The sequence below is a fragment of the Paenibacillus sp. FSL K6-2859 genome, from assembly GCF_038008265.1.
Classification (GTDB): Bacteria; Bacillota; Bacilli; order Paenibacillales; family Paenibacillaceae; genus Paenibacillus_AQ; species Paenibacillus_AQ nitricinens.
The window spans coordinates 2,936,630-3,398,002 of sequence record NZ_JBBOYU010000001.1 but is presented as its reverse complement, the minus strand read 5'-3'; the positions used below and the strand labels follow the sequence as shown (position 1 = coordinate 3,398,002).

The following is a 461,373-nucleotide window of genomic DNA, read 5'->3' as shown; positions in this document are numbered from 1 at the left end:
GATGAGACATTTTCGTAGCACCAATAATTGGAGCAGTTACCGGTTCTTTTTGAAGCAACCATGCAAGAGCAATACGAATCCGCGGAACACCATGCTTTTCGGCAATTGCAGCTACCCGCTCCACAACTAAACGATCAGCATCTGCAGTTCCATCATATTTGGATTTTTGTATTTGATCGGTCTCTGAACGATGTGTTGATACTGTCCAGTCGCGAGTTAATCTACCGGAGGCCAACGGACTATATGGAATAACACCAATTTTTTCTTCCTTACAAAGTGGTAACATCTCGCGCTCTTCTTCACGGTAGATAAGGTTGAGGTGATTCTGCATGGATACAAACCGGGTCCAGCCATTCTTCTCCGCTACATATAAAGCTTTCTGAAATTGCCAAGCATACATTGCAGAAGCACCAATATATCTTGCCTTTCCCGCCTTAACCACATCATGAAGTGCCTCCATCGTTTCCTCGATAGGTGTGTGATAATCCCAGCGATGAATCTGGTACAAATCCACATAGTCTGTTCCCAATCTTTTTAGACTCTTATCGATTTCACTCATAATTGCTTTTCGGGAAAGTCCGGCACCATTGGGTCCTTCATGCATACGATTATAAACTTTAGTGGCGAGGACAATTTCATCTCGATTAGCATAATCCTTGAGTGCCCGTCCAAGAATCTCCTCACTCGTTCCGTCAGAATACACATTAGCCGTATCAAAAAAGTTAATTCCGAGCTCTAGAGCTTTTTTTATGATCAGCCGACTCTGCTCCTCATCAAGCACCCACTGATGGATCCAGCGTTCTGCTACCCCAAAGCTCATACAGCCAAGACACAGCCGGGATACTTCTAAGCCAGTATTGCCAAGTTTCACATAGTCCATTTACAATGACTCCTCTCTTTCAATAGAAGGTAAGGTTCACTAGCAGTTATCTGTTATTATTTCACTTGGAGTTCACTCCAAGTCAAGCTATTTATAAAGTTGACTGCTTTTAACGCTGTTCACTCGCCCTTTTCCGAAGGAATTGTGTCGTTAAGTTCTTTGTTCCATAGAATAGCTTAATGATGTTTCTAGAGTTCTACTTGGCCAAAAGAGGTGAAACGATGAGTTTTTCTGTGAACGGGGGAACGCCCTCTGGATATTACCGGAGCATCTTGGAACTTGAAGCAGAATGGGGACAAAAAAGAACTATCCATGAAGCTGGACAGGTTATTCCCTTTGATTTCGGTAGGGCTGCCCATTTCATTGCTCCTAAAAGCACTGAATCGAGCATTCATCCTGCACTGACACCTTATTGTTTACAGCCTATTGGCGGATACGTAGCCACTATCTCGAGTGGAAGGGTATGGGGAGAATCTGGTGCTGTTCTATCTCCGGAAGGAAAGCTGATCTTTGATCTGTCACAGGAATATGACGCCATGCAAAATAGAATGCTAGAAGCAGAGGAACACCCTGTATTCCACCGGTGGAATGATCCAAAACTTCAATATTTAGAAGGAACTGTGGCTGTGTTGACGTTTTGCGGAAGCTATAACTATTTCCACTGGTTGTATGATGTGCTCCCTAGGTTGGCGATGCTCAAAATGAGTGGAATTCCTTATACCTCCATCCTGATGAATCCAAATCCATATGGACCATTTGTGGAACAAACCTGGGCTATGCTCGGGATATCAGAGTCTTCAGTAATCCGGACAAATCCTGAAGCTTTCTTTGAAGCTGATCAGCTACTTATCCCTTCTTTGATGATGAATTCCCACTATCCCCCGTGGACCACGGATACGCTACGTAAATTATTACTACCTCATAGGGAATCAACACTCGCTACACCTGAGCGCATTTATATTTCTCGAAACAAAGCAAGCACCAGGCGCTTGGTCAATGAAGAGGAAGTTATACGCTGCCTTGAAGAATATAGCATTCAACCTATTCACCTTGAGGATTGGACGGTTGCACAGCAAATCCAGTTATTCGCTTCGGCTAAGCTAATCTTGGGAGCGCATGGCGCTGGACTGGCCAATTTGGCGTTTTGTCAACCTGGAACACAAGTTATCGAAATTGTTCATAAACAGCATGTCGTTCCAACGTATTGGATGATCAGCAACCATAACGCTCTTGATTATTACATGATGTATGGTCAAGGCTGGCCAGATCCTGCTATTCGTTTTCCGGGATTCGAAGATATCTATGTGGATATGGATCGTCTGAAGCAGATTTTGCATTTGGCAGGATCGGTTACAGGAATTTATAGCTCCATTATCGGAAAACCGATAGATCCACAAAGCACCGCCTGATAAATTCTTCAGGCGGTGCTTCGCTTTTATTTTTCCGCAGAACGGTTCTTATTTCCGGTAATTTTTCGTTCTTGCATCCTCTATAACACCATTCCAATTCATTCCAAAGGCAAAATCATATACATGTCCTTCTGAATCCACATGACATTCCATGTCTCGCGCCACATCTTCCAGCTGCTCTTCTACCGTTTGCATACCTGATGGCATTTGTACTGGAAGCAATCCAGAAGGCTCCTCCGCACCCGTTAAAACCTCCATAAGTGCTTGATCCTGCAACCCAAAGTTAACAAGGATAACATCAGCCTCTCCCTCAAATTCTGCAACAACCGAAGGATTGGACAGCAACATTGACACAATTACCGGTTTGTCTTTCATCAGCTTGCGAGCTTCCAGGACATGATCCAGATCGCTCTCATTATGCGTAACAACGGTTTTTCCTTTATAAGAACGGTTAAGTACATCGTTATCCCGCGCATCTCCAGCTAAGCTCTGCTCCCGAGCATGTTCCGCAGTGTACGGTCTATACTGCAAGCTGATTGGCACGTAGCCGTTACCGCCTTGATCAGAATCTTCCTGACTAAAGCCTACTCCTGATTTGGGACTGCTTATGATGACGAGAGCAAAATCTGCTTTATCCGGCTGATCTGTCACATGATAATATTTAGACACAACCTCCAGGTTCACCGGATATTCTGTCTTTTCGGGCGTTGGGTTGCCGAACCAATCCTTTCCTGCTGGAGTATAACGCTTCGGAATAAATACGGTTTGTTTCGCTACCAACGGCAATACCCGATTTTTGTTCTTCAGCAGCACGATCGACTTCAGCTGTGCATCATAGCCTGATTGCATAAACGCCGGATTCCCAACAATCTGAGCGCTCGCCTCAGGCTTTAAATACGGGTTCTCGAAGAGACCCAGACGGAAAATATTAAGTAGAAGCCGAACAGCTGACCGCTCAAAGCGATTCCGCATCCATACCTCTCCATGCTCAGCTACTCCCATTCGGTATGCTTCAAGGACTGGCTCCATCTCATTATTGCCGCCGAATTGGTCAACGCCTGCCATCAAGAGCTTGTAATGCCGTTCTGCGACGGATATACCCTCCACTCCCCAAGGTTTACCACTGAGAAAGGAATCCTTACTATCTGATTCGTCTGCTGTAATGAGCCAATCTGTGCACACAACACCATCGTAACCGTATTTTTCCCGAAGCAGATCGGTAATAAGATAGGAATTATAAGAATTTCCGACATTCTCCCCGTTCAACTGATCTTGATCTGTAGAAATTGTGTAATATGGCATGACAGCTGAAGACTGCTTGGTTGGGCCATCCAGCTTAAAAGCTCCTTCTGTAAAAGGAATAAGATGTTCTTCAAAGTTACCGCCCGGATAGACGGCATACTTGCCGCAAGCATAATGCGCATCCCTTCCGCCTTCCCCGGAACCACCGCCAGGCCAATGTTTTACCATAGCGTTCACACTATCATATCCCCAGCCTTCGTGAATCTCCCGGTCATCTTCCGAGCTCTGGAAGCCGTCGACATAGGCTCTTGCCATGTCAGCAGACAACTTAGAATCTTCACCAAATGTGCCGTTAAAGCGAAACCATCGCGGATCTGTAGCTATATCTATTTGCGGCGATAGCGCCGTACCTAGACCCAGTGCGCGATACTCACGCGAGGCAACTTGCCCGAACTGATAAGTGATCTTCGGATCGAAGGTAGCCGCAAGACCCAGCGTCTCCGGCCACATGGAGATTTGTCCACCAGCTCCAGCATTAAACTCCGAGCTAGAATCTGAGCCATGGCGAGGATCGGAGCTGTTGTTGGCTGGAATCCCTAGACCGCTTCCTTCTGCAAATGCTTGTACCTGGTTGTTCCACAGGGCGGCAATTTCCGGAGTTTCCACGGTGGTCACCAGAATATGTCTTAGATGGTCCTGTGCCAGAAATGCCAGCTGTTCATCGGTAAGCTCCCATGGCTTGGCTCCGCTCTCCTCATAGGATTTACCGTTATACGTTCCTGAGAACCAGCTGCTGCTAACTGCTGGGATGGATTGATGACGACTATACAGCATGAGTCCAGCAATTTGTTCAATACTCATCTGTGAAGCCAAATCTTCAGCCCGCTCTTGTGGCGTCAATCGCCAGTCCTCATATTTATCCAGCTTGCCATTACGATTTAAATCTTTGAAGAACAGTCCGTCCTGCTGGAGAATCTGCACTCCAGATTCAGGGGAATAACCCAAGGTTGGACCGCCCTTATTGCTTACGTAAGAAATGGTATGATGGCTTTTAGTTTTAATAGTCTCTCTCTGATTCATTTGGTTTCCCTCCACTGTTTTCTTGTTTGTTTTTTCTTAGACCAAATTGGCTTTTTGTGATTGTGTTTCGACAGCCGTCAGTTCAGCAGTTTGAGCTCTTTTCTCTGTTCCCACTTCTGGAAGTGGCTTCACTGCCAGCATACCGAATATGGTGCAGACGGCAAGGAAGATATAAAAGAAGGTCCAGCTGCCAATGCCTAACAGCACGGGAGCAATTGCTGGAACAATGGACTGAGGCAACGCATTAGCTACGTTCATAATCCCAAAGTCTTTGGCTGAATCCTCTTTACTTGGAAGAATCCGTGCAACGAGTGCCATATCTACGGCTGAGAAGCAGCCAAAGCCCAATCCGATCACTGCAGCTCCGGCAATGTAGGCCGGATAACTTGGCACAAAGGCAAACAACAGAACCCCAATAGCAATGATGAACCCTGAAACGATCAGGAATGGTTTTTGCTTACCAAATTTATCTGACAACACCCCACCGAAGATACTTGTAATTGCAACACCCACTAGCATAACGATATTAATCGTAGCAACCTTTGCGGTAGCCAGCTCTTCCGTAAGTCCCATCCGGTTTACCAGCATGACTGTGAGGTATAAAGTGCTACAATATCCCATCATGATCAGGAACTTGGATACGAAAGCCCAAGAGAATTCCGGGAATTTACGTGGACTAGGAAAAATCGTACTCAGCTTCTTACCCAGCGATATTTGATTATTTGTCTTGGGAACAAGTTCTACTTTACCTTCTTTAATAATCAACGTACTGAGGAGTGGACCTATGATGCCGATTACTCCGAGCAAAAGCCACTTAATTTCTGAAGAAACTGAGGTCATCACTGTCATCATGATCATCCCTACCGTCATAGCGATTGGAATAGTGAGACCGATTAATCCGGAGATTGTCCCTTGTTTTTCCTGAGATACATGGTCTGGAATAAGCGCTGTATAGGCTGCCATCCCTACATTGAAGAAAAATTGTGCGACTGCCCAGCTAATCATGATCTGCCAAGGCTCGTTGGCGAAACCAGTACATACCAGCGCTGTACAGCCAACTAGTGGACCAAGGATAATCCACGTGCGCCGCCGTCCGAACGAAAGATGGGTTCGGTCACTGAGTGCACCGCCAATCGGATTTCCGATAAGTGCAAAGATTGCGCCAATTCCTGCAACCAGTCCATAGGAAGAGGTGTAACCATTCGGATCCACTTCAATCATTTTAAAGGTCAGCAGCAAGGTGGCAGGTGTCATCAGTGCCAGCATCATCATGCCGTAACCAAGCAGAATACCAAAGGTCAATCTACGAAAAGGGGTGAGAACCTGCCCTTTAATCGATGCTCCAGTCATTGTAATTCCTCCTCATCCTTTTAGAAAACGTTTACAATTCGATTATAAAATAAACCACCTCTTACAGGAGAGGTAGTCAATTACACACTTTTAGGTTCATTTTTAATCTAAATGAAAGCGTTTCAAAAATCTTTATCAAGATGAAGCTTAAAAATTGACTCATTTTCTCAAAACAATGGAGTCAGCTCAATGAGTTCTACGCTATGAGGTTCCATTCTAATGACAACAGAAAGCTCTTCACCTACTTCAAGAAGCTGAATCTGTCTGCCTGGAATAGAGGCAGCTTTTAGATAAGCAGTGTCCTCTGCAGTCAGAACGGTTGGAGCCCCCATCTCTACCCACTTGTCAAAACTGCTGCCATGTGCCCTGCTGATCGTATGGTTTACTTGCTTATATCTGCCAGATGGTAATCCAGTTAATGTGAGCTCAACTTTAAGAAGCCTCTCGTTTTTGAAGCCACTATAACGGCTAGTAGGTGTAATGAATGAAGTATCACCAAGCGCGTACAAATCATCAAAGTGACAGTAATTATAAGCCAGAATCTGATAACCGCCTCTACCAGCCGTCACGATATAACCCTCTTCGTGTGCGACTAGCCGATTCCCCAGCTTAGCGAGCATTTCATAGGCATGCATAGCTGCTTTCGGAATTCCATACTGAGCCATAAGTCCAAGCCCACCATGAAACATCCGGGATGAAGCCGCTGTTTCTTCAATATTGTCACTCAGTACCCAATATCCGAACCCACTGATGCTGTCGAGATTTTCGATGATATTCTTTACGATATATGCAGCTTTATATAATGTGTCATTGGTCAATTCGCGATGAAATGCTGTTGAATTCCATTCGGTTAAATATAGCTCTTGTCCGCTAAGTCCTAACTCAGCGAGCAGCCCGATTTCACGCTCCAGTGATTCCTTCAAATAGTCAGGGTTTGGGGACACTTTGTTGAACCCCTCAACTGTCAGGGGAGACATTTCTTTTTCACTTGATAGTTCTTTTTGCCCCCAATTGTTACTAAGCAGATCATCCATGTCCTCATGCGGATAAAAATGTAACGGGATAAAATCAGGAAGACAACCCCGTTCTTTGCAGAATGTGAAAAACTGTTCACAAAACGCATTGGCGTTCAGCGTAATAATTCTACCAGGAGCGCCAATCTGTAGGTTCAGAGAGATGGCTTTGAGGGTGTCGAACGTTCGGGCATACAATTCGTTGTACGCTTCTTCCGTCGCAGGCCAGAACAATCCATATTCCGGTTCATTCCAGAATTCAAACCTCCAGCTTTCCACCTCTTCTAGACCGTACCGACTGAGACAATGGCGAATAAAGCGATCAACCAATTCACACCAACGGTCCATGGATTTAGGTGGACTCACGTAACTCTTTTCATAAAATACATGTTTACTGCTGTCTACTGCGAGATCAAAAGGCATAAAGCCCAGTTCTATAAAAGGTTTCAAGCCGATCGATAACAGAAAATCAAACAACTGATCTACAAAGCGAAAATTATAATGTGCCTGCCCTTCGTGATCCTCCCGGTACACCATCATTGAATCATCAAAAATTCCATGAAAACGTAAATAGCGAAACGGACACCGCTCTTGTACATATTTCAAATGAGCTTGTACATCACTTTGAAGTCCTTCATTTGCTTTACTGATTGTAATAATATTTTTCCAGCTATGCTGAATTTGCCGCTGAATCCTGTCTAACGAAATGCTCGCAGACAGCTGAACAACCGGATGCACGGGTTCAAGCTGGTGCGACTGACTACGCCGGAGGAATTGCCGAATAATGCCCAGTGCGCTGGATTGATTAAACGCTAAGTATCCGGAAGTAGAACCTTCCTGTTTCGAGTGAGTTTGCGGCCGATATTTTTTGCGATATTCATGTGGTGTGATATGATATCGGCTTTTGAATGCAGTGTAAAAAGATTTCGCGTTTGGAAAGCCCTGCTCAAGTGCCAGTTCAGCAAGGGAATGCTCTTGATCTCTTAAAAGGGCTTCTACGGTATTTTTTAAACGAATGCTGGTTAAGTACGTCTGGAAGTTGACCCCAATATTCTCGCTAAAAAATTTGGATAAATACGGCACCGACAAATACTCTCGTTCCGCGATTATCTGCAGCGACACCGGGTCTTTATAATGTTCATCTATATAAGTGATGATGCTCATCATTCGTTCCATATATTTTATATTCATCGCTTCGCCGGAATTTGGCAGCTTGAACTGTTTGACCAAAACAGAGAAAAACCCAAGCATACGTGCTTCCATCCCCAGTTCATAGGCTTCCCCACCTTTGTATTTCAGCTGTACCATTTCAGCCATGAGCTGACGCATGTTATCTAAGCCATTTTGCTTCTCAGGACCGGCTTCTGCAGAATAACATTCAAAGCTGATCTTTTCCACATTGTGGATGTGCTGCTTAAGATAGGTTGTAGGGATTTGAAAGGTAGCGATGATATTCTCATCTAATCCGATAACTTCATGCACGTAACACTGGTTAATGAGTAGCATATCCCCTTCTTTAAGCCTATATTGACGGTTTCCGGTCGAAACCTCTAGATTACCAGACAGCACAAAAATCAGCTCCACACTCGTATGCCAATGATTCGGCACAAAGCTGACGCTATGTAAAGAAACATCAAACGGTAGTTTGCCTTCTGTCTCAAGCTGCTCATAGCTGGAATGGCTCACATAATCACTTCCTTGTTTACATTATCTTGTTGTAGCATACAATGTCGCGTTTCGGCGGTCAATTCGATGGTCTGTGGTCACCTCTCTAACAAAAAAACACTGATCCAAGTCAGTGTTTTTTCAACAGCCATATAATTATTTCTTTAAATCGCTCGTTTGAACTGGGTATTGTATAACTCGTAATAGGCGCCCTGCATTGCAAGAAGCTCCTCATGATTTCCTTGCTCAGCAATTCCTCCACCCTGGATCACGAGTATACGATCTGCGTCCTGAATCGTACTAAGCCTGTGGGCAATTACAAAGCTTGTTCGACCCTTCATCAAATTCTTCATTGCCTGTTGAATGTGCATTTCCGTACGTGTGTCTACGCTACTGGTTGCTTCATCAAGAATTAATATGGCAGGATCAGCTAAAATTGCGCGAGCGATTGTTAACAGTTGGCGCTGTCCATGACTAAGATTACTACCTTCTGCATTAAGAAGGGTCTCGTAATCATGCGGCAATCTTTTGATAAAAGCATCCGCATTGGCTAGCCGCGCAGCTTGCTCAATCTCTTGATCGGTCGCATCAAGTCGGCCAAACCGAATATTCTCACGAATGGTTCCCGAGAATACATGCGCATCTTGCAGCACCATCCCTAGCTGACTACGAAGTGAATTTTTATCTACCTCTTGGATGTCACGGCCATCAATCCGGATGGCACCTCCGTTCAAATCATAGAAACGACTCAGCAGGTTAACAATAGTTGTTTTACCTGCTCCTGTTGGGCCAACAAGCGCAATTTTCTCCCCAGGTTTGGCTTCAAACGTAACTCCAGACAGAATCGGTGTATCCAATTTGTAAGCAAAGGAAACGTCCTGGAAAACAACCTCCCCTTTTAGCCTTGGCAGATTCTCACTTTCTTCATCCCCATATTCGGACGGCATCTCCAAAACTTCAAACACACGCTCCGCTCCGGCAATTGCAGATTGGATTAAATTGTACTGGTTAGCAAGATCAGAAATGGGTCTACCGAACTGTTTGGAATAGGTAAGGAAGCTAACGATTATACCTACTGTAGCCATGTTATGGAAGGCCATCCAGCCCCCAACCCCGGCTATGATCGCAAATCCAAGATTATTAATCATGTTCATCACGGGTCCCACTAGTCCAGATACGATTTGTGCCTTAATGCTGACCTTGTTCAGCTCTCCGCTGATTTTGCGGAATCGCTTAACTTCCGCTTCTTCTCTATTGTATTGTTTGACCACTTTTTGTCCGCTGATGGTTTCTTCGATAAACCCGCCCAGTTCACCTAAATGCCGCTGCTGATTTCGAAAATAAGTTCGGCTTAAACCTATAATTTTACGACTAGCCAGTAGTACGAGCGGAATTGTGATTAGTGAAACTACGGTCAAAGGAACGTTCAGCATGAACATTATAACGAGCGAACCGCTTAGCGTAATCAAACTATTTAACAACTGGGTTACACTCTGATTGAGTGTGCTGGATACGCTCTCTATATCGTTCGTTGCCCGGCTCATCAGCTCTCCATTAGCTCGTGTGTCAAAAAACTTAATAGGTAGCTGCTGATACTTGCTGAACAGATCACGACGCAGCTCAAATACGGTATTCTGTGAAACAGATGTCATGACGTATGCTTGCACCCAAGCAACTACACTACCTAACCCATAAATGCCAATAAGGAGAATACAAAACCGCACAAGACCATGATAATCATGCGGAATAACCGCAGTATCAATCGCTTTACCGATGAGATACGGTCCGATCAATGAAAGAAGTGCATTCAACACCGTAAATACATACACAATAATTAACCCGAACCGTTGGCGATTCAAGTAAGTCCAGATGCGTTTAAGCGTACTTGCTTGATTCTTGGCGCGGACGATTGGTACAGCGCCGCCGCGTCCGGGGCCTGATCCCGGTCCTGGGCCGAATCCGCCTGGTCGATTGAAAGGAGTGGTGTTCATGCCGTTATTAGACTTTGACATAAGGCATCTCCTCCCCCTTTATCTGCGACTTCCAGATATCTCTGTATATTTCACTGCTGCTCATAAGTCCATCATGTGTACCTTGTATAGCGATTCGACCGTTTTCTAGAATTAATATGCGGTCCGCATCAATCACAGAAGTGACACGTTGAGCTATTAAAATATTTGTACTGCTATGTAGCCGTGTTTTTAACATTTGTCGAATTCGCGACTCTGTCGCCGCATCAAGGGCGCTAGTACTGTCGTCCATGATTAGGATTGTTGGCTGTATTAACAAAGCCCTTGCAATCGAAAGCCGCTGCTTCTGCCCACCAGACAAGTTAATCCCTCTTTGACCAAGCACTGTATCATAGCCTTCTGGAAGTTCTATAATAAAAAGATGCGCTTCAGCGGCAATTGCTGCTTGTTCCACTTCTTCATCTGTAGCCTCCGGTCTGCCATAGCGGATATTATCCCGGACTGTTCCACTGAACAGAATAGCCTGCTGCATAACATAACCGATCCTGCGACGCAATTGTTCCAAAGAAATTTGCCGAGTGTCGGAACCATCAATCGTAATAGATCCAGAGGATACATCATAAAGACGAGGAATGAGGCTAACCAAGGTTGATTTACCAGCACCAGTGGCTCCAAGGATGGCTACGGTTTCACCTGGCTCAGCAGTGAAATTGATGCCATCTAACACAAGGTTCTCATCCGCAGGATCATAGGCAAAGGAAACGTTGTCAAATACAATTCGACCGTTAGATATAGCATCTTTCTTAGCATCGGTTACTTCTGTAATCTCGCTGATTGTGGACAACACTTCATTCTCCCGATCTGCGGAGACTTTTGCACGCGAGAAGAATATGAGCATATTACTCAGCATTAACATGGACATCAATAGTTGGGTGATGTAGTTAATAAAGGCGATCAACTGACCTACCGGAAGCGTGCCATTCCAGCTCTGCGCCCCTCCAAACCAAAGGACAGCTACAATACTTGCATTGAGCACTAGCATCATGAGCGGCATATTTAATGACATTAGGCGTACCGCTTTTATCGCAGTCTCTGTGTAATCCTTGTTGGCTGTATTAAACCGTTTCTCTTCATGTTTGCCACGAACAAATGCTTTGACTACACGGATGCCCGATAAATTCTCCTGCAATACGGTATTGACTCCGTCTAATTTAGTTTGCATTTTCTCGAACAAAGGAAAAGAAAGTCGAATTAACCCATACAATATGGCAACCAGCAATGGCACGGCAACGACAAGAATGAGCGTCAACGTAGGACTAATCCGGATGGCCATCACCAAACTACCAATCAATAGCAATGGAGATCGGATATTCCGCAAAATCATCTGGACAAAGGTTTGTAGCTGCACCACATCATTTGTTAAACGAGTAATTAACGAACCTGTCTTCAATTGATCCAGATTCTTATTTGAGAATTTCTGAATATGTTCAAACAGATTGATCCGTAAATCATTACCAAAATTTTGAGAGGCGATACTTGAAAAAACGGTACAGCCCACCCCACCCAATAGACCGATCAATGCCACTCCAAGCATGATCAATCCAGTCGAATATATATGTGATACATCCTTCGTCATAATCCCATGATCCACAATGCTCGCCATTAATGTAGGTTGAAGCAAATCCATAGACACTTCGATCATCATCATAAGTGGTGCTAACACAGACCACACCCAATATGGCCTTAAGTAACTCTTAAGTTTCCACATTCCATCACCTTTTAAGATAAATATGTGATTTTTGATTTCATCGGTGTTCTTGGCTTAGCATTTGGAACTTCCTCTGGATATCCAATACCAAATAGTCCAATCACATCGTAATCTTGCGGAACACCTAGAATTTCACGATTATGAGGCAAAGCACCTAAAGAAGCCCAATAGGCACCAACCCCCACTTCATGTGCTGCTAATAAAAAGTTCTGTGCGAAACAAGCGGCAGCCATAACATTCTCGTCACGTTCAAACGCTGTTGCACCAGGTTTAGATAAGATAGCAAGAACGACAGGAGCGCTTCCAAAATTCGTCTTATGCTTTAATTTAGCTCTCGTATCAGGCCCGATAAATAGGAGTTCCCAAGGTTCATTCATACGATGGTTTGGAGCATAACTAGCTGCTTCCAGCCATTTCAATAAATCATCCTCATGAATGGAATCTGCCTTAAATTGCTTAATACTTCTACGCGTTTTAATAAGATCAATGGTTTTCATTTTCAGGATCAATCTCCTCTTTTTTAGTATCACAAACCGTCTTCTCTTCAGTTGTTACTTCGTGAATCTGAAAAATATGAATAAACTCTTCAATGATCGCTTCTGTTGCCTTCAGTTCACCGCTAATCACTTGCTTGATCGAATCCAGCTCCGGTGTTTGCAGCTGCCGCTGTAAAGTGGCTCGATTCACATTAAGCTTTTCCAAAAATGCTAGAGCTCTGCCGCGACGAAAAGTTTGAGCACTTTTTGGGGGACCATCCATAGAATCCATCCCATGTCTGCCCATATGCTCACGATCTCTATGCTCACCACGGTCTTTTTGTTCCCCATGTTCTCGATGGCCGCGTTTTCCGAAATGTCCATCACGCATATTAACCCCTCCTTTGTTGTATACATATGTATACGAGTCGCTTATGTATACAAATGTATACGCGCAAATGAAATCTGTCAAGTTATTTTGGAACACCATACTTACTTTTTATGTTTGTCTTTGATCAGATCAATAGAAATTAATTTTTTCATAATCAATCATATAGATGAGTTTCTCAATGGATTGAAGTCGATCTGGGCTTAACCTCTGCATATATTCAATGAAGTGCTTCTTCCATTCCTCTTCGCTTCCGGCATGTTCTGATACCATTGCTTGAAAACTCAAAAATCCGGTCCGCAGATCTTCGTAAAAAACAATCTTAGCCAAGATTGTCAACTCCATGCCGCCGAAAAGTACGAATAACGCTTCATATTCATCTCCGTAAAGACTATCCGATTCAAAAACATCCAAATAATCGTGAAGAGAATTCAGATTGGATTTGATGAGCTGGGCTTTTCTATCTTTCTTATCAATTTGCGTGACGTCAACCAACAATTTTCGTAGTTTAATATCACTCAAGCGATCTTTTAGGTTTAAAGAAAATTCAACAGGTTTAATTCTCTCTTCTTGCTGGGTAATAATGAGTCCCTGCAAACTGCAGGAATTAGCTGCATTGACGATCCGCTGCACCATCTGGTTCCTGTGTAAATTCATGTAATCTTTCATTCTCGAATCGCTGATATTCAGATCATTCAGAAGACTTCTGATTGCTTCGCCAACAATGATATCCACTCGATCTGGAGTCACTTGAGTTAATAACCGTTCTATTTGCTCAAATTGATAAGCCGAAATCTTAACCTGACCTGTATTCCCACCTGATAAAACGGAAAAAACAGCACTATTCAACATCAATTCATAAATATTAAACAATTCGATCCGGTAATCAAATTTATACATTCTTCCAAAACTCTCCAACGTATTGAGAAGATCACCTTGGCTGAACAACTGACAAAATTTCGTTTCCATATACAGACGTTCTAAATATTGTTTAATGTAAAAGACGCCCTGAAGACGCATATCATCGATCGCAAGCGGATAATCAATACTTGCCATAGTATTATGAGCATCAAAGATAATTCTGTATTTCTTCATAAAAATAGGCAAGGATTCATTAATGGTCATATTATAGGCGTCAACCGGAACATTCAGCTTATCTTCTTTGACTAGTTTATAAATTTGTTTCGATTCTTCAAAACATGTACTTACAGTCTCGATTCCTTTTTCATAGCTACTTTGTATATCAACCGTTTTTAGAGAAGTCATTGCCTTCTCTGGAGTTCCCAAGCTAAGGAAATAGGCATCAATTGCGTATAACATGGAAGTTAGAAGACTTTCTGCCGTTTCCGTGGGAACTGAAGAACTCTCTCCTTTAGTGTAGCGTTTGATCAGATTCTGTAGGACGAGCATGAGCCTATTTTGGATGTTGTAAATTTCCTGACGGTTCAGCAATCCATTACGAAATCCTTCGTTTAATAAGGACACCGTATACTGATTTTGTTTGAGATTCTTTCTTTCAATGATTCCTCGCTCAACTAATGTTTGAAAATCGTTGTAATTCATCGATCCCATTAGTCATCATCCCCTTCAAGAGCCTCATATAGCTGTATCTCACTTCTGAAGACCTCTGCGTACTCCTCAAGCTTACTTTTCAGTAAATTCAGAGAACCTCCGCAATCTCCGTCAAAAAGCTTTCTCATCATCTCGATCATCCTACAGTCACCGATCTTCTCTTCGGTTTCATTTTTTATATAGTAAAAAATTTCGTGAAGCTCATTTAATGTGAAAAGATAGTCGTCTTCATTGATATAGGGAGAAGCGGAAAATAACTCAATGATCTCCTTGGTGACCTCTATACTTAGTTCCACGCGTCCATAGTTGTTAAGCACCTGGTTTCTGGTATTCATCATTTGCCGTACTTCATCAGGTGTTAAAATAAGTCCATATTCTTTTGTTTTCTCATTTAGTTCAAGGATCTGAACCACCGCTAGTTCCTCTATAGAAGAATTTAAGGAATTGAATATTCGCGATAAAAACATAATTTCCCTCCCCCCACCACTTTTGCTGAATATCCTTGAGAAAACAGTTAAATGCTCCGAAAATAGTAGTTGACAACATATTATTATTGTGTTATAATATATAAATTATTTTCGCATATATAATATATTGTTAATTCCTTATTTTGTCAACAAAAACATCACAAAAGAAGACCTCTGAATGTATCAGAAGTCTTCTTTTTTAATGAATTACGCAGCCCATCTTAATAACAGTTAGAAAATTTCCAACAAATTATAGATCACTTGAGCTGCCTCCGCACGAGTCGTAATGCCTTTCGGATCAAAATTGCCTGAATCACGCCCTTGAATCAATCGCAGTGATACAGCCGCCTTTACATCATCGGCAGCCCATGCTGCAATTTGCGCTGCATCTGTAAACAAACGGCTTGAACCTTCGGCCTTGCTCCCTTTAACCGCATCATACGCACGTATGATCATGACAACCATTTCCTCACGCGTTATCTGAGCCGTTGGATCAAATCTGGAAGTACCTTTACCTTTTACAATGCCCTCTGCTACTGCGACCGCGATCGCTTTCGCATACCAATCGGTTGCTTTGATATCTGTAAAGGTTGGTTCACTTGCATCATTTGTTCCCTTCAGCTGGAGCGCTCTGACAATCAGTGCAGTAAATTCAGCACGGGTCACACTGCGCTGTGGCTGGAAGCTAGTCAATGAGGTACCCGTAATAATTTGCTTCGCCGCCAATTCTTTAATGATGCTAGCAGCCCAGTGTGTAGAAGGTACATCAGCAAATTTCTTTGTCAGCTCAAGAGCGATATACTTACCAGATTGATTAATCTCGCTAACAATGTTGTTATCAGCGCTTACCCCACCAATATATTCCAGTAATCCATTATTCCCAATCAAGTAAATACCCGTTAATGGCGAAAGGATCGAAGGGTCCAAATGGAACCGAATTGTGATGCGCGGATCGAATTTATCCAGCGTTGTTATGACTCCAGCTTTGCCGATCAGCGCCAGACTCACATCATATCCTTGCCCGGCTGAACGGATATCTGCATTCATCGTATTTTTGCCTGCAGCCATCGCTCCATTCACTTCAGATTGTGTAAGTGACGTCAGCTTTAAAGATATGCTGCTGTTTTGCAGATCCGTTGCACTAAGCTCGCCGCTTAGCTGCTTAAACAGTTTGGCAGGAATAACGATCGTGAAGTTATCCAGCTTCACTTCCAGCTTGCTATCGCCTAGTAGGTTAAAGGTATCGGAAGGAAGTATTAATTCTTTAGTCCCAGCTGGCATCTCGAGAGTTGCAGTTCCGTTGATGGGGACAATTTGTGCCGGCTTAATTGTCACCTCACCTACCTTACCCTTTTCTTCAGTAGGAGGTGTTGTTGTAGATGTATTCCCTCCCGGACTAGGGCTCGAAGGATTTGGATTGGACGGTTCCGGGTTTGAAGGACTGGATTGAACCGTAAAGTTTACTTTATAAAAGAACTTCGTACTGCCGTCTTCTGCAGTTACTTCGATCACCGAAGTTCCCGGCAGGCGATCCGTGGCCGTCACATTCACTGTTGCCTTCGAATCCGTCGGATTCGCGGTTAACGTAGGTACGTTTACTGTACCCGCAGGCAGAACAACTTCATACGTATCCACGCTGCTATCGAATCCTGCCAAGGCTGTACCGTCGATCATAATGCCGCTTAACGTGGCGTCACTGTTTTTCGTTGGCTCCGGTTCTTGCTCCTGGACCGTAAAGTTAATTCTGTAGCTAAGCTTTGTGATGCCGTCTTCCGCTGTTACCTCAATCGTTGTCGTGCCCGGTAAATGATCCGCAGCAGTCACAATCATCGTCGCATTGGGATCATATGTTGTAGCTGTTACCGTAGGAACGATTTCTGTACCGGCTGGTAAGATAATATCATAGGTATCCTTGTTGCTGTCGAACTCTTGTAAACCTGTTCCATCCATTGAGATCCCGCTGAGCCTAGCATCTGTTCCATAAGGTACATCTGCTAAATGATAAATCCGAATATCGTCGACGTACCCTCGGAAATCACCGGTATGTCCTGTGGCATTAAATGAAATGAGGATTTTGTCGGCAACTTTACCTGCGGCAACCTCTCCGATCTTAGCAGATACGGTATTCCAGGTATCCAGCTTTAATACCTCACCCTGAGCCAGTGGATTCAGAGGGGTTCCATTCTGATCCACTGCGTTTAGATCATGCAGATAAGTTCCATCATCAAACAAGATGTCCATCGAAATATAGGCACTTAGCTCTCTTTTATGCTCAAGCTGTGTAATGGCATCAGGTCCTTCAGGATGAATTCTGTATGTGAGCACCGTGGAGGGCTCAATCACAAATCCAGCTTCGAATACCGGATTATAAGAATAACTAGCTTCGGTAACCGTTACGTTGCCTGAATACAATAAAGCAGAATTCGTTATTCCTTGTTCTTGATCGATATCCACGCTGCCGGCTTTTGATTCCATCCCACCGATATTGCAGCACCATCCATTAACATTGTGTGTTTCTAGCCTGAAGTTGTTCCATGCCGGTAGAATATCTCCTGTTTCCAGTCCTGTTGTGAAGTCCTCTTCATGGGGTAGATCATTTCTGCTCCATGCCTTTACAACAACATCAAAGGTCTTGGTCTGACTAACAGCTCCCTTGCTTATTATCACTGTTAAGGTGACTGTTCGATCTGGTTGACCGACATCCGGACGCTTTACGACTTCACCCTTATCGCTTAATACCGAAGTGTCAGTGCTGCTCCAGGTAAGTGTCGTTCCCTGCATACCAAATTTCGGAAGCTCAATTCCTGTTGTGATATGACTTACATCCCCGAGCTGTAATGAGGTCATTGCGATAGCAACCGCGTTCTCATCACTCACATCATTGCCTAAAAGCTCGATTTCGGCCAATGCTGTACTAGTTCCACCGTTCGTTTCTGTAATCTCTAACTGGTAGCGAGAGTACTCTGCTTCACCAGTGATTGCAAAAGCACGCGTATATTGGCGCCACTGGAAGCTTTCATCCTTTCTAGCATCAAGGGTGTCCCAAGTGACCCCATCGTTTGAACCTTTGAGCACCCAGCTCTTGGGATCGCTCTTTTCGCTTCCGAGGCCGGAAGAAGTCAAGGTATACATACTAATCTTCTCTGGACCTGCGGTAAATTGATATTGAATAGTAGGATTTGTGCTATTAATCGATACCGTGCTGGCTGAATTATTGTCAAACAAATTCTTCAGAGAAACCGTAGAGGTTCCAGCATTATCCGTGACCTTCCCTAAACCTTGGGAAATCAACTTATCAGTACGATCACGTATAGGACGTGGTACGTCAGTGCCAGTGGTGAGTGATGGTGAAGCATTATCATCTCCACTCCCCCACTTCGAAGGCGTTGCACCCATATCGAAATCAAGTGTTGCACCATTTAATAGGTCGGAATGGAGCAGATAGTTTTTGCTGTAATCCACTCCGTTGAGCTTTAAGCTCTGCACATATTTATGGGTATTACTATTGTTTGGAGCATTAATAACGATTTGTTTACCATTTTCCAGATTGATCGTTGCTTTTTTAAATAAAGGTGCTCCAATCGCATATTCTGGACTTCCCATCTTCAACGGATAGAAGCCCATCGCACTGAAAATATACCATGCCGACATTTCACCGTTATCTTCATCTCCAGCATAACCTTGACCGATCTCACTGCCGATATATAACCGGTCAAGCACTTCTCGAACCTTCTCCTGTGTCTTCCATGGCTCCCCGGCATCGTTGTACATATAAGGAATATGATGGGATGGTTGATTACTATGTCCGTACTGCCCCATCCTTACATCTCTTGCTTCTCTCATTTCATGTATTAAACCGCCGTATGTTCCCGGGTATTTCGCCGTTTCTGGAGTGCTGAAGAATTCATCCAGCTTGTTGCTTAGTTCTTCTTTACCACCATATAAATTGGCTAGTCCCTGCCCATCTTGGGGCACATGAAAGGCCATATTCCAGCCATTCGTTTCGGTGTAGTCTCCTGAGCCTCCGCCCCAAGCTTCTGGATTGAAACTAGCTGCCGTATCTCTCCATTCCCCATTACTAGAACGTCCATTAAAAAAGCCCAGATTAGGATTAAACATATTGACATAGTTTTGAGCACGATTGATGTAATATTGATAATCGTCTTTGTAATGAGCGTTATAGGGATCAGAGGTATCATTTTTCTCGGCTAACGCTTTAGCCAGATTAGCAATCCCGAAATCATTGATATATCCGTCCATCGCCCAAGACATGGCTTCTCCCAGATTGTTATAACTCGTATATCCATTAAATACAGAGGTATTCATCCCTTTGCGTCCTACATTAGCGTTAGGAGCGTTGGTAGCCGCATCCCTAAGCGCAGCCTGATAGAAGCTCTGCACGTCAAAATCTGTAGCCCCTTTCAAATACGAATCAGCAAAAGCAACATCCGCACTGGTGCCCACCATAATGTTCGCATAACCCGGAGAGGACCATCTGGAGATCCAGCCACCGTCTTTATATTGCTGAACGAATCCATCGATTAGTTCGCTATCCTTAGATGGGGTCAGCAATGCGTAAGCTGGCCAAGTTGTGCGGTAAGTATCCCAGAAGCCATTATTCACAAAAGCTTTCCCTTCAACTATCGGAGCACAGGTTTCCGTCTCAGTACTTCCACTACAAGTTCCCGTTGCAGATTGGTTAGCATGCTTGTATATTGGATTCCCAGCACTGCCAACGTTCTCATATGCAGAGTTCGGCCATAAGTAGAGTCGATATAGATTGGAGTATAAAGTTACTAACTGATCCTCCGTTGCTCCTTCAACCTGAATGATTCCAAGCAGCTGATCCCACTGCGTTTGTGCTTTCTCTTTAATCTTGTCAAAGGAGTCTTGAGCTGTAATCTCTTGATTTAAGTTGTTTTTTGCTTGTTCTACGCTAAGTAGTGAAGAGGCGATTCTCATCTCCACAACCTTATCGGTTGTAGTATCAAATTTATAGTAACGAGATACGTTAGCTCCTCCACCGTTTGCGGTAGGATTTCCTTTGGCTACTACAGGCTTATCGAATGTTGCATAATAAAACATACGTGTAGCGCCATTAGAATTGCCACTCTTTTGATCTGAATAACCTTGAATCGATCCATCCGCATTTAGAGTCATTCCACCACTATTGCTTTGATTATCAAATATCAGGTTGGAGCTGTTGCCTGTAAAAGTAAACCGGAACATCGCAGCGTGATCTGTAGGTGTAAACTCCGTTTTGATACCGTTTTCAAAAGTAACTCCGTAATAATATGGTTTCGCTGTTTCATTAGCATGTTTAAATTCCAGTTGCCGTGTTGTACGATTCGCGCTAGGTGTACCTGCCGTATCGGATGGCATGACCTGGAAGGTCTGACGATCACCCATCCAAGGACTTGGCTCATGGCTCATCGCAAAGGCTTGAATAACAGGTAGATTGTTGGCACTATTATTCAGGTTATAGGCATAAGCCCAATCTGATCCGGCATCTGTTTTTGGAATCCAAAAGTTAAAGCCATGCGGGACAGCAACAGCCGGAATATTATTGCCTCTAGAGAAGGAGCCGTTCGATTGTGTCCCTCTAAGAATATTTACATATTCTGAAAGTCGTGAGTGAGAGCTCTCAACGGGATTCCCTTCAATTTTAATATCGTCAATCGTTCCTTTAAACCCTGTTCCTTTTTCAGCAGCGGGATTATCGTAAGCGATCAGTATCCGTTGGATGGTTTTTCCGGCAGCTACATCGCCGATCTTAGCGCTTTTGAAATTCCACTGGTTATTATATAACGTTTTAGACTTCCCTTGATCTTGAGGATTGAGTTTGATTCCATGCTGGTCTACCGCACCTAGCTCATGCAAATAGGTCCCGTCTGCGAAGAATAAATCTACCGATGTATAGGTGCTCGTATATAACGTCTGATCTTTATCTGTAAACTCCGGCGCAATATAATAGGAGAGTTCTGTAGAAGGAGTTACTAGGATATCTGTATCGTAAATTTTATTGTACGCATATGCTCTTCCGTTCACGGTATTCGTACCAGAGATTGTGATAGCTTTTAAACCCGTCCAACCCGTACTTGTTTTAGAGGTATATAGGCTTGTCGGGCCGTTAGTAACAGAAGCTTTCATGTCTACGGAGACTGGCTCTGGCTGGTCTATTCCATTAGATAAAGCTATTTCCGCTAGCTGCAACAAGCTTTCCCCATTATTTTTGGTAATATCGAACTTATAATATAAATATGGAGTAATTTGATTTGGAATATCATAGATTTGACGTTGGTAACGGTTCGGAAAACTCACATCCGTTCGCGTATCTAATAATGTCCATGTCGCATCATCATTAGAGCCATAGAGTTTCCAATCTTTCGGGTCTCTCCCATTCGCATCATTAGCTGAGGTTAAGGCATATTTGGTTATGGTATCTGCTGCCTGCAATTTGAACTTTATCCAACCGGTTGAGGTTCTGGTCAGCCACTTGGTTGTTTCTGTACCATCTATCAATTTATCTTTCGTTTCGTTGGGAGGATTTTCACCGTTAACCTGAACATCCACTATATTTTTTGTAATATCCCCTTGAATTCCTGTAAAAGGTAGATTTCCATCCACACCAAAAGTCATTTTTTCCTTATTTGCGTTTAGTTCTGTGGTATTCTCAATGGGCTTCACGTCACTGGATTCAAAAGAACTGAAGAAATTCGTAGCATCAACAGTGGGCGCAGCATTGGCTATTTCGATCGGTGAAATGGGAATACTCCCTATCAGTAAAGAGACTGTAGAAGCAATAGTGAACAAAACCCTAAATCGGCGTTTATTCATGTACACAACCCTCCAATGAAGAAATATCAGCCTTTAATTGAACCCGCAAGCAATCCCTTAATAAAGTATCTTCCTAGGAAAATATAAACCAGCAACGTCGGCAACGCGGCAAGTAACGCACCTGCCATCTGCACATTCCACTCCACAATCTGGCTTCCGGACAAGTTTTGTAGAGCCACCATGATGGGTTGCTGCTTCTGCGATGTGAGCGTGACCGCGAACAAAAACTCGTTCCATACACTCGTAAACTGCCATATTCCCACCACCACGAAACCGGAAATCGACAGCGGGAAGATTACATTTTTATAGATTCCGAAAAAGCCATTGCCATCAATTTGCGCTGCTTCCAACAATTCGTTAGGAATGCCTACGTAGAAATTGCGGAACATCAATGTACAAATCGGCAACCCGTATACCACATGCACAAGAATCAAACCCGGAATTGTATTATAGAGCTCAATCGATTGCAGAAACTGAATTAATGGAATGAGAATACTTTGATAGGGAATAAACATACCGAATAACATTAATGCGAAGAGAACATCTGAGCCTTTAAAACGCCACTTAGAAAGCACATAACCATTCATTGAACCCAATAAAGAGGAGATTAATGTTGCGGGAATGGCCAAATAAAAGCTGTTGATCAGATTCGGAATGAGCTTATTGTAAGCTTCACGATAACCCGAGAAATTTAGTGCAGAAGGCAACTTCCACATTTGATCCAATGTAATTTCATTCAAGCTTTTGATACTCGTAACCAGCATGACATAAACGGGAACCAGAAAGACCGCAGCAAGCACAGTTAATAGGATATATTTCATGGTTCGATTGAACCGTGACTTGGCCATGGTTAAGGTCTCTCCTTTCTGAAACCGGAAATTAAATAAGGGACAATGAAGAGAGAGACAAACAGCAGCATAATAATCGCGATTCCTGCACCCTGAGCGTAATGATTCCCTCTGAAGGTGGTCTCGAACATATACATACCGGGAACATCGGTAACGAACATAGCTCCTGGGCCTGTCATCGCATAGATTAAGTCAAATATTTTCAGAGAGATATGTGCCAAGATAATAATCAAGCTCATAGAGATGGGTTTCAACTGAGGAATAATCACTTTGCGGAAAATTTGCCCTTCTGTGGCGCCATCCACCCGTGCCGCTTCGCGCAAGTCATCAGAGATCGCCCGTAAGCCAGCCAAATACATCGCCATGGCAAATCCCGTCATTTGCCAGACGGCAGCGATCACAACAGCGATTACTGCGATCGGCAATCCAAATTGAATTTGTCCTAGATGTAAAGAAGGAATGATGGTTGTACTTACATACCAGTTGGGTACATCTTTAAGCCCTAACCCACTAAGGATCAGATTGACTCCGGTTTTAGGAGAAAGGATCCACTGCCAGACCACGCCTGTAACGATAAAAGATAATGACATTGGAAAAATAAATACATTTCGGAAAAAGGCTTCCCCATGAATTTTCGAATCTACCATTCTAGCAAGAAAAAGACCCGTGAACATGGATAAGGCAATAAATAGTACTGTAAATGCCAACGTATTCCGTAAATCAGACTGAAAACGGAAATCCTGAAACAAAAAACGATAATTATCAAGGCCAATAAAATGATTAGTCTTCACCAATGTATTCCAGTCGGTCAGAGATACAAAAGCCGTTCTGCCGATAAATCCGTATACAAAGATACCAATAACAATCAATGAGGGCAAAATCATTAGAATAGGAAGACTTTTCGTGAGATTCCAGCCTCTACGAGGCTTGGGGGAAGGCTGAATAGGAAGCTCGGCAGTTGTTATTTCACTCATATCTTCACTCCTAAGAAGGAGGGCCAGGAACGCAAGCAGAACGTCCTGACCCTTACTGTTCTACTTGATTTCTGTGCTTTGCGCCTGCTTCAGAGCTTTTAAGGCCTGATCGACATCTCCATTCGTTACGAAAATATTAACGACCTGATTAGCTTGTGTGGTGAAGCCTTCTGGCGCAGCAGAACCGTGCGCCATACTAGGAGCTAGTTTACTAACTTTGAAATCCTCGATCGTCTGTTGCCCATAAACATCATATTTGTTTTTGTCAGCATCGATCCGTGCAGGTATGGAGCCCTTCAGCGGATTAAACACATCCTGGCCTTCGACAGAACCTAGAACTTTTAACCACTCTTTCGCCGACGCTTCATTCTTAGCACCCTTAGGGATCGCGAATGTGTCAGTGATGACCATAAACATGCCTGATGTATTAGGCGTTGGCGTCCAGCCAAAATCTTTGTTTGCTGTTAGTTGAAGATCTGTGGTGAAGTAACCTTTCGCCCAGTCCCCCATAATGTTCATGGCAGCATCCCCTTTAGCAACCAATTGGGCGGCATCCTGCCAGTTCCGTGCAGCGTGATCGTTGTTGATATAGGTCATCATTTTCTTAAATGTCTCTAAAGAGCTCTTAACCTTAGCGTCGTCAAAAGAAAGTTCTCCCGTCCATAGTTGCTTGTAGCCGTCTGCCCCGAGTTCTCCAAGCAGGATATTCTCGAACACCATTGTTGCTGTCCACGGTTCTTTATCCCCTAGAGCAAGCGGCACAATTCCTTTTGCTTTAAGCGCATCCGCAACTGCAAAGAATTCATCAAAGGTGGTTGGAGCTTTCAAATTGTTGTCGTCAAATATTTTTTTGTTATAGAACACTACATTTCCCCGATGGATATTAACGGGCACCGAGTAGATATTCCCATCCTGACTGACAAGATCAATCAGATCTTTCGGGAACTTATCCATCCAGCCTTCTGACGCGTACAAATCGTTAAGAGGAATTACTTTGTCGGCTGCTACCCAACCGGAGTTTAGCTCCGAGCCGCCATGAACCTGGAAGGCATCCGGTGGATCTCCGCCTTGCATTCGACTGGCGAGCACTGCTTTGGCATTCGTTCCTGCTCCACCAGATACCGCTGAGTTAAGCACTTCAATATCCGGCTGCTTACCTTGAAACTCTTTGATCAGACCTTTAAGACCCGCTTCTTCCCCTGCTCCGGTCCACCAGCTGAAAATTTCAACCTGCTTTTTTTCTTCAGGTTTAGCCGGTGCAGGAGTGGATTCCACTTTAGATGAGGTTGATTCTGGAGATGGAGATGGCGAAGCGGAAGATGATTGATTCGAATTGCCGCCACCACAACCCGACAGCAGCATACCGCCCATGGCTACAGTTGTAAGCATTAGACCCAGTTTGCGTTTCACTTGATTACCCCTTTCAATCCACCGTATTGTAAACGCTTTACACTACTCATATTAATGGATTGAAAGGATTGAAATAATGTGGTGATTCTATCTTTTCTTCCGCTTTTTCACCCTAAGTCCCCCCGGCTCTATGCATTTCTTTTTCTGTAATCTCCTGGTGACATGCCTGCATTCTTCTGAAACCATTCACTGAAGTAACGTGGATTGGGATAACCAACGGCTTCTCCAATCTGATAAATTTTCAAATTGCTGTCGACCAGCATTGCATATGCTTTGTCCATTCTAATTCGGGATAAATAGTCGCTGAACACTTGCCCGCTCTCTTGACGAAATAAGCGACTGAGATAATTGGGAGTCACGAACAGCTCCCCCGCTATATGTGACAATGAAATATCTTCCGCATAATGTACTTGGATAAATTGCAGGGCTTTTTTGATTAGATAAGAGCTTGGTTCCTCTACCGGTTCAACTGTCGTAAGCGCAGATGATTCCTCGCCATCCTGCTTGCACAAGGCTTTAGCCTTCATAAGAGCGATTTCAATTTCTTCCACATCCGCGGGCTTAAGCAGGTAATCCACAGCTCCCAGTCGCAAGGCCTCCTGAGCATATTTAAAATCTCCATAACCACTGAGGAAAATAACCTTAATCTGTGATAATTTACTGGAGGGATCATTCCTCGCCTTCTCGCGTAACCGAGCTACCAGCTCAAGACCTGTCATATTGGGCATACGAATATCGGACAGAAGGATATCGGTCGAATCTTTTTCCAGATAATCTAGCGCTTCATTTCCATCTTGAAAAACTTTGACCAACTCAATACCAAGCTTCTCCCATTCGATATGCTCACTTAATCCTTCACGAATCCAAGCCTCATCATCGATAATCATTGCCCGACATGTTGTATTAGTCATTTATGCTCCACCTCTAATTATTTATTGGCACGTGCGCCCAATCGACGCAATTCAATCGCTGCCTCCCGAAAAGCATCCTTTGGCTCCTCATAAAGTGTTACGATTTTGGCCAAAGCCCTTTCCACGGTATCCACCATAGCTGGATAATAGGTAATCGATGGTTCATTCTTGGCCCATTTCATCGAATCTAGAATTAATGCGAAATCTGGACGTTTCTCTTGAAGATTAGGATCACTGAGCAGTGAACGTCTGGCAGGTACACCCCCGGCAAGCGTATAAATTCGTCCACCCCGTTTACCCGTAGAATAATCGATAAACTTCCACGCCAAATCCTTATTGTTGGAACTGGAATTCATCGCCATGGTCCAGCCATGCTGGAATGGGATATGTTTTACTACTCCCTGCTCATCTCTCATTCCAGGAAGCAAAGCAACTTTAATGACATCTTTATAACGACTATCGCTCGACTTGATCATTGGGTAAGACGAATTCCAATATGGAGCAGCCATCGCAACTTCTCCAGATAACAGCGCATCTCTTGTTTTAACGAAATCCCAAGATAACAAATCGTCAGGAATAATTTTCTCGCGAATAAGACGTGCCAGATAATCACCAGCTTGGATCGAAGATTTCGAATCCAGCAGCACTTCTCCGCTATCCTCATCCAGAAAGTCACCACCAAATGACCACAACAGGGAGGCGAAAATTTTCGACCTCTCCTCCGGCACAATGGCCGGCATGACTAACCCCCACTTTGTCGGCGATTGTTGATTCTCAAGCTGCGAGAAGTTCCTTGCAAGCTCATATACTTCATCCCAAGTTTCAGGGGGATTAGGGATCAAATCACTGCGGTAATATAAAAAATGTGTACTGATATCCGTAGGCAGCGCATAGATAGAATCCTGATATTTATAGACAGCCAAAAAATCATTCAGGTCCATTCCTTCTGGATCTGTTCTCTGTGCTTGATAGATGTAATTATCCAGCGGTACGATCGCTTTAGCTGACGCGAACTGTGCGATTGAAGTATTGGGCACGAATACGATATCGAAATCGTCCGAGCCCGCTAGCAATTGGGTTCCTACAAACGTGAAATAACCCTCTCGCCCCAATTCAACAAAATCAACCTTTATGCCCGTTTCTTTCTCAAACGGTGTGAGGAGCTGGCGTAATGCTGCGGACTCAGTGCCCGTACGGATCAACACTTTGATTCTTTTGGAGGGTTCCTGAAGTACTGCTGTAACATCCGTGTCCAAGTCCAGAAGAATCAATCCACTAAACGCCCATACAAGCAACAGTATAAAAGAAATAATAATTAACCTATTAAATTTCCAGCGGCTCACGTTTCCAACTCCTCTGTATCCGAATTAATGATATTCTTCGAAAGGAATACATATGGTCACCACTGTTCCTTCAACCTCGTCTGCTTCGATTTGTAATCCGAATTCCGGGCCAAATGCTAAAGAGATGCGTTTCTGTACGTTCCGCAGCCCTAAATGTTCACTGTTGGCATGATCAAATTGCAGCTTCACATGCTCCATATCGATTTTCTCACCTGTGTTGTGTATCGCAATATAGACGCGGTTCTCCTGCTTGAATGTCCTGATCGTTACTTTTCCACCTCCGCCAATCTTGGATATGCCATGTTCAAGCGCATTCTCAACAATTGGCTGTAAAATTAACGGCATAATCCGGCTATTCAAAGTCTCAGGATCTAAAGTGATCTCGTACTGCAGCTTGTCACGGTAACGGAAGGACTGGATCAACAAATAATTTTCAATATGATCCATCTCCTTCTGCACTGTTGTCCATTCTGACTCCGCATTTAATGTGAACCGGAAAAATCGACCCAGTGCGGTGACAAGCTTGCTGATGGAATCGGCTTTATACTTTTTAGACATCCAATAAATGGTATCCAAAGTATTGTACAGAAAGTGGGGTTGAATCTGCATCTGTAGTGCTTGAAGTAGAGCCTCGCGTTTTTCCTTCTCCTGCTGCTCATTCTCTTGAATAAGTTGTTGAATCCGAAGCATTAACCGATTAAAATTTCGCTGCAGAATGCTGATTTCCTGAATGGAGCCCTGAATCTCTTCTACATGCAATTGATCAAAGGAAAGAAACGGCATCAGCTTGGCCAGCTTAATTACAGGCCTTGAGATCGCAGTGGCCATTAGAATTGAAATAATAGTGAAAATAAGCGCTCCAAGCCCACCCATGACCAGCAAATATTGTAGAATTTTAAGATTGGGTCGCATCAGCTCTTCAAGTGGAACCACTGCAGTCATCTTCCATCCACTAACGGTTGACGTATCGTAGGCCATCAGCCATTTTTGAGAAAACTTCACGACTCCCGTCCCTTGCAAGGAAGAAGAATTTACAGCTTCAGCAATATCAGGCTCATCAAGCAAAGGTGAACGCTGCTGATAGATCTCATCTCCATTTGCATCGGATACGATTAAAGTCCCTGTTGAGCCAATCTGGATATTATCCAAATTCTCCTCAATAAAACGATCGTTTAATTGTATAAAAAGGTATCCCCGCACTTCGGATGTATTACTGTCGATTATCTGTCGCGCTGCAGTAACTGAGTTTCGTACCGGCGTATCGAAGCCATTTTTGCCCCTGTAGATAGCCCATTCATCACTGTACCAGCTCATTTGCAAGGGATGCTTTTGAACTTCCTCTACGATATGTTGATAGTTATCGATATTGACTTGTGAGTAATTTTGAAAGGCGCTGTCAGATGAAAATACGGTTTTGTTAGGGGTAATCAAATATACGGCGCGAATAAGATCCAATCGACCTCTGAACAGGTCGGAATAGACCAGTTCTTTGAACTTCTGATTCGCTTCCATAAGAAGATAAGGGGTATTGTATGAGGCATCCAGAAAATCGAGCGAATGTTGATAAAGCAGCGGCCAGGTAAGTCTATCAATTTCCGTAAGATCCGACTCAAGCACCCGCTGGGTCTGACTGACCGTTTGCAGTAAGTATTGACTAACTTGCTTCTGATAGATTTCATTTTCTTTCTCGTAGATGATATAGGTGATTACAACCAAAGGAAACAACATAAGGAGCAAAAAAACAGTAAGCAACATCGTTCGGATAGAAATAGGCCTATTAAGTAAAAAGATCGTCGCTCCCTCCATTTTATCCAGCTAAAATGTAATCGCTTCCAATAGTACAACTTTTAAATAGTTTTCTCAACACAGGATTTTGTCGGATATTGACTTGTTTTCATATATGCAAAAAAAACCCCTTATCTTCAATGCTGAGATAAAGGATCTTCCTTAAAGTTCATAAGATCGTGCAAGACGAAATCCAAGATCATCTACGCTAAATGTTGGATGGCTGCGACGACGACATGTAGCTCCACAACCCCTGGCTTCCTCAGCCCAGCTCCCTCCTCGAAAAATGCGATAGGAGCCATACACTTGTTCATCATATAAATCCCAGCACCACTCCCAAACATTCCCTAGCATATCGTAAAGTCCCCATGCATTCGCTTCTTTCGTCCCTACTGTATGGCGTTCGCCCTCTGAATTATCTTGATACCAAGCAATCTTATCAAGCTCTCCGTATTGATAACTAGTTGTGCCTGCTTTACATGCATATTGCCACTCTGCTTCTGTTGGAAGTCGATAGCCATCAGATGCCTTATCCCAAATAATATGTTCTCCATCATCGCTACTAACATAAGCTTCTTTCAAACCAGCCCTGCGAGAGAATTGATTACAAAAGTAAATGGCATCATGCCAAGAAATATTGACAATGGGCTTTAGCTCTCCGGTTACAGCGTTGTTAGTTATAACATTATACAGATCCATAGTTACAGGAAAAGGCGCTAGAAGAAACGGCTTTATCTCTGCTCTCCAGCTACTTTTAACTCGATCGTCCCTTAGTTCTACTTCTCCTGCTGGAATTCTAGCCATGGGATAATCCAAGTCACTATTCATATCAGCCGACACTTTATCTACCTCCAATAAAATAATAAAGTATTGACAGGGTGTAAAGAATAGAACTATAATCTAAACAATTCCTAGAAAAATACTATGAATTAAACAATATTCCAAGGATCTACTCATAATTGGTTTCCCAGAAGAAGGAGTGTAGACAAATGCCAAATGTTCAAACTTTCAAAGCAACTGCACATTTACAAGATGGGGTTAGGGTCATTACTAAAGCAAGACAATTCGAGCTTGTCATCGACGAACCACAAAATCTTGGGGGCACCGATACAGGCATGAATCCTGTTGAAGCTTTGCTTGCTTCTTTAGGGGCCTGCCAATCCATTGTGGCGCGAGTTTATGCCTCTAAATTTGAGGTAGAGCTTGAAGATTTCAGAGTAGATGTTGAAGGTGATTTGGATCTCGATGGATTCTTCAACCGTTCTGATGTTCGCCCTGGCTATTCCGATATTCGCTATACATTCTACATAAAGACCCCATCCCCTGCCGAGAAGGTCGAACAATTTGTACAATTTCTAGAGAGCAAATGCCCTGTAGGTGACACCATTGCTGCTCCGGTGAATCTCAAGCTGAATCGAATCGTGATTGAAAATTAATCAAACCATTGATAAGCTATCATAATTTATAGGACTGTGAGGTTGCATAAGCAACTTTACAGTCCTTTTTCATTTCACTCTCTCTTCCATCATATAATACTAAAAATGAAGGACTGCGGAGGTACCTAAGGAATGAATCCTATGCTGAGCACAGTAGATAATGAGATCGAGCGTTTAACAGCATTCCTGATTGATCAACAGCAGCAAGATGGATCTTGGCATTTTTGTTTTGAGAATGGGATCGTTATCGATGCGTATATCATCATCCTCTTTCGGATATTGAATGTGCAGAATGAAGATCTGATCCGACAGCTACATGATCGTATTCTTGCGGAGCAACAGTCCGCTGGATTCTGGCAATTGTATAGAGATGAAGAAGATGGAAACTTATCCACCTCGGTTGAAGCCTACTATGCCCTTCTCTACTCTGGGTACAGCAAGGTAACAGATGCGCCGATATTGCGTGCTAAGCATTATATTCAATCCAAAGGTGGGATTGGAAAAGTTACTAGCATCCTAACTAGAGTCATTCTCGCAGCTACAGGACAGAGCAAATGGCCTTTATCAATCTCTTCGATACCGTTGGAGGTACTGTTATTCCCAACTTATTTTCCTATTAACTATTTCGAGTTCTCCGGCTATTCAAGAGTACATCTCACGCCAATGCTGATTATGGCCGATCGGCGTTTCTCGATCTCAACTGCTAATGCTCCTGATCTGTCTAATCTCATTGACACTCGTATTGAAGAAGATGAACCAGCTCCTCGGGGATATGAGGAAATGAATGACGTTATTCAATCTGGACTAAGCCGACTTCTTGGAAGTCCCCGTTACATTCACGAAGCCGCCCGTGCCAAAGCAGAACAGTTCATGCTCCAGCGAATTGAATCTGACGGAACCTTTTATAGTTATGCAACCAGTACAATTCTTATGGTGTTTGCATTGCTGGCTCTGGACTATGATCAGCAGCATCCTCTGATTACGAATGCTATTCATGGACTTACCTCAATGCAGTGCCGTTCTGACGCTAAAACAACGATACAAAACTCTCCGTCCACAGTGTGGGATACGGCTCTAATTTCCTATGTTTTACAGGAGGCTGAAATACCCGATATTCATGTCGCTATTAGACAGGCTGCTTCGTATCTACTGTCCAGACAGCAGTATAAAACTGCCGATTGGAGCATCCATAATCCGGATACGATTCCTGGAGGATGGGGATTTTCCGAGTCCAATACGATCAATCCAGATGTAGATGACACGACTGCAGCGTTGCGGGCCATCCGAAGCTTAGCAGTTACCCAAACAACTTATCAGGAATCTTGGAATCGCGGACTGAATTGGGCCCTATCCATGCAGAATAATGACGGTGGCTGGCCAGCATTCGAAAAAAACACCAATAAAGAAATGCTTACTTGGCTCGCAATCGATGGCGCTAAATCTGCTGCTATTGATCCCTCAGAAGCGGATCTTACCGGGCGTACCTTGGAGTATTTTGGAAACTTCGCCGAACTAGATATGCGACACAAATTCATTAAACGAGGTGCCAAATGGCTGACCCAACATCAGGAGAAGGATGGCTCATGGTATGGAAGATGGGGCGTTTGTTATATCTATGGGACTTGGGCTGCAGTAACAGGTTTACAAGCAGTTGGTATGCCAACAGATCATGATACATTGCAAAAAGGAGCGAATTGGCTCCTTAGCATCCAAAACTCGGATGGGGGCTGGGGGGAATCTTGTCACAGTGATCGGTTATTGCGATATGTACCATTGGGTGAAAGCACCCCTTCTCAAACGGCTTGGGCGCTTGACGCACTCATCGCTGTTCAGCCAGAACCAACACCTGCAGTAAATCGAGGCATTAAAAAGCTTATCGCATCTATACGCGAAGACGATTGGAAAAGCTCTTATCCGACAGGAGCCGGTCTTCCCGGTAATTTTTATTCCAATTATCACAGTTACCGTTATATCTGGCCTTTACTCACACTGAGTCACTACAGAACGAAATACGGTCAAGAATAACACAGAGTTCTATAAGTAGTGTTGATCTGCTCCACTTCTTAACTGTCTTATTAAAGCTTGAATCGCCCCCATGTGCAGCCCTTCATGCAAAATCGTTCTTATCAGTACCTGTTCAATAGTATGCATCCCCATTTCAGTAGGAGCGAACTCTTCCTCTAGGCGATCTTGATACAGCTGCTGAATGACATGTGGCTGTTGCCGCAAAAGCGGAATGAGTTGAGTGATAGTGTTGACCCGTACCCTCACGTTCTCCAGGCGGCATGAGCCCTATGCTCTCATAATATCGAATCGTTCGTGAAGTTAATCAGCTCGTTTGGTTAGTTCTCCAATTCTCATACGAGTATTCAAATTATTCACCTCTATAAACATGACGTTTACGTTACATTCAGAGTAGAGATTCCATGTATGGAGGTGTCAATAGATCTAACTTTAGATAGTAAAAAGACAATCTGGTAGTGTTCTGGTTGCGTTCTTCAGTACTAGAGAATCTCTGCCTGATGTTTCGATTTGCGGCGGCTTTCTGGAGTGTATGCAGCAAGTACTATTTGACTGTAGCTAGGCTCTGAATAGTTGATGAACCCGGGCAAGTAACTGTATTCTGTACAACTATTCCGTATGCAAGTAGACAACTTCGGACTTTAACTGTATTTTATACAACTAAAATCGAGTGAATCCACCTATTTGGCTGTAAATCAGGAAATCAGGAGAATAGATGTATGAAGTACACTTATATCCATTCGTTGAGCGATTTAAAGGATTATAGTTGTACTAAATACAGCTAAACGTCTCGCTCATCTCACTTTCACCCTCTGCTCCCGTCAGCTCACCAAAACGTTTCATAGAAACGTTGAGCTTCTCTTATTTCATCGCCTTAGTCAGCTAATGGACCCATCTGCTGTTTGGAAAGCAGCATTCCAGCCAAGTAGATCAGTGATAAAACACAGTGACACGGCGGTACCCCGAGCCCATCTTTTATAAGCACTGGTGTAAGTCGTCAGATTTAATGGGTTGTGAAGGGTTACTTGGGTAGTGAACTTTTCTGGCATTTGGCTGAACGATGGTATCAACCAGTGGTGTGCTGTCACATGCATTCTTTTATCGCCTGAAGCGAATTTGCCATCTGCATATTCATTCATTCATCAGCAGCATTACTCGATTTACATTGGCGCGCGAACCCGAAACTACTCTCATTCAAGAAACAGGAGTAATCGTTGGAGGCTTCGCTGTTCTTTCCCAAGCATGGGTGACTTGCAATGTTGCTGCGTAGGTGATCAACGAAACGAATAGCGCTCCGGATAGTTCAAGGAACTGCCCCAGAGCCATTCGTTCCAGAATACCGTGAGCCGTCAACCCGCAGATCGTCATGACAATCCCTCCTGCACCCACCTTGAATACAATGCGAAAATCAAAATAAAATCCGATCGTTCCTGCCACAGACAAAAAATTCAACAGTGTCAGCAGCATGAGTCCCAGTCCGAACCCTATAGCAACCCCTTGGATTCCAATATTAGAACCGAGAACAAAGATCGTAATCACTTCAAAAACATTCGTAAGAATATGGTTCCACATGACGGTTGAGGCTTTCCCCAAACCAAGCAGAATCGCTTGCAATGGCGCTCCAAAATAATAAAGTAAAAACAAGGGTGCAATCAGCCTTAGCAGCTCACCCGCTTCTGGCGAATGATAGATCATAGTAGTTAATGGTACAGCCCATAAGTACAGGATGATTGTACATGGGAGACCTACAATAAGCGCCGATCGCATAGCCATATCCATCCGACTATGCATAAGCTTACTATTATTGCTCACACTCGCTTCGCTTATTGCCGGTATTAATGCAGTGGACAACGATTGTGTGAAGAAGCTGGGAAGAAACAACATCGGGAGAGCATATCCCGCCAGAAGTCCGAATTGCTTGGTCGCCATCTCAACACCTACACCAAACAGGACTAGACTTTTCGTAATCAGCAGTGGGAGAAACGCATGATAGATGGAATGAATAAAACCGCTGCCTGTCATCGGTAAGCCGATGCGCAGCAGATCTCTCAACGTACTGTCTCCCTTGGGTGAAAGACTTGATGGAGGCGGTGGGGAGGTTTTGATCTTCCCTCGATTTGCCCATTTGAAGACAGAAAACAAATAGAGCAAACCAAAACCTTCGCCGATCACGGAAGCCGCCATAGCGCCCGCAGCTGCATAGACAATCCCATAAGGCAGCAAAACGTTGACAACACCGATAATGACAATGATTTGCGCCAAATTCTCAATAATATCCGAAAAGGCCAGCGGGTTCATGTTCTGTTTCCCACGAAAATAACCTTTCAGTACAGCTGACATCGCAATAATTGGAATGATCGGCGTTATAGCGACCATAGCATAATACGCCCGCTGATCGGCTAGAAAAACCGACGCGATCCATTTGGAACCAAATAGAGCCACCAAAGTTAGTATAATGCTCAACGTACCCGTAATACTTAAGGATACTGTGAGAATACGCTTCACTCGCGCTTCATCCTGCTTAACCTCAGCTTCTGAGACAAGCTTTGAAATCGCAACAGGTAGCCCCAGCTCTGTCAGCGTAATAAACAAGGGAAGCAGTGGATGAGCAATCATAAGCAGCCCTACCCCCTCGGCTCCCAAGAAACGTGCCAGCAAGACGCCATTCAAAAATCCGAGCCCTTTTGTAAAAAATGCCGACACGGTTAAAATGAACGTTCCACGAATAAAGCTTTGTTTACGCATCGCCATTTCTACGCATCTCCACCTATGGTTTGTCCTGTCCTACTTTCTAACTTATTCGAATAAACGCTAGGACATGCAGACAAGTATTTGTAAAGTATATAATCTGCAAAAAGCCCGACACACCATAGTTGGTGTATCGGGCTTTTCCTCATATTTTAGTATCCGAGCAGACTCTTTGTTTTGTTGAAAATTTCATTAGCCATTTCTGCGTAACGTGAACTTCCATTAGCTTCTGTAGCTGAAACATAGGCATCCCATTTCGATAGGCTCTCCTGACCTGTTATGAATTTCAAGGTCATCGTACTAACATAGTCCATTAAAGGGGTTGAAATCAGGTTCATTTCCTCACTCTCGTCAGACGTACCCATGATAGGTGGTGCGATAGCACGTGGCTCACGAGTGGCAAAAATCCGGTCATTATAGTCTTTTTCTCCTGGTGTCATTTTGGATAACTTCAATTTGGAGGAACCTCCATAAGCGAATACCCCGCCGCCAAATCCGAAATCAACATTCAGTTTCTTCGTTGCGGTATCGTCATTTAATCCATTATACGAAACATCCGGATTCAGCTTGATGGTGCCATCAGCATTTTTGGTATAAGTCTCTCCTTCAACCCCCCATAAGCTGAGCGTCTGCCCTTCATCGGAGTACCATAACCAATCTACAAAACGAAGCATTTTAATAAAATTCTCTTCGCCAAGATCCTTTAAAGCGTTCTGACTGATCATAACGCCGTTTTCTAGTCGGGAGGTTTCGATTTGCAGCTGCCCTTTTGGTCCACCTGGTTGAACAATCATATACAGATCACTGTTCGGGTCCTGCATTTTGGTTTTAAAATCAGCCAGCAGCTGGTAATTGCCGTTAATCACAAAGCTGTCGCCTTTAAAAAACTTAGAGCGGGCAGTATCATCTTCTTGTGTAAAGGACTCTGGATCCATAAGCCCCTCATTAATCAGTTTATTAAAATAGGTCAAATAATCTTTAAACTCATTCGTGGAGTTGGCAAAATAAAATTCCTTTTTAGCCTCATCAAACTTCATTCCGTTCGCAAGTCCCCAGCCGCCAGTTACACCATATGGAACAGCAGCAATATTCAGCGTAGATTTCCCTTGGAATTGATCAGAGAATACATAGTCCTTACCTGTATACGCTTTCACTTTCTTCAGTGCTTCATAGAAATCTTCATATGTCCATTTGCCTTCTTCTGCTTCTACATCTACCCCTGCTGCTTTAAAAATATCTTTACGAATGATGTAGGAATAACCACCACCAGCTACTTCCCAAAGACCAGGCAATACATAATATTTTCCGTCCGCTTGCAATTTGACTTTCAGATCTTCTTCGAGATTCCACTGCTTAACAGCCTTCATGTAATTAGGCATATACTGTACCCAATCACTTATGGCTACAATTTGCCCACTAGGAATAAAGGCAGCTTCCTCATAAGTTTTCGGGATAATATAAGGGGCGTCTCCACTATTGACTAACAGTGACTTTTGATTTTCATATTCAGAACGGGCGGTTATAGATAAGTCGAAGCTTACGTTTGTTTTTTCCTTGATCGCACTCCATAGCCTCCAATCTTCTTTATACGGATAACCTTCATTGTCACTAAACATCATTGAGTAGGTCACAGGTTCATTAGAATTAAATGTTTGATCCTCTCCAAATTTGTAATCCAGTGTCGCTTCTTTATCAGGAGTATTCTCTGCTGTATTATTTGCCGATGCTGAAGGAGGTGGAGATGCATTGTTTTTCTCATTACTTGAGCACCCCGTCATACCAAATGCTAACACTAGCGCCATAGTGACCCCTAAAAATTTACTGCTTCTTGTTTTATTCATCCCTAACCTCCTAAAAAATTTGTGAACGAGAGCTTACTTGGTAAACTTGGACTCTATCTTTGATCTATATCCAGGAAGTAAATCCCCGTTACCCTTTTACAGAACCGATCATCATCCCTTGTACGAAGTACTTTTGCACAAACGGATAGATACAAAGGATCGGCAATGAGGTGAGAACCATAGCTGCTGACTTCACAGTTGCTGCAATCTGATTGGCGGTTTCGGAGGTTGCTCCGACCTCGGTTGGACTGATGGCGTTCTCAATAATTTGCCGTAAATATAATGCCACTGGCCATTTATCCTTTGATTGCAGGTACAGTGAAGGACCGAACCAGTTATTCCAAATGCCTACCATCACAAACAGCACCATCGTTGCTATAATCGGCTTGGACAAAGGCAATGTTATTTTCATAAAAATTCCGTAAATATCCAGACCATCCACTTTAGCCGCTTCTTCCAGCTCATTAGGCAAACTTGCGAAAAAGGTCTTCATCAAAATGACATTAAAAGCGCTGATCGCTCCAGGAATTACAATTGCCCAGATGGAATCCCTCATGCCTAAGGTTTTGGCAATCAAAATGTAGTTAGGGATCAGACCCCCTCCGAAATACATCGTAAAGAGCACAAAGGGAATGAAGAACTTATTCATGCGCAATTTATCCTTGGAGAGTGGATAGGCTAAAATAGCGGTAGCCGTCACTGAAATCAATGTCCCAACAACCGAATACAGAATGGTATTGCCGTAATACTTAAAAAAGTCAGGCTTACTCAAAATGATCTCATACGTTTTGGTTGTGAAGCCTATCGGATAGAAGCTAACCTTACCCGCATATACGGCGGCTTCCGAGCTAAACGACTGAGCTATCAAATAGACAAATGGATATAGGGTGAAAAATACAACAATCGCCATTATGAATCCGTTTACAATAGTAAATGTACGAGAGGATATGGACATCTTCACGCCAAGCTCTCCTTTCTACCACAAACTCGAGTTTGTAGTTTTTTTCGAAATTTGGTTTGCGATTGTAACCAGGATCAAGCCGATAACGCCTTCAAATAACCCGACGGCTGTAGCAAAACTGAAATTACCACCGGTAATCCCCATTCGATATACATAAGTAGAAATAACATCTGCTGTTTCATAGGTCAGCGGATTGTACAATAGCAAGATTTTCTCGAAATTGGAACCTAAGATCCCGCCAATATCCAGAATAAGTAGCGTCATAATGGTTGGTAGAATACCGGGAATCGTTACATGAAGCGCCAGCCGAAAACGGCTTGCTCCATCGATTTTAGCCGCTTCGTACAGTTCGGTATTAATGCTGGTCATAGCTGCTAAATAAAGAATCGTCCCCCACCCTAACCCCTGCCAAATCCCTGATGTGACGTAGATCGTCGGAAACCATTGCGGCAACGAGATAAAGGCTATTTTACTAAAGCCCAGATTAGCCAGCAGCGCGTTGATTGGTCCATTTAAAGACACCATTTCCTTGATCATGCCTGCCACAATAACCATCGAAATAAAATGCGGTAGATAGGATATGGTCTGCACGAGTTTCTTCACCCGCATGCGCACCAGCTCATTTAGAAGCAGAGCGAAGATGAGAGTTAACGGAAATCTGAAAGATAAATAAGTGACACTCAATACCAAGTCATTCTTAAATGCTCTCCAAAAGGTAGGATCATTCATGAATTTGCGGAAATAGGATAACCCTACCCATTCCGAGCCAAATAAATTGGGTCCCCCTCTGTATTTTCGAAAGGCAATTACATTCCCCAGCATCGGCGCATATTTGAAGATGAGAAAATAGAGTACGGGTATAACCAGAAACGAATACAGCTTCCATTCCTTTCTGACGTGCATCCAAAGTGAGCTTGTGTGCACTGCCTTGTTTCCGACTGCCATGACATCGCCACTTTCCTTTTTATAATGTATATTCGTTGTTAGCTGAACTGAGTGTTCAGTTAGCCGATTCTCAGCTACATAACAGGATGCCAATCCTTCAAAATCAATAAGGTCGGTCATCATTAGTTCTGTTGTTGTATAAATCTCATCCTCCTCATTAAAGAAATATTATGAAATAAATAGATAATTTACCAATAACGTGTTATTATTTTGAATGCGGTTTCAATGGCTTTATTATATCGGCTTTATTTTTACTGTTCTTCGTGAATTTTGCTTTTGACTGATCAAATATTGCTAAAATACACAATCCGTTATGAATGTCTTTTACGAAATCTTTGATTTGATTAGAATCTATCAAATGATTTGAACAACGAAAGGACGGGATACTGATGATCGAAACGCTGCATGGAGCGATGGAAACAGTCTCCTATAACGAGCATTTCGGAATTCGTATTTATTTAAATCAAGAAGCTGAGAATTACCCCATCCATTGGCATACCGCGGCTGAGGTCATCATGCCCCTCGAAAATACTTATACCGCCGTCATCGACAGCACCGAGTATAAGCTTAATTCGGGTGATATTCTCATCATTCCCTCGGGGCAGCTACATCAGCTCTATGCACCTGAGTCCGGTAAACGGCTCATCATGCAGTTTGATTGCTCCATACTTTTCAACCTAAATGGCTTAGACTCTACTTTTCATTTGCTTCGCCCATGCTTAGTTATTACAGCGGAACAGAATAAGGAGCTACATGGTTCACTCAAACCCCTGCTGTTGAATCTGATGAATGAGTATTTTAGCCAATATCTGCTTAAGGAAGCTGCGGCATATTCCATACTGGTTCATTTTTTTGTCGTTTTAGGACGAAATTTCATGGGTAAGGAGCGTCACTTTTATCATGTAAAACAGCAAAATCAGCATAAATACATTGATAGGCTTCTACAAGTCTGCAATTTTATTAATGAGCACTGTACGGAGAACATTCAGGTGGAAGAACTCGCAGAGATTGCTGGGTTTAGCAAATATCACTTTATGCGTTTATTCAAACAATTCATGGGAATGTCCTATTACAGCTATATCAACCAGCATCGCATCATGCATGCAGAGAAGCTGCTTATCGATCCGAATTTATCTATTATGGAAATTGCCATGAATTCCGGATTTGAGAGTCTTCCCACCTTTAACCGCGTGTTCAAAAATTACAAAAAATGCACGCCAACAGAATACAAAGGTCTTTACGGAAATCATTCACAGCATTAATGACGTGACCTACTCCCATCAGAAGTGGTTACTAGCGGTTCCATGCAACAATAGGTACAACAAAAAAACCGCGAAAAATATCGCGGTTTTTAGAAATAAACGGTATTAACGATCTATCTAATAATAAAACACGTGATACCTAGTCGACTTTATTGAATTCAATCCAATCGATCTGCAAACCTGGTTTGATGAACTCTAATGTCATATCATAAAGACCTGCTTCAAGCTCAACTTTCACAAGCTTTTGTCTAATCCATTGACCTTCAGTACCATTCGTTTGAATGGTTGTCATCAATTGATCATTCACAGACACATTGCATGCACTTTGAGCCAGTTCAGGTTCGGTTGACATGATATGCACCAGGATACGGTATTGACCAGCCTGTTCTACTTTAAAGCTAGTCGATCCTTCTACGACAGGTTTAACCTGTGGATTTTGAGATAACGATTGAGCTTGTTGTTCAGAAAGTGAAGGATTAGCTTTGAAGGACTCCACTGTTTCTACGATTTCCTGTTTTCTCGAGAATACAGGTGCATTCATGATAAACTCACAAATGTTTTTAGCAGAACGTTGCAGCTCTCCACGGGTTAACGTACCATTTTCCAAGGACTCAATGGTGTTATCATTCCATCCGTTAATTTCCGCACCATAGTTAGGTACAACCATATAGAGGTCGTTTTGTGCACGAATCATCCAGTTTGTAAATTTACGATCTGCTGGTCCGCCATTAACGACATCATTCATGATCGCCCACCAGTCTGTCATTACAATCCCTTTAAAGCCCCACTCCCCGCGAAGGATTGTGGTGTTCAAATCATAATTAGAAGCCGCCCAATGTCCGTTAACTGGATTATAGGAAGTCATGATAGAATTCGAACCGCCCTGCTTCACCGCGATTTCAAAACCTTTTAAATAAATCTCACGAAGCGCACGTTCAGACACTACGGCGTTTACCTTACTGCGGTGCTTCTCCTGATTATTACAAGCGAAATGCTTCATCGTAGCGGTAGAGCCGCCTTTCAGAATACCGCGAGTACATGCAGCAGCAAACACTCCAGAGATCAACGGATCTTCTGAAAAATACTCAAAGTTACGCCCATTAAGCGGACTGCGTCGGATATTAAGGCCAGGTCCAAGCAAGGAATCAACGTTATTTCTTAACAATTCTTGTCCTTCCAGAACATAAAGTTCTTCGACCAAATCCGCATTCCATGTAGCTGCAAGAAGTGTTCCGATGGCAACTTGAGTCGCCTTAGCACCGCTATCCATACGAATCCCTGAAGGACCATCAGCTGTAGCTGCAACCGGAATTCCGAGATTAAATAAACTGTCACTTACGCCTCCAAATGCAGAGGCCGTTCCCGGTGTAACTAAAGGACTGCTCATGCCTTCGCCCCGTACAATTGCAGCCAAATCCTCATCGCTGAGCTGGGCAATAAAGGCTTCCATACTAACCTTCTGTTCATATACGTCTCTTAATTTATATCCTTTATTACCTGTTTGTGAGATCGTCTCTGGAAGATTAGTTTCAATTCGCTCAGCTAACGAAATCTTACGTTTAGGAACTTCAACATAAACAATCTCGTACGAACCGTCCGACTTCTGAGTGCCTGGCATCATTCTCGTGAAGCTTTCTGTAGGCGCAAGAGCTTCTTGCAGTTGCTCCACAACTTGAAGAGTTTCTACAACGTAGCCATCTTTACCCTCAACTCCGACTGCTACCACTTGTTTAACACTAGTTCCCACATACAAGCGGTATGTACCTTCTTCGAGAACATAGGCAGAAGCATGCCCTGTCACGCCTGCGTCATCATAAGATGCCATCGACTGAGCTGAGAAACTCACGGTAAGGCGCTGAGCTTCACCTGGTTCAAGGACTTTTGTCTTACCGAATGACACCAGAGCTTTAACTGGTTTACCGAGCTTACCTTGCGGAGCTTCATAATAGACCTGAACAACCTCTTTACCAGCAAAGGTAGTTCCTGTATTGGTAACGGTTACGCCGATTTCAATGTAAGACTCGCCTTCTTTGGTCATCAATTTAGCTTCTTCTGGCTCGATACTAAAAGTTGTATAAGATAAACCATAACCAAATTCAAATTGAACCTTATCTGGGCAAAATGTCTCGAAGTAACGATATCCTACATAGATATCTTCCTGATACAAGTTCATAAATTCGTTTCCGTAATTCTGTGTTGAAGGGTAATCATTGATGGAATATGCGATTGTATCCGTCAGTTTACCACTAGGAGTTACCTCTCCAGACAGCACATCTGCAATCGCATTTCCGCCTTCCATACCACCCTGCCATGAATAAATCACAGTTGAAATCGGATATTTATAGCTTTCATCGTTCATCCAGTTCATATCAATAATGTTGGAAACATTCAGAACAACGATCGTTTGCTCAAAATATGTAGTTACTTGCTTCAGCATTGCCTTTTCATCATTCGTTAGTTGATAACTACCCGGAGCGTCGGCATTATCCTGATCTTCTCCTGCTGTACGTCCGATTACAATGACAGCCTTGTTGGATTTGTTTCTAGCCTCGGATACCAATACATCGTTCAAAGACATTTCCTTCTGATGCCAAGGTTCTGCAGCCCATGCGCCTCCACCGTTGTCAAATGGATTCTGCTCAATCCACTTTTCATAAACCGCTGCCAGTTCTTCGTTAACTGTAAAGTTCTTCTTAGTGCGAAGACCATCCAATAAATTGGTCGTATAAGTAACATGGACACTACCGCCGGAACCTGTACCACTTCGATAATAATTCACTTGGGATCTGCCAAAAATCGCAACATTATCGCCTGCGCCAAGCGGTAAAACCTGATTGTCATTCTTCAGCAGCACTGCACCTTCTGAGGCTACTGTCCGGCTAAATTCTGCAAAACCTTCTAATGGAATTCCCACATTCTGTGTGCTCAACTTATTTCCTCCTGTTGTTCAATTCTATAGGTTGTTTCTTGAAATCTTCATTCCTTTAATAACATGCTAACAATGCATCTATATCATTATAGTACATTGGAAAACTGGAATATATATAATAATTAACTTTATTAATATAATAATTTTAGTTTAGACCATTCACTAATTTAATAACGAGTAATTCACAAAGCAAAAATTAGTTGACTATATATCTCAAAGTCCAAAATCCGTAAAAGGTTTAGCTAAAAATACGCAAATGACGGTTGCTAATGTTTCGCAGCATTTACAGACACTACACTACACAACGCAAAGCTAGTAAGTTTCAAGAAGCAAGGAAATTTTGTTTTTTATGAATTAGCTGACTCTTCGATAATTGATTTCATACGCACGTTGCATAGTTTATCTGAGAAACAATTAGTTCAAGTACAACTAATTCAAAAGAATTTCAAAACAAGCATTTTCAGATGGATGGATTGTTTTTGATCGAATTGAAAAACCGTATGGATAATGGTGAAGTTTTGCTGCTGGATGTAAGACCGAAGGAAGAATATGATGAGGAACATATTCCAGGGGCTATATCTATTCCTATTGAAGAATTAAAAGAGAAGCTTGTATCCTTACCTTCAAATTGTGATGCAGTCGCTTATTGTAGAGGACCTTACTGTTTAATATCCGTGGAGGCAATCGAATTATTAACAACAAAAGGGGGTTAATGCTTTTCGCTTGGAACAAAGGTCCAAGATTAGAACGAATTCATACAGCTTCTATCAATAAAAAGAGCGTTATTATTAGAGCCACTGTAATGGTCTTAACACAAATTATTATGATCGCAATTATGACAATGACTGGTGGTGGCCTCCTTGCTTTATTCCTGATTCCGGTCGTTCTGTCATCCCGAACTTTAAAATAATAACAAAGGGTGATCTCAAGCACGCTATGAGATTATCCTTTGTTATTTAGCGGTCCTGTTTTTAGAATAGCATTCGTTTTATCCTAAGAGTGGGCTAACTGTAATTTGATTAAGACTAATTTCGCCATGGCCACCACTAATTTTGAGCGTATTGATAGCACCCGGCAATAAATTCACTGTAATATTCGTATTTCTACTAAATTCCTGAGAACCACCTGTGGATAGGGCATTCAGGAGGGAATAATCCTTATCATTGACGTATAATCTCACTTTTGCCAGGCGTTCACGCGTAGCATATTGAAGTTCTATAGACGCTCTTCCCCCTTCACCTCCATCTACATTATTGATGAGAACGTAAGAACCTTCTGTTTGTAAGTGGCTCACCACCTGCTGACCCGATGCCAGTGTCTGTATTTCTGCTCCTCCAAAAACGATTCCCTCGGCTGCAGGATACGTCTTAAGATAAGGATTCGCTTCCGGTGCAGCTCCAAGCGAAGAGACGCCCTCTTTGGTCTGGATAACCGTCTTGATCGTACCGTCTTCGTTAAATTCTAGGTAATCGATACACACACTGCGCAGATTGCCTTCTCCAGAAATGGCTTGATTATGATAGAACAAATACCATTGCCCCTTGAACTCCACCACAGATCCATGCGTTGTTGAACAACCGGTCGGCTCCAGAAAGATTCCTCTGTACGTCCACGGACCTAACGGATTCTCACTGGTTGCGTATCTCATTCGATTATTGTCTTCTAAGTTATCGGCATAGGTGAGGTAGTACAGATTCTTTCTTTTAAATACCCAGGCTGCTTCATGAAAATCTTCTAGTCCTTCCATTTCGGTCATTCCATTCTTCAGAGACAACATATCCTCACTCAATTCCCCACCTAGACATACACTGCCCCCGCCGTAATACATATAGGCGCTATCCTCTTCGTCCACTAATACACATGGATCAATCAAGGCGAACCCGCCAAGCCCCGGAATATATCCCTGATCCTTAAAATCACTGGCTGGCTTCTTGCTGGTCGCTACCCCAATTTTCCACGAATCATTCCAATTTGAACCACTTGGATGAGGATAATAGAAATAGTAGGTTCCGTTCTTGTACGCACAGTCTGGAGCCCACATGAAACCGCCTTCAGGTCTGCCCCAAGAGACATCATCCGAACTAAGAATTTCGCCTTCATCCAACCAATTAACCATGTCCTGAGAGGAGAAAACATGATATCTGTCCATAAGATCACAACCTCTGGCCGGGTCCATATCATGAGATGCGTAAATATAAATCTTGCCATCCTTCCAGACATGGGCTGATGGATCTGCTGTATAGATAGACGTAATTACAGGGTTCAAGGATGTTTTCTGATTCGTTTCGACATATAGTTCTTGCTTGTTGTAAGTCACGCCAAATACCTCCTGAAATTTGTTTTTTGATTGGATGTTACTCTAACTCTGTATTAGACCATGAGTATTTTGGTTGCCAAGACAGGAGCTGTTTAGCTAAAGCATTACTAACGATAGCCTCTCTATCTAGGAATGGCTTACGCAAATCTACGACTTCAGGGTAGAAGCTCTTCAGCAGCTCTTCCGTTGTCCGGTCACTTAATGTATCATCTCCAGTGATATTCAGATGAATGGCTCCATTAAGCTTCGCATCTAAAGCGGCCATACAAGCGCTAACTGCATCGCGAATATCAATATAACTCCATAAAATATGTTTAAATGTCTCCGGTTTGGCTATCGCTAAATGTCGATAATCTCCTGGGCCAGTGATCATTGAGAATCGGAGTGAGGTCACCTGCATACCATTTCTCCGGTGAAACATTTCGGAGGTCAGTTCGTTGACAACCTTGGAGAGACCATAACATTCCTGCGGGAGCTGGGGATGATCTTCATCTACCGGAAAATAGTGCGGAGAGAATGGTTGTGGAGCCCAGGCAAACCCGTAAGAGGACTCACTAGAGCCCATAACTACTTTTCGAATACCCAAGAGTGAAGCCGCTTCCAGCACATGATATCCAGCCACCGTATTATTCGCATAAATATAAGCGTGTGGATAATGAATCGGAGCAGGTATAGCTGCCAAATGAACGATAGCGTCGACGCCTTCTAGCGATCCCACCACTTGCCCGAAATCATTTAGATCGACTTTAACCTGCTTACAACGGATTCGATCTGACAGATGATTATCTAATGACACGACATTATAATGCTGCTCTTGGAGCATCCCGATCACTTGAGAGCCGAGTTTGCCCCCTCCACCCGTAACTGCAATAGTGTTCATTTCAATATACCTCCTTTATCAGCTTTTTTTCTCTGAATCTAAGGGCGAACCAACGTTCCGTCCGCTTTGCGGTCCAGAGGATAAGGCCGATGATATGAACTAGAATTCCATTGTTCTCTGAGAAGAGATTTAGCCATCACTTCATCGATATCAATACCGAGTCCCGGTTTGTCAGAGGGGTACAGATACCCACGATGTCTGATGATATGACCTGGAAAAGCCTCTAACTCCTTCTCCTTGAAATGATTGATTTCCTGAATGCCGAAATTCCAGACTGCCATATCCAGATGCACTGCAGCGGCCTGGTTCACCGGATCATTCTCGCCACCTTCTTGCCAGGCTGTACGGACGCCGTAGATTTCACCCAGTGCAGCTATTTTACGACATGCGCTGATGCCACCTGCCTTGGAGACTCGTACCCGAATAAAATCAATCAGCTTCTCTTGCATAAGTCCTGTCCATTCCTGCGGATTCACGAACAACTCCCCTACCGCCTGCGGTGTGGCGCTCTGTTGTCGAAGCTGACGGTACCAGCCCATCTGCTCGGGTGCAAGTGCATCCTCTAAATAGAAAAGACTATATGGCTCTAAACGTTTTGAAAGTTGGATCGCATGGATAGGTGAAAGATGCTCATGAACATCATGCGTAAACTGAACCCCTGAACCAAATTCCACACGGAGCTTCTCGAACATGTCAGGAATGGTAGTCAGATAAGCATGCTCGTCAAATACAGGACCACTGCTCCAAGGATAGACTGGGAGGTTCGCTTCCTTTCCGCTAACAAAACCACCGCCTCCGTATCCTCCCATCTGGACGCGGATCACGGTGTATCCTTCTTCTATAAATTTATGAACCTCTTCCTTAAGCTCTGTGATATCGGCACCACCCGCATGGCCATAACAAGGCACCGCCGAACGACAGGCACCGCCCAGTAACTGATAGACTGGCAGCTTCGCTTCCTTGCCTTTGATATCCCACAAGGCCATATCAATGCCACCGATAGCCGTGTTCATAATCGCACCATTTCTCCAATAGCCGCTCATATGCATGAGATGCCAAAGATCTTCAATATTTGCCGGGTCACGACCCACAAGTAGTGGTGCAAGCAGTTGTTCAACCACTTGAACTACAGCCTCGGGATTGTACAAATCTGATGCGGATCCAACTCCGTACAAACCGTCCTGATCCGTCGTTACTTTCACAATAGTCCAGCTTCCATCGTGTCTGGTGCGGATGCATTTTATTCCTGTTATTTTTGCCATGATTTCACCATCCCCTTATGTGTCGCTTCTATTTTAATGCAATCATCGACACTTCCAAACGGGGCGTTATTAAACTTTCCATCCCATTTCTATCCTCTTATTTAATTGTAGAATGGCAGAAAGCAAAAAGCGTCCCAGACTGTCGTTAAACAACAGCTCAGGACGCCTTTTTAATTATCAGAAGCTTTATAATTACTCGGCTTCCTTTGCTATGGCAAATACTGACTTTACTTTAAGTTATAAATCCGATACAGAAGGACTGCGGTTTCCGCACGGGTTAGCTTACCTGAAGGATTCAGATGACTACCACTTCCTTGTAACAAACCTGCCTCTACTAACATGTTCATACTGGTATGCGCGTAACCGGAAATGTGACTCTCATCTTTAAAGCTGCTCAGTTTGACTTCCCCTAGTGGTGTCAGGAGTAACTCTTTGAGTTTCAAAGCTCGAACAATGAAGACGGCTGCATCTTCCCGACTAATGATCGCATCTGGCATAAATCTTCCGGTACCGACTCCGGTTGCAATACCCAGCGCTTTAGCCGTTTCAACTGCCTCGGCATAGTAAGCACTTGGGTCCACATCACTGAACGGTGTTGCTTCTGAGACGCTTAGACCCAATGTATCCACAAGCAGCTTCACAAAGTCGGCCCGTTTTATAGGTGCTGCCGGTTGAAAGGCTGTGTTTGAAACCCCTTGTATAATCCCTTTAGCTGCTAATTGCTCTATAGCATCCTGTGCCCACGGTACATTCTCTAAATCTGTGTAGGATAGAACATTGAACGATACCACATATTGCCCCAGATCCTGCACCTTAAAGACTACAGCACCCTCTTTATATTTTGCACCGGGTACAACCTTTGTCTTCATATCCTGAAGAATTTGTAAGATGCCTAGACTGGAAGATTTATTGACCTCGCTCGCTGAGAGGTTATAGGGAATCGCCAATGTAAGCAAAGAATTCTTATCACTCCAAGAAACGATTTTGCCACCTGAAACAATAGTCAGTTCTACCGCTGGAAGTTTACTCAGCTTATCCTGAATCTCTTTACTCCATTTCATACGATCTGCATTTCGCAGATAGAAAGTAACCGTCGAATCGAGATCTTTACGGATAGATGCCAGTAAGTTGCCCGGCAGGTAAAGAGTACCTGTTGGCAGTACAAGCTCGAGTGTTTGCTCTGCAGTACCACTCGCTACGAATGTTGATGGCAATTCAATACCATATCCTACAGCCCCATTAACTGCTGTTACCTGAACGGATACCTGCTTTAATCCGTTTTTATCAGTTCTTGCTTGTGCGAATGCTCTGGCAAGCTCTTCCGCTGTGACTACAGCGTTAGCACTTTTCGATAAGGGATCAAGAACTGGTAAGATCTTCACTTCAACAATACCATCGGCTCGTAGAGTGATTGACACGTTATTACTAGGCTTAGGGGCAGCGGATGGAACTGGTGCTGGCGTTTCTGTGCCAGGTCCTGGTGTTGGCTTCACGGGATCTGGATCAGGTTTACTAGGCACTCCGATTGCTGCCAATCTGGCAATCAAAGCCGTCTTCACCATTCCTGCAGGTAGCAGGCTTACAAAATTAGCAGCCGAATCTTGTCGTGTGGTATCCTTGTGAATCTCCGCTTGAGCAACCTGTGCCGTAGCAGATTGGATAAGTAAATCTGAATAATCACGATTCAACAGGATCAGTTCTCCATACAACGCAGCATCCTTACTAGAGCCAATCCCCTGATTGTACTCCATGAACCCTGAACGCCCTGCCCCATCGTTTTCATTGATCAATACCGTAAAACCAATTACATCTGAGGGTGAGAACGTATAACCAGCTTTGTGTAGTTCACTAAACGGAAGCGTCAGTTTATAAGTCGTCTGATGATTCGCCTCGTCGCGAGTGATATCGGCCTGAACGTTATTCAGAGCTCCAGTCTGTACGCCCTCTGGTGCTCTCCATCTCCATTTGCTGACATTACCTTGGTTGTTCAAGGCAAAGCCTAATTCACTCACATTTTTACTGGATGAACCGTCCTTCTTGGACAGGTCTATACCAAGCTGTAAACTATCACCTTGCCAAATATCTCCGCCATTCCAGGTCTGTGCATGCACATCATCCTGAACCACAATGGTGGTGTACAAATTCTGTGCATCCCAATTTACATTGGCTTGTGCGCTGAGATCGTCTGTACCCTTCCATTGCCCGCCGACACTGGAATATTGGTCGATGCTCGACAATGTTATGGTCGGAGCAACCGCCGATTCCACTCCATGATGCTCGGCAAATGATTGCGCCAATCGGACAGAGGTTGTGTAAGTATAGCCATCATCCAGTGTAACGCGGTATTTCAGCGTATCACTCGACAAGTAAGGGAGCTCCATTTCCAAAGACTGCCCTAAAGCAATTTCTTTGAAGCGGACAGGTTTGAACCTGCCGGCATAAACGAAAGGCTGTAGCAACTCAATGCGCCCACTCAGCGCCTGTTCACTGGTCACATTAGTCACAGTTAGCACGCTGTTCGCTTTTTCCGGTTCGTCAGCATGAAATGGAGTTCTCTTAAGACTTAGTGCAACCGGAACCAGATTGGTGCCAAACACTTTATTTACGGCTTCGTTAACAAATTGCATGCCACCCTTAAAAATATTGTTCGTAATTACAAGTTTATCAATATCAGGTCCAGCATAAACATGCGTAGTACGTGGCTGCTGGAAGTAAGAATTATACAGCGTAGTATCACCACCTAGAGCATTAATCCCCCGCTCTCCGACAGTCGTGAAGTTCGCTTGTTGAATTCGAACCTTTCCAGCATGAACATCGATCGAACGAGTGGTGTCTCCCCACATAGAGGTGTTGAATAACGTCACTTTGGAATCGAAATCTTCGCCGATTACCACATAAACTTTATCAGAGGTGCTCATGGATACGAGCTCAGTATTGATTAGAGACAGTCCCGCAGGCCCAGCACTGTCAATCACCGCCCCTTTTTTACTTCCATCCGTTCCGTGACCGATAACAATCGCTTCAGGACCAAAGCCATTCTGCTCCTCGAAATGAATACCATACATAGAGCCGTACACAAATGTGTTAAAGATGGTTTCCTGCTTCACATGTCCGACGCGAAATGCATCCAGATTATCCTTCTGAAAGTTCCAGACTTTGTTGAAGTCAGCATCATTGGCCGGGTGATTCGGGTAATTGTTTCTTCCGTAATAATGCGGGTTGAATTGGACATTGCGAACCATGCCCCCCTCTGCTCCACCACCGATGTATATCCCTTCTTTTAGAGGAGAACCGGCAACATAATCAATATAATGTCCACTCGTATCATAGCTGCCAAAGTCGATGCCTTGATAGGAGTTGATCAAGGTAGTATTGATGGCGTACACGCCATGACCTTTCCCTTGGATCGTCCAAGAATAAGGCTTTACAGTGTTCCAATCCTGCTGGTCATAATATACTGACAAGCCTCTGACCCCGGAGGAAGCCTCCAATGTGATCAGTGGTGCTCCTTGCGGATCATTCTCCCCATAATTGGTGAACAGTACCGTTCCGCCACCAATCGTGTGGTGAGGCACATCCCAAGAACCCCGCAGCTCCACTCCACTTGGTATCGTAATTGCCGAATTCACGCGATAGATCCCAGCCGGTAAGTAAACTGTACCTCCTCCAGCTAGTTTCGCATCATTTAAAGCTTGCTGCAGAATCGACGAGACATCGCTTTGTCCGCTTTTATCTGCCCCATAAGGCTGATCTGTTATATTGTATAATTCCACAGTTGTAGGTTTCGGTTGTTGAGCCAAATCGAGAGAGGCTACTTCAGGCAACGTCTCCAGATTGTATTTCTCATCCCAATGAATATTCAATTGCGCGGCGTCGCTCTCATTTTGCACCTGCAGCTTACCTTGATACCCAGAATTGATTGCATTCAGTTCTGCTGCAGTTCCTTGTAACAAAACATGATGTGTTGGTTTGGCAAAAGTAGATTGGCCAAGGATAAGTGAACCGGCCTTTGCTGTAATCGCGTATCCACCAGATTGGTCATCCCAATTCTCAAAACTGCTGTTCTCGAAAGAAAGTACACCTGTTCCATCGTTAAGAACTGCTTGATGGGGATTACCACCTACGGTTACTTTATTGAATTGAACGATAGATCGAAAGCCGGTTGTAGCGTGAATTGCTACCGGGTTCTCTCCCGCATCCGCCTTGAAGCTGCTATCAGAGATCAACAAGCCATAATCATTGACACCTTCAATTTTGAGTGCGGTCTCACTGTTCTCAATATTGATTTTGTAAAGCTGCGCATTTGCAGTTTCTAGACTGTCGGTTCGAGTTGTCATGCGCAGACCTGTCTTGAAGCCGGACAAGAATACATCAGACATATATTCCCAGTCGGAGCGTCCCATAACAATCCCTTCGGCATGAGTAACAAGATATTCTGTTAACGTATTCTTTTGAGGCGATCCCGCCAGTCCTGAACCAGACCAATAATCTGGAGCTAGACGAAGATGTTCTATGCGTCCGATATCCGTTGTGAAATCAAGGAAAACCCCTGTATTTAAAACAGTGCCATATACATTTTTAATATAATGAAGCTCATTCCAGATCGGTCCGATCTTGATACCCTTATAAGCGTTAACTAAGGTCACGTTCTGAATCGTTGCACTATCGCCCGAAAGCTGCTCAATAGTCCATGGATATCCTGACGGATGTATAGCTGATTGTTCCGGGTACCAAACCGATAGATTAGTTACTCCACTGGAAGGAGAAAGCTGAATGAAGCTAGGTGCTTCCTCTTCTCCCTTGCCGCCATAGACATCCAGAATGGTCCCCTTCACTTCCTTGTTAACATCATCGGGGCTTATCCAATCCCCGCGGAGCGTAACTCCAGTAGGAATGATTAGACTCCCATTCATCCTGTAATGTCCTTCCGGTGCAAAAACAACGCCGCCTCCACGATTGCCTGCTGCATTCAGTGCATCTTGAAAGGCCTGCGTATCATCTTTTATCCCATCCCCTTTAGCGCCAAAATCCTTCACATTACTATCAGCAATAACGACATCCTGTGTTGTATAATTAGTAGAATATACTTTAGTCTGCGCATCTATTGCTGTTCTCAATGTTTTATTGACTGTCACTGAGGAGAGATAGAGCTCAGGATTATTGGCTGGAGCCCCTGCTCCACTTACACCAATTCGAAAGTCTGCACCATTCGTGCCATTCGCAAAGTACGCATCGTTTAACTTAAACGTATAGCTTTTCCAGCTATTCGTATTCTTGTAAGTGTACAATGGAGCATCTTTGAATGGGGCTGATTCCGCGTCATACTGCAGCACCATGCTTCCATTGCCGCGATCATAATAATCTACGGTAACGAATACATCTTGCGTTTTGTTCTGAAATAAATAGTCGTCATTTACATTGAAATAGAAATAGAGAATATTTTGCCCCGGATCACTGGCACTCACGGACTGGTTGGTCTGCCAATAGTCTTTACCATCCAGAATTCCCGTTTGTAATCCCGAAGCAGGCCCATCACCGGGTAATGCCGCAATTCCGTCGGATACCACTTGATTTCCCAGCTTGATGCTAACGCCATTTCGTGAATCCGCTTTCAGCTTCTTTGTAACTGTGACCGCAGCAACCTTTAAATCTCGGTTTGAGGCTGCATCTATCCCTCCACCTTCAACACTAAGCCGCATATCCGTACCGTTAGTTCCATTTGCGAACCGGATATCTTTTAAGGTAAACGTTTTGCTCTTCCAGGTCTTGGAGTCGCCATACTGAAATACTTCTCCATCCTTGAACGCCGCAGTCTGCGCATCGTACTGCAGTAGGAACTTTCCATTACCTTCATCATAATAATCAACGATAACATCTACATCATAATCATCACTGTTGTACAAGAATTCATCAGCTACATCTAGATAGATGTAGCTAGTTGCCAGATCTTTTCCTGTCTCCCAATAAGTGACCCCTGAAACTGTTCCGGTCTTCAGACCAGCTGGCGAGTCCCCAGCTCTAGCAGTAATACCATTCTCCATAGGTATTTCTCCTAAGCTGATATGCACGAATTCGGATTCGGCCTTCGCTGAGTTTAGCGGAAATTGAATACAGGACACAAAGAGCAGAATCGCTAATATTCGGGATAGCTGTACGCTGAGCTTTGACCGGGATTGATGTATACGCAAGTAACGCACCTCCAAGGATTATTAGTTGTTCATTTCAAAAAAAGAGGAAGCCCGCCAATGAAGGCGGCTTCCCCTTTGCCCTAAACCTTATTTTTTGGCAGCAAGATAAGCGTCTATTTGTTTCTGAGTTTCGGTAATAATTTTATCTAGTCCGTTTTTCTTTTGAGTCTCCACATAATCAGCTACAGCTTTATTAACGTCTTTCACCATCCCGTATTCAATCGGTCTGCTGAGCTCATCGGTGGCTTGATCGCGTTTAGCTATTTCATTCTTCATAGCGTCTTCGGCAATAAACAATCCATCGATAGGCGAATTCACATTGTTAGGCTGATTAGCAAAATCGGCTTCCTTTACCCAGAAATCTTTAGCATAGGTTGTAGTTGGGCGCATGAATTGTGGTTTCCAGAATGCCCATTGTCCACCCCACTCCATGTAATTGCTCGTAGAAGACTGCATGCCTTCTGGATAATCCGCTGCTTCACCGTTCAGCTCATAGGTTTTTCCTTCGATACCATATTGTAACAAATCATACAGCGTCTGATCGGTCTCCACCATATCGAGGAAACGCAGAACCCGGTCTGGGTGTTTGGAGTTTACATTGATGGCAACAACATTAGCGAGCGCTGTTCGGTTAACATATTTCTTGTCTGGATACATAAGTGACATTCCTTGTTTATAGTTGGCATCGGAAAAGCCTGGATCTGCGTAAGCCCATTCATGAGAGGTTACCGTAAAGAGCAGTTTACCATTTCTCCATTGGTCCTCCGCACCTTCTTTATCGATCATAGCGTCTCTGTTGATCAGTTTGTCGTCATACCATTTTTTCGCCAAAAGTGAAACTTCGAGGAAGAACGGCTGTTGTTCAACAGATTGAATAGTAATTTTCGGATCACTCAGATAGAAGCCTAACCCATGGAAGTTGAGATCAACCCATTCATCGCGGATATAATACAAAGATAGTGGTGTAGTACGGGAAAGCTTCTCGTTCGGGTAAGCCTTTTTCAGCTCACGAAGCAGATTGTCGACATCTTCAATCGTTTGAATCGAATCCGGAGCGATGTTAATGCCAGCTTTTTCAGCCAGATCTGAACGCCAGCCGGCAAATTTACGTTCATTCATTTTCATTGTCCATGGAAGTCCTACGATTTGTCCGTTAACCGTTGCAGCTCCTAATGTTCCTTGTTCTACATATTTCTTCTCAAGATTAGGCGCATATTTCGGGAGCAGATCATTTAAGGCCATGTAGGAGCCTTTCGCCGCCATTTGCTTATAGGAGAGCCAATCTCCATCAAAGTTCATATCCCAGTTGTCCCCGGATGCGGCCATGACTAGCATTTTTTCCTTAAAGTCTCCAAACGGAATGAAATTCACAGAGAACTTTACGTTTAGACCTTTGGATTTCACATAATCGCTGATCTTGGACCAAACCTCGTCTGTGGCTGCTTTTTTATCCCCACCAAAATAGAATTTGAGTGTAACCTCATCTTCACCTTTCGCGGTTTCTGTGTTAGTGCTAGTGTTGTTGTCTTTACTTTGATTTCCATCATTGGACGACGTATTTCCACCACTTGAGCTACATGCGGACATAATCAGTCCTAGCAATAGCGTTGCTATCAGGACGATCTGAAATCTACCCATGCGTTTGCGCATCCTAATCTCCCCTTATACCTTTAATTTATACTATACGACATTCGTCGACATAGTTAACCTTTAACTGCTCCAACCATAAGTCCTTTAACAAAATAACGCTGCAGAAATGGATACAAGAAAATGATAGGTCCGATAGTTATGACCGTCAGCGCCATTTTGATAGACTCGGAAGGAATCTGAGCAGAAATTCGCTGCATCGCAGCCGCATTTCCGGAGTTCTTCAAGAAATCGACATTGGAGATCAGTGTGCGTAGCAGCAATTGTAGTGGCTGAAGTTCCTGTTTATCTACGAACATTAACCCGAGGAACCAGTCGTTCCAATATCCGAGAGCTACGAACAGCCCAACGGTCGCTAGAACGGGTAGAGCAAGTGGCATGATCAGCCTGGAGTAGATTCGGAATTCACCCGCACCGTCCATTTTTGCCGATTCATGCAAATCCTCAGGAATGGAGAGCATAAAGTTTCGAATAAGAAACATGTTGAAGGCATTGCCCAGCGAAGGAAGAATAAGTGCCCATATCGTATCTTTCAAATGCAGATATCTGACAATGACGATATACCAAGGCACTAATCCCCCACTAAAGAGCATGGTGATGATGACAAAGATGGAGAGAATATTCCTATATTTAAAAGAACGTCTTGCCATTACGTAAGCACCCATGCTAGTCAAGAAGAGTGACAAAGCAGTTCCGACAACAGTGACGAATGTGCTGACTCCGTACGCCTCAAAAATCCGATTGGAGCCAAGAAGCAAAATACGATAGGAATCAAACGTTATCGTCTTGGGCCAAATAGAATAGCCGTACTGCATAATATCTTTTTCTGTGCTCAGTGAGCCTGCGATGACCATGAGGAACGGAAACAGGCAGGCCAGACTGAATAGACCGATTACCAGAGCAATTAAAAACTGGCTGAGTGAAAATTTTCTGGCTAACATTGTGTCGGATGACCTCCTTAGAATTGAATGTATCTATACTTCGGGACAACTGACCTTTAGAATATCGCTGAGTCTTTGTCGATCTTCCGTGCGGCATAGTTACTGCTAAGTACGAGGAAGAAAGCAACAAAGGACTGTAGGAAGCCCGCAGCGGAAGCCATCCCAATATCACCCGATTTCCGTAAGCTCCGATAGACGAAGGTGTCAATAACATCTGTGGTTGGGAAGAGCAGCGAAGCGTCTCCTACCATGGCATAGAACATCCCGAAATCTGCATTCATAATTCTTCCAACCGCCAGTAATGTCAGGATAATAATTGTTGGTCGCAGCATCGGAATACTAATGTATCTAATTTGCTGCCATCTCGACGCTCCATCAATGGAAGCAGCTTCATAATAGGAACTGTCAATAGAGGTTAGCGCGGCCAAATAGATAATTGTGCCATAACCAGTGATTTTCCAGCGGGCAGCAATGGTTAAGATCGCCGGCCATAATTCATCCCGACTATAGAAGTCAATCGGTTGTAGATGTAGGTACTCCAGGAAGCGATTAATTGCTCCAGTCTCATAATTCATCAGATTATAAGCGAATACACCTACGACAATCCATGAGATAAAGAAAGGTAAAAAGGTTAAGGATTGCGTAATTCTTTTGAAATACTTATTGCGCATTTCATTCAGCAGTAGTGCAAACCCTACTTCAAATACGAGCCCTACTACTATGAAAAGTGCATTCAGGAGAATCGTGTTTCGAATGGCTCGAAAAGCCACCGGAGAAGAGAATACATAGTCAAAGTTGCTGAATAGCGGGTCCATCCAATCACTTCCGAAAATTCCTTTGGAGAAATCAAAATTTTTGAAGGCGATTACAAGACCAGCCAGCGGCAGATAGTTAAAGAGCAAGAACAGTACCCCGACGGGTAAGAACATGAGCAGCAAGGTGCGATTTTTGTACAGTTCCTTGAACACTCCGTTTAGTTTCATATCGATTTCCCTTTCGCTGTTTGGATAATTTAATTGTAAAAGAGTGGATATGCACTTACTATGAGTCAATCTTGCACTTTGTTGATTCATTTTTATCCTGATCACCGAGATACGTGATCAACAGTCTAAAAATAAAAGTAGCGATTCTCCGAGAAGGGAGAATCGCTACTATATAAGATTTTAACGATTTAATAGGTCTAACAGCTCGATTAATGGGTATCATCTGTTTTGGACAGTTCTTCGCCTACCTTCATGGGATGGCGCAACAAAATACGGGTTCCCCCTTCTGTACCGATCTGAATCTGGAGCTTATACTCAGACCCAAAATACAGCTTCAAACGGTCATTCACATTTCTTAACCCTACACCTCGACGAGTTGTTGTATACATTTCCTCCTCCGCATCATCATGATCCAATTCATCAATGATACTCTGTGGAATGCCCTTTCCGTTATCTGCAATCTCGATGATCATATCTTCCTCTTCACGCCTAGCAGACACAATGATCTTCCCCTTCTCAAAGTCACTCCGCACACTATGTTGGATCGCATTTTCTACAAGTGGTTGTAGCAGCAAGCGAAGGAATGGGAAATCTAGCAAATCTTCATCTAAGGAATATAATATACGGATCGTTTTGCCCATACGGCCCTGCTCGATGAGCACATAAGCTTTCACTTGCTCTATCTCACGCCGCAGTGTAGTGATCTCCTTCCCTTGATTCAAACTCAACCGCAGGAGATTCCCAAGTGCAGATACCATTTCACTAATATCGCTGCGCCCGTGGTTCTCCGCCTTCCAGCGAATTGATTCAAGTGTATTATAGAGAAAATGTGGGTTGATCTGATGGCTCAGAACCTGAAACTCCAGTGCCTTTTTCTTTCGCTCGGAACGCCAAGCTTCTTGGATCAATACATCAATTCGTTGAACAAGGCTGCCAACCCCTCGATATAACCAGCCTACTTCATCTCTTCTTGGCGAAGTTAACGCTTCTGTTTGGAAATTCCCCTCCTCCATTCTCCGCATCAGCCTTACCAGACGTGCGATAGGTTGAGTGAAATACACTGTAATGTAGAAGACAACGGCAAAACAGCAGATGAGATAAATAATCAAGAAGATGATCAGCAAACGAGTCATTTCGTCACTTGATCCAGACAGTTCTTTCAATAACGTCAGACTGACAATCGCCCAAGGCTCACTGTCCAAGCTGACATAAGTAGTAAGATACTTGTGCCCGTCAATCTTAAGCGTCTGTGAGCCCTGCGAGTTCTGTTGAAGATGGGAGACGAATGAATTCGAAGGGAATTGCTTGCCTGCCCATTCATTGGAGGAGGAGTCATAATAAATGGTGCCATCCCGATTCATCAGCAGCAGCTTCTGATTTTTCAATTGCTCGGTGGGTGAGAAATAACGCTTCAAATGATCCTCTGAAATTTCTGTCACGACCATACCTCTGGGCTTCCGATCAAAGAGACCTGTAAAGCGCTTGATATACCCTAATAAAGGACGACCATATTTGCCTTGCTGTGGCATAAATAATTCCCACATTGGACCTACAGTTCCTTGTGACCGTTTAAACCATTCCTCTGACGTAATATTCGCCGCTTCTCCCAATGTATTCATATAAGAAGGATAAAGCGAAGGATTTATCGGATAGACCCGCACTCGGAAGGCATCGATTTGTGGAGTAGCCTGATAGAGTACAGTAAGCAGATTAACAGTGAAGTCCTCTTCTTCAGCAGGATTTGCTGGTGGATCAATCAGTAGATCTTGTACTCGTTTGTTGCCGATTAGAGTATTGACCTGATCATTAAGTGTATTCAGATAAATCTCAAAATTGTTGGTTGCTTGCTGGAGATAGCTCAGTGAAATCTTCGTATTCGTGTTTGTGATACCCTCAATAGACTTGATATGTGCAAAGTAAGCGAAAATAAGAAACGGCACAATAATGATCATTAAAAATACCAATATTATACGGTTCCTTAACGATGCGCCCAAACGCAGAGTGAACCGATTCATAACATTTCCTCCTTCCAGGCATATCGACAATAATCCCCGCGAAAATTTGCAATTCACTCATTGTGGTAAAAAATGCATTTACTATAATTAGGCTGTAGCGTTCATCATCTAATGGAAAAGAGGAAACGTATTGACTGGAGCTAGCAAAACCGTTGTACATGTCATTTCTCACACTCACTGGGATAGGGAATGGTATATGCCCTATGAAGCCCATCACGTTAAGCTTATTAAAACTATAGATTCCTTGATCGACACATTTGAATCCGACCCGGATTTTAAAAGCTTCTATTTAGATGGACAAACCATTGTAGTGGAGGATTATTTGCAGGTTTATCCGGAGAAGCGTGAAATGATCCAAAAACTGTGCGATGATGGCAAGCTCTCCCTCGGGCCATGGTACATTCTTCAAGACGAATTCCTAACGAGCGGTGAAGCGAATGTTCGCAACCTGCAAATCGGACATCGTGATGCAAGGACATTCGGTCCCATCTCTAAGATCGGCTACTTCCCGGATTCTTTTGGCAATATGGGTCAAGCTGCGCAGATTCTTCAGCAAGCTGGTATCGATACGGCCGTCTTCGGCAGAGGGGTAAAAGCCACGGGTTTCAACAATCGTGTGGAAGAAACCTCTGACCAAGAATCTCCTTACTCTGAGCTGATCTGGCAATCCCCTGATGGCTCCAAAGTGCTTGGTATTCTCTTTGCGAATTGGTACAACAACGGCATGGAAATTCCTGTAGATCCTGACACAGCTAAAAGCTACTGGGATCATCGTCTTGCACGTGCCAGACAATACGCCTCCACCCGGCACTTACTGCTCATGAACGGCTGTGATCACCAGCCCATCCAAACCGATCTTTCTGAAGCTTTACGGGTTGCGCGTGATTTATATCCAGACTGCGAATTCATTCATTCTAATTATGATGATTATGTAAAAGCCATTAAAGAGGAGCTTCCCGATGACTTAACCCTAACTACAGGAGAGCTTCGCGGGCAACATACAGATGGCTGGTACTCCCTAGTGAATACTGCTTCAGCGAGGATATACATCAAGCAGCTTAACCAACAGAACCAGACGTTGCTTGAAAAAATAGCTGAGCCACTAGCCGCACTCGCACACGGATTAGGCAAACCTTATCCCCATGGTCTACTGCAATATGCCTGGAAGACTCTCATGCAGAACCATCCGCATGACAGCATTTGCGGCTGCAGCGTAGATGAGGTCTACCATGAGATGAAGACTCGGTTTGCAAAAAGCATGGAGGTCGGTTCAGCTCTCATAACTGACAGCGCCAGATTCATTAGTGCTAAGGTCGACACCTCTATCTTCGCATCATTTGGAGAAGACGCCATTCCGTTCGTAGTTTATAATACTAGCGGCTATTCTAGCAGCAGCGTAGTGACCTTGGAAATTGAGTGGTCTCACCGTTTCTTCAATCAAAGTGAAGACCCAAGTGCCATATTCAAGCAAGTCTCGGACAGAACGCATGGCGAGGGCTACCTGGTCAACTCCCAAGGTGATCGATTAGACTGCACTGTTGAAGATCTGGGGGTACGCTTCGGTTACGAGCTGCCAAACGATAAATTCAGACAGCCTTATATGGCCCGTGCTTTACGGCTAACCTTTGAGACAAAATCGCTTCCTGCCCTAGGACTGGCAACTTTTTCTTGGATTCCCACAAAGGATTCAGCGATACCAAAGACTTTATCAGGCACTATGATCACCGAAGACTTCACTATAGAGAATGAATATCTTCGAATCCGCATGGCAGAAGATGGAAGCTTCTCTATGTTCGATAAAACCAGTGAACAGCTATACAGCGGTCTGGGTGTATACGAGGATGTCGGTGACATAGGCAATGAATACATTTTCAAACAACCCGAAGGTGATGTAGCCATAACTACACGCGGCATCCCTGCGGAGATTCACCTAACGGAAAATACCCCTTACAGAGCTGCTTTTGAAATCAGACATACCCTTGAAGTTCCGGTCTCAGCCGATGAACAGCTTCAGCAGGAAGTAGAAACCATGGTTGAGTTCCGGCAGCGGAAGTCAGTCCGGTCACAGCAGCTTGTCACTCTGAATATTGTGACCTGCATCAGTCTGCAGCGTGAAGGTCATTCCTTGCAAGTGCATACTCGTATCGACAATACTGCAAAGGATCATCGTCTCCGTGTTCTGCTACCATCTGGGGTTAAGGCAGCGCACCATTATGCCGATTCTGTCTTTGAAGTCGCCGAGCGCGAGACTGTACCTGCACCTGAATGGGAGAACCCAAGCAACTGCCAGCATATGCAGTCGTTTGTGGATGTACATGCTAATGAACGCGGCTTGACTGCATCTGGTAAAGGTCTGAACGAGTATGAGGTGTTGCAGGATGAAGAAGGTACTATTGCCCTAACACTCCTTCGTTCGATAGGTGAACTTGGCGACTGGGGCGTCTTCCATACCCCTGACGCTCAGTGCCTTGGCGTTAATGTAGCAGAGTGGAGCCTTATCCCGCATAGCGGAGGTGACAACCGCTTCGCGGCCTACCGTGAAGCCTACCGTTTTGCTGTTCCCGTCACTACTGTTCAGACAGGGATTCATGAAGGAACACTTCCTCCTGTGCACAGTTTTCTGGCATGGGAAGGTAAAGAAATAGCTTTTTCCAGCTTAAAAATCAATGAAGATAATGGAGATCTAATGGCACGCTGGTACAATCTCGCTGACACACCCACCGATCTAAGTATTCATTCCCATGTGAATGCCAATCTGTACCTCAGCAACATTCTGGAGGAGAAAACATCCGTCGTTCAGTCACAACCACTTCCGGTAAGTAAGGCAGGGATTGTAACCATAGGGATCACGAATTCTTAAGTCTTAACACTCGTAAATATCCAGGCAACCCGATTCTACTGAACCGAGTCGCCTGGATTCTTTATTCTTCAGCAATTCCAAGCTGTCTTCTGAAATCCTTAGGTGTGCAGCCTACCTGTTTCTTGAAAAGCTTTGAGAAATGCACCGGGTCTTTGTAGCCGACCTGATAGGAAATTTGATAAATTTTAAACTGCACATCGTATAGCATTTCTTTTGCCTTTTTAATACGAATATCTGTTAAGTATTCGAGAAAGGTCATATGCAGTTCTTTCTTAAATAACTTACTAAGCCAAACCGGAGTTACGTGAACCGCAGAAGCTACAATTTGCAGCGTTAGGCTTTCAGCATAATCACGGTGTAAAATCTTCTCAGCTTCGCTAACAATTTGGCTGGGTGTATGCGAAAGCTTTCGAAAGTCGGCAGCAATCTCATGCAGAAAGATCTCTGTTTGTTCACGAAGCGCCTGCAGAGTATCGTATTGCTCCAACAGCTCCCAAACTGCGATAGGATTATTTTTCCAACTCTTAAGAACGGTTCCCTCCGCTCCCCGCCGGAACACTTCGAACAGCCATTCGAAAATTTTCTGCTGGATATCCCTTAGTTGTGTAAGATGCCAAGACTGTATCATCTCTATGAAGTTATCCATCGCTTTTGTTATATCATCATCCGAACCATATCGAACCAAATCAAGCATTTCTTCCGGGTTCTGAAGTGACAAGTTATCACTCTCACCGTCGTAAAATAGTCCTTGCTCAGTGAATAATCTGTTACCCCCATAAACCGCCTTTTGCTCCATTACACTTACAGCCTCAATATACATATGGTGCAAGTTTCTTGTATTGCCCGGTTTAGTCAGCATTCCTGCACTAGCAGTGATTTTGACAAAATCATTGATTCTTTGAATGAAGAGCTGTGCCATGCCCTGTGCGATATCCGAATGCTCCTGCGAAAGGCTCCCCAGCACAATAATCCAGCGGTTATAACGGTCCTTATAGAGAGCAGAAGGATGGGCGTATTCCTCTTCAAGCGTCTGATGTAACACATTACTAATCCCGAATAGAATCAGTTCCTTCTCATGCGGATTTTTATTCTCTATCGCTTTTAAATTATCAGCCTCAACGACAATCAACATCGTGGGCTCCTTTAGCATCCATTCAAGCTCCAATGTTTGAAGACGGTGGTATCTACGCATTTCAAGATTAGGGTCATAAACCTGCTCAATCATTTCCTTTAATAATTCCTCGCGCATTGTGGAGATGGCGAAGACCGCCTGATTCTTAAGCATTTGCCGGTTCCGATGATCCATCTCCTTTTTATTGATGTTCTCTATCGATTTATCTACCATTTTACCTAGTTCATCCAAATTAATTGGTTTCAAAATATAATCGCATACCCCTATTTTCATGGCCTGCTTGACCAGTTCAAAATCATCATAACCACTTACAATAATCTTCTCAGGCTTATACTCCTCTTCGGCAGATAAGGCGCTAAGGAATTCCAGACCAGACATGCGGTTCATCTTGATATCTGTAATAATCAGAGCGGGCCTGATCTCAAGTGCCGTACGTTAAGCCACATCACCATCATCCGCAACAAGAACCTCTGTAATATTGTAATTCTCCCAATGAAAGCGATTCCGTAATCCTTCGCGAATCTCATATTCATCATCCACTATAAGTACACTAAGCATCTGATCTCCCTCCTGACTCACTTGGATGTACAACAATTTCTTTTGGAAATTATAGTCTTTAGTTTCATAGTACTCGACACGAGTTAGGATTGCACGGAGGTAATCCATAACTTTTATAGGGGGATATTAACTTGCTTTTTTAAATGCGCAGCGTTTGTAAAATAATACAAAAAAGCCGACAGATAAACTCTGTCGACTTCCCCTTCATTTCTTCATTTGTATTAAAGTTCAACGATCTTCGTAGCAACATTGTTGCAAAATTCCCGATCATGCTCCACAAAAACAAGAGTCGGCGTGTATTCAAGCAACAGTTCTTCAATTTGCATCCGTGAAATGACATCAATAAAATTAAGCGGTTCATCCCAAATGTACAAATGAGCTTTCTCACTAAGACTTTTGGCAATCAGTACTTTTTTCTTTTGACCACCGCTGTAAGTGGATATGTCTTTATCAAATTGGATTCTAGAAAAATCAAGCTTTCGTAGAATAGATTTAAACAGACTTTCATCGATTCCATTCTCTCTGGCATAATCCGTTAAATCCCCCTGAAGATTAGAAGTGTCTTGGGATACGTAAGAAATGGTAAGCTGATTATCCTTTATGAGAGTGCCTGTGAAATCTATATCCTCGTCACACATCAATTTGATGATACTTGATTTTCCTGAGCCGTTTTTACCCGAAAGCGCAATCCGCTCACCCTGCTCGATAGTGAAGCTTACATCTGAACATACCCTTTTTCCACCGTAAAAAATCGAAATATGGTCTAGCTCAGCAAGTTGACGTTTATGATAGGCAAGCTGTGTAATCTCTAAATTCTCAGAATTTTCGATATTTTTAAGAAGCTTAGACTTTTCATTGATCGCAGAATTTTGTCTTTGCTCAATGGCTTTAGAGCGTTTCATCATTTTAGCGGCCTTGTGTCCAATGTAGCCTTTATCTACCTTTGAGCCGGAATTTCTCGTTCCGTTTTTTGTTTTTTCCACTTCATGTGACCAGTTGCCTGTCCGTTTAGAAGAAGCAGACAAGCGTTTAATATCTCTTCTGAGTTTCTCGTCCTCTGCTAGCTCAAAGTTATCTTGTCTGACTTTATTATCCCACCAGCTTGAAAAATTTCCTTTTTGGATCTCAATATTAGTCTTATTTATGGACAAAATATGGTCTACACAATTATCAAGAAAAGATCTGTCGTGAGAGACCAGAATATATCCACTTTTCGTATTGAGATAATCACTGACCAGTTTTCTAGCCGTCATATCTAAATGATTGGTAGGTTCATCGATCAACAGGAAGCTATTTTCTTTAATGAAGAGAGTGGCTAACAGCACTTTCGTCTGCTCTCCGTTAGACAATGAGTCAAAGGGCCGATATAACACATCTTCAGACACCTTTAATAATGAAAGTTCACGCAGTAATTTCCAATGAACATATTCCGGGAAAATCCCGCAGATCACATCCAGAGTATTAAGCTCCTTGTTATCCACTTGAAAAGGGAAATATTCAAAACTGACATGCGCAGAGATATTTCCGCTGTATTCATATTTTCCTAGTAATAAACTCAAAAAGGTGGTCTTTCCTCTACCGTTTCTTCCGGTAAATCCTAATTTCCAATCCGTATCGATTTGAAAGTTAACATTCTCAAAGATGTTATCGTAGCTGCCTTCATAGGCAAAGGTTAGATTGGTAACATTTATTAATGACATATAAGTATCCTCCTGTATAAAAAAATAAAAGCCACAAGAAAGTTACTTTCTTGTGACTCAAATAAATACAGCAAATCTAGCCCCTAATGGAGTTAGATAAGGATATATTGTTCGAGTGAAAAGAAGTAGTAACTTTCTTGCATACAAAAAATAAAACAAACGAAATAAACCGTTTTTGTTGTTTTATTCATCATGTGTCGCAAGAATAATTACTACACTATACTTTTCAACTCCGATCATTAATTTGTATCCATGTTATCATGCCGATTTGTTTTTTTCAACTTTCCGATCCTTAACGCATTAAGAAATTCATTCGTTAGGCGTTCGCTAATTCATCTGCCGAGGGGCCGTAAAGGCCCGGAACTGGTATATTTAGAAGTCGGAAATATACCCCAAGCTGTGCCCGGTGGTGAATCATGTGATTCAATCCGATGGTACGAAGCGCGACTGCCCGTGTCTGACGGCGGATAACCGCTGTGCCATTACGCAGTGTCCACTCCTCACCAAGTGTCTCTACATTGCTATCAGCTATTAATTTTTCGATCTCGTGAGCTCTCATGTCGAACTCTTGCAGAACTGCGGCTGGGCTCTCCAGCGCTTCTCGACGATATGATACAGATGCTAAATCAAACTCCGAGTGAAGAAGAATGGCTGATTGCCAGTTTAGCAGATTGACGAGATGTGTGGATAGCCCACCGAGACTCATTGACTTTTCGTGTGGTTTCCATGTCATATGCTCCTGCGTCAGCTTCTCCAGCATACGACGCGTACCCGCTAACTCCTGCAAGACATCCCCAATGATCAGATCTTTATCCATTCCTCTATCTCCTCTCAAAAATGAAGTACCCACTAAGTTTATCATAGAGCATCACCCTTGAGTTTTTCGATGATACCCTTCTTCAAGGATTTCTCGTAAGCCTTGAGTTCTTTTTTGAATGAATGTATTCCAAAATACTTTACCTTTTTCAGCTAGTTCTTCGTTAGTATAATTTCCTTCTTCAAACTTTCCCCAACAACCATCCTGTGTTAACTTTTCCCATCCTAAATAATCTGCATACATCCGGTTTTCTGAAGGGATATCTGAGCCCATTGAATTGATCTTAACCAACTCAGGACAGAGCCACATAGCAGTACAAACGGATAATAATCCTCCATGCATCTCATTTAAATTTTCTAAGCCTGCCGCTTCAACGGCCTCTTCCCATGCATTATGATTATTATGATTTGCGGTAATTAAAATAATCTGAGGGTACTTATAGTTGATTTGTTTAACAAATGCTCCCTCCCAATAGGATCCACCATGTCCTGTACATACCAAGAACTTTCTAAATCCTTGTCTTATTAAATTACAAATAATTTCTTCTAACATGGTTGTTAAAATAATTGGACTTACTGTAACCGTTCCTTTGAAATTCGCATGTTCTTCAGAGGTATTGAACGGTAAAGTAGGTAACACGTAAGCATTTAATTCTCTCCCGTAAGCATCTGCATATAACTCTGCAATAAGCGTATCCAAATGCATAGGTAAACTGGGTCCAAATTGCTCCGTTGCCCCTACTGATAGAACAACTGTATCAATCCCACTATTAGATAATTCCAATGTTGTATTCTTAAAACTAAGCATAATAGCACTCCCTATAAAAGCTCGAATCTTGATATCCATCAGATTATACCATTTCCAAGACGTGGAAAATAACTATAAATAAACTATACCTGAAAACCTATATATTCTTGCAGAAGCATAAAAAAAACTCCCATAAATTGAACCTATTAGATCAAGGTTTCATGAAATGGAAGGATTATAAATGGCAGGCCTGATATGGAATTTTTAGAGAAAGTAGCGACTTCGCTGTCTCTGGTGCTTAGATACTCTCTACTAATTGCATGGTCGTTACACATGTATTATCACTCTTAAAAGTGGAAAGTGCGGCTTTCGCTTTTACCCCATCCTGTTCAATCGTTACATTATATTTCTTATCGCGAGGTAACCAAAGATCAATGAAGCCGTTAGATTGAGACTGTATAGTTTGATCCACAATCACGTTGCCCTCAGTGTCCTCGACATATACATTAAACGCTTGTTCTGTTAATTCCCCTTGGCATCCGGTCAAGCTATGTGTTGCACACGGGTGTGTATTCTTAACATATGGTGCGATGGAAACAAAAAACTCATCTTTGGGCAAGTCATATTTGGTTGATTTATTGTTGCTGTCGGTCACAATGAGCTGCTCTGAAGTGATGGAAGCAGAGAGGTCTTTCATGCTGCTTGAGCTATATTGCTGCACCAATTGCTTAACGTTAGCTGTATCGGTTGCTGCAGGAGATTTATTATCGTTTCCCCCCATAAATAAAACTGCCCCTAAAACAACTACAACTACTGCACCAGAAGCCATCCAGATTTTTGTTCTCATTAATATTCAACCCCTTCTCTTCGATTCAATCATTCTCATAACACCAATAGTTCACATATGTTTCCTATTATATCATTATTACATTAACATGAGATCTGACAGAAGCCACGTTATAATAGTGAATTTTCACGAAACCTTTATCATTGATATTAACGATGCACAAAAAAGGCCTCTTCTGGTTATTCACCAAGAAGAGGCCTTTAATCTTGATATATTATTTAAGCTTGCAGACTATTTACTAAATCACGAATGACATCCGCTAACGGAGTGACAGGACGACTCAATACTTTCTCCAGATCGTCACTTACAATATCCAGCCATCCTTCACGAATACCACGCTGAATCGCAACAACAATTGGCAGTGCAGCTTCTGGTACACCGACCTCAGCCATAATTTTCGCATAAGCTTCGTCATCAACTTGCATCATTTTGATTTCTTTACCGATTACGTCACATATAATCTTTGTCAACTCATCTTGTGTTAAAGGCTTGCCAGACAATTCATAGACCGTATTCTCATGTCCTTCCCCTGTCAGAACATTTGCGGCAGCTTCTGCATAATCGCCTCGTGCAGCCCAGCCAACCTTACCACTCCCAGCAGAAGTTACCCATGGAGCACCTGCTACTGCACCTTGAATCGATCCAACCTCATTTTCCATATACCAGTTGTTACGAAGGAAACTGAAAGGAATTCCTGTAGCTCGAATGGTTTCTTCAGTTACACGATGTACTTCAGCAAGGAACAGCTCGCTCTTCTCTGCATCTCCTACGCTTGTGTAGGCAATAAACCCAACCCCGGCTTTAACAGCTGCATCAACAGCTGCTTTATGTTGGCGAATCCGAGTCTCGTTATCCCCATCTGCAGAAACTATTAACAATCGATCCACACCGGCAAATGCTGTAGCCAGCGTCTCCGGCTGATCAAAGTCACCATGACGGACTTCCACTCCACGCGTTTTAAGATCACTTGCTTTATCTGGATTCCGAACACTAACTACAAGATCTCCTGCGGGTACAGTTTTAAGTAGAGATTCTATTACTAAGGATCCGAATTGACCTGTTGCTCCTGTTATAGCTATTTTCATTTAAATTTCCTCCTCAAATATGAATGATATGATTCCTCTTAATAAACGCTAACCTGTAACTATTGTAGTTACATTCTAAAAGGATGTCAACTCCTTTATATTCCTGAACTTATCTCAACCTAATAAATACAAATAACCCTCGCGGTTTCCGGTTGGAATACAGCGAGGGCTTGAATGGAGAGATCAGCTCCATATTAACTTAATAACCGTTCCTTTACCTACATGACTCTCTACAGCAATCTGACCACCCATGCATTCGATCAATCCTTTGGAGATTGCCATACCGAGTCCAGAGCCGTTGGAGGTAGATGCTGTATCCGTTCCTCGATAATATCGCTCAAATAGCCGAATCATTGTTTCTTCATCCATTCCATCGCCGTCGTCAGCAAATTGAATGATAAATCCGCTGCCCGTCTGATGATGAATAAGCGAGACGGTTAACTTCGTATCCGGCGGGTTATGGAGCAACGCATTCGCAGTTAAATTGTTGACAACTCTTTCCAGCCAAGGTGTGTACAATTGAGCTTTGACTTCGGTTTGTGCAGGCAGAAATACAATTCGCTGTTTCCCATAGGCAGGATTAGCAGCAGCTTGTTCTAGAGCTTGTTGCATCCAAGTATTCAATTCAACTCCCATGGTCTCCGGTGGTTTAATTCCTGTCTTTAAACGATAGGTCATCGCAAGATCACTGATCAACATGTCCATATGGGCTGATTTATCTAACATCGTTGTTGTAAACTTATGAACTTCCTCTTTTGACCAATCATATGACGGTTCGGCCAGTAAATGAGCATATCCTGTGATAGAGGATAATGGAGTTTTCAAATCATGGGTAACACCCGCGATCCATTCCTCTCGTAAGCTTTCCGTCTCCTCACGCAACACTTGATCTCTCTTCAAGGTTGCTGATAATTTCTCAATGGAATCCATCACATCAGCAAAAACACGATATCTTCGCCTCCATTTACCGATGGGTGTTCGACTGCGACGAAGGCCTTTACGATCCGTTGGTTCTGTATAAATGGCATTTCCAATGGAATCGAGCCATACGAGCATATGCAGCATTGGCGCACCAAAACGATGGGCTTGCCATAACGAGAGTAGTATAAACGCGATTAATAAAGCGATAAGCATAGCAACCGAGCCGATGATCACGACCTTAACCTCTTCTGGAACCCGCATTGTTTTTCCTGAATCTGCTCCCTTGATATTAGGTTCTCCGATGATCCAAGTACGACCTGACTCCTTATCAAAAGAAGATAGAACATGGTAGCCATATCGATCACTGTACATGGTTCTAAGCGCAAGCTCTTGAACGGAATACTCCGTGGGAATCATATTAGGTCTGTTATACGAAAGTAATTCCTTGCCTGATGAATCTATAAGCTGGACATAAGCTTGAGCAGATTTAATCTCTTTTTTTAGATCATCAGGAATTTCCGGCAACTCTTTCGCATCGACGGATGAATCTTCCTTTATTTTCTTTAATAAAGGATCTAATACATTAGGTGCACCATATACCAGTGTGTACTGTTTACCATTCTTTTCTTGAATCCATAAAGCGAGCTGATAAGGAAATGGCTGAGCCCCCATCCAGTAAGAAACTATTTCACCAGGACCATAATGTGTAGGTACATCTTTGGGTGTATTATAGGCACTTTCAACCTGCCCATCTTCATTAAGACTTTGAAGCCAGCCTTTATTTTTCTTCACTTGCTCCAGTAAGCTTGGGGAAAATTGAATACCGTTCTCATCAATCTTAGAAGATTCAACCAATTGCTCTAGACCCACATTAGCAAAATCACGCGTCAGACTGATATCAAGAAACCGCAGCAAGATCCAAGTTAGCGTCACAGCAGATATAGCGAGAACCACCACGCCAGTAATTGCAAGCTGAAGTACAAATTTTAACGTTAGTCGGCGTTTGATATTCATGGCATAGACAACCCTTGGCGTTCCGCTTTAACCAGCTTGTAGCCAAGGCCTCTAACATTAACGATAAATTTCGGGTCAGACGGGTCTGCTTCTATACGTTCTCTAATGCGGTGAATATGCACCATGACCGTGTTATCGTCACTTAACGCTTCTTCCCCCCAAACCCTTTCATATAATTCGCTTTTGCTGAAGATTTGATTGGGATGTTTACATAAGAACAAAAGCAGTTGAAATACAAGTGCCGGACAAGAGACCGACTCCCCCTCAACGAGTAGCTCTCCTGCTGTCTCATCGAGTTTAAACCTCCCATAATCGTAAACGGTCGCAGATTTATTGTGAACGGTCTCTGCTTTCTTTTCAGCACTGAAATGGGCGGGCGAGCTTAAATATCTCCGCAGTTGTGCTCTAATGCGAGCTACCACTTCAAGTGGATTAAAGGGTTTGGTGATATAATCATCGCCACCTATAGCAAATCCAGTCAGCTTATCAAAATCAGAGGTTCGAGCTGTAAGAAATAGGATGGGTGCGTCCGTCGTCTGCCGGATAAATGGACAGATTTCGATTCCGCTGCGTCCTGGCAACATCACATCCAATACAATCAAATCATATTTATGGGCTTCGCAGGCACTCAAAGCCTCTTCACCCGTCACCGCTGTATCAATATTCAGAAAACCTTCCTTGCGCAGCACTGTCTCCATAATCTCCAAAAGCGATTGCTCATCATCCACAAGTAAAATCGAAGCTTCATTCATTGTGTAATTCCCTTTCCAAATAACCGATGTTTTTATCATCATAGCATGATTTTTCTCGCGATCAATCGCACTTTCCTTAACGGAAGCTTAATTCGTGTTCGTAGATTTCCAAAAAAGTTAAGAACGAATTCATACAAAGTTTCAGAAGCGCTAAGACTGGGTTGCTACAATTTCACTATGGGAGGCGATAAACATAGATAAAAGCGCTAAGAAAATTACAAATAAACCTGGGGTGTCAGCAAAAACAATCATGGCGATAGGATCACTTACCTTACTATTAACAGCATGTGGAGGAGGAAAAGGGGATATTAATAATGCAAAAATGGAGCAAACATCCAGTTCAGCCGTAACATCAAACGAAACCGTATTCCTGCCAGATGATCTTCCTAAGTTACTGCTTAAAGGGAACTATAAAGAAATGTACGCTCAATTTAGCCAGTCTTTGAAAGATGAGGTAAGTGAAACGGAATTAGCTGAGACTGCTAAGGAATTTACTAAGGATATCCAGTCACTGAATCAAGCTTCTGACATGCAGCTTAATGGATTTGATCGTCGCACATGGGTGAGCGATGCAGGCAATAAGGGACTTATCGGAATGTTTGATCCGGATGGAACCATTTCATTAATCCAGATTCAAGAGCTTACATCCTCCCCTGAAACCGATACAAAGCTTAGTAAGCATGAATACGCATTGCCCTTCCAAGGTGACTGGTATGTATTTTGGGGTGGAGAGAATGTCCTCGTAAATTATCATTATGAAGTAGAGATCCAGCGTTACGCCTATGATTTCATCCAAGCCAAGGATCACTATTCTTATAAAGGGGACCCGCTGAAAAACAAAAGCTATTATGCCTTTGGAAAAAATATTGTTGCACCAGCGGATGGTACAGTTGTGTCGGTAGTGAATGATATTAAAGATAATGAACCCGTCGGTGTCATGAACCCTAATCAGGCAACCGGAAATAACGTGGTCATCGATCACGGTGGCGAATACAGCCATTTAGCCCATCTTAAGAAAGGATCGATTACAGTAAAGCCAGGCGATAAAGTCAAAAAAGGTGATGTCATTGGGCTAACAGGTAACTCAGGCAACACTAGTGAGCCCCATTTGCATTTTCAAATCTCTGACGGAGTGAATTTGTTCACCTCTCATTCTATCCCTGTTAGGTGGGAGAACGGATTGAAACCAATACAAGGTGAGACGATTGCCGCTACTGAATAGCGATCTTTCGTATAAGCCAATCGCTTCTGCGGCTTCTTGCACAGTTCTCATGCTTTCAGGCAGCTCAATAACTTGGTTAGCATGAACCAATAGAGACAACATTGCGGAGCCATTAAATTATAAAACCTCGTCAGCATTTTCCCTGACGAGGCATATTTTCACCAAGCTTATTATTCGGCCAACTTCTTTTTGATTTTTCTCCAGAAGCCGTCATTTCTCTGATTAACATGTTTCTCATTATAGATCAGCAGACTATAAGAGGACCACAGTGTAGATGTTCGAATAATTACATATGCGCCCATAGCGATCAAAATGACGCAAATTGGATAATAAGGGACTAAAACGCCTTCAGAGATCCCCTTTTTCTCCAGCAAAAAGCCCATTCCGCCTACCGCTAACATACCAGCGCCCACAATGCTCATAGTTACATACCTACTCTTTAATCTATTCAAACGTTCCGTCAATTGTTTCAAATAACCTTGATCCAACATCAGCGCCTCTTTATCCAGCACATGGTACCTTTCGTCATTCTTCAATATGGCGGACACAAGAATAACAATACCCCCTGCCGCCAACAAAATGATAATAAGAAAGGAATAAATGACGGGTTCCTTTCTAAGCATGAAATACGGTAAAAAAGCCATAATTAATAGGCACACGCCTGTCGCAATGCGATTGGATGACTTTTGCTGATGAATCAAATACCCTTCCGCCATCTCTTGACTGACATAATACCCACGCTCTTCAACACCGCCCTTCACCTCGCCCTCCTTTAGCAAATAATCGATGGACACATCGAATAAGTTACCAATCATAAGCAGCTTTTCGGTTTCAGGGAACCCTTGTCCGTTTTCCCACTTGCTGACTGCCTGTCTAGACGTGCACAGCTTTTCAGCCAGCATTTCCTGGGAATAACCTTTTTCTTTTCTAAGTTGCAACACTTTTTCGCTAAAAGACATTGGATTACTCTCCTTTGCTAAATATTACCTTTATTATAGAAAAACAATGGAGTAAAGGCTATATGATTGAGGTTGCGTTTGCGCCACTTGCAGTTGCAATTGCGTAATTAGCTACAATACATAACATTAGGGCATTTTACAAATATTAATAGATATATAATGACATCAATTAATGACTAAAATCAATCTACTTCTCTAAAGAAAGGAAGGTTTAAATCTGATGTCTTTACTCCTTGGGTCACATGTATCCATGACTGGACCAAAGATGCTCCTTCGGGCTAGCGAAGAGGCAGCATCTTATGGAGCGACCACCTTCCTGATATATACCGGAGCACCTCATAATACACGTCGCAAACCCATTGAAGCCTTGAATATTGAAGCTGGCCAAGCTCACATGTGCGCTAACGGCATTTCAAATATTGTGGTACATGCTCCGTTTATTGTGAACTTAGGGAATACGATATCGTCTCAGGTCTTCGAGCACAGTATAGAGTTTCTTCAATCCGAAATTATAAGAACGGAAGCTTTAGGCTCTACGCAAATTGTCCTACATCCCGGTTCCCATGTTGGTGCGGGTTCAGAGGCTGGAATCTCGCGGATCATAGAAGGCTTGAATGAAGTGTTAGCCGATAAACGAAATGTTCAGGTTTCATTAGAGACGATGGCGGGAAAAGGCAGCGAGTGCGGAGTTACTTTTGAGGAACTTGCAGCTATTATTGATGGAGTGACTCACAATGAGCGATTATCGATTTGTTTGGATACTTGCCATATCCACGACGCTGGTTATAATGTGAAGGAGGATTTTGATGGCATCTTAGATCAATTTGATCGCGTAATTGGAATAGAGCGCCTGAAGGTCATTCACGTAAATGATTCCAAGAATATTATGGGCTCGCGAAAAGACAGGCACGAAAATATTGGACACGGATATATTGGCCTTCGGGCATTACGATATGTAGTCCACCATCCTCAACTATCGACCATTCCCAAGCTTCTAGAGACCCCCTCCATCGGTGAAAAGAAGTATGTCAACGCACCCTATAAGCATGAAATCTCATTGTTAAGAGGGGAGACTGATGAGCCGATAAAAAAATAAAAACCGCATACAAAATGCAGTTTTTATATCCTTATTTATTCTTCTATAGAATTATTCACAACAGATGTGGTTTCGTTCGCTTGAACCTTTTTTAGAGAGTTTTTCTTAGCGGTTAACTCTTTTGAAAGATCAGATTGTGTACGGTTTAAGTTCTTTACCTCATCGTTCAACTTTTTGATTCGCGACATTTTACTGCTCAAATCCGTGTGAGACTTACTAAATTTCATATCCTGTTCTAATTGATTAATTTTGAATTTTGATTTTTCTTTTTTGTTCTGCGTGTTTTTGATCTTGCTTTCAAGCTCCGTAATTTCTTGCTGTAATTTAGTGATCATTGGTTTATTAAAATTAATTGCCATTCTTACACCTCATATCATATTGTGTTGCTGAGAGATTATTCTACTATAAAAAGAACAAAAAAGCACACTCCTTAGAGTATGCTTCAAAGGTTCGTGCCCTTTTAAAAATAATCAGAGAAATATGGATGCTCTGGTCTAATCAGTCCTTCAAGCAAATGGATCGTGACTTCATCCGTCTGAATACGGCCGATTCGAGCCAGGTAGGTTGGCCGCTTATAGCCCATTAACATGGTTGTTAAGGTAGGAATATCAAGCATAAGCGAAGGATTTAACCCTCCTTCTTGCAGGCTCCCCTTCCCTTCTCTATCTACGGATAACGTAAATGTCCCTCGATTCCATTCAAGCATCGGATCACTCAGATTAAAAACAAGCTCACAGTCCTTATCCTGTCGTTTAAAAGGATACTGTTCAATAAATAAACGAACATCCACAATTCGCGCCATAAAATAGGGAGCAATCGTCTCCTTGATATCCCCATCATCTAATAGGAATGACAACGGTTCACCTTTATAAATATCCCCTTTAACCAGCTTAATCATCGAAAAATGCGCACTAATAAAATTCCACAAACCCGTTCGAGCCTCTTCAACAATGTATACCATCTCTTTGATATAAAATATTTCTTCGGCGACCCAATATAACAAGTACCCCATGGGTTCATCGTTGTTATTGTAATAAATACCAACCGTCATATCATCCAAATCCCACCGCAGATATTCTTCCCATGCTAGCTCATTACGAATCATCGCCCCATGATGCTGTACGGCAAACTGATCATAAATCACTTTGATGTCTGGATGCTCAATGGTTACGCGTTCCACATTTCCTGGGACGTTCCTCATTTTTGGCAACTGGGTATCCGGTACTTCAAATGAGATTTTATCGGTAATGATTTCCCAGCCTTTTCTTCTATAATAAGGGATTGAATACGGAAAAAGATAAGATATCGATTGTTTACGATCCCGCATTTTAGTTAAAGCATGAAGCATTAGCTTATTCATTAGACCCAAATTGGCATATTCGGGATAGGTTCCAACACCCGTTAGCCCACCCATCTCATAGATATGCCCAAAAATATTCACCTGAAATGGGTATACAGCTAACTGAGAAATGAGCTTGTCTCCATCAAACCAACCTACAACATCAGCATACTTAAGAACTGGCAACTTTGCCTGAGTGATTTCACGGTTCTCCCAGCCAAAGATTTGCAGATCGCGATTGGTCACCTGAAATACATAACGTAGTAGATTATTAAATTGCTCTGCGTGCTTGGTTTCGACATTGGCTAATCTGATTCGATCTTGTAACTTACTGCGACTCACTGTTATTACCTCCGATAAATAGTCCACTTTTTCAGCTTAGAACACTAGCTTGATCACATTGACTCAACGCATAGTATTCTTTATATACGTTGAATCAATGCATATGGTGTCCATTATCTTGAGATTTCTTTATCCACACCCAGTGAGTTCTTTTGCAGTTTAGGGATCAAAGCATAAGCAAATGTGATGAATGGACTTAACCATAAGAAGGTTGCATAAGGTGCATATTCTATAACAGGTACACCCAGAGTCACTGCGAAGAAGGCGCCACTAACACCCCATGGAATCAATGGATTAACTAATGTTCCACAATCCTCTAGCGTCCGGGACAGTGTTCTCGCTGGAATGCCTCGGCGATTATATTCATCTTTGAACATTTGCCCCGGCAATAGGATCGAAAGATACTGTTCACCCGTCATGCCGTTTACCGCAATGGAGGATGCTCCGCTCATAAGAACAATGCTGCTTTTACGCTTAAGGGGTTGAATGAGTTTACGGAAAAAAGCCTCGATCACACCGCAATGCTGAATCAAACCACCTAAAGATAAGGCAATTAAGATTAAGGATACAGACCACATCATCGATTGCATCCCTCCGCGATTGACAATGGAAGCAACCATTTCATTCCCGATATTACTGTTATATCCGTTCTGCATCACACTAAACCAGACATCGATTTCTGTCTGCTGCTGAACGAAAGCCGTCACAAGAAGACCACTTATTATTCCGACAATTAACGTAGGCAGGATCGGCACCCGCTTGATCGAACAAGCAATGACAGCTATAGGAGATAGCAGCGTTAACCAATGAATATGGAAACCATCTTGTAAAGCAAGTTTAATGTCCGTAATCGAGGTTAAGTCGATTGAGTTGCCCTTTGGTGCGAACAAGAAAAAGATTGTAGTTATAACAAGCGCTGGTAACGTTGTGTAGACCATGTTACGAATATGTGTAAATAAAGGGATGCCGGCTACTGCGGGAGCAAAATTCGTGGTATCGGAAAGTGGCGACATTTTATCACCAAAACAAGCCCCACTGATAATCGCTCCAGCAGCCAAAGTTGGGGAAATCCCCGTAGTTACTGCAATACCCATTAAAGCAACACCGATCGTGCTTACTGTCGTAAATGAGCTTCCAGTGAACATCGAGACGATGATCGTGACATATAATGCGCTCACCGCAAAATAATTCGGATTAATATAATCCATACCATAATATAAAAGCGAAGGCACTGTCCCGCTCATCATCCATACCGCAATCAGAATTCCGATCAGCATGAGGATTAGAATTGGCATGATGGCCGTTTGTATCCCTTGAATAATGGCAGATTCGATCTTTTTCCAAGAGAACCCAAACATCCCTAATAAGACGGCCGTGCCTATTGTAGTTACGAGAAGCGGCAGATGCGGCTCCGCTTTCAATAGAAAGATGGATACAAATAGAAGTGCGAGAATAAAAATGATGATGATCATGCTTTTTGAGAAACTAAGCTGACGTTCCATGACAATAATGCTCCTTAACATTGTATTGGGATAATAATAATGATTAATCGCTTCCTCACTTTCAAGCTTTTTTGCTTTTTGGCATTGAAGCGCAGAGGTAATCTTAACGAAAAGAATGAGGACAGTCAATGTAAAGAACATACATTGAAGGAATTTCCATAAAAAGTTCATAAAAATATAAAAAAGTGCTGGCTATTATGCCAACACTTTTGACTTTTTTCTTAACCCAGCTTCCCACAATTTTAATTGCCTGAGCTACCATTACTATTAGAGTTTTTCGGTTCTGCTGAAATGTAAGTTAACGGATAGGACTGACCCCCTAGTAACATCCTATGACCCTGGAATTCATCATATAGATTGATACGAATGCTTCCTCCCCTTAATATTTTGTGGAAGTTACTATTAAATGAGGCTAAGTATGATTTATTCTTACCCATTGGCAAATCTGCCCCCAGTTCCAAAGTCTTTTCCATGGATTGTCCGTAAGGGTCAATGAGTTCTAAGACTAACTTATGTTCATAGTGACCTGCTTCAAAATCTTCTTTCTCGGATAAGCTATAGTTTACAACTACATCTAATGTGCCTTTCTCTTCAGTAATCGTCCCCGCTGCATTGGCAACCGATAAGTTGTAAGGGAATAGATCGACACTTGTTAGATTATTGTGTGGGATTACTGTTACTGTATTAGGAGTAAGTGCTAATTTAACACTATTAATAAATCCAGTGGATGTCCCCCCTAAATCTGTAAGCTTGCCGTCAGCAATCCCTTCCCCAATATAAAGCATAAGATCGGATGTACTCACTCCTTGCGGAAGTTTACTCCAGATAGTAACCAAATTTTTACCATTTGGGCTTGTTGGAGTTATCGATTGGCTAACCACCGCCTTGAAAAATTGGTTATCAGGTGTCTTGTAATAAGCCACAAGCTGTGCCTGTTTCGACTGGCGCGGCTCTTCGTTAATCATTTCCAGTTCCGTATAGATCAAGTTAGAACTATTTTCATTATAAGTGGTTGTCCGGCGCTCGCTAACTTTTGCTTTTTTGCTTAACGAGTTCATTTGATGAGTTTCACCTACAGAAATTGTATGAATTACATTATTTAGCGAACTTGTATTCATAGAGAGAAACTTCGTAACTTCATCTCCTGAGGTGGCCTGCAGTACAATCTTTAGCTGATTGAAACTATAAGTATATGGAACTTTCGCTATCACATAGATCTCTGTTGCTTCATTAGGAGCAAGCGACGTTTGCGTATTTGTGGTCACGATCTGGGCTGAGCTGCTCTGATCACTCATTCCTGCTTTGACTATAGCTTTGAGAGAAGGTAACTGTACTGAGGTTAAGCCGGTGTTACGGATGCTTATATTAGTTACGATTTGATCCGTATCATCCCATGGTAACCGCTGATAGGAGACCAGCTTCACCATAAATTTTCCGTACCTGTTCTGGACCGTATACTCTTGACCCATCAGATTATTGTTCTCCAGAGAATAAGGGATGTTAAACTGCGCAGTTGGAAAAATAACCTTGTCATCAACAGAGGGCTCCGTCCATTGCAACTGCAGCTTACCTTGATTAAGTTCTAATGGCACGTCCGCATTAAGATTGATAATTTTCTCTTCAAGCGGTTTCAATGTTACATTTTCAAGTGCTTTTGAATCTACCGGAATACTAAATCCTTCAGCAGCTTTAACCGTAAGCTCGTATGCAGGTAGCGTGATAGCTTTATTTCCAAAATTCTTAAGACGGAACTCAAGATTCCATTTCGCGGAATCATTTTCCGAATATACAGAAGCACTCTTCAATTGCATTTCAACGGTGTTATTCTTAATAGAAATCTTCTTAACAGCATAATTAGCCACAGCCAAGTCAGAAGTTGTTACTGCAGGAAGCTTGAAAGATTTAACTGGAAGCATTATTTTCAAAGTTTCATCTTCTTGCTCGAATTGCAATATCATTTGTTCAGTCTTCATATAAGAAGGAACTTCCGTTAAATAGTAAACCGTCTTCTTCTCTTGAGACTGTACATTGAAACTGCCACTGACGTTCTCCAGCTTAAGATCGAACACCGAACCACCGGCCGATTTCAGGTATGCTTTATAAACGGTGTCGCTGAGCACTTTTTTACCCAAATTCGTAAAGCTAACGCCTACTCTCATATAGATTTTTCCATTCGTCTTAAGCCTTTGCAGACTTTCTGCTTTGATGGTTACTAGCAGATTATCCATAGTGATTTCCTTGCTCTGACCTTGAGGAACGACAGCTGAATAACTAGCTGGAATGGTAAATACACCTAGCTTTTTCTGATAATCCTGGCTACTGAAATCCCAAGTAAATAGGGTTACTTTAGTACCGTTTAATCGTGTGGACTTTCCAATATTCACGTAATACGTGACGATTTGGCTACTATTAGGAGGTATGATTTTTTTGGTGACCTCTCTCGTGATAGGTTTGCCTTGAATGACTGATCCACCATTTGTAGTAACCCTAGAGAAATAATCAACGTGAGCTACACTATTGCTGCTACCATTGCTATAACTAAGTGTATATATAAGTATATTACCGCTCGGTTGCTCTAAAATATCCATATCTATCAGCTTCACGTTGACATTACTTTTCAAAGCTATTGAACCAAGTTTGTCAAAAATGAATACCGCTGCGTCTGAAACTCCTGTCGATGCTGCGTATGTGCCGTTTGCAAGAGATTGGCTAAACATCATTGCACTGAGCAGAACTACAGCATATGACTTTAATCGTTTGTACATGAGTTCCCCCTCCCTTAAACCGTTACTCGTTCAAATACGTCGTCGCCCGGTTTTGAATCAGCTTGGCGACCTCATCGGCTGACTTCTGACCGCTGAAGAAGGCGGGCGATTCATCTCCGATCATTCGCACGACTTTTCCGTCAATCCGCGTGAAATACCCCGCAGACCGCATGAACTGTTCGTACTGGGCGAACTGCTCAGCGGAAACTTGCGGCTTTTTTCCGCTTGGAAGCTTATAGGTACCAGCGTTCACCTGCTTCTGAACGTCCCTCAGTTCGTTCTCGTTTACCGAGTCCAACATCGAGAATCCGTAATCTTCCCTTTCCTTCATCGATTGCACTTCCTCAGACAACAGGAATGAGATGAATTTCCAAGCCTCATCCTTCACCGGAGAATTGTCCCTAATCGCAAGCTGAACGCTAGGGGCGAGCCTCGTACCCACCGTTCCGGCTTGCGGCTTCCCGATCAGCTTCGGATTCGCGAAATAATAGTGAATTTCATCGATCAAATTGCCTGGTGAACTCAACACGGTAGAGTAAAACAACTGGCGGCCGACTTCGGCCGGCTCGGCGGTCGCGATGCCGTCGTCGTACATCTTCTTGACCTGCTGCATGGCAGCGACGAATTTTGGGGAGTCGAAGGAAGCTTTTTTCCCCGAGACGTCCACAAAATTGGCATAGCCGTCGACGACGATTTCCCACAGTATCAAATCCGGCGGTTCGTTAGCCAAAGCGTAGCGCCGGTCCATGCCGCTTTCGCTCTCTTTACACATCAAGCCCTTCGCGACCTCGGCGAATTCGGCCCACGTCCACCGGCTGTCGTCGATACTCTCGTCGGCCAGTAGATTTCCGTCGCCAATAAACCCTCTCATGAAGTACCCGAGCGGTATGGCATATAAGTCACCGTCCGTCTTGAATACTTCGAGCTTCGCTTGCAGGTCGACACCACTCAGCGACGTGTCTTGTTTCAACAACTCGTTCATATTTGCGATAAGCTTTTTGCTTGCATATGATTCGAACGGCAGCTCTGCCACTTCGAGAATGTCCGCTCCCTTGCCCGATAACAGCTCCGTATTCGTCGTTTTCGTATACTTCTCGTAATCTCCGGGCTTCCAGTCTTCTTCCGCTTTTTTCACGGCTTGAATTTGCAGGTCGATGTCCGGGTATTTCTCTTCGAATCTTTTTTCCGCCGCTTCAAAGAAGGAACTCGACTCCCGTACCGAAAAATTCACGACGGTTTTTCCTTCTGCCGAGACGGGTTTTCCCTGATCGTTCGTCCCGGACTCGCTTCCCGAATTACTACAGGCGGCCGTCGCAAGCATAGCCATCCCCATCGCCAACATCCCCAGCTTGTTACTCTTCATTTTGATCATTTGAATTTTTCCTCCTATTTTCTCGATTATATGATTTCTTATTGCAGTCGAACTCGGTTCCCGTCTTCAAGAGGTTCACTACTTTCCAGAATAATTGAATCCTCCACATAGAGGACATCCGATTGAATCATCGTTTCTTTCTCGTTCTTTTCACTGGAATGAATACGAACTTTCTTAGCGACAAAAACATTGCCTAATGCCCCCCGCTGCTCGTCAACTTTATAGACAAACAAACCTTCGCGATCCTCATGAATAGCTTCTTTGGATAGGAGTAATCCCTCTTGGAGTGATCGTTTCTCGAATTTGACCCGAGCCTGTTCACCCCCTTTAAGTTCTAGATCAACGACTTTGATTCTCAAAGCCTTTTGAGGAATGGTTTGTGTCTTCCCCGAATCATTACTAGAAGAGCTATCAATACGTGACTCTGAATTCACAATTTCTTCGATGGAGCCACTTATGGTCTGGGCTTCTTGTCCATGGCTCATATCGACATCGACCTCTACCTTTTCTCCAGCAGAAATCCCTAAACTAGATAAATGTGCAGAATCCATAATAATATCTAATCTGTAACCCTGACTGCTGTTCGATACAATAACTTCCGGTTCTCCCAATGAAGTTAATCCTTCAACGGCATTCAGTTTTGAAATTAATCCATCAAACGGAGAAAATAGTTGTTTTTCGCTTGTTAGACGATTTTTTAATCCGCTAATCTTATTTTCCTGGGCTAAGATATCTAACTTACCTTTTTCGATATCACGTCTTGCATTTCGAATTTTGAATTCATCCTCTTCCAGCGCGGACTGAATATACTGATCTTGCCTATTCTGTTGATCAATTTTCAGCTTTTCCAAATTAGTTATTTCATCTTTCAATTCTTGCTCAGCCGTTTTGCTCTCATAGATAATAAGCTTTTGTCCCTTTTCTACACGCTGACCTTCTTTCACAAGAATTTGTTGCACCTTCAGTCCGGTTGTATTCGAAAGCTTAGCTTCAGCGAGTGGATGCAATATCCCACTAGCTTCAATCGTAAGTAACAGATTACCCTTTGTTGGTTTTTCAGTTCTCACTTTCGGCAACGTCAAAGACTGTATGGTGTTACTGAATACTGTGAAAAACAATAACAAACCCATAAAAACCATGAAGACGACTTGAATATTTCGTTTACGTCTACGATCAGTCGGCTCTATACCTAACTCCATATCCCGTCATTCTCCTCCAATCAACCTTTGATACCAGACAATTGAATGCCTTCAATAAAATACGATTCCGCATACAAAAATAGCATCACCATTGGAGCCATGTATAGTATGGATGCAGCAAAAGCAATGCCCCGCTCTTCTTCATTGATCCTCGATAAAAACACTGACAAGGGCTGCTTAAACGGATCTTCTAGAAAGATTAGCGGCTGCTCCACCATATTCCAATAATCAACGAACAATAATATAACGAGTGCTGCCAGACCTGGCTTAATCATCGGAATAATAATCTTGTAAAAAATCAAAAAATGTCCTGCACCATCCATTTTGCTCGCTTCGATATACGCGTAAGGTATATCCAGCATGAATTGTCTGAGCATAAAAACACCAAACGCTGCGAAAATTCCTGGTAATATAATCGCATATGAACTATCTAATATGCCTAGCTTATCTGCCATAATATAGTTCGGTACCAGCGTCACTTGGAAAGGCATAAGCATCGTTAGGACATAGATAAGAAACAAAGGATCTCGCCCCCGGAATTTCAGCTTAGAGAAAGCATAGGCAGCGAGTGCTGCTACCAATGTTTGTCCTGCAATGATGGGTACAACCAAGAATACTGAGTTCCAGAACATCGTCAGATATTTAGGGTTGTCTAGGAAAACCTTAGCATACTGCTCCAAGGACACTTGATCCGGCAGTAATTTTAAATTCACAAAGATAGCTTCTCTCCCTTCAATTACTTCGTTCATCTGCCCGATAGATCCATAATTGATCTCAATTTCTTTCTCTGTCATAAGCGAATTTGTGAATGTGATCACAATCGGGAATAATAATATGATAGCAATAACAGCCATGACGAGTGTTAATGCCCCTTTTCGTAACACTTTGACAACTGGCACAACCTTTTCACCCCTATTCCATGAATTGTCGATGCCTCCGCTCAATTGCAAACAATCCCAACACGATCAATAAAATACAACCAAACATTAAGGTCGCCGCGGCAGTCAGCTTCTGTACATCGAGTGTCATGAACATATTGTTCATATAATGCTGCAGTATGTAAATGCTGTCATGCGGATAATCACCTGCGATCAAATACGTTTCACGAAACACTTTAAATGAATTAATGATCGACATGATGACCACAAAAAACATCGAAGAGGTTAGATAGACCAGTGTAATACTGCGAAACTGGCGTAAGGGTCCAGCACCTTCAATTTGAGCCGTTTCATAATAATCCTTAGGAATTTGCTGCAATCCCGCTAAGAATAGAATCACGTTATAGCCTATGTTCTTCCATAAATAAACAACAATGATTACATTTCTAGCTGCATCCGTCTTCATCCAATCCACACGTTCGATACCGAAGTTGTTCAGCCAGGCGTTAAGCGAGCCATTCCAATCGAAAAGTATCTGCCAGATCAGAATGATAGAGACGACAGGTACGACAAGCGGCAACACGTATCCAGTCCTAAGCCAATTCCGAAAATATGTATTTTTATTCAATAACATCGCTAATCCTAACGAGAGTACAAGAATTAGCGGAACACTTATCGCGCTAAAATAAAATGTATTGGACGCTGCTTTACGGAAGGAATCGCTCTTTAATAACTCTCGGTAATTATCAAACCCTACAAAATGGCCCTCTATCGTGCTGTCCATAAAAGAATAGAATACGCCCATTACAAACGGTATAAGGTAAAACATCGCAAATCCGATACCGCTTGGTGCAAGGAACATCATTGCCGCTGAGATATCCTTACGGAGCCATTTCTTTATACTTGGGTTTATCATCCTTTCAGTAACCTCCTTCATGCACTTAGAATAAGAAAAACTTCTTAAAAACAAGTACGGTATATATTAAGTATTTCTTAAATTTCAAAGTGTGAAGTCTCTGCAATCACAAAAAAACCGTTGATAGATTTATCAACGGATGATTCATTGCTTCCTAATTCTTCGAGTATAACTCCACAGCCTGCGTATCCTTAATTGGATTTGAATATTTCTCTAACGTTATCGTTAATGGCTGAGGATAGTTCTTCGCTTCCGCGCCAAAATTATATCCAAACTCGTTCACGGCTGACCCATCCTTAGAAGTCGTATAGCTGCTGAAGCTGTTTGTGGAAGGTTCTCTATGATGTACCTTCCCTTTTGCGTCAGTAAAAGTCTCAGCAAGTCTAGTAGAGCGTTCTAAATATTGAGCATTCTCAATATTACGTCTTAGGAGGATTTCTCCTTCCTCTACGTTATTCTCTGGAGTTGGCGTGACTAACTCAAGTCCAGTTCCGGGCGCTTGAATAAGCTGATACTTGTTTAGATCCACGACAATTTTCATCTGGTCCTTTTCGACTGCCGAAATCCCAAAAGTCTTCAACGACACTGAATCTGGCTGACTACCCTTACTATGTTTGAACACTAACGTGAACTTGGAGTTGTCCGAATAGATTTCGGAATTGTCAGCGTTGATGGTATCCGGGTAATACAACTTATCAGTGGTGTCCCCTTTTTTACTAATCAGCACAGGATTAATCAATTGGAAAATCTGTTTATCATTATTCTGATCATACTCCAGATCTACATAGGTGCTTAGCGGAGAATACTGAACTCCAGTGATTTTAATCTTTTGTCCATCCACGGTCAGCGTTCCTTCTGTATTCAGAATCCGTTCTTGTGCTTTGAGCATGTCAGGATCAAGCTCGAAAGCAACATCAAGGCTAGTCCGATACTTATTACTACTGGATAGGAGTGCCTTATCTGAAGTTTCGGTAAGAATTATATTATAGTTTACTTTCTTAGGATATTTAATTGCTGGTGAAAGATTAGTGGAGTATATAAAATCCATAGACTGTCCAGGTTGAATTCGGCTTTCACTAGCGAGCATACTTAATGATGCACCTTTGTGAAGTGACGACTCCTTTATCCCTTCAAATTGAAGTCCAAAATCAGCGTGTATAACTACTTCGTCTGTATTGTTCTGAACACTGTATAGGACATACACCTTCCGTCCATCGGTAACTGCACCTGTCACATCTATTCGGTATCCCTTGTTTACCGCACTCTGACCTACAGGCATCACGAGATTCTGTTCAAGAGCACTGGCAAGTGCAGAATCTAATCTGGAGAATGTGCGATAAGCTTTGAAATCATTCGTAAGCTTAGTGCTAGCCGATTGTACTGAAGGTTGCAGCATTTCCTTATCCGGTAATCCGATTGTTGAATATGTAAATAGAAATGCAACTGCTGCAGCTGCAATCACGCCCATTCCTGTAGTATAGATCCGTCGCTTTTCTCGTTTTTTCCCCTCCGTAATTCCCTTTCTCATAGCGTTGTAGATTTTCATCTCCTGCATCGTTTCGACATTCTGTTGTACTTCATCAATGTTCTTACGAAGCATCCATTCTTCTTTTTCTGTCATTCCGTTCACCTCCAATATTACTATAGATAGCTCCGAAGCTGTTTGAGTCCCTCTCGCAGCCAAGTCTTAATGGTACCTTCTGGTCGTTTTAGCACTTTGGCAATTTCGATAGTGGTCATGTCATGGTAATATTTAAGCGTTACGACATGCCGATACTTAGGCTTTATCCGATTCATCGCACGCTCTAGATCAATTCGATCATTACTTTTCATTTCCCGATCCGCTTTCTCAATTATCTTTTCCGTAGGCACCACACGTTTTTTACGCCGAAGCTCATCCATACAGCAATTGATCGTTATTCGAATAAGCCAAGGTGTGAAGGACTGCTCATCCTTTAATTTTTTGCGTTTCATCCATGCTCTGCATGACGCTTCTTGGATCACTTCCAGCGTATCAGCCTCTGTTCGCAGATAACTATAGGCTATGGCATACATTTTTCGATGCTCCACATATAAACGACTAAAAAAAGCCTCTTCATCCATTTGCGCAAAATCTACCATTCTGATCTCATCCATTGTGTTTTCCACCTTCCACCACCCCCTCTGTCTTTATTCAGGAAGGAACATCCCCCTCATATCATATAAGTAAGACGGAGTTGACCGTAAAAACGATTGATTTTTTTCAAATTTATTTGTTATGTTGTAAAATAGTAACGTTATGTATATCCTTGAAAGCATTTTTGTGAAAGAAGGTGAATCGGTGCTAAAAGCTGACAGACAGGCATACATCCTGAAAAAAGTAGAGACGGAAGGCCGCGTTGTTGTCCAAGAATTAACACAAGAATTAAATGTAACCGAAGATACCATTCGAAAAGACTTACAAAGCCTGTCGAAGATGGGACTTCTCAAGCGAATTCATGGGGGAGCCCATAGCCTTATCAGCGACATGAAGGATTTCAATTCACGTGTAGAATTAAATAGCCAGACCAAAACGGAGTTAGCGAAACGAGCTTGCACTCTTATTGAGAATTCTAAGGTTATCTTTATTGATGGCGGATCTACGAATCTAAAAGTAGCTGAGAACATCCCAGAGTTTTTTGATGGAAGAATTATTACCAATTCCCCTTTGATTGCGTTATCGCTGTGCCGGTTGTCAAAAGCAAGTGTAACCTTGTTAGGTGGCGATCTTGATAAAAAGAACCAAGTTTTATTCGGAGCCTCAACACTTAGAGCGATTCAGCAAATTCATTTGGATTTAACCATCCTTGGCGTATCCACGCTGGATTCCAAAGTGGGCATAACCGTTCCCTCTTATGAAGAATCCATTATTAAGAATCAACTTTTTGAACAGTCCTCTATGGTTATCGCTATAGCTACGAAAGAGAAGCTGGAGAAAATATCAACTTTTTTTGTAGCCAATGTATCCTCATTAGACTATTTAATCACTGAAAATACAGTAGATCATAAGATTATTGATACCTATCAAAGACTTGGCGTTAACGTGGTTACAGTATAGACTATTCCTAATAATGCACAAAAAAAAGATGAACACCATTGAAGATTGTGCTCATCTTTTACAAATAACCAGAAACGTCACTCAGGTAAATTGTATTACCAGTCTTAACCGATTCTTCAACCGCCAGCATCGCTCGCAGGGTAGCCAACCCATCCTCAATCGTCGCCCCTACACCGGGCTTATGATGCAAAACAGAATCTGCGAAACCTTCAATCTGTAATCTATAAAAATGACCATCTGCTCCGAGCAGTCTGTGATAGCTGTTATCACTAGCTTTAAAAATTTCTACATCACTTGATTTTAGAGTCCAAGGATTATAAGTCTTGCCCATTACAGATCCAAACTCCCCATAAATTTGAAATCCTTCATGCCAATCCATCCGAACCGCAATGGTCAAATCCAATTGGGCTACAAAGCCACTTTCGAACTCCGCTGTAATAAACCAGCAATAAGCACCGAACTTTTGTGTATTCCACGCCTTAACACTTACAATATTCCCACCTAGATATCTTGCGGTATCAAACAAATGGCTTCCATGACCTAACATATAATAACGTTCCTTATTCGCTTTTGGATCTCCAGCCGGTCTCTTCATTTTGTTACCGGAGATGATTACTGGCTGAACATTCTCGGTGACCGTATATCGATAGGTGGAATCACAATACCAAGCTTTTAGGCCAATAATCTCACCCATTTCATGATCAACAAATTCTTTTGCAGCCACTATACCAGGGTCAAATCTCTTCATATTTCCCACTTGCACTCTGAGATCCGTATGATCCACAAGTTCTTTTAATTCCTCCGCTTCTTCGATCGATACACCCAAAGGTTTTTCTACCAAGACATGTTTCCCTGCTCGTACGGCTTGTTTTGCAGCCTCCACATGAAATTGATCCGCTATTCCGATAACTACAGCATCAACGTTAGGGTCTGCCAGCATTTGCTCATAGTCCGTATAAACCTTATCCGGTTCATAGATAGCATTCATTCTTTGGAGTAAATATTCATCCACATCACAGATCGCATATAGATTAGCATTACGTGATCTTTTAATGGAATCAAAATGAGCCGCCTGAGAAATCTGACCACAGCCTAGCACCCCAATATTCAACAATTTGTTGTTAAGGTACTTCAAAGCATACGTTACGTCATCTTCCTCTAACCCATGCATAATAACGGGTCCATCATAAGTTTTACTTAATTCATTCAGATATTCCTTTAAGGGTAAGTTCCCTTTACCAACAGATACAAAAGTGATCTTCTCTTCGGTTACAAAAGCATCTTTGCAATGGGCAATGGCAATGTAATCCTTCAGCGCTGTTAATGTTTTTTTGATTTTGCCAAGGAGGTCTTTATGATCCTTTGGAGTTACAAGATTTGCTGCATCGTACAGAAGCTTAAGATAAGGTGTGTCCAGATCTCTCAGTAGTCTTAAAGCATCCTCTGCCGTACTCACCACATTGGCTTGTTCAGGTTCAAATACTAAAGTCACTTGATTGGCTTCGGCAATTTCAAGCATCCAGGCAAGACTATCATGCAATAGCGACCATGCTCTCTCTGTATGATTCTCAGGATGAGGACTCCAAAAATCTTCTTGATTCAAACTTCCTGTAGAAATAGAAACAAACGGCACCGCTAATGCTGCTGCAGCTTCAACTACATTGTTAAAACATTGCTGGTTCTCGGATTTCTTCCCTTCATTCAGCTCCAGCGCATTAAAAGTTCCTGAGATCACAGCAATGCTAACCCCACTGTTCATGGTTGCTTCTTTGATTTGATGGATGATTTCCTGAGTAATTTCTTTAGGTAAGCTCGCCAACCCTACGTTAGCAAAATTGAATTGAACGGTACTCATCCCTTGGGCTTTGATTTTGTGCAAGGCGGTCTCCAGATCATCGTTCAAATATATTTTCGAGAAAATTCCCAGCTTCACAAGGTACACCTCCTTTACCCCTTCTTCAATCCATCATACACTTAGAAACGATTATAAACAATAAAATTCAATTAGTTTTATAATGTGAAAAACATAAGAAACCAATTAATAAAGTGCTGGCAATTATGCCAACACTTCATAATCAATTATCGATTTCGATTAATCATATAATTCAATAAATGCTTCAGAAAAGCAACATTACGAGGAATCTCCTTCAATGCTTCCATGGCGAGACAGTAGTGTTCCCACATCTCTTTTCGCGCACCATCGGCCCCAAGGATCGATACAAATGTCGAATTGTTATTCTCCACATCCTGACCGATCGGCTTGCCTAATAAATGATGATCCCCTTCCAAATCAAGCAAATCATCTTTAATCTGAAAAGCAATTCCCGCATGGTAGGCAAATTTTTTCAGAGACTGAATTTCTGACCCCTGCACCTGAGCAAGAATGGCTGGCATCACTAGTGAAGCTTCAAAGGCAATTCCAGTCTTATAGAAACAAATCATATTTAATTGCTCTAGTGTCAGCGTTTGTCCCTTAGAATTCAAATCCATCGCCTGCCCCATACAAGTATCTCCTGCTTTTTGGGCTGAATATTGCATTAAGGCAAGCACAGCTTTAGCATCAAAAGAATGAAGTGACGCCTGTTCCTCGATCGACTTCTGAATCAAAAACAGACCGGTTAATTCCGCCGTGGAGCTATTGTACACTTCGTGCAGCGTTGCACGACCTCTTCGGGTTGAGGCATTATCCTGGGACGGAAGATCATCGAAGATTAGGGAAGCCGTATGCATATATTCCAAAGATCGAAGAAGCGGTACAATTGCCGATTCATCAAGACCATATTCGTTAACGCCCATGACCCATGTTAATATAGGCCTTATGCGCTTGCCATCTCCTTCTAGACTATAGTTAGCCGCATCAATAAGCAGTTCTTTCATGGCTGGTGTCTCGTCTGGCTTGAATATCAGCAATTGGTTATTGACTTGATCACGGACCTTTTGAATCGTTTCTCGAAACTCCACTTTTTCCTTCTTACTGTTTTTTAAATTCAAAAGCAACTGGTCCCGAAGTAGTTTATCGAAAAAATCCACATCGTCCGCTTTCTGCACCAACTGCTGTACAAGTCGATTAAATTCTGGTTGACCCGAAGCGAAGATCTCCATGATCTCTTTATACTTTTCAATACCTACACGTTCTTTACAGCGCTTGAGACCATTGATGGCTCGATCTAATATGACCTCACGGGTTTTAGGATCAGATTGATACACCGTGTGTATTAAATGGGAGATGACCGTCCAGTATAGTTCAAAAGGGTTGATCAGATCTGAACGTTGACCACGGTATTTTAAATAATATGTATAGGGAGTTACCGCTCCCATTTCCATATCATCAAACATATCCGCAAAATCATCCGCGAGCTGATTGTAAAGCCCATAGAAGAAAGTACGTTGATCAAATCCGTCATCGGTTGGAGCACTAATTACGGATCGGACAATTAAACGGGAAGAAGAGGATTTTAAAATGATGGGTATAAAAAGTTCTTCATTACTGTATTCAGGGTTAGATAGATTCTTCATACGATCCAACTCCTGGGAATGAAAAAACACAAAGGACTGCTCGAAGAATGTATTCTGCATTTCTGGCCGCTGATATCCCCTAATATACTCAAAAGCCTCCTTGAGCTCCGAATGTACAAATCGAAGGAACGGTATATTCTCTCCGGACCATTCACCCAATTCCGGCACAACTCTATTAAGGATCGCCATGCGTATCATTTGAGAATATTGTTCTTTCTCAGGGTCGGTTAAGACACTGGAATCAAGAAGATCATCAATAAATGGATAAGTTAAGCCATACGAATAACCAAGCCTAATTGCTTCACCAATTCTTGCGGCACGCTCCACAGGCGATACTTTATCATCCATCTCTTCCATCACATGAAGAATTACTCCTATGATGATCTTTATCAATTTGCGCTGCGCTTGCTCAGGATTCATTTCCTTCGGAAGATGTGCTGACACCTGCTTAAGTTTGTCTATCACCCAAATCGTAGCAGTTTCAACGCCTTCCTTCTGAGCCCAACGATAAATCCCCGTAAAACTCATAAAATCTGACTGATCCCCCGAATTGGACGAACCCGGATGAATCATCTGATTTCTAATGTCGGCAACCATACGCTTAATTCGGATTTGTGTGTTCGGTGCATCCAAAGCTTGCCCCAGATCTCTCATATAAAGATAAGAAACGCTTCGATCCAAATAATCTTCCAATTTACCGGTTTGATTCAGCCATCCTAGATATCTATGGTAATCCTTTGAATCAGGTTTCCTTTTTCCTCTAGATAAAAAGGACAACCATGAACGACGATGAATGTGATTCTTCTTCCACAACCGAAAATCTTCAGTTAAGGTAGTCACGTAAGTTTTTTCTTTGAACTGTTCACGAAGAGATGTAAAATACTGAGCTGCCTTCCGCTCAGCGCTCGGGTATGCTGTATCCGCGTGATCTGTAAATTCTTCATTCATAGGTGATGACCTCAACTTCTCTTTTTGTTAACATGACCCATTAGGAAATCAGAATTTCTTCCTGAATGAAATGTTCATCAGTTAATACGGTCAAAACGCTCTTCGGTTACGAAAAAGAAGCCTGACTCATCAAGCTTCTTTCAATTTTTCTATACACAAATTATTCTATTTTGATTTATCTGTATTATGCTCCTTTACTTGGATGTCCAGCGATAGAGCTGCTCCTAATTCCTTTTGAACATAAGCTAGATCTGTGATCTGCTCAATATGATATATACCTCCCGGAAATGGTGAATCATACAGTAGCTTTGAGACTGCTGCAGTCACTTTTGCCGTAACGATGGATTGATTTTTCCCTTGCAGCAAAAGATCAGCAAACATGGGCTTCCCCTCACGATTTGTTCCACGAGCCTCAACCTTGATCGCGAACCGGTCACTACCTAAATGGAACCTCTCCATGGCGCGAACAATTGACCTATTCACCCCGCCTGTCTTCAGTAAACGAACGGCTTTTGTTATTTTAACTAATGCCAGTATTTTGGTAACAACGGCCGAATCTAGACAGAAACGTGTGGAGATGGACGATGCTTTGAGCGTTCGGGCAAGTGTCTGTTGATCTGAGAAGGGGAAACGATACGCATAATGGCTCTTTAAATTATCGCCAAAATGATACGATTTGCGGTCAGTGAAACTCTCCACCTCTACTAGACGATTATCCTGCTTCACTTCGAACGTTTCTCCTAAACTATTCACCGTCCATTCGATCGCTGCCTTCCCATGAGAATCACCAAGTCCGAGCATAATTGCGATTTCGATTTCTTCCGTTTGTTCTATCTGTCTTTCAGCTTCAAGTGCCATAAGATTGGTAATACCGGGTGCAAGCCCTACACTAAGAACAGCACTAGACCCATGTTGTGCAGCCAGCTCACGATATGCCTCAATTTGAGATAAAAACGGACCGCTCGCAGATACATCTACATAATGCGTTCCACTGCGAAAGCAAGCTTTTACAAAATCCGTATTCGTTTGATCCAAACACATAATAACTAGTTTCACTCGATCTAGTAAATGTGCAGGTAACGGCTTATTGATATCTAACTGCAACGGCTTAACTTTACCGTGTGTTGATTGACTGAACTGCTCTGCTTTTTCAAGACTTCTCCCGGCAGCAAATACTTTACCTGGGTACTTCTTCTCTAATATTTCACATATCGTACGCCCTACATGTCCATAACCACCAACGACAACAATATCTTCTTTATCCTGCATTTTATCACCGCATCCTATATAATAGAGTTAATTAATAATCATTCTCAATTATACGGATTTCGCTTTTGTTCACTATCCCACAAATGTGGGGGTTCGTTATACTACATTCATGACTAGAGGTCTACCCAATGAACACTAATAAACATTTCAGTCAAATAAAGAAACAAATCATTAAGCTAGGAATGGTTACTGATTCATCACATCACTACCGTACTTCCTTGTTGTCTCTTTTACGTGAAGCTGTTCCTTTTGATGCTGCTTGCTGTACTCATGTTGATCCACAGACATTGCTTTCTACGGGTGCAGTTACTGAAGATCATGTGGAGTCCATTCATCCCTACTTGTTCCAGAATGAATATGGGGAGGAGGATGTGAACAGCTATGAGCAGTTGGTTCATAGTAGAATTCTTGTCGCTACATTATACGAAGCAACCGAGCAGCAACCCGAGCGAAGCGCTAGATATCGAAAGGTTTTGAATCCAGCAGGTTTGGGGGATGAACTACGTGCAGTGCTAATTCTTGGAGGCGCATGTTGGGGTTATTTGACGTTGTACAGGAAAGCGGAGCAATCAAAATTCTTACCAGAAGAATATGATTGGATCGCCTCGCTCATCCCTCTCATTGCCACCAGAATACGTGCTTTCAGTCTTGAGCTTCCTGAGCGAGATGAGACTTGGCTTGATAATCATTATGGTTCCGGCATTGCTGTTCTATCTGATCAATTTGCTCTTCTCTCCTCCAATCCCACAGCGGATCGCTGGTTAGATAAACTTCGATCATTGGAAAAGATCGATGCTCATATCCTGCCACGGCCAATCCGTGCGGTTAGCACGCAAGCGCTCAACAGCCCCTCCGAATCAACGGGTCCTGCTAAGGTATGTATCCGTATGAATGAGGGTCCGTATTTAGTCATTCGGGCAAGCCGTCTTCACGCTTCCGACGGTCAGTTCCAGTGTGCTATTTCATTCGAACCCGCACGTCCAGCTGACATGCTTCCAATCATTTCTGAAGCATATCGTTTGACGGAACGCGAGCAGCAGCTATTACACGGTGTAATTCGCGGATTATCCACTAAAGAATTGGCTTCTGCTCTACATATTTCCGCATACACCGTTCAGGATCATTTAAAGTCTATTTTCAACAAGTCAGGAGTTAGTAGCCGTAGAGAACTTATTTGGTATTTGCATTCACGCTACAATATTATAGAAGCCTAGGCTGCTAAACTTTAGTCCTATGGCTGACTGACAAGCATATGATATAAACCATAGATACTACAGCTATTTAACACTTGAGATGAACATTATTTTTCAGAGAGCAAAATAAAAAAGTACCCTCTCTATCCGTTTAGATGAACGACCGGAGTGGGAACTTTTAAATGAAAACCTTATGCTCTGATCAAGTTACATAACGTTATTACTTCGTATCTATAGATATAGATAACGTCCCATTAGATTCAACTAAAGAAATTTTGGCGTTATCCGTCTGCCATACCTTACGAAAGTTTGTATCTTCGCCATCTTTTTCCGTATCTGTGGTGTTCTCTTCACTGTTAGTGGCAGGCTCTCCAAGCTGTTGCGTAATCTCTTCTGTTAATTCTTCCCTGCTAGCTTGTTCAAAATGAATAGTCTCTCCAATCACTTTTCCAGAGTCATCGTAGGAGACCTGAAGAGTTGCCTCGTGATTCACAATCTTCTCATCATATTCCCGTGATATAAGGGTAGCCTTCGTACCTTCATTATTAGGTGCTCCTTCGCCGAGTAATTGGACAACTTCAGCATCCTCTTTTCCAATCAGTGTGGCTAATGAGTCAAGCATATAGCTGCTCTCAGCTCCACTTGGTGCAGTAGTTGGAGGTGGAAGCTGAGATTTATCTGGTACTGGTTTTGAGCATGCACTAAGGGCAAAGGCCATAAGCAGTAACAAACAAGTTTGCTTTAATTTCTTCATGGGTTTCATTCCCTTCCTTGCTAGCTATTGATGTATTTTTCACAATTTATTCAACGATTATGTATGGATGGAGCAAATTCCACACAAAAAAAGACGATATCCCATGAAGTCAACTGACTTTGAGACACCGTCCTACATCATGAAACTATTCATTAAAGAGAAACTGAGGCTTGGCCGACCCAATTCACTAATTGAGCCATGTCCACGGTATCCCCTTTACGCAGTTTCAGTGTTTTTCTCTCCTGGGGGCCTTCAAATATCCCTTCTGGAAACACGAGCTCATTCGTATTAAAAATAACAAAGCTTACCGCATCTTTCGAAGTTGAAATAGCTGCTGCGTACTTACCATTTTTCAAAAAATGAGGCTTCTTATACTGAATTCGTTCCTGTACATCTGGGATTGCTTGGTGAACAACCTCTCGAAGATTAGTAGATAACTCCACCTGCCATGGTTCTTTTAACCCTTCAATAAAATCGATGACTTCCTGATTCATTATTCATCTCTCCTTTATGTACATAACAGTTAAAATTTTAGCATGTTTTCTACTACCATTTATTTCTTGCTCATTAAGTCAAAACCCTTCTGCGTGATTGTTAATTTCCACTAGCTACAAAATAAGAAAAAAAGGGAAAAGTTCCGAAGAACTCTTCCCTCAGGCTATCGTTAATGGATCGTTAGATTAAAACCACTCTGAATATAATTCAGGTTCGGGTTAGCAATATTCGTTGTTGTTAGGTTGTTAAACGTTGCTGAACCATTCCCTGTGTAGGTGTAGATGGCCGAACCCTGATGTGGCCCGGAAAAACGTGAAGTGGTAATTCCATCCAAGCCGGTACCATTAATATTGATGTTGTTGAATACGATATTCTCAAATCCACCACCATAACCGAACTGGATCGCATCGCGTTGTGTATTGATGATATCGATGTTGGTGAAGGTCACGTTCTTGATGGCATCATTTGAAGCTTCCAAATCAATAGCTCCACGCTCTCCACCATACAGATCTTTACTTGTACCACTTGTAATAATCGTAGTATCGGAGAAAACAATGCCCGCATTATTCTGGAAATGGTAGCCAGGGAACACGGTGTTCATCCGTATACCAGAACCACCTACAGTGTCAATGATGTAGTTGTGATCAGCCTTATGACCACCGCCTCCAAAGAATGCTATAGCTGCTGCACGCCAGTTATTCTCAATAGTGTTATACGAGAACGTATTATTCACACCTGCCGGAGCACCATTCGTATTACTGGTCCATACTGCAAGACCATCGTCACCATTATTACGTACATTGGTGTTTCGAACAATGGAATTGCTAGTGCCTTGGGAGTAGTTGATGCCATCGGCTAGATTGTTCCGAATCCGGCTGTTTTCAACCACAAGCCCACTGGCATAGATAGCAGGTGTATGTGCATAGTCGCCTACCCACATACCACATTCAAAGTGTTCTACCCAGACATCATGGATGATTGAATTGGTTCCGAAGTTATCCATAAATCCTTTGTAAATCGCATTTTGCCCATACCGGGATCGCAAATTCGAATTCATATACACATTACTAAAATCTAGCTTGCCGCTAATACGGAGTGAAATACCGCCACCTGCCGCATTAGGGTTGGTAAACTGGATGTTCGTATGCCAGATACCAGCACCCGTAACCGTAAAGTTGTTGATCATATTGCTGGCAGAACCGATTTCCCACATGCTGCTAAGATTGAATGTTCCGGCAGGAATATACATGCTCTTCCCGCTAGCAACTGCTGCATTCACCGTTGCTTTAAAGGCTGCAAGATCGTCTTGACCATCATTAGGTACTGCACCATAATCTGTCACCGACACGGAGTTAGCCGGACGAGCGACTGCCGTAGGAACGGGTTCGATTTCGAGGAAATCAACACCATATTCCAGGCTATCACCATTGTTCTTCTGTATCCGTATGTTATCTCCAGGTTGCAGAGGGGTATCTAATTTCCAGTGTACTTCATCAAATCGGAAGAGTGGACGCCCAGCACTAGGAGCATCACCAGGCATATCGCCTGAGAAATACTGCCAGCTGTAATAGGATGTTAACGATACCGTTTTGACTTTTACTCCATTAACATATACGTCAAGTGAACCATTCAATCCCATACCATCCGATGAGTCAGGCATCGTAAATCTCATAGTCACACCCGCGCCGCCTTGCCCCTGTCTGACCGTCCATCCTATGTTCGATCCATTCGAAGGAAGGGCTACATAACGCTGACCAGACGCTTCTGAAGCAGTTAGGGCTTGATCAAACGTAGGTGCAGTTTTTAGTATAGCCCCCCCGCCGAGAGTAGCATCTTCAGTATCATACCGACTATAAGGCATGCTTGCACCACGTAAAGCATACACAACCAGATTAGTCGTGCTTACATTGTTTGCTTGCTTAGCTGTTACTTCATTCGCATCCACTTCCAAGGTAGTGGTTACAGTGTAATTGCCGTTGACAGCTGTCCATGTCCCTGGAATCGTGACGTTAATGGAAGCACCTGAAGCTAGGGTCCCGGTATAAGATCCATTAAAGGTTTGGATCGTGGAGCCTGCTGAGTTCTTAAGGGCTACTGTAATACCATGAGCACCGCTTGCAGATGCAATGGTCCCTTGATTCTTAAGATTTACATTAAAAGCTACTGTACTATTAGCAACTGGATTACTTGGGGTCCATGAAACTACACCCACTAAGTCAGAGCTGGATACTGGTGCGATAACAAGCGATGTGGGATTCGAATAGCTGTTATTCCCTTCGTTCTGCTCGAAAATCAAATTGCTCTCATCTACTTTAGCGCTCAGAGCATAGGTCGCTGCGGCTTTGGCTCCAGCATTTAATGTCATTGAGGCTGTTGTCGAAGCGCCTGCAGCTAGTAAACCTACTGGAGCAGAACCGACTAGCTCATTGTTTAAGTAGAAATTTACAGTTGTTGCTCCGGAGCTAGCATTTCCATTATTCTTAACCACTGCATTTAAAGTAATTGCACTTGTCTCGACCGGAGATGCAGGTGACCAAGACATTCCCGTTATCATTAGATCAGGATTTGCCCCAGGTGATCCGAATACTTGAAACTCCGCAATTTGCCCCGCTGGAGCGCCAGAGTTCGAAGTAATATTCAACTGCAGACGTTTAACCGTTGCCGTAACCGGTATAGTTACTGTATTGCCTGAAGCTGGATTAAATGTATACGATTGAGCCGATACCAAATTACCGAAGGTAGTCGTGTCTTGATTGTGACCGAGTACTTGAATCGTTTGCGTGCGAGTGCTCCAAGCAGAAGATGGATTCAGCTTCAATACGATTGACGTAATGTTGTGGTTCGCGCCTAAGTCGAGCGTAAGCGAGCTTGGATTGCTGCCACCTTCCCAGTACGTACTTGTGTCGTTATCATTCGCATTTGTTGCTACGAACGTTTGTGTACTGGAAGAAGCGTTAATCGTCTTGCCGACAGCAATATTACTCCCAGGAGCAGGTGTCGGTGTGACCGCCGGTGTTGGTGTCGGCGTTGCTGTTGGTGTCGGCGTTGCTGTTGGTGTGACTGTTGGCGTTGGTGTTGGCGTTGGCGTTGGTGTTGGCGTTGGTGTTGCCGACGGTGTTGGTGTGGCTGTCGGTGTCGGAGTAGGTGTTGCAGGAGGTGTTGTTGTCGTCGACGCTACTGTGATTTGGTCAAGATTAACGTTACCAGAATCACCAGCATCATATTTATATGCGATGGTGTTGTTACCCGCATTCAGATTAAGAACTTCCACTTTAGTGCTCCATGAATCCCAATTTGCCAGGTTAGATAGGGAGGTCTGACTAGTTTTGGTACCATTGACATAAATGCTGATTGTCTTTGCACTGCCACTTGCATTAGCGTATTTCAATGTCACCTCACGACTACCTGCTGCTGGCACGTTAACCGTGAATGTCGTTGTTGCACCTTGTGTCAAATATCCATCCACGAAGCCCGTACCGGAGTATCCGGCATGATCTGTGTTCACTTTAGCTCCTCCAGATAGTGAAGCAGATTCAGCTTCATAAGTGCCGGAAGGCGTTGGAGTTGGAGTAGGACCACTAGTGCCGTAAATCTCGAATTCGGACAGCTGCGCTGCCGGCCAGACGGTGTTGTTCGTTACATTCAGACGAACGTAACGCGTACTGGTTGAGGCAAAGTCGATTGTAACACTGTTACCTGCCACTGAGGGGTTAAATTCATAACTCGCAGACCCTATAATGTTAGTAAACGTTGAACCGTTGGTGCTACCTTGAACGGCCAGTGTTTGCGTCCGTGTCTCCCAACCCGCAGGGAGCTTAAGAACGATTTGATCAATATTCGTATTTGTCCCTAAATCGACCTGAATCCATTGCGGAAATGCATTATTTGTACTTTCCCAATACGTGCTTTGATTACTGTCTTTAACATTATCAGGACTATACGTTTGAGATTGACCGCTCGCTGTTACATTTTTGCCGAGTGCCAGGTTTGGTCCTCCGGAGGCAGAAACAAAATTAAACGGACCCGCAGCCAAGAATACACTTGAAATCAGCATGGATACTACTAGGGACCATACAACATACTTGTTACGCATTTTAATGTTAATCCTCCTCAAATATGTTAGATTCTCAGTAATACACGAACCTATCAGAGTGCCCGAATGATAGCGTTTACAAATAAAGCCATCTCAGAGCACATTAAACAGAACCACACCCTCCCTTCGCTTTCAGACACTTTCATTATAGAGAAGTGAGCCTACAGCTATAAGATGTAATTCTACGGAAAAGGTAAGTGATACCATTATCACAAAACTATGCGATTTACGGAATCTATGACATCCGCAATTGGTTTCTTGATTCACTCAAAATCAAGAATGCGATATGTAAAAAATACTTATACTTAGGGCTACGAAAATCTGCCTTCGTCTACCGTATCGTCATAGAATTGGCTCTTTGTTTTACTATTCTTTTTAAACTTTCGGAAATGATAACCACATGAGCCGATTTCATTTTGTTTTTTCGTGAAAGATTCGCCAACTACATTAAAATCCTCAACATTACAGACGTTGTCATGATAGTAATCGCCTGCCCCTTTTTCAAAAAGTCTGAACCCGCTTTTTTGAGCGGTTCTGAATGAAGCTGGATTATCAAGCGCTACACTTGCGGTAATGTATTCCAGTGATAATGCTTCAAGTAAATAATCTGACGCTGCCGCGCCCGCTTCCGATGCATATCACATTTTGGTGTATAGACTTTTCATATACCACCCCATATGCACTTCATAGGAGATCTTTGATGGGTGAACTGAGATGACACCGATTACGTCGCCAGAATATTTTAAGCATATAGCAAATAAATTGCCACGTTCAGGATGTTGATCATCGATAATAAGGCCTTTGTCTTTCACACTTTGAAAGAATGCTAACATTATTTTAATAAAATCAATCGATACGTCACCTTGAAAAAATGGGTGTTTCATGACCTGCTCGTCGTTTTTCATTTCAAATAGCGCCTCTGTATCTTGTTCTATAAGGTCGCGGAGAATCAGTCTTTTGGTTTCAATGTACATTTCATCACCTTTATTCATCATTATTCTGTATATAAATTTTCATCATGAACATCCGATTAATGCAAGTTAAATCATACTTAAAACAAAAATTAAACTAAATAAAAAGACTATCGACAAGTAGAATGTCGACAGCCTGAGCGCCTGTTTTATCAGGCTGCTTCTTTTTTTGCAGAAGGTGCATTTAATAAAACTACCCCTCCTACGATTAAAACGATTCCGGCAAACATAAGAATACCAAATGAATCTCCCCACACGACAATGCCCACAATCGCAGTTAGAACAGTACCTACACCCGACCAAATCGCATAAGCTAAGCTTAACGGTAATTCTCTAAGACTTATGGACAAACTATAAAAAGCTATGACAAAGCCAATAATAACCCCGATAGAAGGCAGTAATTGCGTGAAGCCTTCAGACAGTTTCAACATAGTTGTCCCTACGACTTCGCTAGCAATTGCTATACTTAGAGCTATATATCCTACATTTTTTTTCATGCTGCACCCTCCAAATTCTAATGAGCCCCACCAGAGAGCTTCATAACAATTACGCCACCAATGATGAGTAGTAAACCTAATAATTTCTTACGGTTAAAGCTCTCTTTATAAATGAGTACGCCAATTAAGGCTGTCAAAGCTGTACCTACCCCTGACCAAATCGCATAAGCTGTCCCTAATGGAATGGTTTTAAGCGCTAAAGAAAGACTATAAAAAGCGAAACCCATTCCAAGGATGACTCCAATGGAAGGAAGTACCTTTTTAAATCCGTTAGATACTTTTAGCATGGAGCTACCAAATACCTCAAAGATGATCGCTGCTGCAAGTAATACATATGAATTCAAAGATAACCTCTCCTTACTCTGTCATATTTATTAATTTTCGAATGACTTTCTCGCGTAATTCATCATCCAACGCCCCTAATCCGAACATTTCAGAATACCATAAGCCATCTGCTGCCAACCTAACAATAGTAGAAACTACAGGATCAATGCCGTCGTTCTCTATGTTTTGTTGCCATTTGGCATATTGATTTTGAAATTTCTGAAGGATATCCGGATTTGTAAAAAGAGCAGCTGTAAGCGCTGTGCTTATCTCTCCGCCTTCCATACTATCTTCACTCATTACCTCCGTAAATGCTCGGCTCCACTTCCCTTTTTCAACCGTTGCATTCATAGCCCTGTCTTGCAGAGTGGTAAAAAAATCATTTGTTAACTCTTCCACCATCCCTGTTATCAAAGCTTCTTTATTGGGAAAATGGTGCAGTAATCCGCCTTTACTGACTCCAGCTTCTTTAGCCACAGCTTCAAGCGTAAGCTTCTCCACTCCGTTATTTTTCACAATCGTGGATGCAGCGATTAAAATAGTTTTACGTTTAGAATTACTGTTCACGTTGATCACCTCTGTTATTTACTATACCGTCTGGACGGTTTAGTGTCAAATTAAAAATAGCCTGATCATTCAGGCTTATTTCACAAGTATTAGATTAAATCTTTAATATACCAAGCATCACAGGCGAAATGCTCCGAGCCTGCTAAGGGGGCGGGTAAAAGCTTGAATCCATTTTTCGTATAAAAACGGTTAGCTCCATGCATGTTCTGTAATGTCTCTAAATAACATTTGCTATAATGAAGCTTAGCAAAATCCAGAGCCGTATGTAAGAGTTCGGAAGATATCCCACTACCTCTAACGGACTGAGATAGGTACATTTTTTGCAACTCACATATGTTCCCCTCATTCCCGAAAGGTGCAATTCCGCAGCCTCCTAATACTTCCCCGTCCTTTTCAACAATCCAATAAGCCCGATTCTCGCTTTGATTGTAATATTCATATAAATGACTTAAGCTGTCATCTTCCCACGCAAGCCCTGCTCTGTTCCCGCCAAACTCAATCAGGCAGTTCCTAATGATCTGTTCAATTGTGCGATTATCGTTCATATGTATGCGTCTGATGTTCATCTTTAAATTTCCTCCAAGCCGTTCTGATTCATTCGTGATTATACATTATTCTGATTCTAACACATTTAAAAGAAGACCCAATAATTCTGATGTTTGGACACCTTCCACATTGCTAAGTATAATAACTGCTGTTCCCTTAGAAATATCCCTATAGATAAACGATGAAAATCCATTGATCGCTCCGCCATGTGCGTAAATCAAGCCTTCTGCATCATTTATTCCCCATCCCAATCCATAGCCATTTTTCTCCGAGGTACGCATTGCCCTCCATGAACCAGCATTAATAACTTTTCCTTCTTCAAGCCCTTGGATCCATTTATACAAATCATTCGTTGTAGAATAGATTCCCCCTGCTGCATAAGGTACTGTCATGTCAATATCCATTGCCGGGTACCTTTCGGTAGCTTCCCAATATCCTGAGGCAATATCATCTGTAATTCTATCTTTTTTTAAGTATCCAGATCTCCCCATCCCTAATGGCGACATGATATGATCCTCTATAAACTGTCTATAAGATTGGCTACTTACATTTTCAATAACAGCCCCAAGTAGTATATATCCTGAATTACTATAAGCGAATTGGCTTCCGGGTTCGAATTCCAATGGTTTATTTAAGAATTTAGCGATATTCTCTGAGACACTTACCGGGATATCCATCGTGCTTATGAAATCTGGAAATGCTGTTAAGTTCGGAATTCCTGCGGTATGGGTTAATAATTGGTAGAGCGTAACATTTTCATAAGGATAATCTTCAATATATTTTTGAACAGAATCATTAATATTAAGTTTACCCATTTCTTGTAATTGCATGATCGCTGCAGCTGTAAATGCTTTTGTCAAAGAGCCGATTTGGAATACTGTATCTGATCCGTTTAATTGCATGGTCTCTGAGTTGGCCATATTATATCCTTTTGCAATCTTAACCTTGTTATCCTCGACGAGTAATATAGAACCTGAGAACATATTTTCTTCCATAATTTTATCAACTTTTTGTTCAAAGCTTAAAGTCTTCACCACAGGTTCTTCTTGAATCACTACCATATTTTCATCTGGATGAGAATCTACATTACTTATAGTTGAAGAAGAACATGACGAGAGTACAAAAATCAGACAGACGAATAGTAACTTCAATGAGAACCGATTCATAAATAACACACCCTTCATCCCAAATAAAATAATGGTCCAAGCTCTTAATAAGATTGTAAGCTTAAAACACTTCTTATAATAGGCTTTCTATTTCGGTTTTAGTGTTATTATTTTCGGATATGTGAAGTTATGTTTTTTACATGCCTCTCAACAAACTAAAGACCAATGGTAAAAATAACGTGAGACCGGCTAGAATCGCCGCTCCAACCGCACCTCGGTAGTTTTTTTGCTTCCACAGTGTGGGGGTTAGGCTGCCAATGTAAATGCTTCCCCACAAAGAAATGATCCAGAGTATAACGATCTTCATGACTTGAATAATCATTTTACCATTTCATCTCCTTCCACAGCGGGGACCCACTTGGTCACCATGTTTTGTCATCGTAAAGTCGATATCAACTTTGTATTTGGTATCCTTGATATGATCACGCCATTTATATCCATACCATTCCTGTAGTGTCGGAAAAGTTGCCCTTAATCGGTTACCAATATGAAAACAATCAACATTCCATTCATACAATGTTTTATCTAGAAGCTTTGAAGCCTGCTGGATTAGCTGCTCTTCCACTGCTTCCTCCAAAATTATTGTGTTTTTGGGTGTAGTGTAATCAACATTTGACATAGAACCTGATAACTCCCCCTCCATATGAGCAATAAATGTAACGTTAATCTGATTGTCTTTCCGCTTTAATTTAAGCTTCGTTTTTTTCTCCGCATTCATATTAAGGGTTACATTGTATTTAGAATCTAATGGATCGTGAAATTCCATGACTGTTTTTTCGAAATCACCACGTAGAATGTTAAGCAATTTCGTTTCCTGAGCGGTGAGATAACCTATCATTTTTTGACCTTTATACACGGCACTGCCAAAAAAATCGATAGGTGTTTCTCCAGTTCTATGAAGATCACCTGCATATATATCGCTAGCAATCGTTTGACGGTCTTTCGACTCTGATGATGCCTCACCCATCTCATGGTTATTGGTATTTTTATCAACACTAGGATGTACTGCGGACAAAATCGTTGTGCCTCCAGTTCCTGGTTGCTCGATATCCATAATAAAATCGTGAAACCGTGAGTTCTTAGGTGTAATTGCTCCAATATTATGGGGGTCCATTTCTAACTCAAACCATAAATCAATATCGTTTTCCATCTTAGGTTTAATATTATTAATGTAAGTTTCTGCGCTCCCTCTTGCCGTAATTACATTGACGGTTCTGCGGAATTCTTCATTTCTTACTACCTCACCTAAAATGGGCATGATCCCTTGCCGAGTGACTCCATCTCCCAGAATAAAAGCTTTAGAATGAATCAAGGTTAATCTTCGCGCTATAAAACTTTGGCTAGTAAGGAGGGCTGCGGAAAGACTAGCACCCTCTTCTGAAAAAATACTAACGATACGATTCTGCCCCGAAGGGCTGTTATCTCCACTATTCATGCCACCGTTCGATTTGGGCATCGCGAGTGCAAACGTATAGATGTAATCATTGTTAGGACCTGGATCAACGCCTATAGCCATAATAAAAGCCATGTTTTCGGGATCGAGTCTATCCCAGCAGCCTGATAACATAGGAACAACTAGCAAAAGAAGAACGTACCTGTTTATGATCCGTTTAAATCCTCTCATGTCTTTTGTCTCCCCATTTTAGTTCTGACTAGACCGACAAACCAAGTGAGCAATGGTAAACCTATGGATAAGATTGAACCATACGTTCGCAAAATTTCACCGTCCCAAGCTACGGCAGCCATCTCGCTTCTAGGTAGTAAAGCAAAAGTATATACAAGGATAGCCAAAGGAAAAATTAATGGTTTAACCTTTGTCAATCGCAATATTTGAGACATTGTTGCTGCAGCACAATATAACCCTATGGCCAATTTAATGACCGCACAAATCAACCAAGCGATAAGAAATACACTTTCTAATCGTTGAATCCACCGACCAAAAATGATCAGACGGCTTACTTCATACATAGGAACGTTAAGTCTAATGGCCGTTGGGTACGGAAACACAAAGAGGTACACGACTGTGGTGCTGAAAAGTATGATCGAGGAGATTGCAATACACCACCAAGCTGCTTTACTACAATCCTTAGCTTTTCGCATTCTGGGGAGCAAAAAACCGAATACAAGCATTTCTGAAAACAAAGAGCTTTTTATGATGCCTAACTTTAGCACATGTGAACGCCCTGTTCCCCAGAAGGGAGACAACGCGTTTACTTCTGAATGCGTAAATAACCCACCTAATAGGATAAGCAGAACACTTCCGATGATTAACCCAATCGTGATCCAGCATAAACGTCCAACAGCCTCAATCCCGGAATGCGCAATGAAAGCAATGGGAATGAGCAATGAGATTTGAATAATGTTCATTGGCGTGCGAGGTAAAATATCAGAGGCCAATAGCTCCGAGAACTCACGCAGGACCAAAAACGTGATCATAAAGAAAAAGCAAAAATATATAAAATTCAAAAAAGTACCGATCCACGCGCCCCAAATCTCTTCCGTTGCTTCAATTAAGGTGGCACCTTGAGAAGCATTGTTAAGCACACCTTTGATGGCCCACCAAGTCAGAGGACAAAGCGCTGAAGCAATGAGAACAATAATCCAGGCAGCAGTACCCCCAAGTTCAGCAAGTGATCTTTGAAAGGGTAAGAATATTTTTGTAATTATAAAAATGATCCCAATGGAAGCAGCTTCTTGAATCCCTATATGATTTTTTTTCATGAGTAAGCACCATCACCCTCTTGATCAGGTGTAGTGGGAACGTCCGTATTTTGAGCATCTGGTTGTTTAAGTCTCTTGCGAGGTCGCACTGATATCGGTCGCTTATTTTGTTTGTACATAGGACTACGTAATAGTGAATTTTCACCAGGATGATGAGGCGTAATCGGAGCAAAACTAGGCACACCAAAATGATTGGATGAAATCCAATCCGTCCACAAAATCATCGACAATAAAACAATCCCAATTAAGCCCATAAACGAAGCGCAGGCCAAAAAAACAAACCGGAGAATACGGGTTGTGAATTGCATGTTATAGTTAGGAATCGTATAGGATGCTAGAGCTGTAGCAGATGTAATGATTACCATGATGGGACTAACGATATTAGCTTGCACCGCCGCTTGTCCCAATATTAAGGCACCCACTATCCCGATCGTTGGACCAATAACGCTGGGAATCCGGACACCAGCTTCGCGAATCAATTCAAACATCGATTCTAACAGGAATGCTTCTGCTGCTACGGGAAGTGGGACAGATTCTCTTGTACTTGCAATCGCCAGAACTAGAGTTGTCGGAATCATCTCCTGATGATAATTTGCAACTGCAACAAATAGAGCAGGCAAATACATGGATAAAAAGAAACCCACCGTCCGAATAATTCTAAGAAAAGAACTATATTGCCAACGAAGATAACTGTCTTCAGCTGTCTGTAAGAACAAGGGAAACTGGCTGGGAACAATTAAAGCGAACGGTGAATTATTCACCATAATACACACATAACCATCTACAATTTGCGTAGTTGCCCGATCCGGCCGCTCTGTACTGAGCAGTCCTGGATAAATGGAGTTAGGTCGATCGTCGATCAGCTGTTCAATCATTCCACTATCACCGATATAATCGATTTTTATAGCAGCGATTCGTCTACGCACCTCGTTTACAAGCTCCGAGTTAGCAATTGATTTCAGATAAATAACCGAAATTTCTGTTCGTGAAATCGTCCCAACAACTCCTGTTTCGACCATTAGATCAGGAGTGTTAAGACGTCTTCGTATCAACGACAGATTTGTTTGCAGATTTTCCGTGAAGCCTACTTGCGACCCAAGGATTACGTTTTCTGTTTTAGGGCTTTCCAAGCCCCTTTCTTCCCTACCCTTAACGTCAATCGTTACCGCTTCATTTAAACCATCAACCATTAGGACTGCTGCACCGTACAGTATCTCCTGAACAATATCCTCCAGGGTTGAGGTTGAACTGATTTGACCATTCCTAAGAATTTCATCCTTGAACATATCAGATTTAAGGGGGAGATCCTCTGGAAACTTGGCCGTTAACAATGGATTAATGACAGTTTCGTATAATAAAAGGGAGTCTACTTGACCATCCATATAAACAACAGTACCCTTTGTTAGATTGGGACCTAGCACAATGGAGCGTATAATCAGCCCCTTACTCTTAGGATAGGAGAATTTTGTTTTCAGCCAATTCATATTCTCCTCCATATCACAAGACATGTTTAGGAGATTATTTGCTCCCTTAACAGACCTAGCTTGAGGCAAATTCACCTGAGTCTCATTCGTTGACTTATTGTCAATGTTTGTTGTCTCATCTATTTCCCAATGGCCAAGTGAAAAAGAATCACGGGAGTGAGTATCCTGCGATATATCCGCTAGCACGTATTTTTTTAATTTACTCCAGCCATTCATCAATCTCATCTCCTACAACGAATCTTCGATATGGATGAAAGTAGTATTTCTTCCAACCTGTTTAATTATGCGGTTTGAAATGCTGCCGGCAGCTAATTTACATTGTTTATCCATAAAAAAAAGCGATTCATTCATCCATAAAAATCCCGATGAGAATCGCTTTTAACCTTACCTATATGCCTTCAACGTGCTGCATTCTTCTGCCATTTCACGTTGAATATTAATAATTTGTTCCAGCCGGGCAACTCGATCCTGAAGCTTTAAGTAATCAGAGTCAGCACACAGCTGAGTGGATAATGAAAAGTATTGTGGTACTTCCCAGACACTACGTAAAGCAGTGCTTAAACAATAACCATATCTTGCAAGGGATTCGTCCCCCTGCCATCCGCTTGCCTTTAATCCCTTGATATACGAATGGAATAAAGACTCTTTGAATTCCTCGTAACGATCGATAGGAATCACACCAAGACTCATATTTACGCCAAACATTTTACCAAGATCTTCACCTAAACCTGATAAGCTCATAAATTGCCAGTCTATCAAGACTAACTCTCCGTTTTGAGTTAGCAGCATATTCATTTGACTAAGATCCTGATGAGCTAATACTCGCGGCAAGCGATGGAGAGCATTCAAATTATTGTCTATCCGCTTCATGAAGCCTTGGAACCAAGCCCAAAGACTTTGGTCGTTGTCTCTATATAAATGATGAATATATTCTTCAGGGTTAGGTGCATACATAATACTCGAAGTAGTCCAGGATCTAAGCCAACTTCTACATATCCATTGGTCATTAGGAGTGTTCTTTCCTGAAAGATAAGCTCCATTAAACCGGCCTAACCGTTCAGCGATAATATCAAACTGCTCCTTCGTATGTGGAAATTGCCCTTCAATTCGTTCCATCCATAACCATACAGTACCATCTACTTGCTCCTCAACAAGATAACACTTAGGAGCTTGGATTGAGCCCGGAAGCTCATCCAGAATCTTAGATTCAAAGACTAAGGCTTCTCGTCGCCAGTAATTGTGATGTGCTGGATCCTCTTTTTCTGCACTATCAGACTTAATGATTTTTAATATGATTGACCATGGAAGCTGCTCGTGATTAATTAATGCGATACCCTGAAGATGAAAGATACCCGCTGTTGTAAAGTTAGGTGTTTTATAATCTAAATCCTCGCATGTGAAATTAACTATTTCTACTTCTTGTTCTCCAAAAATTTGTTGAACACTGATGTTAAGCTGATCCATTTTATTCTCTAACACATAGCCCCTCCCATTATCCATAAAAAAGCCTATAAAGCGTAACTGATTCGTTAACACCTCATAGGCTTGTTCAATAAAGAATTGTCTTATTAGAATACTTTTGTTGTCCAGTCTTCGCAATTCCAGATATCCGTCACAATGTCTTGATAAAAATCCGGTTCGTGAGAGATCATGAGAATGCTTCCCTTATATGCTTTCAGCGCACGTTTCAGTTCATCTTTGGCATCGATATCCAAGTGGTTCGTCGGCTCATCCAATACGAGAATGTTGGTCTCACTGTTAATGAGTTTACATAGACGCACTTTAGCTTTTTCTCCACCACTTAGAACAGCAATCTTACTTTCGATATGTTTCGTGGTCAGTCCACATTTGGCAAGGGCAGCACGTACTTCGAATTGTGACAGGGATGGGAATGTATCCCAAATCTCCTCGATACAAGTCTTGTAATTACCTTCCTTCATCTCTTGCTCAAAATAACCAATCTCCTGATGGTATCCACGTTCTACGGAACCGGATAATGCTTGGATTTCGCCTAAGATGCTGCGTAGCAAGGTGGTTTTACCAATCCCGTTCGCACCGACCAACGCAATCTTTTGTCCACGCTCCATTAATAAATTAAGCGGTCTGGACAACGGGGTGTCATATCCGATAACCAATTCTTTAGCTTCGAAAATCATCTTGCCCGCAGTTTTACCTTCTTTAAAGTTAAACTGTGGTTTTGGCTTCTCTTTTGCAATCTCGATGATCTCCATCTTGTCGAGCTTTTTCTGTCTGGACATTGCCATGTTACGAGTAGCCACGCTGGCTTTGTTACGCGCAACGAAGTCTTTCAGCTCTGCAATTTCTTGTTTCTGGCGGTTATAAGCAGATTCAAGCTGTTGTTTTCTCATTTCGTAGACCTGTTGAAATTGCTCATAATCACCCACATAACGGGTCAGCTTTTGATTTTCCATATGGTAGATCAGGTTGATAACGCTGTTCAAGAATGGCATATCATGTGAAATCAGAATAAATGCATTATCATACTCTTGAAGATAACGTCTCAGCCATTCAATATGCTGCTCATCCAGATAGTTCGTAGGCTCATCTAGGAGCAAAATATCTGGTTTTTCAAGCAACAGCTTCGCAAGCAAGATTTTGGTACGCTGACCACCACTAAGATCAGCTACGTCACGATCCAAACCAATATCTGTGATTCCTAGACCGCGCGCGGTTTCTTGTATCTTCGCATCGATCATGTAGAAATCTTGATTTGTAAGCGTATCTTGGATCGTACCAACTTCTTCAAGCAGCTTTTCCAACTCTTCAGGCGACACGTCACCCATTCTACCGTACATATCATTCATCTCTTGCTCAAGATCAAAGAGGTATTGAAAAGCGCCTCTGAGTACATCTTGAATGGTCATGCCTTTGGTCAACACTGCATGCTGATCGAGGTAGCCAACACGCACCCGCTTGGACCATTCAACTTTACCTTCATCCGGTTGCAGCTTTCCTGTAACAATATTCATAAAAGTGGATTTACCTTCGCCGTTAGCGCCGAATAATCCGATATGCTCGCCTTTTAGAAGACGGAATGAAACATCCTTGAAGATCGCACGATCTCCAAAACCATGACTTAATCCTTCTACATTTAATATGCTCATTTATGGACACCTTTTTCTTATTTTTCTCGCTATATTATAAGCAGGATTACACAAAAACTCAATGGAGAAGCAAAAAAATATCATATTTCGGCCTATAATACGAAATATCTCAGGTAGTCTGTTCCTATCTGTGTGATGGAGATATTGCAGTGGCGATGGCTCACTATCTTTTATATGATAGTATGCAGAGATACATTATGGAGTTGAATTGAGGTTCTAAGGAGAGACAATGATGAACAAACTTGTATTTTTTTTAGGGCCAGCTGGGGCAGGCAAAACGACATTAGCTAAAGCGATCGCTTCCCGGCGTAAAGTACCCTTCTTTGATATGGATATCCTCTTAAGACCAGCGGCTGATGCCATCATGACCTTTCACGGATTGGACCCGGCAGACAGAGACTCCGCCGACTACAAAAGATTATGCCGTGATTTAGGCTACCGGATTACGATGGACGCCGCACTAGACAATATTAGCCTAAATGTAGATGCATTTGTAGTTGGACCATTTACCAAAGAAGCTGCCAATCCTGACTGGATCTGCAGTGAGTTATCTCATATCGGACGTTCTCTGCAAGATGTTGAGGTCAAAGTTGTTTTGGTCGAACTAGCTGATGAGGAATTGTACCGGAAGCGGATTCTAGATAGACAATCGCCATTAGATGAATGGAAGTTCCAGCATTGGGATGAATTTCGTAAAGCATTTGGAAACCGTAGTGTGAAGTGGCCGCTTCCAAGTTCCAATGTGAAGGTGGTCGATAATTCTAATCCAGACATAACGAAGACTGTGGCTGTGGTGGAGCATTTTATCTACGACTAGGAATGAATTAGCTCTTCAATAATCATTCGTTTACAAGCAAGCATAAACGGCTTCGGCGTCCTTATAAGGACAGTAGTGTTTAAGCGAGAAATATAAGGATAAATTATAGTGTACACTTATACTTTCTTATATTTGAATAAAGACCGGCAAAGAGAGAACTCTCCAGCCGGTCTTTTATTATTACTGAATATACTTCTGACTTACCAGATCCCCTGCTATGACTTCAGTTGGGATCACGAATTCAACAGAACCCATAGAACCTGGAGCTATATCATATTTATTAAACACAATCACAAGCTTGCCATCATCATTGATATAGAAGCTCTGATCTTTTGAAATAGAAGTAAACATATCAGTTGACACTTCATCCCCGTTCTCCGGGATCCAATACACAATATCGGGGTCAGCCTTCATTTGTGCAATCATCTGCTCTTTAATATTTTGGCTAATCCGCTCAATGTATTGCTCATCCTTAAATAACATTGGTAATGTAATAAGGATTTGGTTCACTTTGTCTATCGTATCAAAAGCAACTTCCTCAGAAGAAGAACCTGACGTTTCTACAACATATCTTCCAATGGAGAAAATACGATCATTGTCTGTTTTGACTTCATAATTCGTGTCCAGACCCAAATGACCTCCGCCCTGCTTCTTCAACTGTTCAATCTCAGATTGGAACTTTTCGTAGAGTGCCTTATTTTCGCTCAAATACTTCTGGTTTAATCCAAGCTCGAGATCCTTGTTCTCCATATTCGTAACGGCAGGAACTTTGATATTGGCATCGTAGTTATCCTCCGCTACTATATATTCTTTAATGGTTAGCACTTTAATGAGTCGATCGACACCTGGAATGGCAGATAATGCACTCGCCACGGTTATACTAGTGTTAATCGCAATCAAAAAGACAATAGCAGCAACACTCACACTGGCAAACCATTTATATTTCAACCGTTTTTTTCTTCTTTCTTTAAGTGATTGCTTCAGAGAGCGATTCACTATTAAATCTAATTGTTCTGGAATAGGAACCTCGCTATATTCCTTATGTAAATCTTTTAAATGGTCTACCATCTTACATAATCTCCTTTGAGGCTTCATCCTTCAGTTTCACCCGCAATAACTGAAGTGCCTGATACAGTCTTGTTTTTATCGTATTGTTGTTCTCGTTTAGAACTTCCGCCACTTCACTAATCTTCATATCTTCAAAGTATCTCAATACGATCACGCTTCGGTATTTCGCCGGCAGATCTTCAAGGGTTCTTTTCAAATCTATATCCGAGTAAACATCCTCTGCACCAGGACAATAGACATCTATCATCTCTGGCTCCATCGTCTGGACCTTTTTATTTCTGCGCAGAAAGTCTAGCGAAGTATTCACGACAATACGGTAAAACCAGCTTTTCACGGCATCAGGATTCTTCAACAACTCAAGATTATCCATCGCTTTATAAATGGAATCCTGAACAATATCAAGAGCATCCTCTTTGTTTTTGACATAGCTGTAGGCGAGTCTGTAGACATTCTCTTTGTTTTCGATGATACAATTGGTTAGTATTTTTTCGGTTTTCCTATTCAACTTCAACATTGTAGATTATCCTTCTCTGTTTGTTATCTAGTGTTGTAATAGGTGTAAGACGTTTAGCGAGTTCAAAAAGTTTGGAGAATTAATTATTTTTATTCACTATCCAAAGCTTTCGCGAGAAGTGAGGCGTAATACTTAGAACCCTCAGGCTTCAGATGCACGCCGTCTTCGTAGAAATAATCGTCTTTCCCTTCACTAGCAGAGTACCAGTCTACTACGGTCGTATTACTATATTCACTGGAAACTTTTGAAATGTTGTGATTCACATTATTTTCCCACTTCCTTGGGACACGTGTATTGACCAAAAGAATCTGCTCAGCATCACTTAGTGAATCCAGGAGATTACGTAACTGCTTTGAACTAAAAGATCCGTTAGTCCCCAGCTCAATGATCACCTTTTTACCTAACCGGCCTTGAGCTTTAAGCTGATCCACTACCTCCTGAGCTTTCGCCATCTGACGACCAATTTCGCCCTCGATGACAATGCCAGGTACTTTCTTTGAGAGGTATGGTGCTACGTCCAAAATGACAGAATCTCCAATGGCCGTAACGTCATTCCCAGCTTGACTCTTCACAGCCACAGGTTTTTTTTCTTCGGGAACAGTTTTGTTCACATCTGATTCAGGCTTAGACACTTCTTTATTAATAGTTCCCACTTTAGGATCAGGTTTGTTCACTTCAGGTTCGGATGTAGCTGTTGTCATGGCTGGTAAGGATGGTTTATCAGTTTCACTCTTGTCTATCGTTTTGCGATCTATGGGATCATCCTTTATTCCCGAATCTTGTTGTTCTTGCTGTTGCAGTTGTTGTTCTTGCTGTTGCAGCTGTTGTTGTTCATACTGCATATCTGCCGATTCGATCGCAGACGTATCCGATCCAGCATTTAACAAATAGCCTTTACATGCAATAGGGATAAGAATCACAGCAATAATAGCCATTAAGAAGCCTGGACGAAGACCACCCCGTCGTTTTACACTGATGTTCTTCCAAGTTTCCTTAAGTGAACCTCGACGAATAGGCTCCTCTACATACTTATATGATAATGCAGCTAGAAGAAAACTTATTGCTACCTGAATGATAATACGAAGTATGCCGCTTTCTTCAGTACTCACATTCGGACTGCTAAGGATAATAACTGGAAAATGCCATATGTACAAGCTATATGATCGCAACCCGATCCAACGCAAAGGTTTACAGCCTACGATCGATCCCAGGCGGCTAGCAGGATGAGCGAGTACAGCAATAACTACTGCAACAATCAAAGAAATCACTAGAAACCCACCACGGTAAAGCAAATCATCAAACTCATTAACCTGATTAAAAAGGACTAACAATAGTATGAGTCCTAATCCCCCAACAATATCAAGCATACGCCGAGCCGGTTCTGAGACCTTATCATTAAGTTTCTGACTTGGCCAAGCAACTGCAAGTGCTGCTCCAATGAGAAGCGCAAATACGCGAGTATCCGTTCCATAATACACTCTACTTGGGTCTGTGCCCGGTACGTAGATCAATGCCATCGCTAAGGCCGAGACTGCAGCGCAAGCCATAATCCATGCAATAAGCTTACCTCGCCGACGAGCGATTTTCATCACGAGGATGAGAGCTATTGGCCATAGAATATAAAACTGCCCTTCAATAGAAAGCGACCATAAATGTCCGATCGGAGATGGTGGGCCAAAGCTTTCAAAATAGGACATATTATGAAATATTAGCCACCAGTTGTTGAAGTAAAATAAGGAAGACATAAAGTCACCCTTGAGCCCAAACAATCTTGATGGTTCTATAATTAAAAGCCATATGGCAACCACAAAAAGCATGACGACCATCGCAGGCAACAGCCTCCGCGCCCTACGAACCCAAAAGTCTAAAAGGTTAAGTCTTCGGTGCCGCTCCCACTGCGTAATGATTTGGTCAGTTATGAGATATCCTGAGATAACAAAAAATATTCCAACGCCGAGAAGTCCACCCTCAGCCCATTTCAGATTCAAATGATATGCGATTACAGCGAGTACTGATAAAGCCCTTAGACCATCAATTCCTGGCACATAACGCCTGCCGCCTACAGATTGTATAGAAGACTGGCTCCTCATATTATTTCTGAAAAGCTTCGTGTTGTCTTTCATTATGTTTCAGTCCTTACCGTCGATTTATCGTTCCATTAGTAAGACGCTGTAAACGCATGAAAAGTTCTGTAAACAAGTGAAAATGTTATTAATTAAAAAAGATATCTGGCAGAGAAATCTGCCAGATATCTTTTCTATTAAATACCCTGCACTTCAATCTGTAGAATATCTGTTACAAATTGGACAGGGACATACGTTTTATTGTCTTGAAGCACTGGAGCAGTGCCTAATGCTTTAGGAGCCATTTTTGCTATAAAATAAGAATCTTTGTTAATAGAAACACTCGTCCACTGTGCTCCCTTCATTAACTCAGATGTTTTGGTAGATTGATTCCACTTCAATTGAAAGTTTAATTGATTGGCTAAATCACGTAATGATAGCATCAGCACACCTTGCTTGTTAGTGAAATTGGGGATTTTTTTCAAATCAAGCTTAGCTGCGTCCGTGGAATTACTATTCAAGCTGAAACGAAACTCTGGTGATCCTACATATCCAGGTGCAATACTATATTTAGGGAAGACAACCACTAATTCACCTTTATCGATATAAAATGACTGCTCGACTGAAGTTCCTTTGTACTCTTCCAAAAAATACTTGTCAGTGTCTTTTTTAATCTCCGCAAGAATATCTGCATCGAGCTTCTCTTTGTAGTTAGCACCGAGCAGATCTGAAAGAGTAACCAGTTGTGCCTCAGCTACATTTCTCACATTATAAGTATCAATCCGCGGCATGCTGGTTCCACCTTCAGAGCCTTCAGTAATAACCGTCAAGGAAATAACACCTGCTGGATTACCTGTTCCATCTGACTTCAGTTCATAAGCGATATTAAGAGTGTAGGGATGGTAGTCTTTATTATCTGCTTGTGCTTTTTTACCCATTTCAGCGGCGTCATGCTCCCATTGTGCCAAATCCTTTTCAGCATGAGACAAAATAATATCATTCAGCTCATCTTGGTATTGCTTGTCCAGCATGCCTGTTAGTTGTGGCACTTTAATATCAGCAATTAGATATTTACTTGTTGTGCTAAGAACTTTTTCTTGGATCTTAACGCCAGTAAGCGCTGGGGTCGTAGATTGCACCATTGAAGAAACACTAGCTGCTACTGATGTGGATGCCATCACATGAACCGGTAAGGAAGCTAAGCTCACCCCCATAATTGCCGCACATCCAACTGCACTCATTTTAAATAGATTTTTTGTTGTTTTGTTCATATCTCGTCATCCTCCATCTCTATTTATAAGTGCCTTCCGATGACACTCATTAGCTAGGACGCAGGGGGACCTCTAAAAAGTTTGCTGATTTTCTAATTTAAATAAAATTTCTTCTACTTCTGTACCCTGAAACTCTACGTAAAAAGGCTGGACAGCATCATTTAGACAATACTCTAGCCGCAGTCTGAGGTTTTTCCATGTGAGCATATTCATTGCTTGTTCTATGGAGAAAAAGCCCACTTCCAAGCTTCGAAATATACTTTGGAGGTGTCATATCGGTTACCTCCGTCATTAAAGCTCTAAACAAGCTTTGTCATTTAAAGCATCGTGGATATTGCGGGCAAGCCACACTCTATTCTCCTCACGTTGTGACTCCGAAAACTCTTGAAATAACAATAGCACTAATTCCAGTCGACGCTTCTCAATAAAGAGCGGGAGCTCTTCTAGCCACTTATTGTCGAGCGCATACTCTCGATTATACCCCTTCATAAAGGACTTCAACATGGCTGCCGCAAGACCAGAAGTTCTACTCTGCTCTACTTCCAGTTTGCTCCAATCCCCAAAGATAGTCGAATAATAAACGGCAATGGCAATATCATGCACCATATAGTCGTATCCGCAATCATCAAAGTCAAACACGGTGATCTGCCCCTCATGCACGAAAAAATTACCCGGATGCAAATCACGGTGACATAGTCCATAACCTTCTCGATGCCGCGGCAACTGGTTAATGTGATCATTTATTTGAAGCAACTTTTCAAAAAGCTGCTGTTCAACAATACCAAAGTTAGCAAAGTCAAACTCTAGCTTACCCTGATGTGGTCTTGCCAGAACACTCTCCGGACGCTCGTATTGCAGAGCTAAAGCATGCATTCTTCCTGTTACCTCACCCCATTGCTCAAAAAGATTTGTTCCCCAATAGGGATCGGAAGCATTAACATGACCACCAGGAGCTTTCTCCATTACACAGATCATAAATCTTTCCCCATCTTTGACTAGCGTTTGTACCAAACTACCATCCTGAAAGGGAATGGGGGGAGCCAGTTGCACTCCATGCTTTGCAAGATGATCCATAAAGTCAAGTTCAGAGATAACCATCTCCTGCTCCTGATGAGAATGATGAGTTACACGTAAAATAAATTCATGAGCATCTTTTGGAAAGCTATAAACAACATTTTCAAACCCACCAATATACTTTATCGTTGTCCAATCTACTTGAATCTGTTGTGCAGCTTGCTTAAGCATCTCTTCATCGAATTTCACCTGCCAGTTAGGCATTTAATCACCCTCCTACCTTCTAAAGAAAATACCATTTAAATGGAATGTTTTACAAAGTTGTGTTTTATAAAGATATTTTAACACTTCACTACCCATAAAAGAACAATCAAAAAGGTAGGAGCAGCCTAGACCTTTAACAAAGTCTATGACTGTTCCTACCTTATTTTTTTCATTACTTATGGACTTAAATTTATTTTGGTTACTTTTTAGCCGAAAGCTCATCTTCCGTTACCCATTTATGATTTTTCACTTTATCTCCACCCGTAGTCGGTGTGTAATCAATCATATATACCGTAGTGTGTTCAGCCGCGTTAATTTGAGCGGTTGCACCTTTCATATCTTTCATATGGTCAGCTTCCATTACAACTTCTGAGCCGGATTCATAGGGTTTGTCGGCTGCTTTTTTGATTTCTTCATGAATAATCCACTTGTGGTTTGTAACTGGCATTCCACCTGTTGTAGGTCTATAAGAAATCATATAGGCTGTAGTATCATATGCTCCAACTATCGTTGCTGTTGCCCCTTTCATACCTTCCATATGATCCGTTTGGATAATCGCTTTACTTCCTATTTCAAAAGCAGGATGCTCTGCCACTTTCAAATTATCGGGTACTTCACTTGAACTAGAGTGTGCGGTATGTTCCATTTTTCTATCGTTTGAAGACATTTTATTGCCATAGCTATTGTCATTACCACATGCGCTTAGAGTAAGTGCAGCTGCGATTATGAATAGAAATATTTGCTTTTTCATATATAAAACCTCCGAAGTTGATGTGCCTCTGATTATTCATTTACCCATTTCATAAGATCACAAACCGAATGAAGTATTTTTAAAAATATAAAGTGATTATTAGATTACCAATAAATGAGTGTTGTCTCAGTTATTGAAGGTTATTTATAATGTTTTCTGAAAGGAGGCTACTACAATGAAGACTAAAATATTCACTTTGTTGCTTCTTTTGGGTCTGGTAAGCATGGCTACGATCGGTACGGCTAGTGCTGCTCCGGTATTAACCGTAGGGAATTCTTCTGGAGATGTGTGGGATCTTCAGTATCGGTTAAAAACTCTGGATTTCTATACTCAGCCTTTAGATGGTGTATATGGATCACAAACGAAGGCTGCCGTTGCTAAATTTCAAAAGGCCTACGGATTAAATGCCGATGGAGTTACTGGTTCAAAAACTTGGAATTCTCTTAAAAAATATACGCTTAATATTGAGGAAATGGATATTCTGGCGAAAGTCATTTACAGTGAATCCCGCGGTGAGCCTTATAAAGGTCAAGTCGCAGTTGGCGCTGTAGTTATGAATCGCATACAATCAAGTCAATTCCCAGACAATATTAAAGACGTTGTATTTCAAAAAGGCGCATTTACAGCCGTATCTGACGGTCAATACTGGCTTACTCCAAACCGGACCGCCTATTTAGCTGCTCTTGATGCTGTCCGAGGTTGGGACCCAACAAACCATTCAATCTATTATTTCAATCCTGATACAGCTACTAGTGCATGGATCTGGACTCGTCCTCAGAACTTAAAAATTGGTAAACATATATTTGCGAGTTAATCCTTCGAATAAATGTAATAGCAGGTCAACCACTACGGTTGACCTGCTATTTTTTACTATAAACGATTTTCTTAATACTATCCTTAGAAAGACAGTATTCACCTGAGAGCTGGTCGACGGTTGCACCAGCAGCAAACCTCAGGCAGATCTCAATATTTCTTGATTTCAAATATTTTCTACTCCCTGACTTCTCGCCCCATTTTATATGTAATTCTTCAGGCTTTGAAACGTAGACCATACCACCGTTTATATATTTCTGTATTTCTTGTAGTAACTCTTTAGGGAAGATTGTATCTGCATTTACATATTTCATAATTAATCTACTCCTTAAACTGTTCAAATTAAGATGAAATAACAAACAACCTGTCTAACCATAATGGTCGGACAGGCTGTTTTTATAGAAAGCTTACTATTAAAGTTAAGATGGCTCGGGACGGGATCGAACCGCCGACACTAGGATTTTCAGTCCTATGCTCTACCGACTGAGCTACCGAGCCTTGCTATTAAAGTTGAGATGGCTCGGGACGGGGTCGAACCGCCGACACTAGGATTTTCAGTCCTATGCTCTACCGACTGAGCTACCGAGCCTTGCTATTAAAGTTGAGATGGCTCGGGACGGGATCGAACCGCCGACACTAGGATTTTCAGTCCTATGCTCTACCGACTGAGCTACCGAGCCTTGCAGGGATACAAATATTTCTTCTAAATGGAAACAAAAAGACCCCTCGTCCAAAAAGGGACGAGGAGCCGCGGTACCACCCTAAATTAGAACTATTCTGTACAAAAAACAGAAATGTTCTCACTTAAATATTTAACGGTTAAAACCGGTACACCTCTACTTGCCAAAAATGGTTTCAAGGGACTGCTCCGGAGTGAACTTCGATCAACCCTTTTCTCTAGAAACGCTCTCAATCTCCGGCGTTTCCTCCCTGTAAAGAGGTATTGAACTACTTTTCTCCATCAAAGCATTTGTTTTGATATGTAATTTTTCTTATTGTAAGCCCTGATCCACTATAAGTCAATAGAAGAAATAATTCCCTCGCTTCGATTTGATTAGCTTTATCCATTACAAAAATTAAAAATCATCTTTAATTCATCATCAAAAGACTTCTTACATGCTTCCTGAAAGCTATTACCAGTATATTCTTTTAGTGTCTTTCTCCAAAAATGCTGGGCTCTCCTATTTGTAGCTGTGGGATTGGTTTGCAGCTCCCATTTTCCAGTATGAAGATTAAAAACTTCCTTAGCCGCAAGTTCAGCGATTCCCTTACCACGGAAGGGCCGTAGGATAAAGAATTCGTTTAAATAAAATTCACAACCTGGTGGTGTATGAGGTGGTGTGGCTACTAATGCAAAGCCAGCAGGAATTCCATCTTCTTTTATTAAATAAGGATATAAAACCCCCGGCTTCTCCCACCATATGTCGAAGACTTTGTTCTGTTCATTCAGCGTCTGTGTTTCATTATCCTCGTATACCCCGTATTGATTAGGAAGGTTCCCCCATATCTCTGATAGATCGTGTAAGTATAGTGGGTAGAGATTGTTAATCATAAACTTCGTTGTGCTGTCAGTTAATGTTACGGTGATCTTCATTTCATTCACTCCTTCCCATCGAATGCTTGGATGTATTTATGGCGATCACTTAAATAACGTTCTGTGTAGTTATCTTTTGTATAATCCTTAAGCACTTTTCGCCAGAAAGCTATGGCAGGTTTATTATTTTCCATTTGAATTGTAGAATTGATAAAGATTAGTCAATGCCTCTTTATCTTCAAACGTTACTGGAACAAGATTAATTTCCATCATACCTCCACGTTTTTTTCTAATTTCACTTCTATACTCAGTATAATTACGACCACACTCCAGTAATATGCCATGTTCAATTAGAATTAAATTTTATATAAAGTCTTTATTTTCTAAAATAAAAAGAGTTCACCTGAGTTTTACACTCAAATGAACTCCAATATCATTAACTGATGGTTAAGTAAGATCTACAATAACCTTGATCGTTTCTTTTGCTGCAATCGCTTTATCGAAGGCGGCTTGAATATCCTCTAATTTATAAGTCTGTGTCACCATAGTAGAGATATTCGTTTTCTTGTCGTTAATATGTTCAATTACCTTTACAATATCTTCATGTGTGTATCCACTAGCTCCAACTATGTTAACTTCTTTACTCATCACTTGAGCAAGGCTTATAGGTACTTCATTTTTATAAACGGCAATGATTGCAATTCTTGCTTGTGGCTTTACAATCTGCATCACTTGTTCAAATAATATTGGAGCGCCCGCTGCGTCCACAAAAGCATCTACATTGGGTACACTAACACCGTATACGTTCACTTCGCCGAAGTGTTGGATTAAACCCTCTGCTAATGTTTCAGTCGACGTATTAACTGTTAATGCGCCTAATTCTTTTGCTTTATCCAACCGCCAGTTGTCAATATCCACTACGCAAACATCTTTAATGCCTTCACCAATTAATCCTGCAGCTGCAGATAAGCCAATAGGACCCGCACCTAGAACTACGATTTTTCCACCTAGTTTGGGCAGTACGCTAAAAGCGCCATGGAAGCCTACGCTCATGGGTTCCATTAATACAGCCTCTGTTGCCGAAACGGAATCATCAAATTCATAAAGATTATAATTTAGTGCTGCATCTTCAATTAAGACATATTGTGAAAAGGCTCCTACCTCCAACGAATAACGGCGACCTGCACGTTTTGCAGTAATTGGATTCACACCTACACGCATGCCAACTTTCAAATCGCTTTCCGCATCAGAACCTAACAGGGCGATTTCACCAAACATTTCATGTCCAAACTCTGAGCCGAAACGAATACCCATTTCAGAGCCTGCTTTCACTATATTAATATCTGTACCACAAATTCCACCCGCTAAAATACGAATCAACGCATCTTTTGCTCCAACTTGAGGTATTGGACGCTCTTCTATCCCCACACTATTTTGACCGTGATAAATGCCGACTTTCATCATTCATTAACACTCCTTATTACTATCTATTACTTTCAGTACTTTCATGGTAGTAGTTATTAAGGAGTTAAGCAATCTACAAAAATACTGAAAGCGTTAATAAAGCAACAGTTGATAAATATGTGTTGATTAAAATTTGAATAAATACTATCCTACACCCAATTTCAAACAGATGTACTTGCCACAATTCAGTTGTCAGATGAGTAGCTCTGCGTAGCAAAAATATCTGGATAAATTGTTAATCCAACCCTTATAGTCATTAAAATCGTTTATAATTAAATTTATGTTCAAGTTGATTACCTATCCTAAGTTAATAGGATAGTCATACGAAAAAAGGCATAGTGATGAATCGCCTATGCTATAAGGGTTATAGAGTTTTCAAATACACACTTATGTATAAGAGGAGGCGAATGATATGACGATAATGCCTGTTATAGTAATGATCTTTGTATTTGTACCTGCCATTGTACTCATGGTAAGCATGCCTTATTTATCAAGAGAGACGATTAGTTTTGGGGTCACCGTCAGCGCTGTACAATTCCAAAGTGAGCCTCTGCGCCAGATGCGGAAGTCATATGCTTGGATTAGTGCTACCTTGCATACCATCCTATTCATTGTTTGTATCATCTGTCTAATGTACGGTGATGAACATTCCAAGCAACAAAGTTGGATCACTGTCACTTATTCACTCGCCATGATCGTAATCTCCCTAGTCATAAACATAAGCTATCGTTTCAAAATGAAAAGTTTACTACCTATGCTGCCTGTTGCTCCGGAACCATCGATCATGGCAGTGGACACTGGATTTCGGAAAAGAAACATTGGCTTGTCTAGTATTTGGTTCCTCATACATGTTTTAATTATTGTTGTTAGTATTGTAACTGTGCTACGCAACTACGATCTGATTCCTGATCAGATTCCGATCCATTACAACAGTAGTTGGAACGTAGACGGCTATGCAGCTAAATCTTATAGTACTGTATTTATGCCTACGATAATGCAAGTGTTGATCACACTTTTGTTCATATTTGAGAATTGGAGTATTCGCAGAGTGAAGCAGCAGGTTCAACCCACTGATCCTAATCGATCCATCAGACAAGACGTAACTTACCGCCGTACTTGGTCATATTTTATGATTACAGCAAGCTTCTTAATAGTTATCCTGTTTTCCGTCGTGCAACTAAACATGATATCTCTGCTTAATATGAATTTCGCTATCCCTATTATCCTAATCATAATAGCCCTTATCATCCTATACGCCTTCGCCTTAACGTTCTGGGCTGGTCAGGGCGAAAGCCGCTTGGAGCGATCTGCCGATCACTCCAATGTCAGACCTGTCCATGATGATGATAAATGGCGATTAGGTATGATTTATTTCAATCGCAAAGATCCAAACCTAATCGTCAAGAAAAGGCTCGGAGTCGGCTGGGGATTAAATTTCGGTCACCCAGTAAGCTGGCTGTTTTGGCTCGGAATTATTGTACTGTTAGTTGTGGTGCGGTAACAAGGCTTGGAGGTTAATATTCACCGGAGTATTCTAGCTTTCAACAAATAAATATTTTCGCTTCCAAATTAGACGCCATCCACATTAAACAAGCAGATTCTGTATACAGCCTTTCATTTTCTTTTTAGCTCGTTGAATTCTTTTTGAGAAGAAACGCTTTATAGCAAAACTTAAGAGGAATCAGGAATATTATGGAATACAAGATTACTTCGAGTGACTACTAAATCAAATGATAAGGATGATTGCTAATGAAAAGGTTTAGTCAATGTTTTATACTTTGTACTATGGTTTTTGCTTTATTAATGCCATCCACTGTGTTTGCTGCTGATAAGAAATTACTCAATGAGGCAAATATTACTTTGTCTAGCGATGTTATTCCTGTGGGTGAAACTACAAAAATAAAAGTTCGCTTACTAGCTGAAATGACCAGTCTTACATATGCAAAATTGACACCAGAAGCTTCTGATGAATCCATACTTACCGTTGAATCGGATGGATATTCCGAGGTTGGACTGAAGAAAGATATCCAATTACCGTTCTATCCAAGGTTGCTTACGAACAAAAGATGAAAACACCTCAAGAAGTGTTAGATTTCACAACCTATTCTAATCAGATAGGAGCTTTTACAGCAGCAAATAAAAAAATGGATGAAGGCGTGAAATATGAAGGACATTTTGTAGACGGGATCGATAAATATCGGAAAAAGTATGGTATTTAAGATTGAATGATAATTAAATCCTAAAAATCCACGTCAGAGCTTCCTCTAACGTGGATTTTTAGGATTACAGCTATTTTTTTGTGTAAACAATCTTCTTAATACTGTCCCTTGATAGGCAATATTCATCCGAAAGCTGGTCAACCGTTGCTCCAACGGCAAACCTTAAACAAATCTCAATATTTCTAGATCTTAAGTATTTTCTGCTCCCTGACTTCTCGCCCCATTTTACATGTGCTTCTTCAGGCTTAGGGATATATACCAAACCACCGTTAATATACTTCTGAATTTCCTCTAATAATTCCTTTGGAAAAATCGTATCTGCATTTACATATTTCATAGTCACTCTGCTCCTTAAACTTTTTTTGAGTTTGAAGGTAGCAAAGTCTATTCTAAAAACAACCCTGCACAGTGCACTGGCGGTAAATCAATTTTTATTCGCTCTATACAAACAACCGCCGTTGTTTATAGTCTAGACTTTGCATAGAGCTTATCGCTAATTTTAATTTTCTCACTATTGTCCGCCCTCCTTTGTTTAATGTGTAATTACTTGTTCCAAAATACGTTCCGCTGTCTTCTCTCCATTTGCAATACAATCGGGAATACCCACACCATAATAAGAACATCCAGCAAGGATTACATTCGGATAATGATCTGCAATCTTCTTCTCTAAGGATACTACAATCTCATGATGGCGTTTGTGGTAATTTGGCATAACATCATGCCATTTGGTCACATCGTGGGTAACTGGTTGTCCAGTAATTCCAAGACTGGTCTGTATATCATTCAACGCCACCTTTAATAATTCCTCTTCTGAAAGCTTAATCAAGGACTCATAATGCGGTCCTGAGCTTTTATAAAAGAGTCTGACAAGCAGACGTTGTTGACCAGACGTGTGCTCCCACTTGCGACTTGTCCACGTACAAGCATTACAAAGAACATCGTCACTGTTGGCTGTTATGAACCCTGTACCGTTCGCTGGCAGTTGACTGTCAGGGATATCAAATCCTAGATACACACTAATCATAGAGCTGTTAAACAACTGTTTGAAATCTTCATTCAGCGCTTCGTCTTGAAGTAATGCTTGTGCAGTAGAATGCATCGTTCCTAGTACGGCAAAATCGCTGTCCAAGATTCGCCCATCGGCCAGTGTTACTCGGTACTGTTCTCCATCCTTTGCAATGCGCTCGGCCCGAATCCCTTTGATGATCTCTACATCGGACAGCTGTTCTTCCATAGCATCAATCAGAGCAGACACACCACCCTTAAAAGACATAAACTTCTTATCGCCGTTCCCCTGGAATTTAGCCTTATTCGCGGACAATCCCTGAATAATACTTCCATATTCATTTTTATAATCAATCAAATAGGGAAGGGTCGAGGCAATGGTAAGTTCACTCAATTTCCCGGAATATACACCTGATAGGACAGGTGATATCTGCTTCTCGACAAGTTCTTTTCCAAAGAAAGCTTCCAGAAAATCACCTACAGAATCGTTTTTCGTAAAACGATCATTCGGAGTATAGAAATCTTTAAGTGCTTCAACTTTACCTTCAGCAGAGATCAAATCTGTAGTAGCAAGCGATTCAATACTGAGAGGGATGCCAAAGACTGCATCTTTAGGTATTTGCTTCAGCTTACCTTCTGTGTAGATGTATGATATTCCTGTCGCGTTATATACAACCTCATCCTGAATACCTAATTCTTCAACCAATGGGGCTACATTTGTCTTGCGAGTGACAATTGAATCAGCTCCAGATTCCATGATGAAGTCCTCATGCTGAAGTGTTCTGATTTTTCCGCCTAGTCTATCGCTGGCTTCAACCAAAATGATTTTTACATCCAACTTATTATACTGTATAGATTTCTGTAGATAGTAAGCGGTAGACAATCCAGTAATCCCCCCGCCAATCACGACGACCGTTCTCAAGCGTTGACACCTGCCTCTAAAGTTATAATCTGTTAAATTCAATTGAATACATTATATCATAGGGATTTATATGTAATAACATACTGTTCGTGTCATATATGACACAAAATACCCCCAAAAATATATACCTTCAAATAAGTCTAAAAAAGCCGCGATGATCGCGGCTAAACTTTATATATTCTCCTGTTTTAAAGCATCAATAATATTTTCCTTCTTCACTTTTGAACTGGAGTACAGCATAGCTGAGCTAACGATGATAAATACAGCGACTATGACATACAAGATACTCATCCACGGAAGTTCGAATCCATAGGAGAAACTACTCATCATGGATCTATAGATCAAGTACATCACGACTATGCTAATCGGAAGCCCGTAAAGTAGTGATTTTATCCCATAGAAGATACTTTCATAATTAATCATTTTATTAAAACCGTTTGGCGTCATCCCTACAGACTTCAACATCGCAAACTCTCTTTTACGAAGTGATATGCTGGTTGATATCGTATTGAAAATATTCGCAATCGATATTAAGGTAATCAAAGCAATAAAACCATAGGTAAAAATAGACATTAACATGATCATCTGCTCACTATTTTGTCTATTTTGAAACACATTTTGAACATAGATATTCCGCTCTTTCATTTCCTCAATGGCCTGTTGTGTCGCTAACGGATCAGAGCTGTTCAGGTTTAGTCGGCTCTGTATATCGTTACTCATCGTATCATTTGTTAATTGATCGAAGACTTGGTCAGAGACAATGATGTTTAATCCACCAACTAGTGCTGAATGAACACCCATAGGACGTTTATCAGTTAATGCGACAATTTCTACTGGTGGTAATTTCGTCTCTTTCTCTGTGTTCCAATCCGTATAAATTAAATCAAGCTTCTGACCGATTTCCGAATGAAGAGCTTTGGTCTCAATAATCTTTTTGACGTTCTCATCCTCAAAGGTGACGGTATCATTCACAATAGCTGCCATCTGATTGAGATTCGTTAATTGTTCATAACTTACACCGACGGATTCTGCATAGGTTCTCAAACTCTGTTCATTTAGGGCATGGATCTGAATGTAGTAAGGATATTTCCCATTCTTTAAAATACTGCTATCCTTCTCCACGATCTCTTGCAATTCTTTTGCCATATCTTTTTCATCAATCCATGAACTCAAGCTTAGTTCCCTGACCACATTATATTCCGTTATATTGGGTAAGGCAGATATCGATTTCGTCAGCCGATCTACTTTTTGAGCGTCCTCTGTCCCCATATAAACTTGAATATCATAGTTCAAACCATCCTGTGAGAGTTCTACCGACTTTTTCATATTTGTAGTGAATGATGATACGGTTAAAAATAGAACAATACTAATGACAAGGGAGAACACAGTTGCTTGATACCTGCGTTTATTTCTCTTTAAATTCTTCAAACCAATTTCCGCTTCAATTCCAAATAACTTGCGAACGAACTTAGATGTTTTCACCGCTTTACCAGAGAGCTTAACATCGGTTGTTTGTCTGATTGCATCAATCGCCGAAATCTTTGAAGCTTTTCTAGCTGGAAGAAAGGTGGATATAAAAATCGTCAGTATCGATACTATACAAGCGGTGAATAGGGACAGAGGGGTAACAACCATTGTTAATTTTTCAGTTATCCCTAGTACATCTTGAATCATCGTATTGATGAACATAAAAGTGATCCCGATTCCTGCAATTCCGCAAAGGATCCCAATAGGGATACTAATTAAACCGATGATCATTCCTTCAAAAAACACCGAATTCTTCTTCTGCCTCTTTGTAGCACCTACGCTGGAGAGCATTCCTAAATGACGTGCACGTTCCGAGACAGAAATCGCGAATGCATTATAGATTAAAGAAACAGAGCCAATGATAATCACAGTCATAACGATGACCGACAATGAAAGAAGTGCATTACGTAAGCCATCGTTATTCGTCACACCATAATAGCGCAGCAGACTATTATTATAAGAAATCGACTCTATTTTGTTTTCTTTTGCCAATTCCTCTGCATGTTTGTATATGGAGCTATCCACCTTGTTTAATACAACTGTCGCTGTAGCTTTTTCGGCTGCTCCAATCAAACTTTCATCCACATAACTTAGGGCAGTATAACCCGGAGACCATGTTGGTTCCCAAGTGGGTCGCTTTATCACTCCCACAATCGTGTAGTTCATTGGTTTTTTATGAATGATCTCTTCATTCAGAGTATCCTCTTCAGTCCGTAATCGTTCGTTCTGAGATAAGGGCTGACCACTATTTTTATCATCCCTAGTGACTCGCTCTCCGACATCGAGCGTTAAAGTTTCACCAATCTTGTAGGTTAATTTAGCATTTTTTGCAATTTCTTCAGAAATGACTACTTCATAGTTAGTTTTCGGGAGTCTTCCTTCCAGAAGTTCAATCGGAAATTGTTTAAAACCAGCTGCATTATATTCCTTGATATACCAATAGGGCTTGTTCTCATTCTGTCCCCCCACTAAAGGGGCATAGCCACGATCATTTGAGATGACAAGTGTTTTCGTTGCATCATCATCTTCTATCGCTTTGAGCTGAGCTTTAGTAATATTTCTATATTGGACATGCCATTCTCCATTAGTCGAGATACTCTGCTTCCTCATTAATTCCATAAATGAAAAACCAAGCGTTGCCACAGCCGTCACCATAGCCACAGAAATGATGACTCCAATGATGGTAACCATGGTTCTTCGCTTATTCTGCTTCAAATGTCTAAGTGTTAATTTATTTACGATATTCACGGACGAATCACCTCATCTTTAGCGATCCTTCCATCTTCAATGGTAATGACTCGATCTGCTTGCAGTGCAATCCGTTCATCATGAGTAATGACAATCAGCGTTTGATTATAGGTTTTATTAAACATTTTTAATAAATCTATAATTTCACCACTGTTCTTACTATCCAGATTACCGGTTGGCTCATCTGCCAGCATGATTGCGGGATTACTAATTAACGCTCTACCAATAGAGACCCGCTGTTGTTGCCCGCCTGAGAGCTGATTCGGAAGATGGTTTAAGCGATTTTCCAAATTCAACGCCTTTACAGTATCCGCAAATTGTTTCTTATCTACCTTGTGCTGATCAAGAAGTAAAGGGAGAGTGATGTTCTCTTCGACCGTTAGGACTGGTATAAGATTATAGAATTGATAAATCAGCCCAATTTGTCTGCGTCTAAAGATCGCCAGCTGTGTTTCATTCAATTCATATATATCCGTGTTATCTACGAATACTTTGCCGCTTGTCGGTCTATCCACTCCGCCTAATAAGTGCAGAATGGTCGATTTCCCGGAGCCAGATGGCCCGATAATCGCTACGAATTCCCCTTTTTTAATCGAAAAAGATACATCATCCAATGCCTTTACCGCTGTTTCGCCTTTTCCATATGTTTTAGACAGATGTTCAATCTTTAAAATGTCCATTGTTAGACCTCCATTTGTTGATGAGATCAGTATATCTGTCTACAATGACTATCCAGTGACTCTAAAGTGACATTCTAGTCACTAAGCCATATGTGCTAAAAGACTTGTTTATAAAATTTGATCTGAAATTGTGAACCCTTCCCCACTTCACTCTTCACATCGATCGTTCCGGTTTGTCCTGTGATAATGCTTTGTGCCAAAGCAAGTCCAATCCCTACACTATCTTCGCTTGCATTCTTACCTTTATAGAATCGTTTGAAGATATAGGGGATCTCTGCCTTTGGGATTCCTTTGCCGTTATCTGTAATGATAATTTCCGTAAACAGTGTATTTTCTGCAAAAGAAATCGAAATCTCTCCCCCAGCAGGTGTGTGCTCTACACAGTTTTTCAGAATATTAATGATCGCCTCAGTTGTCCAATTGAGATCGCCCGCAAATGTGGTGCTCTCTTCTCCATCAATCAAGATGCGTTGTTCTTTAATATCCATTGGAATTAACATGGGCTCCAACGATTTTTGAACAAGCTTGGTCACCGCAACAAGATCTTTTTTAAAATGAATGGTTCCAGCATCGATCTTGGAGAACTTTAATAAAGAGGAGACTAGCCAACCAATTCGTTCGAGTTGGATCGTAATTTTCCGGGTAAACTCCATTCTCTTCTCAGTGTGCAGCTCAGGATCACTTAATAAATCTGCCATCACGGTCATGGAAGTAAGCGGGGTTTTGAGCTGATGAGAGATATCTGAAATCGCATTGGTGAGCTTCATTTTATCTTCTTGTAATTGCGCACTCTGCTCGGATAACATCAGCGTCACTTTATAAATGTCATTCTTCAGGATACTAAGCTCACCTTCCTGATTATCACGAACATCGAGCGAATAATTCCCACTGCTGATTTGACGTAGATATCCTGAGAGCTTTTCAATTTCACCATATCTCCAGCGGGTAAACAATACACTACAAGCTATAAGCAAAGCTGAAGTCCCAGCTGTGAGCCCTACCGCCTCTAACGATATAAATGTCGCCACCGCTGTAGCCACAAGACTGATCAAGCACATCGTAAACAATAACCATCTAAATTCTCTATTACGAAGCATCCTATTCACCTACCTTGTAACCCAACCCTCGAACTGTTTTGAACAGTGTTGGTTCTTGGGGGTTATCTTCTAACTTTTCCCTAAGTCTTTTTATGTAAACCGATAATGTATTGTCGTTCACGAATTCACCTGCCACATCCCAAATCCGTTCTAACAATTGATTTCTTGAGAGAACCTGACCAACATGGTTAGCAAAGATCAGTAATAATCGATATTCTAATGCGGTCAATAGCACTTCTTCGCCGTTCTTATATACCTTTCCTTCAAGCGTGTTAATCCGAATATTCTCTAATTCGATAGTGGATTGGGTCTGAGCCTGCTTGTTATATCTCCTTAAGACGGATTTAATCCGCGATAGTAGCTCCCGAATCCGAAAAGGCTTAGTTATGTAATCATCTGCCCCCATATCGAGTCCCATCACCACATTGACCTCATCATCAATCGCCGTTAAAAAAATTACCGGTATATCACTTTGCGCTTTCACGATCTTGCACAATTCATAACCGCTGCCATCCGGAAGTGAGAGGTCAAAGATGCATAAGGTGAGCTCTGATAACTGCTCTGATAACACCGCCTTGGCTGAGGAGGCGTCATAACATAGAAGGGTTTCAAAATGATCCTGCTGTAATGAATATTCAAGTCCTGATGCTATCGTTCTATCGTCCTCGACAAGAAAAATTTTCATGGATGATCATCCTAACCTTATAATATATTCAATCGTTCCATTCGTTCCGATGATCATTCTCTCATAATTATAGAGTTATACCAAATTACTATTCATATTAAAGTATTTACAACTCCACGGTAAATATAATAAAAACGTCTACTCCATGGAATAGACGTCTCTAAAAGGATTATATTGCAAAAGCACCACACTTATATTGATGTATCTGTTGAAACCCTAGCCGTAGTGCCAATTTTTTCGAAGCTTCATTATCAGTAGAACAATCCCAGTAAGGAATAAAGCCATTGGCAAGCACATCTTCAACTACTAGCGTTGCTAAATGTGCTCCTACTCCTTGTTTCTGATATTTAGGAAGGGTTTCAATTCCGATTGCGTGTGTATCCTGTGTAACAAAACTAGAATAACACACACCCATAACCTCAGATCCCTCAACAGCAGCATATCCGTAGCCTTTTTCGGCAAAGTCTTCTTTCGATGACCAGAATAAATCAATATTTTCATGTACAAATTCTATATTCTTTAGATCTGAGTTCTCCCAATCCAGCATTTTAAGATTTATAGTTCTAATCCCATTAGTCTGCGTCGCAGGCGGCTTGTGAAGTAACTTGAACACCATCTGTTCAAAAGGATATAGCTTCCTAGAAGGAAACATCAATTCCAGATTCCATTCATCATGTTGACCAGAAACTTCGAAATGTTCCATCCCCAGTTCCTTCATTCTAGGTACAATATGATCTGTTACATAACTGTCCAGTGCATGGATAAAGGCTTGATTGGTGTGATTACCGATAAGATAAAACCCTTCAATTCCCTGACTCCACACTAACGCACTCTTTGGTGCTGTAAGTTGATCGACAAAGATCCAACCTGGATTATTGCCTTCAATTAAAGAGAGAATTTCGGGATGGATATGCTCTCCTTGAAGTAGTGGCTTCACTTTATAATAATCCTCATGAGGTATTTCATGCATACAAACACTCCCCTTAATTTCCTTGCAGATGCTGTATACATAAGTATAAAGTAATCGTCCTTAATCGGTTGGTAAAATTCATTCATAACTGAAAATTACTGTCCATGCATAACTGTTTTCCTAGCCTTAATTAATATGAATGAAGGTCTCCTTCTTTCATTTATTAATTTGGGCATCTTCTCAAGACCCTCAAGGTTGGATTCAGGTTCAACAATTTCTTCAATAGCGAGTCCATTTTGGATCAAAGTATTAAGTAATGTTGAAAGCTTTCTATGGTATTTAATAACTCCATCGATTCCCCAAAACTGTGATCTGAGACCTTCTTCGCCATAATTATCAATAGGCCAATGAAGAATATTTTGATCGGGATCTTTAACCCACCCACTTTGGCTCTTATTCGATAGAACAACCGGATGCTCTGTTGAAAATACCAGGTGCCCATTGGGTTTAATCCAATCTGAAATCCTACTAATGAGGGTTTTATAATCCTCGACATAATGAAAAGCTAACGAACTTACTACCAAATCAAATTCATTGCTATTAAAATCGATTTCCGCCATAGAGCCCTGTACATAACGGATCTGAGATCGTTTCCCTGCCATAGCTAACATTTTCTCTGATATATCTACTCCTGTTACGTGTGAAGCATTGTTATCAATCATATAGTTTGCCATTTCACCAAAACCACAACCCAGGTCGAGAACATTCAAATCTTGTAGAGTTGGAAGCAAACCTCTTATTGCAGGTTGTTCAATAAAGTCATTGTATGTAATTCTTGATTCCCTTAAGTTCTTATACATTTGAAAAAACTCAGAGTTGTCATAAATGTTCTGTTGCATGATCCACCTCCACGATATTATTGATGATGTTTACGAAGCCGGTTGTAATATAGCCAAGTTCGACTAACATATGAGCCAAACATTAGAATTAAGATGGCGTACAAGATCAAATTCATGAGCTGCAATCGATCCAAATTCGAGTAAGTCGATAATTTTATATTTAATATTATGATATACACATATAAAATAGTGAGGGGTAAGAACATGGCTGTATACGTTAAAGCTATACGTCTAGCCAGTTTCAATTGATTTAACTTATCGCTATAAATTCGAGGTTTTACTTCGCCTGGCACATATTCTTGGCCCCATAAGACCCATTTCTGACTCCATGAACTCGAATGATACAGACATACCCAGCCAGAATCCGTGTGAATGTTGAAATAATTGGTATCAGCAGTATTTTGTAAGTCCGCACATTAACAGATCTTACGAGGCTTCCCTTTTTTAAAATAAAACGCAGTTCCTGTTTTGCCAACTCTGTACAGATTATATCCCTTTTCTTCCATTTCCTCTAGCCACGCCTCAAGACGATCCGGCGCATACATCCATCCAAGCTTCCACTTCATAACAAGTTGACCTGAACTTTTCAGACGTTTCTCTTCATTCTTACTTAACCTGTCTTTCAGAAAGGATGTCCCTTGGCCATTTTTCTTGTTTGGTTGTATGAATTCCCCTGTTAATCTCTTGTTAGTCTTGTTTAATGTGATCAGCGAATATACGGTGAAAATACATAAGATCACGCTAAGTCCTAATGCAGTAGCAGGAATAAAACCATACGGTCCGTTAAAGACATTAAAATGGCCAAACTCGGAAACACTCATGGCTATTGCACTTATCAAAATTACATTGAGGAATGCAACCATTAAATAAATCAATATCCCCATAAAAATATACATGATCTTCTTGTTATGCTTTACGATCCCTTCTCGATCAGGAAATGTTCTTATTTGTTCTAAAGGCAGCCTGTTCATCGTCACAACCCATTTGCCGCTCTGTAACACCTTCGTCCATCCAAAATTTGATAATCCTTTTGAAAGGGACTGATTTGGAACTTTATCAAATACGATCTGATAGGTAACTGCTTTCGGTTCGCCCTGCTCAAAGTAAAAATATCTAGTTAAACGGTTGAGTCGGATAAGTGCAAAGCCTTTTTCCGCCATAGAAGCTAACCAGTCTTCGGTTTTCTGAACATCATAAGTCCAAAAGGGTCTACATACTTTGATGATCATCTACGTCACCTCCATATTTTATAGCATTCTCGTGTAGCTCTTTAAGTCTATTAATCTCCGTAGCAAGAATTAGCATCCCTATGTCTGTTCTTTCGTAAACCGTTTTTCTCTCTTCATCCGCAAAAACAGTAATCATCCCATCTTTTTGCATCTTCGTTAACGTGCCATATACTGTACCAGAGCCTAACAAAAGACGGGCTTTCGTAATTTTCTCCACATGCTTCACTATTCCATATCCATGTCGTGGCTCATCTAAGGATAAAAGAATATAGAATGCCGTTTCGGTCATGGGTACATATTTCTTCAATACTTTCTCAGGGTTCAACATGCCCAGCTCCCTTTATGAATACGTCGCATTTAAATATGTCTTAACGTGACTATATCACGACGTGACATAGTCTGCAATATTATTTCTCGAAAACATAAAAAAAGTGTGTAGAATCGCTTCATCAGCTATTCTACACACTCTACATTCAACTGCTCCAACCTGCCTAACGAATATCTTTTACACGAATATTACTTCCTAACAAACTCGAATCACTACTTAATCGGAATGACGGGTAATTCTCATCTGCTTCAAGTCGCATCTGTTCATCAAATAAAGACTCCTGTTGCCGGTCAACCAAAAAAGTAAAAGGCTCTTTCTGCACTTCGATATCTGTGTGATGAGGTTCACTAATGATTTGAATTACGATTACGCCATTACAACCACAGCCCTCTGTATCGAAGAATAATTTAAAATATCCTGGTCGTTCATCAAGGCCTTTTTCTAACTTTTCAATAGTTTTGGGGTTCAATTGTATGAACATAGGATGATCTACTCCTTATTTATAATTGAGCTATTACTTTCCCAAGTATAATTTCATTTGCTTCCATCCTCGTGTGACTGCCATCACTTCTATTTTGACAGACATGCGACTGAGGGGAAGACTAAGCCGCCTTCTGCGTTTCCCGTTCGCCACCTAGCTTAAACACGAGAATACCTCCAACAATAACAATCACTCCGACCAACTGCTTCCAAGTAAAAGGAACCTTTTCAAGCCCTAACCAGCCTAGTGAATCCCAGAGCAGTGCAAACCCAAGCTGAGAGATTAATACGATCGAAATCGCATACGTTGGGCCGAGCCGTTTTGTACCTTGCACAAGGCATATTACTACCCCAACCCCGATCAAACCACTGATCCAATACCAAGGCTCCATATTTCTCAAAGTAAATATGCGGTTTCCTTCAACGATAAGACTCATGATAAATGAAGCTAGGAATCCCATCCCTAACACTAAAGTTGTCGTGGCCCAAGATCCAACCTTTTCATTAACTTTTGTATTAAATATATTTTGCAGACTCACGAATGATCCCGCGATAAGTGCTAATATCAAACCAATAATCATAACTTAACTCCTCCATTTATCGAGTTTGCACAAGGCCATTAGAATTTCAGTATCACTACGCCAACGATCATCACCCCGATGCCGATGAATTGCGGCAGTCTCATTTTTCTCTTTTCCATTCCAAACCAGCCTTTAATATCGATTAAGAACGTCAGACATAGTTGAGCAATCAATAACGAGGATATTGTAAACGTAACACCGATTTGCTGAATAGCCGTTACTTCACTGAAAATAATTACAGCTGCAAAAGCGCCGCCGATCAAATATAAGGGTTTTACTTGCTTAAATCCTCCCCATTTCCCATCTCTAACGAACAAAAGAATTAGGAAGGACATGATGAACCCTGTTAACTGTGTAATTGTCGCTGCCTGCCAAGTCCCGATATCCTGGCTAATTCGAGCATTTGATACGCCCTGTAGTGTAATACAAGCCCCCGCTAAAAACGCAAATATAATTCCTCTCATTTCTCTCTCTCCTCAACTTCGATCTCTTACATATTAAATAGCAATTCAAGGGTTTAAAAAAGGACATCTGTCCTTAATGAGAAGAAACGTTGCTATGGTCCAACGAACGAGCGTTACACGTAGAAATAAAAAGACCGTCTCAAGCCAACTTGCTGGCTTAAAACGGACTTCAAATACTATATATGGTTGATTATGAGAGCAAATTCTTCTCATGCAATTGATCAAAAATAATTTGGGTAACAACAGACACACGATCCCGATCCTTATAGCTTAACCAAGATAATTCCTCGATTTCGGACGCTGGCTTTAATGTCCCTTCATAATCCGCAATATAACAGGTCATTTTAACTATAACACCTTCTGCTTTACCATGAGCTTCTGCCTCAAACGTGCCAAAATAAGAGACCGTCTCTGTCTTGATCTGAACAGAAATCTCTTCCTCGATTTCGCGCACGAGTGTCTCTTCGTCTGTTTCTCCCGCTTCTCTTTTTCCTCCAGGTAAATAATACATATCTTTCCCTTTGGAACGCGCACATAAGACTTGTCCATTCTCGATATGAATCCAGGCGATTTTATCAATGATTGTAGTCATATTGTTCTCCCCATGCTTTTTTTTCAACAATTATATCATACAGCTGAACGTATACATTTATGCAACGTCAGCTTTAGATTTTTGAACGCGAAGCTTAGATTGAGGTAGGTGATGAAGCAAATAGTATACAGCAACTGAGATAAGCGTCACGAACCCTGCAACTTCGTACATCATACGGTAATCTGTATAAGAAGCAACTACACCCATAATATAAGAACCCGCTCCATACCCCAAATCAAATAACAAGAAAAAGGTTCCATTTGCGCTTCCTCTACGTTCTTTATCGGCTAATTTTAGTGCAAGCGTCTGAAAGCATGGCATAAGTGCGCCATACCCAACCCCCATAATGATGCCTGAGAACATCAGCATGAATCCGGATTTAGCTTGACTTAAGCTAAGCAGACCTACAGCAAAGATCAGAATTCCGGGATAAATGAGAATATGTTCATTATATTTATCGAATACTTTACCGATTAGCGGTCGAAACAGCACAATCATAATCGCAAAGGCCACAAAAAAATAACCGGTAAGCTGTGATTGGTTAATTTCTTTTGTAAAAGAAGCGATAAAACCAGATAAAGAACTATAGGAGAACGCAAGCGTAAATCCGACAAGCGAGATGGGCAGTGCTTTGGGTTCAATGACATCACTCCAGCGAAGACCCTTTCGCATCTTCACAGGTTCCCTAATGGCCTCTTTAACCGTATCCTTCGCTTCTTTGGGCATACGAACGCCTAATGTGAATAACAGCGAAAGCGCAGCAATCACACATACACCTAACAGCAATACATGAATGTTCTCATCTTTCCATAGAAAAAGACCCAAAGCTGGTCCAATGACCATCGCAATGCTCATAAACATACTAAAATAACCGATGCCTTCACCCTGGCGTGAGTACGGGATTAGTGTGGAAGCTATTGTACTTGTCGCTGTCGAAGCAACCGCATAACTCATACCGTGAATGAAACGAATCACCAGAAACAATACAATTCCATTAGCTCCGAAGTATCCTATACAGGCGAGTAGGAATAAGACCAGCCCAATAACCGCCATTTTCTTTTTACCGAATTTATCAACCCATTGTCCTGAAAAAGGACGGATCAATACACCTCCGAGGACATAGATGGTAATGGCTAACCCCATTTGCTGCTGATTCCCGTGCAAGCTTTCCTTCACGTATAACGGGAATGCAGTCGCCAGAATGTAAAAGGTCAGAAACATAAAAAAACTACTCAAACAAACAACAATAAAATTCCGGGTCCAAATTTTCTCTCTAATCACAGCAGACTCTCTCCATCCTACCTATATCTTTTTATATGTTACAATAGTATAGGACCGAAAATTAATTAAGTAAAATACATATTATATGATGGATATATCACATTAGAGTTATGAATAAAGAGAGGTCAATGTTATGGAATTCCTTCAGCTTCAATATTTCCGTGTAGTTGCTCGTCTTGAGCACATGACTAATGCCGCCAAAGAATTAAATGTATCTCAACCCTCACTTAGCAATTCCATCCAACGTTTGGAGAAAAGCTTAGGTGTTCCCTTATTTGAACGCCAAGGCAGAAATTTAAAATTGAACGAATTCGGAAAAACATATCTTCGTCGTGTGGAGCAAGCATTTCTGGAACTGGATGAAGGTCAGCATCAGCTCACGGATATGGCCGGACTTGAACATGGAGTAATATCTATAGCAGTAACACTACCGTATGTATTGCCCACTTTACTAAAAGAGTTTCTTACCCTTCACCCGCACGTTCGGATCATTCAGCGTCAGCTTGGCTCAGCATTAGAAATGAGAAACGATCTGGAGAGTGCAGTGATTGATTTTTGTATATCTTCGACACCTGTTACCGGACCAGACATCGAATGGTTTACCTTAGCAGAAGAGGAATTATGTTTAAGTGTGCCGAAGAATCATCGTTTTGCCAATCGCGAAAGTATTTCTTTGATTGAAGCTGCCGGTGAGAATTTCATTTCTTTGTCTTCTAGATCTAATTTCCGTGAAATTACAGATGCATTTTGCCGTCAAGCTGGATTCGAACCACTAATTGCTTTCGAGCTCGAAGAAGTAAGTGCCGTTCAAACCTTAGTTGAGATGGGGCTGGGTATCACCTTTACTCTCCCTTTAGCCTTAAGCAGGAGAAGTAAAAACACAGAAATCATTCAATTGAAAATAACCGATCCGTTTTGTCAGCGCACTTTTGGCATCGCCTGGAGCAGAAAACACTTTTTATCACAAGCGGCTATACAATTCCAGAAATTTGTTGTGGATTTTTTTAGTAAACCTCATGAGTATAGTTAAGGAGAATATGCCATCTTATATCAACCGCAATCACATCTAATAAGCTACTTATACCAAGAGGATTGTAAAGCGTACATGTTTGCATAAATCCCATTGTGATGTACTAAGTCTTGATGATCTCCTACTTCAGCAATTTCTCCATGATACATAACATAGATCGTATCAGCATTCTTCGCCCAACCCAAGCGATGTGAAATAAAAATAGCTGCTTTATCTTGGCAGATTTCTAATAATTTCGTATAGATCTCTATCTCGGCATTCGGGTCAATCGCAGAAGTAGGTTCATCGAATACTATAAGCTCCGCATCATTGTATAACGCGCGGGCAATCGCCAGCTTTTGCCATTGTCCACCTGATAGCTGCCTGCTTCCTTCTACTAATTGCCCCAAATTCACATCTAATCCGCCTAATTCATGGAGCAAATCTATCAGCTCACATTGTTCTAGAACCCTTAGTATTTTAGCATCATCTGAAGGTGTATTCGCATCGCCCAATAGGATATTTTCTCTTAGTGTCAGTTCAAACTTTACAGCATTCTGGAATACGACGGACACCTTTCCGTGAGGTTCTAAATGACCCTTCCAGTTAATCGTTCCGGAGCTTGGTCTATATTGAGCTAACAACATTTTAATCAACGTAGATTTCCCTGCTCCATTTTCACCGACGATGGCTATTTTCTCACCCGGCTTTAGGGTCATATTGATGTTAGATAAGACATTCTTGTTCGATTTGACGTATTTAAAATAGACATTTGAAACGCTAATTGGGAGCATAGCATCAGTTGAATTATTGATGTTATTTTTGCGAAAATCCCTGTTCTTATATGTAAGTACTTCATTTAAGTCATATAATTTGCTACTGCTGATGTAAAGCTTGCTTAATGGCCAGGTCAAACTCATAATCTTACCACCACTGGATAACAGCGCTAGAAATAACACCGAAATTGTTCCAATTGTAACTGTATTAGACTCCCCCATTTTATTTAACAGATACACTAGAACAACAAAGATAGCACTTGTCTGAACCATAGCCACAACCATCCCTGTTTTGATCTCGAATTTTCTGGCGCTAAATCTTTTATTATGCTGCTTCTTCATAATCATTGCCCAGAGATTTGTAAAATAAGAGATGGAGTTATACATTCGCATTTCTCTAATCGCATTAGGGTCTTCCAAAGTGTTAGCAAGATAGTCCCCCATTCTTCCATCAAAGGTGAGCTCTCTTCCTGTTCTTCTCACTTTAATTTCCGTAAATAATCGAATGGATAAGGCAGTCACGATCATTAGTGTTACTACGAATGTGACCAAGAAATAACCACTTGTCGCCGACAACCAGATGATGCTTATTAATCCTGAGATAATTCCTACACTAGATACCAAAAAACCTGTAATCCCCTCTAAATCTTCTCCAACTACCTTTTTAGCTCTTTGCAGTTTATTTCCAAACTCTTCATCATCAAAATCCTCAAAATCAACCCGGTTTGCAATATCTATCAATTCGGATTGAAAAGCTAGGGTTAGTTCCGCATTCATTCGATTCTTCATCATGTTGGTTATGCTTAATGAACAAGCTTGTACGCCATGAATCACAACAAACCATAGAATAGGGAGCAGGGTCATAACACCGCGAGCCACACCGTTAATGATATTCACTTGGACAGCGTAAGAATAAAAAGTTAATAATCCACTGATTATAGGGACTATGATAGTGATCGTTGAGGTCATCGGACTTTTTTTAACCATTCTCACGAGTATTATTACAAAATTAGATATGTCAGACTTCAGCATGAATCGCTCCTTTCTCATACATATAAAGAGGACTGGCGATTAAACATCTTTTTGTATTTACCATCCACCCTCATTAATTCATCATGTGTTCCACTTTCCACGATTTCTCCATGCTCAAACAGAAAAATTCTATCGACGAATTTGGACATATACAGCCGGTGAGTCACAATTATGGAAGTCTGCTGTTCTCCTAATTTCATAAAAGTATCAAACGCCTGTTGTTCTGCATAAGGATCCAAGGCAGCAGTCGGCTCATCAAAAATCATTAGAGCACCGTCATTGAGATAGGCTCGCGCAATTGCAAGTCTTTGCCACTGCCCCCCAGATAAATCTATCCCTCCAAACTGAGGACCTACTAAGGAGTCCAACGCAACACCATAATGATCAGCCTCTGCTGTTCTCATCGCGGATAATAGTCTTGAATCGTCATGAATAGTAGCCATATTACCTAACGCAATGTTTTCTCTAATTGGTCTTTGTAACTTAATGAAATCCTGAAAAACAACTCTGGTATCCTGTGTCACATTATGCGCTAAGACTTCATGCGCACCTTTAAACCACTGGATGTTTCCAGCTGTTGCAGGATACAACCCTAAGATCAACTTAACAAGCGTAGATTTACCCGAGCCATTCTCACCTACAAAAGCAATTCGTTCACCTGGATGAATAGTCATGTTTATATTACTAAGGGTGTTATTGGCGTTGGTCGGATATCTAAAAAACAACTGGTGAACTTGGACCTTCATCGGATCCGTGTTTCTATTTGAGTTCACCTCCTGATCTCTAAGTACCTGCTCTTCCAAATCTAAATAAGACGTATAATCCTCGTACCGTAAACGACTCTTCACCAAATCAGCGTAAACTCTTGTGAATGCAGGAATAACGATGAATAATTGACTGGATATCTGAAGTAATAACACAAACAGTCCAGCGCTCTGTCCGCTACTTCCAATCGTGATCGCCAAAATGGCAATCGTTGTCCCATTTAATAAGATCATGATTAAGCTTTGGGAGAAGTTGAGGCTTTCAGAATAAATAACCTTACGGTGCATTTGTTTGAAGTTACTCTTAAAGCTCTCTTTCATTGAGGAAAACAAATAGGAGGACATTCTATACATTCTTACTTCTGGAATCGTATTTCTATTAACTAACAAATCAACTAAATAGTTGATCATACGTATAGAGGAGGTTTGATCCGCTGAAATGGACTCTACTTTCTGTGACATTCGCTTCATAAGATAAAGCTGTAGAATCTGCACCCCTAAAATAATCAAAGCCAGAATATAGAAGCCATAAACAGATAAGACAACCATTAACGCAACTAATGTTATTAGGTGAACTGTTACGCTCGTCCATTGGTCTAACAGATCAATCAAAGAAAGTCGTTTCGCTTTTTCTCTTTTAGTTTTTGTAGTGGGGTCTTCCAAAAGTGCCGTAGATAATTTAGAAGTCTTTTCCAAAATACTATGTTCCAGTTCATAGATACAAGTGGATGTTAAATTGGTGATAGAAATGGCTCGAAGAGAACTATTAAAGCCCGCGAGATATAACATTAGGATAAGCAAACTCACTAATAACAAAATATGTTGGTAGGCGTTAGGATTGAAGTTCTGAATGAGGTCGATCACATATTTCGTTGTGAACAATTCTGCAAAAAGGATTGGGGCACTCAGTAAGTTAGTGATAAAATATAAAAGTGAGTTTCTTCTGTCTTTCACATATAATAGTTTTACAACATAGAGAAAGTCAGGCAGGCAGCATCTCTCCTTATAAGTGTATTCCATTCTGTAAACACTTTCATTGTTTAGATGTGGAAACCGATTATAACGTTTAATGTTTATAATTGGAAGAGGTAATTTTCGAAATAACCAAATGAACAGGAGTGTACATTCATGAAACTTCAATTTAACTTATTCCCGGGCGGATTGCCCAAGGCACTCACCATGAGCTATGATGACGGACAGAAACACGATATTCGCTTGGCGGAGATTTTTGATCAATATGGGATTAAAGGAACTTTCCATTTAAATAGCGCTATGATAAACGCACCCGGGTTCTTATCTTCTGCTGATGTTAAACATTCGCTCAAAAACCATGAAGTATCTGCCCATTCCGTTACCCATCCACATCTAGAGCGTCTACCTTTACCTATGGTAATCGATGAGCTGTTCGAAGATCGTAAGCGACTGGAGAAACTAGTAGATTATCCGGTACGAGGCATGTCCTATCCCTACGGTACATATTCTCAGGAAATCATTGCTCCTCTACAGTCTGTTGGGATTGAATATAGCCGAACTGTCCATTCTACCAAACAGTTTGATATGCCTTTGAATTTCATGGAGTGGCATCCAACATGTCATCATATAGAAGATCTGCATCACGTATGGGAGCGATTTACAATGGAAGGGCCATCCCAGAAATTGAGACTCTGTTATGTTTGGGGTCATAGTTATGAATTTGCACAGCAAAACAATTGGGAGCTTATCGAATCCTTTTGCCAACAAGCAGGTGGACATTCGGATATTTGGTACGCTACCAATATAGAGATTTTTGATTACGTTGCTGCGCTATATTCACTGAAAATGAGTGCTGACAAAACGGTCATCCGGAACAACTCGGCTATAGATGTCTGGGTATCCGTAAATGATCAACCTGTTCAGATTAAGGGTGGAAGTACGATGATGATGAAATAATCCAAAATACAAAAAAGAGCGATTTTAAACATCGCTCTCTTTTTGCTTATTACATAAAAGTGATTGAAATTAATTTGTTTGAAGTGTAAATGTCACTGTTTTTGCTTTTTCCTCAAGGATTGGAGTATAGGTGAATGTCATTACATTCCCTTTGCGACTCTTCAACACTAACATTCTGGTCAATACATATGGATCTCTGCCATCATTTACTCTATCCCATTCTTTACGATCCTCACTGGTAATGAGTTGTTCGCTGAGATTGATGATTTTCCCACTGCTGCTATAAACCAAATATAAGTGTGTCGTATCTAATAAACGTATGAGCGCCACATCTTCCGCAGCATACTCCACTATGAAATCTCCAGTTGCTCCTGTTAACTTTTCCATCTCAAATAACTTGCCCAAACCGCCATCCTTAGAAATATATTGCACATTCTTCCCATCGGTCATATACACCTGAGTGGAAGGCACTTGTGGTGCATGGATATAAGCCGAGTTGTTGTAATGATAGTCCATTTGCTTGAGAATAGTGCCCGCTTTGACCAATACTTGATAACTGCTATTGAAATCCGTGAACATGGCATAATGATTGTCCATCAACTGGAGTAGGTCCGTACCATTGGCCATTTTTTTAATCTCAAAAGCGTAGTTGTACGCAGATTCCTTAAAAGGTAGTTGCCCAATAATTACTGGTTTTCCAGCTGACGTAGCACGGTAATACAAATTTCCGTTTTTCTGAGATATCCAATAGGATCTTCCATCTACAGAAGCAGAAACCAATTTAGCTTCATCTACAATTTGGATAACGCCATCCGTTTTATTAAGCCCCGCTTTACCTCCAAGTACACTGACCGCTGAGACCAATGGCACATACACCGTGCCTTTTATAATACGCGGGGATTTTGTTAAGGTCATTACCGCCCCGTTCACTTTTGACTTTACAGTACCGGCTGTGAAGATAACCTCACGTTCAGGACAAACAAGCTTGGCCGTTTGGGATGATTGATCCCAAGATAATGTATACCCCATAGCATCTGCGAGTGATTTCAGGGGCACAAAAGTTGTATTCTCCGTGATCACCTGTTTACTGCTGATTCCGATTTCTTTATAGTTGAATTGAATTTGCTTTTCTGCTTGGGCTGATACCGATCCATACCCCGTACTTAAAATCAAAACAGTCAAGATTCCTAACGTTACCTTCCATTTATTCATTTCTTTTCGTCTCCCTCGGCTCTATAATTATATGTAATTAGACGGTATATTTTGGAAAAAGTTTCTTGTTTTCGCTTTAGGCATAAAAAAGACCTGATCCACAGTATTTTACCGCAGTCAGGTCTTCTGTCTTTTATAAAGCAATCTTAACTCCTAGCAAACTCATAAAACGCCAAAGCATCTCCCCATGTCGGGAATCCAGCTTGTGCTAATTTATCACTGCCTCCACCTTTTCCACTGTAGGTACTGAGATGCTTTTTGAAAAAGGCTCCACAGGAGACCTCCGCGCTGCCATTCTGTGCAAATACAACTTTATTCTCTGCAGAAGTAGCCAACAATACCGGAACATCACTTTTGGCAGTCAGCTTATTCGCTAAGTTTTGTAAATCTTTCAGCGATTTATCCTCGAACACTTTAGCGATCTGCTTTCCTTCTTGTTGTGTTAAAAGTTCCAGTACGACATAATCATCATTTTTCTCTTTAAGAAGGTTATTTTCAGCCTGCAGCTGCTTTTGTTCATTCTCCCATTTTTCAATGCGATCGATGATTTCATCTTTTCCCGTCTTCAATTTGGAAGATAATGTTCCTAGAATGTGCTGTGTGTTATTAAATTCCGCTAGAGCACGGTATCCACATTTAAAATAAATCCGTGTATTCCCTTTTATTTTCTCTGTTTTCAGTAGCTTAATCATACCAATCTCACCTGTTGCAGATACATGTGTACCACCGCAAGCGTTATATTCAACATCTTTGATCTCTACAATCCGGATATTCTCCGTCACCGTTGGCTGTTTGACCAGTTTAAGCTGTGAAGCCTCATCCCCTGTTACAAAATAGCTAAGGATGTTATGGTTCTGGTAAATCTGCCGATTAACCTCCCACTCTATGGAATGAAGTTGTTTAGGCGACAGTTCTGGCGCTTCAATATCAATAGTGCAATAATCCTCACCCAAATGAAAGCTTAGAGTCATAAACTGGTACAAGTCGAGACAGGTGGCTGAGAGCAAGTGTTGTCCACTATGCTGCTGCATATGGTCAAATCTTCTCTTCCAATCGATTTGACAAGTGACGGATAAATCATCAGGCAGACGTTCCAGCTTATGCAGGACAAGATCTTCCTCACTGATTACATCAAGTACCGGGATATCCCCAATAGTCCCTAAATCACAAGGTTGCCCGCCACCATGCGGATAAAAAGCCGTCTCCTCCAAAATAACATAGAGTCCATCTTCTCGTTCTATGGTTTCAGCGATACAGGTCTCCCAATCAGTAAGGTATGTAGAATTGTAGTATAGCTTGTTGGTCATATATGTATCCCTCTCTTTTATACGTTTTCAGCACATTAAGCTTATAGTATCATATCGGATTTCAAAGACAAACTGCACAATGAAAAACGCCTTGCGGCGCTTTTGGAAGGAATTCACTCTTTTGTTCTACTTTCAGTTGTCTTCTACCTTGTACATCAGTAATCCTGATCTCTCATCCAAGAATTCCGCTATCATACTCTAGAACCATTACCCTTGTTCAAGGAAAATAATGCCCTAGACTGCTGCATATTTATTGAAGTATCGTTTTTCGTCAGCTCAAAGACTTGTCTGAGATCGGAATAAAATGCTGCCAACGACGACACAAACTTCAAAATAGGTGGACTCCGCCTCTATTGGAAATTTTCTACACACTCTTGCAGAAAAGCATTTAGCGTACGGGCTCTCTGCCGAGCAAGCGCTTCACAGTGTCATTTGGACTTTCTGGCACCACTGTAGACATGGTTTGAATTTCCACAACGTGGTTCGCGAGCCAATGACCCACCTGTGGGGGTATGGTTGGTTTAGTGCGAATGATATTGAACTGCTCTTATTAATCAGGACAAGTGGGATCAATTATGGAATAGTGATGATTATCTATGAAAGCAGTTCATCAATCAAGAGGGCTTATCATCCATTCATTCTCAATAGGTTTTCCAGTTTTCCGAATGGAATTAGATCTTCATCGTTCGCGGCCTGCCATTTCAGTAATTGAAAGGGCAAATCTCTCCAATTCAGAAGTTATTAATCTCTTTTCGATGAATCGTGCTTCATGACTGCTTCTTGAGCTTTAAGGACAATATCATCTACTTCGGAAAGCTGATGCTCAATAGAGGCTAGAGCCTTTAGTAAAAACGGAGAACTGATATTTTAAAGCGATTAATCCAGATCTCTAGCCCAGCTAACTAACTCTTCATCGTCAAAATTATATGGATATTCGTAAATATTAGAGTAATAGTACTCCGATTCTAATAAATCTCTAATTACATTGAAAACCTTATTGGTGGCATGAAATCCATTCCTGATGGGCGCGGTGAAAGCAAGCGAGCCATTATGAAATCCATCTAAAGAACCGGAAAGCTCTCGTTTGACTATAGATTCCGCTGTCTCTATCTTTTCTTTAACAAGCTCCTCTTTGTAAATTTGAATGCAGAAGTTTCCACCATGTTTTATTAATTCAAACTCTCCATTGGGATGGAGTTTTATTGTATCTCCTTTCGCAAGCCCTAGGGCCAGCCCAGGAGATGCACATAATTTGAATATTTTATCGCTTATGCATTCTGCAGGAAGCTCTTCAAAGACTGCTTCCTCTGAATTTATGCCGGCAAAAACATTAATTAAGGTTAATTTATGTTCCATACGAATACTCCTCAAAACTGTCTCTTTTAATGTATGAGATTTGAGATTACATCCTCCATGTATCCGCTATCGCTTGTAATTCAACGGGTCGATAATAAAGGAGGTACCTCTTTTTTTGAAAGGGATGACTTCAGGTATTCAAGAAATCATAGCAGGTACTAAAACGCCTCGTCAAGTGTTAGAAGCGGTAGACAAGAAAGCAGTTGAGCTGCTTGAGAAATCTAAATAGGTCGTATAAATTACAAGGGGCAAGGCGATTTGTCTCTTGTACATTCTATAAGCTAAAGGTTGTTGCGCGTGAACAAACCAAACATTTTCAAACGAGAAATCAATTATGTTCTGCTTCTTCTTCCTGCCTTATTTATTGTACCTTTTTCATATAACCGACGCTAAAGAGATTGAGAATCACCAAGGATTGTGCAAGTAATTCAACAAAAGAAAAGTTCAAGTGGTATCTCTGCTTGAACTTTAAATGGTTATATTGAGGTGAATCTGGCGTTAAATCAATTCTTTCTCACTATCAACACACAGCTTTACCGCATATATGCTTATATATAGTTTAATTCTTCCTGTGTTATTCGTAACTCTACTTTCCGCTGTACCAAACAATATACGCTATACGCATTTTACCAATAAAGCGAACGAACAAAATGCTTATTTTCGGATCGAGGCATTATATCGGTGAGTGTATACTAACCATGTTATGCTTGCTGTTAATAATGCCGACGAAATCAGAGCTGTAAGAATACTATATGTTTGCCAAATAAGTATCGTTGGCCAATCTAATACACAGCACATTATACATAGGGCAATCGTAGCAATCAGCAAAATAGCTGTTACGATTATTCGCTTTTTTGTCATTGGCTGCCGCTCATTCGTTTTCCTTCTATGTAATCCTAAGAGAAAGAACAGAACGGCCAATAAGCAAAGAATAATTGTGGTAGACGATAAAATGATGTCCAAAAGCTGTATGCCGCTTATTTCATATGACTGCGTTAGATTGCCGTCTAATATATCTTTAACTTTTAGTACCATGCTTCTATTGATATTTGCGCCGTTGGTCAGCAAGCAGACGGCTGTTCGTTCATTTGGCAGTATGATCACTTCGGTTCCAAAATTGGGATTGCCCCCTGGGTGCTCTATAATCGTTTGGTTGGCGTTTACCGACCAGCCCGCCGCATAATACATTTCGTTTACAGCCGGAACAGACATATCCCCCTGATGTGACTTTTCGATAACCGTATGGAATATTTCGGGTATGTCCTGCACAATACCCAACTGTATGCCCATCCAACGCGCCATATCTTTTGTACAAGAAATGATGTAGCCTGCGGGTTTATTCCCGGAATAATCCGGCGCGTTATATGGAGTTGTCATAAAAAAGGAAGAACGGTAGCCCTGTGCCAACTGTCCGGTGGCTTGAGCATCTTCTTTATAAACATACGTCTGGTGAAGACCTAACGGCTGAAATACCTGTTCCCTCATAAAGTCTTCATATCTTTGTCCCGACACAATCTCAATAACCAAACCCAATACGTCATAATTAACGGTCCCATAGCTATACTGTTCACCGGGAGGGAACGCCAACTCAGCATCTACCAGCATTTCCACAGTCTTTTGCAGCAAATCTGGTGTATTGCCTTGTGGAATATTTTGAGAATGACTACCATTTGTTAGGCCGCTAGTATGGTGAAGAAAGTTATTGAGTGTAAGGCTTTGCATATCAACAGGTTCCCCTTGATACTTTAACGTAAACCAAGGTAAATATTTTTGGACAGTGTCAGTCATTGACAGTAGCCCTTGTTCCTCCAACAGCAGAATACCCATGCCGGTAAAGGCTTTACTGACCGAGGCCAACTCATATAGTGTATTTTCACTTGCAGACACCCCACTTTCACGGTCTGCATACCCGGAAGAAAAGTAGAACACTTCATCATCAGCAAGTATAGAAATTGACATTCCCGGCACACCTGATATACGACTGGCATCATCCAGCAACGCTTGTATTGTCCCAGATTGCGTATCTGACAACGACGCATAACTTTGTGCTGCGAATCCTGAGAATAATATAAGTATCGTTAATACAAAAACAATAGACTTTTTCATAAACTCTCCATTTCGAAAAAATTATGCGAGGATAATATAAACAACCCGCAGTACGCCTTATCTGCCTAATTCGTCGTTCCATTATACTTAATGCTAGACGTTCAATGATTAGTTTACTATTGTAAACTTCACAGACCCATGTATATATTTCTTGTTTCGCAAAAAAGGCCCCTCTGTCCCATCTTCCATATCCTTTATAGTATTTTATTAGGTATAGGGGGCTAAGCCCTATTTATGATACGTTTTCCCGCGTTTGAACTTCAACTATCCTGCCCGTTTGCTGAATAAAGGCAGCCGATCACATTGACTGACCGGCTGCCTTATCGTGTTTATTGAGCTATCGTTACCCGTCAGATCAATAAGAAAGAAAAACAGTATCCTCCTAATGTGACAAGAAAAAGCTTTACTTTGATCGTTGATACAAGGATCAGAAGGTTCAGAAGTTCAACGAATTAACAAGCACAAGTAACGTCTTTTAAATTTCTTATAGCTATAGCATTCAGTCGAAGCGCTTCTACGATTGAATCTCTTACTGCTAATAATTCAAATCTTTCACGACTACCCATAGGTAATCTGCAAAGCAATGCTTCAATTCTTTTAAGACTTTCCTTCAGAACCACTCTTTGCTTACGCAAAGCATTCAAAGCTCTTTGAATTCTTCTCTTCTCTGCTGCAGTCATATACTACCACCTCTTTTCGATTGTGATAGTATAAGAGATGCGACAGAGCTTCTATCTGCTTGTACAATCCGGAAGGTAAATAATTGATTTCACTGCTTTTTGCTAGCTTCCATGATAGGAACGGACCAGTCTACATTGGTATACAACCGGTTGACTATTGTGCGTATTAATTGAAGCTGATCAGGAATTTGTGTAAGGCCTTCAGCACGGAATTGGAAATATTTCTTTTGATTATTTGACTGAGACTCGATAAATTCAATATAACCATCTTTCCATCCTACCCCTTTAGTAGTAAGAGCTCCTTGTTCAGTGAGTTTGTACTCCTTGCCATCAAATGTCTTAAATATCCATTCACTATTTATAAACTCATTTCTCAATCTTCCTCTAAAATGTAATACACCTTCCTTCGCTGATACATTGTTATCGGGAGATGACTCCACTGTAAAATCATTTAACATCAGTTCATCCCCGTCAAATACAAAGGGAATCGGCTGTTCTTTCAACTTGGCAGGCTCAAATTGCACACTAGAACCATCCTTCTCTGGGATAAAGTATCCATCCAATACGAAAGTATAAGGCGTATCCTGCGGTAAATATTTAAATGTATAGCTCCAGTGCATAAGTCCCTTTGTTTCCCCTGGTACATTAGAGTTGGACATAACGCTATCCCTATTAGGAAACTTTCTAGCATTAACACTGTGAATCTCTTCTCCTGTTGTATCCTCAAAGTGGAATTTCAAGCCCTGTTGCTTCCATAGTTCGCCGGGAGAACGAGTCAACGCTTCTTCACTCAATTGAGTATCGAACTCAAAACGGACACCTTGTACCATATGAGTTAATCTTTTCAAGGTCAATGTCAAACCATCCGGAGAAGTGTAGCTACCTGATAGTGGCATAGAGGACGTTTGTTTATTGGCTTCTGTCATATCCATTGAAAAATTGAAGTTCCAATCTCCTTTAAGAAGAGGGATGTTATTTCGTACATTTCCCAATTCAGTAATATGACCATCGACCGTAATTCGATCGGTTTGCAAAGGTTCAGAAAAATTAACAATCAAATAGTAAAAGTCATTGGTAAATCCAATATCAGATAACTTCCCTAAAATCTTCCCTTGATCATCTTTAATCGCAATACTGTTTCCTTCATTTAGGACTAACCTCTTTTTCTCATGCTTCCCATCAGGTCCGAACAACTGTAGAGCAACAATTACCCGCGTAGGATCTGCCACTGCTTCATCTATTTTGACCGTATAGCCTTTATCCTTCACCTTAATATTAGGATGTTCTACCAACCCAAATTCTTGTGCTCGTAAAAGGCCAATGTCCACATTATCTTTTACAAAAAGAGAACGTAACGTATCTGCCAGTGTGGGTACAGAATATAAAATCGCGGCACTTAGTACAACCAGTAATAAAGCCGCACCCATGGTTAATCTCAGTAACCTCTTAAGCTTCGGGTTCTTTCGCTTCCTGTCAGGAACCTTTACTTTCTCTAGTTCAACAAATTCTATTGAAGCCATAACTTGAGCCGTAAAGGAATCTGGTAACTTCTCCTCAAACAAAGCTTGCGACCACTCCCCTTGTTCTTCCAATAGCGTATGATAGATTAAATTGCAATGCGCACAAGCAGCAACGTGGTCAGTGACCTCCAAAGACCGTAAGGTGGGTGTATTTAGGATGTAATATTGCTCGATCTCAAATGGACTTAAGCACTTCATCGCTCTTCACCTCCTGGTGTGTCATGATTTGCTTCAATCGCTGTTTTGCACGATAAAGATCATTTTGGATCTTACTTAAAGGAACCTCTAAGAGCGTACACATTTCTTCATAGCTTAAATCATTGGTGTAACGAAGCAGCAAAGTCGTACGATAATTAGGCGGTAGCTTCTGCATTAACTGATGCAGCTCTGTGCGATGCTCCGATCGAATGAATTCTTCTTCTGGATTATCTGAAAGAGATAGTTCAGCAAGATCGTCTGGTAAGCTCGCTATAGGACGAGTTTTTTTCCACAAATCCTTCAGTAAATTAGTCGCGATCGTATACAGCCAAGCCGCAAAGTTTTTATCCAGATCATGTGAGGCTAGCTTACGATAAGCTTTTATAAAAGTTTCCTGAGTGATGTCTTGCGCGTCTTGATGATCGGCCCCCATTCCTCTCAAAAGGCCATAAATTTTATTCTTATATCGATTCACAAGGTACGAATAGTCTTCCTTTTGCCCATCCAGAACGTTTAGGATACATTGCCTTTCTTCCTCTTTTCCAACTTTTGGTACATGTCCTTTCACCTTAAAGCCTCCTTGAAGCACGATACTGTATAGACGATTCCTATCAGAAAAACTCTCACTTTTATCCAAAAAAAGTAGATCTTCAATTATATTGAAGACCTACCCTGTTATTTAACCATATCGTTTAAGTACTAACTATACGAATTGATCACCGCAGTACCTGTAAATTTTTCTGGTTTCATCTCCTATGTTAAGCACACCATCAACCCACCCCTGGTAAAACTGTTCTTCATGAGAAACAAGAATCACAGATCCTCCAAATTGGATTAGAGCTTTCTGTAAAGCTTCTTTTGTTTCAGCATCTAAGTGATTGGTCGGCTCATCCATAATTAGAAAGTTATATTCTGAAAGCAGTAATAGGCACAACTTAACTTTAGATTGCTCCCCGCCGCTGAGTGTACGTATTGACTGTATTACAAGGTTATCTTTAACAACACACTGTGCTAGATAGCGACGTATCTCCTTTACAGTCAGTTTGGGATCATAAGCTGAAATCACCTGAATAGGGGTCATTTTATCGTCTTCCCAAGTTAAATCTTGTTCAAAATAACCCACTTTAATTTGTTCTGCGAACTGAAACCTACCGCTAATCCCTTGGATCTCTCCAACCAACGTCTTTAGCAATGTTGATTTCCCGATTCCGTTGAACCCGGTAATCACGAGCTTTTGTCCACCGCGAATGGAGAACTTCAATTTAGGCAACAAAGGCTTATCGTAACCTACGACTAAGTGATCCACTTTAAGCGCCACTTGTGACATGCATGGAAGCTCCTTAAAGCGAATAGACGCTTTGGAGACAAATGTCGGAGCAGCGATTCGTTCCACCCTATCGAGCTGTTTCTGGCGGCCACGGGCAATTTTGGAATTAACACCTGCACCGTTTTTTCGAATGAATTGCTCAGTGGTTTCTATTTTTTTCTGCTGTGTATGATATTGCCGGATATGACTCTCTCGTAAATGTTCCTTCTGCTTCACAAAATCTGAGTATTTCCCGTGGTATTTTTTAATCGTTTCACCCTCAATGTCGCAAATACTAGTGGATATTTTATCGAGAAAGGCATAGTTATGAGATACCACAATGAACGCTTGATTGAATGCAATCAGATACTCAGCGAGCCAGTTAACATGTTCCTTATCCAGATAATTGGTTGGTTCATCGAGCAATAGCACATCAGGTTGTTGAAGTAAAAGCTTGGCCAGTATAACTTTCGTCCGTTGCCCCCCACTTAATTGCTCGATGGGACGGTCAATTCCAATTGCGTTAATCCCAAGACCCGTAACCAGCTTACTGATGTTGCTCTCCATCGAATAATAGTCTAGCGCTTCTAAGCGTTCCTGGTAGTCTGCTGCCTTTTGTAATAACGTTTCGTCGCCAGTTACAGCGCACGTTTCATAAAGCTCATTCATTTTTCGTTCTAGCTCATATAATTCTGAGAAAGCCTGTCTTAAATAATTATGAACCGTACGGTTTCCGTCCATGACAGCGTATTGATCGAGATGACCGATTGTAATATTGGGCTGCCACTTTATCATTCCATCATCCGGGATCACTTCGCCCGTCAAAATGCTAATTAACGTACTCTTCCCCGTTCCGTTCTGCCCAACAACGCCTACATGCTCACCCTTGTACAGTTCCATAGAAACATTCTTGTATAGAACCTTATCTCCAAAGGCATGTGATAAATTAGAAACCTCAAGTAAACTCATTTTCTATTCCTCTTTTCTGGAATTCATTAAGAACGCAAAAAAGCAGAAGACACTGCACCTTTAGGTGCAAGCCTTCTGCTTGTCAGTACACGATTGAACGGCACAAACATACAAATGTCAGTGTAGAAACTGAGCACTATAACACAAAAGGCTGTAGACGAAAATTGTCTACAGCCTCTTAATCATTAACACCGAAAGATAGCATAACCAAATAAGCATGAAATTTCACACTAAATTGGACCACTATCCTTCGATGATATAAAAGCATTACGCTTTTGATTAAGCTCCGGACAACGTTTCATCGTTTGTATCCGTTTGTTCGGAGCAGCCTCTTGTACATAACTTTTCAGTTTCTACATGAATCATGTTAAACCATCCCTTCGTTTGGTAACAGTTTAAAACGCATGCCGTTACTTGTCAACTTAGCGCGGGAAATCATACATGATTTTGGTCTCTAACAGTTGAATAACTTCTTTTGCTTTATCTATCGCTTCTTCTAGAGAATAAATTAAACGATCCGTTACTGTGACAATATCTTCGAACTCTCCAGGCGTATCTAATATTTCTTTGATGCTTTGTTCCTTTGAGTGTTCAGCTGTATTTATTAGTCGAAGAATAGCATTCATTGAATAGTGCGCTGCTCGCAATGTACGAATAATCTTCATTCTGTTTAATTCTCGTTCAGTATAAATGCGATACCCATTCGGTAGTCTAGGAACCGTTAATAAACCATTTCTTTCCCAGTTGCGTAGGATCTCAGGCGATAAATTCAATAACTGAGTGACTTCACTCCGAGTATAGGTTTGATTAGACGATGATTCCTTGCCACTGAGCCACTGTTCAACCAATTGAATCGCTTCTAAAGCTAATTGATATTCTTGTTTAAGATGAGCCAAATAGACATGAGCAAGTTTAAAAGCCAGCTTGAAATCGCTTTTACCACTGGCTTCTGCAATTGCACGTGCTTTTGCTCGACTATGACCTTGAATAATCTCACAATGAAAAGCTGTTCTTGCTACTTGAAGCTGAAATAAATGGAGCTATGAAAATACTCGATATCCATTCTCTGCACGAGGAACTGGAGAAATATACTTCCACTCTTCATAAATGCGAACGGTATTCGGATGTACGTTAACAAGATTCGCGATTTCTTTGGTGCTATACATCCGTATCCCACCTTCACTTCCATTTAAAGAATTTGATAGCGCCGCCTATACCAATCAATATACATAAACCAAGAATTATAATGCTAATGAATAAGTGCTGAATAGGTTCTCCAATTGAAACTTGTTTTAGTAAATGAATGCCATGTGAAAGTGGTAAAATATCCATTACCCATTGAAAAAATCGTGGCATAATCTCATACGGAATCGTCGCACCCGAAAATAGAAGCATTGTGAAGTAGGCAACTGAGCTCCATAAATTTGCAGACTTTTGATCAGGAACGACACTGCCGATAAGAATCCCAATACTGTACATCGCACACACTACAAATGCATATGTGAGGAGAAAGACTGTCCATGAACCGCCCATTTTATAATCAAATAATAAAGTATATACAACAGTTACGCCAATAAACGAAACAAGTGCTGAAGATAACTGGATAACGACTTGTGCAAATAATATGTGTAAAGGGGACACGGGTGTTACTTGGAATCTTTTTAAAATCCCCCGGTGGCGATAGTCAGCAATAGTAAGGGGTACACCCATCACTCCTGTTGCAAGTACCCCTATACAAATGACAGCAGGGTAGGAGATTTCAAACATGGATGTTCCGCTGACTGGCACTTCTTTACTCATGACATATCCAAAAAGAGTCGCCAATATGATCGGGAGTATGATCCCGAATATAAGTATATCCATGCCTTTCCAAACAAGCTTACCCTCTATTTTTAGTAGTGTCCAAAATAATTTCATTCCCATTCCTCCTCACCTGAAAAATATAAATAAGCATCCTCTAACGTTGCTTGTCCACTAAGCTTTATAATTTCTTGAACAGAACCAGACGTGACTGTTTTCCCATCTCTTAAAATGATTAAATGATCGCAGAGAGCTTCTACTTCGTCCATGTAATGAGAGGTGAGTACAATCGATAGTCCTTTTTCTTTCATAGTTAAAAGCTGTTTCCACAGCATTTTACGCGCCTTAGTATCAAGACCCGTTGTTAATTCATCTAAAAAGACGAGCTGAGGATTGGGCAAGAGGGCCAACAAAACGGCTAACCGCTGCTTTTCACCACCAGAAAGTGATTTCACAACCTGCTTTTTCTTTTCATGTAATCCAAAGGTATGGAGTAAGGGATCGATAGCTTGTGGTTTTTTGTACAAAGCACGCCATTGAATACAAGCTTCTTCTAGGGTTAGGCGATCTTGAAAATTCGTATCTTGAAATTGCACACCAACTTTTTGAAATACTTCCTTTCGTTCTGTGATCGGTGATTTCCGAAGTAATACAAGCTCTTGGAATTCGCTTTTTTCAATGCCTAGAATTGCAGCAATACTCGAAGACTTCCCAGCACCATTTGCACCTAATAAACCAATTACTTCTCCTTCACCTAAATGAAAGCTTAAATCCTGGACAGCCAATTTATCTCCGTATCGTACAGAGAGATCTTTTACGGATAAAACCATATTCCCACCTCATTTCAGATATTAGGTTTACACTATATCAAATGAAGTAAAGGCTGGTGTTATATTGGAGGGTTTGTTTTTTGAAACAAAAAAAGGAGGAGGTCAGCTCGTATTACGAACTAACCATCCTCTGTCAGGTGCTTATATTTTCAAAAATCCAACAAATTTATTTTCTTTTTTTAACATTACTTATTCTAGTCCCTTGAGGAACTGAAATGAACTGGCTCTTCGATACACCAATAAGCTGTGAAGTATAAATACTACTATGTCCGGAGAATAAATAACTCACCACACAAGCGATGAACATGTATACAGCACCCTCTGAACCAAATAGCTCAATACCCATTAAAAAGCAAGCGATAGGCGTACTGGTAGCTCCACAGAAGACAGCAATGAATCCGAGAGCAGCCAGAAACGGTCCATATACATGTAAAATTCCAGCCAAAGCATTGCCTAAAGTGGCTCCAATCGCAAATAGCGGAGTAACCTCACCACCCTGAAATCCTGTTCCTAAGGTAAAAGCGGTAAAGAGCAGCTTCCATAAAAAAGCAAACGGCGAGACATCTCCCTCAAAAGAATCCTTGATTAATGGAATTCCAAGGCCTAAGTAATCACGGGACCCTATAAGGAAAACTAAGGCAATGATAATCAAACCACCCAGTGCACCCTTTATCATTGGATTGCTTATCATGGCGGTAAAGGTTCTTTTTAGAAAATGAGTCAGTTCACTGAAAAGCATACTCACGAGACCAAAAATCACAGAGGCCAATACCACTTTTAGAATAATCAATAAATTTAAGGCTGGAAATTCATTCACTACATAGTGAGTATGATGAACGCCCCACAATCGAGTGGTGACCAGATCACCAACAAAGCTAGCCACAAAACATGGAAGTAATGCCTGTTGGCTAATAAGTCCAATGGTTACTACCTCTAGACCAAATAAGGTTCCAGCCAGCGGTGTTCCGAAAATAGAACCAAAGCCTCCGCTAATCCCGCACATTAACAGTATTTTACGATCCAACGGGCTGATTTTGATTAATTTTCCAAACCACTCCGCGAGGCTTCCTCCCATTTGTACAGCTGTTCCCTCACGTCCGGCAGATCCACCAAACAAGTGAGTGACCAGTGTTCCTAACAATACTAAGGGTGCCATGCGTAAAGGAATGGTCTCTGTCCCATCCTGAATTTGTTCTATAATAAGGTTATTTCCTTTAGCGCTGTTTTTTCCGTAACGCATATATAAGAAACTAACAAATACTCCCCCAAGAGGCAGCAAATAAAGTAGCCACGGATGCTCTAAACGTACATCTGTTACATAGTCTAAGCTTTTCAGAAAGAAAGCCGAGGCAGTTCCTGATAAGAGTCCAACCACACTTCCGAGTACAATCCATTTGATAAATGTACTCCAAAGTGCAAAATGACTCCTTTTCTTCACGAATTCATGCCATGGTGCAGACCATTGATTCATAACAGCAACTCCTAAAGTCAGTATAAATGAGTCTCTACAACAAAACAGACTCCTACCAGTGAAGCACACTCTGGTAGGAGTCATTAGTCTGAAGAGACGGTTGTGGCGAACTCCATCGCCTTGTTATATGTTATTCTTAGTCCTCAGAATCTACGTTATGATACACCTGTTGAACATCTTCTAAATCTTCTAAGGCATCAATCAATTTCTCGAATTGAGCTTGTGCATCTTCAGGAAGTGTTACATAGTTCTGTGGTAGCATGTTAAGCTCAGCAACAGTAAACTCAGTGATTCCTGCATTTCTGAATACTTCTTGTACAGCATGGAACTGATCAGGTTCAGCATACACGATAACCGCTTCATCTTCTTCTAGAACATCACGTACATCAAGTTCTGCATCGAACATCATCTCAATCACTTCATCGGCAGTTTTACCTTCTACACCGATAACAGCCGTTGAATCAAACATGTAGGCTACAGATCCGCTGACACCCATATTCCCGCCATTCTTACTGAATGTAGAACGGATCAAAGGCGCTGTACGGTTAACGTTATTCGTAAGTGCATCGACGATGATCATCGAACCGTTAGGTCCAAATCCTTCGTAACGAAGCTCCTCATAGTTCTCATCACCGCTGCCTTTGGCTTTATCCATCGCGCGGTCAATAATGGCTTTTGGTACATTGTAAGTTTTTGCACGTTCTAAAACAACCTTTAAGGCCCGGTTTGCTTCTGGATCGGGTTCACCTTTCTTGGCTGCTACATAAATCTCAACACCAAACTTTGCATAGACGCGACTTGTGTTGGCGTCTTTGGAGGCTTTCTTTTCCTTAATATTATTCCACTTACGACCCATATTGTTCCCGCTCTCTTTCAACATGAATTAAAAACAATTGTTACTTATTATACCCTTGATTAATAGCTCTAGTAAAGTGCGCTGGTAGGTTAATCCTCTAAGCTGACACAATACACGCATAAAAAAGGCCCCTAAATCAAACAGGAGCCTTCTAAAAACTTATTTTATTTATAACCAAACCTCTTGGGCTGTTTCAATTACGAGACGTATTTTATCCCACTGTTCTTCTTCGGTTAGGATATTTCCTTCCTCGGTGGAAGCAAACCCACATTGAGGACTTAAGCAAAGCTTCTCAATATCTACATATTGTGCCGCTTCTTCAATACGTGCTTTGAGCTGCTCTTTGCTCTCAAGACCACCATGTTTCGTAGTTACTAGTCCCAATACCACAAATTGATCTTTAATAAAACGCAAGGGTTCAAAATCGCCCGCCCGCTCATTATCATACTCCAAGAAGAAAGCATCCACTTTAGTATTCGAAAAAAGCTCTTCGGCCACAGGCTCATAACCACCAGCTGCGAACCATGTGGAGCGGAAATTACCTCGGCATACGTGAAGCGCGATCGTCATATCATCTGGACAAGTGGCAATGCTCTCGTTAATCAGCCTAACGTAATCCTTAGCCAATTGATCTGGATCTGTACCTCTACTTCGTAAATGGGCCCTATGTCTGCCACTACACAGCGTTCCCCAAGTTGTATCGTCTAACTGGAGGTAACGGCAGCCAGCATCATAGAACGCTTGGATTGCAGTTCGGTAAACAGCAATAATATCTTGGAATAGGGTTTCTTGATCCGGATAAACTTCATTCCCGTTAAAATCCTCCACAAAGTGAAATAAAGCGGGTGAAGGGATCGTCATTTTCGGAATTCGGTCTCCCGCCATTTGTTTCAAAGCGATAAATTGGTCGATCATTGGATGATCTTCAAAGGCAATTCGGTCCACGATTCGAAAAGATTCCGCGCGCTGAGCGGCTTCCGCTCTTCCTTGATTTAAGTTAATCTTCTCAGTTCCTTTAATCCCTACAAAGAAATCGAGATGCCACCAGGAACGGCGAAATTCCCCGTCTGTGACCGCCAATAAACCCACTTCTTTTTGCAGTTCCAGTAGTTTGGCGATTTCAATATTCTCTATTTCATGAAGCAGACTGCCCGTGATTTCACCATTGTCATATTGGAGGCGGGCCGCTTTAATCTCATCCGTTCGTAAGAAGCTGCCAACGATATCGTATCGAAAGGGTGGAGCATTTCTCTGGGTGCCAATTACGGGTCTAATCATACCGATCCTCCTACTGCTATAGTAAAAAATGATTTAGATCAAAATAACTTCCAGAAACCAGGTCATTCAAAATCTCGATATACTTAGATGCCATTACACTCGGTCTGCGATCTTTATGCGCTATCCAGCCAACCGTAAATACTTCATTGCTCTCAAAAGGAATCGTCTTCAGTCCATCACCATTTAGATCGGATGCCAGAATTCCTGTGCCTACCGTATAGCAATCCGTACCCATTAATAAATTGGTCAGTGTCGCCCGGTCATTCACCTTAATATTCTTCTCAATTTGTGAAAAGCTTAACATTTCCTCTGAGAAGTGCAGTGAATTGTTCTCACCCTGTTCAAAAGTGATATAAGGGAACGGCACAATATCATCCTGAGTAATAACTTCCTTACGAGCCAGCGGATGTCCAGTTCGAACATAAAGATGCGGATCGGTATTAAAAAGTGGTGTGAATTTCAGATTGCCATCACTAAACAGTTTATTCATATGCTTATAGTTACTCTCGTTAATATAAAGAATTCCTAAATCACTGCGCAAGGTACGTACATCTTCGATAATCTCGTAGGTTTGCGTCTCTCTCAAGCTAAAGTTGTATTCTGAGACGTCATTGTGCTTCATGAGATTTACAAAGGCGTCAACCACAAAGGCGTAGTGCTGCGTAGAGATGGAAAAATAGATCGGACTACGCTTTTTCCCCGTATAACGATTCTCCATAAGCTCCGTCTGTTCAATAATTTGGCGGGCATAACCCAAGAATTCCATTCCCTCAACGGAAATACTGATTCCACGGTTAGTCCGCTCAAAAATCGTTATCCCCAGTTCACTTTCTAACTCTTTAATGGCATTGGACAGGCTCGGTTGAGAAACAAAGAGCTTCTTTGCCGCCTCATTCATGGAGCCACTATTTGCAATTTCGATAGCGTAGCGGAGTTGTTGCAACGTCACTCCTATTCCCCCTGTTCCAGACCTGTTAGTTCTGTATTCTGTTCTTGCTAGGTGATATCGTAGCATATTTTCATATGGCAATCCAAGATAATCCTTATCTTATTTACGTATTAAGAGTGCTTTAGCGTGTACGCTTCTTAGCAGCATCAATTTTGGAGGGGTCAAGTCCCTTCCAAATATTCGGCATATCGACTTGCTCAGGGTGCTCAAATACAAGAAAAGCCGTAGGTAAATATCGTTCCCCATATTGAGAAGATGGCTTGTTCATAATCTCGTTGTCTTTTACCAGAACGGTAGAAGAACCTCCATCCAAGTTTGCTGCAATCACAGCCCCATGCTTAAGAAGGATTTGTTGCACATCGTATAGATTTGCCCCAATACTATAAGTAGGTTGTCTTCCATCAATAACAACAAATATAATCGCTCCGTCAGCACGCTGACCCATCGCTGTTCGAGGAGCAATACCCCAGCCTTCTGCCGCGTTCTTAATTAATCCTTTTCCATTGACGATCAGACGAGGGCTAAAAGTAACCGCCTCCTGAACACCCATATTGTTAATCTCATCTAAAGTATAATTTCCAGCAACCATCTTCCCTTGTTTATCAAGACCTACGATTTGCGTGGATTTCTTGCCACCGAGACCGTTGTAATATAACTTACCTTGTGAAATCACAATACCGATAGGTTTAAAGCCGTTACCTTTCCAGTTGGGGTCAGCGAATCCACCACCGTTAACTCCAGCGATAGCACCTGTGCGCTTCACCATACTAGTTACTTTCTCACCTGACCCTACTTTATCCGGAATTCCCAAACGGACTTTAGTAGGATCATTAACGATCATGACATATCCTGAATATCCAGTACCTGAGACATTTTCTATCTCGACCAGTGGTTTCTCTTTTACTTCAGGTTCAGGAGTAATGGTATGTGTATCCTTTTCGACCCCCATCTCTTCAAATTGGGCGCTATATTCAGTCACTCTGTTCTTTAATCCGTCCTCACCAATAATATATTTAGCCATGTAGCGGTGCTGTGTTGTAATCAGTGTATCAGCAATTGAATAGCGCAGATTTTTAGCCGAAGGTGCAAAGTAAAACCAACCGCCTCCAGCAATCAACAAAATTAAGCAGAATAAAAACACTTTGGATAGTGTTCGGAAGAAGCTCCGTTTCTTACGTTTTTTTGTTGGCTTCTTTTTGCGTACGGTGGAACGTTGAGGTAATGATGAAGTGCTCACTTCTTTTTCCTCCCTGACTATTTCGGAATTTGAAAATAAATGTCTAACTTTATCATAGACGATAATTTCCATGAAAAGTTTCTGTTAAGGGAATTACTAGTTATACGTAAGTTTCTGAGCATACACAAAAATATCGCCGCACGATTCTAATCATACGCGATTGTTAGTTTTCTTTTATAATTTCGCCATTATTTGTGGTCTCTTTATTCGCTGCAATACATAACAAATGAAGAATAGATTTATTCCCAGCAAAATAATCATAATCCCCGCTGACCATACTAATGGATGCTTTACACCAAAGGTAACCAGTAAAGAAGGTCCCAACGTCAAGAAGCTTAGTGCTGAAGCAATATGTAATCCTTGTCGTGGATTTTGCATTACCATGGATAATATTCCTGTTATAAAGATCATGAATATGCAAATCAGAAGATTATCAAAGATTAATATACTTTGTGCTGTTGAGAACCAAATGAGGCTGGTTTCATGCATGAAAACATATTGGATGAAGTTTGCGCTGAGCCAAGTAAACAATGACGATATTACCAGCATTACTAGTGAAATCAGGATTGCAATCATACTCTTCCCAATGAACATTGACTCTGTTCGTATTGGCGTTGACAATAAAGATTCAAAGGTCTTATATACTTTTTCTCCTCCAATCGAATATGAGATCATATTTACTGTTATTCGAGGCACACCTAGAGCCATAATGATGATTGGATAATAAAAGTTCAATTTACCAAAATAAATATACGCTAACATCATAAAGATAGCTGGTGCAACGATTATGAAAAGCATGCTAAACCGAAATCGCTTTAAAGCTACGTAATATTTCCATTCATGATGAAGGACACTAGACATTTGTGATTTCATCAGATACACCTACCTTTTTATATGACTCCGCAAAATACGAACGATCTATTTTCTTCACTTTTATAAAGATAAAATAAGAGTTAACCCCCATCAAAACGACTAAAAATACTGCTGATAGTAAATAAGTAGCCACCATCAAATGCTGAGTAAATAAATTAAAAAGAATAACAATATAAATGTAAATCGGATAAAAAACTAAGGTTAGCTTACTATTAGCCGTCCGGATATCATCAGAAGTAATGGATCTATCTACTCCGATTAAAGTGACGGTTAATAAAATATGAATAAATAGAATCAACATACCTACCCATTCCCAAAAATTTATTTGAAAATACTCTTTTGTGAAAATCTTCACTAATAGCATTAGAATGAATATGGATAAATAACAAACTCCACTGCTAACGATGCAATACATACATTTTCCATAAAATAGGCTTCTGCTCTTAATTGGTGAGGATAATATTGTTTCTATCGTTTTCATTTCTTTCTCACCCGCAAAGCTATGGGCTGTCCATTGCTTTAACAGAGTAAGCGGAAATAAGATTGATCCGCTCAACAAGACAATATCATTCAATCGAAATAAAGGAGCAACGATCCCTATGAGAACTACAGCACATAAATGAAAGATCAGGGTGCCTTTATCCTTGAAATACTCTTTTATCTGCATCCTAAAGACGGTTTCTATTTCATTCATTTGGTTTCTCACCATTTTCCACCTGCATATACAGCTTTTCGAGGTCAAATTCCTTAGTTTCAATATTCTTCACATCTATCCCTAATGTGGCTAACACTTTAATCAAATTCGAAATCGCAATATTTTCTGTTAGTTCAACGATAATCGTGTTTTGCTGCACCTTATATTCAATATTTATTTCAAGACTAGACAACGCCTTATGAAGGCGTTCCAAATCAGCGGACAAATCTTGGTTGCAGATAATACGGACTTTACTACTGGCTTGCTCTTTCAATGCTGCCATTGTGTTAGTATATACGTTTTTCCCATGTCTCATTATTGTGATCTTATTACAGATCTTTTTTACTTCTTCTAAATTGTGTGTGGTCAAAATAATGGTGGTCCCATACTTCTGTACTAAATCATGCAGCATTACTCTTAAATGATCGATGCTTACTGGATCTAGTCCATTCGTCGGCTCATCTAATAGAAGGATTTTGGGTTTGTGAAGTAAGGCTCTAGATAAAGCAACCTTCTTCTTCATCCCTGTAGAAAAGCCCTTTACAGGCAAATGCTTCTTATCTAGTATTTCAAAATCACTCAATAACTCGTCTATTCGTTTGTCGTAATCACTACGTTTCATACCATATATTTGAGCAAAATAACTTAAGTTATCATATACACTCAAAGGCTCATATAACCCAACGTCTTCTGATAAAACACCACACATTTTACGAACAGTGTCACCCTCTAGATTGGGATTACAACCAAATACAGATACTTCTCCCTCATCAGGCTCTAAAAGTCCTAATAAGAAACGAAGAGTAGTTGTTTTCCCAGCTCCATTATGTCCCAATAAGGCGTAAACATCTCCCGTCTGAATGGAAAGGCTCAATCCATTGATAGCATTTACACTCCCGAATGTCTTTTTCACATCTTTCAGTTCAATTTTCCGCATCGCATATTCCTCCTTAAGAAACCCAAAATAAGTATAGCAGACTATACATTAATTGTATAGTTAACTATACTTATTTTTGATTGTGATAAAATTTTTTATTGATATAATAAGAAAGTACGACGTTGTCGCATTTGGTTTTCATCAAGAAAGCAATCTTCGATATTAATTATTACACGGGAGTGTGACATGAAAACAAGAATAAGAGAATTACGAAAAGAGCGAAAAATATCTCAAGAGGAATTAGCAAAAGCGGTTCGTGTCACTCGTTTAACCATTATTTCAATTGAGAATGAAAAATACACAGCTTCTTTAATCCTTGCTTATAAAATAGCTAAGTATTTTGGATTAATGATTGAGGGAGTATTTGATTTCTCTGAGGTGGAGGAAAATGATGAATCAAAAATATAAAGCGCGGATTCAAAAACGCCTACGTGCCAAAATAGTTATCGCTGTTATTGGTGGACTTGCTGTAATAGGTACCTATATCATTAAATTGCTTAATACCACGGCAGATTTTGCTTCTATTGATGCGTATATCACAGGATTTTTCTTTGGTATTGAGGGCGTCTGTGTGATGAACATAATACAGCTTAGAAAGCTGCTTAAAGACGAGAATGCGCTTGAAGAAATGGTGATCTATGAAGAAGATGAAAGAAATCAAAGTATCAAATTAAAAAGTTACAACTCCACCATAAATTTTATGATTTGGTTGCTTTCATTTGGAAGTATTATCTCATCTTTCTTCAATCAGGTTATCTTTTTCACATTGGCAAGTGTTCTTGTGGTCTTGTTAGTCATGTCTTCATTATTCAAATGGTTTTATACTAGAAACTGAGTGGGATTCAAAGCTTTTTTCCATTTAAATAGCTGTCTCAGTAGTAGAATTCCTACTTGTGAGACAGCTCCTTTGCACTTCTTTTTAACTGCATGATTGTTTAGTGTCTTCCCGCTCCGCCACCACTGCTGGCGCTACCTCCACCACCTGATGAGCCACCGCCGCCGGAAGAGCCTCCTCCACCTGATGAGCCTCTATCATCATTAGAGTAACTGCTGCTGGAAGAACTTGAAGAATGTCTTCCTGCGCCTCCGCCACTGCTGGAACCTCCTCCACCACGGTTCTCGTTGCTTGAGGAATAACGTCCTGCTCCGCCACCTCTAGTAGATCCGCCTCCACCACTGTTTCCCCAGAAGCTTGACTGTGAGTTATTGGATGGTGTGTTTCTATGATGGTGGTGGTGATTATTATAACGTCTGTGCCAACGTCTACCATAACCGTAATCCGCTTGACCGTACCAATTCCCATACCGACGAATATTTCTTGGGCTATACGGATTAAATGGCAAACCGTACATTTCAATATATTTATTGCGTCGTGAAACACCATATCCGAACAGTATGAGCGGAGCAAATATCAATAAGTAAATTAGAAGACCTTTGCCTACACTAACACTAGTCTCCTTTGATGAAGTGGTTGTTGAGGAAGAATTGGCGGCTGTAGTACCTCCACTATTTCCCGTCGCTCCAACGGATTGATCCGCTCTAGCCAATAAGAAGCTGTACAAAGCATTAGAAGTTGCCGTAGCTCCCGTTCCGTAATCTTTTTTCACAAATTGGGGCTCAAGTACAGTATCCAAAATATTGCTGATTGCATCATTAGTTAGAACCTTGTCGATGTCCTTCCCTTGCAGAACATGATAGTTGTCTCCACCTATGTCTAGCACGAGCATAACATCCTTAGGGCCAGCAGCAACGGAGGCAAACTTCATGTAGGTATAATCCTGAAGTGTTTTATCTCCTGCATTCTTTACAGTAACCACATAAATTCCGCTGCCAGTTGTAGTTTTATATCTGTTGCTAGATTCGTTCAAATAATCCTTTGTTACTTTTTTGAGTACACCGGCATTATCGGATACATAGTTTTTGGTGCCGACATTCTCCACCCAGGTCCCACCCATGGCTTGGATAAAGGCGCCATAAGTTTTACGTGCACCGTTACTATAAGTTTTAGCTGCAAAATCCGGTTCAAGATATTGAGAGAGAATATCTTTAATCTTACTGTTAGGCAACGTGTCCTCAATACCCTTACCTTGTACCGCCCAGTAGTCATCATCTTTTATAGAAAGCAGTAGCAAAAGCCCGTTATTCTTATCCGCAGAGCCTACGCCCCAGCTATTGAATAGCGAAGTTGCATACTCTTCCATCGAAACTCCATTTGTAGAATCGACTGTCACCACTACGACTTGAGCGCCCGTATCCTGATGTAATCGAATCCCATAGTTCACCATGTAATTCTCAGCTTTCTCGTCGATCACATTTGCAAAATCATTCACATAAAATGACCCGGTATGCTTAGGTACAGCTGTCTTGGCTGAAGTTAAAAGCGGAAGAAGCAAAACACTTAACATCAGGGTGGCAAGTATGGTAAAAAGCATTTTTCTGAAAATTCTGTAGTTCATATGTACCTCCTGCTCTATCATAATCTCTTTTATTTATCGGTTACGCTCAGTTTACACAATAGTTCCATTTTGTTCTATTCGATAAACCACACAGTAATATGTTATATTAAGCCCCGGCCTCCTGATTCACATAAAAAAATTAGCGCTTTCAGATTTAGATATAGCTATAATAATAAAAATAATAATCATCAGGTTAATCAATATGCTTATGAAAAACTCTGATAATTTATTTTGATCTCTACGAAAAACTAATCGATTTAACTGAAACCCTAATGATATTCCCTCACCTATTAAGTTGATTGGTAAATCTATAAACGAATAAAGCGCTATTACAAATAGTAATTCCCAAAGCAAATGCCCAGCAAAAAAAGAGAAGATTACAATACCAATATGTATCAACGGCCACATTAAAATGATTGTACTGAACACGGATTTCCCTTCTATTAAAAACCCAAGCATCATTCCAACACTAATCAACAAACAAATAAAACTCAAAGAGGACCCTAAGGGTACAGCCGCGTGGCTCAATAACTTTCCATAGAATTGATCAAATACTTCAGTACCATATATAATTTACTTCTCAATTCAGCTAAACGATATGTACTTATTTCACTATCATGAAATCTTTCTCTCCCTCATGAATAGGCAGATCGCTCATCGTCACTTTTTTTACTGATGCCCGTTTCAATGATTGCATGCAATCAACTAAAAAAGAGATTTGCTGCTCTTCTCCTTGTACCTCTACCTCTACACTTCCGTCGTTTAAATTTTTCACCCTACCCGTTAATCTCATTCTTACTGCAATCGTATATATTTCTAACCGAAATCCCACATTTTGAACTCTACCCGAGAAAACCACTTTCTTTCTAACGATAGGGCTTGAAGGAAAATCCAGTAACTGAATACGATTGGCATGCCAAATCACATAATTATTTCTAACTTTTTTGAACACATTCACACGTTTCATACTCCTTTTTTAGAACTTCTACGATTTATGCTATATTGTACCATAGCCGTTGGTAAAATAAGGGGATAAAATGATCACTCTTCAATCACTAAATACACAAAAAGACTCAGCTTTCCGCTGAGCCTCCAATTTCGTATTAACTTCAAGTCAAAGGTTAGTTCAATCTATTCGTTAATATCAAACAGAGTAGTTGTTAAGTAACGTTCACCCGTATCCGGCAGAATCACCACAATCGTCTTCCCTTTATTTTCTGGACGTTTAGCAATTTCTGTGGCTGTATATACCGCGGCACCCGACGAGATCCCTACAAGCAATCCCTCGGTTTTGGCAATTTCACGCGCTACATTAAATGCGTCTTTATTCTTCACCTGAAAAATCTCATCAACAACCTCTTTATTGTAAATCTCCGGAATGAAGTTAGCACCAATTCCCTGAATCCCATGCGCACTAGGCTTGCCCCCAGATAGGACTGGTGAATCAAATGGCTCGATTGCGACAATATGCACCGAAGGATTCTTAGCCTTCAAAGCTTCCCCAACCCCAGATACGGTGCCGCCAGAACCAACACCCGCAATAAAAATATCAACATTCCCATCCGTATCCCGCCATATTTCCTCTGCAGTTGTTGTTCTATGAATTTCAGGGTTAGCTGGATTGCTGAATTGTTGTGGAATGTATGCATGTGGGGTTTCAGCAGCCAATTCCTCCGCCTTTCTCAAAGCACCGCTCATCCCTTCAGCTCCAGGTGTTAATACAAGCTTAGCACCAAGTGCAGCCATTACCTTACGGCGTTCAATACTAAACGTATCCGGAAGAACGATAATCAGCGAGTAGCCAAGACTGGTCGCAGCCATGGCAAGGCCGATGCCGGTATTGCCACTTGTTGGCTCAATAATTACAGAATCTTTATGAATTAAACCTTTATCTTCAGCATCTTTGATCATCGCATAACCTATACGATCCTTAACGCTACCTCCAGGATTAAAAGACTCTAGCTTGGCAAGAATTTTTGCATCGACATTCTGAGATTTACTATATTTCGAAATTTCCAATAACGGTGTGTTGCCAATCAAATCAGTTATGCTTTTGTATATATTAGCCATAATATTCTCCTCATTTCTTATTACCCCATCAGCTTACTTTGTATTAAGTCTAACAGGGTTTAGAGTATATTATCAACTTGTTGTATTCCGTCTAACAGAAACGCTGGACTCTCGCACGATTAAACGCGGATCAAGCTGCACCCTCTGATACTCTCCAGTAATATTATCCTGTATCCGTTGTAAAAGAAGCTGCGTAGCTAATCGAGCCACTTCATTCCCCATGATAGAAACGGAACTAATTTGAGGCGTTGTGATGGTTGTCCAAGAGTTATTATCTACCCCAACCACAGCTACATCTTCTGGAACACACACACCCAGTTCTTTAAAACGGTTTACAATCCCTATAGCGACCATATCATTTACAGCATATATTGCATCTGGCATATGGGTCAGGCTGTAGAAATAATCTGCGGCTTGTACCCCCGTTTGAAGGGAGAAATCCTCTCCAAAATAAACCAAAGAAACGTCCACTTGATTTAAAGCCTGCTGATAGGCAAGATATCGATCCTCAATGAGATCTTTCTGAGCACCTGCATAAGCAATTCTAGTTCGACCAATACTATTTAGATGCTCCATGATTAGCTGACCTTCAAAACGCGACAGGCTAACGATATCCGCTTTCACATTCTCTGACATTCGCTTCCCGTAGTTAATGATGGAGACAGGAACACTCGATTTATTGATTAGCTCTACCATTGTCTTTGGATAAGCAAGAGGCATGATAATAAGTCCATCAACATGTAATTTCTTGATCTCACGAATCGTTTCGAGCTCTGTCCGCGGATTTCCGGAAGTATTAATCTGAATGACACGATAACCGTCCTGTTTAGCGGCTTGCTCCACGGACCAGGCGATATCTGGAATGATGGCATTTCGAATATCTGGAACGGCCAAGGCAATTTGCTTCGTTTGGCGAATCTTCAGGCTTTGGGCAGAGGTGTTTGGGGTAAAACCCATCTCCTCAATCACTTGAAGAACTAACGCCTTCGTCTTGGAGCTGATTCCCTCGGCATTATTTATAGCTCTGGAGACAGTAGCAATCCCTACTCCCGCTTTTTTTGCTACATCCTCTATGGTTACTTTGTTTTTATTAGCCAAGTTGATAGTCCCCTCATTTTCGGAATCGTTTCCTTTATCATTGCTATTATTAAATCTGCCCGTCTCCTTCAAGCCGTTTTTCCAATATATTTATTATAACATACAAGTGCTTATAAAAGCACTTGTAGCAAGTACACACAGTCTATATATGCCTGATATCGCTGAGTTTAGGTGAAAATTTTCACTAATTTTCGATATTAATATTTTAGTATTTAAATTTGACAATATGAAAATTGTGTGACATATTTGATTCGGAAACGTTTCCTCTTTTCCGGAATAAACACACTATTTATTATCAATTTATGAATCTAGGAGATGAATGATATGCAAGCATTAAGATGGCATAACGTCAAAGATCTACGTTTAGAAACGATTGATGAACCCGCTGCGCTTGAAGGAAAAGTGAAAATTAAAGTGGAATGGTGCGGAATTTGTGGCAGTGATCTTCACGAATATGTTGCCGGTCCAATTTTCATTCCTGAAGGCACTCCTCATCCCCTCACAGGCGAAAAAGCTCCAATCGTGATGGGCCATGAATTTTCCGGACAAATCGTTGAAGTAGGCCAAGGGGTTAGCAAGTTTAATGTTGGTGATCGAGTCGTCGTCGAACCTGTATATGCATGTGGAGAATGTGTGGCGTGCAGACAAGGCAAATACAATCTTTGCGAGAAAATGGGCTTCCTAGGTCTCGCCGGTGGTGGCGGTGGATTCTCAGAATACGTTGCAGCTGACCAACATATGGTCCACAAAATTCCTGACAGCTTATCCTATGAGCAAGGCGCTCTGGTAGAACCTTCTGCAGTGGCTCTGCATGCTGTTCGTTCCAGTCAATTGAAGGTTGGAGATAAAGCTGTAGTATTCGGTGCGGGTCCAATCGGTTTGCTTGTAATTGAAGCTTTGAAAGCATCTGGCGCGGCTGAAATCTATGTTGTAGAGCTTTCTGAGGAACGTAAGAGTAAGGCTAGGGAGCTTGGGGGTATCGTAATCGATCCTAAGCAATATGATGTGGTTGAGGAAATTCAAAAACGTACAGATGGTGGCGTTGATGTTGCTTTTGAAGTCACAGGTGTCCCTCCCGTTCTAACACAAGCTATCAATTCCACTAAATTAAGTGGTCAAATTATGATCGTTAGTATTTTCGAGAAAGATGCTACGATTACACCTAACAACATCGTACTTAAAGAACGTAATTTAACGGGTATTATCGGATACCGTGATGTATTCCCAGCAGTAATTAGCCTGATGGAACAAGGTTACTTCCCTGCGGACAAATTAGTGACTAAAAGAATTAAATTGAACGAAGTAATTGAACATGGGTTCGAGGCGCTTTTAAAAGAAAAAAATCAAGTGAAGATTCTTGTTAGCCCTAAACAATAACCATAAGCAGCCAAGTGGCTGATCTATAGAAGAAGAGTCCTTCTCAATATGAGAGGGACTCTTTGCTTCTTTTATCAAATCACGCGTACTTCTCATTTAATAAATAGTGCAGATTCTCTTTGACCGATGGCCATTCTTTATCCAAAATACTAAAGACAACATTATCATGAATCGAACCGTCAGATCTGATTCTATGTTGGCGCAGAACCCCTTCTCTTACAGCCCCTAATCGTTCTACTGCTCTTTGCGACCTCAAGTTAGTCTTCACCACTGTAAATTCTACACGTATGAGCCTTAGGTCTTCAAAGCAATAGTGAAGCAGTAATGACTTAGCCTCGGTGTTCACACTAGTTCTCCAATATTCAGGCGAGATCCAAGTACATCCGATTTCAGCATTACGATGAACTAAATCCGGATGCATGATTCGAGTGGTACCGACGATTTGTCCAGTAGCTTTATCAATGATAACGAATGGAATTTGCGATTCATTGTTTTGATTTGCGAATGCGGTTGTGATTAAATCCTGCACCTGCTCGTCCGACGTTATTTTTCGCCAGGTAAATTCCCAGATGTTTGGATTTCTTAATACTCTCGCTAGCCCTTCTACATGGCTGTCATCCATTGGAACCAGCTTGACTGTGTTGCCCTCCAAAATTGAATTACGAGGTTGGATCATTTCGCACACCGCTCTCTTAATGATATATGTTGGATGATAGCCGCAATTTCTTCTACTCGATAAGCGATATGATCTGCTCCAGCATGCTCTAGTTCTCCTTTAGGACCGTAGCCAAACGTCACACCGATAGATTCTACTCCACAACCAATAGCTCCGAAGATATCATGTTCGCGGTCTCCAATCATCACAGCTTCTTCTGGAAGAATGACATTCTGATCGAGGACGTACTGTATCACATCTTTCTTTTTAGAACGGGTGCCGTCTAGATTACTACCACCAATATGATCAAAATAATGATCTAGTTTGTAATGCTCAAGAATTTGTTCTGCAAAAACAGTAGGCTTAGAGGTAGCTACATACAACGAATATCCGTTATTCTTAAGACCTTCCAGCAATTGCGGTATACCATCAATCACCCTATTCTCATACAGTCCAACGACGCTGTAACGCTCACGGTAGAAGATAACCGCTTGACGCGCTTGTTCCTCTGAGAACTGATGTAGCTCAATAAAAGAATCGTAAAGAGGTGGGCCTATATAAGGAAGAAGCATATCTAAATGCTCGATTTGAATATCAAATTTGTTTAATGCGTATTCGACGCTTTTTGTAATCCCTTCTTTAGGGTCCGTTAATGTCCCATCCAAATCAAATAAAATACTTCGTAGTCCTCTTCCCACGCTGTCTTGCTCCCCTCGATTGTAATTAATGGATGTATTTATAATACATTCGTTTCTACATACTTTCCACATACTTCTTTAATACGATCAGTGCGAAAGTTATTTTTATATATCGGAGGAGTATTTTATGAATATGACCCATTATATGTCTTTGCTTGCAGATAATCAGCCTTGGAACTTGATTTTATTCATGGCGATCCCTGTGATTTTTGCTGAGACGATCACCATCACAGAGTTTATTATCTTGTTCACCAAAAATCTAAAGAGCTCTTTACGGACCTTTAACAAAATCTGTAGCATTCTGGCTGGGTTGTACTTCACAGGCGTATTCCTCTACTTGTTTCCTACCGCATTCATCCCTTTGACAGTGAATGGTGAGTGGCACACATGGGTTGACGTAGTAGCCGTAGGCTTCTATTTGAGCGGAGTGCTTTTCTTATTACCGCTAGCTTTGTTAGATCTTGGTCTGATCGCTCGTAAACGAACAGATGAACAGAAAATGAAGCTTCATTTTATATTCATCAGTGGATTCTTGGTTGTAGCGCATATCGCGATGATATTCGGGATGATCAATCCGGAAATTGTGGGCAGCATGGGTGGAATGGGCGACATGATGCACTAACTAAGGGTATAAAACATAAAAAAGCAGATCAAGGTTTAGCCCTTGGTCTGCTTTTCTAATGTGAAGCGAAGGTTATCCCGCACTCTGAACAGAAATCACACTACGCTTCTTGCGCAATAAAAACATAAGTGGTAATCCAAGCAACACGATGATTGAGCCGACTACGAATACATCATTCACACCCATGGTAAACGATAATAATCTTATCGTATCTGCATTACCTGCACCTGAATTGATCAATTCTTTAGAGTGCAGTATGGATCTTGTGGACAAAATAGAAGTGAACACCGCAATCCCAAGTGAGCTTAACACATTCCGAACCCAGTTGTTGATCGATGTGGCATGACCTGACCATTCGACTGGAATTTCCTCCATAGACGCTGTGCTGCTCGGGACGTTAGCTAATCCAATCCCTAAATTGCGAACGACCATCGCCCACATCACGAAGCTGTAAGAAACGTTCGTATGCAGCCGGCTCATCATGAATAAACCGATGAAAATAAATAAAATACCAGCAGAAATTAACTTCACAGGTCCGAACTTCGGATACAGCTTACCCACAATTGGGCTTAACAATGCAAGGAGGATCGAAGATGGTAATAAGATAAGCCCGGTCTTTAGTGTTGTTGCTCCTTCTACCGTCTGTAAGAACAATGGTGTTAAATAGGTTCCAGCATACATCGCTATCGTCACCAGACTATAGATACTTAGCATGGCAGTAAAGCGGCGATTTCGGAAGACACGTAAATTCAGCAACGGTACTTCCGTCTTGAGCTCGTGCAAGACAAAGTAAACTAGAAGAGCTATCCCCACAAGTATTAATAAAATAGTCTTCCATGAACCCCATCCCCAGCTGTTACCTTGGCTAAATGCGGTTAGCAATGATAAACTCCCCAGTACAACGGTAAGGAATCCGGGAATATCAAATGACTTCGGAACATTCATTCGATAGTAAGGAATTAACGTTACGGTCAGAATAATAGCAATGATCCCAATGGGAATGTTAATTAAAAATAACCAGTGCCAGCTTGCATACTGAAGTAACCATCCGCTAAATGTCGGCCCTATAGCTGGGGCAACCATCGCGGACAGCGACCACAAGCTCACGGCAAAAGGTCTGCGTTCAGCTGGAATCACTTGGAATATAATCGTCATCGTACAGGCCATAATCAGCCCGCTGCAAGAGCCTTGAAGCATCCGAAATACAATCAAAGTTGTAGGATTCCAGGCTATTGCACAGAGTAAGGAGAATATGGTGAATCCCGTCAAGGCGAATAAATAAAGTCGCTTATAGCTGAATCTGCCTCCAAGATAACCGGCAAGCGGTGCAGTTACACCCGTAGCTAGCATAAAACCTGTGACCATCCATTGCATAGTGTTCAGGCTCGAATGGAAATGATTCATTAAAAGAGGAACAGCAATGTTGATAGTTGTTGTACTTAAAACAGAGACGAAATTTCCGAAGAATATGGCAATCATTATAGGCCAAAAGAGAATTTTACTTTCTTGTTTAACGTCCACGCTAACCCTCCTATATCTTTTCATATGTCTACTTTTACATATATCAATTAACTTAAATAATGTTATAATTGTATGGATAATATGTCAATCTTGACATATCCCCAAAATTCACAATATAAACGGATTTATAATAACTGGAGGGTATCAGAGTAATGAATACACTGTCTTACGGACTTCTAGCTTTACTTACTGCTAACCCGTTGTCTGGATATGAATTAACTCAGAATATCAAACCGTTATGGCGGGCCGGACATAGTCAAATCTACCCTCTTCTAATGAGCATGGAGCAGCAGGGATATATTTCATATCAGCTTATTGAGCAATCCGATAAGCCGGATAAGAAGGAGTACTCCATTACAGAGGCAGGACTAGAGCAATTACGTAATTGGGTGGAAACCCCAGCTGAACCTCCAGTTCTACGGGACGAGCTACATTTTAAGCTGTATAGTTTATGGCTCTCCAAACCAGAGGAAGCAAAGGCCCTTCTGCAGCAACGTGCGGCGTTTTGTAAAAGCGAGCTAGAACGTTACAAGATCTTGCTGAGAGCCAACGATGTCTTACGTGATGAACGAAGGGAGACTCGTGAGTTAAAAGCTTCGACTTTTGGACGTTATTTACTCATCCGTAAACGAGTGCTTGATATGGAGAGTTCTATACAATTTTGTGAGTGGGCACTTGAAGAGCTTGAGCCAGCAAAATAGTTTAGTAGATTGCACATAAAAAGAGACTTCGCGTAAATACGCGAAGTCTTTTTCGGCTCTTACTTTTCGACGAATGGTAATCTAGGCAGCTGCACCTCGCAACGAGTTCCAATGCCAGGCTGACTTGTAATTCGAATCTTACCGCCGTGTAATTCCACAAGCTTTTTAACAATGGATAGTCCAAGTCCTGTTCCACCATATTGCCTGGATCGTGATTTCTCAACTCTGTAGAATCGTTCAAAGACATAGGGTAGTTCTACCTCAGGAATACCTATACCGGTATCTTCCACAATAAATAAAACGGAGTCCCCATCGACATCCTCATCTACATGGACAGTAATTTCACCTGCATCCGTATAGCGGATTGCATTCTCCAGAAGATTCATCATAATCTGTTCCATACGCTTTTCATCTCCACGAACCCTACACGAATCTCCATGATACGTAATATTCAGCAGAAGTCCCTTTTCTTTAGCCTTCAATTCCACTCTTCGTACCGCTTGTTCTGTCATGTACTTAAGATCTATCCAGTCCAGCGTAAGTGTGATTTTACCTTCTTCCATCTTTGCCAGTTCAAATAAATCTTCTACCAGATGCTCAAGCCGATGCGCTTCCTCGTGGATAATATCCAAATACAGATCTCGTTCCCCTTCGGTCTCATAAAGTCCATCCTTTACAACCTTGGTATACCCCTTCAAATAAGTGATGGGTGTTCGTAGTTCATGAGAAATGTTGGCTAAGAATTCCTGACGCGTATCCCTGTATCTTTGCAGATCTACAGCAAGGTCGTTAATAGCTCCTGCCAAAAACCCGATTTCATCGTTACTCCGTATGGAAAGTCTCGTTTCCAATTCACCGGCAGCAATTTTTCTAGTCGCCTTCTGCATCTTGATCAGCGGCCTGGATAACAATAAACTAATGATTCCCGTGATCCCTAGTGCCAATATAAAGGCCCCAATTCCTGCGAGCAACAGCAGATTACGGATAGAAGCCAAGGATTGCTTCATGTTCTCTGTAGAGGACATTACATATAGTGCAGACTGGATGGTTTGACCATTTGAAATTGGTTTTCCAGTGATGAAATATCTGTGTCCGGTAGGATCTGTATACTCAAAATTCACACTTTTTCCGGCAAATATCCGAGTAATATCCGAAGCATTGATGAATGAACGATCTGCGCGGTCATGAACACCCGAATGGAGAATGACACTACCGTCTTTTGAAATATTAAATATACTCACGTCCGAAAATTCTGCAAAAGCACTCATCATCTGCTCGTTTGAACTATCCGGTGATTCAGCCATTCCGATAAAATGCGAGGTTAACTCCTCAGTTTCTTTTTGCATCTCGTTATAATAAAAGCTGGTAAACATTCGGTCTATCGTTATCCCAAGAATTAGCAAAACAACTAAAAAAACAGACATAATAACTGACCCGAGCTTCAGTCCGATCATATTATTCTTCATAGATGATTACCTGGGATCTCAAATTTATAACCTAACCCCCATACCGTTTGAACAGGATTATAAGAGAGACCCGCCTTATGTAATTTCTCGCGGATATTCTTAATATGCGTGTCGATGACACGGTTCTCACCCTCATAATCGTTGCCCCATAAACGCTCCACTAGTTCTTCTCTCGTAAAGACACGGTGCGTATTTTGCGCCAAGGCCGTTAGCAGATCAAATTCCTTGAGTGTAAATTCAACCGCTGTATCCAGAATATACACCTCACGAGCATCCGGGTAAATCGCTAGCTCAGGGTAGCTCAGAACCTTTTTCTGAGGTTGTTGGGTCGATGTAAGCATTGAACGCCGTACCAAAGAATAAATTCTTGCCACTAATTCCTCTGACTCGAACGGTTTGGTGAGATAATCATCCGCTCCTATGCCGAGACCACGAACCTTGTCCTTAGTTTCCGAACGAGCTGTCAGCATTAGAACGGGGACAGAGCTTACCTCTCTAACGGTTTTACAGACTTGCCAGCCATCCATATCTGGCATCATCACATCCAGCAGGATTAGATCAAAGTTATGTTGTTTCAGCAAAGTGAGTGCCTCATGCCCCGTTGACGCTTCTCTAGTCGTTATTCCTTCTTTGGTTAAATAAATCCGAATTAAATTTCGCATATTCCATTCATCATCAACGATCAGTACCTGGAGCTTATTCAAGTCATTCACCCTCTTCATTGCCTAGTTCTAATTCTTCTTATTATACAAAATAAAAACAGAACAAGCCGACATCATTGCTAATGATGCCAGCCTGTCATACCCTTAGTGACCGGAATGGGAATTGCCGCCTGCAGCCGGAGAGATTTCCAGCATATCATCGATTTCGCTTTGGGCACTCTCTTTGATGGTATTGATGTCCCCTGTTAACCAAGCATGGTTATAAGGACCTTCTGCTGGCGAATCTTGAAATTTAGGTTGAAGGGTCATCATATATTCCATCACGGAATCTGGCAACCCGTCTTTTTCAGTAAAGATAAGCGGTGCATGTTTCCCTAAATGAGAAAAAGGTGCAGCGGCGATCGCCAGCATCGTTGAGTCGGTAGTCAACAAAGACAAATTATGGCCAGGCGTCGTTATGCCCCAGCCGAAACCGTTGCTGGCGTCCTTAAAAGTAGCAAAAGCAATGGCATTCTCATAAATGTCTTTTCCAGCTATACGGGTTACTGTGCCGAATTCCTGTAATTGCTTTTCTACTGCTGTAGATACAACTTTTTCAGGTCCTAAGATATAAATCGTAGCCGAACCTCCACGCTCTTTCAAAGCATTAACCGTAGGGCCTGGAATTTCATCTTTTGTTACATAGAGAAGCGGCTCTGGCATATGGGCGATCCAATTCACTGCAGGCAGTGTGTACTCAGGACTATCCATAGAACCTACAATGACTGCCTTTGGAAGTTCACCGGAAGCTTTTGCATAATAAGTATCAATGGCTTGTGCTATAGCTGCCGGCTCGTCTCCTTCAATTCGGTCTACTTTCAGATCCAGTGTCTTTAATTGTTCTTCGACATTGGAAGCCATGGGTCCGACGAGCACTACTTGTACACCATTATTACCTTCTGCGCCTAAAGGATTCAATCGCTTAAGCTCTGCTATCGTTGCCTCAGGAACACCCTCTTTAGTTGTAAAAAGAATAGGGCCATTATTCGGATGATGGATCAAATCCGCACTAACTGCGGCAATCTGCCAATGGCTTACATCCGTTAATACTACACTTGAAGGTCTGTTGTTCTTCGTCTGTGCAGTCCAAAGGGTTTGTGAAACAATAACTGCTGCCTCAGTAGGGTCAGAAGTATTTATACGAGTTGTGTTTTTTGTTGCGATCCACGGTTGATCCACTGACGATATAGAAGCTTTCTTATCTGATCCAGATGGGGCGTTATTGCTCGATTGACAGCCAGCTAACACTGCACTTAAAAGCAATGTAACAGCAACTATGGGTATGATTATTTTCATCCTAAACCCTCCATTTTGAATTTCTCGCTTGATTTAGAGTAGTTTAGTCTATAAATGTGTAGAAAGTATGTAGAATTTAAAATATATAAAATTTGTATATGATGCAAAAAGAGCACCTGTAAGCCACGAAAGACTTAGGATGCTCCATGCTCTTTTTCTTTAGAAATTCCGTTTCTACGATTACCAGTGTTTAGCGATAAAGGTATCCCGTCCGGATTGCTCACGATCCTCTTTATAATGCTTGGGATTCTTGTGATGATAGTCCTGATGATATTCTTCCGCCCGATAAAAGGTTGGCGCTGGAAGGATTTCCGTCACGACAGGACCTGAGAATCTGCCACTCACAGCAACCTGCTCCTTCATGGCAAGGGCTGCTAAACGTTGTTCTTCATTATAGTAAAAGATGGCTGTCCGGTATTGTGTTCCTCTATCCTGAAATTGTCCACCGTCATCCGTGGGATCAATCTGAGGCCAATATAATTCAAGCAGCTTCTCGTATGAAAAAAGCGCTGGATCAAACGTAATTTGTACCACCTCGTAATGTCCTGTTGTTCCTGTTTTGACTTCTTCGTACGTTGGGTTCTCGGTTAGTCCTCCAGCATATCCCGATACAATCCCTTGGATACCTGGTAACTCCTCGAACGGTGTAACCATGCACCAAAAGCAACCACCTGCAAACATTGCTTGTTCCATATGTTCAAGTCTCTCCCTATCCATCATCATCTAGTAAATAACATATGCTATGACGATAATGCTTCTAGGTTATAATGTCAAAGGAAATCATTCTTTTACATTCGAATTCGATGCTATAAGGCGTTATAATATAACAAACAACGGAATTAGAAAGGAACACCCTATGAATAAAAATCGCTTGGGCCAGTCAGATTTATATGTAAGTGAAGTAGGTCTCGGATGCATGTCCTTAGGTACGGATGAGGCAAAAGCCACTTCCATCGTCCATGAAGCACTTGATCAAGGCATTAACTTTTTAGATACAGCTGATCTGTATGATGAGGGTCGTAATGAAGAGATCATTGGTAAGGCGATTCGCCACCGCCGCGGTGAGGTGATATTGAGCACAAAAGTGGGTAACCGCATAATTCCAGGTCAAGAAGGCTGGAGCTGGGACCCATCGAAATCCTATATTAAATCCGCAGTCAAAGACAGCCTGAGACGCCTCCAAACGGATTATATCGATCTGTATCAGCTGCATGGCGGAACGATCGATGATCCGATGGATGAGACTATTGAAGCCTTTGAAGAACTTAAGCAAGAGGGGCTAATCCGATATTATGGGATCTCTTCTATTCGACCTAATGTGATTAGAGAATATGTAAAAAAATCAAATATAGTCAGTGTAATGAGTCAATACAGCATTTTAGATCGACGTCCTGAGGAAGAAATTCTCCCTCTGCTGGCCGAGCATGGGATCAGTCTTATTGCCCGGGGTCCTTTGGCGGGTGGCATCCTTTCGGAGAATGGCCGCAGCAAGGCAGTGAAGAAGTACTTAGATTACAGTAGTGAGGAGCTTCTGAAGTTGCATAATCAGCTTGTGCAGGAAACGAGTCACTCACGCCCCCTAGCACAAACGGCGCTTCATTATCCGCTTGGTCATCCGTCTGTGGCGGTTATTATCCCTGGAGCGAGTAGTATGGAGCAGTTGAAGAATAATGTAACGGCTGCTAAGTCAGCCCCACTGTCTTCAGAGGAAATCGAAATGATCCGCGGGTTGAGTAAAGCGAACCGCTACACACTACATCTGTAAGGTAATCAGTCATTTATAAAATTTAGAGCGCCAGTTAAGAAACTGACGCTCTTTTTTATTTTCTTTTACCGATGTATAACAAGTGTGATGAGATGCCCAAGATTGAAGGATCATTTGCTTTGGATATGAGAAAGTTAATCAAGCTCTCTTCCCCCTCTTGGTGAGTCCAATACTGTTGCTGCTCTGCAGATAACATGGCTGCAATGCTTGATGAACCAATTAAATCTATCGACTCAAATCCATTCCTTTCCATGAAAGGCTGAATCTCATCAATGTTAAAATAATAAGCACCTGTAAACCGGCCCTTGTCACTATGATTAAAGATTCCACTCTCATAGAATTCATTGATGGTGTTCATATTATCGTTCGGTTTCCATTGCTGCGGGGATTGTAACGAATTAATGGTCATTCTCATTCGACTTTGAAAAGCCACAAATACTAAGCCATCTTGCTTGGTCACGCGATGCAACTCTTTTACTGCTAAAATTCGTTCCTCTTCCTTCTGCAAATGATACAAAGGACCAAGCATCAATGAAACATCATAATTCTCATTAGGTATTCCTTCTAAATCTATAGCATTTAAGTTATAAAACCCGTCAAATTGCTCAGTTAATTCTAGTTCAGCTGCCTTTTTCGTTGCTACTTCAACTAATTTAGGTGTGATATCTGAAAGGGTTACTGTATATCCGAGCTTAGCCAGTTCCATCGCGTATTTACCGGGTCCTGCGCCATTATCCAGCACCTTCCCAGCTGATGGCATATATTTCTTGATATAATGGAGATTAATTATGAACTCTAAGGGTTCTCTATCCAGCCTGCCCCACTCGTCAAAGCTAGAGTAATAATCAATAATATTGCTCATCTACATAACACCTGCTTTCTTTTGAGATATATTATCTTCGATACGTCCAAATTTTTCTATAGTTCTTTCTTACATTTTATCATTAAAAAGTTTATCGACGGTTTATTGATCATGTCCTTGTGGGGCTCGTCAATTTCAGAGAACTCAACTAGTCCATAGGTTTCAAACTCTTGTGTAATGGATTCAGCCTCATAAAAAAATATTTTTACGCCATAATCTGTCTCGTAATAATTTTTATCCAATAGAGTACCTTTTCCAAACATAGGCGCTTTTTTCGAAACTGTTGTAAAAATCATATAACCACCTGGCTTTAACTGGTTGTAGCAATCCTTAATGAACTTTTCTCTTTCATTTTTATTCAACAAATGAATAAGGCCATGGCAAAATATTCCTTCATAGAGGTTATTATCATAAGGCATGTCATTCACTGAACCATGAAAAATGCTAATATCAAGTCCATTTTCTCTCGCCAAATCAATCGCTGTTTGAGAAATCTCAATACCCGTTACATTTATCCCACTCTCAATAAAAACCTTTGCATTTCTGCCATATCCAATCCCTGGTACCAATATGTCTTTAACATTCCTCTCAAGGAAAAAGTCCTTAGTGGCGATCGCAGAGTCTGTAGGTTCAAATCCCCACATTGTTTGTTTTTCTATAAAGCTTGATTCCCAGAATTCCGTCATATTTCAATCCCCTTTATATTAAAGTCATTACGGATTTATATTATCTTTAATTGTTTCCAAAAAAGAACGGATCTTTACTCCGTCTTCATTGTTTTCGCCAAATCTGCAATTTTCTTGTTCTCCAAGTACTGCTCCATCTGTCTTTCAGCGTCAATCACAACCTGTTGAATCAAGCACTCGCTACCGTGATCCAAGCTACATTCGAACAAAGATGCAGTCCCTTCGATCGCATGGATAATATCCAGAAAAGAGATCTCTTCGGACTTCCGTCGGAGACGATACCCACCGTTTGCACCGGGTGCAGATTGAATCAATCCAGCCTTGACTAGCTTGGTCATCATTTTGGACAGATAGGTTTGCGAAACACCCAGCTTCTCAGCAAGTAATTGAACGCCTACAGGCTTATCGGACGCCGCCGTCACCAGATAAAGCATTGCATGAAGCGCATAGTCTGTCGCTTGGGAATATTTCATTCAGCACCTCCATTAACGACTTTGAAAATCCATAATAACTCTAATCGTTAAAAAAGACAAGCATATCAACGTGCACCATCGGCTTTTTAAGCTGCATTTGAAAGATATTCAAATCTATTTCATTTCCTTTACAACTGGTTCCGATGTTGAAATAACATCAATGACATGGTCAATACAACAGATCCCATAGTGCTTATATGGTTTTGGAAAATCCTTTGATGCGAATATTCTATTAGAAATAAAATCAAGATACCTTGATTTCTTATAAATCCTAAATGTATTTCCGTCAAATTCCTCGTAATCATCCCAAGAAGTAAAGAATTCATTTTTAATCGAATATGCAATATAGGAGTGAAAATCAACTTGTATTATGGGAGAGTTTTTCTCACCATCCATAAGTGGCTCAGCTATATCACTAACTTTACTTTTACAAAAAGATAACCTTAGTTGATTTACCTCTGGCTCTATTAGACCAAAGAAAAATACATCCTGCAATTCTTTCAAATCTGTATATTCCATCTCATCTCCTCCTCAACACTAATTTGTTCTTACTCCATGTACTACTATTTCCTTTGAAGCCAATACTTTACTCTTTCGCTTTACGGTTAGCTTTAACATGTTTAAGCTGAGCAACTATAATGACACTAATAATGACCAGAAGGAACCATGAACTGATCTTACTAACACTAACCACATGCCATACCTGATTCTGATCAGGATATTTCCAAGCATTAAAGAATGTAGCGATATTCTCAGCTAACCAGATAAAGAAACCTACTAAGAAAAAAGCCAGTGTCAAGGGCATCCGATAAGTAGTGTTTCGTACCCGATAAATGATCCAAGTTTTCCAAAAAACAATGAGTACAAGCCCCTTTAGCCACCAGCGAAAATCAGGAATGAAGTGATGCGTGAAAAAGTTAAGATAGATAGCTGCTCCGAGCGATCCCGCAGCAGCAAGTCCCGGCCAACCCGTCATATCCATTTTCAGTCTACGCCAAATTTGACACATATAGCTCGCGACGCTCGCATACATAAACCCGCTATACAGTGGCACTCCAAACACCTTGGTTAGCCCGGGTTCAGGGTATGACCATGACCCCATTCTTATCTTATAAATTTCCAGAAGCAAACCTATAATGTGAAATACACAGATGACTTTAATTTCATCTAGCGTCTCTAATCCAGTACGGTACATAAGATATTGAACGATAAGCAATATAATAAGAATGGCATCATATCGGTATATGTAAGGCAGATCTATTAAGTTAGAAAGAGCTAAAGTCCCAAAGATCGCAATAGGAAATATGCAACTCATCGCCTGATGATAGCCAAAATGCAAAAGCTGCGTTATTGATTTCAAATGATTCTCTCTCCTTTCTAGGCAATGCTGATCTTTTTAATCTGCGGAGTCGATTACTCATTACGATTTAAGCATCTTCGTCCATTAGGTATTCTAAAATATCTCCAGGCTGACATTCTAAAGCTTTACAAATCGCATCAAACGTCGATAAACGAATCGCTTTTGCTTTTCCATTTTTCAATATAGAAAGATTGGCCATTGTTATTCCAACCCTTTCTGTAAGCTCTGTAACGCTCATTTTTCTTTTAGCTAACATCACGTCAATATTCACAATAATCGCCATTATCTTCACCTCAGACTGTTAAGTCATTTTCTGATTTTATTTCTATGGCATTTTTCAAGAGCTTTTGAAGAACAGCAGCAAAGACCGCAATCACAATTGGAGCACAAGTCATGACAAGTCCGAGTACAATTAGACCTGGTGCATCAGCTTCCTGTGCCATTTCGTAAATAAGTGGCATACCCGCCGCATATAGGATACTGATGATGATTGCACAGTAAATTATATTTTTTAAAGCCTTAATAGATAGTTCAGAGAACGCTTTGTTCTTGTCAATGTAGCTTAAAAGTCTTAATGCCTGATATAAAGCTACGAAATAGGCTATCACCGTTACATAAACTCCTATAAGAAGGGGATAAACTAAATATACGGGATATTCTCCAGCTGCCTTGTTAGGAATCGTAGGTAACCAAAAAATACACAAAGCAAGAACCGGGAGTCCAATAAGAATTACAACTATCTTCAAAAAGAGTGTTTCTCGTTTCATAAACTGCACCTCACAAAGTTAATAATCTGGATTCAATTTAGCACATAATATATCGTTTTACAATATATTTTGATTGTATTACAATTATTTTTTATCTTTATTATATCACCCCCTTTTATTTCCCACCTCCAATCATTGCACATCAAAAAGGCCCCCTCCTCATAAAGATTGAGAAAAGAGCCCTGCCTCTACCGTTCATTTATTTCTTAAGTCTCCTCGTCACTTTTGTATTCTAAAATATCGCCAGGCTGACAATCCAAAGCCTTGCAGATCGCCTCTAATGTTGATAATCGAACCGCTTTCGCCTTTCCATTTTTCAATATAGACAGGTTAGCCATTGTTATTCCAACCCGCTCCGAAAGCTCGGTCACGCTCATTTTTCTTTTAGCCAGCATCACGTCAATATTAATAATAATCGCCATTGTTTTCTCCTCAGACTGTTAAGTCATTTTCTGATTTTATATCAATAGCTTCCTTCAAAAGCTTTTGGAGCACTGCAGCAAACACTGCAATCACCATGGAAGCAAAAATCACAACCATCCCAATGACAAAGAACCCCGGGGTATCATCTCTCTCCGCGACGAGATAGAAAAGCGGCAATCCTACTACATAAATTCCACTGATTGAGATTGCACAGTTCCTGATGTTTTTTAAAACCTTTACAGATAATTCTGAGAAAGCGTTGTTATTGTCAATATACCCTAACAGTTTGATCGCTTGATACAATGCAAAATAAAAAGGTATCGCCGATGCATACAAAACAATATACAAGAGATATTTAATATAGGTTTGATCGGGATATAATTCTGCCGCATAATTCGAAATCGCAGGCACAAAAATTATACACAAGGCAAGAACTGGAAGCCCAATAAGAACAACAGCGATCCTTAAAAAAAGCGTTGATCCAAGTTTCATAAAACACACCTCACAAAGTTATTTTCAAAATTGAATCTAACATATAGTTTATCGTTTTACAATATATTTTAATCGAAATATAGTGTTTAATGACTGTTTTATATTTCACGACTAAAAGGCCGAGGAAAATGACTATTAGAAGTCATTAGCTCGGCCTTTGTCCTTTTTATATCTCTTTTTGTTTCTTTATGTCTCTTTATATCTAATTTTCTATTCTAAAAATTATGCTAGAACTGACCGAGATCGATAAAATTCAAATCCATGTTAGCTTCATCTTCAGCCTGATTTGCGGCCTCTGTTGATATTGCTTTTCCTTCGTACTCAAGGTTACCGCTTGTCAAATTAAATACATATAGACGATTACCTTTGAAATTCTTATAACCCATAATATAGAGATGGTCTTGTTTAAAAGCATAGGTAATGTTTTCACTTAAATCTATATTTGTATTCTTCAGAGTAGTCTCATATTCTTTACTCACAAGATCGTAAGAAATAACTGTGAATCCTATATTTTCCTTACTCGATACAGCTTTTTGCAGGAAATAAATTTTCTGTCCATAGGCATTCATAATATTATTCAATAACATTTCATGCCCTTGGAATGCGAGCGGCGAGATTTGTCCTGTCTTAACATCCACTTGATATACCTTTCTATGATTATCTCTACTAATCCTTAAAATCCATTGCTCAGTGTGCTCCAGATTTTGATTGGCTAACCATGCGTATTGAGTATCCCCGTCTGCTGCTACAGATTTACCGCCTGGTAACGCGAGCGGCTCATTCTTAATCTCTTTTGTTGTTAGATTGACACGGAGGATCTGCGGTTCAGATACATAGCCTTTGGCACTGTGATTCATAAACACCATAGCAACAAGCTGCTGATCAACAAGCTGTACATTTTGAACATAAATATCTGAAACATCATAATCTACATTGATATCGGATGTGATTTCAAACGTATTGTTCTTCTGCTTGTTGAGTACAGAAATACTAAGCTTTGCATTTCTCTTCGCTGATGAATCATTTGATCGCTTCGTATCTACTGTCGCATTAACATAAGCAAGCATTTCCTCATTCTCATAGAAACCAGATGTGTTTGTCTTACCGCGCATGAACTGACGATGCACTTCAATCCACTGATCCATTTGCGTTTTCATTGGTCTTTGATTTAAGCTTTGGCTTGTCGCAGACTTTTCATCTGGATAATCTGTACCTTTTGTAGTGATATAAGCTCGTTTGATACCAAAAACATTATCCTTACTCATGTAATTTCCGTATACTGCTATACCTTCAACGAGGGAAGCATCCCCTTGAACCGTCGTCAGCTTATAAATAGGTGGTGTCTCTTGTGAAGCCTGTACATAATACGTCCCGATTGTAACAACCGTGAACACTACAAGAACAGCGGTAAGCATATATTTTCTCATTCCTTAACCTCCATACCCCTTCTATTATACCGATATTTTCTTACGCAATAGATACAAGCTGTACCAAAGCGAACCTCCAACAATGATCACTATTAGTCCGAGACAAACGCCTATAATTTCTCTTGGATAGAAGTAGCTATCGTATCTGCTATAACCCATGCGATAGGGTATTGAGGCCAATCCAGCCAGAATCGCTAAGTATAGTACGATAAAGCCCATCCCTTTCAGTCTGTAGCTTCGCTCCATTAGAATCGCTGTGAACAAGACGATCAAGCCCGTAATGCCCAGTCCATAGTATAGTAAAAACTCAGAAAAGTAGGGCGGAACCAGAACTTTAAGTACAGTAGGATACTTCAAATAATCAAATATCGAGATGTTCCGATATAATTCAGCAGGAAGGATCGACTGTGCTATCAAACGCTCCAGTGGAACAAGGATAATTTGCAGGGCGACAAGTCCAAATGCGAATAGCAAGATCGTAACCAGTTTGGCAAAATATAAATTCGCCCGATTGGATGGCAACGTGAGCAGACGATATACTACCGTATTTTTACCTCTCCAGTCACGGTACCAGATGAAGCAGCTATATATTAGCAACACTGTTATGCTCAAAAATATGGGTCCGAAATATAGCAATCCATTATAGCGAGCATACATCATACTGTTTAGCTGAATATATCCTTTCACATTGTGATATTGCTCAAGCGTCCATTGATTCACTCTTATTGTTTCATTGGCAGAATCAAGCCAATGATTAGCACCAATGGTGACGGCTACAAGTTGCAAGGCGACTGTCAGCACCATGAGTCCAATATATATTTTGGCAAATCGGTTCATTTCAAAATTCAATAGCTTCACAAAAGCTCTCATTTCATGTACACCTCTCTCATTACGTCCGTAATGGACTTACCTTCCTGCTCGCGAACTTCTTCACAGTAGAATTCACGTTCTACCTTCCCATACTGTAGTAAGACTACTTTATCAATTAAATGCTCAATATCGTTAATTTCATGAGTTGTGATAATCACACCACGATTCTCTATCAATTCGCTCGTGAATACATCAGTTATTTGCTCGCGGCTGAACATATCAATCCCCGAGAACGGTTCGTCCATTAGGATGTAATCACATTCCAAGGCAAGTCCGAGCAACAAATTTAACTTCGCAGCCATCCCCTTAGACAATGAGGATACGCGATCTGAAGAGCTCAGTTGGAAGAACTTAAGCATTTCCTCTGCACGTTCAGCGTTCCAATTCCGATAAAAGTCAGCCATAAAGCTCAAGCAATCAGCAATTCGCATATTGGAGGGCATCGTTAACGAATCTGGAATGAAGGTGATTTTCTCATACATCGCAGGTGTTAGTGACGCATTATCGATTAAGACTTCACCTTTGTATGGTGTCAGTCCCATGATGGACTTCAGCACCGTTGACTTCCCGGCACCATTGATTCCGATCAGGCAGGTAATCTCTCCCTTGGCAGCTGTGAAGCTAACGCCATTTAGGACCTTCTTGAATCCATAATTCTTCACCATCTGATTCACTTGGATCATCTTGTGTCACCACCCTCTGGAGATAACTTTCGCTCCGATGTATATTTTGTCTTTATGATCTCTACTAGTTCTTCAACTGGAATTTGAATATTCTGAATGGAACCGATGAATATATCCACTGCACTTTCGATTAATTCAGCACGAATCGAGCTTAGGATCTTCTGATCCTGTGTAATTCGGCTCGGGGAATTTCCTTCTGTTACGATCAAACCCTGTTCCTCCATTTCCTTATACGCCTTCTGCGCCGTGTTCGCATTAATCTTCATTACGGATGCCAGTTCACGCCGTGAAGGAATCTTATCTCCTGCTCCGATTTGCCCTGTAGCAATCTGTTCTTTAAAGTAACGGACAACTTGAATATATACCGGCTCTCGAATATTAAAGCTGACACCTGATTTTTGTTCTTTTGTCATACAACCAACTCCATATACTAAGTGTGTGTACTAAGTGGTTCATACATCTTATTTATGTACTATACGTGTAATACACTTTTCTGTCAATCGTTCAGATTTGAGCATAGGCTTCTAAGATTATCGTTCTTAGCCATTGTATTTTGTGCAACAGAACTTATTTAAATCGAGCTGAATGATACTTCTGTTGTATTTTGTACAATCGATCCAATGAAAATTGCCCATTATAGCACATTTCCCGTAGTTTGATTGCACAAAGTACAGTAGATGGTAGTTAATGAGCGAGAATAGTGATTTCTATTGTACAATCTGCAATGGGAACGTAAAGTTGAGTTGTATCCACTAGTTTAAGTATTGATAATTCCATAAACCGCAAAAAAAGCTGCCGTGTGGCAGCTTTTTGCTTAAAAAGCATAGCATCTCAGAAAAGATATCGAGGGTAATAAACAATTATAATTAAACATGCGGGTGATGGCGGACTTTTATCCCCATCTCTCTAATTTTAAAGAACGATAGTTATTTTTTATGTAGTTAAAGCCAGAATAGACAGTTATGATTAATGTAATATAGATTAGGATTTGATCGATAGGTATATTCGTAATAAAAGCGAATGGATGATTGTTTAACATAACAGCTGTAATTGCAATCACTTGAGACACCATTTTAATTTTTCCGTATCGATCAGCTTGCAACACTATTTTCTGAGAGACAGCGACAAGCCTAATCCCTGTAATGATCACTTCCCTTGCTACAATAACTAAAGCAACCCATGCGTATAACATCTGCTGACTTACTAGTAGGATCAACGCTGCAGATATGAGTAACTTATCCGCTAATGGATCAAGTAACTTCCCAAGGTTCGTAACCTGATTATACTTCCTAGCAATATACCCATCTAGTTTGTCAGTAGCTGATGCGAGTAAAAAAACAATAGCTGCATAATAAATCCCCTCTGGCCAATCAGGGTATTTTGTGAAAAGCACTATAAAGATAGGGATTAATAATATTCTGGCGATTGTTACTTTATTTGCAAGATTCATAATTCCCTCCTGAATTCATTTTCAAGAATATAGCCTTCTTTGGAATTTTTTATAACGATATCAAAGTTTCGATGAAAAGGATGCATGAATAACTCATATTGAATTCTACGGTCTTCATGAGATTTTCTTAAATATTTGATGTCTGTTCCTCTTTCAGAGACATCACGTATACTCCTTCTCATCAATTCAGTGTCTCCATCCGTATATAAGTAAACCTTCAGATAAAATAAATTCGGTTCTGCAAAAGCAACGCTCATACCCTCTACAATATTCACTCTGTTTTGTGAAGCTATCATTGTACTCTTTACATAATTCGTATCTATTGTATAAAAATCTAAACCATCACGCATCATTCGGATGTCTCTCTCTAGAGCAAAAATATTATGAGCAGAAGGATGACAAGCTGTCATTTTATTACTATGACGTTCATTGTTATATTCATAATCGATTATAGTGTACTTTCTAAGATGAGAGCCGATAATATAGGGATCAGTATTCATATAATTCACATTCTCATGACCCAGAAGCTTTAAAAGATTATGGGCAAATGTTGTCTTTCCAGATGCACCATGACCCGAAATCCCAATAGTAACTCTTTTTTCCTCACTGCTTATCAAAATGGCTATTTCATTTAATATTTTATCCATAGTTTCCTCCATCTTGTCCTTATATGTATGCTCTTCTATTCTAGAGGCTTGTTATACCAAAAATAATCTTAAACGCGTTATAACTTTTCTTACTTTTTTTAAAACCTTCCTTTAAGTCTAAGATTACTACAGTTTTGCCAATCCAAATCCTGAGATATAACGAACGGAACCTTACCGGTTTCACAATTCCTTTTTCTTCAAATTCACTTCCATCCTCTAACTCCGTTTCAGTTCTAATAAACCATGTATTGCCGAGACCAAATTCAATATATTTCAGAATCTATCTCCCCCCATGAAAGAGTAGGCCTTACGCCCATTCATATTATCATACTAATTAGGATTAATATGGTAAATAACAATATTATCAAACTACCTTATCTGATAAAAGAACAGGCTGCCGAATAATTGTGGCAGCCTGTTGTGATTGTGTTATGATGTTATTTCCCTTAGATAAAACTCATATAATTGATCAATCGATGAACTTGAAAAGATAGATGTAGCTTGTTCGATTTTCTCACGTTTCCAATCGAACCAACGCATTTCCTTTAACTTTTCGATTTCACGATCTGCAAATCGTTTCCTAATCTCTTTAGCAGGGTTGCCACCAACTATTGTATATGGTGCAACATCTTTTACAACAACCGAACCTGCCGCAACAATAGCACCTTCACCTATTTTCACACCTGGCATAATCATTGCATTCATCCCAATCCAAGCATCACTTTCTATGATCGTATCCCCTTTGGGTTCATAAGAGGTTTCAATCTGGTCTAAAAAGGGATACACGGTAATCCATTCAGGATGATGATTGTGATTTCCACCCATTAAAATAATTACACCACTTGCAATACAAACATAATTTCCTATAATCAATTTATCTAAATGCCACCCAAAATCTTCGATCGGGTTAAATAACTTTCTTGACGGTTCATCTCCCCAAAGATATCTGACGCACCCGTCTTCAAAAGGATGACTATCGTAATAACCAGAGTAATACGAGTAATCCCCTACCTCAATCATTGGGTTGGTGACAATATCCTTCAAATACTTCGTTTCTGACCAGTGGTTAAACAATTGCTGTTTCATTCTTTCCCCTCGCTTCTAAGTAATTTATAGCATTTATACTTAGAAGCTTGATACAGTAGCGACATTCTTAAACCGTTTCAAACGACGAACCATCGTCCTCATCCTTTTCCTAATTGATGGGGCCATTGTAACAAACGAATGATTTGTTCGTCAAATCCCCTTATAGGATTCTTTAAAATTGTAATATGACATAAAGTAGTCTAGTTATAAATGCTAGGATATTAAAGAAAGGGGGTAACACAATGTTAAAACAACTACCACAACCTGTTGAAATTTATATGGATTCGTTAAACACTAATGATAATGTGGTCATGGATGTTTGCATGGCAAAAGATGCACACATTCATGATATCGGTGAAAATAATCATTTTCATGGAATTGAGGCTATTAAAGAATGGCGTGGAAAATCTAACGATGAGTTTAAGCTGAAGTCTGAAGTTATAGACGTTGAAAATAAATACGGGATAATAATTGTGACTTCATTAACCAGCGGAATCTTCCCGGGAAGTCCTCAACTGTTTTATTATTTCTTTACTATCGCCGATGACCTAATCACTAATATTGAAATTGTCCCTGGAGCAGAAAACGTTAATCAGTAAGTTCCTTATCCAATCTTCAGATAAAACAAGTTCAACATTTGGATATAACAAAAAGCCCCAGCGAGTGTTGGGGCTTTTTGTTGCTTCCAGATTTATTAACTTCATACGATCTAACAGAACTTTTATTTTTCTACCATACTGACAATCTTGTTCTGAAGTCATTTTCATTCGTAATGTACTGAACATCTTCATATCCATTTGCAATCGCATTATGGTACAGCGCTTCAAGCTTTCCTTGGTCTTTACAATAAACTGTAGCATATTCACAATCAACGACTAAAAGTACAAGCTGACAATCACTATTTAAGAACTCCTCATAGGTCTGAACATCAGTTACGTCCTTCTCTTGCGGAAAAGCCTTGAAGTTCGCAAAGATGATATAGTATTCGTTATTCTCCAAAAGTTCTTTCAGAACTCAACAAAAAACCTATGAATTAAATCCATAGGCTTTCTCGAAGAAAATCTCTGTCAATTATCAGACTTTCGAGCGATTGATCATTTTTTAACTATTCACTCGCTCTTTTCCACCTAGACCCAAAGTAGTTGCCGTTAATGTGTGCACTTCATGCAAAAGCTCTGGATTGTCCAGTAGTGACAGGCCATAAGAAGGAATCATTTCTTTTATTTTCGGTTCCCACTCTTTTATATGCTGAGGGAAACATTTATTAAGTACTTCAAGCATCACGTGAACAGCCGTAGAAGCACCTGGGGAAGCCCCAAGCAATGCTGCAATCGAACCATCTGCGGCGCTAATAACCTCTGTACCGAATTGAAGAATACCTTTGCCGTCCTCTGTATCTTTGATTACCTGCACGCGTTGGCCTGCTACGACTAGATCCCAATCCTCTATTTTGGCATTCGGGATAAACTCTCGTAATTCCTCCATGCGTTTTTCCTTCGATAACAACACTTGCTCGATTAGGTATTTGGTCAAAGACATGTTTTTTGCACCTGCAGACAACATCGTTAGGAGATTATCCGGTTTTACGGAAGTGATCAAATCAAACATTGAACCGGTTTTTAAAAATTTTGGTGAGAAACCAGCAAACGGTCCAAATAGCAACGATTTTTTGTTGTCAATAAATCTAGTGTCCAGATGCGGAACAGACATTGGAGGTGCTCCAACCTTAGCTTTACCGTATACTTTTGCATGATGCTGGGCTATAACTTCTGGTTTATTACACACCATAAATATTCCACTTACCGGGAATCCACCAATATGCTTCCCTTCAGGAATACCTGATTTTTGCAGGATATGCAAGCTTCCTCCCCCGCCACCAACAAAGACAAATTTTGCAGTATGATGTTCAATAGTACCGCTGTCGTTCTTCACTCTCAAGTCCCATGACCCATCGCTTGTACGTTTGATTCCATCCACACAATGTTTATAATGGAGTTCTACATTTTTACTCTTTAAGTGATCAAATAATATACGCGTTAAAGCACCAAAGTTAACATCTGTGCCAGAGTCTATTTTTGTTGCTGCTATAGGTTCATTCGATGGACGATTTTGTATAATAAGCGGTATCCATTCCATTAATTTGCTAGAGTCATCGGAAAATTCCATACCTTGAAACAATGGATTTTTTGAGAGCGCTTCAAATCTTCTCTTCAAAAAAGCTACATTCTTCTCCCCTAGTACCAAACTCATATGGGGCAAGGGCATAATAAAGTCCTGCGGATTATGTATCAGCTTACGATTTACCAAATAAGACCAAAATTGCATTGAAAGTTGAAACTGTTCATTAATTTGGATGGCTTTACTTATATCCACAGTTCCGTCGGATTTTTCGACAGTGTAGTTAAGCTCGCAGAGCGCCGCATGTCCAGTTCCTGCGTTATTCCATTCATTAGAGCTTTCCTCACCTGCATTTTCGAGCTTTTCAAACACTTTAATCTTCCAATCCGGCACTAATTCTTTTAAAAGTGTTCCTAAAGTCGCACTCATGATCCCAGCACCAATTAAAATGACGTCTGTTTCAGTTGCACTTTTGCCCATTATTACCATCCTTATCCCCTGAATTTTGCAGAAAGGATGTGGGCGCTCCTTCTTAGGCGTCACACCTTTTCTGTCTCAATTATACCCTTATCCGAGTGTATTACAATTATTTATAAATTTAATATCTACTATTATATGAAAAAAATAAATTATTTAAAAGCTTGCAAAAAAGAGAGAAATAAGTCCTCTACGGTAAGAAACTTAAGCTACAGCCATAAACCCGCTTCATGCAAGGATTAATAACACCTAAGCATTATTAATAAAATAAATAAACATGCTGCCCGCCGCAGCAAGATCAACGATTGCCCATAAGAAGCTTTTTCGAATTAACATGAGTAAAGCCGCAATTAAGCTAACGAAACAAGCAATGAGCATAATAAAAAAGGTGGTGAATAATCCGCCAGAAAGAAACATCAGTACGTATAATATGACAAAGGTAAAAACAATAGTCTGCACAATGGAAATTAGCTTGGTGTTCGTTCTAATGTTCTGTAATATTTCCTCCATATTGTATGCGCCCTCCAGATATCTTGCTGTATATAACCTATACTTACTTTAGATTATTCCACTAAGGAGAATTAATCAAATCTATCCTCGGCAAGTCGTAGTCTTCTTAGTGTTTAACCCAATGCGGGAAGTCCCTAAACACGAAAAAGCTGCTTCATTTGTAGATAAATCTACATATGAACAGCCTTCGCTATATTTATGACTTATTTGTTCCTCTGCGATGAGCTATAAATATGCTTCACCAGTTCCAGCGCTTTTATCCCCTCAGGACCATCCAGCCAAAACTTTGATCCACTGAAAATGTGGTCATAGAAGTCCTCGATTAGTCTCTTATGCCCAGTCCCCCAATACGATTTGCCTTCCGTAGGACTGAATATAGGCTCACAAACCAAGGTTTCCTTCCCATCTTTCCAAAGATACAAATGCTCTCGACGGAGGTTAAGAGTCCCCTCTTCAAAAACTAGCTCCAACTCCACGGGAGTGTTCTCGAGATAAGTATTTGTGCCATAAAATAGCCCGCGAACATTATTGGCGAAGTCAATACAAGCATGGGCAGTATCTTCTACTTCAATGACGCCATCCAGCACATCTGTGGTAATACTGCCTTTCACGGATTTAATTTCACCCCCATACCACTGAAGTAAATCCAAGGTATGAATGGTCTGATTAATTAGAACACCTCCGCCTTCCGTGGACCATCGTCCCCTCCAATTGCTATCTTTGTAGTAACTTTCATTTCGATGCCAGGTTACGACACCTTTCATACAAAGCAGTTTCCCTAATGCGCCAGAATCAATCGTCTTTTTCATATAAATGGAAGCATCATTATAACGGTTCTGGAACACCACACCAAGCTGGCCGGAGCTCTCTTCCGCTGCTTCCAGCATACGCTTGGCTGAAGGAAGATCGACGGCGATTGGCTTTTCTGTTAACACATGCTTCCCTGCACGTAATAGCTCTACAGCCATTTCTGCATGCAGATAATGAGGTGTACAGAGATGTACAACATCAATACGATTATCATTTAGTATTTCTCTATAATCATCTGTGGCATCGCAGGCATATTCTTTTCCTGCTCGTGTAGCTTTATCAGCATCAATATCTACAACTGTAAGTAGGTTCACCTCTTTTATAGCTGATATTACTTTAGCATGGAGAGGAGATATCGCCCCGCAGCCAATAATCGCTACTCCAAGTTTGTTCACCTCTACCACCTCCATTCATTATTCCATTCGCTATTTAAGTTGATTAGGGGTTAGATTCATCGCCTGGGCTTGAGCCTTCAAACATAGTTCAGCAGCTTTGAAGACATGTGCTTGAGTCATGGCCAGCTCCGTCCGGTTCAGACAATCGAGGATAAGCTCACCAAAGAACGGAAATCCAACCTTTCCAGCTACATGCTCGTAATGCTCCCCTTCCCCGTTTACCCAGTACACATGATCCGGTGTATTTGAACGACCAATATCAGTATATTTGCGCAGTTCAATGTAGCCTTCCGTTCCCATAATCATGGTGCGCCCATCTCCCCAGGTTCCGAGCCCGTCAGGCGTAAACCAATCTACACGGAAGTATTGGGTTGAACCATTGTCCCCAACAAGCGTAACATCACCAAAATCCTCCAATTCAGGGTAGGATGGATGATTATAATTTGCTACCTTACTGTGAACAACTGTAGCATCCTGACACTCTGTATAATACAAAAATTGTTCTATTTGATGACTGCCGATATCACACAGGATGCCGCCATATTTCTCCCGCTCAAAGAACCATTCCGGCCGACTAGAAGCATTTAATCGATGCGGACCTAATCCAATGACTTGAAGAACACGACCAATAGCCCCTTGACGGATCAACCGGCCTGCATAGATTGCGCTTTCAACATGAAGACGCTCACTATAGTAAACCATGTACTTCCGATTGGTTGCTGCGACCAAAGCTCTAGCAGCATCCAGCTGTTCTAGTGTTGTAAAAGGGGTTTTATCCGTAAAATAATCCTTTCCATGAACCATAACCTTATTTCCTAAGGGGCCTCGTTCTGAAGGAATAGCTGCCGCTGCAACTAAGCGAACCTCTGGATCTTCCAATATATCATCCATAGTCTCAGCAGCCCTAACTCCAGGATATTTGGCTATGAATGCTCTAACTTTCTCTTCATCCGGATCATATACCCATTTCAGCTCAGCACCCGCCTCAACGAGACCATTACACATCCCATAAATATGACCGTGATCTAGGGCAATAGCTGCGATGATGAATTCACCCGGCTTCACTACGGGTTTAGCTTCATATGTGGGTGCATAGGTCATCCCATCTATTCTATTCATCAGAATCCTCCTAATGGCGTTTTATCGATTCTATAATAGGCTAATAAGATAGCGCAGACTCACCTCTAAGCTCTCAAAAGGATCACGTCTACAAACATCCTGCTCCACAACGTACCATTCAACACCCGTCTCACGACAAGTAGTAATGATTTCTGCATAGTTCATGTTTCCTTCGCCTATTTCAGCAAAAACCTGTTTCCTATCAACTATCGCCATATCCTTTAAATGCACGACTTGCATTCTGCCTTTAACTTTACGTATCCATTCCACCGGGCTCGCACCACCAGCCTGCAACCAATATAGATCAAGTATGAAACCAACTGCAGGATCAGTCTCATTAAGCAGTACTTCCATTCCAGTAAAACCTTCAAAGCATTCAAATTCAAAATCATGGTTATGATAAACAAATTGCAGATCATGTTGTTCTTTTAGAGTTATTGCAATTTCAGATATCAATTTCGCGAATTCCCGGTAGCTTTCAAGCCCCGTACGAAATTCTTCCGGTAAACTTCCAAGTCCAATATATTTGCAATTCCACAGCTTATGCTCTGCGGCTAGCGCATCCAGATCATTCAATAATCGATCCCAGGACACATGGGTCGCACATATCGTCAGCCCTGATTCATCCGCATATTGTTTAACAAGCTTCGGATCGATTGGTCCAATTGCTGAAATCTGAATGCTCTCATAACCCATTGCCGATACCTTTTGAAAAGTTGATCTTAAATCCTCCGCAGTTTGAGTATAGTCACGTAACGTGTACATTTGAGCCGCAATCGTCGAACGTTTCATAGGATTTAACCTCTCTCCTTCGATTTAATGAGTTCCTTTAACATTCAATGTTTTAGTTTCTGAGGCTTCCTTTTGGAAAGTCGAATTTTTTACTTTGTCCATCAGCTTTTCGTAGAATAAATCCGAATCCATCGGAAGCTCCACCCAATTGTCCGTCCAAGCCGATAAATACATGGCATTTGAAAGGGTAAGCCCCTTAATCCCTTCCTCCCCGGGAGCAAGTAAAACCTCATCATGCAAAATGGCATTCGTAAAGTTCCGTAGAATCCCTTTATGCTGCTCCCCTCCGCCATCTTGTACAGGTATCTCACATTTCCAACATTCCGGACTACCGAAACCTCCCGTAAACTCTGCGTTGAACTGCGGCTCCGGTGTACGTAAACGCCAAAAGGTTAGCTTCCCGCCCTCCACTACGATTTTCCCATTATCGCCATTGATTTCAAAACGATTAGTTCCCGGTGCCTCTCCAGTTGTAGTAATAAACAGACCTGTAGCGCCATTCTCGTATTCCACATAAGCGGTTACATCATCTTCAACCTCAATGTTGCGATATTTTCCCAAGTGGCAAAATGCTCTTATCCGCTTCGGCATCATGCCTGTCGTCCATTGCCATAAATCTAGCTGATGAGGATCTTGATTAAGCAATACCCCGCCACCTTCACCCGCCCATGTCGCCCGCCAGCCACCAGAGTTATAGTAGTTCTGCGATCTATACCAGTCGGTAATAATCCAATTCGTCCGGCGAATCTCACCTAACTCACCAGACTGAATAAGATCTCTCAGCTTCTGATACAAAGGATTCGTACGCTGATTGTACATGATTCCAAATTTGCGGTCAGACTGTGCTGCAGCATCGTTCATCTGTTGAACAGCTTTCGTATAAACACCTGCAGGCTTCTCCACTAGTACATGATAACCATACTGAAAAGCTTCGATTGCAAGTGTAGGGTGATCATAATGCGGAGTACAGATTAATACCGCATCCATGATACGTGACTCGAATAATTCCTTCGGCGTAGAATATTTCCTAACATTCTCAGGTAATTGCTCTTCAGCCCATTTCAAACGTTCTTCTCTTATATCACATACGGCTGTAAGCTCAGCCCCCTTAATCTCACTCAGAAGACTTTGCGCATGTGCGGTTCCCATATTTCCAATACCAATAATCCCATAACGAACTGTACCCATCTCTGATCACTTCCTTATTAATGGTTATGGTTAGAGGATATACTTTATTTAAGGACATGAACATGATCGAAATTAAGAACTATTTGTATTTAAGTAAGATGTTTTAGTTAAATGAAACCGTTATAATGAGGATATAAAAGCTTTAAAGGAGTTAAATGATGAACAATTCAGGGAACTTATCAGGACGTCTCCTGCAGAATCTCAAGGTTACTGTGACCCATGCTCAACTTAGTAATAGATATCCCGGATGGAACCGCACGCTGGAAACCCCCGCTTTTAATCGGCTATATTTTATTGATGGGGGTGAGGGGAAAGTAATTATAAACGGGATTACCTACTATCCGAAGCCAGGACAGCTAATGATCATGCCTGCGGGGAGCACACAAACTACCGAAACTTCTATCGATGATCCATATATCCGTTATTACTGCCACTTTGATGCTGACATTGGAGAATGGCCTTTATTCCATGCGGAGAAAAAATTATACATCTGTGATTCGCCTAATCCAGATTCAATAAGGGCAATTTTCGTGGAGATGATCGAACAATTTCAAAAGGACGATATCTTATCTATCCTTCGCACTCAGGCTTGTTTGCTTAATCTCATTGCCACTTGTCTTGAATCAAGCGACAGTAGTCATACAGACTTTATGACGCAATTCATACACACCGGAGACCATGGGAAGCTGGCTCATGTGCTCCATTACATCGATAAATGTCTAAATAAGTCCATAGAGATTGATGAACTAGCAGAACTTGTCCACCTGCACCCGAACTATTTTATACCTTATTTCAAAAGATTCATGGGGGTGACTCCTATGGCCTATGTTCAATTGAAACGTATGGAGCACGCCAAAAGACAGCTTTCTTACACAGATTACAGCATTTCAGATATTGCGGAACAGGTCGGCATGGAATTGGCTCATTTCTCTAAATATTTCAAAAAGGCGATGGGTCTCTCCCCATCCGCTTATCGAAATAGTACGAAGTAATTTACATAGAGATGTTCCTCTGAATGAGATGAACTATAATAAAAAAACAGCATGAAACAACATTATATTAAGGTGGCGGATGATCATACATATTAGGACGGCTTCATTTAGCGACACACAAGATATTGCAAAACTATCCAGTGAGCTCGGATATCCTTTAAATATCGAACAGCTAGCAGATAGACTTCAAGATATCAGAAATCGTAAAGATCATGCTATTTATGTAGCTGAGTCGGATAGCCAATTAATCGGATGGATTCACGCCAATGTGCGAATGTTAATTGAATCTCCACCCTTTGTTGAAATTTGTGGTTTGGTGGTCGATGGGCAGTATCGTGGAGAAGGGATCGGCAGACAACTTGTTGAAACCTGTGAACGCTGGGCAGCACAAATTGGAGTGAACAAATTAAGAGTGCGTACCAACCAGACTAGAGAAGATGCGGTACGTTTCTATACACGTATTGGATTTTCGCAGAAGAAAGCTCAGTTCGTGCTTGATAAGGAATTTTAAATACATTCGGGACTTTTAGTGAGGGAATTCTATGATTGTGGATACATTACGGGTTTTCGTTACAGTTGCTGAGCAAAGTCATTTTTCTAAAGCAGGAGAATTACTGAATCTATCTCAACCCGGTGTCAGTCTACATATCCGGAATCTTGAGAATGAACTAGGCGCAAAGCTTCTACACCGATCTCCGAAACAAGTAAAATTAACCGAAGCAGGTACAATACTTTATAATCACGCCAAACAAATATTGGCCCACTTCGAAGAAGCTCATCAGGAAATACAAATGCTTCAGGATGAGGTTACTGGCAGTATACATATTGGTGCCAGCTTTACGATTGGTGAGTATATATTACCCTCAAGACTTGCGGAATTCGCAAATCAATACCCACAAGTCAAGCTTCAGGTGACGATAGGTAATACTGAAGAAATTATTGGTGGGGTTAGAGCCAATGAATTGGATATTGGGTTTATCGAAGGAGAAGCCCATGAAAATGATCTGATCGTCACTCCTTACATGAAGGACGAGATGATTATCGTCTCCCCTGCCAACCATCCTTTGTCCAAAATAGTCTCTGTGGAACATGGAATGCTACAAAATCAGGTTTGGGTTCTGCGTGAGCTCGGCTCTGGAACGCGTGCATTCAGTGATCATTTCATTCAAAAAGAAGAGATTTCTGTCAAAAGATCCTATGTCTTCAACAGTAGTCAAGGGGTTAAGGAAGCCGTTGCCTCTGGTTTGGGAATCGCGATGCTCTCCAGATGGATTGTGCGCAAAGAATTAGCAAGTGGTGAAATCTATGAGCTCCCCATCAGACATCATCATCTTGAAAGACAATTCTCGATTATTCGCCATAAAGAAAGCTCCTCCTCCATGGCTACCCATGTCTTTATTCAAAAACTACTTGTCTCTAGGAAAGATAAGTAATCAAGTAAATCTTATAACTATGCCGGTCAATCACCTAAGGATTGTCCGGCATTTTGTAATTTATTCGATTCATTACCTCTCTAATGATAATGTTATAAATTATAACATATACTATTATATTTTATTAGAAAATAATAGTATATAATAGCATACGTAAGTAAATATTAGATATCTTTTATCATGAGTATATTTAAGCGCTTTATTTATATGCCAGTAAACTTTACATTATAATACATTTATAGACATATTCCAAACATTAATCGCCTTTGTGTCACTTAAATTAACATAATCGTGAAGTTACATGCTCAGGCCAATCTATTTAACGCTATTAAACTAGCAGCTAGTGGAAAGACGAAGTATTACGGTACTGTGCTCATGCTAAATGATGAGATTCATACGGCTAGAGAGGTTACCAAGACGAATGCCTATCATACAGACACTTTTGAATCTCCACAATTAGGAATCCTCGGATATATCGATGAGAATAATATAAGCATTTATCGGGCGAATTCCAGAGCACTATTGACCGCTGACAAATGGGCAACGCCATTCGATCTAACGAAGATTAAGAGCAGCGATATGCCTAAGGTAGAAATTGCTTATGCTTATTCAGGCACAGGGGCTGGCGGCGTATCTAAAACTATGGGAGAAGCTCGTTCGAAAGCTATTAAGGAAAATGGAGTGATCTTCGTGTCTACCACGCATACGGGTTCCGGATCCAACTATGCTTCAAGTGACGGTATCATTGCCGGAGATAATCTGAACGCAGCTCATGCCCGGATTCTATTAGAACTGGCACTGTCATTCAGCAGTGATTTCAACACGATTAAAGGCTGGTTTGACACCTATGGCTCAGGTCAAGTCACCATAGCTGACAAATAAGAACACACCCTTGTTCACACAAAAAAAAACGATTCATGCCATAAATAGCATGAATCGTTTTTTCACTAATTTTTGCTTAACTCATGTTCAACCAAATGTCCATCTTCCAGATGTAGCACTCGATCACACCATTCGAGCATCCGTTCATCATGAGTGACCATTACGGCAGCTTTACCCTCATTCTTTACTTCGTCAGCAATCATTTGCACAACTTCTCTACCTCGTTTGAAATCTAAGCTTGCTGTTGGTTCATCTGCAAACAAGATTGCAGGTTTATTCATCCAAGCTCTTGCGATAGCTACACGTTGCTTCTCTCCGCCTGATAGTTGCTCAGGATAATGGTTTCGACGTTTCCAGATATCCAGACGCTTCATCAAATCAGCTGCCCGTTCCTTAGCTTCTTTAGAACTCATCTTCCCCTGTTTAGCTACAAAGAGAAGCTGCTCTTCTACCTTCAAGTAAGGCAATAGCTGTGCGCTTTGGAACATAAAGCCTATTTTTTCTAATCGTAGCTCTGTCAGCTCACTTTTACTTTTATCTGTAAGTGATTCTCCGTCTATGAAAATTTCACCACTGGTTGGCGTAAGAAGCGCACCCGCCGCTGATAGGAACGTACTCTTCCCTGTTCCAGATGGTCCAAGGACAGCAACGAATTCTCCTTCATTGACTATAAGATTCAAATTGTTCAGAACAGATACTGTTGTATCGCCGTCTCCGTAGGTCTTGGTTACTTGCTTCATCAATAATTTTGCACTCATGCTCCAGCCCTCCCAATTGCTTCTAATGCATCTACTTTTGCCACTTTAGCGACAGAAATAAGTGATCCTAAAAGAGACATCCCCACGAACAAGCCGCTGGTTAATAGAATCGTAGAAGGTTCCAGTTGGAACGGCATAGTGTCTGGTAGTACCTGATTCATTCCAAAGGTTAGCAGCAAGCTAATACTAAGACTTGCAATGGCCAAAATCATAACTTGCCCTACTACGCTCCAAGCCAAGTAAGACATTTTTGTACCCATGGCTTTCAGAATGCCAAACTGGCTTGTTTTCTGAATTGTAATGACATAGAAGAACACAGCCAGAACAAACCCAGCGATTACGAACAGAAAGGCAATCATCATAAGCAGGGAACCTTGTTCTGATGAATAACCCGGAATATTAGAGATCGCTACTTTTTGTGTAATAACTTCCACATTTTTTGAACTAGCAGAGATCTTATCCACTTGCCCTGCGTTTGCATTGAGCGCAATGACATTAAAAGGCACTCCTGATGTAGCCTCACTACCTTGATTAACGCCTTGTCTCATTTCCTGCCAATCTTTATTGTTAATATAGACTACTGGGGTATGGCTGTATGAGCTATTCTCAACATATCCTGTAACTTTAAATTCCTTCCCGGTTGCCTGATCTTGGATCGTACTGCCAATCTTAATACCCGACTGTTCCAAGTCATGATCAACGATGACACTTCCCTGCATATCATTCGTAATCTTGTCACCTTCAATCACTTTTGGAGCCAGTAAACCGTTCATATCGACTGCGAAAAAAGTCACATCTGCTTTAGCATCTGCATCGTTCGTAGTCACTGTACTCATCTGTAGAGCGAGTGAAGAAGCGTTATTATCTCCTACTACTGCTCGAACACTACCCAGCTCCGTATCCGTTAACTGAGAACGTCTAAACGTCTGATCCGCATCCTTCTGCACCACATAATAGTTCGCCGGCATATTCTCTATTGCTGAGATATTAGCATACGCTAATCCTCTGGCCAGGCCCGTTACGAAAAGCACAAGAAAGGAAACCAATAACATGATTACCATTATTAACAGGTATCTGGCTTTAGAATGTCGCATTTCCCTTAAGGCTAGAAACATATTACCACTCCTTCTAATCTGTATAGTCACAGTTTAGAAGATGAAAATGAACGGAGTATGAATAACGAGTTACAAAAGCGGAAGAGTTACAGTAAAGGTCGTACCTTTGCCAATTGTACTGGATACCTCTATGGTTCCGTTATGTGTCTCTACAATTTTTTGCGTAATCGCTAGTCCAAGACCGCTACTATGCGTTTCTCGTGTACGTGCCCGGTCGACTTTATAAAAACGGTCAAAGATGAGCGGTAAATCTTCTGCAGGAATGCCTTCCCCAGTATCCGAAAAGGTTACTACACAATTCCCTTCGTCTAGCTTTGCGGAAATCATAATGGACCCCTCAGCAGGTGTATATTTGATAGCATTAGTAATGAGGTTCATCCACACCTGATACAATAGATTAGAATCACCATGTACGCTAATGTCCGTAAGAATTAAACGAACCGCTAATTGCTTCTCTGTTAATCTCCACTCCATGATTTGTACAACCTGCCGCAGCTGTGCACGCAAATCTATAGGTTTCTTCTGCAGGGAATCCGGATCATAATCGATGGAAGATAACGTTAGCAGCTGTTTACTAAGCATCGATAGACGATGGCTTTCTTGATCAATGATATTGAGGTACTCTATCCGTTCATCCTCTGGTAATGTAGGATCTTTAAGGGTTTGGGCAAATCCTTGAATAGAAGTTAATGGCGATTCGATTTCATGCGATACATTCGCAACAAACTCTTGACGGGCACGATTGGTCCGTTCCAGCTCACGACTCATAATCATAAAGTGTGAGGCTAACTGGCCAATCTCATCCCGGCGCCACGTATTTAATTTAATATCATATCTGCCTTTTGAAATCCGTTTAGTCGCCGTTGTCAAACGAGTGATGGGTCTGACCACATGCAGTACGCTGATCATGACGAATCCTAGACTGAATAACACGGTAAAACCGATGATGACAGCAAAAAACACGCGCAGTTCACCGAACTGAACCTCTGCATCCGGCCGCATGAATAATGCAAATGTCTCATGATTGACTTCAATAGGAACACCTATCGTATTGCGTAATTGATTATCAAAAAAACCTGTAATAAATGCGCTGTCAGGAAACTCAGCAACACCGTGATACACTTGTCCATTCAGGACCTTCTCTAATTGTTGCGGATCTAAATCCTCTTTCCGAAATGGCTTGCCGTAAAACCGGGATTGACCTTCTGCATCAGTTATATAGATCTTATATCCCAGTACAGCTACACTTCGCAGGTAATCCTCCACAGATTCCGGGTGAGATTCTGCAAACTGCTGGATTTCAATGGCCATCCCCGTAAGCTTCGCATCGTTCTGCGATTTAATCTGAGCTTGGTAATAAATATTAGACACCAAGAAGCCAAGAAGGCTGCTCACCACAATGGCCGAGCAAAAGAGAATGCACATTCTCACATACAAAGACTTCACGAGCTCACCATCTCCAATTTATATCCAATTCCCCGTACCGTCCGAATCACAAAGTCATTCTGATAATCCACAAATCGTTGACGCAATCGCTTGATATGTACATCCACCGTGCGTTCATCACCTTCATAATCCATTCCCCATACTAGCTCAATCAACTCACTGCGTGAATACAGTCTTCCAGGATATTGGGCCAGTTGTGCGAGCAGTTCAAACTCCTTTACCGGTAACAAAAGTACTTCATCACCATCAGTGATCTCATAATTTTTACGATCGATAACAAGTGAATTCAAGCGAATCCGATCATCTGAAGCGATGGAATAACGCCGAAATAAAGCTTTGATCCGAAACAACAATTCTTCCGGCTCAAAAGGTTTCGTTACATAATCATCTGTCCCCCGCAAATAGCCTTGTTCTTTATCACTTAGCTGTTGACGGGCTGTTAACAAAATGATCGGTATATCATACGTTTCTCTTATATGCTGGCATAGCTCTAACCCATCTACGTATGGCATCATCACATCCACAATGGCTAAATCCGCAATGCTTTCTTTCAGTTTATGTATCGCGTCCCGGCCATCGCTGGCCTCCATTACTTGATAACCTTCTCTGGTCAATACATGCTTTAATAATGTACGAATATTACTATCATCATCTGCTACTAAAATCTTTTTCATCGTTTACACTCCCTGAATAACGGATGAACCCATAGTATCAACTTTAAAGGGTTAGAACAACTAAAGAACCGAAAGAGACCATTTTGGGCCATTGTACATATACTACTCTAACACTAACTTAACAGGAGGTTATTAAGAAATGTATTGGATACCCTTTTCTCAGAACAGATCTGAATTCAAACCTATATGGTCAACCTCTCTTCCACAAGCATTAAATTTAATTCAAGAAGCTGTGCAAGGTGAACGAAATGATGAGCTTTTCTATGATGAAATTATCCAACTAGCCCCGAACGCCGAGCAAGCCTCCATTATCACCTCCATACGAGATGACGAACGGGGGCACAACTTCATGTTCCGGGGGATGTTCAAAGAAATTACCGGGCAAGATATCACAGGGATTAGTAGTGAGCAATATCAACGGATCAGTTCCTATGAAGAAGGATTAGAAAAAGCACTCCAAGGTGAACTGGCTGCAGTCGAAAAGTATCGCAAAATATGGTTTGGTCTACCTATTGGAATATATCGCGATACTGTATTTGGGATTATATTAGATGAATTAAAACATGCCAGTAAATATAATTATTTACTTACTTTAGATCGAACCACTATATAGTAGAATTAGTCAGGATCATTATTTAAACCTGAAGAAAAGTGAAAAGACTTTCCTTCAAAGGGGTAACAGGCCGTCCCATTAGTCTCTCCATATCTTTTGAAGTAGAAGCTGTATCTATTTTCCCGAGGAATGAATAAATCCAGTGCTGAATGCTTGAATCCTGCCGATGAACGATTCTTTTTCCTGTCAGCTCAGATAATACCTCCGCAAGTTCGCTGAAGTCCCAAGAGCGCGGTGCGGTTAATTCATAAATTTGATTAAGATGACCTGTAATAGTAAGCACGACCGCCGTAGCTAAAGCGAGAGCCTTTCGTGTCACCGAATTAAATAACCAGTTCCCCGGATAGGTGATTAACTCACCGCTTTGGATCGCCTCTTTCAGACCTAGTACATCCACAAAATCCATATACAAAGCGTTGCGTAGAAACGTATAGTCAATACCTGATTTAAGAATCATCTGCTCTGTAAGTAAGTGAACATGACTAGTTGGAATTTGTCCTTTAGGTGGAAATGCGAAGCTTGTATACAGCAAATGCTTCACCCCTGCCTTTAACGCTGCATGAACAACCTCAGTATGTTGATTTAATCTGACGTTATCATCGGGATGTTTCATGTTTTCGAGACCACAACATTATTTATATCTAGCCATTGCTAAGCTTTTCTAATAAAACGATGAGTTGCCGAAGCTCTTCTTCATCCAGACCCTGCATACGTTCAGCGACCGCTTGACGATTTCCGGGAAGATGCTCCAAAAGTAATCGTTGTCCTTCACCCGTAATTGTAATAACGCTTTTTCTACCATCCTGAGTATGGTTCGAGCGGGTAATCCAACCATCTTTCTCTAGGGGTATCAGCAACAGACTAATATTAGCTTTGGTAACCCCGATATTGTGAGCCAATGTAGAAGGTAAAATCGTTCCGCCCTGTTTAGATATTTCTACTAGGATACGAATTCTTGCACCATTTAATCCTTTCGACTGCCAATATTTATCAGAGACAGAAACTAAGCTTGCAGTAGTATCAACTAAAGTGAAAAATGCCTGAGTATGTAGCGGCTGATTCAATACCAACGGTTGTAAATGATCCATCTTTGATTTTCAACTCCAATTTAGTTAAGTGCTTAACTATTTTAAACCATACTACAAGCTCTACTAATTGTAAAAAAAAAGAAACTGCCACATCTCGCAGAAAATTTCTACGGATAAGGCAGTCTCAGATCAATTATGTTTTCTGTTAGATTAACACCGTTTTTGTAGACACGGCTTCTTCACTGTATTGTTTAGTTCCTTCTAATACCACTTCAAGCTTGATGATCTCCGAACGGCTGGCTAGACGGATTGGAGGTCCCCAGGTCCCATATCCAGAGGAAACAACGACATGCAACTTATCTTTGCGGAGGTAACCCCAGTCCAGTTCGAACAACCGCTTGGTGATCCAGTGATTAGGAGCAATCTGTCCACGGTGCGTATGCCCTGAGAGCAGAATATCTACTCCTTCCTGGGCAGCGACATCAAATCCGGTAGGCTGATGATCCATCATGATCACAGGACGTGTCAGATCAAGGCCATTCAATAAGGAGTTAACGCTCAATCTGCCACCGGCTTCCATCGTCTCGGCAGTCTTATCTTTTCGACCTACAATATACGTTCCCGCCACTTCTTCAACTTCATCCTGTAGAACTTTAATGCCTATGCTTCTCATTAAATCTGTATATTCCTTAATTGAACCACCGTAATATTCGTGATTGCCCAGTACCGCGTAGACACCATGACGTGCTTTTAGTTGTTTCAGCTGTTCACTCATACGATTGCGAATAAAAGGCTCAATACTATCGTCAAGTACATCCCCAGCCAGCAATATCACATCAGGCTTCATAGCATTCATCTGGGCAACCATTTTTTTGAGATGCCGATTGCCGACGATATTCCCTAAATGTAGATCGGATGCAACCGCGATGGTAAGTGGTGTACTAGTTCCGATGGATTTATCAATGGGAATAGGATGTGTACGAACTACTGTACTCCAAGCGTTGATCGAACCCCAGACTAGAAAAACAACCAATAATATTAGCAATGTACCACCCGCTTCTGAGATGTAGCGCGTTCGATCGACACCCATCCAGCCCAGCAGCACATATAACAGATCAGCTAATGGCAACATGATAATAGCAAATTCCATGCAAGCTAGATAATACGACCCAATCACTTTGAAGAATCTGGCTAACGGCTTCACTATTGTAGGCCACGGTATCATTCCAATGACATACGCAAAGGCAACAAGCAGGAACAATGTCCAGAACAGAACAGCGGAAGCACCTGAGAACCATTCATGGACAAGCAGCCAACCGTGATACCCAATGTAAAAATTTACAAGGCCCAGAATAAGCAGCATAGCAAACCCTGAAGCTAACATTCGTAATGTTTTCATCGTTCCACTCCCCTTTACCATACTAACTCTATACGTCTTATCTCAAATCATAACACAAACCGTTAACCCAGTATAAATTACGGTGCTGTCTTCGGAAAACGTATCAAATAACATACCACAATTCTTTATCACATTCCCCGTCAAAAAAAAGAAAATGCCCGTCGGCATCTTCGTTGGTGGTAATCAGTTAGACAGCTCGATCACGGGTGGCCATACACTCACCAATTAGCTTATCGCATTTATTAATGTGATTCAGAAGCCAGTCGGTTAACGTACGGTTAAGCTTAATCGTTGAGAGAACGGAGACTCCCTTAGTTTTGATCGTTTCTTCTAATTCAAGAACGGCTTTTACAAAATCGGCATGCGTCTTACGATGTTCCGCCAATTCAGGAAAATCAATCTCTTCCATCAATTGCTCTTCATTGCTAAAATGCTCGATGGTATATTCCTTCAAGAATTTCAGCGTTTCTTCGATCTTCTCTTTCCCTTGCTGCTTGCTGCATGCATCAAAAAATTCGTTCAATTTCGCCAGCAACTGTCTGTGCTGACAGTCTATTTTCTCTACACCGATATCATAAGAATCCTTCCATTCAATCACAAAATCACCATTCCGTTCCCTAAAATTTAAATATTGATAAATACAATTAATTCTCCACCTTTCCGCATAAAAGATCTATTAATAACATCACAAGGAAAATCCCATATCCATCCAAAGGAAAGTCACACTTTATTGGCCGTTTCTACTTCATTACAGGTTCTATGTGGACAAGCACATTTGAAACTTGGTGCCGGTCTTTCAATTGTTCTTCGATTTCTTCCGTAATATCATGGCTCTGCACCACACTAAGCTCGGAATCTACTAATACAGTTGTATCTACTAGCACGTTATTCCCGTGGATGCGAGCTTTGATATCTTTTATAGATTGCACACCTTCAATTTCAGCGACGGTTTCTTTCATGAGTTCAAGCTCTTCGGCATCAAAACCATCCGTTAAGTCATGTGTAGCTTTACTAAAGATATCCCATGCCGTCTTACAGATAATCAGGCCAACAATAATCGCTGTAAGCGGATCAAGCCATGGAATTCCAAATCCAGAAGCTACAATCCCGACAAAAGCACCTATGCTAACTAAAGCATCTGATCGATTATCTAGTGCTACAGCTCGCATAGCGTTACTATTAATAGAACGGGCCAGTCTAATGTTATACATATACACGCCCATCATTATCACAGCACAAAAAACTGCCGTCCAGGCTGCTATAAGATCTGGACTTTCCAGTTCGGGTTGAATAAATTTGTTCACACCCTGGTACAGCACTTGAAGTCCTACCACAATCATAATGAATGAAGCAATTAAGGATGCTACGGTCTCTGCTCTAAAATGCCCATAGCTATGATTGGAATCCGGCGGTCTCCTGGAGATCTTAAGCCCGATTAGTATGGCGATAGAAGCGATAATATCCGTACTGTTGTTCAGTCCATCTGCAAGTAGCGCTTGAGATCCCGCGACCGTACCAATAAACAGTTTTATGGCGGATAGGAATATGTAGGTAACTATGCTTAGCCATGCTCCTTTTTCACCTTGTTTGATGTCGTTGTAATTTTCCAAAAAAAAGAACCCCCAAAGAATAGTATTGTTCTATACTACACTCCGAGATTCGGGTGGGTCTAGAGAAACAGTGTTGCTAAGAGGCGTAATAGTTCCCTCCGTCAAATAGAGTTGCTAGGTCATAACTGTTTTGCGGAGTGTAACATAGTTTGCCTTTGTTCAACTTTAATTCCATTCTTATGAATAGTAACTTTTTGCCATTTATAATGTCTAATTATAGTAATCACTATTTTGAGGAGCGTGAAACGATGATTCAGTCTTTGCACAAGACTATGATTAAAGTTTTAGCTGTTACATGCATTGCATCCCCAATAGCTTACAACGGATCATTATCCGTCATTTCCGCAGAACAAGCCGTCATAAGTACAAGCTATCCTTATTACAATGAAGTCAAAGCACCCACTCTTACTCCTGTATGGTCGTTTTCGACCGCTATCTTAAAAGAAGATCGGATTACTGAGCAGAACGTTACAGCCCTTGCCGAGAATGGGAAAGTTTTTGCCTTGCAGCGGAATGAAAAACTAGTCGCATTGAATGCTATAACAGGTAAAAAAATGTGGGAATTCGGAAGTGCATTAGCTCCATTGTTCACTTACAGTAATGGATATATCTACGGACTGACCCAAAGTGGCTCTCTGTATGCTGTTAATGAAGCTGGTAAAAAAGCATGGTCGGCTTCATTATCACTACCTAAAGCCACAAGTATACAACGGTTAGGCTCCACCATTTATGTAACACAAGAGAGTCAACTTGCAGCGGTCGATGCTGTCAGTGGGAAGATCAAATGGAAGGCTGTCGAGGAGAGCAATAACTTTACAGGCTTATCAGAACTTATGGAAACCGATGGGGTTGTTATTCGAAGTTATCTCTCTCAGGGAGCCTTAACAACTGCCGCTCTTGCCGCTTATGACAGTCTGACAGGCAAAAAACTATGGGATCAGACCCGACAATGGTGGCCACTAGCAGTAAAGGATGGCCTTCTCTACTCCATGACCAATACGTTAATGCTTGATGATAACCCTGTAAATCGTAATGTAAAAGTTTCTGTATTCAACGTAAAAACGGGTGAACTTAAAGCAGAACGTTTATATAAATGGACAGATACCGACAATAAAGATGGAGTGTTCGCATTTGGTGGTGTCAATGGGACGGCGTTCTTGGACGGAAATGACTTCTATATTTTTCAGGGCAGCAAGCTTGTGAAATATAATTTCTGGAATTACTCAGCGGAAGGTAAACCTGTTCAAACCTGGACCTCTATGGCTAAAGAGAAGGATTATCCACTTCACCAAGTTCATCAACAAAGAATGTTATATTCCAATTATGATACGGGTACGCTATCCGCACTTAAACTTGGAAATGGGCAGGCTGTAGTGCTCAATAGTGGGGAGAATCCTGTCGTTCAGACGGATCTTTTTGGAAACGTGGTGTATAGTGGACAATCAGATGGCCTATTTCACGCTTATGATCTGTTGACTTTGAAGCCTATTTTTACCGTGAATACAGGATCTCGTAACTTTACTCCTTCGCTTAAAACCGGAGGCATGCTGATGATTCGAACGGATAATAAGCTGCTTGCCATTAAACTACCTTCAGCCATAAAATAAAAAAGCCTGATTTCTCAGGCTTTCAGATCTTCAATACCTTCACTTACTCAGCAGGTGCTGTAAAAGTACGTGCAGCAAACTCAGCATCTAGCATGTAGAAGGCGTTGCTATCTTTATCAATTCGTTTCAGTTTACTAATGATGTTGCTAAAGAGTGCTTCCTCTTCTACTTGCTCGTCAATGAACCATTTCAAGAAATAGATCGTTGCATGCTCACGCTCATCCAGCGCCAAGTCAGCCAAATGATAGAACCGTTTTGTGTTTTGTTGTTCATGCGCAAAAGCATGTTCAAAAGCATCCAGCATCGAACTGTACTCGTTCTTCGGTTCAGGTAGAGCTTCAAGTGTTGCCCGATTATCGCGATCATTAAGAAACTTATAGATTTTCATGGCATGGAATCTTTCTTCTTCAGCTTGAATCAGGAAAAAGTTTGCGAATCCATCCAGACTTTCACCGGAACAATAAGCAGCCATAGCTAGATAAACATGAGCGGAATAAAACTCGAAATTCATCTGTTCATTAAGTGCGTTCACTAATCCATCTTTCATCTTTCCGTCACCTCATAATTCAATTTTTTATATGTAAAGATTTAAGTTCATCTTATCACCGAGTATCTAAGTCAGCAAGGATTCATCCTTCTGACATCTAAATAAGCAACGAAGGGACGTCTTTTTTAATGAACAGATTCACTCGCAATACCCTAAAACTGAAATTCTCTGGCACCCTCTTATTGACTTCAGCTATGTTATCTATGGTTCTGTTAACTAGCTGCTCCAATAGCAGTAACAGTTCTCAAGCTGTCGCTACAAATGCGCCGACTGCTGAATCTACACCTACGCCAGTTACCAGTTCCACAGCAGCTCCCTCCTCAGAGAGTGATCCAATTGCTGTTCAGGTTTCCAGTATGAGCCTTGAAGAGAAAATTGGACAAATGCTCCTTGTTGGTATCGATGGAACCGTTCTAGATGATCAAGCAAAAAGGATGATTGCCGAAGACAAAGTCGGTGGAATCATCCTTTATAAGAACAATATTCAAGACCTGAAGAGTATGGTCAGCCTCATTAATTCCATGAAAGAGAGTAACAGAGGCAACCCTGCCCCTTTATTTATGAGTATCGATCAGGAGGGCGGAAAAGTCAGCCGGATGCCTAAGGAGTATGCTTCTTTCCCCTCTAATGGAAAGGTCGGTACCCGCAAGGATGCTAATGCTGCCGAAATGATGGGCAAGCTGCTCGCAAGAGAAGTATTGTCAGCAGGATTTAATATGAACTTCGCTCCCGTCCTTGATATCAATAGCAATCCAAATAATCCTGTAATTGGTGATCGTTCCTTCGGTAGCTCCGCTGAACTAGTCAGTACGCTAGGGATTGCCGAAATGAAAGGCATGGAGAGTGAAGGTGTAGTGCCTGTTGTCAAACATTTCCCTGGTCACGGAGATACTTCCGTCGACTCCCACCTTGAGCTGCCGATTGTGAATAAGAGCGCTGAAGAACTCGCTAAGTTAGAATGGCTCCCTTTTCAAGCTGCGATAAAAGAGGAAACAGATGCCGTTATGGTCGCTCATATTTTGTATCCGAAACTTGATCCCGATAAACCCGCATCTTTATCAAGTAAAATCATTGGTGAGCTACTTCGTGATGATATGAAATATCAAGGACTCGTAATCACAGATGACCTAACTATGGGAGCGATCATGAAGAATTATGACCTTACCACAGCTGCGGTAGATACTATAAATGCAGGCAGTGATATCTTACTTATCGCTCACGGCTATGATAATGAGAAGCGGGTACTAGAATCGCTTCTGGACCATGTAAAAAAAGGCAAGGTACAGGAATCACGGATTGATGAGAGCGTCTATCGGATTTTAGCCTTGAAAGCTAAATATAATCTATCCGATGAGCCAGTTCCGGTTCCTGACCTTACCGAGCTAAATAAAAATATTAAATCTTGGCGACTCACGATTGAGAAATAGGCTTAGGTCTATTCCAATCTATTGAAGCACAACAACATCTCCAACCTTTAACCCTGAGACGGCCTCTGTTTTGTCAGCCGTCTCCATGCCCACTTTGATATCTCTTCGTTCATATTCCCCATTGCCTTTATCCACCATCACGTAGGAGAGATCCCCTTCATGCATGACTGCGATGCTGGATACAACGATGGCATTTTCCTTGCGAACCGTCTCGATTTCTCCGCTCAAACTTAGTCCACCAATTAAACGCTCGTTAGGTTGCAGTGAGATTACCACTTCAAATTGCGGAACCGAAGTAGCGGTAGTATTTTGACCCGAAGCAGTCTTAGCAAATTTAGATACCTTAGTCACTTCTCCAGACAGCTTTAAATCTTTTAAAGCTGTCATTTTAACATCGACCTTCATTCCCGTCTTAATACGGAAGACATCTTGTTCACCTACAAGTGCTATGAATTCAAGCTTGTTCATATCTACAATTTTGCCGATGTATTGATTATCTGTTACCGTTTGCGGAATTTCACTCGCACTGTCAAATAGAAAAACACCTGTTGCAGGAGCATGGTAGAGGGCTGTATTTAGCTTAGCCTTCTTTTCTTTTAATTCACGAGCCTGTATTTCAGCATTTACTTGGTTAAGCTCATTCCCTAGTCTTGCTGATTCTTGGGCTGCAAGTGCCTTTATACGTTCAGCTTCTGTTGCACCAAGGGCTGCATTCTCCTCGTCCTGCTGACTAACAAATTCATTTAGTTCCGCTTCTAGCTGAGCCTTACGAATGGTCGCCTCTTGAGTAGCAATTTCATTCTTTAGGGCTTCCTGATCGAGGGTAAACAGTAAATCCCCCTTCTTAACTTGAACACCATTCTCAACCTTCCACTTGGTTACCTTTGAAGCATATGGTGCATATACAAGCGTTTCCTGCTCATATTGTGAATTCCCTTTGACCTGAACAGAGTTGGTGATGGTTTCCTGTGTCACTTCAAAAGTTATCGCCTGTGGGGGTTCAACAGGTTCTAGCTGTGCCTCGGTTTTATACATCTTGGTGTATACAAAATAACCTGCTGCAATAATGATCAATACCAATACAATCCACTTGATTCTCCTCTTCATCACTTCTGCTTCCTTTCAACTAAAAAAATAGCTAATCCCGTTTTATCGCCGTGAGCGCATTTGTTCTGGATGCGCTGATCGCCGGATAGATTCCCGATAGTACGCCTGTCATTACCGCAAATGCGATCCCTATTGGAAGGGTCATCAGAGGAATAGTGATTACTAAGGGCTCACCCATCCCCATTCCTCCTGTGGAACCAATCAGCTTATTTATGCCAAACACAATCAAGTACGAAAAGCCTATACCGAGCAGCCCACCAAGCATACCGAGCAATGCCGCCTCTGTAATGAACATATTTCTGATTTGCCCCATATTGGCGCCTAGCACCTTCATAATACCGATCTGGCGACGACGCTGATGGGTGGACATGGTCATCGCAACAATGATCGAGATCGAAGCAATAATTAAAATGAATATACCAATACCAAGCGCTGCTTTTTTGAACATACTGAAAGTAGACGCCATCGCCTCTTTTTGATACAAATTCGTACTTGTATTTAGTGTGAGTTTCTGGATAAGCTTCTCCACTTGCACAATATTGTCAGTATTGTCGACCTTTACAATGGCTGAGTTATAAACACCCTTCTGCCCAACGGTTCCATTCATTAGTTTCAGTTGTTCTACTAGCCGCTCACCCGTCTCTAACGACACGTACATCTTCTTGTCGTACATCGCCATATCAGGGTTCCCCCCAGTATCCAATATCCCAACAATTTGAATGGGTGAGCTGACTAAGGACTGTCCACTTTGAGAAGCAGGATCATATGATTGTAATTGAACCTGTTGTTTGTACATATCCGACGGAAGCATGCTTAAACTGTTGTATTGTTCCATGATTTTATTATTATACGGATCTGAATTCAGCTGTTCAAAAAGACGTTGCCGAGTCTCGACATCTATTAACCCTACAGTTGCTCCATAGTTTAGCACTGCCATTCCAATCAAATCAGAAGGACCACCTTGCTTGAACGTCTTGTCGTATTTCGTTAGCAACCGAAGGTCCGTTCCGATAAGCTGTACATCTGTAATTTTATTATCGATAGTAGTCATTTGTATGTAGCCAAGCTCTTGAAAAGGTGCTGCTGCGGTAACATGCCGCAGGCTTTGGATAATTTCTAGTTTCTGAGCCGTCAGCCTGCCGGGATCGAGCTTTGCATCAGAAGCAGAAGCTCCACCCCCTCCCCCTTGTGAAGGGATGCCGCTGTTCGGAGTCACCGTTATTTCATCCATTTTGAAATTCCGGTTAATTTCCCGCTCCGTATAGCTTTGCGCGGAATCTCCTATACTTAAAGCAACAATAATAGCAGCACAGCCAATCGATATACCTGCCATACAAAGACCTGTGACAACTTTCCGTCGTTTGACTTGCTCCCAAGCCAAACGTGAAATATCACTAATCCTCAATGCGTTCCCCCCCTTCGAGTTCTGTATCCGAAGAAGTTGGTTTCTCAGTAATCATATATCCGTCCTGAAGCGTGAAAATCCGTTGCATTTGTTCAGCAACTTTGAGCTCATGTGTTACTACGATGAAGGTGGTCTTCATCTTCTTGTTCAGGTTAAGCAGGATATTGATAATTTCCTCTTCTGTCTTTGAGTCCAGATTTCCGGTCGGTTCATCTGCGAAAATAACGGACGGTTCTGTGATCAAGGAACGTGCAATACTGACACGCTGCTGCTGTCCGCCAGACAACTGTGAAGGGAACAGGTCGGCTTTATCCGGAATGCCGACCCCTTCCAGCAAGGCCAGAGCTTTTTGCTTACGTATTGATGGTGAAACGGATTGGAACACAAGCGGCAACTCAACATTTTCCCGGACAGTCAAGCTAGTAATCAGCTCATAAGCTTGAAAGATAAACCCGATATGCTTCCTACGAAATTCAGATAGCTTGTTTTCGCTCATCTTCACAATATCTTGGTCAGCAATGTAAATGTGGCCTTCCGTAGGCTTCATCAGACCTGCCATCAGGTTGAGCATGGTTGACTTACCGGAACCCGAGCTCCCCAGTAATGCAACCATCTCCCCCTTTTTCACAGAAAAATCTATTTGATGAAGGACTGCCGTCGTTTCATTACCATTCTTAAAAGAATGCGTTACATTTTCCACTCGCAACATTGGAGCTGCTCCTTCTCGTACATTAATAGATATGAATTCTTACTTCTCAGTTACTGATCTATCGATCTTTATGCTATATGCCTGGCTGGCTAACTCGATCCGTTCTCCTTGGAACTCATCATACAGCGTGATTCTGTAGGCGCCACCTGACAAGTTTTTATACATATTATTGGTAAAGGTTGCAGTATACGAGTTGTTATTTCCTTCGAGAAGTTCAGTCCCGATGTTCAAGCTTCGTTCCTGTGATAGACCATATGGATCTGTCATTTTGAGCACCAGCTTATGGGTGAAGGTTCCCATGTCATAGGTACTGTCACGAAGAAGGTTATAATTCATAACGATATCTATTGTGTTACTACCTTGCATAGATCGCCCTTCCGAACTTAGAACAGACATCGTGTACGGATATAGCGCCACCTTCGTCAAGTTATTCTCCGGTGGAGTAGAAACTGGATTTAGACTCAATGAAGCAATGTTAATGAACCCAGTTGGTTCCTGCCCAGGTTCAGACAGCTTATTTCCAGTAATCCCTGGACCTAGATACATACTAACGTCTGATGGAATAACGGATTTAGGCAATTTTGCCCAGTACGTAATTAATTGCTTACCACCCGGTGTAGCTGAAGTATCTGGCTGATTCACTGTTGCTTCGAATAGCTGGCCATCTCCCGTTTTAAAGTAACCCTGAAGGCGAGCCATTTTGCTTTGTCTTTTTTCCTCACTGCTAAGCAGTAGTTCTGTATATACGATATTAGAATTGAGACCTTCATAAATAATGGTTTTGTTCTCTTGAACACTAGCGTTCTTGCCTTTACCGGTTATTGCATAACTTCCCCCACGTTCAATAGTCGCTACAGCATTCATCGTACTGTTCGTGCTAAGCGATAGGAACGAGCTCTTCTCTTCTTTTACCGTTGTAAAGAGGTTCACTTTTAATTTATCGAACTCTTGCGTATAAGGGATTTTGGCAAATACATAGATCTCCGCATTTTTTCCTGGCGCAATGATCGAGGTTTCCTTGTCCATAAACAGTTCTGTTGAAGAAGATACATCGTCATTGTCTACCTGGACAGATCCTTTTAATTCTGGAAGCGTTAATGCCACCGATTGGGAATTCTTAATATTTATTCTTGCAACAACGATATCATCATCTTTCCAAGGAAAACGCTGTAATGACAGCAAGTTATAAGTGAAAGAGCCGTATTCATTCGATGCGCTATACTCCACGCCTTGTTGAATCTCGGGTCGTAGCGTATAGGAAATTGTGTAGTAAGCAACGGGTACTGTCAGCTTGGCTGTATTTCCCGTACTTACATTATTCCCTTCAGATCCAGTTCCCTCACCTGCACTGCCCGAATCTGGATTAGCTGGAGCTGAAACAGCCTCTATCATTTGCAATTGCAGCGAACTCTGCTCAACCTCAAGCGGAATTTGTGCGGTAAGCGGAATGATTTTTTCCTCCAAAGGCTTTATAGTTAAGCCGCTTAATCCCTTCGCATTGATCGGAAAGGCTGTCCCTGTTGAAGATTTAACGGCAAGCTCATAAGTTGGCAGCGTAACTGTCGTCTTCCCTACATTTTTCACTCGAAGCTGGAAGGTCCAAATCCCTTTATTATTCTCAGCGTATACGTTTGCGTTGTTTAACTGAGTTTCTATCGGATTATTATTAATGGTGATTTTCTTGGTCACACCTTTACCTACCACCAAGTTAGGTGTTGTAGCTGCTGGAAGCTTGTACGAAGATTTAGCGATCTCTAGCTTCAGTGCTTCATCTTTTTGCGTAAATTGCAGCTTCATATTGTCCGTCTTCATATAAGGAGGAATCTCGGCAAGATAATAGATAATCTTCTTCTCCTGCGGCTGAATCTTGTAACTAATCTGAGAACGATCAAGTGCTAATTCATACGAACTGCCACCTGCAGAGAGTAAATAAGCCGCATAACCCGGATCACTGAGTACCTTGCTGCCCTTATTAGTCAGGCTTATTCCCACCTTGGCATAAACTTTCCCATTATATTTATAGAGCTCCAAGGACTCACTTTTGGCGATGACAGGAATGTCATTCATTGTGGTGCTAACATTTTTTCCATTTACGGCAGTTGGGGAATAATTAGCTGGCACAGTAAAACTTCCTGCATGCTTTAAATAACCTTTGGTTTTGGAATCCCATACATACATGGGAATCTTAATCCCTTTTAAAGAATTGGTCTTGCCTATGTTGACGTAATATGTAACCCGCAAGCTTTCTTTAGCACCAATCTTCTTCTTAGCCGCGTCAGCGCTCAGAGGGTTACCTGGAATAACAGAACCCCCTGGCGTCGTCACTCTCGAAAAATAGTACATTAGGTTTGCGTTTTTACTGCTCCCATTCGAATAATTCAGGGTATAGGTTAAAATATTCCCACCAGGTTGTGACCAAACATTGACATCTTCTAATGTAGCTTTGATATTTGCACCTAAAGAAATGGAACCCAGATTGCTAGGGGGTGTTACTGTCGCCGCAGCAACAGCTGGATTGGTACGAACAGCATTAGCGGATGCCGCTGAAGCTGTATGGCCAGTCAGTTGACTGATGACAAAGGTACTTAATAGTAAAACAACATATGTACTGCTATGCTTTCTCATTTACTTCCCTCCACGAGTATTTTGCTAGAATTATTATAGTAGTAACTGCAAATCCAATTGTATCCATGTTGTAACACTTTTGAAGCGTTTGTAACCTATTTGTTCCTATTTACACGAATTTGAAGAATATTCTATTCTATAATTTCAATTCATCTTTCAATGCAGCCACATCATCCGCAGAAGGTTTTTCTTCTCCATATCTAACTTTTTCATATAATTCAATTAATGAATTCGACGTATTAACCGTACGTTCTTCGGCCTTATGTTTAACCTTGTTAAGAGCAGTCCATTTTATAATATCGTCTTCTGTTTCCTTCGGCGTAAGATAACTCTTAACTTCATAACCATGATCGTGCTTCAAATGAAGCCAACGCCGATATAACCAACGAACACGTTCCGTTTCACTATTCATCTGCTCCCAGCGGTCTTTTCGATGTCTTGGTGTAAGGCGAGTACTCCAGAAATCCTTAAGACCTTGAAGCGTTTGTTCCCATGTAAATACACTTTTTTCCTCATCAAGATAAGTTGTATTGTTCTTTGGAGTATGCTCTCTGCGCAGCATGGATAACAAGGCATCCATGGCTCTCTTTAATTTCCCGCCGGCATTTCTATACAACCACCGAAGTCCATAATAAGCTGCAACGCCCAATAACACTGCTCCAGCAACATATAAAGCAACATCTAATATAGCAGCTAGTAGACCAGGCTTTTCATCTCCAACAAAAGGTAGTTCCGGACTCGCTTGAGGCTGTTCTACGGGCGGAGGTAGCGGCTCACTTGACCCTGAGAATAAATTACTAATCCATCCGAAGAACGAACGTACCATATTCCATAGCAGTGTCCCTATAGCTTTTCCGACTCCCGCCGCTAACACTGCCGCAACAATTCCTATTCCAATGACATAAATACGATTATACCTTTGTAATCCTTTTGGCAAAGCTTTGCCCTCTTGAGAAAGCGTACTATATTGTAAATAACTACTATTATAAATAAATAATGTGAGCAATAGACACAAACTACCGCACCAGGTCAGGAGTGTAACACTCTCCTCCAAATCGGTAATTCTCCCAAAGACAATGGTCGCAACAAAATAGATTACCATACCTATCCAATACTTCTTACTGGATTGTTCTCTAGAGTCAGCAGTCATACCGAGAAAAGCGCATATAAAACCTGCGACACCTAAAGGCAGACTCTCGATAGACAGACTTCCTGCTGACAAAGCCCCAACCACCGTCCCAAGGATTAGAGCAGACAGCAGCTGCTTCCATCTAACACTACATTGTTTTCGTAGCAGAATACCTACTAATGATATTAGTGGTATGGCGGTCAGCCACATAGGTTCAACTTGCTTGGGTAGTACATAAACCTGAAACAGAATCCATACAGGTAAAACTAATAATAGTTCTAGGATGGAGAATATCCAGAGTTTGACCGTATTCCATACGTAACCAGATAACGGAAGTTTCATGCGCTCTCTCCTCCCTGTTCCGGAATATCCAGCCATTCTACACCATTGCCCAACACCAATAAGAGGTCAGCAGCCTCTTGTAATTGTGCTCCTCTATGACAGCTAATGATCAAAAAGTCTGTATCACTTATTCCACTCTCGGCCTGCATGGCTAGCAATCGACTCATAGGAAGCGTTCTGTCTAGCTCCAGTTTCGCTAACAGCTCTAGCAAGTCTTCCAGCTCAGCCATAGATTCTGCTTCAACAGGATCTCTTTCGCCCCCGTTATCCAATCTGCCGTTACAGATAAATCCCGTCTCAATTCCATGGCGCATGGCGTATTCGGCAATAGTGGCTGCATACCGTATCCCTTGCTCGATACGTTCAACATCTGTTACCGCTCTCCACATGGAATCACTGTCCTCTATATTCAAACAAATGACGAGCCTGGAATCCGCAGTGTAATCTTTCTTATGCACCTGCATAGTCCCTGTGCGCGCTGTTGCCTTCCAGTTTATAAGCCCCATAGAATCTCCTGAGCTATACTCGCGAATACCTGCAGTCAGGAAAGGATCTTCTACGATCCATCTTTTCACTGGAAGTTCACCCAGCCAGCTATGTATCGGAAGCGGAAGATCGTCTAAATTCAACAAATTAGGATAAACTAATAACTCTAATTGAAGAGGATACGTTTTATTTTTCCGGATCAATCCGAAGGGATCTCCAGTGGTCATGGTGACCGATTCCAAACGGTATATCCCGCGCCGCTCGCAAATTACTTGATGCCGCCGTTTAATATGACGGTAAGATTTAAGAAAGAACAAGCTGATATGATTCTGGTAGATTTCACCCGTGCTAATGCCGAGATTATCCTGACTTCCAAATGCCAAGCCTCTGGCAATACTAGATTCCAGTCGAAGCCAAGGTAAGGGCAGGAGCTTTGCATTCACGATCTCCTCAATCATCTCAAGGTTATCCCCTTCATAAGCGACTTTCGTCGAGAAATACCGAGTGTAACTAAGCGCTTTCAGACCATTCCATTCATAGATCACGGCAAGTAGGAACAGGAGCGCTATTGTAATAAAAATGAACCAAGGCAACGCCATAGCTCATTCCACCTTTCCGCCTCTTAAGGACGCAACAAGTTCTGTTGGCACTTCTACCTCACGAAGCACTTGTATCACAATTTCTGCGGACTGACCCTCTTTTGAACCTAATCCACGATGAAGCAGTAGACGATGTGCAAGCACCGGAACAGCTACGGCTTTAATATCATCTGGTGTAACGTAAGATCTACCTTGAATTAGAGCATATCCTTGAGATGATCTGAGCAATGCTCCGCTTGCACGTGGGCTCGCCCCTAGTTTTACTGCCGTAGATTTACGAGTAGCTTCCGTAATCCGAACGATATAGGCTAGCAAATCATCACTAATACTCACAGAAGCGGCCAAATGCTGTGCAGCTTGAATATCTTGAGCGCTAGCCACAGCAAAAGTCTCTTCAAGCGGATTATTCTCACGGAAACGCTGTAAAATATGAATCCCTTCGTCAAATGAAGGATAACCCGTAGTAATCCGCATCAGAAATCTATCTAATTGAGCTTCGGGCAACGGAAAAGTGCCCTGGTTATCAATCGGATTCTGAGTAGCAATAACGAGAAAAGGTGCTTCAAGACCATGAGTCACACCATCGATCGTGATTTGCCGCTCCTCCATACATTCCAGCAGACTGGATTGTGTTCTTGGTGTTGCACGGTTAATTTCATCAGCCAATAAAATATTCGCAAATACTGGACCTGGTCTAAACTGAAATTCACCTGTCTTTTGATTATAAAAATTAATCCCGCTTAAATCTGAAGGCAGCAAATCTGGTGTAAATTGTATACGCTTAAATGTACAATCTAAAGATTTTGCAAGGACCTTGGCTAGCAAGGTTTTACCAGTACCCGGAACATCTTCCAGCAGAACATGGCCATTCGCAAGTAATGCGGTTAGTAGCAGATCTACTCCATCCTCTTTTCCAACAATGACTCTAGCTAGATTGGTTCTAATAGATTTGATGAGTTCGGTAACTTCTTGAAGATTCATGTAAATGCACCATCCAATCTGAGGAAATTATTGTAATAATTCCTTTCATCATAACAGAAAGTGTATCCAATATATAATTCACAAGAAAAGGCCCTGCCAATTAAAAAGGCAGCACCTAGATTTCCCTCTCTGTTTTCATTTACCTCGCCGTTTTATTCCGATATCGAAAGTAAGCCGTGATGGCATAATAGATCGGGATGCTTTCAACAATTAGCCAAATGACAACAATAGCATAACTATTATAGTGTTTATAATAACTGCCTATGTGTCGTGAATATAAAAAAGCTATCGATATTGAAGCTATTGTTAAGAAGGGAATGTACATTTTTCTAGCTTTTGTATTAAACAAGCCCGATACACATCTAGAGGCTACGTAGATAAGAAAAGAGCTGTGAATGAACATAGAAGATGACCATATTCCAATTAAGAGCGGATCCGAATTACCTAGCAAATTATCTTGTTTGGAGCTACGCACCAATTCAAGGAAAGGATATTGCAGTTGCTGACCCAAGTGTGGACCAAAACTCATCATCGTCAGTGACCAACCAATTAAGACAGTGACTAGGACAAATACCCCTGTTAATACTAATTTTTTGAGCATCTTCGCTTCAAGCTTTAGATCGGGCACAACAAACAAGAGGACAATCCATTCTCCAAACCATGACATGACTACAATAGAGTCTTTCAGGGCAATCCCGGGATCATGATAATGAATGAAGGCTGGCAGCATATTGAAGTCCGCATTCGGTAGAAATAAATTAAATAAAATGATCATCGTGATGAAAAAAACAAGAAAAAGACCATCCGCCATATACGCTATCGTTGTAAAGCCTAAACTTGCCGTATACATAATCACCAGCCCAATTACACATTGAATAAACAGAGGCGGAGTTCCTCTCAAATAATTAGAACCAAAGAATAGCACAAAGTTCTCAATATCATAAGATGCATAATAAACACACCAGCTTAAGAGCAATAGAAGCATGAACTTGTGTGGCCATTTACCTATGATCTCTTTTCCAAAGCTAACCCACGCTTGATTAGGGCGCAACATACCGACGTAAAAAGTAAACCACAATAAGATCAACCCTAATAATGACCCCACTATTAATGCAATCCAGCCTTGATAGGATGAAGTAGCAATTAGAGTCGGAATCAAAAAAATAGTGGTTTGAGAGCTGAAGAAAATAATGAAAAAACGGAACAGCTGCCATTTCGATGTTCGCATAACTTCTCCCTCTAAACGTCTTATTTTGCTGTTCCAAAATCCACAATGCTAAAATCTGTCTTCACCTTTATATCAGCCTCTTGAGCGTAATAATTATCCCAGCGCTCTCTAACTTGCTTCCATTGCTTTGGATCGTTCCATTCCAGTAACAATCCGAGCTGTAGAATATCGGCACCTGCTTTTTGGGTATTACGAATAGCTTCGGTAAGATTATCAGAGACTTTCTCTTTAAGCTTTGCAATGATAATTTGGCCGAGTTCCTCTGCATCCCTATTCTTAGGGTCCCTTAAATAAATAACACTAGCTTTCCCCTTTAAATTGACTGTGAAAACAGGACCTTTATCCGTTTGATTTAACTTCTTTGATGATTTCGTGCTTACAAATATAACACTTGCGCCACCATTGCCCTCATCCCAATCGACGGAGTAAACTGCCAGCTTAAGACTGCCTGCCGCCCAAGCTAATGCCCTTCCCTCTTTAAGCTTAAGAACTCCTTTCATCTTATCTTTTTGAAACAGCATTGCCCCTTGGATTCCTGCCCAATACTCCGGTTTTCCATCCTTAGATGCTGCTTCTTCTTTTTTACCAAAGGAAAGATTGTTTATAGCAAAACCAACACCTGATGCTTCTGCAAACAAGCAATCCTTAACTGTAGTAGAAAACAAATATCTCTCTGATCCAAAGTTCTTTAGTACATCCGAAGGCAATTGCTCGTAAATAGGTGCTAGTGTACTCATTTCTTTGGCACTTCCGGGGCTAGCCATAACATACGCACCCAGAGGAAGACTAGGTTCTCTTTCAATCCATAGCAGTAGTTCACTTATGCCTTGTTCAGCAAAGGTTTTCCCTAAGACAATTACTTTTAATTGAGCAAGACTAAGTTTACGTGTTAAATCTTTTTGAATTAACAACATAGCGTCTGCAATCGTTCCTGAGGTCTTAGAAACTGTAGAATAAGTTTTCCCGTCTCCTCCTCCGCCACTTGAAGGTTGTCCAGCTGCGTTAAGCCGATTGGGCAAGGGTGAGTTAATCGTAATTTCAATAGTACCTTGTTCTTTGCCTTCATCAATAAACATTCCGTATACAAATGTTAGTTCATCCAATTCTACATTTGACGACCAGCAGCCTGTTATATTTAGGAGCAAGATTACAATCACTCCTATCTTCAGGATTCTCATTTCTCTTTCTGTCTCCTTTTATTCCTATCTGTATAGAGGTTGCTGCGTTTCGTCATAAAGTTCGAGGGAAACCGGGCTAATGTATCCTTCCAGTCCTGTAACACAAATGGGGCAACGGGTTGCAAATATGGAGCACCTAACGGCCTTAAATTAGCTAAATGTCCATAAATCAAAAAAGCTGTAATATATACCCCGAGCAGCCCCATGGTTCCACCCATAATCAGTAACGGGAAACGAAGTAGTCGGAAAGTCAGACCAAGCTCATAATGGGGGATGATATAAGTGGCAATTCCAGTAATAGAAACAACAATAACCATTGGTGCAGATACAATTCCTGCTTGGACCGCAGCCTGACCAATAACGATACCCCCAATAATTGAAACCGTCTGCCCAACAGGCTTTGGAATTCTAGTCCCAGCCTCTCTAAGCGCTTCAAAGGTTAGCTCCATAATTAAAGCCTCGGTAAGCGCTGAGAATGGAATGTTCTCTCTCGCTGAAGCAATGGTAATTAACAGATTCGGTGGAATGATTTGAGGATGAAAGGTTGTAATCGCTACATAAAGTGATGGAAGAATCATGGAAATGATTGAGAACATAAATCGAACAATACGAATCCAGCTTGCCGCATAAAAGCTTTGGTAATAATCCTCAGAGGATTGCAGCATTGTAAAAAGGGATGTCGGTGCAATCATTGCAGTTGGTGTTCCGTCTTGTAATATTCCGACCCGACCTTCCATCAGCGAAGCCGCTACTGAGTCAGGGCGTTCTGTATATTGAAATACCGGAAAAGGGGTGAAGTTTCCCTTTCTCAAATGTTCCGATAGGTAACTAATACCCAGTATCCCGTCAATATCTATTTCATCGAGTTTCTGTTTAATCTCAGCTAGAACTTCTTTTTTGTAAAGTCCTTCAATATAGACCACATACACATCAGTTTTTGTATATTTCCCAATTGAATAATGCATGGTTTTTAGATCCGGATGTTTAATTTTATGTCGAATCAAAGAGAGATTCGTTTCAATATCTTCAATGAAAGCCTCTTGGGGACCAATCACTACAAGTTCGTTTTGTGATTCGGTCACTGATCTTTTTTGATATTGGGTAATTTCAAAATAATAAACATAAGGAAGGTCCTCTATATAAAGCACTACTTTCCCTGCAACGATCAAATCTACAATCTTTTGTAGGTCATACATCTTAAAATAGGAGACGGGAAAAACAACGCCTTGATCTAACCGTTCTAAGAAGTCAGGCCATTCTAACTTTACATTGGCTTCTGCGATTAGCGGTAATGCAATACTTTCATGAAGTGTCTTAGAATCGATGATGGAGGGTAAATAGATCAACTGACAGGTATGCCCATGAACAGAAATGTTCTGATACACCGTATCACTGCTTCCCACCAGTTGATCTTTAATGGTCTCTAAAATTCCTGACATTGGCTGTATACCTCCTTTTTTTGCGTTGTATCAATCTGGCTTAGTTTGCCAATGGTTTACCAGGTTTATACTTTCTACTCCATTTAGCTGCAGACAAAGAAAGAACCGGAATGAATAACCGGTTCTTTCGTGTTTTTGTATGAGGTTTGTTAGCCCATCAACTTTGGATTAAAGGCTTTAGCACTTTCAAAGATGCTTGCAATTGCTCTGAGCACTGTTCATACATTTTTTTTGCTTTTTCATTATCTGTCGACAAACTGAACATTTCCAGATCCGCTTCACATTTTTTGAGCAAAGCATATAATTGTGGTTTATCTTGTGGCTGTGGAACTTTAAAGTTATCAGCATACAAATCGACCGTCAGCTCACCGTAAGAATCAACTTGCCCGAGAAATACATTCTCGACGGTTAGCCCCATTTTCTCAAGCGCTCCATCAAGCCAGCTGCGTGTCAGATTTAAGGTGTCTAGCGGTTTATCTAATACTTTCCCATCCATGATGACAGCTTGTGATTCTTTCTGTGGGGCTACCCTCACACCCAGATCCTTTGCCGATAGCGGGAGATACTCCTTCTTAAGCAGAATATTTATCGCTCCGTCAGACTCCATAATCGCAAACTCAACTTCAGATATGTTGAATACATCTTTAGCACGAAGTTTCGCTAATAATTCATCTGTAGTCAAGAGTTCCTTTTTCATATTATCTTCGAGTATTTTACCGTCCTTAATAAGTACAGTAGCCTTAAAATCAATAAAATCTCTTGCTTTCTTACTCTTGGTCTGAACAAATTCAATACCAAGCGAACAGGCCACCCAAACCACAAGTGCAATCAGGCCCAAATGCCAATACTTATCGGTGTCCATAGAAATGTAGGCGGCCAAGCTACCGATGGTTATTCCCGTAATGTACTCAAAGAACGAAAGCTGTGAAACTTGTCTCTTTCCCAACAATTTCGTTAATAAGAAAAGGACTACCACAGCAAAGAGTGTTCGAACTACAACCTCCAACCACTCCGGCATTACAAATACCCTCCTTTTAAATCAACCCTTGTTTATTAACACTCATTATTTGTTAAATACGGTTTATTCAATCCTAAATTAGACTACTTTTTTATGGAAATCGGGTTGCTTGAAACGTTTGTATTTTTTTCCTGCATAACTAAAGTGGGGGTTGAGGACAATAGGAAACGTCATGCTAAAAACTTTAAACAGAGGAGAGAAACCTAATGACAGTAGCCTCACAAGTAAAAACATGTTTATCTTCTTTAAAAGGTGCACAAGCGAGCCTTGAGCAATTTGCACTTGAAACACAAAACGAAAGTGCAAAAACGTTATTTACAAATGCAGCTGAGCAAACGCAGCAAATCGTAACACAGGTTGAAAATCGGGTAACTGAATTAGAGTCTGAAGAACCTCAATACAAAGGCTTCTAAATTTATCACTTGAACAATCAAAGGGGTCTTAAAGCTAGCACTAACTAGCTTTAAGACCCCTTTCTCTATAACACAACAACAATGCGCCTTACTTTCTTTTTTTGGCAGGAATCAAGATCTGAACTGAAGTGCCAATTCCGACACGACTAAAAATAGTTACGCCATACTCAGGCCCATATTGCAGTTTAATCCGTTGATCCACATTACGGACGCCATAACCGGTGTTCGTATGACCCTTCGAATCGAATATTTGATCAATCCGTTCCTGTCTGATGCCTATACCATCGTCAATGATTCGGAAGAGAATACTATCGCCTTCCTTACGTCCTACTATCCGCAAATGAATGTGATCGCCGCACCAAGCATGCTTTAGCACGTTCTCGATAAAAGGTTGTAGAATCAGTTTAATAGTCTCGTAAGGCCAGATCCCTGTATCAAAATCAAACATAACCTCCAAACGGTCACCATATTTAATTTTCTGGATTTCTAAATAGGCGTTGGCTTGCTCAATTTCGGTTGGAACCGGAATCATCGTACGGCCTTCATTTAGTGTTAAACGATAAAACTTCGCTAACTCCAGTACCATCTTCTGCAGCTTCTCATTTTGACCAAACTTGGCTAATTGAATAATAGACGATAATGTATTGTACAGGAAATGTGGGTTGATTTGCGATTGTAGGATTTCAAGCTCCGCTTCTTTCTTCTGGAGCTGCGTCAGATATACCTCTTTAATCAACATATCAATATTCTCACCCATATCATTCAGCGCAGTTGCTATCTGAGAGAATTCATCCTTCCCCCGATATTTTATACGCTTGTGAAGATCACCTTCCCGATAAGCATTAAGCACATATACGAACTTATTAATCCGAATCGAAAAATAACGGGATATAAATATGCCTACAAAGCTAAAAACCACACAGCATATGAGACACATTAAAATAATAAACAAACGTACCTTCATTGCATCCTTTTCAAGGATTGCAATTGGAACAAGCGCGATTAATTGCCATGCTTGGTTAGCAACCATAATCGTTTCTTTAATCGTAAGGTAATCCTTATTTAGTTCGGCTTCATTAGTATAGTTCTCCGGTAGTTCACCCGATTGATACATCGTTCTTCCAAACTCATTTTTTATAATTAAATTACTTCCTTTTCCTATCTTCGTATAACTGACACTGTCAAATAGATCTGGAATTCTTACATTAATCCGCAGGAATCCTATCTCTTTAGGCTTAAGAGGTTCGTATGTATCAATTAGTCTACGGAGCAACGAGATGCGGTTATTCTCTACATCGCTCTCGATCTGCCACCATTTCATAGTTTCTGCGTACTTTTCAGTTGGAAAATCATAGTACCAGGATTTACCTTCAATTCGTTTCATGTGGTAGAGATGATAAAAGCTACTATTATCCAAATAGCCCTCAAGTGAATTCGAATAGATCTCAGGGATCGATTCATTCTTTAAGAATAGCGACATTCCTATTTTCACACCTGTAGATTGAATAGCTACGTCAAGCTTCGGCAGCACCTTCTTAGACATCCGATCGTAATTTTCCCAGCCTTCCTCATAACTCCGAAGATTTCGATAAAAATCAAAATCACTGTATAATTGCGTTGATATTCGAGTAACTTCGTCCATTTTATAATCAATATTGTCACGTATCTGCAATAACGTTCCTTTAATATTCGTATTGATATGTTCGCGCAATGAATCATTATACATGGAATGAGAGACGAACCCTATCAAGGATATAGGAATAATAATAAAAAACATATACGTCAGCATTAACTTATACCCAATCGGCACATATTTATGTCTTCTTCGCATTTTCATAGAACATCATCCCCCATCACTTGTCGCGCTTACGATACTCCATAGGTGTCATACCATAAGCCTCTTTGAACTGTCTGCTGAAATAAGGGAGATAACGATAGCCTACCTTGCTAGCGATTTCATAGATTTTGCATGTCGGATCTTTTAAAAGCTTGCCTGCTTGATCCATTCGAAGCTGTGTAAGTACTTCGCTGAACGTTTTCCCAGTTTCCTCTTTGAATAGGTAACCCAAATAGTTAGGGGAGAAAGAGAACTGCTGCGCAATATCTTTAAGCGTAAAGTTATCGCTCATTCTGTCCTGCATCGTTTGGATGATTTCTCTAATCAATTTATGGTTCACTGAATCTGATTTACTACGCAGGTACTCTGAGATCTCAAACGTTTTGAGTACGAGCCATGAGCGAATATCGCTGATCGTATCGAATTGGTGTAAAACATCTAAACTATGTATCTCCATACCTAAAATTTCAAATAAATCCTCACTAACATCCTTTAACTGCTGATCCAGCTTCCAAATGATATACATTGCCAGATTATGAATCGTGAATTTGGATCTTAAACTACTTACAGAGCGGAATAACTTGTCTATCTCATCATAAATAAGAACTAACTCATACTCTTTCACCGCTTTAAACAGCGTATCCATACGGGTATCTAACATACGGGCATCGATCATCCCCGGTTCGCTGCTAACGGTTTCATACATAATTAGATTGCCCTTGCCAATAAACATTTTCCCATCCACAGCTTCCATAGCTTGTCGATAGGAGATATGAATCTGTTCCATAGAAAATGTTGGTTTGCCTACACCTACAGTCATTGTGACTGGAAACTTCGCTCGAATCGAGGCATAAATATCCGCTGTAAACTTTTCCATTTCCTGCTCGTTAATCAATAATGCAATCCGATAGGCCGATACCTTGTAACAATGTGGCATTCCGTGCTTCTGACCTATTCTATTCACTTCATAAAGGAAGTCCTTGGCCATTTGATGTTTAGATAGATTATCCTGTCCTTGAAGCCAGTTGAAGTAGTCAAGCTCCAAGACAGCTACACGAACAGGCCAATTCAGCTTATCCAAACCGTATGACTTCACAAGCGACAACATTCCGGCCTGGCTACCCTCTTCCCATTCTCCTTCGAATAAGCGGATTAACAAATCATTTTTGGCCATTGGAATCATATGCTGATAGGCTTCTTCAACATCACGGCGCTTACGTTCATCGTCTAAATCCTGCCTTACTTTCTGAAGTGCAGCAATGAGTTCACTATCATCCATGGGCTTAAGGACGTAACTATACGCCTTTAGTGACAAAGCTTGCTTAACATAACTAAAATCTTGGTAACCGCTTACAAATATCACGCGTATATCCTTTTTTTTCTCTATGGCAATTCGGGCCAGCTCAAGACCCGACATATTCGGCATATTCACATCACTTACGATAATATCAATCACATGCTGATCTAAAATATCGCACGCGGTAAACGCATTATTTGCAGCCTCCACAACTTCCATACCAAGCTCATTCCAAGGAATAAATTGTCTCATACCTTCTAGATCCAACATCTCATCGTCTACTAATAATACGTTGTACATCAACAAGTCCCCCTTTGAAATGCATTAATCAATCCTGTAAATTCTACCATTACTCTTTCCCAGTATACCATCCATAAATTTGTCTAACAGTCTATAAACAATGAGTCATCAGAATACAACGTAAAAACGAAGGCTTGCCTATTAGCAAACCTTCGCATTACTAATTATTATTTTCCTAAAGCTTTCTTGTTTTCTGTCCATACTTTTGTAACATAATCAAGGAATTTCTCATAGCCAACCTTCATGGAATCATCATGAGCTTTGTCAAGAATGGCTAATGCTTCTGCATCGGTCTTCGCATACATTGATTTCGCTCTAGCAGTTAGCCAGATATCTCTTACGCTTTGTCTGATAATGCCTTCTTCACTGTCTGGAGCCGGATCCCAGTTTAGGAACTCTGTAAAGTCGCCTTGTGAAGCCCACGTTACTTCCATCTGCCAGCGGTTACTAAAGTCGATCTTGTCAGCTGGAAGGGTTTGCAGCATCATTTTCTTCGTATTATCCAAGAAAACCGTGTTTCCTACCCAAACCAAGTCACCAGCCTTGCCACTGATTTCAGATAATGCTTCTGGCTCATTCAGATATTTTTCTTTATTGAATTTAGGAGTAAGTCCATCTGCTTCAAATCCATCCCAGTAAGCGTCTGGTCCGGGAGGGCCCCAGTTAAGCACCATAGAACCTTCTGCACCTGTCATCCAATCAAGCATTGCGAATACAGCTTCTGGATTTTTAGCGTTTTTAGTGATTGTAGCAACGTTCCAGCCTAACTGATTGTACGTTCCCGGAGTGATTTTACTTTGATCCAAGCCCGGTTTGTAGATTGGTTTAATAAACATATAACCCTCTTCCGGATTTTTCTTCTTCATCTCTTCATCAGCAGTAGCGAGCAATTTCATCGGATCGAATGTCGCAATCACAGCGAACTTGCCATTCATCGCTTTCTCTCTAATTTGGTCTTCTGTTTGGGTGTTCGCATCCTGTGTCATAAGCTTCTCACGCATTAATTTAGCACCAAAGACAACGGACTCACGGAACCCTTCATCTTTGTAAATGGAAGCCATTTTGTCGCCATCAGGTACAGCGTATATTCTAGTATACGAAAGGTTATTCTCTTTAAAAGAGGAGAACAACTGATCAATACCGTTACCATCTTTAGCTAAGCCAGTCTCAAACGGAATAACATCTGGGAACTTCGCTTTAACAGCATTTAAGTAAGCATACAAATCATCCGTAGTCTCTAGCTTTGGAGAACCAAGTTCTTTGTATATTTTCTTATTGATCGCATAACCGGCATTGCCGTTTGGCTGTGTTGTATAGTAATTCGGCAGCTGATAGATTTTCCCATCAGGAGAACGAAGCAATTCCAAATGTCCAGCTGTTAAGTACTTTTTAAAGTTTGGATATTTATCAATGTATTCATCCAAAGGAACTAGCATATCTGCTTGACGAAGACGCTCTACGTCAGCACCTTTCTCCGTCCACACAATATCCGGTAGCTCGTTACCAACAATCATCGTTTGCAGCTTTTGAGCATTATTACCACCAGAACTAATTCCAGTGACATTGATTTTCAAATTATCTAAAATCCATTTAGAAGCAGCATCTTTGCCCCATTTCGGCATTTGATACCAGCCGTAGTTTCCGTAGAATGATACTTCAAGCGGTTCTTTCCCTAACTCATACAAATCAGCCGCTGGAGCTTCAGTCGCTGTGTTAACCGCTGTTCCTCCTTCTTTCGCTGGTTCAGCAGTTGCAGCTGGAGCACTTGAATTGTTGCCACTACACCCCGCCACCACTGTCGACAATAGCAAGGTAGACAACGTTCCGAGAAGCATCTTTCTCTTAGTCTTCAATGTATTTTCCCCTTTCAATTTGTAATCTATGTTCAAAGCAATACGCTCTAAACCCCATCTCATTCTATCATCCTACTCTTTCAATGATCCGACTAAGACCCCTTTAACGAAGAATCTTTGCAGGAACGGGTATACACATACAATCGGAATGGTTGCAACCATGATCGTAGCCATCGTTAATGACTTCGACGTTATTTTCTTGGCTGAGTTAATATGAGCAATGGAACTTGCATCTACATTAGACAGCTGTTCAGAAGCAATATTAGAGAACAATATCTGTCTCAAGATGGTCTGAATCGGCATTAACTCTTCTTTCGTAATGTAAATACTCGCTACGAACCACTCATTCCAGTGATTGACTGCTGTGAACAATGATAATGTTGCGATGACAGGCCCTGACAAGGGAAGTACGATTCGGAGAAAAGTTCCCCAGTATCCGCAGCCATCAATCTTTGCTGACTCCTCTAAACCTTGCGGAAGACCTTGGAAGAAGGTCCGGAATATGATCATATTCCATACGCTGACAAGTGCAGGAATAATAAACACCCAAAATGAGTTGAAGAGGCCTAAACTTCTGATAAGCATGTATGACGGAATGAGTCCCCCACCGAAATACATTGTAATGATACACATAATCATGTAGTATTTGCGACCCATTAGTTCGCGCTTCGACATCCCATAAGCAAATATCGAAGTAGCCAATATGGCTGTTACTGTACCAATTACCGTCCGCAATGTTGCAATGACGAATCCACCCATTAAACGAGAATCTTCAAATACGATCTTATAATTCTCAAGCGTGAACTCACGGACCCAGAAAGTGATTCCGCCTTTGGAAGTATCCATCCCCTCATTAAAAGAAATCACAAGTGAATTCCAAAATGGATAAAACGCGGAGAAAGCCAGTAAGGTCAAGAATACATATATGAATCCAATAAACAATCGGTCTCCTATGTTAGTACGTTTCATAATTCAGTCCCCCTATATTGAGTAATTCATTACCACAAGCTGTTTCCTGCTCTTCTGGCAATGAAATTTGCAAAGGTAAGTAATGTCACACTGATAACGGCCTTGAATAATCCGATAGCAGTCGCATAGGAGTACCTGAAGTTATCTATACCGACACGTACAACATATACATCAACTGAATCTGATACCTCTCGTAGAGCCGGATTGGAAGCAAGGATCAAAATATCTTCAAATCCTGCATTCACCAGATTACCGATAGCCAGAATCATAAAGATGATCACAACTGGCATAATGGAAGGCAACGTTATCAAATATATCTGTTTAAAACGACTCGCACCATCCATCGAAGCAGCTTCGTATAAGTGCGGATCAATACCAGCAATGGCAGCTAAGTAAACGATTGAGGCAAATCCAATTTCCTTCCATACATTGGTTGTAACTAAAATTCCCCAGAAATATTCGGTCATAGAAAGGAAATTAATCGGTTCATCAATAAATCTCAATTTCTCAAGCAGCATATTTATACTGCCATTATCTACGGATAGCATCGAAGTAACCATCGAGCCGATAACCACCCAAGATAAGAAGTGAGGCAAGTATGTAACGGTCTGAATTACTCGTTTAAAAAACATCTTACGAACTTCATTCAGCATTAACGCCAGAATGATTGGTGCGGGAAATCCAAAACAAAACTTCAGTAAACTAATGATGATTGTATTTTTCATAACTACTTCAAATTCAGGTGCATTAAAGAAGTAAGTAAAGTGCTTTAATCCAACCCAATCACTGCTAATAAAGCTATTCCCTAACTTGTAATCCTGGAAAGCAATTAGAATACCGTACATGGGGATATAAGCAAAAATAAAAACTAATACGAGTGCTGGCAATACCATAAGCTGTAGATCTATTTGCTTAAAAAAGCGTCTTATCCCGCTGGTCTTATGCTTGCCGAGATCCGGTCTTGATGTCTTGTCTGGTGCGACGCTTGCGTTCGCCATATGTAAGTCCTCCTAAACCTAGATTCATATAAATAAAGCATCTTTCATGGCTTTCTCTCTTTTTGCAGCCTTGGCTCTCCTCTACTCTCCCTCCGTTGATTTGCTATCTTATGAATTAATCTTAATATCTAAGCGCTTTCAAAGGTATATGACAAAACAACTATTATTGATACTTTGACACTTTCTTGAAATAGCTCGTCCAATTTAATAAAAGCATAATTAATAAAAGCCCTATGCAGATATCTCTGCATAGGGCTCTTCCATCAATTCGTTAGAGCATTCAATATGTTATCACTTATTTTGTCTGTAAGTACCCTTTGGATCTTTCCATCATCCAGATAAACTATAGAAGGTACTGAATCTATTCCCAGCTTGGCAGCAAGTCCGGGTGATTTATATACGTCAACCTTTGTGACCCTGGTCTCAGTATGGGATTGTTCAAACGCTTCAATGCGCGGTAATAGCTCCCGACATGAAGGATCAGTTGCATTCCATAAATAGACAACGGATGGTTTTCCTTGATTTAGAATTTGATGCTCGTAAGTCTCACATTCAGAGATGTACTTCTCTGCACCATACCCTGCAATGGCACCATCACCGACAGCTGTAGCCACTTGCTTAAGGAACTTATCACACACATCCCCTGCTGCGAATACACCAGGTAGATTCGTTTCCATTTTTTCATTGACAAGTACATATCCATTTCGATTCAACTCGACTACACCTGAAAAAATTTCTGTGTTCGGTGTATAGCCAATAAATAAGAAACATGAATCGACCTTTATATTTTGCAAATCATTCGATTTTAGATTTTTTAAGACAACGGAACTCAAGCGCTCTTCGCCCTCGAAAGAACTTACTACCGTATTCCACATGAATTCCATTTTAGGGTTTTCTAGTGCCTGCGTTTTGGCAATTTCATTACAATCCATTTTGCCAAGATCATGAATGACAGAAACGATCACTTTATCTGCAAACTTAGTCAGAAACATCCCTTCCTCAATAGCTGCATCACCACTGCCAACGACCATAACTGTCTTCCCTGTATTTGCCGCAGCGTCACAGGTTGCACAGAAAGAAATCCCTTTATCATATAAGAACTTATCTTCATTAGCAGCTCCAGTAATTCTTGGCTTGCCACCACTAGCAATGATTATGACCTTGCACTCATAACGAACCCGAAAGGTCTCCACTACCTTAATATCTTCCGCTACCGAAACAGATTTTACATCTGTCATTTTAAAATCCACACCAAATTTCTTAGCTTGTTTATGAAATAATCCCATAAGGTCTGTACCGGTCGTACCTTCAGGAAAACCAGGATAATTTTCTATTTCATTAGTATAAGTGGCAAGACCACCTACCAGTGATTTTTCCAAGAGAAGAGTCTTTAATTTTGCTCGTCCACAATAGATTCCCGCTGTTAATCCAGCAGCCCCTCCACCGATAATAACGACATCATACTTTTCAGTCTTCTTTTCCATTTCTTTTGTCCCTCCTGTGAGTCTGTTCCTTAATAAAATAGGCTGACTCTCGTCAGCGCTATAAGCTCAGCCTATTTCACTTTTCACATAAAGAATTTGGCTAATAATTTACTGCCTATAAATGCACCTACCAGCAAGAACAATCCAAAAATCCAACCTGAAAGCGATAATGAAGCTATAGCCGTAAACAATGCACCAATATTACATCCATTAGCCAGTCTAGCTCCGTACCCCATAAGCAAACCACCAAGAACCGCTGCTACAACCTGCTTTTTGGACTTAATTTTCTTCAGCTTGAATTCGGAAGCAAACAAAGTTGCTGCTAAAGCACCTAATATAATCCCTACATTTCGAATGGAACCACCATCATTCAAAACTCCGGAAGATAATGTTTTTTGAGCTTTCTCAGTACTAAAGTACGCCCAGTTATCTACATTTCCTCCTACCAGGCGATACGCCCAAGCTCCCCAGTCTGCAAAAGCACTTGTTACTCCCCATCCTTTAGAGAAAACAGCCAGATGTGCTGTAGCGAACACAGCGAGAAGTACAGCTCCAGTTACATAAGTAAACGGTTCTTTGAGCAATTGCTTGTAAAAGCGGTTAGACGATATCTTCAACCAGAATTCATTCACCGTATCATTCACCGTCCTTTCCTACTCAGCGATCCTATTTTACCTTCTCAATAACAACTTCCCACTCGCCATCATCGACCTCTTCGATTTCCACATGATGTCCCTGTTTTCTCGCCCATTCTGGTACGTTTTTCATTGCGCAGCTATGATCAATAGCAACAACAAGAACGTCTCCAACATTTAGTTCAGTCATCTTCTTTTCTGTTCTCATTAACGGAACCGGACAAGCTTCTCCCATGCAATCAAGTGTAAATTCAGACATTTTAAAAACCACCTTTATATTTTTTTGAATTACTATTAGTGAAAATATTCACGTAATAACTTAAACTAATCTGCGCTTCCCATCTTTTTCTCTTGCCATTTAACTGCAGCGATGTACAACAGAAGAATTATCAGGAACTGAACAACCAGTGCTCCAAGCCAACCGAATACATCAGGCAAAAATACAGTTGGTGCATCCTTTATAACGTTAGCTCTCCACCACCCCATATCATGTGATCCCCAAAGTGAACCAATGACAAAGAATACAAGCGACAGCATCTGCATCGTGAACCCTTCACCTACACGCATCAATGTACCCGAAGCGCAACCACCTGCAATAACCATGCCAATTCCGAATAATACAGCGCCAATGATCAAAGCCAAGCTGATCTGACCCACATTATCCATCCCAGGAATCGGCTTACCTTCCAGAAACGCTGGGTACTTAATCGCTGTAAATCCGATGGTTGCAAGGGAAAAAGCAATCAGAACCGCTCTTGTAACTGATGTGCTGCCTGTAATACAGGGATCTCTTAGTGATGCAGTAAAGCAGAAACGTGATCTTTGCAAAATAACGCCAAACGAAATACCGAAAAGCAGGTAGACAACCATTTTATCGTGGGAATGGTCTAGGAAAAAACCAAACCCAATAATGAGAGCTGTGACCAGCAACGCGATGGGCAACTGACTCTTTTTAGGTTTTCTTGGAGCTCTGGTTCGGGTTGATCTCGTTTCGGGACTTACGGTTTGCCCCATAGTCTAACACCTCCATCGTTTTTATGTAATTGACTATGTGAAAATAGTAACACACTTATTTGAGCTGTAGTTATCGGCTTTCTTTATGCTGTATAAGTGTTACTAATGGCACAGATGGAGCGCAATCAAGTATGCTATAGTGTGCACTAACAGCGGACAACAGGAGGAATAAGTATGAATATGGAAACGCTTAAATTCTTTTTAGATATTGCAACGTTAAAGAGCATTTCTAAAGCCGCTCAGAAATCTCATATCACCCAATCCGCACTTAGTCAGCAGTTGAAATCCTGGGAGAGTACCTTAGGGTCTGAGCTTTTTGTGCGAAGCAACAAAGGGGCCAGCCTAACCGAAGCAGGAATTATTGTAGAGAAATATGCGGGGCAAATCATCAAATTGTATGATGATATGGTCACAGAGATCAATCATTTACAGCCAACACAACATGAGCTGTCTATTTATGCGATTCCAGAAGTCTGTAATTATGCCCTGCCATGTACCTTATATGAGGTAAAAAAACATTTTCCCAATTGCCATATTACTCTAAACGAAGGGGCATCGTCACTAGTAGAAGAACGTTTGCTTCTTGAAGAAGGTGATATCGGGTTTATTTCCGGTCCCTCTCCAAAATCAGAATTAAGCTCACATATGGTATTTTCTGATCAAGTTATGTTGGTGGCAAGCCATACGACCGTTTGTCCTGATAAAATCACACTGAATGAGCTCCCCAATTATCCTTTAATCTGGTCCTCACAGCTTCACTGTGTGCAAAGGGCTTTGAATACCGTGTCAGTGGGCGAGCTTAAATTAAATATACTATTTAATCTAGACTCTCTTGAGGCGGTAAAGCTTGCTGCCATTAGAGGGCATGGTCTCGCCTTTCTCCCTTATATGTCCATAAAAAAAGAGTTGTATAGTAAACAACTCAAGATCATTCCTATTGATCAGTTCCAGGTCAATAACGATGTCTACATGATAAAGAAACAAAATCAGCGCTGTGACAACGATACGAAACAATTAGTTCGATATATTGAAAAGACTTTAATAGATACTTTGTGTTGAGCTTAAGCCTCAATCGTAATTTCCCATACTCCATTAAACACTTCTTGAATGGAACAGTTTAAATTTGAACCACGACAGTAATCCGTGATAGAAACTTTCGCGCAGCTATGATCAGTGACTAGCATTACCTTTTCACCCTTCTGAATAGCTTTTTGATGTTTTTTTAACATGAGTACAGGTACTGGACAGATTTCACCCAGACAATCAATTTCTATCATGATGCTGCCTCCATTCCATAGATCATTAAACCTCTAGTAATGACCCAGCATAATCTTCTTCACAAAAGGGGTTAATGCAAGGCAGTTTAATTGTTTAATTTCTATCCACTCTGCCCCATCAGAGTCTAGTCCGTCCCCATCGGTCTTAAGCTCAAAGCTCACATCTAGCAAGGAAACATTATAAATGATGCCTATATGGTGTAACTCTTCTAACTGGGTATCATTGTATGGATAAACTAACGTATAGGAAATGGAATCATGAAGCAATCCTTTTAAACTTGTAATTCCGGTCTCTTCCCAAAACTCCCTCTTAAGGGTCTCATAAGGTTCCTCTCCAAACTCTATAGATCCACCTGGAAAGTCCCACTTTCCCGTATGAGGGCCTCTTGCTTTCTTAATTAGTAATACTTTATCGTTCTTCACTAAGACTCCATACACTCCAAGCTGAGTATATTTTATCATTTCCATAAATCCACCTCCCCCACAAACACCGCAGTTCCAGAAATAAAAACATCCATTCTATCAGAATCTAATCGATACACTTCTACATTTACTTTCCCATCTCTACCGATTTCTTGTCCTTGTTCTACATCAAATTGGATCGAGTCCATATGCGGATCAATATATTTCAAATAATAAGCCCCCATAACTCCCGATGCTGTACCTGTTACTGGATCCTCGACGGTTCCCGAAAAAGGCGATGAGAAATGTCTAGCGTGCATTAAAGCGTGCGGATCAAGCGTTTGGAGTGAAAATGGGTGTACAGATGCTTTTGGAAGCTGCGTTAAAATGTCTGGAAACAATGAATTTATCGGCTTCATTTTATTAAAGCTATCTATACTCTTAATTGGGACTAATAGAGTCCATGCGCCAGTACTGCCATAAACAATAGGTTTATCTTCTTCTAATTCATCCACATGTAATCCTAAGGCGTGCGCAAGCTTAACCCTATCACCGTCAAATTCAATAAACTCCGGTTGATCTTGCTTCATTTTTATTAGTAAGTGATTATTGTTGTCCATACTGAATTGGATGGGTAGCACACCCACATTTGTTTCGATCTTTACCGAGCTAGCCTCTCCAAGGATACCCTTTGTTTTCAAAGCAAATAAAGATGCCATTGTAGCATGTCCACAAAGATTGATCTCATGGCCAGGAGTATAATATTTAAGCCTTAAATCAGCTACATCTGATGAGATTACAAAAACTGTTTCGTTAAAACCGACTTTATGAGCTATTGATTGCATTTCACTTTCGCTTAAATGATCAGCTTCTAACACTACTCCCGCAGGATTCCCTTTGTTCGGATAAGGAGAAAAAGCATCATAATGAAGGACTTTGACATTGTTCACTGATCTGTCTCCTTTATGTAGATTGAATATAGACTGACTAAGTGAGAAACTCTGCTGTGAAAATCTCTATTTCGCTTAAAACTTCTTGGCGGTTAGATATCGCATTACATATATAAAAACGGTCTTTATTGTGCTCATGAAATTGTTTAATTACATTAGGCTGCTGATCGAAGAATTCTTTATGAAGAGCTTCACAATCAATTTCAGGATGAGTATCATGAAGTTCCTTGAGTTCAAATACAAGGGCGGCTTTTTTGCGCTGGATTATTTCACAGACCACATCTTTTGCGTATATACCGTGAGTTAATAAGATTCTTAATGCTGAAAGGTCATTGGCTTTTTCCTGTGAAATCTTAATTAATTCTGCTTGTATCTGTACGACTTGTATCGTATTCCAATGATTAATTAATACTTCAAAAATCCAGTACACCCATTCTTGATCTTCGCTGTGTTGATTTAGTACATCTTTAACATATGGAATCATCGGATCCCCTATTTCAAGTAAAAAATCAGCTATTTCCCCCGCGCCTGGCCAATTCCTATCTTGTATCCATTCAAGTAAACCCGGCAATATGCTTTTCACACGTGGATATCCTAAACGTATGACTGTTTCAGCCGCTCCATCCCAATATTCTTTTGAAATAGGCTGTAATAATAAATGAAGATCTTCATCCCTTATGTATTGTAACTTCTTCATTGCTTCTTCCTTTTCATCTTCGGGCGTGCCCCAGGATAACTTTTTGATTACATTAGATACATTTTCCATTACATCCACCTTCTCGTCATCATTTCGTCATCACTGCAAGCTTCATGGATAACCTAATTGGTAGCGCAGCATTTCCCATCTGGTTCAAATCCCCCACCATAAATAAATCTTTAACCGGTTAATAAAAGGCAAAAGACCCTGTCACCCAAAGGCATACGGATAACTCTAAACCATTGATTTCTTTCGTTTCATTATCCATATTATTAATAACACAATAATTAAAGACCCTAGTATAGAAATCCAGATCGTTTTACTTTCCAATTGACCATTGGCATATTGACCTTTATTAATGGCTTTGACAAATTCAGCTTCGTGGGTCTTAATGGCAATGATTTCTTTTGGATCAATATTCTTAATTGAATAATATGGTGTGCCCTTAGGGTAAGTATTTGAAAAGTTGCCGCTATACGTTCCTTCGTGGTCTGAATATCGTTTTACTTGCCCTATCTTCTTGTCAATTTCATTCGATGGGATGAGTTCGTCGTCTGATATTTCATAAATATCACCTGCGTAAACAACAAAAGAATAAGCCCAGTCCGCGTTCATAGAGCGCATTGGCATTAAAGCAACAATGGTTAAAATTACAATAACGAACTTCTTCATTACAACCTCCTCTATCTACGAGATTCAATTGATTCAATTGCTTTATAGAGTTCATTAATGCTCCACCTTTATTTAATCCTTCAATAAGTTCCGCTATGCCTGATTTTCCTACGACCCAAACCATCTAGCAACTTATAAATAGGCGATCTCATCAAAACATGGAGTTCTACGATAATGCCAAAAAGCCCCCTTCAGATTTCTCATTTTAGACGGAGGCTTGAGTTTAATCTTCATTCTTATTGGTGTTAGAGTGTGAAATAAGCTTTTTCCATTTACGAATCTTCGAACGAAAAGTCTTAAACGGTGCTACTGAATTAATATGAATCCATTTGACCATTGGCCATCTTGGATTGTTTCCTGTCCATTTCCGCACGCCTTGCGTAAAAAGTTCTTCATCACTTAAAGAATCAATCCAGTTCTGCCATTGTTGTTCTGTCTCTTTCAATAAAGATCTTAATTCGGCTAATGAGTTAATGGCATAGGTATGATAAAACGATTGATATAATCCGCCAAGTTGATTCCATTTATAGTCCGGTGAAGGCATAATGACAGTTAACCCTGCTTTTTCATCCCTATCCCATTTCATCACTAGGTTTAGCCATCCCAATTGATAAGCAAGAATTTCTGCAGGAGTACGATCGACGCCTTCCATACGAGTATCTTTTTGAGCATTTTCAATGCCCTCAAATTCAAGATCGAGAGATAGATAGGCAGTATGTATAGCATTTTTCAATGCCTCTTTAGATGGGTAGTCGTGTGTAGACATCATAACTCTCCTTTATGAACCAGCACTAAATCACTTTATAAAGGTATTTTTTACACGCTCTGATTTAATAAAATACGCAATCCAAATTGCACTCGTCATCACAGGTCTAATAATATTCCGGAGTGACTTTCCAGTTTCAAGTTCTCTTACAAGAGGAATTTGTATAAGAAGTACGTAATCAATGATTCCGACTAAGGGTACCAGCACATAAAAAATAATTAATAATCGAGGTAATATCGATTTCTTCCCATAGAAATTAATTAGTATGTATACACTGAAAATCAATATAGCTAGAGTAAATACTATTTCAAAAACAACGGTAGCTCCCCATAAAGGATGATAAAATTCTGATTCGTTTGATGTTAAAGCAGTCCAGACTTCAGTGTCAAACATCATAGAAGTATTCTGGAAAAACTGCATGATCTGAATGACAATCGTCCCATAAAGACCAATCTGAACAAGGATTAGCCATCCCCCAAGTCCTGACACTCCTAAAGGTTTGTAATCTTTTTTCTCTTCGATTATCTTTGTTTCCACGACAACGCTCCCTATTTTTACATCTAATGGATTATCAAAGGTTTCCTTATAAAGTTATATTCTCACCCACAACAATACACTTACTGTCACTACCATGCCCGATCTCGTTCGTCTTCACGATAGGAATCCAGCTGATCTCCTTCAAATACGTTTCAACGATTGAAAATTCATTATAGCTCTCAAGCTCAGTAAACGACCCAAGAATCACTCCAGCACATTTTTCAAAAGTTCTAACTTGCTGAAGCTGAGCAAATAAGGAGACGATTTTGTTAGCTCTACCACTTAAACTCTCTAAGAATAAAATCTTGTTCGAAGGGTCTGGAAAATAACTTGTTCCTGCCAGCTTCAAGAAACATCGAATATTCCCGCCAATTACAATCCCACTCATCTGGTTCCCACGGACCCAATGAAAGTCGAAATCGTAAAGATCGTTATGTCCTTCGAAAAATGTGCGATAAAAAGCAGCTTGCTGCTCCGCCCCATCAGAAGATACGAGATTCATCAACTGATAATGATAGGATCTTGAATTACTTTGCGTATATAATGCGTTTAAAATGACTGACAAATCACTCATTCCGTAAAAAGGCTTTGGATGTAATCGAATAATATTGTAGTCTATATACTCCAAGATCTGGTTCGCAGAATCCCCACCTGAAATATCAAAAATTGCATTGATTTCCTCATTTTTAAATAGACGATTCAGCTCCCATGCTCTTTCCTTAGGGCTCCCACTGAAATAACTATCTCTTCTAAACAAGGTGTTGGACATTACTACCTCTAGCCCAAACGAATTCATAATTCTAATTAATTCTTCTACTTTAGGCAGGTTCTCTACTCTCACACCATCAGAACAAGCGATAAGTCCCACTTTATTCCCACGAGTGAGCTTTAAAGCTATACTCATCTCAGTTCTTCCTCTCATTTCTAATATAACCGGTTCTCATAGCTATCCTTTAATGACTTGGATACATCATCTTGAGAGAGCCCCAGTTTTTTTGCATGCTCTGCTATGATTACCGAGGGTTTAGGCAGCATTTCTTTCAATGGCCAATACGTATTGTCCCATAGATGTGATCTCTTAAAAGCTTTAGCACAATGCATATAACATTCTTCCACTTCAACAGCAATGCCCAATCTTGGTAGTTTCCCTTGAGCCTCCATATGAACCAATATTTCAGGATCTTTAATAATCCTTGCATGCCCATTTATTCTTAAGGTCTCTTCCAGTCCGGGAATAATAAAAATCAAGCCTACTTTAGGGTTGGAGATGATGTTACGCAAAGAATCAAAACGCCGATTTCCAGGGCGCTCAGGAATTACTAAATGTTTGTCATTTAACACATATACAAAACCTGCAGCATCCCCACGTGGAGATACATCACAATAGCCAGAAGAATCACTTGTTGCTATAAAGAGTATTGGTGATTTGGAAATATAATCTCGGCAATGGTGATCGATGAAGGTTATACTCTTGTTATTTACCAATTCACTGGGATATCCATACATTGATCTTAATTCTTCTTCAGAGTCTATAACTTCTTTGAAAATATTATGGTGCATCTTTCTCCCTCCTACTTTCGCAGTTTAAAAACCAAAAAATCGCTGCAGCGAAAATCCTCCTCAAATGACGGATACTTCTCAATCATTTCAGCAGATGGCTTCGGCTCAATCATTTCTTCGATTTGAAAACCAGCCCGCACAATCGTATTTACATAACTGGATAACGTCCTATGAAAAATCAGAAACTTTTCCTCTTGATCTATAGGGAAGTTTTGATTATAAGTGCCCTCGAAGAAATAATTATCCACTTTCCAATACAGCTTTTCTCCGGTATCCGACTTCACCCATCCGCTGCCTGGGGTTACAAAGCAAGGGTGTAGAATTGAGAATATAAATGTCCCACCATCCACTAACAATCGGTTCATTTCATGAATCGCCATCTCATAATCGGATAAATCATGAAGCACCATATTGGAAACGATGAGATCAAAGCTCTTATTTTGGAGAAAGCTAAGCTCTTCACAATTGCCATGTCTAAAAGTAATCTTTAAGTCTTCCGGTGATTTACTCGTAGCCAGCTGAATCATGTTCTGCGAATAATCAACGCCAGTTACTGAAGCCCCTGCTTTAGCAATCATTCTGCTTAAATACCCTTCACCGCAACCTGCATCTAACACCTTCTTATTTTCAACTGAACCCATGAGCCTGAATAAGGTTGGATTCAAGAAAATTTCTCGATGGATATCCCCAGTTTCACCATACGAAGATGAGATCAGTTCTGCGTATTTATCCCATCTTTTTATAGCATCTGTACTGCTCAGTTCACTTTTCATTTGATCACCTCTAAATTTCTGAAATAATCCATTTTACTATCGATAAATCCATTGTCAAAGTCAGCTTGACCAATCAATTCACCTTCATCAAAACATAAAGCAAACAACCAAAGCTGTCTAAGCGCAACGAACATAGGAACAGCACTAATATCATTGTCACTGAGGTCTCTTAAACTTTTATATCCATTTAAAAATGCTGCCCATAACCGTTCTACTTCATCTTTATCATGGCCACTATGAATCTCTCTTGCCAATCTAAACTCGGCGATATCATAGGCTCTCCATCCGTAACCACAAATATCGAAATCATAATGTGTTAGCTTACCCTCGTCAGTGAAAGCCACATTCGTATTCCCATGCAAATCACCATGGCAGATACCCCAGTCTAAACCCGCTTCCAGATTCTTTTCCAACTCCGCTTTTAATCGCATTACTAGGTCATACAAGAATTGATAATCCTCTTGTCGATGTTTCATATATTGTTTGATCGTATGAAGAGGTTTCTCAATTAAATGTTCAAAATCAAGTGTGCCCCTCACATGTTCACTCTTAAAATTATCTGTAGCTTTGTGGATTTGTGCAACTGCCTGACCAAATAAGTAACTGTCTTCTACAGCATGAATAGGCTTTTCATTTCCTTCAGCATAACTAAACATAACGCCATACTTCACACCCTCAGGCACCAGAATTTCATTAATCATGATCCCATCTTTTCGAGGAATAGGAATGGAGACGTTTACACCTTTTTCTTGCAAATCGTTCAATAACTCTAATTCAAAATCAATATCCGATTTACTCCGTCTATCCGCTCGATAAACACGAAAGATGTATTTTTCCAATACCGTTTCTAAGATGTATGTATCGTTCATGCCTCTAAGAAAATACTGCAGCTGTACTGGTTCTGGAATCTCATAATGTTCTTTAATATGTAATAATAATCCGTCTGTTGCCAACAGTGAGTATGTAATAGGAAAAAAATTCAAGTGTATCCCATCCCTTTATGTATTTGATAGTAACACTAACACAATACCATATTTAGGTATTTGAATCATTTCCTTCTTGAATTTACGAAACCAATGTATGGTAATAGAAGTATAATAATACAGGATTAAATACATGGGGGTGCTCGAATGCGTAAATCACCGTTGATATTGAGTATAATTTTATTATCCCTAACGTTAATTATGGGCTGTAGCTCAGAAGTGGATGATGCCACTAAAGCCGCTGAGAAGTACAAAAATGTGGAATATACCGTTAAGGTTACTGAGGATTTATTTTCCGAAGAATCCATTCTAGCGCGAAATGAAGAAATGAAACCCTATTTTACGGAATACTATACTGAAAAAGCGATTGGGAGCCGAATCACAACTATCCCTTACAATATCGCTAATAAACAAAAGCTTTCTTTAAAACCAGATCACCTAAAGTTCACCCTTTCCGAACAAAAGAAAGATATTGTTGAGTTAAAATATACTTGTGATCTGGTTTTGTTGGATAAGGATGACAAAGAAAGTAAACGTGTCCCTTTAGAGGGAATACTGACTATGTTTGATGTGGATGGTCAATGGTTAGTGCAAGGAGATCGTTTTGACTCGGAGGCTTTAATGAAATTGATTTATGACTAAACCTTCTTATTTTGAAAAAAAGAGGGTGTCCCAAGGTTTCTTTTTTATGATTTTAGAAGATTTGTAGAAACTTTACCCGCTTAAATAGCGGAGAGAACGGACTGATTGTGGAAAAGCGTCAGCGGTCGCCTTGGTCTCCGGATTTTCACCGCTTAGGGGAATGAAAAAAATTTGGAGAGCACAGCGATTGGAACAACGATCCGTTCGCGAATATAGATATTACCCCGATTTTTAGGGAGGAATTCCCTGATTCCATTCATTTAGAGCAATTATCGGCTATTTTCAGGGAGGTTTTCCCTAATTACTCCAAAAAAAAAGAAGCTGCCCCATAAGTAGAGTAGCTTCACTACTTTTGAGACAGCCTCCTTTGAATTACATTAACTTTTTGCTCATCCGATAATTAACTAACAGAACCCCTCTTCGCTCTACACTTTGTTTCATCATAAGCTGGTATCCATGTCGTTCAAAAAAGGGCTTAGCTGTAATACTTGCTTCAGTATCCATTTCGTGAAGACCCAGTTCTCTCGCCTTCTGTTCAAGCTTGTGCAGGAGAGCAGAGGCTATGCCTTGGCTTTGGTAATCTTTATGGACATAAAGACGATCTAAGTGTCCTTCCACCGTCATATCCGAAAAACCAACGATACATTCGTTAATTTCAGCTACATAAGTAATGTTGTGACCTAATGAAGCACTCCAAGTCTTAAGCTTGTGTGCTCTTTCCTCATTAGGAGCCCAAGCGTCAAGCTGTTCCTGTGAATAGTGTCGTTTATTTACGGAATGAACCGTCGCATAGAACAATGAGATAAGCTGACTAATATCTGATTCTTGATAAACCCTAATTTCCACTATGAGTTCTCCTTGCTGTCATGGCTACAACCCCACTACATCTTTAAGCTCCAAAAGAGAACTAATCATATAGTTAGGCTTGAGGTCTTTAGGAATCTCTATATTTTGACGATTGTAATAGCAGAAGTCAATGTCAGAATTCACAGCACCATGGTAATCATCCTGTAAAGAATCACCAACGAACAGCACTTCATGATTGCTTAGCTGGAGATCTTTTAAAGACATTTCAAAAATCTGTTTATCAGGTTTTCGGATGCCCACTTCATCGGAGATCATAATGGATTTGAATATTTCATAGATCTTACCAGCTTGCAGTCTTTTTCTTTGTGCCTCACTGATCCCATTGGTGATGATTCCCAGCGCATATTTATCTTTAAAAGAGGTTAAGATCTGTTCCGCTCCTTCTTCAAAATAACAGGAATTGCAAAAATAATTCCAATAAGTATCTGACAGTTTACTGTGCAGTAGTTCTTCCTGTTTAAGCGTGTCTCTAAAAGAATATCTCAATACCTCTCCTATGGTCTTCACCTCACCACCACCCACAAAGTTCATCCAATGGCGAAAATTATGATCTGAGAACTCTCCATAAAATAAAGACCACGCATCAGTATCTTCTACAAAGAGATTATGATCGGTACAGGTTCTTTTCATTGCTTCAATTTCACAAGTACTATAATTTATTAAAGTATTATCTAGATCAAATATAATGGCTTTGTACATAATATCCTCCCCGAATAATGTTCTTATCTATCATAACATGAACATTAGCGTTTGGATAAAATTAACAAAGGGTTTCTCACAGCTCTGCGGTATTCATGAACTCCACCAGATTAATTTTTCGGCCTGTTTTAGCACTTTCCAGCGCTCCGAATACCATTGCCATACTATAACGATTATCTCGACAATTCGTCTCTGCAGGACGTTCCTCTGCTAGCGACAGGAACATTTCCTCCAGACAGCCGTGATGGAAGGTCTTGTTCATCGCAATCACTTCGCCATTTACACGTTCAACGTCGCGAATAAATTTATCGCTCTGGTCTCCTGTTGCGACTACTTCTGCATATGGCAAATCATGCCCATCCCAAATCGCAGTTCCTTTTTCCCCATTAATCCGCCAAGCTGCTTCCCATGAGGTAGAGGCACCTTCCGCACACCAAGACCCCTGATAAGTAAATATGGAACCATCCGACATCTCAAAAATACATACTGCCGATGCATTTCCCTCATACCATGAACCAGGAGGATTAAATTCCTGACAGTAAACAGATACAGGATTCGCACCACTAATGAAACGGGCCTGATCAAAGGTATGAATCGCCATGTCCAGCAGCAGCGGACTTGCCATGACCTCACGGAAACCTCCGAAATGAGCGCCGAGGAAAAAGCTTGCACCGATAAATCCGGTTCTTCCAATCGTACCTGATTCGATGATTGTTCTTAAAGAACGAATACGAGGATCGTAACGGCGGTTCTGCATCACGGCATGAGCATTTCCGGTTCGCTCCGAGATCTCAACGATCTTATTACATTCCTCCATCGTCTCAGCTAAAGGTTTCTCACTAAACACATTACAACCCAGCTCTAATGCAGTGCTAGAAATATTAAAATGACTTCCTGGAACGGTTACATCAAAAACTAGATTTGCATCGGTCTCCTGGATCGCCAGTTTAATGTCAGTAAACGTCAGACAGGGAATTTCATGTTTCGCGGCCATCGCTTGAGCTGACTCCAGCCGTATATCTACAAGGGCAACAATTTGAATATCGGAACGTGATAAAGCGTATTCAATCCAGGCGTTAGCCATTCCTCCACAACCTGCAACCGCTACACGGTACTGTGCTGTCATCATTCTCCCCCTCAACGGTTAAAGTGGATTAGGTACAAAGCTACCACCCCGGCATTGTTTTAAATAGTTCAAAGCATGAACTTGTCCCATCATCTCCAGCTCATCCCGATAAACTGGATCATGCCAGCCTTCAATATCAATGGTGCCTTTATAACCTGCCTGACGCAAAATAGAAATGATATCCGTCCAGTTCGTATCTCCAAAGCCCGGAGTACGATGCCATACATAAGGCTTAGGGCCGTGGATTCCATACTCTTTTACGATATCCCATGCGATTGTGGCATCCTTGCCATGTACATGAAAGATCTTATCTGTCCATTTACGTAGCTGTGGTATCGGATCAATCAACTGCACCATCTGATGACATGGCTCCCATTCGAGTCCAATATTGTCAACAGGTACAGCGTTGAACATCTTCTCCCAAGATAATGGATTGTGAGCAATATTCCAGTCACCTGATTCCCAGTCTCCACCCATTGAACAGTTCTCAAAGGCGATTCTCAAACCGCGATCCGCTGCTCTTTTGGACAACTCTCCAAATACCTCAGTAAACTTCGGAATGGATTCATCAATGGACACCCCTGGCAACCTTCCCGTAAAACCTGATACCATATCCGTTCCGAACAAATGAGCATGATCAATCAGTCGCTCCCAGCTCGCTAGTACATCGGAATTATCACCCGTATTCGTCAATGGATTGCCGAAGATCCCAACGGTGGAGATCACGAAGTCATGTTCTGCTGCAAGCTCTTGCACACGCTTTCCAGTTTCCACAAGATCTGTTTCCCCTGTAGTTTGCCAGAAGGTTAAGCTAAAAGATTCAAATCCATGTCCTACAATTTGCGGGATCACTCTGACAGCATCTCCACCACCCACTAATGTTCCAATTCGCATTGTATCCTTCATCTTGTGACCACTCCAATATTGGTTTATAGTAAGTTCTATAATCCGAGTATAACCTGCTTTTGAGCTTAAAACTCTTATTATCTTGTGTTTATATAGTCGTATCTTGTGGGAGTTGAGTGAATTATGAGCTATCCCAATGATCTTAAAGAATACCCTCAATTAGAAGGAAGCAACTATCCGTTTCGATTGTTTTTTAATGAATGCAGATATGCAAAAGCCGGCCAGAACATTCTGTTTCTTCATTGGCATGAGCATTTCGAAATCATCATGATGCAGGAAGGCAGTGCCATCTTTCACATAGACAGTAAGCCGTACGAGCTACATCCCGGAGAGGTATTATTCGTTCCTTCTGGGGGATTACATGTTGGGTACAGTCTGCGGGAAGATCATGTTCGTTTTATATCCATCGTATTTCATCGTTCTTTATTTAAGGATTGGAAGCAAGATCCACAGCATGAGCAATTCGTAGCTCCCTATTTAGAGAACCGATATCAACTTCCGGTTAAACCTGCGGCGCTTGTTCCAACCTGCTCCACTTACTACTCCTTGCTGGACACCATCGTAGATGAAGTGTATCAGAAAAGTCCTGCTTTTCAATTAATCATCAAAAATCAACTGCATCTGCTTTTTGTTTTGCTTTCCCGTACCTTTTTGCCTGAGCAGGCTGCTAGTAACACGAATGAACGTCATTCCTTCAACCGTGAGCGTTTCAAGCCACTGCTGGAGTACATGGAGAACCACTTTGATGAGAAAATGACCATTGAGAGCGCCGCCAAATCTGTAAATCTAAATCCGTATCATTTCTGCAAAACCTTTAAGAAGCTAACGGGTCGGACCTTCATCGATTATGTCAATCTGTGCCGAGTAAATGAAGCGGAACGGCTGCTACTAGAGACCGATTTCACAGTGACGGAGATTGCTGGAAAAGTGGGCTGCGATAATCCTAATTATTTTACCAAGCTGTTTAAGCAATATAAAGGGATTACCCCTTCAGGGGTTCGAAAATAGGAGATTCGGTCTCTATACACGAAAAATAGCACCGTTTGCCCTACCAAACGGTGCTGGCTATAGGATTATTCCGTAGCAGCAAGTTCCATCCGCCGCACACTTGCTTGCGCAGGAAAGGATTCAGCCACCATACCAGTACTCCATAGCTTAATCTGCTGCCCTACTTTCAAATCCTTAAAATTGAGCGATTCCCCAGCTTCATTGAACATTTCAGATTTCTCATTAAATGAGAACCAGTAAGAGGGCTCTTCGTTTCCAGGCTCCAGAATCAGAATCCGCTTCGCCTGTTTGGTATCGATATCTACGATTTGACCTATTACATGTGGTTCGCCTATCTCTGAAATGTCGTAAGTCAACATATCGGAAGCGAGCCATTTTTCTATCTCATGTATGGCTGTTTCAGCATAATCAGACGGTATTGTAATCGTTACTTTATTACCAATCGTATCCACACTGGAACCGTATAGATTAAGCTTCTGGTAGAGTTCTTGTTTATGCAAAAGCTCCTGTGCAGCTAATAACTCTTGCATCGAATATTTAACATCATGGAGCTCATAAGTACCTGCCGCGAAAGTCTGAGCAAACCGCTGCTCAATCTGCGAGTTCAAACCCACTATATTGATATGAACCTTATTATCCTGTAGATAGATATCTCCGTTAGGAATCTTCTGAGCAGATAGGAAAGCTTTAACCGCTTCAGGATCTTCTATTCCATCGCTCGCAGTACCCAAGATATCTGGAGTTGCAGTAATTGCAGCAGTTGGAGCCGGCTCCTTGTTCGATTGTTGATCTTCTGAACAACTACTTATGAACAGGATAGCAGCAGAAATCCATATCCAGCCGCTAATCTTGATCCGCATCCTTTTCACTCCCTCACTCTTTATTTTCTCAAACGGAGATTGGAAGTGATAGGTTGCAGTAATAGAATGATTTCTCTAATCCAGTGTATAAGGAGCGAGCCCAATCGGAAGCGCTTCAGGACGAGTGCAGGTACTCTCCATTTCGTAGAATGAATGACCATCTGAAGAATCATGGAACGCCCACATCGCTTCTAGTACATGATAAGCCAATTCTCCACTAGCGCGGTGCTGTCTTCCCGTCCGAATGGCATAAGCCATATCCGCTGGACCAATTCCACGAGTATTTTGATCATATCCAGATAACAGTGGTTGCTCCGTCCATTCATTCTCACCCATAAGCCGGTATTTCACCGGACCTCCAAAATTATTAGGATCCGGCACTTGAATCGTTCCAAGTGTTCCATAGATTTCTATATGCGGCAGGTTACTTCCGCCAAAGATATCAAAGCTAGTAATCAGCGTTGCTATGGCTCCATTCTCAAATCTTAATGTTCCAGCTACATGGGTCGGTATTTGCACAGGAATTTTATTCCCCAATTTCTTCTCACTTGTAATCGTGCGTTCTTCCAGCGCTTTTCCAGTCATTCCGCTAACCGTACGAATAGGTCCGAGCAACTGCACCAATGCTGTCAAATAGTACGGCCCCATATCGAACATGGGTCCTCCACCTGCGGCATAATAAAATTCAGGATCTGGATGCCAATGCTCATGTCCACGGCCCATCATAAAGGATGTAGCTGCAACAGGTTCGCCAATTACGCCCTCCTCGATCAGCTTCAATACGGTCTGAATGCCCGATCCGAAGAAGGTTTCCGGTGCGCTGCCCACAAGCACGCCTTGTTCACGAGCAGCAGACAGAACTTGACGTCCTTCTTCTCTCGTCACAGCCAGCGGCTTCTCAACGTACACATGTTTACCCGCTTCAATGGCTTTCAGGCATACCTCCGCATGAACAGCTGGAATCGTCAGGTTAATTACAATCTCTATCTCCGGATCATTCAGTAACTGCTCTGTGGTATAAACGTTAGGAATATTGTATTGATCCGCTTGTTCCTGTGCTCTAGCCAAATCTAAATCAGCACACGCAACTAGATCCAAGATCTCGAACTTTTGACAATTCTCCATATAGATACTACTGATTTTACCGCAGCCAATAATTCCGACTTTGACTTTATCCATTCGTTGATCGCTCCCACTGTTTATTGACTGTCTGCCATTCCGCTATAGCTGGTACTTACCGTTGAAAGATTGAATTGTGTAAGGGCTTTGCCTTCAGCCGCCCATAGCAGTCCTCTACGCATCATTTCCTTTACCTGTTGCATAGCTACAATATCCGCATGATGACCAAGAGAATTATAATAAACTCTGCCGAGCCCCCAACGTTTTGTCCAAGCTACCGGCATATCTACAGCTTTATTGTACGAATGAGGACCTTCTATAACTGGGAAACGAGTCGTTGCTAGTATTTCTACAGCTGGATCTACATGGAGATAATATTGCTCCGAACACACGCTGAAATCTTCTAATCCTTCTACCAATGGACTTGAGCTTTGACGAATCTCGACAGTATAGTTCACACCGTCATTGCCAGGATGAGCTACCCATTGCCCTCCCGTCATAAACTGCCAATCTACATTATTTCGGAAAGAATCACACATCCCACCATGGCAACCTGCAAGCCCTGTCCCTTGCTGCACAGCAGCCGAGACATTGTCCACCAGCTTCTGATCGATTGTACCCATCGTCCATACCGGAACGATCAAATCTAATCCAAGAAGCTTATCCGCATCGGCAAAAGCCTCAAGCGTGTTCGATACCTCCACTTCAAACTGTTCCTCTTGCAATACCTTAGCGAAGATATCAGCGACCTGTTCAGGCTCATGACCCTCCCAACCGCCCCATACAATCAATGCTTTTCTCATCTTCAGCACGCCTCCTTATGATAAATTACATCTCAGATAAATCGACCCAGCGGCGCTCATCAATAGAGCGTTCTACAGCTTCCAGCACAGCTTGACATTTCACCCCATCATGGAAATTAGGAACAGGCTGACGTCCTTCTTCAATCGCGTTGGAAAGCTCCAACATCTCGTGAATAAAGGTATGTTCAAACCCAATCGTATGACCCGGCGGCCACCAAGCCTCTGCATATTCATGCGCAGGATCTGTAGCCAGCACGCGCCGAAAACCCTGTACATCCTCAGCGTCTGAAGTCAAATAGACTTCTAATTCATTCATCCGCTCGAAGTCGAATTTCACACTGCCAAGACTTCCGTTGATTTCAAAGGAATTGGTAGAGCGATGACCTGCTGCGAATCTGGTTGCTTCAAAGCTACCCATGGCACCGTTTTCAAAACGGGCTAAAAACAATGTGGCATCGTCAACGGTAACCTTACCCTTTGGGGCATCCTTATCACCTTTGGCGCTTAATCCGGTCATTTCAGCGGCGAGTGGGCGCTCTTTTATAAAGGTCTCACTCATGCCGATTACTTCCTTCACGTCACCCACTAAGAAATGTGCCAAATCAATTAAATGCGCACCTAGATCTCCATGTGACCCTGAACCTGCAATCTCCTTCTGCAATCTCCAAACTAACGGGAATTCCGGATCTATAATCCAATCTTGCAGAAACCAAGCCCGAAAATGATAGATCTCCCCCAGCCTCCCGCTCTCTACAAGCTTCTTAGCCAGTCTAACCGCAGGTGAAAAGCGATAATTAAAACCAACCATATGTGTAACCCCTGCATCTTCAGCGGCTTGCAGCATCTCACGGGAATCCGCCAAGGTCAACGCGAGTGGTTTTTCACAAAAAATATGTTTACCAGCTTTGGCTGCTGCCAGAGCAATCTCCTTATGTGCGTTACTTGGAGCATTTATATCAATAAGATCGACATCCTTACGGGCGATCAATTCCTTCCAATCCGTTACACAATCCGCCCAACCTAACTGAGCGGCAGCTTCCTCAAGCGCTTCAGGATTCCGTCCACAAATCACAGACATTTCAGGTTTAAGCGCTTTCGGGAAAAACATTGGCAAACTACGATAAGCATTACTATGCGCTTTACCCATAAATTTGTAACCGATCATTCCAATGCGAAGCTGTTTCATCTTATTCCTCCTTAGGATTCATAATTATGGATGAAGCTCGAATAACTAGTTCTGTCGGTAGTTTAATCTGGATGACTTGGGAGGATGATGAGGTTTCTGAGAGGCTATTCCCCAGCAATTCTAATACCTTAGCCACAGCGATTTCACCTAGCTCATAAAAGGGAACTCGCACACTGCTTAAGGCTGGTGTAGTTAGCTCAGCGGCATCTGAATCATCATACCCCACAATAGCTGGAATATGATCCCTTGGGATACCTAGCGCCTGCAAGCCTTGCTGCAATCCAATGGCCATTCGGTCATTGGCGGCAACAATAGCATCAATCTCATTCAGCAGAGGCAACATCTCCTTAGCAGCCATAACACCGCTTTTACGACTGAAATTGCCTTCGAATAAAAGCGATTCATCCAACGGAAGGTTAGACTCCTCCAAAGCGCGTGCATAACCCGTTAAACGATCTCGGCTGTTCGAATAAGATGCTGGCCCGTTTAGAAAGGCAATTCTTGTAAAGCCCTGATCCAGTAAGTGCCTGACCGCTTGCCAGCTTCCTTCGACATGATCAGCATCCACCTCGTGAAAAGCTTCTTCTTCAAAATGCTGATTAATCAGGCAAAATGGATAACCTTCCTCCTTTAAACGACGAAGTGAATCCAGCTCACCAGGCTCTTCTTTGGCACCGAGTACAATGCAAGCATCGATCTTCCGCATCTTAAACAAACCGCAATAATCCATGGGCTCCTCGGCATTTCGAAAGAGCATTAGCAGATCATAACCCTCTTCTCGCGCCTTACTCCCAATTCCACTTAATATTTCAGAAAAATAATAAGTGGAGAACAAGCGTGCATTTGGCAAATAAGGCATTACTACACCAAGGTGCCCGCTTCTTCTACGAGCAAAGCTCTGCGCGAGTGAACTAGGGGTATATCCCAGCTTGAGCGCAGCTGCCAACACACGTTCCTTCGTTTCTTCCTTGAGCGGACCTACGTTGTTTAACACACGAGAGACTGTGGCTTCTGAGACTCCGGCAAGCTCGGCAACCTCTTTACGGCTGGCGATAGAAATCCCTCCTACGAAAGCGTATTCATTTAGATGTACGCGCGTACATTCTCTCATGAACCATGCCCTTCGTCAACCCTATTTTTGGATATTTATTAATAATAAATCCCCTGAATCGAATCAGGGGATTGAGATCATTTGAATTGGATTACTAACTATTCAGGGATTCCCCATTAACCACGCTTGCACATGCTTTAGGAATTTTCTAGTAGCAGGGGAAGCGTATTTCATGGAGTGTACAGCGATCCCAAGCGATCTAAAACTTCGTTCCTCCAATTCAAGCATGGTTACGTTATAATTTTGACGGGTTAAAACAAGCTCTGGCAAAATACTAATCCCAAGCCCCTTCTCCACCATTGCCATAATGGCATAGTCATCACCCGCTGAAAACTTAATATTCGGTTTGATGCCTGCCTTATCCAGCACACGTCTGACATCATAATCTGAACCTGCCTTCGGGATGATGAAATCCTCCTTCGCAATTTGGGATAATGACAGAAACGGCTCTGCGCTAAGCGGGTTATCTTTGGAAACGATACCTAACATCCGGTCCTTTTTTAAGGGAATCACTTCGAACTTCTCACGGGTAGGCAGAGAAATAAAACCACAGTCAACAACTCCGGCCTCAATCCATTGTTCTACCTCTAAGTAACCCCCCTCCATTAACCTAATTTCTATATAGGGGTATTCACTGCGGAATTGCTTAATCATCCCTGGCAGCCAATGTACGGATACACTGGTAAACGTCCCAATGGTAATGGTACCGACCTCTAGCCCATGAATATCCGCTACTTCCTGCTTCAATTGTTCATTCCACTTTAGAATTTCACGGATCGGCTGCAGTACTTGCTCACCGTTGACCGTTAATTTAACCCCAGATCTATTTCTAATTAATAACGTGAAGCCAAACTCCATCTCCAAGCTGCTAATCGTGTGGCTAATCCCAGATTGCGTAAAGCCCAGCACATCTGCTGCTTTGGTTAGGCTCCCCAGCTCCACAACTTTTAGAAAAATCTCATACTTATTAATGCTCAACCTCTATCCCTCACCTTTATAAGTTGCATAAGTTTTACTCATGTATCCTATGATAAACATTCAGTTACCTTATGTATAGAGCCGTATTATAATATGTTGAGTTGATGATAAAGAAGGATGATGACGAGATGAAACCGCTCAAAGCTGAGCTGCTGCTGTTAGTTGTAACATTATTTTGGGGCTCCTCCTACATATTTATGAAAATGGGTTTAGGTACATTAGGCGAATTCAATCTGATTGCACTCCGCTTCGGACTTGCTTTTATATTAGCCACAGTGATCTTCCACAAACGATTAAGACAAGTAGACATCAAAACAATAAAATATGGTGCTCTACTCGGATTCTTACTCCTCGGCGTGTTCACATGCATAACCTTCGGACTGAAGACTACAACAACCTCCAACGCTGGATTTTTAGTTGCCTTGACGGTCATTTTTGTACCGATATTAGATCGAGTTATTTTCAAAAAGAGAATCGCATCTGCGCAGGTTTTCGGCTCCATACTCGCTATAGCTGGAATTGGACTCCTTACCTTAAACGCAACCCTATCGATTGGGCCAGGTGACTTCCTTTGTATTCTTTCGGCGGTATTCTATGCGGTACAGATCTTATTTACAGGCAAGGCTGTAAAAGAGTGTGATTCTCTGAATATTGGAATCTTACAATTGGGTTTTGCCGGAGGCTTTGCTTTAGTGTTATCTGCACTGTTCGAGACACCTTCGCTTCCTTCGACTTTACCGGCATGGATTGCGATCCTCGCACTTGGGATTCTCTGTAGTGCCTGTGGCTTCATCCTGCAACCCATTGCTCAAAAATATACTTCCCCATCACGCACCGGACTGATCTTCTCCCTTGAGCCGGTATTCGCCGCACTGTTCGGCTATTGGTTCGCCGCTGAAAAGCTATCGATGCAAGGATATGCTGGTGCAGCCCTTGTACTACTGGGGATTGTGGCCTCTGAGCTATTGGGTAAATTGTCTCTAACCCCAGCGTTGGTTCAGAAGAAACCAGAACATCTATAGATAGATTCTCTAATACAAAAAAGGCGTCGTCAGCTAGGCAAGCTGAACGACGCCTTTTTATCATCTAATCTTATGAATTAATGCCCCATCATCATTGCTGCATCCGCCTTCTGGCCTTCTTCGGAGGAGGAATCACTCGAAGAAAGCTTAGGCTTGCGCAGAATAATCGACATCAATACTCCGACTACAGCAATACAGCCAGACAGGAAGAATACATCATCGAAGCCTAGAACTGCAGCTGTCAAAGGATTGCTCCCTGCTTCCAAAGCACCCATATGCACAGTGATTTGACTGGTCAGATAACCCGTCAAGCCTGCTACAGCAAAGGCCACAACCACCTGCTGTGCCGCTGCGGTAAGCGATGTAACACGGCTCACTAATTCACGCGGTGCTGCATTCAGAACATGTGTATTGAGTGGCATCATCGCTATACCCATTCCAAATCCTAATAAACCAAGATACGTCATAATTAAGTTTAGACTAGTATTTATCGTAATTCCTGACAGTAGGAATAAGGTAACCGTAATAATGCTCAGACCCACAAAAGCCAGCGGTCGTGCCCCTATCTTATCAAACAGTTTGCCGCCAAGCGGCATGCCGATTACACATGCTAAAGCTTGTGGAAGCAGTATTAATCCCGTTTCTAGTGGTGTATACGCCCGAATCTGCTGTAAGTATAGCGGCACGAACAGCATGGAACCAAACAATGCGGCCTGCATGACCCAAGTTAAAATAATGCCGCGGGTGAAATCTGAGGAGCGAAACACGCGCAGATCCAGCAAAGGCTGTTTATGCCGCAGTTCAACGATTATAAATAGAATTAGTGCAACGCCCCCAACAGATAATCCGAGGATTGCCGGAGTCGATGACCAACTATTCGCTCCACCTTCATTTACTCCATAAGCTAGCATAGAAAACGCAATCGGTGCCAGTATTATGCCTAATATGTCGAGGTTGCCTTTCCCAATCTTCTCCGTCCTAGGTAGGTACTTAACGCCAAGAATAATACCAACAATCCCAATCGGCACGTTGATCAGGAAGATCCAATGCCAGCTAACGTATTCAACAAGCCATCCGGACAAAATTGGGCCAAGGGCAGGAGCAAGCAGCATGGGAATCCCTAACATCCCCATAATCGACCCTCTTCGTTCTGCTGGAGCTAACTTAAACACCATAGCCATCCCAATAGGAGCTACCATCCCCCCACCAAGTCCTTGGATCACACGAAAAATAACAAGCTGCGAAGAAGTTTGAGCAACGGAACATAACATGGAGCCAAGAATGAACAACGTGAGCGTCACCAGAAACACTTGTTTAGAACCGAAACGATCCGTCATCCAGCCTGCGAGCGGTATTACAGCCGCTAAAGCTAATGTGTACCCTGTAATCGCCCACTGAATCGTTTGGAGATCGGAACCGAAGTAGTCCACGAGCTTGGGAACTGCTACATTAACCACCGTACCATCCAGAATAACCATTATCATACCGACGATAATTGCAAGAAGCGGGGGGATGATAGCTCTTAGCGAGAATGGTTGTTCTTCTGTTTGGCTACTCCCAGTTATTGATTTTGTCATCCAGTGCTCCACTCTTTTCTCTAATTTAGTTAAATGCTTTAACGATTATTTCAAATTTTAATTTACCTTCGATGAAGGCGAAAGTCAACAAATAAAACCCTTTTTTACAATAAAAATACATTGTATTTACGTTCCTCTCAGAATGTTAATCCAATCAAAAAAGACTATGCATGGTCCCCTTAAGAAATTTCCTTAAGGAACGTACGCATAGCCTGTTGTGCCTGAAACGGTATCATTAATATTCTTTCACTAAATGGAAGGAAGGTTTCCCTTTAATTCAATAATCTTACCAGACTTATTAAGAACAAACTCCAGAGAGGCTTCAGTCACAGCAAAGCCAAGTACACATTGTATGGACACTTGATCTTCTTTTTGACTACTTTCCGTAGACTTTATGCCATGATATGTACCTGCTCGTGCCGTAAATTCAGCCCAATATTTCTGTAAACCCGGGACGGAAAGCGAACGCTTCATTTCATCACTAAAGAATCGATTCTCTAATTCTTGAAATTGTCCAGTGCTTAGCAATCCAGCGATCACGCTTGCTGTAACCTCAGGCGCATAAACTTCCACTAGATTAGCGTCAGCATTATAGGAGGTAACTAGTCCTATGCTAGTGAAAAAAGAGAGGGGAACATATAAGTGTTCCTTCTTAAACACAACATTATCCTTAAATTCTCTTTTCTCTTTATCATTAATGGTAATATGGTCGTCTCCTACCTTATACTCAATCTTTTGTTTGACTCCAGTTAAGGTAATGGTGTCCGTGCTTTTTTGATAAGTGGTTTGATATTTCAAGACGCTTGTTGCTTCTCGAAGGGGAATCATTACCGTAGAACCGTTAGGATAGGCTGAATATTGATCTGCTTTTAGAACCTGACCGTTCAAAACTACCTTTACTTCACTTACATCTGCCCAAGCTGTAGAATAGGTAGTTCCTCCAAATCCATTTACCAATAACAGTACACTTAGCACTACAACAACCGCGATTTTGTTCATCCGTTCGAAACCTCCCTTTTTTTGACTATTAGTATTATGTGCGTTTCCAGCATCTGCTAATCCTAATGGTAGTCAAGCTCAACAAAAAAAGTGAATCGGTTCTTACATGGACATTCAAGTTCTAGGTTATTCCACTTTGAAGTCAAAGTATTGTTTAGGATAAGGTTCCTTCGTCAATGTAAAATGCCACCATTCCTTGCTGTAAGGTTTAAATCCCTGTTGTACCATTGCCTCTTTGAGGATCGCGCGATTTGCTTTCTGAGTCTTGTTGATTAAGGGTGTATCATAATAGGAGATGTCTCCGAAAAAATCAAACGGGCTGCCCATATCTACTTCGGCTCCCGTTTCTTTATTTACGATCGTTAAATCGATGGTGCTACCTCTGGAATGGCCTGATTTTTTAGCAATAAAACCAAGTTTAAATAGATTACGTTTATCCAGTCGCGGATAATATTGCTGTTTCATCTTAGTATCTGCGGCATTCTGCGACCATCTTACAAAATGATTCACCGCCGTCTGCGGGCGATAAGCATCATAGATTTTAAGAATATAACCTTTGTTCGCTAAATCCTCACTAACCGCTTTTAAAGCCGTTGCCGCTGTCCCCGAGAATATTGCTAAAGGCGCCTTATAACCATCCATCCGCTTCCCAACAAAATTGTTGTCCCCGTAGTAACGAATCTCATATTGTGCCGTAGGAATCACTTCATCCAAATAGACAAAACCTTGCGGTAAATGATTTTTCTTCGCAAGTTGCATCTGCTGCAGCACGGAGTCCGTTGAAGAACCGACATAAGCGGCTTCTGCACTACCCATAAACATACTGTTTGTCCACAACGACAGCACAACTGCGAAAACTGCGATTCTTGTTCTTCTTGATCCTATTCTCAATTCATCCAGCCTCTTCTCAGGTGTTGTCTTCACATACTCTAATAATTACGAGTTTACGGTTTCAACTAGAAATTTTTCGATTACAGGTGTGAATTTATTATTCGTGGAATTAAGTAATTGTAGTAGCTTTTCTAAAATCGAAAGAATTCTAGTATCAACCTTGCTATTTTTTAGTGCATTTTCATACGCCTTTTTTACTTCTGGCTTGATAACTTGCTCATCATAGTCGTATGCAGGTGTATTACTTGTTCCATATAATAAGCGAGACGTTGCAATAAGAAGTTCTTTTTGAAGAGCGGTTGAACGGTTAGAAGCAGGATATTTCGTCACAAAATCCTCTATTGCAAGCGCTCTACTCGTTAACTCGGTCCAACTGATTACAATCGCTGCATCAGATACACTCGGTTGATTAGATTCGGTGGCCATGATGTCAATATAAGCTGCGATGTCCTTCGTAACAGAAGGCTTAAAGATCTTAAATCCCTCATAATGCATCACCGGATAGTACATGCCCTCACTGGTCTCCAGCTTATATCCCTTATCCCGGCCTTCAATTAACACATTGCGTACGTTGGAATCTTTGATCGTATTAAGAAGTGCGGTATAGGTTAGATTTTTGTTTTTGGAAAAAGCACTATTTATCTCTTTCTGCATCTTGTCCGGAAAAACCTTTTCTGAGTATACAGTTAAATGCGCCTTCTGTGCATTCTCGAGCTGAAGTGTCATCTGAGTCGCTGTCCAGGTATCCACTTCTTTGATATGGTTAATTAAATAATTACGTGCGTTAGCAAGAGATGTCGGCTTCTGTACATACTGCTGAAATTGATTATAAACGCCTGCAGATTCCGTTGCCGTGGCGGCAAGTACTGGCTCTATGCCCCAAGTACTTAATCCCGTCACTGAACCAATAGTTATAGCAATACTTAATAAGCTTGCTTTTTTCCAGTTCAATCCATGACCTCCTTTTGCCATATGTGTAATTGTACTTAATATATGGACATACGGGAAGATCCTGAATCTAACCTAGTACTGTATTCTCTTGGACGCCTCCAATATCCTTCCTGCGATAAATGCCCATCAAAAGTCCAATGGCAGCATATTCAAACCACACATGACTCCCATAGCTGAGGAACGGAAATGGAATTGATGTCAGCATCATTCCCCCGCTCAAAACAGCAAGACCGTAGGCAAATCTTATCGCAAGAAAAAATGCTAAGCCAACAACAAGTGCTTGTCCGTAAAGTTCACGAATCGCTCGTATCGTTGAAAGCAGCTTAATCAAAAGCCAGGTTATAACAGCTGCCAGAAGCAATCCACCCGCCCAACCAAAGCAATGGATCAGATAGACTGGCAACATATCAGAGTAGACATACGGCAGCTTTTGTTCTACTGATCCGAACCCGTGACCCCACCACCCTGCTGAACTTAAAACTTCACGCATGACTTGATAAATATACCCATAACCTTCCGGATCTAAAGATGGGTTTATAGCATTTATGAATCTAGCCAGCAAGTAGTCACTTTTAATAATAAAAATCAGTCCAATTATCAAAAAGAACCCTAACAACACGACACTCTTTAACCAATCGCGAATAATCCATAAATACAATACGATTGAATAGGCAAGATACATCACTAACTCTGGAAGAGCATTTAAAGAGAGGAGAAACAAAGCGGGTAGTAACAGAATACCTACTTCGAACAACCCACTTCGCAAAGTTTTCTTGTTAGCTGCTTCCCTACGATTTACTAGAATCCCTGTTAGAGCGACAATCAGCATAAAAGGACGATAGGATGTCATATCAGGTAAAATCAAGAAAATCCTAGGACCATAGTTCATGCCATTAACTTGAGTCCCCCATAATATGCTCACTAAAATACCTATTAAGGAAGTACCATATAACACCCAAGAAAGTCCCTTTAATCTTCTGAAATCAATGAAGTACAATCCAAACATTAGAACAATTCCAATAAGTATATTAATCGACTGCCGTCTAAGCGCATTATCTAAAAAAGAACCTTTAACAATATCACTATAGCCAGCATCCACAGAACCCATTCCGATCAAACTAATCGCGGACAACAAAGCTATAACGCCAAACAATCCCCAAGGAACTCGTGGTTTATGTATTTGATGAAGTTCCCTCCCTAACGTTTGCGGATTTCCCATTTGTGCAATTGCCCAAGCTATTGCTTCATCTCTAGGCATGCCAGTCGCTTCTTTTTCACAGATTAATTCTTCCAGATGATTAGCTAATTCTAGACGTATCTCGGGGTGAGTTTTTTTCGCTTTAATCTCTGCACATACTTTATCCAAAAATTGCTGCTGCCTCTCTTTCATCATATACCACCCTCTCCCAGAACAGAGTCAACTGCCCCTTTAAACAAAACCCATTCCGCCCTTTTCTCCTTGAGCTTCTCTTTACCTTCATCCAGAATTCTATAATACTTACGCTTCCTTCCGTCTACCTCCATCCAATAAGCTTCCACCCAACGTTCGCTTTCCATCGCATGCAGAATCGGATACAAGGTTCCTTCTTTCAAAGCAAAAACACCCTCTGATCTCAGCTCCAGCTCTTTGATCAGCTCATAACCATATAATGGCTTCTCCAGTAAAAGAGTCAGAATCAACGTGCCTGTACTGCCCTTCAGCATTTCTTTACTTACTTTCAACGGTCTACACCTCCTGATCTCTAAACTCCATTGACTACATCTGATTATCACGAATATTATTTACCCCGTTATACCTAGGACAACTATACATCGTAAATCTATGTATGTAAAGTAGTAGCATAGAATGACAGTGATATATATTCGTTAAATATATATTGACTCAATATATATTGATCTGATATATTGTGATGGCGATATACAATTTTTTCTAACTACTAGGAGGTTTTGTTTTGAACAGTCAGGACGTTATTTTAGGCATGCTTATGAAAGAATCGAAGACTGGTTATGAAATAAAACAGTTATTGGAGGATGTCTTCTCTAATTTCTATAGTTCTAGTTATGGAACGATTTATCCCACACTTGCTCGAATGGAAAAGGAGGGTTTGATCACTAAGGAAAATGTGCAGCAGGAAGGTAAGCCTAACAAGAATCTTTTAAACATCACGGATAAAGGAAGAGATAGTTTTAATGCCTATTTACAAGCCCCACTAGAGGCAGATAGTATCAAGAAATCTGATTTTATGATGAGGCTATATTTTGGTGAGTTTGTTGGGTATGACAAGGTGATTATTTGGTTGAAGCAAGCCCAAGAAGAATCACAAAATAAGTTAGACCAATTACTTGAGCAGCATTCGCTCCATAAAGATGAAATGCATCCAGCACAGATTATCTGTATCCAAATAGGCATAGAAGAATATAAAGCAAAACTCAGAATCATCGCCGATGGTTTGTTAAACATGGAGCAGTTAGTGCTTACGAAGTAAGTTTTGTACGTACCAAGTGAAGATGTAACTCTCAGAAAACTTTTAGGAGGAATTGTTAATGAAAACAATTTTTATAACGGGTGCTTCGTCTGGCATTGGGAGAACTACAGCAAAACATTTTGCTGAAAGAGGATGGAACGTTGTAGCAACGATGCGTTCACCTGAACAAGAAAGTGAACTTATTACACTTGATAATGTATTGGTTTTACAGCTTGATGTTGAGAAGGCAGAGACGATTCAACCTGCGTTAGCGGAAGCAATTAAGCATTTCGGTAAAATTGACGTCCTCCTCAATAATGCGGGTTATGGAACAATGGGACTTATTGAGGTAGCGACAGATGAGCAGATCAGAAGACAGTTTGAAGTGAACGTATTTGGACTTATCAGTATGACTAAAGCCATCTTACCCCACTTTAGATCTAATCAAAATGGTTTGCTGATCAATATTTCTTCTATGGGAGGGAAAGTAACCTTTCCTACGATGTCTCTGTATCATTCAACGAAATTCGCCGTAGAAGGTTTTTCTGAATCCGTATCTTATGAATTAGCATCACAAAACATCAAAGTAAAGTTAATTGAACCCGGTGCTATTCAGACGGACTTTGGTGGAAGATCGATGGAGTTCTTTTTTAATGAGGCATTAACAGATTATAAGCCCTTTACGACTGCATTTTTAGGTAAGCTGGGTGAGATGGAAAAACAACCTGACTATGCTTCACCTCCAGAAATCGTTGCGGAAACCATATATCAGGCCGCCACAGATGGGACAAGTCAATTCCGGTACATCGTTGGAGAAGATGCAAAAATGCTCATTCATATGAAAGAAACTACAGATGAAGAAGAGTATCTGACTAATATTGCCCAGCATTTTTCTTAAAAAGAAGTTAGGTGGAGGCCGCTTCTCTGTATGCTACCAGGGAGAGGCCCTTCTTTCTTGTTGTAGGCAAAAAAAGTCCCCTCCGATCGACAGTGATGAGTCCATAAGTTCATGAACTTTCACCACTATCTAGCGTAAGGGGATAACGGTTTACCTTATTTATTAATGCATTGAAGTATTCATTTTATGATTCACAACTACTCTTTTAATGAAGAAAGCAAGAATTAGTCCTACAATCGCCATACTCATTCCGAAAATAAAAGCATTTTGCACGCCTTGCGTGAACGCAGGCAACATATTCGCTGGATCGGCAGGATCGGCCACAGTTTTCAAATAATTCTTAGAACCTGCGGACATAATGCTGACCGCTAATGCGGTACCGATCGCACCAGCAACCTGCTGCAGCGTATTCATAATCGCTGTTCCATCTGGATATAATTCTAGCGGCAGCTGGTTAATTCCGTTGGTTTGTGCAGGCATAAATACCATCGACACACCAATCATAAGGGTACTGTGAAGTACAATTACGAATACGACCGTAGAAGCTACAGTAATACTGGAGAAGAACCACAAGGCAGCCGCTGCAATAGTTAGACCCGGAATAACGAGCCATTTCGGACCGTACTTATCGAACATACGACCCATGATCGGGGACATCAATCCGTTAATAATCCCCCCTGGAAGTAGCAGCAAGCCTGCCTTGAACGCTGTATATCCTTGACCCTGTTGAAGATACATCGGCAGAATCAACATGGATGATAGGATAACCATCATACAAATAAATACCATAGCCACACCAATGGAGAACATCGGATATTTAAATGCTCGCAGATTAATCATAGGCTGCTTCATCTTCATTTGACGCAAACCGAATAGTAAGAGTGATACCACACCTACTACGATAGCTATGATCACTTTCGGACTTCCCCAACCAGCTTCTTCACCGGCGCTACTGAAACCAAACACGATTCCACCAAATCCGATTGAAGATAACACTATGGAGAGAATGTCAATCTTCGGCTTCGTAACCTTCGTTACATTTTGCATGAAGAGGATCCCGAATATCAATGCGATCACCAGGAATGGCAGTGACAGCCAGAAAATCCAGTGCCAGCTAAGGCTTTCAATTAGAAGACCAGCAATAGTAGGACCGATCGCTGGCGCTACCATGATAACCAACCCAATCATCCCCATTGCAGCCCCACGTTTTTCAGGAGCAATGATGATAAGGATGGTATTAAACATTAGTGGTAATAGGAGCGCAGTACCCATTGCTTGTACCACACGAGCTGTTAATAGGAACTCAAAATTAGGTGATACTGCAGCTAGAAACGTTCCAAGTATTGAAAAACATAATGCAGCAACAAACAACTGTCTAGTCGAGAACCACTGAAGCAGCATTCCCGAAATTGGGACTAGAATCCCCAGTGTAAGCAGATAAGCTGTCGTCAACCATTGTGCTGTTGCTGGAGTAATTTGAAGGACATTCATAAGATCACTTAAAGCTACATTTAGTGCGGTTTCACTGAACATTCCGATAAATCCTGCAAGTAGTAATGAGACTAAAATCGGAATGGTTTTAAACTTCTTTACTTCATTTTGTTGCTTTCCTTGCATAGTTGCTTCCACTCTTAATCCTCCTGATATTCTTATCTATTTTTCTATATCTAACCAAGTATTGCAGGGATAATCTTTGCCGCCGCGAGAAGCGGTTGTTCATCCCTTAAAGTCAGCGTCTGAAGAAGTGCTCCTTCAAATAATGAGACTATTACTGAAGCCTTATCGGCTGCAGTGTTGCTCTCCACACCTTCTTCCAGAAGGCGTTTCTTGATCACATCCTGCAAGTCCATAAACACAGATTTACATGCAGTCCGCAGCTCCTCACTAATACAAGAGGTCTCCGCCGCTAACCAAAAACTGAACGGAACAATCCCCTCGAATGAGGATTCTACTGCATCTTTAGCCATTCCTAGAATGAAATCCTCCATCGCTTCAGCAGCATTATTGCCACTCACCAAATGATGCTTAATCTTCTGAGCAACTATTTCACCAATTCGGTTAATGCATGTTAAAACTAGCTCTTCTTTGCCGTGGGGGAAGTAATAATAAAGAGACCCCTTCGGTGAATCGCTGTCTTTAATAATCTGATTTAGGCCTGTTGCATGATATCCCTGAGAAAAAAATAATTTCGAAGCGGTGTGGAGAATCGCCTCACGCGTATTCGGCTTGTTCGACAAGCTGACACTTCCTTTGTATTATAACAATTGGTCTATATAATAGAACCATATTTTAAAGAGATATGTCAACATATAAATTACTTAAATTCAAAGTAATTTACTTCCCATTCCCTCAACCTCAGCGTATACTATAATTATTCCAATGAGAAAGGTGTGAATAAAATGCAAGACGTGCCCAAAGGAATTCCACGGCCATTAGTAAAGACTAATCAGGCGTTTATCGTCATTTCTGTAATATTGACATGGCTAACAGGCCAGCACTGGATACTAGCGCTGCCCTTGTTTGCCGGATTGCTCGGACTGTTGTTCGGTTATAATCCTATTATTAAGCTAGCTGCCAAGTTTCTGACAAAAGAACGTTCGCACTATGTACTCGAAGACTGGTCACAACAACAGTTTAACCAAACCATTGCTGTATTCTGCCTAACAAGTGGTCTAATCAGCTTTATCGCGGGCTGGACGATTGCCGCCTATATTTTCACTGCGCTTGTTGCAGTGGCAGCCACTGTAGCCATTCTTGGTTTTTGCATCGGATGTTTTATCCATTATCAGTGGAGAATGTACAATTATAGACGTAAACAGAGCAGCACACATTAAACTTTTTAATGTTTCTCTTCTCCAACAACATCCCAGCGATGGCGAAATTTTAGAAGCCTAGGATGTAGTGATGAAGGGGCGGCTGGCAGCAATAACCGAATCTTTACAATCCACTCTTCAAAAGAGGAATACGAGGCAAACTGATTCGCCACCTCAGGCGTAAGATACAGAAAAATCGGCGAAGGGTAGATATCCATAAGATGTCGAAGCGCAGAATCAAGGGGAGTATATTTCTTTCGCTTCCCCTCCAAACTCTCTATCGTGATGAAGCTATGTCCTTGATCCCTCTTCCATTCATGCAGCCGGTCCTCACGCTTATAATAAGCGCTCACCGGCTCTTTGGTCATCCGTCTCACCGTTTCTTCATGAAGCGGATATAGCACTAGCTTAGTGAAACGCCGATCGGTGGCCGTTTTTGCCGCGATTACAAGCTCCTGATCTGTTATATGTTCAAAAGAATCGTAAAATACTAATGTCCCTTTACGTTGTTCAACCGGTGGCTCATAGCCGTAGGGAACATGTTGAATGTCTCTCCTCAATGAAACCCCTCCTGCTTGTTCAATTTATAAATCATATCATGTGACAATAGCAGGGCTATCATTCTTATCTTGCAGTTGAAGCAGTTCTCACTTCCCACCCGCCTCAAACATTCCCTGCTCTATCCCAAGCTAATTTAAATTCCGCTACACTCTGATACCGCTGCTCACGCTCCAGGCTAACCGCCCGTAAAGCAATATCGTAGTGCGCTTGGCTCGCTTCCCATTTTGCAAACGACCGGTCGGAGGCTCCTCCTAATAGAACAAATGCTGTTGCGCCCATATTGAATACATTGGTAACTTCATCAATCGGTGCATCCAAGATAAACTCTTCCGGTGACTTGAATCTGGATGAACCCCAGAAGTTCTCTCCCAGATCATTTACAGTTGGCTTAGGTCTATAAAAATCAATATCACAAATCCTTGTTTCATCGTTCGCGAAATTATAAAGAATACTTCCATCGTAAAAATCGACAGCGACATAACCCTGCAACTCAACATGTTCATGAAACGCAAAAATTACGTCTAAGGACACTAAACGTTTTTCAACAGATAATTGCTTATAGCGGTAAAAAGGCGATTCCGGATGATTCAACTTAGCTTCTCCCGAAAACAGCCAATGCGAATGTAAACATTCACCTTCAAACCATTCAAACACCGCTGCATATCCCGCTCCAACTTCAAAGTGTGACACCAGATTGATCAGCGATTTAGATTCAAGTTCATTATACAACGGAACAGCTTTAATCAAATTATCAACAGCATCTGAGGGGTTCCCATCATAAGTCAAAGGCTTCGCTCCAGCAAATTTCACAAAAACCTTCTGACCCTCCTTCTCCACCCCAAAAGAAAGATTTCCCGAGTCCTGCTGATCGAACACTTTGAACACCCTGCCAAGTTTAGATAACCAAGCAAAATCACAAGGCTCTTGCAATTGAAAAGTTACTGCATCGATTTCGTATGTAAAATATTTTCCGCTCAAATGTACCTCCGCATTTACTAACCTAAGTTAGCTCTATTTTCATAAAAATTCCGGCGATGATTGTTTCATGAGGACCTGTTCTTTTGACAATTTCATACGGCTTAAATCCTAACCTGGAGTATAATAACATCCCTTTAGTATTCACATTATGACAAACCAGATGTAACTCTTGAAGCTGTAAGTCCTCTTTAGCAGCAGCAAGCATGGTACGAATCAAATACTCCGCGGCTCCCTTACCTCTATAATCTGGTGAAACAATAAGATTTCCTAGCCAATATAAATCTTGTTCTTCTTGATAATATAAATTGGCGTATCCAATGACTTGGCCTCGTTCATTTAAGATCACAGTTTGCTTTTCCCTGTCTTGTGCAGCCTGCTCTAATTGGTCAGAAGTAAGCGGATATTCCAGCTTAGGCGACATAAAGAACACTTCCATTGAATCTTTAGGAAAAGCACATATTGTGGCATAGTCCGCAGATGCGGCTTTTCGATAACTGTACGTCATTCCGTTTCCTACCTTCTTAACTTCAATCATGATCTTGCTCGATATTTAAGCACTAGAATAATAACCAGCAGTACAACACATAAGGACATCGTATTCGTAATCAAAAATGCTAAACCTACCCCAGTAACCGCCAAACTGATCGCATAAGCTTCCATAAGACTAATCCCAAGCAGCATAAGCAAATACGACTTCAAATTTAAATCGGCTACGGATTTGGACTTCAAGATCTGAACAATCTGAGGAATCCATCCTACTGAAAGAATCACTCCACCTATTAATTGCATGATTGCAAACATAAGAGCACCTCCACGGACTTTATTACTGTTGTATTCCGGGCGGCTCCGTCTGGTTCCAATCTATGTCAAAATAAAAATAACAAGCAACGTTCAGTTACTCTGCTTCATGAAGCTTACTATACAAATAAGAGGCGGCACCAATCGTTCCGGCCCGACTCCCAAGCTCTGCTTGAACAATTTTACACTTACTGCCAGATAGCTTCAACGCATGCTGATTTACAGTTTCTCTAACAGGTTGGAGCAATTTATCGCCCGCTGCTGCCATCCCCCCACCTACAATAATAAGATCAGGGTTAAGCATATTCACTACATTTGCTAATCCAAAGCCAAGTATAGTTCCAGTCTCCTGCATGACCTCCATAGAGAGAGCGTCTCCGAGTTCGTAGGCTTCAGATATCATTAGCGCGGTAATTTGCTCTTCTTGATCATTAGTCCAGGTCTGAATCATGCTGGCTCGGCCTTCCTTCAGCTTCTCTTTAAAAGAGTTCACCATGCCAACCGCAGACACATACCGACCCAAGCAGCCAGAGCTCCCACATTTACATGGTCGTCCATTTCTGTACATATTCATATGCCCAATTTCACCAGCGCTATAAGATGTGCCGTAGATTACTTTCCCGTTGTTCACGATACCCGACCCTAAACCCGTTCCCAAAGTAATCAGAACTAGATTGTTGTAACCTTTGCCTGCACCTTGCTGCCATTCTCCATACAGATTTACCCTTACATCGTTATCAATAAAAATAGGAAAATCGTAAAACTGCTTCATCTCGTCAACAACATGTACTTGCTCCCATCCCGGAAAATTCGGCGAAAAAAAAGAAATGCCCGCTACCGGATCAAGTAATCCGGGCACTCCGATTCCCATACCTTCTACTAAATCTAGCGAAATATCCGCTTCAACCGTAATCAAACGTACTGCATCTCTAATCCGTTCCAACACATGTAATGGACCTTTAGCAGCTTCTGTTGGCGTGGATACTTCTTTTACTGAAATAAAATCGTTATCATAAATTCCTGCTTTAATATTCGTTCCACCGAGATCAATTCCTATCATGTAGCGTTTCATAAGAACCTCCAGAATTAGAAATAACTTCACCTTTCATTATGAATTATAGAGGGAACATTCAAGTTAATATGATGAAGTTCCAACATTTCTATTATAAATGACTACAACTAACTGTCGCTTCTGCTTCGGCTAACATCAGTCTGTTCACACCCATCTTAATCTGATTCTCAGTGAGATTAGAATAGCCTACCAGAAACACAGGTCCCTTAGGTTTACTCTCCAGAAAATAAGAAGATGCAGGATATACGCGAACTCCGTAACGGAGCGCCACTTCAGCTATACGCTTCTCTTCGGCATCCGACTCCAGCTCTATCAGTAAATGCAGTCCCGCTTCCTCACCATAATATCGCACACGACTCCCAAATTCAGTATTCAAGCTGTCTACTAGACAGGCTCTACGAGAAGCATACAGCTTTCCCATCTGTGTAACATGCCTTGCATAGTGACCATTCTGAATAAATTCAGCTAACGCTTCCTGATCCAAAGCAGAAGACATGCGATCTGTAATCCATTTAACGGCCAAAAAAGGTTGAAGCAAAGCCGGAGGCAACACAACATAACCTATCCGCAGAGAAGGAAATAATACTTTACTAAAGCTGCCTACATAAATGACTCGACCCTCAACATCAAGACCAGCAAGCGCGGATAATTTCGGACCCTCGTACCTATATTCACTGTCATAATCGTCTTCAATAATAAAAGCATGATTAGCCTTCGCCCAATCCAGCAGCTGAACTCTTCGTTTCAAGGACAGTGTCGTCCCAAAAGGAAACTGGTGAGAAGGCGTAACATAGACTAGCTTTGGCGATTTTTTAAGATTACCTTCTTTATCGTTATCACTGTTTGTTTGGATCTCTTCCACACAGATGCCATCTTGATCTACTTTAACAGGTATGACCTCTACCCCAGCAAAAGAAAATATTTCACGCACAACGCTATGTGATGGATCTTCAACAATGACTTGATCACCTTTAAATAAGAAAATCCTCGATAAAATATCAAGAGCTTGTGTAGCTCCAGAAGTAATCACGATTTGTTCTGGAACAACGGGCATAGACCGCGTGGAACGTAATAAACGAGCAATCTCTCGGCGTAGTCCCAGTGAACCCTCCGCAGGGCCATAGCCTAAAGTATCCGGTGAGGCACGGCGGCAAGCATTCATAAGAGCTTTTTGCCATTGATCCATAGGAAACGCGTCCCAAGCAGGTACACCATGTCGAAAATCGCAAAACACCGGGTTCAAATGATCAACTTCTCTAGTAGAAGGAGGATTAAGCGTAAGGATATCAGGTCCCTTCGTTATAAAATTGTAAGGGCTCTCATAATCTTTTGTAACTTTCTCCTCCAACGTCAACTCCGCAATAAACGTCCCCGCCCCTTTTTTCATCTCCAGATACCCTTCTGCCTGTAGTAGCTCATAGGATTGAAGGACCACGCTTCTGGATACGCCAAGCTGATTGGCCAAAGTTCTAGACGGAGGCAGGGGGTCCCCCCCGCTTAAAGCTCCTGAATGGATAGCATTTCGAACTTGCTCGTAAATTTGACGGCTAAATGGTATCTGTCGTTCTTTATCGAGTGTGATCAGCAAATCATGCTTCATAAGAGGTCCTCCCCTTCTGTTCCGACTTTTGATTTAAAAATATAGGGTTAGCATTTTTACGAGTATTGCTGCGGAAACAGAGCCTAGAATCACGAAGAGCAGCGGAATTTTTCTAATTAATACCAGTATAACAGCGACAGTCCCTGATGCGATACCCACAAGATTAACATCTGGGTCTACCTGAATGATTCCAGGTACCGTTAATGCACTAAGAACCGCTATGGGCAAATACTCCAGCAGCCCTTGGACTTTGGAAGAACCATTCGTATGGTTCGTAAGCAGTAAAGGCACAAAACGAAATAAAAATGTAATAACAGCCATACCTACGATGATTAGTATAGTCATACGGATACCCCCTTCTCCGCTTTGACTTGCCCTTTAATTAAGGAACCTACTGCCATGCCGATCAACATAGCTATAAGAATCGAAGAGTTTCCCAGCAAAGGGTTCAGTAGCCAAGATGACCCCGCAGCTGATATACATATAGCCATATTCCGTAAGCTGCCTTTCAATTGAGGTACAACAAGTGCAATAAGCAAGGCATATAATGACGTGTTTAGCGCCGGTAAATATAAAGCTGGGATATAGGAGGCAAGGGTTATCCCCGAAGCTGTTGCTATCAGGTTAGCAACATAGGGAGGGATTTGTAGACCTAGCAGATAAGGAAGTGCTAAGGGCTGGTTCGTTTTTTCATTCTCCGTTTTACGATTTACTTCTTCTCGAGGGATCATACTGACGGCATATACCTCTTCTGTTAAACTGAAGCCAATCCAAGTTCTCGCTAGTACACTGATGTTACGATTTAACTGCCCTCCAAAGGATAAGCTGATAAACAAATATCTTAAGTTAATGATCAGGGTAAGCAGTAAAATCACTGGAGCGGCTGCTCCTGCGGCAAGCATTTTTACTCCGATAAATTGACTAGCCCCCGCAAATACGAGCGCTGACAATAAGAATACTTCCAGACTTCCTAGACCTAACCCCTTACCGACCAATCCAAACGTAAAGCAAGCTGGGATAAATCCTGCAACAATTGCGATAGAATCTTTTAGCCCTGTTCTAAACATTACTTTCTGATCATTCATAAGTTCTTCTCTCCCTTATCGTTGTTACTAGAGAGAGCATACTTGGATACAGTTTCAGTGGAAATAACCACATTGGTGCGTATGTACCATACCAATTTCTTTTCTCACAAAAAAAGACCTGACGTCGTCCTTGGGGTAGAGTTACAAGCTGAGTACATCCGTAATTCCATACTCGTATCCATATACACCTTCGTAGTGAGGTTCCGCTTCGGACCCTAATTGCTGTATTACGATGAAATGAGCACATATATTAGGGACGGACCGTATTGCACTTTTTCTCTAATAACAAGCCCCTTCCCGGGTGATCTGGGGCGAATAACAGCGCTGGCTCGTTTACGCTACAGGCGGCACATTGTATTCGATTTTTCACATACATTTGGCTCGTTTACGTTACTGGCGGCACATTGTATTCGATTTTTCGCATACATTTGGCTCGTTTACGCTACAGGCGGCACATTGTATTCGATTTTTCGCATAAATTTGGCTTGTTTACGTTACTGGCGGCACATTGTATTCGATTTTTCGCATACATTTGGCTCGTTTACGTTACCGGCGGCACATTGTATTCGATTTTTCGCATACATTTGGCTTGTTTACGTTACCGGCGGCACATTGTATTCGATTTTTCGCATACATTTGGCTCGTTTACGTTACCGGCGGCATTCGATGTTTCACATACATTTGGCTCATTTACGACACCGTCGGCACATTGTATTCGATTTTTCGCATACATTTGGCTCATTTACGACACCGTCGGCACATTGTATTCGATTTTTCGCATACATTTGGCTCGTTTACGTACCGGCGGCACATTGTATTCGGTTTTTCGCATACATTCGGCTCGTTTACGTTACTGGCGGCACATTGTATTCGATTTTTCGCATACATTTGTCCGTAGGCTCGACTAAAACATGCATTTCGGAGGATATAAGTTCCTCGCGGTTTTTAGAATCTGACGGATGACTCCTCGTTTATTCCATGTCTCCTGCTTCTTCACGTTCACCCCTCCTTCCTATTTCTTCGGAGTTATCCACATTTTTTTGTATTGTATAATTTCCTAAACAACAAAAAAAGACCGCCCTCTAGAGAGCGATCTTAAATGTAGGTTTAAACCTCCAGTGGACTTTCAACAATCTCGTTGATTTCCTCTAAAATCTGCGATTTAATCTTGTCTACTTGATCAAAATCCACGGTTGAAGTATAGATTTGCTTTAACGCGACTAGGAATACTTTTGCGTCTGTAAGATGCTGTGTGGATTGTTTCATGGTGGTCGAATATCGCTCTTTAATGCCGGCTATAGCTTCGGAATATTCTTCATCTGTACCGGGCTGTATACAGCGGGAATACATATCGACGATCTCGTCGGTGTCCCGATCTGGATAGTACTCATGCGGAGCTGTGCTATCAAAAATAGCAAACCCAAGCTCACGCACAATAATCATATCAAGGCTATTTGGATCAAAGCCACAGTGGTAAATTTCAACATCGAAACCACGTTTGATGCCTTCAGCCGCTATTTTTTTCAGCAGTGTAGATTTTCCGGAGCCCGCACGTCCTTTAACCAAATATCTTTTTAGTCCTGAGGTTAGATTAGGAACAAAATCCACTGCCCCCTTAGGCGTCGCCGCACCTAAAAAACGATGATCTACTCGGCTAGCTGTTTCAGATCTCTGATCACAGAACAGAAGCAGAATATACTCCTGTGTCAGCTCGTCGGCTGCTTGAAAATCCATTTTCGCGATGTAAATCGCTTCCCATTCGTCATGTATGCGAAGAGCTTCAGCAAAGCCGGCATAAGCCAATTCATGTTCTTGTTTAATGGCTCCAACTAAATTATCGATTTCCAGCTTCTGCTGACACAACTGGAACTGATCAGCGGCCTGCTCCAAATCTACGAATACGATGGACTCTTCAGGCAGTTCAGGGTTTATTACTCGCGGAGCTGTTCCATCCACAATTCCTATATTTAATTTGGGAATAATCACACCGTCAAATGAATCGTTATCTGATGCAGTGTGGATGAACCAAATCTCAAAACCTTGTTGATTCAACCGCTCTCCGATTTCTCTAATCAGTTTGGTCTGCCCCGTACCTGGGCCTCCTTTTAAAACATACAGACGCGTTAAACTTTGCAATGACGACTCGTAGAGGCTGTAAAAGCCGTGAGCCGTATTCCCGCCAGCAAAGAAATTGAGGATTGTTCCGTTCATAATCGCACACCTTTCCGGGCTAATGTCATGGTTCATATTTCATCGTATTATGATTTGCTGGGAAAGGTGACACTTGGCGTAAGATGTTCAGTTATTTACTTGGCGATGTGATCGATAAATCTCATAATGACTGGAACATCAGGAGGTGATAACTCGCTAGGCAATTCTCCATAATTAAAAAAACGGACTTCTTGCACTTCAAATCCATCTTCTTTAAGCGCCCCATCAAATCCTGTACATAGGTAAGCGGCTACAACATTATATACTTCATCACCGTTTGGATATTTGTAATAAAGCTCTTGTCCAGAGAACATGTCAAACAATTCAAGCCCATTAGCATGTACACCTGTCTCCTCAAAAAGCTCCCTTTTAGCAACCTCTTCTAATGTCTCCCCTAACTCCATTGAGCCACCTGGTAATCCCCAGCAACCGTTATCCGTTCTACGTTGTAATAATAATTGTTGATTACTACATAATAAAACACAAGCTCCTGCCATAATAAGCGGTCTAGTACCAACTAGTTTTCTTAGCTCCATAATGTAATTACTCATTAAACAGCCCCCTCTCTCCTTAATGGCTTATATTTCTTTGTTCTTTTCCAGAAATTCATCTTTAGTAAGTACAAATCCGATTATCATGCCAATAATAATTGCTGTAATCTATATCTCGCAAAATACCCTCCGGAAAGTAGTTATTTATTCTGTTGATATACTTAAATGCTGTTGAAGTTTTGAATAATCATAAATATCCACAACTGCACCGTGTTCAAAATTAGGCTTAAACAAAAACTCAATGATTTGTTGTGCTGTTTCCTGTGCTGTTGTGAGCATCCCAGTATCCTTAACCACCTCAAATATCTCTGCTGATGGAAATTTTGATTTATCCTGGCTTCTAGCCTCTTTTTGCAGATTGGTATCAATCATTCCTGGCCAGATTGATACAATTCCAACTGGTGTTTTGGAGTGATTCTGTTCTAGTCCCACACATTGTGAAAAAACATCTAGCCCAGCTTTTGATGCTGAATACAGACTCATGCCAGGATGATGATTCTTAGCAGAAGAGGATGATATATTTAAGATCCTTTTGTCGATTAAATGACCATTCGTATGCTTTATAAACATTGAGGTTAGTATAATGGGAGCTAATAAATTCACATTTATATTTCCCGTTATTTCATCAACCCTAGCTGAATCAATAAATGAGACAGGAGTAATCATTGAAGCGTTATTAATAAGGTAGATTCCCTCCGCTTTTGACACGTCAATAGAATTGAAAATACTCCCCATCAGAGACTCAATCAGATGAATGTGATTCAAATCAAATTCATAGTAGGTTATATTGCTACTTTTACTTACTAAACTCTCATTTCTTTCACGTGAGATACAAAACAGATAGTGATCAGAAGAGACTAGTTGTTCTGCTATTGACTCTCCAATTCCTCTTGAAGTTCCTGTAATAACGAAGTATTTCATATGAGTATTCCTCCTCGAATTGTAACCTGATACTAATACCAACTACTAGAGTATCACATCACTTTGTAAAATACATCCATTCGGTTCATTTTCTCCCTAATATAAAAAAAGCCACCTTATGGTAGCTCTATAAATGCTGATATTACTAAAGGTTTATTTCATTTTAGGAACATGAAACCCTTTATCTTGTGCGTAATTTTCAATACTCCAGATGCCGATTCCCTGCTCTCTTGCTTGATCCTGAATAGCTCTAAATTGATCTACGTATTTCGTATTAGGTGCAAATACATATGCCACACGTGCATAACCCTGCTCTAGCAGAAGCTCATTAAACATTTTGCCATCGATATAGAGATAACAGAGTAGACGACCATATTTATCTCGTTCTGATACATCTAGTTCAATTTGCACATCTTTATTTGTAAGCATCTTTTTGGCATAATCAGAGGCTTCTATCGAAAATGGCTGAGGCTCAGGGATATTCGGATTTACGGATTCTGGAGTATCGACTAGTAGTAAGCGCACCGTTTCTTTTTTACCGTCAATCGTCAGCTTCATGGTGTCACCATCAACTACCCGTGTTACCTTAGCATCTAATAAGCGTCTGTTGTCCTCTTGTGCATTCTTTGCGGTAGCATCAGATTTAGGGTTAGGACTTGTTGTTATAGATGGAACTGGATCTGAAGTAGACTGTTCGGCGATGGTGCAACCGGTAGCTATCCCTAGTATGAGGGTGATGGCTAAACAAATTTTTAATAGATACATTTTACTCATGGATAAACCTCTTTCTTATACATATGTAATAGCTTCATGGGGTCTAATTAAAATAAATCAAAATAGTGAAAAACACAAGTTTGTATTACTTAATATAGAAAACAACGACAGCTATGTACCAGAAAATAAGATACATGGCTGTCGCTGTTTTAATAAATTCATAATGTCCGTTAATCACCCATCTTAGCTTCTGCTACGTTTAATTTCGAAATTTTTATTTTAATAATGATCGTTAAGAACGCAAGCAGTGAGAACACAATCCCAACCCAGATGAGTTGATGTATTCCCGAATGAGAAATAAACCAACCGCCGATGGCAGTCCCTATAGTAATTCCAAGATTAGAAAAAGAGATAAACAAGCTATTACCAAATTCAGGAGCTTCTTTTGCCTCGGTCGTTAACCAGGCTTGACTGACAATGAGTCCGCCGGAATGCACTCCCCCCCAAATGATTATGATTATAATCATCGGAATGAAATAAGATCCTAGATAATAAACGAAGAGGTAAGTTACCGCATATAGCAGAGGAAACATGATGACGGTCTTTGGAATGCTTTTATGTAAAAGGCCCCCAAATAAAAAGTTCCCAAAAATCATGACTATACCAAAGACCATCAACATGATACTAATCCATGATCCATTCATATGTGTTACTTGACCAAGATACTCAGCGAAGTAGCTATATACAGAAAACATAGCTGCAAAGATAAAAATAACCGTTACAATATTTAACCATAATAGGGGTTTGCGTAGTATACCAAGCTGCTTGCCATAAGACATTTTTTCTTTAACGGGCATGGAAGGAAGCCAAGCGAGTATCCCTAAAAAGGCAATTACACTTACAACAGCACCAAACAGGAAAGCAACTTCTAATGATATTTTGTCCGCGAGATAAGAAGTCAAAGGCACACCAAAAGCAAACCCGACTGTGATTCCAGCGAAAACCTTTGTAACTGCTTTGGTGCTCTTTTCTGGAGGGACAAGTTGAGCAGCGGTCACAAGAGCAACTGAAAAAAAGACAGGATGAAAAATAGCAGGGATAATACGAAAAATCAGCATTACTTCAAACATAGTTGTATAAGCGTACACAACATTTGAAACTGCAAAAATAAGTACAGCCGTTAATAGAATAACTTTACGATTAATACCAGAAGCCAGTAATGTTAGAAATGGACCAGAAATAGCAACGACTAAAGCAAATATACTTACAAGCCATCCAGTCTGTGAAGTCGATATATTAAATTTTTGAGTTATTTGCGGAAGAACACCTATAATCCCCATTTCCGTAGTGATAATACCAAATACACCTAAAGCCAGAATAATGATGAGCAACGGGTTAATCTTTTTCATTTTTAAAATAATCCTCCATTTTATATTCACATATACAGATTTGTAGATATGTATTATCAAAAAAAAGGCTTCCCTCCTCTCATTTATAGTTTCTGTTTAATATACTCGGAAAATTCCTGAATTGTCTTCTCGTTCCGACGATAGTACGTCCACTTCCCAATTCGCTCAGATTCCAACAAACCAGCTTTTTGCATAGTCAATAAATAGCTCGAGATAACAGACTGTGCTAGTCCCGCTTTAGCTTGAATATCTCCCACACATATACCAGTTCGAAAACTTAGGCCTTGTTGTAAATAAGGCTTCTCATCAAAGTATTCCTCCGGAGTTTTTAACCACATCATAATTTGACTACGTGTCTCGTTAGACAAAGCTTTAAATATCACTAAAGGTTCCATGCATTTCATTATATCTACTTTTATAGATTTGTAAATATAAAAGAGTTATTTAGTGCATGAGATATTTCCAAATTAACCAGCAAATCAGTACGGAAACCCACGAAATGAAACCAAATATCATCACGATTTTGTTTTCGCTCCATCCGTATTTTAAACTAAAATGGAAATGGATCGGAGCCATCCGGAACAGCCGCAGCTTCGTGCGTTTGTAGTACCAAACTTGCAAAATAACCGACACCTGCTCCGCAAAATAGACGAAAAACAAAATCGGAAGCAAAAGCTCGACCTTCTCAATGACAGCCAAAATAGAAAGGGAGCCACCGATCGCCAGTGATCCTGTATCGCCCATAAACGCTCTTGCCGGATAAATATTGTAAAGGAACAGCCCCAGCAGACAGCCGATCATGACAAGTGAAAATGTCTGCACTTCAGGTTTGTCCGAAATCATAAAAAAGAAAAAATACGTTGGAATGGCTACATTGATCAGTAGCCCATCAAGACCGTCCGTAAAATTGATGGCATTTGCGGAGCCCACCACAAACAGCAAAATGATTCCGACATAAAGGTACAAAGGCAATTGCAAATAGTGCCCTTGAAACAACGCAATATCGCTCGTCAGGCCGAATGAATGGAACAACACATACAAAATGGATCCAGTAAAAATAAATTGTAACACTAGCTTTGAGCGACCGGTGATGCCGGACGGATTTTGCCAAAAAGCCTTTTTGAAATCATCCAGAAATCCGACGGAGCTGAACAACAAAAACTTGACGCATAAGAGTAACATTAGAGGTCCGGGATGAAACTGTAACGAGATCGCTATTCCGATAAGCAGGACCAACCCTGCCATAAGCGGTGTACCACGTTTGGCCTGATGATCCGCTGGTAACTCGGAGCGAATTGGCTGCGTTAGCCTCAGCCTGTGCAGTGTCCAGATCAACAACGGCGTAAGTATCGCCACTAGAAGAAAAGACAGGCCGGAAATAGCCAAAATTCCAAACATATAACAAACTCCCCCATTTTTGAAAAGCATTATTTTAACACTTCCACTCCAAGTACTCTACTCTGGAACCTAACTCACACTCACAAAATTGTTTTGAGAGTGATTAAGATCGCTTGAATTATGTAAAGTTTTATCCCTCTCACTTGTATCTTTATTAAAATGATATATGTAAATAAAATTTTGATAAAGAGAAAGTATTCTATTTTTATTTCCTATTTTCGCTCGTCATTTAAGAAATACTTCCGATCAATAAATAAAGGACTGCCTATTCGGCAGCCCTTCATTTATTTCGCATCCCCCTTTGTTTTCAAAATCGATAATTACCTAAAAGTCTAGCTCTGCTAACTCCTGAAGGTTTTTTTCAATATCACCATCAGGATTTAACGCTTTGATCATCTCTTTTGTAATAGCTGCACCCTCATAAACTTGTGCAACAACCTCTAAGGGGAGTGTAAGTTCAAAATAACCTTCGGCAAATTCCACAAAATCCTCTGCTGTGCGGAAAATAGTTCCTAGCAAAAAGTCCGAACCATCCTCTGCTCCCGTTGGAATCTCTACCTTCCCCTTCTGCCACGTCAAGTCATTATTTTCACGCCAAAAACAAAAAGTAACATCATCCTTAGTTATCGCCTCATCTTCCAGTAAAGACAATAGTGAAGTTGGGGCTTCTTCATAGATTCCTAGCCAAACTTCATGTTCGTCGCGCGCATATGGACTTACTTCTGACTCATGATCAAATCCTTTAATTATCGTTCCTTGAGGTGCAATAATAATAAACAAATGATCACCTGATCCATTGTCAATCGATGCTAAGGAAACGTTCTTATCGAATTCAGAAACAAAACTATGATAGCGAAGTTATTAATGATTTTAGCATATTCATGAATTAGGAGTAAAAAAAAAAGACTACCCGAAGGTAGCCTTTCCAACATAACAAGACTCTAGCTTAACTCAAGAGCCCGCTCCCTTATATCTTCTAACACCATAACTCCATGCTAACAGACCAATCCCAAGGAATATCGCACCTACAACAGGTGTCATCAGCGCAAGGTTTGTCATCTCATCACGCTGCAGGAAGAGCGCTGCCGGATAGACTCCGACGAATGCAAACGGAATGACCCACGTAAGCAGCACCTGAATGGCGCGATTGTAGATCGTTACCGGATAACGACCGTAGGTCTGAATGTTGTACATTAACGGGAGAATCCCTGTTGGAGCATCAGAATAGAATGATAAAGAAGTCAGTGTCGTATAAATCCCCGTATAAATGGCGACGGCACTTAACGTAAGAATGATCAGAGCCGGTATCGTCCACCATTCAAAGGGAAGACCCAGATTACTACCACTGATGGCCATAATAATAATACCTATGAATGAGCCCATTAGTGCTGGTGGATCAACATTTTCCAAAAAAATCTGGAACAGATTATGCGCCGGACGCGTCAAAATACGGTCCATCTCACCTTTGACGATATAACGCTCACTAAATCCCCATAGATTCACAAAACAACTAAACACCCCAAAAGGCACCATAAAGAACCCATAAACGAACACTACTTCGTTCTGATTCCAGCCGCCAAGGCTATCCGTATGCATGAAGATTACTAGTATAAAGATAAAGTTTGTAGCCTGAAAGAGCAAATCCGATATGACTTCTACCCAGAAATCGGCGCGATAGGTGAGCCGGGACTTCATATAATTCTTGATGTATTCAATTAATAATCCAAGGTAATACACGTTTCCTCAACCTCCCTGCACGAAGAGACGCTGCCGCGCCGCATGATATAACCAGACAATTGGAATCAGTAAGGCCAGGAACCAAACGATCTGTATCCCCAGTACATTCCAAATCCCAACCCCTTGTACCCGTCCTGTAAATACAGAACCTGGCAAGTAAGTAATCGCCTGAAACGGCAGCACCTTAAGTATAGAAGATAGCCAGTCAGGAAACAGACTGATCGGCACGATCAGACCAGAGAACAGATCAACAATTACCCGCTTCATACGCATCATGCCCTCATTATTCTCAACAAAGAAAGCCGAGAGCCCCGTAATAATATTGATCTGTGAATTAATCAAAAAGCTGAAAAAGAGCATTACAAGAAAACCCGCCCAAGCAGTTGGTGCTGTCGGTAATTGAACCGGGAACAACAACATCGCTATAGCCATACCCGGAATCATAAACAAGAGGAAGCGGAACATTCCCTCACCGAGTCCTTGCATCATTTTGACTAAGACATAGTTATAAGGCCTTATAAACTGGATAGCGATACTTCCGTCTCGTATATCCGTAGAGATCTCACGATCTAGATTATTAAAATAAAACGCACGAGCCATCCAAGAAACAGCGACATAAGACGTCATTTGCGTTGCGGTAAAGCCACCAAGTGAATCCCCATTACCATAAATGGCCATCCACGTGAAATAGTTAACTCCGATATTCAGTGAATAGATCAGAATACCTGAGTAGTAGTTAATCCGATAAGCAAGCATGGTAAGGAACCGGATTCGTATAAAATCTAAGTACGCCCCAAATAGTAATCTACGACTATTCTCTGGAGGACCACCTGAAGAACCTCCTGAGGACGAAGACATAGCTGTTGCAGCATTAAGCTTATCAGACATGTAAAGCCTCTCTTTCATCCTTCAGAGCGGCAGCTTGTTTCTCTGGTTTATCCGCAGACCCGGATTGATAAATACTGCGAACAATATCGTCCGTATTCGTCTCAATGATTTTGATATCAGTAATGTCGGCTTTCCCTACTACCCGTCCCAAAACATCAGATACATTTAAATCCAGCGGTATCCAAACCGATGCTCCAAGATCGTTGTCTGAAGACCAAGTAACTGGCATCCCATCAGTCCAAAGCTCAAGCAATTGCCGTTTCGTTGCATTTCCGAATTGAAATTGAACTTCACGTCCGGTTCCCCAGCGCTGTTTCAGATCTTCTAGGCCGCCGTCATAAATAATCCGACCATCATCAAGCATGATCACCCGCGAGCAAAGAGCCTCAATATCTTGCAGATCATGTGTAGTCAACAGTATGGTTGTTCCATGCTCACGGTTCATATCTTTAAGGAATTCACGGATCTCTGACTTCACCACAATATCTAAACCAATGGTTGGCTCGTCCAGAAATACAATCGAAGGGTTATGAAGTAATGCTGCGACTAATTCACAACGCATCCGCTGACCGAGACTGAGCTTGCGAACAGGACGATTCAGTAGTTCTTGCAACTGCAATCGTTCGACCAATTCATCCAGCCGTTTCTTGAAGTCTTGTTCAGATACCCGGTATACCTTGCGCAGCAGCTGGAAGGATTCAATGACCCCAATGTCCCACCACAGCTGGCTGCGTTGCCCGAACACCACACCGATGTTCTTCACGAATTTCTCGCGCTCCAAATAAGGAACATAACCGCCCACCGTAAGATTTCCAGAAGTGGGTACGAGAATACCCGTGAGCATTTTGATCGTGGTTGATTTCCCAGCACCGTTCTCACCGATATAACCACAAATCTCACCTTCGGGAATGGAAAAGGAAATATCCTTCACAGCCGTTACTTCCGTATACTCCCTTTTAAACAAATCAGCGAAGGCCCCTTTGAGACCTTCGCGGTTTTTTTGTACTTTGAATGTTTTGCGTAAGTCTTGTACTTGAATAGCAGTCATATTGTACCTCACTAAGCTTAAAGTTGGGTTCCAGTAACCCATTATAATCGAAGGAGTGCAAAAGCACTACCTCAATTTTTACTTAGCCAGTCTTCCTACAATTGGATTCGCTTCTTTCACTGCCTCTAAATGTCCTGAACGAGCCACTTTGGTGCGTAAGTATTTCTCGTTAAAAGAAGATACATCTCCCCACAGCGCTACTCTTTTCACTGCATTCATACCTGCAGTCTTGAGAGCTTCCAGTTTCTTCGGATTGTTCGTAATTAACGTGACTGGTTTATGACGCAGATGCTGTAGAACGCTAATCGCTTCTTCATAATTTCTTGAATCATCAGAAAAACCCAGCTCTAAATTAGCCTCAACTGTATCGTATCCTTCTTCTTGTAAAAGATACGCTAAAGATTTGCTAAACAATCCAATGCCTCTGCCTTCATGGTTAGCAAGATAGAATAACGCACCTGAACCATGTTCGACGATCATTTTCATGGACTGATGCAGTTGGAAGCCACAATCACAACGTTTGCTGCCAAAAATATCGCCGGTATGACAAATGCTATGCATCCGTATCAAAGCTTCATCTGAAGCTTCGAAATCACCATATACTAAAACACTGGATTGCTGACCATCTGCGAGGCTCATGGAAGGTAACTTTGAAATCAAAGCAGCTGTTGCTTCACTATTATCACCAAGAAGCTCTGCATCCGTAGTGTTCAGCCAGTTGTACCATTTAAAAGTAACAGTCTCTCCGTCTAAATTCACGGGTAAAGTAATCGGTCCAACCAATATATTTGTACTGTTTTCTAAAGGAATTCGAGTAATTTTATTTTGTAGGATAGAAATAATATCTGGTTTTGTCATGTGTGACACCTTCCTCAATGTTCATCTAGTATAGTTTCAGCTATACATAAAGATTAAATATTAGTTAAAATATAAGTAACTATTTGTAAGTAAGTTTATCATTGTAATATAACTTCGTCAAGTTATAATATATCTTTAAATATTTATAATTACTTTATGTAAGTTTATGATATAATGAATGTCGAGGTGATATTATGAATGATTTCAACATGTGTCCTCGCTTTGAAAAAGCGGTAGACTTGCTAAGTAAACGTTGGGTCGCGCTGATCGTTTTCGTGCTTATGCCTGGCCCTCGTCGTTTTGGCGAAATTGAAAGCTGTCTGTCCAATTTAAGTGGTAAAGTGCTATCCGACCGATTAAAAGAAATGGAAATCGAGGGTATTATTGAGCGAACCGTATATCCAGAAATGCCAGTACGCATTGAGTACTCCCTTACTCCAAAAGGTACCGCGTTGGCTCCTATACTTGGTGAAATTGGGAATTGGTCTACGGATTGGATTGAGCTTAGTGTTAAAAATTAATCCGACTTATACTAACTTGAAGAGCCCTTTTTGTTCCGAAAATCCGGCAACAAAAAGGGCATTTTAAGTTTTTCGATATATTGTTAAACTGCTATAGATCCTTCCGTTGAAATCGATACAATCCAATTAAGAAGGCCAACAGTGTATAGAAAATCGCATAGACGATAAATGTATTAGATGGGACTGAGGTCAAATTATCTAATCCAAATAGACTATTGGAAGCATTAAACATCCCGTTCATTTCGTTAATACTAAACAGTTCAGCAGTCATTCTGCGCTGTAACCCGTCTACAGGCATAAGTAAGGACATTATCCCCGTCATATTATTTAGAGTGCTAAGTGCTTCGGGCTCAGATAATAAAGAACTACTTACCTTGTCAATCATTCCTCCAAGCCATCCTGCTCCATAAAGCATCGTCATAAAGACTCCATTCCCAAGGGCTGAGAAGAATCCTGAACCCAGCATAGAAACAGTTATTAGCAACGGTACGATGGAAGAAAAGAGCAAAAATGATTTGAATAACGCTAATCCATCTCTTGGAATTGCGGCATGGGCTTGCGTAATTAGCAATATAGAAATAAATAAAATCAGCGCATAACCTATTCCCAGTGTTACATAACCAAGCCAGCGGCCTGCATACCATTTCCAGCGCGGAATGGCTCTTGGAAGCAAGGCTTGCATCACTCCCTGCTCTGCCTCACCGGATATGGCGGAAAATGAACTAAAAATAGCTAAAAAAGCAATTACAAAAGCTCCGAAGAAAAATCCAAACGATAAAATAAATAAACCATTTGTAAAACGAATAAGAAGTTCTTCTCCGCTAGGAAAATTAGAACCGTGAGACATAGAACTTTGCCCGATCGTACCCGCAATAAACCAGAACCCAATAAGAAAAACCACGGTCATAAGTAATGTCAGCACCATTACTCTTTTGCGCATCAGCTCTTTCCAGGTCATACCCATTATAATTCTCATTCGTGCTCACCTCTGTGGCTTAGTCCTGATACAGCATTCATAAACCACTCTTCTAGACGTTCTTGCTGATGTGAAACTTCATATAAGGTCATCCCTTGTTCTATAATCAGTGTATTCAGCCAACCCACCTGCTCTTCACTTTCCAGCTCCGCTTCCAACCAAACCCTGCTACTATCTATGGATTCTTCGGTATGGGAAGACACCCGGATCTGCAAGCCTGTCTGATCTTTTAGCCACGACAATAAAATAGGCGCATAGCCGCCTACTTTAAATCGCCAGCTCATACGCTTGTTTAACACCTCGGACACTTTACCATGCCGGAGAATAACTCCGTTATTCAGTAGCGCCATTCGGTCGCAAAGCACTTCAACATCCTCTAACAAATGAGAGTTTAGAAATATCGTAACCCCTTTTTCTTTTAGAGTCTGTAATATACGCCGGACTTCCTGACGTCCGATTGGATCTAGAGCCGATGATGGCTCATCCAAAAACACGATAGCCGGCTCATTAACAAGTGCACAAGCTAATCCCAGTCTTTGCTGCATTCCTTTAGAGTAATGCTTCACTCGGTCACGTCCACGCTTACCAATTCCAACCTCATCAAGAAGTTGTGGAATTCTCTTATCTGCTACAGACCGCTGCATTCCGCATAGTCTTGCATGCAGCCTTACAACCTCCTCACCCGTCAGCCATTCCTGATAACGATACAATTCGGGTAAATAACCGATTAGCGATTTCGCTTCTAGCGAACCAATCTTATGCCCGAACAATGTTCCACTGCCACTTGATGGATGAATAAGACCTACAAGCATTTTTACAAAGGTGCTTTTACCTGCACCGTTAGGGCCGAGGAAGCCAAAGGCTTCCCCTTTCCCTACAGTAATACTTACATCTCGACAACCGCGCCCGTTATCATATTCTTTAGTTAGAGACTTGGCTTCAATTGCTGCAGTACTCACGATTCAATCAGCTCCTGAACTTTGGTCATAAGCTTCTCTTTACTCGAATAGAGCTCACCTGACAAATTAAATAGCTGTCCATCCTGAATCCATGTAGCTTGATATACAGGACCGCGGCTGTATTCATAATTGTCAACAATAACTAAAATGTCACCCACAGTTATTTGCTCCGTATTTTCACCAGCAATTAACGGCATTGGGATTTCTCCGGATAAGACCCTGCTTTGCATTAAGCTAGTCTTCAAGTAATCTGGCAGCAGTGGGAAATTCATTACAGCTTCCAAAGCCTCTTCCACTTTAATAGAAGGATCAACGTTTAGTACAGGCGCATTCATCTGCGACAGACTCGCCCAATGTGTTTCGTCAGATGAGAGATTATAATTCACAGTTTCCGGAATATGAAGTGTTATAGGTTTACCGTCAATCGATTCAGGCAGCAGATGATCTGCTCCAATTTTTTTCAGGGCTTTGTTTACTTCGTCAACTTTCAGATTAAGCGTGATATCTTGTGAAGCACCCACCGAAACTATATTGTGTCCTTCCACTAAAGCAGTCTTTTTCGCTGGATATCCAAGGGTGGACTTCAGTTGATCTGCAGGCAACTCACCAATGTAAGCCCCGCTAGCGTTTGTAAACTCACCGAATTGATTAATGGATCGATTAAGTTCACCGTCTTCAGCCACCTGTGTGAAAATATTACGCAGATCACTCTCATGAACAACCGTGACCTGTTCCATCCGGAACTGATTCAGAATAGATGCCATTGCTGTATTGCCTATTGGGGTCGCAAGTATGACTGCAAAAACAGCTACACTTGCAGCTACAACTCCTAGCTTCCGACGACGGTTCATACGCAGTCGGCGCGGACGTTGTACATTCTTATCATGAGTAGTTACAAGGATGTCCTGTACTACTGTTGGTGTTGACTCTGATTGAAGATTCTCGACATTTGCTGGCTGACTTAAGTTAACAGAATCCTCAGTTTGAGCTTCACTAATTTGACTCCATTTTGCCCATTGAGGATTATAAGGTTCATTTTCTAACTTACTCTGTAGCTTGAGCCAGGCTTCGTCTGTACTTTGCTTATCTTTATCTTGCTTTCCTGAATTGTTATTCATTATTGTACCTCCTGATTTTAAAGATTACTTCGTAACTTCTCCTCAAAAGAAGCCTACTTCGTCTGGGGTATCGCCTTCGTTGCATTTTGTCTTAGTTTCTCTGTCGCTCGGTGGAGCAGGGTCCCTACTACTGGAGGTCTTACTCCAAGCTCTCCCGCGATTTCCACATAACTGTACCCCGAGTAGCGAAGTAGAAGTGCTTGTCTGTCTCTTTCAGGCAATTCATTCAGCCAGGCGTGTACATCTTCCTGATCTAGCTTACTGATTATGACATCTTCACCTGAAGGGGGAGATTCACTAGCATCATAAAGCTGCTCTTGTTTATTCTGCAGTCGCCGTTCCCTTGCTTTTTTGTCCAAATAATCATATCCAATACGAGTAAGGACTCTATGAAGCCAGGCCCCCAGCGCTGCTGGATCATCTGGTGGATTTCGGTACAATCTCAGAAAAACTTCTTGAGCTAAATCATCAGCCGCCGATTCATCACATACCAAAGCGGCAAGCTTACGGCGGACAATAGGGTGATGTTCATAAAATATTGTTTTAAAAATTTCAGATTCCGGAATTTCCATCGTGTAAATCCTCCTTATCAGCTGCAGCTATAAGTAAGACGACTGTCAGTACATTTTTGTATCAGAATTCTTCATAATTATCATAACCCATCATAATACATACAAAAAGACAGCCCCTAATTAATAAGGTAACTGTCTTCATTATTTCTCTTACAACTCTATTTTGATCCCAATTATCGAATTCGAATATACCGATTAAGAATCTTCTTGGATAAAATACTCCGCTCCAGCTTAAGCTCTAGAAGCTGTTCTTTCCAATGTAACACTTCATCTGATTCTTCATTCTTACGCAGCTTCTCAAACAACTTCATGATCAATATGTTAACGGAATCAAACCGTGACCATAATTCTATCACACTTTCTTCTTGAACCTGAGGTTCTTCCGATACTGTGTTAAGATTCTTTAAACTCTCTATGATGTCAGCCTGCCACTGTCCATCGTTAATTGCTTTGGCATAATTTAAAAGGTCCAGATAATCGTCGACTGACATATGTACAGACTCCTTTGTAAGGTTATACCAAGTATTATACTAGGTATTGTGTATATTGCAACACTTTATCCCCCTGATAATACAAAAAAACAAGGGCTAGTATGCGGACTAGCCCTTGCTAATTAAATTTAAACGGAGTACGTTAAGTTATAGTAACTTCTCGATTTCTTCTTTGTATTGCTCCGATTTCGGACCAAATACGATTTGCACAGCACCTTGACCAAGTCTCATCACACCTGAAGCTCCGAGTTGTTTCAGTGCAGAATCTTTAACAGCTTTTTCGTCTTTAACGATCAGTCGTAGGCGTGTAATACAAGCATCGATATTTTCGATGTTTGAAGGTCCTCCGATGTGCTCAAGAATTTGAGCAGCCTTGGAAGAAGCAACTGAACCCGTTGCGTTACCTCCAGTTGGTGCTACAAGCGCATCATCATCATCATCCTCACGTCCAGGTGTCTTAAGCTTGAACTTCGTGATGATAAAGCGGAATAACACGTAGTACAGAACGAAGAAGCACAGACCTACAGGGATAAGAATCCATGCATTGGTGGATAGTTTCATGTTCACTAGATAATCGATCAAACCAGCAGAGAAGCCGAATCCAAGTTTAACATCTAGAATGTACATTAGAGCCATAGAGAAACCTGTCAGTAATGCATGCACCAAGTACAAAACTGGTGCCAAGAACATAAAGGAGAACTCAAGAGGCTCCGTGATCCCTGTTAAGAAAGAAGCAATGGCAGAACCGATAAAGATAGAAGCAACCATTTTGCGTTTTTCAGGTTTAGCTGTATGAATAAATGCAAGCGCTGCACCTGGAAGCGCAAACATCATGATTGGGAAGAAGCCAGTCATAAACATCCCAGCTGTTTTATCTCCAGCGAAGAAGCGATACAAATCACCATGTACCAATTCACCCGCTGCATTCGTAAAGTCACCAATTTGGAACCAAGCAATCGTATTAAGTACATGATGTAGTCCGATTGGAATCAATAGACGGTTAGCTGTACCAAAGATGAAAGCTCCAACCGCACCGAGAGACACAACCCAGTTTCCGAAATCACTAATCACATCTTGTACAGGACTCCAGATCATCCCAATTAATACGGCAAGGACCATCGTGGAAGCTGCGGTAATGATTGGAACAAAACGTTTACCCGCAAAGAATCCAAGCCAATCTGGCATCTTAATATTATGATATTTCTTATATAGGAACGCTGCCCAAGCACCGGCAAATATACCACCAAGCACACCCATATTCAACACTACATCATCATTGATGAAGGAGAATTGAAGAGGTACAACTGCTAGAATCTTGGTCAGAACCATGTAAGCAATTACTGCTGACAAGGCTGCTACAGCATCCTTAGCAAATCCAATAGCGACCCCTACCGCAAAGATCAAAGCAAGGTTACCGAAGATTGCATTCGCTCCAGCGTTTAAAAAGGGCGCAAAATATTGATTCAGGAACCCCCCTACCGTAGCTCCTAGATGCAAATCTTTTTCATAGTTAAGCAAACCAAAGCCTTGAAGAATAGCTGCCGCTGGCATAGTAGCGACAGGAAGCATAAGCGACTTACCTAATTTTTGTAGAAAAGCCAACATAACAATATCATCCTTTCGATTCAATAGTAGTAATGCTCTATCAGCCTATTACTTTGAAGCCACTGTAAGAATCAGATCCTGTCCTGCTGTAACCTGACCATAATGTCCGTTCACTTGAGGTGGTGTTTCCTCCGTACTAGTCACGATTACAGGCGAAATTGTGTCACAGCCTGCTGCGCGAATAACATCCAGATCAAATTCGATTAAGGTTTGACCTGCCTTCACTTGATCTCCAGAGGCAATATGACTGACAAATCCGTTGCCCTTAAGACTGACAGTATCGATTCCGATATGTAACAGCAATTGCACACCGGAGGAATGTTCCAGAATAACTGCATGACTCGATTTCACGATATGAGCAACCGTGCCATCAAAAGGAGCTTTTAGTATTCCTTCGGAAGGTCTGATTGCAACTCCGCTACCCATATGACCACCAGCAAAGGTTTCATCCGGAACCTCAGTTAATGAAACTGCCTCTCCGCTGATAGGTGCCATGATTTCGATTGTATGTCCAGTATGTTTCTCTTCTTTTTTTGATTTCCATTTGGAAAACATATGCTCCACTCCTCTAAAGATGTTAGTTTTGCTTCACTAAAGTCTGAAATAATCGGTGTAAGTGCATTGCCAGGAAACACAGCTCTTCTTCTGGGATATCTACACCAAGAGATTTTTGCATCACTTTACCGAGCTTTTGAGATAACTTGTATTCTTCTTTGTATTCCTTCTTAATATGTTTCACAAAAGGATTATCTATTAGTGATCCTTTTAAAATACGTTCCAGTGAAAACCGTAAATGGATCATTAATCGAATATGATTCATACTGCCATGCTCAAAAGTTATATTCCGTTCTTGCTGTATCATATCCAGAAGTTCACTTACAATATTAGATGCTTTTACTAACTGACCCACCGATACATTGTTAACTGCGGAGTACACATGATAAGTTAAAAATCCAACCTCATCTTCGGGAATTTGCACCTGAAATTCAGCGTTGATCTTCTCTGATGCCTTGTAAGCGATATCAAATTCCTTCGGAAAAGACATCTTAGTTTCTTGTAAAAAAGGATTAATAATATCCATCCCGTTGCGCAGACGGTAAATGGTGAATTGAATGTGGCTCGGGAGTGCCAAATAAATCTTGTCGTTTAATTTGTCAGGAAATTGACTTTGGATATCAGCAATTATTTCATCAGTTATTCTCATCACTTTGGGATCTATGTCTTCCAGCAATATTTGATACTGACTCCAGGATTCGCGGTCTTCTAGACGAAACAATTTCTCAATACGAGGATCGTTTCCTTCAATCACACCTGAACCTTTCACAGCAAAACCAATGCCTTTACCGATGATGACATATTCCTTGCCGTTCTTGCTTCCCTGAACCATTACAACGTTGTTCCCAATCACACGCTGTACTTGAAATTGCTCGATCTCCCGCGACAAGCTCATCACTCCTTTCCCATATTATCGTCAATTAGGAACAAAAAAAGCCAAGAAATGTCTCATCGAGATGAAGACAATCCTTGGCTCATGCCCTTAACGGTAACACGCCACTAAAATATAAATGATCATTTATGAACATATCATAAATCATGAACTGCTAACTCGTCAATGGTAAATTTATAAATGTCAAGCGCAGCTCCTGAACTCAAAATTCTCGACTTATAAATAGCTTTCGATTTGGGGAAGCTTATCTTTAAGCTGACGAACATTGGTTTCCAGTTTTAGAATGACCTCTTCTAAGTCCTTTGGGTCGATGCCTCGAAGTACTGGGACCTGAATAACCTCTGTGGCTTTGGTTTCTGATTTTAATTCGCGCATCTCTATTTGCTGCTCCTGCCATTTATCCATCAGATCAGCAATTGTGGCATAAAAACGTTCGTAATCCTTGATTACGCTATCTAAAAATGTATCCACTTCCTCCGCATCGTAACCACGAAGCTTCATACTGAATTCTTTTTCATGTATGGTTAGAGCATCTAGTGTGATGCCAAGTTGGCTGAATAGCTTACGTTGTTTGTCCAATCGACGTTTCATATGTTCATCCATCATTTGTTACCTCCAAGTATATACTGCAATTATCCGGCAGTAACCATTATAACAGGGTGAGAGCATCCTGAAAATATAACTATAGTTCCAGTTCTAGAAGTTATCCGCAACCGCCTTGTTCAAAATACCTAGACAGCGGTCAAGATCCGTCTTCACCTGCTTCTTATATAGCTTCGCTTTCTCTTCACCATCAGAAGTAAAATGATATAAGACAATTTCTTGAAAATCCACCTTCGGGTCATTCCCTTTTAGCTGTTTAGTACGATATAAAATCCCTTGCTGTACCAGCTCATGCAGTGCGCGATAAATTTCGCTCTGTGGGGGGGAATAGCCATGTGCCTTGAAATCTCGACGTAAATCCTCAAGCATTTGGTATCCATACCCGCGATGTTGTTCTACCATTGTTATAAGATACACCTTGATAAAAGCCCGTTGAGCAATCATAAACGCCATATAAGCCCTCCTCATGTTGTGTTTTTTTGGTTAATCTTACCTTCTATAACTCTAGTATAAGCACTATTTTCCAACTTTCACAACCTGAAATGTGGGAGTGGGTTCACTTTTTCCGATTTGTATAGAAATTTAATAGGGATAGATGATGAATTTATTGAAAGTAACAAGATAGAGTTGTTTTTTGTGATTTTCTATTGTGAATTTTTCATATGATGAAAGTACAGAATTATTTGGTTGTACATGGTTGTATACCTTAATTTATCTAAATTTTCTTGGGTTTGATCCGTTTTGCTCGTACGTAACTGCCATCGGACCCAGCTGATCCTAAACGCTGTTTTACACCCCTTTTAGATTGCTAACGGACTCCACTGACGCTATTGACATAAAAAGCAACAAAAATACAGCTATTCTTAAGGAATAGCTGCAACTGAGTCCGAAACTACGCTCTCTAATTCATCGCGTTTTTCTCCATAAATTCTTCCTTCGTCAATCCAAACAATATCAAATCATAATATCGTCCGTTCGTGTAAATAACTTTCCGCCGCACACCCTCTTGCACGCAGCCGACTTTCTTTAACATCCCTATTGAACCTTCGTTGCCTTCAAGCGCACATTCATTAAATTTATTTAGCCGTCGCTCAAAAAAAGCATACTTTAAGAGAATGGTTATAGCTCTCGTTCCATACCCTTTCCCTCGATGATCTTTATCCACCTGCACGCCAATGCTGAACGTACCATTTTTCTCGTCAATGCTATTCAGATTTACGCCTCCAACATTTTCACCATGCAAATCTTCGATCGTAAACATTAGTCTATCTGATGAGAACTCAGCGTAAGTCTCCGCAAAATTTTTAGCTTCGGCAATGGTAGGTGGTAGTTCTACAGCACACTGTAAGAGTCGCCGCGCTGGAGTATCGAAACGATTCGTATAATAGCCTTCCCAATCCCCTTCTTGAATTGACCGTAATCTGATTTTCTCGTCTTTCCAGTAATAATTACTATAATCTATCTCTCTCATTTTCTAGCCTCCAAATCATTTCGGGATTGTTTTTTTATAATAAACATTACTTTAGAACGGTGTAGTAAGATATAACCATTAAACGTGACTATGAAAAACACTTTGGAAAAGAGGCTTACTTATGAGCGATTACCAATTGGTCAGTGATTATAAGCATATCAAAAAATATAAAGAAAGCTTTAATATATTAGCTAAATCTATCTTCGGGATTGATTTTTCGCCATGGTATGAACAAGGAGGCTGGAATGACAAGTATATCTGTTATTCCTATATCGATGGGGACCAAATGATCGCAAATGCATCCATAAACAAAATGACGATTATATTAAATCAAAAAGAGTATAATGCCATCCAAATTGGCACTGTAATGACACATCCTGATTATCGCATGCAAGGATTATCCAGGAGATTAATAGATCATATTATCGCGAAGTACGAACAGGAATATGACTTCATCTACTTATTTGCAAACGACAGCGCTTTGGATTTTTATCCCAAATTCGGATTTGAACGCATGCAAGAAAGCAGCTTTTCGATTAACGCTTCCAATCTTAGAAATCAAACGTCTAAAACCTTCTCTGTGCGTCCCTTATCTATGAATAGCTCCGTTGATCTCATCATGATAAAAAAATTCGCTGAAGGAAAAGTACCGGTATCCACTATACTCAGCGTTGTAAACAATGAACATCAGCTGCTGTTTTATTTCATCCTTCCTTTTCATGATTCCTTTTATTATATTGAAGAAGCTGACGTTGTAGTGATCTTTAAACATGAGGGTCATCAGCTTCATATTTTTGATATAATTAGTACAACAAGTCTGGATATCGAAGCGATATTGAATAGCATTATTTCTCCTGAAACTGAAATTATCCATTTTTATTTCACCCCAGATTATGCACTAGAGCATATGGAAACAGAATTAATCCCCCAGAGTGAGGATACGTTATTTGTTCGTCCACTTTTAAAAGAACTACCTAAACATTTCATGTTTCCCATAACCTCACATGCCTAGATAGGATGAAGAAGGCTGCCATCCGGTAGCCCTTTTTTAAAATTTTAGAAAGTATATATTCCCCGCTATACTCGCTTAAACGCTTACCGCCCTTATAAGGATACCGAAAACGTTTATGCTTGATCGTTCACGGGAATATACATGCTCTGTATCTCTTGTACTCCTTGAACAAATCCTAGATTTGTATAGACAGACTCCGCATCATTACCTTCCATGACATATAATCTAAGGAATGGATACTTATCTTTAAGGAGACTTAGTCCTCTTTTCAACATCAGTGTCGCTATCCCTTTGCCTCTATAACCGGGCATTACACCAATACTATAAACTGCTGCATAATCTCCTTGTAAGCCCAAGAGACAATTGGCAATTAACTGTCCTGATTTCCTATCATACACAAGCGTTGACGCGGTAAGTAATGCTTCATTCGTATAATTCGGTTCTTCACTTGGAATAAAATCTTCAAAGGAGAATTGCTTTCTTCTAGTCGCTTCGAGGCTTCCGGCAAAGCTAGCGTAGCTACATTCGGCGATCTGATCTTCAAGAATAAACCGTCTAGTACCTTTTCCATCATCTTCGATCTGTGGACTTTCAATTCTAAATTCTTCGTTCCATTCCACCTCGAAATGATCTGTAGGACGCTGCATCCAGCGACATCTGAACTCATCTGGCCAAAATCCTGCCCGCGCAAATAAATGAACTTGATCCGGTAGAACCTCGAAGGTTTTTATAGGCTCCGTTCGGTCAGACCAATATATCAAAAGCTTTTTTAGCAGTTTAAGCACCACAAATGTATCGTTAAAAGGTGGAATAACAAATAGATGATAAATCCGATTAGGTGACATCCTTACTCCACCTATTTTCGCCTCCCCTTTATAGATCCAAAAAGCATTCTTTTGGGCAGAATTGAACCCATCTTCTCTAAAAAATCCAATATACTGAATATTGTAATAAATGGAGCAATACACTCCCCACTCTTCCGATTCAGCCTTACGAATTGAATAATGATTACTTAGCTCATACGATATTTCATCCTCAGACCATCCCATTAATTGCATGTACAATTCCTCCTCGCTGCTACTTCACCTTCTATCATCTATAGTATCACTTCTTAAAGTAAATGATTGGTAATAAACACTTATATATTAATCTTTACAGTTTTCTAGAGAGCACAAACGCAAACTAACTCAGCAAGCTCAAGGTTCCTTTCTAAACCTGACTATCCTTACTTTGAATTTCATAAGACACGGCAAGTAGTAACAAAATGCCGACTCGATTCGTTCGTCTAGCCTCACTTAACCGTTTGTCGAGTCATGCATGCTGACGTCCAATATGAAAAAAAGACCGCCTATTGGCAGTCTTCTCCTTAATAAATTCTAGAGCATAGCCAAATGGCGGTTCCCACAGCGATAATACCTGCTAACGTTACAAATAGGACATACCCTCTCTTTGTTGTAGTAACCGTGTGATTATCATAAAATTCGGGTTTTCGTACGATTCCAAACCATAGATCCGCGATTAAATTCACGACCACTAGAGAGAAATTTTTTATTACCCCCACGTCATCACTCCTTTTCAACATTAGCTAACCAAGTTTATTATTAATTTCACTTAGTGACTCATTCATTTCGTCCATTTTCTTGATCATCGCATATTGATTGCTAATCATCATGATTAAACCAATAAAGAACAAAATCACAAGAAGTAAACTCATACTGCACTTCCTTTCAGTAGCTGAATTCATTCACTCTGGACATTCAAGCTCCGAGCAAATCCTGACCTCCATGACCGGTACAGTGGACTCCATTCGTAATCCATTCGGGCTTTCGTATTGGAGGCTCCCCGTTCCCATCCTTCTCTGCCTTCTTGAACATTAGGAGCAGGAGCATCTATGGTATCTGAATAAGCTGATAACCAATCCAATCCTTTAGCAGGCTCGTCGTCTACGATGTTCACAGGGCCTGAAGGCCAGTTCAGAGCAAGCACCGCTGCGTTAGCTGCATCCTCCACATGTAGGAATGATACAACTGCATCTGTCGCTGTCACTCGTCCTTGACGAATTTCCTCTGCCATATAGCCATTAGTGTCATACCATGTTCCTTGGCCGTACAACATTCCATACCGCAAGATCACATGATTTGGGATCTCGGCAACTGCTTTCTCTAGTGAGTATATACCTTCAATCGTTCTTCTCCGAGGCTCTAAAGCCTTAAGATCTAATGGAGTTTCCTCCGTAGCTGGCTCCTCTCCAGCTTCATAAGCCCATGAAATACTTTGTGCAATAATTTGTTCCACGCCAGCTGCAAGGGATGCATCCACAATATTTCGTGTTCCTTCTATTCTTATCCTGGAATTATCTGAGAAATTCCGCTGACTTAGTGAAGTTAGCTGATGAATAACCACTTCTGGCTGTGCTTTGTGAATGGACGTAAATATGGCCTCTCGATCGAAAACATCCGCGATTACCGCCTGTGCTCCACATTTCTCAATAAATGCTCTATTTTCTTCCTTATGGGTCATTCCGACAACCTCATGCCCCGCTTCAAATAACTTAGGTAGCAATAGCCGTCCTATCACGCCCGCTGCACCGGCTACAAATATCTTCATCTAATCCCTCCTTAAGAACAGCCTCTAAGTATAAACATTGCTATGTACATCAGAAATATCTGCCATTGTAACTGCTTTGTGCATTTTTCAGTTACTTCTCAAATATCCGAATATAATTTGGATTATTATCCATATCATACCACATGTATAACAAAGACTGCACCTCACAGCTTATCGCTAGGAGGTGCAGTCTTTAATGAATTGTTCATAGTAAAAGTAGGCCGATTAACATTTTAGATTTTATCGCGGTTATAAACTTCAGCCGTTCGGTCTGCTCTGTTAGCCATTGAATTACCTAGACGAGTATCTTCGTTATAGACGCCTTCGTAACGCTGAGCATTTAGTGAGCGATTGTCTCGGAACACATCATGCGCTTGATACCCTCGTCCATTATCCTCAACAAGCACAAGGATCTTGCCACTTTCTACGTATCCTTCGTATTCTTTTGCCTCATCCTCAGGAATGCCAAGACCGATCAGGCCGCCAACTAAGCCACCTGCACCTGCACCGACGGCTGCACCTGTTAATGTTGCCACAATAGGTCCCGCTGCCAGAATAGGACCAATGCCCGGAATGGCGAGCGCTCCGATACCTGCTAGAAGTCCGGTAACACCACCTAATACGCCGCCCGTAGCAGCACCTGTTGCCACTCCTTCGGGAGCTTTTGTACCTGTATCATCCGAAATATGTCTTAGCTCATCGCGATCACGTGTGATTACTGATATTTCATCATTACTGAACCCTTGATTGTGAAGTCCTTCAATGGCTCTGGTTGCTTCTTGTTCTGTATCAAAGATACCTACGATTTTTTTAGTCACTTGAAGCCCTCCTTAGTAATTGTCTTCGCTAGTTAATTACCCTGTAAGCTGAAGTCAAAACATCTAATTTAAAATTCAAGTGCACGAATAACCATATTATTTCTTGGGACGTGTTCGATGGGTCGGAATAGCTTGCAAAGGGTCGTCTGGCCAATAGTGCTTAGGATACCGTCCTTTTAGATCCTTTTTAACCTCAAAATAAGTGCCACGCCAAAAGCTTGCAAGGTCAGAAGTCACCTGCATCGGTCTTCTTGCCGGTGACAAAAGATGAAGCAAAACAGGTACCTTCCCCCCTCCAATTCTAGGGGTGTCTAACTGTCCAAACATCTCTTGCAAACGCACAGCCAGTACGGGAGCAGCTGGATTAGCATAGTCCACCGGCACACGCGAGCCACTAGGAACTGTTATATGTGTCGGTGCTTCCTGTTCAAGAAGCTGTCGCTGATTCCAGTCCAGCAGCCCCTCAAGCGCCCGGGATAACGGGATTCGCTGAAGATCGCGCAAGTTCCGCATACCCTGAATGTAAGGTAATAGCCATTCATTCAGCGTCTCAATTAATGATTCATCTGAGACATCCGGCCAATCTGAACGTAAGGCATGCATAAACATTAACCGCTCACGAAGCTGCAGGGTTCCCTTTTCCCACGGTAAGATATCAATCCCATCCTCTGCGATTACACTTAGCAGTACTTTCGCTGTTTCTTCTGCGGAGGGTCTTTCATGTGACGTTTCTTTTAAGACAAGAGCGCCAAGCATCGTTTGGCGGCGTTTTTTCACGCTTCCACTTTCTTTATCCCAATACACGTCAGAATCCTCTATGATGTGATCTGCATGATATTTAAGCAGTTGTCCTTCTTCTAGCTCAGCTGCCAGCAAGATTGCGCCTTGTGTGGCTCGATCGTCAACAGATGCAGCCACAATATAAGCGGATCGGGCCAGAGGTTGCCCTTCCCGCATGGCCACGCCACGACCGGCGGATAGCAGAAACGCGCCATCACCGCGTTTCTGCCCGATACGGTCAGGATAGGCGAACGACAGAAGCAGCCCGCAGGGGCTGATGTCGTTCACGGTCCCGACCGGCGCTGCTTGCAGCTGCGCCAGAAATTGCGGCTCTCGCGCACCACCGCGCGCAGAGCCGCAGGGTCCGCTCCGCCCGTATCGGCGGAGCGCTCGAACCGGAGCAGCGCCTCTACGCGGAGCGTGAGGTCGCAATCTTGTGCCGCGGGACCCTTGAACAGGTCCCGCTCTTGCAGCAGCGCCGCCAGCCGGCAGGCGAGCGGTGCTGCGCCAAGCTCTGCCGCGCGCAGCAGCATATGCGCGGCTCGCGGATGCGCGCCAAGCGCGGCCATGCTGCGGCCGTGCGGCGTGATGGCGCCGCCGGCGTCCAGCGCGCCGAGCTGGCGCAGCAACGCGGTGCCCTGCGCATAGGGCGCAGCGGGCGGCGCATCAAGCCAAGCTAGCGCGGCAGGATCGCGCACGCCCCACAGCGCCAGCTCCAAAGCGAGCTGCGCAAGATCCGTCTCCATAATCTCCGGCACATTGTCATCCGGAAGGCGATTATGTTCCTCCTGACTCCACAGCCTGTAGCATACGCCCGGAGCTGTCCGCCCGGCCCGTCCACGCCGCTGATCGGCAGAGGCTTTCGATACCGGAACCGTTGTAAGACTTGGCATTCCCGTACGCGGAGAGAAAATCTGCGTGCGACGCAGCCCTGTATCAATTACCGTTCGCACACCTTCAATCGTCAAGCTTGTCTCTGCAATGGAGGTCGCTAGCACGACTTTACGTTCACCTTCTTTAGACGGAGCCACTGCAGCATCCTGCATAACCTGTGGTAATTGTCCATACAAAGGGCGAAGTACGACCCCATCCGAAAGCTTACCCTGTTCCAGCTCATTTTGGGTTCTGCGAATCTCTCGTTCACCCGGCAAGAATACAAGAATATCTCCCGGCTGTTCAGCAAGCGCACGTCTCACTACGGCTGTGGCCGATTTTTCAATTGGAAGATTCCCTGTAGTTGGGGTATAGATAGTTTCCACCGGATAGGTTCGTCCCGGACAATCAACGACTGGCGCATCGCCCAACATAACCGAGACCCGTTTACTATCCAATGTTGCTGACATAATCAGAATCCGAAGATCATCACGCAGCACTGCCTGCGCTTCCAGCGCCAGAGCTAGTCCCAGATCCGCATGTAGACTACGCTCATGGAACTCATCAAAAATAATCAGACCCACATCCCCTAGTGATGGATCACTCTGAAGCATCCTCGTTAAGACACCTTCAGTCACTACAACAATTCGTGTATGCTTGCCTACCTTAGTGTCGTTCCGCATCCGATAACCTACCGTCTGTCCAACACTTTCTCCAAGGCAGGACGCCATGTAAGTTGCAGCTGATCTTGCAGCAAGTCTTCTGGGCTCTAGCATAAGAATGCTTTTACCAGCCATCCATGGCTCGTCCAGAAATGCCGGAGGCGTTCCTGTTGTTTTGCCCGCACCGGGTTCTGCAATCAGAACAGCCGCCGGTGAGGAGCTAAGTATGTTTTTAAGGTCTGGAAGCACCTGTAAAATTGGAAGCTGTTTCATTGTATCTCTCCATCGTTTGTAATAATATGTTATGATTTCCTTTGATGTGGTCTAAACCCTATTTATCATGTGCGAAAAAACTTCAAAGATCAAGATAAACTGTACTTACCATTTCAAGTATAACTTTCTTATATTATAGAAAAGGAGGCTTTCTAAAATGCTTGTAACTACAACTACTGCCGCTATTTCAGATTTATCTATACTCAGCAAGATCGATAGCATGGTCATTGGCAGCGAAAATCGCAAACCTAAAATCGAGCAATACATTCTAAACGAGCAATGTGTTGTAGCTTCGATTAACAGTGAGCCTGTCGGTTATGCTTGTTACGATACCACTTTTTTCGAATGCTGTTTTATTCAGCTTGTAATTGTGAATCCTAATTTCAGACGTCTCGGCATTGCCGGTGCACTTATTCGTTACATTGAAGAACATTCTCCAACCCCAAAGCTGTTTACTTCCACCAATGAGTCCAATACGATCATGCAGCAATTGTGTCTTTCTCTAGGATTTGTAAGAAGCGGAATCGTTGAGAATTTAGACGATGGTGATCCAGAATGGGTATATTTCAAGCAAGCAAGATGAGAATACACTTATGAAGCGAAGTACGCAAAAAGGCAACTCTTTCGTCTAAACCGACTTAGAGATGCCTTTATATCATACTATTTATCCTCACGTCCAAACAAAAGAACCCTAATAATCGTTATTCTTCTTCCCTAATTATCTGTTCGTGTATTTGAACACTGTATTCCATAAAAGCAGAATTACTATCTAAGCCTCGTTCACGCAGAAGCTCTTGCAGACGCAGCCTTTTCAATGACAATTTTGCCCGGATTGCCTTGCCTTCACTAGTTTCAATACCTCCGCTATTGTGGCAGGCAACGAGCAGCCCTTCGAGGGTAACGCATTCTGCACGCAATGATACTTCCTCGGGCACCAGCCCGGAATTCTTCATAATTTTGAACGACATGCGCAATTCTTCTGGCACGCCCGATAAATCCTCAAGCTCCAGTGGCTTGCCATGCCCAGGTAAATCTCGAAATTCCCCATTACGCATAGATTCTTGAATTCGCTGCTCAACCAGCCAGGACATCATCCCCATATACGCAGCCCCCTTCCCATTCACCAATGCCACACCCTATGATCCTCCTCGCCAAGGCAAAAGTATGGCAAGCAGAATTGCGTCTATTTTAGCATAAAAAACTGTAGATATACATCAAACTGCCGCAATGTATTCTTATAAAAGGCGATGCTTTTCCGCTCTGTGAATCTTCCTCGTCATCGCAGATCGTACGGACTAAGGAGCCCTAATTTCGCAATTTCAGGCTATTTTGCTACACTATCGGACTCAGTTGTACCTATTCACACAAATACACCCTATTTTTAATAGAAATTGTGGAAATAAGAGCTATGGCTATGCAGTCCGATACCGCTAAAATAAGCACTAAAAAGCTCAAATAGCTGCAATGCAGTCCGAAAAGTCTGCGCATCCTCATATTCGCCTCCGCAGATCGCTCAGGACTCAAGAGTCCCCATTCCGCAAATTCAATTCATTCTGCTACACCATCATTCTCTGCTCCCTGTCCGTAACATATTACAGACGCCTAACCAAACCGTACAATAGTTTTTTTTCATGCGAACAATTGTTATACTCGTTCTAATAAGCCTCAACTCAACAAGAAAAACGCCTGACGTCGTCCTTGGAGGTAGAGTTACAAGCTGAGTACATCCGTAATTCCATACTCGTATCCATATACACCTTCGTAGTGAGGTTCCGCTTACGGACCGAATGGCTTTATTTCGATGAAATGAGCACATATATTAGGGACGGACCGTATTGCACTTATTCCCTAATAACAAGCCCCTTCCCGGGTGATCTGGGGTGAATAACAGCGCTGGCTCATTTACGTTACCGGCGGCACATTGTATTCGGTTTTTCGCATACATTTGGCTCATTTACGTTACCGGCGGCACATTGTATTCGATTTTTCGCATACATTTGGCTCGTTTATGTTACCGTCGGCACATTGTATTCGATTTTTCGCATACATTTGGCTCATTTACGTTACTGGCGGCACATTTGTATTCGGTTTTTCGCATACATTTGTCCGTAGGCTCGACTAAAACATGCATTTCGGAGGATATAAGGTCCGCTCGGTTTTTAGAATCTGACGGATGACTCCTCGTTTATTTCATGTCTCCTGCTTCTTCACGTTCACCCCTCTTTCCTCTTTCTTCGGAGTTATCCACATTTTTTTGTATTGTATAATTTCCTAAACAATAAAAAAAGGACTACAGCAGTAGTCCAAAGGAGAAATATAACATGATAGCTAACCTCAAAAAAGTTGATGATCATTATGTCGCTCGTTTCGAACGTCAACTAAAACATCCCGCATCAGAAATATGGTCCTTTCTGACAGAGAATGAGAAGCTTGCTTTATGGTTCACTGAATTACGTGTTGAAGACCTGCGTAAAGGTGGATTAATCAAGTTTGATATGCAAGACGGGACCTTTGAAGAAATGACGATTACCGCCCTGCAACATGAATCCGTTCTTGAATTTACGTGGGCTGAAGATTCAGTTCGCTTTGAGCTATATCCAAATTCAGAAGGATGTTTACTCGTCTTGAATGAAACGATCCGAACGCTCACGCCACACACCCCCCGAGATTTAGCTGGCTGGCATGTATGTCTGGATGTGATCCAGCATCTTCTGGATGGTACCACGCTAGAGTCGCGAAAAGCTGAATGGAACGTTTGGTATGAACAATACCAAGAAGCGATCTCTAAATTAGGATAATAAAGACTCTGCTCCATCAATCACAATTTGCGCACCTGTAATATGAATGGATTCATCGGAAGCCAAAAAAGAAACTAGATCGGCAACATTATCCGGTTTACCCGGCCCATCTGCCAGCGGCTGCGCACCATCGGGAAATTCAATCGGAATGACAATCGTTTCTACCTCTTCGTTCATTTCAGTGGTTTCATCTATATTGGTAGCAATCGCCCCGGGGCAGATCACATTCACTCGGATTTTAAACTTAGCAAGCTCAAGTGCAGCCATTTTGGCAAAAGCCACCTGTCCAGCTTTGGTAGTGCTATACGTAGACCATCCAAAGCTGGCAAATCTAGTATTCCCATTGATGGAGCTAGTGATGATAATGCTACCTTTCCCTTTATCCTTCAGATGAGGGATCGTATATTTAAAGGTCAAAAAGGTCCCCGTCAAGTTCACCGACATCGTGCGTTCCCAATCACTCAAGCTCAGTTCCTCTATAGGTCCGACCGCACCATTGATTCCCGCGTTAGCGAATACTACATCTAAGCTGCCGAATTGTTCGACTGTCCTGCGAACGCCTTCCTCCATCCCTTTTTCATCCGAAGTATCTACCTCTATGGCTAATGCACTATCTTTGCGAAACTTGTTCAACTTATCCGCTAAAGATGAGGTACGTTCAAGATTCAAATCAAAAAGCGCTACATTAGCACCTTCCCTCGCCAGCTTAATAGCGGTAGCCCGGCCAATTCCTGAGCCCGCTCCTGTAATAATTGCTGTTTTCCCAATAAATCTTTGTTTCTTAGCTATGTTTGGACTCATATGTAATCTCTCCTTTAAGATCTCTAAGTGATGTACTATGGATCAAGATTACCCAAAACCATGTACACTGGAATCATCTTCACAAAAAAAATCCCCGTTCAAAAGCTTGAACAGAGAGTTTCATCTATATTGATCCATTTAATTGTCCAGCTTCCGCACGTCCACTTTCACGGTCAGAGTGCCTGCTCCACCACGATATACGCCTTTTACAGGTACAATATCTTTGTAGTCCCGTCCGTGACCTAACTTAATATAACGCCAATTGACCTCAACATTATTCGTCGGATCGAAACCAAGCCAACCTGTACCCGGAATGTGAGTCTCCACCCAAGCATGTGAGGCTTGCTCAAAATTAGCATTACTCCCTTGCAAATCACCGACAAAATGATATCCACTTACATATCTGGACGGCAGACCGACACTACGGCAAACAGCAATCATTAGATGAGCATAATCCTGACATACACCGCGTTTAAGCTTCAGTGCTTTTTTTACCGTAGTATTTACACTTGTAGCCTCAGGGTCATAGGTGAACTGTTCATAAATCGTCGCAGATAATTTAAGAATCCATTCATACATATCCTCTGCTTCATTAAAAGGGTACTGTGAGGCAAACTCCACTAATTCAGGCGTCACCTCGGTATAACGAGTCGGCAAAATAAACTCAATATAACGGTTCTGAAATCCCTCGTCATTTAACAATCTAATTTGTTCTTCAAGAGTTGTTCTCGGGAGGTCTGTCCCCTGAGCTTTATCCAGTGTAACTACAGTAGCTTTAGTGTGGATGACCATCTCCGTATGCGGCTTATTAACCGAATAGGCATGGACCCGATTTCCGAAGAAATCCTCATAGGTTAAAAGATTTGCTGGCGGGTAAATATCCACTTCATGGTGATAACAGGATTGGCGATAATTCGTGCGTGGCGTGAGTCTGATCTCATTGACACTGTCCGTAACCGGCTCTGGATAGCTGTATGTGGTGGTATGATTGATTTGAATCTTCATACAGACACTCCTTCTCGCCGAAAAAAGGCGCCCTCCATTGTTTTACCAAGTTTTTGACAGGATATCACCAGCGATTTAAGCACATCTTCCACTAGCTCGCCGGACATTTCTTCTTTTTCCATATAATCCAGCTCTGCTTTTAGCTTACCCGCTTGACGGATAACCTTCTCATGGCCTGAACCTTTCTCTGAGGAATCTAGTTCAAGCTTTGCTAAATGCTCTTCCAGCTGATGAAAAGAAAAACGAATGGAACGCGGAAATTTGGGATTTGCAATCAAGAAATCTAAAATGCTCTCCGGGGACATAGCATCAGCATAATAACGGCGAAACGCCTGGTACCCACTAACAGATTTAAGCACCGCCTGTAACTGAGTATAAACCGCGTTAAGCTCCTTAAACCGGCATGAGACAATGACCGCCTGCAAGATACGAGTTGTATTCTCTGCCCGCTCTAGAAACCGTCCGCTCTCAATGAAATGCCACTCATTCCCTCTAAGCATGACCGACTGCTCTGCACCGAGAAACATGGCTGTACGCTCCTTAACCTGCTGATAGAACTGATGTGGACCACTCATAATATCTGCAACAGACCGCTCACCAAGCCATAGGTTGAAGCTGTTGACAACATCCCATAATTCACTTGGAAGCTGCTGACGGAGTGTCCGCAGATTATTTCTAGCATGATGTACACAAGAGAATAATGAATTAGAATTGCCTAAATCAAGTGTGATGAAAGATAGGACATCCTGCTCGGAAAAGGTTTCGAACTGCTGCATATATTCACCTCGAACGCCTAGCGCATCGATTAACCTTGACCATTTATGTCCTTCTTCATGAAAATCCTCTTCCTGCTGGATATGATAATGAACATTGATTAGCCGCGCATGATTCTCTGCCCTTTCAATATATCTGCCGATCCAGAACAAAGCTTCAGCATTTCGATTCAGCATCTCCAGCCACTCCCTTATCCTACAAATTGATGCTGCATTTTATTATTCACTTCATCTACATAGCAGTATCATGCCATGACCCAAGTATCCTTTACGCCACCACCTTGTGAGGAATTCACGACCAATGATCCTTCTTTCATAGCCACCCGTGTCAATCCCCCAGGTATAACATGCGGCTTCCGGTCAGCACCCATTAATACAAACGCCCGAAGGTCGATATGTCTCGGTGCCATTGTTCCACCTGATAATACCGGTGCTCTAGATAGAGACATGATCGGCTGCGCAATATAACGTTCCGGGTCGGCAATAATCTTCATTCTGAATTCAGCCAGCTCCTCTTTCGTAGCTTCACTTCCGATCAGCATTCCATATCCCCCGGATAAAGAGGTTTCCTTCACAACCATTTCAGATAGGTTCTCAAGGACATATAAACGTTCATCAGGTCTGCCTAGCAAATAGGTCGGGACATTTCCAAGAATCGGTTCTTCATTCAGATAATAACGAATCATATCCGGTACATAGACATACATCGCTTTATCATCAGCAACACCAGTCCCCGGGGCATTAGCAATCGCTACATTCCCTGCCCGATACGCATTCATCAGACCCGCCACCCCTAGAAGTGAATCCGGCTGAAAAGCTAACGGATCAATGAAATCATCATCCAAACGCCGATACAGTACATCTACACGGCGAAGTCCGTTCATTTCTTTTAAATATATTTTGTGATCCTTTGCAACCAAATCTCGTCCTTCTACCAAATGTATACCCATCTGTTGTGCTAGAAAAGCATGCTCATAATAAGCAGAATTGTATTCCCCAGGTGTAAGAAGTGCGATAACCGGATCTGACTTTCGTGAGGGTGATAAACTACGTAGAACGGACAAGAAGCGATTCAAGCTATGATCAACATCTCGGATGGAGCTGGCAAAGGACAATTCTGGAAACAACTGATTCATCAGGGTTCTGCCTTTAAAAAGATATGAAAACCCTGAAGGCGTTCGTAGATTATCTTCAAGCACATAATATTGCCCATCATGATGGCGGATCAGATCGATTCCCGAGGTAGTGATGTAGGCTCCACCAGGCACCCTTAGACCAGCCATCTCGGGACGAAAATAACAGTTGGAGATGATCATACGCCTTGGAACTATTCCATCCTTTACGATGTACTGCTCATGGTAGATATCATGAATGAACAGATTCAAAGCCGTGATACGCTGAATTATTCCTGCCTCTAGCCTCTCCCATTCATTTTTAGGTATAATGCGTGGAATCATATCGAAGGGAATCGTACGCTCCATGGGATGATCCTGAGCCGGATTGTATAACGTAAAAGTAATTCCTTCCTCCATCATCCTGCGCTGCATCAAATTCTGCTTACCCTGCAGCTCTTCCGAGCTCATTCCGGAAAACATGCGATTCACATGTCTGTAATGCGGCCGGACATTTCTCTTATCTGCATACATTTCATCAAAAAAATGTTGCAGCGGATATGGAGACAGACCTGGCAGAGGATCTAATTTGGACATGAGCCCGACTCCTTTCGATAAATGTTATCTTTACTAACAACCTATACTTTAATTCCTGAAAATATCCATGAAAATATTGTTTTGTATTCCCATAATACGTAAATTCTATTGCCGATGTCAATATATATAACAGAGAAATGTGATCTCTGAATATTTCCGCGGTTTGGAATCGCTTCCTTTCTCTCTTATATAGGCTGTCGGAGCTGAAGTGTAGTTTCTTCATTGAATTGTATGCAGGAGTAGTGACAAGCAGTACTATTATGAATTTTTCATATGTTGGTTTTTTTATATAGTTTTCTGGGGAGGTGAATTCAGTTATATGGTATAATTTGGAACGTTAGGAGAGTGAACAAATGGATCACAAATATACTATGACCATGGAGCAGGAAGAGGCTAGGCGGAATCATATTTTTCTTTTATTTGGCTTATCAGAAGCGGGTTCGATGAAGGTAGCACTTAGTCGTGTAGGTAGACGTCATTTAATAAGAGTACTTTCGTTTAATGAGACGTTCTCTGCTGGACCGCTGTGCAAATTAGATAATGATGAGGGGTGTCATGCCCGTGAGTTATGGTTTCAGGAACGATTTCCGGATCAGGGTTATCATCTCAATCCCCAGCATAAACTGGAAGCTATGATTCAGACCTTAAAAGAAATTCCCGAGGACAAAAAAATCACTATTTGGTGCGGAGACAACTCCCATGATCAGACAGGTTTACGATTTGCACTTTCTGTTCTTAGTGAGCGGAAGCAACCTGTTCATGTTATAAATCCAATCGAAGCTTATGAGAAGCTTCCCGGGATTACGGATCAATTTAGCATGGGCTTATCTCCCCAATCCCTGGGTCAGCTCCCAAACGAAGCGGTGCAAATTATTATCAAAAACACCGAAAATACGGAGCCCCTTACCTCCGCGAAGAGAAAACAGTATGAACTGGAGTGGCAAGAAATCAGCAACACTGAGGATATGCTTCGAGTATGGTCCAAGGGTCAACTAACGAATGTACCCGAAACATACTATGACGAAGACATTCTGTCCTTAATTCTGCAACTGCAAAAGAATGAACAGGGCGATCATTTCGTAAATGCGGGACTTATTGCAGGTACAATTATAGGGCAGTGGAATTTATTTATCAGTACCTCATTTATAGAATATCGCTTTTGGAGGCTTATTAGTGAGGGAAAGCTGTTATTTAAAGGGATACCCTACGCGCTGCATTTGTACTTTTTAAGAATTCCTTAATGGTCACTACATTAACAACTAACTAGCATTTAATAAAAAAGGAATGCCCTCATAACTAAATATAGCTTCGAGGACATTCCTTGTAAATGTTGCTTATGAAAGTTGTGTGGATGATTGAACTAAGCTTGCTCTTCCGATTCTTCTGACTCTTCTTCCTCGGTAATTAATCCGGCAAAAAGAGCATGCACGAACTGCTGAGAATCAAATGGCTGCAAATCTTCCATCTTTTCTCCCAGTCCTACGAGCTTCACTGGTAAGTTCATTTCCTGACGAATGGCTACTACAATTCCGCCTTTAGCTGTACCATCCAGCTTCGTCAAGACGAGCCCTGTTACCCCACTCTTTTCACCAAATAGCTTGGCTTGCGTAAGTGCATTTTGACCTGTGGTCGCATCTAGCACCATCAGCACTTCATGCGGAGCACTAGGAATTTCTCTTTGAATAACACGGAAAATCTTGTTGAGCTCTTCCATCAGATTACTCTTATTCTGAAGTCTGCCTGCCGTATCACAAATCAAGATATCTACATTCCGCTGCTTAGCCGCTTGAACAGCATCGAACATAACAGCGGCCGGGTCAGAGCCAGCTTGTTGCTTAATTACGTCTACGCCAGCACGTTGACCCCAAACTTCGAGCTGTTCAATCGCTCCGGCACGGAACGTATCCCCTGCGGCCAAAAGAACTTTTTTACCCTCTTGTTTGTAACGATGTGCTAGTTTACCGATCGTAGTCGTCTTGCCTACTCCATTTACCCCAACGAACAAGATAACTGTAATGCCATCCGGATTTTCCTTCAGGCTGTTATCGTCATCGCCGCGCAGCAATTCCATGAGCTTACGGGACAAAATGGGTTGCAGCTCAGCTGCATCTTCAATTCGCTTTTGCTTCACTTCAGCGCGCAGATCCTCGACAAGTGTCATTACTGTATTAACACCTACGTCCGCACCAATCAAGATTTCTTCCAGCTCTTCATAGAACTCTTCATCTATTTTTTTACGGCGGATAATCAGGTCTGCTACCTTCTCGACAAAGCCTTTACGGGTTTTTTCTAATCCGTCGCGGAATTGTTTGGTTACACTTTCCGTTTTGCCGGAAATGCTTTCTTTTAACTTCCTGAAAAAGCTCATTTGTTTCCTCCTAAAAGTTTTGTATTAAAAAGCTCTACATTTCGTCACGCCGTTATGCGATCTCTGCTTCCTCATCCTCTAAACGTACAGAGACAAGCTTGGAAACTCCGCCTTCTTCCATCGTCACTCCGTAAAGCACATCCGCCTCTTCCATCGTTCCTTTGCGGTGTGTAACGACGATAAATTGCGTTTGTTCCGAGAACTCACGCAAATACTGTGCAAAACGCACGACATTCGCTTCATCTAGCGCAGCCTCTACCTCATCCAGTACACAGAACGGAACCGGCTTCACCTGCAGGATGGCAAACAAGAGGGCCATCGCAGTTAAAGCGCGTTCCCCACCGGATAGGAGCTGTAGGTTTTGAAGCTTTTTACCCGGTGGCTGGGCTACGATATCTATCCCTGTTTCCAGCATATGCTCTGGATCCAGCAGCATGAGATCCGCTCGTCCGCCTCCGAACAGCTTCGAGAACACCGTACCGAATTGTTTACGGATCGCATCAAAGGTCTGTTTGAAGCGTTTGGACATTTCATCTTCCATCTCACGGATAACTTGATACAAGGTAGTCTTGGCTTCGACCAGGTCATCTTTTTGTCCGCTGAGGAAGGTATAACGCTCATGAACACGCTGATATTCTTCAATCGCACCTAAGTTCACTTCGCCAAGTGCAGAAATACTGCGTTTCAGACGCTGTACATCCGCTTGTGCGGCAGGCACATCTTCAGGTACAGGATAACGTTGCTTCGCTAGTTCATAGCTTAGCTCGTAGTCATCACTCAGCTTACGAAGAATATTATCAAGTTCAACATCCAGACGACCCACAGAAACTTCAGTTGAACGCAGCTTGTCCTCCACGACTCTAAGTGCCTGACGCTGATCCTTGGTCTTGCCCTCCTCTAGCTCAAGCTTACGGGTTAACGCAGAACGTTCCGCCCGAGCTAGATCCAAAGTACCGGCTGTCTCTTCCTTCTTCAGACGATAACTATTCAAATCTTCTTTCTGTTTCACGGTTTCCAAAGCATTACTAGCCAAATCCTGTTCGATCGTATGTAACAGATTTCGATTCTGGCGCAGCTCTTTATCCTGTGAACCCGCATCTTGTCTTAGACGACGTAATTGCTCCTCCAAGGAGAAGATCTCCTGATCGAGCTTGCCTTCCGAAACCTTCATACTGGTCAGCTTACCTTGCAACTCTTCCTTCGCAGATTCATTCGCTTTACGCGCCGATTCGGCATTACGGATACCCTCATGAGCTTCCTTCTCTTCCTTCTCGAGACGTTCAAGCTCAGCAGAGGCTTGTTTTCGAGTCTCCTCAAGCGCGCGAACCTCACTTTCAAAACCACTACGTTCCGCGCCTGTACTCTCCACTTGTTCCTGCACATGCCGAAGCTCCTGTTCAAGCTGCTTCAAATCGCCAGAAACACGTTGCTCTTCCAGTCTTTTCTCATCACCATCACGGCGCAGGTCCTCTAGCTTCACGCTAGCATTCTCCTGCTCTTCACGAAGTCTGGCTATGCCTTGCTTCAGCTTAACAATTTGACGCTCGCTCTCTTCGATCTCACTGCTCAGCTGATCCAGCTGGCGTTTACGACTAAGTAAGCTATTGTTCTTCTTATGCTGGCTACCACCAGTCATGGAGCCCCCGGCATTGACTACATCACCCTCTAGTGTAACCACACGATAACGATACTGGCATCTAGCGGCGATACGATTCGCCTGCTCCAGGCTCTCAGCAATAACTACATTACCAAGCAAACTGCCAATAATACTTGCATACTTATCATCGTATCCAACGAGTTCGGAACCAATTCCAACAAAACCTTCAGCATCTTCCACCATTCCACGGTCACTACCGGAAATTTGGCGTGGCCGGATCACATCGAGTGGTAGAAAAGTAGCTCGTCCCAATTGACGTTGCTTCAGGAAAGATATCGCTTGGCGAGACACGCTCTCATTATCCATAACCACGTGTTGCAGCGATGCACCCAGCGCAGTCTCAACAGCCATTTCCAGCTTCTCCGGAACGGAGATGAGTTCAGCAACCGCACCATGCACACCGTTAAGCTGTCCTTTACGGGCTCCTTTGAGAACTTCTTTAACCCCAAGCATAAAGCCATCGAAATCATCCTGCATTTCTTTCATGGTCTCGTGACGGGAGACTTGTGCTTCCCGCTTCTGTTCCCACTTTCTCAGACCAGATTGCGTCTCTTCAATCAGCTTCTGACGTTTACTAAGTTGTTCACTCTCAGTAATATAAGCACCACGAAGATTGCTTAGTTCTTTTCCAAGCTGGGCAATCTTATCTTTTAACCCTTTCTGGTTAGCAGACAACTCTTCATGCCGTGCAGTCCATTTGCCGCTTTCTTCTTCACTGCGGCTCATACGACGTTCCAGATTCTCCTTCTGTTGATCCGCGTAACGAATTTCGTTACGCGCATTCGCCATAAGGTTCATTAACTCCAGGAGAGCACTTTTCAGCTTCTCCTCCTGGCTCTGACTAATACCGTCAGCGACACCTTCGAGTCTTGTCTCTTCCGCTTCGATCTGTTTCCGAAGCTCAACAAGCTTGAGACGGGACGCTTCGAGCTTAGCTTCTAAATCTCCAAGCTCGCGTTGTCGATCCGCAGAACGTTCACCTACAGAACCTAATGTGAGCATTAACTGTTCTCGGTTGCTCTCAAGATTACGCTTGCGTTCTTTCAACACTTCCCCGTAACCTTCGCTCTTCTCATAAGCCTCACTATAACGGAGCAATTGCTCTTGCTGCTTCTCGATCTGTTCTTCTAACGCGCGCAGTTCGGCACGTCCGCTTTCCAGCTTGGCATCATGGGCTGAGACTACAGTAGATAATTCCAGTTGCTCATCCTTTAAAGTTTCGAGCTTTGTGTTACCTTCCTGCCAAGCTGTATGAATCCCTTCAATCTGATGCACATAGACTGAAATTTCCTGATGCTTCAGTTGTTCCCGAAGCTCTTTAAAGCGAATGGCCTTCTCCGATTGATCCTTTAGTGGACCAATCTGATCCTCAAGCTCACTAATCAAATCGTGAATACGAAGCAAATTTTGCTCCGTGTCGTCAAGCTTACGACTTGCATCTTTTTTGCGCGATTTATATTTTACAATACCCGATGCCTCTTCAAAGATGCCTCGCCGATCTTCGGAACGAGTACTTAGAATCTCTTCAATCCGACCCTGTCCGATAATCGAATAAGCCTCACGCCCGATACCGGTATCCATGAACAGCTCTGTGATATCCTTCAGTCGGCAGGATTGCTTATTAATTAAATATTCACTCTCACCACTACGGTGAACACGCCGAGTCACTGTAACTTCGCTGAAATCCAATGGAAGCGTGTGATCCTCATTATCGAGCGTAAGTGATACTTCACCATAATTCACAGCTTTACGCGCGTCACTACCGGCAAAAATAATATCTTCCATCTTGCCGCCACGCAGTGATTTAGCACTCTGTTCGCCGAGCACCCAGCGTATGCCGTCAGAAATATTGCTCTTGCCGCTTCCGTTCGGACCCACTACGGCCGTTATTCCGCGCACAAATTCCATTTCTGTTTTGTCGGCAAATGATTTAAAACCAGCTAATTCTATCCGTTTCAAAAACATACTTGCCTATCACCTCTGACCCATTATACCATAGCGTTTATTCGCCTAAAATAGCTTCAAAATGAAGCTTGGCTATTCTTTCGAAAAAGAGCAGCAACGGTCTGAGCTCCGCCTAAACGCCGGTATTCAGACCTTTGCTGCTCTCCTCCGCTTGTCCACATGATGCAAAATTCAGGCACCATCTTCTTTCAGATGCAACAGTGCAGCTGCTGCAGCCTGCTGCTCTGCTTCCTTCTTCGAGCGGCCGCTCCCTTTACCAAGTGAACGGTTAGTCATTAACACTTCAGAGACGAATTCACGCTCATGCGCGGGTCCCCGTTCTTCAATGATCCGATATTCCAACGTACCCATATTGTGCTGCTGAATTAGCTCTTGCAGTTCCGTCTTATAATCGGTCATCTGCATTTGCAGTTTCCCATCCGTCTCCACAAGTGGAAATACGTGATTATCAAGAAAAGACCGTACAGTTTCCAGTCCTTGGTCAAGATAAAGCGCTCCCACGAAGGATTCGAACACATCAGCCAGCAGGGCCGGGCGAGTACGTCCGCCCGTAAGTTCTTCCCCTTTTCCCAGCAGTACATAACGGCCAAAACCTAAACTCTCAGCGAACTTAACCAGCGAAGGCTCGCATACGATAGCGGCACGTAGCTTGGTCAGTTCCCCTTCAGGTCGATCTGGCAACAGATTGTACAAATATTCAGAAACCGTCAGCTCCAGTACAGCATCCCCTAGAAATTCGAGACGCTCATTATCCTGATGCTGATTGAAACGGTGTTCATTCACATATGATGCATGGGTAAAGGCCTGCTTCAGAAGCACAGAATCGTGAAATTGGATTTGAAGTTGCTGTTGTAACTGCTTCAGTTCTCCTTTCACCGCGCTGTCCCCTTACTGATTATATTTTTTTAGAATAACTGTTGCGTTATGTCCCCCGAATCCAAACGAATTCGACATTACAATATCAAGATCCGCTTTACGTGGAACATTTGGTACATAATCCAAATCACATTCTGGGTCCTGGTTGTCCAAATTAATCGTTGGTGCAATCATACCCTTTTGCAAAGAGAGTCCGCAGATAATAGCTTCTACACCACCGGCAGCACCTAGAAGATGACCTGTCATGGATTTCGTTGAGCTAATAGCTACTTTATAGGCATGTTCGCCCAATGCTTTCTTAACAGCAGCCGTTTCTGATCGATCTCCTACAGGCGTTGAAGTACCATGTGCGTTAATGTAATCAATATCTTCAGGAGAGATACCAGCATCGCGGATTGCCATCTTCATGCAGCGAGCTGCTCCATCTGGATCCGGTTCAGTCATATGGTGAGCATCAGCGCTTAGACCATAGCCGATAACCTCAGCATAAATCTTCGCTCCACGCTTCTCAGCATGTTCAAGGGATTCCAGAATCAAGATTCCAGCGCCCTCTCCCATAACGAAACCATCACGATCTACATCAAATGGCCGACTAGCTTTCTCCGGCTCATCATTACGAGTGGACATCGCTCTCATTGCACAAAATCCTGCCATTCCTGTTGGACGAATGGTCGCTTCCGAACCACCGCAGATCATAGCATCCGCGTCTCCACGTTGAATCAGACGGAATGATTCCCCAATGGAATGACTTCCTGTAGCACAGGCTGTCACTGTAGTCGTATTCGGTCCCTTTGCACCGAGGTTAATGGACAGCTGCCCAGAACCCATGTTAGCGATCATCATCGGGATAAAGAACGGGCTAACCCGTTTTGGCCCTTTTTCAAGCAACAGATTATGATTGTCTTCCCAAGTACCAAGACCACCTATACCCGAACCAACAGATACACCGATTCGTTCAGCATCGATATCTTCACCGATCTTAAGTCCACTGTCGCGCAATGCATCTTCACCGGCAGCCACTGCAAATTGTACAAAACGGTCCATTTTGCGGGCTTCCTTGCGGCCAAAAAGCGCCTCAGGATCAAAGTCTTTAACTGATGAAGCAATTTGCGTAGTGTATTCACTGACATCAAACGCTTCAACCATCGATACACCTGATTTACCGCTCATCAGATTATCCCAGAACGTCTCCAAGTCTTTCCCTAGTGACGTAATTACGCCCATCCCGGTTACAACCACTCTATGACTCAAACACAATCACCCCATCTATAGGTTGTATACATTATATTCAGTACTTATATACTGCAAATATACTGCAAATTATTACTATATGAACAGCGATCACCGCATCATTAAAGCTTACGCGGTTCTGTTATAATCCCTATAAAGCTGCACATGGCAACCTTTAATACATCTTTAATGCTGTATAAATGAGGAGAAGCCCCGCCCAAGTTGGAACGGGACTCTCAATCATATGACTCTAGGTATGAGATTGTATGTACTTCACAACTTCACCCACGGTCGTAATCGTCTCTGCATCTTCATCAGAGATTTCCATGTCGAATTCATCTTCCAATTCCATAACCAATTCTACTACATCAAGAGAATCAGCACCTAAATCATCTTTGAAAGACGCTTCTAATGTTACCTCAGCTTCATCGGCACCTAAGCGGTCGATGACAATGCGTTTTACACGCTCTAATACATCGGACATCCGGTTCACCTCCTCTTTTGGTATTATACGAGATATGAGGTCAAAATACCATAGACCGCAAAAAACGCTTTCCTGATCCCTCACATTTCATCTTTAAAACAGTGTAATTTCTCCCAAGCATAAAACGCCTTCGGCCTCCTTATAAGGACGGTAAGTGTTTTAGCGAGAAATATAAGGATAAGTATAGTGTGAAACTTATACTTTCTTATATTTTCAAAGGAGAGTTACATATACATCCCGCCATCCACGTGTAGTGTCTGGCCGGTCATATAAGCGGCGCCTTCAGAAGCCAGGAAAACAACTGCCATAGCTATCTCTTCCGGACGCCCAAGGCGAGCTAGTGGAATGCCCTTCTCTAGCTCACTGCGAACTTCTTCAGAAAGCTTACGTGTCATATCTGTATCGATAAAACCAGGAGCGATACAGTTGACAGTGATGCCCCGCGAGGAGAGCTCACGAGCGGCTGCTTTCGTCAGGCCGATGACACCAGCCTTAGCTGCAGAGTAATTAGCCTGACCAGGGTTACCTGTCACGCCCACAACCGAGGAAATATTAATGATACGACCATAACGTTGTTTCATCATCGGACGTGTAGCTGACTTAAGGCAATTAAACACACCTTTCAGATTCGTCTCGATCACTTGATCGAACTCTTCCTCTTTCATGCGCATAATCAGATTATCCCTGGTAATGCCGGCATTATTGACAACAATGTCAATACGTCCCCAGGTATTAAGAACCTCTTTCACAAGGCTCTCGGCCTGTTCACTATTGCCGACATCTCCCCGGAGCGCAATCCCCTCCGAGCCAAGCTCGGCAATACGAGCCACTGTCTCGTGTGCCGCTGCTTCACTCCCTGCATAGTTCACAGCCACCTTTACGCCGTGTTCTGCAAGTGCAAGCGCGATACTACGACCAATGCCACGTGAGCCGCCAGTTACAAGGGCTGTCTGGCCCCGCAATGCTGAGAACATAGTTTAATCCCCTTTCAATCATGATACTGTTGTCAAAATGTTAAACCATCCCTTACAAAACAGTTTGAACACTTTCAAGTGTATTAATGTTGATTACTTTGACTGTTTTGTCTATTTTGCGGATTAAACCGGCCAGAACACTGCCCGAACCGATCTCAACAAAAGTATCCACACCATCCGCAATCAACCATTCAATACTGTCCTGCCAAAGCACAGGAGAATACACCTGACGAACAAGCAGTTCGCGAATTTCTTCGGGATCTGTTACCGGTGATGCTGTGACATTAACAATGACAGGTACATTTGGAGTGTTGAAGGTTACTTTCTTCAACTCTTCTGCCAAACGATCTGCAGCAGCTCTCATCATTGAAGAGTGAAAAGGTCCACTTACTTCTAGCGGAATTGCCCGCTTGCCACCAGCTTCTTTAACACGCTGCACAACACCATTAACACCTTCCTGAGATCCAGAAACAACGATCTGACCTGGACAGTTAACGTTAGCCAGTTCTACAACACCACTCTCTTCAGAGATAGTTTGGCATAATACTGCCAGCGCTTCACGTTCAGCACCAAGCACTGCCGCCATTGCACCTTGTCCTCCTGGAACAGCTTCTTCCATGAAGCGACCTCTCAAGCGCACAAGTGTTACAGCATCTTCATATGACAACACACCGGCAGCTACTAGTGCACTGTATTCACCAAGGCTATGACCAGCAACATAATCCGGCTTCATACCCTGCTCACGCAGAGCTTCAAGATAGGCTACGCTTGCTGTAAGAAGCGCTGGTTGCGTGTTTACTGTTTGCTTCAAGTCACTGTCCGGTCCTTCAAAAATCAGCTTGCTCAGTGGAAATCCGAGAACTTCATCCCCTTTCTCGAACACTGCACGGCTGTTTGGAAGAGCATCATAAACATCCTTGCCCATTCCAACTGCTTGCGCTCCCTGACCGGGAAAGACGAATGCAATTTTACTCATAAGTATGAACTCCTTCCCGTATAACGGTCTTAGCTTATTACCAGATCAATACAGATGCGCCCCAAGTCAAGCCGCCGCCGAATCCAACCATCAGGACGGTGTCGCCTTCTTTCATACGTCCTTCTTCCGCCGCTTCAACAAGAGCAAGTGGAATGGAGGCAGCCGAAGTATTGGCATATTTATCAACATTGATCACACATTTTTCTGGTGGCAAATCAAGACGCTGCATAGCGGATTGAATGATACGAATATTCGCTTGGTGAGGTACGAACAAATCAATATCTTCCTTACCCAGCCCAGCTTTAGTAAGCACACGTTCTGTAGCAGAGCCCATTACACGAACTGCAAATTTGAATACTTCACGGCCATTCATATAAATGAAATGCTTCTTATCTTCAACGGTTTGCTGAGAGGCAGGTAAGCGCGAACCGCCGGCTTCTAGCTTAAGCAAGTTCCCTCCAGAGCCTTCAGCACCCAGATCAAAGGATTGGAAACCACGACCTTCTGGAACCTCACCAATGATAACTGCACCTGCTCCATCACCAAACAAGACACAAGTATTGCGATCCGTATAATCTGTGATGCGGGATAAAGTATCCGCACCTATAATAAGTGCATTGTTGTACATTCCGTTCTGAATAAAGCCAACCGCAGTAGCTAAGCTGTATACAAAACCAGAGCAGGCTGCTGACAAGTCAAAAGCCGCAGCGCCTTTAGCACCCAGTTTATCCTGCAAAATGCAGGCTGTAGAAGGGAAAGCACTATCAGGTGTTACTGTTGCAATAATAATAAGATCCAAATCTTCGGCTTTCATACCAGCGGAATCAAGTGCCTTGAGTGCTGCTTCATACGCTAGATCAGAAGTTGCCTCGTGAGGTGCAGCAATATGTCTTTCACGGATGCCTGTCCGACTGACGATCCACTCATCGTTAGTCTCCACTATTTTTTCCAGATCGCTATTTGTCAATATTTTCTCAGGTACATATTTCCCAGTTCCTATAATCCCAACCGGTCGCAACTGTCTCATGTCGTCACTCACTTCCCGCTAATTTCCTTGGATATACTTGGCACAAGATCGGCTTGTAGAGCAATCCGCGCTTGTCTTACCGCATTCTTAACTGCATTTCCGTCAGAAGATCCGTGCCCCTTAACTACCAATCCGCTAAGACCGAGCAGCGGTGCACCACCGTGCTCTTTGTAATCCATTTTACCCTTCAGAGCTCTAAGCTCCGGCATCAGCATTGCCGCGCCAAGCTTAGTCTTCAGAGAACGACTAAATTGCTCCTTGAGCAAAGAGAACAAAGCACCCGCCGTACCCTCAAGAGACTTTAGCAAAATATTACCGGCAAATCCATCGCACACAAGCACATCGCAATTCCCTGTCAGTACGTCACGTGCCTCAACATTACCGATAAAATGAATGCCTGGCAAGTTCTCAAGCAGCGGATAAGCTTCTTTCGTCAGTTCGTTACCCTTTCCAGGCTCCGTCCCTACATTCAGAAGTCCCACACGCGGCTTAGCAATACCATGAACCTTGCTCCGGTAAATGCTGCCCATCAGCGCATATTGTACCAGATGCTCAGGCTTCGCATCCATATTAGCCCCAAGATCAAGAGCCAATACGCCAACATCGTCAAGCGTCGGAATCATAGGTGCAAGTGCAGGACGTTCAATCCCCTGCATCCGGCCAACTACGAGGAGTCCTGTGGTCATTAGCGCACCCGTGTTACCCGACGAAATCATAGCATCCGCTTCACCTTCACGCACCATTCGTCCAGCTACAACCATGGATGAGTCTTTTTTACGACGAACGGCCTTAACTGGCTCTTCATCAGAACCAATAACGTCTCCTGCATGACGTATTGTCAGATTAGACGGCTTGTCTTTGAGTAGTGGCTCTAATCTGGCTTCGTCACCAACGAGCACAATCTGCGTATCTTTCCATTCCGCGGCCGCGGACAACGCCCCCTCGACATTACATTCAGGAGCGTTGTCCCCGCCCATGGCATCAATGGCGATCAGCACTATGGTTACCCCCTTCACTGTGTTCATCATTTGCAGACCGATACACTATAAAATGACCCTGAAACACTAGTTCTTCTCCGACATAGGTGAATACGTCCACCTCTGCTTTGCCACCCCTACCGGCAAGTGACCGCACCTGTGCTTTGGCAATGCACTTCTCACCTAGCTGAACTGTGCGTACAAAACGTATATCGGCTGAAGCGGTCAGAGCAATCTCATCGTTGATTACGGCAACCGCAAGCGAGTTCGCTTGAGCAAACACATAGTGACCACGAGCGATCCCATTTCTAGAGAATACATGGTCTTCGCGAATCTCAAATATCGAAATCCCACTCTTGTCCAGTTGTAAATCCACAATGTCTCCGATGACTTCATCCGCAGGCAAAGAGCGCACCTGATCATAGGAGTGCTCTGCCATTTGCTTCATTCGTTCACGCAGTTCCGGTATCCCCAGTTCCATTCGGTCTAACCGAATCGTCTGAATGCTAACTTTTAGCTGACGAGTCAATTCCCGATCCGTTACAAAAGGATTACCTGCAATTATATGTAGCAGCTGTTGCTGACGTTCTTTCTTGGACATCCGCTCGATTGCGGCTCACCTCCTGGCACGTGCCAAGCATAAACGCCTTCGGCATCCTTATGGACGATAAGCGTTTAAGCGAGAAATATAAGACATCAAGTATAGGTGCATAACTTATACTTTCTTATATTTTAAAGAAAGCATTCGGCCGCTTGAATGGCCGCTGTTATATTAGGTCAAATAATCACAATCATTATTTAGAACCAGGTACTAATATGTAGTATAAAGCATGCCGCACCAAAAATAAAGCATTGACTTCTGGGCGGCTTATGTTTGAATAAGCACAAACGCCTTCGGCATCCCTAATAGACGGTAAGCGTTTGTACGAAAATATAAGGATAATGTATAGCTTGAAACTTATATATTCTTATATTTCAAAAAAAATAGTACCTCACCGATAGTGAAGTACTACTTATTCCAAAACTATTGTTTGATGATTTCTCTTGCTTTGTAAGTTCCGCAAACTTTACATACGTGGTGAGCCAATTTCAACTCTCCGCATTGTTCGCATTTCACCATGCCCGGCACAACCAACTTAAAGTGGGTGCGACGTTTGTCACGGCGTGTCTTAGACGTTCTACGTTGTGGTACTGCCATGTATTCCACCTCCTTGTGATATTTCTGTCAGCCTGCTCCTCTAGAAGCAGAATGTGTTTTGTTGTAATGTTTCATTTGAAAAAGTCTTTCAACCCAGCGAGTCGAGGATCGATCACTGTGTTGTCGCAACTGCAGGTGCCTTCGTTCAAGTTCTGTCCGCATTTCTGACAAAGACCAAGACAGTCTGCCTTGCACAATACCGAATCCGGTAAGTGCAGTACGAAATTTTCTTCCACATAAGGAATAAGATCCACAACCTCATCCTTGACGTAAATGAGTTCCTCATCTTCGTCATCATCTGGAAGAACTGGCTGCTTAAGCCACTTGAAAGTCTCAGCAAAAGGAATGTTCAAATCACTTTTGACCTCCGTGAGACAACGTGAACATAACATGTCCACATCTCCACTCAGTTTTCCCACCACGTTCACACAATCGGTTCCCGCGGGCAGCGCTTTAAGGTCCACTGAGAGCGGAGCAACAGCTAGAATATCCTTGCGCCCTTTGACTACCTCGCTGACATCCACAACATCGTGAATATGTAACGGTTCGTCGGCATTCGCTAATTTGCGAAAGTGAATCTGCATAACTTATCACTCCCAAACAAACAAAATTTATTATACCTAGTATTATATACCTTTGTCAACCATTTTCCCTTTATATTGTTTCAGAAATTGGAGAGAATTATGATATAACTATTAGTGTAAATCAAAATGACAGCTTATGCGAACAGAGTTCCTAAAATTTATTCTTACTAATCTCTACAAGCATAAACACCTTTGGCGTTCTATAAGGACGAAAAGCGTTTAATCATGAAATATAAGAGATAAAGGATAGGTGCATAATTTATACCTTCTTATATTTTAAATAATGGTTACTTATGGAGGGAAGCAGCAGTGACAACGGTTGGAATAGTAGCAGAATACAACCCATTACATAACGGTCATGTACACCACTTCACCGAAGCCAAAAGACTATCAGGCGCTGATCGCGCCATCGTCGTCATGAGTGGCCCCTTTACTCAGCGCGGCGAGCCGGCGGCGGTAAGCAAGCAAGCCCGGACAGAGATGGCGCTACGAATGGGCGCCGACCTCGTCATTGAGCTGCCGGTCTCCTATGCTGTACAGCCGGCAGAATGGTTCGCCTTCGGAGCAGTTGCACTGCTGGAAGCGACCGGGGTCGTGGACAGCTTGTGCTTCGGCTCCGAAGCCGGCACTTTGGGTTCGCTGCTTCCTCTGGCCAAGTATTTGGCAGAGGAAAGCAGCGAACTTCAGAGCGAGATCCGCCGCCGTATGGCGCTCGGAGCGAGCTTCCCCGCCGCGTACAGCGCAGCGGCGGCGGTGGCCTTTGAAGGGACTCTCCATGAAGAGGAGAGTCCTGGCGATGCCGGCAAGCTGCTGCGCCAGCCGAATAACAGCCTTGGCTTGCATTATCTCATCGCCTTGCAGCGGCTAAATAGCAAGATCGAGCCGCTAACCGTTCCGCGAACGGCAGCCGGATTCCATGATCCTTTGCAAGTTGGCTCATCGATCGCAAGCGCCACTGCTATTCGCAAGCTGCTGCAAGAAGGCGGCTCTCCAGCAGCATACATGCCGGAATATAGCGTGTCCATATTAGAAAGAGAGCATGCAGCAGGTAGAGGTCCTCTGGAATTGGAGCATTTCCGAGGTCCCCTCCGTCACCTGCTCTCTACACGTACCGCTGCCGAGCTACGAACCATCCAAGACATGAATGAAGGCTTGGAGAATAGAATCCTTCGTCTTATGCCCGATCTTGAGCAATTCTCTATCTCAGGTTTGCTTCAAGCCCTTAAGAGCAAGCGTTATACGCATACACGACTGCAACGTCTTCTGCTACACATTTTGTTAAATCATACAAAGGAAGAAACGACCCCTTCTGTACTGGCAGAGGGGCCCGGATATATTCGAATCCTTGGTTTTAGAGAAAGTGGACGAGCTCTACTTAAAGAGATGAAACAAAAAGCAACCTTACCCATCGTCATGCGGCCGTCACTGTGCTCCCATCCACAACTTGAGCGAGACCTCCAAGCCGCATCTGCTTTCGCAGGAGCTTTTCGAGAACCTCACAGAACCGATATGTATCGCGATTATTTGGAACCTCCGGTCATGGTTTGACCGGTAGTTCCTCCATATACTTCAGTGCTTCATCCAGTGTCGATACGGGTACCAACTTCATCGATGTGCCGATTTTATCAGCTTTCGTTTTGGCTTCGTCGTAATTCTTAACAGGAACGAAAAAAATCTCCGCCCCTTCTCGATCTGCAGCAACAATCTTATGCTTCACTCCACCGATAGCACCTACCACACCCTCAGCGTCGATCGTGCCCGTTCCTGCAACCCTATGACCTTTGGTTAAATCACCAGGCGTAAGCCGGTTGTAAATCTCCATAGTGAACATCAGACCTGCAGAAGGACCGCCAACATTCGTATCCACAAAGCTGACCGCTTTGCCTTGCTCTTTAGGTTTTACCTTTTGAACTGCGGCTATAGTGACACCAAAACCAGGTCGAACTGCAGTACCTTCTTTATCTTTAATCTCGACTAGTGTCACTTGCTCCTTTACTTCCTTACCGTTTCTTTGTAAAACAACGGCGACCTGATCACCGATTTTTTTAGTTGAAAGCAACGTGGCTAGAGCTTCTGGATCCGGTACCTTCTGTCCTTCAACACTAATGATTCTGTCACCCGGCTGGAATTGCCCTTTATTACTTGCTACTGGCACCGAAAAAACATACAAATAATCCACTACATCCTCATACGGAATCCCTGCAGCATGATAGGCCGCCTGAACGGAGTAGGATTGCGAGCTGTTCATATAAAAAACCTGCTCCGCAGCATACTCATCTTCAGACTTATCTCCTAATCGTGTTTCTTTCCGGACAACCTCTGAATTGGAGTTAAATACAGAGGCGACCAGCAACGCCACATTAGCGTAACTAGCAGATACTGTAGTCATCATGAAGGTTCCTTCTTCAGCTGGATCAGCATTCTCCACTTTAATCATAGGGGCAACTTCAGATGCACTACCCGGTTGATATACAATGTACGGGGTGTTCATAAAAACAAATACATACACGATAACTACTAACGTAAAGAGATAAGCTGTGGCACGGAATCCCGGCCGATGCTTCAACTGCTTCACTACTCTTCCCTTCTTTCCCACGGCACATTTAGGATATGAATGTTTGAACTTCATTACCGCTTCGACTAGTGGTTTGGCATGATGGTTGTCTACTCTGCATAAATTGATAACACATCCGCTATGCCTTAAGTTATGAAGAGGTGATTCTAGAAATGAACAATATTAAAATACGCCGGCTAGCTAGTCGCTCCACACCTTTTTTATCCGGGGTAATCGCAATCCTGTTAGCCATTGCCATCATCATCTCACCAGAAAGCTCTTTCGAGGCTTCTCTCCAAGGGTTAAAGCTCTGGTGGACACTTGTATTCCCTGCACTTCTACCCTTCCTGATGCTGTCTGAGATGCTAACCGCTTCGGGCTTTGTGCATGGTTTCGGAGTGCTCCTGGAACCCTTGATGAAAAAGGTCTTTCGACTGCCTGGCGCGAGCGGTTGGACTTTGGCGCTTGGAATCACCACCGGATTCCCAGGCGGGGCCGGAGGTGTCATGCAGCTTCATAAGCAGGGCAGCATTTCGGACAAGGAAGCTGCTCGTCTCGCCTCACTTACGCATTTCGCCAGTCCAGTAACCTTGCTCATTGTGATTGGTGTAGCTTTCCTACATAGTCCTACAGCAGGTTACTTTCTGCTTGCTATCCATTGGGTTTCAGGACTTCTGGCCAGTTATACAGACGCTCTGTTAAATGGCCGGCTAGACAATCCGCAGCCTACTGTAAAGGAAAGCATGAATACTAAACGACCTTCTTTATATAGTCGTGTCCAACTTGCAGCCACCGAAGCCCGATCAAGAGATGGCCGAAGCTTCGGTAGACTTCTTGGGGAGTCAGTAGCTACAGCGGTGCAAAATTTGATGGTTGTGGGCGGTTACATGATTATGTTCGCCGTGGTCATCAATATCATTACTACGGCACTTCCTGCTTTGCCAGCCGCTCTGCCAGCAAGCTTGCTCGAGATTCATTTAGGAGCAGACGCTATAAGCAAAGGACTTTCGAGCATCGGAGCCGGCTCTTCAGGAGTACTAGCCTTGGCCTTACTCTCTGCTGCACTAGGCTGGAGCGGGCTCTGCGCACAGCTACAGGTGCTGACGTTGCTTAAACAAGCAAATGTCCGATTCCTGCCCTATGCTGTCGTTCGCCTGATGCATGGCGTTTATGCTTTTTTATTAACACTGCTATTATGGAAACCACTTTTGGTAATAAGTGAAGCTGCTTTGCCTGCGCTCGCGGATTCACAATCCATACCAAACAGAACCATTAATGTAACTGCCATATGGAGCTCTTTTCCACAGTTGCTTAGTTTGCAATCTCTTCTACTTATCATCTTATTGGCATTATCCGCAGTGATATATCTTGTTAGTGCTTTTCGTCATCGACTCGATTAAATTTAAGCTTCATCGCCTGTTCCACCTCAGGTGTCACGAAGTCGGACACATTCCCACCAAAATGGGCAATTTCTTTTACAACGCTGGAGCTTAAATAGGAATATTTCGGATTAGTCATCATAAAGATCGTTTCCGCATCCGGATCCAGACTATGGTTGATGGATGCATTTTGAAGTTCATATTCAAAGTCAGTTACGGTACGAATACCACGTACTATGACTTGAGCATCTTTTTGACGAACATAATTGACTAGCAGATCCCGAAAGCTGTCGATTTCCACATTGGGAATATCAGCTGTTGCCTGTCTTAAAAGCTCTGTCCGCTCTTCTACTGTAAATAGCGGGTTCTTACTCAAATTATTAAGCACCGTTACGATCAAACGGTCGAATTGCTTGGATGCGCGCCGAATAATATCCATATGTCCCATAGTCACTGGATCAAAGGTGCCTGGATAGATGGCGACACGTTCTTTTCTAATTTGCTGACTCATTCTCTACCTCCTCACCAGTCTCACTTTCCACTGAAGGATTAGCTTCATACTGATAAATAGAAATTGTCGTTTCACCGTATACGGCCTGACGCAACCTATAAAATCCCGGGATATCCTCAGGATAGGCATAACTTGATTCATGCTCCAGAACAATGATTGCGTCCTCTTCCAGCATTCCTTTTTCTACCATAGACAGCATCAGCTCATCTCCGTGCTTCAATCGGTACGGAGGATCTAGAAAGACTAAATCAAAAACACGTTCCCGCTTCTCCAATGCACTGAGCGCTCTTCCTGCTTCATTTCGGTACACTTGCGCACTTGCTTCAAGATTAGTCGCTTTCAAATTGGCACGAATTGTGTCAATACTCTTAGGATCCATATCTACAAATACGGCGCTTTCCATCCCTCTGCTTAAAGCTTCGATACCCAAACCACCCGTACCTGCGAACAAGTCCAGCACCGCTCCACCTTCAAAATATGGACCGATCATACTGAATAAAGCTTCCTTCACCTTATCGGTTGTAGGTCTTGTTCCGCTTCCCGGTACACTTTTTAGTGGTCTTCCTTTTGCACTTCCCGATACCACTCTCACCGTCAATCACCCGCTCTATGTCTCTGTTTGTTATACCCAAAAGGGCATAAGTCCACGCCTATCGTAACACATTTGCGCGATGAAATAAAAAATTTGTCTAGATATGAAAAATGGAAATATCAAGACTATTCCGATAAATAAGCCTTCCTTATGTATAAGACTGGGCTTCCAGGGACATCATGTAATTATCGACACCACAAATGTCGTAGACAACCGCGGAGCAGGCTTACGTTTCCCCATAAGCTCTTCGTCCGGTTTCTCCTCTCCCATGAAAGGGGCCCTAGAGATAGGGCCCCGAATTTATGTTTAAAGAATTTATATAATCGCGAAACTATTTCTGGTTGTTTCTACTCTTGCCTATCTTAAGTTGGAGATCAATGGCTTATTTTTGTAGATGTCTCGTAATGAATAATCCTAATAAATGGATCAGTATTCCAACAGAAAACACAATTAGAGCTGTGGGAATACCTCCTAATCTAAGAGGAATTATCAAAACAGATAATCCTATCGTAATTCGACCTAGTAGATGAATGTATTTGAGCATTTTAAATTCAAGCCTCCTATACTTTACACCAACCGAGTGAGCTAGCCAGTAGTTATATGTTGATCATCTACTATCCAAGCAATAGTTTAAAATAGAACGAACTTTTAAAAACAGACTAAGAAAGAACATCGTGCTCTAAGACCTTTTATGTCATCAGCATTCCATATCTTCATCACTACTTATTTCATCATCAATTTGCCTCTGTCTTTTTTTGTTTATATTCCGTAATACAAGATGTGTAAGAAAATGAATAATCGTGACAGCAACAAAGATTAAAGTCATATTCCACACTTTTCTTTCTCCCGCCAAAATTATAAGAAGCGAAACACAAATCCCGCCGGAAATAATACTGTTAGTGAGCAGCTTTTTGTTGGTTTGATTTGGGGGATCCCAAATATAAACACCCACTGACAAGTTTCGTATCGTTATATATATTCCACTACCAATCAAACAGAAAAACTCGACTGCAAATTGCGCAAACGGAGCATTCATTATGAATTGTTGAATCAGTACTGAAATCATCAAACAATATACTAATATTTGATAAGCATCACTTTGAGTCATTCTTCTTTGCGATACAATTCGTTCATCATTAATTTTACTTTTTTTCATTATTATCCCTCCCATATCCCCAATTATAATATATTTATTACATAATGCAATTTATATATTGCATTTATTTGTGAATAAAAAGCAAACTCACACTATAAGTTTGCTAACGGGTATGTCAAACACAAAAGGACTGCCCTTTCGGCCGGCAGCCCTTAAATAGACACTCACTTCACGAATTTCCCAATAAGCTCTGGAACTACGCTCTCATATTGAACCGGATCCATGCGGAAAGCTTCCCATGACCGTAGCTCCCCCATGGACACACCATGAAGAATCACTTATGTGTTCTGGCCATTCGCTTCCAAGACGCGCTGAACCCCCTTCAAATAACCCTTGCACTCCAGCCAACCCAACCCGAATATAATTACCACTGCTATCACCATGTCCTCTAGCATCAGGCAGCAATATCTTATATTCTAGTCTTACGTATTACATTCTGGCATATCCGCTCATTTGAGTCGCATTTCCAGCATAACCATGCGCAATAATTACCGTCTTATCGGTGTGCTCAGGAGCTGCTATGTAGTACCTTCAGTATCTTTAGATTGTTCCACTTCCAGACTTGATTGAGGCACGTGCAATAGCGACATGATGGAAATAAAAGCTTCCAGCTGTTACGACAATGACTAATAGCACAATCAACATAACACGATAAAAAAAAGCCCACTTCCAGCACTAATGCTAGAAGCAGACTATTTCATATCTCTAGAATATACATGCGCTCGTAATAATTACTAACAAGATGAACAACACTAAGATTGCGCCTGTATTAGTAAAAGCGCCACCAACCCCACCAAATTCTGCACCCATGAGAAGACCTCCTCCGTATTTTAGAATACACCACAGGATATGTATTAATCCTCCAAGAAGATTGGGCGAACGGTTAAAAATAAAACCCCGCAAACTGCGCGAGGTTAGTGTAAAGATGTCTAATCAGAAACTAATATACCGTCAAAGCTTTCCGGACCCACACGAACTGTGCCGAGAAGATTAGATGAAACAAATGCTGTATAAGTGAGTTGAGGTGTAATTGCAGGTAAGAAATCGTCTGCTGAAAAGGTTATGACTTGCGGAGCCAATATACTTAGACCAAAAGTTGAAGTAGCAGAATATATAAGCGGATCGGTTGGTAAAGTTCCCCTTACAATAGTAATTGTGATTCCAACTAAAGCTAAAGGAAGAGTTACAGAGATCGTTCCTTTAAGCAGCACACGCGGATTTGTAGTCACCCCAGCAGTTATCAGCCCAATCTGCCCAAAAAGCTGTGGTGTATTAAGAACAGTTATAGGAATAGCTATAGAGTTGGCGAGACTGGCATTTTGCGACGTTCTTCCATCAAGATAAGTTCCCATCGTTGCACCCCCTTTATGATTGACATAAGATAATATATTAGGGTTCTCGATAGATTGCATAGTCACAATACCTGTATAAAACGATTGTTTTATAAAACAGATAGGCCGAGTCTATTTATCATCTGCTTTGGTTCCATCCCTTTTGTTAAAAGCAAGCTCAAATAAACCCGTCGCCGAAAGTCCTGCTAGCCCTCCAGCCCATAGCCGCAGGATCAGATTCATATCAGTGAACGGATAGGCCACTGCTCCAACCAGCAAGCCAATAGCTAATCCAACTACCGGTACAATATTCCGCGGAAGTTGCACGCTATTCTTCACAAGTTGTACAAGTGCCATTACAAAAACAGCCAGCACGGAAGCAAAGGCAAGCACACTGTTGAGAGCATCATTATACATGGTGTTTAATCCTCCTTATTTCATTTTCCACTACCAGGAGCAAGTAAGCCTGCACGGTTCAGCACGGTTATTATGCGATAGAAGTCATAACTGCCACCTGACGGTGTATCCAGCAGCCCTGCAGCACTCGCTGCTTTTACTGCCGCTTCAGCCCAAGGGGGTACATTCATCACTGCTCGGCCTTCGATTAAAGTCACACGATCCGAAAGCTTAGTAATCGACTGACCTTGTTCCTGCATACCTGTTTTTAGCGTATCCTTGCTATCCGTAAGGCTCACAATAAGAGCACGCAATTCCTTTATTTCCGTTTCCAGACTAACCAGCCTTTGTTTATCCTCTGCCGACATTTCGTCATCACCTTCCTTGGCTTCATCATCATATTTATACAGATTGTAGGTATTCATGATTTGGATTAGCTTTGCTGCATAGTTTGGGTCGGTAGCATAACCAGCGGCAGCAATCTCTTGTGCGGCTACCTTCCCACTAGCACCAAGCACCTTGCTGTAAAGATTGCGATTCCACGAAACCCCATTCACAATCAACGCGGAATGATCCGCAACAGATTCTCCCCAGTTGTTATAGGCCCGAAAAAGAGCTTCTACTTTAACAGCTTTACCATTAACATATTCAGTAGTTTGCACAGTAATACTACCGGCTGGTCCGCTGCCTTTAATCCCAAACAAATTGTTGGCCTTAACAGTCAATCCGCTGCTGCCAAAGCCCGATTCCAGCGCCGCTTGAGCTATCGTTAGCGATGCCGGAACCTTGCTGATCTGCATGTCCTTCACAGCAAAATTTGCGATTTTCGCAATAAACTCGGTCTCCGTCATTTCATCACTTCCTCTCCTTTTATTAAATGCTGAGCATAATGAAATGCTTGTGCATATCCCTACTAATAGAGCGTCTTTGCTAGATTCCAATCAAAAAAAACGTCAAAAAACGCGCCCAAAGAGCGCGTGTGAATATTTTACAATTCGAATGTGAAATAAGTAACGGAAAAGAAATAAATGAAGCATGCAACCCACATAGGGCTATTGGTCCTGCTCACATGAGCATTTTTCTTCTCGTAGATTCATAATATGTAATTATAAGTAAAATTGTCTTGAAGTTTCTTTAAAACTAGCGTAACATATAGTATTAATTGACTATATAGGAGGGTCTAATAGACTATGCCTTCATATTACTTTAGAGAACTATGGACACCCTTACGCTGGGTAGGCATTAAATTTTTCCGTGATGACGAAGGTTTTCTTTGGATTAAATGGTGGGCCAAACCCAGAAAAAGACTGCGTTAACCGTTAAGCAAGCAAATATACATAAGAAGTTTCATACCATGTACATATGTATTTCTTGATAACAATCTAAAGGGGCATCAACCGCTACAACATTAGCAGCTGATGCCCCTATTCCTAGTTACCTACCTTAGCCCCAAAAGAGCGTGCTAACAGTACAGCCTGATCTATATCCATACGAACTCCCCGTAGATCCAAACTCTTTAAATCAATGCCCTCAACCATAGCATCCCGAAGGTCAGCCCCCTTAAGCTTGCATTGAGACAATTGTACACGGCTGAGATCAGCCCCTCGAAGATCACTTTTTTGCAAATCACAACCCATTAGATCCGCTTCTATAAATCGAATTCCACGCAGATCCTGTCTACTAAGATTGGTATGTCTTAGGTTCGTGTAGGACCAGTCCCCACCGATAAGTGTGATCCCGTCTAAATAAGCATTTGAGAAATCAGAACCTACCATTTTACAATCTTCAAATTTCGATACGAACAGATTCGCACCTGTGAACTTACAGTTAGTAAAAGCCGAGCCTTTATGATGTGATGCATTGAGCATGGCTCCAGTAAAATCGCAATCTATAAATCGGCAGCCGATGGAAGTCATCTCTTCCATAGAGCTGCCTTTGAAGGAACACTGCTCAAATGTACAGTTATTTAGTTCCCCATCCTGCAGGCTTCCTTGGTCAAAATTGTGTTTTTGGAACGTTTCATTCAGGTATTGGTACATATTGAGTCTCATCACCTTCATTAGTATTAAATAAATTTATTCTTATTAAAAATAGCACTTTAGTAGATTGTTCTCAACAATCCCTTTCGATATAATAGCAAATAAACGATAGGGAGGTAAATTATGGATGTGTCCAGCAGGAAAGAACCATTCCGTTATGTAATGAACCAGCCGCTTGAATGCTGGATTGAAGTTCCTATGAGTAGCAGCGGCCCGGGTGCCGGTAAGTTAACAGAAGCTGTGTTGCTCGATCTTAGCCGATCTGGCTGCAAAGTGCGCACCCCCCTGAATCTTCGATTCACGGCGGGCGATACAAAGCTAGTGATTCATCTTCAATTAAACGAAGAAAAGCTTCAACTCGTGGGCAGCGTCCGTTGGGGCTGGATGTTTGGACTCGGCCAATACCAATATGGCGTTAAACTTAAATTGAACGAGGACGAAGAGGAACTGCTACATAGAGAACTCGATATATGGACAGCCTCTCTAAATGTAGAGGGCCTGTAGAATTCTACATAACAGATGCCCTTCTCATAGAAAGGCGTCTTTTTTTTTGCATAAAAACGAAGACAAAGCTAATCGCTCTGCCTCCGTTCTAAAAAACGTTATTTCACCGTGGCCTAAGACTCCACTCTTTTTTTAACGAGCTTAACCATAGCAAATACTAGTATCGCAATAATCACAGCTTCGAACAGGGTAGGAAGTAAGCCAAGAACATACTGAGAGGTCTCAATATTATTTAATTTAGCGGCCTCATCCGTCACTTCAAATCGAAAAGTTCTTTCCAAAGTGATATTTTCATGATTGAATATCAATGTTTCTAATAAAGAAATTATATACTGTATTACAAAAAAAACGGCTATCCCAATCCATACTCTTCCTTTCACTCTCACACTCATTGCAACAGTCATGGAGAACATCACGAGCAACATAGAGTAGGCGGAAGCCCAAAAGACTATTAGCATTGTATATGCGGAAATCAGCCAAAATTTTTCCGGTAAAAACGAAGTTGAAAACATCATAATATCTACTGCTAAATGAATATAAGCGACTAGAAATAAAGCGAGTAACGACCCTAAAAACAGCATTAACGGTGAGAGAACGGTATACAGGACTGGTACTGGCACAAGCCTCCGATTGAATAATCTCAGGTTCTGACCGAAAGTGCGCAGACTAAAAAAGAGAAGCACTACACCTGCTACGGCATAGGAAGTGATGTTCATCATGAACATGTCTTGATCAGAATGAACAGTAAATCCTATCACAAACTGCACAAGAATGGTGATTACAAAAACAGCAAGAAACTTATCCCTATCCCGTCTAAAATCATACTTCACTAGCTTTAGCATTCTGCGTACACCTCTCTGAACAGTTCGTCTATGCTTTTACCTTGGCGCAGCCGGATATCCTCTACCGCCGTATGCATCACAATTTCTCCCTCTTTTATAAAAATCACATCATCAAAGATCCGCTCGATATCCGATACTAAATGAGTAGAAAGGAGAATGGTGCTGTCCTCTTCATAAAACTCTACTAACGCGTTAAGAATTTTAGTTCTAGCTACTGGATCAACACCACCGATGGGCTCATCCAGTAAATACAGACTAGCTCGGCGTGATAAAGCAAGTGTAAGCTGTAGACGTTCATTCATCCCTTTGGACAAATCCTTCACCTTATCTTGAGCTCTTAGCTTCATAAACTCCAACATTCGAGAAGCCTTAGTCTGATCAAAATCCGGATAGAAATCACTTTGGAATTTTAGAGCATCCATAACATTCATCCAGGATTCTGTAAGCGGCTTATCGGGCATAAATGACACTACTGCTTGACTATCTATGCCTACAGCCCCTCCAATAATGGATACACGACCGGAAGTAGGCTGTGTCAGCCCGGCGATGATTTTCATAAGTGTACTTTTACCGCTGCCGTTACTGCCCAGCAGTCCCGTGATCTTACCCGCATTCAGATTAAAGGATACTCCGCGGAGGGCGTGCTTTGATCTATATTTTTTTACAACGTCATGAACCTCAAGTATATTTTCCAACCTGCTCCCCCCTATTCTCCATCCTTGTTTCGGATACTCTCTGCTACTGCCGCTAAAATATCTTCACCTTGAAAACCAAGGTCCTGCATGCCGCGAATGAAACGATCTAGTACATCCTTTGCCATTTCTTTTTTGATGGTCAAAATCGTACCTTCATTACTAGTGACGTATCTTCCCATTCCACGCCGGGTCTCCACGATTTCTTCACGCTCCAGTTCCTGAAAGGTTCTTTGTACTGTATTCGGATTAATCTGCAGGTCACTGGCAAGCTCTCGTACCGAGAGAATTTTATCTCCTGGTTTTAACTTACCTGTGACGATTTCTCCTTTGATGTAATTCATGATCTGAATATAAATCGGCAGGTTGTTATCGAATTCGATTGTCATGATTAAGCAACATCCCTTCGTCTAAAGACGGAGAAGCCTATGAGTAGAAAGACAGCTGTGTATAAAACTAGCATTGCTATGGAAAAGGTCAGCGTCATTCCAGGCATAGGTGCTCCTCCACCTTCATAAGCAGCTAAATTTAGGTTGGGGAATAATACATATTTATAAAATTCACGAAAAATAACCAATTTGTCTATCATCAGCATAAACATTGTAGCACCAATTGTAACACCCGTAGATGTTGTCAAAATCCCGATCATAAAAGCTAGTGTTGTATATACAACTGTACTAACTGAGTTATACATTAAACTGGTTAACATCTCACGGATACCAGCCTCACCACCACTCAAGCCAAACCATAAAGCTCCTGATGCAAAAACCGCCAACATGCCGACAACTGCCACTGAGAACGCGTAAATCAACACTACAGCATATTTGGACGCAAGTATTGCTGTACGACTTCTCGCACGGATTAGAAGGAATTTGATGGTGCCCTGACTATATTCTTTTGAGACAATACCCGCTGTTCCGATGATTGCGAGAATGGTAATCACTTGCCCAATTCCTTGGGAAAGCAGCATCATTGCTGAAAAATCATAAGCTGATCCAAACAGATCAGGTGAGACAGAATGAACAATGTAACCTAACAGCAGGGATAACAGAATTAATATCAGGTAAGGCACAAAAAACGTGCGTTTCTTCGAGAGCTTGAGCCATTCATTAACCACCAAATTATTAAAACTACGCAATGCGGTTCCCTCCTGTCCATTTCAAGAAATCTTCTTCTAAGCTTTGTTTATTCTCTGTAATCCGGAAAATACCTACCCCTTTATCACTAAAAGCAGACACTAGCTCTGGCACTCTACTGTCATGCAGACTTACTGTCACCTCAGAACGAGTACTGTCCATAGTTAATAGTTCTGCGTATTCTAACCTCCCCAAGAGGATTATTGCGGATTCAACTGAGGCTACGCGAATCGTTAGCTTCACTTCTGCAGCTGTCTCCTGCTCCCCACCAATCGCTGTAACGGTCACCAATTTGCCGTTCTGAATCACGATGGCACGATGGCATATTTGTTCGATTTCAGTCAGCAGGTGGCTGGAGATTAGAATGGAAATCCCTTCAACATCTGCGATTCTACGCATATAATCACGCATTTCTCGTATTCCTGCTGGATCAAGACCATTCGTAGGTTCATCTAGAATCAATAATTTTGGTCGGTTCAGTAATGCCTGAGCAATCCCAAGACGTTGACGCATACCCAGCGAATAGGCCTTCACTTTCTTATTCATTGCTTCCTGAAGTCCTACCAATTCTACAACCTCATCAATTCTGCCAGCTTCAATATTATCTGTCATTCTCTGGTATTGCTTTAGATTATCAAGCCCTGTCATATACGGATAGAACTCTGGATTCTCAATAATTGCTCCAATATGTCCAATAGCTTTATTAAAATCATTCTTAACACTGTGACCTTGAACGATCACGTCGCCTTCACTCATCCGTATAAGACCCGTCATCATCCGGATCGTTGTTGTCTTCCCCGCACCATTGGGTCCTAATAGCCCAACAATCTCTCCCTTACGGATATCAAATGTCAGCTTATCCACAATGGATTTCCCTTTAATGATCTTGCTTACCCCATTCATTTGCAGCACGATTGAATCTTGCATGCGTTCGTTACTTCCCTGCTTCATGGTAATCCTCCCTGCCATCTTTTTTATTATTGATGAATTCATTTTAATGTGTCGGTGTTATAGTTAAATAGTACACTAATATATTATTGATGTAAAGCCCGAAATTATGGATTACGCAAAATAAGGGCTTTCTATTAGACAATCTGCCAAACCAAAAATTGAAATGAACATAGATTAGATAACAAAGGAGGAATGACAAATGAAAAAAGAAGTTCATGTATCCCAGACTTACCCACGTTTGACCGTTTACGATGAAGAAAACTTTAGGGGTAGCAGTAGAATCTATACCGGCAACCTTGGCATTCGTAATACGGACAACATTCTAGATGGTATTGAGAGTCTTCGATTCTTCTCTACTAGCAGCAATGCAACATTGGTATTGTTCACCAGAACCCGGTTTAGAGGGAACTTCCGTGTACTTCGTGGAAACCACAGCATCCGTGATTTGGACGATTTCATTTCCGGTAATGATGTGGAATCCATTATTTCAACGAATCAAAGATTAACTCTCGAACAGATTCGCAATATCCGCAGCAGCGGCACTTTGCCTGCAGGATATCGCTTGATCTAACATTTTCATTCAACAAAAAAGGAGCAATCTGGAGCTACTGCCCAGGTTACTCCTTTTTCCTAAGTTATCTTCTGAGGTCAAATAGTCAGGAGATTTACCTGCTAAGTCAATCCAACAAGGAGAGATAAAATATGGTAACCATAAAAGCAGCGTCCGTAATCTATCCCAGATTAAGAGTATATAGTGAGGAGAACTTTCGTGGACTCCGCAAAACCTATCGCGGCAACCTAGGCATTGCAGATATTGATGCAATCCTTACTGGAATAGAAAGCTTACGCTTTTTCTCCACGAATCCGAACGCTACGCTTGTGCTGTTCGATCGTTCTCGCTTCCGTGACAATTTCGTAATTCTGCGTGGTAACCGCAGCATTCGTGAACTGGATGACTTTCTCCGTAGAGGAGATGTCGAATCGCTCATTTCAAGCAATCAGCGGCTGACTCCAGCGCAGGTTCGCACCATACAGCGCACTGGTAGCTTGCCTTCAGGATATCGTTTAATTTAATCACTTAAGGACGTAGTTAAGCGATAAGCTTAAGGTGCGTCCTCATTTATTTTCCGCTATAATGACTCCATACATATTAATAGAAAGAAGGTATCTTTATGGAACCAATCGTTTCTCCCCGATGGCTGCTTGCTCGGTTATACGAACCTGAACTGGTTATAGTCGATTGCCGTTTTCTACTCACGGATCCGGAAGCTGGGCGTAAAGCCTATACAGAAGATCATATTCCCGGTGCAATCTATTTGCATCTAGAAGAACAACTCTCCGCTCCAGTAAGCGAACACGGTGGACGCCATCCACTGCCCGAGGTCTCCAAGCTTATCACCGTTCTTAGCAAGGTTGGCATTAACAGAGATAGTATTGTTGTAGCTTATGATGATCAAGGTGGTGCCTACGCTTCCCGTCTGTGGTGGATGCTTAAATACTTGGGGCATGAGCGTGTGTTTGTAATGGATGAAGGCTACTCTGCTTGGAAAAATGGTAAGTTCCCCGTTAGTGATCATCAAGCGGTACGTATTCCGAGTCAATATGAAGCTGATGTTCAGAAGAAGATGCTTGTTAGCATGGAAGATGTGCAAAATGTGGTTAACGACGGTGGCGCGCTTTTGATTGATTCCCGCGAGTCCCGTCGTTATGAAGGGCTGGAAGAACCAATTGATCCGAAGGCAGGGCATATTCCTGGGGCGATCAATAAGTTCTGGAAAGAAGTGTTGGATGAGCAAGGGCGCTGGAAATCCACGGAGGTGCTGAAAGAGCATTATGAGGGCATCGATCCTGAGCAAGAGATTATCGTCTACTGCGGTTCAGGCGTAAGCGCCTGCCCGAATGTGCTCGCGTTTGGAAAAGCTGGGTATAGGAATGTGAAGTTGTATGCGGGGAGTTGGAGCGATTGGATTTCTTATGAGGAGAATCCGGTGGTTACAGGAGAAGAATAGAATAAAGAACCCGCGGCGCGGGTTCTTATGATTCCCTGGATATCAGAGGCCTCATTTACCATACTGGAAAAATATCGTATTCGGTTTTTCGCGTATATTTGGCTCGTTTATGGTACCGACGGCACATTGTGATCGGTTTTTCGCATACATCTGCTTTCTTTACGTTGCCGGCGGCACATTGTGATCGATTTTTCGCATACATCTGCTTTCTTTACGTTGCCGGTGGCACATTATATTCGATTTTTCGCATACATCTGCCTTCTTTAGGTTGCCGGTGGCACATTGTATTCTTTTTTTCGCATACATCAGCTTTCTTTACGTTACCGGCGGCACATTGTATTCGGTTTTTCGCATACACATGCCTCCTTCAACTTGCCGGAGGCACATTGTGATCGGTTTATCGCATACATCTGCTTTCTTTACGTTGCCGGTGGCACATTGTGATCGATTTTTCGCATACATCTGCCTTCTTTACGTTGCCGGCGGCACATTGTGATCGGTTTTTCGCATACATCTGCTTTCTTTACGTTGCCGGCGGCACATTGTGATCTATTTTTTCGCATACATCTGCCTTCTTTACGTTGCCGGTGGCACATTATATTCGATTTCTCGCATACATCTGCCTCCTTCAACTTGCCGGCGGCACATTATATTCGATTTTTCGCATACATCTGCCTTCTTCAACTTGTCGGAGGCGTATTGTATTCGATTTTTCGCATACATCTGCTTTCTTTACGTTACCGATGGCACATTGTATTCGGTTTTTCGCATATATCTGCTTTCTTTACGTTACCGGAGGCACATTGTGTTCGGTTTTTCGCATATATTTGACTCATTTACCTACCGTCGGCACATTGTATTCGATTTTTCATACACATTCTCACGACGGCTTTCATCTTTAAATCAAATCTGGACTTTGTAGCGTACCAATATATTCATAGTAAATGATCCGCTGAGATGAACCTCTTGCCACCGGGCGAAATTTACCCTTATCCACCAGCTGACGGCAGTATTTAATGATCGTCATCGTGTGCAGTTCCAGCTCTCTCGCGGCATCAGCCGGGCGAAGGAAACGATGGTGCCGGATGGCTGCCCGCATAAGATCGCGCTCGATTCTGGAATAGGCTTTCTCAGCGGTTGGCTTCGCAGACTTTTCTGCTAACAAATAAGAAAAGAGAATATTCCGCAGCGCGGAGAGAATGAAGGATGGATTTTCTTTTAGCTCATCCAGCGAGATATAGAGCACCGTGCAGTCTTGAGACTGTAGAAAAAGCCCGCGGTTCAAGTCCATCCGGTATTTGCTACGATCCGTTCCATGTGAGCCATAGTCCATGATCTCAAATGCAATACGCGAGGCTCCGATCTCCCACAAAATATCCACAAAATAGGATCTGCCGCGCCAGTCCTTAACTTCATATTCTGGATGTAATCCGTGAAAATGTCCGGCTAGAGGCCACCACACCCGCTCGACAAACAAGCGGTTTCCGTAACCATGACCGCGTTTAAGTGCATCGAGCCGCTCTCCCTTCCTTTGTTTGAGATGATTACATAACCATTCCTTATGCTCCCTCTCGAAACCCATTACCTATCCCCTCGCTCTGCAACGAAATATATTTCTAATCATAAAAAACCCCGCCTCTATTCCAAAAGGAAAGGAGACGGGGCATTCTTTGCCTCGTTTGGTTTTATCTATACATAGTGTGCCACATTATCATTAGAATGCACAATAGGAAATCGGCAGGATCATTCAAAACAAGGCTATAAAGAAGGTTTGAGAGGCGATCCAGAATCTGTGAACTATAAAATAAATAAGCCCAGTGAAAACCATATTTCCATTTAAATCAGCTCGCCGCACCCGTCTGTATTAGCGCTGGAGAAGGCCGGATATACGAATATACAACTGTATGAAATAAATTAGAGTGATTGGGTTTCGTATGGGGATTACGGTTGCTCTTGAGGAAGATTAGAGTTAAAAGCGCGTGCTTGATATCTGGTTAAACGATTATATGATAGAGAAGCAACTTTCAGCATCCCGGAGCATCCGGCCGCACTTCTGCGAATCGGTCCGCTGAGGACTCCCGTTCCATTCTGAGTAGTGCTCACCCTATCTGATGACGGTTGGTCCGCGTTGGGTTCGACCAGGATTTTCTGTATAATGGTAAACGTTACGTCGGATGTGATGCTAAACGCACGAACTGACAAGTAAAAAAAGTCCATCCGGCGTTTGAAACCATGAACCGGAAAGGATGAATTAAATTGAGTTATACGGAACTGCTGGAACGGAAGAGCGAAATCTTGAAGAAAACGGTCGAGAACTGGGTTTTGAAAGAAAATCGCGACGGACTGAACCTTCAAGAGGCTCATATTTACCAGAATATACTCAAGGAATTTCATCAGAACGAACATGAATTGAATGGGGTTCGAGACGAGGAAGCAGTTAAGCGTCAGGACAACGGGTCCACGGAAAAAGAAGACACTGTAACTACTCGCAAACATGAGGCGCAAACGGCTTGATCTCAAAAGACGCACGCGTAAGAATATGAAAGGCTGCCCGGGAAATTTGGGCGGCTTTTTACGTTCAATCCGTTTGCCTCCGGCCTCCGAAGCAAACGCTCTTAAATCCAGACGTTCGTATGATCCAGCAAACTGGGGATATCGCTTTATGACGTTGACCTTGTCTGTGCCAAGTAAACCATTAGCGTACAGAGCTAGCTCCTGCACGTCACGACTGCGAATGTGCTGGCGGTGCTGGAGTTGGCCTATATACCTTACATTGGAATCTCTTAGATGGGTTTGAAATCAACAGTTTGTTAATTCTGTTAGGGTAACGTTTCGCAATGTATGGATTCATTTTTTCTTTTTTGACCACATACTATACTATTCTATTCTATTCTAATAGATGTTATTACTGGATGAAACTACCAACCTTCTAGACAATTCTTCCTTTAGTTGTATATAGTGTATAACGGGAAGTAGCACTTAGTCAGCAAGGGATTAGGAGGAGAAATACGGAATGGCAAATATATTGGTAGTAGAAGATGAACGAGCGATCAGCGATTTAATTACAATGAATCTGAAGCTGGTTGGACATACGTATAGTAAAGCTTACCGTGGACCGGAGGTTTGCGAAATTCTGGAACGTGAGAAGACGGATTTGATTCTGCTGGACGTTATGCTTCCGGAGCTGGATGGTTTTGAAGTTATGCAGCGGATTGCACATTTTCAGATTCCAGTGATATTGATCACCGCCAAAAATTCTTTAGCTGACCGCATCAAAGGCTTCGAGCTGGGCGCGGATGATTATATCATCAAACCCTTTGAAATCCTTGAACTGCTGGCAAGAATCAATGTCGTGCTGCGCAGGGGGGAAAAAGGCACATCCAGCTTCATTTGCGATGACGTCGAGGTGCGTTATCTGGAACGGCAGGTTTTGGTGGATCAGACGCCCGTTGATTTGACCGTTAGGGAATTCGAGCTGCTTGAGGTATTAATCCGCAACCGGAACATTGCATTGTCGAGGGAAAAGCTGCTGGAATTAGCCTGGGGCTATGATTTTGAAGGCGACACCCGCACCGTGGATGTCCACATCCGGCAGCTACGCAAAAAACTGGGCTGGGAAGAACGGATCAAAACCATTTTCAAACTAGGCTATCGCCTGGAAGTTCAGAGTTAATCATGAGATTCTGGCATAAAATTCTACTGTCGGTGCTCCCCCTCTTCGTCATCACCCTGGATGTAAGTGTGATTATGGTGATGAAGAAAAGCTGGCAGCTCAACATAGATAGTGAGACGCAGAGAGCCTCCAGTGAACAATTGTTGATCGTCAACAATATCTATGAGAACCTTAGTTCTATTCAGGCACGGGGTAACCCATTGACTCCCATTCTCCTGGCCAGCGTCTCCCAATCCTATGGTGATTACTACCGTAAGCAGGGAATTTATTTGCAGCTCTGGGAGAACGGCTTGATGATTTATCCTCCCCAAAATGAAAACATCATGGAGCAAAGCTCGGGAAATAGCGGCGAGCCTGAAGCCTTAGGCGCCCGGTCTATTCAGCTCTCCACACCGCTTCCTGTTCCTTACCAGCATATGCGGCTTGTCTATCAGCGTGATATCAGCGAGCTCTTCGCCAAACAACAGGAGCTGAACCGCTTTTTTGTAATGATTAACTTGATTGCGGGTCCAATTCTGCTGCTACTGTTGTATCTGCTGATCCGGCAGCTAAGTAAGCCGCTGAATCTCCTGTCCGAGACCAGCAAAACGATCGCCGAAGGCGACTATACGAAACGGGTGCAGCTGCGCAGTAGAGATGAATTTGGCGAACTGGCCCTGAACTTCAACCGGATGGCAGAGGCTGTGGAGCAGCGAGTCACCGAACTCTCGGAGATGGCTGAACAGAAACAGCGGATGGTGGATAATTTAGCCCATGAATTGCGCACGCCTTTGACCAGTATGCAGGGGTTCGCCGAATTTCTGACCACGGCCAACATCGGCCAGGAAGAACAGCAAACGGCGGGCGGATATATTCTTAGCGAAACCCTCCGTCTCAAGAATTTGGCCTTCAAACTGCTGGATTTGTCTGTCCTCCGGCATCAGCCGCTGGCACTCCGGCAGGTGGACATTCCGGAACTGTTTCAAACAGTCCAACAGACGGAACGCCCAAAATTAGAGGATGCAGACATACAACTTCATGTCCACCAAAGGATCACTACTGTTTGGGGAGACGCAGATTTGCTGGCTTCTTGTTTAGTCAATCTAATTGAAAATGCGATTCATGCTTCCAAGCGGGGTAGCGAGATCCAAATGCTGGCCTATGAGCTGAATGGAGAAGCTGTGCTGGAAATCCGCGATACAGGAGCCGGACTCTCGGCAGAACAAACCAACCGTGTATTTGAACCGTTCTACCGGGGAGACCAGGCGCGTTCACGCGAGTACGGCGGAGCAGGCCTGGGATTGTCCTTATGCCGGCAAATTGCCGAAGCACATCAGGCCAGGTTAACATTAGACTCTGATCTTGGCATGGGGACTTGCGTGCGTATCTTTTTACAACTTCATAACAACTGCCCTCCTACTCTATAACATCTTTGGATTAAGGTTAGGTAGATTCATCATCCAATCCTAATGGAGGTTAAGTTAATGAACATCAGAAAGATTTCCACTACACTCACAGTGCTCTTGTTCTCTGGAAGCGTACTGGTGGTTAGCGCAATGATTGTCCCAGGATTTGTGAATACCAGCGTTGCCAAGAGCATTCCTGTCGTGCAGGACACGGGCAAGCAGATCTTGAGCAGCAGCAAGACGCCTGTATTAAAGGTAGAAGCAGAAAAAGTAAAAACTACGTTATCCGACCTGAACAAAGAGCTGCAGCAGTTGATGACTCAAGAAGAATTGCAGCAAATTTATGATTTTGCGGACAAGCCTGATAATGAGATCACCGAGAGCAGGCCGATGACCGAGGATGAAATGAACCGGAGGCTGATATTGCAAGACCAGTATTTGTATGACGGTCTCCGTCCCAAGCAGCCACTTCCGCTAAAGCCGGGACAAGCAGAGCATTATTGGGACTTGGACAAAAACAGGATCGTTTATCCGAATCGACCATTGACTGACGAGGAACTCTTAGAAACTACTGACTGGCACTACCGGATGGACTATGCCATGTCCAAACGGAACATTGTAACTCCGCTGGACTCCAAAGATTTGAGTCAGACCGATGCCGTCGCCCTTGCCACTACAAGTGTAAAGAAGCTATTTGGTGCTGACGTCTCCAAGCTGGAAGTATACGCCAATTTAAACGAAATATTATTGTTTAATGGAAAATCATGGATGATTACATTCGCTCCTTATAAAGCGGACACCTTAAGAGCACAGGGTAAGGAATTCTGGCAATATACCGTAATCGTTGATTATCCTACCCGGACGGTAGTAGATACGACTGCCGCTAATTTCACTCTGAAAAGAACTCCGATCAGTGCTGAAGCTGCCAAGGCCATTGAAAAGGACGCGACCTGGATTCACGAGGCTACAAAAATAGTAACAGACAAACAAGGAGAGACCCAAAAAATCACTATGGCATACCTGATAGATACCGACAAAAATAATAGTCGCGGTATGGTAGACGTCAAACTTTTACTCGAAGACGGTAGCAGCTATATTGCAGAGTTACGCTACCCGGATAAGAGTCTTCGTTGCCTCCTCTATGAAGAAGCTGCCAAATAAGATCATCCTAGCGGTTCATCTCGTAAAGGGGAATCCCATAGCCATTGGGGAAGAATAAACATAAAGAGTCTGCGTCTTGGCGCGGGCTTTTTGTGCTTAAGTTATGGTGTATATCATGGTTATAACACTTTCCAGAGTGAATGCAATGCCCATGATCCGAATCTCCTGACTCCAATTCTTCCAGTAGGGACAGTTCATCGCCAAAACTTTAAATCTATCGTATTATGGACAAGCGGTTTATTCTCTCAGATAACAGAAAGGAAATACTTTTAATGATTCTCTTCATTCACCGCAAGGATCTTCGGACTAGTGATCTTCCAGCCTTTGAGGCCATACGTTCTTCTGGCTCTCGCAGCCTTCATGTGTTGATTCTGGAACCCTTCCTGCTGCGCAAACAACGCTATCTTGAGCATAGCGGGGTAAACTTCCTGACGCAGGTCTCAAGACTTCAGCAGGAGTACGCCACTGAAGGCAAGCAGCTACATATTCTTTATGGCGCGCCTGATATTATTGTTAAGAGGCTGAACGAAACCTACCCCATTCAGGAATTGATGGTTCACGCCGATTACACCCCCTATGCCTTACAAAGAGATATGAGCCTGCAAGATACGTCATCTGCACTCGGCATCCGTTTCAAAATTTATCACGACAGCATGCTCTGCGATCTGGAAGATTTCATGGATTGGTGCGGGCGGCTAGAACCCTTCAAGGTATTCACACCGTTCTACCGCCGCTGGCGCAGCTATATGACAGAGCGGTTTCGTCCGCCCTATTCTTCGACCTTGGCTCAGTTGTCAACGTCCACGCTGGACGAAAGGATTGTTGAAGATTTCAAGATTCCAGAGGAGATTACACTTCAGCTTAAAGAGTTAGCACCCTCAGGAAAGAAGATGGATGTAAACGATACGCTTGAGCAATTTATAAACTTGCATTTACAGGATTATCTTGTGAGCCGTGACAGATATGCACAGGAGGGCACCAGCCGGATCAGCCGGCACCTCAATACGGGTACCCTTTCAGTACGTACTGTGTATACTCGGATAGCGGAAGAAGAAACCGGAAGGGAAGAATGGCTGCGACAGCTGGCCTGGCGGGATTTCTATCTGTATCAGGCCCGGCTGGATGCAGATTTCTTCCGTTATGAAAAGGTGTATGATTTGAGCATTCTTGGTACGAAATACTTTGAGGCCTGGTCTTTGGGAAGAACTGGCATTCCGATAATTGATGCTGCAATGATCCAACTGAACACAACCGGATGGATGCCGAACCGGCTGCGGATGATTACCGCAATGTTTCTTACCAAAAATCTGGGCTGTCCATTTATTTACGGGGAGCGTTACTTCCGGCTGAAGCTGAGCGATTATGATAATGTACTGAACCGTGGCGGCTGGCTGTGGAGCTCCTCGCTCGGATTCGATGCCTCCCCTTACTTCAGGGTCATGAATCCGGTAACCCAGTCTCAGACTCATGACCCAAGCGGAGATTATATACGCACCTGGCTGCCGGAGCTTGCGGATTTGTCCGATAAAGCTATCCACCTGCCTAGACCCAATGCTATCGTTGATCTTAAGCAGTCACGGGCGCTGGCGATTGAGGTGTATAAAGAAATCCTGAACAGCAAAGGAGCGGCGGTGCAACCTAATAGCGGAAGTGAGCTATAGCCTGCTTGCACTTCCCTGCTCTTCTTGCAATATCACTAGAATTTCTGCTGTTCCTGCAGACAGCTGGATTAAATCTGCGGACAGCAGCTTTGTCTGCTCATGCAGTACCCGGGTTTCATCGGTACCCTCCAGATAACGGGTGACAAAATGAAGAAAGACATCGATTTTTCTCAGCAGCATCAGCACTGGAATGGCGCTGATTTCGGCTGGGGTGAGGCGGATACTGCGGCTGAAGCCCCGGCAGAAATCACGAATCTTCTTCTTCTCCTCCACATGCCCAAGCAGCCCAGATAGAATAACTGCTGGCTCCATGACCCGCAAATCATAGGTACAGAACTCAAAATCAAGCAGCGAGGATACCTGTCCGGGGTCTTCAAAACGTACCAGCAGATTAGAGGCATTCAAGTCACCATGTACCAGTTGGTGAGGCAATCCCTCCAGTTCATTCAGCGAACCTGTAATAGTAACATAAGCTCTGTAGAGCATCACCAGTTGATCCCCCAGATCTGTAAAAGGTTCCGGCGGATTCAGGCACAGCTCCCGGATCACCTCCGGACTGCATAACGGATAAGACGTCCACAATTCATAATATGGCCGGTACACCGGAGTAAGGCCTGGATCAATAACTGATAGAACTTCTGATAAAACTCCAGTCACCGCTCCAAAGGATTCTAGGTAGGAAACCTCTTCCTCCACCGGTGAATCACCATCGATATATCGGAACAAGCAGGCGAATTTGCCACTCTCCCTTAACTGAATCATAGTTTCACCGGTAGTCGTTAGAATGGGAAGAGGTACGTTGAAAGGCAAAGCTCGTGTTCCAAGCTGCTCCAGCACAGCATGCTCGAACTCAATCTTGTTTCTGTCCTTATGTGTATCATATATTCGAAGGACCGCGCGTTTCCCGTTATTTTCCACAAAATAAGTAGTGTTGTTCCAACCCCCGCTCCGCTTCTGTAGCGTTCCACTCCATTTTGGCCAAGCTTGACTTACTATAGTTTCCACAGCGTATGCCTCTCTCTCATAAGTCTATCAACTCATAGGAAATTGTAAAAGCAGCGTATGCCTGTGTCAAATCCCCTAAATCGGATTTAGGAGCCTGTATGCACCTCTTGTACTTTTCCGCTAGAGAATTGAAATCATCCACCTAATAACAACTTAAATAAGATGGCGATGAATGCTTAGAGTTTTAAATTTTACATTATGCTAGTCATGATTTGTCCAAATTGCATTTAATAGAATATTTTGGTAGATTGAATCCAAGGACATCTTAATCAACTGATCAGCGCAAATATTGTTCAAAACTAAGCGTATTTCTACCGAGGGGAGCTCAGATTTCTATGAATATAGCTGTCAAATTGATACAAAAATTCAAAGACCGCGATACCCAGAATAAGCTGAAAGTTTATCAGGACAAAGTGGAGCTCATCAGAAAACGGAATTTGGAAGAATGGGACGATGGGCAGCTTCAAGCGGAATCCCTCCGGTTACAAAAAAAAGCAAAATCAGGTACACCTTTGGATGAGCTGCTTATTGCTGCTTATGCGTTAGTTTGCGAGGTAGCGAAGAGAAAGCTTGGATTAAATCCTTACGACGTCCAGATCATGGCTGCCATCGCTCTGCACGAGAGATTCTTGATCGAGCAGCATACCGGTGAAGGAAAAACACTTTCTGCTGTTATGCCTGCATATCTAAATGCACTGACTGGCAAAGGTATTCATGTGCTGACTTTTAACGATTATTTAGCAAAGCGGGATGCGGAATGGATGGGCCCGATCTATCGTTTCCTCGGATTAACGGTACACTCGGTTCAAGCGGGCATGAGCCTGTCCGAGAAACAGGAAGCATACGCCAAGGATATAACCTATGTTACGGCCAAAGAAGCGGGATTCGATTACTTGCGTGATACCATTGCATTAAACGAAGCCGATACCGTACATCGTCCTTTCCACTATGTCATCGTCGACGAAGCGGATTCGCTGCTTCTCGACGAAGCACGGGTGCCCCTAGTCATCAGCGGCGATTCCCCCTCTTCCAGGAGCGATGGCTTTCGTTTCGCAGAAGTGGCTCGGCAGCTCAAACGAGATGAGCATTACGACTTCGACGAGTTCCAGCGGAACGTTTACTTAAATGAAACAGGCGCTGCGCAAGCGGAATCGCTGCTGGGATGCGGCAATTTGTACGATAGCCATAACAGCCACTTGCTGACTTCATTAAATTGCGCGCTGCATGTGGAATCATTATTAAAGAAAGACGTCGATTATATCGTCCGGGACGGAAAAATCGAGCTGATCGAAGAATATACCGGCCGAGTGGCGGAGAACCGGTATTTGCCGGACGGGCTGCAAGCCGCGCTTACGGCTAAAGAGGGGCTGTCCTCCACAGCCAGTGGACAAATTCTCGGGACGATCACCATTCAACACTTTATCAGCCTGTATCCGCAGATTTGCGGAATGACGGCTACCGCGCATGCTTCCGCAATGGAGTTCAAAGATATTTATGCGCTGGAGGTCGTACAAATCCCGCCGAACCGTTCAAACATCCGGATCGACCATCCGCACCGGATTTATAACCATAAAGAAGTCAAGCTTAAGGCACTCGTTCAAGAAATCTCCTCGGTCCATAGGACGGGGCGTCCAATTCTCATTGGTACGTCAAGCGTCGAGGAGTCTGCCATGCTGGCAGAGGCGCTAGCGGCTAATGGCGTACCATGTCATGTTCTGAATGCGAAAAACGACGCGGAAGAAGCCGACATCATCGCCAAAGCAGGGGAAATCGGCGCCGTGACGGTGTCTACGAATATGGCAGGACGCGGCGTTGACATCCGGCTCGGTGGCGGCAACCCCATGCAAGCCGAAGCTGTCGCTAAGTTGGGCGGGTTGTACGTGATTGGCACCCATGTGAACGAAAGCGTACGGATCGATGACCAGTTGCGCGGACGTTCCGGCCGCCAAGGTGACCCTGGAGCTTCCGTTTTTTATGTAAGCTTGGAGGATGAGTTACTGCTTCGATTTGGCATCCATAAAACGGATCGCGCTCTCAGGCAGGATGAGGCTCTTGAAGAGACGGCGCTTAGCAGCAAGATCACCAGTACTCAGCGTATTGTTATGGGCCAAAACTTCGATATCCACAAGGAACTGAATTGTTATTCGGATATGGTGGAGGATCAGAGGCGAATTCTATACGCGGAGCGGCTCCGAATTTTGAAAGGTGAGCAGCCGTTGAGTCCAGCGGAGCAGCGGGTACGGCTTTTTTATATCGACGAATTCTGGGCTGACCATCTTGCATACGTTTCTTACCTTCGCGAAGGCATTCACTTGGAGAGCCTTGCCAGCCGCAATCCTATCGACGAATTTCATGCGCAAATCACTGAAGCCTACGAGCAAATTCCTTCTAACATAAATATCGCGTCGGAAAATATGCTTGAGAAGCTTGGAGGTTCGAATGATCCGGCAGAGTGGGAAAAGTTCGGTCTGAAAAGCCCCGCTTCCACACGGACTTATATAATCAACGATCAATACCTACAGAATAAGCGAAACTCATGGACCGGAACGACCGTATTTGCTTATTGGCTTCGTACGGTTGCGAGGCCGATATTCAAGCTGTCAAAATATTGATGCCACGAAGGGGCGGTTAGCCCCTACTCCTCTAGCTCATCCAGCTTCGCTTCCAATTCAGCCAGCTTGCGATGCGCTTGATCCAATATCTCCTGTTGTTCTGCGGTTTTTGCTCGCATTATTTCTTTTTTGATGGCCACAATCTGCTGTTCCAAATAGAGAATTTCAGCTTCATTTTCTGCGTTGTTCCACATCTGTGAATAAGTCATTGTCGGTCTCCTTTTTATTTACACATGTTCGCCTTATTCTCGCAGGTACAGCGAATCCCTACTCCTGCTCTTGTGATGCTTCCTTTATTAACGGCATCCCGGCCTCAACCAAACGCTTGTTACGTATGAAAAAAATGGATAGTATTACAATAAACAATCCTGTTCCAATTAGGAGCCATTCAATCTCAATAACATCTGCAAGCGGACCGAATATCAGCATTCCAATGGGCATCATGGAAGTCGATATCATTCCGAACACTCCAAATATGCGCCCCATGTAATCCGGATCTACCTTCTCTTGTAGCATTACAGTTGTCGGCGTATTAAAGACGGGCATAGCTACGCCGAATACAGCCATCATAGCCAAGTAGATCCAAAAAACAGGTACAATACCCAAAGCTAATGTACATACACCCATAATTAAGCTAGCGAAAGTCATTGTATATACTTTGTTTCCAAAGCCGCCCCATGAGGCAATAATAGCTCCGCCAGCCATCATACCGATAGAAAAAGCAATTTCAATGGCAGTTAAACGCCAATAATCATCTCCAAAGCTGCGTGTCACTTGTAGCGGTGTTAAAAATGCTGCCGGTGCCATCAATACGAAGAAAAAGGCGAAAAAAATGAAAAAGGTTTTGAGAAAGCTGTGGTTTTTAATATAACTTAAACCCTGTTTAAAATCGTCCAAATAGCTTGTCGTTTGTTTATCAGTCGCTTTTTTATGCAACGGTATTTTCAAAAAGAAAGATAATGTAAAGATTGCTATCGCCGCTGTGACAACATCGATAAAGAAAATAACCTCTATGGTTGCCATAGCAAGCAGTGACGCACTTACGATCGGTGCAACAAACATCATAAGCGCTTGAAGACTTCCATTGATCCCATTTACCTTCGTCAGCTTATCCTCTGGCACGATTTGAGGTAATATTGCCCCAACTGCAGGCGACTGAATTCCAGCTCCGAGTGCACGAACTGCAGCAATGGCGAACAACAACCATATTTCATCATAACCAAGCAAAAATGTAATGGCTAAAATCAGTGTGACAAAGGCGATCATGGCGTCTGCTATGATAATAAGATATTTCCGGTTGAAACGGTCCGCCCATACACCTGCAAAAGGTGATAATAAAAAGGTAGGAATGAATCCACAAATAATAAATAATGTCATCATCATACCTGATTTTGTCGTCAGCGTAACGTACCACATAATTGCATATTGAACTAACGCAGAACCGAATAACGACAATGTTTGGCTACTTAGAAAGATAATTATATCGCGTTTCCAATGTTTTTTGTTTTGTGCTTCGTTTGGTATCACTATAACTTACTCCCCCATTTTTTAAAAATATCATTCATTCCCCATTCGCTTATTGAAAATAATCACCAAATCCGGTACTACTAATTCTATGTACAAAAATTTTATATAAATCACATTTCAAGAATAGCACAGAAATATTCACCCCACCATTCAGCCAGCATCTTAAAATTAGCCTGTGCACACAAAGAGCCGGTATCCCCCTCTTTCGAGAAGCCACCGGCTCTTTTATACGTCTATTTCATTCTCCGTTTATACACTCGCATAGCGGAAGCCCAGAAAAACCCAAGTATTGCTAAACTCCATAATACCCCCACAAGCGTAGTTTTATCTGCCGTTCCTCCGAGTAAAAGAGAACGAATGCTCTCAATAAGCGGTGTCATGGGCTGATATTCTGCGAATACGCGGATAGCCGAAGGCATGCTGTCAGTCGGCGCAAAGGCAGAACTAACGAATAAAAGTAACATCAAAATGTAAGAAAACACTCCTGCTCCTTCGAATGATTTAGCAAGCAAGCCGAAGGTGACGGCAATCCAAGTAAACGCAAGGATACTAAGCAGCAAAATACCAATGGCTAATATCCAACCGAGCACATCCGCTTTCGGCCGAAATCCCATTCCGAAGGCAACAAGGAAAATGGCGAGCAATGAAATGACGTTAAAAACTAATGAAGCAACCACATGACCGCCTAGAATAGAGGCTTTTGCGATCGGCATGGAGTGAAAACGCTCGAATATGCCTTTCGTGAGATCGTTATTGATACGAAGAGAAGAATAAGCCACGCCACTAGCAATGCAAAAGAGCAATATTCCGGGCACAATATAATTGATATAACTTACATCACCAGTATTCATCGCTCCGCCAAAGATGTAAACAAAGAGCAGCATGATCATGATCGGCATAGCGATAACGGTAATAATCGTGTCGATGCTACGTGTGGAATGGCGAATGACACGCCCACTCATGACGGCGGTATCGCCTAGAAAATGAATGAATTTCATCAGGAGTCCTCCTTTTTGCTAGTGACGATCGCGAGAAAAACATCCTCAAGCGAGGGCAGTTTCTGGGCAAACTCGGCAATTTCTATGTCAGCTTCCGCTGCTTTTGTTAGCAGGCGCATCATCTGTCTCGTACTTCCGTCTGTAATGACGGTGAGCGTGAGATTGTTCGAATCTGCCGTCGCGTTAAATTCCTTTAACAGATCTTGTGCTTGATTTAACATTGTTTCATTGTCGAATCGAAGCTCGATATGACCCTTAGGCAATCTATTTTTAAGCTCCGCGGGACTGCCGCTTGCCACGATATGACCTTCGTGTAAGATCGCGATTTGATCGGCTAGATGGTCAGCTTCCTCTAAATACTGCGTAGTTAGAAAAACAGTGACACCTGATCTCGCTAAATCCTTGATCATATCCCACATAGCAAGACGCGCTTGCGGGTCAAGTCCGGTGGTCGGCTCATCGAGAAAAATGACCGAAGGGTTACCCAATAAGCTCATAGCCAAATCCAAGCGCCGACACATCCCTCCGGAATACGTGGAGATTCGGCGATCGGCGGCATCGAGTAAGTCAAAACGACGCAATAACTCCTCGGCTTGTTTGTCAGGATCGGGCAAATGGCGGAGTTTGGCCATCATTCGCAGATTCTCGCGTCCGGTCAGGATATAGTCTGCTGTGACGCTTTGTCCTGTCAGGCTGATCTCCTTACGTACTTGCTCCGGTTGCTTAGTTACGTCGTCTCCATTAATCTTTGCGCTTCCGTTGTCGGGCTGGAGCAGGGTGGCAAGAATTTTGATCATCGTAGTTTTACCCGCACCGTTGGACCCTAGAAGAGCAAAAGTTGAACCCTTCTGAACGGTGAAGTCCACCCCACGCAACACATCCACGTTCTTATATGATTTTTTGAGGCCTATTACTTCAATCGCCCAATTGTTCGATGTCATCCTAATCCCCCCTATCTTCCAAGTTTTTTGTGAATGGACTCGTTCATTTTCGCTCGCATTTTCCCTGTCCAAGTCTGAGCGGAAACGTCCTCGAGCAGCCCGTCACAGAACGCCATTACGTCATTCCCTACGATCTCCAGAACATCTCGACCTTCAGCAGCTCCCATCTCAAACATGTCGAGCATTTCGGGGAACAGGTTGATGACACTAGAATCGTTTGATGAGAAGTTCAGCATGTAACGCGATGCGATATTGTAAACTTCTCGGTAATCATTTGGGAGCGCTTTTGAACGTTTTACGCACTCTTTGTAAGCCTTTTTTTGTTCACGTAAATCTTTAAATTTAGCGAGCATGTTCTTATACACGGCTATCCTCCTTCAATTGAGTAAGTCTTGACGAAACATATCCCCATTTCTCCCAAAACATGGACAGTTCCCGCCATCCCTCTTCATTTAGACTATAAAATTTCCTTGGTGGTCCTATTTCGGACGGTTTTTTCTCGATATCGACGAGTTTATTTTTTTCTAACCGTATCAAGATGGTGTAGACCGTTCCTTCAACAACATCTTCGAAACCGAGCGCATTTAGCGTTTTTACGATTTCATACCCATAGGTTTCTTTCCGGCTGATGATTTCAAGTACACAGCCTTCCAAAACTCCCTTCAGCATTTCTGTTAGGTTATCCATTAAAATCCTCCAATACTACTCTGTATTGCTTAGTACCACTATATAGTATCACTGAGTAGCCGAATTGTAAATAGGAGGAAAAGCGGATTGCTGAAAATATAAAATAAATACAACAGCAGTAGGGGCTGGATTTGGTGTGAGTGGAAAGCATTTGCTTTAAGTCAGTAACAATAAAGAAAGCCCGTGCTAGGCACGGGCTTTCTTTATTGTTAAGAGGTTCTTCGACATCGACATAACTATTTATACGGGTCAGCAATTTCTTCCCATTGACCGGTGAAGACATCCACTTTTATCGTGAACTCTCTGCCGCCTTGCCTAACATTACTGAACAAATAACCATCTCCAATAAAGCCGGAAATCCAATCCACATCTGTTGACTCGAAGCCTTCTGTATCAAATATTGGCTGAAGTAACCTATATAGCTCTTTCTGGTACTCCTTACCGTTAGATATGTCCCACAGATCTACCGCTTCTCGATTCACTAGGCTTCTCACTGGACTGCCAGAAGTTACATCATGAACTGTTCCAGTTAGCGGATTAATTTTATAGCTAAGGCCTTCCCCTTCGCCATTCGGTGGATCCATAAAATCAATCCTGTATTGATCGCCTTCTTTACCAAAGGTCCAGCCGCTAGCTGGAAGCTTTTTATCCAGCAAGGACTTAATATCCTGTTCACTGAGCGGAGGAGAAATAAACGAGCCATAGTACATCTGTGCGCTCTCAATGGTAAGTTCCTTTCCATAAATAACAATAACTTCAAGCGGAAACTCAGAGATGGATGCTGCTCCTGCCAACCGGGCTACAATACGATCTCCTTCCAACTCATACGAAACTACGGCGCCAAAACCAATCTTCTTGCCCCAAGCTCCCTCAGTGTGATCATACACTTTAGTCAAATGCTTTCCGTCTAGTTCAGCGGATACGTAGGTGTGGTTACTCCGGTGTGTAATAGAGGATTTCAGCCTCCGATTTAGCGCCTCGACCGGGTCTTCTACCACAAGCTCTTCCAGAGTGTCAGGCTGGAGCACATGAATCTCACTCATGGAGAGCCCTGTTCCCGTGCCGGTAGTAATACGAATGAAGATTTCTTTAATACCGTCCCCGTTAAGATCCGCTTCTTCAATGGAAGGAGGCCGCGTTTCATCTTCACCAGCATCCCATAAAAACGTTCTGTTAACTTCACCACGTACATCTACCGTGACTTCATGCAAAAGTGCATGCTCAGCCGTAGGCTTTGCAGTTATAGTAATTCCGTTTTTCTCCGCTAATAGGGTTCCTTTGGGATCGATCGCAGGTATATCTTTAACCTGAGAAGCTGACGGGATAACAACATTCTTCTCCGGGGCTGATGTAGAACTCAGCTTTGCCCCAGTCAAGGTACAGCCACTTAAGACCATAATTACTGCTAACCCCAACACCGTGTTTTGTGCAGTGATTTTTTTATGCCTGGTGATCATGGTTATCCTTCTTTTCATTTCCTTCTTGCTGCTTGAAATGCAGGCTGCACCAGCCACTCGGATTGGACCGGTCAATGTTTCCAATAGTTTAAGAAGAGTCCGTGCGTAGTCTTTGTGGTGCTCCGATGCAAGATGCTTTAAAGCCAGCGCATCACAGGCGACCTCTTGGTCCCGTTTCATTTGGCTAACGGCATACCAAAGCAACGGATTGAACCAATGCAGCGCCAGCAGCAGTGCTGTCAGCAGATTCAGCGAAATATCACGACGTTTCACATGCGCCAGCTCATGCAGAAATATATGACGCAGTTCGTTCGCCTCCAGCGTGTGCAGCATGGATGTCGGCAGCAGCAGCTTAGGGCGCATAACGCCAAGCAGTGTCGGCATGGCAATCTGCTTCGTCTCAACCAGCTTCACTGGGCGCCTTACCTTCATCTCTCGTTGGCACGTTTCGAACAACCGCAGGATATCTGCGGAACGAATCTCCGGTTCCCCTCGAACCCGTGCCGTGAATCGCAGCTGTTCACGAACCGACAGACTCATCATTACCACTGCTCCGCTAAGCCACACCAGAACCAGCAAATACATCGGCGTCCAACGTGCATTGGATATCTCAAATGGATCGTAGATTTCCGGAGTTATTGGTGTCATTCTCTCCGTTTTCTCGGCTTGCTGTGAAGTTCCTGTTCCTGTTTCTTCAGCGACCGTGGACGAATCTACCGCTTGAATGTCCATCGAAGACACAGACAAATCACCTACAATCGGCTGCGCAGAACGAATATTGAAAGTCTGAACTGATTCTGTCTCCAGCGGCAACAAATTAAAAATGCTGAACGTACTTTCCGGGGTCCAAGGGACGGCTAATCTCACGATCAGCGGCATCCACAGAAGATACGTCCAGGTCGGTTTCAATCGATGCTTGAACAAGAAACGCGTTGCCAGGATCAGCAAAGACAGCACGCTCGCCATAGCGGATAGTGACAATATCTTAACCAACAGATTGTATGCAGCTTCCAGCAAGCGACTCAGTCCTTTCGCTCATCCAAAATTCTCTTCAATTCTTCAATATCTTCTCGGGACAGCTTCTCATCCTGTAAAAAGTTGACTAACATCGGGCGCAGCGTTCCACCGTAGATCCGCTTCAGAAAAGATTGTGTTTCGTATTGGACGCATTCCTCTTCCCGCACCAGTGGGTAATAAGAATACACCCTTCCTGTCTGGTTGTAACCGATAGCCCCTTTCTCCGTCAGACGCTTAATCAGCGTCCGCACCGTTTTTGGGTTCCAGTCCCGGCTGCCCTCAAGAGCTTCAACAATCTCTCCTGCCGTACGCGGGGCTCCAGTCCACAGCACCTTCATTACTTCCCACTCGGCATCCGAGATTTTTGGAATTTCCGTAGACATAATCCTATCCGCCTTTCTTTTCACCAAATGACTACACTTGTAATCCAATGTAAAAAATATACAAGTAAGTCTCATTTATGTCAACCTTAAAGTAACAATACGAATCACTAGTTAGGTTGGCCCCTTCTCTGACTCGGTGTATGGACAATGTACAAGAAGAATTATGATTACGTACATTAAAAATAATAATACAGATCTTCAAAGAGGTGGAACATGTGCCTATTAAAAATGGTAATCAATACATCGAACGAATCGACCGGCAAAATATTAATATCTGGTACAAAGGAACGCGTATCGAAGGGCCTTTATCCAAACATCCTGCATTTCAAGGCCTCATACAAACACAAGCCGAAATGTACAACATGCAGTGTGACGAACGTTATTTAGCGCAGATGACCTACCCTTCGCCTGATACTGGAGAGCTTGTTGGTCTATCTTTTCTCCCGCCCAAAAGTGTTGAAGATTTAGAACGCCGAAGAAAAATGATTGAACTCTGGTCAAACAGACATCACGGTTTTTTAGGACGATCCCCAGATTATATGAATACGGCAATCATGTCTCTGTTTACTGCTGCCGATATCCTTGAGGACCTTCATCCAAAATATGCTGAGAACCTCAGGAAATACTATGCCTACTGCCGAGATCATGATATTACTTTATCCCATGCATTCATCCAGCCTCAAGCAAGTAAAATATCCGGTCAGGTTGATGCTACAGAGGATTCTATAGCTGCTAAAGTTGTAGAAATCAAGGATGAAGGAATGGTTGTAACCGGTGCTTTTATGATGGCAACACAAGGGGCTACATGCGATGAAATGCTAGTATTCCCTACGCCTTCCCCCTCCCTTGTGGATGATGATAATCCCTTCGCGTTTGCCTTTGCAGTACCTAATGATCTGCCGGGGATCACTTTTTTTTGCCGCGAAAGCTATGCAGCCACTTCCACCTACGACCATCCATTAAGTTCAAGGTACGAAGAAATGGATACGCTTGTTATATTCGACCGTGTGCTTATCCCACATGATCGTATCTTTTATTACGGGGATGAGAATTACTGTTCCCGATTGTTCGGTGAGAGTCACTTTCATACCCATATTGGTCACCAAATCATCACCCGCTATATTGCTAAAACGGAGTTCTTTCTCGGTGTGCTAGAATCTTTGGCAGAAGAACAAAATGCTGTCCTTGAACCCTACACGATTGTACCGATTTCCAAAGTAATAATGTATCTAGAGACCTTCAAAGCGTTAAGGCTCGCTTCCGAAATCGGGGCAGCTCATGACAAATTTGGATATCTCGTACCTGATAAAGGCCCCCTCCTAGCTTCAACCATTCACTTTACAGAGTTTTATCCAAAGATGGTTGAAATGGTTCAAAATCTCAGCTCAAGCGGTCTTATTATGATCACCTCGGAATCGGACTTCAGTTCAAGTGCCGGTTCATACCTCTATCAGTATTTAAAGGGTAATGTCTCGGATGCTCGGTACCGAAATGCCTTATTCCGGGTCGCATGGGAACTGGGAGCTGGTGCATTCGGTGGCCGCCAAACCCAATTTGAGCGGTTATTTTTTGGAAATTCAGAAACAATGGCCTGGCGTATGTACAATAGCTATGATAATCACGGATACTTCCGTCAAATCATTCACGAATTTATTTCACCAGAAGACCCTCTCCCTAATTCAACAACAGATGTAGTTTCTAATTGAGCTTTTTGTTATTTTTTATGATGAATTAAACTTTTCGAATTGCTCCCACGGCCAGGTGACATGAAATACTATAGCCCTGGCTGGAGCGTTAAGACTTAGAAATCGCACCTAATTATAAGAGATCAGTGTTACAATTTTTCAGCACGAATACTCATCCCTTCAGTTACTCCTTTGTTAATGACCAAAAAAGAAGAGCCAGAGCACTCACAATTGAACCTAACAAACTCACTCCGTTCCAGCCAAAGTAAACATAGATACTGGTAGATGCGATCGACCCAGTGGCGCTGCCAATGGAATAGAAAATCATGTAACCGGCAGTAAGCCTGCTGCGTGCCTCAGGTTGCAAAGTAAGGATCATGCTCTGATTGGTGACATGTACGGCTTGTACTGCAAGATCAAGTAGGATAATACCTACGATTAATGCAAGAAGCGAATGCTGAACATAACTTATTGGCAACCATGATATGAGCAAAAGAATCAAGGCTACACCGGTAGTCTTCTGCCCTAAACCTCGATCAGCAAGGCGACCTGCTCGCGCTGCTGCTAACGCGCCTGCAACACCTGCGAGACCAAACGCTCCAATCGCAGTATGTGAAAGAGAAAACGGCGGGGCGCTGAGAGGTAATACTAAAGACGTCCATAATATACTGAAAGCGGTAAAAATCATCATACCTAGTGCAGCACGGATTCTAAGAGTTCGTTCCTGAGCAAACAACGTGAACATTGAACGAATCAACTGTAGGTAAGATAATGATTTTCTTGTGTGCTCATAATGTGGCAGCACCCGAAACAATACACATGCCATAATTAGTGTTAATACCGCGGAAACAAGGTAGACAGAACGCCAACCTGCTAAATCCATTAATACGCCAGCGAAAGTTCGCGCCAGTAGAATACCAATGACGATTCCACTTGTCACAACACCAACGACACGCCCACGTTCGGCAGGAGCAGCCAAAGTTGCCGCGAACGCAACGAGCGTCTGTGTCACTACGGCAAGAAACCCAACCGCTGCTATACCTATGAATAACACTATACTGCTGGTGGCAGTACCAACGACAATTAAAGCCAATACGGATAGCAGCATCTGTCCAGCGATCAGCCAACGCCGATTTAATAAATCACCCAAAGGCACTAGTAGCAACAGTCCAAGTGCATAAAAAATTTGAGTAATTGTAATAACAAGTCCAACGAATGAATGAGAAATACCAAACTCGTTCGAAATAGCGTCCAGTAAAGGTTGCGCATAATATATGTTAGCAACAACTATTCCGCAAGCGACGGAAAATAAAAGTGCCACACTACGAGATATTATTGATACAGGCACTGGTTCCGACGCTCTAAGCCCTCCTTGTACTTTTTTAGCTTTTTTGTCTGTTTGATCCACTATAATAGCTTTCGATTCCTCAACAGATTCCCCCAAAATTAACGCCTCCTGAGATTGACTTTTATCAGATTCATAAATTACATACCGATCAGTACGTAAATATATTTGACAAATATAACTCTAAAAAAAGATAACTGTCAAGAGATTAGCTTATAGAACAACAAAAAATTAAATACAGACTATTTAAAAACCCATTTCTTAATTGACATACTAAGATTCAAACCATAAAATAATATCATACTGTTCGATATGAAAAGAGGGAGTTAGTATGGCTCGACCACGTGAATTTGATGAGGAAAAAGCATTAGATGCTGCTATGAAAGTATTTTGGGAAAAAGGGTTCGAGGCTACCTCTTTAAGCGACCTGACATCAAGAATGGGTATTCAACGGCCTAGCATCTACTCTACCTTCGGAGATAAAAAAGGACTATTTGAAGCTGCGTTGCGGAAATATACGAGTTCTCATGCTGCCTATGTTCGTAACAAGCTTCAAAACAATACTTCTGTTAAAGAGGCATTCCGTGACTTTTTCGAAAATATAGTGGCAAAAGAATATGGACAAAATCCGAACTGGGGATGCTTTTGCATTAATTCAATGGTTGAACTTTCACCCCACGATGAGAAATTTGAGCTCCTAACAAGAGAACACCAGATGTATCTCTCGGTAATATTTCAAGAAACGATTGATCGAGGTTTGCGCTCAGGTGAGCTTGATCCCGCTATTAACGCAAAGAGTTTAGCGCAGACACTAGTCATATCATTAATTGGACTTACTGTGATCATGAAATCCCGTCCTGAAAGATCATTTGTAGATAATTCTGTAAAAGAAATACTTACATTGTTACGATAAAATCAAAAATCAGGTATGCAGCTTTTGTAACTTCGAATCTTTAATATGTTTAATAACTCTTCACTAATCCTGTTTTCCTGTCGATAATTTATAGTAGATGGAAAAGTATGGAGGAGCATATGAACACTAATCGCAGAACTGAACCTTTTCGATATACCCTTAAAGAACCTGTAACCCTTGATCTTCATATTCTTAGTATTAACGGAATCCAGGTTCCTTCTAAGCCTGTAAGAGCTGTACTGTTCAACATCAGTCGAACAGGCTGCCACTTATCGTTACCCCTCAACATTAATCCAGAGAATAATCTAGTACGGATTGGTATGGAAATGAATCTTACGGATGAATCTATTTACTTAGAAGGAGTTCTAAAATGGAATAGAGAACAGCAGGACTGTTTCCATTACGGTATTCAATTAGACATTCCTGAAGCAGACATTGAGTTTCTTCCAAGGGTGCTACGCAGGCTCGCTGGAGAAGGAAAAATATTGGTTCGTTGAGATGTAAACAAAAGAATAGTACTCCATTAATAAAAAAAAAACCCGCGTGTAGATGCGGGTTTGTTTTAGTTTTTGCTGCTGTTATTGAAAATCAAGACAATTCCTAACACTTCTACCTTTGTTCTTGAGGTATATCTCCTTCAGGGGTTACTGGTATAACTTGCTCTTTCTCCAGCACCTCTTTTAAATCATCCTGAATTCTCCGGTCCCAGTGAGGAACACCGGAACGATATGCCGCTCTACCTGTTAGATGGGCGGATAAAGGCGCAGTTATAAATACAAAGACAATTCCTAATAATAGCTTTGCACTAATATGATCCTGAAAAAATGCAAAATATAGAAATGCCCCAACCAAGACACATAAAACACCGAGAGTGGCACTCTTCGCGGCAGCATGTGATCTTAGATATACATCAGGCAGCCGAATCAAACCAATAGCACTTACAGCGCTAAGCAATGCCCCTATAAGAATTAACAAGGCAAACAGCAACTCACCTGTAGTCTTGATCATTTCCATTTTCTAGCACCACTCCCTTTTCGATATATCTGGCAAAGGCTGTCGTTCCGATAAAGGAAAGAATTCCAATCAACAAAATAATTTCTATAAAAGCCTGTGTTTGGAGAAAGACCGATAAAACGGCCACCATGGCTAACAGATTAATTCCGATCGTATCCAGTGCAGCCACGCGGTCAGGCAAGGAAGGTCCCTTCACCAGACGCCAAGCACATACGCCTATTGCTACAGCCATGATCGTAATGGATAACATAAGAATAAAATGGATCATTAGCGGGTCACCTCCAGTATCGCACGCTCAAAGGTATCACGGATATTGGCCCTGAACTGTGCAGGGTCTTCAACATCCATGGCATGAATATACAATGTCCGATTATCATCCGATACTTCAAGTACCACCGATCCAGGCGTTAGGCAGAGCAATGTGATCAATGTAGCCACTTCCCAATCTGATTTCAGCTCTGTAGTATATTTGAGAATAGCTGGACGTATATTAAGCTCTGGTCTTAGAACGGCTTTTACCACTACATAACTAGAAACGATCAGCTCCCGCAGCAGCAACAGGATTAGCTTAAGGATCGCCCACACTTTTCCGAGATATAACCTGGGCCAAAAACGACGCATTCCGAGCAGAATGAGTATACCGAGCAGAAAACCAATGACAAAACGCGGACCAGTCCAGTCATTGTGCAGAAACATCCACAGGAATGCTATCATGAAATTCAATAATAGTTGAAATGCCATAGTATCTACTCCTTCATGACAGCGTTAATGTAAAGTGCAGGATCAGCCAGTACAGCTCCGGCTTGGCTGACGTATCCATTTACCGTCTCAGCACCTACACCCATCAGAATTACAATCGCAAACAGTACAGCCGCCGGTGCCATCATAGCTTTATAATGAAGCGGTTTGACTTGTTCTTCCCTTTTCTCGCCACCCCAGAATACCTGCTGGAATACTTTGATCAAGGAATATAACACTACGAAGCTGGATGCGAGTGCAATCAGCGCAAGAGCCACGTGATCCTGTCCAAATCCACTACGTACCATCATAACTTTTCCAGCGAAACCACTAAGAGGCGGAACACCAACCAATGCCAAAGTCAGTACAAAAAACATCCAGCCGGTCCACGGATAACGTCGGATTAAACCACCCATTTCTTTTAAGCGGTCGGTGCCCGATGCCGAGATTATCATCCCGCCCAGGAAAAATAATAATGCCTTGGCAACCATGTCATGCATTAAATAGAACACTACACCATTTAACGAATCCTGAGTCGCGACAGAAATCCCAAAAGCAATAAACCCAACACTGATAATGATATTATAATTAAAAATTCGCCCCAGATCGTTGTAAGCCAGTGCACCGATTGCACCAAGGATCATCGTCGCTCCCGCCATCCAGGCGATCAGTGTATGGGTGAGTCCCGGGTCTTGAATAAAAATCAATGTAAACGTACGTGTAATTGCATACAATCCTACTTTCGTTAACAAGGCCCCAAACAGTGCTCTAACAGCCACTGGTGGTGCGCTATAAGAATCCGGAAGCCAGAAAAAGAGCAGCAAACCCGCCTTTATCGAAAATACGATCAGCAGCAGAACCGCAATGACGTTCATGACACCGCCTTGTCCCGCTTCCGCTACACGCATAGATAGATGTGCCATATTCAGCGTTCCTGTCGCGGCATATAAATAAGCAAGCGTTGCTACAAACAAAGACGAGGAAATCACGTTAACTAATACATATTTTAACGTCTCTCTCAGTTGACCTTTGGAGCCACCAAGTACAATTAAAGCATACGAGGCAACTAACAGGACCTCAAAACAGACGAACAAGTTAAATAGATCTCCGGTGAGAAAGGAGCCAAACACCCCAGTTAATAGGAAATGGAAAAACGGATAGTAATAAAACCGTTCTCTTTCTTCCCCAATACTCGCGAAGGAAAAAAATAAGCAAGCTGCACCAACGATAGCGCCGATTAACACAAGTAAGGCCGCAAACATATCGGCAACAAACACAATCCCGTATGGCGGAAGCCATCCACCCATATTTAGGGTTTGGATTCCGTTTGTACCTACCTGATACACAATAATTCCAGCAACCAAAATATTTAAAAACACACTGACGGCACTGATCATACGCTGCAGGTCCACTCGTTCTTTTAGAAAAATCAATATCACTGCCGTAAAGGCCGGAATCAGCAGAGGCAGCACTAGCAAGTTGTTCATTGTCTCTCCTCCTTGGTGCCTTCCACATCATCCGTACCCGTCGAACGGTAAGTCCGGTATGCCAAAACAATGAAGAATGCTGTTACTCCAAAACTAATTACAATTGAGGTCAAAATGAGCGCCTGTGGTAACGGGTCTACATATGCCTCTGCTTTTTCACCAAGCAATGGTGGAGCCCCTGTCTTGAGACCCGACATCGTCAGCAGCAGTAAATGAACACCATGGGTAATCAAATTAGTACCCAGTAGGATGCGTAGCAAGCTTTTGGAAAGGACTAGATACACACCTACGGAAAACAATACGCCGATCGCCAAGGCAACAACGAGCTCCATTAGCTATCCCTCCCGATCGTAAGTATGATATTCATAGTGACACCAATAACAGCTAGATAAACACCAAGATCAAAGAACATTGCAGTGGTTAGTTCTGTTTTGCCCATAAGCGGCAATTGGAAATATCCAAACGTTTGGCTCAGAAAGGGTACGCCGAATATAAATGAGCCAACCCCGGTAAGGAAAGCAATCGAAATCCCGATCGCAATTAACTTACGATAATTAATAGGCAGCACCTTCTCAACCATATCCATCCCAAAAGTAATAGCAAGCAGCACCAAACCTGCAGAAGCCATCAAAGCCCCAATAAATCCGCCTCCCGGATTATTATGACCGGCAAAAAACAAAAACAACGAAAATATCAGAATGATAACGAATGCTACTTTAGCTACCGCTTGTAGTAACACATCATCACTTCGAGAATAACGAGGCTTATTATAGGGAACAACCCTCTTCAGTTGGGATGCTGTACCCTCTCCATCCAACTGCAGCTTGATCATGGAATAAATAGCAAGTGAGGCGAGGCCTAGTACTGTTATTTCAAACATAGTATCAAAGCCGCGGAAATCAACGAGCAGAACATTGACAATATTTTTACCGCCACCCAAAGTATAACTATTCTCCACATAATATTTCGAGATGGATTCGAACGGACTACTGCCTAAAGCAGCAAGTGCAACCAATGTCATCGTTACGCCCATCCCGATGGAAATAATAAGTTTAAGGAAATGCGCACGAGGCTTGAGCTTCTCTTTTTCCAGCCTAGGCAAATGCCGGAAACATAGCAGGAACAAGGTAACAGATACCACTTCAACAATCATTTGTGTAAGCGCCAGATCAGGAGCTCTGAACAGAACAAAGAGCAAAGTAACCATATAACCAACCATTCCTGTTAACAAAATGGCTGTTATTCTCGAACGTACAAACGGAATAGCTAAAGCACCTAGAAGCAAAACCATTACAGCAATAACCTCAAACAAAGAAAAAGGAGTATACTCCGTCGTACCAAGTGTAATTCCATCTGAATACCAGACGACACCGCAAATCGTTACGATCAAGAAGGAAAAAATATACATTAAATAATGTCTCATGGAACCAGTCATATAAGAACCAGTCACCCATCTAGACAATTTCTCAACCAGCCGAATTACTCCGTCATAAACTTGATTTAAAGTGTAGCCACTGCCCCATTCTTTATCGACCAGACTTAAGCGGCCATAGATTCGGTATACAGTAATACCAAGAATCACAACACCAAGTGTCATCCATACTTCTGGTGTCCAGCCGTGCCAGAAATGGATATTCACAATAAAAGGTTCCCCGGTCTGCAAGATAGGGTGAATAGCATTCATTGCAGGGATAATAAGTGTATTAGATAAAATATTCGGGAAAAAACCAATAAATATAGACAGCACTGCAAGCAGGCACGGGGCAAGCAGAAGTCCAAATGGGGCTTCATGCGGTTTTTTGTCCAGCTTCTCAGGCTGATATTTTCCGAAAAAGGTGTGGAATACCAAAATCATACTGTATGCAAAAGTAAACACGCTGGCAATCCAGGCCAAAACCGGGAAGAGCGTAAACAACGAGGGAATAGAGAATATATCCAGGTTTCGGATATTCAGAACAGCTGTAAAAAACATCTCTTTACTTAAGAACCCGGAAAATGGCGGCAAACCAGCCATCGAGAAACTGCCGATCATCGCTACCGTAAAGGTAACCGGCATAATGGAAATCAGTCCGCCCAGCTTTCGCAGGTCGCGGGTACCCGTCTCATGGTCAACTATACCGACCATCATAAACAATGAGCCTTTAAAGATAGCATGGTTAATAAGATGAAAGATAGCCGCTGTTGTTGCAGCAGTATAAAAGACAGCTTCTTCCCCTATATAAAATGCCGATGCCGATCCCATTCCCAGCAATCCCATAATCAGTCCAAGTTGACTAATTGTTGAATAGGCTAATAGAGCCTTCAGGTCCGTCTGCTTCATCGCCTGGATCGAACCATAGATCAAGGTGATCAAACCGACGCCTGACACAATCCAGAACCACTCATATTGCCCCGCAAAAATAGGGCTGAAACGGGCGACAAGATACAATCCAGCTTTAACCATCGTTGCTGAGTGAAGATATGCGCTTACGGGTGTCGGTGCCTCCATGGCATCCGGCAGCCAGATATGGAACGGGAACTGCGCTGATTTGGTAAATGCACCTAATAGAATTAATAGCATCGCTGGAATAAACAACGCATGCCCACTAATATCTCCAACCTCGCTCCAAATTTCCCGAATACTAAAGGTGCCTGTCATCACATACAGCATTAAAAAGCCGGCAAACATCGCTAAACCACCAAATACGGTAATCAACATAGATTTCAAAGCACCATACCGCGATTTTTGCCGCCGATGCCAAAAAGCAATCAACAGAAATGACGAGACACTTGTTAATTCCCAAAAACCGTATAGCACCATCAAGTTATCCGAGAGCACAACGCCAAGCATCGCTCCCATAAACAACATTAAATAAATATAAAAAGGGGTCAACGCTTCTTTTCGCTTGTCTAGATAATAAATCGAATAGATAATTACAAGACTACCCATTCCAGTGATTAACAAAGCGAAGAGTAAACTTAATCCATCCAGATGGAAAACCAAGTCAATCCCTAGGGAAGGAATCCACGAAACGGTTTCATATCCCAAATCCCCTCCCTTAATCACGGGAATCCGGGTTAAAAAATATACAAACAAAGCGAGCGAACCGGGGAAAACAAGCCATCCTCTATGAAGGTTGGATGCTCTCTTGGTCAAAAGTGCGATTACTAAGGCCATTAGAAACGGAACAAGTATGATTACATGCAGCAAAGGCAGTCCTCCTTTTCCACTTGAGCTTATCAAGTTGTGAACTTTAGTACTTACTTTTTTACCAAAAGCCAAAGATCATATGATTGGAAGGGCCCTTAATAATAGGCCCTCATGAAGATAAGGGCACGCCCGATTATAAAGAATCGGTCAATGTGCCATCACAAATATGCAAATATCTAGCCTTTCCATCTTCTTGCTCAATTCTGAATAAACCGTTCTCAAATTCTGTGTGTAATTCGTGAAAGAACTTTCCTTTAAGCGAATATTCTCCCTTGGGTTCATCACTGAGCTGATACTCATCCCCAATTTTGACCAGGTAGGCGATTACACCTTCCTCATGGGTTTCTTCCAACCCGGCGCGCATCCGTTGAACGGCCACGACATGCAGATCCATCATTTTCATTTTACCAATGAGTTCATTGATGAAATTACGTTTGGTAAGCTCCTGCCATCGAGTCTGGGCAGATTGTCCGATGACAATCTGTGTAACCTCATTCTTTTCAGCTACTTCTACAATAATATCAGTTGTTTTACGGCCTTCACGTTTCCGAATGATAAACTCTGCGCCAGCTTCATCGGCAAGACGTTTCCAAACCGTCATATACATTTCTTTGCTCTGATTATATTCATCATTGTCCGAACTATCGACATTTAATACAAACAATGGGGCCCCTATTATTTCAGACAGTTGCACACCACGCCGGATTAAACGCTCCCCATGCGGACCATAATGAACACAAACCATAATTTTTTCATTGTGTATGACCTTCACCCTCCTGTAACATGGCCAAGAAATACAAAAGGAGCCTACTGGCGTTAGGCCCCTTGCGTACATCAAAAACCGATAAGTTATACTTAATTATATCTATTCCTATGTTTTTTGTAAAGTTTAGTGGTTATCATGGAACATTTTTCTTCTTAATGCTTGTACTATGCCCTTCTTTTGAAGTTATCATACAATGAAAATTTTAAATATACCTTTACAGGAATATTCGCATAATGGTATATTGTAATCACGAATAGGAAATACGAATCAATTCAATGAATCGAAGTGATTTTTGTTTATGAATACTAACGTAATGAGTGCCTTAGCTGAGCCTCACCGCATGCAGATCGTTGAACTATTACGCGATAGCCCCCTAACCGTTGGAGAGATTGCGGAAAATCTTCAGCTGCGGCAGCCTCAAGCGTCTAAGCATTTGCGTGTACTCAGTGAAGCGGGGCTTATTGAAGTGCAAGCAGTTGCTAATCGGCGTATTTGCAAGCTCAGACCTGAACCATTTAAGGAAATAGACACTTGGTTAGAATCCTACCGCCATATGTGGGAGGAACGCTACGATCGACTGGATGATTATTTACAGAAGCTACAAAGCAAGGAATCAGATAAGGAAAAGTAAACGAGGAGGATCTATCCCATGACAAATTCTAACCAAACCAACCACCTAGTACACAAAGTTGAAGGCAGCACACTAATCTTAGAGCGTATTTTTAAAGCTCCACGTGAGCTAGTTTTTAAGGCTTTTTCTGAGGCTGAGCATTTGAAGCATTGGTGGGGGCCTAAAGGTTGGACGATTCCCGTATGTCATGTCGATTTCCGTCCAGGGGGGACTTGGCATTATTGCATGAAATGCGAGGATAAGAATCAGGGTGATTTTTACGGTATGGAGTCATGGGGCAAAGCGCTTTATCGGGAAATTACGTTTCCGGAGCAAATTATTTATACGGACTGGTTCTCAGATGCAGAGGGTAATATTTCGAAAGATCTGCCTGAAACGCTTGTACAACTAGATTTTATCGAGCTGGCTGGTCAAACGAAGCTGGTAAACACCGGTAAATACGCTTCTCCAGAAGCGTTACAACAAGTGATTGATATGGGGATGCTGCCGGGTATCTCTCAAACCTTTGATAATCTGGACGTACATCTTGAGAATTTACAGAAGAGCAACTAAAGCCGTGAAAATAGGACGATGCAAGGATACTCCCTCCTGCTCGTCCTTTTTATCATTTTACGGGAAACAAGAATCGGATGCTATTCGGAAAATATTGTAGGAAAAAGGTGTCATTATGCGTTCCCAGTGGATCTGTCTCAAACTTCACACGATGATCCGCTCCATCTATCTTCTCTTTTAAAAGATTAAAAGCACGTTTGCTATTAGGGACCATGTCCTTCTGTGCATTAGTCTTCTGGATACCTTCCTGTTCACCTACATACATATAAACTTTGCATTCCCGATCTAACCTTGTAATCTCCATGTAATCGATAAAATCTTTAAACCACACAGACGCAGATATGAGTATAAAGTTATCAAAAATTGGCTCCGTCCTGTACATCGCATACAGACTTATTAATCCACCTAATGAAACACCGCCTAATGCGAATTTGCCTGGCTCTTGAGAGATGCGATATGCACTTTTAATATATGGAACAAGATTCTGATAGACGTAATCTAAATAGGCATCCCCCTTGCCCCCAAAGGACCAATCCTTAAAAAGAGCAGGCATTTCCCAAGGTGTATATTCATCATTACGATGCTGAGAATCAATCCCGATAAAAATAACCGGATCCGTAATCCCCTCTTCCACATCATTTTCTATAGCTGCAATCGATTCTTTGAACAAAAAATCGCCATCCTGTAAGAAAACCGCGGGGAAGCTTCGTTCTGTAAACGATTGATATACTTTAGGAAGATACACGGTGATTTGTCGCCCCATATGTTCGAAGGTAGTTAGTTCTCCTAACATGATTTTCTTCATCCCCCTCCTTAACTATTCAACAGACGGAACGCTCTGCTCATGATGGTCGGCACTACTGACGCGTGGTTTTCATCTGGCGCTACGTAATGCTCAACCTGTAAATTCGGCAAAGAATACTCACAAAATTTTAAAAATAATCCTTTAGCATCATCGACCATAAACGCCTCTTCACTGCCCACTGTGATCAACAGCTTTCGTTGCTCGGGTCTTGTCATGTGACCCTGATTGCACCATTGATCCGCATAGGCCAGGATTTCATGATCATTCCACCAAATCGACGGGCTAGAAGCCAAATAATACTGGAATAACTCCGCACGAGTGAATAGTGTCCATAGGACAAACAAACCGCTTAATGAGTGACCAAACAAGGCTTGCTTCTGTGGATCGACATTATAATTTTTAGCGATCAGCGGCATCAATTCTAACTCTAAAAAAGATAAGAGCTTCTCGGCACCACCATGTGGCCCTAAGTCAGCATTTTTCAAACGATCTGGATATACATACTGCTCCGCAGTAGGCGTGAAATCATAAAATCTTCTTTTAGAAACCTCATCGTCTGAACCATAATGCCCAATACCGATCACGATGGCTGGTGCAATCAAAGTTTTCGGCGCATTTCTGGACTGCAATTTCACGACATCCCGGCCCAATTGAAAATATGAATTTCCATCGAGCATGTAATAGACAGGAAATCCCTTCTCAGGTGCTTCTACTCTCGGAAGTGAGACCTTTATATCATACGTGTAACCCATATACTGAGATTCTAGTTTCCATGATTCTGTGTGTTCGAGTTCAACTTGTGTTGACATATGTGCTGCTCACTCTCCCCTACACTCTAGACTTGGCTAATAAATATAAGAAATAAGGAATGCCAATAATCGAAACGACTATTCCCACAGGTAACTCTGCTGGCTGAAATAATGTTTTGGCAAAATAATCCGAGATCACAAGCAAGAACATCCCAACCACTGCACTGGATAACATAATATAGCGGTGATTTATCCCTACTAATCTTCTAGCGATGTGAGGAGCCATCAATCCTATAAAACCTATAGAACCGGACACAGACACACATACACTTACAATTCCTACACTGCATAACAGAAAGATTAGCTTTTCTTTTTCTACGGAGATTCCCAAGCTTTTTGTGCTGGAATCCTCCAATTGAAAATAATTGAGCAAGTAGCTTTTTCGATACATTACAAATCCTAAAATCAGCACCCAAGGTGTGATCATTATGATATAAGTCCAATTCGCGCTGTAAATACTTCCAACACTCCATACCGCAGCCATTTCGTAATCACTTGCATTCATTTTTAAAGAAAGATACAACGACAACGCCCCAAAACCACTGCTTATCGCGATCCCTGTCAATATCAAACGTTGCATATCAAGCGCACCATTCCGCCAAGAGAAAATAAAGATAACCACAACTGCGGCAAGCCCCCCCACAAAACCAAAGAGTGGCATGGCTAGTATCGAAAACCAGCTTTCTTTAAAAAAAGTAACCCCTGACATCTGAAAGAAAAACATAAATGCAACGATGGCAGCTCCGGCACCTGCATTAATCCCAAGGATACCTGGATCAGCCAGCCCGTTTCGGGTAATGCCTTGAATGACCGTTCCAGCCATCCCCAGACCTATGCCTACTAATGACGCAATAATGATCCGTGGCAATCGAAATTGAAAAATAACCAGGTCAAATTTAGGATTGGGATGGATTCGCAGCAGCGTTTTTATCACATCCATGACAGACATATCAAATGCGCCATTCGTTAGATGAAAATACCCCGCCACAAGCGTAAGCAGAATAAAAGCTAGTAGCGTCAATTGATAGCGACTATACTGTACTTTCCCTCTATCCACGCTGCTCTCCCCCTTTAACCCGAATTAAATAAAGGAAGAACGGGATGCCAATAAAGGCGGTCACAACGCCAATTGGCGTTTCAAACGGAAAGTTAATATACCGGCTTAAGACATCACAAAATGCTAAAAAAACAGCCCCAATGACTGCTGAGCAAGGAATGATGAAACGATAGTCGATACCAACTATAAAACGTGTAATATGAGGAATAATTAGACCAACAAAGGCAATCTTACCTACTAAGGCCACTGCTGTTCCGGTCAGACATATAACAGATAAAATACTGATGATTTTCACCCATTTTGTCCGTTGACCCAAGCTAATTGCTGTTTCATCCCCTAGGGAGGCAACCATTACAGATTTAGAAATACTAACCGCCAAGAGCAGACCAACGATTATAAAGGGAATGGACAATATTAGCATATCCGGATTTACAGTATGTATTTTTGAGCTATACCAAACGCTAACATTTTGTGAGACTTGAAAAAACATCGCTACTGCTGAGGCAATACTACTTAAAAATGTACCAATTACAGTACCAATAATGGCTAGTCTGACTGGAGATAAGCCGTTTTTGACCAATGAGCCAAATCCGAAAACCAACCCCGCTCCGATAGCGGAACCCACCATGGATAAAAGAATCATATGAACATTCGATAATCCAGGATAAAACACCATAGCCAACGTAATAACAAATGCCGATCCGTCATTTACTCCCATAATCGATGGTGATGCAAGATAATTCCGTGTAACGCCTTGCATTAATGCCCCTGGAACAGCCAGGGCCGCTCCAACTAATAAAGCGGCGATTACACGCGGTAATCTAGATGTCATAATAATGTTGTGGTCCACATTATTTGCGTCGAAGTGTGTAATCGCCTGCCAGATTGTTGCTATTCCAATATCCTTAACACCATATAAGACGGATACAACCATTGCTAATACGATGAATAATGGAGAAGTTGATAGGATCAATATAACTTTCCAATTTTTTGTATTCATCTTATTCATCGCACCTTCAGTTTTACTTCAACAGGTTTTCAATTGCAGTATCCAAGAATCTTACTTTTGACCAAGCCGTACCACCTTGCGCCAAAGGATCAATTGCATTTACAAAGACATGATTGTTTTTGACTGCATTCACGCTTTTGAAGATCGGATTCTTAAGTAAATCATCAAGTGCTGTTGCATTATCCGTATTCTCACTGGTCTCAAACTGCAAGAAAATATAGTCCGGATTAATTTCCGCTAAAGCTTCTAGTGAAAGCTCAGCTTGAGCTTTAGTAGTTGTTATTACTTCGGGAATGGTAGCACCTAAATCTTCGTAAATAACCGGATTTAGATAAACACCAGCAGGATATACACACATGCTGCCCTGACGAATACGGATCACAAGAATGGATTTATCTTTCAGTTTTTCTCCAATCTCAGCCTTTGCACCCGCGGCTTTAGATTCATAATCGCTAATAATCTTTTCCGCATCTGCTGACTTACCGGATAATTGACCTAATAAGCGCAAGTTATCTTTCCAGTTTGTTGAGATATGTGAATAAGGAATCATCGTTTGAATTTTATTAAGCGCACCCGACACATCTTCACCAAACTTGGAAGACCCTAAAATAACATCTGGATCTAGCTGCAAGATCGCCTCATTGCTCGGAGCAAATTTATCCCCCACTAAAGATGCACCAGCTAATTCAGTTGACAGATAACCTGGAATGGCATTTGCTATTGCAAGTACGCCTACAGGTTTCACTCCTAGGATTGCAGCATCTTCCATAGATTCCAGACTTGCAGCTACGATATTTTGAATCTCTGCAGGTACTACATAATCCTTACCTAGATATGTAATGGTTTGTTCAGTGGCAACTGTCTCTGCTGCCGCCGCATTTCCTTTGTTATTTGCATTTCCCTCTGTTGCTACTCCAGCATTATTTCCACTTTTTTCTGAAGCTGCGTTGTCCTTTGCATCGTTCCCACAAGCTGCCAAACTCAAAGCTAATACTGCTGATACCCCTGCTAATAAAACTTTTTTCTGATTCATTTTCTATCTCCCCATCTATATTTTTTTATCATTCCTTAATTCTAAAAAATGATAATGAGAATCGTTATCATATTAAATCATATGAGAATAATTATCAATACCTTTCTTTAAATAGTTGAAATTTTGTAAATTGTCAGATCAGTATAAAGGGAGAAATTCCCGTAGGTGACGTAATTGTTAAAAAAGAAAATGGAGCTGGCGGTGCATCCGTGTCACATGTACTGCATCTAATGCAGGTTGGTCTTCAAGAGGCGTACGCTCTGACAGAGCTTGTCGAGCTAGATGCACTCTCTGTCGTAGTTTGGAATAAGTTTCGTAAACAGTTGGATCTGCCAATGGCCTAGACTCTACCGTCCTATTAAGAACACCGAAGGCGTTTATGCTTGCTATAATAGAATTTTTGAAATTTCTAGATTGCGGAGAAATGTGAAATGAACTCAAGGGATGGGCCTATATTCTACTGTTGGCCATGGGGAGCCCTGTTTTTAATTAAGCACACGCCTCTTTGGGATGACGGACCGAGCGGATCTTAAATCCTTAGAATACATGTTTTAGTCGAGCTTACGGACAAATGTATTCGAATAACCGAATACATTGTGCCGAAGGTAACGTAAACGACCCAAATGTATGCGAATAACCGAATACATTGTGCCGAAGGCAATGTAAACGAGCCAAATGTATGCGAAAAACAGAATACATTGTGCCGAAGGTAACGTAAACGAGCCAAATGTATGTGAAAAACCGAATACATTGTGCCGAAGGTAACGTAAATAAGCCAATGTATGCGAATAACCGAATACATTGTGCCGAAGGTAACGCAAATAAGCCAAATGTATGCGAATAACCGAATACATTGTGCCGAAGGTAGCGTAAACGAGCCAAATGTATGCGAAAAACCGAATACATTGTGCCGAAGGTAACGTAATAAGCCAAATGTATGCGAATAACCGAATACATTGTGCCGAAGGTAACGTAATAAGCCAAATGTATGCGAATAACCGAATACATTGTGCCGAAGGTAACGTAATTAGCCAAATGTATGCGAAAAACCGAATACATTGTGCCGAAGGTAACATAATTAAGCCAATGTATGCGAAAAACCGAATACATTGTGCCGAAGGTAACGTAAACGAGCCAAATGTATGCGAAAAACCGAATACATTGTGCCGAAGGTAACGTAAACGAGCCAGCACCTATACACATCCTGAAGAACATTTAGAAGAACCCGCACCACATGCGGGTTCTTCTGCGCTATAAATATACTTCAACTTTTTTCATCAGTGGAAATTTTACGGCATATATTTCTCAGCAATGCTGGTGACATATCCGTCTTTTTTAGTGATCACACATGGGGGCATAAAATCAGTATATTGCTTGAAATATTCGATAAACTCCTGCTTGCTTACTTCTTTTAGAGCACCTGAATTAGCATCAACTATAGAATATTTGGTATCCTCTGTAACCTCTAATGGATCGGTATACGTATATTTGTTGAGGATATAAAATCCATTAGGCATATCATCATCTGGATTAATATTCAACCCTTTAAAGCGAGCGGAATCCTCCATTGTTAGCCATTCAATGTTATCAAAATCAAAGGAATGATTCTCCAGGCTAAGATTAAAAACATAGCCTATTAATATACTCTCGGGCGTGATCGCAAAATCATCAGCTGTAGCCTCATTGTCCACCACAAGCTGATCCAGCTTAACATGCTGACCCATTCCAATATCATTGCTTATATAATTCATTGCGACCTGTAAAGGATCAAGTTGTGCTGGCTCCTCCCCCTCATCAGCTAATGTCTGCAGACGGGCATAATATTCAGCTATCGTAACATCGGTTTGAGGTGTATTGTAATACTCATTTCCGTTCGAATCCTTCCAGCGCTCTACACTCCAAATCCCTGAAGCGCCTTGAATAACAGGTTGGGATAACAACAGTTGGCTTGTTTCGCCTGTAGTTAAGGGGAATTTCACTAGAATATGCTTCCCACTATAAGTTTCATGCGGAAGCTGATGGTTTGCTTCAAGAAACACACGCACTGCCATTTCTTGACCGGCTGGTGAAGACATATCATTCTCTCCGCTCCTGATGACGCCCAGATACTGCGGTGTTGAATTCATAATGGAAAAAATAAGTATCGGCTTTCCCATGCTTCCTTCTTCAGTAATAAATCCATCGACCATATTTTCCGTCATCGTCAGCTTAGTTGGATCATCCGGTTTCAAGCGATATTCTAAACTCCAAATTTCCAAGGGTGTTGCAAGCAGTTCGTCCAATGACGCTATTTTTTCAAGCTTAGTAATTTGACTATCAATTATTTTAATATCTGTACTGTTCTCATAGCTGGTAATGTTCTGCTCCATAAATTGCTCGCATAATCCTTTACGGTTAATGGATCATTTTTCGGATTACTTATGAGCCCGACACACAGTGCAGCCACGACTAAGATTGCGACTAAAATAACCCAAAAGGCTGGTTTTTTATAATTCAGAATATTTTTAATTCGTCCTTTTGTGTTGCTCTCGCCAAAGGCAAGTGGTGAACCACCCATAAACCGTCTTCCAGTAGATAAGGACAAAAGTGATGTCGAATATTCCTTTTTAATTCCACTGCCCATCTGTCTTATGACGCTTTCGTCACAGGACTTCTCCATATCATCACTCATCAGATAAAAAGCAAGCCAAACCAATGGATTAAACCAATGTACACACAGAACAGCGAACGCTAAAGGTTTTATCATGTGGTCGCACCTGTGTATGTGCACTTGCTCGTGTTTGATGATATAAGCTTTTTCATGATCGGAAAGACCGTTTGGAAGGTATATTCTAGGCTTAAAGAAGCCGAATACAAAAGGTGTAGAGATGCCGTTATGCTCATATACATTTTCGAAAAGTGGGGTTGCGTCTCTTAAGTTTCGTGAAAGTCGAATAGTAGTAACAATGCAGTAAATGAGCAGCAGCACAATCCCAATCAACCATAGATATTGGACAATGTTAATCCACACGTCTGAAGGATTTGAAGGGATGATACCACTTGGTACAGCAGGTGTAGAGGGGATAGGTACGGGTGATATATTATTTACGGCTTGCTCGGATGTGTTGATTACATTTGGGATTTGAGGCGTTTGTGTGTATAGCTTATTTAGAGGTGAGTTCTGGACTTCAGAAGGGATAAAACTAAATATACTCTCCATCGAGAACGGACATAGAAGTCGGAACAAAACCACAGACCATAAGGCAAAGGAGAATATTTTGGGAACTTTTCTTAAGAACAGCCGCGCCACGATGATAAACACAATCACATAACTTCCCGTAATGCTCATGTTTAAAATATGTCCAAACAGCTGAGCCACCGTTACTCCTCCTTATGCTCATGGATTAGTCTTAGAACATCATCAATTTCGCTTTCACTTAATTTCCGACTCTTTGTAAAAGCAGCCAAAAATTTGGGTAACGAACCGCCGAAGGTTTCCTTCACAAACGCCTTGCTCTGCTCCGCATAAAAGTCATCCTTTTTAATAAGAGAACCTACCACACCATTATCATTTTTAACAATCTCTTTAGCTTCAAGTCTTTTTAACATCGTATACGTCGTAGATTTCTTCCAGTTGAGCTCGGATTCACATAACTTCACCAGATTCCCTGAAGGAATCGGTTCGTGGTCCCATATTAATTCCGCAAATTTCCCTTCCATTTCGGTCATTCTGAGATCCTTCAACCTTGCACCTCCCGTTGGTCTACAATTCCTAGACCTTCCATTTGAATTAGAGTTTACAACTTGTAGACCGTTTTGTCTACAAAATATTTCCAAAAAAAAAGAGACTCTGTCTTTGTAAACATCGCCTCTTTGCTACCTTTATTAAGGGTAAAACACAGATAAGTCACGGAACAATAGTCCGCCCTCTTCTAGTCTGTTCAGCTCCTCTTCTACATCAGTTACAATATGGCTTTCTCGCTCATGAGCTGTATTGATTAACCACGGTTGCCCCTGTCTTAAAAAACAAAGATCATCAGGCACCCTAGTCTGCACCCATGAGTATAAGCTCGTAGAATAGGATAGTAAAATATCGACCGCATCCGGTGAACATCTAAAAAAATAAACATCTGCACAATGCCCCATAAGCCGAGTCCCAGGCCAATAATCATCTTTGACGATCTCTTTGAGAAAAGGCTGTAACCGTTCCAATAGTTCATATCCTTCTGGCTCTAACTCCATCTGATCACGTTTGACCAAAATAAATTCATCACATACTTCCATAGCTACCTGTATCAGCGTCTTATAGGCCTGACCCGTTGGGTCCTGCAAAATAGTATTTATAATAATGTCCGCCCCTTACTTATTTATATTATTTAAATACTCCTGATGCATCCTTCCCCAGCCACACATGCTATCCAAAACAGTAATTAGTGATTTGCCATGTTCTGAAATACTATATTCCACCCTCAATGGAAGCTCATGAAAAATCACACGATCGATAAGTTGATCCTCTTCAAGCTCCCGTAGTTGCTTAGTTAATGTCCCTTGAGAGACCTCTGGAATAATCCGCCTGAGTTCGCCAAATCGTTTGGTACCATCTATCAATAAAATAAATAAAATGAGCGGCTTCCACTTTCCACCGATCTTATCAAGCGTTGTAAGCACTCCGGCCAATCTCGGCTCCAGTAAATCCATGTGATCATCTCTTTCGATAGTTATTCTATTTAACAGCTAGTACGAACAATCGTACCTAGTACGAAAAAAGTGCGTACTGTGCAGAATTTCTTTTATACCTAATAATAAAAAACAGAACTTAAAAGTCCATTTAACTATGAACGGAGTAGATAAAAATGTCCAGGAATTCATTAAAAAACCAGCGAATCGTCATTATCGGAGGAAGCTCCGGAATTGGGCTCGCGACTGCCAAACAAGCGGTTGAACAAGGCGCATATGTCATAATCGCCGGGCGTTCACAAGAAAAATTAGAAAAAGCCCAACAATTTCTAGGGTCCGAATCTAACGAAATTCATTCGCTTGATAATCAAAATGAAGAAGACTTAAAGTCATTTTTCGAAAAAACCGGCAACTTCGATCATTTGTTCACTCCCGGCGCCTCCTATGTTAGAGGACCAATTACTTCAAGCTTAGAGATTGCTCATAGCTGCTTTAATGCAAAGTTCTGGCCTCAGTATAATGCTGTGAAATACGCGATCCCCTATATAAACGCAACAGGCTCTATTGTTCTGATGTCTGGCGCATTCGGTCAACGACCACTTGCCGATGGTGCCTCCTATGCAGCTTGTAACGGCGCGATTGAGAGTCTGGGAAAAGCATTGGCTGTAGAATTGGCTCCTATTCGAGTAAATGTTATCTCCCCAGGCACCATTCATACCAACTTTAATTGGATAGGAGCAGAACAAGAAACTAGAGACAATTCCTACGATGAATATACAAATATGAATATCCTTGGCAGGGTAGGGCATGCCGACGAAGCAGCACATACAACCCTTTATTTGATGACTAATAACTATACTACGGGAAGCACCCTATTTCCTGATGGGGGTTATATTTTACGATGAAAAATAAAAAAGCCCATATATTTGTGGGCTTTTTTTAATAAACTTAATCCTATGTAAGCGCCTGAATCGTTCCTCACTTGTTTCTTAATTAGGAATAGTATACTTTTTCTACTTTATATAATGTATGCTCGATAGTTGGGCAGAGATCGGCATCTACTTTATAAAATTTCACTCGAAAGTATAAACTTTTCAGAAAGTTCTTTATATTATTTTTTTGCCTAAAGGCAGGAAGAAACTCTGAACTTTTCTCCACATCACCAAAACTTTGAATCCATTGCTCTACATCAGTCTGACTAACTATTTTTCTATTTAAAATACTAATTATGGGTCTTACCATTCTCTCATCTTCCCCATCGGAGTAAATTCGATCTGTTATGATCATCTTTTCATAAACCAAATGGAGAATCGTTTTGAGGTCATTGTTATCCAGTTCGGAGCTTTGAGCTAAATCATCTAAAGCATCTGCTGCATGGGCTATGGCATGAGCCCAGCCCTTTTCTTCATCATACCCGCGGTAATCTCGCTCTTCTTGTACATTGTAAAATACTTTCTCTTTTATCTGATGAATTTGCTCTCTTGAGAGAAATGGTGATTCTCTATGTCTCTCTAAGACGAGTGGTATGACTAGCATTGAGAAAGATCGAGTAAAGACAGCGTCTGTATTTGTTTCACCAAGCTTAAAATGCAAATGGTTATGATCCAAAATAACTGGAAGAAGTTGTTCTAGTTCATTTGCAGTTAGAGAATTACCAGGAATCCAATGTGATAAGATTGTATAAATCAGGTCATCACGCAGCTCGGCATCCACAGAACCGATGTTATGTATCATTTCTTGTATCAACTGGTTGGTATCGGGAGGTGCTTGGTAGCCATTTTCTTTTATTACTATCAACTTTTCTTTTAAATTCATTTTACACACTCCTACTAGAAATTTCCGTATACAGCGCAATAGCGCGACAATTAACAGAGATATTAGTTTATAAAATGTCACACTATCCTTTCGGGTTGTTGGTATTTATCATGGTACTATATATAGTATTATGGGCAAACTTTTATTGTTAAGCGACACCCTTTTCACATTTTAGAATAGCCTATTCAATAACCAACCAAAGGTGGTACGAAAATGAACCAGAAACTAGGTACAACAGATTCTAAGCATCGTGTTATCCCCTTTAAAGGCGTCCTCAATTTCCGAGATATGGGCGGATACACCACCTCAGATGGCCGTAGAGTCAAATACGGTTTGTTTTTTCGATCAGCCGAATTAACAGGAATGACCGATCAAGATATAAAACTCTTAAAATCACTGGGGATAAAGACCATATTTGATTATCGGGGAATAGAAGAAATCCGTTTAAAACCAGATCCAGTCATTCCAGGAGTTAATAACATTTGTGTACCTGCACTAAAGCAAGAGGTGCCTGGAGACATGAGAGATGTGGTTCGTTCTGGATTCCTTGAACATTTTACGACAGACTTTTTGGTTAATATGTATTTGGATATGGCCTTTAATAACCCTTCCTTCAAACGACTTATGGCAACTATTATGCTTCCAAATGAATTCAGTATCCTGCATCATTGTGCCGGTGGAAGAGATCGCACTGGCGTAGGATCAGCATTCATCTTCCTGGCACTTGGGGTTCCAAGAGAGACGATTATAGAAGACTATTTGCTCTCCAATCAGACACTTGGTCCTTTGAATGAGCAAATAAAAAAGCAAGCCTCACAGCATTTGTCACCTAAGGAAGTCGATACTGTTATGGCTGCGCTTATACTGCGTAGAGAATTCATGGAAGCCATTTTCTCTGCCATCGACGCGCGTTATAAAAGTGTAGAGATTTTCCTCGAACAGGAATTCGGCATGACTGCTGATAAGCGCAAGCAGCTACAAGCCTACTGTTTAGAAGCTTAATAACTTATTGAGCCATGGACTAATCCATTAAGATAGCGATTAAAGTAGAAGAAGCGTAGCTCTTTAAGAGCTACGCTTCTTTCCATTTAATACTGACGTTCTTCCTCGTAGGATACAAACAACATTCTACGCTGTACATCCATCAACGATTTAATCACCCAAGTTGCGATCACAGAAACGACGAGTCCCGCTACAACATAGGAAATGTATTGCTGAGATAATGTCCAGTCGATATTAAATAAGGCAAACACACTATTCTCCAAAATATTCAAATCCATCGTTTGCAAGAAAATCTGATGTAACACAGGTAGTGTGATCAGACCGAGCGCAGCCGCTACCACAGTTATCGTTAATGAGAAGAAGATAATGCTGGATACGAATCGTCCCATAATCAGCATAATGTTACGTGCAAACTTTGAACCATCAAAGCCTAACTTCATGCGTTGCAGGAAGCCCGCTCCCTCTTGCTTCATATCCGTTCTACGCTCTTCATTCGGTCTTGGAATATCCAGCAGTGATCTTACTAGCTCTTGCTCAAATTTCACAATGTAGTCTAACCCTTTAGCTACTGCGAAAAATAAGGGAATACCGATAAAAATTGGTGTTAACGCAATGGATAACGCTAACCCTGTCACCATAAACACGAAATATACTATCGTAATCGGCAAAGAGATTATAAAATACAACATACTTCGATAGGTCTTGGGACTTGATCGACGTTTGCCTGGTTTAGATTGTGATTTCGATTCTACGGGAATCTGCATGGAATCTACCGCTCCGATCGGCATTGTATACAACTTATCATTCATTTCTTATGTCCTTCCTCTCACGTTATCAATTAATCTCATTATACGTGAGAATAAGAAGGCTCAAAACAGTCTTAGGACCGGAGTCTTACCAGACTAAAGGCTAGGATGGCTTTAGACCGGTAACAGCTACAAGCCCAGCTTATTTCCCTTCTCGAGCCGCACGATCTGCTGTTCTCCGCTATCTGCCAGCTCTCTGAACTGGTTAATGGTTTCACGCATTTTAGGAAGAGCTTCCTGCTTATACGTACTTATCGAATCTAAAGCAGATAGCACATCTGTAAATGCCTGTTTTAAAGTATCTACAGAAATACTTGATTCTAGGGATTGTTTATGGATTGCCGCCCCCTGATCTTTCAACATTTTTGAGGTGCCGCTTATTAGCGTGTTGGTCGTTTGGTTTAAGAGTTCAATTTTTTTCAAAACAATTCGTTGATTATAGAGTGCACTGGCCACCGTAACGGAGATTTTCAGGGCAGAAACCGTAACATTTCTGGCTCTGTCTACTCCTCTGATTAACTCTTTGTTATTTCGAATTACTACTTCGATGGCCATAATTCCTTGCTGATTCACTACCAGCATCTGTTGGAGATCCATCACACGCTGCCGTAGAGGAAACAAAACCTCCTCTGTTATGAACTTTACTCTTTCTTCGTCCTCATTGCGTAGCTTAGCTGCTTCTAGTTGAGCCTCAATCTCCTGATCCATCAGCATACCGAGCTGAATTTCCTTCTGTAATTTTTTAGTGAGCTCTCTAAGTGATTGCTGCTCGAACTCTAACGTTGTGTTATCGTTTTTCAATACGGTCTTACCTTTATCTAAAGAAATGATAATATCTGAGATTACAGCGTCTGCCTTTTGATACTTCGCGAAATAACTCCGTAATGGATTAAAGAACTTGCCTAGAAGACCACTTTTAGCAAAATCCACAGCGCTTGGGTCTAGATCTTTCAACTGGAGATTGAGCTCTGTTAAACCCTTAGCAACTTGCCCACCTTCATCCCCTGTTTTCGATAAATTCCCGACAGAAACTTGTAAAAGAGAGTTCTTGTCTGAAGATGATCTCATGGTGCTCATTCCGAAGCTGTCTATGGATTGCAGTACTTCTTTTCGTTTATCCAATGACTCTAAATCCAGCTCCAAAATCGTTGAGACATTGGTTATGGCCATTTCTTTCAGTTGCGTTACTTCCTCTGGCTCAGGTTTAACCTGAGCTTCAATCGCGGATTTCAATTTCTCTGGACTTACCACTTCCATCGTGAAAGACATAGAACCCCTCCTAACAAATTTAACTTACATTTGGACATTAAGTAGATTACCGATTTTATAGACTACGTCATCTGTATCCGCATTGATGTTAGCTGCTTCATTAATACTTGAAATGCTCTCCAGTGCTTTAATATTTGCGTTGTAGCCAATGGTGTAAATCGGAATTTTGTAGGTTTCAATTAAGCCCCTGATATCATTCAGTGAATGACCTTCATTCGTCTCTCCATCACTTAATACAAAGATTAATGGTTTGATTTCCGGGTTTATCTTCATTTCGTCTTGAAGCATTTTGAGCGCCACCACAATTCCATCAAAAGTCGCTGTTCCCCCATTCGCCTGAAGACCATCTATCGCCCCAACAAACATCGACTGCTGATTCGTGTCATATTTGCCAATTGGAAGATTTATCGTAACGTTATCGGAGTAGGAAACAAAACCAATACTATTATCTTTGCCTAAGTATTTCTGTCCATTTAATAATGATTGCTTTAAACGATTTAAAGGCTCCCCGTTCATGCTACCTGAAACATCGGCTACAAATACTGCTGCAATGGGCTTATTACCGTTTTTCTTCTCTTTCCACAGCTTTTGCGCCGAGGATAATAGATTTCCATCCACTGGATTAACTTCCGAATGATAGTCATTCAGTCCGTTAAAGCCTTTTTCCTCACCTAAACGCTGGTATTTATCCTTTTCAACAAACTCCGCGAATTTTTCAATAATGTCCAGCTTCTCTTGTGGTAGATCACCTAATGCGTAAAGGGGGCTGTCATGTCTTACACCAAAAGGAGTAAATACATAGCTCCCCTTCAGTTCAGGAGCATTTGCGAAAATTTGGTACTCTAAGACAAATGCATCCAGCTTTCCAGTTTTAGCCGCTTCGCGCATTTGTAAAGTCGTCGACGCGAGAAATGGGACATTGGCTTGGAATTTCTCAAAGCCCTGAACCGCTTGTTCTCCAAGCAAATTAGAACTGTCAAACGTCCCAAGTGCAGTCACAAGAAAGTTCAGACCTGTTGAGCTGGCAAAAGGATCCGTATAGCCCATAGATAATTCATTATTCGCTATTGCATCTGTGATCGTCTTGACGTTCAAAGAACCGTATTTCTCGACTAACTCATCATATTTCGTTTTGTTCGTAACAATACCAGCAACATTGCCAATCAGACGATTGGTTATAAGCTGCGTTTTGATGCCGTTTGCTTTCACCATCTCACCCCATAACTCATTGGATGGTGTAAACGCATCTGGTATATATTTACCAGACCTTATGTAATCCGTCGCTGTTCCTGAAGCAATATTGCGAATTTTTACTGAAACAGGTAATCCGTTCACTTCTATATTCGAACTATTAAAATCTGTCGCCACTTCATTAAGCCATCCATCATTACCCGTTCCTGATTTCTCTGTGGATGAAAAGATTTCGACAAAGCTATCCGTTGTATTGGTTACTGATATAGGAAATTTAGAAATATCCGGCAAGGAATCACCAATCGCTACAGGATCAAGGTCGATTTGTCCTTTGACCTGCTCTGCGGTGTTTACATTAATTTTTTTATAAAGTTTATCCAGTTGTTTACCTGCATCTTCCGTTGAGACCTCACTAGTGGATTTGCCTAAATTAGATGTTAAGGTGATCCCAAAATATACAAGTGCAAAAACGACTACAGTTATAATTCCGAGTACAAGAAATGTTCTCCCTTTCCTAGCCATTCGCATCGCCCTTTCATTGCTTATAGAATTTCGTCTGTTTGATCAATTCATCGATCTCCTTCATACAAGGCATTTCTTCAACATCTTTATAATTCGTGCTGTCTAGTAACGATATTTCAAGTAGCAATTGATCTAACTTCAGCAAAATTTCTTCGTTTGCTCCGAGATACCCCGTTACATAAGCCAAATACTCATGGTAAAGAGCTGTTTTTTTCTGCACCAGTTTTTCTGAGAACTGCGCAGTTCTCTGCTGGCTGGTAAAAAGAGTGAATTCTGAAGCGTCAAAAACACTCAACTTATTAAGAATCCCTCGGATATTCAAATAGAAGAGCTTCTCTACTTCACAACTAACTGCCATAAACTTCTTAAAGCTTAACTCCGACTGCTCAAATCTCTGACCAAGGACAACCATTAACGTGTTTTTCTTCTTTTCCATCCGAATGACTTGATCCAAAGCCAGCGTAATGTCCTTCTTCAGCACCTTTACATTTCTGTATTGCGATAGCGCTACTATATAATCCTCATGCGTCTTTATCTCTTTTACAGGTGGAGCCACCGAAGGTTTAAACAGCAAATTATAACTTCCATAGAGGACAACGAGAAGACTGATCACTACTAATGTCACGCCAAAGGAGGTCTCTAGAACACTTACTCCCCCAATTTCGAGCCCTAATAGCCCTGGTGACAAAACAATAATATTCAGTAACACCACGCCAACTATAAGTCCTAATAGCTTTACGGATCTTGCACCGTTCAACATAAACACCTCCCTAACCGATCCGGTAACTTTTTCCATCATTTGCTTTATTTTATCAGAAACTAACTCACCATACTCCTTTTATTTACAAAAAAACTAATTTTCCGCAGATGATCTATGCCCCTCGTTGATTCACTTCTATATATATGGAAATATTTCTGTGTTTACATCCCTAATCACAAAAAAACCTTAACAGGCCCAAAGCCCATTAAGGTTAAAATCTCATTTTCATACCCAAGCGTCATTCGAATATCCTCGTTGCTCCCAATATCCTGTATGCTCTCCCTCGATCAGTTCAATCCGGTTCAACCACTTCACTGACTTGTAAGCGAACATTTTGGGAACAATTAGCCGAACCGGTCCACCGAGATCGCTTGGAATCGGTTTCCCGTCATGCATAACCGCGACCATAACATCGTCCATATCCGCTTGTTCCAATGTAAGAGTATCAGTATATACCCCATCCCCTGAGTAGAACTTCACTGTCTTTGCAGTAGACTTCACACCAGCCCGTTGCAGAAGATCCTTCAACTTGATGCCCTCCCAGGTATTCTTATAGACGGACCAACCTGTCACGCAGTGAAAATCACTCACTTGAACCGTCCGATGCAACTGAACGAATTGCTCCCAATTCCATGAAAAGCTCTGATCAACAAGACCATCCAACTTAAAGGACCAATTATCGTTCGTGAACTCAGGAATAGGGGTTACAGTATAAACACGGAATTGACCCTGCGATCCACCTCCAAGAGGCGGTGAAGATGCTGCCAGTGGCTGCGGTGCTGGCAACAGCTGATTGCGATCATTCTCGATTAATTTATCGATCGTTTCGCTACCACCTATGTTACCAATCGAGCTGCCTAACCATTTTACAAATGAGGGTCCGATTGTAAGGGCAAGCCCTACACCGATCGTCCCTCGAATGAAAGCTCTACGTGTATAGACTGGCTGCGGAGTATTCTGAGAAGTTGTAATGACATTCCCCTCGCTCTTGATGGTCCGACGATTCGGCTCCTTCAGCCACTTCACACGAGTCAATGAGTGATAGATAATGTAAGGCAGTCCAATCCATGTCAGGACATCATGAACGACCAATGCAAGATTAGATACTTGCGGTCCTACCGTACGAAATTGCCACAACAATACGCCAGAAACGAACCACCCAAGCAACAGAAAGAGCACAACAAGTACATTAAACCGCTGCCAAGGTTTTTCCTTTAGCTGTTTCCAATGTTTACTGGCCAGCAGAAGATAATAGATCACTGGAAGGATAGATGCGATTCCTACCACAATATGCAAGCCTTTAATCCATACCCTGCCTTCACCAAGGAAACCTCGCCAGAAACCGCCTACTAGCACAAGCCCAGTCAAGGCCAATATCACGACGATCCAGCCGTTCCAGGTGTGAAGTGAACGCAGCTTTTTCCCGTATCCCTTGCGTAGCCGACCAAGTATATCACTCATAGCTTAGCCTCCTCCTCATGTGTATGATCCCGCATCCGAATTAATTTAGTCCAATAAAGTTAAAAAGGACTTTGATGCAGCAGAGAGAGGAACCCCTCGAAGCGTCGCTATCCCGATGTTACGCTCCGGAAATGGCGGATCTAAAGGAATTTCTACAAGCTCCCCACTTTTTAATTCTTCCTTTACATAATCACGAATAACAAAAGCTAAACCAAAGCCACGTAAAGCGAACTGAACAAGAAGATCTACACTGCCAAGTTCAAACTCTGGTGTTATCGTCACATGATTGGAGGCAAGAAACCCATCTATGTACTTTCTTGTGCTGCCTCCTGGCTCTAGAAATAATAATGGGTACTGCTTGATGTTTGAAAGCGGCATTGTATTATCCGCTAAATGACGGAAGCCCTTGCCTCCTACAAGACAATCTTGGAGCCGTGTACTCTTACGAAATTCAATCTGTTTGTCCGATGCCGGTAAGCTAACGATACCGAAATCAATTTTACCTTCTTTTAAAAGCGTGAGCGTTTCCGGTGTTGTTCGATTCGTAATATGAATTCGCACATTAGGATATTGTTCATGATATTGTTCGAGATAAGATAACAAGTAATATTTGCAGAGGGTATCACTTGCACCGATATGAATCTCCCCGCTATTTAAATTGTTCATTTCAGCTATCGCCCGCTCACCCATCTCCACATTCTGAAAGGCTTGCTCAATGAATCGCAGCAGTACTTTTCCTTCTGTTGTTAGATCCACCCCTCTAGAGGTACGAAAAAATAAGGGTCCGCCCATTTTTTCTTCCAATTGCTTAATCGTGTGACTCACCGCTGGTTGTGTGATATTCAGCCGTTCTGCTGCCGCAGTTAAGCTGCCTGTTTGTGCTACCCAATAAAAAGAGCGATACCATTCCAAGTTGATGTCCATTCCCAAGTCATTACCTCACCTTATAATAGATATTACATATATCAATTTTTCTAATATTATATCTAGCATTATACTTAGACCTGTAGCCAATCACAAGCTTGGGAGGTAATTACGTGACCGTAATCGCAATTGTAGGAGCTAACTGGGGAGATGAAGGCAAAGGGAAGATGACGGATGTACTAGCCGCTCAATCCTCCTATGTAGTTCGTTTTCAAGGTGGAAGTAATGCTGGCCATACCATCATTAACCAGTATGGAAAATTTTCGCTTCATATGCTGCCTTCTGGTGTATTTTACCCTTCAGTTACAAACATTATTGGACCAGGAACAGCACTTGATACAGAAGTATTAGTAAAGGAATTGCAGGCATTAGCAGATAGAGGGGTTCCAAAACCGAAGTTGTACGTATCTGAGCGTGCTCAAATCGTACTCTCGATCCATCGTTGTTTTGATGAGCTGGAAGAGGAACGACTTGGATCACAAGGGTTCGGTTCAACCAAGCGAGGGATAGCGCCATTCTACGCGGATAAATATGCCAAGCTCGGCATACAGGTTGCGGATTTATTTGATCCTATCCAACTTGAGAAACGTCTCGAACAATTACTTGCTTCAAAAAACATATTGCTCGAACATTTGTATAAGAAAGCCCCTTTCCAAGTTTCGGAATTAATGGCTCAGTTGCAAAAGGAAGCTGCGCAATTGACACCATACGTTGCCAATACAACAGAAATACTGCAAGAAGCTTATGCAAAAGATGAGACGATTCTGCTTGAAGGGCAGTTAGGCGCTCTGCGTGATCCTGATCACGGGATTTATCCTTACTCTACCTCATCATCGACACTTGCCGGATATGCACCTGTCGGCGCGGGTCTACCTGCGGCTGCCATCACGAATGTTATCGCTGTAACGAAGGCATATTCCAGTTGTGTTGGTGCCGGACCTTTTGTATCTGAATTAGAAGGCCCTGTAGCGGATGAACTTCGCACAAGAGGTGGCGATGCTGGGGAATTCGGAGCAACTACGAGTCGTCCTAGACGTATGGGTTGGTTTGATGCTGTAGCTACACGTTATGGATGCCTGATGCAAGGTGCAACGGAGGTTGTGTTGACCAATCTGGATGTTCTTGGTTATTTGAATGAGATTCCGGTTTGCGTTGCCTATGAACTTGAAAATGGGGATATCACTGACAAGTTTCCAGCAACAAATAAGCTAAACACAGCAAAACCGATAATAACGCATTTATCTGGCTGGAACTGCGATATTTCCCATATCACGAACTTCGACGAGCTGCCAGAGCAAGCTAAAAGTTACGTGGACTTTATTGAAACGTCTATTGGAATACGTATTTCTACTGTTTCTGTGGGACCTAGACGTGATCAGGTCATTCATCGTACGCTGAAATAATTTCATACCCAGCATAGTGTGAAATGTATACTTTCTTATATTTCAAAATAAGGATGCCTAGTTGTACTTACATGCAATATGCATATAGCTGCAACTAGGCATCCTTGCGTTACTTTTTTACACCAATACTGCATCCACTTTCGTCTGTGGAGCCTTGTCACAACGCTTACAAACCTTAACGACTGTTCCGTCCGTTTTTCTTTTTGGATAAAGTAGCTTAATCCGTGTGCTCTGACAGACCGGACAAGTCCCCCTCCCCCTGGATGGTAAACTCCACAGTGCATGTCCACGTTTTGACTTTGCCATGAATAAACCCCTCTTTTCGGTCAACAAATAGTCAACACTTCATTCTGAAAGTGCTTCTTCCAAAAGATATGCTGCAAGGACAGGTTGTATGATTAAAGACGTTCAAAAGTTCCTGTAGAATATAAAAAAGACGCCTTCGAGAATGAAGACGTCCTATTGTTTAGAATCGGATAGATATAGATAACTTAGTTCGTGTAAATCATGGAGACAACACCATTCGTAAAGGTAACATAGTTATAATTTCCATACCGCCAAGTCTCTACAGTAATTCCACTTCCGGATAGACTTGATTTGTCGATAGGGGTTCCCCAGCTTAGTTCTACTTGCTGCTTGGTCATTCCTGTCGAAATTTTACCTGCCTTAATTTTAGCCCATGTTGCATTTGACCATTTATAGATTTTGGTAGGATCAGACGTAAAGAAATACTCTTTGTTTGCTAGAACGCGAGTGACCTGATCATATTCCATATCATAAGTCTCCACAACTTTACCTGATGCCAATTTAAAAGAAATCGCAAACTCATTATCGTCGTTCACTAGAATATCAACAATCGTTGCTTTTTGGAATTTATAGTCGGAGTCAAACTGGTTGAACCAATAAGTCTTTCCGATTAGCTTAGCGAGATCCCCTTGAGATTCTCTTTTAGCTATTTTTAACGTATTTTTCGTATACGCAAATAACTCCGCTTTACCGAAATTGATGTTCAAAGACTCATAATGAGCACCAAAGTCCAACACTGCTCCCAATGAAGTTTTTAAGAGGGTTGCAGGGAATACAGCTCCTCCATCCACGGTTTGCACTTTACCAGACATTTTCACCTTATTCCCATTCACCATAGCAATATCACTGCCTAGCTGAAGCTGGATAGGCAAATCTCCCAGACGAATGCTAAAGGTCTTAGTGGCTGTGTTAGTCTGAATAGTTGCACCCAAGCTCTTAAATGTGGATTGTACAGGCAAATACATCGTGCCACTGATTAATACACCTGTTTCGATGTCCTTATCAGCACTGATAGATACCTTTAACGTTTTGGAATTAGTTCCTGAACGTACGGTTACATTTGTTTCACCAACGGCTATTGCTTTCATTGAGCCATCTGGCAGCTTTTGCAATAAGTAAGGCTTCTCGATCACCATATCTGCTTGAGACAAAGGAACACGATCGGATGAGCCATCTGGCCCTTTTGCAAAAATCTGCACAGGTACCTTGTCACCAACAGTCATCTCCGTATAATCCATTTGAAAAATCAAATCATCCGTGCTAGAAATTGACTGTTCGTTCACTACATTTGTGCTATTTGCATCTGCTGCCTTCGCTGTATGAATTGGACCATACATAGATACTGCTAGTACTGCTGCAATACTCCATTTAATAGCTTTCATTTCCCAAAATCCTCCTCTAGTAAATAAACCATTATTACTTTATCACAATTCCACTATTTTAGTAGATAAAAATGGAAGATTAGTGATCTTATATTTTTATAATGTGTAAATATTATGAAAAATAAAGGGAATCAGATGAATCTACAAGAAATTACAGAGCAAGCATTACAGAGTCTACCATTTATAAACTTAAATTAGGAGTGATCATCTGAGATAACTATTAACAATCATTGTATATGAGACACAAATCAAAGACTTAGACTAGGAGTGTTATCTTCGTGGAATTAATAACTGACAGATTAATATTAAGAGGGTATACAAGCAGTGATTCTTCTTTTTATGAAGAACTAGAACAAAATCCCCTATCCTACAAGTATGAGAACACTGCACCTGATGCCCAACAAATTAAAAATGACTTCCTTTCGATCTTGTCTCAAGCAACAAATGATCCACGGCAATATTATGATCTTGCAATATGTAGAAAGCCGGATATGAAGCCCATCGGTAATATCAGTATCAAGTTAAACTGGGAAGAAATCAGAGAATGGGAAATGGGTTGGGTCCTACTCCCGGACTATTGGAAAATGGGATATGCAACTGAAGCGGTAAAGACGCTGATTGGATACGCTTTTAAATCTCTTAATGTACATAGAGTAGTTGCTTATGCCAATGCAGAGAATATTCAGTCAGAGAAAGTAATGATTAGAGCAGGGATGATTAAGGACGGGGTACTTAGAGAAACTAGATTCTGTAATCAACAATGGTGCAACGAGATTATTTATTCCGCTTTGGAACAAGAGTGGACCTAATGGACCTAATATTTAAAGGGAGCTGTCTCATAAGTAGTGAACGCTACTTATGAGACAGCTTTTTTCATATGATAATCCAAGCAACAGGCTCTCACTTGATGTATTAACACTAATTAGGGAAAAACTCCCTATTAATAATCGGTATTCACTAATAATGAATGAAATTAGGGAATTCCTCCCTATAAATTAGGCTAATCCCTTTGATTTTCATCAAATCAGAGGAATTTAAGGGAATTTTTCCCTGATTATCAGTCTACTGACCAATAACCTCTTAATTTTAGGGAGAAATTCCCTAATTGTTCTATTGGGGCTTCACTTGGATCATCATTTGGAACGTCATTTACAGGATAACAAGAAGAGAGCCACTCCCAAGTAGTAAAAAAACTACTTTTGGAACGGCCTCTTTTCTCTTTACACTATCAACTCACGTACAACTTCAACCTCATTCCTGCTTACTTCAACGAATCCAAGGGATGTATATAAGTTCGAAGCACGTTCGTTTTCTATTCGATGCCCAATAACGATTTTGTCGCAGTGATGTTCCGCTTTTATAGTTCGAATCAAGGCATCCATTCCGGTTCTACCGAATCCTCTATTCTGATATTTCTGATCAATCATAAAAGCCATAATCCAATTACTTCCATCCTCTGGATCTATGGAATATACTGAGAAGCCTACCAATTCTTCATCTGCGTATAAAGCCAGCGGAGTCATTCCGCAATAAGCCGATTCTGCTAACCAATAGACTACCGGTACAGGAAAAACTGTTTTTTGCTCATTGGACACCTCTAATTGCGTGCAGGCATACCAGTTATTCTCAGTAATTGTCTTCAGCGCAATATGTGGATGAAAGCCATCCCGAATACGATCACAGATTCCTTCTAATTTCGATTTAAGCTGTAGTGCCCATTCTGGACTAATAGAAACGTCCAAATTCTCTAAACTCCGAAGCAGCCTAGCGAATCCATATAAATCAGAGAATCTTTGGAATTCTGGCAATAGCTTGATATATTCATCATCCAGACGCTTTACAGATCTATAGCCATTAATAAAATGATCGATGTTCTTCTTGCTCTCCTCATCATTCTGCTTGGATAGATCTCTCAACGCTGATGTGATATCCATCGCAAACCAGTGATACATAGAGTCATCAAAGTCGATCGCACTATATCGAGATTTCTCTTTCATATAAAAGATATTGTCGGTCTCAAAATCAAAATGAATCAGCCCCGTATGTCCAACGCCAAAAGAGAGCTCACTTAGCCACGCCTCAATTCGTTCATATTCCTTAAGCGCTTTATGCTCCTCGGGGTGTCTTCTTAATACGGATAAAATAAATTGAAGAGAATCGACCCAGCTTTTACGCGCGGGTGTGCTCGGAGCATAAGTTTCGGAGAAATTATGCAGTCGCGCGAGCGTTTGACCCCAATGTTGGAACTGCAGCTCCGACATCTTTTCAAGTGGAACGTACTCCCCCTGGGCTTGTTCAAAAACAACCCCGTGATATTTGCCATTACCAGTTGAAAGGGTCTCAATCCACTTCCCTTGCTTGGAGCGTGCTGGTGCTACAGTCTCATAGCCCTGTTCCAATAAGTACATCATAAAATCTAGTTCAGCCTGAATATTCTCTGCGCTATTATCCTCTTCGTGAGTAAACCTTAAATAATAGTGCTTACTATTCCATTGAAACGTATAAATAAAATTGCTGCTTGCTCTCACAAGCTTCAAAGTTCCAGGCTCATGATTCCAATACTTGATCATCTCTTTGGCAGGTAGATCGTTCTCAGTTCCCCGTACCATATTCATTAATGTCATCATTTCCGATAGTGCCTCCCGTAGTCATTGAGAGGTGTTCTTCCCTTACGAATACTGACCTCTCTCGGACTTCATTGTGGTGTTGTTCGTACTCAAACATCATCACTCCCTTTAAACGGATTAGAGACCTCAGAAAGATTTGACCTTTCTTCTCATCCCTTTAACATTATCGGTAAATTATTCTATTTAATCAAGAGATTTAGATAAAGCCTTTATTATAAGAAGAAAGGGATGGAACCCCGTACTCCCAGACCTGTAATGCCGCACCGATCATTCCACAGGAATTCCCACGATAGGCTGCTTCAATTCGAACCTTATCCAGCATCGCGGGCATCGTTCTCCTGCCCACTTCTCTTCTTATTCCTTCGAATAATAACTCACCAGCTTCAGCCACTCCACCACCAATAACAATGACCTTCGGGTTAAATATATGAATAAATGAAGCGATAGCTGAACCAAGCGCAGCGGTTGTATCTTCCATTACTTCTGTTGCTAGATGCTCTCCTGATCTCCATCTCGTGATCACTTCCCGTGAATCTAAGTTATAAAGTGGCAAGCTGTGTGTAGTTAGTTTTTCCTGCATGCGACGAGCAATGCTTGTTCCTGAGGCATAATGTTCTAAGCAGCCTCTCCCACCACAAACGCAAGCCGGGCCGTTGAAATCTACAGACATATGCCCTAACTCTCCAGCCCCGCCCCAAGAACCATGAACAAGGCGACCTTCTACAATAATTGCTCCGCCTACACCCGTTCCAAGGGCAAGACAAATAAAATCTTCTACACCTATACAAGAACCTAAATATTTCTCTGTTAATGCCAGTACATTCACGTCATTATCTACGATTACCGGAAGCTGGAACTGATTCTGAAGCAACGCTTTCAAAGCTGTCCCAGCATAGCCAGGAATAAGCTCAGAGGCAGCGCGAATACTCCCCGACTCCCAATCGATTTGTCCTGCAGTTCCTACACCAATCCCTTTAAACTGAATGCCTGCGTGCATCGCATTAACTTCACTCATAAGCTTTTGAATAGCCTGAATAGCTCGGTCCACGGTCTTCGTAAACCCAGCCATTGTACTCAGACTTACAGTATGTACTACATCTCCCTGTGGTGTAACGAGTCCAGCATTAATTTTCGTTCCCCCGATATCCACACCGACCGCATATTCCATTAGAGGATCATAATCTTTTAACACGGACTCGCCTCCTTAAGTCTCAGCAATCGATCACGGCTTTGACATATCGTGAAGTGATTAACTGTGGCCTTGTAATCGCACTTCCTACAACTACATAAGATGCCCCAGCCCTCTTAGCACTCGCCGCATCTTCAGGTGTCCATATACGCCCTTCTGCAACTACCGGAATCTTCACGAACTCGCATAATTGCTGAAGCAAGACAAGATCTGGTCCTTCTTGTTGTGTACTGTATGGTGTGTAGCCCGAAAGTGTTGTACCAATAAAATCTACACCTAATTCTTCCGCTGCCAGTCCCTCCTCCAAGGTCGATATATCTGCCATTACATGCACACCCATTTGATGGGCATATGCGATTAGTGGCTGAACCGACAATAAGCGACCTTCCCGATTCGTAACATCTAATGCAACAATATCCGCTTTTGCGGACACGATTGCTTTCACCTCATCCAGAGTTGGCGTAATAAATATGGCTGATCCGGGAATATCCCGTTTAATAAGTCCAATGACCGGTACATTTACTTCTTCTTTAATAGCTAGAATATCTGGAACCCCATTCGTCCGAATTCCAATTGCCCCTGATTGAACCGCCGCTCTTGCCATTTTTGCCATTGTATCTCCACCATGAAGCGGCTCATGCTCAAGTGCTTGACATGAAACGATCAGACCTTTCATCGGAAAGATATCGCTCATTCGAGTCATCATTAACCCTATCCCTTCGCTTCAAGAATATACTCTAATATTCTATTGTTGAGAGCTTCCACCCGATCCTGATCCGAAGCCTTGATGGGTAGAAGTGGCATTCTCGGTAGGCCCGTTTCAAATCCACGCAAACTCAGAATTGCTTTACATGCACCATATAATGATGGAAAGGATAATAATTCTACAATGAGATCATTGATGATGAACTGCCATTTCTGTGCCTCAGCCATATCACCTTGCCCATAACATTGTTCAACTTTTAAAAATAGCTCAGGCATAACCCCATAGGTTCCACCAATCCCGCCATCAGCCCCGATACTGCGGCCAGCCAAGTACTGCTCATCCGGTCCATTCAATACTAAAAAATCCTTCCCGCCTGCGGCTTTAAACTGCTGAAGCTCAAATGTGCTCTCCGCCGAAATTTTCACCCCGATCACTTTAACCTGAGCTGCCATCTTGATCAGCAAGCTTTTCGATAATTGAAAACCTGTAGTTTGCGGGATGTGATAGATCATAAATGGAAGCGAGGTGCTGTCAATAATCGCTTGCCAATGACTTTCAACACTATCCGGAGATAGGCGGTAATAGATCGCTGGAACAGCCGATACCGCATGTGCGCCAACTAATTCAGCATGTGCAGCTAGCTCAACACTGTCTCTTGTAGATGGAGCACCTACGTGAGCAATGATCGTAAGCTCATCTCCTACTTCTGCTATGACTGCCTCGAGCATTTGTTTGCGTTCCTCTACCGATTGCAGCATACCTTCGCCTGAGCTTCCGCCAACATAAAGACCTTTCACACCTGTAGAAGCATAATGACGAGCTAATTTCCGCGCCCCTTCTTTATTGATATTCCCCTCGGCATCATAACTGGAGTACAAAGCGATAATAATGCCTTTAAAAGCTTCAAGATCATATGATTTCATAGATAATAGCCTCCGTCGTTTAAATCACTATTGTTAATTTACGTTGTTATGAGAAACTAACCTTTAACAGCGCCCATCGTAATTCCTTGTGTGAATGCTTTTTGAAACATTAAGAAAATGGCAATCATAGGAATCGAAGCTAACGCAGCTCCTGCCATTAGCAGTCCATAGTTCGTTGTAAATTCACCTCGAAGTGTCGCTACCCCAAGAGGCAAGGTCATCATCGAAGTTGATCTCGTCATAATAAGCTGACTGAAATAATCGTTCCACGAAGTGATGAAGGTGAATATGGCTAGTGCACCAACTGCTGGTTTTAATAACGGTAAAATGATCGTTCCAAATAATCGAATTTCAGAACTACCGTCAATTTTAGCCGCTTCAATCAGCTCACCCGGAATCGTCTGCGCGAACTGTTTCATCAGAAAAACTCCAAATGGCCAACCAATTGCCGGTAAAATAAGCCCTTTATACGTATTGACCCAACCAAAGTCAGCTAACATCGTAAACAGTGGAACGAGAATCACTTGCTTAGGCAATGCCATAGCGGCAACAAACATCGTGAAGATAATTCCTCGTCCTGGAAATGATTTCTTTGCGAGAACATATCCGGCGCAGGAAGAGACAATACAGATCGCAGCCATTTCTGCAAAAGCAATAATAAAGCTATTAAACATCCAGCGTTCTACGGGATTCTTAAATAATTCTGTCCAGTTCTGAAGCGTCGGCTTTAATGGAAACCACTCCGGTGGGATAGTCGTGGCTACCGTTTGAAGTTTAAAGGCCCCTGAAACTACCCAATAAAAAGGAAAGATAAAAAATAGTGTAGCCAATATCAACAGGATGGTAGCTATTATTTTTGGTATTGTTAATTCTTTTTTCCATACGCTTGCTTTCTTAGGCCGGACAATAGGTGCTTTCAGTTCTAGTGGATTTGTAGAATTCATGCTGTCCCCTCCTTAATACTCAACATCGCTGCCAAAGTATTTGAATTGAATGATAGAAATGATCCCAATTACAATTGCGAGTATGACACCCATGGCTGAGGCATATCCGAAATGACCTAACATAAAGGCTTGTTCGTATACACCATACATAACGGTTGAGGTGCTATATACAGGTCCACCTGAGGTAAGGAGTTGAATCAGTGCAAAGCACTGAAAGGTATTAATCGTGGTAATCACGATAATATATAAGTTCGTTGGCATCAGCATCGGCCATAATATTTTCCGGAAAATTTGCCAAGGGGTTGCTCGATCAATCTCTGCGGCTTCAATGTAAGAGGTAGGAATGTTACCAATAGATGCCACATATAAAATGATCGGTTGCCCTACAGAAGTCGTTATTAAAACCACAATAATCGCAAGTAACGCGGTTCTTGTATCCCCTAGCCATGAAACAGGCTCCAGTCCAAACAAACCTGTTAAATAATTCAGAATTCCATAGTTGGGATGATAAATCCAGCCCCACACAACGGTGATACTTACGACCGAAGATACGGCTGGCAAGTAGAACACACCGCGGAAAAATGATCTGGCAAACTCTTTTTTCTTATAGATATTCATTGAAACAAACAGTGAAAAGATAATCACGATTGGTACAGTGATCACTACGAGTAATAAAGTATTTCCCATGGACTTCATGAAATTATCATCTTTAAATAAAGAAATATAATTATCGAGACCAATAAAGCTAAAATCTCTCAACGAGTAATCAAAGAAACTAATATAAACCCCTTTTATCATCGGGTAGGCTACAAACAGAAGAAAAAATCCAAACGCTGGTAATAAGAAAAGATAACTCATCATCCAGTCGCGTATCACATAACCTTTAATTTTGCGTACCGTTGTCCCCACAACCTTCTCCCCATTTCTCTGATGAAAAATAATGATATTTATAAGGTGCGTAGCTTGTAAATATTCATTTTTTTAAAAAGAATAGAGTGCTTCCCGCACTCTATTCTTTTAAACACCATTCACTTTTTATTTCATAGCTGCTTTTGCTTTAGTAATCGCTTCGTTAGCCTTCGTAGCAAAACTATCCAAAGCTTCCTTGCCGGTTGCGCCTCCAGTTAAAGCACGTTGCAATTCAGGGAACCAGAACGTACGAATATCTGCATACCCATCGGCAATCGTTGGTGCATCTGTCGTAAACTTACGAGCATATTCAGCGTATTTATATTCTGGATCGTCATAAAGACCAGTAATCGAATTACGAACCGAGAGACCTCCTGTTTGAATCAAGTTTTTCTTACCCCATACAGGATCATTAGCAATAAAATCAATCAGCTTTTTGGATGCTGCGATTTTAGCCTCATCCCCATTATTGAATACAGCCATACCACCCAGATAAGGCTCAAGCTTAGGTTCCGAACCATCTAGTGTAGGGAATGGAAGGAGAATGTCTTCGAACTGTACCATTTTTTTAGATACGTTCTGTGCTTTTAGTACCGCGGAATAGTTAAGTGTAAAGGCCAATTTCCCTTGCAGGAATAAGTCGTTCACATCAGCAGCCGCAAGTGAAGCTGCACCGGAGACACTGAGTTTATCTTTCGTAGCTTGGACAATCCAATCTAACGCTTTAGCAGCATTATCAGTATTGATAGCGACTGCTGAGTTATCTTCATTTAAGAATCGGGATACCCCTAAGTTAGCAAGATAAGCGCGAGTGCCTTGGTCTCCAGCTTGGCTCTTCGCGAAGAATCCTGTAGGAATAACGTCTGGTGCCTTTTCTTTTACGGCTTCCAACGCCTTTTTATATTCTTCAAACGTCCAGGTTCTATCTTCCTTATCCAGAGGAAGTAAATCTAGCGCGCCAATCTTTTCAAAAATAGACTTATTAACAGCCATCATAAAAGGTGCTGTGTTGATCGGGTACATAAAGATGTTGTTGCCTACACTTGACTGCTTCCAAAAAGCTTCTGAAATATCATTCTTCACTTCATCCGTCACCATGTCGTTAAGCGGTGCAAGCAAATCCTTTTTACCCCAATCGATAATCCGTCCAGGCGCATCATAGATCACATCGGGTGCAGTATTCGAAGCAATTGCGACATTCAGTTTTTCTGGGCCGCCTTCAAAGGTGATCATCTCAAGGTTAACTTTAATTTCAGGATTCTTCTCATTAAAAGCTGCAATGATTTCCTTCTCATACTTGCCTACTTCACCATCTAAAGCTTGAAAGCTCGGAAAATTCCACCAAGTAATTTCTACTGGTTTAGCAGCAACTTCAGTTGCTGCGGGCTCTGTCTTGTCAGCATTATTACTTGGTGTAACTGCTGAATTCGCTGTGTTCGTATTTCCACATGCAACTAACTGTGTACCTAAAAGTGCGACACCAACAATACTCATTAGCCCTTTTTTCATTGCTTTCATGTGCTACCCCCAATTATTTTTTGTGGAATAAAGTACGGCTCTTATTCCTTGCGCTAATCATAAATCAATTGCAAATTCAGGAGAATCCCACTCCTTTTACTTTTAGGGTTCTTTTCTGACATATCCCTTCAAACTGTACCTCTTCAATGTTATAATACATTACACATACCATTTATTAACAATTTAATTTATAATTTTTCACTTTTCCGCCTTAATGTAACCCTTTTAATCTTACATCAAATGACATTTCCTAACGAATGATCCACTATAATTCTAGTCTTCCGGAGGGATTTCATGTACAAACTAATGATTGTAGAGGATGAGCCATTAATTCGAACAGGCTTAAAACATTATTTTGCTTGGGAGGAGCTCGGGGTTCACAACATTATTGAAGCAGAGAATGGAAAAGAAGGCATAGCCACCGCACTACGTGAAAAGCCAGATTTGGTGATCACCGATATCCGGATGCCTGAAATGGATGGGCTTCAAATGATTGAGCAGATTCGTGATCTGCTTCCTGATACATTATTTATCATTTTGACGGGATTCAACGATTTCCAATACGCTCAGAAGGCTATACAACTAGGGAATGTACATGCTTTTTTGCTTAAGCCTTTGGAATACGAAGAAAGCCTTCTAATAATACAAAAATGTATAAACAAGCTTCAGCTAAAGCGGCAAGACCGATTAAAACGTTCCACGCTGGAAGGAGCACAATTTGTAAAACTGTTACTAGAGGAAGAAGATGCAGTAATCGATGATGCTCTAATCCATAAACTATGTAATTTCAACAGTAACTACTATCTTTATCTGCCCTTTGTTTTGACAGGTATCCCTATGAGAGAAAATGCGGAGAAGTTTATTCATAACGCAGTGGGCGAGTATCTGCTTGCCACTACACCGCACTCTATTTTTACATATTCATTAAAGACAAAGCTCTATGGTCTTATTGTATTGGGATCTCCGTCTTCTACTGACAACTTCCCTCTACAAGCTCAAGTGCAGACACGAATTGACCAATATCTGAAGGCGCTTACGCTAGAACATCACCTAGGCCTCTATTTAGTAATAGGTAAGACGACGGAGAACCCTGCACAAATAAATACTTTGCTGCACGAGTCTGATCGAATGTTATATCAACGCTTTTACAAAAGAGATTGCAGGTTATTCTATGTGCCACAATGGATAGAAAACTCAAATTCTATGAAACCTTCCCTGATTCAACTAGATGAGAATGATAAGAAACGAATGATTTCCTGCATAGAAAGTGCTAACGAACAAGAGACGCTTCAGCTAATGCACCGTCTGGCTCAAGATATTCTAAGTAAAACTGATGTCTCTTCTCCTGATTACTGGCTCGCATTTCTTCATGAAATCCTAAGTGTTATCATCCGCTTCGCCAATAAAAACCACATCCATATCGAAGGTGTGTACAGCGAAAAGCTCCTGAACCTTACCTTTGTGGATGATTTCGATTCGCTTGAGACGCTTTTCGACTGGCTTGGCAGATGGATGATTCATTTAGGGATTGTTTATACCGAAGGTCTGACGCATAACCACCAACAGGATGTGATCATCTTCGAACATATTAAATCCTTCATAAAAGAAAATATTGATCAAGACGTGACTCTGCAGATGGTAGCAGATCGATTCTTCTATAATCCATCTTATTTAAGCCGCCTCTTCAAGCGGAAACTCGATAAGAACTATATGCGATTTGTAACTGAAATCCGGATGGAATATGCGCAGGAATGCTTAAAAAAACCGGAGATTCTAGTGACCGATGTCTGTACGATGTGTGGTTATAAAAGCTATAAGCATTTCGTTAAAACATTCCGAAGTATCACGAATATGACCCCATCAGACTATAGAAAACAATCAGGCTGGTGACCAAATGATGCAGATTGAGCAACCCAAGCGACGATACCGGATGCGACATGTCAATCGTCAAATTTTCATGCTGATGATCTTGACCATTACCATTCCACTCCTGATCATATCCGCAATCATTTATATCTTTTCAAACCAAGCCGTCAAAAATGAATATCAGAGCAGCTCTAATCTGATCCTTAATAACCTATCATTTAATATTGACCAATATCTTCAAAGCATTGATAAAGGGACACTGAACGCACAGGTAGATAGCCAGCTCCAAACCGCACTGGAGCATTGGACGATCCATAAAGACGACGTCGGAAACGACCTGAATATTCAGTACGGAAACACGATTGAGCATTTCATCAGCGGGATTGAGATGACAATTAAAAATGTGGATAGTGTGCAGATTTTTGCAGGATCGCGTGTATTCTACTCTGCCAATTTCAACCGTGCGGATTATGATGTGAAGGATTATACGCATGAGGATTGGTATTTACAGACCCAGCAGAAAAAAGGCGGGGTGATCCTGTTTGGCAGCCATGTCCCCTTCTATCGCACCAATTCCAAACAATCCGTCATTTCTATCGCCCGGGTGATCAATAAAAAAGGAAGCAAACAGCCCATAGGCGTCATGTTAATCGATATCCGTTTGGATTCATTACGGGAAATCTTAAAGCTCTCGGAGAATAGCAAACGAAAATTCATTATTTTAGACGATAAGGGCGGTAGTGTTTACAGCTCTGATATCATGGAGACGTCACCCTTACAGCCCATCCCTATAGAACCTCAGACGCTTAATACTTTTATGAGCAATGATACGGGGAGCTTTTATGGTACTTTTGACGATAAGGACTCGTACATTAACTTTGTTACGTCTCCCTATTCCAACTGGAAGGTCATTCAGTATATTGATGAAAAAGAAATGACTAAGCAAGCTACTTTTCTCGGAAAAATCATTTTAACCTTAGCGCTCTTGTCGCTTGTCACTGCGATCTTATTCATGTATATCCTATCGGAGCGTGTCACTAAGCCCATTATTCTCTTAAGCCGAAAGGTCAAGCTGGTGGGGATGGGGAACTTTGATGTGGATTTGTATAGTAATCGTCAAGATGAGTTTGGTGTTCTATACAATGGAATCCGTAAAATGGTGAAAGACCTGCAAAATTATATCGAGCGATCTTCTATGGCCAAAGCACAGCAAAAAGTAGCTCAATATGGCGCTCTTAAAAGCCAAATCAATCCACACTTCCTTGCGAATGTACTTGAATCTATTCAAATGAAAGCCATCATTAATGGGCAAAGAGAGATTGGCGAAATGGTGGGGATTGTAGGTAGATTGTTTCGGATTCATATCCAGACCGGAAAGATAACCGTAACCTTGCGAGAAGAACTTGAGCACGTCCGGTTGTATGTAAAGATCCAGCAATTACGTTTCGGGGACAAAATTCAATATATTGAACAGCTAGAACCTAATACCGAAATCATTAAAGTCATGCACTTTTCCCTTCAACCCATCGTTGAGAATGCTATCGTCCATGGACTGGAGTGTAGAAGTGAACCGGGTCTCCTTGAAGTCTCCACGATGATTTCGGGGGATGACATGCTAATTATCGTTAAAGATAACGGAATTGGTATCGATGAAGAGAAACTTAAACAGTTACGTCTTCGTCTCTCTCAACCATCAGACACCCTAGATGAAGATCATATTGGTATAAAAAATGTTCATGATCGTATTCAATTTCATTTTGGTGAACAGTACGGAATTGAAATCACCAGTCAAGTAGGAAAAGGAACGACGGTGGTCCTCCGGCTCCCAGCATAATCCTAAACATTCTGCTCAGTGATTCCTGCTTCAGGATCGAAGGTAAGCATTTTCGTTGCTATTTTATCGATGAAGAAGCGGTCATGACTGACGGTAACTACGGCCCCCGGGAAATGAATGAGTGCCTGCTCCATCACCTGAATACTCGTCAAATCCAAATGATTGGTTGGTTCATCCAAAATAATGACAGCCGCGCCAGAGAGAAGGCATTTCGCTAACGCTACTCTGGCCTGCTGTCCACCTGACAGACTGCCGATCGTTTTGCTCAGATCCATTTCTGAGAATTGCAGCATCGATAAGAATTTGTTCACTTTTTTCCGTGGAGCGTCAAGTCCCAGCCCATACACATTGACAGCATGACTGACAGTATCCTTAACATCCAGTTCATCCCACATGCGATTGAAATAAGCATAGCTAACTCCGCGTTCCCATGTCACTTCACCCGTTTCAGGCTCTTCTTGCCCAGTCAATACCTTAATAAGTGTCGACTTCCCGCTTCCGTTAGGCCCCACAATAGCTATCCGATCTTCCTTTTGAATATCAAAGCTAATGTTCTGGAATATCGTCCGACCATCATAGCTTTGTCCAATTCCCTTCACTTCACCAAGCTTGTCCGGAAACCGTAAATTACTATAGATATCGGTGATCAGCACGTTCACTGGATGAGGCTCCACGCGTTTTTTCATATCGGTCAGCTTACGTGATAAACGATCCTTAGAGGATTTTTTGGTCCCGCGAGTTTCAATGGCCTCCGACTCCATAAGCAGCAGCTCTTCTTCCCACTCGAATTGACGATCAAGCACCTTTTTGCGCATCTTTTTTTTACGAACATAGTCGGTGTAATTGCCTTCATATTCCTGAAAATGATAATTCTCGATTTCTATCGTCCGCGTGACTACTCTGTCAATAAATTGCCGGTCATGGGAGACGAGAATCATTGCCCCATTAAAACGGTGCAGCCACTGCTCCAGCCATACGATCCCTTCGATATCCAAAAAGTTAGTAGGCTCATCGAGCAATACGACATCGGGCATTTCAATTAAGACTTTAGCCAGTGCTGCACGGTTCCTCCAGCCTCCCGATAACTCATCAACAGGTTGATGCCGTGATCTTTCATTGAAGCCCAACTTCGTCAGAACAGTGTTGATTTCTACAGATACATTCCAGCCATCCAAATGATCCATTTGTTCAAAAAGCGCTGCTTGCCGCTCTAAAAGTGTATTCATCTGGTCATCATCCGTCACTTGCCCAAGCTGTTCCCCGATTTGGTTAAGCTCCTGTTCGATGAGCGCTACCTGCTCGAAGCACAATTCTAACTCTTGTTGTACAGACAAGGACCCGGAAAGCTCCGAGAATTGAGAGAAATAACTGATCTTCACATTGGGATCTAACTCTACTTTCCCTGCTGTTGGCTCCTCTTTTCCCATCATCAGTTTAAAAACAGTAGACTTCCCCGCACCATTTCGTCCGATTAACCCAATTCGTTCACCCTTGCTCACTCGAAAATATATATCTCGAAAAATCAAAGTATTCTCATATTTCTTAGTTACGTTCTCCATACGGATTACGCTCAAATCTATCACCCCTAGTTCATATAGATCAAAATACAGCTCAGAACACTCAAAGAGCTATTATAGCACTATTTTAAAAAAGGACTTTATAATCATATTTAATCTTCTAGAAAACAAAAAAAGGTCGCTGTCAGCGAACCTTTATCTGCATTACGAATTCCAGCACATTCTCACTCTCATCACTTGTTGCTTATTTTCTCAGAATATCAATATACTCTTCTTTCTCGCGATCAGGCCCCGCATCAAGCTTCAAACGCAAGGATTTCGGGTGATCCAAAACATTACTGCTGAAGTAACTTATAAAGCCATCCTCACTGCCACTACCACCAATCGAATTATTTTTCATTTCGTGTTTCCCAATCCGTGATGTCAACTCACTAGGCGTCTCTCCAAAAATTTCATTCCTGATCTCCCAATCGGTTTTTAATGCCTCGCTTAACGTAAATTCAACTACTATACTTAAAGGAGATAGCTCCACCTGTGCAAGATTCACTTCATGCCCGTCAATCATAAAAGGCTGATTTAGAACTACTGTCTCGGTCTTCTGCTCCCAAAATTTCGAATCAATAGCGAAGCTCACCTTTAAACGATCAGAATAGCGCATGTCAGCTAGGTCCGTTCCCGTTTTTGGTTTTGCTAGCATTCCTGGGTCCACTGAAGCGATCTGAAAATTCGCCACCACCTCTTTTGGAAATGCTTTATCCTTATCTAGTGGATAGCTAGTTTTTCCGAGCCATGTATAAATACTATCCACAGCATGTAAACCCATCCCACCTCTACTCCCATTTTTATCCACTACACTCTGTCCCGTCACAGCATCTGTCAGCCATACACTATTCACATTGTAAATTTCCTGACCATCACTTGTATTCCCTGTATACAGCAGTATAATTTTATTTTCATCAGCGATTACAGCATTTAGAGTGATTTTATATCCGTTTTTCTCAGCACTCTTATTCACGATTTGCACATAATCGTTTCGAATAGCAGATTCTAACGTAAGGGCATCCACATCAGATTCAGCCAACTTTTTAAAAGGCTCCAGTACACCCCAATCACTTGATTCAATACTTGTAGAGGCTTGTTGAGGCATCCATTGGGTTGGATTAAAGAAGAGTAAACCTGCAATCAAAACAGATGCAGTCAGTACAGCCATAGCGCTTCTAGCGAGCACTAGCTTTTTTCCGCGCTTTTTACCTAGTTCGAGTCCTGCTTGAATGGCATAGATTTGTGCGGCTGCACTCTCTTGTTTTTGCTCCTGTGGGATTCGTTCAGCATCGATTAACATGGCAAGCTCCTCCTGACTACTCATGGTTCCAATCACCCCGATTCTTAATGATCATTCTTAACTGCTTGAGTCCTTTATGCTGCCATGTCTTGACCGTTCCTTCAGGTTTATCCAGAATGTTAGCGATTTCGCTTAAGGTCATATCGTTGTAGTATTTAAGCAGCAGCACATGGCGATACTTGGGCTTAACCTGTTCGAGTGCCCACAGCATTTCCATCCGATGATGGCCAATGTGCGTAACCCGCTCACCGATTCTCTCGTCTACAAGTGGCATGGAACGTTTTCTGCGTCTTTGTTCATCTATACAGACATAAATCAGGATCCGAATGATCCATGATTTGAACGCTTTGGGATCCTTTAATGTTTTTCTTTTGATCCAAGCCCGGCAAGTCATTTCCTGCATCGCTTCAAGCGCATCATTCCGGTTACGCAAGTAGCTATAGGCAATACTGTATAGTTGTTCTCTATGTACTAATATGGAATCGTAGAAATCCGTCTCGCTACGTGCATCAAGAATCGTTACTTTCTTCATTTCTGCATTAGTCATTGTCATATCCTTCCCTAGCCCCCTCTCCTAAACCTCTCATAGATTAAGACGGAGAAGGTTTAGAAACGGTTTTTTTTGTATTAACTTTTTTGGGGCTGAGCACTTTAAGATTATAACATCCTATAAAAAATGAACGATAAATGTTATGATAGATAAAATTGGACATAATCAATAGTACGCACTTAAAAGTACCATAGGCACTAAAAAGTGCCCATACATTGGAGGCTATCATGACAACAACACCAACAACATCATCAACCGTCAAGAAAAAATATAATATTTCTGTTGAAGCCACACTCGAAGTCATCGGAGGAAAATGGAAATGCGTAATTCTTTGTCATTTAACGCATGGCAAAAAACGCACATCAGAATTGAAACAATTGATGCCAGGCATTACTCAAAAAATGTTAACTCAGCAGCTTCGAGAGTTAGAGGCTGATGGAATCATCAACCGAATCGTATACAATCAGGTTCCGCCAAAAGTGGAATATGAGCTTAGCGAATATGGGGATAGTTTAAGCGATATTTTGACTTCTCTCTGTAATTGGGGAGAACAACATATCATTAAGCAGTATGGCGATAAATATGCTGTTCTGGAGGACAACATTTTAAATAAATAATTAGTGGAACCTTAAGTTCACTCTTAATAAACCCCATCCATAATGGTTGGGGTTTTTTGAGGATTATATTACGCCATCTCCACCAATAGCAGTTGCTGTAAATGATATGGGTCCAAATATATTTATAGGCAAGTCGCTATCATTCTGAATTACCAGTTCATAGTTGTGGATTCCAATATAAGGGCCATCAACCCACTGAACATTTAATTGAATATCAGTAGTTGTAGTAAAACGAAAAAAGGAGCTATAAATATCGACTCCAGCACGTCGGATTAAAACAAGAAATTGGCTATCAGCAAGTGCAGTAAGACTAAAACTACCATTTAACTCGACTCTGCTGGAGAAAGAGGCCGGATTAGCCGGACTAATATTTACTTGCGTGGTGGCTAGACCCGCTCCAGCTCCAGGAATCCCTGCAACCGTTATAGCAGTAGTAAACGGGTCTAACGGGATTTTTGCCTGTGACCCATAACTTATAATTGTCGCCATTGTTCATCACTCCATTTCAAGGTTATAGATTAGTATATTGTGAATCCGCAATGATAGATTGGACTTAATTCCTGATGATTATAAACATTTAAGTTATACCTTTACTAGATTATAAAACCTGGTTCCTTCGAATATCACCCTCTAATTTCCACCTATTGACAAACTCACTCATCAGAATTACAATTACCCAAATATCATGAACAACGCTGACAAAGGGTAAGTAGACAAACGAACATGGACTTCAGAGAGCCGGTGGTTGCTGCGAACCGGTGTCCAGCGCTTGATCGAATGGCCTTTAGAGTTGCTCTTCCGAACCATCTTGCTTGGATGCTGTAGGAGAAGCCGGGGTTCCCGCCGTTATCAAGGGACCTGTATCCGAGATTATCTTTAACCCTCTTTCGTACAGGTAAGAGAAGATCGTAAAGCCAACGAAACGTATGGTAACACGATCAATTAAGGTGGTACCACGACAACTTCGTCCTTATTGGATGAGGTTTTTTTGTCATTTTAAGGAGGTGATGGCCATGGGTGATGGCTGGTGGTGGCGATTCAATGTTAATCAGAAGCGACAAAACAGGAGGAATTTAAATGATAAAAGAACGTGTATTAACTGGAGATCGAGTGACTGGAAAGCTGCACCTTGGCCATTACGTCGGCAGCTTACAGAACCGAGTAACTCTACAGGAGCAATATGACACTTTTGTGTTTCTAGCAGATATTCAAGCCCTAACGACTCACTTTGATCGGCCTCAACACCTTGCTCAAAACTTGAATGAAATCACACTGGACTATTTATCAGCGGGTATTAATCCAGATAAAGCAACCCTATTTATTCAATCTATGGTTCCTGAGATCGCTGAGCTGACCGTCCTATTCTCCATGTTTGTTACTGTGAATTCGTTAAGGCATAATCCCACGATTAAAGCCGAATCGAAAAATTCCAGCTTAGATGAACTGTACTACGGTTTTCTTGGTTATCCAGTTAGCCAGGCTGCGGATATAACCTTTTGTAAAGCAACGATTATTCCTGTAGGAGAAGACCAGCTTCCCCATCTGGAGTTGACCCGCAAAATCGTACGTAGATTCAACGAGCTGTACAGCCCCATCCTTGTGGAGCCTAGAGCGCTCATCAGCGGGACGCCAAGACTAGTAGGAACAGACGGCAACGCTAAAATGAGTAAAAGCCTAGGCAATGCTATCGAGCTGGACTCTACAAAAGAAGAGATCACCTTCAAGATCCGTAAAGCCATAACCGATCCAGCCCGTGTTCATAAAAATGATCCTGGGCATCCAGATATTTGTCCCATTTATGCTTATCATCGTGCTGTTCGTTCACATGGCGCCCCAGAAATTCACGATAGCTGCGAAAGTGGCAGTATAAGCTGTTCTGCCTGTAAGCAGCTTATCACGGCAGCTCTAGACCAGCTAATTGAACCAATGCGTGAGCGGCGCTCCTATTATGCTGCCAGACCCAAGGTTGTTGAGGATATCTTATTATCCGGAACAAAGCGTGCCTGCGACATCGCTCAAGAAACGATGTCTGAAGTACGCGGGGCTATGGGCCTTAATTATTTTTCAAAGTAAAACTGATCTCTAAGGGTAATAAAAAAACGCCGGACTCTCTACTGAAGAGAGCGCCGGCTGTTTTTATAAGAAAATATTATTTAATATGGATTTCCTCTTACAGCACCCAATTCCCTTTACGGAATACCGGCTCAATCGTACCATCTGCCAATTCTCCATCAATATCCAGCTCAGCAGAACCAATCATGAAATCGACATGCGTTAAGCTGACATTAGCGCCTCTTGCGACAAGCTCTTCATTCGTAAGCTTTGTGCCGCCTTCAATATTGACAGGATAAGCACTTCCCAATGCAAAATGGCAGGAGGCATTCTCATCAATCCCTGTATTGTAGAAAATCCTATTTAAGCGCGAGATGGGAGAATCATGCTGCACTAAAGCCACTTCTCCTAGATAGGATGCGCCTTCATCCGTTGCCAGCAGCGAAGTCAGATGCTCACGTCCGGATTCAGCTTCATATGCTACTACTTTTCCATCTTTAAAAGTGAATGAAAGTCCTTCTACCAGACGTCCGTTCAGATTCAAAGGAAGTGTACTTCTAACTGTACCATTCACACCTGTACGATGCGGCATGGAATAGATCTCTTCCGTTGGCATATTAGCCACGAAATACACGCCTTTATCATTCTCTCCGCCGCCTCCACGCCATAGATGTCCTTCCGGAAGCTCCACATGCAGATCCGTACCCGGAGCGCGGTAATGCAGGCTTTTATAACGCTTAGCGTTCATTCTATCCTGACTTTCTTTCAATTGACCGATATGTTCTCTCCATGCGGCAACCGGATCCTCGCTACCTACACGATTCATCTGGAATACCGCTTCCCACATCGCTTCCACTCGATCTTCCTCAGGGAGATCGGCGAACACCTTGTTCGCCCAAGCGCGCGTTGGAGCCTTAACGAGAGACCAGCTAATTTTGCTATTACGAGTGTATTTAGAGTAGTTCTTACGAGCAACCGCTGCCGCTTTAACTGCTCTTGACACTTTGGAAGAATCAATACCATTGAACAATTCCGGATCTGGTACTTTAATATGTAAGATGGCGCCGTTCTCTTCCGCAAACTTCTCCATCATTTCTGCTTGCCACTGTGGATAGTAATCAAAGGAATCTTCTGGAGCTTTTTCGTAACGAATACGTGTAGTCGCTTCATCTTCCCAATCAACAATTACATATTTTGCACCTGCTTCATAGGCTTTACCTACAATCAAGCGAGTAAGCTCTGCCGTTTCAATAGGTGCATGCACCATCAAAACTTGTCCAGGCTGTACATTTACCCCTACTTTTACAACCAGGCTCGCATATTTCTCTAACATGACATCAAAATCTTTCATGAATTCTCTTCCTCCATCTCTATGGTTGCTTTACTGTCGCACCAAAGCACCGGAGCTCCTTAACAGCAGACGGTCAGCTTCACTTCTTATTTTAACGCAAAATGCTTAGAGTTGCGATTCGATATAATAAAGCGGCCCCCATGAAAGGAACCGCTCACGTAAATCCTTATTTTTTATCCACTTGCAGCAACGTTACGGTCTTTAAAGAATAGGTATGCCTAATCTTGTCCTCAGAGATTACGTTAAGCTTGGTCAAACTTGCTACCTTCGCGGGATCTGATTTGGAGAGCATACGCCACACTTCAGGGTCTGATAAGGTTTCATATAGCTTGTGATCATCATATTCTTTGCGATTTTGCATCACAAGCTTCACTTTGTAGCTTCCGATTTCAGTCTCGGTGGCCCCCTGCTCACTGCAATAGCTTAGAATATCCTGCCGAAGCTCTGCCAATTCTTTTTCGATTTCCTTGTGCTTTTGCTTTAGGCGATAATACTGCTGCACCTTTTTCTCCATCACTTCACGCTCCTCTATAGACATATGTATGCCGAAAGCGCTAAATAAATAAGTTGAGTTCCCTATCATAAAATTTTATAATGAGCCGGGAAAGCTAGTTTGCAGCAGACTACATTATTCCACAAAAACAATGATTCGGCAGGTGACTTATGTTTCATTCTTACTTTTTCCCCATTTCTTATGCCTTTATGTTGTTTCCTATAGCGGCATTGATCTTCACACTCCCATTTTTAATCGTCCAATACCGTAGACACGGCTACATCCATAAGCTTAGAGCTTTAATCTTATACTTATTGCTGCTCTATCTGATGAACGCTTATTTTCTCGTTTTGCTTCCGATGCCTTCCTCAAGACATAATATGGCACCTTCGGGAAGTATCATGCAGCTTGTCCCTCTTCAATTCATACAAGATATTATTGATGGTTCTAAGATCATACCTGATCAGATTTCAACGTATTGGTCGTTAATGCGTGAGCCTGCTTTTTTACAGGTGATATTTAACATCGCTTTGACCGTGCCGTTTGGATTGTTTCTGAGCTACTATTTTCGAACGCGCTGGGGAATGTGTATTCTCTTGTCTTTCATGCTTTCGTTATCTTTTGAGGTCACTCAGGTTACAGGCATCTACGGCTTTTTTGATCATCCCTACCGTCTATTTGATGTTGATGATCTTATTACCAACACGCTGGGAGGAATCTTTGGATTCCGAATTGCGATCTGGATAAACGGGTTACTGCCACGCATAGAACAACTGGATACGAATATCGATCGTTCTGCCAAAAGAGTCTCCTATACCCGCAGAGGGATTGCCTTTTTCATCGATAGTATGGTGTGGATCATTGGGTTTGGTGTAATTTATGGATTCGATATAAAAAGTGCTTTCTGGATTGTAACAGGGATTTACTTCATCCTGATTCCAGCTTTCACGGGTGGGCGGACCTTAGGCAAATGGATTGTACGTATTCGGGTGACGAACAGAGGTCATCGGGCTTCTTTCTGGGCGCTTATGATCCGATATGGTCTGCTATATTGGGTAATACTTGGACTTCATGCTATTGTTATCGATTCTGATGTGACGGGGCTTCTATCTTCACCATTGAGAACGGTCGCTTATCTCTTTGTTCTACTGGTCGATTTAGTTTTCTTTACTCATTTAATCATTAAGGTATTCAAAAAAGATGACCAGCTAATCTATGAGAAATTAAGCCGAACCTCGCATGTTATTTCATGGCCTGAGAAAAAATTGCATACCGATGCCTCAAACAGCAGCTCTATAGAGGATTGAAAATCCTCCCATTTATATAGTATTTATACAACGGGATTTGTTATAGAATAGGAAGGTAAGAATTCTCAAAATTTAGGAGATGAATGAATGGAAACTACAAGTAGCTTACAGTTATCTAGAAGTCTTCCAGAAGAGCAGGGCATTTCCTCAGCCGCAATATCCAGCTTTATTGATGCAGTCGAGACGCAAAGCTTAGGTCTGCATAGCTTCATGCTTCTACGGCATGGGTATGTGGTCTCTGAAGGCTGGTGGTCTCCTTATAAGTCCGATCTACCACATATGCTATTTTCCCTTAGCAAAAGCTTCACCTCAACTGCAATCGGGTTTGCGGTTACAGAAAAGCTAATTACGCTTGACGATGCAGTCATCTCCTTCTTCCCTGAAGAGGCTCCTGCGACTATCACTGACAATCTATCCAACATGACAATCAGACATCTATTGATGATGGGTACCGGGCATGTCGTGGATACTATGGACACACTTCATAAAAGTGCAGACGGGAATTGGGTTAAAGCTTTCTTCTCAGTCCCAGTGGAGAAACAACCAGGTACACATTTTCTATATAATACCGGCGCCACTTACATGCTGTCCGCGATCCTTCAACGAGTTACTGGCCAAACACTGCTAGAATATCTAGAACCGCGTCTGTTCGCTCCGCTCGGTATTCACGGAGCAACTTGGCAGTCTTGTCCACGTGGAATTAACACGGGGGGATTTGGCTTAAGCATTACCACAGAGGATATCGCTAAATTCGGTCAGCTTTACTTACAAAAAGGGATCTGGAATAATCAACGAATCCTGCCTGAACAATGGATTAATGAGGCAACTTCCAAACACATTTCCAATGGCGAAGGCGATCATGACTGGGCGCTCGGATATGGTTATCAATTCTGGAGATGCCAACACAGAGCCTACCGCGCCGATGGCGCATTCGGACAACTCTGCGTTGTTCTTCCTGATCAGGATGCGGTAATTGCGATTACTGCCGCCACCCAAAGTATCCAGGGCATTTTGGATACAGTGTGGGAGCATTTACTACCCAACATGAAGGATGCCCCTCTTCCGGAGGACCAAGTATTAGTAAGTAATTTGGCAGACCAATTAAAAAACTTATCAATAGACCCTCCACAATTGCAGCAGTCATCTTCTCTAGAAGATCAAATTAATGGTATAACCTACACACTCGAGGATAACCAATTTTCACTAGCTACTATCTCTATTTCCTTCAACAATGATGAAGCTGAAGTTACTTTAATCACTAAGCTTGGTGAAAAGAATGTCATTCGAGTAGGCCGAGGACAATGGCTCGAAAGCTTTGCACTCATCCTGGAGCCTTTCATGAACCGGATTATGTCCAGCTTTACTTGGTCTGCAGAAGATCAGCTTCAGTTGTCCTTGCTATTTGTTGAAATGCCTTTCTTGATTACACTTGATATTAATATTCTAGAGAACATGTTAATCCTAAAGCAGCGGATTAATGTGAATATGGGACCGCTTGAATTCGATGATATCATCGGAAGAATACAATAGGTATAGTTAGTTAATAAAAGAAAGGCCGCTTTGTCCTGTGCAGGAACTTAGCGGCCTTATATCACTTTTTTTATTCCGAAAAATCAGCTAGCTTCAACATGACTGGGCAATGATCACTACCCATGATCTGACAATCAATTTGAGCATCCATTACATTAGGTGCAAGTCTGGAAGAAGCTAAGAAATAATCAATTCGCCAGCCCACATTCCGCTCTCTCACCTTCGGCATATAAGACCACCATGAATACACTCCCTCCAGCTCCGGGTGAAGATATCTGAATGTATCTATGAAGCCCGACTCTAACAGTGTGCTCATTTTCCCTCTCTCTTCATCCGTAAAACCGGAGTTCCCACGGTTAGCCTTTGCATTCTTGATATCAATATCTTCATGGGCAACGTTTAGGTCTCCACAGACAACAACTGGTTTATGCTTGTCCAGCTCTAAGAGATAATTACGGAAACGGTCCTCCCATTCCATTCTATACTCCAATCGGGACAGATCTCGTTTGGCATTAGGTGTATAGACATTGACCATATAGAAATGTTCGAACTCTAATGTAATGATCCGCCCTTCTTCTTCTTCATCTTCTTCCATCCCATATCTCGCAGAGATTGGCTTGATTTTGGTGAATATTGCCGTACCGGAATATCCCTTTTTCACTGCGTAATTCCAGTATTGTTCGTATTCTTCACCATGCTCCAGTGTAATTTGCCCTTCTTGAAGCTTAGTCTCTTGAACACAGAAGATATCAGCATCTACTTCTTTGAAATAGTCATTAAACCCTTTTTTAACACATGCCCGAAGGCCATTAACATTCCATGATACCAGCTTTATCATCGGCTTTTCTCCTTGCATTTTGCTATAATTATTCTCAGTTTATCATAGTTTTATATCCTAATCATTCAACATCCATGATACAATAACAAAATTGACTCTATCTAAATATTATTTAATACGTGAGGTAAAGAAACTTATGAATGCACCAACACTATTACGAGGGTTTAACTTTTTGTATTTTGCGTTGCTGGCTATGTTCATTCCTTTTCTGCCAGTCTATCTAGGTGAGCAAGGTCTTAATCCGGCGCAAATTGGATTCATTATTGGTACTGGAGGGTTTGTTACTATTATTGCTCAACCCTTATGGGGGATGATCAGTGACAAAACAAGAACGATCCGCAAAGTGCTGTTAATTCTGTTGTTATGTTCTGCGGTGACCGGATACTTTTTATTCGATTCAAGCAGCTACGTGCGACTTATTCTTTTTGCGATGCTGCTCTATTTCTTCTTAATGCCTATCGATCCGCTAGCTGAGAGCCTAAATTTCCGTATCTCTGAAGCAGCTGGAATTAGCTATGGTTCAATACGTACATACGGAGCGTTGGGGTACGGTGTTATGGCCCTACTCACAGGTTATGTGATGAGTTATTTCGGTTCACAAGGGATGGCCTTGCTGTTCGTCGCGATTAGTCTTACAAGCTTTGTGGTCAGCTGGTTCATGCCAGATGCTCCGGTGACCGGTAAACCGGTCACACTAGATAGCCTGAAGCATTTTCTTAGTAACAAAGAAACACTGCTATTCCTAGTACTCATCTTTATTAGCTCCGTTCCCGCACGAATGAACGATACCTTCCTTGGGGTATATATTCGCGAGCTTGGAGGCAGTCCTGAATTAGTTGGTCAATCGTTCTTTATCGCCGCAATGAGTGAAATTATTGTGTTTGCCTTAAGCTTTTGGTGGCTTCGCAAAGGAAAAGAGCTAATCATCATTTCGATTTCTGGAGCCTTTTATTTTCTTCGGTTCTTTATTTCGGCCTGGATTTCTGATCCGCATTTATTAGCCTATCTACAGATTCTACAAATCCTAACCTTCCCGGTATTCTACTCCGCAGCTATTCAGTATCTATATAGTATTGTGCCTGTGGAATGGCGCGCTACGGGTCAAACTGTTTTGGCGCTACTGTTCTTCGGTGTATCAGGTATTCTCGCTTCTTATGCTGGTGGAGCATTATATGAAGCCTTTGGCGGTAAGGTCCTCTACTTAACAATTTCCGTGATGTCATTTATCGGTATGCTGTTCGGATTGATATTGTACAGAATCTATGGTAGTAAACACACCATTAAAAAGAATATAGCCACTCATTAATCTTTCGACAATTAAACGGGTATGTCCCATAGCCTTGTAGACGGCTACCGGACATGCCCGTTTTCTATGAATAAGTATCGTAGTGTCCGTGAAATCAATCTCCTTGTCCCCTATCAAAAAGTGCTAATTCCCCGTGTCATTCGCTCTCCCATCAATAGATTTATCGCATAGTATATCCTATCAAAAGAAAAGGAGGTCGTTACTATGGCCATCGTATTACCGCAACAATTTTTTAATTTAGTACCTATCGTTGGCAAATCTTATTACGAAAATCTGGCAGGTGGGATTAATGCCGCAGTTACAGTAAATAATAACTCGGGCTTCCCTGTAGAGCTAGTGCTAACTCGCGTGAATGCTCCAGTTATCACTTACACGATTCCAGCATTTAATAGCCTTACACTGCAAGTTCATGCACTGTTGGTTGCAGCACTCTTAAGCACTGCTGCAGGTACTACATTTGGATTTATTGAAATCTCAACATCAGATTTCTAATAGATTCATTTCATAATGCTCTCTAATGCATCTCTAGCTGATAGTTCAGCTAGAGATGCTTTTCTATGAACTTCTACCTAAGTCATCTTTATGCTGCTCCATAAGCTGCTTCAGTTTGATTTCAGTATTTGAATCCGCGGCAGGCGTATAAATACTACAACGTAAATCTGTGCTGCCTTGAACCTGTAGTGAGGTTAAATGAAATAACATTTTCCCTGCTTTGGCATGTCTGAATTCCAATAGCACATCTGGAGCAGAGCTAACACGACTTTGTTCCCATATTTCATTAAACGCTGGATGCAGTCCCTTTAATTCCTCAATAAATTCATCGTACCAACGATCCTCTACATATTGTCCGTAATACGCTCTAAAGATGGATAGATATCCACTTACGAATTGTTCCCAATTTACGGCTAAACGTCTGAATTCCTTGCGAACAAATAGCAAACGAATCATATTTCTCTCCTCGATGGGCAGTTTGGAGAAATCTAGAAACACATGTGCTGCAGCCTCATTCCAACCTACAATCCCACAACGTCGGTCTGAAATAATCGTAGGACAAGTCTTAAGCTCCTGTAAAATTTTCTGCAAAGAAGGACTAATTATGGAGGATTTCTCTTGCTGAAATAGAGCATTCCCTGTTCCAGTCTCTAGTGCTAGTGCAAAAAGATACTTCCGCTCATCACTAGTTAACTTTAAGGCAGTTGCAATACAGTCCAGAACAGACGAAGATACTTTAATATCCCTGCCCTGTTCTAGCCACGTATACCAGGTGCTGCTTACCCCTGCTAGCTGTGCAACTTCTTCCCTGCGAAGTCCAGGTGTTCTCCTGCGAGTGCCTTCTGGCAGTCCAACAGAGCCGGGTGAGATCGCAGCACGGCGTGCTTTTAAGAAATCTGATAATGCCTGCAATCTCGTCTGATTAGCCATACGCTTCCTCTCCTCTCTGTTACATTCTTTAGTATAGTACAAATTATACTAGGATAAACGCTAACTTGTAATAGGATAAAATAAGTGGAAAAATACCTATATACACTTCTTGAGGAGGTTCACTATGGAACGCGTAGTTATTACAGGTATGGGTCTAATCTCACCCCTTGGAAATACAATAGAGAAATTTTGGGATCGTCTAGTTTCTGGTGAGTCGGGTATTTCCCCAATCACTTCATTTGATACCTCTAACTTTAAGACAAAGATTGCGGGAATCGTGCATGATTTCGATGCGGAGGCCAGATTTGGCCGTAAAGAAGCACGCAGAATGGATAGATTTAGTCAGTTCGCCCTCGCAGCCGCTGAAGATGCCTGGACACATTCCGGTCTACAGCTAGATAAGATTGACAAGGAACGTCTCGGAGTTTATGTAGGATCCGGTGTTGGTGGAATTCAGACCTTGATGGAGCAAGGGAGTGTCCTAAAGGGGCGTGGACCAGATCGGGTCAGCCCTACTTTAATTCCCATGATGATCTCCAATATGGCTGCGGCGATGATCAGCATTAAATTAGGAGCCTTGGGTCCTACAATGTCTCCAGTAACTGCCTGCTCTATTGGAAATACGGCAATCGGCGAAGCCTTCCGGTTGATCCGTTATGGAGGTGCCGACATCGTAATTGCTGGTGGATCAGAAGCAGCCATTACCGAAATCTCTTTAGCCAGTTTCGGCAATGCCACCTCCTTATCCACTCGAAATGAGGAGCCGATTAAGGCGAGTCGGCCTTTTGACGGGGAACGTGACGGATTTGTTATCGGTGAAGGTGGCGGAATAGTTATTCTGGAGTCACTTTCTCATGCGCAGCGTAGAAACGCCAAGATTCACGGAGAGGTTATCGGTTATGGTGCCAGCTCTGATGCCTATCATATGGTCGCCACCCATCCAGAAGGAATTGGCGCTTATCAAGCGATGAAGCTGGCCCTGAATGAAGCTAATCTCCAGCCCGAAGAGGTAGATGTAATTAGTGCTCATGCCACAAGTACAGTTGTAGGTGACCGCTCCGAGACCCTTGCGATAAAGAAGTTATTCGGTGATCAGGCCTACCAGATTCCCGTAACCGCTAATAAGTCCATGACTGGACACGCCTTAGGGGCGGCCGGTGGCCTAGAAGCCATTGCCCTAATTAAGAGCATTCAAGAAGGAATCATCCCGCCTACCCTTAATCAGGAGGTCAAAGATTCCATCTGTGATCTGGATTATGTCCCGAACATTGCGCGAAAATCTGATCTTACTATAGGTATGTCTAACTCCTTTGGTTTCGGCGGGCATAATGCTGTCATTGTGATTCGAAAGTTTGAAGATTGACCACTCATCCATAAAACGGGGTTCCAGATTAGTCATTCTCAGGACTAAGTGGAACCCCGTTTCTACTGCCAATTTCAAAAAAAATCTATTATTCCATCGTTGATACATGGCTCCCCCAGATAGAGATACCTTCCTTGGAAACCGCAGTAAACGTCATAACGTTACTAGCTGTTGCTTCATTCCACACTTTCAGGAATACCCCATTATAAGTAGAACCGTCAATGGTAAGCTCCGCAGTATGATCATCGATAAGCTTCCATTTCCCCTTTACCGCTCCTTTGATCTTACCGCTTTTAGTTAATTCGATCCGCTCCGACTGCACGATATCAGCCGTAATGTCTTTGTTATGGTTTACATATTTATATTCGCCTGAAATTTGCTCTTTCGTGTATTTCTCTATGCTCTCTCCGCCATAGCGGTGCGGGGCTACCACCGGCCAGCCCTCACTGTTCATAAACATCTGATGAACTCTTACCTCATGCTTTTCTCCACGATTCGGGAAGCGTGTATGAAAGATCAGATAATACTTGCCATTCTCTTCATCATAAAACGCTGAGTTATGACCTGGTGATACATATCCTTCTCCACTCACTGGCAGCTCGTCATCCGTATTTAGGAATTCGAAATTCCCCATTAGCTTCACTCCGTAAGGAGCATATGCTGGATCATCGAACAATACCGTAGGAGATCCTTGTGCATTAATCATATCCTGACCCTCAGAATCTTCGAAGGGTCCATCGGGCGCCTTTGAACGAGCTACACGGATGTTATATCCACCGTCTGCAGCCAGACCACCGTAGGATAGGAACAGATAGTAGTAATCCGTTTCCGGACTGTATAGCATATATGGAGCTTCTATCCGAGCATGATTCGCACCCAGGAGCTTTTTGCCATAACCTTGATCTGGTAGCGGGAAGCCTGTATTAGCATCTAGTTCCATAATAAAAATACCACCGGAGTACGAGCCATAGACCATCCACAGCTTCCCTTCTTTATCAAAGAACACGTCCGGATCAACTACATTCGGCTTTTGAGTGGCATCATATATTTTTCCATCATCACCCTTACCCATCATACCTGACTTCAGTATGACGCCCTTATTCTTATAAGGTCCCTCAATATTGTCCGACACAGCTATGCCGAGTGCAGACAACGGGGAATCCCCTTTACAAGCATTATAATACATATAGTATTTGCCATCCGCCAATTGGATAACATCGGGTGCCCATAAGGTATCCGTCTGTGCCCATTTTAATGCTTCCGCAAACTCCTCTTTGACATTAGGAATGAGTACGTTTCCTTCTACCACCCCAGAGGACAGCTGAGTCCAAGACATCAGATCATTTGATTTAGCAGATGCTAAATGAGAACCGAATACATAGTATTTATTATCTGCCATAATAATCGACGGATCATGTACAGATACATTTTTGAAGATTGGCTGCGCAGAGTCAGCTGCGTTATTTGTGTCGATGGAACTGGCTGATTTGTCATTGCACGCGGTTACTGCTAATAATGAAACACTGATCATTGTAGTTATAATTGCTTTTCTCATCGTTATACCCCCTATGTATGCCTTTTCATTTTGAAACGAAAACGAACAATAGTCAATCCTTTTATTTAATTAAGTTCGTATTAATTCATGTTTATTTAAATAATAGTGAACATTCATGCACAAAAAAAACGCCAAGCCATCGAAATGGCCTGACGTTTCCTTTTATATTTTTCGAAGAATAATCTGTTTAATTAGCGCCTTCTTGTACCAAAACCGGCTCTGGATAAGCGTTCTTAAGCACACGTTGTCTATTCTTAACAACTGCCGGCGGTTCCACCTTAGGAGCCATCGGATGCATTAGCCAAGACTTCACCATATGGGTATCCGAAACCTTATACATTGGAGGCTCTTTCTCCATATCGATTTGCATAGCGTAAGTGCTACGTAGTGCAAAAGCATCGCCCTTAGGCGGTTTGATCAAATCTGGAGGCGTACCAGGAATTGCTGTTAGCAAAGAACCTTTGCTCTCTAGACTTGGCATGGAAGCTAACAAGCCCCAAGTATATGGGTGTCTTGGATCGTAGAAGATCTCTTCCGCTGTTCCCATTTCAACAATTTGTCCGGCATACATTACAGCTACACGATCTGCCATTCTTGCTACAACCCCGAGATCATGGGTGATAAAAATAATAGCCGTATCAATCTTCTTCTGCAATTCCTTCATCAAATCAAGGATTTGTGCTTGGATGGTTACGTCGAGCGCAGTAGTCGGCTCATCCGCAATCAGAAGTTTAGGGTTCGCAGCAAGTGCCATTGCAATAACAACACGTTGACGCATACCACCACTGAATTCATGTGGATATTGATTGAAGCGACGTTCTGGAGAAGGAATACCTACAAGATTGAGAAGCTCAATCCCACGTTTATTCGCATCAGCCTTGGAGATGTTCTCATGTTTAAGCAGCACTTCAGTAATTTGTCTGCCGACCTTCATCATTGGGTTCAGAGAGGTCATCGGATCTTGGAAGATCATACCGATCTCTTTACCGCGGATTTTCTGCATCTGCTTCTCTGTCTTGCCAATCAAATCTTGTCCATCGAACAGAATCTGTCCGCGTTTATATTCTCCTGGTGGTGTAGGAACTAGCTTCATAACCGCTTGTGAGGTTACACTTTTACCGGAACCTGACTCCCCAACAATCGCTAGAGTTTCACCTTTATCTACATGGAAGCTAACACCACGGATCGCTTGTACCTCTCCGCCATGTGTTTTGAATGATATCGCTAAGTCTTTTACCTCTAAAAGGCGCTCCATCTTGTCACCCTCTCATTTCCTCGTCAATTATGATAATGATTCTCAGCATGTTGTAAGCAATAAGTATTATTTTATCTAGTTTTAAGGGTTCTAGTCAAGATTTTTCTGAAAAAAATACGGCGAACCTCACACTTTAGTACTAGATCTAATTATTGCGTGCTCAATAGGTGTGATAGTTCCACTTTAAAATACGCAAATCAGAGAATAAGGAAGAACTACTAGGTACTGCTAAATATAATAAATGGTATGGAAGGAATACTGCCATGATTCTAAAGCCCACTATCAAAATATACACGAATAATACAACCAAAGCAAAAGTTACATGGTTATGTGATCAGTAAGTAATGCTTATTATGCATAAATGATCATGAAACAAACGTAGTATCGACAGCGGCTATAGCAAACTTACAGTATCCATATGTACACTCAGCCGTTCAAATATAAGAATTCTCCCCTACTGTTGCTCAGCCTCCCTATCTTTCATATTGTAGTTGTGTCAAAAATATGTTAATTCATGAACCGCTTCCAGCCCTCAAGCAGATTATCATGCGCCCACTTCAGGTGGCCCTGGCTATCGTACTTACGCGAATAACACTCGATGAAGTAAATTAAGTCGATATATAAGTCGTAGAGTTTTTTACGGGCACATTCATTTGGACTGTCGAAGCTATCTCCGTAACCTCTGCAGAAATGCTCTGAATTCTCAATATAGCGAAAATAATATTCCATAAGGGGATCGCCCCAAAGTGCCCGTTCCCAATCAATCAATGCAACAATGCGCCCCTCTCGCACAAACACATTGCCATCCCATAAATCCCAATGTATTAGACGAGGCTTAACGACTGCGTCCATAACATGTAAGCGAATTTTGATCTCTGCCTCAACAGATTCTAACGGAATGGGCATTTCTACCTTTAAACGACGTGCATCTTCAAGCAGGTTCATTATCAAATGCTTAAAAGTTTCCCGCCATGAAGTTCCTTTTACGGGTGTGGACGCACTAAATAATCCGAAACGCTCACCAGGAATTTCATTAATTAAACGGGAATAACGACCTAACTCTTCCTCAATACTCATTCTCTGCTGCGAACTTAGCTCTTCCTTAATTTCATTATAAGGCTGGCCAACTATTTTCTCCATGAAAAAAAACTCACTTGAAATCATTTCTTTACTGTTATCATAAGCGTATACCCGTGGCACAGGTACTGTCCCATTTGACTTCATCAGTCGCATCGCCGCAACCTCTACAGACATAATATCATGCTCGTAACTAAGGGTGTCTGCTTCAGCTGACGGTGCTATCTTAAGATAGCATGTCTCTTCCATCTGATAATAAAAGGTCATATGCTGCGTTAAAGTAGCCCCCTGTCAGTTCAGTACTTCGCTGAATGCTCACATGACTTCCAAAAGTAGCACCTACCAAATCACTCTGTTGCTCTGTCGTTAATTTTGTTTTAGTAAAGCTCTCCAAGATCTCACCACCATAATGAAATAAGTATCAAATAATAAACAACCCTTCTCCATTTGATTGAAAATTGTTAAAATTAGAACAAACGAGTCTCATTAGCCCGCTTTTCATGAAAGAGAGGAAACGATTAACATGATTATTAAACCTAGAACACGCGGCTTTATTTGTACTACCGCACATCCGCAAGGTTGCGCTCGTCAAGTAGAGCGGCAAATCGAATATATCCAGACACAACCCGAAATCAAAGGACCACGCAAGGTGCTTGTCATTGGCGCCTCAACAGGATATGGCCTCGCCTCACGGATTACAGCCGCCTTTGGGGCTGGAGCCAGTACAGTAGGCGTCTACCGCCAGAGCAGCAGCAACGGAGCCCGTACAGCCTCTGCTGGGTGGTACAATTCAGCAGCCTTTGAGGAACTTGCAGAGAAAGCTGGACTTCAATCCTACAGCGTAACCGGTGATGCCTTCTCCAAAGAAACTAAGGATAGAACTATACAGCTGATTCGCAGTGAATTGGGACAAGTTGATCTAGTCATCTACAGCGTTGCTTCTGCCCGTCGAACAGATCCTGTGACGGGTGAAGTTTATAACTCCGTAATTAAACCTATAGGCGATACCTACACGAATAAAACCGTAAACTTTCATACGGGTGAAGTCAGTCAAATTTCTATTGAGCCCGCTACAGACAAAGAAATCAATGATACTATTCGAGTGATGGGTGGTGACGATTGGCAGCTTTGGATGGAAGCACTTCATCAAGCCGGAGCTTTGGCCGATCATGCTACCACCATCGCATTCTCATATATCGGGCCGGAGATCACCCAGTCTGTATATCGGAAGGGAACGATTGGACGTGCAAAAGATCATCTAGAATTAACAGCACACACTCTTAACACTCAACTATCAAGTATAAACGGTCGGGCCTATGTAGCAGTTACGAAAGGACTGGTCACACAGTCTAGCTCAGCAATTCCTGTCGTCCCCCTATACACTTCTGCGCTATACAAAGTCATGAAAGAGAAAGAACTTCATGAAGGTTGTATTGAACAAACCTATCGGTTGTTTGCAGAACGTCTTTATGCGATGGAAGGGACTCCTGTGGATGAAGAAGGGCGTATCCGAATCGATGACTGGGAGATGTCCCCGGATGTACAGAATCAAGTGGCTCAAATCTGGGAAGAACTCACGACAAACAATATCTACGAATTGACAGATCTAGAAAGCTACAAACAAGAGTTCTTCCAGTTATTTGGATTTGAGACCGAGGGTGTAGATTATGAAGCTGAGACTGATCCAGACGTAGCGCTTATCAATCAGCGGTAAACAACAATACATTATGTTGGTAACTATTTTCTAGCAGAGGTTAGTGGTTGCTCAAGTGCATACAATTCTTCTTCAATGGAAATCATCTTTTGCTCAATCACTTTACGGGCATCTGCCAGTGCCTGATTATAAATATGAGGTGAGAGTTCTTTGAGCATAAAATCAAGAAGATTCTCACTTGCTAATTGGCCAATTTCGCTAGATAGCTCCGTTTCAAAATAATCCTGAATACTGGATGTAACTTGTAGTTTGTGTTCTCTCTGTATTTTTATCGGCTGCATGATCGTCCTCCAATTTGTATGGGTTAAATTTCGGATTATTAATACAGGAAAAATGACGTGCTTACGCACGTCATTTTTTATATTCTATGCCCTTAATCTAAACCCACCACATTTCTGCTAGTGGCTCCTCAATTAATACTTGTTGAAGATTACTTACCGCTTTGGAGAAGCCTTCTTCCACAGACATCAATCCATCTTCATGCTCAATACTGACCACATAATCGTATCCTACCAAACGAAGAGCGCTCATAATATCAGCCCAAGTCTTAAGATCATGTCCAAAACCAACCGAACGGAACTGCCATGCACGGTCAAGCATTTTGGTATAGGATTGCATATCTGTTAAGCCATGCATATTAACATTGACTGGATCAATAACTGTATCTTTGGCGTGGAAATGATGGATTGCGCCTTGGCGTCCCAATATATGAATCGCCTGCACCGGATCAATTCCTTGCCACCACATATGGCTCGGATCAAGGTTTGCTCCGATTACCTCACCCGCAGCTTCTCTCAAACGCAGTAAAGTACCCGGTGTGTGAACAGAGAATCCGCCGTGGAGCTCAAGACCAACCTTCACATCATGCTCTGCGGCAAAGGCTCCCCATTCAGTCCAGTAAGGGATCACTTTATTCTCCCATTGCCAATCCAGAATTTCTTGATAATCATTTGGCCATGGAGCTACCGGCCAGTTCGGATACTTGGCACCCTCATGATCACCTGGACAACCAGAAAACGTATTAACGACTGGAACACCTAGCTTCTGCGCCAATTTGACCGAGTTCACAAAGTCCTCATGATCCTTCTGGGCAAGCTCTTTTTGTGGGTGTAGGGGATTTCCGTGACAGCTCAGTGCACTGATCGTTAATCCACGGGATTCCACAGCATGTTTGAATTCTCTCAATGCTGTCTCATTCTCGAGAAGCATCTTAGGATCACAATGACTGTTACCAGGATTGCCTCCTGTACCAATCTCTACCGCCTTTAGTCCTTTGGACGCTACATAATCAAGAGCATCCTCCAGCTTGCGACCCCCAAACAAGACCATAAATACTCCAAGTTTCATTGTAAGTCACCTCTTTTGCAAATAGTTTACTTACCTTCACCATACATATCGAAGTCTTTGAGCACTTGATTCTTCTCAGCAGATTCAAAAATAGCCTCAATCAAATTCTGAACACGCATGACTTCAGCATTCTTAACAATGGGTTCAGCTGTCCCCTCAATTACGGCTGCGAAATTGTCATAGAAGCTAGAACCTAGCTCCGCAGGTTGAGGTAAAGCTTCTGTAATCGTAGCCCCTTCCGAAGGAGGCGCCATCGTTTTAGTTAATCCGACACCTGCACGGATAGGCTTAGGCTCGATCTTTTCGCCTTCATTGTTTCTGGTTACTAAACGTCCAGTTAAAGACCAATCTTCGATAATACCCGTTCCTTCAATACCCTTCACATACCATCTAGGCAGCGTAATAAAGTTAGTTGTCCCAACCTCAACGATAGCTTTTATTCCATTCTCAAATTGCAGGATGGCTTCAAAGCCATCATCTACATCATTGCCTAGAATAAAGCTCAGACTGCTGCTCACACTGATGACTTTGCTATCGATCATAAATAAGAGCTGATCTAATAAATGAACGCCCCAATCCAGCAGCATTCCTCCACCTTGTGCCTTGACATGGCGCCAGTCTCCTGGAATACCATTCGCTCCGTGTACGCGAGATTCAAGCTGGAACAATGAACCAATGGTCTCTTGATCATACATTTTTTTGATCGTTAAGAAATCCTCATCCCACCGTCTGTTCTGATGTACCATGAACACACGTCCTGCTGCATCTGCAGCAGCCAGCATTTCTTGAAGCTCTACCTTCGACATAGCGACCGGCTTCTCACAAATAACATGTTTGCCAGCTTGTAGCGCACGTACAGCGATTACTTTGTGTACATCGTTTGGTGTCGCAATAAGAACAATCTCAACTGCAGGATCTGCTAATACTTCTTCATAACTTTCATATACCTTGTAACCAGCATTGATGGAGTCCGCACGACGTGCTTCAAGCAAGTCGTATGTCCCTACCACTTCAAGGGAGTTAGTCTCCTTAATTAATTTCGCGTGATAACTTCCCATTCCACCAAAGCCAACGATGACTACGGAATGTATCTTTGAGCTCATGACTTCCACTCCTACTTCCCTATTAATTATCTGATGTGCCGTCAAAATACACAGCGCGACCTGTACGTGAAGATTCATAAATAGCTTCCAAGATTTGAGTAACAACGAGGGCCTGCTCAGGTTTAACTACAGGTTCCTTGTCTTCTCTAACCGCCTCAAGCCACAAGCGAGCTTCACGATCAGATTCATTTTCCTGTCCTCCATCAAAGAACGCTACTCCACCAGCAGACAAGTCTACTTTGGTCTCATACAGACGTCCACCACGGTCACCGTTTAGGCGCAGACCATCCTTCATATCTGCACCACCTTCTGTACCTGCAAGAAGCGTCTGAGCTTCTCGATACTCAGATACATTTAGTGCCCAGCTAGATTCAAGTACAATTGTAGCACCATTTTCCATGGTAATAAATCCAAAAGCTGAATCTTCTACCTTAAATTGCTCAGGATCCCAAGGACCAAAGGCATTTCCAGCGTTCTTTCGGTTACTCAGTTTATGGAAAGACGAGCCCATAACACTGCGTGGTTTATAATTATCCATCATCCATAAAGTAAGATCAAGTGCATGCGTACCGATATCGATCAGTGGGCCGCCGCCTTGCTTTTCTTCATCCAGGAACACCCCCCAAGTAGGAACCGCACGACGACGAAGGGCAATTGCTTTTGCATAATAGATTTCACCTAGTTCGCCGTTTTCGCAGAGTGCTTTAAGGTATTCACTATCCGAACGATAACGGTTCTGGTAAGCGACAGACAACTTCATCCCCGTACGCTTCGCAGCATCCAACATTTCTTGTGCTTGGGCAGTGGTTTTAGCCATTGGTTTCTCGCACATTACATGGTTACCTGCTTCCAATGCAGCGATAGTAATCACGGAGTGACTGTCATTTGGTGTACATACATGAACAATATCAAATCCGCCAGCTTTCAAAAGCTCAGTGTAATCTGTATAAACAGCAGCGCCTTCAGCGCCATAAGTCTGAGCGGCTTTCTGTGCACGTTCTTCAACGATATCGCAGAAAGCTACCATTTCAGCATCCTTCTGACGTGACAAACTTGGCATATGTTTTCCATTTGCGATACCACCGCAACCTACAATAGCAATTTTCAACTTATTAGACATTAACTTTTCCTCCTTGATTTGCGTATGCTTTTACCCATTTCAAACTATCTTCTACACTTTCTAATGGTGAACGACTGCAGAAATCCTGCTCTACTACCGCCCACTCCACATTCGCCTGTACAGCTGCATTTAAAATTGCAGTAAGGTTCACTTCACCTTCACCTAGTACTACAGTTTCTGGAGAGCCGTCTTCATTTTTCTTCAAATCCTTCAGATGGATGATCGGCAGTCGACCTGCGTATTTATTGATATATTCAACTGGATCATAGCCTGCATGATGTACCCAGCAAGTATCCATTTCCACTTGCAACAGGTCAGCCGGCACCTCTTCAAACAATCCATCAAAAGCAGTACGGTCACTATCACCATATTTATCTGTTAACTCGAAATCATGATTGTGATACAGAAGTACTGCTCCGCCCGCTTTGCACTTTTCTCCAATAACCTTCAAATTCGCGGCAACCTCTTCATAGTTGCGTTGTTCTTCTGACAAATAAGGAACAATCAAATTTGGATTTCCAATCTCAAGATTGTAAGAGATTTCTGCTTCTGTATCATTCAACAATGCGTCATATGGACGATGTGCGCCGAGCGCGACCAGTCCAAGCTCATTTAGCAATTGTTTAACTTCTGCTGCGGTGCGGCCGAAATAGTGGAAAAACTCTACGCCTTTATATCCAAGGGCTGCTACCTTACGCAGTGTCCCTTCAAAATCCTGTTCCAGTTCTTCTCTAAGCGTGTACAATTGCAGACCTATCTTCAGCATTTTCTAATCACTCCAATGGGTTTAGGGTTAGCTTACTAATTCATTTAAACTTCTTTCTGCTGCTCGTCCCCAAAGAGATCAACAGCAGCAATCACTTGAACAATAATGCTGTTGTAGAATTGACTAATCTGATTCCCATTAGTTTCCTTCAACTGCCATTCTTGTTTGCATAGCTAATATCGACTCCGTATAGCGTGGATGGTCGATTTCTTTCTTTATTGCTTAGGTACATAGTAATATGAAAGCGTATATAATAAAATGAATAATATGATTAAAACATGAACAATCTGATTATCATTTCTAGTCATCAAGGAGGACATATGAATCAATCTACTACCTGTCACGTTTTATCCGCTGGATTTTCCTTTCACCGCAAACCTTTCCATATGTCACATAGCCATGGAAATCAGAACTATTTAATTCGTCTGCAAACAGAGGGCCGAAGCCGAGCAATGATCGACGGTGTGATGACACCAGTGGAGAGCGGCGATATCATGCTGTTTGCTCCTAATGATCCTTACTATTTAATTATTGATAAGGAAGAGTATCCTGTAGGTAAGCCGCGGATTGAAAGCGGAGATTATCATATTTTTTGTGAAGGCACTTGGATTGTTGAATGGTGGGAACGTGCTCAGAGACCCTCACTCTTAAGTGTGCCACTGAGTGAGAATTTCCTCGGCTTATTTCGTCAGCTGATTCTTGAGCACAGACGTCTTTCCGATTTCTCACCAGCGATATCTGCCTGTTATTTGCAAATCCTGTGTATGGAAATCGACAGACTCATTACAGATCAGCCAGCGATTACGCCTAAAGGCTATCTAGCTTACCGAATGAAGCAATATGTTGAGGAGCATGCAACCTTACCTTTTCTGTTGGAGGATGTTGCCGCAAATGTAGATATTTCCGTCTCCCGTGCCGTTCATTTATTTAAGGAGGCCTTTGGGACCAGTATTATCAAATATGTAAATGATGTCCGGCTAGAGATGGCAAGAGAACGAATCACCTTCAGTCCAATGCCGCTGGAGCAAGTAGCAGAAACCTGCGGTTTCGCAAACTATACTTATTTTCACCGTGTATTCCGAAGTCGTTTCGGCATGTCCCCTAGACAATACCGTGTACACAGCAGAACTCAAGTATAACAAGAGATAAGGCGAATCAATGAAAATAGGGCTATCCCTGAAGTAGATAAACTCCTACTAGGATAGCCCTTGCTTCTATATTCAAAGAATAGGCATGTTAATGAGATAATTATTCTTTTTGAGCTGAAATAATCAGGAACATCGGTCTGCGATCCTCGTCCTTCATCCACGGATCATTGCTCATCTCATCAGAAGGCTTAGGCTCTTTAACTGCTTTGATAGCAAACCCGGCTCCAATCAAGTCATTGAAATAGGTTGAGATTGTGCGATGATATTTAATCACATTTTCTGTTAAGAATGTCGTTTCACGCAATCCCTCAGACTGATAATGATCTACAGGCCAATGGAGACGATTGCCTTGGTCATCCACATACCAGTCCTGTTCATTTCGAGAAGTAAAGATGGGATGCTCCACTGAAAATATAAAACTGCCGCCTGGCTTAAGGTAAGCATGAACCTTGCGACAGATGGCTTCAAAGGACGCTACATAATGCATGGCCAATGAACTAATGACCACATCAAATTGTTCGCTCGCAAATTCAATATCCTCAATCGGCATCTGGATATAAGAAATAGCTGGATCATCTGTTTTTCCACGCGCTTCTTGAAGCATTTTTTCAGAGATATCTACGCCAACGACTGAGCTTGCCTGCTGCTCGCGTGCATATAAACAATGCCAGCCAAACCCGCAGCCTAAATCAAGAACACTTTTATTATGTAAGTCTGGGATCAGAGGTTGTAATACATGCCATTCTCCAGATGCTTCAAGCCCGCCAATGGAACGAGGCATTTGTTTATAGGCTGAGAAGAAATTCGTATCGTCGTATTTATTTTGTTTCATTAGTTACACATCTCCTATCCTTTATGTATTCAATCAGTATATTCTTAGTGATATATTCATTTCAAATGGCCAAACAAAAAGGAGCATCATCTTGGAAGATCCGCTCCTTATATTTATTCTTATTCAGTTGCTGCTGCTTGCTCGGCATTAACCGTACATGCTGTGAAATGGCGCTATAATCCCTATTGGATCTTCGGCTTTGAGCTGCGCACCAGATACCTGAGCGCTCTGCCTTTAACAAGGCTTTTTGAGTCTTGGTTCGTGCCATGTGGCACCACTCTCCTATTCATTGATGAACTATCAGACAGCTATAGTTTAACATAAAACAGACTATGAGCGCAGCCAGAATTCCGTTACAATGAGATCACTGCTTGTTTTCTAACTTATCTAAATAGATTCGGAGGTTATTAGTGATGAAATACGATGTTTTGTACGAGGGTGCTTTTGCAATGTTGAAGGTATATTTGGACCCCGGCGAAAGTGTTAAAGCTGAGATGGGCGCAATGGTTGCCATGTCTCCTAACGTAGAGTTAAAAGGAACGGCTGATGGAGGCGTGATGCGGGGTCTGGGAAGAATGCTGAGCGGTGAAAAATTCTTCTTCCAGGAACTCAGAGCTATCCGTGGTCAAAGTGAGGTCCTACTGTCTCCAGGATCATTAGGTGATATCCAAGCTATCGAATTAGATGGTTCTTATAAGCTGTTAGTTCAAAAAGACGGATTCTTAGCCGGAACGGAAGGCATTCAAGTAAATACCAAAATGCAAAATTTAACACGCGGACTTTTCTCTGGCGAAGGCTTCTTCATTGTAGAAATCAGCGGCAGAGGAACGGTATTCCTGTCCTCCTTCGGAGCGATCCACGCCATTAATTTAGCACCAGGTGAAGAGATGATTATCGACAATGGACATCTCGTCGCTTGGCCAGATTATATGGACTATAAGGTAGAAAAAGCAGCCTCGGGTTGGTTGAACAGTTTAACCAGTGGTGAAGCGCTTGTCTGCCGATTCCGCGGAGAAGGTGTAATCCTTGTTCAGAGCCGTAACCCTGGGAGCTTCGGAACGTGGATTAAATCCTTCGTACCCACTCGAAGCTAAAAAATGACATAGGCTTTCCCAAAAAGCAGGATTTCTTTCTTTTAACTGTTTAAAACGCAACATAGCGCTTCTCCGGTTTTTAAGAAGCGCTGCTTTGCGTGCGAATTAAGGAATATCTCCCTATAACTCAGAAATTTCTGCGCATTTGAATACTAATTAGGGAAACTCTCCCTATAATTCAACTGATTTGTTGTGAAATATAGATTTTCCGCCGATTTATAGGGAGGATTTCCCCATTTCCATTCATATTGGCCAATTATCACTACTTTAGACGGAGTTTTTCCCTAATTACTTTCCAAAAAAGAAGCTGCCCCCTAAGCAGTATTCACTACTTCTGAGACAGCTTCTCCTTTTAGTTAGAAAGCGGCTTATGAAACCGCTTTGTTTGCTTTTTCTTTTTTACAGCCTGTTCGTTTACATGTGTCATAAGTGCCTTTGAAATCAAGGCGGTGATCCGTGACGTTAAAGCCGTATTCACGTTCCACTCTTTTCTCCAGCTCCACTAGCCAGTCATCCTTAATTTCCTCCAACCTGCCACACACGCTGCATATCAAATGATGATGCATGTGAGAATGATCATTCCCCCGCAGATCGTAACGAGCGACTCCATCTCCGAAGTTCATCTTTTCTACAATGTGAAGCTCGCATAAGAGCTCAAGTGTACGGTATACCGTTGCCAGCCCTAAATGCGGATAGCTGAGCTTAACAAGCATATATACTTCTTCTACGCTGAGATGATCTTTCTCATTGTCGAGCAATATGTTCACTATGGCCTCACGCTGGGGCGTTAATTTATATTTTTGCGCCGCAAAAAGCTGACTGATATTTGAAATTTGATCCATTTGATTTCCTACCTTCCCGGAATGATTTAACATCCGTATCCACTGAGACGCACCCATTTATGCATCAAAATATAAAACGTAAATAGTAATCGTTACGATATAATCATATCAAAATTAGTCACGAATGAATAGAGCCTGACATCATTATAACATTTTAGCTCTCTTATCCAAAGTTTCTTTCACCTTTTCCTGCCTATTTTTCTACCAAAATCTACTTTTTCGTGAAATATTGTAGGTTTGACCGCAACCTTTCCATATTTTTCTGCGTTAAAGGAGTTGATAGCGGCCATGAGGCCTATCCTTACAACGAGGTGAAATAAACATGAATATGAAAAAAAGAACATTAGCCGCGATTACAACCGTTACGATTCTCTCCTGCTCTTTGGGTGGCCAAATATTTGCAGCCGGAAACACCTTTAAGGATATTGACAATATAAACGGCAAAGAAAAAATTATTTCTTTAAAAAACCAAGGCTTGATCAAAGGGGTTAGTGAATCCCAATTCTTGCCCAGCTCCAAAGTTACAACAGCACAAGGGATCCAGTTCATTTCGGGTGGTCTCCAGCTTAGTCTTGCGGCTATTGATTTCAACAAAGCTCCCGTTGCTAGTGGCTTGTTCACGAAAGTCAAGGATAAAGCTTGGTACGCTGAAGCCTTTATCAATGCGTATTATAATCATGTCGAGCTTCCTAAGGATATTGATCCAACCAAAACAATAACCAAAGAAGAGTTCACCAATTATCTAGTGCAAGGGGTCGAAGGCATTGGGAATCTGCCGATGATTAATATAGTGCCCGTAGATATCGCTGACGATGCTGCGCTGAATCCTTCTTACCAAGGCAGCATTCAACGTTCGCTTAAATACAAGATCAATAGTTTAGACGCCAATGGGAAGTTTAATCCGAAAAGTGAAATCACTCGCGCCGAAGCTGCGATTATGCTCTATAATGCTTTGGAATTCCTGAAGACCGGTCTGAAATCCTAACCGATAAGCGGCATTCAACTGATCTGATTGAACACACGAAAAAGCAGTCCAGGAATGTTCCTGAACTGCTCTTTTTTGCAACTTAATCTTCTTCTATATCTCTTCACCACTAATTCTGTTCAAAAATTGCAGCGCACGAGGATGCTGCGGATGCTCAAGAACTTCTTGCGGAGTCCCTTGCTCTAGAATATGGCCTCCATCCATCAGAATGATCCGGTCCGCCACATCAGCAGCAAATTTCATCTCATGGGTCACTATCACCATGGTCATCCCCTCTGCCGCTAACTGTTTTATAACCTTAAGCACTTCCCCCACCAACTCAGGATCAAGCGCAGAGGTTGGCTCATCGAACAACAGCACCTCTGGATCTACTGCCATGGCACGAGCGATAGCTACCCGTTGCTGCTGACCACCTGACAGTTGATGCGGATAAGCATCCGCTTTGTCCGCCAAGCCAACTTTAGTTAATAACTTAAGGGCACGTTCGCGTGCTTCGTCCTTGGATCGCTTCTGGACCGTCACCTGCCCCTCCATTACATTGCCTAGTGCCGTCATATGCGGAAAAAGATTATAGGACTGAAAGACCATCCCTGTTTTTTGACGTAACGCCAAAATGGACTTCTGGGGGATTTTCTTGTTATCCGTGAAATTAATTTTAATATCACTGAGCGATAAGCTTCCTTGATCAGGGACTTCAAGCAGATTAAAGCAGCGTAAAAGCGTTGTTTTGCCTGAACCCGATGGGCCAATAATGACCAGCACCTTGCCATGCTCCATTTCCAGATCAATGCCCTTTAATACCTGCAGCTCACCGAAGGATTTATGCAAATTAAGTATTTCAATCATAATTGTCTCCCCCTTTAGCTCGCAGAGTAACGACTCAGTCGTTTCTCCAAGTAGTTTTGCAGTGCTGACAACACAGAGCAGAACAATAAGTAGAATAATCCGGCTTCCGTATACACCAGCAGAGGCTCATACGTTGTAGAAGCTACCTGCTGCGCAGTTCTAAACATCTCCGTATAGGTAATGATTGCTGCCAATGAAGTGTCTTTGACTAAGCTAATAAAGGAATTCGATAACGGCGGTACAGAAACACGGGCAGCTTGTGGCAGAATAATGCGGCGCAGTGCCTGGGTACGAGTCATCCCAACGGAGAAAGCGGCTTCCCACTGACCTTTATGTATCGACAGAATAGCCGCACGGATGATTTCAGATGAATAAGCCCCTACACTAAGCGTAAATCCAATGGTCGCGGCTATGAAAGGGTCGAGCACAATTCCCACTGCCGGCAAACCATAAAAAATAATAAACAGTTGTACTAACAATGGGGTTCCACGAATGACCCATACATAAAAGCGGGCGATTAGCTTCGGAAGTATCCACGGGGAGAGACGAGCCAGTGCTGTCAATATCGCTAAGATCATTCCCAGTGCAAATGATATCAATGCCAATGGAATGGTAAAAGCCACCCCAGCTTTTAGCAGGGGTAGCAGTGAATCTAAGAAAATTTGTATTTTGCGGTCATCCATTTTTAGACATCCTTTTTTGGCTCCAAGCTGGTAAGCTTCTGAACCCTTGAATTATTTTGAAACGTCAGCACCAAAGTATTTCTCAGAAATCTTTAAGTACGTGCCATCGCTCTTCATTTCAACAATTGCATCACTAACTGCTTTTACCAACTCTTCGTTGCCTTTTAAGAAAACAGCTGCGCTTTGCGAACCGTCTGGAATCTCATCTACCACTTTAATTTTCACATCAGGCTTTTGCTTTTTCAGGTCTAGATAAGACAAACCATCATTTACAGTTGCATCAATTCGGCCTGAGGTCAATAGGTCCATCGCTTGATTGAAGCCATCTGTAGCTACAATTTCAGCCCCGTTCTCACGGGCGATATCAGACAGGTTACTGGTCAGAGATTGTCCGGCTTTTTTCCCCTTAAGATCTGCAAAAGTTTTGATATCCTCATTGTTTTCACTCACTATCAATACCGCTTTAGATACGATATACGGTTCGGAGAAATCATATTTCACTTTACGATCTTCATTAATGGATACTTCGTTAAAAATAACATCAAACCGCTTGGCATCCATCCCAGCAAAAATACCGTCCCACTGTGTCTCAAAAAACTCTGGTTCAACACCGAGACGCTTCGCTACTTCCTCAGCAATTTCTACATCAAAGCCGGTCAGTTTGCCCGAAGCGTCATGATAAGTAAAGGGTGCATAGGTCCCTTCTGTTCCTATACGCAATTTGCCGCTAGCTTTAACAGCTTCCAGACTGTTTTGTGCAGTGGCTGTATTTCCAGCATTCGTTCCAGCTGAAGAATTCTTAGACGTACCGGTATTCGAATTATTGCCGCAGGCCGCTACAAACACCACGGTTAACGCCAATAGAATAGTTAAACTTAGTTTTTTCATAATTAATTCCCCTCTCTTTACCCGGAATTCATCCGGTAAATTGTATACTACACTGGCCGCTGTATACCGTCAATGATTTTTTCCGATTATATACATCGGAATTGTAATATTAGGTAAATCTCTACCCTTATATTACCCATTCTTAGAATAATCCTTCACAAGATCCTCTCTTTACATCTCAGAAAGATATGGTATATTTATAAACAAATTAAATATGGACCTGTTATTTCACTAGGGGAGTCGGCCGACTGAGACGGAGCTTCAAGCTCCGGACCCTTGGAACCTGATCTGGATCATACCAGCGGAGGGAAGTGGAGCAGAATTTTCATCCCATGCATTTTAGTGTTCCTATGCAGAATGAACTTTTTGACCCATTTATTTCCCTTCGGAAATGAATGGGTCTTTATTTGTTTACAATCAATCACAAAACTTAAGCATACAAGAAGTTTATCCATCACAAAACGTTTAGGAGGTTCAATCATCACGACAATCCTATCCATTCAAGGCTTAACCTACTCTTTTCCGGAATCTGAACACCCCCCTGTATTTGCAGATCTATCCTTAGATATCAGCAGAGGAGAGTTTGTCTCGGTCATTGGGGCTAGCGGATGCGGAAAAAGCACGCTTTTCAAAACTATAGCAGGCTTGCTCGAACCCACTCACGGGCAAATAATAATTCATTCGAACCCGTCATCCTCTACTCGCTTAGGTCAGATCGCTTACATGCCTCAGCAGGATTTGCTGTTGCCTTGGAGAACCGTGCTCGACAACTGTCTTTTGCCCTGGGAGATTAAACCAACGTTTAGCAAACAACAGACGATCTCTCGCATTCAAGAAATGCTTTCACGTTTCGGTTTAGCCGATGTAGAGAGGGCTTATCCCCATGAGCTGTCGGGTGGCATGAAACAGCGAGTCGCATTTCTACGAACGCTTGTAGCTGGTGGCGGGGCCGGTCTTATGCTGCTAGATGAGCCGTTTGGAGCGCTCGATGCTATGACCAAACGTGAGATACACCGTTGGCTATTGGAGCTTTGGGATGAGCTCGGTCAAACAGTGATGCTCATCACCCATGATCTAGAGGAAGCGCTATTACTAAGCGATCGTATTTATTTATTGTCTGGAGGAATCCATAGCGAAATCCAGGAGATTGTCGTTGATTTACCGAGGCCAAGACATTACAAGATGAACTATGAACCCCGGTTTATAGCGTTACGGGAAGAGTTGGAGCGGAGACTGTATGCAGCCCATACCTTTTAAAAAATATGTAAACAATTACGTTCCCTTCATTCTACTGCTGTTGTTCATTCTTGTGATCTGGGAGTCAGCTGTTCGTCTTCACTTGATTCCAGCCTTTATCCTACCTGCACCTTCTTCAATAGGCATCGCATTGATCGAACACAGGCAATTACTCAGACCGCATTTATTGGCCACATTGCAGGAAATATGGGTAGGCTTTGTTCTCTCAGTTATTTGTGGTGCACTGCTGGGCACCGGAATGTACTTGTTTCGCCCCCTTGAAAAGGCCATCTATCCGTTCCTTATTATCAGTCAGACGATTCCGTTAATCGCGCTATCCCCCATTTTTATTATGTGGTTCGGGTATACGCTATGGAGCAAAGTGGCTGTTGTGTTTCTAACTGCTTTTTTTCCAGTCGTTGTGAGTACATATGACGGACTTCGTACAAGTGGTCAAGCCTACAAAGACTTATTGTTAACATTTGGCGCCAACCGCTGGCAACTGCTCGTTAAAACCCAAATCCCGCTGGCGCTGCCCTCCTTTTTCTCAGGACTAAAGCTATCCATTGTGTACTCCGTGATTGGAGCGACCATCGGCGAATGGCTCGGCGGAAGCAAAGGACTCGGTTACTTTAGCCGAAGGATGGCCGGAAATTTGCAAAGTGCCGAAATGTTCGCCGCTGTATTTCTGTTGTCCGCGCTTGGTATAGTGTTGTTTCTAATGATAGCTCTGCTCGAACCATTATTTTTAAAGAAAAGAGGATCTAAACAATGAATGATTTGAATTTCCAAAGAAAATGGCTTATTCCCGTATTTCTCATATGTTCAGTCCTAATCTTCACCAGCTGCGGAAAAGCATCCAATGTAAGCAATACTCCTGCTAATTCATCTAATAACGAAATTAAACAAACGCACAAGCTGACGATTATGCTCGATTGGTATCCCAATGCCGTTCACTCTTTTTTATATGCAGCTGAGCAGAATGGTTATTTCCAAGAGGAAGGTCTGGACGTAGAGATCCAAATGCCCGCAGACAGCAATGACGCACTGAAACTTGTAGCAGCGAATCAAATCGATTTAGCGCTTAGTTATCAGCCTCAGGTGCTCATGGCACGCAGTGAGAACATTCCAGTACATTCGATTGCTGCGATTGTGAGACATCCGCTTAATCATTTAATGGTACCTCAAACTGGAGACATTCATAGTCCCAAAGACCTCACAGGTAAACAGATTGGGTATTCTTCCATTCCTCTTTATGAAGCCATGATTCGTACGATGATCCAAAACGATGGGGGTGACCCTAAGGCCAGCAAATTAATCGACGTAGGCTTTGACCTTATTCCGGCGATTGCGACGGGGCAAGTGGATGCCATTATGGGAGGGTTCATTAACCACGAACAATTAATCTTGGAAAAAGAAGGGCATTCCGTGAACTCGTTCAACCCCACGGATTACGGAGTCCCTGATTATTACGAGCTAGTACTTGTCGCCAGCGATCAAGGAATACAAAATTCTGAGTCCTATTTCAAAAAGTTTCTAAATGCAATTACTAAAGGACAACAATTTGTGCAGGAGAATCCGGAAAAAGCGTTGAATTTGCTGCTTGCACACGAAGATGAGACCTCTCCACTTGATAAGCAAATTGAAGAGAAGAGTCTGGCTATTCTACTACCGCTAATGAATGCGGGTGACCAAGATTTTGGATATCAAGAACCCGCGTCTTGGGAGAAGGTACGCCAGTGGCTATCAGACAATGATTTACTGTCTACTGACATCAAAGCTGAGGATGCTTTTATTAATCTTTAAACATTAGCTATTCGCCCATAAAACTTGAGGAGGAATTATCATGTGTTATCTATCCAAAGTACGGGAATTCAATCCATTGATCCACAATATCACCAATATCGTGGTAGCGAATTTTTCAGCCAACGGTCTTTTAGCGCTTGGAGCCTCCCCCTTTATGGCGGATGCTCACGAAGAAGTGGCAGATATCGCCGCATTTTCATCTGCCGTAGTTCTGAATATCGGCACACTGAATGACTACGCCATTCAATCTATGGTGCTCGCGGGACAATCTGCGAATAAGCACGGCGTTCCCTTAGTTCTTGATCCAGTGGGTGCGGGAGCCACTGCTTATCGAACAGCTGTCACTCAAAAGCTTGTGAATGAGATGCAAATTACCGCTCTACGTGGCAATGTGGCTGAAGTTGCCAATGTCATTGGTGAGAGCTGGTCTATCAAAGGGGTGGATGCTGGTGAAGGTGAGGGCGATGTCGTCGTCTTGGCTGAGACTGCTGCGCGGAAGTTAGATTGTGTGGTTATCATCACCGGAAAAGATGATGTCATCACAAATGGAGATAACACCTACATTGCCAGCAATGGTCACCCTATTCTAACAAAAGTAACGGGAACCGGTTGTTTGCTAAGTGCAGTAGTCGGTGCATTTCTTGCGGTAAGTGAAGGAGCATCTCTTGAAGCAGCAGTCGAAGCTCTCTCCTTCTATGGAGTGGCTGCTGAAATCGCCGCTGAACTAACGACTGGACAAGGTCCGGGGAGCTTTCAAATCGAGTTTCTAAATCAATTGAGCTTGCTCACAGCTGAAACTTACAAAGATAAATCAAAAATTAAACAACTCAGATAACAACCCTAAGGAGTGAACAGAATGACTATATCCAAAGCTTTAACTATAGCCGGCTCGGATAGCGGTGGTGGCGCTGGCATCCAGGCAGATTTAAAAACCTTTCAAGAGCTTTCTGTATATGGCATGTCCGCACTCACAGCTGTGACAGCCCAAAACACACTAGGAGTTCAGGGCGTATTTCCGTTGACACTGGAAGCTATTACGCAACAGCTTGATTCCATTGGAATTGATTTGAAGCCTGAGGCCGTGAAGACTGGGATGCTATTTAACAGTGACATCATTTGTATCGTAGCAGAGAAGATCCAGCAATACAGCTGGCGTAATCTTGTAGTTGATCCTGTGATGGTTGCTAAAGGGGGTTCCACGCTGCTACAGCAAGAAGCTGTTCAGTCCTTAATCAATCATCTCCTCCCGCTAGCCTTAGTGACGACACCCAATATTCCAGAGGCTGAAATGATTACCAACAGAAGCATCACTACTATAGACGATCGTAAAGAAGCGGCTAAAATCATTCATGCCATGGGCTCTAACTATGTAGTGCTAAAAGGTGGGCATGATACCTCAACTAAGGCTGTTGTGGATCTCCTATATGATGGTCACGAATTCATCTTTATGGAGAGTCAACGAGTTCAGACTAGACACACGCACGGCACAGGCTGCACCTATTCAGCAGCAGTTACTGCTGAGCTAGCCAAAGGCAAATCCGTTGCTGAGGCCATTCAAACCGCCAAAGCTTTTATACAAGCGGCGATTGAAGATGAGCTGGGCATAGGGGCTGGACATGGACCTACGAATCATTTTGCATATCAGAATAGATTGCGAGGGATGAACCTTGAAGCAAATAGACAGTGATCAACTACGTAATTTATTAAAAGTCTATTTCATTATGGGCAGTGTGAATTGCCTTAAATCCCCAGCCAAGGTATTAAAAGAAGCCGTTGCTGGAGGCATAACAATGTTCCAATTTCGTGAAAAAGGTACAGGGGCATTAACTGCAGAGGTTAGATTTAATTTAGGAAGACGGCTTCAAAAGATATGTCGTGCTAACGGAGTCCCTTTTATCGTTAATGACGATATTGATCTAGCCATCGCCCTTGATGCGGACGGCATTCATGTTGGACAAGATGACACCCCCACGCTAGCAATCAGGCAGCTGCTTGGGGAGGACAAGATCGTTGGTGTGTCCGCTCATTCGCTCGCCGAAGCCCAGCAGGCCATTGCAGATGGAGCTGATTATCTAGGGATTGGACCTATTTATCCTACCTCTTCCAAGGACGATGCCCAAGCCGTTCGAGGCACATTAGTCATTGAGGAAATACGAAACAGCGGCATTACGGTTCCTTTAGTCGGCATAGGAGGAATCACAGTGCACAATGCAGCACCAGTACTAGCTGCGGGTGCGGACGGTATCTCCGTTATATCAGCTATTGCGGGCGCTGAAGACATCACCTTAGCCGCTAGAGGATTTGTTCAAGAAGTTAATTTAAGAGGAACATAAGCTCACTCAGCTCTTCTCCGCTCAAATGACGCCATTGTCCTCGCTCCAAACTATCAAGTGTAATATTCATGATTCTTATTCGTTCTAGTTTAAGTACTCTATATCCTAACTCCTTGCACATTCTGCGTATTTGCAGATTAAGGCCTTGAGTTAGGATAATTCTAAACTCATCATCAGCGATCGGGTACACTTCGCAAGGTTTCGTTGTGACCCCAAGTATGTCCACACCGCTAGACATTTCATGTAAGAATTCTGGCGTCACTGGCTTATCTACGGTAACCACGTATTCTTTCTCATGCCCATTTTCGGAACGCATCATTTTGTTTACGATATCTCCATCGTTCGTTAATAAAATGAGACCTTCCGAGTGTTTATCTAATCTCCCGATTGCAAAGATTCGTGAAGGATATCCTACAAAATCTATAATATTCCCAGCCACATCAGGGGCTGCGGTACAGGTAATCCCGATTGGCTTGTTCAGCGCGAGATATACCAGCTCCCCTTTACTAGTCGTTATGGGCTCTCCATCTACGGATACAATATCCTCTGGCTCTATAAGATTATTCGCCTCACAGACAACTCCATTAACCGCGATTCGGCCAGCGGCAATTAGCCTTTTCGTTTCTCTTCTGGAACAAAAGCCAGTCTCGCTTATATATTTATCGATTCTCACAATGAACCTACTTTCTATTCATAAGCTTAGTCATATTTATCCAATAAAAAAACACCTGATTTTAACGATCAAAATCAGATGTTAACCTTCAGGAATAACCCAGTTCAAGGGAGCTATTTGGTGCTTCCGCTTTTTTTCACGTTATTGCCCTTGCTTCCACTTAGATCTTTAGCGCCTGGACCCGTGGTTGGAGCACCTTTTGCAGGTTTAACTGGCTTTGCTGTTTTGTTCCAGCGTGTCCAGCCCTTACTCCCCGTACCTCTGCCCGTGCCGCCACCTTTACTTTTTGCACCCATCATATCACTCCGTCAGTCATTCAGAATTCGTATAGTTTATACACTTCATCTATTTTACCACACTCTCAAACTTTCTGTTTAAGTAATAGCTCAGCTTCGTCTAACGATACTCTGATTAGTATTTAGCATCTTTATTCATTTCATAAATATCAAAGGTATCTTCATGTATTTCAATGGCGATGACAGTACCCTCTTTTTCGAAAAATTGCACATGCCCTAACCGCTTGTCCTCCAGCTCAACCCAGCCAGCATCCTCTAATTTATTAAAGTAGTGGTCAGGTCGATAGAGACCTTGTTCTCCCCCTATATTATCGAGTTCGTACTTTACGCCTATTTTTACATTAGGATTACTAGAAGTTGTCGTGACTTCGATTTCTTTGGCATTTTCCGGAATAGGAATTTCAGCATTTATGGAAGATACTCCATACTCTTGTACCTCTTGAGTGGATGATGTGCATCCGCTTGTGAATAGTATTAAAGGTAACCCTATAAAAGCTAATAAATATTTATACAAGTATATCAGCTCCTTCCCTGACTTATTTCACCAAATCAATCCATTAAAAAACACCCCACCAAAGACTAGGCTTTGATGAGGTGTCTATTTCGAATCCGCTTTATAGCTCATCCAGTTTATTTAGGCTGAATATATCCTTCTGCTTTCAGAAGCTCAGCGATCAATACAGCACCGCCGGCTGCTCCGCGCAGGGTATTGTGGGAGAGGCCCACGAACTTGTAATCATAGATGGCATCTTCGCGAAGTCTGCCTGTCGACACGCCCATACCGTTCTCAATATCGCGATCCAGTTTGGTCTGTGGACGGTTCTCCTCTTCGAAATAAGTAATGAACTGTTTAGGTGCGCTAGGCAGCTCAAGCTCTTGAGGACGTCCTTTAAAACTCTTCCACAGGTTCAAAATCTCTTCTTTGGATGGCTTTTTCTCAAAAGAAACAAATACAGCAGCCATATGTCCATCCGCTACAGGCACACGGATACATTGCGAAGTAATGGTTGGCGCTTCACTTTTTACGATGCCTTCTTCTTGCACGCTTCCCCAGATGCGCAACGGCTCTTGCTCGCTCTTCTCTTCTTCACCACCAATGTAAGGAATTACATTGTCAAGCATTTCTGGCCAGTCAGCAAAAGTCTTACCTGCACCGGAAATCGCTTGGTACGTTGTAACTACAACTTTAGAGGGGTTGAATTCTTTAAGCGCATGAAGCGCAGGCACATAACTTTGAATGGAGCAGTTAGGTTTAACCGCAATGAAACCTGTTTCTGTACCCAGACGTTTTCTTTGCTGCGCAATAACCCCAAGATGCTCTGGGTTAATCTCAGGAATGACCATAGGCACGTCCGGCGTCCAGCGATGCGCAGAGTTATTGGAGATTACTGGAGTACCCGTACGAGCATAAGCTTCTTCGAGCGCTTTAATCTCTTCTTTTTTCATGTCTACTGCGCAAAAGATCAGGTCTACGTCCGCAGCTACTTCTTCTACCTTAGAAGCATCTTGAACCATAATATTCTTCACGTTCTCAGGCATTGGAGTGGATAGTTTCCATCTGCCCTTGGCCGATTCTTCAAACGTTTTCCCAGCAGATTTCGCACTTGCAGCAATTGCAGTTACTTCAAACCAAGGATGATTCTCTAGAAGGGCAATAAACCGCTGACCTACCATACCTGTGCCGCCAACTATGCCGGCTCTTAGCTTTCTTGACATCAGAAAATACACTTCCTTTTGATTAACTGTCCTATTGTGAATAATAGGCTGATAATTAATGATATACGGCTCGGGAACATTTGGCGAGTGTTAACATCAAAATAACATTAAAAAATTTAATATTTTCACTTAAACCAGCCTTTTTCCTTAAAGCGAGTGATCGCTTCAATCCGATTCCCCACATCCAGCTTATCAAGGATAACTGAGATGTAATTTCGTACGGTACCGGTAGTAATGTACAGCTCACTGGCAATTTCTTTCGTATTTTTACCATCGGCGATCAGGCCGAGCACTTCCTTCTCCCGCTGAGTCAATGGATTCACTTCACCGCTGTAGGCTTCATCCATCAGCTCCGGTGCATACATGCGTCTGCCTGCCATAACATTCCGGATAGAGAGTGCCAGCTCTTCACTAGGACTGTCCTTCAGTAAATAAGCGTGAACCCCCGCCTTGAGCGCACGTTCGAAATATCCCGCCCGAGCAAAGGTCGTTAATATCATCGTTTTGCAGCCGCTATTCTTCAAGGCTTCAGCAGCGTCGAGACCACTCATCGCCGGCATCTCAATATCCATAATGCAGATATCCGGCTTAAGCTGCTGAACCATGGCAACAGCTTCTTCCCCATTGCTTGCTCGGCCCACAACCTTCATATCCTCTTCTAAATCGAGCAAAGAGGCCAGCGCCCCGAGTAGCATTCGTTGATCCTCAGCGATTACAATTTTTATCATTATAGGATGACCTCCGGTTCCTGATGCTTAAATGCATTGGGTACTTTAATCACAATTGTAGTCCCGCTATCTCTCACAATATCCATACAGCCATTTACAAATTCAAGACGTTCTCTCATACCTTGCAGTCCGTGACCTTTAAAATAAAGATCGTTCCCAGGTATTCCTTTCCCGTCATCTTGCACTTTTATGACTAAATCCGTTCGAGAGGGCTTAATCAGAATAGAGCAGGCTTGCGCTCCACTGTGCTTCACAACATTAGTGACTGCTTCCTTTATACACATGCTAAGTACATTTTCCGTAATCAATGAGGTATTGGTTAGCTTCGGATTTCCTTCCAATGTAAAATCAATTTCCGCAGCTGCAAGAAACTGCTGAATATGGATAAGTTCATCTTCAAGCCGAATGCCGCGCATTCGCGTAACCATTTCCCGAACCTCTTTCAGCGCACTTCTCGCCGTTTGTCGTACATCATTGATCTCTGCTTTTGCTTGGATAGGATTAGAGTCGATTAGCTTTCCTGCCAAATCACTCTTCAGACCAATTAATGAAAGCTTCTGACCTAATGTATCATGGAGGTCTCGCGAAATTCGTTGTCGTTCTTCAAGTTTAACGAGTTCGGATATCCGCTTGTTCGCATCCTCCAATTGATCTTGCAACTTGCCTTGATTATTTCGGTTATAGGTACTAATTGGAAGTAGAATCACTGCAATCATACTTACAAGCACAAACGGTAGCTGACTAATAAACACTGAATTACGTGATAGCAGCTCATAATTAATCGTAATGATCGTAGTTAACAGATGAATAGAGTACAGTGTGAAGAAACCCACTCGATTCTGTATGTTCCCAATAAAAAAGGCTAGGAAAAGTGCAAAATACATATATCCGAACAAAAGCGTCATCGTTATAGACACTATAATTTGAACACTCGTCCAGAAATAAACCAACCAGCCCTTAGATACAAAAGAAAGTACATAACAAACAAAAAATACTGCGATCATCAAGATTCCCCAAACTACTTGATAGGTTGAGGAGGAGCGAAATATAAAATAAAACGGTAGAATGTAAAAAACGACCCACACATAAGGGCTGAGACCTGTGCTTTTATGAAAAATATGATGCCACTTTTGCATGACCGCTCTCCTTTTCACCATACATTACTCTCCTTATTCTAGCATAAATTCAGTGGAAATCTGTTGTTTCACTACCCCAAACAGAAAAAGATTAGAGCCACGAATGATTTCTCCGGCTCTAACCTTTCTTTATACTGCTATTTTGTTCGAACCTATAATATTTATTCTCCTTGGAGTCTAGTCTTATGAACTTGTAGGACTTCTGCTGCTGCAGCTGCTACCTTAGGTTTGTTTAGTCTCGACTTCATCTGTTTAAAACTTATGAAGCACTTATTCTCTTCATCCCAAAGACGGAAGTGCAAAGCCTTCAAGCTAGAACTAAGTGTTATAGTCGTCGCTTTTTGCAAGGGTGGCGTGGCATTATGTGCTTTTTCTAAATTATAGTTGGGTACCTTCGGACTTAAATGATGGACATGGTGGAACCCGATGTTCCCTGTAATCCATTGCAATAGCTTAGGTAGCTTGTAATATGAACTTCCCTCTACTGCAGCCATAACATAACTCCACTCCGATTCATTCTCGAAGTAAGAATCCTCGAACTGATGCTGAACATAGAACAACCATATTCCGAGAAAACCAGATACAAAAGCGATAGGCAATTGCACCATGATAAAGGCCTGCCAGCCGATCGCCCAAATAAGCAAACCATAGAGAGCTGCAATAGATACATTTGTTAAATAGGTATTCATCCGTTCTTTACGTCTTGCACCTTTGGCATTAAAGCGATACTGGATCATAAACACAGCGATAGGTCCTATCCCGAACATCACGATCGGATTACGGTAAATACGGTAGTAAAGACGTTTCCAGAAAGAAGCTGCTTCATATTCGTCAACAGTCATAATCCATATATCGCCAATCCCTCTTTTATCGAGGTTACTAGAGCTGGCATGGTGAATAGAATGGCTATGCTTCCACTGTCGATAAGGAACAAGCGTTAATACACCTGTGATCGTTCCGATAATGTCATTTGCTTTACGGTTCTTAAAGAATGAACCATGCGTACAATCATGAAAAATAATAAAAGTTCGAATTACAAATCCTGCTGCAGGAATGGCCAACAATAGGGTGAGCCAGTAGGAAACGGATAAAGAGAAATACGCTCCGCCCCATAACAGCACAAGTGGCCCTAAAGTATTAATGAGCTGTCTTATGCTCGCGTTGCGGTCGTTTTTTTCGTAAGGGGCTACACTTTTTTTAAGACTGGAGAGCTGTGATGTCTGTTTTGTAGTCATCTTTATCGTTTCCTCCTTGATGTGTCTGGCTAAGGATCTTTTTATCTATTCTAAGTATAGGAGATAAAGTGTCATCCTATAAGTCACAAACATCAAGTAAAGGGTATGATAAATGTCATACTTATGCCCTATTTTTATCCCTTTTGCTAATCAATCCATGTACTTCTTCGCTAATTGACCTGCCTCGCATGCTCTTCTCGGTATTCCGTAGGTGTCTGACCACTAGCTTTCTTGAAGACCTGGGTAAAATACCGTGAATCCTGATAACCCACAAGCGGAGCGATCTGATACACCTTCACATTACTACTTTGCAATATATACTTCGCCTTCTCCATTCGACAGTGAGTCACATACTCCAAGAAGGTATAGCCTGTTATTTGTTTAAATAAAGTACAAAAATGACTGACACTAAGATCGGCAAGTTCCGATACTTCTTCAATACTTAAGTCTTTATGATAATTACCCTCGATATAACGTTTTGTCTTCTCGATGGAACTGCGTGTGTCCTCCCGATTTACAGGTTTACTCCCTTGATTCAATCGCACCCCAAATTCTTCCTTCAAAGCAGATATCATTTCAGTCAAGGTAACCAAATGGTGCAGCTTGCTTAGCAATCCATGTAGAGACCAGTCCGAATTTAGATTCAAATGTTCAAAATGTCTGTATAACACAACAACCATCTCCACAAGAAGACGTTCTGCTATTTCTTTAGGAATAGCTTGAGCTTCAATATATAATGCCAACTCATCAAACAAGGATGACATTTGGTTTCTATTCAAGGTACGAATACTCTCTATCAGCGAGGTCTCCAGCTCTTTTGGATATTTCACTTCTGTATTGCCTGCGAAGGCTGTTTCCTCATCTATGAACACCCCGGCAAGTCCAGAATAGAAACGTTGATACAAAGCTTTTGCAGCCAAAGGATACACTGTGCTTAATTGATCAATGCCTTGTGTACAGCGGCTAATCCCTACTGAGCAGCTTAGCTTGGAATATCTTTTGATCCCTGTAATCAATAGTTCACCGAGTTCTCTTCTGCTCGCGCTTAGAGATCCAGGGAAGAGCAATACCCACTCTCCGTTATGAAAAGGGAAGACTGTAAGTACTCCATGCTCCAGGGACCACTCTTCAACAATATTACGGATCGCAAACAGCCATAGTCGTTTTTCTTCCACACTCCACTGCCCGGTCAACGCAGAATAATCATCCAATTGGACAACAGCCATGAAATAGCCATCTTCAAGTTCGCTATTTTCCAGCCATTTCAGATGCTCTAGCGGTCTTGCATTTCCCAGAGTGATTTCAGCAAACATCCGTTCACGAGCGAGCATTGACAGCATCTGCACGGAATGCAGCATCTGGTCGTTCTCTCTTTGGTCATCCAGTCTTGTTTTCGCTCGGTATAGCATTTCAACCAGTTCGTCATGATCGATAGGTTTTAGCAAATAATCAAAGGCTCCTTGACGCAAAGCTTCTCTCGCATATTCAAACTCCCCGTATCCGCTTATAAAAATAAATACCAGCTTAGCATTCTTTGGCAATACTTCCTTCATCAAAGTGATTCCGTCAATCACAGGCATACGGATATCGCTGATTATAATATGCGGTGTAGTTTCTTCTATTAAGCGGAGGGCTTGTTCTCCATTTCGAGCCTCTCCCACAATTTCCATCTGGAGATCATCCCATGGAATAGCTACCTTTAGACTACGAAGAATAATCGGCTCATCATCTACGAGCAGTACTTTATATTTCTCTTCTATCTCATCCATTCCAGCACCTCCATGCTTATTGAACACTTGAGTTTTGGATCAGATTCCAGTATTCCATCGATGATGCCTGCACTAGCTTTAAAGCATGATCTGCAGACATTTCTTCGTTAATCATTTTTTCGATGACACTTAGGAACATTTTCTTAACTTCAGGTGATAATACGTTATCGTAAGGCACAAAGCTCTTGCGGTTCACTTCCATCATTTCCATCACTTGCGCGAATACCGGACCGGTCTTCTCCGGATCAAAAGCAATACGAATGGATGGAATTCTCAGTCCTTCATATACAATTCGGGTCTGAACTTCCTGCGTGTAAAAAGCCTTCATAAGATCCAAAGCGGCTTCCCGTTTAGCTCCATTTAGTTCGGAGGAAAGACCAATGCCGATGGTATAACCTCCTGCAATCGAAGGCTCCTCTCCTTGCTTCAAAGCAGGAAATGGAATAACGCCTACCTCATTCTGAAAATCAGCTGGAGCCGCACGTCCAGAAAATAAATTGATATCCCAGTTCCCGTTTAAATACATTGCAGCCTTACCGCTTGCAAACAAACTTACTGCATTTTCAGTTGAAAGATCATTAGACTTGGAACTAAAAGCACCTTCTTTTATCCATTGATCCAAATGCTCAAAAGCCTTTAAATAGGCCTCATTCTGAAAGCTCGCTTGATCTTCACCTGTGATTAGCTTCTGGATCAGCTCGGAGCCAGCATAACGATCCATTAAATAATGTGCAAAAATCCCGGCGGGCCAACGATCCTCATTCCCGAGTGCAAAGGGAATGTATCCTCCGGCCTTGAGCCCCAGTATGACATCATCGAGTTCTTGCAGCGTTGTAGGCGCCCCTAGACCCAGCTTATTGAATATAGTCTTATTGTAATACAGTGGTTCAGCGTTTCCTTCAATGGGCAATCCATAAATATGGTTATCAAAGGTCCATAGATGCAGATCCTTGAATTGATTGGTTAGACCGTTCTCTCGGACAAAGTCAGTCAGATCAACAAGACGATTAGAACGCACATATGGCTCTATTTCGGCCCCACCAAATAATACAAACATATCTGGTGGCGTGCCAGTAACCATCTCACTTTTCAGCTTTTGTTCACGGTGTATCGTCTGGTCTAACCCTTCGAAATTAACTTTTATATTTGGATGCGCAATTTGGTATTTATCCACGATCTCTTCAAAGATAGCCAGCAGTGGCCGATCATGCTCTTTGATCCAGAAGTGACGGAAAGTCAGCGTTATTTTTTCTGGTGAATTATCTTCAATCGGTTCATGATCTCCTAAAGTAATAAATAGAACAGCGCCAGATATCAAGACTAGATATATCCACATCCAGCCCCACTTCAATAACCACTTCATGTCAATCTCCCCCTGTTTCCTCTGTATGATCGATTATGGCAGTATTTTTGGTATTCGGATTCGAATCGTTGAACCAAATCCAGGGGATGAACACACAAGTAAGCCATATGGACTGCCGAATCTGATAATCAGGCGCTCATGAACATTCTTAAGCCCTACACCACTGTCACTATATTTCTTCTGGCCGCCTCCCTCGTTATCCCATAGATTCATCATCTTGGCTAAGTCGAAGCCCGGACCGTTATCTTTTACGATAATAATCATATCCGTACCCATTTCATAGGCTGTGATTTCTATAATTCCAGGGTCCTCCATCGGCTCAATCGCATGGTACAATGCATTCTCTACAATGGGCTGAACAATCAGCTTTTGAGTCATAAACGTTCTAAGATTCTCAGGAAGATTTATAATATACGAAAATTTATCCTCGAAACGGAACTTCTGAATATCCAGATAATGGCGAACATGCTCAAACTCCATTTGCAGTGGTATCAGCTCTTGATTCTGACTAATGCTAATTCGCAGCAGCTTGCCGAGTGAAATGACCATTTTACTAATATCTTTATTGCCTTGCAGCACAGCCATTGAATTAATTGATTCAAGTGAATTATAAATAAAATGAGGATTAATCTGCGCCATTAAGGCCTGCATTTCTGCTTCCTTCTTCCGCCCCTGCTCCGTCTGCACCTGTACGATTAACTCGCTGATCTGTGAGCTCATTCGGTTAAAGCCATCAATCAGAAAATCACTTTCATCATCAGCACGATAACGTGTAGTGATAGGTGTAAAAATCCCTTGCTTCACCCGCTTCATCCCGTTGACTGCGCTATTAATGCTATAAACGAGTCTTCTAACAAAATAGCGGTCAAATAAAATCGCCGATAACAATGAAACCGTACTCAAAATAATCGCAATATTGCGGATAGAAATGGACTCCGAAGAGATTAGATTCATCGGTGTAATCGCTGCCAAATACCAGTCTTTATTATGTGAAGGGAGGAAGGTTATGAGTGATTGTTCCCCCTGATAGTTATCGATGTAATAGTTTTGTTCCTTGGCATAATCATTTTCTAAAAAAGGGAACTCGGTGCGCTGCCCTATATGTTCACCGGATTTGTTAAAAACTATATTCCCTAGCTTGTTCACTAGCAGAATATCCCCCTTCTTCAGAGTTGCTGCCTCCCAAAAAATCTGATCTAGTAAATCGGGTTTTACGTTCACGACCAAATAGCCGATATCTTCAAGTGAATAATAATCTTTGATCACTCTGGCTTGCACAAGTACCGGATGGCCGGATAATGCTGAACCATTCTCACCGGGTCCTGACCATACAGGGCGCCCCTCCGCACTTTCCATCGCATTAAACCAACTCTGCTTCTTCATGTCCTCAAAGGACATCGGTGCATTGTATTGATAGAGCAGCCGATCTTTGCCATATAAACTAAATGAAGTAATCATCGGATGATTAATCAGCAAATTGTTGAGTTCCTGCTTGCGATCATAAGTGAGCACAAAATTAGTCTGCTTAAGCGATTGTTGAATAACCGGTTGTGTGATTGCAGCATTTGTGATCGAGGAGATTTCGCTAAGTGCGAATTTGAGCTTTCGATCCGTTTCGAGCAGTGAAACCCAGTAGAAGTTGCTTGATTTTTTCTCCATAGCGTTGGAGAAATTAACATATGTGACGATCCCCATCAGGATCACTGGAATAAAGACGAGAAGAATAATAGCGAACAAGATTTTCCGGCGGAGCTTCATGGTATTCCCCTTCCCCCTGCTGTCTCTGTTCTCTAGTATTCTTCACGAAACCGCCTATTCCCTGTAAAGACCTAAAAGTAAGATCAGCTCTTGATAGCTCCTGAAGTAAGCCCCGCAATTACCCAACGACTAAATAACAAGAAGACGATCAGCAATGGCAAGGTCGCCGTAAACGTAGCTGACATGATCATTCCATAA

Annotated in this window: 440 protein-coding genes, 3 tRNA genes, 3 pseudogenes, 2 riboswitches and 2 other annotated features (2 of these 450 only partly in view); of the genes and pseudogenes, 87 read left to right on the top strand and 359 right to left on the bottom strand. The window is 42.0% G+C overall.

Annotation, left to right across the window (positions count from 1 at the left end):
* Positions 1-880, bottom strand: partial view of an aldo/keto reductase gene (locus MHB64_RS15100; protein WP_341134757.1) — the 5' portion only. It extends 101 nt beyond the left edge of the window; the window shows 880 of its 981 coding nt (coding positions 1-880); its start codon is at positions 878-880; its stop codon lies beyond the left edge, outside the window.
* A gap of 221 nt (positions 881-1,101) precedes the next feature.
* Here MHB64_RS15100 and MHB64_RS15095 point away from each other — a divergent pair, with 221 nt between their 5' ends.
* On the top strand, positions 1,102-2,289 hold the full coding sequence (locus tag MHB64_RS15095) for a glycosyltransferase family 61 protein (RefSeq protein ID WP_341134756.1): 1,188 nt from the start codon (positions 1,102-1,104) through the stop codon (positions 2,287-2,289).
* A 48-nt stretch (positions 2,290-2,337) separates the two neighbouring features.
* Here MHB64_RS15095 and MHB64_RS15090 read toward each other — a convergent pair whose 3' ends face one another.
* The 17 genes from MHB64_RS15090 to MHB64_RS15010 all read right to left on the bottom strand — a co-directional run bounded on the left by MHB64_RS15090 (position 2,338) and on the right by MHB64_RS15010 (position 30,192).
* The gene (locus tag MHB64_RS15090; RefSeq protein WP_341134755.1) at positions 2,338-4,611 is read right to left on the bottom strand and encodes a glycoside hydrolase family 3 protein; all 2,274 of its coding nucleotides are present in this window, start codon (positions 4,609-4,611) and stop codon (positions 2,338-2,340) included.
* A gap of 36 nt (positions 4,612-4,647) precedes the next feature.
* Positions 4,648-5,961, bottom strand: a complete 1,314-nt coding sequence (locus tag MHB64_RS15085; protein ID WP_341134754.1) for an MFS transporter — start codon at positions 5,959-5,961, stop codon at positions 4,648-4,650.
* A gap of 167 nt (positions 5,962-6,128) precedes the next feature.
* Entirely contained in the window at positions 6,129-8,660 is a 2,532-nt protein-coding gene (locus tag MHB64_RS15080) for a GH39 family glycosyl hydrolase (protein ID WP_341134753.1), read from the bottom strand.
* Between the two features lie 143 nt (positions 8,661-8,803).
* Entirely contained in the window at positions 8,804-10,651 is a 1,848-nt protein-coding gene (locus tag MHB64_RS15075) for an ABC transporter ATP-binding protein (RefSeq protein ID WP_256989692.1), read from the bottom strand.
* Entirely contained in the window at positions 10,638-12,377 is a 1,740-nt protein-coding gene (locus MHB64_RS15070; RefSeq protein ID WP_341134752.1) for an ABC transporter ATP-binding protein, read from the bottom strand. The genes MHB64_RS15075 and MHB64_RS15070 overlap by 14 nt, the downstream gene beginning before the upstream one ends.
* Before the next feature lie 11 nt (positions 12,378-12,388).
* Positions 12,389-12,874 carry a nitroreductase family protein gene (locus MHB64_RS15065; RefSeq protein WP_094868742.1) on the bottom strand — a complete coding sequence of 162 codons (486 nt, stop codon included), beginning with the start codon at positions 12,872-12,874 and terminating at the stop codon, positions 12,389-12,391.
* Positions 12,861-13,244, bottom strand: a complete 384-nt coding sequence (locus MHB64_RS15060; protein WP_094868741.1) for a hypothetical protein — start codon at positions 13,242-13,244, stop codon at positions 12,861-12,863. Before MHB64_RS15060 ends, MHB64_RS15065 begins: the two co-directional genes overlap by 14 nt.
* A 129-nt stretch (positions 13,245-13,373) precedes the next feature.
* Positions 13,374-14,813 (bottom strand): DUF6179 domain-containing protein, encoded by a 1,440-nt coding sequence (locus tag MHB64_RS15055; RefSeq protein WP_341134751.1) that lies wholly within the window; start codon positions 14,811-14,813, stop codon positions 13,374-13,376.
* A complete protein-coding gene (locus tag MHB64_RS15050) occupies positions 14,813-15,280 on the bottom strand; it encodes a DUF6323 family protein (protein ID WP_341134750.1) in 468 nt (155 codons plus the stop codon). Before MHB64_RS15050 ends, MHB64_RS15055 begins: the two co-directional genes overlap by 1 nt.
* Positions 15,281-15,511: 231 nt before the next feature.
* Positions 15,512-22,117 carry a GH92 family glycosyl hydrolase gene (locus tag MHB64_RS15045; protein ID WP_341134749.1) on the bottom strand — a complete coding sequence of 2,202 codons (6,606 nt, stop codon included), beginning with the start codon at positions 22,115-22,117 and terminating at the stop codon, positions 15,512-15,514.
* A gap of 26 nt (positions 22,118-22,143) precedes the next feature.
* Positions 22,144-22,938: a carbohydrate ABC transporter permease gene (locus MHB64_RS15040; protein ID WP_373455870.1), complete on the bottom strand. Its 795-nt coding sequence runs from the start codon at positions 22,936-22,938 to the stop codon at positions 22,144-22,146.
* 29 nt (positions 22,939-22,967) lie between these two features.
* Positions 22,968-23,939, bottom strand: coding sequence for a carbohydrate ABC transporter permease (locus tag MHB64_RS15035; protein ID WP_341134748.1), 972 nt, complete (start codon positions 23,937-23,939; stop codon positions 22,968-22,970).
* A gap of 60 nt (positions 23,940-23,999) precedes the next feature.
* The gene (locus MHB64_RS15030) at positions 24,000-25,310 is read right to left on the bottom strand and encodes an ABC transporter substrate-binding protein (RefSeq protein ID WP_373455869.1); all 1,311 of its coding nucleotides are present in this window, start codon (positions 25,308-25,310) and stop codon (positions 24,000-24,002) included.
* Positions 25,311-25,477: 167 nt separating this feature from the next.
* Positions 25,478-26,260, bottom strand: coding sequence for a response regulator transcription factor (locus MHB64_RS15025; protein WP_341134747.1), 783 nt, complete (start codon positions 26,258-26,260; stop codon positions 25,478-25,480).
* Between the two features lie 17 nt (positions 26,261-26,277).
* A complete protein-coding gene (locus tag MHB64_RS15020) occupies positions 26,278-27,603 on the bottom strand; it encodes an extracellular solute-binding protein (protein WP_341134746.1) in 1,326 nt (441 codons plus the stop codon).
* A gap of 24 nt (positions 27,604-27,627) precedes the next feature.
* Positions 27,628-29,331: a sensor histidine kinase gene (locus MHB64_RS15015; RefSeq protein WP_341134745.1), complete on the bottom strand. Its 1,704-nt coding sequence runs from the start codon at positions 29,329-29,331 to the stop codon at positions 27,628-27,630.
* 219 nt (positions 29,332-29,550) lie between these two features.
* Positions 29,551-30,192 carry a formylglycine-generating enzyme family protein gene (locus tag MHB64_RS15010; RefSeq protein WP_341136083.1) on the bottom strand — a complete coding sequence of 214 codons (642 nt, stop codon included), beginning with the start codon at positions 30,190-30,192 and terminating at the stop codon, positions 29,551-29,553.
* A gap of 185 nt (positions 30,193-30,377) precedes the next feature.
* Between MHB64_RS15010 and MHB64_RS15005 the strand changes: the two genes are divergently transcribed.
* Positions 30,378-30,824, top strand: a complete 447-nt coding sequence (locus MHB64_RS15005; RefSeq protein WP_094868732.1) for an OsmC family protein — start codon at positions 30,378-30,380, stop codon at positions 30,822-30,824.
* A 132-nt stretch (positions 30,825-30,956) separates the two neighbouring features.
* Positions 30,957-32,849: a squalene--hopene cyclase gene (gene shc, locus MHB64_RS15000; RefSeq protein WP_341134744.1), complete on the top strand. Its 1,893-nt coding sequence runs from the start codon at positions 30,957-30,959 to the stop codon at positions 32,847-32,849.
* 9 nt (positions 32,850-32,858) lie between these two features.
* Here the strand turns inward: shc and MHB64_RS14995 are convergent, their stop codons facing one another.
* The 5 genes from MHB64_RS14995 to MHB64_RS14975 form a co-directional block, all read right to left on the bottom strand.
* The gene (locus MHB64_RS14995; protein WP_341134743.1) at positions 32,859-33,095 is read right to left on the bottom strand and encodes a hypothetical protein; all 237 of its coding nucleotides are present in this window, start codon (positions 33,093-33,095) and stop codon (positions 32,859-32,861) included.
* Positions 33,096-34,040: 945 nt separating this feature from the next.
* A complete protein-coding gene (gene spoVB, locus MHB64_RS14990) occupies positions 34,041-35,597 on the bottom strand; it encodes a stage V sporulation protein B (protein ID WP_341134742.1) in 1,557 nt (518 codons plus the stop codon).
* A gap of 149 nt (positions 35,598-35,746) precedes the next feature.
* Complete coding sequence (locus MHB64_RS14985; RefSeq protein WP_341134741.1) at positions 35,747-37,435, bottom strand: ABC transporter substrate-binding protein; 1,689 nt, start codon at positions 37,433-37,435, stop codon at positions 35,747-35,749.
* Between the two features lie 88 nt (positions 37,436-37,523).
* On the bottom strand, positions 37,524-38,390 hold the full coding sequence (locus MHB64_RS14980) for a carbohydrate ABC transporter permease (RefSeq protein WP_341136082.1): 867 nt from the start codon (positions 38,388-38,390) through the stop codon (positions 37,524-37,526).
* 21 nt (positions 38,391-38,411) lie between these two features.
* Positions 38,412-39,341 (bottom strand): ABC transporter permease, encoded by a 930-nt coding sequence (locus MHB64_RS14975; RefSeq protein ID WP_341136081.1) that lies wholly within the window; start codon positions 39,339-39,341, stop codon positions 38,412-38,414.
* Between the two features lie 389 nt (positions 39,342-39,730).
* Between MHB64_RS14975 and MHB64_RS14970 the strand changes: the two genes are divergently transcribed.
* Entirely contained in the window at positions 39,731-40,603 is an 873-nt protein-coding gene (locus tag MHB64_RS14970; RefSeq protein WP_341134740.1) for an AraC family transcriptional regulator, read from the top strand.
* Between the two features lie 139 nt (positions 40,604-40,742).
* On the opposite strand, the gene MHB64_RS14965 is transcribed toward MHB64_RS14970, so the two are convergent.
* Positions 40,743-43,532, bottom strand: a complete 2,790-nt coding sequence (locus MHB64_RS14965; protein WP_341134739.1) for a glycoside hydrolase family 3 C-terminal domain-containing protein — start codon at positions 43,530-43,532, stop codon at positions 40,743-40,745.
* 208 nt (positions 43,533-43,740) lie between these two features.
* Between MHB64_RS14965 and MHB64_RS33905 the strand changes: the two genes are divergently transcribed.
* From MHB64_RS33905 to MHB64_RS14955, 3 genes and pseudogenes are all read left to right on the top strand, one after another.
* On the top strand, positions 43,741-43,848 hold the full coding sequence (locus tag MHB64_RS33905) for an ArsR family transcriptional regulator (RefSeq protein WP_445671639.1): 108 nt from the start codon (positions 43,741-43,743) through the stop codon (positions 43,846-43,848).
* A gap of 163 nt (positions 43,849-44,011) precedes the next feature.
* On the top strand, positions 44,012-44,245 hold the full coding sequence (locus MHB64_RS14960; protein WP_341134738.1) for a rhodanese-like domain-containing protein: 234 nt from the start codon (positions 44,012-44,014) through the stop codon (positions 44,243-44,245).
* A 41-nt stretch (positions 44,246-44,286) separates the two neighbouring features.
* Positions 44,287-44,379 (top strand): annotated as a pseudogene (locus MHB64_RS14955) (hypothetical protein); the annotation flags it as partial.
* A gap of 141 nt (positions 44,380-44,520) precedes the next feature.
* Here the strand turns inward: MHB64_RS14955 and MHB64_RS14950 are convergent.
* The 8 genes from MHB64_RS14950 to MHB64_RS14915 all read right to left on the bottom strand — a co-directional run bounded on the left by MHB64_RS14950 (position 44,521) and on the right by MHB64_RS14915 (position 59,765).
* Positions 44,521-45,849: a family 43 glycosylhydrolase gene (locus MHB64_RS14950; protein ID WP_341134737.1), complete on the bottom strand. Its 1,329-nt coding sequence runs from the start codon at positions 45,847-45,849 to the stop codon at positions 44,521-44,523.
* A gap of 37 nt (positions 45,850-45,886) precedes the next feature.
* Complete coding sequence (locus MHB64_RS14945; RefSeq protein ID WP_094868723.1) at positions 45,887-46,729, bottom strand: NAD-dependent epimerase/dehydratase family protein; 843 nt, start codon at positions 46,727-46,729, stop codon at positions 45,887-45,889.
* A gap of 38 nt (positions 46,730-46,767) precedes the next feature.
* On the bottom strand, positions 46,768-47,991 hold the full coding sequence (locus MHB64_RS14940; protein WP_094868722.1) for an enolase C-terminal domain-like protein: 1,224 nt from the start codon (positions 47,989-47,991) through the stop codon (positions 46,768-46,770).
* A gap of 227 nt (positions 47,992-48,218) precedes the next feature.
* Positions 48,219-54,032, bottom strand: coding sequence for an S-layer homology domain-containing protein (locus tag MHB64_RS14935; RefSeq protein ID WP_341134736.1), 5,814 nt, complete (start codon positions 54,030-54,032; stop codon positions 48,219-48,221).
* 234 nt (positions 54,033-54,266) lie between these two features.
* Complete coding sequence (locus MHB64_RS14930; RefSeq protein WP_341134735.1) at positions 54,267-55,829, bottom strand: extracellular solute-binding protein; 1,563 nt, start codon at positions 55,827-55,829, stop codon at positions 54,267-54,269.
* A 53-nt stretch (positions 55,830-55,882) separates the two neighbouring features.
* On the bottom strand, positions 55,883-56,767 hold the full coding sequence (locus MHB64_RS14925; protein WP_094868719.1) for a carbohydrate ABC transporter permease: 885 nt from the start codon (positions 56,765-56,767) through the stop codon (positions 55,883-55,885).
* A 56-nt stretch (positions 56,768-56,823) separates the two neighbouring features.
* Positions 56,824-57,750, bottom strand: a complete 927-nt coding sequence (locus MHB64_RS14920) for an ABC transporter permease (protein ID WP_094868718.1) — start codon at positions 57,748-57,750, stop codon at positions 56,824-56,826.
* 209 nt (positions 57,751-57,959) lie between these two features.
* A complete protein-coding gene (locus MHB64_RS14915) occupies positions 57,960-59,765 on the bottom strand; it encodes a cache domain-containing sensor histidine kinase (RefSeq protein ID WP_094868717.1) in 1,806 nt (601 codons plus the stop codon).
* A gap of 130 nt (positions 59,766-59,895) precedes the next feature.
* Between MHB64_RS14915 and MHB64_RS14910 the strand changes: the two genes are divergently transcribed.
* Positions 59,896-62,625, top strand: a complete 2,730-nt coding sequence (locus MHB64_RS14910; RefSeq protein WP_341134734.1) for an alpha-mannosidase — start codon at positions 59,896-59,898, stop codon at positions 62,623-62,625.
* A gap of 61 nt (positions 62,626-62,686) precedes the next feature.
* Here the strand turns inward: MHB64_RS14910 and MHB64_RS14905 are convergent, their stop codons facing one another.
* The 9 genes from MHB64_RS14905 to MHB64_RS14865 all read right to left on the bottom strand — a co-directional run bounded on the left by MHB64_RS14905 (position 62,687) and on the right by MHB64_RS14865 (position 72,198).
* The gene (locus MHB64_RS14905; protein ID WP_341136080.1) at positions 62,687-64,162 is read right to left on the bottom strand and encodes a response regulator transcription factor; all 1,476 of its coding nucleotides are present in this window, start codon (positions 64,160-64,162) and stop codon (positions 62,687-62,689) included.
* Positions 64,163-64,192: 30 nt separating this feature from the next.
* Entirely contained in the window at positions 64,193-64,315 is a 123-nt protein-coding gene (locus MHB64_RS14900) for a hypothetical protein (RefSeq protein WP_341134733.1), read from the bottom strand.
* Between the two features lie 221 nt (positions 64,316-64,536).
* Positions 64,537-66,015: an Lsa family ABC-F type ribosomal protection protein gene (locus MHB64_RS14895; protein WP_094868715.1), complete on the bottom strand. Its 1,479-nt coding sequence runs from the start codon at positions 66,013-66,015 to the stop codon at positions 64,537-64,539.
* Positions 66,016-66,331: 316 nt separating this feature from the next.
* The gene (locus tag MHB64_RS14890; RefSeq protein ID WP_094868714.1) at positions 66,332-66,832 is read right to left on the bottom strand and encodes a DinB family protein; all 501 of its coding nucleotides are present in this window, start codon (positions 66,830-66,832) and stop codon (positions 66,332-66,334) included.
* 51 nt (positions 66,833-66,883) lie between these two features.
* Positions 66,884-67,678, bottom strand: a complete 795-nt coding sequence (locus tag MHB64_RS14885; protein ID WP_256989688.1) for a creatininase family protein — start codon at positions 67,676-67,678, stop codon at positions 66,884-66,886.
* A 199-nt stretch (positions 67,679-67,877) separates the two neighbouring features.
* On the bottom strand, positions 67,878-68,426 hold the full coding sequence (locus tag MHB64_RS14880; protein ID WP_094868712.1) for a CueP family metal-binding protein: 549 nt from the start codon (positions 68,424-68,426) through the stop codon (positions 67,878-67,880).
* A 218-nt stretch (positions 68,427-68,644) separates the two neighbouring features.
* Positions 68,645-69,511, bottom strand: coding sequence for an SDR family oxidoreductase (locus tag MHB64_RS14875; RefSeq protein ID WP_341134732.1), 867 nt, complete (start codon positions 69,509-69,511; stop codon positions 68,645-68,647).
* A 183-nt stretch (positions 69,512-69,694) separates the two neighbouring features.
* Complete coding sequence (locus tag MHB64_RS14870; RefSeq protein WP_341134731.1) at positions 69,695-71,446, bottom strand: sensor histidine kinase; 1,752 nt, start codon at positions 71,444-71,446, stop codon at positions 69,695-69,697.
* Positions 71,443-72,198 (bottom strand): response regulator transcription factor, encoded by a 756-nt coding sequence (locus tag MHB64_RS14865; RefSeq protein WP_094874900.1) that lies wholly within the window; start codon positions 72,196-72,198, stop codon positions 71,443-71,445. The genes MHB64_RS14870 and MHB64_RS14865 overlap by 4 nt, the downstream gene beginning before the upstream one ends.
* Before the next feature lie 232 nt (positions 72,199-72,430).
* Between MHB64_RS14865 and MHB64_RS14860 the strand changes: the two genes are divergently transcribed.
* Entirely contained in the window at positions 72,431-73,420 is a 990-nt protein-coding gene (locus tag MHB64_RS14860) for a M23 family metallopeptidase (RefSeq protein WP_341134730.1), read from the top strand.
* Between the two features lie 170 nt (positions 73,421-73,590).
* Here the strand turns inward: MHB64_RS14860 and MHB64_RS14855 are convergent, their stop codons facing one another.
* Positions 73,591-74,379 carry a helix-turn-helix domain-containing protein gene (locus tag MHB64_RS14855; RefSeq protein WP_341134729.1) on the bottom strand — a complete coding sequence of 263 codons (789 nt, stop codon included), beginning with the start codon at positions 74,377-74,379 and terminating at the stop codon, positions 73,591-73,593.
* A 220-nt stretch (positions 74,380-74,599) separates the two neighbouring features.
* Between MHB64_RS14855 and MHB64_RS14850 the strand changes: the two genes are divergently transcribed.
* Complete coding sequence (locus tag MHB64_RS14850; RefSeq protein WP_341134728.1) at positions 74,600-75,475, top strand: deoxyribonuclease IV; 876 nt, start codon at positions 74,600-74,602, stop codon at positions 75,473-75,475.
* A 35-nt stretch (positions 75,476-75,510) separates the two neighbouring features.
* Here MHB64_RS14850 and MHB64_RS14845 read toward each other — a convergent pair whose 3' ends face one another.
* The 10 genes from MHB64_RS14845 to MHB64_RS14800 form a co-directional block, all read right to left on the bottom strand.
* A complete protein-coding gene (locus MHB64_RS14845) occupies positions 75,511-75,834 on the bottom strand; it encodes a hypothetical protein (RefSeq protein WP_094868705.1) in 324 nt (107 codons plus the stop codon).
* Positions 75,835-75,935: 101 nt separating this feature from the next.
* On the bottom strand, positions 75,936-77,156 hold the full coding sequence (locus MHB64_RS14840) for a GNAT family N-acetyltransferase (protein ID WP_341134727.1): 1,221 nt from the start codon (positions 77,154-77,156) through the stop codon (positions 75,936-75,938).
* 113 nt (positions 77,157-77,269) lie between these two features.
* Complete coding sequence (gene nhaC / locus MHB64_RS14835; protein ID WP_341134726.1) at positions 77,270-78,658, bottom strand: Na+/H+ antiporter NhaC; 1,389 nt, start codon at positions 78,656-78,658, stop codon at positions 77,270-77,272.
* A gap of 242 nt (positions 78,659-78,900) precedes the next feature.
* Positions 78,901-81,423, bottom strand: coding sequence for a hypothetical protein (locus MHB64_RS14830; protein ID WP_341134725.1), 2,523 nt, complete (start codon positions 81,421-81,423; stop codon positions 78,901-78,903).
* Between the two features lie 22 nt (positions 81,424-81,445).
* Positions 81,446-82,795 (bottom strand): ABC transporter substrate-binding protein, encoded by a 1,350-nt coding sequence (locus MHB64_RS14825; RefSeq protein ID WP_341134724.1) that lies wholly within the window; start codon positions 82,793-82,795, stop codon positions 81,446-81,448.
* Between the two features lie 38 nt (positions 82,796-82,833).
* Positions 82,834-83,994, bottom strand: a complete 1,161-nt coding sequence (locus MHB64_RS14820; RefSeq protein ID WP_341134723.1) for an efflux RND transporter periplasmic adaptor subunit — start codon at positions 83,992-83,994, stop codon at positions 82,834-82,836.
* Positions 83,995-84,014: 20 nt separating this feature from the next.
* Positions 84,015-84,848: a carbohydrate ABC transporter permease gene (locus MHB64_RS14815; protein ID WP_179281498.1), complete on the bottom strand. Its 834-nt coding sequence runs from the start codon at positions 84,846-84,848 to the stop codon at positions 84,015-84,017.
* A gap of 58 nt (positions 84,849-84,906) precedes the next feature.
* The gene (locus tag MHB64_RS14810; RefSeq protein ID WP_179281494.1) at positions 84,907-85,788 is read right to left on the bottom strand and encodes a carbohydrate ABC transporter permease; all 882 of its coding nucleotides are present in this window, start codon (positions 85,786-85,788) and stop codon (positions 84,907-84,909) included.
* Between the two features lie 154 nt (positions 85,789-85,942).
* A complete protein-coding gene (locus MHB64_RS14805) occupies positions 85,943-87,409 on the bottom strand; it encodes a DUF4179 domain-containing protein (RefSeq protein WP_341134722.1) in 1,467 nt (488 codons plus the stop codon).
* A gap of 20 nt (positions 87,410-87,429) precedes the next feature.
* On the bottom strand, positions 87,430-87,924 hold the full coding sequence (locus MHB64_RS14800) for an RNA polymerase sigma factor (RefSeq protein ID WP_341136079.1): 495 nt from the start codon (positions 87,922-87,924) through the stop codon (positions 87,430-87,432).
* 184 nt (positions 87,925-88,108) lie between these two features.
* Here MHB64_RS14800 and MHB64_RS14795 point away from each other — a divergent pair, with 184 nt between their 5' ends.
* Positions 88,109-88,864, top strand: a complete 756-nt coding sequence (locus MHB64_RS14795; protein WP_341134721.1) for a DeoR/GlpR family DNA-binding transcription regulator — start codon at positions 88,109-88,111, stop codon at positions 88,862-88,864.
* Between the two features lie 58 nt (positions 88,865-88,922).
* On the opposite strand, the gene MHB64_RS14790 is transcribed toward MHB64_RS14795, so the two are convergent.
* From MHB64_RS14790 to MHB64_RS14780, 3 genes are all read right to left on the bottom strand, one after another.
* A complete protein-coding gene (locus MHB64_RS14790) occupies positions 88,923-90,797 on the bottom strand; it encodes a Gfo/Idh/MocA family oxidoreductase (protein WP_341134720.1) in 1,875 nt (624 codons plus the stop codon).
* 146 nt (positions 90,798-90,943) lie between these two features.
* The gene (locus tag MHB64_RS14785) at positions 90,944-93,328 is read right to left on the bottom strand and encodes a polyprenyl synthetase family protein (RefSeq protein ID WP_341134719.1); all 2,385 of its coding nucleotides are present in this window, start codon (positions 93,326-93,328) and stop codon (positions 90,944-90,946) included.
* A 165-nt stretch (positions 93,329-93,493) separates the two neighbouring features.
* The gene (locus MHB64_RS14780; RefSeq protein ID WP_341134718.1) at positions 93,494-94,597 is read right to left on the bottom strand and encodes a saccharopine dehydrogenase family protein; all 1,104 of its coding nucleotides are present in this window, start codon (positions 94,595-94,597) and stop codon (positions 93,494-93,496) included.
* 128 nt (positions 94,598-94,725) lie between these two features.
* Between MHB64_RS14780 and MHB64_RS14775 the strand changes: the two genes are divergently transcribed.
* On the top strand, positions 94,726-95,811 hold the full coding sequence (locus tag MHB64_RS14775; RefSeq protein ID WP_094874886.1) for a helix-turn-helix transcriptional regulator: 1,086 nt from the start codon (positions 94,726-94,728) through the stop codon (positions 95,809-95,811).
* Positions 95,812-96,010: 199 nt separating this feature from the next.
* Here the strand turns inward: MHB64_RS14775 and MHB64_RS14770 are convergent, their stop codons facing one another.
* From MHB64_RS14770 to MHB64_RS14700, 15 genes and pseudogenes are all read right to left on the bottom strand, one after another.
* Positions 96,011-96,544 carry a hypothetical protein gene (locus tag MHB64_RS14770; RefSeq protein ID WP_341134717.1) on the bottom strand — a complete coding sequence of 178 codons (534 nt, stop codon included), beginning with the start codon at positions 96,542-96,544 and terminating at the stop codon, positions 96,011-96,013.
* 152 nt (positions 96,545-96,696) lie between these two features.
* Complete coding sequence (locus MHB64_RS14765; protein ID WP_341134716.1) at positions 96,697-97,038, bottom strand: DUF1801 domain-containing protein; 342 nt, start codon at positions 97,036-97,038, stop codon at positions 96,697-96,699.
* Positions 97,039-97,208: 170 nt separating this feature from the next.
* On the bottom strand, positions 97,209-101,132 hold the full coding sequence (locus MHB64_RS14760) for a discoidin domain-containing protein (RefSeq protein WP_341134715.1): 3,924 nt from the start codon (positions 101,130-101,132) through the stop codon (positions 97,209-97,211).
* Positions 101,133-101,443: 311 nt separating this feature from the next.
* Positions 101,444-102,106: pseudogene (locus MHB64_RS14755) on the bottom strand (GNAT family N-acetyltransferase).
* A gap of 149 nt (positions 102,107-102,255) precedes the next feature.
* A complete protein-coding gene (locus MHB64_RS14750; protein ID WP_341134714.1) occupies positions 102,256-102,600 on the bottom strand; it encodes a DMT family transporter in 345 nt (114 codons plus the stop codon).
* A gap of 17 nt (positions 102,601-102,617) precedes the next feature.
* Positions 102,618-102,944 (bottom strand): DMT family transporter, encoded by a 327-nt coding sequence (locus MHB64_RS14745; RefSeq protein ID WP_094868686.1) that lies wholly within the window; start codon positions 102,942-102,944, stop codon positions 102,618-102,620.
* A gap of 13 nt (positions 102,945-102,957) precedes the next feature.
* Positions 102,958-103,491 (bottom strand): TetR/AcrR family transcriptional regulator, encoded by a 534-nt coding sequence (locus MHB64_RS14740; protein WP_094868685.1) that lies wholly within the window; start codon positions 103,489-103,491, stop codon positions 102,958-102,960.
* Between the two features lie 89 nt (positions 103,492-103,580).
* Positions 103,581-104,057 (bottom strand): GNAT family N-acetyltransferase, encoded by a 477-nt coding sequence (locus MHB64_RS14735; RefSeq protein WP_094868684.1) that lies wholly within the window; start codon positions 104,055-104,057, stop codon positions 103,581-103,583.
* A 45-nt stretch (positions 104,058-104,102) separates the two neighbouring features.
* Positions 104,103-105,092, bottom strand: coding sequence for a serine hydrolase domain-containing protein (locus MHB64_RS14730; RefSeq protein WP_341134713.1), 990 nt, complete (start codon positions 105,090-105,092; stop codon positions 104,103-104,105).
* 247 nt (positions 105,093-105,339) lie between these two features.
* Positions 105,340-105,525: a hypothetical protein gene (locus MHB64_RS14725; RefSeq protein WP_341134712.1), complete on the bottom strand. Its 186-nt coding sequence runs from the start codon at positions 105,523-105,525 to the stop codon at positions 105,340-105,342.
* Between the two features lie 9 nt (positions 105,526-105,534).
* Positions 105,535-106,827: a Ger(x)C family spore germination protein gene (locus tag MHB64_RS14720; protein WP_341134711.1), complete on the bottom strand. Its 1,293-nt coding sequence runs from the start codon at positions 106,825-106,827 to the stop codon at positions 105,535-105,537.
* Positions 106,824-107,924, bottom strand: coding sequence for a GerAB/ArcD/ProY family transporter (locus MHB64_RS14715; protein WP_094868680.1), 1,101 nt, complete (start codon positions 107,922-107,924; stop codon positions 106,824-106,826). The genes MHB64_RS14720 and MHB64_RS14715 overlap by 4 nt, the downstream gene beginning before the upstream one ends.
* The gene (locus MHB64_RS14710) at positions 107,921-109,624 is read right to left on the bottom strand and encodes a spore germination protein (RefSeq protein WP_341134710.1); all 1,704 of its coding nucleotides are present in this window, start codon (positions 109,622-109,624) and stop codon (positions 107,921-107,923) included. The genes MHB64_RS14715 and MHB64_RS14710 overlap by 4 nt, the downstream gene beginning before the upstream one ends.
* A gap of 168 nt (positions 109,625-109,792) precedes the next feature.
* Positions 109,793-110,887, bottom strand: coding sequence for a phosphotransferase (locus MHB64_RS14705; protein ID WP_341134709.1), 1,095 nt, complete (start codon positions 110,885-110,887; stop codon positions 109,793-109,795).
* A gap of 89 nt (positions 110,888-110,976) precedes the next feature.
* Positions 110,977-112,533, bottom strand: a complete 1,557-nt coding sequence (locus MHB64_RS14700; RefSeq protein WP_042188035.1) for an ABC-F family ATP-binding cassette domain-containing protein — start codon at positions 112,531-112,533, stop codon at positions 110,977-110,979.
* A 232-nt stretch (positions 112,534-112,765) separates the two neighbouring features.
* Here MHB64_RS14700 and MHB64_RS14695 point away from each other — a divergent pair, with 232 nt between their 5' ends.
* A complete protein-coding gene (locus MHB64_RS14695; RefSeq protein ID WP_341134708.1) occupies positions 112,766-113,350 on the top strand; it encodes an AAA family ATPase in 585 nt (194 codons plus the stop codon).
* A 180-nt stretch (positions 113,351-113,530) separates the two neighbouring features.
* On the opposite strand, the gene MHB64_RS14690 is transcribed toward MHB64_RS14695, so the two are convergent.
* The 6 genes from MHB64_RS14690 to MHB64_RS14665 form a co-directional block, all read right to left on the bottom strand.
* A complete protein-coding gene (locus tag MHB64_RS14690) occupies positions 113,531-114,418 on the bottom strand; it encodes an RsiV family protein (protein ID WP_094868676.1) in 888 nt (295 codons plus the stop codon).
* A 1-nt stretch (position 114,419) separates the two neighbouring features.
* Positions 114,420-114,932 carry an RNA polymerase sigma factor gene (locus tag MHB64_RS14685; RefSeq protein ID WP_094874874.1) on the bottom strand — a complete coding sequence of 171 codons (513 nt, stop codon included), beginning with the start codon at positions 114,930-114,932 and terminating at the stop codon, positions 114,420-114,422.
* 89 nt (positions 114,933-115,021) lie between these two features.
* A complete protein-coding gene (locus MHB64_RS14680) occupies positions 115,022-117,022 on the bottom strand; it encodes an acyltransferase family protein (RefSeq protein WP_341134707.1) in 2,001 nt (666 codons plus the stop codon).
* Between the two features lie 170 nt (positions 117,023-117,192).
* The gene (locus MHB64_RS14675) at positions 117,193-118,266 is read right to left on the bottom strand and encodes a stalk domain-containing protein (RefSeq protein ID WP_094868674.1); all 1,074 of its coding nucleotides are present in this window, start codon (positions 118,264-118,266) and stop codon (positions 117,193-117,195) included.
* A 291-nt stretch (positions 118,267-118,557) separates the two neighbouring features.
* Positions 118,558-119,544: a phosphotransferase enzyme family protein gene (locus MHB64_RS14670; protein ID WP_094868673.1), complete on the bottom strand. Its 987-nt coding sequence runs from the start codon at positions 119,542-119,544 to the stop codon at positions 118,558-118,560.
* Positions 119,545-119,743: 199 nt separating this feature from the next.
* Complete coding sequence (locus MHB64_RS14665) at positions 119,744-120,295, bottom strand: YdhK family protein (RefSeq protein WP_094868672.1); 552 nt, start codon at positions 120,293-120,295, stop codon at positions 119,744-119,746.
* 175 nt (positions 120,296-120,470) lie between these two features.
* Here MHB64_RS14665 and sleB point away from each other — a divergent pair, with 175 nt between their 5' ends.
* Positions 120,471-121,109 (top strand): spore cortex-lytic enzyme, encoded by a 639-nt coding sequence (gene sleB, locus MHB64_RS14660; protein WP_094868671.1) that lies wholly within the window; start codon positions 120,471-120,473, stop codon positions 121,107-121,109.
* Between the two features lie 46 nt (positions 121,110-121,155).
* Here the strand turns inward: sleB and MHB64_RS14655 are convergent, their stop codons facing one another.
* From MHB64_RS14655 to MHB64_RS14630, 6 genes are all read right to left on the bottom strand, one after another.
* Complete coding sequence (locus MHB64_RS14655) at positions 121,156-121,422, bottom strand: CD3324 family protein (protein ID WP_341134706.1); 267 nt, start codon at positions 121,420-121,422, stop codon at positions 121,156-121,158.
* 111 nt (positions 121,423-121,533) lie between these two features.
* A tRNA-Phe gene (locus tag MHB64_RS14650) sits at positions 121,534-121,606 on the bottom strand.
* Positions 121,607-121,624: 18 nt separating this feature from the next.
* A tRNA-Phe gene (locus MHB64_RS14645) sits at positions 121,625-121,697 on the bottom strand.
* Between the two features lie 18 nt (positions 121,698-121,715).
* Positions 121,716-121,788: transfer RNA gene (locus tag MHB64_RS14640), tRNA-Phe, on the bottom strand.
* Positions 121,789-121,841: 53 nt separating this feature from the next.
* Positions 121,842-122,082: a binding site (T-box leader), on the bottom strand.
* Between the two features lie 86 nt (positions 122,083-122,168).
* The gene (locus MHB64_RS14635) at positions 122,169-122,702 is read right to left on the bottom strand and encodes a GNAT family N-acetyltransferase (RefSeq protein WP_341134705.1); all 534 of its coding nucleotides are present in this window, start codon (positions 122,700-122,702) and stop codon (positions 122,169-122,171) included.
* Between the two features lie 387 nt (positions 122,703-123,089).
* Complete coding sequence (locus tag MHB64_RS14630) at positions 123,090-124,106, bottom strand: zinc-dependent alcohol dehydrogenase (RefSeq protein ID WP_341134704.1); 1,017 nt, start codon at positions 124,104-124,106, stop codon at positions 123,090-123,092.
* Positions 124,107-124,518: 412 nt separating this feature from the next.
* On the opposite strand from MHB64_RS14630, the gene MHB64_RS14625 reads away from it, so the two are divergent.
* The 3 genes from MHB64_RS14625 to MHB64_RS14615 all read left to right on the top strand — a co-directional run bounded on the left by MHB64_RS14625 (position 124,519) and on the right by MHB64_RS14615 (position 126,325).
* On the top strand, positions 124,519-125,607 hold the full coding sequence (locus tag MHB64_RS14625; RefSeq protein WP_341134703.1) for a DUF1648 domain-containing protein: 1,089 nt from the start codon (positions 124,519-124,521) through the stop codon (positions 125,605-125,607).
* Between the two features lie 284 nt (positions 125,608-125,891).
* Positions 125,892-126,176, top strand: coding sequence for a hypothetical protein (locus MHB64_RS14620; RefSeq protein ID WP_341134702.1), 285 nt, complete (start codon positions 125,892-125,894; stop codon positions 126,174-126,176).
* A complete protein-coding gene (locus tag MHB64_RS14615; RefSeq protein WP_341134701.1) occupies positions 126,173-126,325 on the top strand; it encodes a hypothetical protein in 153 nt (50 codons plus the stop codon). The genes MHB64_RS14620 and MHB64_RS14615 overlap by 4 nt, the downstream gene beginning before the upstream one ends.
* Before the next feature lie 70 nt (positions 126,326-126,395).
* Here the strand turns inward: MHB64_RS14615 and MHB64_RS14610 are convergent, their stop codons facing one another.
* The 15 genes from MHB64_RS14610 to MHB64_RS14540 form a co-directional block, all read right to left on the bottom strand.
* Positions 126,396-126,662, bottom strand: a complete 267-nt coding sequence (locus tag MHB64_RS14610; protein ID WP_042127555.1) for a CD3324 family protein — start codon at positions 126,660-126,662, stop codon at positions 126,396-126,398.
* 195 nt (positions 126,663-126,857) lie between these two features.
* Entirely contained in the window at positions 126,858-128,252 is a 1,395-nt protein-coding gene (locus MHB64_RS14605; RefSeq protein WP_341134700.1) for a protoporphyrinogen oxidase, read from the bottom strand.
* A gap of 171 nt (positions 128,253-128,423) precedes the next feature.
* Positions 128,424-131,027, bottom strand: coding sequence for an ABC transporter permease (locus tag MHB64_RS14600; protein ID WP_341134699.1), 2,604 nt, complete (start codon positions 131,025-131,027; stop codon positions 128,424-128,426).
* Positions 131,024-131,707 carry an ABC transporter ATP-binding protein gene (locus tag MHB64_RS14595; protein WP_042127549.1) on the bottom strand — a complete coding sequence of 228 codons (684 nt, stop codon included), beginning with the start codon at positions 131,705-131,707 and terminating at the stop codon, positions 131,024-131,026. The genes MHB64_RS14600 and MHB64_RS14595 overlap by 4 nt, the downstream gene beginning before the upstream one ends.
* 95 nt (positions 131,708-131,802) lie before the next feature.
* Entirely contained in the window at positions 131,803-132,804 is a 1,002-nt protein-coding gene (locus tag MHB64_RS14590; RefSeq protein WP_341134698.1) for a sensor histidine kinase, read from the bottom strand.
* A gap of 1 nt (position 132,805) precedes the next feature.
* Positions 132,806-133,489: a response regulator transcription factor gene (locus tag MHB64_RS14585; RefSeq protein ID WP_341134697.1), complete on the bottom strand. Its 684-nt coding sequence runs from the start codon at positions 133,487-133,489 to the stop codon at positions 132,806-132,808.
* A gap of 169 nt (positions 133,490-133,658) precedes the next feature.
* Positions 133,659-134,459, bottom strand: a complete 801-nt coding sequence (locus MHB64_RS14580; protein WP_094874278.1) for a GNAT family N-acetyltransferase — start codon at positions 134,457-134,459, stop codon at positions 133,659-133,661.
* Positions 134,460-134,554: 95 nt separating this feature from the next.
* Positions 134,555-135,298 (bottom strand): class I SAM-dependent methyltransferase, encoded by a 744-nt coding sequence (locus MHB64_RS14575; RefSeq protein ID WP_341134696.1) that lies wholly within the window; start codon positions 135,296-135,298, stop codon positions 134,555-134,557.
* A gap of 416 nt (positions 135,299-135,714) precedes the next feature.
* Complete coding sequence (locus MHB64_RS14570) at positions 135,715-136,527, bottom strand: DUF2812 domain-containing protein (protein ID WP_341134695.1); 813 nt, start codon at positions 136,525-136,527, stop codon at positions 135,715-135,717.
* Entirely contained in the window at positions 136,508-136,855 is a 348-nt protein-coding gene (locus MHB64_RS14565) for a PadR family transcriptional regulator (protein ID WP_373455801.1), read from the bottom strand. The genes MHB64_RS14570 and MHB64_RS14565 overlap by 20 nt, the downstream gene beginning before the upstream one ends.
* A gap of 163 nt (positions 136,856-137,018) precedes the next feature.
* The gene (locus MHB64_RS14560; RefSeq protein ID WP_341134694.1) at positions 137,019-137,336 is read right to left on the bottom strand and encodes an iron-sulfur cluster biosynthesis family protein; all 318 of its coding nucleotides are present in this window, start codon (positions 137,334-137,336) and stop codon (positions 137,019-137,021) included.
* Positions 137,337-137,457: 121 nt separating this feature from the next.
* Entirely contained in the window at positions 137,458-137,916 is a 459-nt protein-coding gene (locus MHB64_RS14555) for a DMT family transporter (protein WP_094874273.1), read from the bottom strand.
* A gap of 38 nt (positions 137,917-137,954) precedes the next feature.
* The gene (locus tag MHB64_RS14550) at positions 137,955-138,380 is read right to left on the bottom strand and encodes a DMT family transporter (protein ID WP_094874272.1); all 426 of its coding nucleotides are present in this window, start codon (positions 138,378-138,380) and stop codon (positions 137,955-137,957) included.
* A 190-nt stretch (positions 138,381-138,570) separates the two neighbouring features.
* The gene (locus tag MHB64_RS14545; protein WP_094874859.1) at positions 138,571-138,972 is read right to left on the bottom strand and encodes an NUDIX hydrolase; all 402 of its coding nucleotides are present in this window, start codon (positions 138,970-138,972) and stop codon (positions 138,571-138,573) included.
* A gap of 57 nt (positions 138,973-139,029) precedes the next feature.
* Positions 139,030-140,253: an MFS transporter gene (locus MHB64_RS14540; protein WP_094874270.1), complete on the bottom strand. Its 1,224-nt coding sequence runs from the start codon at positions 140,251-140,253 to the stop codon at positions 139,030-139,032.
* A gap of 133 nt (positions 140,254-140,386) precedes the next feature.
* On the opposite strand from MHB64_RS14540, the gene MHB64_RS14535 reads away from it, so the two are divergent.
* Positions 140,387-141,283, top strand: coding sequence for a LysR family transcriptional regulator (locus MHB64_RS14535; protein WP_094874269.1), 897 nt, complete (start codon positions 140,387-140,389; stop codon positions 141,281-141,283).
* 44 nt (positions 141,284-141,327) lie between these two features.
* On the opposite strand, the gene MHB64_RS14530 is transcribed toward MHB64_RS14535, so the two are convergent.
* On the bottom strand, positions 141,328-143,025 hold the full coding sequence (locus MHB64_RS14530) for an ABC transporter ATP-binding protein (RefSeq protein WP_341134693.1): 1,698 nt from the start codon (positions 143,023-143,025) through the stop codon (positions 141,328-141,330).
* Between the two features lie 59 nt (positions 143,026-143,084).
* Positions 143,085-144,788, bottom strand: coding sequence for an ABC transporter ATP-binding protein (locus MHB64_RS14525; RefSeq protein WP_341134692.1), 1,704 nt, complete (start codon positions 144,786-144,788; stop codon positions 143,085-143,087).
* A 174-nt stretch (positions 144,789-144,962) separates the two neighbouring features.
* Here MHB64_RS14525 and MHB64_RS14520 point away from each other — a divergent pair, with 174 nt between their 5' ends.
* On the top strand, positions 144,963-145,763 hold the full coding sequence (locus tag MHB64_RS14520; protein ID WP_280786108.1) for a polysaccharide deacetylase family protein: 801 nt from the start codon (positions 144,963-144,965) through the stop codon (positions 145,761-145,763).
* 69 nt (positions 145,764-145,832) lie between these two features.
* Here the strand turns inward: MHB64_RS14520 and MHB64_RS14515 are convergent, their stop codons facing one another.
* The 20 genes from MHB64_RS14515 to MHB64_RS14415 form a co-directional block, all read right to left on the bottom strand.
* Positions 145,833-146,975, bottom strand: a complete 1,143-nt coding sequence (locus MHB64_RS14515) for a copper amine oxidase N-terminal domain-containing protein (protein WP_341134691.1) — start codon at positions 146,973-146,975, stop codon at positions 145,833-145,835.
* Between the two features lie 146 nt (positions 146,976-147,121).
* A complete protein-coding gene (locus MHB64_RS14510; protein ID WP_341134690.1) occupies positions 147,122-148,282 on the bottom strand; it encodes an alanyl-tRNA editing protein in 1,161 nt (386 codons plus the stop codon).
* An 876-nt stretch (positions 148,283-149,158) separates the two neighbouring features.
* Positions 149,159-149,638 (bottom strand): DUF4265 domain-containing protein, encoded by a 480-nt coding sequence (locus tag MHB64_RS14500; RefSeq protein ID WP_094874831.1) that lies wholly within the window; start codon positions 149,636-149,638, stop codon positions 149,159-149,161.
* A gap of 654 nt (positions 149,639-150,292) precedes the next feature.
* Positions 150,293-151,744: a serine hydrolase domain-containing protein gene (locus tag MHB64_RS14495; RefSeq protein WP_341134689.1), complete on the bottom strand. Its 1,452-nt coding sequence runs from the start codon at positions 151,742-151,744 to the stop codon at positions 150,293-150,295.
* Positions 151,745-152,196: 452 nt separating this feature from the next.
* A complete protein-coding gene (locus MHB64_RS14490; RefSeq protein ID WP_094869890.1) occupies positions 152,197-152,424 on the bottom strand; it encodes a hypothetical protein in 228 nt (75 codons plus the stop codon).
* Positions 152,425-152,513: 89 nt separating this feature from the next.
* The gene (locus MHB64_RS14485; RefSeq protein ID WP_341134688.1) at positions 152,514-154,142 is read right to left on the bottom strand and encodes a DUF4179 domain-containing protein; all 1,629 of its coding nucleotides are present in this window, start codon (positions 154,140-154,142) and stop codon (positions 152,514-152,516) included.
* Complete coding sequence (locus tag MHB64_RS14480) at positions 154,120-154,710, bottom strand: RNA polymerase sigma factor (protein WP_341134687.1); 591 nt, start codon at positions 154,708-154,710, stop codon at positions 154,120-154,122. Before MHB64_RS14480 ends, MHB64_RS14485 begins: the two co-directional genes overlap by 23 nt.
* Before the next feature lie 135 nt (positions 154,711-154,845).
* Positions 154,846-156,417 (bottom strand): ABC-F family ATP-binding cassette domain-containing protein, encoded by a 1,572-nt coding sequence (locus MHB64_RS14475; protein WP_341134686.1) that lies wholly within the window; start codon positions 156,415-156,417, stop codon positions 154,846-154,848.
* Between the two features lie 422 nt (positions 156,418-156,839).
* Positions 156,840-157,313 (bottom strand): MerR family transcriptional regulator, encoded by a 474-nt coding sequence (locus tag MHB64_RS14470; protein WP_341134685.1) that lies wholly within the window; start codon positions 157,311-157,313, stop codon positions 156,840-156,842.
* A 144-nt stretch (positions 157,314-157,457) separates the two neighbouring features.
* Positions 157,458-157,583: a MerR family DNA-binding transcriptional regulator gene (locus MHB64_RS14465; protein ID WP_341134684.1), complete on the bottom strand. Its 126-nt coding sequence runs from the start codon at positions 157,581-157,583 to the stop codon at positions 157,458-157,460.
* 13 nt (positions 157,584-157,596) lie between these two features.
* The gene (locus MHB64_RS14460) at positions 157,597-158,334 is read right to left on the bottom strand and encodes an ABC transporter permease (RefSeq protein ID WP_341134683.1); all 738 of its coding nucleotides are present in this window, start codon (positions 158,332-158,334) and stop codon (positions 157,597-157,599) included.
* Positions 158,331-159,047, bottom strand: coding sequence for an ABC transporter ATP-binding protein (locus MHB64_RS14455; protein ID WP_341134682.1), 717 nt, complete (start codon positions 159,045-159,047; stop codon positions 158,331-158,333). Before MHB64_RS14455 ends, MHB64_RS14460 begins: the two co-directional genes overlap by 4 nt.
* Positions 159,048-159,213: 166 nt before the next feature.
* Entirely contained in the window at positions 159,214-160,518 is a 1,305-nt protein-coding gene (locus MHB64_RS14450; protein ID WP_341134681.1) for a voltage-gated chloride channel family protein, read from the bottom strand.
* 67 nt (positions 160,519-160,585) lie between these two features.
* Positions 160,586-160,647: riboswitch (Fluoride riboswitch) on the bottom strand.
* Positions 160,648-160,654: 7 nt separating this feature from the next.
* Positions 160,655-161,374, bottom strand: a complete 720-nt coding sequence (locus MHB64_RS14445; protein ID WP_042187963.1) for a YebC/PmpR family DNA-binding transcriptional regulator — start codon at positions 161,372-161,374, stop codon at positions 160,655-160,657.
* 168 nt (positions 161,375-161,542) lie between these two features.
* Positions 161,543-162,652 carry a 5-methyltetrahydropteroyltriglutamate--homocysteine S-methyltransferase gene (locus tag MHB64_RS14440; protein ID WP_341134680.1) on the bottom strand — a complete coding sequence of 370 codons (1,110 nt, stop codon included), beginning with the start codon at positions 162,650-162,652 and terminating at the stop codon, positions 161,543-161,545.
* A gap of 16 nt (positions 162,653-162,668) precedes the next feature.
* On the bottom strand, positions 162,669-163,601 hold the full coding sequence (locus MHB64_RS14435) for a LysR family transcriptional regulator (RefSeq protein ID WP_076204126.1): 933 nt from the start codon (positions 163,599-163,601) through the stop codon (positions 162,669-162,671).
* A gap of 121 nt (positions 163,602-163,722) precedes the next feature.
* Complete coding sequence (locus tag MHB64_RS14430) at positions 163,723-164,838, bottom strand: phosphodiester glycosidase family protein (RefSeq protein ID WP_256989793.1); 1,116 nt, start codon at positions 164,836-164,838, stop codon at positions 163,723-163,725.
* Between the two features lie 174 nt (positions 164,839-165,012).
* A complete protein-coding gene (locus MHB64_RS14425; protein ID WP_341134679.1) occupies positions 165,013-165,711 on the bottom strand; it encodes a hypothetical protein in 699 nt (232 codons plus the stop codon).
* Positions 165,692-166,405, bottom strand: coding sequence for a hypothetical protein (locus MHB64_RS14420; protein WP_341134678.1), 714 nt, complete (start codon positions 166,403-166,405; stop codon positions 165,692-165,694). The genes MHB64_RS14425 and MHB64_RS14420 overlap by 20 nt, the downstream gene beginning before the upstream one ends.
* The gene (locus tag MHB64_RS14415; RefSeq protein WP_341134677.1) at positions 166,398-167,342 is read right to left on the bottom strand and encodes an ABC transporter ATP-binding protein; all 945 of its coding nucleotides are present in this window, start codon (positions 167,340-167,342) and stop codon (positions 166,398-166,400) included. Before MHB64_RS14415 ends, MHB64_RS14420 begins: the two co-directional genes overlap by 8 nt.
* 186 nt (positions 167,343-167,528) lie before the next feature.
* On the opposite strand from MHB64_RS14415, the gene MHB64_RS14410 reads away from it, so the two are divergent.
* Positions 167,529-167,750, top strand: a complete 222-nt coding sequence (locus tag MHB64_RS14410; RefSeq protein ID WP_341134676.1) for a helix-turn-helix transcriptional regulator — start codon at positions 167,529-167,531, stop codon at positions 167,748-167,750.
* Positions 167,731-168,177 (top strand): hypothetical protein, encoded by a 447-nt coding sequence (locus MHB64_RS14405; RefSeq protein WP_143812125.1) that lies wholly within the window; start codon positions 167,731-167,733, stop codon positions 168,175-168,177. The genes MHB64_RS14410 and MHB64_RS14405 overlap by 20 nt, the downstream gene beginning before the upstream one ends.
* Positions 168,178-168,277: 100 nt before the next feature.
* On the opposite strand, the gene MHB64_RS14400 is transcribed toward MHB64_RS14405, so the two are convergent.
* The 4 genes from MHB64_RS14400 to MHB64_RS14385 all read right to left on the bottom strand — a co-directional run bounded on the left by MHB64_RS14400 (position 168,278) and on the right by MHB64_RS14385 (position 172,966).
* Positions 168,278-169,798 (bottom strand): TPM domain-containing protein, encoded by a 1,521-nt coding sequence (locus MHB64_RS14400; protein ID WP_341134675.1) that lies wholly within the window; start codon positions 169,796-169,798, stop codon positions 168,278-168,280.
* A 604-nt stretch (positions 169,799-170,402) separates the two neighbouring features.
* On the bottom strand, positions 170,403-170,765 hold the full coding sequence (locus MHB64_RS14395) for an acylphosphatase (RefSeq protein WP_256989792.1): 363 nt from the start codon (positions 170,763-170,765) through the stop codon (positions 170,403-170,405).
* Positions 170,766-170,929: 164 nt separating this feature from the next.
* Positions 170,930-171,868 carry a cysteine synthase A gene (gene cysK, locus MHB64_RS14390; protein ID WP_341134674.1) on the bottom strand — a complete coding sequence of 313 codons (939 nt, stop codon included), beginning with the start codon at positions 171,866-171,868 and terminating at the stop codon, positions 170,930-170,932.
* A gap of 72 nt (positions 171,869-171,940) precedes the next feature.
* A complete protein-coding gene (locus MHB64_RS14385; RefSeq protein WP_341134673.1) occupies positions 171,941-172,966 on the bottom strand; it encodes a LacI family DNA-binding transcriptional regulator in 1,026 nt (341 codons plus the stop codon).
* A gap of 324 nt (positions 172,967-173,290) precedes the next feature.
* Between MHB64_RS14385 and MHB64_RS14380 the strand changes: the two genes are divergently transcribed.
* Entirely contained in the window at positions 173,291-174,343 is a 1,053-nt protein-coding gene (locus MHB64_RS14380) for a 2,3-butanediol dehydrogenase (protein ID WP_341134672.1), read from the top strand.
* A 79-nt stretch (positions 174,344-174,422) separates the two neighbouring features.
* On the opposite strand, the gene MHB64_RS14375 is transcribed toward MHB64_RS14380, so the two are convergent.
* Both MHB64_RS14375 and MHB64_RS14370 read right to left on the bottom strand, forming a co-directional pair.
* Positions 174,423-175,019, bottom strand: a complete 597-nt coding sequence (locus tag MHB64_RS14375; RefSeq protein WP_094869871.1) for a GNAT family N-acetyltransferase — start codon at positions 175,017-175,019, stop codon at positions 174,423-174,425.
* Positions 175,016-175,696, bottom strand: coding sequence for an HAD family hydrolase (locus MHB64_RS14370; protein WP_341134671.1), 681 nt, complete (start codon positions 175,694-175,696; stop codon positions 175,016-175,018). Before MHB64_RS14370 ends, MHB64_RS14375 begins: the two co-directional genes overlap by 4 nt.
* A gap of 127 nt (positions 175,697-175,823) precedes the next feature.
* On the opposite strand from MHB64_RS14370, the gene MHB64_RS14365 reads away from it, so the two are divergent.
* Positions 175,824-176,318 carry a DUF6803 family protein gene (locus tag MHB64_RS14365; RefSeq protein ID WP_341134670.1) on the top strand — a complete coding sequence of 165 codons (495 nt, stop codon included), beginning with the start codon at positions 175,824-175,826 and terminating at the stop codon, positions 176,316-176,318.
* A gap of 72 nt (positions 176,319-176,390) precedes the next feature.
* Here the strand turns inward: MHB64_RS14365 and MHB64_RS14360 are convergent, their stop codons facing one another.
* Positions 176,391-177,839, bottom strand: a complete 1,449-nt coding sequence (locus MHB64_RS14360) for an MDR family MFS transporter (RefSeq protein WP_341134669.1) — start codon at positions 177,837-177,839, stop codon at positions 176,391-176,393.
* A 152-nt stretch (positions 177,840-177,991) separates the two neighbouring features.
* On the opposite strand from MHB64_RS14360, the gene MHB64_RS14355 reads away from it, so the two are divergent.
* A complete protein-coding gene (locus MHB64_RS14355) occupies positions 177,992-178,540 on the top strand; it encodes a PadR family transcriptional regulator (RefSeq protein ID WP_341134668.1) in 549 nt (182 codons plus the stop codon).
* Between the two features lie 59 nt (positions 178,541-178,599).
* Here the strand turns inward: MHB64_RS14355 and MHB64_RS14350 are convergent, their stop codons facing one another.
* From MHB64_RS14350 to msrA, 4 genes are all read right to left on the bottom strand, one after another.
* Positions 178,600-180,006 carry a sensor histidine kinase gene (locus MHB64_RS14350; protein WP_341134667.1) on the bottom strand — a complete coding sequence of 469 codons (1,407 nt, stop codon included), beginning with the start codon at positions 180,004-180,006 and terminating at the stop codon, positions 178,600-178,602.
* On the bottom strand, positions 180,003-180,710 hold the full coding sequence (locus MHB64_RS14345) for a response regulator transcription factor (protein WP_280786090.1): 708 nt from the start codon (positions 180,708-180,710) through the stop codon (positions 180,003-180,005). Before MHB64_RS14345 ends, MHB64_RS14350 begins: the two co-directional genes overlap by 4 nt.
* Before the next feature lie 102 nt (positions 180,711-180,812).
* On the bottom strand, positions 180,813-182,003 hold the full coding sequence (locus tag MHB64_RS14340) for a cell wall-binding repeat-containing protein (RefSeq protein ID WP_341134666.1): 1,191 nt from the start codon (positions 182,001-182,003) through the stop codon (positions 180,813-180,815).
* A 180-nt stretch (positions 182,004-182,183) separates the two neighbouring features.
* A complete protein-coding gene (gene msrA, locus MHB64_RS14335) occupies positions 182,184-182,696 on the bottom strand; it encodes a peptide-methionine (S)-S-oxide reductase MsrA (protein ID WP_094869864.1) in 513 nt (170 codons plus the stop codon).
* 163 nt (positions 182,697-182,859) lie between these two features.
* On the opposite strand from msrA, the gene MHB64_RS14330 reads away from it, so the two are divergent.
* A complete protein-coding gene (locus MHB64_RS14330) occupies positions 182,860-183,768 on the top strand; it encodes an aldo/keto reductase (protein ID WP_341134665.1) in 909 nt (302 codons plus the stop codon).
* Between the two features lie 55 nt (positions 183,769-183,823).
* Here MHB64_RS14330 and MHB64_RS14325 read toward each other — a convergent pair whose 3' ends face one another.
* The 17 genes from MHB64_RS14325 to MHB64_RS14245 form a co-directional block, all read right to left on the bottom strand.
* Positions 183,824-184,630: a class I SAM-dependent methyltransferase gene (locus MHB64_RS14325; RefSeq protein WP_094869862.1), complete on the bottom strand. Its 807-nt coding sequence runs from the start codon at positions 184,628-184,630 to the stop codon at positions 183,824-183,826.
* Positions 184,631-184,686: 56 nt separating this feature from the next.
* Positions 184,687-185,316: a class I SAM-dependent methyltransferase gene (locus MHB64_RS14320; protein ID WP_094869861.1), complete on the bottom strand. Its 630-nt coding sequence runs from the start codon at positions 185,314-185,316 to the stop codon at positions 184,687-184,689.
* A gap of 74 nt (positions 185,317-185,390) precedes the next feature.
* Positions 185,391-185,789 (bottom strand): RrF2 family transcriptional regulator, encoded by a 399-nt coding sequence (locus MHB64_RS14315; protein ID WP_042127470.1) that lies wholly within the window; start codon positions 185,787-185,789, stop codon positions 185,391-185,393.
* A gap of 114 nt (positions 185,790-185,903) precedes the next feature.
* Positions 185,904-186,308 (bottom strand): hypothetical protein, encoded by a 405-nt coding sequence (locus MHB64_RS14310; protein WP_341134664.1) that lies wholly within the window; start codon positions 186,306-186,308, stop codon positions 185,904-185,906.
* Between the two features lie 67 nt (positions 186,309-186,375).
* Positions 186,376-187,149: a DUF817 domain-containing protein gene (locus MHB64_RS14305; RefSeq protein WP_280786087.1), complete on the bottom strand. Its 774-nt coding sequence runs from the start codon at positions 187,147-187,149 to the stop codon at positions 186,376-186,378.
* A 67-nt stretch (positions 187,150-187,216) separates the two neighbouring features.
* A complete protein-coding gene (locus MHB64_RS14300; RefSeq protein WP_042187934.1) occupies positions 187,217-187,432 on the bottom strand; it encodes a helix-turn-helix domain-containing protein in 216 nt (71 codons plus the stop codon).
* Positions 187,433-187,442: 10 nt separating this feature from the next.
* Positions 187,443-187,916: a DUF2975 domain-containing protein gene (locus MHB64_RS14295; protein ID WP_094869858.1), complete on the bottom strand. Its 474-nt coding sequence runs from the start codon at positions 187,914-187,916 to the stop codon at positions 187,443-187,445.
* Positions 187,917-188,122: 206 nt separating this feature from the next.
* On the bottom strand, positions 188,123-188,338 hold the full coding sequence (locus tag MHB64_RS14290) for a helix-turn-helix domain-containing protein (protein ID WP_042127458.1): 216 nt from the start codon (positions 188,336-188,338) through the stop codon (positions 188,123-188,125).
* A gap of 10 nt (positions 188,339-188,348) precedes the next feature.
* Positions 188,349-188,831, bottom strand: a complete 483-nt coding sequence (locus MHB64_RS14285) for a DUF2975 domain-containing protein (RefSeq protein WP_094869857.1) — start codon at positions 188,829-188,831, stop codon at positions 188,349-188,351.
* A gap of 227 nt (positions 188,832-189,058) precedes the next feature.
* Complete coding sequence (locus MHB64_RS14280; protein WP_094876096.1) at positions 189,059-190,258, bottom strand: hypothetical protein; 1,200 nt, start codon at positions 190,256-190,258, stop codon at positions 189,059-189,061.
* A gap of 24 nt (positions 190,259-190,282) precedes the next feature.
* A complete protein-coding gene (locus tag MHB64_RS14275) occupies positions 190,283-191,128 on the bottom strand; it encodes a hypothetical protein (RefSeq protein WP_094869855.1) in 846 nt (281 codons plus the stop codon).
* Complete coding sequence (locus tag MHB64_RS14270) at positions 191,125-191,811, bottom strand: ATP-binding cassette domain-containing protein (RefSeq protein ID WP_094869854.1); 687 nt, start codon at positions 191,809-191,811, stop codon at positions 191,125-191,127. Before MHB64_RS14270 ends, MHB64_RS14275 begins: the two co-directional genes overlap by 4 nt.
* Positions 191,808-192,224 (bottom strand): GntR family transcriptional regulator, encoded by a 417-nt coding sequence (locus tag MHB64_RS14265; protein ID WP_341134663.1) that lies wholly within the window; start codon positions 192,222-192,224, stop codon positions 191,808-191,810. The genes MHB64_RS14270 and MHB64_RS14265 overlap by 4 nt, the downstream gene beginning before the upstream one ends.
* A 479-nt stretch (positions 192,225-192,703) precedes the next feature.
* Complete coding sequence (pgsA, locus tag MHB64_RS14260; RefSeq protein ID WP_341134662.1) at positions 192,704-193,261, bottom strand: CDP-diacylglycerol--glycerol-3-phosphate 3-phosphatidyltransferase; 558 nt, start codon at positions 193,259-193,261, stop codon at positions 192,704-192,706.
* Entirely contained in the window at positions 193,258-193,908 is a 651-nt protein-coding gene (locus MHB64_RS14255; RefSeq protein ID WP_341134661.1) for a uridine kinase family protein, read from the bottom strand. The genes pgsA and MHB64_RS14255 overlap by 4 nt, the downstream gene beginning before the upstream one ends.
* A gap of 40 nt (positions 193,909-193,948) precedes the next feature.
* The gene (locus MHB64_RS14250) at positions 193,949-194,185 is read right to left on the bottom strand and encodes a DUF3977 family protein (RefSeq protein ID WP_094869850.1); all 237 of its coding nucleotides are present in this window, start codon (positions 194,183-194,185) and stop codon (positions 193,949-193,951) included.
* Positions 194,186-194,337: 152 nt separating this feature from the next.
* On the bottom strand, positions 194,338-194,994 hold the full coding sequence (locus tag MHB64_RS14245) for a CatB-related O-acetyltransferase (RefSeq protein ID WP_094869849.1): 657 nt from the start codon (positions 194,992-194,994) through the stop codon (positions 194,338-194,340).
* Between the two features lie 242 nt (positions 194,995-195,236).
* Between MHB64_RS14245 and MHB64_RS14240 the strand changes: the two genes are divergently transcribed.
* Positions 195,237-195,593, top strand: coding sequence for a nuclear transport factor 2 family protein (locus MHB64_RS14240; protein WP_341134660.1), 357 nt, complete (start codon positions 195,237-195,239; stop codon positions 195,591-195,593).
* Positions 195,594-195,723: 130 nt separating this feature from the next.
* On the opposite strand, the gene MHB64_RS14235 is transcribed toward MHB64_RS14240, so the two are convergent.
* The 7 genes from MHB64_RS14235 to MHB64_RS14205 all read right to left on the bottom strand — a co-directional run bounded on the left by MHB64_RS14235 (position 195,724) and on the right by MHB64_RS14205 (position 202,403).
* On the bottom strand, positions 195,724-195,993 hold the full coding sequence (locus MHB64_RS14235) for a DUF2691 family protein (protein WP_256989788.1): 270 nt from the start codon (positions 195,991-195,993) through the stop codon (positions 195,724-195,726).
* Between the two features lie 102 nt (positions 195,994-196,095).
* On the bottom strand, positions 196,096-197,592 hold the full coding sequence (locus tag MHB64_RS14230) for a malate:quinone oxidoreductase (RefSeq protein WP_094869847.1): 1,497 nt from the start codon (positions 197,590-197,592) through the stop codon (positions 196,096-196,098).
* 246 nt (positions 197,593-197,838) lie between these two features.
* Positions 197,839-198,099, bottom strand: a complete 261-nt coding sequence (locus MHB64_RS14225) for a hypothetical protein (RefSeq protein ID WP_341134659.1) — start codon at positions 198,097-198,099, stop codon at positions 197,839-197,841.
* A gap of 203 nt (positions 198,100-198,302) precedes the next feature.
* The gene (locus MHB64_RS14220) at positions 198,303-199,304 is read right to left on the bottom strand and encodes a Gfo/Idh/MocA family protein (RefSeq protein ID WP_280786078.1); all 1,002 of its coding nucleotides are present in this window, start codon (positions 199,302-199,304) and stop codon (positions 198,303-198,305) included.
* A 30-nt stretch (positions 199,305-199,334) separates the two neighbouring features.
* Positions 199,335-200,423, bottom strand: coding sequence for a Gfo/Idh/MocA family protein (locus MHB64_RS14215; RefSeq protein WP_094869844.1), 1,089 nt, complete (start codon positions 200,421-200,423; stop codon positions 199,335-199,337).
* A gap of 30 nt (positions 200,424-200,453) precedes the next feature.
* Positions 200,454-201,215: a sugar phosphate isomerase/epimerase family protein gene (locus MHB64_RS14210; RefSeq protein ID WP_094876088.1), complete on the bottom strand. Its 762-nt coding sequence runs from the start codon at positions 201,213-201,215 to the stop codon at positions 200,454-200,456.
* Between the two features lie 24 nt (positions 201,216-201,239).
* The gene (locus tag MHB64_RS14205; RefSeq protein WP_341134658.1) at positions 201,240-202,403 is read right to left on the bottom strand and encodes a Gfo/Idh/MocA family protein; all 1,164 of its coding nucleotides are present in this window, start codon (positions 202,401-202,403) and stop codon (positions 201,240-201,242) included.
* A 158-nt stretch (positions 202,404-202,561) separates the two neighbouring features.
* Between MHB64_RS14205 and MHB64_RS14200 the strand changes: the two genes are divergently transcribed.
* From MHB64_RS14200 to MHB64_RS14185, 4 genes are all read left to right on the top strand, one after another.
* Complete coding sequence (locus MHB64_RS14200) at positions 202,562-203,395, top strand: helix-turn-helix domain-containing protein (protein WP_094869841.1); 834 nt, start codon at positions 202,562-202,564, stop codon at positions 203,393-203,395.
* 79 nt (positions 203,396-203,474) lie between these two features.
* Entirely contained in the window at positions 203,475-203,906 is a 432-nt protein-coding gene (locus MHB64_RS14195) for a GNAT family N-acetyltransferase (RefSeq protein ID WP_280786074.1), read from the top strand.
* A 31-nt stretch (positions 203,907-203,937) separates the two neighbouring features.
* The gene (locus MHB64_RS14190; protein ID WP_341134657.1) at positions 203,938-204,828 is read left to right on the top strand and encodes a LysR family transcriptional regulator; all 891 of its coding nucleotides are present in this window, start codon (positions 203,938-203,940) and stop codon (positions 204,826-204,828) included.
* 291 nt (positions 204,829-205,119) lie between these two features.
* Complete coding sequence (locus MHB64_RS14185) at positions 205,120-205,710, top strand: asparaginase domain-containing protein (protein ID WP_341134656.1); 591 nt, start codon at positions 205,120-205,122, stop codon at positions 205,708-205,710.
* A 65-nt stretch (positions 205,711-205,775) separates the two neighbouring features.
* Here the strand turns inward: MHB64_RS14185 and MHB64_RS14180 are convergent, their stop codons facing one another.
* The 4 genes from MHB64_RS14180 to MHB64_RS14165 all read right to left on the bottom strand — a co-directional run bounded on the left by MHB64_RS14180 (position 205,776) and on the right by MHB64_RS14165 (position 209,703).
* Positions 205,776-206,468 (bottom strand): ABC transporter ATP-binding protein, encoded by a 693-nt coding sequence (locus tag MHB64_RS14180; protein ID WP_094869838.1) that lies wholly within the window; start codon positions 206,466-206,468, stop codon positions 205,776-205,778.
* Positions 206,465-207,529 (bottom strand): ABC transporter permease, encoded by a 1,065-nt coding sequence (locus tag MHB64_RS14175; protein ID WP_341134655.1) that lies wholly within the window; start codon positions 207,527-207,529, stop codon positions 206,465-206,467. Before MHB64_RS14175 ends, MHB64_RS14180 begins: the two co-directional genes overlap by 4 nt.
* Before the next feature lie 123 nt (positions 207,530-207,652).
* On the bottom strand, positions 207,653-209,029 hold the full coding sequence (locus MHB64_RS14170) for a sensor histidine kinase (protein ID WP_341134654.1): 1,377 nt from the start codon (positions 209,027-209,029) through the stop codon (positions 207,653-207,655).
* Positions 209,026-209,703: a response regulator transcription factor gene (locus MHB64_RS14165; RefSeq protein WP_094876081.1), complete on the bottom strand. Its 678-nt coding sequence runs from the start codon at positions 209,701-209,703 to the stop codon at positions 209,026-209,028. The genes MHB64_RS14170 and MHB64_RS14165 overlap by 4 nt, the downstream gene beginning before the upstream one ends.
* Before the next feature lie 139 nt (positions 209,704-209,842).
* Between MHB64_RS14165 and MHB64_RS14160 the strand changes: the two genes are divergently transcribed.
* The gene (locus MHB64_RS14160) at positions 209,843-210,316 is read left to right on the top strand and encodes a ferritin-like domain-containing protein (RefSeq protein ID WP_341134653.1); all 474 of its coding nucleotides are present in this window, start codon (positions 209,843-209,845) and stop codon (positions 210,314-210,316) included.
* Positions 210,317-210,338: 22 nt separating this feature from the next.
* Here the strand turns inward: MHB64_RS14160 and MHB64_RS14155 are convergent, their stop codons facing one another.
* The 5 genes from MHB64_RS14155 to MHB64_RS14135 form a co-directional block, all read right to left on the bottom strand.
* Positions 210,339-210,929, bottom strand: coding sequence for an NmrA family NAD(P)-binding protein (locus MHB64_RS14155; RefSeq protein WP_341134652.1), 591 nt, complete (start codon positions 210,927-210,929; stop codon positions 210,339-210,341).
* A gap of 28 nt (positions 210,930-210,957) precedes the next feature.
* Positions 210,958-211,380 carry a MarR family winged helix-turn-helix transcriptional regulator gene (locus MHB64_RS14150; protein WP_341134651.1) on the bottom strand — a complete coding sequence of 141 codons (423 nt, stop codon included), beginning with the start codon at positions 211,378-211,380 and terminating at the stop codon, positions 210,958-210,960.
* A 169-nt stretch (positions 211,381-211,549) separates the two neighbouring features.
* Positions 211,550-212,743, bottom strand: a complete 1,194-nt coding sequence (locus MHB64_RS14145; RefSeq protein ID WP_094869831.1) for a metallophosphoesterase — start codon at positions 212,741-212,743, stop codon at positions 211,550-211,552.
* A gap of 187 nt (positions 212,744-212,930) precedes the next feature.
* Positions 212,931-213,341, bottom strand: a complete 411-nt coding sequence (locus tag MHB64_RS14140; protein WP_094869830.1) for a bacteriohemerythrin — start codon at positions 213,339-213,341, stop codon at positions 212,931-212,933.
* A 142-nt stretch (positions 213,342-213,483) separates the two neighbouring features.
* Positions 213,484-214,353, bottom strand: a complete 870-nt coding sequence (locus MHB64_RS14135) for a cation diffusion facilitator family transporter (RefSeq protein WP_094869829.1) — start codon at positions 214,351-214,353, stop codon at positions 213,484-213,486.
* A 248-nt stretch (positions 214,354-214,601) separates the two neighbouring features.
* Between MHB64_RS14135 and MHB64_RS14130 the strand changes: the two genes are divergently transcribed.
* Entirely contained in the window at positions 214,602-215,960 is a 1,359-nt protein-coding gene (locus MHB64_RS14130; protein ID WP_341134650.1) for a PQQ-binding-like beta-propeller repeat protein, read from the top strand.
* Positions 215,961-216,003: 43 nt separating this feature from the next.
* Here the strand turns inward: MHB64_RS14130 and MHB64_RS14125 are convergent, their stop codons facing one another.
* Positions 216,004-216,507, bottom strand: a complete 504-nt coding sequence (locus MHB64_RS14125) for a ferritin (RefSeq protein ID WP_042127399.1) — start codon at positions 216,505-216,507, stop codon at positions 216,004-216,006.
* 128 nt (positions 216,508-216,635) lie between these two features.
* On the opposite strand from MHB64_RS14125, the gene nagZ reads away from it, so the two are divergent.
* Complete coding sequence (gene nagZ, locus MHB64_RS14120; protein WP_094869827.1) at positions 216,636-217,934, top strand: beta-N-acetylhexosaminidase; 1,299 nt, start codon at positions 216,636-216,638, stop codon at positions 217,932-217,934.
* An 18-nt stretch (positions 217,935-217,952) separates the two neighbouring features.
* Here nagZ and MHB64_RS14115 read toward each other — a convergent pair whose 3' ends face one another.
* The 11 genes from MHB64_RS14115 to MHB64_RS14065 all read right to left on the bottom strand — a co-directional run bounded on the left by MHB64_RS14115 (position 217,953) and on the right by MHB64_RS14065 (position 232,180).
* Positions 217,953-219,041 carry an efflux RND transporter periplasmic adaptor subunit gene (locus tag MHB64_RS14115; protein ID WP_094869826.1) on the bottom strand — a complete coding sequence of 363 codons (1,089 nt, stop codon included), beginning with the start codon at positions 219,039-219,041 and terminating at the stop codon, positions 217,953-217,955.
* Positions 219,042-219,072: 31 nt separating this feature from the next.
* Entirely contained in the window at positions 219,073-220,446 is a 1,374-nt protein-coding gene (locus tag MHB64_RS14110) for an ABC transporter permease (protein ID WP_179281574.1), read from the bottom strand.
* A complete protein-coding gene (locus tag MHB64_RS14105) occupies positions 220,436-221,155 on the bottom strand; it encodes an ABC transporter ATP-binding protein (RefSeq protein WP_094869825.1) in 720 nt (239 codons plus the stop codon). Before MHB64_RS14105 ends, MHB64_RS14110 begins: the two co-directional genes overlap by 11 nt.
* A 39-nt stretch (positions 221,156-221,194) precedes the next feature.
* Positions 221,195-223,780 carry a hypothetical protein gene (locus MHB64_RS14100; RefSeq protein ID WP_094869824.1) on the bottom strand — a complete coding sequence of 862 codons (2,586 nt, stop codon included), beginning with the start codon at positions 223,778-223,780 and terminating at the stop codon, positions 221,195-221,197.
* A gap of 136 nt (positions 223,781-223,916) precedes the next feature.
* Positions 223,917-225,251: a hypothetical protein gene (locus MHB64_RS14095; RefSeq protein WP_341134649.1), complete on the bottom strand. Its 1,335-nt coding sequence runs from the start codon at positions 225,249-225,251 to the stop codon at positions 223,917-223,919.
* A complete protein-coding gene (locus tag MHB64_RS14090; protein ID WP_341134648.1) occupies positions 225,248-226,336 on the bottom strand; it encodes a DUF58 domain-containing protein in 1,089 nt (362 codons plus the stop codon). Before MHB64_RS14090 ends, MHB64_RS14095 begins: the two co-directional genes overlap by 4 nt.
* A gap of 3 nt (positions 226,337-226,339) precedes the next feature.
* Positions 226,340-227,317, bottom strand: a complete 978-nt coding sequence (locus MHB64_RS14085; RefSeq protein ID WP_341134647.1) for an AAA family ATPase — start codon at positions 227,315-227,317, stop codon at positions 226,340-226,342.
* A gap of 139 nt (positions 227,318-227,456) precedes the next feature.
* The gene (locus MHB64_RS14080; RefSeq protein ID WP_094869820.1) at positions 227,457-228,545 is read right to left on the bottom strand and encodes a GerAB/ArcD/ProY family transporter; all 1,089 of its coding nucleotides are present in this window, start codon (positions 228,543-228,545) and stop codon (positions 227,457-227,459) included.
* 20 nt (positions 228,546-228,565) lie between these two features.
* Complete coding sequence (locus MHB64_RS14075; RefSeq protein WP_341134646.1) at positions 228,566-229,723, bottom strand: Ger(x)C family spore germination protein; 1,158 nt, start codon at positions 229,721-229,723, stop codon at positions 228,566-228,568.
* Positions 229,720-231,162, bottom strand: coding sequence for a spore germination protein (locus MHB64_RS14070; protein ID WP_341134645.1), 1,443 nt, complete (start codon positions 231,160-231,162; stop codon positions 229,720-229,722). The genes MHB64_RS14075 and MHB64_RS14070 overlap by 4 nt, the downstream gene beginning before the upstream one ends.
* A gap of 157 nt (positions 231,163-231,319) precedes the next feature.
* The gene (locus MHB64_RS14065) at positions 231,320-232,180 is read right to left on the bottom strand and encodes a DUF421 domain-containing protein (protein WP_094876065.1); all 861 of its coding nucleotides are present in this window, start codon (positions 232,178-232,180) and stop codon (positions 231,320-231,322) included.
* 206 nt (positions 232,181-232,386) lie between these two features.
* On the opposite strand from MHB64_RS14065, the gene MHB64_RS14060 reads away from it, so the two are divergent.
* Positions 232,387-232,593, top strand: a complete 207-nt coding sequence (locus MHB64_RS14060) for a DUF1657 domain-containing protein (protein ID WP_036678243.1) — start codon at positions 232,387-232,389, stop codon at positions 232,591-232,593.
* An 88-nt stretch (positions 232,594-232,681) separates the two neighbouring features.
* On the opposite strand, the gene MHB64_RS14055 is transcribed toward MHB64_RS14060, so the two are convergent.
* The 9 genes from MHB64_RS14055 to MHB64_RS14015 form a co-directional block, all read right to left on the bottom strand.
* A complete protein-coding gene (locus MHB64_RS14055; RefSeq protein ID WP_094869816.1) occupies positions 232,682-234,430 on the bottom strand; it encodes a sensor histidine kinase in 1,749 nt (582 codons plus the stop codon).
* A 16-nt stretch (positions 234,431-234,446) separates the two neighbouring features.
* Positions 234,447-236,027, bottom strand: a complete 1,581-nt coding sequence (locus MHB64_RS14050; protein ID WP_280786061.1) for a response regulator transcription factor — start codon at positions 236,025-236,027, stop codon at positions 234,447-234,449.
* Between the two features lie 167 nt (positions 236,028-236,194).
* Entirely contained in the window at positions 236,195-237,880 is a 1,686-nt protein-coding gene (locus MHB64_RS14045) for an extracellular solute-binding protein (RefSeq protein WP_094869893.1), read from the bottom strand.
* 72 nt (positions 237,881-237,952) lie between these two features.
* Positions 237,953-238,849 carry a carbohydrate ABC transporter permease gene (locus MHB64_RS14040; RefSeq protein WP_042127373.1) on the bottom strand — a complete coding sequence of 299 codons (897 nt, stop codon included), beginning with the start codon at positions 238,847-238,849 and terminating at the stop codon, positions 237,953-237,955.
* A gap of 29 nt (positions 238,850-238,878) precedes the next feature.
* Entirely contained in the window at positions 238,879-239,847 is a 969-nt protein-coding gene (locus tag MHB64_RS14035; RefSeq protein WP_094869814.1) for an ABC transporter permease, read from the bottom strand.
* A 263-nt stretch (positions 239,848-240,110) separates the two neighbouring features.
* The gene (locus MHB64_RS14030; RefSeq protein ID WP_341134644.1) at positions 240,111-241,331 is read right to left on the bottom strand and encodes an FAD-dependent oxidoreductase; all 1,221 of its coding nucleotides are present in this window, start codon (positions 241,329-241,331) and stop codon (positions 240,111-240,113) included.
* Positions 241,332-241,414: 83 nt separating this feature from the next.
* Positions 241,415-241,975 carry a YeeE/YedE thiosulfate transporter family protein gene (locus MHB64_RS14025; protein ID WP_341134643.1) on the bottom strand — a complete coding sequence of 187 codons (561 nt, stop codon included), beginning with the start codon at positions 241,973-241,975 and terminating at the stop codon, positions 241,415-241,417.
* A gap of 22 nt (positions 241,976-241,997) precedes the next feature.
* Positions 241,998-242,225, bottom strand: coding sequence for a sulfurtransferase TusA family protein (locus MHB64_RS14020; RefSeq protein WP_094869812.1), 228 nt, complete (start codon positions 242,223-242,225; stop codon positions 241,998-242,000).
* A gap of 65 nt (positions 242,226-242,290) precedes the next feature.
* Positions 242,291-242,980, bottom strand: coding sequence for a YeeE/YedE thiosulfate transporter family protein (locus MHB64_RS14015; RefSeq protein ID WP_042187846.1), 690 nt, complete (start codon positions 242,978-242,980; stop codon positions 242,291-242,293).
* Between the two features lie 174 nt (positions 242,981-243,154).
* Here MHB64_RS14015 and MHB64_RS14010 point away from each other — a divergent pair, with 174 nt between their 5' ends.
* Positions 243,155-244,039 carry a LysR family transcriptional regulator gene (locus tag MHB64_RS14010; RefSeq protein WP_094869811.1) on the top strand — a complete coding sequence of 295 codons (885 nt, stop codon included), beginning with the start codon at positions 243,155-243,157 and terminating at the stop codon, positions 244,037-244,039.
* Positions 244,040-244,041: 2 nt separating this feature from the next.
* Here MHB64_RS14010 and MHB64_RS14005 read toward each other — a convergent pair whose 3' ends face one another.
* The 11 genes from MHB64_RS14005 to MHB64_RS13955 all read right to left on the bottom strand — a co-directional run bounded on the left by MHB64_RS14005 (position 244,042) and on the right by MHB64_RS13955 (position 251,567).
* Positions 244,042-244,257 carry a sulfurtransferase TusA family protein gene (locus MHB64_RS14005; RefSeq protein WP_094869810.1) on the bottom strand — a complete coding sequence of 72 codons (216 nt, stop codon included), beginning with the start codon at positions 244,255-244,257 and terminating at the stop codon, positions 244,042-244,044.
* 33 nt (positions 244,258-244,290) lie between these two features.
* Positions 244,291-244,725: an NUDIX hydrolase gene (locus MHB64_RS14000; protein ID WP_256990382.1), complete on the bottom strand. Its 435-nt coding sequence runs from the start codon at positions 244,723-244,725 to the stop codon at positions 244,291-244,293.
* Entirely contained in the window at positions 244,716-245,609 is an 894-nt protein-coding gene (locus MHB64_RS13995) for a PhzF family phenazine biosynthesis isomerase (protein ID WP_341134642.1), read from the bottom strand. The genes MHB64_RS14000 and MHB64_RS13995 overlap by 10 nt, the downstream gene beginning before the upstream one ends.
* A gap of 37 nt (positions 245,610-245,646) precedes the next feature.
* Positions 245,647-246,375, bottom strand: a complete 729-nt coding sequence (locus tag MHB64_RS13990; RefSeq protein WP_341134641.1) for a DUF5071 domain-containing protein — start codon at positions 246,373-246,375, stop codon at positions 245,647-245,649.
* A gap of 165 nt (positions 246,376-246,540) precedes the next feature.
* On the bottom strand, positions 246,541-246,978 hold the full coding sequence (locus tag MHB64_RS13985; RefSeq protein ID WP_179281573.1) for an LPXTG cell wall anchor domain-containing protein: 438 nt from the start codon (positions 246,976-246,978) through the stop codon (positions 246,541-246,543).
* A gap of 223 nt (positions 246,979-247,201) precedes the next feature.
* A complete protein-coding gene (locus tag MHB64_RS13980) occupies positions 247,202-247,744 on the bottom strand; it encodes a ClbS/DfsB family four-helix bundle protein (protein WP_341134640.1) in 543 nt (180 codons plus the stop codon).
* 30 nt (positions 247,745-247,774) lie between these two features.
* Positions 247,775-248,281 (bottom strand): DUF2569 domain-containing protein, encoded by a 507-nt coding sequence (locus MHB64_RS13975; RefSeq protein WP_341134639.1) that lies wholly within the window; start codon positions 248,279-248,281, stop codon positions 247,775-247,777.
* 46 nt (positions 248,282-248,327) lie between these two features.
* Positions 248,328-249,185: a S66 family peptidase gene (locus tag MHB64_RS13970; protein WP_094869805.1), complete on the bottom strand. Its 858-nt coding sequence runs from the start codon at positions 249,183-249,185 to the stop codon at positions 248,328-248,330.
* Positions 249,186-249,205: 20 nt separating this feature from the next.
* Complete coding sequence (locus tag MHB64_RS13965) at positions 249,206-249,841, bottom strand: pyridoxamine 5'-phosphate oxidase family protein (RefSeq protein WP_094869804.1); 636 nt, start codon at positions 249,839-249,841, stop codon at positions 249,206-249,208.
* 11 nt (positions 249,842-249,852) lie between these two features.
* On the bottom strand, positions 249,853-250,614 hold the full coding sequence (locus tag MHB64_RS13960; protein WP_341134638.1) for a class I SAM-dependent methyltransferase: 762 nt from the start codon (positions 250,612-250,614) through the stop codon (positions 249,853-249,855).
* A complete protein-coding gene (locus tag MHB64_RS13955) occupies positions 250,611-251,567 on the bottom strand; it encodes a phosphotransferase (RefSeq protein WP_341134637.1) in 957 nt (318 codons plus the stop codon). Before MHB64_RS13955 ends, MHB64_RS13960 begins: the two co-directional genes overlap by 4 nt.
* Before the next feature lie 177 nt (positions 251,568-251,744).
* On the opposite strand from MHB64_RS13955, the gene MHB64_RS13950 reads away from it, so the two are divergent.
* Complete coding sequence (locus MHB64_RS13950) at positions 251,745-252,239, top strand: hypothetical protein (RefSeq protein ID WP_094876051.1); 495 nt, start codon at positions 251,745-251,747, stop codon at positions 252,237-252,239.
* 372 nt (positions 252,240-252,611) lie between these two features.
* Here MHB64_RS13950 and MHB64_RS13945 read toward each other — a convergent pair whose 3' ends face one another.
* From MHB64_RS13945 to MHB64_RS13930, 4 genes are all read right to left on the bottom strand, one after another.
* Complete coding sequence (locus MHB64_RS13945; RefSeq protein WP_094874180.1) at positions 252,612-253,085, bottom strand: GNAT family N-acetyltransferase; 474 nt, start codon at positions 253,083-253,085, stop codon at positions 252,612-252,614.
* Positions 253,086-253,109: 24 nt separating this feature from the next.
* Positions 253,110-253,805: an HAD family hydrolase gene (locus tag MHB64_RS13940; protein WP_341134636.1), complete on the bottom strand. Its 696-nt coding sequence runs from the start codon at positions 253,803-253,805 to the stop codon at positions 253,110-253,112.
* Between the two features lie 76 nt (positions 253,806-253,881).
* Positions 253,882-254,931, bottom strand: a complete 1,050-nt coding sequence (locus MHB64_RS13935) for a Gfo/Idh/MocA family protein (protein WP_094874178.1) — start codon at positions 254,929-254,931, stop codon at positions 253,882-253,884.
* An 18-nt stretch (positions 254,932-254,949) separates the two neighbouring features.
* A complete protein-coding gene (locus tag MHB64_RS13930) occupies positions 254,950-255,837 on the bottom strand; it encodes a sugar phosphate isomerase/epimerase family protein (RefSeq protein ID WP_094874177.1) in 888 nt (295 codons plus the stop codon).
* Between the two features lie 123 nt (positions 255,838-255,960).
* Between MHB64_RS13930 and MHB64_RS13925 the strand changes: the two genes are divergently transcribed.
* Positions 255,961-256,845, top strand: coding sequence for a helix-turn-helix domain-containing protein (locus tag MHB64_RS13925; protein WP_094874176.1), 885 nt, complete (start codon positions 255,961-255,963; stop codon positions 256,843-256,845).
* A gap of 65 nt (positions 256,846-256,910) precedes the next feature.
* Here the strand turns inward: MHB64_RS13925 and MHB64_RS13920 are convergent, their stop codons facing one another.
* The 6 genes from MHB64_RS13920 to MHB64_RS13895 all read right to left on the bottom strand — a co-directional run bounded on the left by MHB64_RS13920 (position 256,911) and on the right by MHB64_RS13895 (position 262,902).
* On the bottom strand, positions 256,911-257,705 hold the full coding sequence (locus MHB64_RS13920; RefSeq protein WP_341134635.1) for a DUF3221 domain-containing protein: 795 nt from the start codon (positions 257,703-257,705) through the stop codon (positions 256,911-256,913).
* A gap of 75 nt (positions 257,706-257,780) precedes the next feature.
* A complete protein-coding gene (locus MHB64_RS13915; protein WP_094874174.1) occupies positions 257,781-258,884 on the bottom strand; it encodes a Gfo/Idh/MocA family protein in 1,104 nt (367 codons plus the stop codon).
* 20 nt (positions 258,885-258,904) lie between these two features.
* Positions 258,905-259,627 (bottom strand): ThuA domain-containing protein, encoded by a 723-nt coding sequence (locus tag MHB64_RS13910; RefSeq protein WP_341134634.1) that lies wholly within the window; start codon positions 259,625-259,627, stop codon positions 258,905-258,907.
* 25 nt (positions 259,628-259,652) lie between these two features.
* Positions 259,653-260,813: a Gfo/Idh/MocA family protein gene (locus MHB64_RS13905; protein ID WP_094874172.1), complete on the bottom strand. Its 1,161-nt coding sequence runs from the start codon at positions 260,811-260,813 to the stop codon at positions 259,653-259,655.
* A gap of 1 nt (position 260,814) precedes the next feature.
* The gene (locus tag MHB64_RS13900) at positions 260,815-261,924 is read right to left on the bottom strand and encodes a LacI family DNA-binding transcriptional regulator (protein ID WP_179281747.1); all 1,110 of its coding nucleotides are present in this window, start codon (positions 261,922-261,924) and stop codon (positions 260,815-260,817) included.
* A gap of 102 nt (positions 261,925-262,026) precedes the next feature.
* Positions 262,027-262,902, bottom strand: coding sequence for a LysR family transcriptional regulator (locus MHB64_RS13895; RefSeq protein WP_094874171.1), 876 nt, complete (start codon positions 262,900-262,902; stop codon positions 262,027-262,029).
* Positions 262,903-263,030: 128 nt separating this feature from the next.
* Between MHB64_RS13895 and MHB64_RS13890 the strand changes: the two genes are divergently transcribed.
* Positions 263,031-263,924 carry a DMT family transporter gene (locus MHB64_RS13890; protein ID WP_094874170.1) on the top strand — a complete coding sequence of 298 codons (894 nt, stop codon included), beginning with the start codon at positions 263,031-263,033 and terminating at the stop codon, positions 263,922-263,924.
* A gap of 77 nt (positions 263,925-264,001) precedes the next feature.
* Here MHB64_RS13890 and MHB64_RS13885 read toward each other — a convergent pair whose 3' ends face one another.
* From MHB64_RS13885 to MHB64_RS13860, 6 genes are all read right to left on the bottom strand, one after another.
* A complete protein-coding gene (locus MHB64_RS13885) occupies positions 264,002-265,501 on the bottom strand; it encodes a DHA2 family efflux MFS transporter permease subunit (RefSeq protein ID WP_094874169.1) in 1,500 nt (499 codons plus the stop codon).
* 249 nt (positions 265,502-265,750) lie between these two features.
* Entirely contained in the window at positions 265,751-266,500 is a 750-nt protein-coding gene (locus MHB64_RS13880; protein ID WP_094874168.1) for a stalk domain-containing protein, read from the bottom strand.
* Between the two features lie 126 nt (positions 266,501-266,626).
* Positions 266,627-267,424, bottom strand: coding sequence for a M15 family metallopeptidase (locus tag MHB64_RS13875; protein ID WP_341134633.1), 798 nt, complete (start codon positions 267,422-267,424; stop codon positions 266,627-266,629).
* Between the two features lie 12 nt (positions 267,425-267,436).
* The gene (locus tag MHB64_RS13870) at positions 267,437-268,342 is read right to left on the bottom strand and encodes a hypothetical protein (protein ID WP_341134632.1); all 906 of its coding nucleotides are present in this window, start codon (positions 268,340-268,342) and stop codon (positions 267,437-267,439) included.
* A 67-nt stretch (positions 268,343-268,409) separates the two neighbouring features.
* Positions 268,410-269,735 (bottom strand): FtsW/RodA/SpoVE family cell cycle protein, encoded by a 1,326-nt coding sequence (locus MHB64_RS13865; protein ID WP_341134631.1) that lies wholly within the window; start codon positions 269,733-269,735, stop codon positions 268,410-268,412.
* Entirely contained in the window at positions 269,732-270,064 is a 333-nt protein-coding gene (locus MHB64_RS13860) for a PadR family transcriptional regulator (protein WP_179281746.1), read from the bottom strand. Before MHB64_RS13860 ends, MHB64_RS13865 begins: the two co-directional genes overlap by 4 nt.
* 230 nt (positions 270,065-270,294) lie before the next feature.
* Between MHB64_RS13860 and MHB64_RS13855 the strand changes: the two genes are divergently transcribed.
* Together MHB64_RS13855 and MHB64_RS13850 are read left to right on the top strand one after the other, a co-directional pair.
* Complete coding sequence (locus MHB64_RS13855) at positions 270,295-270,828, top strand: PadR family transcriptional regulator (RefSeq protein WP_094874165.1); 534 nt, start codon at positions 270,295-270,297, stop codon at positions 270,826-270,828.
* A gap of 58 nt (positions 270,829-270,886) precedes the next feature.
* A complete protein-coding gene (locus MHB64_RS13850; protein WP_094874164.1) occupies positions 270,887-271,705 on the top strand; it encodes an SDR family oxidoreductase in 819 nt (272 codons plus the stop codon).
* 162 nt (positions 271,706-271,867) lie between these two features.
* Here MHB64_RS13850 and MHB64_RS13845 read toward each other — a convergent pair whose 3' ends face one another.
* Together MHB64_RS13845 and MHB64_RS13840 are read right to left on the bottom strand one after the other, a co-directional pair.
* Positions 271,868-273,322 (bottom strand): DHA2 family efflux MFS transporter permease subunit, encoded by a 1,455-nt coding sequence (locus MHB64_RS13845; RefSeq protein ID WP_094874181.1) that lies wholly within the window; start codon positions 273,320-273,322, stop codon positions 271,868-271,870.
* Between the two features lie 50 nt (positions 273,323-273,372).
* Positions 273,373-273,942 (bottom strand): TetR/AcrR family transcriptional regulator, encoded by a 570-nt coding sequence (locus MHB64_RS13840; RefSeq protein ID WP_094878284.1) that lies wholly within the window; start codon positions 273,940-273,942, stop codon positions 273,373-273,375.
* Between the two features lie 162 nt (positions 273,943-274,104).
* On the opposite strand from MHB64_RS13840, the gene MHB64_RS13835 reads away from it, so the two are divergent.
* Positions 274,105-274,539 carry a DUF4395 domain-containing protein gene (locus MHB64_RS13835; RefSeq protein ID WP_094874162.1) on the top strand — a complete coding sequence of 145 codons (435 nt, stop codon included), beginning with the start codon at positions 274,105-274,107 and terminating at the stop codon, positions 274,537-274,539.
* Positions 274,540-274,544: 5 nt separating this feature from the next.
* Here the strand turns inward: MHB64_RS13835 and MHB64_RS13830 are convergent, their stop codons facing one another.
* The 20 genes from MHB64_RS13830 to MHB64_RS13735 all read right to left on the bottom strand — a co-directional run bounded on the left by MHB64_RS13830 (position 274,545) and on the right by MHB64_RS13735 (position 292,347).
* Positions 274,545-275,078, bottom strand: a complete 534-nt coding sequence (locus tag MHB64_RS13830; RefSeq protein WP_341134630.1) for a hypothetical protein — start codon at positions 275,076-275,078, stop codon at positions 274,545-274,547.
* Between the two features lie 103 nt (positions 275,079-275,181).
* Entirely contained in the window at positions 275,182-276,057 is an 876-nt protein-coding gene (locus MHB64_RS13825; RefSeq protein WP_341134629.1) for a serine/threonine protein kinase, read from the bottom strand.
* Positions 276,058-276,079: 22 nt separating this feature from the next.
* Positions 276,080-276,592, bottom strand: coding sequence for a GNAT family N-acetyltransferase (locus tag MHB64_RS13820; protein WP_341134628.1), 513 nt, complete (start codon positions 276,590-276,592; stop codon positions 276,080-276,082).
* Positions 276,589-276,858 (bottom strand): PQ-loop domain-containing transporter, encoded by a 270-nt coding sequence (locus tag MHB64_RS13815; RefSeq protein ID WP_094874158.1) that lies wholly within the window; start codon positions 276,856-276,858, stop codon positions 276,589-276,591. The genes MHB64_RS13820 and MHB64_RS13815 overlap by 4 nt, the downstream gene beginning before the upstream one ends.
* 94 nt (positions 276,859-276,952) lie before the next feature.
* Positions 276,953-277,927 carry an ROK family protein gene (locus tag MHB64_RS13810; RefSeq protein WP_341134627.1) on the bottom strand — a complete coding sequence of 325 codons (975 nt, stop codon included), beginning with the start codon at positions 277,925-277,927 and terminating at the stop codon, positions 276,953-276,955.
* A gap of 91 nt (positions 277,928-278,018) precedes the next feature.
* A complete protein-coding gene (gene pdxR / locus MHB64_RS13805) occupies positions 278,019-279,527 on the bottom strand; it encodes a MocR-like pyridoxine biosynthesis transcription factor PdxR (protein WP_094878277.1) in 1,509 nt (502 codons plus the stop codon).
* A gap of 33 nt (positions 279,528-279,560) precedes the next feature.
* Positions 279,561-279,872, bottom strand: coding sequence for an AzlD domain-containing protein (locus tag MHB64_RS13800; protein WP_094874155.1), 312 nt, complete (start codon positions 279,870-279,872; stop codon positions 279,561-279,563).
* Positions 279,869-280,612, bottom strand: coding sequence for an AzlC family ABC transporter permease (locus tag MHB64_RS13795; RefSeq protein WP_094874154.1), 744 nt, complete (start codon positions 280,610-280,612; stop codon positions 279,869-279,871). Before MHB64_RS13795 ends, MHB64_RS13800 begins: the two co-directional genes overlap by 4 nt.
* Before the next feature lie 1,107 nt (positions 280,613-281,719).
* On the bottom strand, positions 281,720-282,823 hold the full coding sequence (locus MHB64_RS13790; RefSeq protein WP_341134626.1) for a PRK06851 family protein: 1,104 nt from the start codon (positions 282,821-282,823) through the stop codon (positions 281,720-281,722).
* Positions 282,824-282,918: 95 nt separating this feature from the next.
* Positions 282,919-283,374, bottom strand: a complete 456-nt coding sequence (locus MHB64_RS13785; RefSeq protein WP_094874099.1) for an NUDIX hydrolase — start codon at positions 283,372-283,374, stop codon at positions 282,919-282,921.
* A gap of 144 nt (positions 283,375-283,518) precedes the next feature.
* Positions 283,519-284,295 (bottom strand): (S)-benzoin forming benzil reductase, encoded by a 777-nt coding sequence (locus MHB64_RS13780; RefSeq protein WP_341134625.1) that lies wholly within the window; start codon positions 284,293-284,295, stop codon positions 283,519-283,521.
* A 153-nt stretch (positions 284,296-284,448) separates the two neighbouring features.
* Positions 284,449-285,069, bottom strand: coding sequence for a thermonuclease family protein (locus tag MHB64_RS13775; protein ID WP_341134624.1), 621 nt, complete (start codon positions 285,067-285,069; stop codon positions 284,449-284,451).
* Between the two features lie 170 nt (positions 285,070-285,239).
* Entirely contained in the window at positions 285,240-286,418 is a 1,179-nt protein-coding gene (locus tag MHB64_RS13770) for an MFS transporter (RefSeq protein ID WP_094874101.1), read from the bottom strand.
* Positions 286,419-286,501: 83 nt separating this feature from the next.
* Entirely contained in the window at positions 286,502-286,813 is a 312-nt protein-coding gene (locus MHB64_RS13765; protein ID WP_094874126.1) for an ArsR/SmtB family transcription factor, read from the bottom strand.
* 49 nt (positions 286,814-286,862) lie between these two features.
* Positions 286,863-287,816 carry a phospho-N-acetylmuramoyl-pentapeptide-transferase gene (gene mraY, locus MHB64_RS13760; protein ID WP_341134623.1) on the bottom strand — a complete coding sequence of 318 codons (954 nt, stop codon included), beginning with the start codon at positions 287,814-287,816 and terminating at the stop codon, positions 286,863-286,865.
* A gap of 324 nt (positions 287,817-288,140) precedes the next feature.
* The gene (locus MHB64_RS13755) at positions 288,141-288,596 is read right to left on the bottom strand and encodes a hypothetical protein (RefSeq protein ID WP_341134622.1); all 456 of its coding nucleotides are present in this window, start codon (positions 288,594-288,596) and stop codon (positions 288,141-288,143) included.
* 171 nt (positions 288,597-288,767) lie between these two features.
* A complete protein-coding gene (locus tag MHB64_RS13750) occupies positions 288,768-289,511 on the bottom strand; it encodes an ABC transporter permease (protein WP_179281745.1) in 744 nt (247 codons plus the stop codon).
* A gap of 48 nt (positions 289,512-289,559) precedes the next feature.
* Positions 289,560-290,309, bottom strand: a complete 750-nt coding sequence (locus MHB64_RS13745; protein WP_256990638.1) for an ABC transporter permease — start codon at positions 290,307-290,309, stop codon at positions 289,560-289,562.
* A gap of 124 nt (positions 290,310-290,433) precedes the next feature.
* Positions 290,434-291,489 carry an ABC transporter ATP-binding protein gene (locus tag MHB64_RS13740; RefSeq protein WP_094878247.1) on the bottom strand — a complete coding sequence of 352 codons (1,056 nt, stop codon included), beginning with the start codon at positions 291,487-291,489 and terminating at the stop codon, positions 290,434-290,436.
* A 78-nt stretch (positions 291,490-291,567) separates the two neighbouring features.
* The gene (locus MHB64_RS13735; protein ID WP_094874108.1) at positions 291,568-292,347 is read right to left on the bottom strand and encodes a GTP cyclohydrolase II; all 780 of its coding nucleotides are present in this window, start codon (positions 292,345-292,347) and stop codon (positions 291,568-291,570) included.
* A gap of 194 nt (positions 292,348-292,541) precedes the next feature.
* Between MHB64_RS13735 and MHB64_RS13730 the strand changes: the two genes are divergently transcribed.
* Positions 292,542-292,868, top strand: coding sequence for a winged helix-turn-helix transcriptional regulator (locus MHB64_RS13730; RefSeq protein WP_094874109.1), 327 nt, complete (start codon positions 292,542-292,544; stop codon positions 292,866-292,868).
* Between the two features lie 91 nt (positions 292,869-292,959).
* Here MHB64_RS13730 and MHB64_RS13725 read toward each other — a convergent pair whose 3' ends face one another.
* The 11 genes from MHB64_RS13725 to MHB64_RS13675 form a co-directional block, all read right to left on the bottom strand.
* Entirely contained in the window at positions 292,960-293,844 is an 885-nt protein-coding gene (locus MHB64_RS13725; protein WP_094874110.1) for an ABC transporter permease subunit, read from the bottom strand.
* A complete protein-coding gene (locus MHB64_RS13720; protein ID WP_341134621.1) occupies positions 293,841-294,803 on the bottom strand; it encodes an ABC transporter ATP-binding protein in 963 nt (320 codons plus the stop codon). Before MHB64_RS13720 ends, MHB64_RS13725 begins: the two co-directional genes overlap by 4 nt.
* Entirely contained in the window at positions 294,800-295,921 is a 1,122-nt protein-coding gene (locus tag MHB64_RS13715; protein WP_341134620.1) for a hypothetical protein, read from the bottom strand. The genes MHB64_RS13720 and MHB64_RS13715 overlap by 4 nt, the downstream gene beginning before the upstream one ends.
* A gap of 53 nt (positions 295,922-295,974) precedes the next feature.
* On the bottom strand, positions 295,975-296,493 hold the full coding sequence (locus MHB64_RS13710; RefSeq protein WP_094874113.1) for a sigma-70 family RNA polymerase sigma factor: 519 nt from the start codon (positions 296,491-296,493) through the stop codon (positions 295,975-295,977).
* Between the two features lie 173 nt (positions 296,494-296,666).
* Positions 296,667-296,984, bottom strand: a complete 318-nt coding sequence (locus MHB64_RS13705) for a hypothetical protein (protein WP_042187762.1) — start codon at positions 296,982-296,984, stop codon at positions 296,667-296,669.
* A 147-nt stretch (positions 296,985-297,131) separates the two neighbouring features.
* A complete protein-coding gene (nagE, locus tag MHB64_RS13700; protein WP_341134619.1) occupies positions 297,132-298,589 on the bottom strand; it encodes an N-acetylglucosamine-specific PTS transporter subunit IIBC in 1,458 nt (485 codons plus the stop codon).
* A 48-nt stretch (positions 298,590-298,637) separates the two neighbouring features.
* The gene (locus tag MHB64_RS13695) at positions 298,638-299,144 is read right to left on the bottom strand and encodes a PTS sugar transporter subunit IIA (RefSeq protein ID WP_042187759.1); all 507 of its coding nucleotides are present in this window, start codon (positions 299,142-299,144) and stop codon (positions 298,638-298,640) included.
* 22 nt (positions 299,145-299,166) lie between these two features.
* Positions 299,167-300,033 carry a PRD domain-containing protein gene (locus MHB64_RS13690; RefSeq protein ID WP_371916535.1) on the bottom strand — a complete coding sequence of 289 codons (867 nt, stop codon included), beginning with the start codon at positions 300,031-300,033 and terminating at the stop codon, positions 299,167-299,169.
* A 219-nt stretch (positions 300,034-300,252) separates the two neighbouring features.
* The gene (locus MHB64_RS13685) at positions 300,253-300,639 is read right to left on the bottom strand and encodes a DivIVA domain-containing protein (RefSeq protein ID WP_094874127.1); all 387 of its coding nucleotides are present in this window, start codon (positions 300,637-300,639) and stop codon (positions 300,253-300,255) included.
* Positions 300,640-300,732: 93 nt separating this feature from the next.
* Entirely contained in the window at positions 300,733-301,092 is a 360-nt protein-coding gene (locus tag MHB64_RS13680; protein WP_042127258.1) for a helix-turn-helix transcriptional regulator, read from the bottom strand.
* A 448-nt stretch (positions 301,093-301,540) separates the two neighbouring features.
* Positions 301,541-302,110, bottom strand: a complete 570-nt coding sequence (locus MHB64_RS13675; protein ID WP_094874117.1) for a GNAT family N-acetyltransferase — start codon at positions 302,108-302,110, stop codon at positions 301,541-301,543.
* 121 nt (positions 302,111-302,231) lie between these two features.
* Between MHB64_RS13675 and MHB64_RS13670 the strand changes: the two genes are divergently transcribed.
* Positions 302,232-303,122: a GNAT family N-acetyltransferase gene (locus tag MHB64_RS13670; RefSeq protein WP_341134618.1), complete on the top strand. Its 891-nt coding sequence runs from the start codon at positions 302,232-302,234 to the stop codon at positions 303,120-303,122.
* Positions 303,123-303,235: 113 nt separating this feature from the next.
* On the opposite strand, the gene MHB64_RS13665 is transcribed toward MHB64_RS13670, so the two are convergent.
* The 6 genes and pseudogenes from MHB64_RS13665 to hrpB all read right to left on the bottom strand — a co-directional run bounded on the left by MHB64_RS13665 (position 303,236) and on the right by hrpB (position 309,135).
* Positions 303,236-304,180 carry a GNAT family N-acetyltransferase gene (locus MHB64_RS13665; RefSeq protein WP_094874119.1) on the bottom strand — a complete coding sequence of 315 codons (945 nt, stop codon included), beginning with the start codon at positions 304,178-304,180 and terminating at the stop codon, positions 303,236-303,238.
* A gap of 308 nt (positions 304,181-304,488) precedes the next feature.
* Positions 304,489-304,683 carry a hypothetical protein gene (locus tag MHB64_RS13660; protein ID WP_094874120.1) on the bottom strand — a complete coding sequence of 65 codons (195 nt, stop codon included), beginning with the start codon at positions 304,681-304,683 and terminating at the stop codon, positions 304,489-304,491.
* Positions 304,684-304,707: 24 nt separating this feature from the next.
* The gene (locus MHB64_RS13655) at positions 304,708-304,836 is read right to left on the bottom strand and encodes a hypothetical protein (protein WP_256716254.1); all 129 of its coding nucleotides are present in this window, start codon (positions 304,834-304,836) and stop codon (positions 304,708-304,710) included.
* Positions 304,837-304,862: 26 nt separating this feature from the next.
* Positions 304,863-305,729, bottom strand: coding sequence for an NAD-dependent epimerase/dehydratase family protein (locus MHB64_RS13650; RefSeq protein ID WP_094874121.1), 867 nt, complete (start codon positions 305,727-305,729; stop codon positions 304,863-304,865).
* Between the two features lie 233 nt (positions 305,730-305,962).
* The gene (locus tag MHB64_RS13645; protein ID WP_094874122.1) at positions 305,963-306,547 is read right to left on the bottom strand and encodes a general stress protein; all 585 of its coding nucleotides are present in this window, start codon (positions 306,545-306,547) and stop codon (positions 305,963-305,965) included.
* A gap of 96 nt (positions 306,548-306,643) precedes the next feature.
* Positions 306,644-309,135, bottom strand: a pseudogene (gene hrpB, locus MHB64_RS13640) (ATP-dependent helicase HrpB).
* Between the two features lie 157 nt (positions 309,136-309,292).
* Here hrpB and MHB64_RS13635 point away from each other — a divergent pair.
* Positions 309,293-309,718, top strand: coding sequence for a GNAT family N-acetyltransferase (locus tag MHB64_RS13635; protein ID WP_341134617.1), 426 nt, complete (start codon positions 309,293-309,295; stop codon positions 309,716-309,718).
* A 118-nt stretch (positions 309,719-309,836) separates the two neighbouring features.
* Here MHB64_RS13635 and MHB64_RS13630 read toward each other — a convergent pair whose 3' ends face one another.
* Positions 309,837-310,268 (bottom strand): DnaJ family domain-containing protein, encoded by a 432-nt coding sequence (locus MHB64_RS13630; RefSeq protein WP_445671611.1) that lies wholly within the window; start codon positions 310,266-310,268, stop codon positions 309,837-309,839.
* A gap of 1,188 nt (positions 310,269-311,456) precedes the next feature.
* Between MHB64_RS13630 and MHB64_RS13625 the strand changes: the two genes are divergently transcribed.
* Positions 311,457-311,933 carry an SRPBCC family protein gene (locus MHB64_RS13625; protein ID WP_094874599.1) on the top strand — a complete coding sequence of 159 codons (477 nt, stop codon included), beginning with the start codon at positions 311,457-311,459 and terminating at the stop codon, positions 311,931-311,933.
* On the opposite strand, the gene MHB64_RS13620 is transcribed toward MHB64_RS13625, so the two are convergent.
* The 4 genes from MHB64_RS13620 to MHB64_RS13605 form a co-directional block, all read right to left on the bottom strand.
* A complete protein-coding gene (locus tag MHB64_RS13620; protein ID WP_094874598.1) occupies positions 311,925-312,734 on the bottom strand; it encodes an SDR family oxidoreductase in 810 nt (269 codons plus the stop codon). The genes MHB64_RS13625 and MHB64_RS13620 overlap by 9 nt on opposite strands.
* A gap of 138 nt (positions 312,735-312,872) precedes the next feature.
* The gene (locus tag MHB64_RS13615; protein WP_094874597.1) at positions 312,873-313,739 is read right to left on the bottom strand and encodes a transglutaminase family protein; all 867 of its coding nucleotides are present in this window, start codon (positions 313,737-313,739) and stop codon (positions 312,873-312,875) included.
* Positions 313,736-314,689 (bottom strand): alpha-E domain-containing protein, encoded by a 954-nt coding sequence (locus MHB64_RS13610; protein ID WP_094874596.1) that lies wholly within the window; start codon positions 314,687-314,689, stop codon positions 313,736-313,738. The genes MHB64_RS13615 and MHB64_RS13610 overlap by 4 nt, the downstream gene beginning before the upstream one ends.
* 68 nt (positions 314,690-314,757) lie before the next feature.
* Positions 314,758-316,221 carry a circularly permuted type 2 ATP-grasp protein gene (locus MHB64_RS13605; RefSeq protein ID WP_042127226.1) on the bottom strand — a complete coding sequence of 488 codons (1,464 nt, stop codon included), beginning with the start codon at positions 316,219-316,221 and terminating at the stop codon, positions 314,758-314,760.
* A gap of 353 nt (positions 316,222-316,574) precedes the next feature.
* Between MHB64_RS13605 and MHB64_RS13600 the strand changes: the two genes are divergently transcribed.
* Positions 316,575-317,462: a DUF1835 domain-containing protein gene (locus MHB64_RS13600; RefSeq protein ID WP_341134616.1), complete on the top strand. Its 888-nt coding sequence runs from the start codon at positions 316,575-316,577 to the stop codon at positions 317,460-317,462.
* Between the two features lie 119 nt (positions 317,463-317,581).
* Here the strand turns inward: MHB64_RS13600 and ftsY are convergent, their stop codons facing one another.
* The 12 genes from ftsY to MHB64_RS13540 all read right to left on the bottom strand — a co-directional run bounded on the left by ftsY (position 317,582) and on the right by MHB64_RS13540 (position 330,537).
* Positions 317,582-318,589 (bottom strand): signal recognition particle-docking protein FtsY, encoded by a 1,008-nt coding sequence (gene ftsY / locus MHB64_RS13595; protein WP_094874594.1) that lies wholly within the window; start codon positions 318,587-318,589, stop codon positions 317,582-317,584.
* Positions 318,590-318,641: 52 nt separating this feature from the next.
* Positions 318,642-322,211 (bottom strand): chromosome segregation protein SMC, encoded by a 3,570-nt coding sequence (smc, locus tag MHB64_RS13590; protein ID WP_094874593.1) that lies wholly within the window; start codon positions 322,209-322,211, stop codon positions 318,642-318,644.
* A gap of 171 nt (positions 322,212-322,382) precedes the next feature.
* Positions 322,383-323,087 carry a ribonuclease III gene (gene rnc, locus MHB64_RS13585; RefSeq protein WP_042127220.1) on the bottom strand — a complete coding sequence of 235 codons (705 nt, stop codon included), beginning with the start codon at positions 323,085-323,087 and terminating at the stop codon, positions 322,383-322,385.
* A gap of 12 nt (positions 323,088-323,099) precedes the next feature.
* The gene (gene fabF, locus MHB64_RS13580) at positions 323,100-324,338 is read right to left on the bottom strand and encodes a beta-ketoacyl-ACP synthase II (protein WP_076282776.1); all 1,239 of its coding nucleotides are present in this window, start codon (positions 324,336-324,338) and stop codon (positions 323,100-323,102) included.
* 229 nt (positions 324,339-324,567) lie between these two features.
* A complete protein-coding gene (locus MHB64_RS13575; RefSeq protein WP_036686493.1) occupies positions 324,568-324,801 on the bottom strand; it encodes an acyl carrier protein in 234 nt (77 codons plus the stop codon).
* A 224-nt stretch (positions 324,802-325,025) separates the two neighbouring features.
* Positions 325,026-325,775, bottom strand: coding sequence for a 3-oxoacyl-[acyl-carrier-protein] reductase (fabG, locus tag MHB64_RS13570; RefSeq protein ID WP_341134615.1), 750 nt, complete (start codon positions 325,773-325,775; stop codon positions 325,026-325,028).
* 52 nt (positions 325,776-325,827) lie between these two features.
* The gene (gene fabD, locus MHB64_RS13565; protein WP_094878489.1) at positions 325,828-326,751 is read right to left on the bottom strand and encodes an ACP S-malonyltransferase; all 924 of its coding nucleotides are present in this window, start codon (positions 326,749-326,751) and stop codon (positions 325,828-325,830) included.
* Positions 326,752-326,788: 37 nt separating this feature from the next.
* Positions 326,789-327,778, bottom strand: coding sequence for a beta-ketoacyl-ACP synthase III (locus MHB64_RS13560; protein WP_139328492.1), 990 nt, complete (start codon positions 327,776-327,778; stop codon positions 326,789-326,791).
* An 8-nt stretch (positions 327,779-327,786) separates the two neighbouring features.
* Positions 327,787-328,776, bottom strand: a complete 990-nt coding sequence (gene plsX, locus MHB64_RS13555; protein ID WP_042187701.1) for a phosphate acyltransferase PlsX — start codon at positions 328,774-328,776, stop codon at positions 327,787-327,789.
* Positions 328,760-329,356, bottom strand: a complete 597-nt coding sequence (gene fapR, locus MHB64_RS13550) for a transcription factor FapR (protein ID WP_042127208.1) — start codon at positions 329,354-329,356, stop codon at positions 328,760-328,762. The genes plsX and fapR overlap by 17 nt, the downstream gene beginning before the upstream one ends.
* A gap of 423 nt (positions 329,357-329,779) precedes the next feature.
* On the bottom strand, positions 329,780-329,953 hold the full coding sequence (rpmF, locus tag MHB64_RS13545) for a 50S ribosomal protein L32 (protein ID WP_019911234.1): 174 nt from the start codon (positions 329,951-329,953) through the stop codon (positions 329,780-329,782).
* 71 nt (positions 329,954-330,024) lie between these two features.
* On the bottom strand, positions 330,025-330,537 hold the full coding sequence (locus MHB64_RS13540) for a YceD family protein (RefSeq protein ID WP_042187699.1): 513 nt from the start codon (positions 330,535-330,537) through the stop codon (positions 330,025-330,027).
* 309 nt (positions 330,538-330,846) lie between these two features.
* Here MHB64_RS13540 and MHB64_RS13535 point away from each other — a divergent pair, with 309 nt between their 5' ends.
* Positions 330,847-332,085: a nucleotidyltransferase gene (locus MHB64_RS13535; protein ID WP_341134614.1), complete on the top strand. Its 1,239-nt coding sequence runs from the start codon at positions 330,847-330,849 to the stop codon at positions 332,083-332,085.
* On the opposite strand, the gene MHB64_RS13530 is transcribed toward MHB64_RS13535, so the two are convergent.
* Positions 332,075-333,112: a SepM family pheromone-processing serine protease gene (locus tag MHB64_RS13530; protein ID WP_341134613.1), complete on the bottom strand. Its 1,038-nt coding sequence runs from the start codon at positions 333,110-333,112 to the stop codon at positions 332,075-332,077. The two genes, MHB64_RS13535 and MHB64_RS13530, sit on opposite strands and share 11 nt — an antisense overlap.
* Before the next feature lie 152 nt (positions 333,113-333,264).
* Here MHB64_RS13530 and MHB64_RS13525 point away from each other — a divergent pair, with 152 nt between their 5' ends.
* Entirely contained in the window at positions 333,265-334,491 is a 1,227-nt protein-coding gene (locus MHB64_RS13525; RefSeq protein ID WP_341134612.1) for a nucleoside recognition domain-containing protein, read from the top strand.
* Here the strand turns inward: MHB64_RS13525 and coaD are convergent.
* The 8 genes from coaD to MHB64_RS13485 all read right to left on the bottom strand — a co-directional run bounded on the left by coaD (position 334,463) and on the right by MHB64_RS13485 (position 340,495).
* On the bottom strand, positions 334,463-334,981 hold the full coding sequence (coaD, locus tag MHB64_RS13520) for a pantetheine-phosphate adenylyltransferase (RefSeq protein WP_094874348.1): 519 nt from the start codon (positions 334,979-334,981) through the stop codon (positions 334,463-334,465). The two genes, MHB64_RS13525 and coaD, sit on opposite strands and share 29 nt — an antisense overlap.
* On the bottom strand, positions 334,965-335,573 hold the full coding sequence (gene rsmD, locus MHB64_RS13515) for a 16S rRNA (guanine(966)-N(2))-methyltransferase RsmD (protein ID WP_341134611.1): 609 nt from the start codon (positions 335,571-335,573) through the stop codon (positions 334,965-334,967). Before rsmD ends, coaD begins: the two co-directional genes overlap by 17 nt.
* A 697-nt stretch (positions 335,574-336,270) precedes the next feature.
* Positions 336,271-336,729 carry a DUF6773 family protein gene (locus MHB64_RS13510; RefSeq protein WP_094878495.1) on the bottom strand — a complete coding sequence of 153 codons (459 nt, stop codon included), beginning with the start codon at positions 336,727-336,729 and terminating at the stop codon, positions 336,271-336,273.
* Between the two features lie 705 nt (positions 336,730-337,434).
* Positions 337,435-337,539, bottom strand: coding sequence for a sporulation protein YjcZ (locus tag MHB64_RS13505; RefSeq protein WP_094874345.1), 105 nt, complete (start codon positions 337,537-337,539; stop codon positions 337,435-337,437).
* A 119-nt stretch (positions 337,540-337,658) separates the two neighbouring features.
* On the bottom strand, positions 337,659-338,081 hold the full coding sequence (locus tag MHB64_RS13500) for a hypothetical protein (protein ID WP_094874344.1): 423 nt from the start codon (positions 338,079-338,081) through the stop codon (positions 337,659-337,661).
* Positions 338,082-338,192: 111 nt separating this feature from the next.
* Entirely contained in the window at positions 338,193-338,477 is a 285-nt protein-coding gene (locus MHB64_RS13495) for a holin (protein WP_094874343.1), read from the bottom strand.
* Positions 338,478-338,497: 20 nt separating this feature from the next.
* Positions 338,498-339,307, bottom strand: coding sequence for a glycoside hydrolase family 73 protein (locus MHB64_RS13490; protein ID WP_094874342.1), 810 nt, complete (start codon positions 339,305-339,307; stop codon positions 338,498-338,500).
* Between the two features lie 579 nt (positions 339,308-339,886).
* Entirely contained in the window at positions 339,887-340,495 is a 609-nt protein-coding gene (locus tag MHB64_RS13485; protein WP_094874341.1) for a pentapeptide repeat-containing protein, read from the bottom strand.
* Between the two features lie 123 nt (positions 340,496-340,618).
* Between MHB64_RS13485 and MHB64_RS13480 the strand changes: the two genes are divergently transcribed.
* Positions 340,619-340,999, top strand: coding sequence for a PilZ domain-containing protein (locus MHB64_RS13480; RefSeq protein WP_094874340.1), 381 nt, complete (start codon positions 340,619-340,621; stop codon positions 340,997-340,999).
* Between the two features lie 113 nt (positions 341,000-341,112).
* Here MHB64_RS13480 and MHB64_RS13475 read toward each other — a convergent pair whose 3' ends face one another.
* From MHB64_RS13475 to MHB64_RS13455, 5 genes are read right to left on the bottom strand one after another with little or no spacing between them, the layout of a single operon-like run.
* Positions 341,113-341,841, bottom strand: a complete 729-nt coding sequence (locus MHB64_RS13475; protein WP_341134610.1) for a hypothetical protein — start codon at positions 341,839-341,841, stop codon at positions 341,113-341,115.
* Positions 341,835-342,536 (bottom strand): ABC transporter ATP-binding protein, encoded by a 702-nt coding sequence (locus tag MHB64_RS13470; RefSeq protein WP_341134609.1) that lies wholly within the window; start codon positions 342,534-342,536, stop codon positions 341,835-341,837. The genes MHB64_RS13475 and MHB64_RS13470 overlap by 7 nt, the downstream gene beginning before the upstream one ends.
* A gap of 11 nt (positions 342,537-342,547) precedes the next feature.
* Positions 342,548-342,922, bottom strand: a complete 375-nt coding sequence (locus tag MHB64_RS13465) for a GntR family transcriptional regulator (RefSeq protein WP_094874337.1) — start codon at positions 342,920-342,922, stop codon at positions 342,548-342,550.
* 2 nt (positions 342,923-342,924) lie between these two features.
* Complete coding sequence (locus MHB64_RS13460) at positions 342,925-343,671, bottom strand: ABC transporter permease (RefSeq protein ID WP_094874336.1); 747 nt, start codon at positions 343,669-343,671, stop codon at positions 342,925-342,927.
* Positions 343,664-344,620, bottom strand: a complete 957-nt coding sequence (locus MHB64_RS13455; protein WP_094874335.1) for an ABC transporter ATP-binding protein — start codon at positions 344,618-344,620, stop codon at positions 343,664-343,666. The genes MHB64_RS13460 and MHB64_RS13455 overlap by 8 nt, the downstream gene beginning before the upstream one ends.
* A 199-nt stretch (positions 344,621-344,819) precedes the next feature.
* On the opposite strand from MHB64_RS13455, the gene MHB64_RS13450 reads away from it, so the two are divergent.
* From MHB64_RS13450 to MHB64_RS13440, 3 genes are all read left to right on the top strand, one after another.
* On the top strand, positions 344,820-345,191 hold the full coding sequence (locus tag MHB64_RS13450) for a hypothetical protein (RefSeq protein WP_094874334.1): 372 nt from the start codon (positions 344,820-344,822) through the stop codon (positions 345,189-345,191).
* A gap of 131 nt (positions 345,192-345,322) precedes the next feature.
* The gene (locus MHB64_RS13445) at positions 345,323-345,694 is read left to right on the top strand and encodes a hypothetical protein (RefSeq protein WP_094874333.1); all 372 of its coding nucleotides are present in this window, start codon (positions 345,323-345,325) and stop codon (positions 345,692-345,694) included.
* 98 nt (positions 345,695-345,792) lie between these two features.
* Complete coding sequence (locus tag MHB64_RS13440) at positions 345,793-346,629, top strand: sulfurtransferase (protein ID WP_341134608.1); 837 nt, start codon at positions 345,793-345,795, stop codon at positions 346,627-346,629.
* 419 nt (positions 346,630-347,048) lie between these two features.
* On the opposite strand, the gene MHB64_RS13435 is transcribed toward MHB64_RS13440, so the two are convergent.
* Both MHB64_RS13435 and MHB64_RS13430 read right to left on the bottom strand, forming a co-directional pair.
* On the bottom strand, positions 347,049-347,192 hold the full coding sequence (locus MHB64_RS13435) for a hypothetical protein (protein ID WP_341134607.1): 144 nt from the start codon (positions 347,190-347,192) through the stop codon (positions 347,049-347,051).
* A gap of 335 nt (positions 347,193-347,527) precedes the next feature.
* Complete coding sequence (locus MHB64_RS13430) at positions 347,528-348,211, bottom strand: hypothetical protein (protein ID WP_094873766.1); 684 nt, start codon at positions 348,209-348,211, stop codon at positions 347,528-347,530.
* A gap of 674 nt (positions 348,212-348,885) precedes the next feature.
* Here MHB64_RS13430 and MHB64_RS13425 point away from each other — a divergent pair.
* The 5 genes from MHB64_RS13425 (at position 348,886) to MHB64_RS13405 (ending at position 354,509) form a co-directional block, all read left to right on the top strand.
* Positions 348,886-349,143, top strand: coding sequence for a hypothetical protein (locus MHB64_RS13425; protein WP_094873768.1), 258 nt, complete (start codon positions 348,886-348,888; stop codon positions 349,141-349,143).
* Between the two features lie 499 nt (positions 349,144-349,642).
* Positions 349,643-350,302 (top strand): response regulator transcription factor, encoded by a 660-nt coding sequence (locus MHB64_RS13420; protein ID WP_341134606.1) that lies wholly within the window; start codon positions 349,643-349,645, stop codon positions 350,300-350,302.
* Between the two features lie 2 nt (positions 350,303-350,304).
* The gene (locus tag MHB64_RS13415) at positions 350,305-351,708 is read left to right on the top strand and encodes a sensor histidine kinase (protein WP_341134605.1); all 1,404 of its coding nucleotides are present in this window, start codon (positions 350,305-350,307) and stop codon (positions 351,706-351,708) included.
* A gap of 57 nt (positions 351,709-351,765) precedes the next feature.
* Positions 351,766-352,848 carry a hypothetical protein gene (locus tag MHB64_RS13410; RefSeq protein ID WP_341134604.1) on the top strand — a complete coding sequence of 361 codons (1,083 nt, stop codon included), beginning with the start codon at positions 351,766-351,768 and terminating at the stop codon, positions 352,846-352,848.
* A gap of 272 nt (positions 352,849-353,120) precedes the next feature.
* Positions 353,121-354,509: a cryptochrome/photolyase family protein gene (locus MHB64_RS13405; protein WP_341134603.1), complete on the top strand. Its 1,389-nt coding sequence runs from the start codon at positions 353,121-353,123 to the stop codon at positions 354,507-354,509.
* On the opposite strand, the gene MHB64_RS13400 is transcribed toward MHB64_RS13405, so the two are convergent.
* A complete protein-coding gene (locus tag MHB64_RS13400) occupies positions 354,504-355,514 on the bottom strand; it encodes a phosphotransferase enzyme family protein (RefSeq protein WP_341134602.1) in 1,011 nt (336 codons plus the stop codon). The genes MHB64_RS13405 and MHB64_RS13400 overlap by 6 nt on opposite strands.
* A 335-nt stretch (positions 355,515-355,849) precedes the next feature.
* On the opposite strand from MHB64_RS13400, the gene MHB64_RS13395 reads away from it, so the two are divergent.
* The gene (locus MHB64_RS13395) at positions 355,850-358,126 is read left to right on the top strand and encodes a preprotein translocase subunit SecA (protein ID WP_341134601.1); all 2,277 of its coding nucleotides are present in this window, start codon (positions 355,850-355,852) and stop codon (positions 358,124-358,126) included.
* Positions 358,127-358,149: 23 nt separating this feature from the next.
* Here the strand turns inward: MHB64_RS13395 and MHB64_RS13390 are convergent, their stop codons facing one another.
* From MHB64_RS13390 to MHB64_RS13355, 8 genes are all read right to left on the bottom strand, one after another.
* Positions 358,150-358,335, bottom strand: coding sequence for a hypothetical protein (locus tag MHB64_RS13390; protein ID WP_341134600.1), 186 nt, complete (start codon positions 358,333-358,335; stop codon positions 358,150-358,152).
* Between the two features lie 58 nt (positions 358,336-358,393).
* A complete protein-coding gene (locus MHB64_RS13385; RefSeq protein WP_341134599.1) occupies positions 358,394-359,653 on the bottom strand; it encodes an MFS transporter in 1,260 nt (419 codons plus the stop codon).
* 233 nt (positions 359,654-359,886) lie between these two features.
* Complete coding sequence (locus tag MHB64_RS13380; RefSeq protein ID WP_341134598.1) at positions 359,887-360,651, bottom strand: ABC transporter permease; 765 nt, start codon at positions 360,649-360,651, stop codon at positions 359,887-359,889.
* Positions 360,651-361,592: an ATP-binding cassette domain-containing protein gene (locus MHB64_RS13375; protein ID WP_341134597.1), complete on the bottom strand. Its 942-nt coding sequence runs from the start codon at positions 361,590-361,592 to the stop codon at positions 360,651-360,653. Before MHB64_RS13375 ends, MHB64_RS13380 begins: the two co-directional genes overlap by 1 nt.
* A gap of 11 nt (positions 361,593-361,603) precedes the next feature.
* Positions 361,604-361,957: a DUF1048 domain-containing protein gene (locus MHB64_RS13370; RefSeq protein ID WP_082651129.1), complete on the bottom strand. Its 354-nt coding sequence runs from the start codon at positions 361,955-361,957 to the stop codon at positions 361,604-361,606.
* On the bottom strand, positions 361,950-362,279 hold the full coding sequence (locus tag MHB64_RS13365; protein ID WP_042187640.1) for a PadR family transcriptional regulator: 330 nt from the start codon (positions 362,277-362,279) through the stop codon (positions 361,950-361,952). The genes MHB64_RS13370 and MHB64_RS13365 overlap by 8 nt, the downstream gene beginning before the upstream one ends.
* Before the next feature lie 236 nt (positions 362,280-362,515).
* Positions 362,516-364,729 (bottom strand): M56 family metallopeptidase, encoded by a 2,214-nt coding sequence (locus MHB64_RS13360; RefSeq protein ID WP_341134596.1) that lies wholly within the window; start codon positions 364,727-364,729, stop codon positions 362,516-362,518.
* A 29-nt stretch (positions 364,730-364,758) separates the two neighbouring features.
* Positions 364,759-365,136, bottom strand: coding sequence for a BlaI/MecI/CopY family transcriptional regulator (locus tag MHB64_RS13355; protein ID WP_094873788.1), 378 nt, complete (start codon positions 365,134-365,136; stop codon positions 364,759-364,761).
* Positions 365,137-365,351: 215 nt separating this feature from the next.
* Between MHB64_RS13355 and MHB64_RS13350 the strand changes: the two genes are divergently transcribed.
* The gene (locus tag MHB64_RS13350) at positions 365,352-366,842 is read left to right on the top strand and encodes a 4-hydroxyphenylacetate 3-hydroxylase family protein (RefSeq protein ID WP_094873790.1); all 1,491 of its coding nucleotides are present in this window, start codon (positions 365,352-365,354) and stop codon (positions 366,840-366,842) included.
* 163 nt (positions 366,843-367,005) lie between these two features.
* On the opposite strand, the gene MHB64_RS13345 is transcribed toward MHB64_RS13350, so the two are convergent.
* Positions 367,006-368,169: an MFS transporter gene (locus tag MHB64_RS13345; protein WP_341136077.1), complete on the bottom strand. Its 1,164-nt coding sequence runs from the start codon at positions 368,167-368,169 to the stop codon at positions 367,006-367,008.
* A 328-nt stretch (positions 368,170-368,497) separates the two neighbouring features.
* Between MHB64_RS13345 and MHB64_RS13340 the strand changes: the two genes are divergently transcribed.
* Together MHB64_RS13340 and MHB64_RS13335 are read left to right on the top strand one after the other, a co-directional pair.
* Positions 368,498-369,079, top strand: coding sequence for a TetR/AcrR family transcriptional regulator (locus MHB64_RS13340; protein WP_341134595.1), 582 nt, complete (start codon positions 368,498-368,500; stop codon positions 369,077-369,079).
* 119 nt (positions 369,080-369,198) lie between these two features.
* Positions 369,199-369,576, top strand: a complete 378-nt coding sequence (locus MHB64_RS13335) for a PilZ domain-containing protein (RefSeq protein ID WP_094873794.1) — start codon at positions 369,199-369,201, stop codon at positions 369,574-369,576.
* A 112-nt stretch (positions 369,577-369,688) separates the two neighbouring features.
* On the opposite strand, the gene mnhG is transcribed toward MHB64_RS13335, so the two are convergent.
* The 7 genes from mnhG to MHB64_RS13300 all read right to left on the bottom strand — a co-directional run bounded on the left by mnhG (position 369,689) and on the right by MHB64_RS13300 (position 376,280).
* Positions 369,689-370,093, bottom strand: coding sequence for a monovalent cation/H(+) antiporter subunit G (gene mnhG, locus MHB64_RS13330; protein WP_256990002.1), 405 nt, complete (start codon positions 370,091-370,093; stop codon positions 369,689-369,691).
* Positions 370,068-370,361, bottom strand: coding sequence for a Na(+)/H(+) antiporter subunit F1 (locus MHB64_RS13325; protein WP_094873796.1), 294 nt, complete (start codon positions 370,359-370,361; stop codon positions 370,068-370,070). The genes mnhG and MHB64_RS13325 overlap by 26 nt, the downstream gene beginning before the upstream one ends.
* The gene (locus MHB64_RS13320; RefSeq protein ID WP_094873798.1) at positions 370,361-370,834 is read right to left on the bottom strand and encodes a Na+/H+ antiporter subunit E; all 474 of its coding nucleotides are present in this window, start codon (positions 370,832-370,834) and stop codon (positions 370,361-370,363) included. The genes MHB64_RS13325 and MHB64_RS13320 overlap by 1 nt, the downstream gene beginning before the upstream one ends.
* Positions 370,835-370,839: 5 nt before the next feature.
* Positions 370,840-372,318 carry a Na+/H+ antiporter subunit D gene (locus MHB64_RS13315; protein ID WP_094873800.1) on the bottom strand — a complete coding sequence of 493 codons (1,479 nt, stop codon included), beginning with the start codon at positions 372,316-372,318 and terminating at the stop codon, positions 370,840-370,842.
* Positions 372,315-372,650: a Na(+)/H(+) antiporter subunit C gene (locus MHB64_RS13310; RefSeq protein WP_076121569.1), complete on the bottom strand. Its 336-nt coding sequence runs from the start codon at positions 372,648-372,650 to the stop codon at positions 372,315-372,317. The genes MHB64_RS13315 and MHB64_RS13310 overlap by 4 nt, the downstream gene beginning before the upstream one ends.
* A complete protein-coding gene (locus tag MHB64_RS13305) occupies positions 372,650-375,514 on the bottom strand; it encodes a Na+/H+ antiporter subunit A (RefSeq protein WP_341136076.1) in 2,865 nt (954 codons plus the stop codon). Before MHB64_RS13305 ends, MHB64_RS13310 begins: the two co-directional genes overlap by 1 nt.
* A 127-nt stretch (positions 375,515-375,641) precedes the next feature.
* The gene (locus tag MHB64_RS13300; protein WP_231573438.1) at positions 375,642-376,280 is read right to left on the bottom strand and encodes a universal stress protein; all 639 of its coding nucleotides are present in this window, start codon (positions 376,278-376,280) and stop codon (positions 375,642-375,644) included.
* A 292-nt stretch (positions 376,281-376,572) separates the two neighbouring features.
* Between MHB64_RS13300 and MHB64_RS13295 the strand changes: the two genes are divergently transcribed.
* Together MHB64_RS13295 and MHB64_RS13290 are read left to right on the top strand one after the other, a co-directional pair.
* Positions 376,573-376,905 (top strand): ArsR/SmtB family transcription factor, encoded by a 333-nt coding sequence (locus tag MHB64_RS13295; RefSeq protein ID WP_094873804.1) that lies wholly within the window; start codon positions 376,573-376,575, stop codon positions 376,903-376,905.
* An 18-nt stretch (positions 376,906-376,923) separates the two neighbouring features.
* Complete coding sequence (locus MHB64_RS13290; protein WP_094878077.1) at positions 376,924-377,457, top strand: SRPBCC domain-containing protein; 534 nt, start codon at positions 376,924-376,926, stop codon at positions 377,455-377,457.
* A 52-nt stretch (positions 377,458-377,509) separates the two neighbouring features.
* Here the strand turns inward: MHB64_RS13290 and MHB64_RS13285 are convergent, their stop codons facing one another.
* The 5 genes from MHB64_RS13285 to MHB64_RS13265 are packed head-to-tail and all read right to left on the bottom strand — an operon-like array spanning position 377,510 to position 382,170.
* Positions 377,510-378,262, bottom strand: coding sequence for an alpha/beta hydrolase (locus MHB64_RS13285; RefSeq protein ID WP_341134594.1), 753 nt, complete (start codon positions 378,260-378,262; stop codon positions 377,510-377,512).
* A gap of 8 nt (positions 378,263-378,270) precedes the next feature.
* Positions 378,271-379,071 carry an alpha/beta hydrolase gene (locus MHB64_RS13280; protein ID WP_341134593.1) on the bottom strand — a complete coding sequence of 267 codons (801 nt, stop codon included), beginning with the start codon at positions 379,069-379,071 and terminating at the stop codon, positions 378,271-378,273.
* Positions 379,072-379,090: 19 nt separating this feature from the next.
* The gene (locus MHB64_RS13275) at positions 379,091-380,128 is read right to left on the bottom strand and encodes a FecCD family ABC transporter permease (protein ID WP_341134592.1); all 1,038 of its coding nucleotides are present in this window, start codon (positions 380,126-380,128) and stop codon (positions 379,091-379,093) included.
* A complete protein-coding gene (locus MHB64_RS13270; RefSeq protein WP_341134591.1) occupies positions 380,121-381,137 on the bottom strand; it encodes a FecCD family ABC transporter permease in 1,017 nt (338 codons plus the stop codon). The genes MHB64_RS13275 and MHB64_RS13270 overlap by 8 nt, the downstream gene beginning before the upstream one ends.
* Before the next feature lie 13 nt (positions 381,138-381,150).
* The gene (locus tag MHB64_RS13265; RefSeq protein ID WP_341134590.1) at positions 381,151-382,170 is read right to left on the bottom strand and encodes an ABC transporter substrate-binding protein; all 1,020 of its coding nucleotides are present in this window, start codon (positions 382,168-382,170) and stop codon (positions 381,151-381,153) included.
* A gap of 209 nt (positions 382,171-382,379) precedes the next feature.
* On the opposite strand from MHB64_RS13265, the gene MHB64_RS13260 reads away from it, so the two are divergent.
* A complete protein-coding gene (locus MHB64_RS13260) occupies positions 382,380-382,514 on the top strand; it encodes a hypothetical protein (RefSeq protein WP_341134589.1) in 135 nt (44 codons plus the stop codon).
* 945 nt (positions 382,515-383,459) lie between these two features.
* Here the strand turns inward: MHB64_RS13260 and MHB64_RS13255 are convergent.
* The 5 genes from MHB64_RS13255 to MHB64_RS13235 form a co-directional block, all read right to left on the bottom strand.
* Entirely contained in the window at positions 383,460-384,539 is a 1,080-nt protein-coding gene (locus tag MHB64_RS13255; RefSeq protein ID WP_341134588.1) for a hypothetical protein, read from the bottom strand.
* Positions 384,491-385,528, bottom strand: a complete 1,038-nt coding sequence (locus tag MHB64_RS13250; protein ID WP_341134587.1) for a M56 family metallopeptidase — start codon at positions 385,526-385,528, stop codon at positions 384,491-384,493. Before MHB64_RS13250 ends, MHB64_RS13255 begins: the two co-directional genes overlap by 49 nt.
* A gap of 2 nt (positions 385,529-385,530) precedes the next feature.
* Entirely contained in the window at positions 385,531-385,893 is a 363-nt protein-coding gene (locus MHB64_RS13245) for a BlaI/MecI/CopY family transcriptional regulator (RefSeq protein WP_094868653.1), read from the bottom strand.
* Between the two features lie 141 nt (positions 385,894-386,034).
* Complete coding sequence (locus tag MHB64_RS13240; RefSeq protein WP_341134586.1) at positions 386,035-386,481, bottom strand: hypothetical protein; 447 nt, start codon at positions 386,479-386,481, stop codon at positions 386,035-386,037.
* 27 nt (positions 386,482-386,508) lie between these two features.
* The gene (locus MHB64_RS13235; RefSeq protein ID WP_341134585.1) at positions 386,509-386,847 is read right to left on the bottom strand and encodes a winged helix-turn-helix transcriptional regulator; all 339 of its coding nucleotides are present in this window, start codon (positions 386,845-386,847) and stop codon (positions 386,509-386,511) included.
* Positions 386,848-387,002: 155 nt separating this feature from the next.
* Between MHB64_RS13235 and MHB64_RS13230 the strand changes: the two genes are divergently transcribed.
* Positions 387,003-387,731: an SDR family oxidoreductase gene (locus MHB64_RS13230; RefSeq protein WP_341134584.1), complete on the top strand. Its 729-nt coding sequence runs from the start codon at positions 387,003-387,005 to the stop codon at positions 387,729-387,731.
* Positions 387,732-387,819: 88 nt separating this feature from the next.
* On the opposite strand, the gene MHB64_RS13225 is transcribed toward MHB64_RS13230, so the two are convergent.
* Positions 387,820-388,641 (bottom strand): DUF2785 domain-containing protein, encoded by an 822-nt coding sequence (locus tag MHB64_RS13225; RefSeq protein WP_094868649.1) that lies wholly within the window; start codon positions 388,639-388,641, stop codon positions 387,820-387,822.
* A gap of 213 nt (positions 388,642-388,854) precedes the next feature.
* On the opposite strand from MHB64_RS13225, the gene MHB64_RS13220 reads away from it, so the two are divergent.
* On the top strand, positions 388,855-389,643 hold the full coding sequence (locus MHB64_RS13220; RefSeq protein ID WP_341134583.1) for a tyrosine-protein phosphatase: 789 nt from the start codon (positions 388,855-388,857) through the stop codon (positions 389,641-389,643).
* Positions 389,644-389,729: 86 nt separating this feature from the next.
* Here MHB64_RS13220 and MHB64_RS13215 read toward each other — a convergent pair whose 3' ends face one another.
* The 6 genes from MHB64_RS13215 to MHB64_RS13190 form a co-directional block, all read right to left on the bottom strand.
* The gene (locus tag MHB64_RS13215; protein WP_094868647.1) at positions 389,730-390,452 is read right to left on the bottom strand and encodes a sensor domain-containing protein; all 723 of its coding nucleotides are present in this window, start codon (positions 390,450-390,452) and stop codon (positions 389,730-389,732) included.
* Between the two features lie 126 nt (positions 390,453-390,578).
* Positions 390,579-391,718, bottom strand: a complete 1,140-nt coding sequence (locus MHB64_RS13210) for a toxic anion resistance protein (RefSeq protein WP_341134582.1) — start codon at positions 391,716-391,718, stop codon at positions 390,579-390,581.
* Between the two features lie 24 nt (positions 391,719-391,742).
* Positions 391,743-393,431, bottom strand: a complete 1,689-nt coding sequence (locus MHB64_RS13205) for a vWA domain-containing protein (protein ID WP_094868645.1) — start codon at positions 393,429-393,431, stop codon at positions 391,743-391,745.
* A 13-nt stretch (positions 393,432-393,444) separates the two neighbouring features.
* Positions 393,445-394,191 (bottom strand): hypothetical protein, encoded by a 747-nt coding sequence (locus MHB64_RS13200; RefSeq protein WP_341136075.1) that lies wholly within the window; start codon positions 394,189-394,191, stop codon positions 393,445-393,447.
* A gap of 225 nt (positions 394,192-394,416) precedes the next feature.
* On the bottom strand, positions 394,417-395,652 hold the full coding sequence (locus tag MHB64_RS13195; protein WP_341134581.1) for a molybdopterin-dependent oxidoreductase: 1,236 nt from the start codon (positions 395,650-395,652) through the stop codon (positions 394,417-394,419).
* 45 nt (positions 395,653-395,697) lie between these two features.
* Positions 395,698-396,576 (bottom strand): LysR family transcriptional regulator, encoded by an 879-nt coding sequence (locus tag MHB64_RS13190; protein ID WP_341134580.1) that lies wholly within the window; start codon positions 396,574-396,576, stop codon positions 395,698-395,700.
* A 113-nt stretch (positions 396,577-396,689) separates the two neighbouring features.
* Between MHB64_RS13190 and MHB64_RS13185 the strand changes: the two genes are divergently transcribed.
* Entirely contained in the window at positions 396,690-397,979 is a 1,290-nt protein-coding gene (locus tag MHB64_RS13185; RefSeq protein ID WP_341134579.1) for an adenylosuccinate synthase, read from the top strand.
* 117 nt (positions 397,980-398,096) lie between these two features.
* On the opposite strand, the gene MHB64_RS13180 is transcribed toward MHB64_RS13185, so the two are convergent.
* Together MHB64_RS13180 and MHB64_RS13175 are read right to left on the bottom strand one after the other, a co-directional pair.
* Positions 398,097-398,285, bottom strand: coding sequence for a hypothetical protein (locus tag MHB64_RS13180; protein WP_082650979.1), 189 nt, complete (start codon positions 398,283-398,285; stop codon positions 398,097-398,099).
* Positions 398,286-398,470: 185 nt separating this feature from the next.
* Positions 398,471-399,667, bottom strand: coding sequence for a copper amine oxidase N-terminal domain-containing protein (locus MHB64_RS13175; protein WP_094868642.1), 1,197 nt, complete (start codon positions 399,665-399,667; stop codon positions 398,471-398,473).
* A 278-nt stretch (positions 399,668-399,945) separates the two neighbouring features.
* Between MHB64_RS13175 and MHB64_RS13170 the strand changes: the two genes are divergently transcribed.
* A complete protein-coding gene (locus tag MHB64_RS13170) occupies positions 399,946-400,476 on the top strand; it encodes a GNAT family N-acetyltransferase (protein ID WP_341134578.1) in 531 nt (176 codons plus the stop codon).
* A gap of 411 nt (positions 400,477-400,887) precedes the next feature.
* On the opposite strand, the gene MHB64_RS13165 is transcribed toward MHB64_RS13170, so the two are convergent.
* From MHB64_RS13165 to MHB64_RS13135, 7 genes are all read right to left on the bottom strand, one after another.
* Entirely contained in the window at positions 400,888-402,294 is a 1,407-nt protein-coding gene (locus tag MHB64_RS13165) for a GNAT family N-acetyltransferase (protein WP_341134577.1), read from the bottom strand.
* 196 nt (positions 402,295-402,490) lie between these two features.
* Positions 402,491-403,486, bottom strand: coding sequence for an ROK family protein (locus MHB64_RS13160; RefSeq protein ID WP_341134576.1), 996 nt, complete (start codon positions 403,484-403,486; stop codon positions 402,491-402,493).
* A gap of 19 nt (positions 403,487-403,505) precedes the next feature.
* A complete protein-coding gene (locus MHB64_RS13155) occupies positions 403,506-404,177 on the bottom strand; it encodes an N-acetylmannosamine-6-phosphate 2-epimerase (protein WP_341134575.1) in 672 nt (223 codons plus the stop codon).
* 17 nt (positions 404,178-404,194) lie between these two features.
* Positions 404,195-405,112 (bottom strand): dihydrodipicolinate synthase family protein, encoded by a 918-nt coding sequence (locus MHB64_RS13150; RefSeq protein ID WP_094868637.1) that lies wholly within the window; start codon positions 405,110-405,112, stop codon positions 404,195-404,197.
* A 56-nt stretch (positions 405,113-405,168) separates the two neighbouring features.
* Complete coding sequence (locus MHB64_RS13145; RefSeq protein ID WP_094868636.1) at positions 405,169-406,056, bottom strand: carbohydrate ABC transporter permease; 888 nt, start codon at positions 406,054-406,056, stop codon at positions 405,169-405,171.
* 12 nt (positions 406,057-406,068) lie between these two features.
* A complete protein-coding gene (locus MHB64_RS13140; protein WP_440962122.1) occupies positions 406,069-406,965 on the bottom strand; it encodes a carbohydrate ABC transporter permease in 897 nt (298 codons plus the stop codon).
* A 126-nt stretch (positions 406,966-407,091) separates the two neighbouring features.
* Positions 407,092-408,483, bottom strand: coding sequence for an ABC transporter substrate-binding protein (locus MHB64_RS13135; RefSeq protein WP_341134574.1), 1,392 nt, complete (start codon positions 408,481-408,483; stop codon positions 407,092-407,094).
* A gap of 294 nt (positions 408,484-408,777) precedes the next feature.
* On the opposite strand from MHB64_RS13135, the gene MHB64_RS13130 reads away from it, so the two are divergent.
* Together MHB64_RS13130 and MHB64_RS13125 are read left to right on the top strand one after the other, a co-directional pair.
* Complete coding sequence (locus tag MHB64_RS13130; RefSeq protein WP_341134573.1) at positions 408,778-410,373, top strand: response regulator; 1,596 nt, start codon at positions 408,778-408,780, stop codon at positions 410,371-410,373.
* 4 nt (positions 410,374-410,377) lie between these two features.
* A complete protein-coding gene (locus MHB64_RS13125; RefSeq protein WP_094868633.1) occupies positions 410,378-412,183 on the top strand; it encodes a cache domain-containing sensor histidine kinase in 1,806 nt (601 codons plus the stop codon).
* A 2-nt stretch (positions 412,184-412,185) separates the two neighbouring features.
* Here MHB64_RS13125 and MHB64_RS13120 read toward each other — a convergent pair whose 3' ends face one another.
* The 3 genes from MHB64_RS13120 to MHB64_RS13110 form a co-directional block, all read right to left on the bottom strand.
* A complete protein-coding gene (locus tag MHB64_RS13120) occupies positions 412,186-413,757 on the bottom strand; it encodes an ABC-F family ATP-binding cassette domain-containing protein (protein ID WP_341134572.1) in 1,572 nt (523 codons plus the stop codon).
* Positions 413,758-413,944: 187 nt separating this feature from the next.
* Positions 413,945-415,066: a DUF4179 domain-containing protein gene (locus tag MHB64_RS13115; RefSeq protein WP_341134571.1), complete on the bottom strand. Its 1,122-nt coding sequence runs from the start codon at positions 415,064-415,066 to the stop codon at positions 413,945-413,947.
* On the bottom strand, positions 415,059-415,595 hold the full coding sequence (locus MHB64_RS13110; RefSeq protein WP_094877153.1) for a sigma-70 family RNA polymerase sigma factor: 537 nt from the start codon (positions 415,593-415,595) through the stop codon (positions 415,059-415,061). The genes MHB64_RS13115 and MHB64_RS13110 overlap by 8 nt, the downstream gene beginning before the upstream one ends.
* A 224-nt stretch (positions 415,596-415,819) precedes the next feature.
* On the opposite strand from MHB64_RS13110, the gene MHB64_RS13105 reads away from it, so the two are divergent.
* Entirely contained in the window at positions 415,820-416,209 is a 390-nt protein-coding gene (locus MHB64_RS13105; RefSeq protein WP_094868629.1) for a winged helix-turn-helix transcriptional regulator, read from the top strand.
* Between the two features lie 63 nt (positions 416,210-416,272).
* Here MHB64_RS13105 and MHB64_RS13100 read toward each other — a convergent pair whose 3' ends face one another.
* Complete coding sequence (locus MHB64_RS13100; RefSeq protein ID WP_094868628.1) at positions 416,273-416,698, bottom strand: hypothetical protein; 426 nt, start codon at positions 416,696-416,698, stop codon at positions 416,273-416,275.
* Between the two features lie 197 nt (positions 416,699-416,895).
* Positions 416,896-417,184, top strand: a binding site (T-box leader).
* 102 nt (positions 417,185-417,286) lie between these two features.
* Here MHB64_RS13100 and trpS point away from each other — a divergent pair.
* On the top strand, positions 417,287-418,282 hold the full coding sequence (trpS, locus tag MHB64_RS13095; protein ID WP_094877152.1) for a tryptophan--tRNA ligase: 996 nt from the start codon (positions 417,287-417,289) through the stop codon (positions 418,280-418,282).
* A 97-nt stretch (positions 418,283-418,379) separates the two neighbouring features.
* Here trpS and MHB64_RS13090 read toward each other — a convergent pair whose 3' ends face one another.
* Together MHB64_RS13090 and MHB64_RS13085 are read right to left on the bottom strand one after the other, a co-directional pair.
* Positions 418,380-419,612, bottom strand: coding sequence for an aminopeptidase (locus MHB64_RS13090; protein ID WP_341134570.1), 1,233 nt, complete (start codon positions 419,610-419,612; stop codon positions 418,380-418,382).
* Positions 419,613-419,778: 166 nt separating this feature from the next.
* Complete coding sequence (locus MHB64_RS13085) at positions 419,779-420,126, bottom strand: hypothetical protein (protein WP_341134569.1); 348 nt, start codon at positions 420,124-420,126, stop codon at positions 419,779-419,781.
* A 149-nt stretch (positions 420,127-420,275) separates the two neighbouring features.
* Here MHB64_RS13085 and MHB64_RS13080 point away from each other — a divergent pair, with 149 nt between their 5' ends.
* Both MHB64_RS13080 and MHB64_RS13075 read left to right on the top strand, forming a co-directional pair.
* A complete protein-coding gene (locus MHB64_RS13080; protein ID WP_341134568.1) occupies positions 420,276-421,412 on the top strand; it encodes a VanZ family protein in 1,137 nt (378 codons plus the stop codon).
* Positions 421,413-421,499: 87 nt separating this feature from the next.
* The gene (locus MHB64_RS13075) at positions 421,500-422,942 is read left to right on the top strand and encodes a serine hydrolase domain-containing protein (RefSeq protein ID WP_341134567.1); all 1,443 of its coding nucleotides are present in this window, start codon (positions 421,500-421,502) and stop codon (positions 422,940-422,942) included.
* Between the two features lie 70 nt (positions 422,943-423,012).
* On the opposite strand, the gene MHB64_RS13070 is transcribed toward MHB64_RS13075, so the two are convergent.
* Positions 423,013-423,777 (bottom strand): exodeoxyribonuclease III, encoded by a 765-nt coding sequence (locus MHB64_RS13070; protein ID WP_094868665.1) that lies wholly within the window; start codon positions 423,775-423,777, stop codon positions 423,013-423,015.
* A 139-nt stretch (positions 423,778-423,916) separates the two neighbouring features.
* Here MHB64_RS13070 and MHB64_RS13065 point away from each other — a divergent pair, with 139 nt between their 5' ends.
* Both MHB64_RS13065 and MHB64_RS13060 read left to right on the top strand, forming a co-directional pair.
* The gene (locus MHB64_RS13065; protein ID WP_341134566.1) at positions 423,917-425,086 is read left to right on the top strand and encodes an MFS transporter; all 1,170 of its coding nucleotides are present in this window, start codon (positions 423,917-423,919) and stop codon (positions 425,084-425,086) included.
* A gap of 204 nt (positions 425,087-425,290) precedes the next feature.
* Entirely contained in the window at positions 425,291-425,578 is a 288-nt protein-coding gene (locus MHB64_RS13060; protein ID WP_094877146.1) for a hypothetical protein, read from the top strand.
* A 63-nt stretch (positions 425,579-425,641) separates the two neighbouring features.
* Here the strand turns inward: MHB64_RS13060 and MHB64_RS13055 are convergent, their stop codons facing one another.
* Complete coding sequence (locus MHB64_RS13055) at positions 425,642-426,508, bottom strand: helix-turn-helix transcriptional regulator (RefSeq protein ID WP_341134565.1); 867 nt, start codon at positions 426,506-426,508, stop codon at positions 425,642-425,644.
* 124 nt (positions 426,509-426,632) lie between these two features.
* Between MHB64_RS13055 and fabF (MHB64_RS13050) the strand changes: the two genes are divergently transcribed.
* Entirely contained in the window at positions 426,633-427,871 is a 1,239-nt protein-coding gene (fabF, locus tag MHB64_RS13050) for a beta-ketoacyl-ACP synthase II (protein WP_094877144.1), read from the top strand.
* Positions 427,872-427,959: 88 nt separating this feature from the next.
* On the opposite strand, the gene MHB64_RS13045 is transcribed toward fabF (MHB64_RS13050), so the two are convergent.
* From MHB64_RS13045 to MHB64_RS13035, 3 genes are all read right to left on the bottom strand, one after another.
* Positions 427,960-429,426, bottom strand: coding sequence for a glycoside hydrolase family 43 protein (locus MHB64_RS13045; protein WP_341134564.1), 1,467 nt, complete (start codon positions 429,424-429,426; stop codon positions 427,960-427,962).
* Positions 429,427-429,613: 187 nt separating this feature from the next.
* The gene (locus MHB64_RS13040) at positions 429,614-430,681 is read right to left on the bottom strand and encodes an ABC transporter ATP-binding protein (protein ID WP_042187548.1); all 1,068 of its coding nucleotides are present in this window, start codon (positions 430,679-430,681) and stop codon (positions 429,614-429,616) included.
* 507 nt (positions 430,682-431,188) lie between these two features.
* The gene (locus MHB64_RS13035) at positions 431,189-432,025 is read right to left on the bottom strand and encodes a phosphotransferase family protein (protein WP_341134563.1); all 837 of its coding nucleotides are present in this window, start codon (positions 432,023-432,025) and stop codon (positions 431,189-431,191) included.
* Positions 432,026-432,281: 256 nt separating this feature from the next.
* Here MHB64_RS13035 and fabV point away from each other — a divergent pair, with 256 nt between their 5' ends.
* A complete protein-coding gene (gene fabV, locus MHB64_RS13030; RefSeq protein WP_094868616.1) occupies positions 432,282-433,472 on the top strand; it encodes an enoyl-ACP reductase FabV in 1,191 nt (396 codons plus the stop codon).
* A 23-nt stretch (positions 433,473-433,495) separates the two neighbouring features.
* Here fabV and MHB64_RS13025 read toward each other — a convergent pair whose 3' ends face one another.
* The 5 genes from MHB64_RS13025 to MHB64_RS13005 form a co-directional block, all read right to left on the bottom strand.
* Positions 433,496-433,753 (bottom strand): DUF2164 domain-containing protein, encoded by a 258-nt coding sequence (locus MHB64_RS13025; protein ID WP_280785963.1) that lies wholly within the window; start codon positions 433,751-433,753, stop codon positions 433,496-433,498.
* A gap of 97 nt (positions 433,754-433,850) precedes the next feature.
* Positions 433,851-434,819, bottom strand: coding sequence for a sugar phosphate isomerase/epimerase family protein (locus MHB64_RS13020; RefSeq protein ID WP_341134562.1), 969 nt, complete (start codon positions 434,817-434,819; stop codon positions 433,851-433,853).
* Between the two features lie 26 nt (positions 434,820-434,845).
* A complete protein-coding gene (locus tag MHB64_RS13015; protein ID WP_094868613.1) occupies positions 434,846-435,922 on the bottom strand; it encodes a Gfo/Idh/MocA family protein in 1,077 nt (358 codons plus the stop codon).
* 22 nt (positions 435,923-435,944) lie between these two features.
* Entirely contained in the window at positions 435,945-437,042 is a 1,098-nt protein-coding gene (locus tag MHB64_RS13010) for a Gfo/Idh/MocA family protein (protein ID WP_094868612.1), read from the bottom strand.
* The gene (locus MHB64_RS13005; RefSeq protein WP_094877137.1) at positions 437,035-437,808 is read right to left on the bottom strand and encodes a sugar phosphate isomerase/epimerase family protein; all 774 of its coding nucleotides are present in this window, start codon (positions 437,806-437,808) and stop codon (positions 437,035-437,037) included. The genes MHB64_RS13010 and MHB64_RS13005 overlap by 8 nt, the downstream gene beginning before the upstream one ends.
* A 320-nt stretch (positions 437,809-438,128) precedes the next feature.
* Between MHB64_RS13005 and MHB64_RS13000 the strand changes: the two genes are divergently transcribed.
* Positions 438,129-438,947: an AraC family transcriptional regulator gene (locus tag MHB64_RS13000; protein ID WP_094868610.1), complete on the top strand. Its 819-nt coding sequence runs from the start codon at positions 438,129-438,131 to the stop codon at positions 438,945-438,947.
* Between the two features lie 109 nt (positions 438,948-439,056).
* On the opposite strand, the gene MHB64_RS12995 is transcribed toward MHB64_RS13000, so the two are convergent.
* On the bottom strand, positions 439,057-439,788 hold the full coding sequence (locus tag MHB64_RS12995; protein ID WP_341134561.1) for a class I SAM-dependent methyltransferase: 732 nt from the start codon (positions 439,786-439,788) through the stop codon (positions 439,057-439,059).
* A 61-nt stretch (positions 439,789-439,849) separates the two neighbouring features.
* Positions 439,850-440,056 (bottom strand): hypothetical protein, encoded by a 207-nt coding sequence (locus tag MHB64_RS12990; protein ID WP_094868608.1) that lies wholly within the window; start codon positions 440,054-440,056, stop codon positions 439,850-439,852.
* A gap of 145 nt (positions 440,057-440,201) precedes the next feature.
* On the opposite strand from MHB64_RS12990, the gene MHB64_RS12985 reads away from it, so the two are divergent.
* Positions 440,202-440,882, top strand: a complete 681-nt coding sequence (locus MHB64_RS12985; RefSeq protein WP_042187527.1) for a TIGR00266 family protein — start codon at positions 440,202-440,204, stop codon at positions 440,880-440,882.
* Positions 440,883-441,250: 368 nt separating this feature from the next.
* On the opposite strand, the gene MHB64_RS12980 is transcribed toward MHB64_RS12985, so the two are convergent.
* Positions 441,251-441,724 carry a Fur family transcriptional regulator gene (locus MHB64_RS12980; RefSeq protein ID WP_094868664.1) on the bottom strand — a complete coding sequence of 158 codons (474 nt, stop codon included), beginning with the start codon at positions 441,722-441,724 and terminating at the stop codon, positions 441,251-441,253.
* A 322-nt stretch (positions 441,725-442,046) separates the two neighbouring features.
* Between MHB64_RS12980 and MHB64_RS12975 the strand changes: the two genes are divergently transcribed.
* Positions 442,047-442,709: an S-layer homology domain-containing protein gene (locus MHB64_RS12975; RefSeq protein WP_094877134.1), complete on the top strand. Its 663-nt coding sequence runs from the start codon at positions 442,047-442,049 to the stop codon at positions 442,707-442,709.
* Between the two features lie 93 nt (positions 442,710-442,802).
* Here MHB64_RS12975 and MHB64_RS12970 read toward each other — a convergent pair whose 3' ends face one another.
* From MHB64_RS12970 to MHB64_RS12960, 3 genes are read right to left on the bottom strand one after another with little or no spacing between them, the layout of a single operon-like run.
* Positions 442,803-443,555, bottom strand: coding sequence for an amino acid ABC transporter ATP-binding protein (locus MHB64_RS12970; RefSeq protein WP_094868606.1), 753 nt, complete (start codon positions 443,553-443,555; stop codon positions 442,803-442,805).
* Between the two features lie 14 nt (positions 443,556-443,569).
* Entirely contained in the window at positions 443,570-444,238 is a 669-nt protein-coding gene (locus MHB64_RS12965; RefSeq protein WP_094868605.1) for an amino acid ABC transporter permease, read from the bottom strand.
* Between the two features lie 51 nt (positions 444,239-444,289).
* A complete protein-coding gene (locus MHB64_RS12960; protein WP_094868604.1) occupies positions 444,290-445,126 on the bottom strand; it encodes an amino acid ABC transporter substrate-binding protein in 837 nt (278 codons plus the stop codon).
* 223 nt (positions 445,127-445,349) lie between these two features.
* A riboswitch (TPP riboswitch) is annotated at positions 445,350-445,453 on the top strand.
* Between the two features lie 30 nt (positions 445,454-445,483).
* Here MHB64_RS12960 and MHB64_RS12955 point away from each other — a divergent pair.
* From MHB64_RS12955 to thiE, 6 genes are read left to right on the top strand one after another with little or no spacing between them, the layout of a single operon-like run.
* Positions 445,484-446,383, top strand: coding sequence for an ABC transporter ATP-binding protein (locus MHB64_RS12955; protein ID WP_341136074.1), 900 nt, complete (start codon positions 445,484-445,486; stop codon positions 446,381-446,383).
* Positions 446,364-447,137 (top strand): ABC transporter permease, encoded by a 774-nt coding sequence (locus MHB64_RS12950; RefSeq protein ID WP_179281486.1) that lies wholly within the window; start codon positions 446,364-446,366, stop codon positions 447,135-447,137. The genes MHB64_RS12955 and MHB64_RS12950 overlap by 20 nt, the downstream gene beginning before the upstream one ends.
* Entirely contained in the window at positions 447,134-448,168 is a 1,035-nt protein-coding gene (locus MHB64_RS12945) for an ABC transporter substrate-binding protein (RefSeq protein WP_341134560.1), read from the top strand. The genes MHB64_RS12950 and MHB64_RS12945 overlap by 4 nt, the downstream gene beginning before the upstream one ends.
* A gap of 40 nt (positions 448,169-448,208) precedes the next feature.
* Positions 448,209-449,003, top strand: coding sequence for a hydroxyethylthiazole kinase (gene thiM / locus MHB64_RS12940; RefSeq protein WP_341134559.1), 795 nt, complete (start codon positions 448,209-448,211; stop codon positions 449,001-449,003).
* Positions 449,004-449,024: 21 nt separating this feature from the next.
* Positions 449,025-449,855 carry a bifunctional hydroxymethylpyrimidine kinase/phosphomethylpyrimidine kinase gene (gene thiD, locus MHB64_RS12935; protein ID WP_341134558.1) on the top strand — a complete coding sequence of 277 codons (831 nt, stop codon included), beginning with the start codon at positions 449,025-449,027 and terminating at the stop codon, positions 449,853-449,855.
* Positions 449,836-450,501, top strand: coding sequence for a thiamine phosphate synthase (gene thiE / locus MHB64_RS12930; protein WP_341134557.1), 666 nt, complete (start codon positions 449,836-449,838; stop codon positions 450,499-450,501). Before thiD ends, thiE begins: the two co-directional genes overlap by 20 nt.
* Here thiE and MHB64_RS12925 read toward each other — a convergent pair.
* The 11 genes from MHB64_RS12925 to MHB64_RS12875 form a co-directional block, all read right to left on the bottom strand.
* Positions 450,482-451,174 carry a pseudouridine synthase gene (locus tag MHB64_RS12925; protein WP_094868599.1) on the bottom strand — a complete coding sequence of 231 codons (693 nt, stop codon included), beginning with the start codon at positions 451,172-451,174 and terminating at the stop codon, positions 450,482-450,484. The two genes, thiE and MHB64_RS12925, sit on opposite strands and share 20 nt — an antisense overlap.
* A 113-nt stretch (positions 451,175-451,287) precedes the next feature.
* The gene (locus tag MHB64_RS12920; protein ID WP_094868598.1) at positions 451,288-451,470 is read right to left on the bottom strand and encodes a DUF3934 family protein; all 183 of its coding nucleotides are present in this window, start codon (positions 451,468-451,470) and stop codon (positions 451,288-451,290) included.
* A gap of 115 nt (positions 451,471-451,585) precedes the next feature.
* A complete protein-coding gene (locus tag MHB64_RS12915; RefSeq protein ID WP_280785954.1) occupies positions 451,586-451,984 on the bottom strand; it encodes a hypothetical protein in 399 nt (132 codons plus the stop codon).
* 116 nt (positions 451,985-452,100) lie between these two features.
* Positions 452,101-453,186 (bottom strand): aspartate-semialdehyde dehydrogenase, encoded by a 1,086-nt coding sequence (gene asd, locus MHB64_RS12910; protein ID WP_094868596.1) that lies wholly within the window; start codon positions 453,184-453,186, stop codon positions 452,101-452,103.
* A gap of 125 nt (positions 453,187-453,311) precedes the next feature.
* The gene (locus MHB64_RS12905; RefSeq protein WP_042126995.1) at positions 453,312-453,914 is read right to left on the bottom strand and encodes a response regulator transcription factor; all 603 of its coding nucleotides are present in this window, start codon (positions 453,912-453,914) and stop codon (positions 453,312-453,314) included.
* Positions 453,914-455,050: a sensor histidine kinase gene (locus MHB64_RS12900; protein ID WP_094868661.1), complete on the bottom strand. Its 1,137-nt coding sequence runs from the start codon at positions 455,048-455,050 to the stop codon at positions 453,914-453,916. The genes MHB64_RS12905 and MHB64_RS12900 overlap by 1 nt, the downstream gene beginning before the upstream one ends.
* A gap of 161 nt (positions 455,051-455,211) precedes the next feature.
* Positions 455,212-456,285, bottom strand: coding sequence for a fatty acid desaturase (locus MHB64_RS12895; protein ID WP_094868595.1), 1,074 nt, complete (start codon positions 456,283-456,285; stop codon positions 455,212-455,214).
* A gap of 170 nt (positions 456,286-456,455) precedes the next feature.
* Complete coding sequence (locus tag MHB64_RS12890; RefSeq protein ID WP_094868594.1) at positions 456,456-458,054, bottom strand: response regulator; 1,599 nt, start codon at positions 458,052-458,054, stop codon at positions 456,456-456,458.
* Between the two features lie 16 nt (positions 458,055-458,070).
* Positions 458,071-459,417 (bottom strand): ABC transporter substrate-binding protein, encoded by a 1,347-nt coding sequence (locus MHB64_RS12885; protein ID WP_341134556.1) that lies wholly within the window; start codon positions 459,415-459,417, stop codon positions 458,071-458,073.
* Between the two features lie 33 nt (positions 459,418-459,450).
* Entirely contained in the window at positions 459,451-461,175 is a 1,725-nt protein-coding gene (locus tag MHB64_RS12880; protein WP_094868592.1) for a sensor histidine kinase, read from the bottom strand.
* 83 nt (positions 461,176-461,258) lie between these two features.
* Positions 461,259-461,373, bottom strand: the 3' portion of a protein-coding gene (locus MHB64_RS12875; RefSeq protein ID WP_094868591.1) for a carbohydrate ABC transporter permease. The gene runs 749 nt beyond the window's last position; the window shows 115 of its 864 coding nt (coding positions 750-864); its start codon lies off the right edge, out of view — the gene reads right to left on this strand; it ends in the stop codon at positions 461,259-461,261.

Bases quoted from the DNA above. Each gene is read 5' to 3' on its own strand.
- MHB64_RS15095 (WP_341134756.1), top strand. From the start codon at position 1,102: ATGAGTTTTTCTGTGAACGGGGGAACGCCCTCTGGATATTACCGGAGC.
- MHB64_RS15090 (WP_341134755.1), bottom strand. From the start codon at position 4,611: ATGAATCAGAGAGAGACTATTAAAACTAAAAGCCATCATACCATTTCT.
- MHB64_RS15085 (WP_341134754.1), bottom strand. From the start codon at position 5,961: ATGACTGGAGCATCGATTAAAGGGCAGGTTCTCACCCCTTTTCGTAGA.
- MHB64_RS15075 (WP_256989692.1), bottom strand. From the start codon at position 10,651: ATGTCAAAGTCTAATAACGGCATGAACACCACTCCTTTCAATCGACCA.
- MHB64_RS15070 (WP_341134752.1), bottom strand. From the start codon at position 12,377: ATGTGGAAACTTAAGAGTTACTTAAGGCCATATTGGGTGTGGTCTGTG.
- MHB64_RS15065 (WP_094868742.1), bottom strand. From the start codon at position 12,874: ATGAAAACCATTGATCTTATTAAAACGCGTAGAAGTATTAAGCAATTT.
- MHB64_RS15060 (WP_094868741.1), bottom strand. From the start codon at position 13,244: ATGCGTGATGGACATTTCGGAAAACGCGGCCATCGAGAACATGGGGAA.
- MHB64_RS15055 (WP_341134751.1), bottom strand. From the start codon at position 14,813: ATGGGATCGATGAATTACAACGATTTTCAAACATTAGTTGAGCGAGGA.
- MHB64_RS15050 (WP_341134750.1), bottom strand. From the start codon at position 15,280: ATGTTTTTATCGCGAATATTCAATTCCTTAAATTCTTCTATAGAGGAA.
- MHB64_RS15045 (WP_341134749.1), bottom strand. From the start codon at position 22,117: ATGAATAAACGCCGATTTAGGGTTTTGTTCACTATTGCTTCTACAGTC.
- MHB64_RS15040 (WP_373455870.1), bottom strand. From the start codon at position 22,938: ATGAAATATATCCTATTAACTGTGCTTGCTGCGGTCTTTCTGGTTCCC.
- MHB64_RS15035 (WP_341134748.1), bottom strand. From the start codon at position 23,939: ATGAGTGAAATAACAACTGCCGAGCTTCCTATTCAGCCTTCCCCCAAG.
- MHB64_RS15030 (WP_373455869.1), bottom strand. From the start codon at position 25,310: ATGGGCGGTATGCTGCTGTCGGGTTGTGGTGGCGGCAATTCGAATCAA.
- MHB64_RS15025 (WP_341134747.1), bottom strand. From the start codon at position 26,260: ATGACTAATACAACATGTCGGGCAATGATTATCGATGATGAGGCTTGG.
- MHB64_RS15015 (WP_341134745.1), bottom strand. From the start codon at position 29,331: ATGTTGTTTCCTTTGGTTGTAATCACCTATATCATCTACGAGAAAGAA.
- MHB64_RS15010 (WP_341136083.1), bottom strand. From the start codon at position 30,192: ATGGCTAGAATTCCAGCAGGAGAAGTAGAACTAAGGGACGATCGAGTT.
- MHB64_RS15005 (WP_094868732.1), top strand. From the start codon at position 30,378: ATGCCAAATGTTCAAACTTTCAAAGCAACTGCACATTTACAAGATGGG.
- shc (WP_341134744.1), top strand. From the start codon at position 30,957: ATGAATCCTATGCTGAGCACAGTAGATAATGAGATCGAGCGTTTAACA.
- spoVB (WP_341134742.1), bottom strand. From the start codon at position 35,597: ATGGCGATGCGTAAACAAAGCTTTATTCGTGGAACGTTCATTTTAACC.
- MHB64_RS14985 (WP_341134741.1), bottom strand. From the start codon at position 37,435: ATGAATAAAACAAGAAGCAGTAAATTTTTAGGGGTCACTATGGCGCTA.
- MHB64_RS14980 (WP_341136082.1), bottom strand. From the start codon at position 38,390: ATGTCCATATCCTCTCGTACATTTACTATTGTAAACGGATTCATAATG.
- MHB64_RS14975 (WP_341136081.1), bottom strand. From the start codon at position 39,341: ATGGCAGTCGGAAACAAGGCAGTGCACACAAGCTCACTTTGGATGCAC.
- MHB64_RS14970 (WP_341134740.1), top strand. From the start codon at position 39,731: ATGATCGAAACGCTGCATGGAGCGATGGAAACAGTCTCCTATAACGAG.
- MHB64_RS14945 (WP_094868723.1), bottom strand. From the start codon at position 46,729: ATGAACACTATTGCAGTTACGGGTGGAGGGGGCAAACTCGGCTCTCAA.
- MHB64_RS14940 (WP_094868722.1), bottom strand. From the start codon at position 47,991: ATGGCAAAAATAACAGGAATAAAATGCATCCGCACCAGACACGATGGA.
- MHB64_RS14935 (WP_341134736.1), bottom strand. From the start codon at position 54,032: ATGGAGAATGGTATTACTGCTAGAGCTGGGGACTCGCCAGCTGGTCTG.
- MHB64_RS14930 (WP_341134735.1), bottom strand. From the start codon at position 55,829: ATGCGCAAACGCATGGGTAGATTTCAGATCGTCCTGATAGCAACGCTA.
- MHB64_RS14925 (WP_094868719.1), bottom strand. From the start codon at position 56,767: ATGTTAGCCAGAAAATTTTCACTCAGCCAGTTTTTAATTGCTCTGGTA.
- MHB64_RS14920 (WP_094868718.1), bottom strand. From the start codon at position 57,750: ATGAAACTAAACGGAGTGTTCAAGGAACTGTACAAAAATCGCACCTTG.
- MHB64_RS14915 (WP_094868717.1), bottom strand. From the start codon at position 59,765: ATGAATCGGTTCACTCTGCGTTTGGGCGCATCGTTAAGGAACCGTATA.
- MHB64_RS14900 (WP_341134733.1), bottom strand. From the start codon at position 64,315: ATGCTTAGTGTACTTATAGTGGATGATGAATATGAGATTCGCGAAGGA.
- MHB64_RS14895 (WP_094868715.1), bottom strand. From the start codon at position 66,015: ATGTCATTAATAAATGTTACCAATCTAACCTTTGCCTATGAAGGCAGC.
- MHB64_RS14890 (WP_094868714.1), bottom strand. From the start codon at position 66,832: ATGGATAAAGATCTGATCATTGGGGATGTCTTGCAGGAGTTAGCGGGT.
- MHB64_RS14885 (WP_256989688.1), bottom strand. From the start codon at position 67,678: ATGGATATCAAGATTCGAGCTTTTATAGGGAGTGCTATTATGCTTAGT.
- MHB64_RS14880 (WP_094868712.1), bottom strand. From the start codon at position 68,426: ATGAGAACAAAAATCTGGATGGCTTCTGGTGCAGTAGTTGTAGTTGTT.
- MHB64_RS14875 (WP_341134732.1), bottom strand. From the start codon at position 69,511: ATGAAAATAGCTATAACAGGAGCAACAGGTCAATTCGGATCCTTAGTA.
- MHB64_RS14870 (WP_341134731.1), bottom strand. From the start codon at position 71,446: ATGAATATCAAACGCCGACTAACGTTAAAATTTGTACTTCAGCTTGCA.
- MHB64_RS14865 (WP_094874900.1), bottom strand. From the start codon at position 72,198: ATGAATGAAGCTTCGATTTTACTTGTGGATGATGAGCAATCGCTTTTG.
- MHB64_RS14855 (WP_341134729.1), bottom strand. From the start codon at position 74,379: ATGTCTTTTAGCGAAAAAGTGTTGCAACTTAGAAAAGAAAAAGGTTAT.
- MHB64_RS14850 (WP_341134728.1), top strand. From the start codon at position 74,600: ATGTCTTTACTCCTTGGGTCACATGTATCCATGACTGGACCAAAGATG.
- MHB64_RS14845 (WP_094868705.1), bottom strand. From the start codon at position 75,834: ATGGCAATTAATTTTAATAAACCAATGATCACTAAATTACAGCAAGAA.
- nhaC (WP_341134726.1), bottom strand. From the start codon at position 78,658: ATGGAACGTCAGCTTAGTTTCTCAAAAAGCATGATCATCATCATTTTT.
- MHB64_RS14830 (WP_341134725.1), bottom strand. From the start codon at position 81,423: ATGTACAAACGATTAAAGTCATATGCTGTAGTTCTGCTCAGTGCAATG.
- MHB64_RS14825 (WP_341134724.1), bottom strand. From the start codon at position 82,795: ATGATCAAAATGAAGAGTAACAAGCTGGGGATGTTGGCGATGGGGATG.
- MHB64_RS14820 (WP_341134723.1), bottom strand. From the start codon at position 83,994: ATGGAGTTAGGTATAGAGCCGACTGATCGTAGACGTAAACGAAATATT.
- MHB64_RS14815 (WP_179281498.1), bottom strand. From the start codon at position 84,848: ATGGCTGTTATTGCTATCATATTATTATTCCCGATTGTGATCACATTC.
- MHB64_RS14810 (WP_179281494.1), bottom strand. From the start codon at position 85,788: ATGATAAACCCAAGTATAAAGAAATGGCTCCGTAAGGATATCTCAGCG.
- MHB64_RS14805 (WP_341134722.1), bottom strand. From the start codon at position 87,409: ATGACAGAAAAAGAAGAATGGATGCTTCGTAAGAACATTGATGAAGTA.
- MHB64_RS14800 (WP_341136079.1), bottom strand. From the start codon at position 87,924: ATGGATGAGATCAGAATGGTAGATTTTGCGCAAATGGATGAAGAGGCT.
- MHB64_RS14785 (WP_341134719.1), bottom strand. From the start codon at position 93,328: ATGAATGAAGAATTTACAGATCACGCGGATACAGCATACCCGAGCGCT.
- MHB64_RS14780 (WP_341134718.1), bottom strand. From the start codon at position 94,597: ATGCAGGATAAAGAAGATATTGTTGTCGTTGGTGGTTATGGACATGTA.
- MHB64_RS14775 (WP_094874886.1), top strand. From the start codon at position 94,726: ATGAACACTAATAAACATTTCAGTCAAATAAAGAAACAAATCATTAAG.
- MHB64_RS14770 (WP_341134717.1), bottom strand. From the start codon at position 96,544: ATGAAGAAATTAAAGCAAACTTGTTTGTTACTGCTTATGGCCTTTGCC.
- MHB64_RS14765 (WP_341134716.1), bottom strand. From the start codon at position 97,038: ATGAATCAGGAAGTCATCGATTTTATTGAAGGGTTAAAAGAACCATGG.
- MHB64_RS14760 (WP_341134715.1), bottom strand. From the start codon at position 101,132: ATGCGTAACAAGTATGTTGTATGGTCCCTAGTAGTATCCATGCTGATT.
- MHB64_RS14750 (WP_341134714.1), bottom strand. From the start codon at position 102,600: ATGAAAAAAAATGTAGGATATATAGCTCTAAGTATAGCAATTGCTAGC.
- MHB64_RS14735 (WP_094868684.1), bottom strand. From the start codon at position 104,057: ATGAACATCAGACGCATACATATGAACGATAATCGCACAATTGAACAG.
- MHB64_RS14725 (WP_341134712.1), bottom strand. From the start codon at position 105,525: ATGATTATTCAAGTCATGAAGATCGTTATACTCTGGATCATTTCTTTG.
- MHB64_RS14720 (WP_341134711.1), bottom strand. From the start codon at position 106,827: ATGAGAGGATTTAAACGGATCATAAACAGGTACGTTCTTCTTTTGCTA.
- MHB64_RS14715 (WP_094868680.1), bottom strand. From the start codon at position 107,924: ATGAAAAAAAATCATATAGGGATTCAAGAAGCTGCTTCCATTGGGATC.
- MHB64_RS14710 (WP_341134710.1), bottom strand. From the start codon at position 109,624: ATGAATGGCTGGAGTAAATTAAAAAAATACGTGCTAGCGGATATATCG.
- MHB64_RS14700 (WP_042188035.1), bottom strand. From the start codon at position 112,533: ATGAGCATATTAAATGTAGAAGGATTAAGTCATGGTTTTGGAGATCGT.
- MHB64_RS14695 (WP_341134708.1), top strand. From the start codon at position 112,766: ATGAACAAACTTGTATTTTTTTTAGGGCCAGCTGGGGCAGGCAAAACG.
- MHB64_RS14690 (WP_094868676.1), bottom strand. From the start codon at position 114,418: ATGGTAGACCATTTAAAAGATTTACATAAGGAATATAGCGAGGTTCCT.
- MHB64_RS14685 (WP_094874874.1), bottom strand. From the start codon at position 114,932: ATGTTGAAGTTGAATAGGAAAACCGAAAAAATACTAACCAATTGTATC.
- MHB64_RS14680 (WP_341134707.1), bottom strand. From the start codon at position 117,022: ATGAGGAGCCAGTCTTCTATACAATCTGTAGGCGGCAGGCGTTATGTG.
- MHB64_RS14675 (WP_094868674.1), bottom strand. From the start codon at position 118,266: ATGAACAAAACAACAAAAAATCTATTTAAAATGAGTGCAGTTGGATGT.
- MHB64_RS14670 (WP_094868673.1), bottom strand. From the start codon at position 119,544: ATGCCTAACTGGCAGGTGAAATTCGATGAAGAGATGCTTAAGCAAGCT.
- MHB64_RS14665 (WP_094868672.1), bottom strand. From the start codon at position 120,295: ATGAAAAAGCAAATATTTCTATTCATAATCGCAGCTGCACTTACTCTA.
- sleB (WP_094868671.1), top strand. From the start codon at position 120,471: ATGAAGACTAAAATATTCACTTTGTTGCTTCTTTTGGGTCTGGTAAGC.
- MHB64_RS14655 (WP_341134706.1), bottom strand. From the start codon at position 121,422: ATGAAATATGTAAATGCAGATACAATCTTCCCTAAAGAGTTACTACAA.
- MHB64_RS14635 (WP_341134705.1), bottom strand. From the start codon at position 122,702: ATGAAGATCACCGTAACATTAACTGACAGCACAACGAAGTTTATGATT.
- MHB64_RS14630 (WP_341134704.1), bottom strand. From the start codon at position 124,106: ATGATGAAAGTCGGCATTTATCACGGTCAAAATAGTGTGGGGATAGAA.
- MHB64_RS14625 (WP_341134703.1), top strand. From the start codon at position 124,519: ATGACGATAATGCCTGTTATAGTAATGATCTTTGTATTTGTACCTGCC.
- MHB64_RS14620 (WP_341134702.1), top strand. From the start codon at position 125,892: ATGGTTTTTGCTTTATTAATGCCATCCACTGTGTTTGCTGCTGATAAG.
- MHB64_RS14615 (WP_341134701.1), top strand. From the start codon at position 126,173: ATGAAAACACCTCAAGAAGTGTTAGATTTCACAACCTATTCTAATCAG.
- MHB64_RS14610 (WP_042127555.1), bottom strand. From the start codon at position 126,662: ATGAAATATGTAAATGCAGATACGATTTTTCCAAAGGAATTATTAGAG.
- MHB64_RS14595 (WP_042127549.1), bottom strand. From the start codon at position 131,707: ATGGACATTTTAAAGATTGAACATCTGTCTAAAACATATGGAAAAGGC.
- MHB64_RS14590 (WP_341134698.1), bottom strand. From the start codon at position 132,804: ATGCTTCGTAATAGAGAATTTAGATGGTTATTGTTTACGATGTGCTTG.
- MHB64_RS14585 (WP_341134697.1), bottom strand. From the start codon at position 133,489: ATGAAAATTTTTCTTGTCGAGGACGATAGAACGATAGCATCAGGACTT.
- MHB64_RS14580 (WP_094874278.1), bottom strand. From the start codon at position 134,459: ATGCATGAAATACCTCATGAGGATTATTATAAAGTGAAGCCACTACTT.
- MHB64_RS14575 (WP_341134696.1), bottom strand. From the start codon at position 135,298: ATGCAACAGAACATTTATGACAACTCTGAGTTTTTTCAAATGTATAAG.
- MHB64_RS14570 (WP_341134695.1), bottom strand. From the start codon at position 136,527: ATGATCATCAAAGTATGTAGACCCTTTTGGACTTATGATGTTCAGAAA.
- MHB64_RS14565 (WP_373455801.1), bottom strand. From the start codon at position 136,855: ATGTTGAACCCTGAGAAAGTATTGAAGAAATATGTACCCATGACCGAA.
- MHB64_RS14560 (WP_341134694.1), bottom strand. From the start codon at position 137,336: ATGTTCATACAATTGAACCCCAAAACTATTGAAAAGTTAGAAAAAGGC.
- MHB64_RS14555 (WP_094874273.1), bottom strand. From the start codon at position 137,916: ATGATTATTGGTTTGATATTAGCACTTATCGCGGGATCATTCGTGAGT.
- MHB64_RS14550 (WP_094874272.1), bottom strand. From the start codon at position 138,380: ATGAGAGGAATTATATTTGCGTTTTTAGCGGGGGCTTGTATTACACTA.
- MHB64_RS14545 (WP_094874859.1), bottom strand. From the start codon at position 138,972: ATGACTACAATCATTGATAAAATCGCCTGGATTCATATCGAGAATGGA.
- MHB64_RS14535 (WP_094874269.1), top strand. From the start codon at position 140,387: ATGGAATTCCTTCAGCTTCAATATTTCCGTGTAGTTGCTCGTCTTGAG.
- MHB64_RS14530 (WP_341134693.1), bottom strand. From the start codon at position 143,025: ATGGTTAAAAAAAGTCCGATGACCTCAACGATCACTATCATAGTCCCT.
- MHB64_RS14520 (WP_280786108.1), top strand. From the start codon at position 144,963: ATGAAACTTCAATTTAACTTATTCCCGGGCGGATTGCCCAAGGCACTC.
- MHB64_RS14515 (WP_341134691.1), bottom strand. From the start codon at position 146,975: ATGAATAAATGGAAGGTAACGTTAGGAATCTTGACTGTTTTGATTTTA.
- MHB64_RS14510 (WP_341134690.1), bottom strand. From the start codon at position 148,282: ATGACCAACAAGCTATACTACAATTCTACATACCTTACTGATTGGGAG.
- MHB64_RS14500 (WP_094874831.1), bottom strand. From the start codon at position 149,638: ATGGAACATAAATTAACCTTAATTAATGTTTTTGCCGGCATAAATTCA.
- MHB64_RS14495 (WP_341134689.1), bottom strand. From the start codon at position 151,744: ATGAAAAAGTCTATTGTTTTTGTATTAACGATACTTATATTATTCTCA.
- MHB64_RS14490 (WP_094869890.1), bottom strand. From the start codon at position 152,424: ATGACTGCAGCAGAGAAGAGAAGAATTCAAAGAGCTTTGAATGCTTTG.
- MHB64_RS14485 (WP_341134688.1), bottom strand. From the start codon at position 154,142: ATGAAGTGCTTAAGTCCATTTGAGATCGAGCAATATTACATCCTAAAT.
- MHB64_RS14475 (WP_341134686.1), bottom strand. From the start codon at position 156,417: ATGAGTTTACTTGAGGTTTCTAATTTATCACATGCCTTTGGAGATAAG.
- MHB64_RS14465 (WP_341134684.1), bottom strand. From the start codon at position 157,583: ATGTATAGCACCAAAGAAATCGCGAATCTTGTTAACGTACATCCGAAT.
- MHB64_RS14460 (WP_341134683.1), bottom strand. From the start codon at position 158,334: ATGAAATTATTTTGGACACTACTAAAAATAGAGGGTAAGCTTGTTTGG.
- MHB64_RS14455 (WP_341134682.1), bottom strand. From the start codon at position 159,047: ATGGTTTTATCCGTAAAAGATCTCTCTGTACGATACGGAGATAAATTG.
- MHB64_RS14450 (WP_341134681.1), bottom strand. From the start codon at position 160,518: ATGAATCAATGGTCTGCACCATGGCATGAATTCGTGAAGAAAAGGAGT.
- MHB64_RS14445 (WP_042187963.1), bottom strand. From the start codon at position 161,374: ATGGGTCGTAAGTGGAATAATATTAAGGAAAAGAAAGCCTCCAAAGAC.
- MHB64_RS14440 (WP_341134680.1), bottom strand. From the start codon at position 162,652: ATGATTAGACCCGTAATTGGCACCCAGAGAAATGCTCCACCCTTTCGA.
- MHB64_RS14425 (WP_341134679.1), bottom strand. From the start codon at position 165,711: ATGAAATCACAAATGTCTAGTGTCCTTCATCATGAATGGAAATATTAC.
- MHB64_RS14420 (WP_341134678.1), bottom strand. From the start codon at position 166,405: ATGAATGAAATAGAAACCGTCTTTAGGATGCAGATAAAAGAGTATTTC.
- MHB64_RS14415 (WP_341134677.1), bottom strand. From the start codon at position 167,342: ATGCGGAAAATTGAACTGAAAGATGTGAAAAAGACATTCGGGAGTGTA.
- MHB64_RS14410 (WP_341134676.1), top strand. From the start codon at position 167,529: ATGAAAACAAGAATAAGAGAATTACGAAAAGAGCGAAAAATATCTCAA.
- MHB64_RS14405 (WP_143812125.1), top strand. From the start codon at position 167,731: ATGATGAATCAAAAATATAAAGCGCGGATTCAAAAACGCCTACGTGCC.
- MHB64_RS14400 (WP_341134675.1), bottom strand. From the start codon at position 169,798: ATGAACTACAGAATTTTCAGAAAAATGCTTTTTACCATACTTGCCACC.
- MHB64_RS14395 (WP_256989792.1), bottom strand. From the start codon at position 170,765: ATGAAACGTGTGAATGTGTTCAAAAAAGTTAGAAATAATTATGTGATT.
- cysK (WP_341134674.1), bottom strand. From the start codon at position 171,868: ATGGCTAATATATACAAAAGCATAACTGATTTGATTGGCAACACACCG.
- MHB64_RS14380 (WP_341134672.1), top strand. From the start codon at position 173,291: ATGCAAGCATTAAGATGGCATAACGTCAAAGATCTACGTTTAGAAACG.
- MHB64_RS14375 (WP_094869871.1), bottom strand. From the start codon at position 175,019: ATGATCCAACCTCGTAATTCAATTTTGGAGGGCAACACAGTCAAGCTG.
- MHB64_RS14365 (WP_341134670.1), top strand. From the start codon at position 175,824: ATGAATATGACCCATTATATGTCTTTGCTTGCAGATAATCAGCCTTGG.
- MHB64_RS14355 (WP_341134668.1), top strand. From the start codon at position 177,992: ATGAATACACTGTCTTACGGACTTCTAGCTTTACTTACTGCTAACCCG.
- MHB64_RS14350 (WP_341134667.1), bottom strand. From the start codon at position 180,006: ATGAAGAATAATATGATCGGACTGAAGCTCGGGTCAGTTATTATGTCT.
- MHB64_RS14340 (WP_341134666.1), bottom strand. From the start codon at position 182,003: ATGAAAATAATCATACCCATAGTTGCTGTTACATTGCTTTTAAGTGCA.
- msrA (WP_094869864.1), bottom strand. From the start codon at position 182,696: ATGGAACAAGCAATGTTTGCAGGTGGTTGCTTTTGGTGCATGGTTACA.
- MHB64_RS14330 (WP_341134665.1), top strand. From the start codon at position 182,860: ATGAATAAAAATCGCTTGGGCCAGTCAGATTTATATGTAAGTGAAGTA.
- MHB64_RS14325 (WP_094869862.1), bottom strand. From the start codon at position 184,630: ATGAGCAATATTATTGATTATTACTCTAGCTTTGACGAGTGGGGCAGG.
- MHB64_RS14320 (WP_094869861.1), bottom strand. From the start codon at position 185,316: ATGACGGAATTCTGGGAATCAAGCTTTATAGAAAAACAAACAATGTGG.
- MHB64_RS14315 (WP_042127470.1), bottom strand. From the start codon at position 185,789: ATGAAATATTCCCAAGCGACAGACTATGCGCTTCATGCAATGCTTTAT.
- MHB64_RS14310 (WP_341134664.1), bottom strand. From the start codon at position 186,308: ATGGAATATACAGATTTGAAAGAATTGCAGGATGTATTTTTCTTTGGT.
- MHB64_RS14300 (WP_042187934.1), bottom strand. From the start codon at position 187,432: ATGGCGATTATTGTGAATATTGACGTGATGTTAGCTAAAAGAAAAATG.
- MHB64_RS14295 (WP_094869858.1), bottom strand. From the start codon at position 187,916: ATGAAACGAGAAACACTCTTTTTGAAGATAGTTGTAATTCTTATTGGA.
- MHB64_RS14290 (WP_042127458.1), bottom strand. From the start codon at position 188,338: ATGGCGATTATTATTAATATTGACGTGATGCTGGCTAAAAGAAAAATG.
- MHB64_RS14285 (WP_094869857.1), bottom strand. From the start codon at position 188,831: ATGAAACTTGGATCAACGCTTTTTTTAAGGATCGCTGTTGTTCTTATT.
- MHB64_RS14280 (WP_094876096.1), bottom strand. From the start codon at position 190,258: ATGAGAAAATATATGCTTACCGCTGTTCTTGTAGTGTTCACGGTTGTT.
- MHB64_RS14275 (WP_094869855.1), bottom strand. From the start codon at position 191,128: ATGAGAGCTTTTGTGAAGCTATTGAATTTTGAAATGAACCGATTTGCC.
- MHB64_RS14270 (WP_094869854.1), bottom strand. From the start codon at position 191,811: ATGATCCAAGTGAATCAGATGGTGAAGAATTATGGATTCAAGAAGGTC.
- MHB64_RS14265 (WP_341134663.1), bottom strand. From the start codon at position 192,224: ATGACAAAAGAACAAAAATCAGGTGTCAGCTTTAATATTCGAGAGCCG.
- pgsA (WP_341134662.1), bottom strand. From the start codon at position 193,261: ATGAATCTTGCAAATAAAGTAACAATCGCCAGAATATTATTAATCCCT.
- MHB64_RS14255 (WP_341134661.1), bottom strand. From the start codon at position 193,908: ATGGATAAAATATTAAATGAAATAGCCATTTTGATAAGCAGTGAGGAA.
- MHB64_RS14245 (WP_094869849.1), bottom strand. From the start codon at position 194,994: ATGAAACAGCAATTGTTTAACCACTGGTCAGAAACGAAGTATTTGAAG.
- MHB64_RS14240 (WP_341134660.1), top strand. From the start codon at position 195,237: ATGTTAAAACAACTACCACAACCTGTTGAAATTTATATGGATTCGTTA.
- MHB64_RS14230 (WP_094869847.1), bottom strand. From the start codon at position 197,592: ATGGGCAAAAGTGCAACTGAAACAGACGTCATTTTAATTGGTGCTGGG.
- MHB64_RS14225 (WP_341134659.1), bottom strand. From the start codon at position 198,099: ATGGAGGAAATATTACAGAACATTAGAACGAACACCAAGCTAATTTCC.
- MHB64_RS14215 (WP_094869844.1), bottom strand. From the start codon at position 200,423: ATGAATAGAATAGATGGGATGACCTATGCACCCACATATGAAGCTAAA.
- MHB64_RS14210 (WP_094876088.1), bottom strand. From the start codon at position 201,215: ATGAAACGTTCGACGATTGCGGCTCAAATGTACACGTTACGTGACTAT.
- MHB64_RS14205 (WP_341134658.1), bottom strand. From the start codon at position 202,403: ATGGGTACAGTTCGTTATGGGATTATTGGTATTGGAAATATGGGAACC.
- MHB64_RS14200 (WP_094869841.1), top strand. From the start codon at position 202,562: ATGAACAATTCAGGGAACTTATCAGGACGTCTCCTGCAGAATCTCAAG.
- MHB64_RS14195 (WP_280786074.1), top strand. From the start codon at position 203,475: ATGATCATACATATTAGGACGGCTTCATTTAGCGACACACAAGATATT.
- MHB64_RS14190 (WP_341134657.1), top strand. From the start codon at position 203,938: ATGATTGTGGATACATTACGGGTTTTCGTTACAGTTGCTGAGCAAAGT.
- MHB64_RS14180 (WP_094869838.1), bottom strand. From the start codon at position 206,468: ATGAGTGCAAAATTATTGATGAAGCAAGTAACCAAGACCTACGGAGAC.
- MHB64_RS14175 (WP_341134655.1), bottom strand. From the start codon at position 207,529: ATGGTAATCATGTTATTGGTTTCCTTTCTTGTGCTTTTCGTAACGGGC.
- MHB64_RS14165 (WP_094876081.1), bottom strand. From the start codon at position 209,703: ATGAAAAAGATTTTAGTAGCAGATGATGATAGTAATATTCGTACATTA.
- MHB64_RS14160 (WP_341134653.1), top strand. From the start codon at position 209,843: ATGTATTGGATACCCTTTTCTCAGAACAGATCTGAATTCAAACCTATA.
- MHB64_RS14155 (WP_341134652.1), bottom strand. From the start codon at position 210,929: ATGAAACATCCCGATGATAACGTCAGATTAAATCAACATACTGAGGTT.
- MHB64_RS14145 (WP_094869831.1), bottom strand. From the start codon at position 212,743: ATGAAAACATTACGAATGTTAGCTTCAGGGTTTGCTATGCTGCTTATT.
- MHB64_RS14130 (WP_341134650.1), top strand. From the start codon at position 214,602: ATGATTCAGTCTTTGCACAAGACTATGATTAAAGTTTTAGCTGTTACA.
- MHB64_RS14125 (WP_042127399.1), bottom strand. From the start codon at position 216,507: ATGAAAGATGGATTAGTGAACGCACTTAATGAACAGATGAATTTCGAG.
- nagZ (WP_094869827.1), top strand. From the start codon at position 216,636: ATGAACAGATTCACTCGCAATACCCTAAAACTGAAATTCTCTGGCACC.
- MHB64_RS14115 (WP_094869826.1), bottom strand. From the start codon at position 219,041: ATGAAGAGGAGAATCAAGTGGATTGTATTGGTATTGATCATTATTGCA.
- MHB64_RS14105 (WP_094869825.1), bottom strand. From the start codon at position 221,155: ATGTTGCGAGTGGAAAATGTAACGCATTCTTTTAAGAATGGTAATGAA.
- MHB64_RS14100 (WP_094869824.1), bottom strand. From the start codon at position 223,780: ATGAGAAAGCATAGCAGTACATATGTTGTTTTACTATTAAGTACCTTT.
- MHB64_RS14095 (WP_341134649.1), bottom strand. From the start codon at position 225,251: ATGAAACTTCCGTTATCTGGTTACGTATGGAATACGGTCAAACTCTGG.
- MHB64_RS14090 (WP_341134648.1), bottom strand. From the start codon at position 226,336: ATGGCGTTGCCTTGGTTCATTTTTATTACAATAGCGCTCCTGTTCCTA.
- MHB64_RS14085 (WP_341134647.1), bottom strand. From the start codon at position 227,317: ATGAATCTTCAAGAAGTTACCGAACTCATCAAATCTATTAGAACCAAT.
- MHB64_RS14080 (WP_094869820.1), bottom strand. From the start codon at position 228,545: ATGCGAACATCGAAATGGCAGCTGTTCCGTTTTTTCATTATTTTCTTC.
- MHB64_RS14075 (WP_341134646.1), bottom strand. From the start codon at position 229,723: ATGAGAATCCTGAAGATAGGAGTGATTGTAATCTTGCTCCTAAATATA.
- MHB64_RS14070 (WP_341134645.1), bottom strand. From the start codon at position 231,162: ATGTCAGGAATTTTAGAGACCATTAAAGATCAACTGGTGGGAAGCAGT.
- MHB64_RS14065 (WP_094876065.1), bottom strand. From the start codon at position 232,180: ATGCCGGAGTGGTTGGAGGTTGTAGTTCGAACACTCTTTGCTGTGGTA.
- MHB64_RS14060 (WP_036678243.1), top strand. From the start codon at position 232,387: ATGACAGTAGCCTCACAAGTAAAAACATGTTTATCTTCTTTAAAAGGT.
- MHB64_RS14055 (WP_094869816.1), bottom strand. From the start codon at position 234,430: ATGAAAATGCGAAGAAGACATAAATATGTGCCGATTGGGTATAAGTTA.
- MHB64_RS14050 (WP_280786061.1), bottom strand. From the start codon at position 236,027: ATGTACAACGTATTATTAGTAGACGATGAGATGTTGGATCTAGAAGGT.
- MHB64_RS14040 (WP_042127373.1), bottom strand. From the start codon at position 238,849: ATGAAACGTACTAACATAGGAGACCGATTGTTTATTGGATTCATATAT.
- MHB64_RS14035 (WP_094869814.1), bottom strand. From the start codon at position 239,847: ATGGCGAACGCAAGCGTCGCACCAGACAAGACATCAAGACCGGATCTC.
- MHB64_RS14030 (WP_341134644.1), bottom strand. From the start codon at position 241,331: ATGGAAAAGAAGACTGAAAAGTATGATGTCGTTATTATCGGTGGAGGG.
- MHB64_RS14020 (WP_094869812.1), bottom strand. From the start codon at position 242,225: ATGTCTGAATTTACACTTGATTGCATGGGAGAAGCTTGTCCGGTTCCG.
- MHB64_RS14015 (WP_042187846.1), bottom strand. From the start codon at position 242,980: ATGGGGCAAACCGTAAGTCCCGAAACGAGATCAACCCGAACCAGAGCT.
- MHB64_RS14010 (WP_094869811.1), top strand. From the start codon at position 243,155: ATGAATATGGAAACGCTTAAATTCTTTTTAGATATTGCAACGTTAAAG.
- MHB64_RS14005 (WP_094869810.1), bottom strand. From the start codon at position 244,257: ATGATAGAAATTGATTGTCTGGGTGAAATCTGTCCAGTACCTGTACTC.
- MHB64_RS14000 (WP_256990382.1), bottom strand. From the start codon at position 244,725: ATGGAAATGATAAAATATACTCAGCTTGGAGTGTATGGAGTCTTAGTG.
- MHB64_RS13990 (WP_341134641.1), bottom strand. From the start codon at position 246,375: ATGGAAAATGTATCTAATGTAATCAAAAAGTTATCCTGGGGCACGCCC.
- MHB64_RS13985 (WP_179281573.1), bottom strand. From the start codon at position 246,978: ATGAAGAAGTTCGTTATTGTAATTTTAACCATTGTTGCTTTAATGCCA.
- MHB64_RS13980 (WP_341134640.1), bottom strand. From the start codon at position 247,744: ATGTCTACACACGACTACCCATCTAAAGAGGCATTGAAAAATGCTATA.
- MHB64_RS13970 (WP_094869805.1), bottom strand. From the start codon at position 249,185: ATGAGTATAGCTTTAAAGCTCACTCGTGGGAATAAAGTGGGACTTATC.
- MHB64_RS13965 (WP_094869804.1), bottom strand. From the start codon at position 249,841: ATGCACCATAATATTTTCAAAGAAGTTATAGACTCTGAAGAAGAATTA.
- MHB64_RS13960 (WP_341134638.1), bottom strand. From the start codon at position 250,614: ATGAAAAGTGAACTGAGCAGTACAGATGCTATAAAAAGATGGGATAAA.
- MHB64_RS13950 (WP_094876051.1), top strand. From the start codon at position 251,745: ATGCGTAAATCACCGTTGATATTGAGTATAATTTTATTATCCCTAACG.
- MHB64_RS13940 (WP_341134636.1), bottom strand. From the start codon at position 253,805: ATGTACAAAGCCATTATATTTGATCTAGATAATACTTTAATAAATTAT.
- MHB64_RS13935 (WP_094874178.1), bottom strand. From the start codon at position 254,931: ATGACAGCACAGTACCGTGTAGCGGTTGCAGGTTGTGGAGGAATGGCT.
- MHB64_RS13930 (WP_094874177.1), bottom strand. From the start codon at position 255,837: ATGAAGGATACAATGCGAATTGGAACATTAGTGGGTGGTGGAGATGCT.
- MHB64_RS13925 (WP_094874176.1), top strand. From the start codon at position 255,961: ATGAGCTATCCCAATGATCTTAAAGAATACCCTCAATTAGAAGGAAGC.
- MHB64_RS13920 (WP_341134635.1), bottom strand. From the start codon at position 257,705: ATGCGGATCAAGATTAGCGGCTGGATATGGATTTCTGCTGCTATCCTG.
- MHB64_RS13915 (WP_094874174.1), bottom strand. From the start codon at position 258,884: ATGGATAAAGTCAAAGTCGGAATTATTGGCTGCGGTAAAATCAGTAGT.
- MHB64_RS13910 (WP_341134634.1), bottom strand. From the start codon at position 259,627: ATGAGAAAAGCATTGATTGTATGGGGCGGTTGGGAGGGTCATGAGCCT.
- MHB64_RS13905 (WP_094874172.1), bottom strand. From the start codon at position 260,813: ATGAAACAGCTTCGCATTGGAATGATCGGTTACAAATTTATGGGTAAA.
- MHB64_RS13900 (WP_179281747.1), bottom strand. From the start codon at position 261,924: ATGAGAGAATGTACGCGCGTACATCTAAATGAATACGCTTTCGTAGGA.
- MHB64_RS13890 (WP_094874170.1), top strand. From the start codon at position 263,031: ATGAAACCGCTCAAAGCTGAGCTGCTGCTGTTAGTTGTAACATTATTT.
- MHB64_RS13885 (WP_094874169.1), bottom strand. From the start codon at position 265,501: ATGACAAAATCAATAACTGGGAGTAGCCAAACAGAAGAACAACCATTC.
- MHB64_RS13880 (WP_094874168.1), bottom strand. From the start codon at position 266,500: ATGAACAAAATCGCGGTTGTTGTAGTGCTAAGTGTACTGTTATTGGTA.
- MHB64_RS13865 (WP_341134631.1), bottom strand. From the start codon at position 269,735: ATGATGAAAGAGAGGCAGCAGCAATTTTTGGATAAAGTATGTGCAGAG.
- MHB64_RS13850 (WP_094874164.1), top strand. From the start codon at position 270,887: ATGAAAACAATTTTTATAACGGGTGCTTCGTCTGGCATTGGGAGAACT.
- MHB64_RS13845 (WP_094874181.1), bottom strand. From the start codon at position 273,322: ATGCAAGGAAAGCAACAAAATGAAGTAAAGAAGTTTAAAACCATTCCG.
- MHB64_RS13835 (WP_094874162.1), top strand. From the start codon at position 274,105: ATGCAAGACGTGCCCAAAGGAATTCCACGGCCATTAGTAAAGACTAAT.
- MHB64_RS13820 (WP_341134628.1), bottom strand. From the start codon at position 276,592: ATGATTGAAGTTAAGAAGGTAGGAAACGGAATGACGTACAGTTATCGA.
- MHB64_RS13815 (WP_094874158.1), bottom strand. From the start codon at position 276,858: ATGTTTGCAATCATGCAATTAATAGGTGGAGTGATTCTTTCAGTAGGA.
- MHB64_RS13810 (WP_341134627.1), bottom strand. From the start codon at position 277,927: ATGAAACGCTACATGATAGGAATTGATCTCGGTGGAACGAATATTAAA.
- pdxR (WP_094878277.1), bottom strand. From the start codon at position 279,527: ATGAAGCATGATTTGCTGATCACACTCGATAAAGAACGACAGATACCA.
- MHB64_RS13800 (WP_094874155.1), bottom strand. From the start codon at position 279,872: ATGACTATACTAATCATCGTAGGTATGGCTGTTATTACATTTTTATTT.
- MHB64_RS13795 (WP_094874154.1), bottom strand. From the start codon at position 280,612: ATGAATGATCAGAAAGTAATGTTTAGAACAGGGCTAAAAGATTCTATC.
- MHB64_RS13790 (WP_341134626.1), bottom strand. From the start codon at position 282,823: ATGAACGGAACAATCCTCAATTTCTTTGCTGGCGGGAATACGGCTCAC.
- MHB64_RS13785 (WP_094874099.1), bottom strand. From the start codon at position 283,374: ATGAGTAATTACATTATGGAGCTAAGAAAACTAGTTGGTACTAGACCG.
- MHB64_RS13780 (WP_341134625.1), bottom strand. From the start codon at position 284,295: ATGAAATACTTCGTTATTACAGGAACTTCAAGAGGAATTGGAGAGTCA.
- MHB64_RS13775 (WP_341134624.1), bottom strand. From the start codon at position 285,069: ATGAGTAAAATGTATCTATTAAAAATTTGTTTAGCCATCACCCTCATA.
- MHB64_RS13770 (WP_094874101.1), bottom strand. From the start codon at position 286,418: ATGAAAAAGATTAACCCGTTGCTCATCATTATTCTGGCTTTAGGTGTA.
- MHB64_RS13765 (WP_094874126.1), bottom strand. From the start codon at position 286,813: ATGGAACCTTTAGTGATATTTAAAGCTTTGTCTAACGAGACACGTAGT.
- mraY (WP_341134623.1), bottom strand. From the start codon at position 287,816: ATGTTTGGAATTTTGGCTATTTCCGGCCTGTCTTTTCTTCTAGTGGCG.
- MHB64_RS13750 (WP_179281745.1), bottom strand. From the start codon at position 289,511: ATGAAGTCCCGGCTCACCTATCGCGCCGATTTCTGGGTAGAAGTCATA.
- MHB64_RS13745 (WP_256990638.1), bottom strand. From the start codon at position 290,309: ATGCTTGCTTATCGGATTAACTACTACTCAGGTATTCTGATCTATTCA.
- MHB64_RS13740 (WP_094878247.1), bottom strand. From the start codon at position 291,489: ATGACTGCTATTCAAGTACAAGACTTACGCAAAACATTCAAAGTACAA.
- MHB64_RS13735 (WP_094874108.1), bottom strand. From the start codon at position 292,347: ATGACAAAACCAGATATTATTTCTATCCTACAAAATAAAATTACTCGA.
- MHB64_RS13730 (WP_094874109.1), top strand. From the start codon at position 292,542: ATGAATGATTTCAACATGTGTCCTCGCTTTGAAAAAGCGGTAGACTTG.
- MHB64_RS13725 (WP_094874110.1), bottom strand. From the start codon at position 293,844: ATGAGAATTATAATGGGTATGACCTGGAAAGAGCTGATGCGCAAAAGA.
- MHB64_RS13715 (WP_341134620.1), bottom strand. From the start codon at position 295,921: ATGAATAACAATTCAGGAAAGCAAGATAAAGATAAGCAAAGTACAGAC.
- MHB64_RS13710 (WP_094874113.1), bottom strand. From the start codon at position 296,493: ATGGAAATTCCGGAATCTGAAATTTTTAAAACAATATTTTATGAACAT.
- MHB64_RS13705 (WP_042187762.1), bottom strand. From the start codon at position 296,984: ATGTCAGTCGACGATTATCTGGACCTTTTAAATTATGCCAAAGCAATT.
- nagE (WP_341134619.1), bottom strand. From the start codon at position 298,589: ATGTTGGCTTTTCTACAAAAATTAGGTAAGTCGCTTATGCTTCCTGTC.
- MHB64_RS13695 (WP_042187759.1), bottom strand. From the start codon at position 299,144: ATGTTTTCCAAATGGAAATCAAAAAAAGAAGAGAAACATACTGGACAT.
- MHB64_RS13685 (WP_094874127.1), bottom strand. From the start codon at position 300,639: ATGGATGAACATATGAAACGTCGATTGGACAAACAACGTAAGCTATTC.
- MHB64_RS13680 (WP_042127258.1), bottom strand. From the start codon at position 301,092: ATGGCGTTTATGATTGCTCAACGGGCTTTTATCAAGGTGTATCTTATA.
- MHB64_RS13675 (WP_094874117.1), bottom strand. From the start codon at position 302,110: ATGAGAGAGATAGATTATAGTAATTATTACTGGAAAGACGAGAAAATC.
- MHB64_RS13670 (WP_341134618.1), top strand. From the start codon at position 302,232: ATGAGCGATTACCAATTGGTCAGTGATTATAAGCATATCAAAAAATAT.
- MHB64_RS13665 (WP_094874119.1), bottom strand. From the start codon at position 304,180: ATGCAATTAATGGGATGGTCTGAGGATGAAATATCGTATGAGCTAAGT.
- MHB64_RS13655 (WP_256716254.1), bottom strand. From the start codon at position 304,836: ATGAGTTTACTTCTTGTGATTTTGTTCTTTATTGGTTTAATCATGATG.
- MHB64_RS13650 (WP_094874121.1), bottom strand. From the start codon at position 305,729: ATGAAGATATTTGTAGCCGGTGCAGCGGGCGTGATAGGACGGCTATTG.
- MHB64_RS13635 (WP_341134617.1), top strand. From the start codon at position 309,293: ATGCTTGTAACTACAACTACTGCCGCTATTTCAGATTTATCTATACTC.
- MHB64_RS13625 (WP_094874599.1), top strand. From the start codon at position 311,457: ATGATAGCTAACCTCAAAAAAGTTGATGATCATTATGTCGCTCGTTTC.
- MHB64_RS13620 (WP_094874598.1), bottom strand. From the start codon at position 312,734: ATGAGTCCAAACATAGCTAAGAAACAAAGATTTATTGGGAAAACAGCA.
- MHB64_RS13615 (WP_094874597.1), bottom strand. From the start codon at position 313,739: ATGAAGATTCAAATCAATCATACCACCACATACAGCTATCCAGAGCCG.
- MHB64_RS13610 (WP_094874596.1), bottom strand. From the start codon at position 314,689: ATGCTGAATCGAAATGCTGAAGCTTTGTTCTGGATCGGCAGATATATT.
- MHB64_RS13605 (WP_042127226.1), bottom strand. From the start codon at position 316,221: ATGTCCAAATTAGATCCTCTGCCAGGTCTGTCTCCATATCCGCTGCAA.
- MHB64_RS13600 (WP_341134616.1), top strand. From the start codon at position 316,575: ATGGATCACAAATATACTATGACCATGGAGCAGGAAGAGGCTAGGCGG.
- ftsY (WP_094874594.1), bottom strand. From the start codon at position 318,589: ATGAGCTTTTTCAGGAAGTTAAAAGAAAGCATTTCCGGCAAAACGGAA.
- smc (WP_094874593.1), bottom strand. From the start codon at position 322,211: ATGTTTTTGAAACGGATAGAATTAGCTGGTTTTAAATCATTTGCCGAC.
- MHB64_RS13575 (WP_036686493.1), bottom strand. From the start codon at position 324,801: ATGTCCGATGTATTAGAGCGTGTAAAACGCATTGTCATCGACCGCTTA.
- fabG (WP_341134615.1), bottom strand. From the start codon at position 325,775: ATGTTCTCAGCATTGCGGGGCCAGACAGCCCTTGTAACTGGCGGCTCA.
- fabD (WP_094878489.1), bottom strand. From the start codon at position 326,751: ATGAGTAAAATTGCATTCGTCTTTCCCGGTCAGGGAGCGCAAGCAGTT.
- MHB64_RS13560 (WP_139328492.1), bottom strand. From the start codon at position 327,778: ATGAGACAGTTGCGACCGGTTGGGATTATAGGAACTGGGAAATATGTA.
- fapR (WP_042127208.1), bottom strand. From the start codon at position 329,356: ATGTCCAAGAAAGAACGTCAGCAACAGCTGCTACATATAATTGCAGGT.
- rpmF (WP_019911234.1), bottom strand. From the start codon at position 329,953: ATGGCAGTACCACAACGTAGAACGTCTAAGACACGCCGTGACAAACGT.
- MHB64_RS13540 (WP_042187699.1), bottom strand. From the start codon at position 330,537: ATGCAGATTCACTTTCGCAAATTAGCGAATGCCGACGAACCGTTACAT.
- MHB64_RS13525 (WP_341134612.1), top strand. From the start codon at position 333,265: ATGAACAATATTAAAATACGCCGGCTAGCTAGTCGCTCCACACCTTTT.
- coaD (WP_094874348.1), bottom strand. From the start codon at position 334,981: ATGAGTCAGCAAATTAGAAAAGAACGTGTCGCCATCTATCCAGGCACC.
- MHB64_RS13510 (WP_094878495.1), bottom strand. From the start codon at position 336,729: ATGAAAAAAAGTAAAATTAATGATGAACGAATTGTATCGCAAAGAAGA.
- MHB64_RS13505 (WP_094874345.1), bottom strand. From the start codon at position 337,539: ATGGGTGCAGAATTTGGTGGGGTTGGTGGCGCTTTTACTAATACAGGC.
- MHB64_RS13500 (WP_094874344.1), bottom strand. From the start codon at position 338,081: ATGGGAACTTATCTTGATGGAAGAACGTCGCAAAATGCCAGTCTCGCC.
- MHB64_RS13495 (WP_094874343.1), bottom strand. From the start codon at position 338,477: ATGTATAATGATGCTCTCAACAGTGTGCTTGCCTTTGCTTCCGTGCTG.
- MHB64_RS13490 (WP_094874342.1), bottom strand. From the start codon at position 339,307: ATGACGGAGACCGAGTTTATTGCGAAAATCGCAAATTTTGCTGTGAAG.
- MHB64_RS13485 (WP_094874341.1), bottom strand. From the start codon at position 340,495: ATGTACCAATACCTGAATGAAACGTTCCAAAAACACAATTTTGACCAA.
- MHB64_RS13480 (WP_094874340.1), top strand. From the start codon at position 340,619: ATGGATGTGTCCAGCAGGAAAGAACCATTCCGTTATGTAATGAACCAG.
- MHB64_RS13475 (WP_341134610.1), bottom strand. From the start codon at position 341,841: ATGCTAAAGCTAGTGAAGTATGATTTTAGACGGGATAGGGATAAGTTT.
- MHB64_RS13465 (WP_094874337.1), bottom strand. From the start codon at position 342,922: ATGACAATCGAATTCGATAACAACCTGCCGATTTATATTCAGATCATG.
- MHB64_RS13455 (WP_094874335.1), bottom strand. From the start codon at position 344,620: ATGAAGCAGGGAAGTAACGAACGCATGCAAGATTCAATCGTGCTGCAA.
- MHB64_RS13450 (WP_094874334.1), top strand. From the start codon at position 344,820: ATGAAAAAAGAAGTTCATGTATCCCAGACTTACCCACGTTTGACCGTT.
- MHB64_RS13445 (WP_094874333.1), top strand. From the start codon at position 345,323: ATGGTAACCATAAAAGCAGCGTCCGTAATCTATCCCAGATTAAGAGTA.
- MHB64_RS13440 (WP_341134608.1), top strand. From the start codon at position 345,793: ATGGAACCAATCGTTTCTCCCCGATGGCTGCTTGCTCGGTTATACGAA.
- MHB64_RS13435 (WP_341134607.1), bottom strand. From the start codon at position 347,192: ATGCGAAAAAATAGATCACAATGTGCCGCCGGCAACGTAAAGAAAGCA.
- MHB64_RS13430 (WP_094873766.1), bottom strand. From the start codon at position 348,211: ATGGGTTTCGAGAGGGAGCATAAGGAATGGTTATGTAATCATCTCAAA.
- MHB64_RS13420 (WP_341134606.1), top strand. From the start codon at position 349,643: ATGGCAAATATATTGGTAGTAGAAGATGAACGAGCGATCAGCGATTTA.
- MHB64_RS13415 (WP_341134605.1), top strand. From the start codon at position 350,305: ATGAGATTCTGGCATAAAATTCTACTGTCGGTGCTCCCCCTCTTCGTC.
- MHB64_RS13410 (WP_341134604.1), top strand. From the start codon at position 351,766: ATGAACATCAGAAAGATTTCCACTACACTCACAGTGCTCTTGTTCTCT.
- MHB64_RS13405 (WP_341134603.1), top strand. From the start codon at position 353,121: ATGATTCTCTTCATTCACCGCAAGGATCTTCGGACTAGTGATCTTCCA.
- MHB64_RS13395 (WP_341134601.1), top strand. From the start codon at position 355,850: ATGAATATAGCTGTCAAATTGATACAAAAATTCAAAGACCGCGATACC.
- MHB64_RS13390 (WP_341134600.1), bottom strand. From the start codon at position 358,335: ATGACTTATTCACAGATGTGGAACAACGCAGAAAATGAAGCTGAAATT.
- MHB64_RS13380 (WP_341134598.1), bottom strand. From the start codon at position 360,651: ATGAAATTCATTCATTTTCTAGGCGATACCGCCGTCATGAGTGGGCGT.
- MHB64_RS13375 (WP_341134597.1), bottom strand. From the start codon at position 361,592: ATGACATCGAACAATTGGGCGATTGAAGTAATAGGCCTCAAAAAATCA.
- MHB64_RS13365 (WP_042187640.1), bottom strand. From the start codon at position 362,279: ATGGATAACCTAACAGAAATGCTGAAGGGAGTTTTGGAAGGCTGTGTA.
- MHB64_RS13355 (WP_094873788.1), bottom strand. From the start codon at position 365,136: ATGTCTACGGAAATTCCAAAAATCTCGGATGCCGAGTGGGAAGTAATG.
- MHB64_RS13340 (WP_341134595.1), top strand. From the start codon at position 368,498: ATGGCTCGACCACGTGAATTTGATGAGGAAAAAGCATTAGATGCTGCT.
- MHB64_RS13335 (WP_094873794.1), top strand. From the start codon at position 369,199: ATGAACACTAATCGCAGAACTGAACCTTTTCGATATACCCTTAAAGAA.
- mnhG (WP_256990002.1), bottom strand. From the start codon at position 370,093: ATGGAAATGATCAAGACTACAGGTGAGTTGCTGTTTGCCTTGTTAATT.
- MHB64_RS13325 (WP_094873796.1), bottom strand. From the start codon at position 370,361: ATGATCCATTTTATTCTTATGTTATCCATTACGATCATGGCTGTAGCA.
- MHB64_RS13320 (WP_094873798.1), bottom strand. From the start codon at position 370,834: ATGGCATTTCAACTATTATTGAATTTCATGATAGCATTCCTGTGGATG.
- MHB64_RS13315 (WP_094873800.1), bottom strand. From the start codon at position 372,318: ATGAACAACTTGCTAGTGCTGCCTCTGCTGATTCCGGCCTTTACGGCA.
- MHB64_RS13310 (WP_076121569.1), bottom strand. From the start codon at position 372,650: ATGGAGCTCGTTGTTGCCTTGGCGATCGGCGTATTGTTTTCCGTAGGT.
- MHB64_RS13295 (WP_094873804.1), top strand. From the start codon at position 376,573: ATGAATACTAACGTAATGAGTGCCTTAGCTGAGCCTCACCGCATGCAG.
- MHB64_RS13290 (WP_094878077.1), top strand. From the start codon at position 376,924: ATGACAAATTCTAACCAAACCAACCACCTAGTACACAAAGTTGAAGGC.
- MHB64_RS13285 (WP_341134594.1), bottom strand. From the start codon at position 378,262: ATGAAGAAAATCATGTTAGGAGAACTAACTACCTTCGAACATATGGGG.
- MHB64_RS13280 (WP_341134593.1), bottom strand. From the start codon at position 379,071: ATGTCAACACAAGTTGAACTCGAACACACAGAATCATGGAAACTAGAA.
- MHB64_RS13270 (WP_341134591.1), bottom strand. From the start codon at position 381,137: ATGAATAAGATGAATACAAAAAATTGGAAAGTTATATTGATCCTATCA.
- MHB64_RS13265 (WP_341134590.1), bottom strand. From the start codon at position 382,170: ATGAATCAGAAAAAAGTTTTATTAGCAGGGGTATCAGCAGTATTAGCT.
- MHB64_RS13255 (WP_341134588.1), bottom strand. From the start codon at position 384,539: ATGGAGCAGAACATTACCAGCTATGAGAACAGTACAGATATTAAAATA.
- MHB64_RS13235 (WP_341134585.1), bottom strand. From the start codon at position 386,847: ATGGATTTACTGGAGCCGAGATTGGCCGGAGTGCTTACAACGCTTGAT.
- MHB64_RS13230 (WP_341134584.1), top strand. From the start codon at position 387,003: ATGTCCAGGAATTCATTAAAAAACCAGCGAATCGTCATTATCGGAGGA.
- MHB64_RS13225 (WP_094868649.1), bottom strand. From the start codon at position 388,641: ATGAATTTAAAAGAAAAGTTGATAGTAATAAAAGAAAATGGCTACCAA.
- MHB64_RS13220 (WP_341134583.1), top strand. From the start codon at position 388,855: ATGAACCAGAAACTAGGTACAACAGATTCTAAGCATCGTGTTATCCCC.
- MHB64_RS13215 (WP_094868647.1), bottom strand. From the start codon at position 390,452: ATGAATGATAAGTTGTATACAATGCCGATCGGAGCGGTAGATTCCATG.
- MHB64_RS13210 (WP_341134582.1), bottom strand. From the start codon at position 391,718: ATGTCTTTCACGATGGAAGTGGTAAGTCCAGAGAAATTGAAATCCGCG.
- MHB64_RS13205 (WP_094868645.1), bottom strand. From the start codon at position 393,431: ATGGCTAGGAAAGGGAGAACATTTCTTGTACTCGGAATTATAACTGTA.
- MHB64_RS13200 (WP_341136075.1), bottom strand. From the start codon at position 394,191: ATGTTGAACGGTGCAAGATCCGTAAAGCTATTAGGACTTATAGTTGGC.
- MHB64_RS13195 (WP_341134581.1), bottom strand. From the start codon at position 395,652: ATGAGTGATATACTTGGTCGGCTACGCAAGGGATACGGGAAAAAGCTG.
- MHB64_RS13190 (WP_341134580.1), bottom strand. From the start codon at position 396,576: ATGGACATCAACTTGGAATGGTATCGCTCTTTTTATTGGGTAGCACAA.
- MHB64_RS13180 (WP_082650979.1), bottom strand. From the start codon at position 398,285: ATGGCAAAGTCAAAACGTGGACATGCACTGTGGAGTTTACCATCCAGG.
- MHB64_RS13175 (WP_094868642.1), bottom strand. From the start codon at position 399,667: ATGAAAGCTATTAAATGGAGTATTGCAGCAGTACTAGCAGTATCTATG.
- MHB64_RS13165 (WP_341134577.1), bottom strand. From the start codon at position 402,294: ATGATGACATTAATGAATATGGTACGGGGAACTGAGAACGATCTACCT.
- MHB64_RS13155 (WP_341134575.1), bottom strand. From the start codon at position 404,177: ATGAGCGATATCTTTCCGATGAAAGGTCTGATCGTTTCATGTCAAGCA.
- MHB64_RS13150 (WP_094868637.1), bottom strand. From the start codon at position 405,112: ATGAAATCATATGATCTTGAAGCTTTTAAAGGCATTATTATCGCTTTG.
- MHB64_RS13145 (WP_094868636.1), bottom strand. From the start codon at position 406,056: ATGAATTCTACAAATCCACTAGAACTGAAAGCACCTATTGTCCGGCCT.
- MHB64_RS13135 (WP_341134574.1), bottom strand. From the start codon at position 408,483: ATGAAAGCAATGAAAAAAGGGCTAATGAGTATTGTTGGTGTCGCACTT.
- MHB64_RS13130 (WP_341134573.1), top strand. From the start codon at position 408,778: ATGTACAAACTAATGATTGTAGAGGATGAGCCATTAATTCGAACAGGC.
- MHB64_RS13125 (WP_094868633.1), top strand. From the start codon at position 410,378: ATGATGCAGATTGAGCAACCCAAGCGACGATACCGGATGCGACATGTC.
- MHB64_RS13115 (WP_341134571.1), bottom strand. From the start codon at position 415,066: ATGAGTAGTCAGGAGGAGCTTGCCATGTTAATCGATGCTGAACGAATC.
- MHB64_RS13110 (WP_094877153.1), bottom strand. From the start codon at position 415,595: ATGACAATGACTAATGCAGAAATGAAGAAAGTAACGATTCTTGATGCA.
- MHB64_RS13105 (WP_094868629.1), top strand. From the start codon at position 415,820: ATGACAACAACACCAACAACATCATCAACCGTCAAGAAAAAATATAAT.
- MHB64_RS13100 (WP_094868628.1), bottom strand. From the start codon at position 416,698: ATGGCGACAATTATAAGTTATGGGTCACAGGCAAAAATCCCGTTAGAC.
- trpS (WP_094877152.1), top strand. From the start codon at position 417,287: ATGATAAAAGAACGTGTATTAACTGGAGATCGAGTGACTGGAAAGCTG.
- MHB64_RS13090 (WP_341134570.1), bottom strand. From the start codon at position 419,612: ATGAAAGATTTTGATGTCATGTTAGAGAAATATGCGAGCCTGGTTGTA.
- MHB64_RS13085 (WP_341134569.1), bottom strand. From the start codon at position 420,126: ATGGAGAAAAAGGTGCAGCAGTATTATCGCCTAAAGCAAAAGCACAAG.
- MHB64_RS13080 (WP_341134568.1), top strand. From the start codon at position 420,276: ATGTTTCATTCTTACTTTTTCCCCATTTCTTATGCCTTTATGTTGTTT.
- MHB64_RS13075 (WP_341134567.1), top strand. From the start codon at position 421,500: ATGGAAACTACAAGTAGCTTACAGTTATCTAGAAGTCTTCCAGAAGAG.
- MHB64_RS13065 (WP_341134566.1), top strand. From the start codon at position 423,917: ATGAATGCACCAACACTATTACGAGGGTTTAACTTTTTGTATTTTGCG.
- MHB64_RS13060 (WP_094877146.1), top strand. From the start codon at position 425,291: ATGGCCATCGTATTACCGCAACAATTTTTTAATTTAGTACCTATCGTT.
- MHB64_RS13055 (WP_341134565.1), bottom strand. From the start codon at position 426,508: ATGGCTAATCAGACGAGATTGCAGGCATTATCAGATTTCTTAAAAGCA.
- fabF (WP_094877144.1), top strand. From the start codon at position 426,633: ATGGAACGCGTAGTTATTACAGGTATGGGTCTAATCTCACCCCTTGGA.
- MHB64_RS13045 (WP_341134564.1), bottom strand. From the start codon at position 429,426: ATGAGAAAAGCAATTATAACTACAATGATCAGTGTTTCATTATTAGCA.
- MHB64_RS13040 (WP_042187548.1), bottom strand. From the start codon at position 430,681: ATGGAGCGCCTTTTAGAGGTAAAAGACTTAGCGATATCATTCAAAACA.
- MHB64_RS13035 (WP_341134563.1), bottom strand. From the start codon at position 432,025: ATGACCTTTTATTATCAGATGGAAGAGACATGCTATCTTAAGATAGCA.
- fabV (WP_094868616.1), top strand. From the start codon at position 432,282: ATGATTATTAAACCTAGAACACGCGGCTTTATTTGTACTACCGCACAT.
- MHB64_RS13025 (WP_280785963.1), bottom strand. From the start codon at position 433,753: ATGCAGCCGATAAAAATACAGAGAGAACACAAACTACAAGTTACATCC.
- MHB64_RS13020 (WP_341134562.1), bottom strand. From the start codon at position 434,819: ATGAAACTTGGAGTATTTATGGTCTTGTTTGGGGGTCGCAAGCTGGAG.
- MHB64_RS13015 (WP_094868613.1), bottom strand. From the start codon at position 435,922: ATGAGCTCAAAGATACATTCCGTAGTCATCGTTGGCTTTGGTGGAATG.
- MHB64_RS13010 (WP_094868612.1), bottom strand. From the start codon at position 437,042: ATGTCTAATAAGTTGAAAATTGCTATTGTAGGTTGCGGTGGTATCGCA.
- MHB64_RS13005 (WP_094877137.1), bottom strand. From the start codon at position 437,808: ATGCTGAAGATAGGTCTGCAATTGTACACGCTTAGAGAAGAACTGGAA.
- MHB64_RS13000 (WP_094868610.1), top strand. From the start codon at position 438,129: ATGAATCAATCTACTACCTGTCACGTTTTATCCGCTGGATTTTCCTTT.
- MHB64_RS12995 (WP_341134561.1), bottom strand. From the start codon at position 439,788: ATGAAACAAAATAAATACGACGATACGAATTTCTTCTCAGCCTATAAA.
- MHB64_RS12990 (WP_094868608.1), bottom strand. From the start codon at position 440,056: ATGGCACGAACCAAGACTCAAAAAGCCTTGTTAAAGGCAGAGCGCTCA.
- MHB64_RS12985 (WP_042187527.1), top strand. From the start codon at position 440,202: ATGAAATACGATGTTTTGTACGAGGGTGCTTTTGCAATGTTGAAGGTA.
- MHB64_RS12980 (WP_094868664.1), bottom strand. From the start codon at position 441,724: ATGGATCAAATTTCAAATATCAGTCAGCTTTTTGCGGCGCAAAAATAT.
- MHB64_RS12975 (WP_094877134.1), top strand. From the start codon at position 442,047: ATGAATATGAAAAAAAGAACATTAGCCGCGATTACAACCGTTACGATT.
- MHB64_RS12970 (WP_094868606.1), bottom strand. From the start codon at position 443,555: ATGATTGAAATACTTAATTTGCATAAATCCTTCGGTGAGCTGCAGGTA.
- MHB64_RS12965 (WP_094868605.1), bottom strand. From the start codon at position 444,238: ATGGATGACCGCAAAATACAAATTTTCTTAGATTCACTGCTACCCCTG.
- MHB64_RS12960 (WP_094868604.1), bottom strand. From the start codon at position 445,126: ATGAAAAAACTAAGTTTAACTATTCTATTGGCGTTAACCGTGGTGTTT.
- MHB64_RS12955 (WP_341136074.1), top strand. From the start codon at position 445,484: ATGAACTTTTTGACCCATTTATTTCCCTTCGGAAATGAATGGGTCTTT.
- MHB64_RS12950 (WP_179281486.1), top strand. From the start codon at position 446,364: ATGCAGCCCATACCTTTTAAAAAATATGTAAACAATTACGTTCCCTTC.
- MHB64_RS12945 (WP_341134560.1), top strand. From the start codon at position 447,134: ATGAATGATTTGAATTTCCAAAGAAAATGGCTTATTCCCGTATTTCTC.
- thiM (WP_341134559.1), top strand. From the start codon at position 448,209: ATGTGTTATCTATCCAAAGTACGGGAATTCAATCCATTGATCCACAAT.
- thiD (WP_341134558.1), top strand. From the start codon at position 449,025: ATGACTATATCCAAAGCTTTAACTATAGCCGGCTCGGATAGCGGTGGT.
- MHB64_RS12920 (WP_094868598.1), bottom strand. From the start codon at position 451,470: ATGGGTGCAAAAAGTAAAGGTGGCGGCACGGGCAGAGGTACGGGGAGT.
- asd (WP_094868596.1), bottom strand. From the start codon at position 453,186: ATGTCAAGAAAGCTAAGAGCCGGCATAGTTGGCGGCACAGGTATGGTA.
- MHB64_RS12905 (WP_042126995.1), bottom strand. From the start codon at position 453,914: ATGATAAAAATTGTAATCGCTGAGGATCAACGAATGCTACTCGGGGCG.
- MHB64_RS12900 (WP_094868661.1), bottom strand. From the start codon at position 455,050: ATGCAAAAGTGGCATCATATTTTTCATAAAAGCACAGGTCTCAGCCCT.
- MHB64_RS12895 (WP_094868595.1), bottom strand. From the start codon at position 456,285: ATGACTACAAAACAGACATCACAGCTCTCCAGTCTTAAAAAAAGTGTA.
- MHB64_RS12890 (WP_094868594.1), bottom strand. From the start codon at position 458,054: ATGGATGAGATAGAAGAGAAATATAAAGTACTGCTCGTAGATGATGAG.
- MHB64_RS12885 (WP_341134556.1), bottom strand. From the start codon at position 459,417: ATGAAGTGGTTATTGAAGTGGGGCTGGATGTGGATATATCTAGTCTTG.
- MHB64_RS12880 (WP_094868592.1), bottom strand. From the start codon at position 461,175: ATGAAGCTCCGCCGGAAAATCTTGTTCGCTATTATTCTTCTCGTCTTT.